Consider the following 456,265-nt stretch of genomic DNA (forward strand, 5'->3'; position numbering starts at 1 on the left):
TTGCTGACCGCTTTGCTGATGCGGGAGTTGGGGAGGGAGTTGTTGCAGACGGTGGTGGTGTCCCAGATGAACTTGGGTCCTCGTGTCCCGTTCGAGGAGGATCCGGCCCCGGGCGCTTTGGGGTTCTTACCCTTGACCACCACCGGACCCGGCTTCGGGGCATCTTTAATGATTTTCCCGTTGATCCCGACTTGTCCATCCTCGGAAGTGTAGCCACCGTCGAATCCGCCAGGTTCTGCCGACGCGTACTGACCGGGTACGAGAGAAGCGAGCATGAAGATAAACACGAATAGTGACGAACGGACAGCCAGAGGTTGTTTCTTAGCGCTAGGCATTCTTCGCTCCAGCGTCAACTGTTCGCCATACACCGCCGGAATATTCAAGCCAGATGTAGGACGATGCTGTTTTTCGAATCTTCGGCTTGTAGTGACTACTAGGACCGGACGCAGTAAAATACTGCGCGGGCTCATCCTTGACTTCAATGGTGAAGCGGCTAATTCCTGGTTGAACCAGTGTTGGTTGTCCAATGCTAGTAACCGTGGCGCCCCCGCCAATGCGCCAGGTCTTCCTGTCTAAGTACATTTTTTTGGCGCCGTCTTGCGTGGCTTTGCAGAATACGCATCCTCGGTCTGAGATCTGGGTGATCAGGGTGCCGTCGCCGGTGTCGAAGGCGTAGTTGTAGGTTTCCATCCAGTATTTGATGAACGCCTTCTGCCCCTCGAAGGTCTTCTTCTTCGCCAGTGCGGGAAGGACCGGTCTGGGCACGTTCTTGGCCGGTGACGTGCTGGTGGCCGGTACGTACGCGTTGTTCGGGCTGGGACTATCTGTCGGGCTGCCGCTCGGACTCGATGACGGCGACGACGCCAACGGCGTGGGACTCCCCAACGGAATACTGGTCTGAGCCGGGGTCTCGGGCGGTCCGGAACACGCACTGACACCCAGCAACACCGCGACGCCGAACCCCAAAGCTCGCGCCGCAACCCCAGACCGCTTCAACCCAAAAAACGCGCCCATGAGCCCTCCCCAGTCAGCCAAGTGCGTAATGAACACACAGTAGACGATCCCTAACGGTGTTGGGAGTGCTTATCCACAGAAGGGTTCGTGCGCACCAGGACGCGAAGATTGTTCGTCCCACAAGCCGTCGTCAGCGCGCGGCGCCGATCCAGTGGAGGACGTTCGCCAGCGTCGTCGTGCGGGCTGGCCAAGCAGCCGGAGAAGGCGGCACGGGCGCTACCTCGATGCCGTGCCGGTCCAGCCAGACACCGTGCAACCCGGCGGCCTGCGCACCCACGGCATCCACGTCGCGGTCGTCGCCGATGAACCATGCCTCATCGGATCGAACGCCAAGCGCCTGACATACCTGGTGAAAGAGGCCCGGATCGGGCTTGGGTACCCCCAGAGCGGAGGACGTAAACAGCCTGATTCCCTCCAGCCCCAGAGCCACGAGCTTTGCCTCCTGTTGCGCCTGCTCGCCGTTGGAAACAATGGCAAGGGCGGGCGGGCGCTCTAGGGCGGCGACGGCGTTGAGGAACGGATGCACGTCGGCGAATGGTCGCCACGCGGCCTGGTACTGCGCGCGGTAGCGATCAAACCATCGCAGCGTCGCTGCTCGGTCAAGATCCGCCACCCCATAGGACTCCAGGAACTCCCGCGTGCGGATGACGCGCTGCTCCTCAAAGCTCAACTCGCCGTCAAGGTAGCGCTGGAAGTGCTGGACCTCGAGGCTGTGCCACCGCGACAGTGCCGCCTCCGGGGCGCCGTGAACACGGGGCCCCAGCCCCGTCGCCTCGAGCGCCTCGAGTAGAGCTTTGCCGCTGGCGTTCTCGTGGTCCAGGAGCGTGCCATCAAGATCAAGCAGGATTGCCCGCGGCCGGCACAACAACGTTACGCGCCACGCCCTTGCCATGATGAAATGCTCATATCAGCCCCACCTCGCATCGGAGATTCTGTGATCACGTTAGCGGCAGCGTGTGGCATCGCGCTGGTGGAGTTGGGCCTCGCGCTCACTCCCGGGCCGAACATGATCTACCTGGTCTCGCGCAGCATCAGCCAAGGGTGGCGCGCGGGAATGGTGTCCCTGGCGGGCACAGCCGCTGGTTTTGTGGTCTACCTGGTGATGGCGAACCTGGGGTTGGCCGCTGTCTTCTTTGTGGTCCCCTGGCTCTTCGTTGCCCTCAAGATCGCCGGTGCCGCCTACCTGCTTTGGCTGGCCTACAAGACACTGCGCCCGGGCGGAACATCGATGTTCCAGACCACCACCCTGCCGCGGGACTCCCTGGGCAAGCTCTTCCGCATGGGACTCATCACTAACCTGCTCAATCCCAAGGTCGCGATCCTCTACCTGGCCCTGATCCCTCAGTTCATCGACCCGGCAGCGGGCAGCGTCGTGGCCCAGGGCTTCCAGCTCGGTGCCATCCAGATCGCCGTGGGTGTCGCGGTGAACGGCGCCATCATCCTCGCGGCGGCCTCTGTCGCGGCCTTCCTGCTCCGCAGGCCGGCCTGGGTGCGCTGGCAAAAGTGGGTCACCGGCACCCTGTTGGGTGCCGTCGGCGTGAAGCTCGCGATCGACGCCCCCGCCCCGGCCGCCTAAGTCCTGCCCGTCGGCGCACCGTGTCAGTGCACCAGGAAGAGCAGCCCGGCCACCAGGATGAAGCACAGCCCAAAGATCGTATTCAGGATCCGTTGCCCGCGCTCGGTATCCATGAGCCGCCCCAGGGGTCGCGCCAGCAGCGCGAAGCCGAACCACATCACCAGCACGTCCACCACCACGCAGGTCGCGGCGATGATGAGGTATTGCGGTGCGGCGGGCTGGTCCGGCCGAATAAAGGGTGGAATGAAGGCCAGGAAAAAGACGATGGCCTTGGGGTTTAACAGGTTCACCAGGATGCCGCGCCGCAGCATCGCGGCGGCGGGTTCGCGCCGTCGCCCGGCGGGCGCAGTGGCAGCAGTGGCGGCAGCGGCGGCAGCGGCGGCAGCGGCGGCAGGGGCCACGGCGTCGTCGCCCACCACCTCCACCCTCTCGGTCTCGGTGACCTTCGGCTTGGCCAACAGCATCCGCACGCCCAGATACACCAGGTAGGCCGCGCCCAAAAGCTTGACGGCGGTCAGGATCGCGGGCGATGCAGCGACCAGCGCCCCCACGCCCACCGCCACGATCAGCAGTTGAACAATCAGGGCAATCTGCTGCCCCATCACGCCCCAGATGGAGCGCCGCCATCCCTGCGTAATGGCATTGGTCATCGTATTCACGGCCCCGGCGCCCGGGGTGAGCGAAATGACGATGGCGGCGGTGAGCAGGGTGCTCCACGTGGCCAGGCTCATCCGCGCGGCCCCTAGTTTTCAGCGCCCGACGCCGCGGCGTCGGCTTGAGTTCTCGGCCCACCTTGGCGGTTCGGTACCGCTTTGGGATCGCGTTCCGCGGGCCCGGCGGCCGTGATGGCCTCTGAGGTTTCGTCGAGGAAGCGGGCAATCACGGCCAGCTCTTCCCCGGTGTACGTGGCGGTGACCGCGGACATGGCGCGGGCCAGTGGCATGAAGATGCGTGCGCCGGTCTCGCGGGCGGAGTCGGTGGTGGAGAGGGTGACGCGGCGGCGGTCCACCTCGCTCTTGGCGCGGACCACATGCCCGTTCGCGGAGAGTCGGTCCACCAGCGCGGTGGTGGCGGGCGCGGAAAGGTCAAGGCGGTGGGCCAGCTCAGACACGGTCAGGGGGGAGTCAACGTCGTGATGGCGCACCACCGCGGAGAGCGCGTGGAGGTCGGTGCGGTGCATGCCCTCGCCGCGGGCGGCGGAGTCCACGTAGCGGTCGGAGGCCACCGTGACGTCCTGCAGTAGGCGCACCACCTCCCAGCGGAGGCGTTCGGCGTCAGGCTGCACGTTCTCTGCTCGGGCCATCATGTGCACATTCTACTTCCATGACCTACTATTTCCATTGTCGAAGTATCTCCGGGAGGAACGAAGGATCGTCGTGGCTGATCATGTGAAGAAAAAGGGCACCAAGGGCGCCATCTTGCGCGCCGTCGGAGCCGTACTGCTGATCGTCGCGTGGCTGGGGGTGATGGGCGTCGGTGGTCCCACCTTCGGCAAGATCGGAGACGTTCAGACCACGGATCAGACCACCTTCCTGCCCTCCTCCGCTGAGGCCACGCGCGCCGTGGAGTGGCAAAACAAATTCAGCGACACAGAGTCCATCCCCGCGATCATCATCGTGGAATCCGACCAGGAGCTGAGCAAGGACTCCGGCGCCGCCTTCTTGAAAAAAATCCAGGACACGGGTCTGGTGGAGGGCAAGGCCGTTGGCCCCATCCCGAGCGAGGACGGCAAGGCCTTTGAGTACATCGTCCCCCTCAGTGCTGCTGAGGAGACCAAGGAGGCTGTGGCCCAGCTCCGGGAGCTCAGCTCCACGGCGTCCGGGGACGGCACCTTTGCCGGCACCGCCGCCATCCACGTCACCGGCGCCGCCGGCTTCACGGGTGACCTGGTCACGGCCTTTGGCGGGATCGACGGCACGCTCCTGATCGTGGCGCTGCTCGCGGTCTTGGTGATCCTGCTGATCGTCTACCGCTCGGTGCTGTTGCCCATCACGGTGCTCCTGACCTCCATGGCCGCCCTCTGCGCCGCCATCGTGGCCGTCTACCTGATGGCCAAGAACGGCATCATCGACATCGACGGGCAGAGCCAAGGCATCCTCTCCATCCTGGTGATCGGCGCCGCCACCGACTACAGCCTGTTGCTGGTGGCCCGTTTCCGCGAGGCCATCGCGGAGGGCGAGGATCGCTGGGCCGCCGTGAAGCACGCCTGGCTGCGCTCGGTGGAGCCCATCCTGGCCTCCGGTGGCACCGTGGTGGTGGGCCTGCTGTGCCTCATGTTCTCGGATCTGAACTCCAATAAGGCTCTGGGTCCCATCGCCGCCAGCGGCATCGTTTTCTCCGTCATCGCGGCGCTGACCCTGTTGCCGGCGCTGCTGTGGCTCTTTGGCCGCGCCGCTTTCTGGCCGTTCATGCCCAAGCCGGCCCCAACGGCGTCGAGCGCCGAGCAGGAACTGGTGGCGGGCCACGGCCTCTGGGGCCGCCTGGCCCTGTGGGTGCGCCGCCACCACCGCGTGGTGTGGGTCGCCACGGCGTTGGTCCTGCTGGTGGGCTGCGCCGGGGTGTTCCAGCTCAAGGCCTCCGGCGTGCCGGAGTCGGAGCTGGTGCTGGGGCAGACCGATTCCAAGGCGGGCAACGAGGCCATCGCACGCCACTTTGACGCCGGCGCAGGCAGCCCCGCGCAGGTCTACGCGTTGGAGGCGGACCAGGCGCAGGTCCTGAAGGCCACCGAGTCAACGGACGGCGTGGCCTCCGCCTACATCGTGGGCCAGAACGGCGGCCCGGTCACCCCCAAGAACGCGGCCAAGGTGGTGGAGGGGCGCGTTCAGATCTCCGCGACGCTCTCTGATTCGGCCGACTCTGAGGCGGCGCTGGGAACCATCGCGACGCTGAGAACTGCAGTGCACGACGTCGACTCGGAGACTTTGGTGGGCGGGTCAAGCGCCACGGCGCTGGACAAGCAGACCACGGCGCAGCACGACGTCCAGAAAATCATCCCGATTGTGCTGGTGGCGATCCTCATCATTCTGATGCTGCTGCTGCGCTCTGTGGTGGCGCCGCTGGTGCTGATCGTGACCACGGTGCTCTCTTACGGCACGGCAATGGGCGTCTCCGCGTGGATCTTCAACGGGGTCTTCAACTTCCCTGGTGCGGACCCGGCGGTGCCGCTCTTCGGCTTCACCTTCCTGGTGGCCCTGGGAGTGGACTACAACATCTTCCTGATGTCCCGGGTGAGGGAAGAGGTCAAGAAGCGCGGTGCGCAGGACGGCCTGACGCGCGGGCTCGCGGTCACCGGCGGCGTGATCACCTCCGCCGGCGTGGTCCTGGCGGCCACCTTCGCGGCGCTAGGCGTGGTGCCCATCATGTTCATGGTGCAGCTGGGCTTCATCGTGGCCTTCGGTGTGCTGCTGGACACCCTGGTGGTGCGCACCCTGCTGGTCCCCGCGCTGGGGCACACGCTGGGCCGCGCCATGTGGTGGCCAAGCAAGCTGGCCCGCGGGGAGAAATAGCGGCTCGGCTCGCGGCGGCTGCCTCCGGGCTCAGTCATGCCCTCTTTCCTACCTGAACGCCCTGGGAATGAATCCGGAGACGCCCTGGTTATACCTCCCGAAGCCGCAAGTTGAGTCACATCGAATCAAGTTCATTTGACATCAAAACGGTGCCGAGTAAAGTTGAGTGCAGATGGCTCAAGGGGTCGCTCAGGCCCCGGTGGCTATAGACATCACCGAGAAAGAAAGCAGGAAAACCATGTCCCGTGCCGTGGGTATCGACCTCGGAACCACCAACTCTGTCGTCTCCGTCCTTGAAGGCGGAGAGCCGACTGTCATTGCCAACGCCGAGGGCTCGCGCACCACGCCGTCCGTCGTTGCGTTCGCCAAGAACGGCGAGGTGCTGGTGGGAGACATCGCCAAGCGCCAGGCCGTCAACAACGTTGACCGCACCCTCTTCTCCGTCAAGCGCCACATGGGCACCGACTGGAGCGTGGATGTGGATGGCAAGAAGTACACCGCGCAGGAGATCTCGGCTCGCACGCTGATGAAGCTCAAGCACGACGCCGAGGACTACCTGGGTGAGAAGGTCACGGACGCGGTCATCACCGTTCCGGCCTACTTCAACGATGCCGAGCGTCAGGCCACCAAGGAGGCCGGCGAGATCGCGGGCCTGAACGTCCTGCGTATCGTCAACGAGCCCACCGCGGCCGCCCTGGCCTACGGCCTGGACAAGGGCAATGAGGACGAGCTCATCCTGGTGTACGACCTGGGTGGCGGCACGTTCGATGTGTCCCTGCTTGAGGTTGGCAAGGATGACGACGGCTTCGCCACGATCCAGGTGCGCGCCACCTCCGGCGATAACCGCCTGGGCGGCGATGACTGGGACCAGCGCGTGGTTGATTGGCTGCTCTCGCAGGCCAAGGCCAAGGGCGCCGATCTGTCCAAGGACAAGATTGCCCTGCAGCGCCTCAAGGAGGCCGCAGAGCAGGCCAAGAAGGAGCTCTCCTCCGCGAGCAGCACCAACATCTCTCTGCAGTACCTCTCCGTGACCGCGGACGGTCCCGTGCACCTGGATGAGCACCTCAGCCGTGCCAAGTTCCAGGAGCTCACCGGAGACCTGCTGGAGCGCACCCGCAAGCCGTTCAACGACGTGATCACCGAGGCCGGCGTCAAGGTCTCAGAGATCGCTCACGTGGTCCTGGTTGGCGGTTCCACCCGCATGCCCGCCGTGGCAGAGCTGGTCAAGGAACTGGCCGGCAAGGAAGCCAACAAGGGCGTGAACCCGGATGAGGTGGTCGCCGTAGGCGCCGCGCTGCAGGCTGGCGTGCTCAAGGGTGAGCGCAAGGACGTGCTCCTGATCGACGTGACCCCGCTGAGCCTGGGCATCGAGACCAAGGGCGGCGTGATGACCAAGCTCATTGAGCGCAACACGGCCATCCCGACCAAGCGCTCGGAGACCTTCACCACCGCTGAGGACAACCAGCCCTCCGTGTCCATTCAGGTCTTCCAGGGTGAGCGAGAGTTCACCCGGGATAACAAGCCGCTTGGCACCTTTGAGCTGACCGGCATTGCGCCGGCCCCGCGCGGCATGCCGCAGGTTGAGGTCACCTTTGACATCGACGCCAACGGCATTGTGCACGTCTCCGCCAAGGACAAGGGCACCGGCGTGGAGCAGTCCATGACCATCACCGGTGGTTCCTCGCTCTCCAAGGACGACATTGACCGCATGGTCAAGGAAGCCGAGGAGCACGCCTCTGAGGATAAGAAGCGCCGCGAGGCCGCGGAGACGCGCAACGCCGCGGAGTCCAGCGCCTACTCGGTGGACAAGCTCATCAAGGACAACGAGGACAAGCTCCCCGAGGCCGTGAAGACCGAGGTCCAGGCGGACGTCGACGCGCTGAAGGCTGCCCTTGAGGGCCAGGACAACGACGCTGAGGTCAAGACCGCGTATGAGAAGCTGCAGGCTTCCCAGACCAAGCTTGGCGAGGCGCTGTACTCCCAGGAGCAGGCATCGGCCGCCTCTGAGGGTGCCGAGGGTCAGCCCACCTCCGCGGATGAGGATGTTGTTGACGCCGAGGTTGTTGACGAGGACGACGAGAAGAAGAACTGAGGTTAGGCGAGCATGTCGAACGAGGAGATTCAGCCCGAGGAGGAGCCCACTGCGCCCCAGGAGGACGCAGCGGAACAGGACACCGAGGGTGATGCGCTGAGTCAGGCGCAGCAGATCCTCGACGACGCGGCCGCCGCCCAGGAGCAGGGCTCCGACGCGGAGGCCGAGTTGAAGGCGGATCTGCAGCGCTTGCAGGCAGAGTTCACCAACTATCGCCGCCGTGTGGAGCGGGACAAGGAGGCGGCCCGGGAGATCGGGATCAACGCCACCGTGTCCGCGCTGGTTCCCGTGCTGGATGACCTGAATGCGGCCCGCACTGCGGGCGATCTTCAGGACGGTCCGTTTGCCGCCATCGCGGCCAAGCTGGACACCGCACTGGGCGCCGTTGGCCTGGAACGCATCGATGAGGCCGGGGTGGAGTTTGACCCCGCGATTCACGAGGCGTTGCTGCGCCAGCCGGTGGAGGGGATGGAAGCCGATCACGTGGGCATGATCCTGCGGGCCGGTTACCGCCGAGGCGACCGGGTCCTGCGCGCAGCGCAGGTCATGGTCTCCACGGGAGAATAAGCAGTTCGACGCCGCCCGGGCCAGGTGCCCGGGCGGCGTCGCCCCCTGAACTTTTCTGAGCGGAGTCCCGCTCATCACATGCGAATACCTGAGAAGGAGGCGCTTAGATGGCCAGTCAGGACTGGGTGGACAAGGATTTCTACGCGGTGCTCGGCGTCTCCAAGGACGCCAGCGATGCAGACATCAAGAAGGCGTACCGCAAGCTCGCTCGCAAGTACCACCCTGATACAAACCACGGCGAGGCGGCGGCCGAGGGCAAGTTTAAGGACATTACCGAGGCCAACTCGGTGCTCTCCGATGCCGACCAGCGCCAACAGTATGACGCGGTCCGGGCCATGGGCTCCGGCGCGCGCTTCCAGGCCGGAGGCGGCGGCGGTGCGGGGTTCGACGACGTGTTTGGCGGCATGTTTGGCGGCGGCGGCGCAGGCGGGCAGCGCCCTCGCTACGCCCCGGGCGCCGGCGGCAACGCCGACTTCGAGGACCTGCTCAACGGCATGTTTGGTGGCAGTGGCGGCGGCTTTGGCGGCTACCAGCAGCAGCCACAGCGCGGCGCCGACCGGTCAGCGGAAACCACCATCACCTTTAAGGGGTCCATCGAGGGCACCACGATTGGCCTGCGTGAGCCGAGCGGGGAAACCATCGACGTCCGCATTCCCGCCGGTGTGCGCAACGGGCAGACGGTGCGCGCCAAGGGCAAGGGCCGCTCCGGCGCCGCGGGCAACGGTGACCTTCTGGTCAAGGTTCACGTCAAGGAGCACCCCTTCTTTCAGCGCGACGGCGATGACATCCGGGTCCACATTCCGGTGACCTTCGCTGAGGCAGCCCTTGGCAGTCAGCTGTCCGTGCCGACCCTGAGCGGGGACTCCGTCAAGGTCAAGGTTCCGGCAGGCTCGCAGTCCGGCAAGACGCTGCGGCTGAAGGGCCGGGGGGTCAAGACCGCCAAGCGTCACGGGGACATGTACGTGATCCTGGACGTGGCGGTTCCGTCCCGGTTGAACAAGGAGGCCACGGCTGCCCTGGAGGCCTTCGCGGCCGCCACGGCGGGCGAGGATCCGCGCGCGGATTTGAGCACGCGCGCCGCACTGTAGGCCCTCATCTGTAGGAGGGGGAGGGCCTCACGAGAAGGAGGGAGTGGTCACGATGGAGCAGAACGAACCGGTGTTTGTGATCTCCGTGGCGGCTCAGTTGGCCAATATGCACCCGCAGACGCTGCGGCAATATGACCGGATGGGACTCGTGGTGCCGCAACGGCGCAACGGGAAGCACCGGCGCTACAGCAGCGTGGATGTGGAGCGGCTGCGCAGGATCCAGGAGCTCTCCACCGTCGGAGTGTCCCTGGAGGGCGTGCGGCGGATGATCGAGTTGGAGCGGGAAGCGGCGGCGTTGCGTGATCAAGTCATGCAGCTCCAACGGCAGGTCACGCTGTGGCGCAGCCAGGCCCAGGCCATGGGCCCGGGTGGCGTCCGAGTCTTCTCAGCAGGCAGCACCGGAGAGGTCTCGATCAAGAAAAATGGGCGCGAGGCACGCGCGCGCCAGACCCGCAGCTGGGGCATGTTTGAACTCACAAGGTGATCAAAGTCACACCATCTGGCGTGCACTTGATTCGAGGCCACTGAATGCTGTTCACTAGTGGTTGTGGCTCCAATCCCCCCATTTGGGAGCCACAACCGCGCCTGCGGAGCGACGTTCCCCCAAGTTGTCGCTCCGGCCCCCCAGGGCGCTGAAGGGCGGAAGGTGTTGAGTCTCTGAGATTCCACCTTCCGCCCTTCTCCTTTAGAGCCGTCTGGCCGTCAGGTCAAAAATGTTGCGCCCGGCCTTGAGTGCCTTGTCCTCAAAACTGGTGAGGGTGCGGCCCTCAAAGCGCGGTGCCCAGCCGCCGCGCTCGTCCACAAAGTCAGGCTCCGCCTCGCGCTTCTCAATCTCCTGGCGGCGGATATCCGTCAGGGGGGAGTCCTCCCCGGCGCGCTCGCCCAGGTGCTCATTGTTGAACTCTTCCGAGGCCTCGATGATCTCTCGCATCTGCTCCGCGTAGTTAGACCAATCCGTGGCCAGGCGCCAGGCGCCCCCAGGGCGCAGCACACGAGCGGCGCGAGCGGCAAAGGCGTCCGTGATGAGGCGGCGCTTGTGGTGGCGCTTCTTATGCCACGGATCGGAGAAGAAGATCCAGAGCTCGTCCACCTGGCCGGGCTGCAGCACCACGTCCAACACCTCCGGGGCGTTGGCCTGCATCACGCGCACGTTGGTGAGGCCGCGGCGTTCCACCTCCTCCATGAGCTTGGCCAGGCCAGGGGTGTACACCTCAACAGCCAGGAAGTTGCGCTCGGGGTGCTGCTGGGCCGCGTGCGCAGTGGCCTCTCCCAGGCCGGAGCCAATCTCCACCGTGAGCGGGTGCTCCGGGTGATCAAAGGCGGCGGGCACATCGATCTGTGCGTCCGGCAGGACGGAGGTGGAGGCGTGGTGGCGCGGCACCTCGATCAGGAGCTGCTGGTGCATGGTGTCCCACGCCCGCTGCTGCCCGCTGGTCATGCGCTCCCCGCGGCGCACAAAGCTCACCGGCTCCGCGCGGTAGAAGGTGGGGTCCTCCACAGCGCGGCCTTGGCGGGGTGCGCGGCGGTGATCGCCGGAATCAGGCGCGCCGGTGTCAGGTGTGCCGGAATCGACGGAGGCGGGGTCGGCCTGGCCAGAGTCAGCAGGGGCCGGGTCGGCCTGGGAGGAAGTCATGGGCCAAGTTTACCGAGAGCGCCCGCGCCAGTGGCGCGCCGTCTAGACGTGCCGCCCCTCACAGGCTTGACTGAGCGCGGAACGTGCGGCCCACCACCGGACCCAGCCACACGCCGTCGAGCACTACTGATCTCTTGGAGGCACCATGGAGTCGATGATCGCGGACGTGTCGCTTGCGCAGGTCCTGGCGGAGCTGAACGCGCTGGAGGATCCCAGGGCGCGGGCCGTCAACGAGCGCCACGGCGACGATCATGGTGTGAACCTTGGCAAGCTGCGCGCCATCGCCAAGCGCCTCAAGACCCAGCCGGCGCTGTCCAAGGAGCTCTGGGCCACGCCGGACACGGCGGCGCAACTACTGGCGCTGCTGATCTGCAAGCCCAAGTCCCTCACAGAGGCGGAGCTGGACGCCATGCTGCACCAGGCGCGCTCGCCCAAGGTTCAGGACTGGCTGGTGAACTACGTGGTCAAGAAGAGCGCACATGCCGAGTCCCTGCGCCGGGCTTGGATGGCGCACCGCGACGCTGTGGCGGAGTCGGCAGGGTGGGCCCTGACCTCAGACCGAGTGCAGAAGGACCCGGAGGGTCTGGACCTGGCGGGGCTGCTGGATCAGATCGAGGCGCGCATGGTCGCGGCCCCGGAGCGGCTGCAATGGGCCATGAACACGGCACTGGCGCAGATCGGGATCAACCATGAGCCCCTGCGGGCGCGCGCGGTGGAGATAGGCCAGGAGCTTGGCGTGCTCAAGGACTACCCCACGCCACCCAACTGCACCTCCCCTTATGCACCCTTGTGGATCGCGGAAATGGTGCGGCGGCTAGGGTAAAGTCTGAGCGCGCTCAGGGCAGTTCCGCCCGGCCGCAGCCCCTTGAAACGGAGACTCATGCCCCGCCAAGCCGCGGAACTCACGCCGCTGCAGCGCCAATCCGTCCTGACAGTGCTGAAGTCCCCCAGGCTCTTGAAGGTGGAGGTCCTGGCCGGCCTCGTGGTGGCGCTGGCGCTGATCCCGGAGGCCATCGCGTTCTCCGTGATTGCCGGCGTGGACCCCCAGGTGGCCCTCTTTGCCGCCTTCACCATGGCCATCACCACCTCCGTGCTGGGTGGCCGGCCCGCCATGGTGTCCGCGGCCACCGGAGCGGTGGCGTTGGTGGTGGCGCCACTGGTGGCCTCGCATGGGATGAGCTACTTCCTGGGCGCGGTCATCCTGGCTGGCGTGCTGCAGGTGGTGTTTGCCGCCGTGGGGATCGCCAGGCTCATGCGCTTCATTCCGCGCCAGGTGATGGTGGGTTTTGTGAACGCCCTGGCCATCCTGGTCTTTGGCTCGCAGGTGCCGGAGCTGCTCGGTGTCCCGTGGCTGGTGTACCCGCTCACGGCGGTGGGCCTGCTGATTGTCTTTGGGCTGCCGCGCCTCACCACGGTGATCCCGGCTCCGCTGGTCGCGATTGTGGTGCTCACGCTGGTCACCGTGGCGGCAGGCATCGCCGTGCCGACAGTGGGGGATAAGGGGGAGCTGCCCTCCTCGCTGCCTCTCCTGGCGCTCCCGCAGCTCCCGCTGACGTGGGATGCGCTCATGGTGATCCTGCCGTTCTCCGCCGCCATGGCGATCGTGGGACTGCTGGAGTCCCTGATGACGGCCAAGCTGGTGGACGACATCACCGACACGCCCTCCAGCAAGACCCGCGAGGGCTTTGCGCAGGGCGTGGCCAACGTGGTCACCGGCTTCTTTGGCGGCATGGGCGGCTGCGCCATGATTGGCCAGACCATGATCAACGTGAAGGTCTCCGGGGCCAGGAGCCGCGTCTCCACGTTCATGGCGGGAACGTTCCTGTTGCTGCTCATGCTGGTGCTGGGGGACGTGGTGGCGCTGATCCCCATGGCCGCGTTGGTCGCCATCATGATGTACGTCTCCATCGCCACCTTTGACTGGCACAGCATCAAGCCGTCCACGCTGCGGCGCATGCCCAAGTCGGAGACGGCGGTCATGCTCGTGACCGTGATCGGCACGGTCGCCACCCACAATCTGGCCATCGGAGTAGTGGTGGGCGTCCTCACCGCGATGGTGCTCTTTGCCCGCCGGGTGGCCCACCTCGTCACGGTGCAGCGCAGCATCGTCAGCGACGAGGGGCAGGAGGAGGCCCGGTACGTGGTGCAGGGGGAATTGTTCTTTGCCTCCTCCAACGATCTCTACACGCAGTTTGACTATGCCGGTGACCCCGCCGCGGTGCGCATCGACCTCAGCCAATCCCATCTCTGGGACGCCTCCACCATCGCCGCGCTGGACGCCATCCAAGAGAAGTACCGCCAGCGCGGAAAGCACGCGGAGGTAGTGGGGCTCAATGAGGCCAGCGCCAGCATGCGGGAGCGGCTTTCGGGGCGATTCGGGGCGGGGTAACGTCGGCATCATGCTGCAGTTGCCGCCGTTGTACCAAGACCTGACCTTCCTCTCCCCGCTCTCGGACGAACGGGCCGCGGCGCTGGCCCGGTTCATCGCCGACGCGCAGCCCGCCACCGTGCTGGACATCGGGTGCGGTTGGGGTGAGCTCTTGATGCAGACCATGGCTCGGACGCCTCAAGCGATGGGGCTGGGGGTGGACCTGGAGCCTGAGCGCCTTGTGGAAGCCCGGCGGCGCGCCGCCACCCGGGGCTTGGAGGGCCGGGTGTCCTTTGAGGCTCGCGACGCGCGCCACCTTGAAGGGACCTTCGACGCCGTGATCTGCATCGGCGCATCCCAGGTGTGGGGGCTGCCGGTGGAGGCGGCGCAGCCACTCGACTATGCCGCTGCGCTCGCCGCATTGCGTGGTCTCATGCGCCCCGGCGGGCGGCTCGTGTACGGCGAAGCCATGTGGTCCAGCGCCCCGACGCCCGCGGCCACCTCCGTCCTGAGCGGGCGCGACGACGAGTACCTTCAGGTGGAGGGGATGGTCTGCGTGGCGCAAGCACACGGCTTCACGGTGACGGCAGCCCAGGTCGCCAGCCTGGAGGAGTGGGACGATTTTGAGGCAGGGTTTGTGGGCCGTCTGGAGCGCTGGCTCCAGACGCACCCGGCGGACCATCCGGAAGCAGTCGCGGTGCGCGAGCAGCTGCAGGACCAACGAGAGGGCTACCTCAAGGGGTACCGAGGTGTGCTTGGCATGGCGTATCTGACTCTGGTCGCGGTGTAGCTTCTCACCCGGTGGTCCGCCGGTGGGCGGAATAATCCCCTCCCGCCCAGAGTTGAGTAAACTAGACTCAAGTTTATTCACGAAAGGACGAGCGTGGACGCCAAATTTACGAGCAAGAGCCAAGAGGCACTCTCTGCCGCTGGCATGAACGCCTCCACCGCGGGCCAGCCCCAGGTGGAGCCGGTGCACCTCCTCAAGGCGCTGATGGACCAGCGGGAGTCGGTGGCGGTCGCGTTGCTGAAGGCCACTGGGGCGGACCCGGATTCGGTGTCCGTGCAGGCGTCCAGTGCCATCAAGACCCTGCCCTCCTCCAGTGGCACCTCCGTGGCGCAGGCCCAGTACTCGCGCGCCATTTTGCAGGTGGTGACGGCAGCCCAGCAGGCCGCCGAGCGCAACGGGGACACCTTCGTTTCCACGGAGCACCTGCTCATTGGTCTGGCCGCGGACGCCGGCCGGGCCGGGAACGTCCTGCGTGAGGCCGGGGCATCGGTGGAGGCGCTCAACGCGGCCATCCCCAGCGTGCGCGGCTCCCGCAAGGTGGACACCGCCGACCCGGAGGGCAGCTTCCAGGCCCTGGAGAAGTACGGCACGGACCTGACCCAGGTGGCCGCCTCCGGCGATCTGGACCCCGTCATTGGGCGCGATCAGGAGATCCGCCGCGTGATCCAGGTCCTCTCCCGCAGGACAAAAAACAACCCCGTCATCATCGGCGAGCCGGGCGTGGGCAAGACCGCGGTGGTGGAGGGCCTGGCCCAGCGCATGGTGGCCGGTGACGTGCCGGAGTCCCTGCGCGGCAAGCGCCTCATCTCCCTTGACCTGGGATCCATGATCGCCGGGGCCAAGTACCGCGGCGAGTTTGAGGAGCGCCTCAAGGCCGTGCTCCAGGAGATCAAGGATTCGGACGGGCAGATCGTCACCTTCATCGACGAGATCCACACCGTGGTGGGCGCGGGCGCCTCCGAGGGGTCCATGGACGCGGGCAATATGCTCAAGCCCATGCTGGCCCGCGGCGAGCTGCGCCTGATCGGCGCCACCACCTTGGACGAGTACCGCGAGAACATCGAGAAGGACCCGGCGCTGGAGCGTCGCTTCCAGCAGGTCTACGTCGGCGAGCCCACCGTGGATGACTCCATCGCGATCCTGCGCGGCCTGAAGGAGCGCTACGAGGCCCACCACAAGGTGGGCATCGCGGACAACGCCCTGGTGGCGGCCGCCGCCCTCTCGGATCGCTACATCACGGGGCGGCAGCTCCCGGACAAGGCCATTGACCTGGTGGATGAGGCCGCCTCGCGGCTGCGCATGGAGATTGACTCCGCACCGGAGGAGATCGACGTGCTCCGCCGCAACGTGGACCGCATGACCATGGAGGAGCTGGCCCTCAGCGGGGAGACCGACCCCGCCTCGGTGGAGCGCCTGGCCGTGTTGCGCCAGGACATGGCGGATGAGAAGGAGGAGCTGGCCGGGCTGACCGCACGCTGGGAGGCGGAGAAGGCATCCCTGAACAGCTCCGGTGACTTGCGCGCCACCCTGGATGAGCTGCGCAGCCAGGCGGAGATGGCCCAGCGCAACGGCGACCTTGGCGAGGCAAGCCGCATCCTCTACGGCGAGATTCCCCAGGTGGAGGCGCAGATTGCCCAGGCGGATCAGAACGTGGCAGAGGACAACACCGAGCGCATGGTTTCCGATGAGGTCACTGCGGATGACATCGCCGAGGTGATCTCCGCGTGGACCGGCATCCCGGCCGGGCGCATGCTGGAGGGGGAGAGCCAGAAGCTGCTGAACATGGAGGCACAGCTGGGTGAGCACCTCATTGGCCAGAAGAAGGCCGTGGGTGCCGTCTCAGACGCAGTGCGCCGCTCGCGAGCGGGCCTGGCGGATCCCAACCGCCCCACCGGCTCCTTCCTCTTCCTTGGCCCCACCGGTGTGGGCAAGACGGAGCTGGCCAAGTCACTGGCGGACTTCCTCTTTGATGACCCACGCGCCATGGTTCGCATCGACATGAGCGAGTACTCGGAGAAGCACGCGGTCTCCCGCTTGGTGGGTGCCCCTCCCGGATACGTGGGCTACGACGAGGGCGGCCAGCTCACGGAGGCCGTGCGGCGCCGCCCGTACTCCGTGGTGCTGCTGGATGAGGTGGAGAAGGCCCACCCGGAGGTCTTTGACATCCTGCTGCAGGTGCTGGACGACGGCCGGCTGACGGATGGCCAGGGCCGCACGGTGGATTTTCGTAACGTGATCTTGGTGATGACCTCCAACCTGGGCTCGCAGTTCCTCGTGGACCAGACCCTGGAGGATTCGGCCCGTCGGGAGGCCGTCATGGCCGTGGTCAACGCCGCCTTCAAGCCGGAGTTCCTGAACCGCCTTGACGACGTGATCATGTTTGATCCGCTCTCCCTGGAGGACTTGGGCCACATCGTGGATCTGAACGTGGTGAGCCTGCAGCAGCGCCTCCAGGACCGGCGTCTGCGGCTCACCGTCACCGACGCGGCCCGCGAGTGGCTGGCGCTCACCGGCTACGACCCCGCCTACGGTGCCCGGCCGTTGCGCCGCCTGGTGCAGCGCGAGATTGGCGACCGTCTGGCCAAGTCCCTGCTCTCCGGGCAGATCCTGGATGGCGAGGAAGTGGTGGTGGATGTCTCCACGGATCCCGCGCAGGGGCTCACGGTAGAGCGCGGTCAGCTCTAGGCGCAACGGGAGAGCCGGGGTTTCGGAGCCCCGTGACCCGGCACCCCGGCCATAACGTGTAGGCTGGAACCACGGAATAATTGGACACATCCATCGGTGCCTCTCTCGCCTGAGCGTGAGGGACTTGCCCTGATGTCGAGCGATAAAGGGGGTCACGCCATGGGGCGCGGCCGTCAGAAGGCAAAAGCTACGCGGCAGGCCCGGGAGATGAAGTACTACTCCCCGGGTACCGATCTGCATGCCCTTGAGCGCGAGCTCGGCGGCATTCATGATCTGCCGAGCGTGCCGTCGGACAGGGAAGAAGAAACCTACGACGACGATCCGTACGCGGATTATGACAAGAAGTATGCCGGAGAGGATGAGGACGAGGCCAAACACGGCTGAGTCAGCATCCCGCTCGTACGCGTGAGGGCCGCCCGGGTCACCCGGGCGGCCCTCACGCGTACCCGGTTCACCTGCTCGCAAAGGGAGACGCAGTGCCAAGCCGCCACGATCCACAGCCGCAGTTTGCCGACCCGACCCTCACCGCCGCCCACCGCGCCGCCCTGCGCAGCCTGGACCGCGTCGTCGAGCACACGGCGGAGCCCACCGACCCGGCGCTGGCGCTTCAGGCCGTCACCGAGCAGCTGGCCGCTGGCGGCGTGCTGATCCTCACGGGCGCTGGCGTCTCCACGGACTCCGGCATTCCGGACTACCGCGGCCCCAACGGCTCGCTGCGCCGATCCAGGCCCATGACCTTCCAGGAGTTTCAGGCTGACCCGGCCGCCCGCCAGCGCTATTGGGCCCGCGGTTTTGTTGGAACGCATCGCATGGCGCAGGCGCGTCCCAACCTGGGCCACGCCGTGATCGCGGACTGGCAGCGCCGCGGCCTGGCCAGCGGCATCATCACTCAGAACGTGGACGGCCTGCACACCGCGGCCGGCGCGCGTGACGTGATTACTCTGCACGGGGACATGCGCTCCGTCAGCTGCCTTGACTGCGACACACAGGAGCCACGCGAACACTTCGACGAGCGCCTGGAGGCGGCCAACCCCGGCTACCGCGAGTCGGTGGAACTGGGGGATGAGCAGATCAATGCGGATGGTGACGTGAGCCTTGACGCGGCCACCGTGGCGCGCTTTCACACCGTGCGCTGCGAGGTCTGCGGCTCCGATCGCCTCAAGCCCTCCGTGGTCTACTTCGGCGAGAACGTCCCGGCGGCGGTCCACGCGGCCGCGGATGCGCTGAAGGACGCCTCGCGTTCCCTGCTCGTGGTGGGCTCCTCGCTTGCGGTCATGAGCGGCTACCGTTTTGTGCTCGACGCCGCGGGGAAGGGTAAGCGCAGCGCCGTCATCAACGGGGGCCCTGGGCGCGCAGACGCCAAGGTGGATGTCCTGTGGCGCACCCAGGTCACCCCGGCACTGGAGGAGGTCGACGCCGCGCTGCGGCGTCGGGGGCTATAGCCCTGGCAGTCCGTAGCCCTGGCGGTCCGTGCCTAGCCTGCGTAGGAGCCCACCAGGCGCACCGCGCCGCCGTCCACGCCCTTGGCACCCTGCACCGTCTCGGGATCGTTCATGATCTCCTCGGTGCGGGACGTGACGTTGCCGGCCACCCACGCGGCGGTGCCGCGGGCGGCGAGGCGCTCAATCGCGGCGTCGGCTTGGGAAGCCTCCACGATCGCCACCATGCCCACGCCGACGTTGAGCGTGCGCTCCAGGTCGGCCTGGGGCACATTGCCCAGCTGGGAGACCAGGCGGAAGATGGGCGGGAGTTCCCAGGTGCCGCGGTCCACGGTGGCCGCCAGGCCGGTGGGGAGCACGCGGGCCAGGTTGGCGGCAAAGCCGCCGCCGGTGATGTGGCTGAAGCCGTGCAGCGGGGCCACGCCGGCGGAGGGGGTGGTGTTGAGGAAGCGCATCAGGTCTAGGCAGTCGCCCGCGTAGACCTTGGTGGGCTCCAGCAGTTCCTCGCCCAGCGTGCGGCCCAGCTCTGAGACCTCACGATCCAGGGCCCAGCCGGCGTGGTTGATCACGCGGCGGACCAGGGAGTAGCCGTTGGAGTGCAGGCCGGAGGAGGCCATGGCGATGACCACGTCGCCCTCGCGGACCCGCTCGGGGCCCAGCAGTGCGTCCGCCTCCACCACGCCGGTGGCCGCGCCGGCCACGTCGTACTCGTCCACGCCAAGCAGGCCGGGGTGCTCGGCGGTCTCGCCGCCCACCAGCGCCGTGCCTGCCTCCTGGCAGGCGGCCGCGATGCCAGAGACGATCGCGGCGATGCGCTCCGGAACCACCTTGCCCGTGGCGATGTAGTCCGTCATGACCAGCGGCTCTGCGCCCACCACCACGATGTCGTCCACCACCATGCCCACCAGGTCAAAGCCGATGGTGTCGTGCTTGTCCATGGCCTGCGCAATGGCGACCTTGGTGCCCACGCCGTCCGTGCTGGTGGCCAGCAGCGGGCGCTTGTAGCTCAGCAACGCCGAGGCGTCATACAGGCCAGCAAAGCCCCCCACCCCGCCCAGCACCTGGGGCCCGTGCGTGGCCTTGATGGAGGCCTTCATGAGTTCGACGGCGCGATCACCCGCCTCCACGTCCACGCCTGCCTCGGCGTAGGTGATGCCGGTGGGCTGCTCTGGCTGAATGCTCATCCTCGTGGGGTTCCTTCCGGGGACCGGCTGATGCGGCGAGTGGCGTGAGAGGCGGAATGCGGTGTGACGGGAAAACGGGGACTCAGGCGGAGGCCTGCGCGTGATCGGCAGGGACCTGATCGGCAGGGACCTGATCGGCGGGCGTGAGGTGCGCGCCCAGCTCGGCGTCCGGGCCGGGCTCGCAACCGGAGCGGGCGGGGGCGCGCTCCAGCAGATCCTTGCCCAGGTCCTCTGAGTCGGGGAGCTCAATGGGGTACACGCCGGTGAAGCAGGCCGTGCACAGGCGCTCGCGCGGCTGCTGCGTGGCACCGATCATGCCGTCCTCGCTGATGTATGCCAGCGAATCGGCGCCAATGGAGGTGGCGATCTGATCCACGGCCGCGCCGTTGGCGATCAGTTCAGCGCGGGTGGCGAAGTCGATGCCGTAGAAGCAGGGCCACTTGACCGGAGGAGAGGAGATCTTGATGTGCACCTCTGCGGCGCCGGCCTCGCGCAGCATCCGCACCACGGCGCGCTGGGTGTTGCCGCGCACAATCGAGTCGTCAACCACCACCACGCGCTTGCCGCGGATCACGGATTCAAGGGCGTTGAGCTTGAGCTTGATGCCCAGGTTGCGCAGCGTCTCTGAGGGCTGGATGAAGGTGCGCCCCACGTAGGCGTTCTTCACGAAGCCGTGGGTGAAGGGGATGCCGGATTCCTCCGCGTAGCCAATGGCGGCGGGCGTGCCGGATTCTGGCACCGGGATCACGATGTCCGCGTCCGCGTGGTTCTCGCGGGCCAGCTGGCGGCCCATCTCCACGCGGGACTCGTAGACGGAGCGCCCGTTGATGGTGGCGTCCGGGCGGGCCAGGTAGACGTACTCAAAGACGCAGCCGGCCGGCTTGGCCTCGGCAAAGCGTGTGGAGCGGATGCCGTGGGAGTCAATGGCGATGAACTCGCCGGGCTCAATCTCGCGGATCACGGAGGCGCCGACGGTGGCCAGTGCGGCCTGCTCCGAGGCCACCACCCAGCCGCGTTCCAGGCGGCCAAGCACCAGCGGGCGCACGCCCTGCGGGTCGCGGGCTGCGTACAGCGTTGACTCGTTCATGAAGACAAAGCAGAAGGCGCCGCGGATCTGGGGCAGCAGCTCCAACGCGGTGTCCTCCAGGGAGGTGGAGGCCGGGTCGTTGAGCAGGGAGGTGACCAGCGCGGTGTCCGTGGTGTTGCCCTGGGCAATCTCTCCGGCCGGGAAGTTTCCGTGCCGATCGGTGACCATGCGGGCCAACATCTTGGAGTTGGTCAGGTTGCCGTTGTGCGCCAGGGCCACGGTGCCAGAGGTGGTGGGGCCAAGGGTGGGCTGGGCGTTGGCCCACTTGTTGACGCCGGTGGTGGAGTAGCGGCAGTGACCCACGGCGATGTGCCCGGTCATGGCGTTGAGGGTGTTCTCGTCAAAGACCTGGGACACCAGTCCCATGTCCTTGTAGACGTTGATGCGCTCGCCATCGCTGGTGGCGATGCCCGCGGACTCCTGGCCGCGGTGCTGCAGGGCATAGAGGCCGTAATACGCCAGTTTGGCGACGTCCTCACCGGGGGCCCAGACCCCAAAAACACCGCATTCGTCTTGCGGCCCCTTCTCAAAGGGAAGAATGTCGTGGTTGAGCAGTCCGTCGCCGCGCGCCATGGTGTTTATCCTCTCACGCGTCAGATGTGGAATCGTCCACTGGTTCCATGACCACGTGCACCGTGCGTTCGCGCCGGCGCCCCACCCTGTCCGTGAGGAGGAAGGCCAGGGCTCCTACGCCCACACCCACCACCCCAAAGGTCACCAGGAAGAACCCAAAGACCGCCAGGAAGCTGAATTCCACCGGGCCCCCCGCAGCAGCCTCAACCAGGGAGGCGTGGGAGAACCAGGCGGCGATCAGCGCCACCAAGGCGGCAAGCACAAAGCCAGCGCCGAGGAAGGGGAAGATCTTGGGTGCCGTGCGGACCCGTAGGTCCACCGCGGTGGGCCGTGTCACAGGCGTCTCGGGGTGGGGACCGGAAACGGGGGAGGTCATGACTAGATTCTATCGCGCCGCCGCAAGCGGCAGGACCTCGCTCAGATCCGCCCGGGTTCCAGAGGCGGTCAGGCGGGACTGCCCGACGGCGTCTGCCCAGCTCAGGCGCCCGGTGGCCAGTCCCAGCCAGGTCGCCGCGTCCATCTCGATCACGTTGGGTGGGGTGCCGCGGGTGTGGCGCGGGCCGGGAATGCATTGGGTCACGCCGAAGGGCGGCACCCGCACTTCAACCGAGTTGCCCTCCGCGACCTCAGAGAGCTCCTCGAGCAGGTACCGCACAGCGGTGGCGAGCACGGGACGTGGCAGCGCAGCGTCGTCGGCCGCTTTCCAGGCCCGCACCGCCTCGCCGCCCGTCGCCGCGTCGATGCGCCGCTTGACCGCCACCGCCGCGCCTCAGTTCCCCGCGGCGCGCAGCGAGGTCACGGCCGGAGTGGGCAGGATGGCGCCCACGGGCTCGCCGCCGCCAAGGATGGGCTTGATGACCTCTTCCAGCACCGAATCCACGGCGTCCTGGCTCAGGATGCCTAGGGCGGCCAGGGCGTTGAGCCCCACCACCGTGTTGGCGCGCGACTGGCCATCCAGCATCTTCAGGGCCAGCGCGCTGCCGTCCGGGGCGCCGAGGATCAGCACACCCTCCGCACCCAGCTTGGAGAGCACGCCGAGGCGTTCCATGACCACGGTGTTCTCCAGGCCCTGGCCCTGCACGGCCCACGGGTGGGCCAGCATGGCCGGGGCGATCCGCGCTACCGGGTCGCCGACCGCTGAACCCAGCCCGGCGGCGTCGTCCGCTGCCAGGCGCAGCAGGCCGGCCACCGCACGGGCCAGGCCAACCAGCGGCATCTGCGGGACCGGGGCGCCGCACCCGTCAATGGCAATGTTGCCGATGGGGGCGCCAGAGAACTCCTCCACGGCGGCCATGACGGAGAGCTGCAGGGGGTGCTGCGGGTCAAGGTAGGTCTCGGTGTCCCAGCCGGAGGCCACGCAGGCGCTCAGGAACCCGGCGTGCTTGCCGGAGCAGTTAAAGGCCAGGTGATTCTGGCCAAGCCCCTGGCGCAGGCGCTCCTGGTAGGCCGCCGTCTCCTGCGGCCAGGCCGTGGGGCAGCGCAGGTCAGACTCGCTCAGGCCCGTGTCCGCGAGCATGCGCGCGGCCAGGTTCTGGTGGCGCTCGGAGCCCACGTGGGAGGCACAGGCCAGCGCCAGGGCCTCCTGGTCCAGCTCGGCGCCGGCGCGCAGGGAGGCGATGGCCTGGAAGGGCTTCAGGGTGGAGCGGGCATAGATCATGGCCTCCGGGTCACCCAGGGAGGCCACGAGTGTGCCGTCACGGTCCACCACGGCCAGGGCGCCAAAGTGGCGGGATTCGATGACGCCGTTGCGATCAACGGTGGCCAGCTCAACAACGTCGGAAAGAGAAATGGGGTGCGTCATGGGCCCAGTCTAGGAGCATGGCGCCCGGTAGGGTTGGTGCTCGTGAAGGTCCTCGTGATTGGCCCCGGCGGCCGCGAACATGCCCTAGTCCGTTCCCTGCTTGCAGATCCGTCTGTCACCGAGGTGCACGCAGCACCCGGTAACGCGGGCATCGGCGCAGAGGTGAGGCTCCATCCCCTCAATACCAGCGACCCGGTGGCAGCCACCGCGCTGGCGCGCGAGCTGGCCGTTGACCTGGTGGTGGTTGGCCCGGAGGCCCCCCTGGCCGCTGGCGTGGCTGACGCGCTGCGCGAGGCGGGTTTTGACGTCTTTGGCCCGTCCAAGGAGGCCGCCAAGCTGGAGGCGTCCAAGGCTTTCGCCAAGCAGATCATGGCGGAGGCGGAGGTTCCCACGGCCATGGCTCGCATCGCCACCAACGCCGAGGAGGCCGCGGACGCGCTGGATAGCTTTGGCGCCCCGCACGTGGTCAAGGACGATGGCCTTGCCGCGGGCAAGGGCGTGGTCGTGACCTCGGACCGCGCAGAGGCGCTGGCCCATGCCGAGGCGTGTTTCGCCGCCGGCGGCACCGTGGTGATTGAGGAGTTCCTGGACGGGCCTGAGGTCTCCGTCTTTGTGCTGGCGGATGGCACCAACGCCGTGGCTCTCTCCCCGGCTCAGGACTTTAAGCGCATCTTTGATCATGACCAGGGCCCCAACACCGGCGGCATGGGCGCCTACACCCCGCTCAACTGGTTGCCCGAGGGCTTTGTTGACGAGGTCATGGAGCGCGTCGCCATGCCCACCCTGCGCGCCATGGCCCGCCGCGGCACCCCGTTTGTTGGGGTGCTCTATTGCGGGCTTGCTCTCACGAGCCGCGGCCTGCGCGTCATCGAATTCAATGCCCGCTTTGGCGACCCAGAGACGCAGCCGGTCCTGGCGCGGCTGAAGACGCCACTGGGGCGCGTGCTGCGCGCCGCCGCCCGCGGCGAGTTGGACACGGTGGGTCCGCTGCGCTGGGACGAGCGCACCGCCGTCGCCGTGGTGCTGGCCTCCCACGGCTACCCGGGCACAGTCCGCACCGGGGACGTGATCACTGGCGTTGAGGACGCGGAAGCGCTCGACGCCGTGAGCGTGCTTCACGCGGGAACGGCCACTAACGCGGCCGGCGAGTTGGTCAGCGCCGGCGGGCGTGTGCTCGCCGTGGTGGCGCTGGGCCAGGATCTTGGGGCCGCGCGGGAGCTGGCCTATGCGGGCGTGGGGCGCATTCGCCTTGAGGGCTCCCAGCACCGAACGGACATCGCGCTGAAGGCGGCCCGCGGTGTCCAGACCGCCGCGCCGGCGTTGCCGGGATGGCGGCACGTGTACTCCGGCAAGGTGCGGGACCTGTATGAGCCGCAGGACCCGGCCATCACTGACCGCGTGCTGGTGGTGGCCTCGGATCGCATCAGTGCCTATGACCGGGTGCTCTCCACCCAGATTCCGGACAAGGGCGCCGTGCTGACCCAGCTCTCGCTGTGGTGGTTTGAGCAGCTGGCCGGGATTCCCAACCACGTCATCTCCACGGACGTCCCCGAGGCGGTGCGCGGGCGCGCCATGGTGTGCAAGCGCCTGGAGATGTACCCCATCGAGTGCATCGCGCGCGGCTACCTGACCGGCTCCGGCCTGGCCGAGTACCGGGTGGACGGCACCGTGTCCGCCCAGCCGCTGCCTGCAGGGCTGGTGGACGGCTCCCGCCTTGACCCCGCGATCTTCACACCAAGTGCCAAGGCGGAGGTGGGCGAGCACGATGAGAACATCACCTTTGAGGAGATGGCCCAGCGCGTGGGGCTCCCGCTCTCCGAGCAGCTGAGCGAGCTGACGTTGCAGGTCTACACGGCGGCCGAGGCCATCGCGCGTGAGCGCGGCGTGATCCTGGCGGACACCAAGGTGGAGTTTGGGCTGGACCCGGTCACCGGCACCGTCACGCTGGGGGATGAGGTGCTCACCCCGGACTCCTCGCGCTTCTGGGACGCGCAGCTGTACCAGCCGGGCCAGGCGCAGCCTTCCTTTGATAAGCAGTATGTGCGGGACTGGCTCACCTCGCCCGAATCCGGGTGGGACAAGGACTCCGGCCAGGAGCCCCCCGCGCTGCCTGCGGACGTGGTGGAGCGCACCCGCGCCCGCTATGTGGAGGCGTACGAGCGCCTGACCGGACGCACGTTTACCGCCTGAGCGGATGCTGTACTGACGTGAAGGGGGCGGGGTCCGCGGAGCTGAACTCCGTGAACCCCACCCCCTCAACTTCAGGCGAACGTGTTCCTAGCGCAGGGCCGCGCGCGCCTGCGTGGTGAGCTCCAGCGCCAGCGCGGCGCGGTCCGTGGCGCCGGCCGCGGAGAAGTGTTCCCGTGCCAGTTCCAGGTGCTCCAAGGACTGCGCGGCCTCGCCCGTGATCTGCAGGCAGCGGGCCACCAGCAACTCCAACTCGCCGCGCACCGGGTAGGAGAGCGCCTCGCCCTCGCGGCGCACCGGCAGCAGCAGCTCCAGCGCCTCCTCGGGGCGCCCGTTGAGCTGCTCCCATTGGGCGCGGATGATCTGCAGCTCCAGGTCCTCTGCCATGGTCGCTCCGATGACGGCTTGGGCCTGCTCCGCGCGCTCAATGCACGCCAAGGTGCTTGGCTCCACGATGCCCGCGGTCATGCGGGCCGCGGCGCTGGCCTTGTTAAAGCGCGTCCACAGCTCAATATCTGAGGCCGGGCGCAGCAGCTCCGCCGCTAGGTCGTGATGGCGCAGCCCCTCGCTGACGTTCTGCTTGCGGAAGGCCACGTTGCCAATCACCCAGTGGGCGTTGCCCGCGGCCTGGTCCGGGATGTCCCCGTCCGCGGCAGCGGACAGGTCAAGGCACGCCAGCCACGCGTCGTCGAGCTGGCCGGACTCAGCCAGGGAGGCCACCAGCGCAAACTGCGCTGAGAGGGCGATGATGGAGGTGGGCGGCAGGGCTTCCTTGCCCTGCTCCACCCCCCGCAGAGCGTGCTCCACGGCGATGTGAAGGCGCCCGATGATGAGATATGCGTTTGACACGAGAGTTTCTGCGCGGACTTTCAGGGCAGAAGATTCGTCCGTGAGCGGGTGGTTGAGCACCTCCTCTGCCATGTGCAAGAAGGCGTCCCCGTCCCTCAACTCGCGCAGAGCCTCTGCCTCGAGGAAGGCCATGTTCCACCAGGCGCTGGAGTTTTTCATGCCCTGCGCAATCCCAGCGGCCTCGTGTGCGGTGGCCCTGGCGTCCTCGTAATCGTGGGCGGCGAAGGACTGCCTGGCGCGGTGCTCCAGGAGCACAAACTCAGCCTCGTCCGGAGAAACCGGCGTATTCCAGGCCTCCATGACGTCGCGTTCGATCCCCAAGCGGTGCGAGAGCTCGGTGATGATCTCGGCGGTGGGCTCGCGGCTGCCGGTCTCCAGCAACGAGACGTAGCTCGTGGAGTACTTGCCGTGGCCCAACTGGGCCTGGGTCATGCGCAAGTCCTGACGCGCCCTGCGCAACTTCTCACCAAATTTAGAGCTCACGGTAGACCTTTCATCCAGACGGTATTGTCAAACAGTACGCCAGAATGTCACGAAATTTACTGCTTGACCTGAAAACTTTCCTGCGGTTGACTATGCATGTAACCCCGAACAACCTCGCTTGAAAGGTTCATCATGCGCAACTTCGTGTCTTTCATCTCCGGCCGCGTCAACTGGCCGTTCTGATCTTCCCTCTCTGATCGCTGAAGATCAGAAGGACTGAACGCCGCCGACTCCCCAGCAGGGGACAGGCGTAGAGAGGGCCTCCACGGATCACCGTGGAGGCCCTCTCTTTTGTTTGTGGCTACGTCTGTTGGTGTGGCCGCGTCCGCGGATCCGCCCCGCGCCTAGCGGGAGGTCAGCGTCAGCAGGCTGGCCTCTGGCGGGCAGGCCACCCGGAACGGAACCATGCGTGAGGAGCCGATGCCCGCTGAGACGTTCAGCGGCGCCCTGCGCCCCTGTGAGGCCCACCAGCTGAGCCCGGAGGCCTGGCCCGTGGGGAGGTCGCAATTGGAGACCAGGGCCCCGTAGCGGGGCACGTCGATCTGCCCGCCGTGCGTATGACCGGCCAGGATCAGATCCGGCTGCGCCCGCGCAAAGACGTCCAGCACAGCGCGGTAGGGCGCATGCGTCAGCGCCAGGCGCAGGTGCGGCGAGGAGGAGTCGGTGGAGGACCCGGTGGGCCAGCCCGCAAAGCGGTCACGCAGCAGATGCGGATCGTCCACGCCCGTCACGTCCACCCGCAGGCCCCGGACGGGCAGGGAGAAGGCCCGGTTGCTGGCGTTCTGCCAGCCAGCCAGCGCAAAGGCCCGGTGCATCCGCTTCCAGTCCAACTCATCGCGCGGATCGTGGCGCAGCGTGGACGAGGGGTCCTTGCGCCGGCCAACGTACGCCAGGGGATTGCGCGGGCGCGGCGCAAAGTAGCAATTGGAACCCGGCACAAAGACGCCGGGGAAGGCCAGCAGCGGCCCCAGCGCGGTGATGAGGGCGTCCACGCCGTTCTTGTGGCTCAGGTTGTCTCCGGTGTTGACCACCAGGTCTGGGTTCAACTCCGCGAGCGAACGCAGCCACAGCGTCTTGCTGTCCTGTCCCGGCACCATATGCACGTCCGAGATGTGCAGGATCGTGAAATCCGGCTGACCGGGGGGCAGGATCGCCAAGGACTCGCGGCGCAGGGTGAAGTCACGCGTGGCGGTGTTGGCCAGGGCAAGCGCCCCGATGCCGGACGCGACGGCCGCGCCGGCGAGAGCGCCGGCGCGGCCGAGGGTGGAACGAAGAGACGTCAAGTGAATGGCCCTTTACTAGTCGTCGCTGTCGGACTTCTTGGGTTTCTTGGGCTTCTCCGGTTCCTTGGAGGGCTCGGACTTCTTGGGTGCCTCGCTGTCCTTCTTCTCTTCCTTGTCCTTCTTCTTGGAGGACTTGGAGGACTTAGCCGTGCTCTTCGGTGCGCTCTTGCGAGTAGAGGTGCTCTGGCGGTTGGTGGTGCTCTGGCGGTTGCTGGTGCTCTGGCCGGTGGCCGTGCCGGAGCCACCGGCGGAACCTGAGCCACTGTTCTTGTAGTTCTTGGTGAACGGGCCAACCGAGGGGATGTTCTCCATGGGGTAGCGATCCGCGACCTTGGCCATGTAACGGGTCCACAGCGGCGAGGCAAAGGTGCCGGAGTCGGCCGTGGACGGCGTGCGCTTGCCACGGATCTTCAGGCCGCTGTTGAGGCCGTAGTGCTTGTTTGTCGCGGGGTCGTAGGTCTTGCCGTCCTTACGACCCACCCACGAGATGGTGGTGATGTCAGAGGTGTACCCGGCGAACCAGGTGGAGGTCGCGTAGTTGGAGGTACCGGTCTTGCCGCCGATATCGCCGCCGATCAGCGCACCGGCCTGGGTGCCGTTGCCGTTGGTGGGGCGTGTCTCTGCCAGCGGCTTCAGGGTGCCGTTGAGCTTCTTCACCACGTCCGCCTTGATGACCTCCTTGCAGTCACTCTCTGGCAACTTAATCTCGCCGCGGTTGGACTTCACGGAGACGTACGGGGTGCTCTCGCAGCGCTTGCCCTCGTTGGCGAAGACGCCGAAGGCTCGGGCCTGCGCCAGGGCGGTGACGTTCTGCGCGCCCAGGATGAAAGCGGGCGAGACCGCCATGGCCTCCGGGGTCGCCGGCACGATCTTGCCGTTTGAGTCGGTGGTCTGGCCCTCCAGGAGGCCAAGGCGTTCTGGCACGGAGGCGATGTCGCAGAGGTCCAGTCGGTAGGCCTCTGCCACCGTGGCGGAGTTGATGGACCAGTACAGGCCGGCGGACGCGGCCATGGGGTAGTTCATGTTGGCAGTGGCGTTCTTAGGCGCCCACTTGGGTTGGCTCACGCGCCCGCCGTCGAGGCAGGAGGCCTTCCACGACGTTCCGTCGTAGTTCTGGCGCTTGGCGTTGACGCGGGTACCCATGGACTTGCCGGACTCCAGCCAGGCCACGGCGGTCCAGGGTTTGGCGGTGGAGCCACCCTGATAACCGTTGGTGTTGTAGTTGACCTCGGTGTACTTGTCCGGGTTCTTCTTGCTCTTGCCGACGCCGAAGTTGGTGTTCTGCGCCATGGTCAGGATCTCGCCGGTCTTGTTGTTGCGCGTCAGCAACGCCGCGCCGGCTCCACCCTTGTCACCGGCCGGGACCGTGATGCGGGTCTGCTTGGTGGCTTCCTTCTGCATCTTGGAATCCAGCGTGGACGTGATGGTCAGGCCGCCCGAGTAGAGCAGGTTCTGGCGATCCTTCTTGGTCTTGCCGAAGGCGGGGTTGTTGCCCACGTCGTTGAAGACGTAGTTGCAGAAGTAGGCGGAGTCGCCAGCAGCGGAGCAGCCGGAAGTGTCCTGGGACTCGTTCAGCTCAATCTTGGACTTGACCGCCTTGTCATACTGGGGCTTGGTCAACGCGCCGTTCTTGAGCATGGTCCCGAGCACCACATTGCGGCGCTTGAGGGCATTCTGCGGGTTGTTGGCGGGGTTCACGCGAACCGGGCTCTGCACCATGCCGGCCAGCAGCGCGGACTCCTGGGCATTGAGTTTGCTTGCGGGCTTGGAGAACCAGCGCTGCGAGGCGGCCTCCACGCCGTAGGTGGCGCCAGCGAAGGGGACCAGGTTGAGGTAGCCCTGAAGGATCTCATCCTTGGACATCTTGGTCTCGATCTGGTTGGCCCACTTGATCTCGCGGACCTTGTCTCCCACGTTCTTATTGCCGTTGCGCGCAATGGTCTCGGCATCCATGCCCGAGGCCTGCTGATCATTCACGAGGAGGTTGGCCACGTACTGCTGCGTGATCGTGGAGGCGCCCTGGCGGGTGCCGGTCAGGTTGCTGACCACGGCGCGGGCAATGCCCTTGCCGTCCACGCCGCCGTGCTCGTAGAAGCGCTCGTCTTCCACGGAGATGATGGCCTTGGTCATCCACGGAGAGATGTCCTTGAGCTTGATCACCTTGCGGTTCTGGGTGAAGAACTTGGCCAGCTCCTTGCCATCGCGATCCAGCAGCCGCGAAGGCTGCGCGATGGTCGCCGTGGTCTTGGGGATCTCAATGGAGGCATAGGTATCCCCGGCCATGGTGGTCGCGGAGGTCGCGCCAACAGCCAGGGGCACCATGGTGCCGGCCACTAAGAGGCCTGCCACAGCGGATGCTAGGAAGAAGGCGATCACCTTTCCCAAGGTGGTCGCCGTATTGATCAAGGGGGACTTGCGCGCAGCCATACTCTCTAGGATACAAGCCGGGACCGCGAGGGACTACGCTGGAGACCATGACCACGTGGGAATACGCCACTGTGCCGCTGATGGTGCACGCGACTAAGCAAATTTTGGACAACTGGGGCAGCGACGGCTGGGAGCTCGTCAACGTGCTGGCCATGCCGGCCGCAGGCCCCGCCAGCACTGTGGGAAACGAGATGGTGCAGGCGCCGTCCGTCAACCTCGTGGCGTACTTCAAGCGCCCCCTGGCCTGAGCAACACCAGCTTCACTGAGAGGTTTCTGCCAAATGACCCAGAACCCGGAATCCGTCGTCTCCGAGGGCCGCGTTGAGGCGCGCCTGGCGGAGCTTGGCATCACGCTTCCCGAGGTGGCCAAGCCGCTGGCGGCCTACGTCCCCGCGCTGAGCCACAACGGACTGGTGTACACCTCAGGTCAGCTGCCCACGGTGGCCGGTCAGCTTCAGGGTGTGGGCAAGGCTGGTGCGGAGGTCTCCGCCGAGGAGGCCAAGCGGCTGGCGGGCCTGTGCATCGTCAACGCGCTGGCCGCCGTGAAGTCTGTGATTGGCGACCTTGACCGCGTGACGCAGGTGGTGAAGGTGGTCGGTTTTGTGGCCTCCACGCCGGAGTTCACCGGGCAGCCCGGCGTGATCAATGGCGCCTCGGAGCTGCTGGGGCAGGTCTTTGGCGACGCCGGCGCTCACGCTCGTTCCGCCGTGGGCGTGTCCGTGCTGCCGCTGGATGCCCCAGTGGAGGTAGAGCTTGTCGTTGCATACGCCTGAGTCCACCCCGCGGACGGGGACCTTCCGGGCGCTGCCCGGGGTGAGGCCCTCCAATCAGGTGTGTTCCGCCAGTGACGAGCCTCCCGCCACCGGTGTGCTGCGCCGCCTCTTTCAGTTGCCTGCCGGGCACGAGGACGCGGCCCGCACCTGGCTGGAGATGGGCGCGCGCTCTCCGCGCCGCGCCCGCGAGGCCTCTGCTGTTCTTTTGGTCAGGGATTCGCCCGACGGCGTTCGGGCGTGGCTTGGTCAGCGCGGCCCGGAGTCCCCGCTCGGCGCCATCTCCTTTGCCGGCGGTTCCTGCTCGGTGGAAGATGACGAGCCGGTGCGGTGGTTTGGGCCCAGCCCCTCCAAGTGGGCCAAGATGCTTGGCATCAGCGACTTTGCGCTGGCCCGGCGCCATGTGGTGGCCGCCATTCGTGAGCTCTTCGAGGAGACCGGCGTGCTGCTGGCCGGCCCGGATGAGCTCTCCGTGGTGGAGGAGACGGCGTGCGAGGAATGGATGCGTGCCCGCAGGGACGTGGCCACGCAGGAGCTCAGCTTCGCCCAGTTCCTTGACCGCCGTGGCTGGGGCCTGCGCACAGATTTGTTGCGGCCCGTGGCGCACTGGCTCTCCCCAGACTTTGAGCTACGCCGCTTCGACATCCACTACTTCGCCGTCGCGGCCCCCACGGGCCAGGACGTCAGCCCGCTCGTGGGATCGGGCGGTGCTGGAGCGGGGAAGTGGGGGCGCTGGGTCTCCTCCAAGGAGCCCGGCGCGCTGCCGGAGTCGCTGGACCTTGGCAACGAGATCGGTGCGGACTACACGCGCGGCCACTCGCTGGCGGAGCTCTCCTCCCCAGCCACGCAGATCGTGTTGGCCAAGCTGCGCCGCACGCGCGGATGCGTCGCCTACCTCTCCTCCAAGCGCCAGATCCAGGCCTTCCAGCCGGAACTGGTGGAGGTGGAGGGCCAGCTGTTGCTGGAGGTCACGACGGTGGACGCCGCCGAGGGCAGTGCCGTGGCACGCGGTCGCTGACCGGCGCCTTGCCGCTCGACGGGCTCGGGCCCACAAAGAAACTCAGGCAGACACAGAAGGAGGGCGGCACCCGCGGGTGCCGCCCTCCTTCTGTACCCAACGGCGTCGGGCACTCAGCCTTCAGCCAGCGCTGGGACCTAACGCGAGCGCTGGCGCAGGCGCTGCAGGTCCAGGATCACGACGGCGCGTGCCTCCAGGCGCAGCCAGCCACGCTGGACAAACTCCGCCAGGGCCTTGTTCACGGTCTCGCGGGAGGCGCCAACCAGCTGGGCCAGCTCCTCCTGCGTGAGCTCGTGAGCCACCAGAATGCCGTCCGTGGTGGGGCGGCCAAAGCGATCCGCCAGGTCAAGGAGGGCCTTGGCCACGCGGCCGGGGACGTCCGAGAAGACCAGGTCCGCGAGGGACTCGTTGGTGCGGCGCAGGCGGCGGGCCAGGGCCTGCAGCAGCTGCAGCGATACCTCCGGCGAGGCCTGGATGGCCTTGCGCAGGTTCTCGTGGCGCAGGCCGGCCAGGCGCGTCTCAGAGACCGCGGTGGCGGTCGCGTTGCGCGGGGAGGGGTCAAACAAGGCCATCTCGCCAAAAAGCTCGCCCGGGCCAAGCACGGCCAGCAGGTTCTCGCGGCCGTCCGGGGACGTGCGACCAAGCTTGATCTTGCCGGAGACGATGACGTAGAGCTGATCGCCCTGATCGCCCTCATGGAAGACAGACGCTCCGCGGGAGAGATCAACCTCCGTGAGCTCGTCGGTCAGCACGGCGAAGGCCTCGTCGCTCAGATGTGCGAAGAGCGGCGCACGCCGCAGGACCTCGATATCCATGATGCTCCTGTTCAGAAATGACGGTGGATCCGAACCCATGATGCCGCATACCGCCCGCTTGTGACGACTCTCACGCGCTCGACACGCGTGAACCGAGGGCAAACGGGCGACTTTCTGAGCCCTGAGCCAGCAAGTGTGACTAAGTCCGGGGCCACCAGGGTAACAGCGCGTGAGGCGCGGCACGTCTTCCAGGCTAGCGTCAGGGCTGCCCGTTAAGATCGAAGGACCGTCTCCTCGCTCGTTCCCGCGCGGGCACATCTTTGGCGGGAGGGCGAGCCATGAGGGGGTCTCGGTGTTTTTTGGCCTGGAATTGATGGATTGGGTGCTCATCGTGGCGCTGCTCCTCTTCGCCGTGGCCGGCTGGCGCAAGTCCTTCCTGACGGCGCTGGGTGGTGTGCTCGGCTTCCTGGCCGGAGCGGCCGCCTCCTTCTTTGCCATTCCCCTGGTCTTCTCGTGGATCCCGGACCCCAATTGGCGCGTCCTTGGCCTGATCGTCACCTTCATCGCGTTCCTTGCCCTTGGCCACGGGCTCGGTGAGGCGCTGGCCACCGCCGTGCGCGGCTGGCTGGACATGCCACGGCCGCGGTGGTTTGGCCGCAGCGGCGGGGCCCTAGTGAACCTGGCCGCCGCTGGCCTGGCCATCTCAGCGCTTGCCTTCACCTTCGCCACCCTTGGCCTGCCCTTCCTCTCCACCCAAATCGCCAGCTCCAAGGTCATCACCACGGCCCGCGCGCTCACCCCGCCCGCCGTGGAGCGTGCCCTGGGTGAGGCCCGAACCCTGGTGGCCGGCATGCCGCTGCCAGAGCTGCTTGCCCCCGTGGTGCCGCCCGGAGACGTGGTGGTGCCGCAGGAGGAGCTGGATAACCCGGAGCTGCAACGCGCGCGCCAGTCGGTGCTGCGCATCACCGGCACCGCCACCGCATGCGGCGTGAACCAGACCGGCTCAGCCTTTGTGGTGGCCCCTGATCGCATCCTGACCAACGCCCACGTGGTGGAGGGAGTGGAGCAGCCGGTCGTTGATGTGGAGGACGGCCGTGCGCTCACCGGCAAGGTCGTGGCCTTTGATCCGGTGCATGACGTGGCCGTGGTCGCGGTGGACGGGCTGAACCTGGAGCCACTGGCCCTTGGCCCGGAGCTCTCCTCCGGGGACGAGGGCGTCTTCATGGGCTTCCCCGCCGGCGGCCCGTTCTCCTCCCAGCCCGCCGCCGTGCAATCCCGCCACCAGGTCAACGTGCCCAACATTTACGGTGCTGACCCCGGGGCGCTGGAGATCCTGCAGCTGGCCGCCAACGTGCAGCAGGGCAACTCCGGCGGCCCGCTGCTGACCTCCAACGGCAAGGTGGCCGGCATGATCTTCGCCAAGGCCAAGTCGGAGGACAAGGTGGGCTACGCCCTGTCCCGCGACGAGATCCGCCCGTTCATCAATCAGGCCAGTTCGCTGACCCAGCCCGTCTCCACCGGAACGTGCACGGCGCACTGACGCTTAGCCGCGCATCGTCTCCGCGATCTGATCCATCACCGTGGTGTCCGCCAGCGTGGAGGAGTCACCCGCGGCGCGGCCCTCTGCCACGTCCTTGAGCAGGCGGCGCATGATCTTGCCGGAGCGGGTCTTGGGCAGCTCCGGCACCACAAAGACGGCCTTTGGCTTAGCAATGGGCCCAATGTCCTTGCCCACGTGCAGGCGCAGCTGCTCGCTGATGTCCGCGGGCCAGTCCCCGTCCACACCGCGCAGGATCACAAACGCGACCACCGCCTCTCCCGTGGTCTCGTCCTTGGCGCCCACCACCGCGGCCTCCGCGACCGCCTCATGGCCCACCAGCGAGGACTCGATCTCCGTGGTGGAGAGCCGGTGCCCGGACACATTCATGACGTCATCCACGCGGCCAAGGAGCCAGATGTCACCGTCCTCATCCTTCTTGGCGCCGTCCCCGGCAAAGTACATGGTCTCGAAGCGGGACCAGTAGGTCTCCTTGAAGCGCTCCGGGTCCCCCCAGATGCCGCGCAGCATGGAGGGCCACGGGTCGCGGATGACCAGGTAGCCACCCTCGCCGTTGCCGACCGGCGTGCCCATCTCATCCACCACGTCCGTGGAGATGCCGGGCACGGCCACCTGGGCGGAGCCCGGCTTGGTGGCGGTCACGGCTGGCAGGGGCGCAATCATGTGCCCGCCGGTCTCGGTCTGCCACCACGTGTCAACGATGGGAGCCGGGTGCTCCTTGCGCGGTCCTGGTTTGCCGTCGGTGCCGGCGCCGTTGTTGGCACCGATCACCTCGCGGTACCACATCCACGCCTCGGGATTGATGGGCTCACCCACCGTACCGAGCACGCGCAGGGAGGAGAGGTCATAGGCGTCCGGGATCTCCCGGCCCCACTTCATGGCGGTGCGGATGGCGGTGGGCGCCGTGTACATGATGCTGACCTTGTACTTCTGCACCAGGTCCCACCAGCGGCCCCGGTCAGGGGTGTCCATGGTGCCCTCGTAGAGCAACACGGTGGAGCCGTTGACCAGCGGCGCGTAGGTGACGTAGGAGTGGCCGGTGATCCAGCCGACGTCCGCGGTGCACCAGTACACGTCCGTCTCCGGGTGCAGGTCAAAAGTGTCGCGGTGCGTGACCGCGGTCTGCACCAGGTAGCCGCCGGTGGTGTGCAAAATCCCCTTGGGGCGTCCGGTGGTGCCAGAGGTGTAGAGGATGAAGAGCGGGTGCTCCGAGTCAAAGGGCTGGGCCGTGTGCTCGGCGGAGGCCTGCGGAACCACCTCATGCCACCACAGGTCCCTGCCCTCCACCCAGGCGGTGGGCTCGGCGTTGCGACGGACCACCAGGACGTTGTCCACGGTGTGGCCAGGGGCCTCCAGTGCTGCGTCCACTGCGGGCTTGAGCGGGCTGGGCTTGGTGCGGCGCCACGTGCCATCCGCCGTGACGACCAACTTGGCCTCCGCGTCGTCGATCCGGTTGCGCAGCGCGTCCGCGGAGAAGCCGCCAAAGACCACGGAGTGCACCGCCCCCAGGCGGGCGCAGGCCAGCATGGTGATGACGGCCTCCGGAATCATGGGCAGGTACACCGCCACGCGGTCCCCGGCGCCCACGCCCAGGGAGGCAAACGCGTTGGCCGCCTGCTTCACGGCCGTGGTCAGCTCAGCGTAGGTGTAGCTGGCGGTGTCCCCGGGCTCGCCCTCAAAGTGCAGGGCGGTGCGGTCCCCGTGGCCGGCCTCCACGTGGCGATCCAGCGCGTTGTAGGCCGCGTTGAGCTTGCCGTCCCCAAACCAGCGGTAGAACGGGGCATTGGAGTCATCCAACACCTCGGTGAAATCGCTGTGCCAGGTGATGGCCTCCCGCGCGCGCTCAGCCCAGTAGCCAAGACGATCTTCTGCGGCGCGTTGATACAGCGAGGCGTCCGCCACGGCGTTCTTCACAAACTCCGGGGAGGGGGGAAATGCGCGGTGCTCGCTGGAGAGGTTATCCAGGGTCGGGTTCTCTGCCATGGGGGCCTTCCTCGATGGGTCTTGGGCCGTATTTCTGCTCCGGTTGTGACTCACGCTACATCGAATCCGGGCCCGTTGGCCGGTGGGAGACGCCCGCCCCGGCAGATCTCGCTAGGCTGGGTCAGTCGGTGGTGGCCACCACCGAAACATCGCAGGAGGAAACCATGAGCCAGCAGTCTGGGAACCGGGCGGTCCTTGGACCCTTCACCGCGCGCGAGGTGACGTTGATGGGCGGGGCAGTGCTGCTCGCCTTGGCGGCACTCTTCTCCTTTGGGCGCACGCGCGGGGACTTCGCGGTCGTCATCCTTGGCCTGCTCGCGCCCCTGGCCGCCGCCGGCGGATACGCCTGGCGACGCACGCGCGGGCGCGCCCGGCTTGACCTGGCCTCCTTCTCACTTGATCAGGCAGCTGCCGTGGTGTCCGTTACCGCGCTGGTCGTCGCGATCGGCGGCATGGGCGGGGCCGGCTCCGTGGTGCAGTTCTTTAGCATCGTGGGCGCCCTGGCCATGTGCGTGGCGACCTGGGGCTCGCTGTGGGTGGGCGTCTTCCGCGCCGACTTCGCGGACACCCCGGAGGTCCCCGTGCTGACCCGCGACGTGCTCGCGACCGGCGCCGGGAGTAGCTTTGGCACCGCCACCGCCACCGCCACCGCCACCCAGGTGCACCCTGGCACAGGGCCCGACGCCGCGGCGTCGGGCAGGGGCGTCACTCACCCGGATGCCCCGGCAGTGCCGCACACCGGCGTCGTGGCGTCCGCGGGGCAGCCAGGCGGCGACGCCGCGTTCTGGTTTGCCGTCCCGACCCCGCGCCCCGTGAGCAACCGCGCCAACGGCAGCCTGCTCTTCACGGCGGAGCCGGGCGCGTGGTGGCTCGCGGTGCGCCGCGTCCCCGAGGGCCTAGTGGTGCGCCACGACGACGGCCGCGAGGGACTGCTCTCTGACACCACAGAGCTGGAATTGGCCTGATGCCCGCGCGCCTCACCCCAGCCCAGAAGACGGCGCGGCTGTTTGAACGCGAGACGCCGCTAGGCCGGACACGGCGCGCCAGAAGGATCAATCGCGAGCTCGCGGCGACGTACCCGTATGTGGTGCCGGAGCTGGATTTTGCGAACCCGTTTGAGCTGTTGGTGGTCACGGTGCTCTCCGCGCAGACCACCGATGTGAAGGTCAACGAGATCAGCCCTGCCCTCTTTGCCGACTACCCCACGCCGCAGGCGCTGGCAGGTGCCAACCCCATCGCGGTGCAGGAACTGGTGCGGCCCACAGGCTTTTTTAAGACCAAGGGGGCCAATATCCAGGAGCTCTCGCGGCGCCTGGTGGAGGATCACGACGGGGAGGTGCCCGGGGATCTTGACTACCTAGTCTCGCTGCCCGGCGTGGGGCGCAAAACCGCATTTGTGGTGCTGGGCAACGCCTTTGGGCGGCCCGCCATCACCGTGGATACGCACTTTGGGCGGCTGGCACGCCGCTTCGGCTGGACCCAGCAAGAGGACCCCGTCAAGGTGGAGGCGGAGGTGGGCGCGCTCTTTGAACCACGCGACTGGACCGATCTGTCCCACCACCTGATCTTCCACGGCCGGCGCATCTGCCACGCCAAGAAACCCGCCTGCGGTGCGTGCCCCGTGGCGCAGTGGTGCCCCTCCTACGGCGAGGGGGAGACCGACCCGCTGGCCGCCGCCGCGCTGCAGAAGTACGAGTTGGCGCCGGGCCGCGAGGAACTGCACCAGCTCATGATGGGCGGTGCGACGCGGCGCGAGCTGCGCGCCCTGGGTTATGGGCTGGGCCAGTGAGCGAGCCATCGGTGGAGGAAGCGGCGGTGCAGCAGTCATCGTCGCTGCGGCAGTCGATTCCGCGGGAGCAGCTGCGCTCGCTGCTGGAGGACTATGCCGCGCATCCCGACCGGGTGCCGCCGTACGACAGCATGCGGCGCAGGGCGCAGGAACCAGCCTCCCGCAGCGCGGCCGTGTTGGTGCTTTTTGGGGTGCTGGACGCGGAGCCAGCGCAGCATCGGTGCGCGTCCGTGCCCGCGGATCTTGATGTGTTGCTGGTGGTCCGGGCCTCAGGCTTGCGGGATCACCCGGGGGAGATTGCTTTCCCGGGCGGCGGCGTGGAGGCACAGGACGCGACCCTCCAGGCCACCGCGCTGCGCGAGGCCTGGGAGGAAACCGGGCTGGATCCCGCTGGGGTTGAGGTGCTTGGACTGCTCCCGGCCGTGCCCACCGTGTCCCGCTTCGAGGTGACCCCCGTGGTGGGGTGGTGGCGGGAACAGAGCCGTGTGGGAGTGGTGGATGCGGGCGAATCCGCCGCCGTCTTTAGGGTGCCGGTGGCGGACTTGGTGGACCCTGCGCACCGCTGCGTCAGCGTGCTGCGCCGCGGGAGCGAGGAGTGGCGCATGCCGGCGTTCCAGCTGCCGCAGGGCCTGCTCTGGGGCTTCACGGCAGGGATCGTGGCCGGGCTGCTGGATGAGCTGGGATGGAGCGAGCCCTGGGATGAGGGCGTGGAAGTGACGCCGGCGGGGTACTAGCCGCAGCCGGTGCATGGCCGGCCCGTGGGGGAGCGCTATTTGGCGCTCGCGTAGTCCTGCGCCTGCCCAATGGACACCGGGAAGTCCACGGGAATGTCCCCAAAGAGCAGGCGCGCCGCCTCCTCAGCCGAGGCCGTCATGGCCTCTTGCACCGCCGCGGCCTCATCCTGGTGGGCGTGCACCATGATCTCGTCATGCAAGAAGAAGACCTGCCGCGAGCGCGGGGCCACCCGGCGCAGGCGGGTGCGCAGGCTGGCCATCCAGCACTCGGCCCACTCAGCGGCGGAACCCTGCACCACAAAGTTACGGGTGAAGCGGCCGAAGGAGCGCGCCTGCGCCTCCGAGGAACGCCGCGCGGCCAGCGCCTCGGCGTCACTGAACCCAGCGTCGTCGGACAGATCCGGGCCAGGATCCCCGCCGCCCCCGGGCGCGCCAAGGGCGCCGCCGGGTCCCGTGGCGGCACCGCCGGCCTGACCCGGCGCTGGGCTGTGCCGGCCAAGCCAGGTGCGCACAATCCCGCCGCGCTCGCCAGTGCGAGCCGCCTCCTCGAGGAAGGCCGTGGCCCGGGGAAAGGTGGCAGCAAGGCGGGGGGCCATGGCCGCGGAGGGGCCGGTGGTGCCGCCGTACATGGCGCCGAGCATGGCGACCTTGGCCAGATCGCGATCCCCCTCAAAGGCGCGGTCGGCGATGGCCTGGTAAAGGTCCGTCCCGCGTGCGGCCTGGGCCAACTCGCGATCGGCACTGATGGCGGCAAGAATGCGGGGCTCCAGCTGGCTGGCATCCGCGACCACCAGCACGTGGCCGGGGTCCGCGCGGACGGCGGAGCGGACGTCGTGCGGGATCTGCAGGGCGCCGCCACCGTGGCTGGCCCAGCGGCCCGTCACCACGCCGGCCACCACGTAGTCGGGGTGGAAACGGCCGTCCCGCAGCCAGGCGTCCAGCCAGCCCCAGCCGTTGGCGGTGAAGAGGCGCTGGAGTTTTTTGTAGCGCATCAGGGGCTCAATCACCGGATGCTTGACCTCCATGAGGTCCCACTTGCGGGTACTGGCGGTGTCGATGCCCGCGCGGCGCAGGGCACGCAGCAGCTCCGGCTGGGAGTCCGGATTCATGCGTGGCGCATCCAGGAGCAGCTTGAGCTGCTCCGCCAGGTCCGCCAGGCGCGCCGGGCGCGAGCCAGGCGGAACGCGCGGGCCCAACTCCCTCTCCAGGAGCGCCTCATGCGTGGCACGGTCCCAGGGCAGGCCGTCATGATTCATCTCCGCTGCCAACAGGGCGCCGGCCGAATCAAGGCTCATGAGCAGGCGCAGCTTGGCGCCGTCCGGGCCTTGGGGCAGAGCGGCGAGCTGGCGCTGGTACTCGGCGGCGAGTTGCTGCGGCGTGCTGCCCTTGGTCTTGGGGGCATCAAAGAGGGAGTCCTGCTGAGAGGGCGCCTCTTCTGAGATCCAGGCGGGACGGGGCGGGATGAGAGGTGCTGGGGCCTGGGGCACGGCGCCGCGCAGGATCTGGGCGGAGAGCCCCAGATCGTGGCAGCGGACCGCCTCGGCGCCGCCGCGCAGCAGCTCGGGGTAGGAGACCCTGGTGTCCTCCCAGACCCATCGGCAGGCGGGGTCATTGTCTTGGAAGGCGGCGACGAGGGCGGGCAACTGCGCCGCCGTGACCTCTGTTCCCCGGCCCGCAGGCAGGCCCGCCGCGTCCAGCGGGACCACGATCCTGCGCGCGGGGTCTCCGGGGGCGGAGTCTGCGGCGGCGAGGAGGTAAGCGGTCATGAGGTAATCATCTCGCATCGGGGCGACAGCGTGGTGGTGGCGGGTGGCGGGTGGCGGGTGGCTGGTGGCGGGTGGCTGGGGGGTGTGGCTGGGGCCGGGGTGCTTCGTGAGTCCGGGGCACATCCCTCACAGACGCGGTGGTTGAGGGCCGGGTGGGCGTGTTATCCACAATCCGTGGCGGATGGCCGCCGGACGGAAGCCGCGTGCGGGAACGTGGCTGGCATGTGGACTTTGCAGGAGGAACGCCAGAGGGCGCGGGGCAGCGGTAGAGCCGCGCGGCACGTGCCGCCGCCATCGGAACCCGAGGCAGCGGTGGTTTTGGTGGGTGGCGGGGACGTCCTTGCGGATGCGGTGGTCCCTGTGGTGGCGGGCGCCGGCGTGAGCCTGCGTGTGGAGGATGCACCCCAGTCAGGTTGGCGGGAACGGCCCGGGGTGGTGATCCTGTGGTGGGCGGGACTGACCCAGCCGCCTCCGGCGGGGGCCGTGCTGGTGGATGTGGACCAGGGCAGGCTGTGGGCGGCGGCCGCGCGGGCACCGGGGCACCGGGCGGTGCAGTTGCCGGCGGGGCGCGCGTGGCTGGCGGAACACCTGGGCGGCAGGGTGGGAGGGGGCGCACACGGGCCAGGGCGCGTGCTCTTGGTCGGTGGGCTGGGGGAGGAGCACCACAGCGCCAAGGTGGCCAGGGAGCTAGCACTCGCGGCGCATCGAGGGGGGATGGAGACGGTTCTGGTGGATGCGGACCCCCGCGGGAGCCTGCGCTTCTTGGCCGTTCACGAGGTGGAGGATGTCCAGGGCGCGCGGGCGTGGTGGCCGGACGCCCTCGCGTGGTCCAAGGACGGTGCCGCACACGCGCTCATGGGTGCGCTGCCGCGGTGGAACGGGGTACCCCTGCTCAGTTGGGATGCCCTGGCCGCGGTGTCGGAACAGGAGCACTCGCGATGGGCCGGCGGCGCCTGGCCGGGGCCGGAGCAGCTTGAGGTGATCTCCGCTCTGGCGCGGGGTACTGAGGTGGTGGTCGTAGACGTGGGCCCGCTGAGCTGGCCACTGGCGACGCTCCCAGGGGGCTCCGCCGCGGCGTCGGCCCTGTCTGAGCTGGTGCTCTGCGCTGGCCACGGCGCGCCGTGGGATGAGGGGTGGTGGCTGCACGGCCCGGGTCTTGGCCTGCCGCAGGGGGTGGAGGGCAGCCTGGTCACTGTGCGCTCCCGGTCGCTACCGGTGGATGGGCCCGCCGCGGCCGCCGCCCTGGGAGTGGCGTGGGCGGGAACGTTGGATGCGCGGCCGGCCAGGGGCAGGGCAACGCTGCGGCGCTCGGGCCAGCGCATGCTGGTACGCCATTGGCTCCCGCGCCTGCAACGGGGTATGGCGTTGGGGGCCGGATCATGAGCGCGCCGGACCGGGCGCGCGGGAGTTCCGCGGCGGCGACGCCTTGGGCCGGGACGGAGCTGGACGGGCCCACTCTGCGGGGCCACGCGGTGGGGCCGCTGGTGGAGCGAGTCCGGCGCGAGCTGGCCACCCGGGGCCAGCAGGCCACCCTGGAGAATGTGGCCGAGCACGTCAGGGGGGCCACCGGAGTGCGCGGCGCGGAGGCAACGGAGTCGCTGGCTCGCAGGGTGTTGGCGGCGTTGGTGGGCTTTGGGCCGCTGCAGAGCCTGATCGAGTCACCCGGGGTGACGGACGTGTTGGTGAATCCGGACGGCACGGTCTGGGTGGATGATCAGGCCGGGCTGCGCCGGGTCCCCTCGGTGGTGCTGCCGGCCTCAGAGGTCAGGAAGCTCGCCGTGCGCCTGGTGTCGCTGGGTGGGCGCCGGCTGGATGAGGCGCAGCCCTACGCTGACGTGGTCCTGGCGGGGGTGCGCGTCCACGCCGTGCTGCCGCCCATCTCCGATGGTGCACCGGCGCTGTCCCTGCGGCGTACCCGGAGCACTCGGGCCGTGTTGGGGGAGCTCTTCCACGATCCGGATGACCCGTGGCCGCCGCTGTTACGCCACGTGATCACGGCCCGGCTGAATTTCCTCATCAGCGGGGGGACGGGCGCAGGCAAGACCACGCTGCTTTCCGCGATGCTGGCCGAGGCCTCTGCGGATGAGCGCCTGGTGATTGTGGAGGACGCCCACGAGCTCAGCCCGGCGCACCCCCACGCCCTGGCGCTGCAGTCGCGGGCGCCGAATACGGAGGGGGCCGGCGGGATCCGCATGACGGAGCTGGTGCGGGAGGCGCTGCGCATGCGCCCAGACCGGCTGGTGGTGGGGGAGTGCCGCGGTGAGGAGGTCAGGGATGTGCTGATGGCGCTCAATACCGGGCACGACGGCGCTGGGGCCACGGTGCACGCCAACTCCGCCGGGGCCGTAGGGGAGCGGCTGGTGGCGTTGGGCGCCCTGGGCGGATGGGACGCCCGCTCCACCTCGCTGCAGGCCGCGGCGGCCATCGACGTGGTGATTCACGTGGCCCGGGTGGGTGGCGCACGGCGGCCGGTGGGCATGGCACGCCTTCGCGTTCAGCCCGGTGGAGAGCTGAGCAGCGAGAGCATCCTGGACCAGGACCATGCGGGGAACTGGCGCCACGGCCCGGCCTACGACTGGTTCCAGAGGCTGCGAGGCCGCGGAGCATGAGGCGGTCCCCGTGAGCGCCGCCGTGCTCTTTGCAGCGCTCGCCGCACTGGGCGCGGCCGGGTGCGCCGCCGCGTGGGGCCCCGACCTGGGCGGAGGCTTGCGATGGGGACGCCGATCGGCACAGCGACGCGGCCAACGAATCTTGGTGGCGGGAGAGCACAAGCTGTCCGCCAACCCCGCCGATCCCTCCAACCTCGCAGATCTCGCGGATCAGAGCCTGAGCCGCGATCCCCTTCCGGAGGAGGTGGCGCGTGAGGTGCTGGGGCGGCTCGTGGCCCTGCTGCAGGCCGGGGTGCCGCGGGCTGCCAGCTGGGAGTTGCTGTGGCGCGGATGCCAGAGCGCGGCCCAGGAGAACCCCGGAACCGCACCGCAATTGCTCCCGTGGCGGCGCGGGGCAGTGAAGACACAAGGGCAGCGCTCACAACTCATGGGTCAGTGGGCCAGGGCGTTGGCGGAGGTCGCGCTCGCGGACGCTGCGGGCGAGGAGGCCTGGTCCCTGGCCGGGTCTGGGCCTGGTCGCGCGTGGCGGGACCTGATGTGGGCGGTGGGGCTTTCCTCCGCCAGCGGTGCACCCCTAGCGGAGCTGGTTGGCAGGGTGGCCGATGACTGTTCCGCCAGGGCGGACGCCGCCCGGGCCAGGATCTCCGGTCTTGCCGCGGCCACCTCCACGCGTCGCATCCTCATGTGGCTCCCGGCCGGCGGGCTGCTCCTGGCACAGTTGCTCGGGGCGGACCCCTTGGGCGTGCTGGTGACAACGCCAGCGGGCCGCATCGCGGCGCTCCTTGGTGCGCTGTTCTGGCTGGTGGCCCTGGCATGGTCGCGCAGGATCATGCGTGCAGGGCGGCAACCGTGAGTGCGGTCGGGGCGGCGCTGCTGGCCGGGCTGAGCCTGGCGGGGCTGGTCCTTGCGCTGCTGCGGGCGCCGGGTCAGAGCAGGAGGGGAGCCTCGCGCGGTCGGAACCCCGCGCCGTCGGGCAGTGCAACTCGCCGGGCGGAAGCCGGCCCCGCCGCTCACGGGCCCGCATCCAACGCCCACACGCCCCTGCTCTCCGACGCGGCGGCGGCGCTCTTGGCCTCAGGTCTCTCGCTCGACGCGATGGTGGAAACGCTGGGCGGCCCGGGGCCGGCCCCGGAGCTGGCCATCGTGGCGCGGCGGCTGCGATGGGGCGAGGATTGGGAGGGTGCCTGGGAGTCTGCTCCAGCCCATGCCCGCCTGCGTGATGCGCTCGAGTTGGCCGCCAGCACTGGCGCCCCGGCTGGGGCCCTGCTGCGCGACGGCGCCCAGGATCAGCGCAGGGCCTGGGCGCGGGCGGAGGAGGCCCGCGCCAACTCGATCGCCGTGCGGTTGGTGCTGCCCCTTGGCCTGTGTGGGCTCCCGGCATTCATCTGCTTGGGGATCGTGCCCATCGCACTGGCGCTGCTGCCCTGGGGTTAGGCGGCACGCACCCGTGCGCCGCGCTCGCTAGTTGACGGCGTAGGTGGACTGCACAAATCCGCCGCCCAGAGCCCGAGAGGAGCTGAGGGTGAGTTCAACGTCGCGATCTAGCGGCCCAAAGAGGGGGATGCCCTGGCCCAGCAGCACCGGGGCCGTCGTGATGGTGAGCTGATGGATGAGCCCCTCGCGCAGGAAGGTCTGCACCAGCTGTCCGCCATCCACGTAGACATTGCTGGCTCCGCCCGCGTGCAGTTCGCGCAGCAGCACCGGGAGGGTGGGTGCCACGGTGATGTTGGCGTCGTCGGTGCTCAAGTGGGTGCTCAGGACCAGCACCCGCAGTCCCTCATAGGGCCAAAAGCCGAACGTCAGCGTCTTCTCGTAGGTGTTGCGGCCCATCACGATGGTGTCGATCCCGGCCATGAAGGCGTCGTAGCCGGTGTCTCCGGCGTGCTCTGCGCGGACGTTGAGCCACTCCAGGTCTCCGTCCGGGCGGGCGATGAAGCCGTCCAGGCTGGTGCCGATAAAGACGCGTCCGGTGAAGGCGTGTGGCTGCTGGGAGGGGGAGTTCACGGGGTCTCCTTCGGGTTCGGGGTGGGCGGCTTGGTGAGGTGAGAGGAGAGCGCAAGGTCCAAGGCGCTGCGGAGCCGGGCGTTCAAGGTGCCCTGCCGGTCCATGGCCCAGAGCAATCCGGAGCCCGCGACCGCGGACTGGATGGAGGCGGTCAACGCCGCGGTGTCAGTACCCGGGGCCAGTTCGCCGGCGGCGACGGCGGAATCCAGTAGATTGCGGACGGTGCGCTCCTGGGAGCGCTGCGTGGCAAGCGTGAGGGCACGGAGATCCTCGTCCACCAGATCCGCGCAGAGGAAGGCCAGGTGGTTCGCAAAAACCTGCGGGGTGGTCGCGGGATCCCAGGTGCCCACCACCAAGTCGGTCAGGGCCTGGAGCGGGTGCGATCCCTGATCGCGGGAGTGCAGGTGTCGCTCGGAGGCCCGTTCGGCGTGCGAGTGGGCGAGCGCGAGCATCAGCCCGCGCTTGTTCCCGAACCGTTGCACCACAGTGGCAGGGGTGACGCCCGCCTCCGTGGCGACCAGCGCCAGGGTAAGCGCACTCGGGCCCGTGCGGCCCATGATCGTCACGGTGGCCCGCAGAAGAGTCACGTCATCCACCAAGCGTGGTCTTCCTGCCATGCCGGCCTCCAATAATACCTAAGCGTTCATTTATTATTGCAGACTGGAAACCGCAGCACCACGCGGCCTGGCTCGGCTCCCTCACATTCGGCCGCTTCCCCGCCTAGCCCGGCGTGTTATCCCCGGATCTGTCATCGGCGCTCCCACGGCGGCGAGCGCGGCGCCAGTCTGGAGGCAGGGCCACACGGGGCCCGGGGGACCGGCCCACGCCGGAGGGAAAGGTAGGAACACCATGAAGAAGCACACAAAGCCGGCGGGGACGCCGCGGCGTTTGCAGGGCGAGGAGGGCATCGCCACGGCGGAGTTCTCCATCGTCACGCTGGCCGCGGTCGGGTTCGCCGGCCTGTTGGTGGTCATTCTGGGCGGCGGCGAGGTCAAGGGCATGCTCTCTGACATGGTCGGCAAGGCCCTGGGCGGCTGAGATGACGGGGCAACGCCGGCAGGAGAATCAGAGTGAGCGGGACTCGGGCAGCGTGACGGCAGAGACCGCGGTGCTCCTGCCGGTGGTGCTCCTCATTCTCCTGGCCATCGCGGGGGTATCGGTGGTGGGCTCCGCCCAGGTGCGGGTGCAGCAGGCCGCCGGCGTGATCGCCCGCGAGCAGGCCAGGGGGGTGGACGTCTCGGATCAGGTGCAGCGTTTAGCGGGCGACGGCGCCAGCGTCAGTGTGGCGCGCGACGGCGGCTGGGCGCGGGTCACCGTGACCCGCAGCGTCCCGCTGTGGCAGGCGATTGGCCCGGGGATAGAGGTCAGCGCCGAGGCCGAATCGAGGGTGGAGAAACAGGCCACGGCAGAGGGAGGCGGGTGAGGTGAGAGGGCTCGGTGAACTGCGTGGCACAGGGGAGCGGGGGGTCTCCACGGCCCTGCACCTAGGGGTCCTGGCCGCGGGGGTGGCCGCGGGAGTGGCAGTGCTGATCTGGGCGGATGCGTCCGCCGAGCACAGCCGCACGGCCGTCTCAGCGGACCTGGCGGCGCTGGCGGCCTCGGATACGGCACGCGGGCTGGGTCCGGTTCCCGGCCAGGAACCCTGCGCCGTGGCCTCTGAGGTGGCCCGGCGCCACAAGACCGTGCTGCTGGAGTGTCAGGTGCTCAGCGGCGCTGGGGCCTCGGCGCAGGTCAGGGTGCGGGCCACCGCCTCCGACGGGGCCGCGGGCTGGCTCCCGCTGGCCAGGGCGGAGACCTCTGCCTGGGCGGGCGAACCGCAGGTGGGAGACTAGCGCCGGCCGCGCCCGGCGGGGACCAGGTGCAATATCTCGCCCAGCAGCCTCACGGCCCCGGCCTTATCCAGCGGATTGTTGCGATTGCCGCACTTGGGGGACTGCACGCAGGAGGGGCAGCCGCTCTGGCACTCGCAGGCCAGGATGGCGTCGCGGGTGGCACGCAGCCAATGCGGGGCCATGGCGTGGGCGCGCTCGGCGAATCCGGCGCCGCCCGGATGGCCGTCGTACACAAAGATGGTGGGCTGGCCGGTGTCCGCGTGCAGGGCGGTGGACACCCCACCAATGTCCCAGCGGTCGCTGGAGGCCACCAGCGGGAGCATGCCGATCGCGGCGTGCTCGGCAGCGTGCAGGGAACCAGGAGCGGACTCGGCGTCCACTCCGGCGTGGCGCAGCCGCGGTTCGGGGATGGTGAACCAGACGGCCTTGGTGAACAGCTCCCGCGGCTCCAGTTCCAGCGGCTCCTCGCCCAGAATCTCGTTACTGATCAGCGCCTTGCGCTGGAAGGAGACCACCTGAGTTGTCACCTTCACATCGCCAAAGAACACCCCGATCTCCCCCCACTGCTCCTCGCTCGTGGTCTGCAACACCTCCACGGTGGTGAGGTCGCGGGCCTGGGTGTAGTACTCCGGTTGGGTGCGGGAGACCAGCACGGTGTGGTTCTGCTCGTCCAGCAGCTCCACCAGATAGGTGCGGCCTTGGTGCACGTAAATGGCGCCGGTATGGGCCTGATAGTGCGTCTGTGGGGAGTCCATGGTCCCCAGCATGGTCCCGGTCTCTGCGTCCACCACGCTCACCGGACCGCCGCCGGCGGAGCGCAGGTCCACCATCTCGTGCGCGCTCTGAGGGTGCGTCCAAAACCATCCGGCGGGGCGGCGCCGCAACCAGCCGCGCTCCACCAGGTCCTCCACCTGCCCGGCCGTCCCCGGCCCAAAGAGCGTCAGATCCTCCGGGCGCAGCGGCAGCTCGGACGCGGCGGCGCACAGGTGCGGGCCAAGCACGTAGGGGTTCTCCGGGTCAAAGACCGTGGCCTCCACGCCGGAGTCAAAGACCGCCTCGGGGTGGTGCACCAGATAGGTATCCAGCGGGTCATCGGCGGCGACAAAGGCCGCAAGCGAGTCCTGTCCCGAGCGCCCGGCGCGGCCAATCTGCTGGAAGAAGGAGGCACGGGTCCCCGGCCACCCGGCCACAAGCACCGCGTCCAACCCGTCCACGTCGATGCCGAGCTCCAGCGCGGAGGTGGAGGCCACACCCAGCAGCTCACCGGAGCGAAGGTCGTTCTCCAACTGCCGCCGCTCCTCCGGCAGGTACCCGGAGCGGTAGGCGGCGATCCGGTGCGGCAGCCCGGCGTCGATCTCTGCCACCAGGCGCTGCGCCGTGGTCGCGATGGCCTCCGCCCCGCGGCGGGAGCGGATAAAGGCCAGGGTCCGCACGTGCGCGCACACCAGATGGGAGAGCAAATCAGAGGTCTCCGCGACCACCGAGCGACGCTGCAGGGCCCCGTTTTCCCCGCGCTGATCCGTGAGCGGTGGCTCCCACAGGGCCACGGTGCGCTCGCCGCGCTCGGAGCCGTCCTCCGTCACAGCCGTCGCCACGTCCCCGATGAGCCGGCCAAAGCTCTCCTCGGGATCCGCGCTCGTCGCGGAGGCGGCCAAGAAGACGGGCTCGGCCCCGTAATGGGCCGCCACCCGGCGCAAGCGGCGCAGCAGCACGGCCACGTGGGACCCAAAGACGCCGCGGTAGCTATGGGCCTCATCGATCACCACAAAGCGCAGACGCCGCAGGAAACCGGCCCACTGCACGTGGTTGGGGAGCATCCCAAAGTGCAGCATGTCCGGGTTGGTGAGCACCACATTGGCGTGCTCACGCACCCAGCGCCGCTCCTCCCGAGGAGTGTCCCCGTCATAGGAGGCGGCGCGGACGCCGTGCAGACGCAGCCCGCTAAGGGAAGAGAGCTGATCCGCGCCAAGTGCCTTAGTGGGAGACAAATACAAGACCGTGGCCTCGCCGCGGCCAGCGGTGCGGGACCCCTCGGGGGTGAGCCCGCCGCGGATCACGGCGTCCAGGGCCGGCATCAGGTAGGCCAGGGACTTACCGGAAGCGGTCCCGGTGGAGATGATGGTGTGCTGGCCAGCGTGAGCGGACTCCGCGGCCTGCACCTGGTGGATCCACGGCTGCTGCACGCCACGGGCCTCGTACGCGTCCACGATCTCCGGGCTCAGCCACAGCGGCCACTGCCCAAAGCGGGCCGCACGCGCAGGCAGGGTGCGCACATGCTGCAGGGTCTCCGGCGCTTCCCCGCGGCCCAGAAGCGGGATCAGCGTGCGGAAGTCCTTCATGCGCACATCCTGCCACGCGGCGCCCACCGCGCAGTGCTCAGGCGGTGTGCCCCGTGCGCTCGCCGGCGTCCGGCTGGTCGGGGGTCTGCAACACGGCCATGGTTCCAAGCAGGGTCCAGCCCAGGTACTTGTAGAGCTCGTAGCCGTCGGTGCTCGCCACCAGCAGGCCGGTCTCCGCGTCGGATTCAGCGGCGATGGAGGCCAGGTAGCGCGTCACCAGCGAGCCGTAGCCGCGGCGGCGGTATTCGCTCGCGGTGACGATGCGGTCGAAGACCGCGTAGTCGTTAATGGCCGCGACGTGGCCGGAAGCCAGCACCGCGTCGTCGCCCTCGTGGTGCAGAGAAACCCAGGCGTGATCGCCGTCGCGCTTCTCATCCCAATACAGGCCCTCGGTCAGGCGCGGGGCCTCCACGTCCTGCTGGCCCATGTCCGTGACCATCAGCGCCTCGCGGGTGGAGACCACCTCGAGTCCGTGCACGTGCGCCATGTCCGTGAGGTGGTCAATCTCGCGGGTGAACGCGGTGACGCGCCGACCCGGATACTCCGTCAAAGCGGAGGACAGGGCGCCGATCTGCTCGGTCGTGGGGGCATGGATCACGTACTCCCAGTTCTCGCTGGCCTGTCCAGTGCGCCGATACGCATGGATGGGGCCATCGTGCCGGGTCTCGTAGCCGCGGGCCTCGGCCCAGCCACGCATCCAGGTGCCGATCAGTTCATCGCTCGCGTTCGCAACCATGATGTGAGGCTACCGGGCGGCCGGGCCGGGAGCACGTCGGAAAGGACTCGTTCGTGCATCAAAACGACATGAACGGTGAGAAAACCGCGTTCCTGCGGCGAGTCGGTGGCGCGGGGCAGGGGGCCCGTGACGCGGCAGTGACGGCCCAGAGTTGGCCCGCAAGCGGCGCAAGGGCGGCGCAAGGGCGGCGCCGAGTTCCTAAACTAGGCCTGTGAGCACCCACCACGCCCCGGAACCGCTGCCCTCCTCCCACGCCGCGTCCCAAGAAGCACCCCAAGAAGCACCCCGCGACTTCTCCCGCGTCCCCGCCGCCCCGCGCAGCGACGACCGGGCGCTGCTGGACGCCCTGGCGGCGGACCTGGAGGCGGCGCGCTATGTGCACGATGGCGTGCTGGAGCTCCTTGGTCCCGTGGCGATGGCCGCGTTGGATCGAGACCAGCCGGTGCAGCCGCGCCGCGCAGTGGCCCGGGTGGAGGCCACGCGCCCGCTGGATGCGCTGAGCACCTTGGTGCGCGCGTTCCTGTTGGGCGGGTCCGTCAGCCGCGAACGCTGGGAGGCCGCGCTGCCGACGCTTGGCCTGGGCGGCGCAAGCGAGCTTGGCCTGGTGGAGGCGGATCCGGAGCGCCCGGAACTGTTGCGTGCCGCGATTGACCTGCGCCCGTACGCCTCGGACTCCCACGCGGATCTCTGGGTGGCCTCTGACGTGGGCTCGCACCACCGCCCCGGCGTGCTGCGCCACGATCATGTGTTGGGCATTGGCGCCGCGTCCCTCACCCTGGCCGCGGCCACGATCCGTCGCCCGGCGGCCACCGCGCTTGACCTTGGCGTGGGCTGCGGCATCCAGACCTTCTATCTGTTGGCGCATTGCGATCACGTCACCGCCACGGATCTTTCCGCCCGCGCCCTGGGCTTCACGCGCTTCAACCTGGCGCTCAACGCTGCGGCGCTCGGCCTGGATCCGCAGGACCTGGAGGCCCGCGTGAGCCTGCGCCAGGGCTCGCTTTTGGAGCCGGTGGAGGGGGAGCGCTTTGAGTTGATCGTCTCCAATCCGCCCTTTGTCATCACCCCGCGCCGCCTCGGCGAGAGCAGCGAGGAACGCTTCACATACCGCGACGGCGGCCTGCCTGGGGATCAGCTGGTGGCTCAGCTGTGGTCTGGGCTGGCGCAGGTCCTTGAGCCGGGCGGCACCGCCCAGATGCTGGCGAACTGGGAGATCCCGCGGGCTCTGGTGCCCGACGACGCTCGGTTCAGCGACCCGGTCACCGGCACGCAGGTGCCCGGTTGGGCCGGGCGGCCGGCCCAGTGGACGCCGCCGGAGCTGGAGTGCTGGGTGATCCAGCGAGACGTGGAGGACCCGGGCGGCTACGCCGAGACGTGGCTGCGCGATGCCTCTGAGGTGCGCAGCCCGGAGGCGGCGGAGCTGCGTTATGAGGAGTACCTGGATGACTTTGAGGCGCGCGGCGTGGGCGCCATTGGCCTTGGCCTGGTCTGGCTGCGGCGCCGCGCGGAGGGCGCCGGCAGCGGCATGATCGCCGGCAGCGGCAGGATTGCCGCGGAGGGCATCGGCCGGCGCTTTGAGTCCATCCAGCACCAGGTCGAGTCCCCGCTTGGCCCCACGCTGGGCCAGGCGGTGTGGCAGGCGGACGCGGTGGCTGCCGTGGATGTGGCGCTGGTGCACGCGGAGGCGGCGAAGGACGTCACGGTGGAGACGCACTCGCGCCCGGGGGATGAGCACCCGCAGGCCATCCTGCTGCGGCAGGGTTCCGGACTGCGCCGCACCCGGCTGCTGCCCACGGCGCTGGCGGGCCTGGTCTCCGCGTGCGATGGCGAGCTGCCCCTTGGGTCCCTCTCACGCGCCGTCGTCTCCGTCCTGGAGGCCACCGAAGCGCAGAACCACCCCAGCGCGGAGGAACTGCTGGAGCAGGCCAAGGAACTCTTGGTGGATGGATTCCTGCGATTCCCGTCACACTCCGAGTAGAGTTTTGCCGCATGACCTCCCACCCCAGCAGCACGAGCGCTGCAGGCCTCGTCGAAGCGGCCGATGCGAGCACGAGTGCCACGGGCAGACTTGCGCCGGAGCGCCGCGTGGTGATCTCGGATCCGCAGGCGGTGCGCGCCCTGGCGCACCGTGCCCGGGTCGAGGCGCTAGATGAGTTGTACGCGACCCGCGGCACCCGGACCGCCACCGAGCTGGCGGTGCGTTGCGACCTGACGCCGAGCGCCATGAGCTATCACCTGCGGGCGCTGGAACGCTTTGGCCTGGTGGAGCGCGCGGAGTCCCAGGGGGATGCCCGCGAGCGGCGCTGGCGTGCGGCCGGGGACCAACTGGTGGTGAGCCCCCTTGGCGGGTCACCGACCGGGACGGCCGCGTACGTGGAGATGCAAATTGCGCAGTTTCGCGAGCGGGTGTCCCAGGAGATCATTTTCCGCGCGGAGCACCAGTCCGCTGACGGCTCCCGCGATCAGCCCTACATGAACTACGGCTCCCTCTATTTGGACGCCGCAAGCGAACGCGAGTTTCAACAGCGGGTGCAGGATTTGGCGGACGAGTTTGAGGCCCGTTCCGATGAGGTGCACCGCGATTCCGAGGACGGGCGGAGGGCGTACTACCTGCTCTCCGTGCTGCCGGATCGGGCTGATCGACGCTAAGCACCCTGGTCCGGGGGTTAGTGTTATGACTGTCTTGCGGCCTCGAATCCCGAAGCCGCGTGCGTCGCAACGAGGAGTACTGTGCCCGCCAAGGCCAAGGAAAAGACCGGCAAGAAGCTCGTGATCGTCGAGTCACCGGCCAAGAGCAAGTCCATCGCCAAGTACCTTGGCGAGGGCTTTGTGGTGGATGCCTCTGTGGGGCACATCCGCGACTTGCCGCAGCCCTCAGAGCTGCCTGCCGAGCTGAAAAAGTCGCCGGTCGGCAAGTTCGCCGTGGACGTTGATCACGGCTTTGAGCCGTACTACGTGGTGTACGCGGACAAGAAGAAGCGTGTGGCTGACCTGAAGCGTGAGCTGAAGGACGCCGACGAGCTCTACCTCGCAACTGATGCCGATAGGGAGGGCGAGGCCATTGCCTGGCACCTCCTGGATGAGCTCAAGCCCAAGGTCCCTGTGTTCCGCATGACGTTCACGGAGATCACCAAGGAGGGCGTGCAGCGCGGCCTGCAGAATCTGCGCGAGCTGGACATGGACTTGGTGGATGCGCAGGAGACCCGGCGCATCCTTGACCGCCTCTACGGCTACGAGATTTCCCCGGTGCTGTGGCGCAAGATTGGCCGCGGACTCTCCGCTGGCCGCGTCCAGTCCGTCGCCACCCGGCTAGTGGTGGAGCGCGAACGCGAGCGCATGGCCTTCCGCTCGGCCTCCTATTGGGACCTGGCTGGCGAGTTTGTGGCCGGCTCAGGCGAGTCCTTCCGGGCTCGGCTCAATACGTTGGACGGCGCGCGGGTGGCCAGCGGCCGCGACTTTGACGACCGCGGGCAGCTGCGGGCGGCCGCAGCCAAGGCAGGCGCCGTTCACCTGGATCAGGAGCGCGCGGAGGCACTGGTCTCCGGCCTGGCAGAGTCCGCCTTTGCCGTGAGCTCGGTGGAGTCCAAGCCGTACACGCGCCGCCCGGCGGCGCCGTTTACGACCTCCACGCTGCAGCAGGAGGCCAGCCGCAAGCTGCGCTGGAGCGCAAGGGTGACCATGCAGGTGGCCCAGCGACTCTACGAAAACGGTTACATCACCTATATGCGTACGGACTCGGTGAACCTCTCCGGTGAGGCCATCAACGCCGCGCGCAGGCAGGTCAAGGAGCTCTACGGGGCGGACTACGTCCCGGCCAGCCCGCGCCTGTATAAGGGCAAGAACGACGCCGCGCAGGAGGCCCACGAGGCCATCCGCCCCGCGGGCGATTCCTTCCGCACCCCGCGCGCCGTGATGCCCCAGTTGGGCTCCGACGAGTTCAAGCTCTACGAGCTGATCTGGAAGCGCACCGTGGCCTCGCAGATGTCTGACGCGAAGGGCAGCACCGCGACGGTGCGCCTGGAGGGCAAGGCGTCCGACGGCCGTGTGGCTGAGTTCAGCGCGTCCGGCACCGTGATCACCTTCCGCGGCTTCATGGCCGCGTACGAGGAGGGCAAGGACACCACCGACGCGGATCGGGACGACGCCGAGCGTCGCCTGCCGCAGCTGGTGGAGGGCGCCGCGTTGACGGCACGCGAGATCGAGGCCTCCGGGCATGAGACCTCCCCGCCGCCGCGCTACACCGAGGCAAGCATCGTGGCGGAGCTGGAGAAGCGCGAGATTGGACGCCCGTCCACCTACGCGCCCACCATCTCCACGATCATGGACCGCGGCTACGTCACCAAGCGCGGCGGTGCCCTGGTCCCGTCCTGGATTGCCTTCTCCGTGATCCGCCTGCTGGAGGAGCACTTCGGCAAGTACGTGGATTACGACTTCACGGCACGCCTTGAGGATGACCTGGACGAGATCGCGGCCGGGCGGCGATCACGCACCGACTGGCTGCAACTCTTCTACTTTGGCGAGAACGGCCACGAGGGCCTCAAGTCCACGGTGGATGACCTGGGCGAGATTGATGCCCGCGCCATCAACTCCATTCCGGTGGCAGATGACATCACGCTGCGCGTGGGCAAGTTTGGCCCGTACCTGGAACAGGCCCTAGCGGCCGACGCCGAGCCCGGCACCGACCCCAAGCGCGCCAACGTCCCCGAGGACATGGCCCCGGATGAGCTCACGGCCGCCAAGGCGCGCGAGCTCATGGACGCAGCCGTCCCGGGCGATCGCGAGCTGGGCCGCCACCCAGAGTCCGGCCACATGGTCGTGGCCAAGGATGGGCGCTACGGGCCCTACGTCACCGAGCTGATCCCGCAGATGACGGAAGAGCAGCTGGCCGCGTACCTGGACTCGCTGCCCACCGAGTACTACAAAAACGGCAACCCCAAGCCCAAGAAGAAGCCCGCAGCGCAGAAGCCGCGCACCGCGAGCCTGCTCAAGGGCATGGACCCCAACACGGTCACCTTCGAGGAGGCCATGCGGTTGCTCTCGCTGCCGCGCGTGGTGGGCACGGACACCGATGGCACGGAGATCACGGCGGCCAACGGCCGCTTTGGCCCGTACCTGAAGAAGGGCCCCGACTACCGCTCCCTCGGCAGCGAGGAGGAGCTCTTCACCACCACCGAGGAGCAGGCCCGCGCCATCTACGCGCTGCCCAAGCAGCGGGGCCGCGGCAACGCGAAACCGCCGCTGGCAGAGTTTGGTGAGGACCCGACGTCGGGCAAGCCGGTGGTCGCGAAGGAGGGGCGCTTCGGTGAATACATCACCGACGGCACCACCAACGTGACCATCCCGCGCGGCACCAATCTGGAGGAGCTCAGCCCCGAGCAGGCCATCCAGATGCTGGCGGAGAAGCGGGCCAAGGGCCCCGCCAAGCGCACGGCGGCGCCCGCGCGCAAGCCGGCAGCCAAGAAGGCCCCGGCCAAGAAGACGCCGGCCAAGAAGGCCCCGGCCACCAAGCCGGCGGCCAAGCGGGCGGCGCCAAAGAAGTCCGGCCCGGACGCGTGAACGCCGCGGGGCGTGGGGACGGACCCGTGAGGCGGGAGCACAGCATCACTGAGGGGGTGCGCGCATGAGGCTAGGCGTGCTGGATATTGGATCCAACACCGTTCACCTGTTGCTGGTGGAGGCATACCCAGGGGCTCGCCCCGTGGCGTTTGCCTCCCACAAGCGACCCCTCTCGTTGGTGCGCTTCCTGGATGAGAAGGGCGCCATCAACCAGCGCGGCCGCCGGGAGCTGTTGAACTTTGTCTCTGAGGCCGTGTCCTTTGCGCGCCGCCACGGTGTGCAGGACCTGCTGGCCTTTTGCACCTCGGCCCTGCGCGGCGCCAGCAACGGCGCCGCGGTCATCACCGAGGTGGAGGCCACCACCGGCGTGACCCTGGAGGAGCTATCCGGGGAGCAAGAGGCGTCCATGACGTACTTTGCCGTGCGCCGCTGGTTTGGATGGGATACCAGGGACCTGATGGTGCTGGACATCGGCGGCGGCTCCTTTGAGATGGCCACCGGCCGCGATGAATTCCCGGCCGCGGCCGTCTCCGTGCCGTTGGGCGCCGCGCGCCTGACCAAGGACATGCTGCCAGGCAACCCGCCGGCGCCCTCCTCCGTCGCGGCGCTGCGCGAGTACGTGGCGCGCACGCTCAAGGGCCCCGTGAAGGCCCTGGCGGAGCAGCAGAGCCCGGACCTGGTCGCCGCGACCTCCAAGACCTTCCGCTCCCTGGCCCGCGTGGCCGGAGCGGCGCCAAGCGGCGCCGGGCCCTACGTCACGCGGATCCTGCGCAGGGATGACCTGCGCCTGTGGTCCCGCAGGCTGGAGGCGCTCAGCTTTGAGGAGCGCGCCTCCCTGGCCGGCGTCTCGGAGATCCGCGCCCCCCAGCTGCTGGCGGGCGCCATCGTCGCGGAGACCGCCATGGAGGCCCTGGACGTGGACGAGGTCAGGGTGTGCCCCTGGGCGCTGCGCGAGGGCCTCATTTTGCACCGCTTTGACCGATTGATGCGTGATCATGATGTTGTCAACGACGCTTATGTGGGGGTGGGATCCGTGGACTTGCTGTCCAGAGATGTGAACCAGGTACCGCAGACGCAGCTCCCGTTGGACCTGCCGCTCTCCCAGTTACCCCTGGACCTTCCCTCAGCAGCGGGGAGTAAGCCATGAACCCCGGATGGCCCGGCAGCCCGCAGGTGGGGGAGCCCATCCCCGTAGCCCTGTCCACCTCCTCCGTGTTCCCCTTGGGCCCGGATCATGCCTTTGCCGTGGCGGATGACCTGGGATACGACGGGGTGGAGGTGCTGGTCACCGGCAACTCGCTCTCCCGCGACGGGGACCAGCTCCACGCCCTGCAGCAGCGCTTTGGCATGCCCGTCATGGCCATCCACGCGCCCACCCTCCTGCTGACCCAGCAGGTCTGGGGCGGCGCCTGGACCAAGATTCAACGCTCCGCCCTGCTGGCCCACGAGCTGGGATGCGACGTGGTGGTGGTGCACCCGCCCTTCCGTTGGCAGGGCAAGTACGCCTCCGGTTTTGAGGAGGGCGTGCGGCGCGCCAACGAGAGCTACGGCGTGCGCATCGCCGTGGAAAACATGTACCCCTGGCGCGCACGCGGCACCGAGACGCAGATGTATATGCCGCACTGGGATCCGGTGCCCATGGACTACAAGTACGTCACCTGGGACTTCTCCCACGCCTCCATTGACCGGATGGACTCCCTCTCCGCCGTGAAGAAGCTGGGGGACCGGCTCACGCACGTTCACCTGTGCGACGGCACCGAGAACGGCGCCGATGAGCACCTGGCCCCCGGCATGGGCACCCAGCCCGTGGCGCAGACGCTGGATTACCTGGCCAGTTCCGGGTGGGTGGGCTCCGTCGCGGCGGAGGTCAGCACCCGCAAGTTCCGCAAGACCCCCGGCGAGCTGGAGCGTGTGCTCGGCGAGACGCTGGAGTTTGCGCGGACGCACCTGAAACGTCCTACGGCCTGAGGCAGCCCGTAGCCTGAGGCAGCCCCTAGCCTGAGGCAGCCCCGCCGGGCGGGTGGCAGACTGGATTCATGACGAATTCCAGCACCGCGACCCCCCAGAACTCCGCCCCCTCCACCATCGCCTTCCTTGGCACCGGCAACATGAACGGCGCCATCCTGCGCGGCCTGCTCGCCGCCGGGCATCCCGTCGCGTCGGTCCGCGCCACCACGCGCTCCGCGGCCAGTGCAACGGCGCTGGCTCAGGACACGGGTGTGGAGGTGCGCTCCACGGAGCAATCGGCGCGGGCCAACGACTGGGCCATCGCGGACGCCGACGTGGTGGTGCTTGGTGTGAAGCCGGTCGGCATAGCGCAGCTGTGCCAGGAGATTGCCCCCGCGCTGCGCCCGGAGACGGTCGTGGTCTCGGTGGCCGCCGCCATCACCCTCGCCGCCATGGAGGCGGCGCTGCCCCAGGGCCAGCCCGTGGTGCGTTCCATGCCCAATACCCCGCTGCAGGTCGGCGCGGGTGTGGTGGGCTTGGCGCGCGGCACAGCGGCCGACGACGCCGCGGTCGCCTTGGCCACGGGCGTCTTCGAAGCCTCGGGTCAGGTCTTTGAGGTCCCGGAGCAGCAGATCGACGTGGTCGCGGCCGTCTCCGGTTCCGGCCCCGCGTACGCGTTCTACCTGGCGGAGGCCATGGCAGACGGCGGCGTGGCGCTTGGCCTTGACCCGGAGCTGGCGCGGCGGCTGGCGAGCGCGACTGTGGCTGGGGCGGGCAAGATGCTCTCCGAGCCTGGCGTGGACCCTGCGGCGCTGCGCAAGGCCGTCACGAGCCCCAAGGGCACCACCGAGCGCGCCATTGACGTCTTTGACGCCCAAGGCGTGCGCCAGGCCATCGCGGCAGGCGAGAAGGCGGCCACGGACCGGGCCAGGCAGCTCAGCGCAGAGCTGGCCTGAGGCGCGGCGGTCGCCGGCTCAGGGTCGTTGGCTCAGGGTCGCCCGGCGAAGCGCTCCAGCAGCTCCACATGGCCGGACACGATGAGAATGTCGCGGTGCGTGACGATCGTGTCCGGCTGGGCGTAGGTGAAGTCCTCGCCAGGGGACTTTACGCCCACGACCGTGACGCCGTACTTCTCGCGTACATGGGATTCCGCCAGCGTGAAGCCTTGGGTCTCCTTGGGCGGGTACATCTTGGCGATGGCGAAGCCGTCGTCAAACTCGATGAAGTCAAGCATGCGCCCGCCCACCAGGTGGGCGGTGCGCACGCCGGCGTCCGCCTCCGGGTAGATCACGTGGTTGGCGCCGATCCGGGAGAGGATCTTGCCGTGGGCTGGGGTGATGGCCTTGGCCCAGATGTGCTCAATCCCCAGGTCAACTAGGTTCACGGTGATGAGCACGCTTGACTCGATGGACGTGCCAACGCCCACCACGGCTGAGGAGAACTCCTGGGCGCCCAGCTGGCGCAGGGAGTCGATGTTGGTGGCGTCAGAGGCCACGACGTGGGTGAGTGTGTCCGCCCATTGCTGCACCAGCTCGGGGCTGCGCTCAATGGCGAGCACCTCGCGGCCTTGCTTGACCAGTTGCTCGGCGACGGAGGCGCCAAAGCGGCCCAGGCCGATCACCAGTACCGGGGCGTTGTGGACCGTGTTGCGATCAGCCAATGATGGGCCTCTCTTCCGGGTAGGTATACAGCTGGCGGCGGTGGCGTAGGGAGAGTGCGGTCGCGAAGGTGATGGTGCCCACCCTGCCAAGGAACATCAGGGCGATGAGCACGTATTTGCCCGCCGGTGGCAGTTCCCCGGAGAGGCCTGTGGAGAGTCCGACGGTTGCGAAGGCGGAGATGGTCTCAAAGACCACGTGATCCAGGGACGCCTCCGGGTCGATGGCCATGAGGGCAATGGTGCCCGCCATGACGAGCGAGGCGCCCATGGCGGTGACGGCGATGGCCACGCGCATGGTGGATTCGGGGATGCGCCGGCCAAAGGCCTGGATCTGGGCGGTGCCGCGGGCCTCGGCGAGGATGGCGAGGAACATCACGGCGATGGTGGTGACCTTGATGCCGCCGGCCGTGGAGGCGGAGCCGCCGCCGGCAAACATGAGCGCGTCCGTGAACACCATGGTGGCCGGGTGCATCTGGTCCTGATCCACCAGGTTGAAGCCGCCGGAGCGGGTCATGATGGAGGCAAAGAGCGCGTGCAGCAGCTTGTCCCTCACCGACATGGCGCCGATCGTGGCGCGGTTCTCCCACTCGGAGAGCCCCCAGGCCAGGGCGCCGCCCACCACCAGGATCAGCGAGACCACGATGGTGAGCTTGGTGTGCAGATTCCAGGCCCGCCCGTGGAAGCGGTGCTTGATCAGCACCATCATCACGGGGAAGCCGAGGCTGCCAAGGAAGACGCCAAGCATGAGCGGGGTCAGGAGCCAGGGGTCCGTCTCGTAGGGGACCAGGCCATCCGAGTGGGGCGTGAAACCGGCGTTGTTGTAGGAGGAGATGGCGTAGAAGACGCCGTGCCACAGGCCCTGCCACAGGTCCTCACCGATGATCCAGAAGCGGATGCTCAGCCACAGCGTGAGGAAGGCCTGGATGGTCACTGAGGTGCTGATGACGATGCGCAGCAGCGAGCCCACCTCGCCCAGTTTCCCGGAGGCGGCGGTGTTCATGGACTGCTGGGCCAACAGCTTGCCGCGCACGCCTAGGCGCTTGGTCACGGCAAGGGAGAGCACGGAGGCCAGCGTCAGGATGCCGAGCCCGCCCACAAAGATGGCGATGAGGATGACGAGCTGGCCAAAAAAGGTCCAGTGCGTGGCCGTGGAGACCACGGTGAGTCCGGTGACGCAGACGGCGGACACGGCGGTGAACATCGCGTCCTGCAGGCTGGTGAACGTTCCGCTGCGGCTGGAGATGGGCAACGCGAGCAGCAGCGTGAAGAGCGCGATGGCCACCACAAAGACGCCCAGCGCCAGGCGGGCGGGGGAGCCCGCCGCCAGCCGGTCCACCACATCGCGGACGCGGGCACTGGCGCGCGCGAGCGGATTGACGCGCTCGGGCTCGCCCGTGGGGGCCGTGGTGGACATGGACCGGTGCTCCTGATGATGAGTGGGCGGCCTCTTCCCCTGGGGCCACGCGTTGCCTGCGGCCCACCGTGGGTGGACAGCGCCCATTCAACCACCCCACGGCGACCAGGCGGCATCCACGCGCCGCGACTCCGTGTCCCGTGCGGGCGGTGGCAGGGCCCCTGCGTTAGCCTGTGGCTGTGATGATGCACACCCCGAGCACCGGCGTCACCCTGGTCTACCACGACGCGATGGCCGCGTACCGCTTTAGCGAACACCACCCCATGAACCCGGATCGGCTTGGCCTGACGGCCCGCCTCATCGAGGAGCTGGACGTGCTGGGACAGGGCGCTGGTTCGCTGCGTGAGCCCTTTGTGGCCGACGACGATCAGTTGCGTTCCGTGCACGGCGCCGACTATGTCGCGGCGGTGCGGCAGGCCTCCGGGCCGGACGCTGAGGCGGCGCCCGGGTTTGGCCTGGGGACCGAGGATGACCCGATCTTTGAGGGCATGCACGAGGCGAGCGCGCGGCTCTTTGGCGGCTCGCTGGTCGCGGCGGAGGCGGTCCTGGAGGACAAGGGTGTCCCGGCCGTCAACTTTGCTGGCGGCATGCACCATGCGTCGCGGGACAAGGCCAGCGGCTTTTGCATCTACAACGACGCCGCCGGGGCCATTGCGCGGCTCTTGGACAGTGGGGTCCGCCGCGTGTTGTACGTGGACCTTGACGCCCATCACGGCGACGGGACGCAGTCCATCTTCTGGGACGACCCGCGGGTGCTGACCATCTCCCTGCACGAGTCGGGGCGCTCGCTCTTCCCTGGCACGGGGTTTCCCTCTGAGACCGGCGGGAGCGAGGCCCCCATGGGCGCGGTCAACGTGGCCCTGCCAGCCGGGACGCGGGATGCCGGGTGGCTGCGGGCCTTCCACGCCGTGGTTCCGCCCATCGCCCGCGCCTTTGCCCCGGAGGTGATCGTCTCTCAGCATGGCTGCGATGGGCATGAGCGGGACGAGCTCACCAACCTGCGCCTGAGCGTGGACGGTCAGCGCCAGAACGCCCTGGACATGGCGGAGCTGGCCACGGAGCTGACGCAGGGCCGCTGGATCGCCACGGGTGGTGGCGGCTATGACATCGTGCACACCGTGCCGCGGGTCTGGACCCACCTGCTGGCCGTGGCATCCGGGCGCCCTGTGCCGCTCAAGACGCCGGTTCCGCCGCGTTTTCGCGAGTATGTTCTGCAGCGCTACGGCGTGGAGGCGCCCCTGAAAATGGGCGACGACGCCGAGCTGTGGTGGCGCTCGTGGGAGGTCGGGTATGACCCGGGGGACCCAGTGGATAGGGCCATCATGGCCACCCGCAAGGAGGTCTTCCCCGCCTTTGGTCTTGACCCCTGGTTTGACTAGCCAACGCGTCCTTACGAGGAGCTGTCCCAGGCGTTCGTCACTCGTGCCCGCTACCATCGGTGCGTGCCCTCTGATCTTTATGCCGTGATCGCAGACCCCACCCGTCGCCAGTTGCTCTCCGAACTCGCCGCTGGCGAGCGCAGTGTGGGCTACCTGGTGGAGGCCGTTGGCGTCAGCCAGCCCACCGTTTCCAAGCACCTGCGGGTGCTACGCGATGCCCAGTTGGTGAGCATCCGCGCCCAGGGGCAGAAGCGTTTCTATGCCCTGGAGTCCGGCCCGCTGCGTGAGGTGGTGGAGTGGGTGGCCACGCTACTGCCGCATCCGGAAGCGCCGGAGGAGGAGGCCAAGGCGGTCTCTGAGCCACACGGCGTCGGGCAGGTGCCTGAGAGTTCCGTGGGAACTGAGGTGGCGAGCACGCCCGGCGCGGAGCTGGAGCACGGCGAGCTGGACGCGGCCGGGCTGGATGCCGCCGGGCGGCGCGGCAACGGGGTGGGGCGCACCATGGAGCAGGTCACGGGCCGCGCGCAGGAGCTGCTTGACCGGCTGGCCAAGCAGCGCTTTGGCCGCCGTCGCTGACACCGCTCAACCCGAGTCGCACCAGACACACCAGCACCTGATGTTCACATGAGTCACATTGGCACCGTAGACTCCCCAGAGTAGTCCCGTGCTCACTCGAGAGGTGCGGGCCAGTCCTGGGGGACCACTGGTGCCCCTCCACGAGGAAGCAGAGGTCCGCCCATGCCGGAGCCCCGCCACTTCGCCGACGCACGGTTCATGACCGTCGCGGAGGTTGCCGATGTCATGCGCGTGTCCAAGATGACCGTGTACCGCCTGGTGCACTCGGGCGAGCTGCCCGCCGTGCAGTTTGGTCGCTCTTACCGGGTTCCGGAGAGCGCCGTGGAGCAGTTCCTCGGATCGGCCAGGATTGAATACCGCGAGAGCGGTACCGCTTAAGCCCCCGTTTCTGGCCACCACAAGCCGCCCGATGCGACACGCAAGGTGTACGGCAGGTACCATGATTCGGAACGTCGCACGCTGGCCGGACTGGTCACGCAGTGAACGCTGATCAGTAACTATCTAAGTTGGAGGAGAACCTATGGGTTCCGTCATCAAGAAGCGCCGCAAGCGTATGGCCAAGAAGAAGCACCGTAAATTGCTTCGCAAGACTCGTCACCAGCGCCGCAACAAGAAGTGAGCGCTCGCGAGGGCCGGGATCCTGATTGGATCCCGGCCCTCGCTGCGTCCGCCGTAGACTGGCACGTGTGAATCCCTCCCCCCTCCCCGGTTCCGCACCGCGCGTCCAGTTGCTGACCAAACACGGCTGCCACCTCTGCGCGGATGCCCGGCTGGTGGTGGCCCAGGTGACCCAGCGGCTAGGCCTGAGCTGGGAGGACGTGGACACGGACGCTGCCCCCGAACTGGCGGAGCGTTACGCGGAGGAGATTCCGGTGCTGATGATCGACGGCGTGCAGCGCGACTTTTGGCGGATTGACCCCGCGCGGCTTGAACGCCTGCTCACCGCATGAGCTCCTCGCAGCACCTTCCCGACGCCACGCTGCGTCGCATCTCCCTCTATCTGCGCTCCCTGACCGAGTGGGGCGCCGCTGGGACCACCACCGTCTCCTCCACGCGCCTGGCGCGGGCCGCCGGCACCACGCCCGCCACCCTGCGCAAAGACCTGAGCCTGCTTGGCTCCCACGGCCGGCGCGGCGTGGGGTATGAGATCACCACGCTTGCACCCGTCCTTGAACAGGCGCTGGGGCTGACCACGCCGTGGCGCGTCGCGATCGTGGGCGCCGGGCACCTAGGCATGGCCCTGTCGGGGTACGACGGCCTGACGACGCGCGGCTTTGACGTGGTGGCCGTGCTGGATGCCTCCCCGGAGGTGATCGGGACCGTGGCCGCCGGTGTCACCGTGCAGGATGCCACGCTCCTGGAGGAGGTGGTGCGCCAGCAGCAGGTGACGATGGCGGTGCTCACCGTTCCGGGCCCGGCGGCCCAAGGCCTGGTGGACCGCCTGGCGGCGGCTGGGGTGCACAGCGTGCTGTCCTTTGCGCCGGTGGCGGTCAGCGCGCCCGACGGCGTGGACGTGCGTCGCGTGGACCTGACCACCGAGTTGCAGCTGTTGGCACACCGGGCCGGGCCCGGCGTGGGGGCCTAGGGTTCGAGCCGAAGGGCGCCGGCGAGATGGAGCCGGCGCAAGTGAAGAGGCCCGTCACCGCTGGGTAGCGGTGACGGGCCTCTTGCGATGGTGAGCGGCCGGGGCTAGTACCCCATCGGCTGCGCGAACTGCTGCTTCTTCTCTGCCTTCTTCGCCTTGAACCACGCGTTGGAGACCGGCAGCCACCAGAGCACAATGATGGCGGCGGCCATGAGGAAGAGCAGGATGCTCAGGGGCGAGTCCAGGACGGTGAACAGGTTGAACAACACGGCGATTCCGCCACAGACCGTTCCGACAATGCGCCAGGCGTTGGACCCCTTCCACGTTTGCAAGCCCACCAGCACGGCCGTCCCGGCCATGACGACGTAGAGGATGACGACGAACCACAGCACGCCCTGCAGAAAGCCTGGAGTGAGCATTCTTTCGAGGTCGGCACGGTCCTGGCCGCTTGTGTCACTGAGCAGCGTCTGCCGAATTACGGACGTGGGAACGGCGAAGACGCCAATGATGGTCAGGACCACCGCAAGCGCCGCGCCCACCCACAGCAGGACTCCGGCCACGGTGATCGTGGTGGGGCGTGAGCCGGCGCTGGTCGGCTGCGACGAGAAGCCGGGCAGGGCCCCGTAGCCCTGCTGACCCTGGTAGCCCTGGAACGCCGGCTGGCCTTGGTAGCCGGGCTGGCCCTGGTGGCCCTGGTAGCCGGGCTGGCCCTGCTGGCCCTGCTGGCCGGGGTGGAAGGGCTGACCCGGCTGCGTTGGCTGCCCTGCCTGGTTGCCGGAGAACGGGCCCTGCGGGACCTGGCCGGTGTGGTCGTACGGTCCGCCGGGGACAAAGGCGCCGGGATACTGCTGCTGGCCAAAGACGGGCGGCTGCGCCTGCGCCTGCGCAGGCTGGCCGTACTGACCCTGCTGGCCGTACTGCCCCGGCGTCGGCTGGCCCGGCTGGCCGTACTGCCCCGGCGTCGGCTGGCCCGGCTGGCCGTACTGCCCCGGCGTCGGCTGGCCGTACTGGCCTGCCGAGGGGTTCTGCGAGGACGCGGCGGCCTCGCGCGCTGCCCGTCGCGACCCCGGACGCGCCTGATCCCACCCCGGACGCTCGTCGGAGTTCGACTGTCCCGGCGCCGCAGTGTCCTGCTGACCGAACTGGGACTGCTGGCCAAACTGATCCGGCTGTCCAACCGTGCCCTGCTGGCCCTGGGAACCGGCCGAGCCGTGCTGTTCCTGCCACGTGGGCTGCGCGGCGGCGTCGGGCCCTTGGGGGAGGCGCATGCCGTAGCGCGGCTGCCCATTGACGTCATCCCAGCCCGCGGCCTCTGAGGCGGAGTGGGGCTGTGCCGGCTGGTTGGGGTCGTGCTGGGGGTTCTGTGGGGGCGTGCTCATGCCCTCTCCTCGGCTCGTGATGCGGCGTGGAGCAGTCGGAACAGGTGCCCCGCTGCGCTTTTTCACAGCCTAATCGCCATGCGGCCCATGGGGCAGGACATTGAGCAATGGCGAGGCCGCAGAACCCGCCCGCCCACGCACCCGCCCATACACCGGCCCGCCCACGCACCCGCCCGCCCACGAGCACAGCAGTCCCCAACGCAGCAGGCCCCCGCCGATGGGCGAGGGCCTGCTGAGATGCCGCCCAGCAAGGGGCAGGCGGAGGAGTGCGGGGTTCACCCGCGGGGATCAGGCGCGGACGAACTCGGCCTCAAGCTCCAGCTTGATCTTCTCCGAGAGCAGCAGGCCGCCGGTCTCCAGGGGAGCGTTCCAGGTGAGGCCCCAGTCCTTGCGGTTGATGGTGGTCTGGGCGGAGAATCCGGCGCGGTGCATGCCGAAGGGATCGGTGGCGGTGCCGTTGTACTCCACCTCAAGCTCCACCTGGTGGGTGATTCCCTTGATGGTCAGATCCCCCTTCAGGACCCAGTCCTCGCCGGCGCCGGTGGCGGTGACGGAGGTAAAGGTCAGGTTCGGGAACTCGTCCGCCTGGAAGAAGTCGCCGGTGCGCAGGTGCTCGTCGCGGCCCTGGTTGCGGGTGTCGATCGACGCGGTCTCGACGGCCACGTTCAGCGCGGAGTCCTCAACGGACTCGCCCACGGTCAGGGCGCCCTCGACGTCGGTAAAGGTGCCGCGGACCTTGGAGATGCCGGCGTGACGAACCACGAAGGCCACCTGAGTGTGGGAGGGGTCCAGGTTCCAGGTGCCGGGGGTGAGGTTGGTGGGAAGAGCAGTCATTGCTTGGATCCTCTCGAGAAAAACGCCGATCGGCCGTGGCCGCTTTGGTTGATGTGTCAATCATAAGCATGAAGGTTCAAGTTTGTCGAGTGACTTCCGGAAGAACTCCAGGTTTCCAGCAAGTCCCCGGAATCTCACAGGAGCGCAGGGCCCCCAGGATTCGGCCCCGCCGCATGACTTTGAGACAATGGGCCTTATGTCTTCTGTGACCGTGCACCTCGTCCGCCATGGCGAAGTCTTTAACCCCGAGGGCGTGCTCTACGGGCGGCTGCCACACTTTGGCCTCTCAGAGCGCGGTCATGAGATGGCCGCCGTCGTGGCCAAGCACTTCGCCGCGCGCCAGGAGCAGGGCCACCGAGTGGTGCGGCTGGTGGCCTCCCCACTGCTGCGGGCCCAGCAAACAGCCCAGCCCATTGCCAAGGCGCTGGGGCTGGACATCGTGGAGGAACCCCGCGTGATCGAGGCCTGGTCACGCTTTGAGGGCCTGAACCGGATCAAGTCCCGGTTGCGCGAGCCCCAGCGCTGGCCCCATCTGCGTAACCCGCTCCAGCCCTCCTGGGGCGAGCCGTACGCGGACCAGGTCACCCGCGTGGCCGGCGCGGTCAAGGACCAGAGCGCGGCCGCACTTGAACTGGGCGGGGACGGCGCCGAGGTCGTCATCGTCTCCCATCAGCTCCCCATCTGGGTCACCCGCGTGGCCTCCGAGGGGCGCTCGCTGGCGTGGAACGCCTTCCGCCGCGAATGCACCCTGGCCTCAGTGACCTCCCTGACCTTCAAGAACGGCGCATTGGCCGGCCTTGACTACTCCGAGCCGGCCGCAGCCTTGCTTGTCGGCACCGTCAACATCCCCGGAGCGTAAGCCACGTGAACTCCCCCCTCCCGCGTCGTCGCCTGCTCTCTATGGCCGCGCTCGCCGCACTGGCCGTGCCGCTCGCCGCGTGCACGCCCACCGAAAGCAATGTGGCCGAGCAGGCCAAGAAGGGTGACGGCAAGGGCTACATCGCCGGGGACGGCACCGTCCAGGAGTACGCCCCGGATCAGCGCGCCGAGCCGGTCGAGTTCACGGCTACCAGCTTCGATGGCGAGTCCATCAACACCGCCGACTGGGAGGGCAAGGTCACGGTCCTGAACTTCTGGTACGCCGCCTGTGCCCCGTGCCGGCTGGAGGCGCCCACGCTGAAGAAGCTCAGCAATGAGTTCAAGAAGCAGGGGGTGCAGTTCATTGGCGTGAATGTGCGCGACGAGAAGGCGGCCGCAGACGCCTTCGACAAGACCTTCGGCCTGGAATACCCCTCCATCAACGATGTGAAGGACGGCGGCGTGCAGCTGGCGCTGGCCAAGATTGTGCCCGCGCAGGCCGTGCCGACGACCCTGGTAATTGGCCCTGATCGCCGCGTCACCGCCCGCGTCCTTGGCGTCACCGAAGAGTCAACCCTGCGCAGCCTGATCAAGACCGCGCTGGCCGACGGCAAGTGAGCCCCACGGTGCTTCTGGCCACGGCTCCGCCAGCCATCTCTTCGGTGGCGATCTCCGCCGCCGGCTCCAACGCCTTTGCCGAGGTGGTCACGGACGGCTCGCTGCTCGTGGCGCTTCCGGTCGCGATCCTTGCCGGGCTGGTCTCCTTCCTTTCCCCCTGCGTGCTGCCGCTGGTACCCGGGTACCTGGGATACGTGACCGGGCTGTCCGGGGTGGACCTCGCCGAGCGCAAGCGCGGGCGCATGGTGGCCGGCGTGGGCCTCTTCGTTCTGGGATTCTCGGTGGTCTTTGTGCTGCTGGGCATCGTGTTTTCGCAGGTCTTCCTGTGGTTGAAGCACGACGGCGCCTGGGTCACCCAGGCGCTCGGCGTGGTCGTGATCCTGCTCGGCATCGTGTTCATGGGCGGCTTTGGCTTCCTTCAGCGCGAGCGCAAGATCCACCGCCGCCCGCCCGCGGGGCTCTGGGGCGCACCGGTGCTCGGCGTGACCTTTGGGCTGGGCTGGGCGCCGTGCATCGGCCCCGCCTTGGGGGCGGTGCTCGCGATTTCCTCTGGGCCCGGCGCCAACGTGCCGCGCGGAGCCCTCCTGGCCTTTGCCTACTGCCTGGGACTGGGTATTCCCTTCCTTTTGGTGGCGTTGGGCTTTGGCCGAGCCACTAAAACCCTTGCCTTCTTCCGTCGCCACCAGCTCGCAGTCATGCGCGTGGGCGGCGGCATCCTTATCCTCCTTGGCCTGCTGATGGCCACCGGACTCTGGGGCCGCTGGATGGCGGACCTGCAGAACTGGTTCCAATACGCGGTGGAGTTGCCGATCTAATGACTGAGAAGAACACCCCCGAGAACAACGAGACGCCCGACGCCGCTGCTGGCGCCGGCTCCCCGACGCCCGACGCCGCTGCTCCCCGCGCGCAGCCGGGCAAGAAGGCTGCGAAGAAGTCTGGGAAGAAGGCTGGCCAGGCCGACGTCGAGCTGCCAGCTCTGGGCTTCTTTGGCATGCTCCGCTGGGCCTGGACGCAGCTCACCACCATGAAGACGGCGCTGTTTTTGCTGCTGCTCGTGGCCGTGGCGGCGGTGCCCGGGTCCCTCTTCCCGCAGCGTGAGGCGAGCCCGGAGAAGGTGGCCCAGTACCTGCGTGACAACGAATTCTGGGGGCCGGTGCTGGATAAGCTCCAGTTCTTTGAGGTCTTCTCCTCGGTGTGGTTCTCCGCGATCTACATCCTGCTTTTCATCTCCCTGGTGGGCTGCGTGCTCCCGCGCACCAAGCAGCACTTCCAGGCCTCGCGCCGCCCGCCTGCCCGCACCCCGGCCCGCTTCACGCGGCTGCCGGAATCCGGCGTGCTGGAGCTCCCTGCTGACGCCGAAGCGGGCCAGAACGATGAGGTGCTGCGCCGCGTTGCGAAGCTGCTCAAGCGCCGTCGCTACCGCGTGTCCGTGCGCCCAGCAGAGGGCAGGATGGGCGCCTCCGTTGCCGCCGAGCGCGGCTACCTGCGCGAGTGGGGAAACCTGGTCTTTCACTACTCGCTCGTGGGCGTGCTGGTGTCCGTGGCCGTCGGAGGGCTCTTTGGCTTCACCGGGCAGCGCTACCTGGTGGAGGGGCAGGGCTTCACGAACACGCTCATCGCCTACGACCAGTTCAACCCCGGGCACCGCTTTGACGCCGAGTCGCTCTCTCCGTTCACGGTGAAACTGGATGACTTCCACGTGACCTTCAACCGGCAAGAGCGCACGGACGGCAAATACGGAACCCCGGTGGGCTTTGACGCCAAGGTGCAGGTCAAGGACTCAGCGACGTCCGAGTGGAAGGCAGAGGACCTGCAGGTGAACCACCCGCTGCGCGTCAACGGCACCGATCTGTACCTGGTGGGCAACGGCTATGCGCCGGTCATCACCGTCAAGGACGGCAAGGGCGACGTGGTGTTCTCCGAGCCCGTGGTGACGGTGGCGCAGGATGGCATGTATAACTCGCTGCTGGTGCTCAAGATCCCTGACTCCAACCCGGATCAGCTGGCCTTCCAAGGCTTCTTCCTGCCCACCACCACCATCAACGCCAACGGCGCGGCCACCTCGAGCGACCCGGACGCGCTGCTGCCCTCGCTGTACCTGAACTCCTTCTACGGTGACCTGGGGCTTGACTCCGGCAAGCCGCAGAACGTCTTCTCGCTGGACACGGACAAGCTGAACAAGCTCAACGATCGCAAGCTGGACGCTGGCGGCATTGTGCTTGGCCGCGAGCCGGGGGAGAACGTCTACACCCTGCCGGAGGGTAAGGGCACCATCTCCTTTGACGGTGTGAAGCGCTACATCGGCCTGCAGGTGCGCCACGACCCGGGCAAGGCCTGGGTGGGCGGATTTGCCGCGCTGGCCACCGTTGGCCTGGCCATCTCCCTGTTCATTCCGCGCCGCCGCGTGTGGGTCAAGCTCAGCGACGGGCCAGCCGGTGAGAACCCGGGCACGCGTAGTATTGAGTACGGCCTGCTGGCGCGCGGAGAGGACCCCCGCCTCACGGCGGAGGCCAAGGCTCTGCGAGAACAACTCATGAAGGAATTCCCTGGGTTGACCCCGGTGGAGATCACCTCAGCTGACAACGGGGCAGTGCGCACTCTGCGCGACTGACCCCACCACGCAAGAAGAGATACCGAGGACGCTGACGATGGGCATTTCCCCCATGATCGGGAGCACCGAGATTGACCTCGCTTTGGGGACCAACTCGGAACTGGCCATGCTGCTGGCCGCGATGGCCTACGCCGTGGCGCTGGTCGTGTTCACCCTGGACCTGGTGCGCTCCTCGCGCACCGTCCAGGAGTTGGAACAGTCCCTGCTGGCGCAGGAGGACAAGGAACTCGTGGGCGTGGGCGGCGCGGTCCGCGTCTCCAAGGGCGCGCGCTCCGCAACGGCACGCGGCGGCGCCGCCGCTCAGAGCGGCACCGCTGGGACTGGAGGCACCGGAGCGGGCGACGACGCGTCGTCGGGCACTGCGCCCCGGGTGCGCCACGGCAACGCCGAAGTTGACGGCCAACTCGTGGACGATTCCATGGATTACACCCGCGGCGCCCCGCGCCGTGGCCTGGCCCGCGTGGCCATCTCCCTGATGGCGCTGGCCGCGGTGATCCACCTGGCCGCCGTTATCATGCGCTCCATCGCCGCCGGCCGCGTGCCGTGGGGCAACATGTACGAGTTCCTCACGACCGGCGCGCTGATTGTCGCCGTGGTGTTCCTGGTGGCGCTGATCTTCAAGGACATCCGCTTCATGGGTGTGTTTGTGTCCGCGCTCGTGGTGGTCATGATGTGCGCCGCGACCATGGGCTTCCCGACCCCCGTGCAGCCGCTGCAGCCCGCGCTGCAGTCGCCGTGGCTCATCATCCACGTCTCCATCGCCGTGCTGTCCTCTGCGCTCTTCACCCTGACCTTCGCCATGGCCGTGCTGCAGCTCATCCAGAGCTACCGCCAGAAGGCGCTCATCCAGGGCAAGCCGGACCGGCTTCCGCTGATGCGCCTGGTGCCGTCGGCGACCTCGCTGGAGAACGTGGCCTACCGCATCAACGCCCTGGCCTTCGTGGGCTGGAGCATCACGCTCATCCTCGGCGCCGTCTGGGCAGAGGCCGCGTGGGGCCGTTACTGGGGCTGGGACGTCAAGGAGGTCTGGACGTTCATCATCTGGGTCATCTACGCCGGCTACCTGCACGCGCGTGCCACCCGCGGCTGGACCGGAAACCGCTCGGCCTGGTTGAGCATCGTGGGCTACGCCTGCGTGGTGTTTAACTTCACCGCCGTCAACATCATCTTCCCCGGCCTGCACTCCTACGCGGGCACCTAAACCGCAGGCGCCTCATCGGCGAGAGCCTGAGGCGCAGGCACGGATGACGCAGCGCTGGTGGCCCGGCGCTGGTGGCCTGGCGCTGGCGGCTCGGCACTGAAGGCCCGGAACCCTTGAGGTTCCGGGCCTTTTGCTGTGCCAGCCGTTCCCTCCCGGACTGCGCTGCTGGTAGGAGCGCCCGTCAGACCGGGGGTGGATAAACGCAGTCCACGGTGGGGCCCAGGACCCGACGCGGCGCCCACCGGCCCCGTCATAACGTAGAGGCTATGAAGACAACAATGAAGCGACTCTCCCTCCTCGGCGCTACCGCACTGGTGGCGTCCATCTCCCTGACCGGCTGCGGCATGGGCGGGGATTCCATGGACAAGAGTGAAGAGAAGAAGGCATCCACTGGTAGCGAGGCCAGGTCCTCCGGCCTGGCACCGACCTGGATCCCGGCCGAGGCCAAGGACGTGAAGGTCCAGCAGCGCACCACCGGCAGCGAGCGCCTGCTCACGGCGGAGTTCCAGGGGAAGCTCCCTACGCAGTGCACCACGATCAAGGCAAAGGGCGCGCCGACTGAGGCTGAGCTCAAGGCCGCCTACGCCCTGGACACCAAGACCAAGGGCTCGCCCGTCGCCGATTTCACCACCTCGCCGCTGCTCTCCGCCGGCTGGTGGCCGCAGGATCAGCAGAAGGAGACCACGGCCCTGTGCGGTCGTTGGTGGGTCTCGATCAAGGACGGACACGTGTACGGCTTTGCGGCCGAGACGAAGAAGGCGGCGGACATGATCACCAAGGAACGCAACAAGTAGTCCGCAGCCGGCAGGAGCTGACAGACGCGCAGCGCCCCGCCCCCGCTTCAAGGATTCTCTGCATCAGAGACTCCCTGAACCACGGGGAGGGGCGCTGGATGGTGCGTGGGCGTGGGACCGGGGCTGAGCCCGAGGTTGAGCCCGGAGTCGGGCCTGACCTGTCAGTCGTTGGCCGGCGAAGTGGGGCCGGGGCGCGGATCCGTCGACGGACCGCCGCTGGGGTCCTCAAGATCCTCGCGGTCCCCGTGCTCTGGCTCGTGGCCGGGGGCGGTGTCGGCATCGGGGTGGTGTGCCTTGCCATCCGGAGTAGCAGGGTTCTGATCTGTGGAGGCTTGCTTGGGGGCGGCCTCCCCGGTGGGACCCGGCTTGTGCCCCGTGGAACCTGGCTTGATCCCGCTGGTGCCTGACGTTTGTCCGGTGACATCGCGCTCGTGACGCTTGAGTTCGGCCTCGCGCTCGGAAAGACGCGCCTCGCGCTCCTTTTGGCGGCGCTGGGTCTCGAGGCGGCGCAGGAACTCCGGATCATCGTCCGGGCCAAGGCCTCGCTGCACGGGACGTAGCGGGCTTGCGCGGCGCTCAACGCGGGGAGCGCCGAGCCAGAACCAGAGCCCGGCACCGATCACCGGAAGCAGAATAATCGCCAGAATCCACACGCCCTTGGGCAGGGAACGCACCTTGGAGGCCGGGGCGAAGATGGCGTGGAACAGCGCATAGAGCACCACGGCCACCGCCGCCAGAACACCCACCATGAGCCATCGCATGGAGCCAGTCTAGACAAGTTCTTGCGGATGCGGCGCCGCGGGGATCGCCAGTCCGCCGAGGGCTGATCGGTTGTGCCCCGCGTGACGCCTAGAATGGTGGGGTGAAGGTCTTTCTGTACACCCTGCTGCGCACCGTCATCTTTGTGGGGGTTGCCCTGCTCGTCTACTTCATTTTCGGATGGGGAAGCTGGGGCCTCATGGGCAGCATCCTGTCCGTGGTGGTGGGGGCCGTGGTGGCCTTCGCGGTGGGCTACCTCTTCTTTGACCGGCAGCGCCGCGCCGCCGCTCGGCAGTTGGCGGATGCCATGGAACGCCGCAAGGCGGAGCGGCCCGTTGGCCCCACCCAGGCGGAGAAGGATGCTGGCGTGGAGGATTCCTACCAGGACACCCTGCGCCGCGAGGCGGGCCTGACGAGCGATGCCCGTGCGCCACGCTCCGTGGACCCGGCCGACGACGAGCGCTGACTGCGCACGCCGAGAACGGACTCGCCTCCCGCGCCCGACCGGCCCATCCCCGGCGGCAAGCGACACTCCTCACGTCAACGACACCTCATACGACAAACGCCGCCTTGCAAGGCGGCGTTTGTCGTATGAGGTGTCACGCGGCTGAGGGGCCTGGCCCGCGACGTCACCCGCGACGTCACCCGCGGCCGTGCCCTGCCCGGGCAACCGAGCCTATGCCAACAGGAAGGGCAGCGCCGAGGCGACGGAGAAGAGCGCCGCGAAGACGATCGCGATGATGCCCGTTTGCTTCAGGACGGGGATCAGCTCGCCGGCGTGCTGCGCGGTCATGACGCGGCGGACAGGGGCGACGCTGAGCGCGAGGACCACCAGGGTCAGCAGTAGCCACGGATTGCTGGGTGCGGCGAGGACAGGCAGCACGGCGGCGACGCCAAGCATGAACGCGTAAGAGACACGGGCGGCGTGCTCGCCCAGGCGCACGGCCAGGGTGTTTTTGCCGACCTCGCGGTCCGTGGGGATGTCGCGGATGTTGTTGGCCATCAGCAGGGCCATGGCAATCAGGCCCGTGGAGACGGCGCCGAGCCAGGCCGTGAGTGGCAGCTGGTGCACCTGCGTCAGCGTGGTGCCAAGGGTAGCGACGAGGCCAAAGAACAGGAAGACGAAGACCTCGCCCAGGCCAAGGTAGCCGTAGGGGTGCTTGCCGCCCGTGTAGCCCCAGGCGGCGAAGATGGCGGCGACGCCCACCAGCAGCAGCGGCCACACGCCGGAGCCAAAGATCAGCAGCAGGCCGACCAGCGCGGCCAGCCCAAAGCAGATGAACGAGGCGGCCTTGACGTGGGAGGGCTTGGCCAGGCGGGAACCGGTCAGGCGCAGCGGGCCCACGCGGTCATCGTCCGTGCCCCGCACGCCGTCGGAGTAGTCGTTGGCGTAGTTCACGCCGATCTGCAGCAGCAAGGAGACCAGCAGCGCCAGGATCGCGAGCACCCAGTGAAAGGCGCCGGTGAGGCCAAAGGCGGCCGCGGTGCCGACGGCAACCGGGGCGATCGCCATGGGGAGGGTGCGCAGACGCGCTCCGGCGATCCATTGGGCTGGGGTGGCCACGGTAAAGTCCTTCCGAGTCTTGAATGAATGACCCTCCATTGTCTCCCCAGCGGCGGGTTGGGCCGAATCGGGTGGCGGGAGTCTCAGTCCTGGCTGGTTTCTTGGCCTACCGGGACCTCTCCGGCCGCCGACCGGAGCCGGTTGATGATGCGCACGCGGTCCGGTTTGCCGTTGCTCAGCCGGGGCAGCTCAGACTCCGTGGAGAAGATCGTGGGAACGGCCGCGCGGCCCAATTGGGTCAGGACCGCGGCGCGGATGTCCCTGACGAGTTCGGCGTCGGCGTCGGGACCCAGATCGGGGCCGGGGCCGGTGGAACGCAACTCCGGGCGCACCACCAGTGCCACTGCCACCGTTTCCACCCAGTCCCGATGCGCAACGCCCGCCACAAACGCCTCCTGGACGCCGTCCACGGACTCGATCACGCGTTGCACCTCCTGAGCGGACACCTTCACCCCGCCGGTATTGATCACGTCATCGGTGCGGCCGCTCACGCTCACGGTGCCATCCTCGGACACCTGCCCCAGGTCGTCGGTGATGTACCAGCGCACGGCGTCCGCGTCGGTGACGAAGTGCTCCGCGGTGCGCTCCGGGTCGCCAAGATAACCGGCGGCCACCATGGGCCCGCCCAGCCGAAGCCGCCCGTCGACCGAGCGCACGCTCACGCCCGGCAACGCCGCGCCGTCGTAGACGCAGCCGCCGCAGGTCTCCGCGGACCCATAGGTCAGCACCACCGCGAGCCCGGCCTCGCGGGCCGCGGCGCGCGTGGCGTCCGGGGCGCGGCCGCCGCCCACCAGGATGGCCGAGTACTCCAGCAGCGCTGACCGCACGGCCGGGTCCGGGTCCTGCACCAAACGGGTCAGTTGGGTGGGAACCAGGGAGGTATAGAGGCGTTCAGAGGGCCCGACGGCGTGGCGTAGCGACTCGGTGGCAGCGGCAAAGTCGGCGGGGGCAAAGTGCCGGGTGAGGTCCAAGGTTGCGAGGCGGGTCCCCCCGAGCAGCGCCCGGGAGACAACGGCGAGGCCGGCCACGTAGTGCAGCGGCAGGGCAAGCAACCAGTGTCCATCGCCGCCAAGGTATGTACGGGTTGCGGCGGCGCTGGCAGCGAGCGAGGCCGCCGGGAGGGCGGTGCGCTTGGGGGTGCCGGTGGAGCCGGAGGTACGGACGACGGCGGCGGTCCCGTGCCCCGCGCCCGTCGGTGTGGTCACCGTGAAGGTGCCCGGCTCGGCACCCTCCAGCACCTCCACGGCGGGGCCGGACCCGGCCTGCGCCGCGCCCAGCCGGGACGCGAGTGAGGCGACGCTCGCCGCGAAGGCGGCGGAGGCGTCGTCGGGCAGGTGGAGCAGGTCTCCCGGAAGCATGGCTGCGTTCGGAACCGGGCTCAGAAGTAGTGCGGGAAGGCCGACCAGTCGGCGTCGCGCTTGCCGAGGAAGGCGTCGCGGCCCTCCACGGCCTCATCCGTCATGTAGGCCAGGCGGGTGGCCTCGCCGGCAAAGACCTGCTGGCCGGCCAGGCCGTCATCCGCGGCATTGAAGGCAAACTTCAGCATGCGCATGGCCTGTGGGGACTGGCGGGCGATGTCCGCCGCGTACTCCAGGGCCACGTCCTCCAGGCGCTCGTGGTCAACGGCCTCGTTGACGGCGCCCATGCGAACCATGTCTTCGGCGGAATATTCGCGGGCGAGGAAGAAGATCTCCCGTGCGGCCTTCTGACCCACCTGGCGGGCCAAGAGGGCGGAGCCGTAGCCGGCATCGAAAGAGCCCACGGTGGCGTCCGTCTGCTTGAACTTGCCGTGCTGGCGGGAGGCGATGCTCAGGTCAGCGACGACATGCAGGGAGTGCCCGCCGCCGGCGGCCCAGCCGTTGACGACGGCGATGACCACCTTGGGCATGGTGCGGATGAGGCGCTGCACCTCAAGGATGTGGAGGCGGCCGGCGCGGGCGGGGTCGATGGTCTCCGAGGTGGTGCCCTCGGCGTAGCGGTACCCGTCGCGCCCGCGGATGCGCTGGTCCCCGCCGGAGCAGAAGGAGAAGCCGCCGTCCTTGGGGGAGGGGCCGTTGCCGGTGAGCAGGACCGTGCCGACGTCCGGGGTCATGCGCGCGTGATCCAGGGCCCGGTAGAGCTCATCCACCGTGCCGGGGCGGAAGGCGTTGCGCACCTCCGGGCGGTCGAAGGCGATGCGGACCGTGGGCAGGTCGCGGACGAGGGCCCCGTCCTCGCTGCGCTCCACCTGGCGGTGGTAGGTGATGTCTTCAAAGTCGAAGCCGTTGACGACGCGCCAGCGGGTGGGGTCGAAGGTATCGGAGACGCGGGACGGAAGGGAGGTGCTCACGAGGGATGAGTCTAGTCGGTAGGGGTTGGTCGAGCGGGGGGGCGGCTCAGGAAACCACCGGCTCAGGAAACCAGCGCCTCAGGAAACCAGCGCCCACCCGGCGAGCAGGAAGAGGGCCAGGTGGTACGGAATCATGACCAGGGCGCTGTCGCGCTCGGCCTTGATGACGAAGCGGCGCCAGGCGAGGATGCCGTCGGAGGCATAGAAGAGGATGGCGCCCAGGAGGGCGGCCCATCCGCCGAAGGTCGCTGAGCCCACGCCCGCGGCGAGCACCAAGAGGCTGATGACCACCAGGTAGACGCCGGCCAGGATCCCCTGGCGTTGCGCGGCTGCCGCGGAGACAATTCGCCAGCCCACGGCTAGGAGGGCCGCGCCCACCACCGCGACGCTCACGTAGATGCCCCAGCCGGAGGGCCAGCCCTCGCTCCACGCGTCGCGCAGCAGGGCGGCAACAAACACCAGGTGCGCGGCGCCAAAGGCCACGGCGCCGGGGATGAAGCGGCGGTCGTCGAGCAAGAAAAGGTCGCCCAAGAGGCACAGCACCAGCGCGCCGCAGCCCAGGACGGCTGACCAGCTGGGCTTGCCCTGCTCGGCCGAGTGCAGCGCGACCGCCAGTACGAGCAGGGTGGGGACCAGCCCCTTGGTCATCCACCTGGCGCCGTTGACTGGGCGGGCGGCCAGGATCCAGTCGATCACCGCCACGAGCACGGCCGCGATCAGGAGGCCGATGGTGATGGGGCCAAGCGGTGAGAGCATCATCGGGCGGTCCCCACGCCCTCGACGTCGGGCTCTGGGCCCAAGTCCAGCGCGTACAGGCTGGAGGTTGCCAGGGCCAGCACCTTGCCGTCGGCCCGCTGGATTTCGGCGTGGGACACAGAGGTGGAGCGCCCCACGTGATCGGTGTGCCCCACGATGCGCAGGGTGCCTGCCTCCAGGGTGATGGCCTTCAGGAAGCGCACGTGCAGGTCCATGGTGGTCCACACCATGCCGGCCGGGCTGAGGGTGTCCACGGCCAAGCCGCAGGCGTTGTCCAGCATGGAGGACACAAATCCGCCGTGCCCTGACCCAATCTTGTTCAGGTGCTCCGGGCGCACCGTGCACTCCAGCGTCACGGTCCCTGGTTCGGCGTGAACCAGGCGGATCCCCAGGTGCTCGTTAAACGGAGACTCGGAGATCTCGCCCGTGATGAGCCGCTGGAGGTACTCGAGTCCGGAGAGGGTGCGGCGCAGCTCGCGCTGCGGGGATGCGTCAAGGGCCATGCGCCCATCCTAGAAGGCGGCAACGGAGAAGGCTGCAAGGGCCCGACGCCGCCGGGGCGCGTGAGTGCCTCGAGCGTCGTGGTGTGCAAAGCGCCTTGGGCCCACACCCGCGCCGTCACCGACGCCCCAAGCATTGACGCAGATCACACGATCCCGGTACGTTCTTCCTGACCGATCGGTCAGGAAATGCGGGGCCTTGTTTCCCCTTCCGACCGACAGCACTCGATCACAACCGGCCCCTCGCGGGCGCACGGCGGAGGCTCACCCCTCCAGAAGGAGAGTCATGACCGAGGCCTACCTCATCGGCGGCGCGCGCACCCCCGTGGGTCGCTACGGCGGCGCCCTCTCATCCGTTCGCCCGGACGATCTAGCGGCCCTCACGGTCAAGGCGGCCGTCGAGCGGGCCGGAATTGACCCGGCAGAAGTGGACGAGGTCATCCTCGGCAACGCCAACGGCGCCGGCGAGGAGAACCGCAACGTGGCCCGCATGGCCTGGCTGCTGGCGGGCTTCCCAGACTCCGTGCCGGGCATCACCGTGAACCGGCTCTGCGCCTCCGGCCTCTCCGCCATCGCCATGGCCGCGCAGATGATCAAGGCTGGCGAGGCCGACATCGTGGTGGCTGGCGGCGTCGAATCCATGTCGCGCGCCCCCTGGGTCATGGAAAAGCCCACCACCGCCTTCGCCAAGCCGGGCGCTACTTTTGACACGTCGATTGGTTGGCGCTTCCCCAACCCGGAGTTCCTCTCCGGAGAGCTCTCGCGGGACGGCAAGATGACCTACTCCATGCCGGAGACGGCGGAGGAGGTCGCCTCCGTGTACGGCGTGAGCCGCGAGGACTGTGACAACTTTGCGGTGCGCTCCCACGAGCGCTCGCTCGCGGCCATCGCCGCTGGGCACTTCAAGAACGAGATCGTCCCCGTCACCGTCAAGGGCCGCAAGGGCGCGGAAACCGTCGTCGACACCGACGAGGGCCCCAGGCCCGGGACAACGGCAGAGGTGCTGGGCAAGCTGCGCCCGGTGGTGAAGGGCGGCTCTGTCGTCACGGCGGGCAATGCCTCCAGCCTGAACGACGGCGCGTCCGCGATCGTGGTGGCCTCCGAGGCGGCGGTGAAGCGCCTTGGCCTCACCCCCCGCGCCAAGGTGCTGGGCGGCGCCAGCGCCGGCCTGGCCCCAGAAATCATGGGCATGGGCCCCGTCCCTGCCACCCGAAAGGTGCTGGATCGCCACGGGCTCACCACGGCAGACTTGGGCGCCGTGGAGCTGAACGAGGCCTTTGCCTCGCAGTCCCTTGCCTGCCAGCGCGAGCTGGGGCTTGACCTGGACATCGTCAACGCGGACGGCGGCGCCATCGCCCTTGGCCACCCGCTTGGCTCCTCCGGTTCCCGCCTGGTGGTCACGCTACTTGGCCGCATGGAGCGCGAGCTGGCAGACAAGCCGGGACGCAAGCTGGGCCTGGCCACCATGTGCGTGGGCGTGGGCCAGGGGTCTGCACTCCTGATCGAGGGAGTCTGAGCGTGGGCGGCTTTGATCAGGCCTCACTGCACGACGCCGCGTGGGCGGCCGGTTTTTCTGCCTTGCGTGTGCGCGAGGGCAGTGACCGGGTGGTCGCCTCCCTGAATCGGCCGGAGGTGCGCAACGCCATTGACCAGACCATGGTGGACGAGCTTCACGCTCTTGCGGATCACCTGGAGCGCCACCCAGCGCTGCTGATCCTCACGGGCCTCCCCTCGGATCCAGACAAGGGCACCAAGGGGATCTTCGCGTCCGGTGCGGATATCGCCCAACTGAAGGAACGGCGTCGGGCAGAGGCCCTGGCCGGGATCAACTCCACCATCTTTGACCGACTGGCTCAGCTGCCGCTGCCCATGATCGCGGCGCTGGACGGCTTTGCGCTGGGTGGGGGAGCGGAGCTCTCCTATGCGGCGGATTTTCGCATCGGCACCCCGCAGCTGCGCATGGGCCAGCCGGAGACCAATCTCGGCATCACCGCCGGAGCGGGTGCCACGTGGCGGCTGCGCGAATTGGTGGGGGAGCCGCTGGCCAAGGAAATCCTGCTGGCCGGCAAGATCCTCACGGGCGAGCAGTGCCTGGCTGCCGGGCTCATCACCGAGCTCGTGGAGCCGGCGGAGCTCCTGACCGCGGCGCACGCGCTGGCTGATCGGATCGCCGCTCAAGACCCGCTGGCCGTGCGACTCACCAAGGCGGTGTTCCACGCCCCTCGGGAGGCGCATCCCATGATCGACACCCTGGCGCAGGCCGTGCTCTTTGAGTCCGAGGCCAAATTTGAGCGTATGCAGGCCTTTTTGGACAAGAAGAACGAGCGAAAGCAGGACAGCAAGTGAGCCAGAAGCTTCCCGCCCGTGTGGGCGTCATCGGCGGCGGGCGCATGGGCGCCGGCATCGCGCACGCGTTCCTGATCTCTGGCAGCGACGTGGTGGTGGTTGAGGCGAACGACGACGCTGCTGCCGCCGCCTCCGAGCGCGTGGCCGCGTCGGTGGATAAGTCGTTGGCTCGCGGGCTTGCCGGGACGCGCGAGGAGTGGCTGGGCCACTTCAGCACCGCGACGAGCAAGGCTGCGCTGGCGCACGTGGACCTGGCCGTGGAGGCCGTGCCGGAGCTGTGGGACCTGAAGGTCTCGACGCTGCGCGAGGCCGAGTCGCACCTGGCCGAGGGAGTGGTGTTGGCCTCCAACACATCCTCACTGTCCATCGATGGCTTGGCCGCCGAGTTGCAGCGTCCGGGTTTGTTCCTTGGACTTCACTTCTTCAATCCGGTTCCTGCCTCCAAGCTGATCGAGGTGGTGTGGGGCGCCGCGACGGATGACGAGGTGCTCGCGTCGGTGCGTGGCTGGGTGGAGGCGCTGGGCAAGACCGCCGTGGTCGTGAAGGATTCCCCCGGCTTTGCTTCGTCTCGACTGGGGGTATCCCTCGCGATCGAGGCCATCCGCATGGTGGAGGAGGGCGTGGGCACTCCGGAGGACATCGACAACGCCATGGTGCTTGGATACGGGCACGCGTCTGGTCCGCTGCGAACCACCGACATTGTGGGGCTGGACGTTCGGCTGGACATCGCGACGTACCTGGCGCAGGAGCTTGGGCCGCGTTTTGCGCCGCCGCAGCTCATGATGGACATGGTGGAGCGCGGCGATCTGGGGCAGAAGTCCGGCAAGGGCTTCTACGACTGGGCGTGATTTTCAGCTGATCTTCGGCCGGTCCCCGGCTGATGTGCGCCGGAACCGCATCTGCAGCCCGACCCCGAACAGCCCCTCTGTTCGGGGTCGCTCAGTTCCTGGCCGGATGGCTCGACGCACTCCACCGGTCATCTCTCCACCGGCCACCTGTCCACTGGCCCCAACTCCACCGGCCGCCAGTCCTCCGGCCGCCAGCCCCATGAGCAGCACGCTTGCCGATGTGGCGGGCCGAGGCGCCGCCGCAGAGCAGGTGGGCGGCCAGGCGCGGACGATCCACACCGTGCGAAACCCCGCTTCCGTGAGCTGTATCTGCTCCGAGGCCACCTTCCAGACCGCGGGGCGCGGCGTTCGGAACAATCCTGGGCACCACAGGAATCCTGGCCACCACGGGAATTCTGGCCGCCACGGGGCGCTCGACGGGCGCCACAGCACAGGCGATGGAGGGTCGTTGCGGCAACGGTGTCCCCTGCGCCTGCGGGGGCGAGAGGAGTGGTTGTTGCCGTCGGGCGATCCTCACCCGCCCGGCATGGGCCTCGTGGTGGTGAAAATTACAGAGCAGGATGCCGTTTTCCACGTCCGTGGCACCGCCCAGCGACCAGGGGATCAGGTGGTGTGCCTCGCAATAGCTGGCGGGGAACGAGCATCCCGGCGCCCGGCATCGCCTATCTCTTGCCATGAGGGCACGGCGCTGCGCCGGCGTGAACAGCCTGGTGGTGCGCCCCAGCCGCAGCGGCTCATCATTGGCATCGGTGGAGAGGAACTGCACCTCGCCGTCGCAGATCATCCGCGCCAGCGAGCCGATCGAGACCACGTCGCCGGTCTGCGGGAGCCACGCACCATGTTCCAGCGCGGAGTCGGGTCCGTTGTTGCTGGCCGGAGCTGAAGTTTCTGGAGCACTCTCGCTATGAGCCGGCGCACCGTGCCCTGGAGCAGCCCCGGCCACCGCCGATGTACCGGTGGAGCTCCCACCGCCGGCCCGCGCCGCCGTCTTGTGCACCGCCGCCGCGCGAGTCATGACCATCAGCGTGGGCGCCGCCCCGCCGGAACGCGGCGCGGCGCTGGACGTAGCAAGCTGGGCGAAGAGCGATGTGAGGACATCGAAGCGAATCTGCTCCGGCAAGCGACGCTCGGCGTTGTCTGCGTCCACGGCGTGTTCGCCGGCCCCGGCTGCACCGCCAACCCCGGCTGCACCGCCGCTCACCTCGGCCGCACCGCCAACCCCGGCCGCACCCAGTTCACGGGCTCCGCCAGCCACACGCGGTGCCGTAAACGAATCCAGCACGGTCTTGATGGCCGCGCCGTCCAGCGCCGGGGCAAGGCCGGAGAGGTTCCACATGCCGTCGCGGCGCTGGCTGAGCCGGAAGGACCGCGCTGCCCGTTGTCGGCGCTCGTCCGGCTCCAAACCGTCCGGGTCAATCGCCCGATTCCACAGCGTGGCCTGCGCCTTCAACAACTCGGGACGCAGCCGCTGCTCGCCGTTCTCCGCGGCGGCCTGGCCCAGCTTCCCGCCGGTGGCTCCGCCAATGAGGGCGGCCTCAGCGGCCTGGAGCATCTCGGGATGGGCGGCCCGGTGCGCGGGCGGCAGACCGGCGGCGATGACGCGGGCCTGGTCCACGCTCACCTGCCCCTCATCCAACGCCTTGCGCAGCAACCCCAGGGCCGGAGGAAGGGGCCCGGCGGAGAATCCGCGGCGCTCCGCCGTGGACTCGGCCACGGCCAGGAGGCCGGAAGTGGCACCCGGGACGGTGCCAAAACTGTGCTCGATCATCTCCCGCGGCGAGCGGAAGTGCTGCCGCCGGCACAGGGACTGATCCGGCGAGGCGTCGGAACGGGACACCACCTCGCGGGTCAGCGCGACCTGCAACCCGCCAGAGCTGCGATGCAGCTCAGCCGCGAGACTCAGGGAGGCGACCACCGCGTCGTCCGGCAAAGAGGACAGGGCCCCAAGCAACTGAGCCACACCGCCCTCGATGGCGCGGAGAGCGTCACGGAGCCCGGCGACGGCGTCCGACGCGGTCGCGCTGCCCGCTTCGGTCGCGCGGCTCGGATCGAATGCGCTGCCCGGATCGGCTGCGTTGGCTGGCTGTTCCACGATGCGCACCCCCCGATGCCTGAAGCGGTAGCGGAACCCCTTCCGCCGTGTGATCTATGGTCGCAAAGGGGGCCGACACTTTGCTCGCGGCCCCCACTTCCCGCGGAGCCTCGGCGCGCCTAGCGTGGAGGCATGACCACCCTGCAGCCCGTGACCCTGACCGGTGACCTCGTCCGCCTGGAACCGCTATCCCTGGAGCATGAGGAGGGGCTGAAGGAGGCCGTGAGAGACGGCGAGCTCTGGCGCCTCTGGTACACCAACATCCCGGCGCCGGAGGGAATGCGCGCGGAGATTGAGCGCCGCCTTGGCCTGCAAAGGTCCGGCAGCATGATCCCGTTCACCACGCGCGCGGTGCGCGACGAGCGCATCATCGGCATGACCAGCTACATGAACATCGATCACAGCATCCCGCGCGTGGAAATCGGCTCCACGTGGAACGCCAAGAGCGCCCAAGGATCTGGCACCAACGCCGAGTCGAAGCTGCTGCTGCTCACCCAGGCCTTTGAGGTGTGGGACTGCCCCGCGGTGGAGTTCAGGACGTCGTGGCAGAACCAGCAGTCGCGTGCCGCGATAGAAAAGCTTGGCGCAAAGCTCGACGGCGTTCTGCGCCAGCACACGCGCACGCGTGACGGTTCGCTGCGCGATACGTGTGTCTATTCCATCGTTGCCGCGGAGTGGCCGCAGGTGCGATCCATGCTGCGCTTCCGCCTGGGCCAGGACGTGCTGGGCCAGGACGTGCTGGGTTAGGTGGAGCCGAACACCCCAGCCCCGAGCAACCCCAGCCCCGCGCGGGTCACCGGAGGCTGACGAGCAGCTCCGCGACCCGCGCCCGAATGTCATCGCGCACCAACTCCATGCGCTCCATCCCCTCGATCCCGCGCAGGGACGGCTCGTCGGTGATCCAGCGCTCCACCCTGACCCCTTCCACCTCCGGCAGCTGGGCCTCCTGGCCCAGCACCACCACGCGATCGGCGGCGCGCATCAGCTCTGGCGTCACCAACTGAGGTGACTGCCCGGCCACGGACGCGCCAACCGCCTCCAGCGACTGGACCGCCAGGGCGTTGAGGGCGGTCCCCGGGTGGGTTCCGCCGGAGGTGACGCGCACGGAATCGCCGGCCAGCTGACGCATCAGCGCCTGCGCCATCTGTGATTTGCCGCCGTTTTTGACGCAGACAAACAGGATGGACGGGCGGTGGGCTGTGTGGGTGGCAGGGCCTTGGGGCGCCGCGGGGTTGGGCGTCATGCGATCTCCTGAGGGATGAGTGCACCGGCGATGGATTCGAGGGCGCCGGGAAGCAGTGAGTAGTAGGCCCAGACCCCGCGCTTCTCGCGACGAAGGATGCCGGCATCGACCAGGGTCTTGAGGTGATGGGACACAGTGGGCTGGCCAAGATCCAGGGGTTCCTGGATGTCGCACACGCACGCCTCGTGGCCCTGGGCCGCGGCAACGATGGAGAGGATCTTGAGCCGGTTCGGGTCCGCCAGCGCCTTGAATTTTGCGGCCAGAGAGGCGGCTTGTGCCTGCGTCAGGATGTCCTGGCCCTGCGCAGGGGCGCAACAGGCGCCTGCGGCAGCGCCGGACACACCGCCAGCATGGGCGGCGTTCAGTAGTGCGGTCATGGGTCAGCACACCTCGCTTGCCTGGAACAACAAACGTCCAATTGACGAACGTCGATGTCCAGGATCATACTCAACACATCGACATTCGTCGATCTTCTGCCGCAGCACACCACACCACACACCGCACAGCCGCCCCTCACGCCTTCAGGGAGAACCCATGAGCCCCCGCCCCACCGTCCTCTTCGTGTGCGTCCACAATGCCGGCCGCTCCCAGATGGCCGCCGCCTGGCTGCGCCACTTTGCCGGCGACCGCGTGGAGGTCCTCTCCGGCGGATCCCAGCCGGCCGACTCCATCAACCCCGTCGCGGTCACTGCCATGGCGGAGGTGGGAATCGACATCACGGCCAACACGCCCCGCCGCCTTGCGACCGACGACGTGCGCGCCTCCGACGTGGTCATCACCATGGGTTGCGGCGACGCCTGCCCCATCTTCCCGGGCAAACGCTACGAGGACTGGGCGCTCACCGACCCCGCCGGCCAGGGCCTGGACACCGTGCGCGCCGTCCGCGACGACATCAAACTCCGCGTCCAGGCGCTGCTTGCGGATCTGCTCCCGGCGGGGGAGCGCGCGTGACGCTGCAGCTCACGGTCCCACCCGCCGTCGACTCCCCGCGGCTGAGCGGCCTGCCCGTCGCGATCATCGGCGCCGGCCCCGTGGGGCTGGCGGCGGCCGCCGCGCTGTTGGAGCGCGGGCAGCGCGTGGTGGTCTTTGAGGCGGGCCCGGGCGCCGGGCACGCGATGCGGGGGTGGGCGCACACGCGCTTCTTCTCGCCGTGGGAATACGTGCTCGACGCCGCGGCGGTGCGTTTGCTGGACCGGCACGGGTGGGAGCCCCCGCAGGCGGGCAAAAACCCCAGTGGCGCCGAGTTCCTGCGCCAGTATCTGCTGCCGCTGGCGCAGACTCCGGAGCTTGCCGCAGTGATCGGCTACAACTCCCCGGTGCTGGCGGTGTCCAAGGAGGGCATGGACCGCACCAGATCTGTGGGCCGCTCCCTGGCCCCGTACGTCCTTCAGGTGAGTGCGCCGGACGGCGTGCGGTCGGTGAGGGCGCGCGCCGTGATCGACGCTTCGGGTACCTATGGGCAACCCAACTCTCTGCTCTCCTCCGGGCTCCCCGTGCTGGATGAGCTGGCCGCGGAGCACATCCTCCCCGCGCTCCCGGATGTGCTGGGCCAGGACCGCGCCGCTTTTGTGGGGAAGCACATCGTGGTGGTCGGTGCGGGGCATTCGGCCGCCAATACGCTGCTGAAGCTGGCGAATCTGGTCCGCGCCAACGACGGAACCCGGGTGACGTGGGTGGTGCGCTCCCGGCGTCCCAGCCGGGTGTATGGTTCCGCGGCGGACGAGCTGGCGGCGCGCGGCAAGCTCGGCACCGAGCTGCGGGCGCTGGTGCGAGGCGGCGTGATCACGCTGGTGGATTCCCTGGAGATCGACGAGGCCAGGTGGGTCGGCGGGACGCGTGAGGGGCAGGGTCGAAGCGAACTGCCCGGCCAGCTCGAATTGCAGGGCAGGCGCCGCGGGGAGCCCCTGACGCTCACCGCGGACCTGGCGATCGCCGCCACCGGTTTCCGCCCTGACCTGGGGCTGCTGAGCGAGCTTCGGCTGGCGATGGACCAGGTCGTGGAGGCCCCGCGGGCGCTCGCCGGGCTGATTGACCCCCACCTGCATTCCTGCGGGACCGTGGAGCCGCACGGGGTGGCGGAGCTGGCCCATCCAGACGCAAACCTCTTTATTGCGGGCATGAAATCCTATGGACGAGCCCCCACGTTCCTCTTGCTGACCGGCTACGAACAGGTGCGTTCCATCGCGGACGAGTTGGCGGGGGAGCACGCGGCGGCCCGGGCGGTGCACTTGGTCCTACCCGCCACCGGCGTGTGTTCCACCGAGTCCGACGGCGGGTGCTGCGCCTAACGGGTACGGGCAGTTCGGCGGCGCCCGCGCCGTGGTGGCGGTTGACGAGACCGCGCCGCATGCGCCAGGATCGGAGCTGTCCTGTTGTCTGCGTAAGGCCCCCCAAGTGCTGCTTTCCCTCGTCTGATCCGCACCGAGGAATGGCGTTGATCGCCGCCTCGGAGCATCATGCCCTCGTCGCCGCATCCGGCCGCCCGGGCAGATCCGAGGGGACCACTCATGCAGCACCAGCAACAGCACCCATCCGTCGTCCTTGACCAGGTGTCCCTGTCCTTTGCGGACGGGACCCAGGTGTTCACGGACCTCAGCACCACCTTCCGCGCCGGGGTGACCGGCATCATTGGCCCCAACGGCCTGGGCAAGTCCGTGCTTCTGCGCCTGATCTCCGGGGAGCTCACCCCGGACGCGGGCCATCTTTCGCGCCCGGAGCGCGTGGCCGTGTTGCCCCAGCGCCTCACCCTCCAGGCCGGCCGCTCCCTGGCGGACCTGCTCGGCGTGGAGCCCGTGCTGCGTGCCATCCAGGAGCTCACCGAGGCCGAGCCGGCCCCCGGGAGGGCCGCCGCGTTGCTAGAGATCATCGGAGAGGACTGGGACGCGGAGGAGGCGGCGCGCGCCGCCCTGAACGCCGTCGGGCTGGGAAGCCTTGCCGATACCGAGGCGGGCCTGCAGCGCACCGTCGGCACCCTGTCCGGCGGGGAGGCCATGCTCCTGGCCCTGGCTGGGCTGCGCCGCACCACCCCGGAGCTGACCCTGCTGGACGAGCCGAGCAACAACCTGGACCACGAGGCAAGGGAGCGCCTCCGGGAGGCGCTGCGCGGCTGGCCGGGCTCGGTCATCATGGTCTCCCACGATCGCTCCCTGTTGCGCGCCGCGGACGCCATCGCGCAGCTGCGCCCGCGCAGGGTGCGGGCTGGCCGCGCCGAGGGGGTGCTCTTGGAGCAGTTTGGTGGGGGCTGGGATGACTACGCCTCTCGCCGGGCTGCCGCCCAGGAGGCCGCCTCGCGGGAGCTGCGCGAGGCCGAATCCGCGCTGGCCAAGGAGCGTCGCACGCGCCAGAGCGCGGAGACCGCCCTGGCCCGCTCTGCCCGGCAGGGCAAGCAGGCGGCCACCTCCATGCCCAAGATCCTGGCCAATACCCGCAAGAATGCGGCGGAGGGCACCGCGGGGCGTGTGCGCACGGCCCACGCCGCCAAGGTGGGGGAGGCCGCGCAGGCGCTGGATGAGGCCCGAGAGGCGGTGCGGGAGGTGGCCTCCATCGACGTGGACCTGCCGGGCACGGCGCTCGGTGGTGGGGTGATGGCGCTGTCTGGCCGGGTGCCCCGGCTGCCTGGGACGGTGTTGATGGACGACGGCGTGCCGCTGGGTGAGGGGGCCAGTCTCACCGTGCGCGGGCCGGAGGTGGTGGAGCTGACGGGGCCCAACGGCGCGGGAAAGAGCACTCTGCTTGAGGCGCTGATGCCCGGTGCCGTGGTCCCGACTGGCGTGCTGCACCAGCGGACCGGGGTGGTGGGGGAGGACGAGGCGCTGCGAGATGGCGACAGCGTGCTGTCAAATCTGCTGCGGGTTCTGCCCGGGTTGACGGAGGCCAGGGCAAGGGAGGTCCTGGCGCGCCTGCGACTGCGCGGGGAGCGGGTGGCTGAGCCCTTTGGGAGGCTCTCCGGCGGCGAGCGTTTCCGCGTGGATCTGGCTAGGGTGCTGGCCGCTGATCCGCCGCCCCAGATGCTGGTCCTTGACGAGCCCACCAACGACCTGGACCTGGAATCGGTGCAGGCGCTAGCCGTGGCGCTGCGCAACTACGCCGGCGCCGTGGTGGTGGTGAGTCACGATGCGGATTTTCGGGCGTCCCTGGGGGTCACGCGCAGCTGGGAGCTGCGCGCGGCCCAGGGGGAGACGAGTGAAGCACCACACAGCAGATCGGGGTGAGGCCGGCTGGCCCCACCCCGATCACGTGCCCGGCGCTTGGAGGCGCCGTCTACTGCTGTTCAGCTAGGACTTAGCCCGCGTTGCGAACCGCGTCCACGCCCTTCTTGCCGTAAACCGTGGCAACCTGGCGCTCCAGCTCCTTCTGGTCGCTGCTCTTGTTCAACAGAGCATCATCCTTGCGAGCAATCTTGCCCGCGGCCGTCACGGTCGGCGTACCGTCCGTCACGATGAAGGCATCCGTGGCCATGGGCCCGGTGTGCACGGCCTTGGAGTTCAGCTTCCTCCAGGACTCGTACGTCGCCGTCTCCCGCGGAAGCGGAACGGCCTGGTTCACCTTGATGTCCTTGGGCATGGTGCCGTTGAGCAGGTAGTTGTAGACGGGACGATCCACGGCCTCGGTGCCGTAGGGGAAGTGCCCGTGGCTACCCTCGTTGTCGATCGCGATGAAGCTGGTGTTGGGCAGCTTCACGCCGGTGGCGTAGCCGGTCTCCCATGAGGTCTGGGAGTCCTGCTCGCCCTGGATGACCACGGTCTTGGGGAAGGTTGAATCCGCAACCGGCATCATCTGCGAGGTGCGCCAGAAGGCACACAGCGGCGGGTCACTCAGGAAGCCCCACTTCGCGGTGACGGGCGCCTTGGGAGTCGTCTTCTTGTTGTAGGCGTCCCAGTAAGCCGCGCCCTGCGTCCACTGGCCGTCGTTGCAGCGGATCATGTCGAACGGATCCGTCAGCGTGCCCTGGGAGACGCCCGCTTCAGCGGCACCCTCCACGTTCTTCAGCGTGCGAGCCGCAAACTGCTTCACCTTGAGGTCGGAGCGCTGGGCCACGGTCTCCATCTTGCCGAGCGCGGACAGCTTGGCCTTGGCCTGGTCCAACTGCTTGGCGCTCAGGCCGTTCTTGCTCGCCTTGAGCGACTTCACCATGGTGAGGGCGGCCGATGCCGGGTTCTTGGCGCCAGCGGTCTTCAGCTTGGCTGCGGCCTCTGCTTCCTCGCCCCACTCGATGACGAGGGAGACCACGTTGGCTGCCTGGGGGTACTGCTCATTGACGCCAAAGGCTCCGGCGCCGCCGAGGAAGGACCAGAGGAAGAGGACGGTAAAGTCATCCAGCTTGTTGGAGGCCGCGACGTAGCGCTTGTAGATGGCCTGGGGATCGGTTCCCAGTGCGTAGGAGCTGTCCTGGCGAGCAATCCAGTTCATCATGTGGCGCTGGAACTGGCGGTCACGGGCGATGGGCTGCATCTCCCAGGTCTGCTGCAGCGTGGCGTCGGTGACGTCCGTGGCGGAGTCAAGCACAAACTTGTCTCCGTACTTGGCGCCAAACACCTTCTCGTACCAGGCACCCAGCCAGGTGCCGTAGGAGTAGCCCACGTAGCTGAGCTTGGGGGCGGCGAGCAGGGTGCGGATGAAGTCCATGTCATACGCGGTCTGCTCGGTGTTGATGGTGCGGACGTCCTCGTTCGCGGCACAGGCCTTGCCGGCCGCCTTGAGGCTCGCGTTCTTATCCGTGGAGTTGCTATCCCAGGTCCAGCTACAGCTGGCTTGGCTTGACTGTCCCACGCCGCGCGGGTCAAAGCCCACGTAGTTGTAGTACGGGTTCAGGTCCGGGGTGCGCTCCTGCATGGCAGGGCCCCACGGAAGGCCCTCTCCGCCCGGGCCGCCCGGGTTGATGAACATGGTGCCCTTGTAGCGCGGGTTCTTCACGTCAATGTTCTTGGCCTGCGAGATCCGGATGTCCCAGGTCTTGCCGTTGCTCGGGTTCTTCCAGTCGCGCGGCACCTTGACGGTGGCGCACTTGACGTTGGCGACGTTGAAGCGGGTGTTCAGTTCATCGCTACCAAAGTCGCAGGTCTCCCACGTCAGCTTTTGCTTGGAGAGCGCACCGGCCAGTGCCTTCACGTTCGGCGTCGGGTCGGCTGCTTCCGCGGTGGGAAGGGCTCCGCCTGCGCTGCCTGCGACGGCGGCCGCAAGCGCTAGGGCGCCTCCGGCGACGAGGGCGACGCCGCGGCGCCAACCGGGGTGGGACTGTCTTGTTTGCGGACGCTGGGTTTGGTCCACCGGGATTACCTGAGACACGTTAACTCCTTGGGTCAAGGACACGGGAAACAATGACAAGGCTTAACGGAACCAGTAAAGACACTGTTAGGCAAGGGTTCGCCTGAAGGATGTTTCACCCAACGGGGCATGCAGTTTTGCCCGGGGATAAGACCAATGGTTTGTCTTGTGCCAAGCCGAAATCCGGCAGCGGCCCGCCCGCCCCGGTCACGCGGCGTCGGGCAAGGGGTCTGCGTTTGTGGACTGCGCAACTGTGGCGCCGATCACCGAGTCGCTGATACGGTGGTTCCACTAACTGACCGATCGTTCAGGAAAGGTGTGCCGTGAGCATCAGCACCCAAACCGCCTACGTCCCCAGCTACGCCCTCGATGAGTGGTGGACTCCGGCGGCGGGCACCGCAGGCACCGAGGTCTATGACGCCTCCAACGGCCAGACGCTGGGACAGGTCAGCGCCACCGGCCTGGACATCAAGGCCATGATCCACCACGCGCGCACCGTGGGGCAGGCCGGCCTCAGCGCCCTGAGCCTGCACGAACGCGCCCTCATCCTGAAGCAGCTTGCCCTCTATTTGGGGGAGCACAGAGCGGTCCTGGATGAGCTCAACCTGCGTACGGGTGCCACCAAGAAGGACGGCTTCGTCGACATTGACGGTGGCATTGGCGTTCTCTTCACCTTCTCCTCTAAGGGCCGCCGCGAGCTGCCCAACTCCAACGTCATTGAGGAGGGGCCCGTGGAGGTGCTCTCCAAGGACGGCTCCTTCCAAGGCACCCACGTCTTCACCGCGCTGCCCGGCGTCGCGGTCCAGATCAACGCCTTCAATTTCCCGGTCTGGGGAATGCTAGAGAAGTTTGCCCCCAGCTTCATCGCTGGCGTGCCCACCATCGTGAAGCCGGCCACGCCCACCGGCTACCTCACCGAGGCCTGCGTGCGGCTCATGATCGAGTCCGGACTGCTCCCCGCCGGCTCGCTGCAGCTGATCTCCGGCTCCGCCCGCGACGTGCTTGATCACCTGGACTACCGCGACATGGTGGCCTTCACCGGCTCCGGTTCCACGGCGAATCAGCTGGCCAAGCACAGCAATGTCACCGAGGGTGGCGTGCGCTTCACCGCGGAGACCGACTCGCTCAACGCCGCCATTCTTGGCCCGGATGCCACCGAGGACACCCCGGAGTTCAAGGCGTTCATTCGCTCGGTCTCCACGGAGGTCACGGCCAAGGCGGGCCAGAAGTGCACCGCCGTGCGCCGCGTCCTGGTCCCGGCCGGCTTCCGCGATGCGGTGGTCGGGGCCCTGGCTGCAACCTTTGATGAGCGCACCCGCGCCGGGGATCCGCACGCGGAGGGCACCACCATGGGCCCGCTGGCCTCCATGGATCAGCTGCGCGATGTGCGCGGCGCCGTGGGGCGCCTGGTCGCCGCCGGCGGCACGCTGGCATACGGCGACCCCGAGCTCCAGGACGCCGTCACGCAGCAGGGCCACGAGGCCGCGTCCGGGGCCTTCATGTCCCCGGTGGTGCTGACCTGGGATGACCCTGAGGCACCCGAGGTGCACTCGGTGGAGGCCTTTGGCCCCGTCACCTCCGTCATTGAATACCAGGATGTGAACGACGCCGTGCGGTTGGCTGCCATGGGCGGCGGCTCGCTCGTGGCCACCGTCTGCTCGCATGACCCCGCCGTCGTTGTGGCCCTCACGCGCGGCATCGCGGCGCACCACGGCCGCGTGCACGTGCTGGATCGGGACGACGCCAAGACCTCCACCGGTCACGGCTCTCCCATGCCTCACCTGATCCACGGCGGCCCCGGCCGCGCCGGTGGCGGCGAGGAGCTGGGCGGCACCCGCGCCATCCTGCACCACATGTCCCGCACCGCGCTGCAGGGCAGCCCCAACATGCTCACCGCCATCACCGGCGTGTGGCACGCAGGCGCCCACCAGCAACTGGCCGGCGACCCGGCCTTTGGTGGTTCGCCGCAGAACGTGCACCCGTTCCGCAAGTCGCTGGCCGAGCTTCGTCTAGGCGACGGCTTTGTGTCCGGGTTGCGCCAGGTGAGCCGCGAGGAGATTCAGGCCTTCGCGGACACCACGGGGGACACCTTCTATGCGCACACGCAGGAGGCCGCGGCGGAGGCCAATCCGTTCTTCCCCGGGATCGTGGCCCACGGCTACCTGCTGGTCTCCTGGGCCGCCGGATTGTTTGTTGAGCCCGCTCCGGGGCCGGTGCTGGCCAACTACGGCCTGGAGTCGCTGCGCTTCATCACACCGGTCGCGGCCGGGGATTCCATCCGCGTGACCCTCACGGCCAAGAAGATCACCCCGCGCGTGACGGACGAGTACGGAGAGGTGGCCTGGGACGCCGTTCTGCACAATCAGAACGGCGAACTGGTTGCCAACTACGACGTCCTGACCCTCGTGGAAAAGGAAAACGTCACCTACAAGAACTGGTGACCGGGTCCGCGCCCGCGCGGATTTTTTACCCTGCACGACGCCGCTGGGTGGGCTTCCCTTGGAAGCTCACCCAGCGGCGTCGGGCGTTGGGTGTGGGGCACCGACCGCCTGCTGGCGGTGGCTACCCGCCGGGGTCAGGCGCCGTCCGGCGGCAGGATGCCCAGTTCCGCGCGGATCCCCGCTTGATCGCCCTGCGTCTGCAGGGTCCACTCGGGGCGCATCAGGCTGTCGGGGGTGACTCGGAGCAGGGTCTCGGGCTCCATGCGCCCCTCCACGATCACGCGGCGCTCGCCGTTGGTGGAGTAGCCCACGCCCAGGGAGACGCCCATGGACTTGGCGTTCCAGTTGTAGGCGGAGCTGGTGCCCTCCGTGGCGCCAAGGTGGTCAAAGGCCCACAGCAACACGGCCAGGCGCATCTCCTTGCCCAGGCGCTTGCCCTGCTCCGATGAGGTGAGCCAGGAACCTGTCCCCACGGAACGCAGGATGTTGAAGTCTTTGGCCGTGACGTCCTGGCGGCCGATGACGGGCATCTCCCACCAGGGTGTGGTGTCGCCGTCGTCGATCCGACGCACCGCAAAGCTCACGGACCAATCATGCGGCGCGCGCCAGCCGCGCTCGCGCCAAATGGTCTTTGCGGTGCCGGCCAGCAGGGCTGGGCGGGCGTCGCGGGTCCACGGGAAGGCGAAGGGCATCTCATCCGCCGGGTGGATTCCGGCCACGGCCGCGTCCGTCAGGCCGTTGATGTCCTCGTCCCAGACGGGGCGCAGGACCAGTCGCGGGGTGCGCAACTCCAGGCCAAAGAGCGGCAAGGTGTGTGCGAGCGGGTGGGCCGGTGCGTTGGAGGTGCTGCTCACGGGTGTCCTTCCGGTGGGGATGACGTACTCGTCGGGTTGATGCTAACCCCGGGGCTGGGTCCGGCGCAGTCTCCGCAGTCTCCGGCGCAGTCCCCGGCGCGGGAAGGCCCGCCACCTCCGCGTGTGCGGTGATGGCGGGCCTCCTGAACCCGGGGGTGCGCCTCCGGGGCCGGCTCCATGGCGTGTGGCGTGACCAGGTGAGTGCTCAGGCGCCGCGGCGGGTGGAGTGGGTGTGCTTGGGGACCTGGTGGGAGAGGGCTGGGCCCTTGCCACGCATGTCCGCTCGCTTCCCGCCGGCCGGGCGGGGCGTTCCCTGCTGGGGGTTCGTCATGGTGGCCTCCTTTCCTCATCAACCGCCGTGCACGCGCCCAGTCTCTGGGGTGGTGTGCGGCCCTTTGCCGCGGCGATGTGATCAGTCAACACCCAGTGATAGGGAAGTGTCAATCACTAATTTTTCGTGGACAGGGTCGGCCGGCGCTGTCCTGAGTGCGGTGACGCTCTGGCCTGTGAGAGGGTGGAATCTGCCGATCGAGACAAGCAGTGGGACCAGAGTGCTGGGACCAGAACAGGGGAGACCCCGTGACGCAGGAGACCGGTTGGGACGAGTCCCACCAGGTGCAGTGGATGTCATCGCCGGAGTTCATCGAGGTGGTGCTGATGGCGCTGGAGCAGCAACAGCGCCCGGCGCAGAGCGTGCACCTGGTGGATCTGCATCACCGACCTGGGGCGGGGGTGTCTGTGGTCCTCGAGGCCGTCCCCACCGACGGTGAAGAGCCCTTTTTCCTTGGAGCCACCACGGAGCCCATGGACCCGGCCCCGGAGCACGTGATGGTGCTCAGCGATCGCGAGCCGGGCGACGGCACCGAGCTGCGCCGGGTGCTGCTCTGGCTGCACCCCTATGACCCCAAGCTCCCGGGCCTTGCCCTCACCTCCGTGCCGGCCTCGGTGGAACGCATCTGGGGTGCAGGTTCCCCCGTCACCCAGCTGGAGACGCTGGCCTACCGGCCGCTGCGCCGCGCCGTGCTGCGTGCCACCTTCAAGAACGGTCAGCGGCTCTACCTGAAGGCCCTGCACCGCGACGCCGATTCCCTGCACAGGCGCCACTCGCTGCTGCTGGAGGCCGGGGTCCCGGCGCCGGCGCCCGTGGGGCAGACGGTCCACGGTGTGGTGGCCTTGCGTGAGGCGGAGGGCGAGTCGCTCGCGTTGGCGATGAGCCGGGTGGGCACTGAACTGCCCGACGCCGCTGACCTCCTGGCGCTCTTGGACCGCCTTCCGCACTCCCTCCTGACGGAGCGACGCCGCGAGTCCTGGTCTGATCGGCTCCCGGACTACGCGGACGCAGCCAGCGTGGCCTTCCCGTCCCTGCAGGGGCGGATCGTCGAGGTCTCGCAGGCGCTCACCGCGCAGCTCGCGGCCGTGGACCCGGGCCCGGAGGAGCCCGTGCACGGTGACCTCTATGAGGCCAACGTGTTTGTGAAGGGGCACCGGGTCAGCGGGCTGCTGGACGTGGACGGGGCCGGGCCAGGGTACCGAGTGGATGACCTGGCCTGCCTGCTGGCGCACCTGGCCGTGCTGCCGCAGCTAGATCACCGCTACCAGGTGGTGCCTCGCTACGCCGCGCTGCTGGATGAGGACTTTGTGCGGTACCTGCGGGGGCGGGGGATCGCCGCGGCGGCCCTGCACGCCAGGGTAGCTGCCGTGGTGCTGACCCTGGTCGCTGGGGTGCATGACGAGGGGCATGAGGATGCGGAAGAGGTGGCCACGCAGAGGGTGGCCATTGCGGAGGCGCAGCATCGCAGGGCTGCGGTGGATCTGCTGACCAGGGCATGAGAGCTCTCTCATCTTCCTCTCCCTCAGGTCTCACATAGCTTGGGCACAGTGGTGTCAACGGCGGGGGAAGAACCCGCCACCACATCACGGAGGTAAGAGCCATGAACAAGACCACGAAGACCGTTTGGACCCTCGGCGGAGCGCTTGGCGTCGTCACCCTCGGGGCCGGCATCGCTTTCGCCTCCGCCCAGCCCACGGACCAGCAGCCGGAGCGAGTGGCCACGCAGCAGCAGGTCGCCGCGGACCTGCGTTCGGCCTCACCGGCCGCCGCAGCCGCCACCGCTCAGGTCAGCGCCGCCTCGCCGGTGTCCGCCAAGACGGCAGTGTCGGCTAAGACCGCGGTGTCCGCCAAGACCGCAGTGTCTGCGAAGACGGCTGTGTCGGCTAAGACCGCGGTGTCCGCCAAGTCTGCCAAGTCGGCCGTGAGCCCCAAGTCGCCGGTGTCCGCTAAGTCGGCGGTGAGCCCCAAGTCCCCGGTGTCCGCTAAGTCGGCGGTGAGCCCCAAGTCGCCGGTGTCTGCTAAGTCGGCGGTGAGCCCCAAGTCGCCGGTGTCTGCTAAGTCTGCGGTGAGCCCCAAGTCGCCGAAGTCCGCCAAGTCCGCGAAGTCCGCCCGCTCAGCAGGCTGATCCCGCGGGGCGGACCCCCCGCCCCGCGCAGCAGCCGCAACCGAGCTGTGGCCGCAACCGAGCTGTGGCCGAAACCGGAAAGGGCGCGAACCGTGAGGTTCGCGCCCTTTCGGCTGCCCGCGCTGCGAACCCGGCTACGCGTCGTCGAGCCGGTAGCCCACCCCGCGCACCGTCGTGAAGCGCGCCGCGCCGAGCTTGCGGCGCAGGTAGCGCACGTACACGTCCACCACGTTTGAGCCGGGGTCAAAGTCAAAGCCCCATACCCGCGAGAGCAGCTGCTCGCGGGTCAGGACCTGGCCCGGGTGGCGCAAAAAGGTCGCCGCCAGCTCAAACTCGCGCGTGGACAACTCAACCTCGCGCTGGCCCACGCGCACCTTCCGCGAGACCAGGTCAAGCACCAGCTCGCCCGAATGCAGGGTGGTGCTCTCCGGCGCGCCGGCCGGGGTGGAGGGGGTCGTCGAGCGCAGTCGCAACCGGATCCTGGCCAGCAGCTCCTCAAAGCGGAACGGCTTGGCCATGTAGTCATCCGCCCCGCTCTCCAGGCTCGCGACCGTGTCATCGATGCTGGTGCGCGCTGTCAACACGATCACGGGAATGGAGGAGCCCTGCCCACGCAGGGTGTCCAACACCTCCATCCCGTCCCCGTCCGGCAGGCCAAGGTCTAGGACGATGAGCTCCACGGCCTCGTCCCCCAGCAGGCGCTGGGCCTGCGCCACGGTCCCGGCCACCAGCGGTTGATGCCCGGCGGCGCGCAATCCCTTGGAGACAAAGGAGCTGATCCGCTCCTCATCCTCCACGATCAAGATGATGCTCACGGGCGCTCCTGGGGATGGTGGGGTGAAAATATTAGGTCGTCGGCGGGATCGTCCTGGTCCTGGTCCGGCTCTGGATCGGCGGGGAGGACCAGGGCAAAGGTGGAGCCCGCGCCGGGTTGCGAGGACAACTCCACGCGCCCGCCGTGCGCCGTCGCAATCGCATTCACGATGCTGAGCCCCAGGCCGGCCCCCTCCGTTCGGGTCACCCCGCCCACGCGTCCAAAGCGCTCAAAGATGCGTTCCTGGTCCTCGGGGCGAATCCCCGTGCCCTGATCCCGCACCCACAGGCGCACCTCGGTGTGCTCCACCGTGCCGCCCATGCTGATGGCGGTGCCCGGGGCGGAGTACTTGACCGCATTGGCCGCCAGCTGCAGCAACGCCTGGGTGATGCGGCGGGCATCCAGCGGCTCCACGGCCTCCGGTCGGCTGCGGAGGCTCCACTCGCGATCCCCCAGGGTCTGGGCCTTGGCGAATACCTCATCCAGCAGTTCGCTCACATCAGTGGGGGCCGGGCGGACAAAGCCTGTGGCTCCCGACTGCGCCAGCATCACCAGATCGTTGACCAGGAAGGTCATCCGTTCCAGCTCATCCACGGCAACCGCGCGAGCGTTGCTCACATCCTGCGGGTCATGAACATTCATCAGCTCCAGGTGGCCCTGGACCACAGTGATCGGCGTGCGCAACTCATGCCCCGCGTCGTCCAGCAGTTGCTTTTGACTCAGCACCGCGCCCTCCACCCGGTCCAGCATGTCGTTCACCGTGACGGTGAGCTCCGCCAGATCGTCGCGGCCCACCACGGCGATGCGCTCGGAGAGATCCGTCTGCGAGATGCGCCGGGTGGTCTCTTGCAGCAAGCGGACCGGGCGCAGCAGGCGGCCCACCACAAACCAGCCCGCCACGGCGGTGAGGGCAAGGGCCAGCACACCCACCAGCGCATACATTCCAAAACTGGCATCTACGAGCCGGCGTTCCACGGAGTAATCAAACGCATATATCAGCCGCGCGGAACCCACGCCGTCCTGCGTCACGACAGGCATGGAAGCCACACGGTAGGTGGTGGTGGAGGTGGTGACTGTGTGCAGCATCGACGAGTTGCCCGGCTCTGGCCCGGCGGCCCAGGCCACCAGTTCGGGGTCAGCCTCCAGTCGCAAGCGAATCTGATCCGGGGCAGTCCAGCGCGTGCGGCCGTTCACCACCGCGATCATGCCCTCGTTCTCTGCCGGGAGCGTCTGTTGCATGGCCGTGTAGAGCAGGCGCTCTCCGGAGAGCGGCGCGGTGCGAGCGGCGCTCGCCTGGCCGGTCGACGGCGCGGGGTCGGCTGAGGGGCTAGGGCCCGACGGCGCTGTGGCGGGCCCGGAGGTCGCGGCACCACCGGCTACATCACCACCGGCTGCTTCACCCGACGGAGTGGTGCCGCCGGGCGTGGCCAGCGCAGAGAATCGCTCCACGGCAATGCCCAACGTCCGGTCAATGCGCTCATCCGTCGCCGCGCGCTGGGCGGCATAGAGCGTGCCGCCGGTGATCACAAAGGCGAGCGTCATGAGGGCCACCAGGCCAAGCAACACCCGGGTGCGCACGGACCAGCCGCGCGGTCGCGGCTCAGTCATCGTCGTCCCCATCGCCGCGGCCGCCGTCGTCGTCGTCGTCCCCATCGTCGTCGTCGTCGTGATCCGAGGGAGGGGCGGGCTTGACCGTCTTGTCACTGGGCAGGGGGACGGGGCGTTTGCTCTTGCTCGGGCTCGGCTTGGTGGTCGGCTTGGGCGGCGCGGTCTTACTGGGTGGTGCGGTCTTACTTGGCGGCGCCGTCTTGCTTGGGGGTGCGGTCGTGGGAGGCGCCCCTGAGGAGGGGGGCACCGGAGTCGCGCTCTTGCTTGGGGTGGGCTCGGCAAGGGTGCTCACCGTCGCGGCGGGCCCCAACTGCACCGGCCCCGGCGGTTGGCTGACCTGAATCCCGGCCATCACCACCACCAGCACCAGGGCAAACGCAAGCGCGCCCAGGCCGATGCGCGTCCACAACCGCCCACTCATCCCGGGTGGATTCCCCTCGCTAGCCATCCCACGCCCGGCCCCGTCCCTAGGCCAGCGGCGCGGTGAGGACCATCGGGCCCTCCGGCGTGATGGCGACGGTGTGCTCCGAGTGTGCGGTCAGCGAACCGTCCGCGCTGCGCAGGGTCCACCCATCCCGGTCGGTGCGCAGGGTGGACGTGGTGCCCATGAACCAGGGCTCGATGGCAAAGACCATGCCCGGCTGAATCTTCATGCCCCTCCCGGCGCGGCCGTCGTTGGAGATGTGCGGGTCCTCGTGCATGGTGTGCCCCACGCCGTGCCCGCCGAACTCCAGGTTCACGCTCAGGTCGTAGGAGCGAGCCACCTCGCCGATGGCGTGAGAGATATCGCCCAGCTTGTTCCCCGGCTGCGCCTGCGCAATCGCGGCCGCGAGGGCCTCCTCGGTGGCCTGAATGAGGCGCTGGCCCTCCGGGTTGGGGTTTCCCACCACAAAGGTGACGGCGGCGTCGCTGACCCAGCCATTCAGGCTCGCGGCGAAGTCGACAGTGAGGACGTCCGCGTTGCGCAGCTTGTAGTCGTGTGGCTTGCCGTGCAGTACTGCGTCATTCACGGAGGTGCAGAGCGAGTAGCCAAACGGACCGTCGCCAAAGGCGGGGGCGTAGTCCACGTAGCAGGACACGGCGCCCGCCTGCGCGATCATGCGCCCGGCCAGCGCGTCCAGTTCAAGCAGGTTCACGCCCACCTTGGCGTGCTGGCGCAGCGCCGCCAAGACCTCTGCCACGAAACGCCCGGCGGGACGCATGGCCTGGATCTCCGCGGCCGTCTTGAGCTCAATCACTGACTACTCCTTCCGCGGGCGTCCAGGTGAGGGCGCCCACGCTCCCATTCAATCACCGAGTGGCACGGGCGGCGCCGCAGAAGCCGGGCCGGACAGATGAGAACCCTCTCATCTGCCGCCCCGGCCGTGCGCCGGCAGGCGCAGTGCGCCGACTCAGTACGCCTTGGAACGCTGCGGCACCAGCAGGTGCAACAGCGCAAAGGTGCCGTCCTCGCGGATGGCCCGCAGAGCGCCGTCGAGCGCTTCCTGGATCTGTTCGTTGCGCTCAATCCGAGCGCCAAAGCCGCCAAAGGACTGAGCCATCAGCGCAAAGTCCGGGTTGCGTAGCTGCGTGCCAGAGACGCGGTCGGGGTAGTGGCGCTCCTGGTGGGTGCGGATGGTGCCGTACTCCTGGTTGTCCATGACGATCACCAGGGGAGTGGCGCCGTACTGCGTGGCGGTGGCCAGCTCCTGGCCGTTCATGAGGAACTCGCCGTCTCCGGCGATGCTGACCACCAGGCGCTCCGGGTAGTTCAGCGACGCGGCCACGGCGGAGGGCACGGAGTAGCCCATGGAGCCATTGCGGGCGGAGATCATGGAGGCGTAGAAACCAGTGGGGAAGTAGCGGTGCGCCCAGTTGGTGTGCTCGCCGGCGCCGAAGGTGACCATGGTGTCCGCGGGCAATGCGGGGACAAGGTGGGCCATCATGGCGTCCATGGTGGCCTGCTCTGCATCCGTGCGGGCCTCCGGGAGGGCGGCGAACTTCTCCTGCTCGCCGCGCATGCGTTCGGTGAAGGCCTGCCACTCGGGCTTGACCTCCAGGTCCATGCGCACCAAGTCCCTCACAAAGCGATCAGGCTTGGACACGATTTGGTGGGTGACGGGGCCGGAGCGCCCGCGCATGGAGGCATCCATGGAGACAATGAAGTTTTTCTGATCCCAGTTCTGACGGATGTTAAAGCCATTCGTCAGCACGTCCCCGGGGACGGTGCCCACAAACACCAGCAGGTCCGTCTCCTCCATGAGGTCGTAGGTGGGACGGGGGCGGCCGTAGCCGATGGGACCCACGTAGGACGGGGAGGAGAAGGGCACGGTGCCCTCGCAACGCCACTCGGCGGCGGCCGCCAGGTGGTGATCCTCCAGCCACGCGGTGAAGGCCCGGGCGCCCTCATCGCTCCAATCGTTGCCACCAAACACGAACAGCGGCTTCTCCGCACCCGTCAGGGCAGACTTCAACGCCTTCCAGTCATCCACGGTCATGCCGCCCTGAGCCACCGGGATCTTGGGGTGCACGCCGGACTCAACCTGCTCCCGCAGGATGTCCTCTGGCAGGCCAATCACCACGGGGCCGGGACGGCCGGCGACGGCCGCGAACATGGCCTCCGCCACGATCTCGCTGGCGCGCTCGGCGTGGTCAAGGACCATGACGCGCTTGGCACCGGAATCAAACCAGGCCTTGGGCTCAAACTCCTGGAAGGCCTCGCGGTCGCGGTGCTCAAAGGGGATCAGGCCAACAAAGAGCACCATGGGGGTGGAGTCCTGCCAGGCAGTGTGCAGACCAACGTGGGCGTTGGCCGCCCCAGGGCCGCGGGTGACCATGGCGATACCCGGGATCTGGTTCAGCTTGCCATCCGCCTCCGCCATGTACGCGGCGCCGCCCTCATGGCGGCAGACCACGGTCTCGATGCTGGAGTGATAGAGCCCATCCAGCACGTCAAGGTAGCTCTCGCCTGGGATCACGTAGGCGCGCTCCACGCCGTGGGCCACCAACGAATCGACGATCAGGTGGCCGGCTGAGCGGGTGGTGGTCGGGGCGGTGTCGGGTCGGGACGTCATTGTTCCTCCGGGTACTGCGCGGTCATGGACGGCCGCGGACGGCCTGACCTCAAAGTACCCGGACGCCGCTGTTGTGAGCGGAATCTTGGCGCCGTGCCGCGTCGTTTGTGACGCGGCGGCCCGCTACTTGCTCGGCACGTCCTTGCTCGGCTCGCCCTTGGTCGCGGCGGCATCGGCAGCCTGCTCCGCCGCGATCTCCGCGTCCACCTTGGCCTCCAAGGCGGCCTCGGTTTCCGGGTCGAGGGCGTCGGGGTCAGCGTCTGCGTCTGCTGCTGCGCTGTCCTCGCTCGTGTCCTCCCCGGACGTCTGGGCCAGGGGAGTGCCCCACGCAATCCAGGCGTACACGGCCGTGACCACCACGAGCACGTAGCCGAGCAGCAGGCCAAAGAGCGGCTCCTCGGAGCCACTGAGCTGGGGCTGCAGGGTGGTCAGCAGGGCCAGGCCGGCGCCGCCAAGCGCCGTGAGCCCCCAGGCCCAGCGCTGCGCAAAGCCCACGCCGACCAGGGAGGCCCCGATGAGCGCGGTAAAGAAGAAGTTGAGCCACGCGGTGAGCAGTGGCCCGGACATCTGATCCGCGGACAGGGTCGCGAAGAGGCGCTGCGGGGTGGTGACAGCGTGACCCCACTGCAAGATGGTGAGCGCCACCGCGAGCAGGAGCAGGCCAAGGAGGCCCACCACGGAGAACTGCGTGGGCGCCAGCACGCGGGTGAAGCGGCCCTTGAGCGGATGGCGGCTGAAGCCATACATGGCCGTGGCGGCGCAGATGAAGAGCGGTATGGCTCCAAGCAACAGCCAGTAGTCGTTCTGGCCCGGGTACAGCGCGGCCACGAGCGGGTTCGCGAAGTAACCAAGCATGACCAGCCACCAACCGAAGTCGTTGCGGCGAGCCAGGAGGATGATGCCCACCGCAAGCAGCAGTGAGGACAGCATGGTGAGCAGCATGATGGTGGCCTGTGAGGTACCAGCGGCGCTGCCCGTGAGGGTCTCAATGATCTCGTTCACAACATGCTTTCGTCAGGGCGGCGAAGGCCCGGTGCCGGGCCAGCCAGGCAGGATCTCTCCGCCAAGCCACCGACCATTCTACGCGTCGTCGAACAGGGTCAGGGCCGCTGGGCCAGCGTGCCAGTGCAGCCGGGCTCAACGGCGCGGGAGGAGCCCGTCGAAGAGCATGGCGATGATGGTCTGCTCCGCCTCGCGCTGGGAGAAGCGGCCCTCGGGTCGGTACCACTCCGTGAGGGAGTTCACCGTGCCGAAGAGGAAACGGGCCACCGGTCCGGGCTCCAGATCGGCGCGCAGCGAGCCCTCATCCTGAGCGGCCTTCACCAGCTCCGCGACCCGCCGGTCCAACTGGCGCCGGCGCTGCATGGCGGCCAGCTCCACCTCCGTATTGCCGCGCAGGCGCAGCAACAGCGTGACGTACGGGCGGCGGTCGAAGAGGGCCACGACGGTGGAGCGGATCACAAAGCGCAGTCGCTCCACGGCCGGTCCGCTGTGGGCCCCAGGGGCGTCAAACACCGCCTCCAACGGGGTGAGCGCGGTGTCAAGGGCCAGACGCAGGATCTCCACCTTGGAGGGAACGTGGTGATAGATGGCCGACTTGGAGATGCCCAGGCGCTCCGCGAGCATGCCCATGCTCGTGGCGTCGTAGCCAAACTCCGTGAAGGCCTCCACCGCGATCTTCAACACCGTGGCCTGGTCATAGCCGGGGCGGCCGCGGCGTGCGCCGGCGGGGATGGAGGTGGGGGGCATGCACAGATCCTGTCATGAATTGCGGCGGCCCCTTGATCTGAGGGTCGCCGGGCCGCCGGGTCGGCTACGAGGCGAGGGGGCTACTTGCTGCGCAGATCGTAGATGCGGCGCATCTTGCCGATGGAGCGCTCCAACGATCCGGGGTCAAGCACGTCGATCTGGCAGGAGGAACCCACATGGATCTTGATGAGCTGGTGCAGCTCGGCGGCCGCGGCGTGGGCCCGATCGCTGGTGCAATCCGCCCGGCGCTCCACCTTCACGGAGAGCTGGTCCATGCGATCCGGGCGCGTGATCTCCAGCGTGAAGTGCGGGGACAGGCCCGGCACCTTGAGGATCAGCTCCTCGATCTGGGTGGGGAAGAGGTTCACGCCACGCAGGATGATCATGTCGTCGCTGCGGCCGGTGATGCGACCGATGCGGCGGTGACCGGGACGGGCGGTGCCAGGCTCTAGCGTGGTCAGGTCGTGGGTGCGGTAACGGATGATCGGCAGGGCCTGCTTGGTCAGGGTGGTGAAGACCAGCTCACCTGCCTCGCCGTCTGCCAGTACGCGCCGTTCGTCAAAGGGATCAATGACCTCTGGGCGGAAGTGATCCTCCCAAATGTGGGAGCCGTCCTTGGTTTCGTTTGACTCGCCGGCCACACCGGGGCCCATGACCTCTGAGAGCCCGTAGATGTCACACGCGTCGATGTCCCACATGTCCTCCAATTCCTCACGCATCTGCTGCGTCCATGGCTCCGCGCCAAGCACGGCGACCTTGATGGAGGTCTTGCGCGGGTCCATGCCCTTGCGCTGCATGGCATCGCCGATGGTCAGCAGGTACGTGGGGGTCGCAGCGATGGCCTCTGGCTCAAAGTCGTTGATCAGCGTGATCTGCTTTTCCGTCTGCCCACCGGACATGGGGATCACGGTGGCGCCCAGGCGCTCAATCGCGGCATGCGCGCCCAAGCCGCCGGTGAAGAGGCCGTAGCCGTAGGCGTTGTGCACGCGCCAGCCCGGCTTGACGCCGGAGATGCGGAAGCAGCGGGCGCCCAGCTTGGCCCAGTCATCCAGGTCCTGCTGCGTGTAGCCCACCACGGTGGCGCGGCCGGTGGTGCCCGACGACGCGTGGATTCGCACTACTTCCTCGCGCGGGACCGCAAACATCCCAAACGGGTAGGTGACGCGGAGGTCTTCCTTGGTGGTGTACGGGAACTTGGCCAGGTCCGCGAGCTCCACGAAGTCAGAGGGGTGCACACCATGATCGTCAAACTTCTGCTTGTACAGCGGCACGCGGCGGTAGGCGTAGTCAAGGATCGCCGCGGTGCGCTCGGTTTGGATCGCCTCAATCTGATCCCGGCTCATGGTCTCCTCGGGATCCAGGGCTCCGGGCTGCGTGGTGTGCGTGGTCGCGGTCATCGATCTGGCCTTTCGGGGGATTGCGGCGGATCCTGCTGAGTTGCCTGCGTGCTTACTTCACGATGGGAGGTGCGCCCATGACGGTGCGGGAGCGCCCCCGGAACTCCAGCAGCACCAGTTCGCGGCCGTCGTCATCCTGCTGGGTCACCGTGATGTCGTAGAGGCCGCTGCGCCCCTGCTGCACCCGGCGCACGGCGGTGGCGCGCAGGGGGCGGTCCGGCAGGCCGGGGCGCAGAAAGTTGACGTCCGCGCCCTGGGCCACCGTGTAGCGATCCTCTGCGCCGGCCGGCTCGTTGCAGGCCATGGCAAAGGCGACGTCCGCGAAGGTGAAGAGCATGCCGCCCTGGGCGATGCCAAAGCCGTTGAGCATTTCCTTGCGCAGGGTCATCTCGATGACGGCGCGGCCGTCCGAGGCCTCGATGGGGGTGATGCCCAGCCAGTGGGAGCAGTGATCAAATTCGAGGATGGAGTGAACCTTCGCCATCTCCGTGCCGCTCATGGTGCTCATGGCCCTACTTCCCACGTCGAGGAGCCGCTCGGATAAACGACCGAACGGTTAGTCAGTTAAAGGGAAGGTATGCCCGGTCGCGGGGGCGTGTCAAGCGTCACACCCCCGCCGCGACGGCCGCGGGGTCAGCCCTTCTCCGCCCCGGGCACCAAGGAGCGCGCGTTCACGGCGGAGAGCACAAACGCCTGATCCCAGGCCCGGTCCTTCCACCCCTCGTAGCGACCGGAGGCGCCACCGTGCCCGCCGTCCATCTCGATGGTCATGACCACGGGGTGCTCGGAGGTGCTGACCTGGCGCAGCGCCTGCACCCACTTGGCCGGCTCCACGTACAGCACTCGGGTGTCGTTGAGCGAGGTCCGCGCCGCGATCAGCGGGTAATCCACGGCCCGCAGATTCTCATACGGCGAGTAGGCCTTCATGTACGCGTACACCTGGGGGTCCTCGATCGGGTTGCCCCACTCCTCCCACTCCATCGCAGACAGCGGCAGCTCCGGGTCAAGGATGGAGGTCAGCGGGTCAACAAACGGGACCTGCGCCAACACCGCGGCGTACAGCTCCGGGGCCATGTTCGCCACGGCCCCCATCAGTAGCCCGCCGGCGCTGCCACCCATCGCGGCCACCCGGCCGGGCTGACCCCAGCCGTGCTCCAGCAACCAGCGCGTTGAGTCAATGAAGTCGGTGAAGGTGTTGAGCTTGGTGAGCTTTTTGCCCTGCAGGTACCAATCGCGACCGCGCTCGCCGCCGCCACGCACATGCGCCACCGCATAGACCACACCCCGATCAAGCAGGCTCAGCCGCGCCACGGAGAAGACCGGATCCATGCTGGCCTCGTAGGAGCCGTAGCCGTACACGACCAGCGGCGCCGTGCCGTCCGCGGCCACATCGCGGCGGTGCATCACGGTGAGCGGAATCTGCGTGCCATCCTGCGCGGTGGCCCACTCGCGGTGGACCGCGTAGTCGTCCAGGCTGATGCCCCGCACCGGCGTGGTCTTGAGCAGTCGCGCAGCGCCGTCGCTCGCGCGCACATCGTGCACCTCAGCCGGCAAAAGGTCGCCCACGCGCGTGAGCCGCAGGTAAGGGGACTCGAACGCCGCGGAGCGGAAGGCAATCGTCACCGGCACGACGGCGCGTGCCTGGGTTCCGCCCGCAACGGCGGGAACCTCCAGGAGTGGCGTGCTTGGCGCGGCCTGCGCGGGCGTGCCCAAGCCGTCAAGGGGCAGAGTCCAGACACGCGGCGTGGTGTCCTCGCGAACGGAGAGCACCAAGTGCGTGCTGGTGGCCTCCAGGCCCCCCAACTTCACCTCGTTGCTGGTCGGGATCAGCGTGGTCCACTCGCTTGGGACGCCGCCCGCGGCAGGGGCCAGGGAGAGCAGGCCGTTGGGCGCCTCGTGATCATGCAAAATCACCAGGCGACGCTCGCCGTCCAGGATCACGGGGAGGGCCTGGTGCAGCAGGCGCAACTCCCGATCCACGATCATGACCGGCGCAACGTCCGGGTCCATCCCGGGCCAGATCCAGGTCTCCCCGTACTCGGAGTTGCCCACGTTGATGAGCAGATCCTTGCCGTCGGGGGAGCTGTAGCCGCCCAGCCACATGCCGGGATCCGTCTCCGTGAACAGGACCGTATCTGTGGCGGGGTCCGTGCCAAGCACGTGCACCATGAGCTTCTCGGGGCGCCACGCATCATCCACCACCGTGTAGATGACGCGATCGCCCTCCGGGGTGAGCTGGGGGTCATAGAACGTGCCCTCGATCAGATCAGGCAGGTCCTCACCGGTGGTCAGGTCACGCACGCGCAGGGTGAAGCGCTCATCGCCGGAGTAGTCCACGGCGTAGGCCAGGCGGGTGCCGTCGTGAGACACGTCCAGGCCGCCCAGGCTGAAGAACGGGTGCCCCTGCGCCTCCACATTGCCATCAAGCAAAATCTGCTCGCCCGGCACCGGGACCCCGGGGGTGAGCACCGGCGGGGTCCAGTCCGCCTCCTCGTCCCCGGTGTCCGTGGCGGCGACGCGCGCGTGGATGGCGTACTGGCTGCCCTCCTCGGTGCGGGCGTAGTACCACCAACCGCGCTCACGCGCCGGAACGGACAGGTCCGTCTCCACCGTGCGGGCCTTGATCTCGTCAAAAATGGCCTGCCGCAACGGCTCCTGATCCTGCGTGACCGCCTTGGCGTAGGCATCCTCCGCGCGAAGGTGCGCCAGGACCTCCTCAGACTCCTTCTCCCGCAGCCACTCCCACGGATCCGTGCGGGTATCGCAGTGGTGGGTGCTGCTGACAGGGCGCTGAGGAGCGACTGGGGGCTGAGGTGTGCTGGTCATGGGCCCATCCTTGCCGCGCGGGCCGGGCAGCGTCCAGCCCGTTCGCGCGCGGCGTGGTCCCGCGGTGGGGTGGGGCGGCGCGGCCGACCGGAACCGGGACGCGAACCTGGACACCGCGGCGTCGAGCAGGCCGCCCTGGGAAGGGTCACATCAAAAAGAGTTGAGCGAATGCTGTCCTGCGCAAGCAACATGTGGATGAATGGCCACCATGACGGATCTTTTTTCTGGATATGGAGACGGCGCTCCCGGGCGGCGCACCGCGGCGGGAGTGCCCGGTTGGGATGAGATGTTTCCCAACTCGGCGTTTGGGCCGTCCACCCCGCGGGACGCCTATCTGGAGCTGCACCGCGTGTTGGGGACCATGGATCAGGACGAGCTGCGCAGCCGCACCGACGCGCTCGCCGGCACCTACCTTTCCCGCGGCGTGACCTTTGACTTCGCGGGGGAGGAGCAGCCCTTCCCGCTTGATCCCCTGCCGCGCATCATCGACGCGCGCGAATGGGAGGGCATCGAGGCCGGCGTGCAGCAGCGCGTCGCGGCGCTGGAGGCCTTCCTCGCGGACATCTACGGCCCGGGGATCGCCGTGAGGGACGGCGTGGTGCCGGCCGCCGTCATCGCCTCCTCCTCCCAGTACTTCAGGTCGGCGCGGGGGATTGACCCGGCCAACGGCGTGCGCATCCATGTGGCGGGCGTGGACCTGATTCGGGACGAGGCCGGTCGGCTGCGCGTCTTGGAGGACAACGTGCGCATCCCCAGCGGCGTCTCCTACGTCATCTCCAACCGCGACGCCATTGCGCAGACCCTGCCGGAACTGATCCGCACCATGCGGGTGCGTCCCGTGGATGGCTACCCGGGCATGCTGTTGAAGGCGCTGCGCGCCTCGGCGCCCAGCGGCGTCGACGACCCAAACGTCGTCGTGCTGACGCCCGGGGTGCATAACTCCGCCTACTTTGAGCACACGCTGTTGGCGCGGCTCATGGGCGTGGAATTGGTGGAGGGGCGTGACCTGTATTGCCAGGGTGGGCGCGTCTTCATGCGCACCACCGAGGGGCCGCTGCAGGTGGACGTGATCTACCGGCGGGTGGATGACGAATACCTTGATCCGCTGCACTTCCGCCCGGATTCGGTGCTTGGCACCCCCGGGCTCATGGCCGCGGCGCGCGAGGGCAAGGTCTCGCTGGCCAACGCGGTTGGCAACGGGATCGCGGACGACAAGCTGATGTATACCTACGTCCCCGAGCTGATCCGCTACTACCTCTCCGAGGAGCCCATCCTGCAAAACGTCCCCACGTGGCGGCTGGAGGAGCCCGCCGCGCTGGAGGAGGTACTTGATCGGCTAGAGGAGCTGGTGGTCAAGCCCGTGGACGGCGCCGGTGGCAAGGGCATCATGATTGGCCCGGACGCCTCCACGCAGGAGCGCAACGCCATGGCCGCGCGCCTGCGAACGGATCCGCGCGGCTGGATTGCCCAGCCTCTGGTGGTCCTCTCCACCCTGCCCACCCTGGTGGGCGACGGCGTGCGGCCGCGTCACGCTGACCTGCGCCCCTTTGCGGTCAACAACTCAGGGACCGTGGACGTGCTGCCCGGTGGGCTCACGCGAGTGGCCCTCCCGGAGGGCGAACTGGTGGTCAACTCCAGCCAGGGCGGCGGTTCCAAGGACACCTGGGTGGTGGACGGCGTGCGTGGGTCGGTGCATCCGGCGCGGGTGCGGCGCAGGGCTGCTGCCGCGGCGGCCGCAGCGAACAGTGCCGGGGATGATGAGGCCTTCCCAGCGCAGGCGCTCTCTGGCTTTGACCAGCCCATCGACGGGGACCAGCGCAAGCAGCAGCAGCAACAGCAACAGCAGCAGGGGCAAGCGCAGGGGCAAGCGCAGTTATCGCAGGGAACGACGAGGGGGGAGGCAACATGCTGAGTCGCATCGCGGAGAGCCTGTTCTGGATCGGGCGGTACATCGAGCGCAGCGAGGGCACGGCCCGCATGGTGGACGTCCACCTGCAGGGCCTGCTGCAGGATCCGTGGGCGGATGAGGACAACGCCTGCCGCACCCTCCTGGGTGTGTTGGGTGCTGAGGTGCCGGATGAGGTGCTTGGCAGGGAGATTCTCATTAGCCGGCTCGTGACCTCCCGAACCGAGCCGTCCTCCATCGCGTTCATCCTCGGGGCGGCACGTGAAAACGCCCGCCGCGCGCGGGAGATCATCTCAGCCGAGTTCTGGGAGGCCCTGAACACCACCAACGCGCGCATGCCGCACACGCTCACGGAGGACAAGGTCCACCCGCTCTTTGGCTGGGTGCGCCAGCGCGCCATTTTGGCCGTGGGGATCGCGGACATGTCCATGCGCCACGACTCCGGGTGGCACTTCCTTGCCCTTGGCCGGGCCATGGAGCAGGCGGACATGACGGCGCGGCTCTTGGCCAGTCGCCGGTGGGGTTCGCCGGACGGGGACGGGCAGGGGCCCAGCTGGGTCAGCATGCTCCGGGCGTGCGGTGGCTACGAGGCGTTCCTGCGTTCCTGTCGGGGCGTGATCTCCGAGCAGGCGGCGGCGACCTTCCTGGTGCGGGATCGCCACTTCACGGGCTCCGTGCTGTTCAGCCTCAACGACGCGCTCGCCGCGTTGCAGGCGCTGGACCCGGACCGCGGTGACGGCTTCACTCCTGGCGGGGCCTCCGCCGAGCTGGGCAAGATCCGCAGCGAGCTCATCTATGTCTCAGATGAGGAGCTGGCGGCCAAGTTGCCGAGCTGGATGCGGTACGTGCAGTCCTCGGTGGTGGCCGCGGCGGATGCCACCCGCCATCGCTATTTCGCCAGTTACGAACAGCCATCCTGGACAGGGAGTGCCTCATGAGCCGTCTGAAGGTCGTCCACTCGCTGGAGTTTGTTTACGACCGCCCCGCGCAGGCCTCCTATAACGAGGTCCGCATCTTTCCGGTGCAGGAGTTGGACCAGACGGTGCTGGCCAGTTCGCTGACGCTTGACCCGCCCATGCCCGTGCGCAGCAGCACGGACGGCTTTGGCAACACGGTGGGGGAGTTTGAGCTGCTGCAGCCGCACACGCGCATGAGCCTGACCGCGGAGACGGTGGTGGCGGTGCAGCGCGAGGAGATCCGGCCCCCGGTGATTTCGGTGGCGGACGTGGTGGAGCGCACCGTGAAGACCATGGATCTGGCGGAGACGGTGGTGCAGACCAAACTCACTGAGCCGCCGGAGGACGTGGCAAAGATCGCCGCGAGCCTGATGCAGCCTGAGGACACCAACGCCTCAGCGCGGGCCATCGCCGAGCGGATCGGTGCGGACATTGAATACGTCACGGGCGTGACCACGGTGCACTCCAGCGCCGCCGACGTGTGGGAGCTGCGCCGCGGCGTCTGCCAGGACATCGCGCACGTCACGCTCGGCGCGCTGCGCTCCGTGGGCATCCCCGCCAGGTACGTCTCTGGCTACTTGCACCCCAGCCTTGAGCCGCAGCTGGGCCAGACCGTGCCGGGGGAGGCGCACGCGTGGGTGGAATGGTTCGCCGGCCGATGGGTCGGCTTTGACCCCACCAACTCCCTGCCGATTGGCGAGCGGCACGTGGTCGTGGGCCGCGGGCGGGACTACGGCGACGTGCCCCCCTTGCGCGGGGTGTTCGACGGCGATAGCTCCTCACGTCTCGAGGCGTCCGTGACGGTGACGCTCCTGGCGTAGGGCGTCTCGGGTCGGGGCCGGGGCCCGGGTCTGGGAAGGGAAGCGGGCTTATCGCGTTGAAGCGGGCGTGTGGGCCGCTTTTTGTCGATAGGGCCGCTTGGGTGCGGGGTTTTTCGTGTTGGTGCTCGACGCCGTGTGGTCACCGTGGGCGGGGAAGCGGGCTTATCGCGTTGAAGCGGGCGTGTGGGCCGCTTTTTGTCGATAGGGCCGCTTGGGCGCGGGGTTTTGGCGGGGTTCTGGCGTCGGTGCTCGACGTCGTGTGGTCGCCGTGGGCGGGAAGGCGACGGCCCGGTGTCACGCACACGAAATACTCAGGGGGCTAAGGTGGTGGCCAGCCCGTACCCGGAAGGTCGGGCCGATCCCGTCAGATCTCGTACCCACCCAAGGAGCACCACCGTGCACCAGAGAAGAACCCGAACCGGCCTGCGTGCCGGCATCGCGGCGGCGCTCGCGGCCTTTGTCCTCGTGATGACCGGAGGCGCGGCCCAGGCCGCCCAACCCGTCGTTGAGGCAGGCGCCCAGCCAGCCGCCGTCGTTCAGCCCCAAGCAGCCGAGGGTAAGACCTTTACTATCGGCACCGATACGGCCTTTGCCCCCTTTGACTACGCGGATCCAAACTCCGGCGAAATCACGGGTATCGACATCGACATGATTCGAGCCGTCGCGGAGGCGGAGGGCTTCAAGGTCGAGATCAAGCCGATGGGCTTTCAGCCCGCGGTGACTGCGCTGGACTCCGGGCAAGTGGACGGCGTGATTGCCGGTATGTCCATTACGCCCGAGCGCAAAAAGACGTTCGACTTCTCCACGCCGTACTACAAGTCCGGCATCGCCATGGCCGTGGATCAGGATTCCGACATTGCCTCCTTTGAGGACATGAAGGGCAAAACAGCCATCGCCAAGAACGGTTCCGAGGGCCTGACAACGGGCGAGGAACTGGGCAAGAAGTACGGCTTCAAGATGTCCTCCATCGAGGGATCCCAGGCCCTGCATGACGCGGTGACGTCCGGTCAGTACGCAGCGGTCTTTGACGATCTCCCGGTCCTGCAATACGCCGCTGCGCAGGGCAAGGGCCTCAAGCTAGTGGGCGATCCCAAGCCCGCCGGTGACTACGGCTTTGCCGTGAAGAAGGGGAAGAACGCCGACCTGCTGGCCGGCTTCAACTCCGGCCTGGAGAAGATCAAGGCCAACGGGAAGTACCAGTCGATTCTGGATCAGTACCTGAAGAACCCGGAGACGGCCAGCTCCTCCAAGGGCACCATCGTTGACCTGGCCGTTTCCAGCTGGCCGGCACTGAGCAAGGGCCTGGTCAATACGCTGACCGTCACCCTGGCCGCCTTCGTCTTGGCGCTCGTCCTCGGCCTGGTCTTCGGGATGCTCAAGATCACCAACTCCCGCGTCTTGCGGGGTATCGCCTCCGTGTACGTGGCGGTCTTCCGCGGCACGCCGCTGCTGGTGTGGGCCTTCTTCTTCTACTTCGGCCTCCCGCAGGTCACCGGCTGGCGGATCGATTCCTTCACCGCAGGCATGCTCGCGCTTGGCCTGAACGCCGGCGCGTACCTGACGGAAATCCTGCGTGGTTCCGTCCAGGCAGTGGATCCGGGCCAGCTTGAAGCGGCCCGATCCCTGGGCCTTGGCTGGGGCAAGTCCATGCAGCGCGTGGTCATCCCGCAGGCCATCAAGATCGCCACGCCGTCCATCATCAATCAGTTCGTCATCACGCTGAAGGACTCCTCGCTGCTGCTGGCCATCACCTATGGCGAGTTGCTCTTTGAGGCCCAGCGACTGGCGGGCGCCAACTACCGCATGACCGAGATGCTGATCATCGTGGGTGTCATCTACTTCGTGGTGATCACCCTGCTGACCTGGGTGGCCAACATCGTGGACAAGAAGGTGAACAAATGAGCGCTGAGACAGCGGCCGTGAAGGCCCAGACGCAGGGCAAGATGGCGATTCACGTCAAGGATCTGCGCAAGAGCTTTGGTTCCAATGAGGTCCTGAAGGGGATTGATTTGGACGTTGCCGAGGGTGAGGTGGTCTCGCTGATTGGCCCCTCCGGCTCCGGCAAGTCCACCATCCTGCGCTGCCTGAACCGCCTGGAGGAGCCCACGTCGGGAACCGTTGAGGTGGATGGTTTCCGCATCACGGATCCCAAGGTGGACATCAACCAGGTGCGCCGCCAGATCGGCATGGTGTTCCAGCACTTCAACCTGTTCGCGAACATGACCGTGCTGCAGAACGTGATGCTGGCTCCCGTGGATACGGGCAAGAAGTCCAAGGCGGCGGCGCGCGAGCAGGCGCTGTCCCTGTTGGAGCGCGTGGGCCTGTCGGAGAAGGCCAATGCCCGCCCGGCGCAGCTCTCCGGCGGGCAGAAACAGCGCGTGGCGATTGCCCGCGCGCTGGCCATGGAGCCCAACATCATGCTCTTCGACGAGGCCACCTCGGCCTTGGATCCGGAGATGGTGGGCGAGGTGCTCCAGGTCATCCGCGACCTGGCGCAGTCTGGCATGACGCTGGTGCTGGTCACCCACGAGATGGGCTTTGCCCGCGAGGTCTGCGACCGCGTGGTCTTCATGGCCGACGGCGTGGTGTGCGAGGAGGGCCCGCCGGAGACGCTTTTCGCGAATCCGCAGACCCCGCGCCTGCAGGATTTCCTCTCCAAGGTGCTCTAGCGCGCGGCGCGAGCAGTACCCGGTGCCCGACGGCGGTCGGTGACCTTCCCCAGGAAGGTTGCCGGCCGCCGTCGGGCGTTGTGGGGGCGCGTGGTGGGGACGCGTGGCGGGGTCCGGGTCGGGTCGCCGCGTCGGATCGTGGCCGAGTGAAGCGGGCTTATCGCTCGGAAGCGCTCTTGTGGGCCGCTTCTCGTCGATAGGCCTGCTTGGGCGGGGGCGGGGACGGGAAGGGGGCGGGGGCGGCGGGGGCGTCGCCGCCCGCCACGAGACGCAGATCTCTTGCCGTTTCGGCTTGACCCTGCGACCCTCGTCACATAACCTGAACGAACGGTCAGTAATTCATTTGGGGGACCGCATGCCCTCGACCCGCCACAGGCCAGCACAGGAGGATCCAGTCATGAGCAGCACCGCCATTGACCCCCGCGCCACAGCAGATGACGAGGGCCGCGCCGCCTTCGACGCGATCATTGCAGCGGACGGCCGCATCGAGCCCCGCGACTGGATGCCGGATGACTACCGCAAGACCCTGATCCGCCAGGTCAGCCAGCACGCGCACTCCGAGATCATCGGGATGCAGCCGGAGGCCAACTGGATCTCCCGCGCCCCGAGCCTGAAGCGCAAGGCCATCCTCATGGCCAAGGTTCAGGACGAGGCCGGCCACGGGCTCTACCTGTACTCGGCCGCGGAGACGCTTGGCGCCAGCCGCGACTCCATGGTGGAGGCCCTGATTGAGGGCAAGGCCAAGTATTCCTCGATCTTCAATTACCCCACCAAGCAGTGGGCAGACGTCGGTGCCATTGGCTGGCTTGTGGATGGTGCCGCGATCATGAACCAGGTGCCGCTATGCCGCGCCTCCTACGCCCCGTACGGCCGCGCCATGGTGCGTGTGTGCAAGGAAGAGAGCTTCCACCAGCGCCAAGGCTTCGAGATTCTTCTCAGCCTGGCCAACGGCACGCCCGCGCAGAAGGCCATGGCGCAGGAGGCCGTGGATCGCTTCTATGCGCCGGCCCTCATGATGTTTGGCCCGCCGGATGATGCCTCTCCCAACTCGACGCAGTCCATGGAATGGCACATCAAGCGCTTCTCCAATGATGATCTGCGCCAGCGCTTTGTGGGCATGATCGCCGAGCAGGTCAAGGTGCTTGGCCTGACCCTCCCGGACCCCGAGCTGCGCTTTGACGAGGACAGCAAGAAGTGGATCCACAAGGAGCTGGACTGGGTGGAGTTCATGGACGTCATCAAGGGCAACGGCCCGTGCAACGCCCAGCGTCTTGAGCGTCGCCGCGAGGCACACGAGGACGGCGCCTGGGTCCGCGAGGCCGCAGCAGCCTACGCCGCAAAGCAGAGCAAGAAGATGCAGGAGATCGCCTGATGAGCACGCCCGCCACCGGAAACAACACGGGTCAGACCAACGCCACCGGCGCGGTCACCGAGGATAAGCACTCGTGGCCCCTGTGGGAGGTCTTTGTGCGTAGCTCCCGCGGCCTCTCCCACGTGCACGCCGGTTCGTTGCACGCGCCGGATGCCGAGATGGCCGTGCGCAACGCCCGCGATCTCTACACGCGCCGCAACGAGGGCGTGTCCCTGTGGGTGGTTCGCAGCGACGACATCATCGCCAGCGACCCGCAGGATAAGTCCTCCTACTTCGAGTCCCCCAAGGGCAAGGACTACCGCCACGCCACGTATTACACCGCCTCGGAAGGGGTGAAGCACCTGTGAGTCACTCGCACGAGCAGGAGATTGAAGACGAGTTCGCAGGCGTCGGTGACACCATTGCCTCCGCCACTCGCGTGACCCCGGGCCACGCGCTGCGCCCAGAGGACATTGCCCTGCAGGACGCCCCTCCCGCGGAGGACAACGCGGAGTACGCCCTGTGGCTCGGGGATGACTCCCTGATCCTGGCCCAGCGCCTGTCCTGGTGGATCTCACGCGCGCCGGAGATGGAAGAGGACGTTGCCCTGGGCAACATTGCCCTTGACCTGCTTGGCCACGCCCGCTCCTTCCTGACCTACGCCTCCAAGCAGTGGGGCAAGACCGAGGACGAGCTGGCGTACTGGCGCGAGGAGGAGGAGTTTCGCAACCTGCGCCTCACCGAGCAGCCCAACGGCGGCTTTGGCGAGACCATTGCGCGCCAGCTCTACTTTGCCGTGTACCAGGAGCTGCTCTACACGCGCTTGGTTCAGAGCACGGACTCCACCATCGCCGCGATCAGCGCCAAGGCCCTGAAAGAGGTGGCGTACCACGTGGATCACGCCACCCAGTGGTGCCTGCGCCTTGGCATGGGCACGGACGAGTCCGCGCGCCGGTTGCAGCACGCGCTGAACCTCATGTGGCCGTACGTGGGGGAGCTGTTCCAGGACGAGCCGCTCAATGAGCGCATCGCCGCCGCGGGGATTGGCCCGTTGCCCTCCTCGCTGCGCGAGGAATGGGACCAGCGCGTCAGCGCCGTCATCGAGGAGTCTGAGCTGCAGGTTCCCCAGGCCAAGGCCGCCATGGCGCACAGCCGCGCTGGCGATCACTCCGAGCACCTGGGCTACTTGCTCGCCGAGATGCAGGTGTTGGCCCGCAAGCACCCGGGAGCCTCCTGGTGAGCAAGACCGCCCAGCTCCAGCAGCTCTGGGACATCGCCGCTACGGTGCATGACCCGGAGATCCCGGTCCTCACCATCGAGGACCTGGGGATCCTGCGTGACATCCGCCTGGAGGAGGGTGAGGCCGTCGTGACCATCACCCCCACCTACTCTGGCTGCCCTGCCATGGACACGATCGCAGCTGATTTGCGGCTGGCGTTCATGGACGCAGGGTTTGACGGCGCACGGGTGGAACTGACCCTGGCTCCGGCATGGACCACCGATTGGATGAGCGAGGCCGGCAAGGCCAAGCTCAACGAGTACGGCATTGCCCCGCCAGTGGGACGTCAGGAGGGCTCGCGCCTGCGCCTGACCCTGTCCGTGAAGTGCCCGCGCTGCAACAGCCTGGACACCCGCGAGCTGGCCCACTTCGGCTCCACCTCGTGCAAGGCACTGTTCCAGTGCAATCAGTGCCAGGAACCCTTCGACTACTTCAAGGTGCTCTAATGACCTCCACCGACACCGCCGCTCCGGCCCGTCGCCGCGCCCGTTTCCACACCCTTCCGGTCTCAGAGGTTCGCCGCCTCACCGCCAACGCCGTGGAGGTGACCTTCTCCATCCCGGAGGAGATCGCGGACGAGTTTGACTACGCCGCCGGGCAGTACGTTGCCCTGCGCGCCATGGTCCCCTCATATGACGGCACCCCGGTGGAGTTGCGCCGCAGCTACTCCATCTCCGCCGCTCCCAACCGCGGCTCCATCACCGTGGGCGTCAAGAAGGACTCCGGCGGCCTGTTCTCCACGTGGGTGAACGAGTCGCTGAAGGTTGGCGACACCATGGACGTCATGAACCCGCAGGGCACGTTCGTGTCCAAGGCAGAGGTCATGCGCCCGGGCTCCGGCCAGCACCTCGTGGCCATCGCCGCCGGATCAGGCATCACGCCCGTCATGTCCATTGCCCGCAGCGTCCTGGAGAATGACCCGCAGGCCAGCGTGGACCTGGTCTACGCCAACCGCTCCAGCTCCGATGTGATGTACGTCGAGGAGCTCGCCGATCTCAAGGATCAGTACAGCACCCGCCTGGCCGTGCACCACGTCCTTTCCCGTGAGCAGCGCATTGCGCCGTTGCTGACCGGGCGTCTTGACCAGGAAAAGCTGAGCCGGCTGCTGGAGTTTGTGCTGCGCACGGAGACCACCGACGAGTGGTTCCTTTGCGGCCCCATGGACCTGGTCCAGATGGTGCGCGACGAGTTGGCGGCCAAGCAGGTTCCCAGCGAGCGCGTGCGCTTTGAGCTCTTCACCACCGGAGAGGTGGGAGATCCCAGCGGCCAGCACGGCAAGCCGGTGGTCATTGAGGATGACGCAGAGACCGTGGACATCGAGTTCACCCTGGACGGGCTGCGCGGCTCGGTGGCCTCCCCGGTGGAGGCCAAGGAGACCATCCTGAACGCTGCCCTGCGCTCGCGCCCGGACGTCCCCTTTGCCTGCGCTGGCGGCGTCTGTGGCACCTGCCGCGCCAAGCTGGTGGAGGGCACCGTCACCATGGAAGAGAACTACGCGCTGGAGCCGGAGGAACTGGAGGCCGGGTACGTCCTCACCTGCCAGTCCCACCCCACCAGCGAGCGCGTGGTTGTCGACTACGACGCTTAACCCGCGCCACAGCACGTCCCCTGCAGACTCTGTACCCTCTGTAGCCCCGCCGAAGGAGCCTCACCGTGATCACTACCGAGCAGGACGGGGCGGTCCTGGAGATTGTCCTCAACGCGCCGAGCAAGCTCAACTCCATGGACGAGGAGGGCCTGCGAGAGCTCGCGGCCGCACTCGAGGCCGCGCGACCCGCCGCGGCGTCCGGGCAGATCCGCGCCCTGATTCTGCGCGGGGAGGGCAAGGCCTTCTGCGCTGGCCGGGACATTGCCAACGTTGACCCCGCGACGGACGACGTGCCCGGGTACCTTGACGGTCTCACCGCGCCGGTCATGGCCGCGTTGCACGGCTTCCCGGCGCCGACCTTTGCGGCCGTTCAGGGCGCGTGCCTTGGCGTCGGCTTGGGCCTGGCCATGGCCTGCGACGTGGTCTATGTGGGGGAGCGGGCCAAGATCGGCTCGCCCTTTGCCAACTTGGGTGCCGCTCTGGATTCCGGCGGCCACTGGCTGCTCACGCAGCGCCTTGGCACGCACCGCGCGCTGGATCTGATCTACACCGGCGAGCTGATGAGCGGCACGGAGGCGGTGGCCTTGGGGCTGTTTAGCCGCACAGTGCCCGACGACGAGTTGCTGGCTTTCACGCGCGAGCGCGCCTCCCGCGTGGCGGACGGCGCGACGGGCGCCCTGCTGGCTTCCAGGGATCTGGTCTTCCAGGTGCGCGATGGCCTGGGCTTTGACGAGACCCAGGCGGCCGAGTCGCGGTTGCAGGAGTCGCTGCGCAGCACCGAGCACTACGTGGAGGGCTTCGCATCCTTCCGTGAAAAGCGTCGCCCGGTCTTTAAGCACTGACCCGAGGCGCGCTGCGGGTCAGCGCGGACGCACTCGGCCGCCGTTCCTCCCTGCGGCCTCCGCCCTCACCAACGATCGGTGAGCCGGAAGACGTGGGTGGCCCGGTGGGCCGTCGCGTTGATCATCTCGGCATTGTGCTGATCGCTTCCAAGCGAGCGCTGGCGCGCCTCCTCGGCGGAGCGCCCAAAGCGCTCGTGGCGGGCGGTGAGCTGGGAGACGCGCTCGTCCTCATCCGGTGCAAGGAACCACAACTCGGCGCACACCTGGCTCGCTACGTTCCACGGGGCGTCGTCCAGCAGCAGGTAATTGCCCTCCGTGACTACCAGCGGGGTGGTGGCCTGCACGGGGACCGCGGAGCCGATGGAACTATCCAGGGCCCGGTCAAACTCGGGGGCGTAGATGATCCCGTCCAGGCCGGCCGCCGCGGACTCAGGCTGCTGGGCAAGCCGCTGCAGCAGGTGGACGTAACCATGGGCGTCGAACGTGTTTTGTGCGCCCTTGGAGGCGCGCAGCCCCAGGGAGTCCAGGACCGTGTTGGAGAGGTGAAAGCCGTCCATCGGGACAAAGACCGCGAGGACCGGGCCCAACCGCTTCACGAGCGCTTCTGCGAGGGTGGACTTTCCCGCGCCCGGCGCGCCGGCGATGCCCAAGATGGTGCGCCGGCCTGACAGGGCCAGCTGCAGTGCCCGGTCCACGAGCTGATCCAGCGTGACGGGCACCGCGACACGCGCCGGCGCGGCCAGGGGCGGCGCCTCAACTCCCGGGGCGGGCTGCGTGTTTTCTTTCATGTGCGTTCTCCTGGGGGTGGTGGAAGCGCCGTGCCGTGGTGGTGCCGGGTGTGCTGACTGAGGCGGAGTGTGCTGGTGGTGCGGGTCCTGCTGAGAGGACGCCCGAGCGGAGCAGTGGGCGCCACGCTGACCGTGGCCAGCGTGGCGCCCAAGGGACCCCGCTCTAGGGAGGCTGCGAGTACGGCGACCTAGCGGCCGCCCGCCGCCTCCACCTCGGTGGGCTCTTCGGCGCCGGTCATCAGCGCCACCACCTCACCCATGGTGCGTTCCTTCGGGTCCACCACCGCCGCGCGCCGCCCAAGGCGGTGCACGTGGATGCGGTCCGCCACGTCAAAGACGTTGGGCATGTCGTGGCTGATGAGCACCACGGGAATGCCGCGGTCGCGGATGTTCCTGATGAGCTCAATGACCATGCCGGACTCGCGCACACCCAGGGCGGCGGTGGGCTCATCCAGGATGATCACACCCTTGCCGAAGGCTGCCGCACGGGACACGGCCACACCCTGGCGCTGGCCGCCAGAGAGGGTCTCCACGGCCTGATTCACGGACTTGATGCCGATCTTCAGTTCCGAGAGGTGCCTGGCGGCCTCGGCGCGCATCGCAGGCATGTCCAGGCGCCTAAACACCTTGCCCATGATGCCCGGGCGGCGCAGCTCCCGCCCCAGGAACAGGTTGGAGGCAATGTCCAGGGCTGGCACCACGGCCAGGTCCTGGTACACGGTCTCGATGCCGTGCGCCTTGGCGTCTCCGGTGGAGCGGAAGTGCACGTCCTTGCCGTTCATCATGATCTTTCCCTCGTCGGGGATCACGGCCCCCGCGAGGGTCTTGATGAGCGTTGACTTTCCCGCACCGTTGTCGCCAATCACGGCGAGGACCTCGCCCTGGCGCAGGTCAAAGTCTGCGCCGTTGATGGCGACCACGCCGCCGTAGCGCTTGATCAGGCCTCGGGCCTGGAGCGCCATGACGTGGGGCTCGCTGGTGGCTTCAGCCGTTGAGGATGGCTTCGTCATATCCATGATGGCTTCTCCTAACGGGAAGTGCGTCGTCGAGTGAACTGGTCCACTGCCACCGCGACGATGACCAGGGCGCCAGTGGCGATGTTCTGGTAAAGGCTGTCCACGCCGGCCAGCGTCAGGCCGCTGCGCAGCACGCCAATAATCAGCGTGCCGATCAGGGTCCCGAGCACTCCGCCGCGTCCACCAAACAGGCTGGTTCCGCCGATCACCACCGCGGTGATGGTGTCCAGGTTGGCGTTTTGATAGGCGTTGGAGTCAGCGGTGGAGATGCGGCCAAGGGCGGCCCAGGCCGCGATCAGCGCAATGACGCCGGACACGATGTACACAGAGAACATATTTCGTCGCGTCTTCACACCGGAGAGCAGCGCACCATTCGGATTGCCACCCACCGCGTAGACGTGACGCCCCCAAGCAGTCTGTGTCAATGCGTAGCCCATGATCGCGTACACCAGGAGCATGACCACCACGCCGTACGTGGTGGTGAACGTGCCGATCTTGAAGGTATTGCCCAAGAAGGTCAGCAGCGGAGAGGTCACCTGGTAGGTCTCGGAACCGGCCAGCAGGCGGGTCGCCGCGACGATCGCCGTGAAGGTACCAAGGGTGACGATGAACGGTGGCAGCCGCAGCACGGTCACCAGAGCGCCGTTCAGGGCCCCAAGCCCCACACAGACGATCATGGCGATGACCATGGCGCCCACCGGGCCAATGCCAGCGGCGGCCTGGGCCAGCACGATGGTGCCGAGGACCGCGATGGCGCCGATGGACAGGTCAATGCCTGCCGTCAGGATGATCAGCGTCTGTGCCACCGCAAGGATTCCCACCACAACGGACTGCTGAAGAATCAGCGACAGGTTGGCCGGTGCCAGGAATCGGGGGGACATGGCGCTAAAGATGATGATGGCCACGAGGAGCGCGACCACGGACCCAAAGACGGGCGAGTGGAGGATGCGTCCGGGCAGTGACTTCAGAACCGAGGTGTTCGTGTTCTCAAATCGAGTGGTTGTCATGAAGTGTCCTTTGACTGTGCGGGGCCGCCGCCGTGACGGCGACCCCGCAGCGAGACGTGATCAGAAGGTGTTGAAGGCTAGCCCCAGCAGTTCTCGGCACCCCAGGTGGTGTCCTTGGACTCCACGCCGTCAACGGGCTTGTCGGTGATGAGCATGGAGCCGGTGTCGTTGAAGGACTGAGCAGGCTTGGTGCCGTCCTTGGCGAAGGCGACGACTGCGTCGACGCCGGAGGTGGCCATCTTGGCCGGGAACTGGAGCACGGTTCCGCCGATCACGCCCTTCTTGACGTTGGCCACGCCGACGCAGGAGCCGTCGATGGAGCCGATGGAGACGGCGCTCTCCTTGCCAGCGGACTTGATGGCGGCGTAGCCACCCGCGGCTGCCGGCTCGTTGATGGTGTAAAGCGCGTTGGCATCTGGTGCGCGCTGGAGCAGGTTCTCCATGGCGGTCTGGGCCTTGGTCTGGTCTCCATTGGTGTCTGCCTTACCGGCAATCTCCGAGGAGTCCTCGCTCAGACCCATGCCCTCAAGGAAGCCCTTGTGGCGCAGGGAGTCAACGGTGCCGCCCGGGGTGCCGTCCAGCATGAGCACCTTGGGGGTCTTGCTGCCCAGGGCGCCCTTGACCCACTTGCCCTGGGTGACGCCGGCAGCCAGGTTATCGGTGGCGAAGGTCGCGTCCACGGCATCCGCCGGCTCGGTGGCCGTATCAAGCGCAATCACGATGACGCCCTGGTCGCGGGCGTTCTTGATGGCGGAGAGGATGCCGGAGGAGGAGTTAGGGGTAATCAGGATGCCCTTGACGCCCTGGGTCACCAGGTTCTCGATCGCGGCGACCTGGCCCTCGTTGTCGCCATCAAAGGCGCCGGCCAGGGCCACGAGCTTGGCGCCCTTGGCATCTGCCTGCTTCTGGGCGGCCTCGCGCAGCTTCACGAAGAACGGGTTGGCGTCGGTCTTGGTGACGAGGCCAATCTTGACCTCTTCGCCACCGCCGCCGGAGCCACTGCCGCTGTCGTTGCCTGCCGCGCAACCGGAGGTGGTGACCACCATGGTTGCTGCAGCGAGGGCGCCGGCGGCCATCATCATGCGGCGAGAGAATGTGAACTTCATGAGTGCGCTCCTTTAAAACAAGGGGTGAGGCTGTGATGTCCGTCATAGTATCCACGACGCAAGCGCTTGCGCAAGCGCTTTCGCGAACTCCGGACCCAATGCTAGCGTGAGTTCACCCAAAGCGGGCACTCAAAGGGAGAATGTGCACTGTGGTCACGATCAACGAAGTAGCGCAGCGCGCAGGGGTCTCTGCCAGCACCGTCTCGCACGTTCTCAACAAGACTCGTCCCGTCAACCAGGACACCCGCGAACGCGTGGAGCGCGCCGTGGAGGAACTGGGCTATCGGCGCAGCGCCGTGGCCAGGACCCTGGCCGGGGGCAAGTCCAACACCATCGGCCTGGTCATCTCCGGCCTGAGCAACGCCTACTTTGGCCCCCTGCTCGCGGCCATTGAGCGCGGCGTCACCGCCGCCGGCTACGTGTTGGTCATCGGGGACTCGCATGATGAGGCCACCATGGAACGCCGCGTGGTGGAGTCCCTGCTTGACCGCCATGTGGACGGCCTGCTCGTGGCTCCCTCCCCGGGCTTCCTCGAGTCAAGCGCCAACGTGGTGGCGCAGGCGGGAACCCCGCTGGTCGCCATTGACCGTTCCATCGACGTCGATTGCGATCAGGTGGTCCCGGAGAACCGGCTCGCCACCCAGGAATTGACGGAGCACCTGTTGTGGCACGGGCACCGGCGGATCGCCGTCATGTCCGGCCTGCCGGGGCTGGATTCCACGGAGGAGCGCCGCGCCGGCTACATCGATGCCTTGGAGCGGCGCGGCCTCAGCGTGGATCCCGACCTCATCGCTGTGGCGGATTCTGGCTCGGAGCAGGCCAGGGCCGCCACCGCCAAGCTGTTCTCCGCCCCGGACCGCCCCGGGGCCCTCCTGACCCTGAACAACGCCATGACCATCGGCGCCCTGCGCGGCCTCAAGGACGTGGGGCTGGAGGTCCCGCGTGACGTGGCGTTGGTCGCGTATGACGACTTCGAGTGGAGCGATCTGTTTGAACCCGGCCTGACCGCCGTGGCGCAGGACATCGACGCGATGGGGGCACTCGCCGTCGAGCGACTGTTGGCCCGCATCAACGGCGACACCGAGCCGGCCCAGACGCACGTGATCGCCACCGACTTCCGGCTGCGCTCCTCCTGCGGCTGCCCCAGCTAGCCGCGGCCCGGTCAGCCACAGCCCAGCCACTAGGCTCGTCGCATGCCTTCCGCGCCTCACCGCACCAGCCCTGACGAGATCACACCGCCCCGCACCATCGCGGTGATTGGCGCGGGCGTGGTGGGGCTGACGTGCGCGCTGGAACTGGCGCGCGCAGGGCACCTGGTCACGATGGTTGCGGATGCCAGCGCGGAGGACTCGGTCTCTGGGGTGGCCGGCGGGATCTGGTTCCCGCACCAATCGGAGGGTTCCCCGCGCGCCGCGCGGCTGCTCGCGGACTCCTTTGAGGCCTTCCGAGCCCTGGCCCATTCCGTTCCGGAGGCCGGCGTGGACCTGCGCCGTGGCGTGTGGGTGGCGCGGGGCGCCGCCTCTGATGACGCGTGGGTGGATTCGCTCGGTGCCTCGGCGGACGGCGGCCCCGCCGGGCGGGCAGCCATCGCGGCGCTGCCTCACCACCAATGGCCCGACGGCGCCACGGACGCCTTCTCCTGCTCCCTTCCCGTGGTCGACATGCCCACCTACCTGCCGTGGTTGCGCGCCCAGTGCGCCGCGGCAGGGGTGCGGGTGGTGAGGTCCACGGCCGATTCGGTGGCGCATGCCGCGTCGGTCGCGGCGCGGGAGGGCAACCCAGCGGACCTGGTGGTGGTCGCGGCAGGGGCGCGCTCGGGGGATCTGCTCGGGGACACCAGCGGATTCCCGGTGCGCGGCCAGGTGGTGCGGCTGGAGCAACCACAGGATCGGAACGGCGCCCCGATCATCACCGAGTGGTTCATGGATGATGACCACCCGGACGGCATGATCTACGTGATCCCGCGCCGCGGGGACATCGTGGTGGGCGGCACGGACGACGTTGGCGCCGCGGACACCACCTGGGATGCGCGCACCGAGGCGGCCATCCTGGCCCGCGCGGTGGCTGCTGTCCCGGCGCTGGCCGGTCTGCGCGTGATCAGCCGCGGCGTGGGTCTGCGCCCCGCCCGCCCGTCCCTGCGGCTGGAGGCCGTGGCCGCTCATCCGGTCCAGGTCATCGCCGCCTACGGCTTTGGCGGCGCGGGCGTCACGCTCTCCTGGGGCGCCGCGGCGGAGGTCGCCTCGCTGGTGGGGTCCAGCTGACGGCCGGCTCGGAGCCGGCCGCGAACGCCGCTAAGCGCCGGCCTCGATCTCGTCCCAATACGCCCGTGACACCGTGGTGACGCGCTCCATCAAACCGCGCAGCGCAGCGACGTCGTCCGGGTTCAGGCGTGAGCCCACCGCATCCGCCCACTGCAACTGATCGCGCTGGGTGGCCTCCAGGACCTGCCGGCCGGCCTCCGTGGGCACCAGCAGCTTGGCGCGTGCGTGGCGCGGGTTGGTGGCCCAGTCGCCCCACCCCAACTCCACGACGTCGTCCGCGACGCGCTGCACGCTCTGGCGCGCCAGGCCAAGGGTGCGGGCGATGTCCGCGACCGATTGCGCCTGCGCCAGGGCCGCCCCCAGGACCTGCCACCGGGCGGGGGTCAGCCCGTGGCGCTCGGCGACGGACTCTGCCGCGTAGAGAAACTCGGCCTGGAGTTCGGAGACGGGGACCACCAGGGAGGTCAGCGCGAGGGCATCGGGAGAGGGCGCGGGCAAGGGGACCTTTCGCGGGGCGTGAGCCCAAGAGCGGAGCTGGGAAGCAGAGCCGGAGGAAACGTGGAGCGGACCAGTTGACAGTACCCTGCCGAACCTGCCGGGGGCCAACCTCGACGGGGTCGACGGGCCCGGTCGGTACGGCTACGTCTCGGAGTCCTCAAAGATGAGGTGGGTCTGCGTATCCATGACCTCTGGCATGGCCTGGAGCACCTCAAAGACCACGCGCCGCAGGGCGGTATTGTCCGTGGCGCGCACCAGCAGGATCACGTCGAAGGTGCCGCCGACCAGCGCCACATGGTGCACCTCCGGGATGCGGCGCAGCGTGGCCTGCAGCTCGCGCCAGGAGTGCTGGCGCAGCTTGAGAGTCACGTAGGCGCTGGAGCGCAGCCCCATCTTGGCTGGATCCGTCCTGACCGTGAACCCGGTGATGACCTCGCGCTCGCGGAGGCGGGCGATGCGCTGATAGGCGTGGGCGCGGGAGATGTGCACGGTGGTGGCGATCGCGGAGACGGAGGCGCGTCCGTCCTGGGCCAGGGCGTCGATGATGGCGCGGTCTGTCTCGTCCAGCTCCGTGGTGGTCTCTGCACGCTCCGGCACGGTGGCCCCTCTCCGGGCCATGGGGAGCCCGCACTTTGTCCAACCCGGGAACAAAGCACACGGCCCGGTATGGACATTCTGACTCAGAAAGCTGCTCCGGCGCACATCCCGTCCGCACTTGGCGTCTGGACTGGCGAAGAATCGCCTCAAAAATGGAGAATGACAGCATGGATCAGCATGTGAGTCAGGCCACAGCCCCGGCCAACGGGGGCACCGCGGAAGAGAACCGCACGGACGCGCGGGTGCGCCAAGCCAGCACCGGCTTCGGGATCAGCGTGGAGGACTACCTCCTTCCCACGCGCGGTCGCATCCAGATGCTCGGCCATGACGGCTCGGTGCTTCCGGTCAACGAACAGGGGATTGCCCCCGGGCACAATTACCCGGTTCCGGAGGACGAGCGGCTGCTGCGCGCCTACGAACAGCTGGTGCTCGGCCGCCGCATCAACGACCAAAACGCCGCGCTGGTGCGCCAGGGCCGCATGGCCGTGTACCCCTCAAGCCACGGGCAGGAGGCGTGCCAGGTGGCCGCCGCCTTTGCCCTGGAGAAGCGCGACTGGCTCTTCCCCACCTACCGCGACACGGTGGCAGTGATCGCCCGCGGCGTGGACCCCAACCAGGTCATGACCTCCTTCCGCGGGGAGTGGCACCAGGGTTATGACCCCCTGGAGCACAACACCTCCGTGGAGGCCACCCCGCTGACCACCCAGCTGCTGCACGCAGTCGGCGTGGCTCACGCGGCCCGCCTGCGCGGCGAGGACACCGTGGTGTTGGCCATGTGCGGCGACGGCGCCACGAGCGAGGGTGACTTCCACGAGGCGCTGAACTTCGCCGCGGTCTTCCACCTGCCCGTCATCTTCTTTGTTCAGAACAACGGTTACGCCATCTCCGTACCGCTCTCCGCCCAGTCCGCCGCGCCCTCCCTTGCCCACAAGGCCGTGGGTTACGGCATGGCCGGCGAGCGCGTGGACGGCAACGACTTGATGGCGTTGCTTGCCGTGCTTGACCGGGCTGTGAGCATTGCCCGCGAGGGCTCCGGCCCGCTGCTGATTGAGGCGGAGACCTACCGCATGCAGGCGCACACCAACGCCGATGATGACACGCGCTACCGCCAGAGCGACGAGGTGGCGCAGTGGGTGGAACGCGACCCGGTGATCCGCATGCGCGCCTACCTTGACGAGCGCGGGCTGCTGACGGAAGCCGAGCAGACTCGCATCGCGGAGCTGGCGGAGGAGACGGCAAAGGACCTGCGGGACGCGATGAACGCGGACGTGCAGACGGACCCGCTGGAGCTGTTCCGCCACGTCTTTGTGGAGCAGACCCCGCAGTTGAAGGAGCAGGAGGCCAAGCTGGCCGACGAACTGGCCCGTGAGGCAGAGCAGACGGAGGAAACCCGATGAGCACGCAGGCCACCCCAGAGGTGAAGCAGGCAGACTTTGCCGGTGTTGACTCCCAGGCCCGCGGCGCGCACGTGGACCAGCCGGCACCGGCGCTGAAGAAGCAGGCGCCCAAGGCCGGCCCCACCACGTTGGCCGCGTCCCTGAACACCGCCCTGGCGGACGCCATGGCGGCGGATCCAAGCATGGTGGTCTTTGGCGAGGATGTGGGCAAGCTGGGCGGCGTCTTCCGCATCACGGACGGCCTCCAGGATCGCTTTGGTCAGGAGCGTTGCTTTGACACGCCCCTGGCGGAGTCCGGGATTGCCGGCATGGCGGTGGGCATGGCCATGAATGGCATGCGCCCGGTCGTGGAGATGCAGTTTGACGCCTTCGCCTACCCCAGCCTTGAGCAGGTCTTTAGCCACATCGCGAAGATGCACAACCGCACCATGGGCAAGGTTCGCCTGCCCATCACCATCCGCATCCCCTACGCCGGCGGCGTGGGCGGCGTGGAGCACCACTGCGACTCGTCGGAGGGCTACTACGCCCACACTCCGGGGCTCAAGGTCTTCACGCCCTCCGGTGTGGAGGACGCCTACCTGATGCTGCGCGAGGCCATCGCCAGCGATGACCCGGTGATCTTCTTTGAGCCCAAGAGCATGTACTGGTCCAAGGAAGAGGCGGACCTCGGCGCGCTGCGCGAGTCTTACGAGGCCGGCGACGCGGAGCGCACAGAGGGCACCGCGCGCGTGGTGCGTCCCGGCAAGGACGCGACCCTGATTGCGTACGGCCCCTCGGTTCCCACCGCGTTTGCGGCGGCGGAGGTCGCGGCAGCTGAGGGCCTGGATCTGGAGGTCCTTGACCTGCGCACCATTGTGCCGCTGGATGATGCGGCCATCGACGCGAGCGTGCGCAAGACCGGCCGTGCCATCGTCATTGCGCAGTCCCAGGGCTTTGCCTCCGTCGCGAGCGAGCTGGTGGCCCGCGTGCAGGAACGCAACTTCCACTCCCTCTCCTCGCCGGTGCTGCGCGTGACCGGCTTCGACATCCCCTTCCCGGCCCCCAAGTTGGAGAAGCACCAGATTCCGAGCGTCGATCGCATCCTTGACGCCGTTGACGCACTGACGTGGGAGGACTGATGACAACCGTGTCTATCCAGGCCAATACCTTTAACCTCCCCGACCTGGGAGAGGGCCTGACGGAGGCCGAGCTGGTCACCTGGAAGGTGGCCGTGGGCGAGAGCGTGGCGCTGGATCAGGTCATCGCAGAGGTGGAGACCGCCAAGAGCCTCGTGGAGGTTCCCACCCCCTACGCAGGCACCGTCCTGGTGCTGCACGGGGCGGAGGGTGAGACCCTCGCCGTGGGCCGCCCGCTGATCACGGTGGGCCCGGAGGGCTCGGATCCCGCAGCGTTTGCCGCCGGTTCCGCCGGTTCCGCCGAGCAGGCGGAAGGCGCGCAGTCCTACCGCGAGGAGGAGCGCGCCGGCTCGGGATCCGGCAACGTCCTGATCGGATATGGCACCTCGGAGGAGGGCTCTCCCACGCGTCGCCGTCGCGGGCGCAGGGCGGCCCACGTTCCGGTGCAGGCTTCGGGGACGGCTTCGGAGACGGCGGCGGAGTCAAGGCCCCTGCCCGACGCCGCGGCGTCGGCTCCCACGGAGACCTCGCCTTCCGCAGGCGCACCGGCTCCCGCGCTGGCTGCCCGCGTCGTGAACCCCCTCGTGCGCCGCTTGGCACGCGACATGGGCGTGGACGTGGCGGCACTCTCCGGCTCCGGACCCGATGGGCTCGTGATGCGCGCCGACGTGCACGCCGCCGCCTCCGGTGCCGGCCAGGCACCAGCCGCAGGCTCGGCCACCCAAGCCAACCCCGCGTCGTCGGGCAGTGGTTCCGGTGGAGCCAACGCAGGGACGGCGTCCTCCGGCGCAGGCGCCGGGGAGCTGGACAAGCGCTCCGGGCTGGGGATCGCCAGCCGCACGCCCATCACCGGCGTGCGCAAGGTGGTGGCACAGACCATGTCCCGCTCGCGCCGAGAGATCCCGGAGGCCACCGTGTGGGTGGACGTGGACGCCACGGAGCTGCTCAAGCTGCGCCGCGGCATCCGCCCGGATGCCAACGGGCGCCGCCCGGGCGTGCTCGCGATCGTGGGTCGTTTTGTGGCCGCCGGCCTGCAGCGTGTACCGGAGCTGAACTCCCGGATTGAGCAGGCGGCGGATGGCTCAGAGGAGATCGTGACGCTGGACGGCGTGAACCTTGGCATCGCCGCCCAGACCGAGCGCGGGCTGGTGGTCCCCGCCGTGGAACGCGCAGAGCGCCTCAGCGCGCGTGAACTGGACGCCGCCATCGCCGAGCTGATCAATACCGCCCGCGAGGGCAAGTGCACCCCGGCGCAGCTCACCCGAGGCACCTTCACGCTCAATAACTACGGGGTCTTTGATGTGGACGGTTCCGCCGCGATCATCAACCACCCGCAGGTCGCCATCCTTGGCCTGGGGCGCATCAAGGCGCGCCCGTGGGTCGTGGACGGGGAGATCGTGGTGCGCGAGATCACCGAGCTCACGCTGAGCTTTGATCACCGCGTGTGTGACGGCGGGGCGGCCAGTCGCTTCCTGCGCTTTGTCGCGGATGCCATCGAGCGCCCGGGAGAGGCGCTCGCGGAGCTCTGATTCCGGCGCTGCCGTGATGATGGCGCGCCGTGATGATGGCGCGCCAGGGACGCGGGGGCAACCCCGTCCCTGGCGCGGTCGGCCGGGTCCACCTTTGGTGGGCCCGGCCGACTAGTCTGAGCGCATGGAGAGTACTGAACGTGAGCACACCAGTGGGGCACAGAGCAGCGCGGCCGTGATGGCGGCTGGCTGGACCCGTGTGGGGGAGCGTGAATGGGTGCGCGTGGAGCAGCCATGCTCCGTGAACCTCGGCCTGATCATCGGCGAGGAACGCGCGCTGGTGATAGACACCGGCGCTGGGCCCCGCTCGGCCGGCCGTCACCTGGAGGCCGTGCGCCTGCTCACCGACCTGCCGCTGGTGGCGGTCAATACCCACCACCACCACGATCACGCCCTGGGCAATCACGCCTTGGCCGGCGCAGGCGTCACGGAGTTCTGGGCACACCAGGGCACCATCGACGCCCTGGATCAGAACGGTGAGGCCCAGCGTTCGTTGCTGAGTGAGGAGGACGGCGAGCCGGAGATGCGCGCCGCGTCCGGCCCAGGCACCCGCGTGCTCCCGCCCACTCACGCCGTCACCAGTTCACCCGTTGACCTTGACCTTGGCGGGCACCAGGTGACCCTGATGCACCTTGGCCGGGCCCACACGGCCGGGGATGTGGTGGTGGCCTCCGGGCCCATCCTCTTTGCCGGTGACATCGTGGAACAGGGCGGGCACCCGCAATTTGAGGACGCCTTCCCGGACGAGTGGCTGCGCGTCCTGGGCAAGATCATCGCGATTGACGAGCTGTACCAGCGCATTGTCCCCGGCCACGGCACCACCGTGGACGCGGACGAGGTCAGGGCCCACTACCACCGGCTGGCCCGCGCCATCCAGGTGGCGGACACAGCACTGAACGAGCACGAGAGCGATGCGACCAAGTCCATCCCGGTGCTGCCCTTTGGGCCCGTGCAGTCAAGGCACCTGCTCAACCGGCTCCGCGATACGAGGGCCGGCGCGCTCTAAGGAGTCGGCGCGCTCTAAGAAGTCGGAGCCGCACCCGCGGCGGGGTCCCTCGGCAGCGAGTCAACCCAGCGCTCCAGCAGGGGGAAGACGCAGCAGGCCGCGGCCAGGCACAGCGTGAGCCCCACCATGAAGAACCACTGCAGGCTGGGTGCGTCCTCGGTGCCGGGGGAGCGTAGCTGAGGAATCAGGAGCACGGCGCACACCACCACGGCGGCCAGCCCCAGGATCGCCAGCGTCAGCGAGGCGCCACGCGCCAGCATGCCGGGGCGGGCATCCATGCGGCGCGGTGCCAGGCCGCGCAGGGCACGGGCCTTGGCGAGGGAGCGTTCGCGCAGAGCCACGCCCCACCCGGCCGCCACGCCGCAGAGCGCCACCACCAGGAACGCCCCGACGATGTCTGAGGGGCGGTGCCAGCCCATCACCAAGGTGCCCGCGCCGGCCACACCGGCCAGCACTGAGCCAAGCATGGCGATCCAGGGACGGGCAGCCCGCGGGGCCGCGAGCAACAGGGCCAACACGGCGGCGGCCGCGGCGGTGCTATGCCCGGAGGGGAAGGAGTTCATATTCGCCGCGGACACGCCAAGGTCGGGGCGCGTCAGGAAGTCGTGCTTCAGGAACTGGGTGGCGAGCATGGCTGCGCCCCCGCCTGCCACGGCGATGAGCGGGACCACGACTTGGCGCCGGACCACCGCACTGATGAGCACGCCAGCAGCCCCGATGAGCCCCACTGCCAGCGGCAGCACGTCCAGGCTGACCTGCGCCTGATTGCGCTGGTACTGACCCCAGGCGGACTTCAACGCGCCCTCCAGGCTGCGCTCGTCCACCCACTGCCCGCGCACGGTCAGGATGAAGAGGGCGTACAAGGCCGCCACGCCCACCAGGGCACCGATGGGTAACAACCAGGCCCACCAGCGCGGGCCGCGCTGCTTGGCGCCGGTGGTCAGCAGATCGCGACCGGGCAGCGGATCGCGGCTGGGCCGCCCGGCGACTCCCAGACCGGTGGCACCGTCAACAGGGGCACCGTCGGCAGGGGCACCGTCGGCAGTGGCACCGCGATCGGTGGCCGCCGGGGGGTGTGCGGTCACCGGAATCTGGTCCGTGGAGGGGGAAATCATCTGATTAGAGTCCCACGCCTGTCCGGGACCAGCCTGGGAAAGCGGCCAGAAATGGCCCGGATGTGGGGCACGCGACACCCCGGACTACGGTGGTACCCATGAGTTTGCTCCCCCTGCAGAGCCCCACGTTGCCCTCCGTCGAGGAGCTGCAAGAGCGCGCCCACGTGGTGTGCCTGCCCCTGCATGTGCGCTTCCGCGGCGTGGTGGAGCGCCAGGCGGTGCTGCTGGACGGGCCCCAGGGATGGTCGGAGTTTTCCCCCTTCCTCGAGTACGCCGACGCGGAGGCGGCGCGCTGGTTGGCCTGCGCCGTGGAGGCCGGCTGGGAGGGGCTGCCCGCTCCGGTGCGCACCGCGGTCCCCGTCAACGCGACGGTGCCCGCGATCCCGGCCAGCGACGTCGAGCAGTTGCTTGCTCGCTACGACGCCCCCGGCACCGTCAAGGTCAAGGTTGCGGAGGCCGGGCAGACCCTGGCGGACGACGTGGCGCGGCTGGCTGCCGTGCGCGCGGTGCTGCCCCAAGCGCGGCTGCGCATCGACGCGAATCAGAGCTGGGGGCACCGCGAGGCGCTGGTGGCGTTGGAGGCGCTGGCCCCCTTCGGCCTGGAATACGCGGAGCAGCCGGTGCCCGGCATCGAGGGCCTGGCGCGGCTGCGCGAGGAGCTGGCACGGCGCGGCCTGCCGGTCCTGATCGCCGCGGACGAGTCGGTGCGCAAGGAGAGCGACCCGCTGGCCGTGGCGCAGGCCGGGGCCGCGGACCTGATTGTGGTCAAGGCCCAGCCCCTGGGCGGAGTCCGCCGCGCCCTGGAGATTGTTCGCCAGGCCGGGCTGCCCGCCGTGGTCTCCTCCGCGCTGGACACCTCGGTGGGCCTGCGCGTCGGCGCGGGGCTGGCAGCCGCGCTGCCGCAGCTTCCCTACGCCTGCGGCCTTGGCACCGGCTCGCTCTTTGTGAGCGACGTCGTGGAGCCGGGTTACGTGGCCAGCGGCGGCGAGCTTGACTTGCGCACCGTCGCGGCGGACCCGGCGCTCCTGGCCCGCCACGCGGCCTCTGCCGAGCGCAGGGAGTGGTGGATGGCGCGCCTGTCCCGAGCGCACGCGGTGCTGGCCGCGCAGGCACGCTAGACGCACTCGCGGCGGCCACGGACCAACAGGGTCCCGCGCCGCCGGGCGGAACTAGAATGGAGGGTATGAGCAACCCCGGGTTCAGCGCGTCAGCATCGGCCAGTCAGGAGAGCCCGGCGGAAGAGCTGATGGCCCCCGCGGCTGCCCGCAAGGCCGTGCAGGCGCTCACGGACGGGGGTGTGGCCTATGTGGTCCTGTGCCCCGGCTCCCGCAGCGCACCCCTGGCGTACGCGCTCGCCGAGGCGGAGCTGGCCGGGCGCATTGAGGTCATGGTGCGCATCGACGAACGCGACGCAGGGTTCCTTGCCGTGGGGCTTGCCGCGGCGTCCGGCCGCCCCGTCGCCGTCGTCACCACCTCTGGCACCGCGGTGGGGGAGCTGCTTCCGGCCATCATGGAGGCCAACCACGCAGGCTTGCCCCTCGTGGCCATCACGGCGGACCGCCCGGAGGAACTGCACGGGACCGGTTCCAACCAGACCACGGCGCAGGCGGGCCTCTTTGGTGAGCACGTCCGCCTCGCCACCACGGTGGGTGCGGGGCAGGACCCCACGCCCGCCGTCCGCGCCGCGTTGCTGGCAGCGGAGGGGTTGGTCCCCGCGGAGCAGGGCGGCACCGTAGACATAGCGCTCACGCCCCGCGGCCCGGTCCAGCTGAACCTGGCCTTCCGCGATCCGCTGGTCCCGGCAGACGACGCCGCTCTGGCCGGGCTACCCGCCCTGCCCCCGCGCCCGGCCCAGCTCAGCGACATCGAATGCTTGGAGCGGGACTCGAGCGACGCGGATGCCGCCGGCGCACAGAACTCGGGCCTCTTTGCTTCGGCGGGACACTCCGCCCCGCCCCGCCGCACGGTGGTGGTGGCCGGCCACGACGCGGGGCCCCTGGCGGCGGATTTTGCCGCGGCGCTTGGGCTTCCACTGCTCGCTGAGCCCAGCTCTGACGCCCGCTTTGGCGTCACAGCTCTGTCCACCTACCAATACCTCTTGCCCACGCTGGGGGAGCAGGTGGAGGCCGTGGTGCTCTTTGGCCGCCCCACCCTCTCGCGGCCGGTCGCCGCGCTGCTGGGCCGCGCGGACGTCGAGTCGGTGCTCTTCCTGGCTGAGCCCGCGCCCTGGTTCACCCCCGGACGGCGCCGCGAGCGGATCGTGGAGTCCCTGGAGGAGCTGGCCGCGTTTGCCGGCACGGCCCCCGCCGGGTGGACGCGCTCCTGGCTGGACGCGGACGCCGCGGTGCGCGAGTCGCTGGAGTTGGTCCTGGCGGAGCATGAGTCAAAGACCGGGCGGCTCACCGGCCCGGGCCTGGCCGCCACGGTCTGGGACGCGCTGGACGGGCCGCTGGTCCTTGGCTCCAGCCGGCCGGTTCGCGACCTGGACCTGATGGCAGCGCCCCGCCGCGGGCGCGGGCCGCGCGTGTACGCCAACCGCGGGCTGGCCGGGATTGACGGCACGCTGGCCACGGCGGCGGGCGTGGCTCTGGCTGAGCGACGCCGCACGGTGGCGCTCATGGGAGACGTCACCTTTTTGCACGACGCAGGCGGCCTGCTCACGCCCAGCTTTGAGCGCGAGCCGCGCCTGGACGTGATCGTGGCGCAGGACGATGGCGGAACCATCTTCTCCACGCTGGAGCACGGTGCGGTGGCGGCGCGTGGCCCCTACGCCCGCACGGTGACGCGCTACTTCCGCACGCCGCACGGGCTGGAGTTGGGGCCCATCGCGGAGGCCTTTGGCTGGGACGCCTCCACCGCCACCACGCACCAAGCAGTGAGTTCCTGGCTGGTGGAGGGCGCCACCGCGTCCGGCCGGCGCCTGTTGGAGGTCCCGGTGGAGCGGCGCGACCCCCGCGCCCTCCACCAGGCGCTCTCCCGGGCGGCGGCGGAGACCCTCACCCAGCGCTAGGGGCCTAGTCCTCCTGGGCCGCCACGTGGTTGGGGTCAAGGACCCGGCGCAGGAAGTCCTGCGTGCGCGGCTGCTGCGGGTTGCCGATGACCTCCTCTGCGGGGCCCTGCTCCACCACCACGCCGCCGTCCATGAACACCACACGGTCCGCGACCTCGCGGGCAAAGCCCATCTCGTGGGTCACCACGACCATGGTCATGCCCTCCTGCGCCAGGCGGCGCATGATCGCCAGCACATCTCCCACGGTCTCCGGGTCAAGGGCCGAGGTGGGCTCGTCAAAGAGCATCAGCGTGGGGTCCATGGACAGCGAGCGGGCAATCGCCACGCGCTGCTGCTGGCCGCCAGAGAGCTCCCCGGGGAAGCGGGTCTCCAGCTCCGCCAGGCCCACGGAGCGCAGGTGCTTGCGGGCAATCGCCTCCGCCTCGGACCTGCTGCGCTTCAAGACCTGCATCTGAGAGACGGTGCAGTTCTTCAGGACGCTCAGGTGCGGAAAGAGGTTGAACTGCTGAAAGACCATGCCGACGGAGCGGCGCATCTTGTCCACGTCCACGTCCGGATCGGTGGCCGCATGCCCGCCCACCTCGATGGTGCCGGCGTTGGGGGTCTCCAACAGGTTGATGCAGCGCAGCAAGGTGGACTTGCCAGAACCGGATGGCCCCACCAGGCAGACCACCTCGCCGGGTGCCACCGCCAGGTCAATGCCCTTGAGTACCTCGTTGGAGCCGTAGGACTTGTGCAGACCAGTGATGCTCACGCCTGCGGTGCTCTGAATGGTGGCTGCGGAGCGGCTCATGCTTGGGTCCCCTTCGTCAGATCAGTTGTGCCCCGGGCGGCAGTTGCAGAGGGCGATGCAGGTCCAGCGAGGGAGCTCGCCGCCGCCGTCGCGGCCCCGTCCGATCTTCGGCGCTTGGGCCGGGAAGTCTGGTTGGTGCGCTTCTCAAACCAGCGGGCCAGCAAGCTCATAGGAAGAGTGATCACAAGATAAATGGCGCCGGCAACCATAAGTGGCGTCATGCCCGCCGGGTACTCGGTCATACCATTTCGACCGAAGGTGGTGAGCTCGTACTGGGACATCGTCATGCCCAAAACAAAGGCCAGCGACGTGTCCTTGGTCAGCAAGATGAACTCGTTGGTGAGTGGCGGAAGCACAATGCGGAAGGCCTGCGGAATCACGATGGTGACCATGGCTCGCCACTGCGGCATGCCAAGGGAACGGGCTGCCTCCATTTGCCCCTTGGGTACTGCCTGGAGCCCAGCGCGCAGAGTCTCTGCCATGTACGCCGCGGAGGAGAGGCCAAGAGCCACCATGACATTGACCCATTGCGGCCACGTTGTGCCGAAGGCGATGGGCAGGCCGAAGCCCATTGCGAGCAGCACTAGCAACACGGGCAGGCCGCGGAAGAACTCGATGTAGACAGTCGCGATCCACCTGTACGGGCCAAAACTTGAGGTCTTCATGAGAGCCAACATGGTGCCCAGAACCAACCCGAAGGCGAAGGACGTCACGGTGTACAGCAAGGTGTTTTTTAGGCCGACAAGGATGATCTCAGGGAACATCCCGCCCACTGCACCGAACCTGAAGAATGACTCGATAACTAGGGGCCAATTAACCAGCAGGACAAGCAGAATAACAGATAAGACCAGAATGCCTAGCTGGATTCCTTTGCTCAAACGCGAGCGTTGGCGAGTGGTGAGTACCATGGAGGGTGCCTTTCACTGCACGTGGGTGGAGCCAAGGGGTGATGCGCCGGTGGGCGGGGCGTTCCAGCCCCACCCACCGGTTCGGCGACTGCCAGAATTAGGCGTCGCCGAACCACTTCTTCTTGATCTCGTCCATTTTGCCGTCGGATTCCATGGTCTTGAGAGTGTCATTGACGAGCGTCAGCATGGCCGTGTCGCCCTTCTTAACTGCAACACCCAGCTGCTCGCCCGTCTTGATTTCCTCCACTACCTCCAGGTCATCCTTGCCCTTGATGCCGTAGCGAAGAATGGACTGGTTGCCCAGTGATGCATCGGTGGTGCCAGCGATTAGCGATTGCACCTGCAACTCGCCTGTCTCAAAGGCGGTTGCCTCGATGTCCTTCTCCTTGGCGTAGTCGGAACCGGTGGTGGAACCCTGAACCGAGACCTTCTTGCCCTTGGCAGAATCAAGATTCGTGATGCCCGAGCCCTTCTTGGCCACCAGTACCAAGTCGTCATCCAAGTAAGGCGTGGAGAAGTCCATGTTGCCCTTGCGCTTTTCTGTGATGGAGATGCCAGAAACGGCGATGTCGCACTGAGACTTGAACAGGCCAGATTGGATGGAATCGAAGCCCGCCTTAACGACGTTGAGCTCCGCTCCGGCCTTCTTGGCGATTTCCGTTGCGATATCCATATCGAAGCCCACGTACTTGCCCCCCTCTTCATATTCGAAGGGCTTGTAGGGGACGTCGGAGCAGACTGTCAGTTTGCCGGGGTACTTCAGCGCGAACACGGAACCCCCGCCGGAGCTGCTGGCGGCAGGCGTGCCGCCGCCGCCACAGGCGGAAAGGGACAGGGCGGTCGCGGCGAATGCTGCCGCGACGATGGCAAGGGACTGACGGCGCATGGAGATTCCTCTTTCGGCACAGGCTGAGTGATGCCCCAGTCTAACCGCCATGCTGTGGCTCATGTCACAGGCCCACGCAAAGTTGACAAGGAGGCGTCACAGAACGGAAACCGCACCGCCGTCGCACCGCCGTCGGGCCGCCGACTGCCGCGCTCAGGGCGCGCCGAGCGCCTGCAGCATGGGCCGCATCTTGGCCCAGGTCTCTGCCAATTCCGCCGGGGCCTCTGAGTCGGCCACGATCCCGCACCCGGCCCATAGCCGGACCGCATCCGCGCCGTCCGGGCCACGCTCAACCATGCCCCCGCGCAGGGCGATGCCAAACTCGCCGTTGCCCGCGGCGTCCACCCACCCCACTGGCCCCGCGTAGGCGCCGCGATCCACGGCCTCCAGCTCGCGGATGATCTCCCCGGCGCGGGTGCGCGGGGTGCCGCAGACCGCGGCGGTGGGGTGCACAATCTCCAACAGGTCCAACGCGCCGGGGGTCCCGCCGTCCGGGCGCGGGGCCAGGCAGGCGCGGACGTCGGAGGCAAGGTGCCACACGTTGGGCAGCTGCAAAACAAAGGGCTCGTTCGGCGCCTCCAGGGAGGAGACCAACGGTCCAAGGGCCTCCGTGAAGGAGTCGATCGCGAACTGGTGCTCCCTGCGCTGCTTGGCGTCCGCTACCAAGGACGCCGTGGCAGCGTCGTCGCCCGCCGTGGCCCCGGCGGCCCGGTCAAGCGTGCCCGCAAGGACGCGCGCGCGGGCCGTGCCGTCCAGCACCTGAATCAGCATCTCCGGGGTGGCGCCGATCAGGCCGTCCACGCCGTAGGTCCAGCAGTCCACGTATCGCACGGAGAGCTCGCGGAGGGTGTCCGCCACCGGGGTGGGTCCGTCCAGCTGGACCACCGCGTCGCGGGCCAGCACAATCTTCTCCACCTCGCCGGCGCGAATGCGCGCCACCCCGGCGTGCACCGAGGCCTGAAAACCCTCCTCTGTGATGCGTCCGGGCCGTACCGCCGTGGCCCGCGCCCCGTGACTCTCCACGGAGTCGGCCACGAGCTCAGCCAGCCGGGCCTCCGCGCCCTCTGCGCTCAGCTGAACGGCGGGATCCGCGGTGGCCCAGGTGATCCACGCGCCGTCGGCGTTGCGCCCCAGCTGGATCTCCGGAACCACCAGGCGCGAGTCAAAGGAGGACGCGCGTGAAAAACCAAAGGAGGCAAAGGCGCTCAGGCCGGTTCCCGGCTGCCCGACGACGTCTGTGACCTGGGCGTTCTGCGCCAGCTCGCTGAACCAGGCAGAGAGTGACGCAAAGCGGGTGGGGCCGCTGGCAAGGGCGCGGGTCGCCTCCCCAAAGCCGAGCATGCCGCGCTCGTGGTGGGCCCACACCAGGGTGGAGTCACCTGCCAGCTCAGCCAGGAAGGGGGCGGAACCGGCAAGGGCGCGGGGCGCGGTCAGCACCCGGAGTGCGGGGCCCTGTGGGATGGAGATCATGGCCGCTCGAGTCTACCCGCGCCGGGCGTCAGGACTGCGCGGGCGCGGGCACGTCCGCGCGCGTGAGGTGCACCACCCGGCGGTGGGCCCAGTTTCCGTATCTGGGTGTTGGCGGGGGACACTGTCTAGGTGAGTCGCGCAACGCTGCAGAAGCAGCCCGAAGAGGTCCAGCGGATGTTCGACGGGGTGGCCCGTCGCTACGATCTGACGAACGACGTGTTGGCCCTGGGCCAGACCCGCCATTGGCGGCGCGTGGTGGTGGACGCGGTGGACGCCGTCCCCGGGCAGAAGGTCCTTGACCTCGCCGCGGGCACCGGCACCTCCTCCGAGCCGTACGCGGATGCAGGCGTGGACGTGGTGGCGTGTGATTTCTCCGAGGGGATGCTGGAGGTGGGGCGCCGCCGCCGCCCGGACATTAACTTTGTTCAGGGCGACGCCATGAATTTGCCGTTCGAGGACAACACCTTTGACGCGGCGACCATCAGCTTTGGTCTGCGCAATGTGCAGGACCCGGACAAGGCCATGCGAGAGATGCTGCGCGTGACCAAGCCCGGCGGCCGCCTGGTCATTGCCGAGTTCTCCGATCCCACCTTCGGCCCGTTCCGCACCGTGTACAAGGAGTACCTCATGCGGGCGCTCCCGTGGGTGGCCACCAAGGTCTCCTCCAACTCGGACGCCTACGTCTACCTGGCCGAATCCATCCAGGCCTGGCCCGCGCAGGACGCGCTGGCCCACCGCATCACCGCGGCAGGCTGGGAGGGCGTCAAGTATCGCAACCTCACCGGCGGCGTCGTGGCCGTGCACCGCGCGTTCAAGGCCACGCCGGCCGGCGCCTAACTCCAGCGGAAGATCCCTCAAGCATGCGCATCATCATCGCCGGCGGCGGCCCGGCCGGTTCAACGGCAGCCACCTACCTGGCCCGCGCCGGCCTGGACGTGGTGGTCCTGGAGAAGACGCACTACCCCCGCGAGAAGGTCTGCGGTGACGGCCTGACGCCGCGCGCCGTCAAGGAGATGCAACTCGTGGGGCTGGAGCACCGCGAGGAGGACGGCTGGCGCCGTCAGCAGGGGCTGCGGTTGGTGGCCAAGGGCAAGCGCGTGGACTTCCCCTTCGCGGAGCTCTCCGAGTTTCCCGGGTACGGGCTGGTGCGCACGCGCCTTGGCTTTGACGAGGAACTGGCCATGCTGGCCCGCGCCGCCGGCGCCACCATCCTTGAGGGCCACTCAGTCACGGAGGCGCTGCGCGATGACTCCGGGCGGGTGACGGGGCTGCGCGCCCAGATCCTGGACGCGGCCGGGCGGCGCACCGGCGAGTCCGTGGACGTGCACGGTGACCTGGTGCTGGCGTGTGATGGCAACTCCACCCGCACCGCACTGAGCCTGGGGCTGCCCAAGCGCGACGACCGCCCGCTCGGCGTGGCGTATCGCACCTATTACACCTCCCCGGAACACAACATGGACTGGATGGAGGGCTGGCTTGAGCTCCCCGACGCCCAGGGCAAGCCGCTGCCGGGCTATGGCTGGGTCTTTGGCGTGGGGGATGGCACCTGCAATGTGGGGCTCGGCATCCTGAACTCCTCCAAGCACTTCGGCAAGCTGGATTACCGCAAGGTGCTCTCCAGCTGGACCGGCGGCATGGACGCCTCCCGCACCTTTGATGCGGAGCATCAGGTGGGCGGCATCAAGGGCGCCGCCCTCCCCATGGGCTTCAACCGCACCCCGCACTACCTGCCCGGCGTGCTGCTGCTCGGGGACTCCGGCGGCATGGTCTCCCCGTTCAACGGTGAGGGGATCAGCTACGCCATGGAGGCCGCACGTTACGCCGCGGAGCTCATCATCGTGGCCTCCGCTGGCACGCGGGGCACCAGCAGGGCCGCGCAGGACGCCCTGCTGGCCACCTACCCGGACATCGTCCGGCAGGCCTGGGGCTCCCACTTCACGCTCGGCAAGGTCTTTGCCCGCCTGATCGGCAACCCCAAGGTCATGTCCTTGGCGCTCTCCACCGGCATGCAGGTTCCGCCGCTGATGCGCTTTGTGGTCAAGGCCATGGCGAACCTCACCGCCCAGGACAGCCCGGGCTTTGACGATAGAGTGATGCACGTGCTGGAGGGGCTCTTCCCTCCGGCTTCCAATCGTTCCCCCGCCCCCACGCGCGGCCTTTCCGGGCCGGCGCGGACCTCGACAACGAAGTAGGACCGAGCAACGTGAGTGAATCGTCCTGGACGTCCGCCGGCCATGGTGTCTCGGAGTCGATCAACTTCGACCCCACCACCCAGGCGCTGGCCGCCACCATCCAGTTGCCCGCGGGCTTCCGTGCCGTGGCGGAGGACGCCGCGTTTGGTCCTGCCGTGATGTCCGGGATGGCCAAGGTGGAAAAGCGCCTGCTGGACGCGATTGCGAACTCCGATCCGGTCATTGACCGCGCCTCCCGTCACCTCGCGGAGGCCGGCGGCAAGCGCGTGCGCCCGCTGCTGGTCATCCTGGCCTCCCTGCTGGGCACCGGCGTCAACGACCGCGTGATCCAGGCCGCCACGATCGTGGAGATGACGCACCTGGCCACGCTGTACCACGACGACGTGATGGACGACGCCCCGCTGCGCCGCGGCGCCCCCACGGCCCAGCAGGTCTGGGGCAACTCCGTGGCCATCCTCACCGGAGACCTCATCCTCGCCAGGGCCTCCGTCCTTGGCGCGGAGCTTGGCCCGCGCGCCGTGGCGTTGCAGGCCCGCACCTTTGAGCGCCTGTGCTTGGGTCAGCTCCACGAGTTTGTTGGTCCCCGCGAGAGCGAGGACGCCGTGGAGCACTACCTGCAGGTCATGAGCGACAAGACGGCGTCGTTGATCGCGGCCGCGGGCGAGTACGGCACGCTCTTTGGCGAGGCAGACCAGGCCACGCAGCAGATCCTCACGGAGTACGGCGAGAAGGTGGGCATCGCCTTCCAGCTCGCGGATGATGTGCTGGATGTGACCGGAGCCTCCAAGAAGTCCGGCAAGGTGGCGGGGACGGATCTGCGAGAGCGCGTCCCCACCCTGCCCGTGCTGTTGTTGCGCCAGGATGCCGCCGCGGGAGACGCTCAGGCGGCGCGCGTGGTGGAGCAGATCGACGCGGACCTCAGCAGCGACGAGGCGCTGGCCGCGGCAGTGCTTGCCTTGGCCGCCCAGCCCGCCACGCAGCGCGCGTGGGAGGTGGCCCTGCAGTGGTCGCGGGATGCTGTCCAGGTGCTGGCCCCGCTTCCGGAGGGCACCGTCAAGGAAGCCCTGGTGTCCTTCGCGGACGCCGTCGTGACCCGCGAGGGCTAAGCCGGCGGCGCCACCACGTCGGCGCTGCTGAGGCCCTCGGCCGTCAGCACGCCCGCCAGGGCCGCGCCCAGTTCTGCCGCCTTGGCCCGGCGCACGTCCACCGGAACCCGGTGGCGCATCTGCCGGTACAGCGCGTCGTCATCCCACCGCGGGAACACGTGCAGGTGATAGTGCCACACATGCTGATTGCCCGCCGGTTCGTTGTGCTGGCGCACGCTGGTTCCCTGCGGCGCCCACGCCGCCTTCATGGCAAGCGCCACCCGACGCGACATGACCGCGATGGCCGCGTTCACGGCGTCGGGCAGGTCGTAGAGCGCCTCAAAGTGCGCGGAGGGAATCACCATGGCGTGACCCTCATGATCGCCAAATCCGTCGCAGGCAATGAGGACGGAGACCAACTCGTCGCGGTACACCAGGTCGGTGGGCACGCAGAGATTGTCCGCGGAGAAGGGGACGGCCCCCTGCACCAGCTCACAAAACGGGCACGCGTAATCGCGCGGCGCGTGGCTGGTGAAGAGGGCCGCGGTGTTCACTTCTCGGAACCGTCCCTGGCGACCACATCCGGGTCCACATCGCCGGTGGCGTCCACGGTGCCAAGCGCAGGGAGGACCTCCTCGAAGACCCACGCGAAGTAGTCCATGAAGTATTCGCTCACGGTGGCGTCCATGGGAACCCAGCCGCCCTTGGCGTTGGGGCGGCGCGCAATCAGCGGATCCGGCACGTTGAGGGAGTCCACCGGGATGCCCCAGGTGTACGCCTCGTCCTCGTCCTCCATGAAGAGGAGGTAGCCATCCTCCACCTCCAGCTCGTCCGGGTCCCAGACAAAGTAGTAGGCCTCCATGAGGTCCTCCACCGCGCCAACGGCCAGGTAAAGGTCCTCCAGGGCGGTGGGGATCTGAACCCCGGACTCGCGCAGGGCCTCTTGCAGCTCCTCGCGGGTGAGCCCGTCCTCGGGCTGCCAGGGTTGGTCAAAGTAGCTGGGGATCAGGGAACGGAAAGACTGCGTAAACGGCTCGGCCATACCCCAATCGTAGGGCCACTCGGGGGCCAGCGGCGACCGCCGTGGTGAGCGACTCAGATGGCCGGATGGGACCTGCGCCGCTGCTGGTGCAGGGCGTCGATGATCAGCACCACCACGGCCACCCAGACCAGGCAGAAACCGGCCCAGCGCTGCGGTGGCATGGGCTCGTGGAACACAAACACGGCGATGATGAACAGCAGCAGCGGGGCAATGTATTGCAGCATCGCGATGGTGGTGAGCGGCAGCCTGGCGGCCGCGGCGGCAAAGGCCAGGAGCGGCAGGGCCGTGGCGACGCCGGAGGCGGCCATGAGCCAGAAGTGGCCGGCGCCCTGCTGGAAGAGCGTCAGCGTGCCCTGCCCGGCCATGATGCCCATGACCACCGCGGCGATGGGGGTGAGCCAGGCGGTCTCCGCGGTGAGCCCCTCCAGGGCGCCAACGCTGCGTCCCACGCGGTTCTTGACCAGGCCGTACGTGCCAAAGGAGAACGCCAGGATGAGGCTGATCCAGGGCACCTGACCGTAGGCCACGGACAAGACGGCCACCGCCAGCAAGCCGATCCCCATGGCCACCCACTGCAGGCGCGAGAGCCGCTCGCGCAACACCATCACGCCAAGCACCGTGGAGACCAACGGGTTGATGAAGTACCCCAGGGAGGCCTCCGCCGTATGCCCGGAGAGCACGGCAAAGGTGTAGGTGAGCCAGTTGCCCGCGATCAGGATCGACGCGGCGGCCAGCGTGAAGGTCAGGCGCGGGTTGGTGAAGACCGTCCAGAAGGAGCGCCAGGAACGCATCACGGTGAGCAAGATGGCGCACAGGAGCAGGGAGAAGATGACCCGATCCGCCACCACCTCCACGGCGCTGGCAGACTCGATTGTCTTGAAGTACAGCGGCAGGAAGCCCCACATCACGTAGGCGGAAACGCCGGCGATGAAGCCGATCTTGTGGTGATTGGGTGCGGGAGGAGTGGACACGGTCACGATCCCTAGCAGACCACTCGTGCCTGCGCTTGTCACATCCGTGACGCCCCGCCGGCGGGAGGGCGGGGGTTGGCGGCGCGGTGGGCGGGCGGCGCGGTGGGTGGCGCGGTGTGCTCGACGGCGCGTGGCGGGGTAGGCGGCGGGGTGCGCGAGGAAACCCGGATCTGCTCATGTTTCGTGGATCTGCTCGCCTTTCATGGATCTGCTCCGTCCATTGGGGCGAGCAAATCCACCGAACACGAGCAAATCCATAGAACACGAGCAAATCCTCGGCGGGGGTCCCCGTCCGCCGTCGCCGCCGTCCCCGTCGTCCGCCGCCGCCCGCCGCCGTCCGTCGTCCCCGCCGCCCGCCGCCGTCCCCCGCCCCCGTCCGCCGTCCGCCGTCCCCGCCGCCCGCCGTCGTGCACTCGCGTTCGTGGCGCATGTCACCTCTCAAGGCATCTTTCAGGCGGCCCGCTTAGGATTGTGGCTGGCCTGTGCACCCGCGCCGCGCGTGTGCCCACCTCAGAGGCCCCCGGATTTGTCGGAAGGATCCCCGTGCCGTCCCCCCTTGAGAACCGTCCCCTGCGTGTTGCGATCATCGGAGCCGGCCCGGCCGGCGTGTATGCGGCGGACATTCTGACCAAGGCCGAGCGGGAGTTTGAGGTCAGCATTGACCTGTTCGACCAGCACCCTGCGCCGTACGGACTCATCCGCTACGGCGTGGCCCCGGATCACCCGCGCATCAAGGGGATCGTGAAGGCGCTGCACAAGGTCCTGGATCGCGGGGACATCCGCTTCATCGGCGACGTGACCTACGGCCGCGACCTGCTCCTGTCTGACATCCGCGATCTCTACGACGCGGTCATCTTTGCCACCGGCGCCAACGACGACGCCGCGCTGAACATCCCGGGCGAGGAGCTGGAGGGCTCCTTTGGCGCCTCCGACGTGGTGTCTTGGTATGACGGGCACCCGGACGTGCCGCGCACCTGGCCGCTGAACGCCAAGGAGATCGCGGTCATCGGCAACGGCAACGTGGCCCTGGACGTGGCTCGTGTGCTGTCCAAGCACGCGGATGACCTGCTGGTGACGGAGATCCCGGACAACGTGTACCAGGGCCTCAAGTCCTCGCCCGTCACGGATGTGCACGTCTTTGGGCGCCGCGGCCCCGCGCAGATCAAATTCACGCCGCTGGAACTGCGCGAGCTCTCCCACTCCAAGGACGTGGACATTGTCCTGTACCCGGAGGACTTCGAGTTTGACGCCGCCAGCGATGAGGCCATCAAGAGCAACAACCAGGTCAAGACCATGGTCAACACCCTGACCAACTGGATCGTGGAGGAGCAGGACACGGGCGCCTCACGCCGCCTGCACCTGCACTTCCTGCAGTCTCCCGTGGAGATCTTGGGGGAGGACGGCAAGGTGGTTGGCCTGCGCATGGAGCGCCAGGAGTTGCAGGGGGATGCCAGCGTGAAGGGCACGGGGGAGATGGTGGATTACCCGGTCCAGGCCGTCTACCGCGCCATCGGCTACTTCGGCACCGAGGTGCCGGAGCTGGGCTTTGATGCCAAGCGCGGCGTGATCCCGAATCAGGGCGGCCGGGTGCTGGACGCCGACGGCGCTGTGGTCCCTGGGGTCTACACGACCGGCTGGATCAAGCGCGGCCCGGTGGGCCTGATTGGCCACACCAAGGGCGACGCGCTGGAGACCATTGGGCACCTGCTAGATGATCACGCCTCGCTGAAGCCGGCCACGCAGCCCTCAGAGGACGCGTTGATTCAGCTGCTCAACGAGCGCGGCATCGAGTTCACCACCTGGGAGGGCTGGCAGGCCCTTGATGCGCATGAGCGCGAGCTGGGCGCCGCCGCCACCGAGGCCGGGCCTGTGGCGCGCGAGCGCGTGAAGGTGGTCCCGCGCGAGGACATGGTGCGGATCGCGTTGGGGGTTCAGGCGCCCGTCGGCTGAGGTTTCTGGGCCGCGCCGGCTCGCGGCGCCGGGCCCCCTGTCACCACTTATCCACATTTGCTGTGTAGTGATGCAGTAAATCAGTGCATTCCCGGTCTAGACTGCTCGGGTGCCCCGATTGCTTGCCGACATCACGCCCCTGAAGGTCTCGCCTGCGTATCGGCGGATCTTCTTCGGTAATGCCCTCTCCATCATCGGCACCGCCGTCACGCTCATGGCGGTCAGCCTGGAGGTCTTTGAGCTGACCCAGTCCTCTGCGGCGGTCGGCATGATTGGGCTCTGCGCCCTGATCCCCTTGATTGTGGCCGGGCTCTACGGCGGGGCCATCGCGGACTCCTTTGACCGGCGCAAGGTGGCCCTGTGCTCCTCTCTGGTGCTCTGGTTCACCACCGTGCTCATCTGCGCGCAGGCGTGGGCGGGGCTGCAGCAGGTCTGGCTCCTCTACCTCCTCACCGCCATTCACTCCGCGGCCGGCGGCATCAATGCGCCTACGCGCGGGGCCATCATCCCGGCGCTGGTGGGAGACAAGCTGCTCCCGTCCGCCAATGCGCTGAACATGATCCTTGGCTCCGTCGGCATGATGGTGGCGCCCGTGATTGGCGGTTTTCTGGTGGCCACGGTGGGCTTCAAGTGGACCTACACCCTGGACGTGGTCACGTTTCTTGGCTCGCTGTACTCGGTGTGGCGGCTGCCGCCCATGCCGCCGTCGGAGAAGCGTGGCGTCCCCGGGTTCAAGGCCGTGTTCGACGGCTTTGCGTTCCTGGCCACGCGTCCCAACGTCCGCATGACCTTCCTGATTGACCTCTGCGCCATGATCCTGGCCGCGTCCAGGGCGCTGCTGCCTGCCATCGCCGCCTTTTCGCTGGGCGGAGGGACCGCGACCGTGGGCTTCCTCCTGGGGGCGGGCGCGGCTGGCTCGTTCCTCGGCGCCATCTTCTCCGGGCCTTTGGGTGGGGTGGTCCGCCAGGGGCGCGCGGTGTACTGGGCGGTCTCCGCGTGGGGGCTCACGACCCTGGCGGTCGGAGCGGTGGTTCTCATGTGCCGTCCGGGGCCCGACGGCGCTGCGAACGTCTGGGGGGTCATCCTGGCTGTCCTTTTCCTGCTGGTAGGCGGCCTCGCGGATACGGTCAGCAGCGTGTTCCGCAACACGATCTTGCAGTCGGCCACCCCGGATCACCTCCGCGGGCGCCTGCAGGGAGTCTTTGTGGTGGTGGTCACGGGCGGGCCGCGGTTGGGGGACGCGATCGCCGGTGGACTCGCGACCGCCTGGGCCGTGGCGCTCGGTTCCTCCTCCGCCACCAACGGGGCGCCGGGCGAGGGTCTCACCCTGCTGCTGGGCGGCCTGGCCTGTGTGCTTGGTGCCGCATTGTTGATGCGCTGGCAGCCCGGGTTCTTGCAGTACGACTCCCGCGACCCCCAGCCGTGAGGCTCGCCACCGTGAGAACTGGGCCGTGAGGTGCGCTACTTCCCGGGAACATGGCAGGCACTAGGCTCGTTCTCCTAAGGAAGAGCCCCTGCACCCCTCAACGTGGGACATGCGCAGCGGGCCTGCGGCGGAGAGGATTGAGCGGTGCACCGACACTTTAACGGCGTCAAGACGGCGGCCCTGATGGGCGGCATGTTTGCCGTGCTCCTGGCGATCGGTGGGCTCATTGCCGCCAGCACGCGCAGCCCAGTGTTTATTTGGGTTTTTGCGCTGATCGGCGTGGCGACCACGGCGTATAGCTATTGGAACTCAGACAAGCTGGCGATTCGTTCCATGAACGCCGTGGGGGTCACGCCGGAGCAGCAGCCCGTCATGCACCGGATTGTGCACGAGCTCTCCACGCGCTCCGGACAACCCATGCCCCGCCTGTTTGTCTCCCCGACCAGCAGCCCCAACGCCTTCGCGACGGGCCGCAACCCTCAGCGCGCGGCCGTCTGCTGCACGGAGGGCATCCTGGAGTTGCTCTCCGAGCGGGAGCTGCGCGGTGTGCTTGGCCACGAGCTGATGCACGTCTACAACCGGGACATCCTCACCTCCTCCGTGGCCGCGGCCCTGGCCGGCGTCATCACCTCCGTGGCGCAGTTCCTCATGTTCTTTGGCGGCGGCAGGGACGAGAACGGCCGGCCGGCGGGCAATCCGCTGGCCATGATCGCCATTGCCCTGCTGGCCCCGGTCGCGGCCTCGGTGATCCAGATGGCGGTCTCCCGCACGCGAGAATATGACGCGGACCAGGACGGCGCGGAGCTGACCGGGGACCCGGCGGCGCTGGCCTCTGCGCTGTACAAGATTGAGCACGGGATCCAGGCGGCGCCCCTGCCCAAGCAGACCCGCATCGAGAACACGGCGCACATGATGATCCAGAGCCCATTTGGCAAGGTGGCCAAGCTCTTCAGCACCCACCCGCCCACGCAGGATCGCATTGAGCGCCTGCGGGTGCAGGCGGAGCGGGAGGGGCGAACCTGGGGCTGATCCGGCCCGGATTCGCTGAGAACTCGATCACAATTTTGTGAGGATCCCCTTGCCCGGGACGGCCTAGATCGTTGGCCGCCCGGGCGTTTTGCTGCCCGGCGGCGGGCTGGGGCCCTTCGCGTCCCTGGGACCCGCGTCGTTTCGGGCGTATCCTCTGATAGCGAAACGTCGCGTTTCGCTCATTCGTTAGGTGCACCTTCACGGCGACACCGGTGGCGCAAAGGACACGGAACCGTGCTGGGGAACTACATCATTGGCCTGCGCGAGGGCCTGGAAGCGGCCCTTGTGGTCGTCGTCTTGCTGGCTTACCTCAGCAAGACCGGGCGCTCCCACCTGAAGCCGCGCATCTGGGCGGGCATTATTCTCGCCATCCTGGTCTCGGTGGGCTTTGGCGCCCTCCTGACCTTTGGCCCGCGCGGCCTCACCTTCCAGGCGCAAGAGGCCATCGGTGGCGGGCTCTCCCTCGTGGCGGTCGGCTTTGTCACCTGGATGATTTTCTGGATGGGCAAGGCCTCCCACAACATGGCCAAGGAATTGCAGAACAAGGTGGACTCCGCCACTGAGCAGTCCGGCGGCGCAGGGTGGGCCCTGGTCTTCCTGGGCGCCGTGTCCGTGGGCCGTGAGGGCCTGGAGACCGCGCTCTTTGTGTGGGCCAACGCGGACGTGGGCAATGGCGGCACCGCCGTCTCCACCCTCGGCGCCGTCCTTGGCATCCTGACCGCCGTGGTGATTGGCGTGCTGCTCAACCGCGGGGCCATGAAGTTCAACCTGTCCGCGTTCTTTACCTGGACCACGTACTTCCTGGTGTTTGTGGCGGCCGGCATCTTCTCCTATGCCATCACTGACCTGCAGGAGGCGGGCTTCCTTCCCGGCATCCACGACTACGCCTTCGACATCTCCGAATGGGCGTTGCAGGCGGATCCCTCCGGGGTGGGCCTGGCCATCGTCAAGGCCGTGTTCCAGCTGACCCCCGCCATGTCCCAGTTGGCCTTCGGCGCGTGGCTGCTCTACCTGGCCGTGATGCTGCCCATCTGCATCTGGCGCCACCGCCAGATCATCGCCAAGCGCCGGGCCAAGGTGGCAGAAAAGGCCGCACCCGCGTCGGCACCCGCGGCCGCAGCCACGGCCGCACCCGCGGCGGCAGAACAAGCCAGCCACGCGGCGTCGGGCAGTGCGTCCACAGATCTGTCCTCCGCGCCCCGCGACTCACGCGCCCCCCGGCGCCCCTGACTTCCCGAACTGATTTCTCCTCACCTTCATCCCCGCGGCACCCGCCGCCTCACTCCTTAAAGGATTCCCTGTGAAGAAGAGCCTCCTGGCCCCTGTCGGCGTTGTCGCCGTCGCCGCGTTGCTGCTGACCGGCTGCACGGATAACACCAAGACCAGCGCCGCCGCCGCGTCCAGCTCGGACGGCGTCATCACGGTCAGCGAGTCGGAGACCGAGTGCAAGGTGGGGGCCGCGGAGGCCCCCAGCGGCCAGGTCACCTTCCGCATCACCAACACGGGCAGCAAGGTCAACGAGTTTGAGCTGCTGGCCGCGGACGGCCTGCGCATCTTGGGCGAGCTGGAGAACATTGGCCCCGGCGTGACGCGGGACCTGCAGATGCAGGTGGAGCCCGGCGACTATCAGGTGGCCTGCGTCCCCGGGATGATCGGTGCTGGCACGCGCTTGCCCTTCAAGATCAGCGATTCCGGCGCCAAGGTGGAGGTCTCTGCGGACCGCGCCCAGCTGCAGAAGGACGCCGTCACCGGCTACACCTCTTACGTGAAGGCCCAGTCCGCGCAGTTGCTGACCGGCACCCAGGAGTTTGTGAAGGCGTTCAAGGCCGGCGATGAGGCCAAGGCCAAGGAGCTTTACGCCAAGACTCGCACGCACTTTGAGCGGATTGAGCCGGTGGCGGAGTCCTTCGGCGATCTGGATCCCGCCATGGATCTGCGCCTGCCGGATGTGGAGTCCGGGACCGAGTGGACCGGCTGGCACCGCGCTGAGCGCGATCTGTGGCCGGACAAGGGCTACAAGGCCATGACGGAGGCGGAGCGCAAGAAGATCGGCGACAAGCTGATGTCTGACACGCAGAAGCTGTACGACCTGGTCTACTCCTCTGACTTCAAGATCGACGTCAACACGATCGGCAACGGCGCCATGGGCCTCATGGACGAGGTTGCGGCCACCAAGGTCACGGGCGAGGAGGAGTTCTACTCCCGCACCGATCTCTATGACTTTGCCTCCAACGTTGATGGGGCCCGCGTGGCCTTTGAGACGCTGGAGCCGCTGCTCAAGAACTCCGGTGACGACGAGCTCATTGCGCAGCTGAAGGAGAAGTTCACGGCGGTGCAGACCCTGCTCGCCAAGTACAAGGACGGCGAGGGCTACGTCTCTTACGACAAGCTCACCAAGGATCAGGTCAAGGAACTGGCGGATTCGGTGAATGCCCTTTCTGAGCCCCTTTCAAAGCTGACCAAGGCGGCAGTGAAGGTCAAGTAACGCACCCTCGCGAGTGAAGTGGACGTCATGAATCAAGACCCAGGGGATGCCCGCCCCGCCCAGAATGCTGGCTCCGAGTCGGTGACGCCGTCACCGGATGCGTCGGCGCGGCCGGAGACGGAGGCGGACGCGGCGCGTTCAGGCCACGTGCCCGACGACGTTGCGGACAGCCGCGCGGGCCAGGGCACCTCGCGTCGTCGACTCCTTGGCGCTCTTGGCACCGGTGGCGCCGGACTGATCGTGGGGGCCGCGGCCACCGGTGTGGCGCTGGCGCCGCGCCTGGAGTCCGGGGCCGGGGCGGCACCGGAGCCGACGCAGGGTTCCGCCCCCGCCGGCGTGGTCTCCATGTTTGGTCCGCACCAGGCTGGGATCGTGACGCCGGCGCAGGATCGGATGCACATGGCGGCGTTTGATCTGATTAAGCCGAATCTGAAGGACTTGGAATCGCTTCTGCGTGACTGGAGTTCGGCGATAGGTTACATGACTCAGGGGCTGCCGATTGGCGGTTCGCAAGGGGCGGGCGGTGCCGATCTGTTGTCCGCGCCGATGGACACCGGCGAGGCGGTGGGTCTCACCGCCGCTAATCTCACCGTCACGATTGGCTTTGGTCGCAGCTTGTTTGTGGATTCCAAGGGCAAGGATCGCTTGGGCCTGGGATCCAAGTTGCCGCAGGCGCTGATCGAGTTGCCGCACTTTGCCGGGGACATGCTGGAGAAGGCGCGTTCCGGCGGTGACATCGTGGTGCAGGCCTGCGCGGATGATCCGCAGGTGGCCGTGCACGCCGTCCGCAACCTGTCCCGCATCGCCTTTGGGCGCGCCAGCGTGCGGTGGAGCCAGATCGGGTTTGGGCGGACCTCCGCCACCTCCCGGGCCCAGGCCACGCCGCGCAACCTCTTTGGCTTCAAGGACGGCACGGCCAACCTGAAGGCGGAGGACCCAGAGCTGCTGGAGGATCACGTGTGGTCCACCGGGCTCACGGGGGAGCAGGCGTGGCTGAACAACGGCTCCTTCCTGGTGGCCCGGCGCATCCGCATGTTCATCGAGACGTGGGATCGCCAGGCGTTGGGGGAGCAGGAACGCAGCATTGGGCGCACCAAGTCCGTGGGCGCGCCGCTCTCCGGGGGCGAGGAGTTCACCGAGCCGGACTTTGCCAAGAAAGCGGAGGGCGGCTTGGCGATCGAGAAGGACTCGCACGTCTCGCTGGCCCACCCGCAGCAGAACAACGGCGTGCAGATGCTGCGCCGCGGCTACAACTACGCGGATGGGTCCGACGGTCTTGGCCGGCTGGACGCCGGGCTGTTCTTCATCGCCTACGTCAAGGACCCACGCACGCACTACGTGCCCATGCAGAAGCGCATCTCGGCGCGGGACATCATGCAGGAGTACGTGCGCCACACGGCCAGCGGGCTCTTCGCGGTGCCGCCCGGGCTCAACGGCGCCGGGGGATACCTGGGCCAGTCCCTGCTGGAGTCCTAGCGCCTGGCTGGTGATGTGTCCGCATGTCGTCAGGCTGGGCACGGCCTCGCGTCAGGCACGGCATCATGGGGGCATGGGTCAAAACATGGACATCGAATGCGTCGGCGGGCTGTGGAACGGGCGCTGGATCAGCACGCCGCTGAACGAGCACGGGCAGCTGGCCCCTGCCCTGAACGATGAGGCGGGCAAGCCCTACTACCGGCTGATCTTTGACCGCTGCATCATCGACGCCAACAATCACCACAGCTACGAGAACCCGCGCTTTGTGCCGGTGGTCCTCTAGCCCTGGATCCGCTCGCCTTTCCCGGATCTGCACTGGCCCTTCCCGAACCTGCCTGGTCCCGGCGAGCTGCCGCCCCGGATCCGCTCGCCTTTCCCGGATCTGCTCACCTTTCATGGATTTGCTCCGTCCAATGGGCAGGGCAAATCCACGGAACACGAGCAAATCCACGGAACACGAGCAGATCCCGTTGATCGGACGCTCGACGCCTGGTCCGGCAGCGCGCTCCCAGGCTCATCACCCCGAACTCGCCGGACTCGCCGACCCTCCGAACACACCGAGCACACGGATCACCCCGATCACTCCGAACACACCGAGGGCCGCCCCCTGCGTCCCTCGGATTCAAGGTGGTGCAGGCGGCGGCCCTCGATGAGCCGGACTTGAGCCGGACTTGTGCCGGACCCGAGCGGACCCGAGCCGGACCCGAGCCGGGCGGGTCCGCGCAGGGTCAGCGCAGGTTCACGAACTGCAGATCGGCCTCGTCAAAGCCGCGCAGCATCGACATGACCTCCTGCAGGTCATCGCGGGACTTGGAGGACACGCGCAGCTCGTCGCCCTGGATGGAGGCCTTGACGGACTTGGGGCCCTCGTCGCGGATCAGCTTGGTGATCTTCTTGGCCACGTCCTGGGCAATGCCCTCCTTGATCTCCAGGTCCATGCGGTACTCCTTGCCGGAGGCAAAGGGGTCACCGATCTCCAGGGACTTGAGGGAGATGCCGCGCTTGACGAGCTTGGACTCGAACACGTCCAGCACCGCCTTGGCGCGCTCCTCGGAGTTGGCCTTGATCAGCAGCTTCTCGCCGGAGAAGTCAATCTCGGCGCCCACGCCCTTGAAGTCGTAGCGCTGGGCAATCTCCTTCTGGGCCTGGTTCAGGGCGTTGGCGACCTCCTGCTTGTCGACCTTGCTCACCACGTCAAACGTTGAATCGCTCGCCATGTCACACTCCTCTTGCTTGGCTCAATACTGACTCGCGGAACACTTCTTGCCCCAAGCCTAGGGCGTTCGGTGCATGATGGCCTGAATTGACCGGACCCGAACCCCTCTGAGGTACCCATGGCAGCACGTCCAGACCGGCAGCTTCTGCACGGCACCTGGCACATCCGTCTCACTTCGTTGCCCATGTGGCGCAAGCGGCGCGCACCCACCTTGAGTTACCTGCCGATGCCGGATGGCTCAGTTCTGGACGTGGTTGCCTGGAAGGGGCGACGCCGCCTGCGCACCATCGTGGGATGGGACCGCCCCAGCGGTGAGGGTTGGCAGTGGCGCGGGGCCGGCTTGGTGACCAGGTTTACTCCCAGCCTGTGGTCCTTGGTGGTCTGGGAGGAGGAGGGTCAGTGGGCGGTGTCTCGCTTTGAGCGAACGCCGTTCACCCCGGCGGGCACGGACGTGATTTTCCGCGACGCCGAGCCGGAGGCGGCCGTGCTGGAGGCCGCCCGGGCGGCCTGCCTGGAACACCCAGCTACGGCGGACCTGGCCGGGGGTTTGTTTGCGCCGCCCCTGTAGCACCTCACCCCCTGCGCTCTCCGATCCGCAGGCGCCACGGCGCGCCACGTCGCGCCGCCCAGCCGCGGCCAGGGGCGCACCTCGATTTCGTGGACCGGCCCCTCACCAGGTAGACTCTTGTGTCGTCGCCGGAGTTCGCTCCGGAGGCTAGCCGCGGCAGATTACCCGAGCGGCCAAAGGGGGCTGACTGTAAATCAGCTGGTTATGCCTACGGGGGTTCGAATCCCTCATCTGCCACCAAGAATGAGCATCGCGGGAGACCATACAGGTCTCCCGCGATGCTTGTTTTACGGCAGGTTTAGTCTGGTTAAGCCCCTCCCGCAAGGCCTTTACCGCTCACCGAGAGTCGCATCAAGGCCGTGGATTCCCCGCCCTTGATTTGACAGGGGCCTGCCATTGACGAGACACTGATCCTTACGCCCTGGACTAGGGGACACCCCATCGTCGGATCAGCACACGCTGCATCGCGACGAAGATGACGGAAGTACGGACCATGCAGCGCTCTCGAGGACAACTCCAGTTTGGCCATGCCAAGCCAGTCCTCGCCGCGCCCTCGTCTCACGAGGAGCTACGCCGGTCTTGCACCTTCCGCCACCCAAGGGGAATCCAGAGCTGATCCACGGCACCGCCAAGGTGCCAGTGTTTTGAGCCCCGGACCCACGGTTCGGGGCTTCTTCCTTTCCTTACGCCTCCCTTGACGGGGAGGCGAGGATCCGCGGGAGGAGTGGCCTTGAGCCGCAACCTCCCACCACAGCCTGCAGCGTCGGCCGACGCCGCGGGAGGCGCGTGGGGATCACACCAAAGGAAAGTGACATGGAAAGGATCAATAGCCGGCTCATGAATTGGGCTTCCATCCTGGATGAGAAGACCCGTGAGCAGGCGATCACCACCTCAAAACTGCCGTTCATCTTCCCGCACCTGGCGCTCATGCCAGATGCGCACCTCGGTAAGGGAGCCACGGTCGGATCCGTGATCCCGACACTCGGGACCATCATCCCGGCCGCCGTGGGAGTGGACATCGGCTGCGGCATGATCGCGGTGCGGACTCAGTTCCGTGCCGAGGACCTGCCGGCCGATCGGAAGGAACTGCGCGAGTCCATTGAGCGCGCCGTTCCGCTCTCCGCGGGGCAGTACAACAACAAGGTGGTGGCCACCGCGCAGCCGCGTGTGGAGGAATTGGCCGCAATGGCCGAGCGGGCGGGTTTCGATCCCGCCTCGTACGCCGGGAACTGGACGCACCAGCTCGGCACGCTCGGCTCTGGCAACCACTTCATCGAGGTCTCCCTCGATGAGACGGATGCCGTTTGGCTGTTCCTGCACTCCGGTTCGCGCGGCGTGGGCAACAAGATTGCGCAGGCCCACATCAAGGTCGCCGCGGGTGTGGCTAAGCGCTACTGGATTGATCTGCCGGATCCGGACCTGGCGTACCTCGTGGAGGGAACGCCGGAGTTCAGCCGCTACATCAAGGAGCTGCGCTGGGCCCAGCACTTCGCGCTGCTCAACCGCGAGGAAATGATGGACCGGGTGATCCGGCAGGTCTCCGAGTGGGTGGGCACGCCAGTGCAGGAGCAGGAGCGCATCAACTGCCACCACAACTTCACCGAGTCGGAGAAGCACTTCGGCAAGCAGGTCTGGGTGTCCCGTAAGGGGGCCATCAAGGCCGGCGAGGGTGATTGGGGCCTGATCCCGGGTTCCATGGGCACTGCGTCCTACGTGGTCCAGGGCCGTGGCAACCCGGTGGCGCTGAACTCCTCGCCGCACGGCGCTGGGCGCGAATACTCGCGCTCGGCGGCGCGCAAAACCTTCACGGTGGAGCAGCTGCGCACCGCCATGGAGGGGATCGAGTACCGCGACACGGACGCGTTTGTGGACGAGATCCCGGCCGCCTACAAGCCGATCGACACGGTGATGGAGGATGCCAAGGACCTGGTCCGGATCGTCCACACGCTGCGCCAGATCGTCAACGTGAAGGGTGACTGACGGGCCTGCGGCCCGGTGTTGCCTTCCTGTGCCCGACGCCGCGGGGTGAGCTTTCGCACCGAAAGCTCACCCCGCGTCGTCGGGCAGTTTTTTTTGAGAGGCGCGCCGTGGCCGGCGGCCCTGGGGGCTAGCGGTTCTGCGCGATGACCTCGTACTGGTGCGGCGCAATGATGGTGTCGGAGATGCGCATGTCCAGCAGCAGGAACGGGCGCTCATCCGCCGGCTGGGCGTTCCATTGCTTCAGCACGTCCAGGTCGGTGAGGGAGCGCACCAGCACGCCGCGCCCGCCAAAGGCCTCGGCCAGTTCGGTGAACGAGACCTCGGGGATGAGCATGGGGGAGCGCTCCAGGCCAAGCACGCCGTAGAGGTTCACCTCCGCGCCGTAGGCGGCGTCGTTCCAGACCACGGCCAGGCCGCGGCCGGCGCAGGTGCGCACCGCCGTCTCCAGGTCCGCCAGCGCCATGAGCCCGCCGCCGTCACCGGTCGTGAGCACCACGGTGGCCTCTGGGCGGGCGGTGCCCGCGCCGGGCATGGAGGAGAAGCCGGTGCCGATGGTCTGGTAGGCGGTGCCGACCATCACCATGTTGTCCGGGCGCTTCACGTCCCAGTACATGTTGGCCCAGCCAAGGAAGTGCCCGCCGTCAGAGACCACCACCCGATCCTGGGGGAGCAGCTCACCCAAACGGGCGGCGACGGCGCGCGGGTCAAGGCGCCCGTCCTGCGCAAACTCGCCCTCCACCACGTGCTGGCGCAGAGCATCAAAGTCCAGGCCCTCCCGCCAGCCGGTGGCCAGCGGCGTGGTCCCCTGAACGTCGGGCGCAAACTCGCCAGCGGCGTCGTGCTCTGCCGCCTGCAGGCTCTTCACGCGCGCCGCGAGGTCTGCGGCCACCACGGCGGCATCGCCGCGAATGAAGGAGCCGACGTAGGGGTGGGTGGCCGTCGCGGCCGTGTCCACCTGGATCACGCGCGTGCCGGGGGCAAAGAGCTCACCAAAGCGCATCGTGAACTGGTTCAGCGAGGCGCCAAAGACCACAGCAACATCCGCCGTGCGGACCAAGTCCATGGCGGCGGGCGCTCCGAAGCCGCCGGCAACCCCCAGGTCAAACTCGCTGCGCGGAAACAGGCCGCGGCCCAGGGCAGAGGAGGCGGTGACGGCGTGCGTCAGGTCCGCCAGCTGTCCAAGCGCCTGCCCCGCGCCGCTGAGCCAAGCCCCGCGGCCGCCTAGCAGGAAGGGGCGCTCGGCGGTCGCCAGGGCCTGGGCCACCTCTTGCAGCGTGGCCTCTGTGAACTCGCCCCGGGGTGCCAGCGGGGGCAGCGGGCGGATCGGAGCGGTCTCGGGGACCGGGCCGGCCTCTACCCGCGCCACGTCGTAGGGGATCGCCAGGACGGTGGGCACCTGGTAGCGCAGGGCATGCTCCACGGCGATGGCCGTGGTCGCTGCCGCGTCCGTGAGCCCCACCGTGTAGGTGCGCGCGCCCACCGCGGCGGCCATCCCAATCTGGTCAACGTCCCAGGGGCGCGGCCCGGACGTGGGCTCGTCACCCACCACCAGGACCAGCGGGACGCGCGCCTGCACGGCCTCCGCCAGGGCGGTGATGGTGTTGGTGAACCCGGCGCCGTAGGTGGTGGTCGCGATGGCCAACCCGCCTCCGGCGCGGAAGTGGGCGTCGGCGGCGAAGACGGCGCCTGCCTCGTGACGGGCCGCGGTGTAACCCACGTCCGTCTGACGCACCAGGGCGTCAAGGAAATAGGCATTGCCGTTGCCCATCACGCCAAAGACGTGGTTGGCGTGGGAGGCAAGAGTGAGCGCAACGTGCGCGGAAACAGAGGGCATGGGAGGTGCCTAACGAGAGAGACGGGAAGGGAATCCGTATGTGTCTCGCTCGGCCGACCGGAGCGTGTTCACTGCATCGGCGCGGCTTCGTGCCCCTTTTTCGGGCACTGGCGGTGAAGGGACCGCCGGACGTGCAAAGTCTAGGGGAGAACAGGGGCGCACGGCGAGTGCTGGTGGGGGCCGCTCCCAACGGGGTGCGCCTCGCCGCAACGTCGCGTTTCCCCGCCCCTCTGGCTAAAGTGGGGACATGGCTACTACAAATGTGACCGAGGCCACCTTCGGCCAGATCGTCGAAGAGAACCCGATCGTCTTCGTTGACTTCTGGGCCGCATGGTGTGGTCCATGCGTCGGCTTTGCGCCGGTGTATGAAGAGGTCTCCGGACAGCACCCCGATGTGGTCTTCGCCAAGGTGGACACCGAGGCGGAGCAGGCCCTCGCGGCCGCCGCCAACATCACCTCCATCCCCACGCTCATGGCCTTCCGTGACCGCGTGCTGGTCTATTCGGAGCCCGGCGCCCTGAACAAGACGCAGTTCACCGAGCTGGTGGAGGCCGTGAAGGCCATTGACATGGGAGAGGTCCACGCCCGCATCAATGCCGAGGAGCAGGCCCGCCAGGGTGTGGACCGCCCAGCCCCAGCCAGCGAATGACGGCCAGCGAATAGGGCGGCCACCTACGTACCCGACCAGCTACTCATCCGGCCACCTACTCACCCTGCCGGCGCGTCGCCAACCTAGCCCAGCGTCGTCGGGCAGCTGGCAACTACTCCTCTGAATCCCACGTCTGAACCCACACCATCTGCCCTGACCGAACCTTCCGGAGGCATCATGTCCGTGCTAGACGAATCCCAGCGGAACTCCGCACCGTCCTCCACGGAAGGGCTGGAGGACCTGGCCCTGCTGGATGAGACGATCGGGGAGAACCTGCGCAGGATTGCGCAGCAGTACCCGGACGCGGATGCGGTCCTGGAGGCCGGCACCGGCAGATTCTGGAGCTACGCGCGTCTCATGGAGGACGTGGACACGGTCTCCGCTGCGCTGATTGCCGCGGGGTTCGCCAAGGGGGATCGGGTGGGGCTGTGGGCCCCCAACAGTGCCGAGTGGACCTTGGTGCAATACGGTGCGGCCCAGGCCGGCGTGATCCTGGTGAACCTGAACCCGGCCTATCGCAGCCACGAGCTGAGCTTTGTGGTGAAGCAGTGCGGCATGCGGGCCCTGATTGTTGCCCCGCCGGATGCGCGCACCAACCCGCCCAACGTGGCGCGGGAGGTGGCGGCGCAATGCCCGGACCTGGAGACCCTGATCATGCTTCCGCTCCCCGGGGAGGTGGATCAGGCGTCCTATCCGCACGCGGTTCCCGGCCGCCACGAGCGCCACGGGGAGGGGCTGCATCATCACCAGAAGCACTTTGTGGAGAGCACCTGGTCTGAGGTGATGGAGGACTCGACGAAGGTCAGTGCGGAACAGTTGGCCCAGCGCGCGCAGTCGCTGCGCCCCACGGATCCCATCAACCTGCAATACACCTCTGGCACCACGGGCTTTCCCAAGGGCGTGACCCTGACCCACTTCAACCTGTTGAACAATGGCTTCCACATCGGCGAGCTGCTGGGGTACACGGTGGAGGATTCTGTGGTGCTTCCCGTGCCCTTCTTCCACTGCTTTGGCATGGTGATTGGCAACCTGGCCGCCCTGTCCCACGGCGCGGCGACCATCATCCCCTCCCGCACCTTTGAGCCAGCGGCCGCGCTCGCCGCGGTGCAGGAGTATGGCGCCACCAGCCTGTACGGCGTGCCGACCATGTTCATTGCCGAGCTGGCGCTGCCTGACTTTGACGACTACAACCTCTCCTCGCTGCGCACCGGCGTCATGGCCGGCTCGCCGTGCCCGGTGGAGGTCATGCGCAAGGTGATTGACCGCATGCACATGGGGGAGGTCGCCATCTGTTACGGCATGACGGAGACCAGCCCCGTCTCCACCATGACCCGCTCCAATGACAGCATTGAGCAGCGCACCCGGACCGTAGGGCGCACCATGCCGGCGCTGGAATCAAAGGTCATTGACCCCGGAACCGGTGAGATCCTGCCGCGCGGGCGGACGGGGGAGCTGTGCACCCGTGGGTACTCGGTGATGGCCGGGTACTGGGATGAGCCGGAGCAGACGGCGGACGCTGTGGATGAGGACGGCTGGATGCACACGGGTGATTTGGCGAGCATGGATCCGGACGGCTACATCTCCATTGACGGGCGCATCAAAGACCTGATCATCCGCGGAGGGGAAAATATTTCCCCACGCGAGGTGGAGGAGTTCCTCTACGCCCACCCCTTGATCCAGGACGTGCAGGTGATTGGCGTCCCGGATGAGAAGTACGGCGAGGAGCTGATGGCCTGCATCGTCTTGGTGGACGGCGCAGAGACGCTGACACCGGATGATATCCGCGACTTTGCCTCCGGAACCATCGCCCATTACAAGGTCCCGCGCTACGTCCAGATCCTGGACGGCTTCCCCATGACCGTCTCTGGCAAGGTCCGCAAGGTGCAGATGCGTGAGGACGCGGCGCGGTTCCTGAGCGGCGGCAGCTAACTCATCCGCCGCTGGCGACGCCGGTGGTGACGCCGGTGGTGACGCCGTCACCGACGCCGCTAGTGCCGCCGGTGATCCTGCGGCGCCAGCCGCGGGCCGTAGGACGGGTTCTTGGCACCGGACGCATACAGCAGCCGGACCACGCGCTGGCGATGCCCGGCCCACGGGGCGAGGAGCCGTTCCATGCCGGCGTCGTCCACGCGCCGCCCCGTCAGCGCCTGCCCCACCAGGTGGGCCACGTGGAAGTCTCCGAAGGAGACGTGGTCCGGCGCGCCGTGCGTGCGCTGCAGGGTCTCCGCCGCGGTCCACACGCCCACCCCGGGGAGGGAGCGTAGGGCCCTTTCCAGGGCCGCCAGCTCGACGGCGCCCGGCCGAGTGGGGACGCCTGCCTCCAGTCGGTGCCACGCACTTTCCCGCTCGGCGGCGGCCACCAGCGTGTTGCGCCGCGAGGCATCCACGCGCGCAGCGTGCCACTCCCACGAGGGGATGGCCCGCCACGCGGCGCCGGTCGGCGGCAGCATGAGCGCAACGGCTGCGCCGGCCCGGGGTGGAACGGCAGCGGTGCCCGTGGTGGGCCTGTGCCCCGGCCCGCCACGTGACACCACCACGTGCCCGGGCGCCCGCTCCCCAAAGCGGGTGACGAGCCGAGCCCAGGCGTAGTGGGCCTCCAGCCCTGTGACCCGTTGTTCCAGGATGATGGCGGTGAGGGTGTCCAACACCCCGCCGCCGTGGGGGAGCTTCAGGCCCAGGCGCACCCTGCGCGTGGCGCGCACGGATTCCGGCAGCCGCTCGTGGAAGCCGGGCGCGTCAAAGTCCGTCCAGTCGTCGTCCCTGCCCAGCCACGCCGGCGCGGCCTCCAGCGCCGCCTGCGCTCCGGGCCCCCACGCGTCGAGCCGGATCTGGTCCCCGCGTTGCGGATCAAGGAGGGTGCCACGCGTGGTGCCTCCCAGTCGCGCGTCGCGCGGATCTGCCTGGCGGGTGGCACCCGCCGCCACCTCGCGGGCGGCGCCGGGCACCACGCTGAGCCGCACCGTTGCGGGGCCGGCGGCCAACCGCACGGCCCGCCACGCGCCGTCGGGCATCCAGCGCAGGGTCGGATCCCCGGGGCCGTGCTGCAGCGGGGCCAGGGTGGCGCGCACGTCCAGCGGCCCCTCCGGGGCCCACAGCCGGCTCGCGGCGGGGCCCTGCGCCCCGGTGTCCTCACGCATGCGACCATCCTGCCACCGGGCCCCGACGGTTCGCCTACACCGAAACGAACCCCGCCCACACGGAAACGAACCGCAGCGCATTCGGCCCGCAAACGCCAGCCTGTGAAGATGTATGTCGCGCCACCAGCCATTTCCCCGTCATGATCGGTAGTTTTGCGCACATGCGATATGCGGAGACTGTGTTGGACCTGATCGGGAAGACGCCGCTGGTGCGGCTGCATTCGGTGACCAAGGGGATCGGAGCCACGGTGCTGGCCAAGGTGGAATACCTCAACCCCGGCGGGTCCATCAAGGACCGCATCTCCCTGGAGATGATTGAGCGTGCGGAGGCCGCGGGCCTCCTGCGCCCCGGCGGCACCATTGTGGAGCCCACCAGCGGCAATACCGGTGTGGGGCTGGCCATGGTGGGCGCGCTGAAGGGCTACCCCACCGTCTTTGTCACGCCGGACAAGGTGGGGGAGGAGAAGCGCGCGGTGCTGCGGGCCTACGGCGCCGAGGTGGTCGTCACGGCCTCCTCTGTGGCGCCGGATTCCCCGGATTCCTACTACGGAGTCTCGGACGCGCTGGTGCAGCGCACGCCCGGCGCCTACAAGCCGGATCAGTTCTCCAACCCCGCCGCGCCTGACTCCCACTACGCCACCACCGGGCCGGAGATCTGGGCGGACACGGACGGGCTGCTCACACACGTGGTGATCGGCGCCGGCACCGGCGGCACCATCACGGGCACCGGCCGCTATCTCAAGGAGGTGTCCGCGGACCGCGCCACCGGCCCCGTCACGGTCGTGGCCGCAGATCCCGCAGGCTCCGTCTACTCCGGTGGGACCGGCCGCCCCTATTACACCGAGGGCGTGGGGGAGGACATGTGGCCGGGCAACTACGACCCCGCCGTCCCGGACCGCCTGGAGGCCGTCACCGACGCCGAATCCTTCGAGATGACGCGGCGCCTGGCCCGCGAGGAGGGGCTGCTGGTCGGCGGCTCCTCCGGCATGGCCGTGGTGGCCGCGCTGCGCGTGGCCAAGGACCTCCCGGACGACGCCGTGGTGGTCGTGATCCTGCCGGATTCCGGGCGCGGCTACATCGGCAAGATTTTTGACGACGCATGGATGCGCTCGCACGGCTTTGAGACGCGCGTTCCCCCGAAGGGCTCGGGAGAGCACCCCCTGCCCGACGCCGCGGGCACAGTGGGCGGCGCCCTCACCGGATCGCGCCGCCAGGCCCGCAAGGGGCTGCCAGCCACCGTGGACGTCGCGGCGGCACTCGTCTCGCTGGAGGCGGCGAAGGTTCCGGCGCTGCCGGTGCTCTCCTCCGACACCTGGCCCGCCCGCGAGGGCGAGGTGCGCGGCTCCGTCTCCGTCCAGGGCCTGCGCACGGCGCTGGCGGCCGGGACGGCACTGGGCGAAACCGCGCTCTCACGCGTGCTGGAGCCGGCGCTTCCCACTGTGGGCGCCGGCGAGGGGCTCACCGCCCTAATCGCCGCCTGGGCCGGCGCTGGCGCGGTCCCCGTGCTGCGCGGCGGCGAGTTGGTGGACGTGGTCACGCCCACCGACCTCAGCCTCGGATAAACGCCCCACGGCCCTTCGCTTGGCGGCACCCGGTGCCGCACCCCGCAGACACAGCTACGCGGTTCGTTACCGGCCAGCCCGGTTCGTCACCGGCCAGCCAAGTTCGTTACCGACCAGACAGTTCAGAACAGGAATCGCATGTCCTCGCAGAGCCAGCCCCAGACCCCCGGATTCAACACCCGCGCCGTGCACGCCGGGCAGGCCTGGGAGGAGAGCACGGGCGCGGTGATTCCGCCGCTGTACCTCTCCACCACGTACCACCCGCACCGCATCGGCGAGCTGCGCGGCGGCTACGACTATTCGCGCGGCACCAACCCCACCCGCGACTCGCTGCAGGAGCAGCTCGCGGCGCTGGAGGGTGGCCGCTTTGGTATCTCCTACGCCTCCGGGCTTGGCGCGGAGGACGCGATCCTGCGCGGGCTGCTGACCTCCGGCGACCACGTGGTCATGGGCAATGACGTGTACGGGGGCACCTTCCGGTTGATCGACAGGATCCACGGCGGCGCCGGGATTGGCCACACGCCCGTTGACCTGGGGGACGTGGACGCGGTGCGCGCGGCCGTGCGCCAGAACCACGCGAAGATGCTCTGGATCGAGACCCCGTCCAATCCCATGATGAAGATCGCGGACATCGAGGCGCTGGTCGCCGTGGCCCACGAGGCCGGCGCGCTCGCCGTCGTGGACAACACCTTCGCCACGCCCTACCTGCAGCAGCCCCTGGCCCTGGGCGCCGACCTGGTGGTCCACTCCACCACCAAGTACCTGGGTGGGCACTCAGACGTGGTGGGTGGTTCCGTCATCACGGACAACCAGGAGCTGGCGGACAAGGTTCGCTTCATCCAGTTCGCCGCAGGCAACCAGTCCTCGCCCTTTGACGCGTACCTGACCACGCGCGGCATCAAGACGCTCGGCGTGCGCATGGATCGCCATGTGGCCAACGCGGAGGCCGTGGCGGACTGGCTCTTGGGCCGCAGCGAGGTCTCCCATGTGCTGTACCCGGGCTTGCCGGATCACCCGGGGCACCAGATCGCGGCGCGCCAGATGAGCGGCTTTGGCGGCATGGTCTCGGTGCGGCTGAAGGGCGGCGCGTCCGCGGCGCGCACCGTGGCAGAGGCCACGCGGGTCTTCACGCTGGCGGAGTCCCTGGGGGGCATCGAATCCCTCATGAATTACCCCTCAGAGATGACGCACGCCTCCGTGAAGGGCACCGAATTGGCCGTGCCGGAGGACCTGTTGCGCCTGTCCGTGGGCATCGAGGACGCGGCGGATCTGATCGGCGATCTGGAGCGGGCTTTCGGCCAGCTGTAGGTCTTACCGGCGCCGCGCGGCGCGGTCCGCCTGGCGCAGCTCGCGGCTCTTGGCCCGGCGGGCCTGGACCTGCTCCTTGAAGTAGGAGCGCGCGCCGGGCAGGTAGAGCAGCACCACGCCGATCAGCAGCGCGGCCGCCAGGGGCAGCAGGCGCGCGCCCTTGAGCAACATGGGCAGGCCGGCAATCAGGCCGAGCGCCGTCAGCGTGAGCCGCCCGGCCAGGTGGCCAAGGGCCAGGCGTAGGGTGCCCCAACCCACCACGAGCGCCAGCGCGCTGAGCCCGATGCCCAGCATCACGAACGCGGTGGTGGATTCGAAGCCGAGGAAGCTGGCCTGCGCCCAGGACGCCACCGCGAAGGCGGCAACGGCGATTCCGGCGGCGCCCCACCACCACACGGCCACCGTCAGGGAGCGGGGGCGTGGGGGGCGGGGCGTGGTCATGCTCCGAGCCTACCGGCGGTTCAGAAGCGAGGCGCGCGTTCCTTGACCACCAGCGAGTGATTCTCGTGGTCGTAGTGGGCCACGTCCATGCCCTGGATCCAGACGCGCTCGGCCCGCTGCATCACATCCAACGGGTCCCCGCTCCACAGCACCACATCCGCCTGCTTGCCCGGCGTCAGCGAGCCCAGCTTGTCTTCCAGGCCAAGCACCTTGGCTGGGTTCAGGGTCACTGCACGCAGGGCGGTCTCGCGATCCAGCCCCTCCTTCACGGCAAAGGTGGCCTGGTGAATCAGGAAGTTAATGGGGATGACGGGGTGATCGGTGATGAGGCTAATCTCCACGCCGGCGCGGGCCAGCTTGCCCGGGTTGGCGATGGAGCGCCCGCGCAGCTCCGGCTTGGACTTGGTGGTGAGCAGCGGGCCAATCAGGACCGGAATCTCGCGCTCGGCCAGCACGTCCGCCAGCAGGTGGGCCTCCGTGCCGTGGTCAATGACCAGGCGGTAGCCAAACTCGTCCGCCAGGCGCATGGCCGTGGCGATGTCATCCGCGCGGTGGCAGTGCTGGCGCCACGGAATCTCGCGATCAAGCACGGCAGCGAGGGCCTCCAGCTTGACGTCGCGGCCCGGGCGCCCCTCGTCGATCCAGTTCTGGGCCTCCGCGAAAGCGGCACGGATCACCATGGCGGTGCCTAGGCGGGTGGAGGGGGTCTTGTCCTTGCCGCCAAAGACCTTCTTGGGGTTCTCCCCCAGCGCTGATTTCACGCCCGACGGCGCGCGGAGCAGCATGCTGTCAACCCACCTTCCGTGGGTGTGAAGCGCCGCCGCCTGGCCGCCGATCGGGTTGGCGGAGCCGGGGTTCACGTTCACCGTGGTGATGCCGCCGCCCAAGGCCTCGTTGAAGCCGGGGTCAAAGGGGTTGATGGCATCCAGGGCGCGCACGCCGGCCGTCACGGGATCGGTGCGCTCATTGGTGTCATCCTCGCTGGGGGCCTCTCCCTCCTCGTGGGTGCCAAGGTGCACATGGGCGTCCACCAGGCCCGGGAGCAGCCAGCCGCCCTTCGCGTCCAGGACCTCTGCTCCCTGGGGGAGCGCAAGGTCCGGGCCAAGGGCCTGGATCTTGCCGTCAGAGATCAGGAGCGTGCCGTCAAACTCGGGGGCATCGATGGGGACCACGTGGGCGTTGGTGATGGCGAGGGTCATGGGAATCCTTCGTTGAGGGGGCGGGGAATTCGCACTGGAGCCAGTGAAGTGGCTCACTCCCACGCTACCTGCGCCGAAGGTGACGTCTCTCACCGGACTCCCCGTCAACCGGCCCAAGCGGCTAGAGTGGGGGGACGCCGTTATCCGGCTTTCCCTCGTGTGTCATCGATTGAAGATGACTGTTGGTGTGTGCGCTTGTGTGAGCGCGTGTTGTCGTGGAGGGATTGCGCCGGTCACGGGCCAACCGTACCCGTGTCAAGGTGGTTCCCCACGAGGACCTCTCTTGCGCATGCCTACGTCCCCCACAGAGGAGAACCGCGTGACTACCAGCACGTCTGAAAACTTTGATCCCACCACCGAGGCCGTCGCCCCGGAAGCCGCCGCCAACGTCGAGCAGGCTGAAACCAAGACCGTGAAGACCGAGGCCGCGCAGGCCCCCGTCCAGGCCGAGACCCCGGCCACTGAGGCCGCCCCCGAGAAGGCCGAAGAGCCCACGGGCCCTACCTTCGCCGATTTGGGCCTTGACGCCCGCCTCCTGGCCGCCGTGACCGACTTGGGCTACGAGCGTCCCTCTCCCATCCAGGCCGCCACCATCCCGCTGCTGCTTGAGGGCCGCGACGTGGTGGGCCTGGCCCAGACCGGTACCGGCAAGACCGCCGCGTTTGCCGTCCCCGCGCTCTCTCGCATCGCCGAGCTCAACGACGTCAACGGCAAGCCCAGCATCCCGCAGGTGCTGGTCCTGGCCCCGACCCGCGAGCTGGCCCTGCAGGTCGCGGAGGCCTTCAGCAGCTACGCCAAGTACGTTGATCAGCTCAGCATCCTCCCCATCTACGGCGGCTCGCCCTACGGCCCCCAGCTCTCCGCGCTGCGTCGCGGCGTGCAGGTTGTTGTGGGCACCCCCGGCCGCGTGATTGATCACCTGGACCGCGGCGCGCTTGACCTCTCCGGCCTGCAGTACCTGGTCCTGGATGAGGCAGACGAGATGCTGCGCATGGGCTTCGCCGAAGAGGTGGACCACATCCTTGAGTCCACCCCCGCGGACAAGCAGGTTGCACTGTTCTCTGCCACTATGCCGCGCCAGATCCGCCGCATCGCCGAGAAGTACCTGCGCAACCCGGAGCAGGTCTCCGTGGATGCCGTCTCCAGCGCCGGCGTGAACATTCGCCAGCGTTACCTGCAGGTTATGCACTCCCACAAGCTGGACGTCATGGCGCGCATCCTTGAGACCGAGGATCACGACGGCATCATCGCCTTCGTCCGCACCAAGGTCGCCGCAGAGGACGTTGCCTCCAAGCTGAAGGCCCGCGGCTTCCGCGCCGTCGCCATCCACGGTGACATTGCCCAGCAGCAGCGCGAGCGCACGGTGGAAAACCTGCGCGAAGGCCAGATCGACATCCTGGTCGCCACCGACGTGGCCGCTCGTGGCCTGGACGTGGAGCGCATCAGCCACGTCTTCAACTACGACGTCCCCCACGACACCGAGTCCTACGTGCACCGCATCGGCCGCACCGGCCGCGCCGGTCGCCAGGGCGACGCCGTCCTCTTCATCACCCCGCGTGAGCGCTTCCTGCTCAAGCACATCGAGAAGGCCACGGGCAACGCCGTCACCGAGGTGCCGATTCCCGGCATCGAGGCCGTCAACAAGTCCCGCCTTGGCCGCCTGGCCGCCAAGGTCACCAAGGCCCGTTCCTCCAAGGACATCTCGCAGTACCGCGAGCTCGTGACCGATTACCTGGCCGAGCACGATGTTGACCCCATCGAGGTCGCCGCGGCGTTTGCCCACCTGGCTCAGGGCGGTCGCCCGCTGTTGACTGAGGAAATCGCTGTGGCACCGCTGGCCAAGCAGGCCCGCGCAGGCAAGCGCACCCGCGACGCCTTTGCCTCCCGCGGCCCCAGCAAGCCGCTGGGCGCAGGAAACGCCACCTACCGCATCTCCGTTGGACACCAGCAGCGCGTGCTGCCCGGCTCCATCGTTGGCGCTCTCGCCAATGAGGGTGGAATGCACTCCGGTGACATCGGTTCCATCGACATCCGTGCGGATCACTCGCTGATCGAGCTGCCCGCCAAGCTGTCCCCGGACACCCTGGCCAAGCTCTCCAGCACCCGCATCGGTGGGCGCCTGATCAACCTGGAGCCGGATACGGGCCGTCGCCCCTCCGATTCCTCTGACGAGGGCGATCGCCGTGCGCCGCGCCGCGACAACCGTGGCGATGACCGTCGCGGGGATAACCGTCGCGACAAGTTCGCCGGCCGTGGCGAGCGTCGCGACGATCGTCGTGGCAGCTACGAGCGTCCCGAGCGCAACGACCGTGGCGGCGAGCGTGGTGGCTACGCCCGCCCCGAGCGCGGCGCGTCGGAGCAGCGCGATGATCGCCAGGGCTACGGCCGCAACGATCGTCGTGAGGCCCCGCGTGATGCAGATCGCACTTCTCGTCGCGAATCTGATGGTGATCGCGGCGGAAAGGGTGGTTTCCGCAGCGGCGGAAATTCCCGGAATGACGGCGGTTTCCAGGGCGGTTACAAGTCCCGCAAGCCCCGTCACTAAGACTTCGAAACCGGGGGTTTCCCTCGATTTCGTCTGGCGCTGACGGGCTGGTAAGCTCGTCTGCGTTGCCCCCCTAGCTCAGTGGTAGAGCGCAGTCTTGGTAAGACTGAGGTCACGGGATCGATTCCCGTGGGGGGCTCTGAATGGAGAGCCGCTCCGACCCGCTTTTGCGGAGCGGAGCGGCTCACTTCATTCGTGGCGGTGTAGCTCAGCTGGTTAGAGCGCACGACTCATAATCGTGAGGTCCCGGGATCGAGTCCCGGCACCGCTACCAAGGAAAGGCCCCGGGCAACCGGGGCTTTTCGCATTTCCTAGGCCACTCTGCGGCGGCTGTGGCGTGAGCCCTGACGTTAGCCCTGGCCTGGCCGACGCCGCCCACCGTGCGCCGTGGGGCGTAGTGCCACTTTCCACCGGGTTTTGGCCGTGCGCCCGAGTATTTGCCGTCCTTGCGGCGAAAAGCCGGTGGAGATCCGGGCCGCCATCCGCGGATTCCCCGAGATTTCATGGATCCCCCGTCGAGTGGGCGGGGGATCCACGCAAACCCGGGGGATCGACGTTCGAGGCGTCCTGCGCGCCGCTGCGCAGCAGCGTCCCGGAGCCGAGGTAGACGCTGTTCTGCACTAAGGCGTAGGGGTCCAAGCCTGCAGTCGGATCGGCCCAGCAGTTACGGCCAAGCTGACGCGGATAGCTGATCCAGCCGCCGACTTCGCTGCCGGGGATGAGCAGCCCGCGGACCTTGCGGGTGCGCAGGTTGACCGCGCGGAAGATAGGAGGCTCGGTCCCCGGCGCGGAAGGTGTCGGCGAGCATTCCGGTCGGGTGGTTGGGCTCGGACGAGATCGTGAGCAGCTTGCCGACCTGCATCAGCTCCGGCTCCTCCAGCGCACCCCAGCTCACGCGGCCAGCTCCGGCGCCAGGAGGGCCTGCGTGGGTGACTGGCACCCGAGGCTAAGAACGCCTCGTAGTCGGTCAGCAGGGCCGTTTTCTGGGCCTCCGACAGGCTGCTGTTAGCCAGGACGGAAGCGACGACGTTAGGGGTGCGCTGCAGAACGGAGTCCAAGCCCAGGGTGCGCAGCGCGGCCGCGGTGACAGCGGCGGGGGAGAAGCGCAGGGCAGCGGGCAGAGCGTGGACTGTGCTCGGCGAGAGCAGCTCCGCGGGGGACTTGGTCAGGCGCTGGATGTTGCTGTGGGAGATGGGGTGGCCGGCCGCAGTGGCGAGCTCAGCGACCCGGCGCAGCCTCAGCTTCTGGGTGTCGATGGCGTCCCGGATCAGGTCGCCCAGGGGATTGATGGACATGGCACTCGCTCCGCTCTCAGTGGTGATCGGTCATGCCCAGGTGGTCGGGGCGTTTATGTGAACTCAGCTCGGAGTGGGCGACAGCTTGGGCTGGACGAGCCCCGGTCGGAGTTCCAGAAGAACGCCATTCGGGATGCCCCCCGTTGTGCCTCGGGGTGACGGGGCGTAGCGCAAGGAGAAGGAGAGACGAAGTCTCATTCTTCGACTTCGTGACTCGCTCACGACCGTCGGCTCTGGCTTCGCCCCGCCGACGATCGAGGCTCGTCGGGGCAGTGAGATGGGATGGCGATGATGCGACGTTTGCGAGTAACGCGGAGTAGGCAAGGAACTACGTCTAGTGACGGCCCATGAGTGCATAACCAGCCACCACGAGTCACGCGCGGACGAAGAGGGAGGTTCGGCGTCTAGCCCACAGGGTCCGCGATGACGGCCTCGAGGGTAATCCGGGTGAATGGGCTATCTGAGGTCAAACGGAGCCGCAGGTGAGGTGGTGGATCGGCGGTGAGTGCGTAATTGGCTGGAGGAGCCGACCAGAACGACGAGCGTGCACTGAAGCACCACGCGGCGCCGGTGCGCATCGGCAACGGTCTGCTCAGCAACGTGTCGTCCCAAGTGATCCGCAGGGTCGCTGTGGGCGTCCTGACCAAGTGCCAGGTCAACTAGGCGACAACGCCGCAATGGAATCCTTCTGGGCACTGCAGCAAAAGAACGTCCTCAACCGGCAAACCTGGGCCACTCGCCAAGACCTGCTCCTGGCGATCGTGACCTGGATCGAACGCACCTACCACCGCCGCCGCGCCCAAGACCGGCTCGGCGGCTTGACCCCCATCGAATACGAGAGCAAACTCGACACCACCCAGGCCCTCGCGGCCTCAACCGAAGTTGTCACCAACTCCTACACCAGTCCCCTCAGTGGTAGCGGGTGTGCTGGCCATTGTGGCCGGTGCTATCACCTACTGTTCGCGTGATGGAAATGGAGTTGTGCTCCGCATTCTTTGGACAGGTACTCCGTATTGCACGGGACCGTAAGGTAAAATGTTCATGGCAAACCTATTCACGCCTTAGGAGGTATAGTGATGAAATTTGGATTGCTAATGGCAACAGGTGCTCTTCTCGTTGGAGTGCTTGCTATTTGGGGAATATTCCTAGTTTTCTCTGGCGACCCGGTGGTGGCGCGCAGCGGGCAGGCCCTCATACTGGTTGGCGTTGGAGTCGGGTTTTTGACTCTGGCGTTGCGAGCTATACAAAGGCGTAGATCGCTCAAATGAGCTTGCTGGCGTGGCCCCGTTTTCCTTGATGGGAAACGGGGCTTCGCTCTGCCACTCACGCGTGTAGCAAGCGGCCTCGGTTGCCGGCCACGTGTTGAGTTACGGTCTTTAATGGCTTGGTTTGCATCACGGGCACCGGCCCGCGTTGATTCGGAACAGCGTGTGGCCGACTTTCGCGTAGACGACCTTGCAGACCGCCGCTTTCGGCGCGGGCTGCAATGAGCGCCTGAATGGTCTGTGCGGAGGTGTTGGCATTGACGGCGTGCACGAGGGCCACGAGGACGCCGATCTTGGTCATCGCAAGGGCGGTCCGAAGCTCCTCACTGCCGACTAGCTCGCCGGTCTCAATGGCGGTCGTGATCTCTTCGAGGGTCTCGTTGGCGGAGGCCAGGGACCGCTCAATGGGCTTAGCCATCTCTTGGGCGTTGGCGATGATGCATTTCGTGTCGAGAGACAAGGACGTTCCTTTCGTTGGGCTGGCGAGAGCTAGTTGCCGCTGGTGTTTTCGAACTGGGGGAGGATCTGGGTCGGCTTGAACGTGACCTTGTAGAAGTCCGTGGAGACGTTCTTGCCCTCGATCTGCTCCACGAAGTAGGTGGTGTTGTCAGAGTGGCCCAAGAAGTGCTTCTTAAACTCGTCGGCACCGGTCTTGCAAGTGACCTCGAGCTGGTTCTCGGCGGTGTCGGCCTGGATCGCACACAGCCCCTGAATCTCCAGGAGGTACTTGTCTGTGATGCCGTTGAAGAACGCGACCCGGCGGGCGACCTTGAAGTTGTCGGAGTCCTTGGAAAGGTTTTCTGAGGCAACGTCTGCGTCGTTGGCGCAGGCCGTCAGGGCGAGGGTGCAGGCTAGGAGTATGGCGGCGGCTGCCGCGAGGTGCTTTTTCACGCGGGTCCTTACCTTTTGGGCATAAAAAAGGCCGCCCTGGTGTGGAGCGGCCTGACGAAAATCGGGTGGGGGAGGGGTGGCGACGTGCGCTTGTACCAAAGTTGACATGTGTGGAGGAGTGGAACTGAGCCAACGATTTTGACAACGATTGTGCAACACCGGTTGTGGCGATGCCCGATTAGCCGTTAACTTTTGACGCGAAAGCAGACTCTTCGAGGGCGGGGAAATAATGAAACTTTGCGGCCGCAAAGTAGCTGCAGGAGTTGTTGGCGCGCTCATGTTCGGAGTGCTGGCGTTGTCGGCGGGCTCCGCTAACGCGGCTATGCCGCCGGCCTCGTACAAGACGGAGCGCATCGAGTTTAAGGTTCGGGAGCGATTGCCGAATGGCAAATGGCGTAGCACTCCCGTGAGGACCGGGTTCTATGACAACGTGTCGCAAAAGGGTTGGGGGCAGGACAAGGCAGAGCATAGGCATAACATCAAGACCCAGGCATCGATTCGGTACCTCGCCTCGGCGCCCACCATCGTGAAGTCCGGCACCTCATATGCCCACACGGTGTGGAGTAATGAGATTAAGTGCAAGAACGGAAGATGCACGGTCACGGATGAACGGGAAGTCAGGGGAGTCTTTGTGCGATCAGCGCTGAAGGTGCTCCACGGTGAGACAGTCGGTGGAGAGCTTGGTCTTCAGACCGCGTACTGCCTGAACCCTGACAAGGCCCTCCGGTGCCCCGACTGGGTCGACGTTGGCCTCGGCAAGGCTTGGTCTGCGGTGTCAGGAACTGTCGGGTTCGCTGGCAGGTCGGCTGCGACAACTTCCCTCCCAAGGGATGGGAAGTTGTACACAGCCACGACCGAGCGCATCGGCATCGGCAAGGCCGTCGACGCGGCAGAACTTGACGAACTGATCGTCGGGGATGAGTAGCGGGTTGGTCACGGAACCCTCCGTGTTTTTTGAATTGACCGCGGGAATCGGGGAGGCGCTGAGGTTCGCGAGCTTCACGGGATCTGTGCACGCTGTTTCCGTGCTGTTATGGGAGCCACTGATTGTCAGCGTTACTTTCGAGGACGACGGCCTAAGAACGGTTGTGGTGGATGTGGACTTCTGGGCGGAGGGGACGGTACCGGTCCCTTCCGTTCGGGAACGCGGGTTTGACCTCGGCTTGCAGCAGATCGCTGAACCGGGGGAGTGGAACTCATCGCCTTCGAGGGAACTACTTGAGGTGCTTGCTTGTCCGGAACAGCCGCGTCTGTTCAGGATTGTTGGAAACGTGGAGGAAACCCTCCGATCCTGTAATAGCGGCTAGCGCCAGGTTCCTGAGCAGTCGAGAGCCGAAAGGCTCCCACGATAATTCGTGGGAGCCTTTCGAGCGGACGCTGTGACATCCCCTTGGCGGCCTGATCGGCGCGATGCCGTCGTGGCGAACTGGCACCCAAGCGTTCGGGGAACCCTCGGGCACACCAGACGACACCCATTTTTTGCCGGACCGCCCCTTCAAAGCCGACCAGTCCACGGGCCGATGGCAACCTAGTCAGCGCTTCGACAGCGTCAGCCTCGGAGTGCCTCCAATGGGTGGGGCCCCAGCGTGTGCTGGGGCCTCGTCGGTTTTGTGGATGATGTGGACATCATGGGTGCGGGCGAGGGTTGTGGTGTCGCCGCGGGCGTTGGTGAGGGGGATGGGGTGGTCAAACCACCACCAATCGCCGTCGCGCGTGGCCGCGATGTCCAACTTGTTGCGCCTCAGCCCACACGCCACCTCGTGCAGCCGCGCCCTCACGCTTCCACAACCTTGGCGGGCTTCCACCCGACGAAGGTGACCTCCTTGGGCGTCCAAGCATGGGTCTCACCTTCCGAGTCAGTCCCTTACCAGAGCACGCCTTCCGGCTTGTCGGCTTGGTTGACGACCTGGGTCATCCCGGGGCGGAGGTGGTCCGCCTCATGAGCTTGCTTGTCCACGGTCAGGCTCCTTCGATTAGGCCCACGCACAACACGAGGGCACAAAAAGGCCGCCCACCAGGACGGCCATAGTCTTCGGGAACCGGGAGAAGAGATCCTCCACCCAGTTGAGACGCTCAGGTTTCATTAGCGCGCTCCGCCCAAGGGCTTGCTGCGGCAGCGCGGGACGGGCAAGTTTCGGTCTCCGCTTCCAGGGCGGTGATCTGCGCCTGCAGCTTGTCAATCCGGACTTGTCGGCGGGCTCGGGCGCGGCTGGCCGTGACTTCCGCAATCGGCTTGAAGTCCCCAACCTCTGCGACCAGGATCTCGGCGTCACCACCCCAACGCCGCACGATGGCCTGCTTGTCACGAGCGGAAGAGCGTGACTTGTACGTTTTGGTCTGGGATGGCCAAAAGAAGTCGGGGCGCTCAAGGGCCCAGCGGTCGCCCTGCGCGGCCGCGATGGCTACCCATTCGTCCCAGCCCTCTGGCTTCTATCCGGCCTTGAGGTGATGCAACTGGTGGTTGCCTTCGATCTCGATGTGGTCGATGGCCTCAGTCGGGGCGCACAAGGGTGTTCCCGTGGCGTTTGCCGGTCTCCGTGTCGATGAACCAGTTGATGTAGAAGAACTGATTGCGGAGTACGACGGATGGCGGTGGTGTGGGCCGTCTTTGGGATTCCCGTTCTTGTCCGTGCGCGCGCCGCGCTGGTCCAGGAGCAGGCCCTTGGAGTAGTCCCTGTGCGCATACCCTGCCCTCGCGTGGATCCCTCTCGTTCGCGTGGATCCCCCGAGATTTCATGGATCCCCCGTCGAGTGGGTGGGGGATCCACGAAAACCCGGGGGATCGGTGGGATGAACCTGAGCGGCGCGGATCGGCGAACAACGTTTCGCCGGGCGTTCGCAGCGCATCCGGACAACGAACGTCCTAGCACCCACAACCCGGTGGGCATCCGCTAGACCGGTCGCGAGGGTCCATCCCAGTTGAACCCAGCCCGGCAGCTGCCTACCCGCGCGCGGTGAGCGTGGACCCGGCGCTGGCCGACACCACGAGTGCCACGGCCATCAACCCTAGGACCGACGGCGCCTGGGACAGCAGCAGGAATCCGGCGAGTGTGGCCACGGCCGGCTCCAGGGACAGCAGGATCCCGAAGACGGGCTTGGGTAGGCGCTTCATGGCAGCGAATTCGAGCGAGTAGGGGATCAAGGAGGCCAGCAGCGAGGCCGGGATGGCGATGAGCAGCAGCGTGGGATCTCCCACGAGAGCGGGCAGCGCGGTCGGAAGCCCAATCGGCATCATGAGCACCGCGGCCACCACCAGGCCACCGGCCAGGCCCTGTGCCCCTGGCAGGCTCTGGCCAATCCGCTGGCCAACCAAGATGTAGGCGGCCCAGGCGGCGGCAGCGATCAGGATGAAGCCGACGCCCACTGGGTCAAGGGGTGTGCCTGTGAGGCTCTCCACGAAGAAGAGCGCCATGCCCGCCAGGGCGAGCAGGATCCAGATTCCCTCGCGCCAGCGCCGGGCGAGGACCGCGGTCAGGATGAGCGGCCCCATGAACTCGATCGCGACGGCGGTGCCTAGGGGCACGCGCTCAATGCCCGCGTAGAAGAAGCCGTTCATGAGCGCCAGGCTCACGCCAAAGAGCACCACGCCGATCCACTGCCGTTTGGTCCACCTCCAGGCCTTGGGTCGAACCAGGACCAGGAGTACCAGCGCGGCGATGCCGATGCGAAGGCTGTTCATGCCCCAGGCGCCCACATGCGGGAAGAGCATGAACGCCAGCGCCGCCCCAAATTGCAGGGACACGGAGGAGCACAGGACCAACAGCGCGGCACCGACGGTGGACTTGCGGTGGCTCGCGGCACTGTCCGTACCGAGCGGTGCCAGCGGTTCAAGGGGTTCCAGCGAGGTCTGCGGCGTCTGCGAGGGGGTCACGGGCTGGGGAGTGGGCATGTACCCAGCATTCAGTACCTCAGAAGGTGTAGTCCAGTTATGGTTTGTTGCAACAAACTATTAGCTGCCCTTAAGGATGAGAATGTTGCAACTCAGCCGGCTCCGCGTCCTGGCAGAGGTCCATCGTTGCGGCTCCCTCACGGCCGCCGCCACGGGCCTTCGCTACACGCCCTCTGCCATCTCGCAGCAGATCTCCCGGTTGGAGAGGGAGACCGGCACGGTGCTGCTGGAGAAGGTGGGACGGGGCGTGCGCCTGACCCCCGCGGCGGTGCGCCTGGTGGGCCACGCGGAGGAGGTCATGACGCGCCTGGAGCTTGCGGAGGCGGAGCTGGCGGCCGGGGACGTGACGGCCAGGGGTCGCCTGCGCGTGGCCTCCTTCCAGACCGTGCTCCTTGAGCTGGTGCCCCGCGCGCTCACGTGGCTCGCCGAGCGTCACCCCGAGCTGGACGTGGAGCTGATCCACCGGGAGGCGGGCAGCTCCACGGACGCCCTGCTCAATCACGAGTTTGATGTGGTGCTCGGCGAGGAGTTTCCCGGCAGCCCGTCGCCCGTCCAGACGGGCCTGCACCGCGTGGAGGTCTGCACCGACCCCCTGCGGCTGGCCCTCCCGGAGCATCCGACGGCGGGCGGCCTGCCCTCCACGGTGGGGAGCCTGGCGGAGCTGGCGACGGCGCGCTTCTCCGTTGACCCGGCCGGCATGCCGATGGGGGACTGGGTGCGTTCGGTGTGCCGGGGCGCGGGCTTTGAGCCGCTGCTGCGTTGCGAGACCGTGGACCCGCTGCTGCAGGTGCAGCTGGTGCGCACCGGGCACGCGGCGGCGTTCCTTCCCGGGCTCATCGCGCCGGGCCAGCTGCGCGGAGTCAACCTCTTTGACCTCGCGGAGCTGCCCCGGCGCTCGCTGTATACCTTGGTGCGCGACGGCGCTGTGAACCGGCCGGGCATCGTTGCGGTACGTTCCGCGCTGGAAGCGGCGGTGCAACGATTGAGCCCGCCCGCCGTCGTCGGGCAGTTGGCGCCGTAGAAGGCCCCCTACCGCACCGCGGGGCCCAGCCGCGAGCCGTCCTCGCGCTGCAGCGCCACGATGCTGGCGAAGGACGGGCTGCCCTTCAGCGCCGGCCCCTGATCTCGCAACTCCGTGCCGACTGTGCCCTCGCCGGGCACCACGCGTAGCGCCTCGCCGTTGACGAAGAACTCCACGGGGTCGGTGCCCGTCTCTGCGAAGGCCTCAAAGCGATCCCGCGTCACGGTGAATCGCACGCGAGTGCCGCGCCAGGTCAGGCGGAACGTCAGGCTGGGCCAGTCGGCAGGCAGGCGGGGGCTGAAGCGCCACACGCCGTCGTCGTCTCGCAGCCCACCAAAGCCGTTGACCAGCGCCGCCCACACACCGCCGGTGCTGGCCACGTGCACGCCGTCTGAGGTGTTGTGGTGCAGGTTCATCAGGTCCACGTCCAGGGCATGCAGGAAGTAGTGCATGGCCAGCTGCGCGTAGCCCACCTCCGCGGCCACGATGGATTGCACCGTGGCGGAGAGGGTGGAGTCGCCGGTGGTTAACGGGTCGTAGTAGTCAAAGTCCGCTCGCTTTTGCTCCGCCGTGAAGCGGGAGGAGCGCAGCCACAGGGCCAGCACGGTGTCCGCCTGCTTCAGGACCTGGAAGCGGTACAGCACCAGCGGGTGGTAGTGCAGCAACAGAGGGTGCTTGTTGGGCGGGGTGCCCGGGACGTCCCAGACCTCCTTGTCAAGGAAGGAGGCGTCCTGCTGATGCACGCCAAGCGCCTCGTCAAAGCCCACAAACATCCCGGCGGCTGCGGCCAGCCAGGCCTCGGGCTCATCCGGCTGCAGCGCCAGCTCGGTGACCAGCGTGCGGTACGCCTCCGGGTCCGTGCTCGCCAGGCGCTGAACCGTCCGCGCGGCCTCCTCCAGGTTGAAGGCGGCCATCACGTTGGTATACGCATTGTCGTTGACCAGCGCCGTGTATTCGTCCGGCCCGGTGACCCCGTGCAGGTGGAAGTGCAGGCCGTCAGAGGCCTTGCGCCAAAAGCCGAGGGAGAGCCACATGCGGGCCGTCTCCACAAACACCTCTGCGCCGCCGCTGCTGAGCAGGTCAAGGTCAGCGGTGGCCTGCAGGTAGTGGGACAGCGCGGAGGAGATGTCAGCGTTGATGTGGTACTGCGCGCTGCCGGCGGGGAAGTAGGCGCTGGCCTCCTCCCCGTTGATGGTGCGCCAGGGGAACAGCGCGCCCTCCTCGTTGAGCATCCGGGCGCGTTCGCGCGCCTTGGGCAGCATGTTGATGCGGGCGCGCAGGGCGTTGCGCGCCCACTGCGGGGAGGTGTAGCTCAGGAAGGGGACCACAAAGATCTCGGTGTCCCAGAAGTAGTGGCCGGAGTAGCCGTTACCGGACACACCCTTGGCTGAGATGCCCTGGCCGTCCGCGCGGGCCGCCGCCTGGGCCAGCTGCCACAGGTTCCAGCGCACGGAGCGCTGGGTGGCGGGCAGGCTACCGCCCACCTCCACGTCGGAGCGCTCCCAGAAGGCGCGCGCCCACTTGGCCTGCTGGTCAAAGACGGAGGCGGCGCCGCCGCGCATGGCGGTCGCCACGGAGCGCCCGGCGCGCGAGCGCATCTCCAGGGCCGGCTGGCGGCGCGAGGAATGGTAGGTCACGTACTTCACCAGGCGGACGGCCTCGCCGGCGTGCAGGTCAATGTCCACCCACTCATCCAGGCGGTCCGGGCTGCGGCGCGTGCCGGTACGCGCCCGGCCGGCGCCGCCGTCGGGGTAGCGCACCTCGTGGCCCACGCCGGTCGCCACGGTCATGCCGGAGTTGCGCACGGAGAAGGAGAGCACGTCCACGCCGTCGTCGTTCCAGTTCCCGGCCGGGACCAGCGGGTGCTCATCCACCGCCTCAGATTTGCGCGGGTCACCAATCCCTTCAGGGCCCGACGCCGCGTAGTCGGCTTGAGCGGGCGAGGGCACCTTATCCGCCGCTCCCGGATCAATCAGGGTGGAGCGCAGGTGGATGTGTGCGTCCGCATCCAGCGGGCGCACGGAGTACTCAAAGAGCGCCAGGTGGCGCTGTTCAAAGGAGACCAGCTGGCGCACGCGCACCTCCACACGGTCCCCGCGGGCGGTGCGCCACTGGGTCCTGGAGGTCAGGGTGCCGTCGCGGAAGTCCAGGCGCGTCTCGGCCAGGTCCACCTCGGTGCGCCCCAATTCAAGGGCCTCATCATCCACATACACCAGGAAGCCGCGGGCGTCCGGGGCCGGGATCATGGTCTGCCCGCTCTCCGCCTGCCCGTAGGAGTTCTCCGGGTAGGCGATCCGCCAGGTCTCGTGCAGGCCGTTGATGAAGGTGCCGTTGCGGTGTTGGCCGCCATCCGGGCCCTGCCAGCGCAGCCCAAGGAAGCCGTTGCCGGTGGAGTAGACGGTCTCATCCTCCAGGCTGGGGGCATCTTCGGCTCGGGGGTCGCTCAGGGACCAGGTGTCCGCCACGGCATCGTCGCCGGCCTTGACCAGCTCCGCCAGGTCATCCACCACCGTGTCCGCGCCGGCCTCCAGGAGCGCCGAGTGCGGCTGATCGCGGGCCACACCAATCACCAGGCCAAAGTCGCCCGCGGCCCCGGCCGCCACACCAGAGATGGCGTCCTCCACCACGATGCATTCGGACGGGCGCCAGCCCAGCTCCTCCGCTCCGGCCAGGTACGTATCCGGGGAAGGCTTGCCAGGCAGCCGGCGGGCGGCCGCCACCTGGCCGTCAATCACGACGGGGAAGCGGTGGGCCAGCCCCGCGGCGCGCAGCACCTCGCGCGCGTTCCGGGAGGAGGACACCACGGCGACCTCGAGACCCGCCTCAACCACGTGGTCCACGTACGCCACAGAGCCCGGGTAGGGCTGCACGCCGTCGCGCTCCAGGATCTCGGTGAACGCCTGATTCTTGCGGTTGCCGAGGGCGCACACCGTGCCAAAGTCCGGTGCGTCGCTCGGGTCGCCGTCAGGCAGCGACAGCCCGCGATCCTGCAAAACTGCCCGCACGCCGTCGTACCGTGGCTTGCCGTCCACCAGGGTCAGGTAGTCCTGATCACTCAGCGCGTCGCTGCGAGAAAGGTGGTCAAAGAACTCGCCAAAGGCCTGCTTCCAGGCGTGGCGGTGCACATCCGCGGTGGGCGTCAGGACCCCGTCCAAGTCAAAGAGCACGGCACGAGCGTCCCGAAGGCGCTGGGGCACAGGGCGCGGGGTGTGCGGGGCGGTACTGGCAGACACAGAGTCCTCCGGAAGCTGGTGTGGGGAAAGCACCCTGTCCACGCTATGAACGGCGGTGCTCCTGGTCAAGCGAATCCGAATGTGACGCCGCGCGCCATGGGCGCCTGGACGCCCGCCGCGATGCCCACCCGCCCCCAGCGCCGCCCGTAGACTGGGGCCCATGCTCAACTGGGACACGGCCTCCACGGCCACGAAGGTCAGCCTGCTCGGGGCCATTGGCCTCATGGTCGCGGGGCTCATCCTCGCGCTGGTGGGCGCCTCCACCCAGAACAAGCCGCTGATGTTCATCGCGCTGGGCCTCCTGGCCCTTGGCATCATCACCCACCTGGTGGGTTTTGGGATCCGCGCGGCGGAACAACGCAGGAACATCCGTGGCAACCACTCAGGAACGGGCGGGCAGCGCCCCGCGAGGAAGGGGCGCATGTGAGCGTCAACGCAGATTTGCAGGGCAGGGTCTACCCACCGGCGCCGCCGTACAGCGTGGGACGCGAGGGCATCCGCGCCTTTGCCGCCGCCGTGAAGGCCACCCACCCCGTCCACTCGGACCTGGACGCGGCGCTCGCCGCGGGGCACGCGGATCTGGTGGCGCCGCCCACCTTCGCCGTCGTGATCGCCCAGAACGCAGAGGGCGCCTACATCCAGGATCCGGAGTCCGGGATCGACTTTGCGCGGGTGGTGCACGCGGAGGAGCGCTTCACCCATCACCGCGCCATAGTGGCGGGGGACCAGATCACCGCCACGGTCAGCGTCGAGCGCGCCAGGGCCGTGGGCACGGGCGGCATGGTGGTGACCCGCACGGAATTGGTGGGCGCTGACGGGGAGCCGGTCACCACCGTGCTCTCCACCCTGATGGTGCGAGGAGAGGACTGAACATGAGCATCACCCTTGATTCCCTTGAGGTGGGCCAGGAGTTGGCTCGCACCACCGTGGCGCTGAACCGGGCGGACCTGGTCCGCTACGCCGGCGCCTCCGGCGACTTCAATCCCATTCACTGGAATGATCGCTTCGCGACGGAGGTGGGTCTGCCGGGTGTGATTGCCCACGGCATGCTCACCATGGGCGCGGCCGTGCAGCTGGTCACCGACTGGATTGGTGATCCCACGGCGATTCTTGACTACCAGACCCGCTTTGCCGCGATGGTTCCCGTTCCCGACCCGGCGGGGTCCGCGCCGGACCAGGCGGACGGCGCGCAGCTGAGCGTCGTCGCGAGCGTGGGCAAGCTGGATGCCGCCGCCGGCACGGTGCGCGTTGACCTGCTCGTGACGCTGGGGGAAGAGAAGGTCCTGACCAAGTCCCAGGCAGTGGTCAAGGTGGCACAGGCGTGAGCGGTGTGAGGCTGGCGGAGCTCACCACGCTGCGCGTTGGCGGGCCAGCGGACACGCTGGTGGCGGCCACCAGCCGCGAAGAGATCGTGGAGCACGTGAGGGCGGCGGACGCCGCGCGGGAGCCGTTGCTGGTGCTCGGCGGCGGTTCAAACCTCCTGATCGACGACGCCGGGTGGCGCGGGACCGTTCTGGGCATGGGTACCAGCGGGGTCACGGTGGGGGAGCCCACCGGCGCGGGCGGCGGCCGCCTGGTCACCGTGCAGGCGGGCCACGACTGGGACGCCGTGGTGGCCCAGACCGTGGAGGAGGGGCTCAGTGGCTTAGAGGCCCTCTCCGGCATCCCTGGCTCCGCCGGTGCCACACCGGTGCAAAACGTGGGGGCCTACGGCGCGGATGTGTCCCAGACCTTGGTGCGGGTCACCGTCTTTGACCGCGCCACGGATCAGGTCAAGGAGCTCAGCGTGGGGGATCTGCGCATGGGCTATCGCGACTCCCTCCTGAAGCGCAGCACCGAGAACGGCTCGCCGCGCTACGTGGTCCTTGATGCCACGTTCCAGCTCTTTGCGGACGAGGACCGCCCGGTTGCCTTTGCGCAGCTGGCGCAGGCCCTCGGCGTGAGTGTGGGGGATCGGGTCCCGGCGCCTCAGGTGCGTGAGGCGGTGCTCGCGCTACGTGCCTCCAAGGGGATGGTTCTGGATCGTCATGATCCCGATACCTACTCCTGCGGCTCCTTCTTCACCAACCCGGTGGTGTCGCCAGCGCTCGCGCAGACGCTTCCGCAGGACGCGCCGCGCTTCCCGGTGCAGGAGTCTGAGGGCCTCAAGCTCTCCGCCGCCTGGCTGATTGATCACGCGGGCTTCCACAAGGGTTTTGGGCTGCCCGGCATGCCCGGAGAGGCCCTGGCCGGTGGGCGGGCCTCGCTCTCCACCAAGCACACCCTGGCGCTGACCAACCGCGGCCAGGCCAGCAGCGCGGACGTGCTTGCTGTGGCGCGTGCGGTGAGAGACGGCGTGAAGGACGCGTGGGGCATCGAGCTGCACCACGAGCCGCTGCTGATCAACTGCACGCTCTAAAGTGGGGCGCCGCCGCGGGATCACCGCGGCGTGGCACTTCACATAGGAGGCAAGCGGGGCCAGGATGGGGTGATGGACAACATCATTCCGGATGCATCTGACATCGATAACCAGCCCACCACCAGCCTGGAGAAGGCCCACTCCATGGCCGTGCACAACCTGGAGCAGGCGGATCACCTGTTGGCCCAGGCCACGCAGGACGGCGCCCCGGCGGAGCGCCTGGAGCAGCTGCGTCATCTGCGTGAGGTGGCCAAAGAGGACCTGGAGCGCACCCGCCGGAACCTCTGAGCGGCGTCGGGCCCAGCTACAGCGTGGCGGGGCCCTCTGGGCTTCCCTTGCTTTCTAGGGCGTGGGGACGCGACGAAGCGGGTGGCCGGTTCGTTTCTTCGTGCTGTGTCGCTGCCCAGTTGGCGAGGAGAGCGAGCGCGTCTGCCGCGGGCGTGCTCGGCTCCGCCCCGTACGTGGTGAGGGTGAGCCCCGGATCGGCAGGCAGATCCAACACGTCGTAGGTGATCTCGATGAGCCCGACGATGGGGTTGATGATCCGTTTGGTGCCGGTGAGGTGCATCCTCACGTCGTGTCCGGCCCACCGGGTGCGGAACTCGTCGCTGCGGGTCACGAGTTCCCCGACCAGGTCGGTGAGGTCCCGGTCGTAGGGATTGAGCCCCGCCTCGTGGCGGAGCAGCGCAACCATCCCATCCGCTGCCTCGTCCCAATCCGGGTAAAAGTCATGCCGACGCGGGTCCAAGAAGGTGAACCTGACGATGTTCGGCGGCTCCACCGGGTCATCGAAGACCGGCGCGTAGAGGGCCCGGAAGAGCGGGTTGCAGGCCATCACGTCGTTGCGGGCGTTTCTCACGAAGGCCGGCGTGCTGAGCATCGAATCCAGGAGCCGCTCAATGCTGGGCCGCACCGGTGAGGCCCGTGGGCGCCGCGCGGCGCTCTTGGGGCGGGCGGCGCGGGCCAGGTTAAACAGGTGAAGACGCTCTGCCTCATCGAGTCGCAGCGCACGCGCCACCGCGTCCAGTACGTCGTCGGATACGCCATTGATGTGGCCCTTTTCCAGGCGCGCGTACCACTCCGTGCTCACCCCGGCCAGGACGGCGACCTCCTCCCGCCGCAGCCCCGGTACACGGCGCCGCCCGCCTGCTGGCGGCAGGCCGACGTCGTGCGGTGTCAGCTTGGCGCGGCGGGTGGCGAGGAAGTCGCGAATCGCGCTCCGGTGATCGGAAGGTTCCATGCATTCAACGCTACTCCGGCTCCCGGGCGCTAGAGAGGGGGTAGTTCATACCCCCTATGAACGCGCTCTCCCGCGCCTGGTCTGCGGCTGATGTCATGGATGCACATCAACACGTCAGCACTCTCAGGAGAGAACACCCCACATGAGTACGCACCACCTGGAAGCCGCCCCCCACACGGAGAGCGGGAACACCACACCCGCGCAACCCCGGCTGCCCTTGGTGGTCTACGTCTTGGCGCTGGGCACCTTCTTGATGCTGACCACCGAGTTTGTGGTCGCGGGCATCCTCCCGGAGGTCGCCGGGGACTTGAAGATCTCCCTTGCGCAGGCGGGCGGCCTCATCACGGTGTTCGCGGTGGGCATGATCATCGGTGCCCCGCTCATGGCGTTACTGACCATGCGACTCTCCAAGCGGTTGACGCTTGTCCTTGCACTGGTGGTGTTTATCGTCGGGCATGTGGTGGTGGGCCTTGCCTCGGACTTTTCGGTGTTGCTCGCCGCTCGGTTTGTCACCGCGGTCGCCACCGGCGCGTTCTGGGCGGTCTCGGCGGTGGTCGCCACGCGGGCCGCGGGTGCGCAGGCCGGCGCCCGGGCCATGGGCATTGTGAGCGCAGGCGGCGCACTGGCCACGGTGCTCGGCGTGCCCATCGGGGCCTTCGTGGCCCAGATGGCCGGCTGGCGCGGGACGTTCTGGTTCCTGGCCGTTGCCGCCACGGTGGCCGTGGTCTTTGTGGCCCGTTTGGTGCCGGAGGAGGGTCCCAGCACTCAGGTGTCATCGGTGCGCACCCAGTTCAGCGGGCTGCGCTCTGGCCGGCTGTGGCTGGCGCTGCTGGCCTGCACCACCACGACCGGCGGCGTGCTTGCCGCCTACTCCTACATCTCTCCCATCCTCACCGAACAGGCGGGCATCGCCACCGCGTTGGTGCCCCTGGTGCTGACCGGCTTTGGAGTGGGCTCGTTCATCGGCACCATCGTTGGCGGGCGGTTTGGGGACAAGCACCCGGGATTGATCACCATTCTCACGCCCGCCGTCACCACCGCGCTGCTCATCGCCATCAGCGCCACCACGGGGCTTCCCTGGGTCATGACGGCACTGGTCGTGGTCCTTGGGCTGTTCGGGCTCAGCGCCAATGGCGTGCTGATCCACCTCGCCGTCACCTTCTCTGGGAAGGCCGCGACCCTTGGATCCGCGCTGGCCGTCTCTGCCTTCAACGCCGGCACGGCCATCGGCACAGCGGTCGCTGGGGCCACGCTCTCTAGCTCGTGGGGCATCCACGGCCCGGCCGCTGTCGGCGCCGTGATCGTCTTCCTGACGCTGGTGCCGACCATCGCCCTGGCGCTCCTCCAGCGCCGTAAGGCACGGTCGGCGTCACCAACGCAGGCCAAGGGGATGGCCAGCGCCGAGCGCTAGAGCTCCCCGAGCGCGATCTTGAGCATGCGGCGCAACGGCTCCGCAGCACCCCAGAGCAGCTGATCTCCCACGGTGAAGGCGGAGAGGTACTGCGGGCCCATCTCCAGCTTGCGCAGGCGGCCCACCGGAACCGTGAGGGTGCCGGAGGCCGCCACCGGGGTGAGGTCTCGCATGGAGTCCTCCTTGGTATTGGGTACCACCTTGCTCCACTCGTTGTCCTCATCCAGGATGCGCGTGATCTCCTCGATGGACAGGTCCTGTGTGAGCTTGATGGTCAGGGCCTGCGAGTGGGAGCGCATGGCGCCGATCCGCACGCACAGGCCGTCCACGACGATCGCGTCTGCGCCGGAGCGGCCCAGGATCTTGTTGGTCTCCACCCCGGCCTTCCACTCCTCCTTGGACTGCCCATTGCCCAGATCCGCGTCGATCCAGGGGATCAGGTTGCCGGCCAGGGGGACTCCAAACTGGCTGGCGTCCAGCTCCGGGGAGCGCTGAGCTGCCAGGACCTGGCGGTCGATGTCCAAGATGGCGGAGGCCGGGTCTGCCAGTTCGGAGCTCACCGCGTGGTTGAGCGAGCCAAACTGGGTCAGCAACTCGCGCATGTGGCGGGCGCCGCCGCCGGAGGCCGCCTGGTAGGTCATGGACGTGGCCCATTCCACCAGCCCGTTCTTGAAGAGCCCGCCGAGCCCCATCAGCATGCAAGAGACGGTGCAGTTGCCGCCGATGTAGTCCTTGATGCCGCCTGCCAGGCCCGCGTCGATCACCGCGCGGTTGACCGGGTCAAGCACAATGATGGAGCTGTCCCGCGTGCGCAGGGTGGACGCGGCGTCGATCCAGAGACCGTCCCAGCCGGCCGCGCGCAGCTGTGGGTGGACTGCGGCGGTGTACTCCCCGCCTTGGGCCGTGACGATGATGGCCAGTTTGGCCAGCTCGCCCAGGTCGTAGGCGTCCTTCAGCGCCGGGGCGCCCGCGGCAAACGCCGGGGCCGGTGCGCCGGCCTGGGACGTGGAGAAAAAGACGGGGTCAATCGTGGCGAAGTCGCCCTCATCCACCATGCGCTGCATGAGGACGGAGCCGACCATGCCTCGATATCCAACAAATCCGACGGCCTGGGAAGTCATGCACTCATGCTACGGAAACCCGGCCGGTGGGCCGGTCTGTGTGACGCGTGATGCCCGACGCCGCGTGGCCGGACTAGGAGCCTGAGTCGCGCCGTGCTTCCCGCTCGCGGGACGCCTTCTCCCTGGCTTCCTTCTCTTTGGCCTCGATTTCCAGCGCCTCGCGGGCGTTGTAGGCGTTGATGGCCTGCTCGTCCGTCATGCTCGCCTCGATGGCACCGTGCGCCTCGGCGAGGAGCTTGGTGCGGCGGTTGGCGCACCACAGGGCGCCAAACACGAAGATCTGCGCCACGACCACGATGAGGATCACGCCGAGCACGGTCCGGTCTATGACCACGCTCCACACCCCGGCGACCGCGACGACCAGCGCCAGGAGCGGGAAGAGCATGTACCCCAGAACAAAGAGCGTCTCGGGGCGGCGGGTCAGATCCTTCATGCTGCGGGGGCCTCTCGGTCCAGGTGGGCGGGGGCCGTGCGGCGCCACACCTCAAAGCGGTAATCGGGGCCAGTGGGAGAGGTATGAAAACCCGCTGGCGTGGGGGAGGCGGAGACCAGCTCGAAGTCTGGGCCAAGCACTGGGGCGGCGGTGTCCCCGTCAGGGACAAGCACGTCAAGCACGGTCACCAGGGCAACGTCGACGAGCCCGGCCTCCAGCGCCTGGCGATAGACCTGCCCGCCGCCGGCCACCCACACCACCTCGGAGCCCTCGGCACCGTCTGCGAGGTCGAGCGCGCGCGGCAGGCTGGTGGCTGCGAGCGCCCCCGCAGCCTCCACCTGTGCGGCGTGCTCGGCGGACGTGCTCAGCACCACCGTGGTGCGGCCGCGGAACGGGCGGAAGCTCTCCGGGATGGACTCCCAGGTGCGCTGACCAATGATCACCGGGTGGCCCCAGGTACGTTCCTTGAAGTAAGCCATATCCTCCGGGGAACGCCACGGCATGACCCCGCCGATCCCAATCCAGCCGTCCCGGGAGCTCGCATAAATGATCCCGATCCGGCGCTCGGCCGCGTCGACGCGCGCCATCAGACGGCCACCGGGGCCTTGATGCCCGGGTGGTGCTGGTAGTCGTTGATCACAAAGTCCTCAAAGGCGTAGTCCAGGATGCTCTCCGGGCGGCGGGCAAAGCTCAGCGTGGGGTACTCGAAGGGCTCCCGCGCCAGCTGGGTTTTTACCTGCTCCACGTGATTGTCATAGATGTGGCAGTCGCCGCCGGTCCAGACAAACTCGCCCGCCTCCAGGCCGGCCTGCTGCGCCACCATGCGGGTGAGCAGGGCGTAAGAGGCAATGTTGAAGGGGACCCCGAGGAAGAGGTCCGCGCTGCGCTGGTAGAGCTGGCAAGAGAGCTTGCCATCTGCCACGTAGAACTGGAAGAACGCGTGGCAGGGGGGCAACGCCATGTTGCCGATCTCGGACACATTCCAGGCGGAGACAATGAGGCGCCGAGAGTCCGGGTTCTCCTTGATCTGCTCCACCACCTGGGAGATCTGATCGATGTGCTCCCCGTCCGGGGTGGGCCACGAGCGCCACTGCACGCCGTACACGGGGCCAAGCTCGCCCTCCGAGTCGGCCCATTCGTCCCAGATGCTCACTCCCTGCTCCTGCAACCAGCGCACATTCGATTCGCCACGCAGGAACCACAGCAACTCCAGCGCCACGGACTTAAAGTGCACGCGCTTGGTGGTGATCAGCGGGAAGGAATCCCCGGCCAGGTCAAAGCGCAGTTGGCGACCAAAGACGCTGCTGGTGCCGGTCCCGGTGCGGTCCTCTTTGTGAGTGCCGGTGGCCAAAACCTCGCGCAACAAGTCCTCGTACGGCGTGGGGATGCTCATGGCCCACAGTCTAGGCCAGCCAGCTGGGCTGGCCGGTCGTTGCCGGGACTGTTTCCCCTAGGCCGAATGCCTGCCCTTGGGGCGTGTGCCCGACGCCGTGGCGGGGCCGGCCCCCGGGGCGGCTGCAACGCCCGTGGCGGCCTGGTCCTCGCTGGCCCCCGGGGCGGCTGGAACGCCAGTGGCACCCTCGGTACCGGCCGCGCTCACCGGGCCCGGCGGCGTCGGGCCGCTCACCGCAACCAGGTGGCGGTACTGCGGGTGGCGGCTCAGGAAGTCCACCACGTAGGAACACGTGGGGATGATGCGTTCCTCGCGGCCCCAGGTGCGCTCCAGCACGATGGCGACGAGGGCCCGTGCGTAGCCGCGGCCGGAGAACTCTTCCTTGATGATGGTGTGTTGCAGGTCAAGGACCTTGCCATTGCGGCTGAAGCCGAGGAAACCGATGAAGCTGCCCTGAGCTGTGACGCCCTGGTCAAAGAGGTTGAAGCGTTCCTGGTCCTCGTCCAATTCCACACGCAATTGTTGCTGGGCAATAAGCGGCGTTGCAGCCATGGCGGGCTCCTTCCGGCGGGACGCTCCCGCGTGATGTGCGACACCCTGAGCCTAACCCGCGCCCATGTCAGTTCGCTCGACGCCTTGGCAGGGCCTCAGTCGTCGAAGGGCTCGTGGATTTCGACCGAGACAATCTTGGACGGGTCATCGATGCGGCGCTGTGCCACGAGGATGGCGCCGGGGCGCAGGTACGGATCCGACTGTGGCAACGCTGAGCGGGCACCGGAACGGGCGTGGTCGGCAAGCACTGGCAAGAGGGCCGGGAGGACGGGGCGGTGCGTGCATACCACCATGCTCTGTGGCTTGATCAGCTGCTTCTTGAAGGCCTTGGCCGCCCTGCGCGGGTGCCGGTCGGCCGAGTGCTCCGTCAGCGCGGGGAGCGTCTTGATCTGGAGCTCCCGCAGTGCGGCGTAGGGAGCCATGGTTTGCATGCAGCGTCGCCACGGGCTGGAGGCCACGCGCTCCGGACGCCAAGCATTGAGAAGAGCGGCCAACCTGGTGGCCTGGCGCCGACCTGTGGTCGCCAGCGGGCGTTGGCCCTCCTCGCGGGTCCACGCCGCGCGCGGCTTGGCCTTGGCATGGCGGGCCAGCACCAAGGCGACGGTGTCCAGCGAATCCCTGCGAAAGGCAGCACGAAGCGCGTCCAACGGCTCGCGATCCACGGCATTGCTGAGGCGGTCGCCCGCTTTGTCCACGTTCATCCAGTGGACCTGATCCACCTCGGCGCCGTCGGGGGCCGCGGCGGAGCGCACCTTGGCGGCCCAGTAGAGCACCACCTTGGTGCCCTTGGGTACCTCGTAGGTCACCGCGGGAAGGGGCAGGCCAAGGCGGATCTTGAGCCCCACCTCCTCTGCCACCTCCCTAACGGCGCACTCGGCCACGGTTTCGCCCTCGTCCAACTTGCCCTTGGGGAAGGACCAGTCGTCGTACTTGGGGCGGTGGATGAGGAGGACTTGCAGCTCTCCGCGATGAAGTCGCCACGGCACGGCGCCGGCGGCCACCACGTCAAACGCGGTCGACGCCAGCCCCGGTGCGTCACTTGATCGCACCGGCAACTCGACGGACTGGCTCATGCGCGATGGGACCCCGTGGAGCGCTGGCGCTCACGAGCGCGCAGGAGCGACTCCTGGATGTCCTCCAGGAGCTCTCCATCCGAGCCGCGGTGATGGCGGGTCCACTGACCCTCGGCATCCAGGTGCCAGGAGGACGTCGCGGGGTCTAGATAACGGTTCAGCAGGGCCACCACATCGCTCTTTTCCTCGTCGTCGCTGAGCGAGACGAGTGCCTCCACGCGGCGGTCAAGGTTGCGGTGCATCATGTCCGCTGAGCCGATGTAAACCGTGGAGTCTCCACCGTTGGCGAACGCAAAGACCCGGCTGTGCTCCAGGAAGCGGCCCAGGATGGAGCGCACGCGGATGTTCTCTGAGAGCCCAGGCACGCCGGGGCGCAGGGAACAGATGCCGCGCACAATCACGTCCACCTTCACGCCTGCCTGCGAGGCGCGGTAGAGGGCGTCAACGATGGCCTCATCCACCATCGAGTTCACCTTGATGACCACGCGGCCGGCCAGACCGGCGCGCACGTTCTGGATCTCGCGCTCAATCAGGTCAATGAGCCCGGAGCGCAGGGAACGCGGCGCCACGAGCAGGCGCTTGAACGTGGTCTTTGGCGCGTAGCCAGAGAGCTGGTTGAAGAGCTTGGACACGTCCTCTCCCACCTGCGGATCGCAGGTGAGCAGGCCAAGGTCCTCGTAGTAGCGCGCGGTGCGCGGGTGGTAGTTGCCCGTGCCGATGTGCACGTAGCGGCGCAGCGTGTCCCCCTCGCGGCGCACCACCAGGGAGAGCTTGGAGTGGGTCTTGAGCCCCACGATCCCGTAGACCACGTGGACGCCGGCCTGTTCCAACTTGCGGGCCCAAGAGATGTTGGCCTGCTCGTCAAAGCGCGCCTTGATCTCCACCAGGGCCAAGACCTGCTTGCCTGCCTCGGCGGCGTCGATCAGTGCATCCACGATCGGGGAGTCGCCGGAGGTGCGGTACAGGGTCTGCTTGATGGCCTGGACCTTGGGGTCAGAGGCCGCCTGCTCAAGGAACGCCTGCACAGAGGTGGAGAAGGAGTCGTAGGGGTGGTGCAGCAGGATGTCCCGGCGGCGCACCGCCGCGAAGACGTTGGCGGCCTTGGACGTCTCGGATTCGTTGAGGAACCGGGAGGTCTTGGCGAGGTGCTTGGGGTAGTGCAGCGAGGGGCGGTCGATGGAGGAGATGGCACCAAGGCCGCGCAGATCAAGCGGGGAGGGCAGGGAGAAGACCTCGTCGTCTTCCACGCCCAACTCTCGCACCAAGAGTTTGCGCACGGAGTCAGAGATGTCATCCGCGATCTCCAAGCGGACGGGCGGGCCAAAGCGGCGGCGCAGCAGTTCCTTCTCCAATGCCTGGAGCAGGTTCTCTGCGTCGTCCTCCTCTACCTCGAGGTCCTCATTGCGGGTTACGCGGAACGTGTGGTGCTCCACCACGTCCATGCCGGGGAAGAGCAGGTCGAGGTGCTCACCGATCAGGTCCTCCAGCGTCACAAACCTGGCCGGGGAAGCGGACGAGTGGCCCGCTCGCGGGCCGTCGACGGAGACCAGGCGCGGCAGGGCGTCCGGCACCTTCACGCGGGCAAAGAGCTGCTTGCCGGTCAGTGGGTTCTGCACCAAGACGGCCAGGTTCAGGGAGAGGCCGGAGATGTAGGGGAAGGGGTGGGCCGGATCCACGGCCAGCGGGGTCAGGATCGGGAACACCTGGCGGCGGAACCACGCGTGGAGCCGTTCGCGATCCGCCTCCTCTAGCTGATCCCAGCGCACAATCGAGATGTTTTCCTTGGCAAGGGCCGGGCGCACCAGCTCGGCAAAGGCCGCTGCGTGGCGCACCTGGAGCTCGTGCGCACGGTTCAGGATGCTTTCCAACTGATCGGTGGGGTTCAGGCCCGCGGCGCTGGGGACCGCGATGTCCGCGACGATGCGCCGCTTCAATCCGGCCACGCGGACCATGAAGAACTCGTCCAGGTTGGAGGCAAAGATGGAGAGGAAGTTGACGCGCTCCAGCAGGAACAGATCCGGGTCCTCTGCCAGCTCAAGCACGCGGGCGTTGAAGTCCAGCCAGCTCATCTCGCGATCCAGGAAGCGATCAAGCGAGAAGCCGCCCTCCGGCTCGGCCGCCGGCGCAAACTCTGGCAGTTCGATGCGATCGACCGTCGCCTTGGACGGCGTGACGTCGCGGTCGCCGTAATTGGGCGGCGTCGGGATTGAGCTCGTGTCCACCGGGTCCTCCTGTGAAGGGGCGTGCGTGGCGAAAAGTCCGGGGGAGCGGACCAGGCGCCTGGGGCGTGAGAGGGAAGTTAGGAAAGAGCAGAGGTACTGAGGTGTGTTCGCCAGGGTCGCAGATTCCAGAAGGGTCAGCGACCGGCGGCCTCAACGACCACGCTGTCGAACAAGCTGTGACCTAGTTTAGTCGGGCCGGACGCGCGTACATCACATCCGCGTCCCAGCGCTCAAAGCCGAGTCGGCGGTACAACGCCACGGCCGCCTCATTGTCGGCGTCGACGTAGAGCATGACGTGCTCCAGGCCGCGGCTGGCCAGGTGCCGCAGCCCTGCGACGGTGAGTGCCTTCCCGAGGCCCTTGCCCTGGGCCAACGGGGAGATGCCGACGGCGTAGACCTCGCCCACAGCCTCGCTGGATTGGCCCCGGGCGTCCTGGGCGGCCGGGTGCACCTTGGTCCAGTGAAAGCCCAGCACTGTGTCCGCCGCATCCACGGCCAGGAGAAAGCCGGCCGGGTCAAACCAGTCGCTGCGCTCGCGTTCTAGCAGGTCATTGAGCGTCATGCGGCCCTGCTCTGGGTGGTGGGCAAAGGCTGCGGCGTTGATTTCCAACCAGGCCTGCTCGTCGCGTCCCGGTTCAAAGGCGCGCAGTCGCACGCCTTCTGGTAGCGGCGCCTCGTCGACGTCTTGGGCGGCCTTGCGGCGCATGCGCCACAGATCGCGGACCGGGACCAGCCCGTGGCGTTGGGCCAGCTGCGCGGCGGCGCGGTCGTCGCCGTGGGACCAAGCCTCCACAGCGGCGTCGCCCATGGCCGTCTCGAGGTGCGCTGCCAGCTCGCCGCCGAGCCCCCGGCCGCGATTCTCCGGCCTGACGACCATCTCAATCACCGTGGGGGAGTCCGGTGCGGAACTCAGCACGGCGGCGCCGGCTACCTCCGCGTCGTTGTGTTGGGGGCCGGCAACAAAGACGGCCAGCACGCCGCCCACGGAGTCGGCGTCCTCCGCGGTGCGCAGTTGCACCCACGTCTGTTCGTTAAAGGGTGGGTTCCCGTCCGCTTCCTCGCTGGCGCGGGCCAGCTGAGCAAGCGCCTCAAGCACGGAGTCGGAGGGGCGGCCGCGAAAGGACTGGAGGCTCCACTCGCGTTGGGCGGAAGCGGGGTTCTGGCTCATGCCTCCACCGTAGCCCGCAGCGGCTCCGCGGCCCAGAGGAAGACCGGTGGCTCAGCACATAGCGCAAGAGCAACGGCCCAAGAGAAGCCGGCTGCCTCACTCAGCAGTTGGCGTCCCGGCGCTGCGAACTACGCGCCTGCTTCGTCCTGCGGCGCCGCGTCGGCCGCACTGAAGCGATATCCCACGTTGCGCACGGTGCCAATGAGCTGCTCGTGATCTGATCCGAGCTTGGCGCGCAGGCGGCGCACGTGCACGTCCACGGTGCGGGTCCCGCCAAAGTAGTCATAGCCCCACACCTCCTGGAGCAACGCCTCGCGTGTGAACACGCGGCCCGGATGTGCGGCCAGGTACTTCAGTAGCTCAAATTCCTTGAAGGTGAGGTTGAGGGTGCGGCCCGCCACCTTGGCTGTGTAGGAGTCCTCGTCGATGAAGACGCCGTGGACCTTGATGCGCACCGGGCCGGGCTCTGGCTCGTCGCGGTGCCGACTAGCCAGACGCAACCGTGCCTCCACCTCAGCCGGGCTCGCCCCACTGAGCATGACGTCGTCGGCTCCCCACTGCGGGCCGACGGCCGCCATGCCGCCCTCGGTCAGAACCAGCAGAACGGGCGTGCTGACGCGCAGCGTTGCGGCGGATTGGCACAGGGAGCGCGCGCCGACCAGGTCCTGGCGGGCGTCGATCAGCATCACGTCGGCCGGTTTGGCCAGCGATGAGGGCTCCGGCCTGGCCAGCTCAACCTCGTGGCCCAGCAAATCGAGGGAGGGCAAAACGGCGGGAATACCGGGCGCGAGCGTGAGTAGCAAGACGTGCGCCACGTGCACTCACTTTCGCCGGGAGGCCAGATCCGTGCGCTGGTGCGCCGGTGGCCTCAGCTTACGCAATGGCGTGTTCCGGCCGCGTTTCTGGGGCGGCCTGCGCTGCTTTGTGTCACGCGCAAAGGTGCGCGGCGCCGGGGGTGGCCCGGGCGTCAGCCCAGACGTCGGCGCGGCCGAGGTTCCCAGCCTGGGCAGGCGCCGGTGGCGCATGCGGCAGGATGGACCCGTGAGGATCCCCACGTTTTTACTTAGTGCCCTAGCCGCCGTTGTTGTCCTGGCGGTGCCCTTTGCGTTGCCGGAACAGCTCTTCACGGGGGGTGTGGTGGTGGTTGTGGCGCTGCTGACGGCCACGGTCAGCGCGCTGTTCCCCCGCATCACCGGCCTTGGTGCGCCCCTGGCGGTCTCCTGTGTGCTGGCGCTGAGCGGCGGCACGGCGATCGCCACCACCGTGCTTGCTCCTGCGCCGCTGCGCTTGCTGTGGTGGGCGGTGGTGCTTGGCTTCACGGTGCTGGCGCTCTTCCTGGTGCAGCTGTTGCGCGGGACCGGCGCGCAGGATCGCGTGACGTCTGTGGCCACCGCGATCGCGGGCGCGTTCATGGTGGATTCGAGCGCCGGGTGGGTCGCTTGGTACCTGGACCTCTCGCGGGGCATGGATGGATGGCGCCCCGCGGCGTGGCTCTGCGCTGGGGTGGGCGTGCTGCTGGCTTTGGCGGTGGCGTGGGCGCTGAACCGGCGGGTGGACTCGGGCTGGGGCGCCCCGGAGCCCAGCGCCACACGCGCCAGATCCGGTCGCCGGGCCTCGCGCGCGGGTTCGCCTCGCATGGCGCCTGCCACACTGCCCGACGCCGCTGCGGAGCCGGGAGCGCTGCTCTCTGTCGGTTCTGCGCTGACTGCTGTGCTCGCGATAGGGCTGGTGCTAGATCTCATTGCGCGCCCACTACTGGGTTGAGCAGTTAGGATGGCGGCATGCATGGTGAATTCTTGGGCCTCGAGATCTTCTTCTACTGCCTCCTCGGCATCGCCGGGTTGGCCATGGCTGGCTTTGCCGCCTTGGTGATTGGCAAGCTGTTCAAGGGCCAGAAGTAGGGCAATCGCGGATGCCGATGGAGCTTCCGGTCGACCTCACTCCTGAGCTGGTTCCGCTTTCCTGGCTGCTGGGCAGCTGGGAGGGATACGGGATGCTTGGCGAGGGTGAAGCAGGAGACCAACACATCTTCCAGCGCGCCACTTTCACCGATACGGGCCTGCCCGTCGTGGAGTACCGCGCGGAGACCTGGCTTGCTGACTCGGATGGCACTGTGGTTCGCCCCCTGGCGGTGGAGAGCGGCTTCTGGCAGCTTGACCGCCCCCTGACTGAGGCGGATGGTGGGCCAGGGCTGGAGCCTGCGGACGTGGTCCCGGCCCTGCGCAACGCAGACGCCGTGGAGGAACTGCGCAACGATCAGGACGGTTTTGACCTGGTCGTGAACATCAACCACCCCCGCGGCATCTCTGAGCTTTACTACGGCTCCATTAAGGGCCCGCAGATCACGCTGGCCACGGACGCCGTGGTGCGCGGTCAGAACGCCCGCGAGTACGCGGCGGCCACGCGGATCTTTGGACTCGTCAATGGCGACCTTTTTTGGCGCTGGGATGTCTCTTCCGGTGACGAGTCCGGGCTCAAGGCACACGGCTCTGCGGCGCTGAAGCGGCTCCCGGAGCGGACCAAGCGCCGCCACCAGGCCGCAGATGCGGCCTCAGCGCAGGCGGCCGGAGCACCGGACCTGACGCCGGGCGAGGGCAGCACGGACGGCCCCACCACCGGAGCCGGCCCTGCCGGCTCAGACCACTCTGACAAGGGGAACACCCCAGCATGAGCACCACCCCGGACAACACCCCGGACACGCAGGCCGCCTCCGACGCATCGGTGGCGGCCTTTGTGTCCCCCCTCCTGTCCTGGCCAGGGGCGGTGAATGAAGGCGGCGCGGACGCGGGGATCCCCGCGCACTACGGCGCGCCGTTGCGTGAGGGAAGGGCCCTCGCGGACGGCCAGGCGTTTGTGGACCTCTCCACCTGGGGGGTCGTGACCATGACCGGGCCGGACCGCCTGCGTCTGCTCCATTCCCTCAGCTCCCAGGGGCTGGACCGGTTGGCGGAGCAGACCCCCACCCGGACGTTGTTCCTGGATCTGCAGGGTCGCATCGAGTTTGACGCCCGCGTGATCGACGACGGGACCACCAGCTTCCTCATCGTGGAACCGCACCGGGCCGGCGCGCTGGCCGCGTGGCTGGATTCCATGCGCTTCATGATGCGCGTGGAGGTCGCGGACGCCACGCAGCAGTGGGCGGTGGCGGGCAGCAATGCCGAGTGGACTCTTGACGGGGCGGACCTGGGCCCTCGCTGGGTGGACCCGTGGCCGCAGGTGCAGCCCGGCGGCTACCCCTACTCCGTGGTGGAAGAGCACCCTGGAGCGGAGAACGACTGGCGCCTTGACCTGATCCCGCGGGATCAGTGGGAGCAGGTGGCCAAGCGGCTGGTGGCAGAGGCGGGGCTCAGCCCGGCCGGACTCATGGCGGCGGAGCAACTGCGGGTCGCGGCCTGGGAGCCAAGCCAGGCCCACGAGATGGACCACAAGTCCATTCCGCATGAGTTGGACCTGCTCCGCACCGCTGTGCACATGAACAAGGGCTGCTACAAGGGCCAAGAGACCGTGGCGCGGGTCCACAACCTTGGCCATCCGCCGCGCCGACTGGTGTTCCTTGATTTGGACGGCATGGAGCACACGGTGCCATCCCCTGGTGCGCCGATCCTGGCGGACGGGCGCACCATCGGCTCCGTGACCTCTGCCGTGCTGCACCACGAGGCAGGTCCCATTGCCCTGGCCGTGATTCGCCGCAACGTGGACCCAAGCCTCACGCTGGTGGTCCAGGACGGCGACACCAGCTACGCCGCCGCGCAGACCACCATCGTGGCGCCTGACGCCGGCAGCGTGGTGGGGCGCCCCCAGGGGATCCGCCGGCTCTGAGTATCACCCGGCCATGCGCCGTCGGGCAACGGCCGTGCCCGGCTCAGCCGAAGAGCAGCGCGGCCTCGTCGTAGCGGTGCTGCGGCACCGTCTTGAGCGACTCCAGCGCTGCCTCAAGGGGGACGCGGTGGATGTCGGTGCCGGTGAGGGCAACCATGCGGCCCCAGTCGCCATCCGCGACCATGTCAGCCGCGCCCATGCCCATACGGGTGGCGAGCACCCGGTCAAAGGCCGTGGGGGTGCCGCCGCGCTGGATGTGGCCAAGGGTGGTGCAGCGGGTCTCGATCCCGGTCATGTCCTCGATCAGCGGCGCCAACCGGTCCCCGATTCCGCCAAGCCGCTTGCGGCCGTGGCGGTCAAGGCCTAGCGGGGTGTGCACCTCCTCGGCGTCCTCTGGCACAAAGCCCTCCGCGACCACAACGAGCGGCGCACGCCCGCGATCCTCGGCGTCTCCCACCCACTCGGCAATCTGGGCCATGGTGACCTTCTGCTCGGGAATGAGCACGGCGTGCGCGCCGGCCGCCATGCCGGTGTGCAGGGCAATCCAGCCCGCATGCCTGCCCATGACCTCCGCGACCATGCAGCGATGATGTGACTCACCGGTGGTACGCAGGCGGTCAATGGCCTCGGTTCCGGTTTGCACCGCGGTATCAAAGCCGAAGGTGTAGTCGGTGCCGCCCAGGTCGTTATCGATGGTCTTTGGCACGCCAACAATGGGCAGACCGGCGTCCGCGAGGCGCTTAGCGCCCGCCAGGGTTCCCTCGCCGCCAATGGCTACGAGGCCGTCCAACTGGTGGCGATCCAGCGCGGCCGCAACGCCGTCCACGCCGCCTTCGGGGTGGTCAAAGGGGTGCGTGCGGCTGGTGCCAAGAATGGTGCCGCCCTGCTTGGAAATGCCGCGAACCATGGAGCGTTCCAGGTTCATGAACTCGCCCTGGAGCAGGCCGCGCCAGCCGTCAAGGAAGCCCAGGTATTCCTGGTCGTGGGACTTGATGCCGTTGAGCACGGCTCCGCGAATCACCGCGTTGAGGCCGGGGCAGTCTCCGCCGCTGGTCATAATGCCGACGCGCATTCTGGGACTCTCTCTCGTCGTGACCTACATCTTCATGAGGGGCACGACGTTGGGCCCAGTGCTGCAACACCAGTGTATCCCGCCTCACACTTTGCCGCAGAGAGGTGAGGCTTTAGCCCTTGATGGTGGGCCCGTTCTTGCTTGGCCGGTTCTTGGTGGCGCGGCCCACGAGCCGCTCCAGCGGGATGGATTCATCACTCCACGGCAGCACCAGCCAGAGCACCGCGTAGAGACCCACGCCGATGACCGGCAGCAAAAAGAGGACCAGCGTGATGAGGCGGACCAGGTTTGCGTCCCAGCCAAAGCGTTGGGCCACGGCCGCGCAGATCCCTCCCAACCAGCGGCGCGGGCCGCGTCGGAAGGGCTGGGCGCGTAAGGCGCGGTAGAGGGGCTGCACGGTGACTCCTAGGGGGTTGGCTACGTGGTGGCTGGCAAGCTAGCTAGCTGGCTCGGGGCGGGCTGGCTTAGGAGAGGAGTTCGCGGATGCGGCGCACGCCCTCCGCCAGGTCCTCATCTCCCAAGGCGTAGGAGAGGCGCAGGAAGCCGGAGGGGCCAAAGGCCTCGCCGGGCACCACGGCCACCTCGGCGCGCTCGAGGATGAAGTCGGCCAGTTCAGCGGACGTGGTGGGGGTGAAGCCCTGGTAGTCGCGATTCAGCGCGTCACGGACGTCCACGTAGGCGTAGAAGGCGCCCTCCGGGGTGGGGCAGTGGAAGCCGGGAACCTCGTTGAGCCCTGCGACCATCGCCTTGCGGCGGCGGTCAAAGGCCACCTTCATCTGCTCGACGGCGTCGAGGGGGCCGGCCACGGCGGCGGCGGCCGCCATTTGGGCCACGTTGGAGACGTTGCCCGTGGAGTGCGACTGCAGGTTGGAGGCGGCTTTGATGACGTCCGCAGGGGCGATCATCCATCCCACCCTCCATCCGGTCATGGCGTAGGTCTTGGCCACGCCGTTGAGGATGACGACCTTCTCCAGTTCAGGGGTGGCCGTGGCGATGGACGTGAACACGGCGTTGTCATAGGTGAGGTGTTCGTAGATCTCGTCGGTGACGACCCACAGGTCATGGGCCAGGGCCCAGGCGCCAATCGCCGCGGTCTCCTCCGGCGTGTAGACGGCGCCGGTCGGGTTGGACGGGGAGACAAAGAGCAGGATCTTGGTGCGATCGGTGCGCGCGGCCTCCAGCTGCTCCACCGTGACCTTGTAGCCCTGTTCCGGGCCGGCAAAGACGTCCACGGGGACACCGCCGGTGAGGCGGATGGCCTCCGGGTAGGTGGTCCAGAACGGCGCGGGGACAATCACCTCATCCCCGGGATCCAGCAAGGTCTGGAAGGCGTTGTAGACCGCCTGCTTGCCGCCGTTGGTGACGAGGATCTGGTTCTCCTCGATGCTCAGGCCGGAGTCACGCTGCATCTTCTCAACGATGGCCGCACGCAGCGCCGGCTGGCCGGTGGTGGGGGAGTAGCGGTGAAAGCGCGGGTCCTGTGCCGCGGCCACCGCAGCGTCCACCACATAATCTGGGGTGGGGAAGTCGGGTTCGCCCGCACCAAAGCCGATGACGGGGCGCCCGGCGGCCTTCAGGGCCTTGGCCTTGGCGTCCACCGCCAGGGTTGCGGAGGGGGCGATGGCAGCAATGCGAGCGGAAATGCGAGACATGGACGTCGTCATCCTTGGAGGTCGAGGCGATTCTCTGGTGGCCATCAGGCCGGTCCGCCGCGGAGGGCGGCGGGCGGCCAAGGTGATCTCCATCCTATCGGGGCGGGCCTGTGTGTGGGCGGTGAGCGTCACATGCGTCAGTTCGACGCGACGGCCCGTGTGCATGTAGTCTTTCTTCTCGGTGTTGCCCTCCTGCCGGAGCGGCGCGCCAACGAAGGGCAGTGGCGCAATTGGTAGCGCAGCGGTCTCCAAAACCGCAGGTTGCAGGTTCGAGTCCTGTCTGCCCTGCGATCGGGGCTTTTCCCCGACTGACGGCGTGGATCATCGGCAAGTTCGCCGGGGTCCGCGCCGTATCGACATTGAGGGACACGGAGGCTGAAGGTGACCGACACCGCTGTGAAGGGACCCGGATCGGGCAAGAAGAAGCGCGGCTTTTTCGGCGCCATCGGACTGTTCCTAGCCCAGGTAGTGCAGGAGCTGCGCAAGGTCGTTTCTCCGACCCGCAGTGAACTGATCAATTACTGGCTTGTTGTCCTTGCCTTCGTGGTGCTGGTCATGGTGATTGTCGGATTGCTTGATGGCCTCTTCGGCCAGCTCTCCATCTGGACCTTCACCCGCCCCAAGGAAGTTTAGGTCGCGGCGACGACAGCGTCGTCGCCGTGTCCCACCCTCACGTATCGAGTAGGAAAGCAGGAAGTTCGCGTGCCCGAGCAGGAACTCGAAGCCCAGAACCACGACGAGACTCCGTTCTCCGACGTGGACGCCCCCGCCGAGCAGGAGCTCGCTGCAGAGGCTCCCGAGGAGACCGTTTCCGAGGAGTCCTCTGAGACCGTGGAGGCCGCTGAGTCCGCCCAGACGGCAGCTTCCGAAGCGGAGACTTCTGATGAAGCAGCGTCTGAGGATGCTGTCTCTGATGAGGCCGCCTCCGAGGAGGAGCCCGCCGCCGCGGACGAGTCCGAGGATGACGAGGATCCGAATGCCAAGATCCTTGAGGAATTCCGCACCAAGCTGCGTCGTCAGCCGGGTGACTGGTTCGTGATTCACTCCTACGCCGGTTACGAGAACCGCGTGAAGGTGAACCTGGAGACCCGCATCCAGACCCTCAACATGGAGGATTTCATCTACGAAATCCAGGTCCCCATGGAAGAGGTCGTGGAGATCAAGAACACCACGCGCAAGATTGTGCGCCGCGTGCGCATCCCCGGCTACGTGCTGGTGCGTATGGAACTCACGGATGCCTCCTGGGGCGCCGTGCGCCACACCCCCGGTGTCACCGGCTTTGTGGGCAACGCCCACGATCCCGTGCCGCTGAGCCTGGATGAGGTGTACTCCATGCTGGAGCACACCGTCATCCCTGCCGCGGATGCGGAGCGCACCGGCAAGGCCCCCAAGGTGCCGGTCACCGATGTGACCGTGGACTTTGAGGTCGGCGAGTCCGTCATGGTGAATGACGGCCCGTTCGAGACGCTCCCGGCCACGATCTCGGAGATCAAGTTGGAGGCCCGCCAGCTGGTGGTGCTCGTTTCCATCTTCGAGCGCGAGACGCCGGTGACGCTGTCGTTCGCACAGGTCAACAAGATCACCTGATCCTTGGCTCCTCGGAGCCTCACATCATCTTCGTTTCGCCCGGCTTGCTTGGTTGGGTGAAACGGTGCAGGACGCCGCGCCACGGCGTCTATCCTCCCGGCCACGCTCCTGTGTGTCGGGACACGCAAGAAGGGAAGGACCATTCATGGCCCCCAAGAAAAAGGTCACTGGCCTTATTAAGCTGCAGATCCAGGCAGGCGCCGCTAACCCGGCCCCGCCGATCGGCCCGGCGCTGGGTCAGCACGGCGTCAACATCATGGAGTTCTGCAAGGCGTACAACGCCGCGACCGAGTCGCAGCGCGGCAACGTCATCCCGGTGGAGATCACCGTGTACGAGGATCGCTCGTTCACGTTCATCACCAAGACCCCGCCGGCAGCAGAGCTCATCAAGAAGGCCGCGGGTGTCCCCAAGGGCTCCGGCGTGCCGCACACCGACAAGGTCGGCAACCTGACGCAGGCTCAGGTTGAGGAGATCGCCACCTCCAAGATGGAGGATCTCAACGCCAACGATCTGGCCGCCGCGTCCAAGATCATCGCCGGTACCGCCCGTTCCATGGGCATCACCGTCAAGGGCTGAAAGCCCTCACTCGGTTCTCGTCGCAACAGCGACGGGGCCATCCAGACGTCACCGACCCGGTGACGGTGGAAGGGTCGCGCGCGACCCGCATGACCACGACTGCACAAGGAGCACAAGCAGATGGCAAAGCGCAGCAAAGCATATGAGGCCGCGGCCGCCAAGATCGAAGAGGGCAAGTTCTACGCCCCGACCGAGGCCCTGAACCTGGCCCGCGAGAACGGCTCGGCCAAGACCGATGCCACCATCGAGGTCGTCTTCCGTCTTGGTGTGGATCCCCGTAAGGCTGACCAGATGGTCCGCGGCACGGTGAACCTCCCGAACGGCACCGGCAAGGTGGCCCGCGTGGTCGTCTTCGCCAACGGTGACAAGGCCGACGCCGCCCGCGAGGCCGGCGCCGACTTTGTTGGTTCCGACGACCTGATCGAGAAGATCCAGGGCGGCTGGACCGACTTCGACGCGGCCGTCGCCACGCCGGACCTCATGGGCAAGGTGGGACGCCTGGGCAAGATTCTTGGCCCGCGTAACCTCATGCCCAACCCGAAGACGGGCACGGTGACCATGGACGTCGCCAAGGCCGTCACGGACATCAAGGGTGGCAAGATCGACTTCCGCGTCGACAAGCACTCCAACCTCCACTTCATTGTGGGCAAGGCGTCCTTCACCCCGCAGGCCCTGGCCGAGAACTACGCGGCCGCCCTGGAAGAGGTGCTTCGCCTGAAGCCGGCCTCCTCCAAGGGTCGCTACATCACCAAGGCAACCGTCGCCACCACGTTTGGCCCGGGCATCCCCGTGGACCCGAACGTCACGCGCGTTCTGCCTGCCTGATCTTTATTGATCAATCCAGAGGGCCTCGGGGGATTCCCCCGGGGCCCTTTGGCATTCCGCGATCACAAGTGCCGGTTTATGCATCCGTGACTGCTGCATTACCCGCCTCCAAGTAATCGCAGAGGCAGTCTCGCGGAGCTGCGGGGCCCTGCGCTCAGAAGGCCGCGCTTCCCTTAACCTGCCAGGGAGTTCATTCCAACAATTGGAATGACAGGAAGCCGAACAAACCTGCTTTTCATCTCACATTCGCGGGATTCTTTGCTATGCTAAATCTCGCGTGGTGCGTGATCGCATGACAGGGCGAGGAGCGCCACGCACGTTCACCGGATGCCCCCAAGACCCGGTGGACACTGTCGCCGGCCGGTCCCCCAATGGGCCGGCGACTGAAGCCCCCTTCCTCCCCCCCAAATTTGGAAGGGGGCTTCCTCGCGCCCAGGATCAGGTGCCCCGGTGAGACGCCCCGAGCTGCCTGCCTCCCGTCAGGATCTGCCCGCAGCGGAGGGTGCCCGGCGCCATCGGAGGGCGCGATTTGGCGGGGGAGGGGGCGGTCTGTATTCTGGACAGGTACCAAAGACCGTTGGTCGCAATGAGCTAGCGCTGATTGCTGAAGGTTCCCGCTTGCGGGACGACCCACGCAGGCACACGAACTTTGAGCCAGGGCCACGCCCTGCATCCGAGCCCCGTGCCTTGCGCCGGGGCTCGTCTCGTTTTTGGGGTCCGGCCGACCACACCCCGGAAGGAGGGTTATGGCAACGCCGCAGAAGGAGGTCTCCGTCGAGGAGATCACCGCAGACTTCAAGGAGTCCTCAGCAGCTGTCCTGACCGAATACCGTGGGCTTACCGTTGCGCAGCTCAAGACTCTCCGTCGCTCACTTGGTGCAGATACCAAGTACACGGTTGTTAAGAACACCCTGACGGGGATCGCGGCGAAGGCCGCTGGCATCGATGCATTCGATGGCCAGCTTGCCGGACCCACCGCGATCGCCTTCATCAAGGGCGACTCGGTCGCGGCCGCTAAGGGCCTGACCGATTTTGCGAAGGACAACGAAAAGCTCATCATCAAGGCCGGTTTCTTTGAGGGCCAGTCCATGGACGCCTCTCAGATTGCCGACCTCGCCGCTCTTGAGTCTCGTGAGCACCAGCTGGCCCGCGTGGCTGGCGTGCTGCAGGCTCCGGCTTCTGCCGCTGTTCGCGTCATCGACGCGTTGCGCCTGAAGCTCGAGGAAGGTGCCCCGGCTGCTGCCGAGGCCCCGGCCGAGGAAGCTGCCGCTGCCGAGGAGGCCACCCCGGCCGCCGAGGAAGCGACCCCCGAGGCCTGAGCCTCACACCCATACGTTTTCCGCGGGCTCGCGCCCGCATTCGAGAAAGGACGCCATCATGGCGAAGCTCAGCAACGACGAGCTCCTTGATGCCTTCAAGGAAATGACCATCATCGAGCTCTCCGAGTTCGTGAAGCAGTTCGAGGAGACCTTCGACGTCTCCGCCGCGGCCGTCGCCGTGGCCGGCCCGGCCGGTGCCGCGGTCGTCGAGGAGGAGCAGACCGAGTTTGACGTCATCCTCGAGAGCGCTGGCGAGAAGAAGATTGGTGTCATCAAGGAGGTGCGCTCGTTGACCTCCCTCGGACTGAAGGAGGCCAAGGAGCTCGTCGACGGTGCCCCCAAGGCCGTCCTCGAAGGCGCCACCAAGGAAGCTGCTGAGAAGGCCAAGGAGGTCCTCGAGGCCGCCGGTGCCTCCGTCACCCTCAAGTGACTTCTCCCGGGCTCTAGCAGCCCGGCAGCTCTGACAGGAGCCCCCCACCGCCTATGGCGGTGGGGGGCTCCTGTTCTTGTGCGACTGGCCCTGCTGGACCGGCTCCTGCTGGACCGGCTCCTGCTGGGCCGGCTCCTGCGCGGCCGGCGCTGCGCTGAGCGCCGGCCGCCGTGCGTCTTACTCCGCGCTGAGCAGCAGTGCCTCGCCCTGGCCGCCGCCGCCGCACAGGCTGACGGCTGCCTTGCCTTCGCCGCGTCGGTGCAGCTCCAGTGCCGCCGTGAGCGCCAGCCGCGCGCCGGAGGCACCGATCGGGTGCCCAAGCGCAATGGCACCACCGTGGATGTTGGTCTTTGACCAGGAGTAGTCCAGGTCGGCGAGCGACTGCACGCCGACCGCGGCAAAGGCCTCGTTGATCTCCACCAGGTCAAGGTCTCCCACGGACCAGCCGGCCCTGGTCAGCGCCTGGTTGATGGCGTTGGAGGGCTGGGAGTGCAATGAGTTATCCGGTCCGGAGACCTGCCCGGAGGCGCCAACAGTGGCCAGGATGGTGGAGCCATTTGCCTCGGCCCAGTCCCGCGAGACCACGAGCAGCGCCGCAGCGCCGTCGGACAGGGGGGAGGAGTTGCCGGCCGTGATGGTGCCCTCCTTCGCAAAGGCGGGGCGCAGTCCGCCGAGCGTCTCCACCGTGGTGGTGGGGCGCACCCCCTCATCCGTGTCCACCACGGTGTCACCCTTGCGGCCGCGGATCGTCACGGGGACGATCTCCTCGGCAAGGAGGGAAGCGGAGGCGGCTGCACGCTGGTGCGAGTCCGCTGCCAGGGCATCCTGCTCCGGGCGGCCGATGCCAAGGCGCGCATTATGAGTCTCGGTGGAGGAACCCATGGAGATGTTCTCGAAGGCGTCCGTGAGGCCATCGTGAGCCACAGAGTCCACAGCGCTGAAGTCCCCGTAGGTCCAGCCGCTGCGCGAACCGGGAAGGAGGTGCGGGGCGTTGGTCATGGACTCCATGCCGCCGGCCACCACCACATCGGCCTCGCCAAGGCGGATCATGCGAGCCGCCTGCGTGACAGAGAGCAGCCCGGAGAGGCAGACCTTGTTCAGGGTCTCCGCGGGAACGTCCCAACTGATGCCGGCGGCGATGGCCGCCTGCTTGGCCGGGTTCTGGCCGCAACCCGCCTGGACTACCTGACCCATGAACACGTACTGAACATCGCTGGCGGCCACGCCGGAACGCTCTAGCGCCCCAGAGATGGCGGCGGCGCCCAATTGCACTGCCTGGAGGGAAGCCTGGGCTCCCTTGAGCTTGGTGAAAGGCGTGCGCGCCCCGCCGATGATGACGGCGTCGCGGGGAGATGCCTGGGACATAGTGCCTCCTTGGTGGCCATCGGTGAAGATGCCGATGCTGCTGTCGCTGGCGGTAGCGTGTGTGCCAAAGCCGCCGCCCTTGACGATACTCCGTGCTATGAGCTTGCACACTTTTGCCGCACGTGTGCCCTGCCGCTGGCTCGCGCCCGCGCCGGAGTCTCCCGTCACGGGGCGCAGTAGGGCAGGGATGCGGGGAAGAGGACTAGACATGCCGAGGTATTCGTCCTAGGATGGACCTTTGCGGCTTCCCATGTCTTCAGTGCGACCTTCATATAGCGGTGGGTCGGACCCCTTTGTGGTGCTCGCGCCAGGGCGCGAGTAATTAAGCGGAGCCGTACCCGGAAACCTGAAGGTCTGTGGAAGGATCCCTCTTGGTCGCCTCGAGCACCTCTACGAACTCAACCGCTAGTTCAGCCCGTACCGCAGAAGCGGCGGGCCGCCTCTCCTTCGCCAAGATCCACGAGCCCCTCGACGTCCCGGATCTGCTGGCTTTGCAGACCGAGTCGTTTGATTGGCTTGTGGGCAATGAGCGCTGGCAGGCACGCGTAGTCAAGGCTGACGCCGAAGGCGATAAGGGCGTGGCCCGTATTCCTGGCCTCGCCGAGATCTTTGAAGAGATCTCTCCGATCGAGGATTTCCAGGGCACCATGTCCTTGAGCTTCTCCGAGCCGGAGTTCGCCGATCCTAAGTACACGATCGCTGAATGCAAGGATCGCGACACCACCTACTCGGCCCCGCTGTACGTCAAGGCCGAGTTCATGAACAACATCACCGGCGAGATCAAGCAGCAGACCGTGTTCATGGGCGATTTCCCGCTGATGACGCAGAACGCGACCTTCATCATCAACGGCACGGAGCGCGTCGTCGTCTCCCAGCTGGTGCGTTCACCTGGTGCCTACTTTGAGCGCACCCCGGATAAGACCTCCGATAAGGAGATCTTCTCCGCCAAGGTGATCCCCTCCCGTGGCGCCTGGTTTGAGCTGGAGATCGACAAGCGCGATCAGGTCGGCGTTCGCCTCGACCGCAAGCGCAAGCAGTCCGTCACGGTGCTGCTGAAGGCTCTTGGCTGGTCCGAGGGTCGCATCCTCGAGGAGTTCGGTGGCTACGACTCCATCCGCGTGACGCTGGAGAAGGACACCGTCCAGACCGAGGACGAGGCGCTGCTGGATATCTACCGCAAGCTGCGCCCGGGCGAGCCGCCCACGGTGGAGGCCGCCAAGACGCTTCTGGAGAACCTCTACTTCAACCCGAAGCGCTACGACCTCGCCAAGGTGGGCCGTTACAAGCTCAACCGCAAGCTGGGCGTAGATGTGGACATCGCCTCGCCGGATGCCTCCGTCATGTCAGAGGCTGACATCGTCGCGATGATCCACTACCTGGCCGCGCTGCACGCCGGCCAGAAGAGCATCGCGGGCTCCCGCGAGGGCCAGGCCATGGACATCCGCGTTGAGGTCGACGACATCGACCACTTCGGCAACCGTCGCATCCGCGCCGTGGGCGAGCTCATCGAGAACCAGGTCCGTACGGGCCTGTCTCGCATGGAGCGCGTGGTGCGTGAGCGCATGACGACGCAGGACGTCGAGGCCATCACGCCGCAGACCCTGATCAACATCCGCCCTGTGGTGGCTGCGATCAAGGAGTTCTTCGGTACCTCGCAGCTCTCGCAGTTCATGGATCAGAACAACCCGCTGGCCGGCATCACGCACAAGCGTCGTTTGTCCGCGCTGGGCCCGGGTGGTCTTTCCCGTGACCGCGCAGGCATGGAAGTTCGAGACGTTCACCCGTCCCACTACGGCCGCATGTGCCCCATCGAGACCCCTGAAGGCCCCAACATTGGCCTGATCGGTTCGCTGGCCACCTACGGTCGCATCAACCCGTTTGGCTTCATCGAGACGCCCTACCGCAAGGTGGTGGACGGCGTCGTCACCGAGCAGGTTGATTACCTGACGGCGGATGAGGAGCTTGACTTCCAGATCGCTCAGGCGAACGCGCCCCTGGATCCCAAGGGCCACTTCGAAGAGGACCTGGTCCTCTGCCGCGAGCGTGGCGGTGGCGGTGAGCCCGTGCTTTCCGAGCCCGAGCACATTGACTACATGGACGTCTCCCCGCGCCAGATGGTCTCGGCCGCAACGGCCCTGATTCCGTTCCTGGAGCACGACGACGCAAACCGCGCACTCATGGGTGCCAACATGCAGCGTCAGGCAGTGCCCCTGCTCAAGACCGAGGCCCCTGTGGTCGGTACCGGCATGGAGAAGTTCCTTGCCGTTGACTCCGGCGACGCCGTCATGGCCAAGAAGCCGGGCGTTGTCACCGTGGTTTCCGCGGATCTGGTCACCGTCATGAACGACGACGGCACCGAGACGCACTACCCGATCATGAAGTTCGCTCGCTCTAACCAGGGCAACGGTTACAACCAGCACGTGGTGGTCACCGAGGGCGATCGCGTGGAGCACCAGTCCCTCATCGCCGACGGTCCCGCGACCGACGGCGGCGAGCTTGCCCTTGGCAAGAACCTGCTGGTGGCCTTCATGCCGTGGCACGGCCTCAACTACGAGGACGCGATCATCCTCTCCGAGCGCATGGTCTCTGAGGATGTGCTCACCTCGATTCACATCGAGGAGCACGAGGTGGACGCCCGCGACACCAAGCTGGGTGCCGAGGAAGTCACGCGTGACATCCCGAACGTCTCCGAAGAGGTGCTGAGCCAGCTCGACGAGCGCGGCATCATCCACATCGGTGCCGAGGTCGAGGCCGGCGACATCCTCGTGGGTCGTGTGACCCCCAAGGGTGAGACCGAGCTGACCCCGGAGGAGCGCCTGCTGCGCGCCATCTTTGGTGAGAAGTCCCGCGAAGTGCGTGACACCTCCCTGAAGGTGCCCCACGGCGAGTCCGGCACGGTCATCGGTGTGCGCATCTTCGATCGCGAGAACGACGATGAGCTGCCCCCGGGCGTCAACCAGCTGGTCCGCGTGTACGTGGCCCAGAAGCGCAAGATCACCGTGGGTGACAAGCTCTCCGGCCGTCACGGCAACAAGGGCGTCATCTCCAAGATCCTGCCGATGGAAGACATGCCGTTCCTTGCGGACGGTACGCCGGTGGACATCATCCTGAACCCGCTGGGTGTTCCGGGTCGTATGAACGTGGGCCAGATCCTCGAGATCCACCTTGGTTGGGCAGCCAAGCAGGGTTGGAACGTCGAGGGCGAGCCCGAGTGGATCAAGGATCTGCCGAACTTGCCTCGCGTGTCCGGCCCCACCAAGGTCGCCACCCCGGTGTTCGACGGTGCCAACGAGGACGAGATTCGTGGACTGCTGGATCACACCGCGCAGACCCGCGATGGCGTGCGCCTGATCGGCAACACCGGTAAGACGCAGATGTTCGACGGCCGCTCCGGCGAGCCGTTCCCGGACCCCGTGTCTGTGGGCTACATGTACATCCTGAAGCTGCACCACCTGGTGGATGACAAGATCCACGCACGCTCCACGGGTCCGTACTCCATGATCACGCAGCAGCCGCTGGGCGGTAAGGCCCAGTTCGGTGGACAGCGCTTCGGTGAGATGGAGGTGTGGGCGCTGGAGGCTTATGGCGCCGCGTACACCCTGCAGGAGCTCCTGACCGTGAAGTCGGATGACATCCACGGTCGAGTGAAGGTCTACGAGGCCATCGTGAAGGGCGAGAACATTCCCGCCCCTGGCGTGCCTGAGTCCTTCAAGGTGCTGCTCAAGGAAATGCAGTCGCTCTGCCTGAACGTCGAGGTTCTTTCGACTGAGGGAGAGAAGATCGAGATGCGCGACCAGGACGAGGAAGTCTTCCGGGCCGCCGAGGAATTGGGCATCAACCTGTCCCACGTGGAGCCTAGCTCCGTCGACGAGGTCTGATCCTCGTTGCGGGTGGCCGGTTTCCCCGGCCACCCGCATTCCTCCGCCTTTCCGCCGTCGGGCACTGCCCCACGGCGACGACTTCCGAACTTTGAATGAGAGAGAGCAAGGACCCACATGTCCAACGAACCCTCCTTCGGCCTCATGCGCATCGGCCTCGCCACCGCGGAACAGATCCGCGAGTGGAGCTACGGCGAGGTCAAGAAGCCTGAGACCATCAACTACCGCACGCTGAAGCCAGAGAAGGACGGCCTTTTCGGCGAGCAGATCTTTGGCCCCACCCGTGACTGGGAGTGCGCCTGCGGCAAGTACAAGCGTGTCCGCTTTAAGGGCATCATCTGTGAGCGTTGCGGCGTCGAGGTGACCCGTTCCAAGGTCCGTCGTGACCGCATGGGCCACATCGAGCTTGCCGCTCCCGTGACCCACATCTGGTACTTCAAGGGCGTTCCCTCGCGCTTGGGTTACCTGCTTGACCTGGCACCGAAGGACCTGGAGAAGGTCATCTACTTCGCTGCCTACATGATCACCTCCGTGGATGTGGATCGTCGTCACGACGAGCTGCCGAACCTGCAGGTGCAGCACGACCTCGAGGTCAAGAAGATCGCTGATACGCGTGATTCTGACATCGCCGCAGTCGGTCAGGACCTGGAAAAGGACCTGGCTCGCCTGGAGGATGAGGGCGCCAAGGCCGCCGAGAAGAAGAAGGCCCGCGACTCCGCCGATAAGGTCATGTCTCAGATCCGCAAGCGTGCGGACCTGGAAATTGATCGTCTCGAGCAGGTCTGGGACCGCTTCAAGGGCATCAAGGTCGGCGACCTGGAGGGCGATGAGGGTCTCTTCCGCACCATGCGTGAGAAGTACGGATTGTTCTTCTCCGGTTGCATGGGCGCAGAGGCCATTCAGAAGCGCCTGCAGGATTTCGATCTTGCCGCAGAGGCCATCTCCCTTCGCGAGACCATCGCGACGGGTAAGGGCCAGCGCAAGACGCGTGCCCTGAAGCGCCTCAAGGTCGTCAACGCCTTCCTGGCCACGGAGAACTCGCCTGAGGGCATGGTTCTTGACGCCGTTCCGGTGATCCCGCCGGAGCTTCGTCCCATGGTGCAACTGGACGGTGGCCGCTTCGCGACCTCCGACCTGAACGATCTCTACCGTCGCGTGATCAACCGCAACAACCGCCTCAAGCGCCTGCTTGAGCTGGGTGCTCCGGAGATCATCGTCAACAACGAGAAGCGCATGCTGCAGGAGTCCGTGGACTCGCTGTTCGACAACGGTCGTCGCGGTCGCCCGCAGACCGGGCCGGGCAACCGTCCGCTGAAGTCCCTCTCTGACATGCTCAAGGGCAAGCAGGGTCGCTTCCGTCAGAACCTGCTCGGCAAGCGCGTGGACTACTCCGGCCGTTCGGTCATCGTGGTTGGTCCGCAGCTGAAGCTGCACCAGTGTGGTCTGCCTAAGCAGATGGCCCTGGAGCTCTTCAAGCCGTTCGTGATGAAGCGCCTGGTTGATCTGAACCACGCGCAGAACATCAAGTCCGCCAAGCGCATGGTGGAGCGTTTCCGTCCGCAGGTCTGGGACGTGCTGGAAGAGATCATCTCCGAGCACCCCGTGCTGCTGAACCGCGCACCCACCCTGCACCGCCTCGGCATCCAGGCGTTTGAGCCGCAGCTGATTGAGGGTAAGGCCCTCCAGCTGCACCCGCTCGTCTGTGCCGCGTTCAACGCCGACTTCGACGGTGACCAGATGGCAGTTCACCTGCCGCTGAGCCCCGAGGCCCAGGCGGAGGCGCGCATCCTGATGCTCTCCTCCAACAACATCCTGAAGCCTTCGGACGGCCGCCCGGTCGCCCTTCCGGCCCAGGACATGATCATCGGTCTGCACCACCTCACCACCAAGCGTGAGGGTGTGGACGGCGAGGGCCGTGCCTTTGGCACGGTCGCCGAGGCGATCATGGCTCACGATCGTGGGGATCTGCACCTGAACGCGGTCGTCAAGATCCGCGTGGAGGGCTTTGTGCCCTCCGAGGAGCAGCCGGCACCCGAGGGCTGGGAGCCGGGTCAGACCGCGCTGATCGAGACCTCGCTTGGGCAGGTGCTCTTCAACGAGACCCTCCCCGAGGACTACCCCTGGTTCGAGGGCCTGGCGACCAAGAACTCCTTGGGTGACCTGGTCAACGACCTGGCAGAGCGTTACCCCAAGGTCGTCACGGCCGCCACGCTGGATAATCTGAAGAACTACGGCTTCGCTTGGGGAACCCTCTCCGGCGTGACCGTGGCCATCTCGGATGTCACGTCCAACATGAACAAGCCCGCGATCCTTGAGCCTTATGAGGCCCGCGCGCTGAAGGTGCAGCAGCAGTACGACAACGGCCTGATCGCCGATGACGAGCGCCGCTCCGAGCTGATCGACATTTGGACCCAGGCCACCGATGAGGTTGCCGAGGCCATGAAGAACGGCATGGAGAAGCTCAACACCATTAACCGCATGGTCACCTCCGGTGCCCGCGGTAACTGGCTGCAGCTGCGTCAGATTGCTGGTATCCGTGGCCTCGTGGCCAACCCGCAGGGCGAGATCATCCCGCGTCCGATTAAGTCCTCCTACCGTGAGGGTCTGTCGGTTCTCGAGTACTTCATCGCCACGCACGGTGCCCGTAAGGGCCTGGCGGATACGGCTCTGAAGACCGCCAACTCGGGTTACCTGACCCGTCGTCTGGTGGACGTCTCGCAGGATGTCATCGTGCGTGAGGACGATTGCGGTACCACCCGCGGTCTGCTCGTGCCGATTTCCACCGGCGAGGGCGAGTCGCGTCACCTTCACGAGACCGTGGAGAACTCGGCTTACACCCGCACGCTGGCTCAGGACGTGGTGGATGCCAACGGCGAGATCCTGGCCTCGGCCGGCGACGACGTCGGAGACGTGCTCATCGACAAGCTGTACGCGGCGGGCGTGGATCAGATCCGCGTGCGCTCCGTGCTGACCTGTGAGTCCGCTGTCGGTACCTGCGCGCTGTGCTACGGCCGTTCCTTGGCCTCCGGCAAGCTCGTGGACATCGGTGAGGCAGTCGGCATCATCGCCGCACAGTCCATCGGTGAGCCCGGCACCCAGCTGACCATGCGTACCTTCCACTCTGGTGGTGTTGCCTCCTCCGGCGATATCACCCAGGGTCTGCCCCGTATCCAGGAGCTCTTCGAGGCCCGTACCCCCAAGGGTCTTGCCCCGATCTCCGAGGCGGCGGGTCGCGTGTCCATCGAGGACGGCGATCGTTCGCTGCGCGTCGTGGTGACGCCGGATGATGGCTCCGAGGAAGAGGCATACCCGGTGCTGCGCCGTGCGCGTCTGCTGGTGAGCGATGGCGAGCACATCGAGGTGGGCACCCAGCTCGCCGCGGGCGCCATCGACCCCAAGCAGGTCCTGCGTGTGCTTGGCCCCCGTGAGGCCCAGAAGTTCTTGGTCCGCGAGGTCCAGGACGTCTACCAGAGCCAGGGTGTGGGTATCCACGACAAGCACGTTGAGGTCATCGTGCGGCAGATGCTGCGTCGCATCACGGTCATTGACCAGGGTGATACCAAGCTGCTGCCGGGTGAGCTCACGGATCGCGCTACCTTCCAGAACGCGAACCGCCAGGCTGTCTCTGAGGGTCTGCGTCCGGCTTCCGGCCGTGACGAGCTGATGGGCATCACCAAGGCCTCGCTGGCCACCGACTCGTGGCTCTCGGCCGCCTCCTTCCAGGAGACGACCCGAGTGCTGACGCAGGCGGCCATGGAGGCCAAGTCGGATCCGCTGCTGGGTCTGAAGGAGAACGTCATCATCGGCAAGCTGATCCCGGCCGGCACCGGCCTGGATCGGTACACGCAGGTGGAGGTGGAACCGACGGAGGAGGCCAAGGCCTCGTTCTACTCGGGTCCCAGCGCGTTCACCGGCTTCGACTACAGCGGTGTTGATGGACTGGGTGGAGAATTCTCTGCCATGTCCATGGACGACTACGGCTTCGGCCAGGACTTCCGCTGAGGTCCACGGTCGCCGCGGTGAAGCGCTGAGGCGCTAGAGCGCGGCGACCACCAGAATCGGCGAAGCCCGCCATCACCCTTGAGGTGGTGGCGGGCTTCGCCGTTTCCGGGTCCGTCGCCCGGGTCCAGCGGGCACCCGCGCCCGACGCCGTGGGGTCGCCCGGGTGCGCACCGCACCGGTGAGGGCGCCGCTGACGCGGCCCCGCGCCGTCGTGCAGGGGGAGTGGGGAGCCTCACCCTCTGGTCTTGCCCTGCTTCTGGTACAGTAAGCAGTGAGAGTTTTCATGTGGCGAAGTGGACCCAGTCCGTGCCGCGCGTAGGTTGCGCGGCGTACGCCACACTTTCGCACGCCTACGGTCCTTTCCGCGGTAGAGCGAGAAAACGACCACGCCGAACCTGACGCCACGCGGCGGGGCGGCATCAAAGCGACAATGACGGAGGACACGAAAGTGCCTACTATTCAGCAGCTGGTCCGTAAGGGCCGGACGCCGAAGGTCACCAAGACCAAGGCCCCCGCCCTGAAGGGCAACCCTATGCGTCGTGGCGTGTGCACTCGTGTGTACACCACCACCCCGAAGAAGCCGAACTCCGCCCTGCGTAAGGTCGCCCGCGTGCGCCTTGCCGGTGGCGTTGAGGTCACGGCTTACATCCCGGGCGTGGGCCACAACCTGCAGGAGCACTCCATTGTGCTCGTGCGCGGTGGTCGAGTGAAGGACCTTCCCGGTGTCCGTTACAAGATCGTCCGCGGCGCGCTTGACACCCAGGGTGTCAAGGGCCGCGGCCAGGCTCGTTCACGCTACGGCGCCAAGAAGGAGAAGAAGTAATGCCTCGCAAGGGTCCCGCGCCGAAGCGCCCCATCGTCAATGATCCGGTTTACGGGTCCCAGCTGGTCACCCAGCTGATCAACAAGGTGCTTCTTGACGGCAAGAAGTCCACCGCCGAGCGCATCGTCTACGGTGCCCTCGAGGGTGCTCAGGCCAAGACCGGCACCGATCCGGTGGCGTCCCTCAAGAAGGCCATGGATAACATCCGCCCGGCCCTCGAGGTTCGCTCCCGTCGTGTTGGTGGCGCCACCTACCAGGTTCCGGTTGAGGTCAAGCCGGGCCGCGCCACGGCGCTGGCCCTTCGCTGGCTGGTCGGCTTCTCCAAGGCTCGCCGCGAGAAGACCATGACCGAGCGTCTCATGAACGAGATCCTGGATGCCTCCAACGGTCTCGGCGCTGCAGTCAAGCGTCGCGAAGACACCCACAAGATGGCCGAGTCCAACAAGGCCTTCGCTCACTACCGCTGGTAAGAACGCCCCGTCGGGGCCCGGGATCACCCGGGCCCCGCTGGTCCTCATCAAAGGGAGATCACCGTGGCACTTGACGTGCTCACCGACCTGAACAAGGTCCGCAACATCGGCATCATGGCCCACATCGATGCCGGCAAGACCACCACCACGGAGCGCATCCTTTTCTACACGGGTGTGAACCACAAGCTGGGCGAGACGCACGACGGTGCCTCGACGACCGACTGGATGGAGCAGGAGAAGGAGCGCGGCATCACCATCACGTCCGCGGCCGTCTCTGCTTACTGGAACGGTAACCAGATCAACATCATCGACACCCCCGGTCACGTTGACTTCACGGTCGAGGTCGAGCGCTCCTTGCGTGTGCTCGATGGCGCCGTTGCCGTCTTCGATGGCAAGGAGGGCGTTGAGCCCCAGTCCGAGACTGTCTGGCGTCAGGCCGACAAGTACGACGTGCCGCGCATCTGCTTCGTCAACAAGATGGACAAGATGGGCGCTGACTTCTACTTCACGGTAGAGACCATCGTCAGCCGCCTTGGCGCCACCCCGCTGGTCATGCAGTTGCCGATCGGCTCCGAGTCGGAGTTCATCGGTGTTGTTGATCTGCTTTCGATGAAGGCCTTTGTCTGGGAGGGCGACGCCAAGGGCGACGTCTCCTTGGGCGCTGCTTATGAGACCAAGGAGATCCCCGCGGATCTGCTGGAGAAGGCAGAGGAGTACCGCGCCAAGCTCGTTGAGCAGGTTGCAGAGTCCTCTGACGAGCTCATGGAGAAGTACCTGGAAGGAATTGAGCCCTCCAACGAGGAGCTCAAGGCCGGCATCCGCAAGATGACGATCAGCTCCGTTGCCTACCCCGTGTTCTGTGGCTCTGCCTTCAAGAACCGTGGTGTGCAGCCCATGCTGGACGCCGTCGTTGATTACCTCCCCTCTCCGCTGGACGTGCCGCCGATGATTGGCCACGACCCGAAGAACGAGGAAATCGAGATCATCCGCAAGCCTTCTGAGGACGAGCCCTTCTCGGCGCTTGCCTTCAAGATCGCTACGCACCCCTTCTACGGTCAGCTCACCTTCGTGCGCGTCTACTCGGGTCACCTCGATGCAGGCTCCGCGGTGTTGAACTCCACCAAGCAGAAGAAGGAGCGTGTTGGCAAGCTCTTCCAGATGCACGCCAACAAGGAGCAGCCGGTAGATAACCTGCACGCAGGCCACATCTACGCGGTCATCGGCCTCAAGGACACCACCACGGGTGACACCCTGTGCGACCCGGCCAAGCCGGTTGTCCTCGAGTCCATGTCCTTCCCGGACCCGGTCATCTTCGTGGCGATCGAACCCAAGACCAAGGGTGACCAGGAGAAGCTCTCCACGGCCATCCAGAAGCTCTCCGCTGAGGACCCGACCTTCACGGTCTCCCTCAACGAGGACACCCGCCAGACCGAAATCGGCGGCATGGGCGAGCTCCACCTGGACATCCTGGTGGACCGCATGCGTCGCGAGTTCAAGGTTGAGGCCAACGTTGGCAAGCCGCAGGTTGCTTACCGTGAGACCATCAAGAAGAAGGCCGAAAAGGTCGACTTCACTCACAAGAAGCAGACCGGTGGCTCCGGCCAGTTCGCTAAGGTGCAGGTCACCTTTGAGCCGCTGGACACCTCCGAGGGCGAGCTCTACGAGTTCGTCAACGCGGTGACCGGTGGTCGCATCCCGCGCGAGTACATCCCCTCCGTGGATCACGGCATCCAGGACGCCATGCAGCTCGGTGTCTTGGCTGGCTACCCCATGGTGGGCGTCAAGGCCACCCTTCTGGACGGCGCTTACCACGACGTCGACTCCTCCGAAATGGCGTTTAAGGTTGCCGGCTCGCAGGTGTTCAAGGAGGGTGCTCGCCGCGCCAGCCCCATCATCCTTGAGCCGCTGATGGACGTTGAGGTCCGTACTCCTGAGGAGTACATGGGCGACGTCATCGGTGACTTGAACTCCCGTCGTGGCTCCATCCAGTCCATGGAAGAGGCCGCAGGCGTGAAGGTCATCAAGGCTGGCGTTCCGCTGTCCGAGATGTTTGGCTACATCGGTGACCTGCGTTCAAAGACGCAGGGCCGCGCGGTGTACTCCATGAAGTTTGCGTCCTACGCCGAGGTTCCCAAGGCCGTGGCGGAAGAGATCATCCAGAAGTCCCGCGGCGAGTAATCAAAGCGGACGGGAGTGGGCTCCATGATGGAGCCCACTCTCACTGGCCGTCCTTAGCGGGGCGGTCGGACGAATCCGGTTCGCCACTGGCGATCCGGGACCAGAAATTTCAATAAACCCCAAAGCCCTCAGTAGACTGAAGACAGCTTGCTCGCAGATCGCGAGTGAAGTCTCAGCTAGCTGAGAACAGTTCTAGGAGGAACAGTGGCGAAGGCAAAGTTCGAGCGGACCAAGCCGCACGTCAACATCGGCACCATCGGCCACGTTGACCACGGCAAGACCACGCTGACCGCCGCCATCTCGAAGGTGCTTGCTGACAAGTACCCGGATGTCAACGAGCAGCGTGACTTCAGCGCGATTGACTCGGCTCCGGAGGAGCGTCAGCGCGGCATTACCATCAACATCTCGCACATCGAGTACCAGACGGACAAGCGTCACTACGCTCACGTCGATGCTCCGGGTCACGCTGACTACATCAAGAACATGATCACCGGCGCAGCCCAGATGGACGGCGCGATCCTCGTGGTTGCCGCCACCGATGGCCCCATGGCCCAGACTCGCGAGCACGTTCTGCTCGCCCGCCAGGTCGGCGTGCCGTCCCTGCTGGTCGCGCTGAACAAGTCCGACATGGTCGACGACGAGGAGCTGCTTGACCTCGTCGAGATGGAGGTCCGCGAGCTGCTGTCCTCCCAGGAGTTTGATGGCGACAACGCGCCGGTCGTGCGCGTTTCCGCTCTCAAGGCTCTCGAGGGCGACGCCGAGTGGGTCAAGTCCGTTGAGGATCTCATGACGGCAGTGGACGAGTTCATCCCGGACCCGGTCCGCGACAAGGACAAGCCCTTCCTGATGCCCGTTGAGGACGTCTTCACGATCACCGGTCGTGGCACCGTCGTCACCGGTCGCGCCGAGCGCGGCACGCTGAAGATCAACTCCGAGGTCGAGATCGTGGGCCTGCGTCCCATCCAGAAGACCACGGTCACTGGCATCGAGATGTTCCACAAGCAGCTCGACGAGGCCTGGGCCGGCGAGAACTGTGGCTTGCTGCTTCGCGGCATCAAGCGCGAGGACGTGGAGCGCGGTCAGGTCATCGTGGCCCCCGGTTCCGTGACCCCGCACACCGAGTTCGAGGGCACCGCCTACATCCTTTCCAAGGATGAGGGTGGCCGTCACAACCCGTTCTACTCGAACTACCGCCCGCAGTTCTACTTCCGTACCACGGACGTCACCGGCGTCATCACGCTGCCCGAGGGCACCGAGATGGTCATGCCGGGCGACACCACGGAGATGAAGGTTGATCTGATTCAGCCCATCGCCATGGAAGAGGGCCTCGGCTTCGCCATCCGCGAGGGTGGCCGCACCGTTGGTTCGGGTCGTGTGGTCAGCATCCTCAAGTGATGCTCGCCCTCACGGGCAAGTAATTGCTGGACGCTAGCCGTCTAGTTGAAGGGGGCTCGGCATTGCGCCGGGCCCCCTTTGGCGTGCCGTCTGGAGTGTGGGACGCAGCTATCCACAGCCAAGAAGAGGGGGCGCTCAGCGGGGGAGTTGTGGGGTAAGCTCATCTGTATATCCACTCGGTGGATTTACTAGCGCTTCGGCGAAGGGGGTGTCCCACGATCATGTTCTTCTCTTGGATAGTGTTGCTCGTTGGTGTGGTGCTGATCTGTGTCGGCTCAAGCCGCATGAGCGCCGGCAAGGCGGCACTGAAGGCGGCGCAGGATCAGTTCAACGACGCCTACCTTCGCGGCTTCCGCGCGGGCTCAGAGTCGGCGCGCGGGCCGGGTGCGGACCAGCAGGTGCGCGGGCAGCGGCCCGCCCCCACCATCATGCGCCCTCTGCCGGCGCCCCCGGGCCCGGGGCAACAGGGCCCAGTGCCTCCCAGCATGCCGGTTCAGCGAGCCCCCGGCCTGGGGTCCGCGTTGGGTGCCGCGCCCGCTTCGGCGCTGCGGCCCCCTGCGTTCTCGGGCCAGGCGTTGCCGGGCCAAGCGATGCCGGGCCAGGCGTTGCCGGGCCAGGCGTTGCCGACCCACGCGGGCCAGGCCTCCCCGCAACTGCACGTGCCAGCGCCGGCGCGCAAGGCGCCGGTAGATCGCCGCGCGGTGCTTATCAATGTCGTCCTTGGCGCGGCCACCTTCTTGCTGGTCGTGGCTGCGGGACTGTGGGTCGGCACCCGGCTTGACCCCATCGGCCAGGGTGTCGCCCTCATGGCACTTTCTGCGGCCTTCTACGCCGCCGGGCTCGTGCTGCATCAGCGCCAGCCCCGCCTGCGGCCGGTGGCGTTGGCCTTCTCCATCTCCGGACTGGCCCTGTTGCCCATCGTGGGCGTGGCCTGGTGGGTGCAGTTCCCGGAACAGGGACCGGCCGCGTGGCTCGTGGTGTCCGCCGTGGGCACCGTGGCGTACCTCTTTGCCGCCGTTCGTCTCGATTCCAGGGTGGTGGCTGCCTTGGGTGTGGTCTTTGCCGCCTCCGGTGCCTTCACCTTCGGCGCGGCGATGCGCAGCGGCATCGCCTGGTATGCCGCCAGCTCCACCCTGCTCGCCGTCCTCCTCTCTCTGGTCGCCACACGGTGGGCACATCGTCTGCCCCGAGTGCTCCATCAGACGTTTGTGGTGGCCCACCGGTTGCTGGTGCCGAGCTACCTTGCCGTGGCCCTCTGTGTCTTCCCGTGGTTGAGGGCACAAGACTCCCTGATCATCACCGCATCCGCGCTCCTCTACTACGTGGTCCAGCGACTTCTGGCGCCGCAGCGCGACCGCAGCCTGACTCGGTGGGGTGCGCGGGCGGCGTCGATCGGTGTGGTGCTTTCCGCCGGAGCGGTGGCAGAGCTGCCAGGCAACGTCATGCTGCGCTGCGCCGCCGTCGCGGTGGTGCTGGTGGCAGGCCAGTCGGTGTGGGCTCTGCGCCGCGATGGTGTGTCCTTCGCCCGGACGACGGCGCCCGGCACGACCACACCAGGGGCGCTGGCCTGGGCAGAGCGGGGAGAAAGCCGCCGGACGCCCGCCATCCTGATGTCTGTCGCCGCGGCCTTCGCCCTGTGTGGGACGGAGGTGGGACAGCACGTCCCCAGGGCAAGCGCCGCGTCCTTCCTGGACGTCTCACTCAACTGGAGCTGGTACCTGGTCTTGGCCGGCGTGGTGGTGTTCACCCTCGTGAAGGCGATGTCCCCGGCCCTCCCCGTCTTGTGGCGGATGATCCTGCTTGGGGGCGCCACGCTGGGTGCCGTCATTGAGCCTGCCTCCTCGCGGCCGTGGGCAGGGGCCTTCCTCCTGTTCGCCGTCGCGCTGGTGTCCGCGCTGCAGTGGTCCAGGGAATCGGGTGCAGCGTGGCGGACCGGCTTCGGAGCCCTGGCGCTCGGCGCGGGCCTGGGGTCCTCCGGGCCGCTCGCCGCTGACCTGGCGGTGACCCTGGGAGCCAGCGACGCCCTGCGCGGCAACGTGATGAGCCTGGTCTGGGCGGTGGGCGCGCTGGGTCTAGGCACCTGGCGCGCGGCGGTGGCCGTGAGCCAACGCAGCGAGACCCGGGGAGGCCGGTTCCACTGGGGCGCAGGCGCGCTGCTGTCCGCCGCGGTGGGCGCAGGAAGCAGCCTGGCGGTGGACTGGCGCGCGGCCTCACCGCGTGGCGGACGCGTGGGGGCGCACGGCTTGACCTTTGACGCGTTCGGTCAGCATCCGGACCCCCTGGCCGTGACCGGTGTGATGGTGGCGATCCTGGCGCTGGCCGTGGCCACGGTGGCTGCCACCCAGCTCTTCTTGGCAAGGGGGGCGCTGCGTCAGCACCTGCCAGGTCAGCAACTGCCAGGCCAGCAACTGCCGGGCGAGAACGCCACCGAACCGGCGCCCTACACCCTGGCTCCTTTTGCACTGGCTCCTTTTGCCCTGGCCGCCCCGGCCGTAGTGCTGGGCGCGGTGGTGGGCGGCGCGGGCGACCGTGTGCTCGTGGTGCTGGTGGCCTACCTGTGTGCAGCCGGGCTCTGTGTGGCCGGTTCACAGGTCTGGGGGAGGAGCTGGAGCGCCCTCGGTGCCACTGCCGCGCTGTTGATGGGCCAATGGCAGGTGCTCTCCATGACCGACGCTCCGGGCGTGGTGGTTCTGCCCATCACGGCGGCGATTCTGCTGGCGGGAACCGTCGTGGCCACCACCGGCCCGCGCGCTAGCTGGGCCCGGGTGGTCAGCGCGAGCGTTGCGGGCGCGCTGATACTTGGACCCTGGGCGGAGGCCCTGCGGACACGCCTCGCGATCTCCGCGGATGCCGTGCAACCGGTGGCCTTTACCTTGTTGCTCCTGCTGGCGGTCGCAGCCGTGCTCTGGCACGCGCGGGTGGCGCGCCAACTGGGAACGCCAGTGGCCGGGGTCTCCGTGGCGCTGCTTGCAGTGGGGCTCACCGCGCTGCGTGCCGTTGATGGGCAGTGGAGCTGGTGGTGGGGATCGCAGGTGCTGAGCGCCTACCCGGCCACCGAGCTCGTGTTCTCTTGGGCCGCACCGGCGTTGGTGCTCCTCGCCGGGGCGTCCGTCAAGCTGTGGACGCGTCATTGCACCCGGCTGGGTCAGGCCAGCGCCTGGGCCACCGCGGCCCTTCTGCTGCCGGCATTCCTTCTGGGACCCACAGTGCTGGCACACCAGGAGGGTGGGCTGTTGATGTTGATCGGCGCCGTGCTTGGCGCCCAGGCGTTCGCCGCGCGCTCCCTCGCCTTGCGCTCCGCTCAGACGCCGGGAAGCGTGCTCCTGCTCTCCACCAGCCGGATGATGCCGGTCCCCGCCGCCGGCGCCCTGCTGTGCGGCGTCTGCATCAGCATCATGGGGCAGACCCCGCTGTGGCTGGGATGGATTGCCGCCGCCGCAGTGGCGGTGAGCGCGATTCCCGCGATGTGGGCGGGCCAGCACGTGGCGTCGAATGCGGGGGGAGCGCCGGGCCACGGGGGATACCGGCGCACCTTCCGCCGCCACGGCGACGACGTGATCAGCGTCGCGGCCCCCTTCCTGAGCCTGATCATCCTGGGGGCGGTCGTGGTTGCCGGGCCGGGAGTCACCGTGTTGGCCACGGCCGCCGCGCTGGCCTACCTCTTCCTCGCCGCCACGCGAGCCGCGTGGTGGATGGGCCTGCTCGCCTTTGGCGCCACCGCCTGCGCGGCGGTTCAGGCGGTGCTTGACCTCTCCGTCGGCGCGCAAGAACCACGATCGTGGATCCTGGTCCACGCGGTGCTATTGGCGCTGCTGCCCGCGGTGCTCACCCGCCGCGTCGCCATGCGGGGACGTGTTTCGGCAGTGGAATCCCAGCTTCACCGCGGGGCGGGGTGGGTGGCGGCCGGCCTCCTGACGCTTGGCGCCGTGACCGGGCTGGCCGCGGGTCACGACCCGGCGTGGCTGGCATGGGCCGTGGTGGCGGATCTGGTGCTCGCCTCCCAGGCGTCATGGTTACTGCTGCGTTCCAAGGACCAGCAGCGCCTCCACTCGGTGGTGGACGCCGGGATGGCCCTTGCCGCCCTCGCCGTGGTGCGTGCGGCCGCCGTGGAGGGGGACCTCCGGGTGGCACCCTTCTGGTTCTTGGTGGTCCTGGCGGCAGTCCTGATCGGCACCGCCTGGTGGCGCAGGGCGCACAAGCCCTCCCAGCAACTGCGCGCGTGGTCCGCCGCGGCGATGCTGACGCTTGCGCTCTTCACGGTGGTGCTCGGCACCACCGGAACGGACGAGGAGTGGGCGCGTCACGCGGTGCTGGTGGCACTCTTTGCCCTGCTCCTGGTGACGGGCGCGGCGTTCGACGACGCTGCAGCCACCTGGATTGGCCTGGCGGGCCTGTGCGTGGACGTACTCGTCGCAGCGCGCCACCAGACAGTCGCCATGCTCTTCCTCCTCGCCGTGATGCTCTTCGGCATCGCCACCTGGCTCCTGCTGCGCAAGAGCCGCCAGGCCCAGCACCAGGCCGCCCGCCCGCCAGTGGGGCCGCCACTCCCGCCGAACCAAGGGCTCCGGCAGGAGCAGGCACCCGTGCAGCGGCCGAGCCTGGGAGGGGCCATGGGCCAGGCAGTGCCACCACAAAGCCAGGCCGTCCCGCCGAACGGACACCAGCCGTCGCTTCGCCGGGTCCAGCCCAACAGGCCGGGCCCTGCCAACCCGCCCCCACCGGCGTCGGGCAGAGAAGACTAAGCGCCGCTCGCTCTGAGTGATGCCGCCGCCAGGCCACCGGCCAGGCGGCGGCATCACGCGCGTTGGCCGGGCGAAGACGCGGCGACGGATGTGGGATCCGACACCCGAATTGGCGAATCCGCGGCAGATCTGCGAGGATAGTCAAGTTGCGCTTGCGCAGATTTGGGTCACGACGCTCCTCCTGACGGAGGGTGAAGATGATCCGAGGAGCCAGAGCAACCCGATCCCGTAGAAGAGTGTGTCATCCTGCTGTTCTCAACAGCGCGACACGCCCGAGTACGGGGGTCGGAGCCACGGCGGGGCGAGGAACCCGGGAATCTTCCCGGATTCGGCTCGTCGGTGGCGTGCCGGTCCGCAAGGGCCCGTTCGGCACCACAACTTACATAGTGCTAACCAAAGAAATGAGGCCAGAAGCCATGGCGGGACAGAAGATCCGCATCCGGCTGAAGTCGTATGACCACGAGGTCATTGACACGTCCGCCCGCAAGATCGTTGATACGGTCACCCGCGCCGGCGCGACTGTTGTCGGCCCCGTGCCGCTGCCGACGGAGAAGAACGTGTACTGCGTTATCCGTTCGCCGCACAAGTACAAGGACAGCCGCGAGCACTTCGAGATGCGCACCCACAAGCGCCTCATCGACATCGTGGACCCGACTCCGAAGGCCGTTGACTCGCTGATGCGTCTCGACCTGCCGGCGGATGTCAACATCGAAATCAAGCTCTGAGGGAGGTGCTGAGAGACTATGACCGCAACCCGTAATGTCAAGGGACTGCTGGGCACGAAGCTCGGCATGACCCAGGTTTGGGACAGCAACAACAACATGATCCCGGTGACTGTGGTGAAGGCCGACTCCAACGTCGTGACCCAGCTGCTGAACCAGGGCAATGATGGTTACACCGCTGTGCAGATCGGCTTCGGCCAGATCGACCCGCGCAAGGTGACCAAGCCGCTCGCCGGCCACTTCAAGGCTGCCGGCGTCACGCCGCGTCGCCACGTCGTGGAACTGCGCACCGCGGATGCTGCCGACTACAACCTGGGCCAGGAATTGTCTGTGGAGCTCTTTGAGGCCGGCCAGAAGGTCGACATCGTGGGCACCACCAAGGGCAAGGGCTTTGCCGGCGTCATGAAGCGTCACGGCTTCCACGGCGTTGGAGCCTCGCACGGTTCGCACAAGAACCACCGCAAGCCCGGTTCCATCGGTGAGGCTTCCACGCCGAGCCGCGTTTTCAAGGGCCACCGCATGGCTGGCCGCATGGGACACGTTCGTCACACCACGCTGAACCTCACGGTTCACGCTGTGGACGTGGAGAACAACCTCCTGCTCATCAAGGGCGCCGTCCCGGGCGCTCGTGGCCAGGTTGTCCTGGTCCGTTCTGCCGTGAAGGGAGCCTGAAACCATGGCTACGAAGGCACTGAAGGTCGATCTCCCCGCGGAGATCTTTGACATCCAGACCAACGTTCCGTTGCTGCACCAGGTCGTTGTGGCACAGCTTGCTGCCGCCCGCCAGGGCACGCACAAGACCAAGAACCGTGGCGAGGTGTCCGGCGCAGGTCGCAAGCCGTTCAAGCAGAAGGGCACCGGCCGCGCCCGTCAGGGTTCAATCCGCGCCCCGCACATGACCGGTGGTGGCGTTGTCCACGGCCCCACGCCGCGTGACTACTCGCAGCGCACCCCCAAGAAGATGAAGGCAGCCGCCCTGCGCGGTGCGCTTTCGGATCGCGCCCGTCACGGTCGCATCCACGTCGTCGAGTCCCTCGTCTCCGGGCAGACCCCGTCGACGAAGGACGCGCTGGCAACCTTGCGCTCCATCTCTGATCGCAAGAACCTGCTTGTGGTGATCGATCGCTCGAACGATGTCGTGGCCCTCTCGGTCCGCAACATCGAATCGGTGCACTCCCTCTACGTCGACCAGCTGAACACGTATGACGTGCTCGTCTCGGACGATGTGGTGTTCACCAAGGCAGCTTTCGAGGCCCTGGTTAACAAGGAGGACGCCAAGTGAGCGCCGCGTTCAACAAGTCCGTTCACGATGTGCTGATCCAGCCCGTCGTGTCCGAGAAGTCCTACAACTTGATCGACGAGGGTCGTTACACGTTCATCGTGGACCCCCGCTCGAACAAGACCGAGATCAAGTACGCCGTGGAGACCATCTACGGCGTCAAGGTGGCCTCGGTCAACACCATCAATCGTCCGGGTAAGCGCACGCGTACCCGCTTCGGGTGGGGGCAGCGCAAGGACACCAAGCGCGCCATCATCACCCTCAAGGGCGATGCCACCATCGACATCTTCGGCGGTCCGCTCGCCTGAGCGGAGACCACTTTAACGAGGAAATGACACATGGGTATCCGTAAGTACAAGCCGACAACCCCGGGCCTTCGCGGCTCGTCGGTTGCCGACTTCTCCGAAATCACGCGCTCGACGCCTGAGAAGTCTCTCCTGCGTCCGCTCACCAAGTCCGGCGGTCGTAACAACACCGGCCGCATCACGACCCGTCACAAGGGTGGTGGCCACAAGCGCCAGTACCGCGTGATCGACTTCCGTCGTCACGACAAGGACGGCGTGCCGGCGAAGGTCGCTCACATTGAGTACGACCCCAACCGCACCGCTCGCATCGCGCTGCTCCACTACCTGGACGGCACGAAGCGCTACATCATCGCCCCGAACAAGCTTTCTCAGGGCGATCGTGTCGAGTCGGGTCCGACGGCTGACATCAAGCCGGGCAACAACCTGCCGCTGCGCAACATCCCCGTTGGTACGGTCATCCACGCTGTGGAGCTGCGTCCGGGCGGCGGTGCCAAGATGGCACGGTCCGCTGGCGCCTCCATCCAGCTGGTGGCCCGCGAGGGTCGCTTTGCTCAGCTGCGACTGCCCTCCGGCGAAATCCGCAACGTTGACGTGCGCTGCCGCGCAACCGTCGGCGAGGTCGGCAACGCCGAGCAGTCGAACATCAACTGGGGCAAGGCCGGCCGCATGCGCTGGAAGGGCGTCCGCCCGACCGTGCGTGGTGTGGCTATGAACCCCGTCGATCACCCGCACGGTGGTGGCGAGGGCAAGACCTCCGGTGGCCGTCACCCGGTCAACCCGAACGGTAAGCCCGAGGGTCGCACGCGTCGCCCCAACAAGGAAAGCGACAAGCTCATTGTGCGTCGCCGTCGTACCGGCAAGAACAAGCGATAGGAGCTCGGAGACATGCCACGCAGCCTGAAGAAGGGCCCCTTCGTTGATCAGCACCTGTATCTCAAGGTGGTGAAGGAGAACGAGAAGGGCACCAAGAACGTCATCAAGACGTGGTCCCGCCGTTCAATGATCGTGCCCGACATGCTGGGACACACGATTGCCGTGCACGACGGACGTAAGCACGTCCCGGTGTTTGTCACCGAGTCCATGGTTGGCCACAAGCTGGGCGAATTCGCGCCGACGCGCACGTTCCGCAGCCACGTCAAGGACGACAAGAAGGGCAAGCGCCGCTGACCCTTTGGGGTGAGTTGTGCTAGCTCTTCTTTCAAGACGGAAGAAGGAAAGCAATGGAAGCCAAGGCTATTGCGCGCCACCTGCGCGTGACGCCAATGAAGGCCCGGCGCGTCGTCGACCTCGTTCGTGGTAAGCAGACGAATGAGGCGCTCGCGATCCTGAAGTTTGCCCCCCAGGCAGCTTCAGAGCCGGTGTTCAAGGTTGTCGCTTCTGCGATCGCCAACGCACGTCAGGCCGCCGACCGTGATGGAGTCGCCTTCAACGAAGATGACCTGTTCATCTCGGAGGCCTTCGTCGATGAGGGACCGACCATGAAGCGGTTCCAGCCGCGAGCTCAGGGTCGCGCGTTCCGCATCAACAAGCGCACCAGCCACGTCACCGTGGTCGTAGCGACGCCTGAGAAGGGTGGGGAGAAGTAAATGGGTCAGAAGATCAACCCGAACGGCTTCCGACTCGGCATCACCACCGACCACAAGTCGCACTGGTTCGCCGATTCGAACAAGCCGGGTCAGCGTTACGCTGACTTCGTCAAGGAAGATGTCAAGATTCGCGAGCTCATGACTAAGGGCATGGATCGCGCTGGCATCTCCAAGGTGGAAATCGAGCGCACGCGTGACCGCGTTCGCGTCGACATCCACACCGCCCGCCCGGGCATCGTCATCGGTCGCCGTGGCGCCGAAGCCGATCGTCTGCGCGGCGAGCTGGAGAAGCTCACCAGCAAGCAGGTTCAGCTGAACATCCTCGAGGTCAAGAACCCCGAGATCGACGCTCAGCTTGTTGCGCAGGGTGTTGCAGAGCAGCTTGCTTCTCGTGTCGCGTTCCGTCGCGCCATGAAGAAGGCCATGCAGTCGGCCATGCGTGCAGGTGCCAAGGGCATCCGCGTGCAGTGCGCCGGTCGCCTCGGTGGCGCTGAGATGAGCCGCAAGGAGTTCTACCGCGAGGGCCGCGTGCCCCTGCACACGCTCCGTGCGAACATCGACTTCGGCATGTTCGAGGCCAAGACGACCTTCGGCCGCATCGGCGTGAAGGTCTGGATCTACAAGGGTGACGTCACCGACAAGGAGCTTGCTGCACAGCAGGCTGCAGCCCCGCAGCGCGGCGGCCGCCGTGATGATCGTCGCCCCGGTGGCGGCGAGCGTCGTGGCCCCGGCGCCGGTGGTGGCGAGCGTCGCCGTCGTAACGACCAGGGTGCCCCGGCTCCCGAGGCCGCTGCGGCACCGGAAGGGGGACAGGCCTGATGCTGATTCCGCGTCGAGTCAAGTTCCGTAAGCAGCACCACCCCAAGCGCAATGGCATGGCCAAGGGCGGCACCACGGTGTCGTTCGGCGAGTGGGGCATCCAGGCGCTGACGCCGGCCTATGTGACTAACCGTCAGATCGAGGCCGCTCGTATCGCCATGACGCGCCACATCAAGCGCGGCGGCAAGGTGTGGATCAACATCTACCCGGACCGTCCGCTGACCAAGAAGCCTGCCGAAACCCGCATGGGTTCCGGTAAGGGTTCCCCCGAGTGGTGGGTCGCCAACGTCAAGCCGGGACGTGTGCTCTTTGAGCTCTCCGGTGTCAATGAGGAAGTTGCTCGTGAGGCCCTGCGCCTGGCGATCCACAAGCTTCCGCTGAAGGCGCGCATTGTGCGCCGTGAGGGTGGTGAATGATCCATGGCCATCGGTTCGAAGGAACTTTCGGTCGAGAACCTGGAAGGGTTCGACAACGCCCGCCTGGGTGAGGAGCTGAAGAACGCCAAGAAGGAGCTCTTCAACCTGCGCTTCCAGTCGGCCACGGGTCAGCTCGAGCAGCACGGCCGTATCTCGGTTGTGAAGCGCGACATCGCCCGCATTTACACGATCCTGCGTGAGCGCGAGCTCGGCATTCGTGAAGAGGTCGTTGCCAAGGTCGAAGAGACCAAGAAGGCGACCAAGAAGAAGTCCACCAAGAAGGCCGAGGAAACCCCGGCTGAGGACGCCGAGTAATGAGCGAAAAGGAGAACGCCGTGACTGAGCAGGCTGAAGCCCGCAATTACCGCAAGACCCTTCGCGGTTACGTGGTGTCCGACAAGATGGACAAGACCATCGTCGTTGACGTCGAGGACCGTGTGAAGCACGCCCTTTACGGCAAGGTGCTGCGTCGCAACAAGAAGGTCAAGGCTCACGACGAGCAGAACTCCGCCGGTATCGGCGACTTCGTTCTGATCGCCGAGACCCGTCCGCTGTCGGCCCAGAAGAACTGGCGCCTGGTGGAGATCGTCGAGAAGGCCAAGTGATCCGTTCCCTCGCCTAGCCGAGGGACAGATCCACACACGGGACCCGGAATCCTGCGAGCAATCGCAGGATTTCGGGTCCTGCGTGTTATGGGGGTAGACTCGGGGTTCTGTGCGTGCTGCGCGGGGAGACTATCCACCTCCCGTTGCAGCACAAGCACCGCACCGGTATGCCGGCTTCAGGGTGCAGCACAGCCTCGGCTCGACCGCCTCGGCCCCGATTCCGATCGTTGCTAACGCCACGCGTTACGCGAAGGAATGGGGGGTAAGCGATGAGCAGAGTGGACCATCAACCCGTTCCGCAAGGCTCCGAGTACGGAGAACCAGCGAGACGACAGGAGATATAAGTGATTCAGCAGGAGTCGCGACTCAAGATTGCTGACAACACGGGTGCGAAGGAAATTCTCACCATTCGTGTTCTCGGCGGTTCTAAGCGTCGCTACGCAGGCATCGGCGACGTCATCGTCGCCACCGTCAAGGATGCAATCCCTGGCGGCAACGTCAAGAAGGGCGACGTCGTCAAGGCTGTCGTCGTTCGCACCGTGAAGGAGCGCCGTCGTGCAGACGGTTCCTACATCAAGTTCGATGAGAACGCCGCGGTGATCCTTAAGAACGAGAACGAGCCGCGCGGCACGCGCATCTTCGGCCCCGTGGGCCGCGAGCTGCGTGACAAGCGCTTCATGAAGATCGTCTCGCTGGCCCCGGAGGTGCTCTAAACATGGGTGCAAAGATCAAGAAGGGTGACCTGGTTCAGGTCATCACCGGCGCCAACGCCAAGCGCGGCGGCGACCTCGGCAAGCAGGGCAAGGTCCTGCGCGTGTTCCCGACCGACAGCCGCATCCTCGTTGAGGGTGTCAATGTCGTGACGAAGCACTCCAAGGTCGGTCAGACTGACCGTGGTTCCAAGACCGGCGGCATCGAGCACATCGAGGCCCCGATTCACGTCTCGAACGTGGCCCTGGTGGACCCCGAGACCAAGAAGCCCACCCGTGTCGGGTTCCGCGAGGAAACCGTCACCAAGGATGGCGTCGAGAAGACCGTGCGCGTGCGCTACGCCAAGGCTTCCGGAAAGGCCCTGTGATGACCGAAGCAGCAGTCAAGATCACGCCGCGTCTGAAGACCAAGTACCAGGACGAGATTCGTTCCGCACTGAACGAGCAGTTCAAGTACGGCAACGTCATGCAGATCCCGGGCCTGGTTAAGGTCGTTGTCAACATGGGTGTCGGCGAGGCCGCTAAGGACTCGAAGATCATTGAGGGCGCCGTGCGCGACCTCACTGCCATCACCGGCCAGAAGCCGATGGTGACCAAGGCTCGCAAGTCGATCGCTCAGTTCAAGCTGCGCGAGGGTATGCCGATTGGCACCCACGCCACGCTGCGCAACGATCGCATGTGGGAGTTCGTGGACCGCCTCGTCACGCTCGCTCTGCCCCGTATCCGCGACTTCCGCGGCCTCAACGGCAAGCAGTTTGACGGCAACGGCAACTACACCTTCGGTCTCACCGAGCAGGTCATGTTCCACGAGATCGACCAGGATTCCATCGACCGCACCCGCGGCATGGACATCACGGTCGTGACCACGGCCAAGACTGATGAGGAAGGCCGCGCGCTGCTCAAGGCGCTGGGTTTCCCCTTCAAGACCGATAACTGATCCAACTACGTCGAAGGTCCGTGTTTCACGGAAACCACGTCGAGGAAGGGCGTTAGCCCACCATGACAATGACAGATCCCGTCGCAGACATGCTCACGCGTCTGCGTAACGCGAACTCCGCTCACCATGAGGACGTCACCATGCCGTCCTCCAAGCTCAAGGTCCGCATCGCCGAGATCTTGAAGGCCCAGGGTTACATCCAGGACTTCAAGGAAGAGGCTGCGGAGGTCGGCAAGAAGCTGACCATCGACCTCAAGTTCGGTCCGAACCGCGAGCGCTCCATCGCCGGCATCCGCCGTATTTCCAAGCCGGGCCTGCGTGTCTACGCAAAGTCGACCAACCTGCCCCGCGTTTTGGGCGGCCTCGGCATTGCAATCCTGTCCACGTCTTCCGGTCTGCTCACAGACCGCCAGGCATACTCCAAGGGTGTCGGTGGCGAAGTCGTCGCCTACGTCTGGTAAGGGAAGGGAGTAACACACCATGTCCCGTATTGGACGTCTCCCCATCACGGTTCCGGCTGGCGTCGACCTCAAGGTCGATGGCCAGAACGTCACCGTCAAGGGCCCCAAGGGCGAGCTGACCCACGTGGTCGCTCAGCCGATTCAGGTCTCCATCGAAGACGGCACCCTCACGGTGTCCCGTCCCGATGATCAGCGCGCCTCGCGTTCGCTGCACGGCCTGACCCGCACGCTGATCAGCAACATGATCATCGGCGTCACCGATGGCTACACGAAGAAGCTCGAGATCTCTGGCACCGGTTACCGCGTGCTGGCGAAGGGCTCCGATCTGGAGTTCTCACTCGGCTACTCGCACACCATCACGGTGCAGCCCCCGGCCGGCATCACTTTCTCTGTTGAGGGCGCGAACAAGCTGACCGTCTCCGGCATTGACAAGCAGCAGGTCGGCGAAGCTGCCGCCAACATCCGTAAGCTCCGTAAGCCCGATCCGTACAAGGCCAAGGGCGTTAAGTACGAGGGCGAAGTCATCCGCCGCAAGGTCGGAAAGGCAGGTAAGTGACCATGGCTCTCGCTATCAAGGGAAAGAGCAAGGCCGCCAAGCGCGGTCGTCGCCACCTGCGTGTTCGTAAGCGCGTCACCGGTACCGCGGCTCGTCCGCGCCTGGTTGTCAACCGCTCTGCCCGCCACATGGTGGCGCAGATCGTTGACGACGGCCGTGGCGTGACCGTGGCGTCCGCCAACACGATGGAGGCCGATGTGCGCTCCATCGATGGCGACAAGACCGCCAAGGCCAAGCGCGTTGGTGAGCTCGTTGCCGAGCGCGCCAAGGCTGCCGGCATCGAAGCCGTGGTCTTTGACCGCGGTGGCAACAAGTACCACGGCCGTGTGGCCGCGGTGGCCGACGGCGCTCGTGAAGGTGGGCTGGCGCTGTGAGTGAAGAGAACAACAAGAAGGACACTCAGGTGAGCGAAACTGCTACGCAGGCACCCGAGGCCAACGACTCGAACTCGCAGGCCGCTCGCGGCCGTGGCGAGGGTCGTGGCCGCGGCGAGGGCCGCGGTCGCGGTGAGGGCCGTGGCCGCCGCGACAACAACCGTCGTGGCCAGGAAGAGGAGAAGGACAAGTTCCTCGAGCGCGTTGTCTCCATCAACCGCGTCTCCAAGGTCGTCAAGGGCGGCCGTCGCTTTAGCTTCACCGCACTTGTTGTGGTGGGCGATGGCAACGGACTCGTTGGCGTCGGCTACGGCAAGGCCAAGGAGGTGCCCGCGGCAATCGCCAAGGGTGTCGAAGAGGCCAAGAAGTCGTTCTTCCGCGTCCCCCGCGTCGGCACCACCATCCCGCACCGTGTGCAGGGTGAGGCCGCCGCTGGCGTCGTGCTCCTGATCCCGGCCTCCGAGGGTACCGGCGTTATCGCCGGTGGTCCGGTCCGCGCCGTGTTGGAGTGCGCTGGCATCCACGACGTGCTGTCCAAGTCGATGGGTTCCACCAACCAGATCAACATGGTGCACGGCACCATCGAGGCGCTGAAGTCCCTTGAGGAGCCGGCAGCTGTTGCCGCTCGTCGTGGGCTGGCCCTGGATGAGGTCGTCCCTGCGGCGATGCTTCGCAAGCTGCAGAACACGAAGGCAGGTGCATGAGCATGTCGAAAAACCTGCTCCCCAGCGATGCCAAGTTGTCCATCACGCTGAAGAAGTCCGTTGCAGGCACCAAGCAGGATCAGCGCGATACCGTGCGTTCCTTGGGCCTGAAGCGCATCAACCACACGGTTGAGCGCACGGCAGATGCAGTGACGGTGGGCATGGTCAACAAGGTCAAGCACCTGGTCACGGTCGAGGAGGCCAAGTAACCATGGCAGAAAAGAACGAGAGCGCGCTCAAGGTTCACCACCTGCGTCCGGCTCCCGGCGCCAAGACCGCCAAGACCCGTGTGGGTCGTGGCGAGGCGTCGAAGGGTAAGACTGCAGGCCGAGGCACCAAGGGCACCAAGGCTCGCTACCAGGTCCGCGCCGGCTTTGCCGGTGGCCAGCTGCCCCTGCAGATGCGCCTTCCGAAGCTGCGCGGCTTCACCAACCCGTTCCGTGTCGAGTTCCAGGTTGTGAACCTGGACCGTATCTCGGAGCTGTTCCCCGAGGGTGGCGATGTGACCGTTGAGTCGCTCGTCGCCAAGGGAGCCGTCCGCAAGAACGAGCCCGTCAAGGTGCTCGGCCAGGGCGAGCTCACCGTCAAGGTGGACGTGAAGGTTAACGCCTTCTCCAAGTCCGCACTTGAGAAGATTGCCGCCGCCGGCGGGTCCACCGAGACCCTCTGATCGGCCTCGGCCCGCTGGGCCGAACCTGGATGGGGCCCTTGTCTTGGAGCTACGGCTCTGGGGCAAGGGCCCTTCCCCTTCCTGGGACACGTCTGGCAAACGTGCTCCGATTCACTGATCAAGCCGCCAGAGGGCTAGACTCTAAAAGCCGCCGGACGTGTCTCCGGCTCCCCGTCACCACCTCCCACTGAAGGAGACTGCGTGTTCAGCGCCATCGCCCGGGTCTTTAAGACCCCGGATCTGCGACGAAAGTTGCTCTTTACCTTGGGCATCATCGTCATCTATCGGATCGGCGTTTACATCCCGGCTCCTGGGATCGACTACACCGCCGTGCAGACGTGTCTTGCCTTGGGCAACACCACCGGCGGTCTCTACGAGTTCGTCAACCTGTTCTCAGGCGGTGCACTCCTACAGGTCTCGGTGCTGGCGATGGGCATCATGCCGTACATCACGGCATCCATCATCATTCAGTTGCTACGCGTGGTGGTTCCCAAGTTTGAGGAACTGCACAAGGACGGCTCCGCGGGCCAGTCCAAGCTCACGCAGTACACGCGTTACCTCACCATCGCGCTTGGCCTCTTGCAGGCCACCACGCTGGTGACCCTGGCGCAGTCAAAGCAGCTCTTCACGGGTTGTGGCGAGGAGATCATCCCCGGCGCCACCATCTGGACCTTCCTGCTCATCATCGTCACCCTCACCGCAGGCACCATCTTCATCATGTGGCTGGGCGAGATGGTGACGGAGCGCGGTGTTGGCAACGGCATGTCGCTGATCATCTTCGTCTCCATCGCGGCAGGCTTCCCCAGCTCCATGCTGGCGATCCTCTCCGATAAGGGCTGGTTCACCTTCATCATGGTGATCATCGTTGGCCTGATCGTCTTGGGCCTCGTGGTCTTCGTGGAGCAGTCACAGCGCCGCGTTCCGGTGCAGTACGCCAAGCGCATGATCGGGCGCCGCACGGTGGGTGGCACCTCCACCTACATCCCGATCAAGGTCAACATGGCCGGCGTCATCCCCGTCATCTTTGCCTCCTCACTCCTGGCGCTGCCGATGATGATTGTGCAGTTCAACCAGCCGCCGGTGGGTCAGAGCATGGCCCCGTGGGTGGAGTGGATCAGCAACAACGTGGCCAAGACGGACGCGCCGTTGCACATCCTGCTGTACGTGCTGCTGACCTTCGCCTTTACCTACTTCTACGTGTCCATCACGTTCAACCCCATTGAGGTTGCGGATGACATGAAGAAGTACGGCGGCTTTGTGCCCGGCATCCGTGCCGGTGAGCCCACCGCCAAGTACCTGGGCTTCGTCTCCTCCCGCATCACCTTCGCCGGCGCCATCTACCTGGCCGTCATCGCGGTGATCCCGGTCATTGCCCTGGTCTTCCTTAACGCCAACCAGAACTTCCCGTTCGGCGGCACCAGCCTGCTCATCATGGTGGGTGTGGGCCTGGAGACGGTGAAGCAGATCAACGCTCAGATGCAACAGCGCAACTACGAAGGACTTCTGCGATGACTCGTCTCCTCATCGTCGGGCCCCCGGGGTCCGGCAAGGGAACTCAGGCCGCCCGCATCACCGACCGCCTCGGTGTGGTGGCTATCTCCACCGGCGATATCTTCCGCGCCAACGTCAAGGAGATGACTCCCCTTGGCATTGAGGCAAAGAAGTACATGGACGCCGGGGACTACGTGCCGGATTCCGTCACTAACGACATGGTGCGGGATCGGTTGAAGCAGGCCGACGTGGCCGATGGCTTTTTGCTGGATGGCTACCCGCGCACCACCGCCCAGGTGGCCGAGCTGGAGGACATCCTCGCTTCCGAGAACCAGCAGCTCGACGCCGTGATCCTCCTGGCAGCGGACGAGGACGAGCTCGTGGCTCGCCTCCTTGGCCGCGCACAGACCGAGGGTCGCGCGGACGACACCGAAGAGGTCATTCGCCACCGCCTGGCCGTGTACCGCGAGCAGACCCAGGACGTGGTGGAGGCTTACCGAGCCCGCGGCTTGGTCCGCGAGGTTGACGGCCTGGGTGAGCTGGACGAGGTCACGGCGCGCATCGTGGCGGCGCTGGCCTAGCTGGCCGCCGGTCTCCGGCAGTGAGCACGCCCGGTAGCCAACACACCGGGGCAAGCAGAAGCCAAGCAAGCACATCATCACCGCAGCCCCCGCCCCGGCGGGGGCTGCGTCGTGTGGGGGAGGGGTCCCCGCCTCAGGGCGGCGCCCACACCCCACGGCATTCACCGAAGGAGGGCCCATGGGCCTGGAACGCATCGAATACAAGAAGCCGGCGCAGCTGCAGCGCATGCATGCCGCTGGCCTGGTCCTGGCCGAGGCGCTTGATCGCACCGTGGCCGCCGCCGAGCCGGGCAAGACCACCAAGGACCTGGACGCCGTCTTTGCAGCTGTGCTGGCGCAGCACGGTGCCACGAGCAACTTCCTTGGCTACTACGACTTCCCGGCCACCATCTGCACCTCCGTCAACGAGGAGGTGGTGCACGGGATCCCTGGGGACCGCGTGCTCCAGGACGGCGACGTGCTCAAGATCGATGGGGGAGCCGTGGTGGATGGTTGGCACGCCGACTCCGCCCGCACCGTGATCCTGGGGACGGCCGACCCGGAGGATCAGCGCCTCTCTGACGTCACCGAGGAGGCCATGTGGGCCGGCATCGCCGCCCTGGCGACCGCGCGGCACATCGGCGAGGTCGGCGACGCGATTGATGACTACGTCAGCGCGCAGGACGGGGCGCCCCTTGGCATCCTGGAGGACTACGTTGGCCACGGCATTGGCTCCGCCATGCACATGGCCCCTGACGTGCTCAACTACCGCTCCGGTCACAAGGGTGCCCGCATCAAGCCGGGCATGGCCCTGGCGATTGAGCCCATGCTGGTGCGCGGCGAGATCGAGACGCGGACCTTGGAGGATGACTGGACCGTCGTCACCGAGGACGCCTCCCGGGCCAGCCAGTGGGAGAACACGGTGCTGGTGCACACGCGGGGGATCTGGGTGTCGACGGTGCCCGACGGCGGTGCGGCGCGTTTGGCACGCTACGGCGTCACTGTGTCGCCGCTGGCCTGACACCAGCGCCGCCTCGGGAGCCGAGGCGGGCTGAACACCCGGCCACGCGGCGTCGAACAGCGCAAAAACGGGGTCTGACACAGTGTGATCAAGGCCATTGAGCCGGGGGATTTCGCCAGCCCCGATTTATGTACTATTCTTGACCGTTGGTTGTCTGTGTTTGCGTGCCCGTCATCGGGGGCGCAAAGGCGACCACGTCATCCATTTATTCCTGGGGTACAACCGTTCCCGGGACCGACGTTAGCGGAGGACATGGCCAAGAAAGAAGGCGTCATCGAACTGGAGGGCACCGTTACGGAGGCCCTGCCGAACGCGATGTTCCGCGTGAAGCTCCAGAACGAGCACGTCGTGCTCGCCACGATCTCAGGGAAGATGCGACAGCACTACATTCGCATCCTTCCGGAGGATCGGGTCGTCGTCGAATTGACGCCGTACGACCTGAACCGCGGGCGCATCGTCTACCGCTACAAGTGATCGGTACCGGGGCTTCTTAGGAATCCCGGTGGGGCGATGCCCCACCGACACACAAATCAACACGAAGGAATGCAGCCGTGAAGGTCAATCCGAGCGTGAAGCCCATCTGCGAAAAGTGCAAGGTCATTCGTCGCAACGGGCGCGTCATGGTGATTTGCGAGAACAACCCGCGTCACAAGCAGCGCCAGGGCTGATTCCCCTCGGGGAATCGGTTCACACGTTAAAAAACTGAAAAGGCAGTCCAGCACCGCTCACTGCAGTGAGAACCCCCGGGCCATGGAGGCCGGGGCCGGGTCCCCTCAGGGACGCCGGACGATGAGACTGCTCCACACCTCCTGGGAACACGAAAGAAGACAACCAATATGGCTCGTCTCGCTGGTGTAGACATCCCGCGCGAAAAGCGCGTGATCATCGCACTTACTTACATCTACGGCGTGGGCAAGACCCGTGCCGAGGAGACCATCGCGTCCACGGGCATTGACCCGTCGATCCGCGTGAAGGATCTCTCCGACGAGCAGCTGGTTCAGCTGCGCGACTTCATCGAGGGCAACTTCAAGGTTGAGGGTGACCTCCGCCGTGAGGTTGCCGCCGACATCCGCCGCAAGGTGGAGATCGGCTCCTACCAGGGCATCCGCCACCGCAAGGGCCTGCCCGTCCACGGCCAGCGCACCAAGACCAACGCTCGTACCCGCAAGGGCCCGAAGCAGACCGTCGCCGGCAAGAAGAAGGCCCGCTGATTCAGCGGCCTATATCCACGGATTTTAGGTAGGAGAGAACATGCCCCCGAAGGCACGCACAGCGGTCCGCAAGCCGCGTCGCAAGGACAAGAAGAACGTTGCTCTGGGCCAGGCCCACATCAAGAGCACGTTCAACAACACCATCGTTTCCATCACGGATCCCACCGGCGCCGTGATCTCCTGGTCCTCCGCCGGCCAGGTTGGTTTCAAGGGCTCACGCAAGTCCACCCCCTACGCCGCACAGATGGCAGCCGAGCAGGCTGCCAAGCGCGCGCAGGAGCACGGCATGCGCAAGGTCGACGTGTTCGTGAAGGGCCCGGGCTCGGGTCGCGAAACGGCCATTCGTTCGCTGCAGGCCGCCGGCCTCGAGGTTGGCTCCATCTCGGATGTCACCCCGAGCGCGCACAACGGTTGCCGCCCGCCCAAGCGTCGCCGCGTCTAATCGCGGGTCGCGCGCTGGGACGGGTTCTGGCCGAACTCTGAACAGAGTTCGGCTCGTTCCCGTCCCGTCCCGGGACCACCCCGGTCCCACCCGACGATTCACCACCACGGTGTCGTCGTCCTTAGTCGCCATGTGTTGCGTCATATAGCGGACGCTCGCTGAAAGGACAACATCAGTGCTCATTGCACAGCGCCCGACCCTGACTGAAGAGGTCGTCGCCGAAAACCGCTCACGGTTCACCATCGAGCCGCTGGAGCCGGGTTTTGGCTACACGATCGGTAACTCCCTCCGTCGCACCCTGCTCTCGTCCATCCCCGGTGCCGCTGTAACCAGCGTTCGCATCGACGGTGTGCTGCACGAGTTCACCACGGTGGCAGGCGTGAAGGAGGATGTCACCGAGATCATCCTCAACGTCAAGCAACTCTCTGTTTCCTCCGAGCATGACGAGCCTGTCGTCGCCTACCTGCGCAAGCAGGGCCCCGGCGTCGTCACGGCCGCGGACATCACTCCGCCGGCCGGCGTGGAGATCCACAACCCGGATCTGCACCTCGCCACGCTCAACGAGAACGGCAAGTTCGACATGGAACTGACCATCGAGCGTGGCCGCGGCTACGTTTCGGCGGCCCAGAACAAGAACGTCGACGCCGAGATCGGTCGCATCCCTGTGGATTCGATCTACTCGCCGGTCCTGAAGGTGACGTTCCGCGTCGACGCCACGCGCGTCGAGCAGCGCACTGACTTCGACAAGCTGGTTCTCGATGTCGAGACCAAAGAGTCCCTGATCCCGCATGACGCCGTTGCCTCGGCCGGCACCACGCTGGTGGAGCTCTTCGGTTTGGCCCGCGAGCTGAACACGGCTGCAGAAGGTATCGAGATTGGCCCGTCGCCGACGGACGCACAGGTTGCGGCCGACATGGCACTGCCGATCGAGGACCTCGAGCTCACGGTTCGCTCGTACAACTGCCTCAAGCGCGAGGGCATCCACGCTGTGGGTGAGCTCGTTGCACGCTCCGAGGCAGATCTGATGGACATCCGTAACTTCGGAGCCAAGTCCATCGATGAGGTCAAGCTCAAGCTGCAGGACCTTGGTCTGTCCCTCAAGGACTCCCCGGCCGGTTACGACCTGTCCGCTCACGTGGACGACGTCGACTACGACGCCTGAGTCGCACACACATCTTTAACGGCTCCTGCGCCATCTGGCGGAGCAGGAACCACTTTCTAGGAGAATTCCATGCCTACCCCCACCAAGGGTCCTCGCCTCGGAGGAAGCCCGGCACACCAGCGCCTCATGCTGGCTAACCTGTCGCTTTCGCTTTTCGAGCACGGCCGTATCACCACCACGGTGACCAAGGCCAAGCGCCTTCGTCCCTTCGCCGAGCGCCTCATCACCATCGCCAAGCGCGGTGACCTGGCCTCGCGTCGTCGTGTCCAGTCGGTGCTGGCTCCTCGCAGCCGCACCAACAAGGGTGTCGTTTACGAGCTCATGGCCAACATCGCCCCGGCGATGGCCGAGCGCGACGGCGGCTACACCCGCATCACCAAGATCGGCAACCGTGCCGGCGACAACGCGCCCATGGCCGTGATCGAGCTCGTCATGGAGCCCGTTTCTGCCAAGCAGGCCGTCGTCAAGGAGGCCGCCAAGGCCACCGAGAAGGCTGCCCCCAAGGCCGAGGCAACGGAGGAGACCCCGGTCGCCGCCGCTGCCGACTTTGACGCCGCCAAGGCTGAGGAGTCCGCCGCCAAGTTTGACGGTGCCGTCGCCGCCAACGCCGATGGCTCCGCTCCCGAGGGTGCAGAGATCAAGGGCAACGCCGACTCCATGAAGTTCCACGTCCCGGGATCGCGCTGGTACGACCAGACGATCGCCGAGGTGTGGTTCAAGAACGCCGATGACGCCAAGGCCGCTGGCTTTGAGCCCGCCGGTGGCGAGGCTGCTCAGCAGCAGGGCGAGTGATTCAGGCGGGCTGAGCCCGCACTGATTCATCCCACGAAGGGGCCGTTCGACCGCAAGGTCGGACGGCCCCTTCGCTGTCCCCGGGGCGCGAGGCCCGACCCCATTTTTTGGCGGCGGCGCCGCTAGATACGATGGGAGGCGTGTCTTCCGAGCCCGCACCCACCCGCTTTGCCCTGACCCTGGCCTACGACGGCGGCCCCTTCCATGGCTGGGCCCGCCAATCCCAGCTGGGCAGCGTGCAACAGAGCCTCGAGGAGGCGCTGGAACTGATCCTGCGGATGCCCACCCGCACCGTGGTGGCCGGCCGCACGGACACGGGGGTGCACGCGCGCGGGCAGGTGGTTCACCTGGATATAACGGAACAGGCCCTGAGCCGGCTCGTCACGCGGGATGGCGGCCTGGATGCGGAGGCCACGCTGGTGCGCCGGCTCAATTCCATCCTCAACGCCAGCACATCGGGGGCCGTGTTGGTCCGCGAGGCCAGGGTGGTTCCGCCCGGCTTTGACGCGAGATTCTCCGCGCTCTGGCGCAGCTACACCTACACGATCGCCGATGGCATGGACCGCTGGGACCCGCTGCGCCGCGGCGACACCCTCTTTCACCCCCGTGAGCTGGACGTGGAGGCCATGCAACAGGAGGCTGCCGCGCTGGTTGGCCTGCATGACTTTCTCTCCTACTGCAAGCCGCGCCAGGGTGCCACCACCATCCGAGAGTTGCAGGAACTGTTGGTGCAGCGCCACGAGGAGGACGGGCTGATCCGCGTCCACCTGCGCGCCGATGCCTTTTGTCATCACATGGTCCGCAGCATCGTGGGCGCGCTGATCTCCGTTGGCGAGGCCAAGCGGGAGCCGGGGTGGGCACACGCGCGGTTGCAGGAGCGCGTCAGGGATGCCAAGACCACCATGGTGGCCGGGCACGCCTTGGTGCTGGAGGCCGTGGGCTATCCAGAGGATCACACAGCGGGGGAGCGGGCCCAGGCCACGCGCGTGCGGCGCAAGGTGCAGTAGCCACCTCCGTTGAGCAGTCCATGCGGGATGTGGGCGTCCTTTTCACCCCTGTGTGGTATCCCTCGTCTCCTCGTCTTGGAAGGAACCCCCTCCGTCGGGTAACGTGGGGTGCTGTTGTGCATGTGCGTCTTCGACACCACCTGCCTCGCGTGACGGTCCGGTTGCAGGGCCACTGGTTAGCGGGCAGAGCGAAGACCGAAGTGGAACCCGGACCTGACCTCACCTAGACCCGGGATTTGCGCACAACAACACCACGGCGCCCGCGCCGGGCGGTTCTCACGCCCAACTCGGTGCCGGACGTCCGACCAGTACAAGTCAACGAAGGCATATACACAGTGCGTACGTACACTCCGAAGGCCGACGACGCAGATCGTCAGTGGCACATTATCGATGCCAATGACATCGTCCTTGGCCGCCTCGCCAGCCAGACCGCAACTCTGCTGCGTGGCAAGCACAAGCCGACTTTCGCCCCCCACGTGGACATGGGCGACTTCGTCATCATCATCAACGCCGAGAAGGTTGCCCTCACCGGCGCCAAGCTCGAGAAGAAGCGGGCGTATCGCCACTCGGGTTACCCGGGCGGCCTGCGCTCCGTCAACTACGCCGAACTGCTCGAGAAGAACCCCGTTCTTGCCGTGCAGAAGGCTGTCAGGGGCATGCTCCCGAAGAACTCATTGGCCGCGAAGCAGCTGACCAAGCTCAAGGTGTTCCGCGGTGCCGAGCACCCGCACGCCGCTCAGCAGCCCAAGACCTACGAGATCTCGCAGGTCTCCCAGTAATCCTGGGCCACCCAAGAGTTAAAGAAACTTCAAGGAGATGACTGTGGCTCAGAACGACGAGCTTCTCGAGGAGACCCCCTCGACTTACACCACCGAGTCCAGCACGGACGAGGCCGGCGCCCCCGCAGTGGAGCGCAACCTGACCGTCGGCGGTTCCGCCCTTGGTCGTCGCAAGGAGGCGGTCGCACGCGTGCGCATCGTCCCCGGCTCCGGGCAGTGGACCATCAACGGCCGCGCCCTGGCAGAGTACTTCCCGAACAAGCTGCACCAGCAAGAGGTCAATGACCCCTTCAAGCTGTTGGGCCTGGACGGCGCGTACGACGTCACCGCTCGCATCAACGGCGGTGGCCCCTCCGGCCAGGCCGGCGCTCTTCGCCTGGGCATCGCCCGCGCGCTGAACGAGATTGACCGCGAGAACAACCGCGCAGCACTGAAGAAGGCCGGCTTCCTGACTCGTGACGCTCGCGTCATCGAGCGCAAGAAGGCTGGTCTCAAGAAGGCCCGCAAGGCGCCTCAGTACTCCAAGCGCTGATCCGGGGGCTTCCCACGGCTTGCAGACTGCGTCTGTCTGCCGCGGGGCCCTCGCCCAGGATCGGCGCTCGGATCCACAAGCGCTGATCCGGGGGCTTCCCACGGCTTGCAGACTGCGTCTGTCTGCCGCGGGGCCCTCGCCCAGGATCGGCGCTCGGATCCACAAGCGCTGATCCGGGGGCTACCCACGGCATGCAGACTGCGTCTGTCTGCCGCGGGGCCCTCGCCCAGCAGCGTTTCAGAAATGCCCCGCACCCTTGGTGCGGGGCATTTCTGCGTCCGCAAAGCCCCGCAGACGCGGCGTCGGGCACCGGCGTGACCACGCGCCGTCGGGCAGGCGGACCGTCCCGCCGCACCTGGGAGAAGACCCCGAGAACGGCTCACCGGCGCATCTGTACGGGAGGTGACGGGCGAAGGAACTAGACTCCTTTTCCATGGGTCGACTTTTTGGAACTGACGGCGTGCGCGGCATGGCCAACGATTTGATCACCCCCGAGCTGTCCATGGGCCTGGCCCAGGCAGCGGCGGTGGTGCTCGGCTTCAACGAGACCGAGGTGGGGCACAGGCCCGTCGCCGTGGTCGCGAAGGACCCTCGGATCTCGGGTGACTTCATCTCCGCAGCCATGGAGGCCGGCCTGGCCTCCTCCGGCGTGGACGTCTTTGACGCCGGCACCCTGCCCACCCCGGCCGCCGCGTACCTGGTCGCGGACCTCGGCGCTGACTTCGGCGTGATGATCTCCGCCTCCCACAACCCCGCAGCGGACAACGGCATCAAGTTCCTGGCCCGTGGCGGCAAGAAGCTGGACGACGCCGTAGAGGACGCCATGCAGGCCCGCCTGGAGCAGCCGCCGCTGCGCCCCGTGGGGGCCGAGGTGGGGCGTGTGCGCCGCTTCGCCGACGCGGAGGACCGCTACGTGATGCACCTGCTGCAAACGCTGCCCCACCGCCTCGAGGGCATCAAGGTCGTCATCGACGCCGCCCACGGCGCAGCCTCGGGGTGCTCCCCGGACGCCTTCCGGGCCGCCGGCGCGGAGGTCATCCTGATCGGTGCGGAGCCCAACGGTCTCAACATCAACGACGGCTACGGCTCCACGCACCTGGAGAAGCTCCAGGCCGCGGTCGTGGAGCACGGGGCACACCTGGGCGTGGCCCACGATGGGGACGCGGATCGCTGCCTCGCCGTGGACGCCGAGGGCACCATCGTGGACGGCGACAAGGAGATGGCGATCATGGCCATCGCTATGAAGGACGCCGGGACGCTGAAGGATGACACGCTGGTCGTGACCGTCATGTCCAACCTTGGTCTCAAGATCGCCATGCGCAACGCGGGCATCAAGCTCGTGGAGACCGGCGTGGGGGATCGCTACGTCCTGGAGGCCATGCGCGCCGGCGGCTACAACCTGGGCGGCGAGCAGTCCGGTCACGTGATCATGGCGGATCACGCCACCACGGGCGACGGCGTGCTGACGGGTCTGCAGATCGCCTCACGGATGGCGGCGACCGGCAAGTCACTCAAGGAGCTGGCCTCCGTGGTGAAGGTGCTCCCGCAGGTGCTGATCAACGTGCGAGGCGTGGACAAGGACTCCGCAGCGACGGACGCAGGCGTGCTGGCGGCCGTGGCCCGTGCGGAGCAGCTGCTGGGCGAGGAGGGTCGCGTGCTGCTGCGCCCCTCCGGCACGGAGCCCGTGGTCCGCGTGATGGTGGAGGCCGCGGACCACGCCACCGCCCAGGACGTGGCCCGCTCCCTGGCGCAGACCGTGCAGACGGAGCTGGCGCTGGCCTAGCCCCCGGGAACCCACAGCATGAGGAAGGCCTCGCACCCGTTGGGGTGCGAGGCCTTCCTCATGAGCCAGCCGCAGCGGCGGGCCCGTTGACGGGGTGGGGGATCAGATGCGCGGGTTGGCCTTGAGCTCGTCGCGGATCTGGGTGAGCAGCTCCACCTGCGGGTCCATGACCTCTTCGGCGGTGATGCCCTCCTTGGCCGCGCGGCGCTCGGCCATCTTGTTCAGCGGCAGCACGATCGCGAAGTACACGGCAGCAGCGACGATCAGGAAGTTCACGAGCGCGGTCAGCAGCACGCCGAACTTGATTTCGCCGACAACGAGGAAGTCGTCGAAGCTCGGCGACCCGACGAGGGTGGAGATGGCCGGCATGAGCACGCTATTGACGAGCGCGTCCACGACCTTGCCGAAGGCGGCACCGATGATGACACCGATGGCGAGGTCCATGACGTTGCCACGGGAGATGAAATCCTTGAATCCTTTGAGCATGCTGACAATGCTAGGGGTATTTCCTCCAGGATTCAGCGAATCAGGCCGTGAAACGACGGCGAGATGCCTCACATTGTGTAGGGACCTTAGCGAAGTGTGCGGCGCGGCGTGGGTAGCCGGGGGAGCACGCGGCTACAACTTGCGCAGCAGCATGTGGTGAATCGAGTGGTCCGCGTCCTTGCTCAGCACCAGGCCGGCCCGGCCGCGGGTGGGACGCACGTTCTCGCGGAGGTTGGGCTCGTTGATGCGTTTCCAGATGTCCAGGGCGGTGGACACCGCCTCCGCATCCCCAAGTTGCGAGTAACGGTGAAAGTAGCTGGCCGGGTCCGCGAAGGCGCCCGAGCGCAGGCGCATGAAGCGGTCCACGTACCAGCGCTCGATGTCCCTGGTGCGTGCGTCCACGTAAATGGAGAAGTCGAAGAAGTCTGAGAGCCCAAGGCCCACCGTTCCGTCAGCGCGCGGCCTGGCAGGGGCCAGCACGTTGAGGCCCTCAACGATCAGCACATCAGGGTTGTCCACCACAATCTGCTCTCCCGGCAGGATGTCGTAGGTGAGGTGGGAGTACTTGGGAGCCACCACGTGGGACGCTCCTGACTTGACGGCGGTGATGAAGCGCAGCAGCGCCTTCTGGTCGTAGGACTCAGGGAAGCCCTTCCGATCCATGATCCCGCGGCGCGTGAGCTCCGCATTGGGATGCAGGAATCCGTCCGTGGTGATCAGATCCACCTTGGGAGTGCCGGGCCAGCGGCGCAGCAGTTCCTGCAACACGCGCGCGGTGGTGGACTTGCCCACCGCCACGGAACCGGCCACGCCGATCACAAACGGAGTGCGGCGCCGGTGCTCCCCCAGGAAGCGGGTCGTCACGGAGTGCAGCGAGTCGGTGCCCTCCACATACAGCGCCAAGAGGCGGGACAGGGGCAAATACACCTCGCGGACCTCGTCCAGGTCCAGCTTGTCACCCAGCGCCGAGAGGCGGCGCACGTCCGCGTCGTCGAGCGGTTGCTCCAGCTCATCGGATAACCGAGCCCAGGTAGCGCGCTCGAGTCCCACGAAGGGGGAACTCGCGGAATTGTCTCCCAGGCCCATGGACCTGGTCACTGCTCGGTGTTGACTCACGTTGGCCATTGTTCACCGACGTGTTCTGGGTCGCAAAATTTTGAGGGGTCTCGCCGTTAAGATGGTGTTCATGTGTGGAATCGTGGGTTATGCAGGCCGGACCGACCTCGCGTCGGGTCCCAAGGCTCTTGACGTTGTTCTGGAGGGGCTTCGCCGCCTCGAATACCGCGGTTACGACTCGGCCGGTGTGGCCGTCGTTGCCGACGGAGAGATCACCTCGCGGAAGAAGGCCGGAAAGCTGGCCAATCTGCTCGGTGAGATCGATGAGAACCCCCTGCCCGCCTCAAACACCGGCATTGGGCACACCCGATGGGCCACCCACGGTGGCCCCACCAACGAGAATGCCCATCCGCACCTGGCGGATGGCGGCAAGCTTGCCGTGATTCACAACGGCATCATCGAGAACTTCTCCACCCTGAAGCAGGGCCTGGTGGCTCGCGGGCACGTGTTCCTCTCTCAGACCGATACCGAGGTCGCTGCCGCCCTCCTGGGCGAGGTGTACCACGGCGAGGCCGCCGAGGACCTGACCCTGGCGCTGCGCCTGACCTCCGCCAAGCTGGAGGGTGCCTTCACCCTGCTGGCCGTGCACGCGGACCAGCCCGGCGTCGTGGTGGCCTCCCGCCGCAACTCCCCGCTGGTGGTGGGCCTGGGAGACGGCGAGAACTTCCTGGGCTCTGACGTCTCCGGCTTCATCGACTTCACCCGTCGCGCGGTGGAACTGGGCCAGGACCAGGTCGTCACGATCACCCCTGATGACTACACGGTCACCGACTTTGCCGGGAACCCGGCCCAGGGCCGCGAGTTCACGGTGGACTGGGACGCCGCAGCGGCAGAGAAGGGCGGTTTTGACTCCTTCATGGCGAAGGAGATCCACGACCAGCCCCAGGCCGTGGCTGACACGCTCCTTGGCCGCGTTGACTCCAACGGCCGCCTGGCCCTGGACGAGCTGCGCATCGACGCGGACGAGCTCAAGGCCATCGACAAGATCGTGGTCCTGGCCTGTGGCACCTCCGCCTACGCCGCGCACGTGGCCAAGTACGCCATTGAGCACTGGTGCCGCGTGCCCGTGGAGGTGGAGCTCAGCCACGAGTTCCGCTACCGCGACCCCATCGTCAGCCCCAGCACCCTGGTCGTGACCATCTCGCAGTCCGGCGAGACCATGGACACGCTCATGGCGCTGCGCTACGCCAAGGAGCAGGGCGCCCGCACCCTGGCCATCTGTAACACTAATGGCTCCTCCATCCCGCGCGAGTCTGACGCGGTGCTGTACACGCACGCCGGCCCGGAGATCGCCGTGGCCTCCACCAAGGCCTTCCTGGCGCAGATTACCGCGACCTACCTGCTTGGACTGTACCTGGCCCAGCTGCGAGGCAACCTGTTCCGGGGAGAGATCGCGGACACCCTGGCTGACATGGCCGCCATCCCCGCCAAGATCCAGTCCATCCTGGATCGCGAGGATGAGGTCAAGGAGCTGGCCCGTGCCATGCAGGACACCACGAGCGTGCTGTTCCTTGGCCGCCACGTGGGCTACCCCGTGGCCATGGAAGGCGCGCTCAAGCTCAAGGAGCTGGCGTACATCCACGCGGAGGGCTTTGCCGCTGGCGAGCTGAAGCACGGCCCCATCGCCCTGATTGATGAGGGCAAGTCGGTCTTTGTGGTGGTGCCCTCACCCCGTGGGCGCTACTCCATGCACTCCAAGGTGGTCTCCAACATCCAGGAGGTCCGCGCCCGCGGCGCCAAGACGCTGGTGATCGCCGAAGAGGGCGACGAGGCAGTGCAGGACTTTGCCGAGTGGGTCTTCCGCGTGCCGGAGACCAAGACGCTGCTGATGCCGCTGCTCACCGTGGTGCCGCTGCAGATCTTTGCCTGCGAGCTGGCCGGGGCCAAGGGCCTGAATGTGGACCAGCCGCGCAACCTGGCCAAGTCCGTCACGGTCGAGTAGCCAAGGCGCGGCGCCCTCACTGGGTGTGACGCCCCAGCCGGGCGCCTCGCTTAAGAAAGACCGAAGAAGCCCCGGACCGCATGGTCCGGGGCTTCTTGAGTGTTGATGGGCGGTGGTGGGGCCTACTTGTTTTCCCACGTGGGTGCGGTGGGCACGTATTCGCGCAACCACTGCACCAGCTCCGGGCCCAGATCCGCGCGCTCGGAGGCCAGCTGGATCACGGCCTTGATGTAAGAGATCTTGTCTCCGGTGTCGAAGCGTCGGCCGCGGAAGATCACGGCGGTGACGCCGCCACCCTGATCAGCTGGCATGCCGGCCAGCTCAAGCAGCGCGTCCGTCAGCTGGATCTCGTTTCCGCGACCGGGCTCGGTGGTCTCTAGCACGTCAAAGACGGCGGGGTGGAGCACATAGCGGCCAATGACGGCCAGGTTGGAGGGGGCCTCCTCGGGGGAGGGCTTCTCCACCAGAGTGTTGACCTTCACGTAGTTCTCCCCAGGAACCTCTGTGACGTCGGCGCAACCATAGGCGGAGATGCTCTCGTGGGGCACCTCCATGAGGGCGATGACAGAACCGCCCACACGCTCCTGTACTGCAATCATGTCCGCGAGGAGGGTGTCCTTGGCATCGATCAGGTCATCGCCGAGCAGCACGGCAAAGGGCTCGTCGCCCACGTGGCCGCGGGCGCGCAGCACGGCGTGGCCCAACCCGCGGGGGTCGCCCTGGCGGATGTAGTGGATGTCCCCCAAGTTCGTCGCGTGCTGCACGGAGGCGAGCTTGTTGTTATCGCCCTTCTCCCGCAGCTGGGACTCGAGGGAGGGCATGCGGTCAAAGTGGTCCTCGAGGGAACGCTTGTTGCGCCCCGTCACCATCAGCAAATCATGCAGGCCGGCAGTAACTGCCTCCTCCACGACGTACTGAATCGCGGGCACATCCACGACAGGGAGCATTTCCTTGGGCATGGCTTTGGTGGCGGGTAGGAAGCGAGTCCCCATTCCCGCGGCCGGAAAAACGGCCTTACGGACTTTCGCAGTGGTCATGGTCGCTATTTAATCACCCAAGTGCAAGGGCCCTCAGAAGGCTACGATCGTGGGGTGATTGTGGGCATTGGAGTGGACGTGGTGGCATTGGCGCGTTTTGAGCGTCAGATAGAGCGGACACCCGCCTTAGTTGAGCGGCTCTTCTGCCCCGACGAGCGTGTGCGGCACCCGCGTTCCCTGGCTGCGCGCTTTGCCGCGAAGGAGGCGGTGGCCAAGGCGCTTGGTGCCCCCGGGAACTTGCGCTGGCATGACTGCGAGGTGGTGACCTCACCCTCCGGGGCGCCGTCCATCCGCGCGTCCGGAACGGTGGCGGAGCGGGCCACGGCGCTGGGCGTCTCCAGGTGGCACGTCTCTTTGACGCACGACGGCGACTCGGCGATAGCCATGGTGGTGGCGGAGGGTGACGGGCTGTGACCGGCGTGTGGCCCGGCAGTAGGCTGCGCGCGGCGGAGGCCGCCGCGATTGACGCGGCGTGCGCTGCGGGGGATCCCGATCGCTACATGCGTGTGGCGGCGCAGGGCATCGCGACGCTGGTGCTGCGCCACCTGGGGCGCGGCGGCGCGCAGGTGCGACGCAGCGCCGTGCCGGTGATCGCCGCGCCGCTGCCCCAGCGCTCACAGGTGACGGCCCTGGCCGGCAGCGGTGTGGCCGGCGCCCGGATCGTGGCGCTGGTGGGGCCGGGCAACAACGGCGGCGACGGGCTCTACGCGCTGGCCGCCCTGGCGCGACGCGGCGCTGCGTGCACCGCAATCCTCCTGGCCGAGCGCCACCACGGGCGCGGGGCGCAAGCCCTGCGGCTGGCGGGAGGCCGCGTGAGAATGGCCGGCACGGCGGGGGCGGAGCGGGCCCTTGCCGCCGCCTCGGTGGTGCTCGACGCCGCTCTGGGCACCGGAGCGCGCACAGCGGGTTCGGCGCGGGGCCGGGTCATGGCCTGGCCTCAGCTTCCCGATGCGGCCTGGCGAATTGCCTGCGACCTGCCCTCCGGCCTGGATGCGGAGGGCGAAGAGCCTGGGGCTGGGGGAGCCTGCGCTGGTACAGAAGTGCAGCCGGTGGAATCCCAGCCTGTGGAACCCCCCTGGGTGGACACGACGGTGGCGTTGGGTGCGCCGTCGCTGGGCCTGGTGCTCGGCCGTGGCCGGGAGCTCTGCGGGGAGGTGCACGTGGTGCCCGTGCCGGGGCTCTTGGACCCCACCCTCCTGGGGGAGCCCGCCGTGCAGTTGCTCAGCCCGAACGAAGCGTTGGACAGCATGCTGTCACCACGCGCGGGCGATCACAAGTACAGCAGGGGAGTGCTTGGCCTCGTCGCCGGCTCGCCCGCCTACCCAGGAGCGGCCATCCTGTGCGCCAAGGCGGCGCTGGAGACCGGCGTGGGGATGCTCAGCGCATTCACTCGCGGCACGGCAAGGCTGCAGTTTGGCGCCGCCGTCCCGGAGGCTGTGGTCTCCTCTCGCGACCAGGCACCGGACGGGCCGGCGGCAAGCAGGGTGAACGCCTGGGTGCTTGGCCCAGGTCTGGGCGAATCTGAGCAAGACCTGGACGCTGCCCGCAGGGTCCTCGCGTCCGGAACCCCCGCCGTCGTGGACGCCTCCGCGCTCGCCGTCGTGCAGTTGCCAGCGCTAGCGCCAGTGCCAGTGGAGTCGCCAGCGCCGTCGCGTCCGTGGATCCTGACCCCACACGCGGGCGAGCTGCGCGCGCTGTCCGAGCGGCTGGGGCTTGACCTGCCTGACCCGGCACGGTGGCCGCTGGCGAGCGTGAAGCAGGCGGCGCGGGCGCTGCGCTGCGTGGTGCTATTGAAGGGTTCGTGCACGCTGGTGGCGACCCCGCAGGGCCAGGTCTTTGCCGCGGCCAGCGCGGGGCCGGGGCTGGCGGTGGCCGGCAGCGGGGACACGCTCGCCGGAATCCTCGGCGCGGTCCTGACCACGCACGTGACCCGCAGCGGCGCGGCCACGCCCCAGGAATTGGCGCGGTGGGCCGCCGCGGCGGCGGTGGTGCACGGGCTGGCCGGGGCCGCAGCCCCTGGCCCAGCGGAGGGGCTCAGTGCGGGAATCCGAAGCGTGTTGCAGACCCGCTGAGTCCACCGGATGGGCCAATTCGTCGGCGTGCGTGGAAGAATGAGCCGAGCTGATCTTGAGTGCTGGGTGAAGAGGCCCGCACCGCACGGCAAGGGGGAGTAGACACACGTGGGCACCAATGGCTTTGATTTTGCCCGCGGGAATCTCTCCAAACTCACCCGCCTGCCGCTCTACGCGCTGGGAAAGCCCGCGCAGTGGCTCATCCCGCGCACACCCAAACAGTGGGTCTTTGGCAGCGGCGCAGGCGTGGCACAGGGCGCCTGGGAGCTGTGGCAAGAGGTGGCCCGGCGCGAGCCCATGGCCCGCATGGTGTGGCTGGTCGCCAATGACGCGCAAGAGGACCAGGCCCGTGAGGCGGGCATCGACTGGGTGTACGCCCAGAGCTGGCGCGGGTTCTGGCGGACCCTGCGCGCCAAGACCCTGGTCGTCACCCACGGGCTGGGGGATGTGAACCGCTACGCCTCCGGGGGTGGCTACGTGGTCCAGCTCTGGCACGGGATTCCCCTGAAACGCATTCATCTTGACTCCCCGGCCACGCTGAACCTTGGCCGGCGGGTACCCGCCGTGGTCACCGCGCTGCTGCGCCGCCTCTACCGCGCGGGTTCCCGCCGCATCTCCCTTTTTCCCGTCCCGTCCGCCCTGGTGGCCTCTCGCATTCACTCCGCCTTTGACCTGCCCCCGGAGCGCATCCTGATTTCCGGTGACCCCCGCGACGAGGCCCTTGTGAGCGGCAGCAAGCGCGAGCGCGCCGCCCTGGCCTGCCGTGTGTTGGAGGGCGCGGGTGTGGTGGGTGCTGAGGACTCCGGCCGGCGCGTGGTGCTCTTTGCCCCCACCTGGCGCGACGGGGACCAGGACCCTGCGGTGCCTGGGCCGCAGGAGCGCGACGCGCTCCAGGGGCTGGCGGAGGAGCTTGACCTGATCATTGTGGTGCGCCCGCACCCGTTGGGGGTGGGGTCCTACCGCTCCGCCCTGGCCGGCGCCGACCGGCTGCGCATGGCGGACTCCGAGGCGGTGGCGGACGTCAACCAGATCCTGAGCGGTGTGGAGCTGCTGATCACCGACTACTCCTCTGTCGCGATGGACTACTCGCTCACCGGCTCCCACCTGGTGTGGTTTGCCCCGGACCGCGAGGAGTACGAGCGCACCCGCGGTTTGTATGAGGACTATGCCACCACCACCGGTGAGCATGAGAAGGACTGGGCCGGCGTCGTCGAGCGGGTGCGGGAGGCACTGAGCGTGCCCGACGGCGCGACGGCGCGGGCCTCGCTGTTGGCCACGCGCTCGCTGCGCGATCGCTTCTTTGACGTCACGGAACCCGGCGCCCCTGGGCGCGTGTACGACGCGATCCTGGCGGATCGCACGCCGGGCCAGCACCGTGACGAGGAGTCCGTGTACCAGCCGCAAGCGGGCGCGGACGTGAGGGAGGCCGAACCGGTGGCGTCTGACGTGGCGAGCTCTGAACCGATGACTCCGGGGCCAGTGGTCTTTTTTGAGAGCTTCTACGGGCTGCGTGCCAACGACAACCCCGCCGGGATCGACGCCGCCCTGGCGCGGCTGCGCCCGGAGGTGCGCAGGATCTGGAGCGTGGCGTCTGAGGCGGTTCAGGTGCCCAGCGGCGCGGAACAGGTGGTGGAGGGAACCCCGGCGTGGGAGGCCGCCCGCCGGGACGCCGGACTGTTTGTCCTCAACGACTGGCTCCGCACACCCGTGCCCCGCCCGGGCGAACAAAAGGTGCTGCAGACCTGGCACGGCACCCCGCTCAAGAACCTGGCGCTGGGGCGGCCCAAGGTGGGCCTGCGCACCCGCCTGGCCATCCTGAAGCAGTCCCGCCGATGGGACGCGCTGCTGAGCCAGAACCCGTACAGCTCCCATCGCCTGGCCACGGACTATGCGTTCAGGGGGCCGGTGTGGGAGCTGGGCTACCCGCGCAACGATCGTCTCAGCCCTGCGGACCCCGCGGCCGCCCGCGCCGCCGCGAGGGTTGACCTTGGACTCTCGGCGCACGCCCGCGTGGTGCTGTACGCACCCACTTGGCGCGATGACGGGCGGATTGTGCTGGACGGCGCGGGGATCGCGCGCGTGCAGCGGGCGCTCAGCGCGGCTGACTCGATTGGCGCGGCTGGCTCGGGTGGGGAGGGCACCGAAGGCGACGACGTCGTCATCCTGGTCCGCGCCCACAGCCGCGTCGCGGAGGGGCTCGGGGACGCCGGCGCGGGAACCGCGGTCCGCGATGTCTCTGGGGAGAACGGGCTGGAACGCCTGCTCCTTGCCGCGGACGTGCTGGTCACCGACTACTCCTCGGTGATGTTTGATGCGGCCGTCACCAGCATCCCCATGGTGTTTCACGTTCCCGACCTGGAGCTGTACCGCGATAGCCAGCGCGGCTTTGGGCTGGACTTCGAGACGCGGGCCCCGGGCCCGCTCACGCGCACGGAGGAGGAGCTGGTACAGGCGATCCGCGCGGCGAGCACGGGCGACGCTGAGTTTGAGTGGCGATACGCTGCCTGGCGGGCGGACTTCACGCCCTGGGACGACGGCGCCGCGGGCGAGCGTGTGGTGCGCCGGCTGGAGGCCGAGGGTTTCCTGCGCTGAGGTGCCTGGCTCTCCTGGCCCGGGTTTCTTCAGCAGGCGCGACTAGCCCGCCGCGGGGTCCTCGATGCGTACCCGTGAGGTATCCACGGTGCCCTCGCCGCCGGTCACCACGCCGCGCAGGAAGCCGGTTCCCCATGCCACGTGCATGGTGGCGAGCACGCCCGGCACCAAAACCCGGGCGGCCAAGCCACCCGCGTTCTTGGCGCTCACGGCCGTCCCAAGCAACAGGGCAAGGTAGAGGCCCAGCGGGGCGTAGGCCAGGGAACCGACCAAGCCGAGCCAGCCGTGCAGCACACCGGTGGCCTGTAGGACGGCCACGATGATGGCCACGGTGATGAGGAGCACCAGCGCTGGCGGGGCAAAAAAACGCAGGGAGTTGCTGGCCCCGTGGCGCCTGACCAACTCTCCGCGCCACACGCCGGTGGCGTGGAACTGCCGGGCCAAGGCGCCCCATGAGGCGCGCGGCCAGTACGTCACCGTGAGATCTGGATCGAAGTAGACCAGGTGGCCGGCCTCGCGCAAGCGAAGGTTGAGCTCCCAATCCTCCCCGCGGGCAATCCCCTCGTCGAAGAGGCCCACGGCAAAGAGCGGCTCGCGGCGGAACACGCCAAGGTAGGCGGACTCGGCCGGTCCGGCCTCCCCGTGCCCGTGATAGGCGGCGCCGCCCAGGCCCATGCGGGAGTTGTATCCCACCGCGATGGCGCGCTGCACGGCGCCCTTGCCATGGGCGCTCATGACGCCACCCACGTTGGCGGCGCCCGTGCGATGCAGGGTCCGCACGGCCGCTCGCGTGTAGCCGTCGGAGAGCGTGGCGTGGGCGTCCACGCGGACAATGATGGGGTGGACGGTAGCCCGCAGGGCCAGGTTCAGACCCTTGGAGATGTTGGCCTCGGGATTGTGGACCAGGCGCAACCTGGAGTCCGCCGCGGCCAGGCGCGCGGCAATCACATCCGTGCCGTCCGTGGAGGGGCCAAGGGAGAGAACCAGCTCCGTCTGACCCGGGTAGTCCTGGGTCAGGACCGCGTTGACCGCCTCTTCCAGGTCCGTCTCCTCATTCAGGACGGGCATCACGTAACTCACGCCCGGCCACTGCTCAGCCCCGGCGGCTGCGCCGGCCTCCCCGTGGACGGCTGCGCCTGCCTCCGCGCCGACCCGCGCGCCTGCCTCCGCGTCGACCCGCGCGCCCGGGTAGTCCGGATCGGAGGGGCGCTGAGTAGGGGTGGGAGAGTCGGCGGGCATGGGCACGATTCTGCCACGCCAGCGTGGCCCTGCAGGTGCAGACAAAGCCGGTCGGCGCCAACAAAGCAGGGTGAAGACGGCTGATCGGGACGACTAAAGTGGGGCCCGTGCACCACGACCCCTCACTCCCCGCTGAACCAGAGCGCCTGGCGAGCATCGATCTCTGCGCGATCCGCCACAACATCCGCCAGATCGTGGCGCGGACGAGCCCGGCCGCGGTCATGAGCGTGGTGAAGGCCAACGCCTACGGTCACGGCGCGGTTCCCGTGGCCAAGGCGGCGCTGGAGGCCGGGGCAACCTGGATCGGCGCCGCCCACGTGGCAGAGGGCCTTGCCTTGCGTGCTGCGGGCATCGACGCCCCGCTGTTGTGCTGGCTACACACCGAGGCCACCGACTTTGCCGCCGGCATCACGGCGGGGATTGACCTTGGCGTGTCCGGCTGGGAGCTGGAGGGGATCGCCAGCGCGGCGCGTGCGGTGCGGATCCCCGCCCGCGTGCACCTCAAGATCGACACCGGGCTGGGCCGCAACGGCAGCACCCGCGCGCAGTGGCCGGCGTTGCTGGAACGGGCCGCGCAGCTGGAGGCGGACGGAGTGTTGCGGGTGGTGGGCATCTTTTCCCACTTCGCGGTCGCGGACGAGCCAGAGCGCCCAGAGACGGACGAGCAGCTCCAGGCGTTTCGCGAGGCGGTGGCCCAGGCACGGGAGGCGGGCCTTGAGCCTCAGGTGCGCCATCTGGCCAACTCTCCCGCGCTACTCTCGCGGCCGGACACCCACTTTGACCTGGTGCGCTGCGGCCTGGCCACCTATGGGCTTTCCCCGTTTGAGGGCGTCACCAGCGCAGATCTCAAGCTGCGTCCGGCCATGCGCCTGTCCACGCGCCTGGCCAACGTCAAGCGGGTGCCGGCCGGGCATGGCGTCTCTTACGGGCTGCGCTACAGCACGGATCGGGAGACGGTCTTTGGCCTGGTCCCGCTGGGCTACGCGGACGGCGTGCCACGGGTCAGCGAGGGCGGGCCCGTGCTGATCAACGGCTCCGTCTACCCCAGCGTGGGGCGCGTGGCGATGGACCAATTTGTGGTGGACCTTGGCCCGGATGCGGACGAGGACGCGCTCCTGGGCGCCGAGACCGTCCTGTTCGGCGGCGAGGGCGCCCCGGCCGTGGAGGAGTGGGCCCGCGCGGCGGGGACGCTGAATTACGAGATCGTCACCCGCATCTCCGAGCGCGTGCCGCGCAGGTGGTTAGAGGCGCCCAGCGCCGGCGGGCCCCAGGACAAGCGTCCACAGGACGAGCCTCCCCAGAATCAGCACCCCGCAAGCAGCGAGGAAGGACAGTAGTGGAGCAGATGCGCCTGAACCTGGAGCTTCCCAGCGCCCCATCCACCCAGGAGGCCGCCCGCAGACTCGGAACTGTGCTGCAGGCCGGTGATTTGCTGGTGCTGGTGGGGGAACTTGGAGCCGGAAAAACCACGTTCACCCAAGGGCTGGGGCTGGGACTTGGCGTGCGCGGCGGGATCATCTCCCCGACCTTTGTCCTGGCCCGCAGGCACCCCTCCCTGACCGGCGGCCCCGAGCTGGTGCACGTGGATGCCTACCGGCTCGGCTCCGCCGGAGAATTGGAGGACCTGGACCTGGTGGACACCATGGACCGGGCCGTCACCGTCGTGGAGTGGGGACGCGACCGCGCGGAGGGGCTCTCCGACTCCCGCCTGGAACTGGAGCTGATCCGCCCGGTCGGCGGCGCATCCGAGCTGGAGCGCGCAGCAGATGCCCCGGCCCCTTGGGAGAGTGAGGAGCTGGAGGACGATGCGACGCCGCGGCAACTGCACCTCAGCGCTCACGGCCCGCGATGGGACGCGGCGGCCTGGCAACGGCTGCGCTCGGCCCTGGAGTCCCACCCCCTTCCCTGAGCTAGGACGTGCTCGCAGGGGCACGCGAACAGAGCGAGGGCATGAACGCGGCGGGCGTAAACTGGTCGCGTGCGTCTGCTTGTCATTGACACCTCCTCCGTCGTCTCCGTCGCCTTGATTCAGGCCCCGGACGATTCCTCCTCCGGCGACGCTCAGATCCTGAGCGACCTGGTCGGAACAGACACCCATCGCCACGCCGAGGACCTGACGCCCGCGGTGCGCTCCGCGCTCGCCGAGGCCGGTTGGGACGCGCCGGACGTGATTTTGGCCGGAGACGGCCCCGGCCCCTTCACCGGGTTGCGCGTTGGGCTGGCCACGGCCCAGACCCTGGCCTTTGCCTGGGGCATCCCCGTCTATGGCCTCTGCTCCCTGGATGGCCTGGCGCACCAGGCCGCGCCGCTCGCGGTCGCGGCGGGCGCCTCGGAGCTGCTGGCTGTCCTTGATGCGCGGCGCAAGGAGCTCTACTGGGCGCGCTACTCCAGCCGCGGGGAGCGCCTGGATGGCCCCCACGTGGGCGGCGTGGAGACCCTTCCGATGCGCGCGGAGACCCTGCCGGTCAACGGCACTTCCCTGCCCGACGGCGTGGTGCTGGCCGGCGCGGGCGTCGCCGCCCGCTCGGAGCAGTTGGCGGCGCACCCGCTCCCGGTGTTGCCGGGAACAGAAAGCCTGGCGGTGAGCGCCGCGCACCTTGGCCTGGCGTGGCTTGAGCAGGGACGCCCGCAGGACGCGCCGCGGGCGCGCTACCTGCGTGAGTCCGATGCGGTGGTGCCCGGCTCCATGGCCGGGGTGGACGTCAAGGCAGGGCAGCGCGGATGAGTCCGCATGCACCGGGACCGGCGCACCTGCCGGACGCACCGGCGTCGGACCTGGAAAAGGCCCCCGCCGGCTACACCATCACCACGCTGGGACCGGAACACGTGCCGGCCCTGCATGCCCTGGAGACGGTGCTCTTTCCGCTGGATGCCTGGCCGGAGCAGATGTTCCGCGAGGAGCTAGCCCACCCAGAATGGCGTCGCTACTGGGGTGTGCGCACGGCCACGGGTGAGCTGGTGGGCTATTGCGGTGCCCAGTATTCGCCGCGGCTGGCGGATGTGCAGACCATCGGTGTGCTGGCCGCGCACGAGGGGCACGGGCTGGGGAGCTTCCTGCTGCGCCTCATGGTGGAGCGGGCCAGCGCGTGGGGCGCCACGGACCTGCTGCTAGAGGTGCGCCAGGACAACCCGCGCGCCCAGGCCCTGTACGTGCGGCACGGATTTGAGACCATTCACACCCGCAAGGGCTACTACAACGACGGAACGGACGCGCTGATCATGCAACGCGCATTGGGTGGCAGTGACTCGGGCCGAGGCGACGTCCACGGCGACGTCCAAGGCAACGGTCACAGCGGGCCAGTGCCCGCCGAAGGAGAACAAGCATGAGCGCCGATGCACCCCTGGTCCTGGGGATCGAATCCAGCTGCGATGAGACGGGGATTGGCCTGGTGCGCGGCACCGAGTTGTTGGCCAACGCCGTGGCCAGTTCCATGCAGGAGCACGTGCGCTTTGGTGGGGTCATCCCGGAGATTGCCTCCCGCGCCCACCTGGAATCGCTGGTGCCCACCCTGCGTGAGGCGCTGGCCACCGCGGACGTGACGCTGGCGGAGGTGGATGCCATCGCCGTGACCACCGGCCCGGGACTCGCCGGCGCCCTCATGGTGGGGGTCGCAGGAGCTAAGGCGCTGGCGCTGGCCACGGGCAAGCCCCTCTACGCGGTGAATCACCTGGTGGCGCACGTGGGAGTCGGCGTGTTGGAGGGCGGCGAACTGCCGGATTCCCTGGCGGCGCTGCTGGTCTCCGGCGGGCACACGGAGATTCTGCGCGTGGGCTCGCTGAGTTCCGATGTGGAGCTGCTGGGCAGCACCATCGACGACGCAGCGGGGGAGGCCTACGACAAGGTGGCACGCCTGCTTGGCCTGCCGTACCCGGGCGGTCCAGTGATTGACAAGCTGGCGGCGCAGGGAAACCCCAAGGCCATCCGCTTCCCGCGCGGGCTGAGCCTTGGCAAGTTCATGGGCACGGCGGAGGCGCCCGGCCCGCACCGCTACGATTTTTCCTTCTCCGGGCTCAAGACCGCCGTGGCGCGCTATGTGGAGGACTGCCACGCCCGCGGCGTTCAGGTTCCTGTGGCGGATGTGGCCGCGAGCTTCCAGGAGGCCGTGGTGGACGTGATCACCAAGAAGGCGGTCCTGGCCTGCCAGGAGCACGGGCTCAAGAACCTGCTCCTGGGCGGAGGGGTGGCAGCCAACAGCCGCCTGCGTGAATTACTGACAGCACGCTGTCAATCGGCGGGGATCGGTCTGCGCATCCCGCGCCCCGGCCTCTGCACCGACAACGGCGCCATGATTGCCGCCCTCGGGGCACAGCTGGTCCAAGCGGGCGTAGCCCCGACCGGCACCGACTTTGGGACGGACACGGGAATGCCGCCGTCCGTGATCTCGCTGCCGCCGGCCGCGTAAGCCGGGCCTAGTCCTCCATGCGCAGGCGGCGCGTGTTCTGCAGCACCACCTCGCGCAGGTCACCGTCATGCGCCGCGGCCACCGCGCGCTGGCGCTGGTAGCCGGCACCCTCTGTGACGATCCGCCAGACGTCGGCCAGTTCCTGCTCGCACCCCAGGCGCTTGGCCACGGGGGCCAGGCGCGTGAGCTCGTCCGCGAGGTGCTCGGTGACCAGCTTCTCGTTGCCCGCCGAGTCAAGAATGATGATCGCGTCGAGCCCGTAGCGGGCGGCCCGCCACTTGTTTTCCACGCGGAACCAGTTGCTCATCACCGGGATGTGGCGGCCCGCGTCAAGCTGCGCGGACATGTCCGCCACCAGGCACTGGGTGAAGGCGGCCACGGCGGCCACCTCGCGGATGGAGGTCAGCCCATCGCAGATACGCATCTCCACCGTGCCGAAGCGCGGAACGGGGCGCACGTCCCAGCGGATCTCGTTGATCTCATCCACCACGCCCGTGTGGACCATGTCCGCCACGTACTTCTCATACTCGCTCCACTGATCAAAGTGGAAGGGTAGGCCGCCGGTGGGAAGCTGCTGGAACATCAGGGAGCGCTGCGAGGCGTATCCGGTGTCGTTCCCGCTCCAGAAGGGGGAGGAGGCGGAGAGCGCCAGCAGATGGGGCTGGTAGTTGATCAGCCCGTCCACGATGGGCAGGGCCTTGGCGCTGTGGTCCAGGCCGACGTGCACGTGCACGCCGTAGATGACCATCTGGCGGCCCCACCACTGCGTGCGATCAATCAGGGTCGCGTAGCGCTCCTTGTCCGTGACCGGCTGCAGCTCCGGCGGGGCAAACGGGTGCGAGCCCGCGCTGTAGAGCTCCACGCCAAGCGGGTCGGTGATGCGGCGCACCTCCGCGAGCGTCTCCGAGAGCTCGGCGCGAGCCGAGGCCACCTCGTGGTGCACGCCGGTCACCAACTCCACGGTGTTGGAGAGCAATTCCTGCGTCACCCGCGGGTGCTCATCATCGATGCCGAGGCCGTCCTGGAGCTTGATTCCGTCCAGAACCTCCTGGGCCACCGAGCGCAGGTCGGCGCTCTGAGCGTCCACCAGGGCAATCTCCCATTCGATGCCCAGCGTGGATGCCTCAGATTGCGCGAAGTCGATCTGCACGTAGTTTCCCTCCAACCGAGGATCACCCTCACGGTGACCCTGCTTCCCCCGATTCTAGAACCGCCGCGCCCTCTTGCCTGACGAAACGGCGTCGCTTCGTCACCGAAGGGGATCATGGCGCGCCCCGCGGGCCCCCTTCTGTGACCCGCACGACCCGCGCAACCCGCAGCTCCGTCCGCGGCGGGACCCGCTCAGTTTGTCGCGGCCGGGCTCTGCAGCAGCCGGCGCAGACGGATGGCGCCCATGGAGGTGGTGGCGCGCAGTTCGGCGGTGGACTCCGAGGCGGGGCCGGGGGTGGCCTGCAATTCGTTAAAGACGGAGCCTGCCTTGCTGTGGGCGTCCACCCAGACGGCGACCCCAGGGGAGACGGCGATGTCCACCTCACCCATGGACGTGGCGGCGTCGAGGCGCCCGCTCTCCACCCGGTCCACGCGGACCGCTCCGAGGGAGGTGCGCAGGCGCGCCTCGCCTGAGAGCACGCCAAGGGTGATGGAGCCGTTGGAGGTCTTGGCGGAGAGGGGGCTGCCGGTGCGGCCCAGATTCAGCGCGCCGTTGGAGCTCTTGATGGTGGTGCGCCCGCCGGAGGCACCCAGCTGCACCTCCCCGGAGGAGGTGGTGAGCTCCGCCTCGCCCTCAACGGTGCCAACAAAGACGGGCCCGTTGGAGGTGGTGGCCTTGAGCGTGAGCGCCCGGTCCACGGCGATGGAGCCGTTGGAGCTGTGCATGCGGGCCTGCCCCACCGGGCCATCCACCCGCACGGATCCGTTACCGGTGCGGCATTCCACGGGGGTGCCCTGTGGCACCTCCACGGTGATGACGGCCGTGCCCAGGTTGAACCCAAAGAGGCCCAGGGTGGGCGCGTAGATGCTCACGGCATCCTTGCTGCCCTCCACGCTGATGCGCTCTGCGGTGCGCTGGTCAATGCCGCGGCCGGGGTGCGCGGGCGCTACCTGGACGCTGATGCGTCCGGGCTCCGCGCTGGCCTTGATGTTGATGAGAGCGGACGGCACGGCGATCACGAGCCGCGCGTCCGGTGCCACGGTGAAGTCCTGCATGGCGTTGCCTTTCGAGAGGGGGAGGCGCGCGGGGTGCGCGTCAGTTCATCCAGCCGGTGATGCGACGGCCGTCGTTGCGCACGCCCGGCGCGCGCGGGGGTGCCGGGGGAGTGGGCGGCAGGGGCGGGGTGGCCACGGCGGTGGCGACGGTGCGCACCAGCCACGCGTTGACGGACTGCCCGGCGGCGGCGGCAGCGGCCTCCGCCTGGGACTTCAGCGACTCCGGCAGGCGCAGGTTGATGCGCGCGGTTTCCCCGTGGTCCGCCTCCAGGGCATCCGCTATGCCCGACGCCGCGGGGTACAGCCCCGCTGCTGCCTCGCCGGAACGCGGGGTGGGCTGCGGGGCCGCCTCCGCTTCCGCTTCGGTGTCCGCGGTGGGCGTGAGCCCTGAGGCGGTGAGCCGGGGCTCGCCGCCGGAAAGTGCCAGGCTGACGGAGCCGGGGGCCAGGTCGGCGCTGAGTTCATCCGCGGCGGCGGCGAGGGCGTTGATCAGGGTGAGGCGCAGCGAGGAGTCCAGGGCAAGGGCCAGCCGTTCCGCGTGCTCTGCCGCGGCAGAATCCTCCGGGACGGCTGCGGCCAGGTCGCGCTGGGTGGCGGAAACAAAGCGATCGAGATCCATGGCACCACTGTGGCACCATCATGGTGTCACGTCAAGCAAAAGTGGCACCACAGTGGCACCACAGTGGCGCCATGTGGGCTGCGGTGGGGCCGCGGGTGACGCGGTGGCTAGCCGAGTGGTTCCACCTCGATGGCCGCGCGGCGCTCGCCGACGCGGGTGAGGATGAGCGTGGCGGCGCGCCCGTTCTTGTTTTTGCCCAGCCCGGCCAGCACCTCGCGGCGCAGCTGCTCCGGCGTCACATCCACGCCGCGCTTCTTCACATCCAGACGGTTCACGCCGGTGGACTTGGCCCAGGCGCGCAGGTGCTTGGACTTGAGCGGATGGACCTGCACCACACGGTAGGCATGGCCAAGCGGAGTGCTCGGCTCCTCCTCGCAGCTCAGGTAGGCGATGTGCGGGTCAAGGCCGCGCGCCCCGATCTGCTGAGCCAGGTCCGCGACCAGCCCCGCCCGGATCACGGCCCCATCCGGCTCCACCAGGAACCGGCCCAGCCCATCCAGGCCGTCCGGGACCAAGAGGTCTCCTACCAATGCGGCCGCCTCCGGATCCATGCCGGGGAACCAGGTGGATGCGGTGAGCTCCGCGGAGGAATTGCCGCGGACCACCACCGCGGCCCGGCGCACCTGAGGCCTGCGAAGGCGGTTGAACCACATCGTGGCCTCCACGACGTCCCCGCCGTCCGAGAGCCAGACCGCCTCGGCGTTCTCCGGCACGGCGGTGTGGGGCAGGCCGGGCCCCAGTTTCACGCCCACCTCGCGCCCGGCGTCAGCCAGGGACTCCACAAAGCTCAGGGGCGGGGAGAAGGCCTCCGGATCAAAGATGCGCCGGGTTCCGGAGGAACTCGTGTCGCGTCGCGCAGGATCCAGCCACACGCCGTCGACCCCTTCCAGGTCCACCGTGGTGGCGTCCCCGTGGATCACCCGAGCGTCGTCGAAGGGCATCAGGTTCAAGGTGGCGGCCGCCGCCGTGAGCTCGTCCGCCTCCACGGCCGTCACGGCCAGCCCCAGCGAGGCGAAGGCCAGCGAGTCCGCGCCGATCCCGCATCCAAGGTCGGCGACGGAGCTCAGGCCCGCCCCGGCAAAGCGCTGGGCGTGGCGGGCCGCAACGGGAAGGCGCGTGGCCTGCTCCAGCCCGGCGCGCGTCAAAAAGAGCGAGTCCGCAAACGGGCCAAACTTGGCCTCGCCCCGGGAGCGAAGGCGCAGCTGATGCACCGCGGCGCTGACCAGCTCCGCCGGGTGCCCGTCCTTGCGCAGGCGCAACGTGAGCTCGGTGGCCGCGGCATCCGATCCGGCCTCCGCCGGGCGGTGGGCCGCCAGCAGGGCCAGGCCCTCCGGGGTCAGCAGCGGGGCAAGCGGTTCCTGGGCGGAGGACGCGGTAGGCAACGACATGACCTCAACCCTAGACGGCGAGGGGCGGCGACGGCGGCGCCGGGCGGTCTCGCCGTGGGTGAACTTCTGGCACTCACCTTGACCGAGTGCCAGCGCCTTCCTAGAGTGAGGACATCAGCACTCGCAGCACGTGAGTGCTGATCACCACCCCGCAGGCATCCGGATCGGCACCGCGACGACGACCCGGCCCGCAGGCGGTCCAGAATCATTAGGTCACGACAGAAGGAGAGAGCCGCATGTCGGTCTCCATCAAGCCCCTCGAGGATCGCATCGTCATCCAGCAGCTCGAGGCCGAGCAGACCACCGCCTCAGGCCTGGTCATCCCGGACACCGCCAAGGAAAAGCCCCAGGAGGGCAAGGTTGTCGCCGTGGGCCCCGGTCGCATCGACGACAACGGCAACCGCGTTCCGGTGGACGTCGCCGAAGGCGACGTGGTCATCTACTCCAAGTACGGCGGAACCGAGGTCAAGGTGGGCGGCCAGGAGTACCTGGTGCTCTCCGCCCGCGACGTCCTCGCCATCGTCGAGAAGTGATCCTCGCGCCGTCGCCCCGTACCAGCCCAGCTGGGCGGGGCGACGGCGTCTGAGTGTGGCCCGCTCTCGCGGACCCGCTCTTTTGCCTCACCCCCGTGTGAGGCCCCTCATCTCAAGACTTCTTCACTGTAGGAGCACATAAATATGGCAAAGCAGCTCGCGTTCAATGACGCGGCACGCAAGGCCCTCGAGGCCGGCGTTGACCGCCTCGCTGACACCGTCAAGGTCACCTTGGGCCCCCGCGGCCGCAACGTGGTTCTTGGCAAGCAGTGGGGCGCCCCGACCATCACCAACGACGGCGTGACCATCGCCCGTGAGGTGGAGCTCGAGGATCCCTACGAGAACCTTGGCGCTCAGCTCGCCAAGGAGGTCGCCACCAAGACCAACGATGTTGCCGGCGACGGCACCACCACGGCGACCGTCCTGGCCCAGGCCCTCGTCAAGGAAGGCCTGCGCAACGTTGCCGCCGGCGCCGCCCCTGGCGACGTCAAGCGTGGCATCGAGGCGGCCGTTGAGGCCGTGGAGAACCGCCTCAAGGAGAACGCGCGTCCGGTGGAGGGTGCCAACGTGGCCCACGTCGGCGCCATCTCCGCGCAGTCGGACGAGATCGGCGCACTGCTGGCAGAGGCCTTTGAGAAGGTGGGCACCGAGGGTGTCATCACCATCGAGGAGTCCAACACCACCAACACCGAGCTGGTCGTCACCGAGGGCATGCAGTTCGACAAGGGCTACCTGTCCCCGCACTTCGTCACGGATCCGGAGCGCCAGGAGGCTGTCCTCGAGGACCCGTACATCCTGATCAACTCCGGCAAGATCTCCTCCGTTCAGGAGTTCCTGCCGCTGCTGGAGAAGGCCCTGCAGGCCTCCAAGCCCCTCTTCATCATCGCGGAGGACGTGGAGGGCGAGGCCCTGTCCACGCTCGTCGTGAACAAGCTGCGCGGCACCCTGAACGTCGTGGCCGTGAAGGCCCCGGGCTTCGGCGATCGCCGTAAGGCCATGCTCCAGGACATCGCGGTGCTCACGGGCGCCCAGGTGATCTCCCCGGATCTGGGCCTGAAGCTGGACCAGGTGGGCCCCGAGGTCTTTGGCACGGCACGCCGCGTCACGGTCACCAAGGACTCCACCACGATTGTGGATGGCGCAGGCGAGGCCGAGGACGTTGCGGGTCGCGTGTCCCAGATCAAGGCTGAAATGGAGCGCTCGGATTCCGATTGGGATCGCGAGAAGGCCCAGGAACGCCTGGCCAAGCTCTCCGGCGGTATCGGCGTGATCAAGGTCGGCGCCGCCACCGAGGTGGAGCTCAAGGAGCGCAAGCACCGCATCGAGGACGCCGTGTCCTCTACGCGTGCGGCACTGGAGGAGGGCATCGTCGCCGGCGGCGGCACCGCCCTCGTTGACGCCCTCGCCGTGCTGGACACCGACGAGACGGTCACCTCGCTCACGGGCGATGCGGCCACCGGCGTGGACATTGTGCGCCGCGCTCTCACCACCCCGGTGAAGCAGATCGCAGCCAACGCGGGCTTTGACGGTTCCGTTGTGGCGGCCAAGGTGGCCGAGTCCCCGGTGAACTCCGGGTTCAACGCCAAGACCGGCGTGTACGAGGACCTGCTTGCGGCCGGCGTCATTGACCCGGTCAAGGTCACGCGTTCCGCCCTGCGCAACGCCGCCTCCATCGCGGCCTTGGTGCTCACCACCGAGACCCTCGTGGTGGACAAGCCGGCGGACGAAGAGGACTAATCCTCCCCTGACGTTCCCGGCCGCGCAGCTTGGCGTCGCCACCCCAACGCCGCCCTTCCCGCCTGTGCGGGGAGGGCGGCGTTGTTGTCGGCGCAGGTCCCGGGGCTGGCCCCCCGGCCGGCCCCAGCCGGCCCCCGGTCCAGCAGAAAAGGTCACGCTCAGGTAACATTGATGTGATCCAGCGGTCACCTCCCCGCCAGGAATCCCGAACTGATGCCACACAACATCACCCCCGCCCCTCAGCGTCAGGGCACGTCTGTGTCCGCGACCGGGGCCACTGCCGCCGCCGCTCAGGCGCCCCAGCGCTCCGGTTCCTTCCGCCGTGACCTGGCCGGCCTGCGGGGTGTGGCCGTGCTGCTGGTGGCGGTTTATCACATCTGGATTGGCAGGGTCTCCGGGGGAGTGGACGTCTTCCTCCTCATGTCCGCGTTCTTCTTGACCGGCGGCTGGGCCCGCTCGGTGGATCAGGGGGCGCCGCGGACCGTGGCCGGTTCGTGGTTGCGGCGCCTGCAGGGCCTGCTCCCCGCCGCCGTGCTGACCTTGGTGGTGACGGTGTGCGTCACCCTGCTGCTGCAGCCGGCCACCCGGTGGGCGGAGTTCATGACGCAGGCGTGGGCCTCGCTTGGCTACACGCAAAACCAGCACCTGGCCGCCGCCTCCGTTGATTACTACAACGCGGATCATTCCTCCGCGAGCCCCTTGCAGCACTTCTGGTCCCTCTCCGTGCAGGGGCAGGTGTTTGTGCTGTGGCCGCTCCTGCTGGCCGGCGGCGCGCTGCTGGCTCGCGGGCTCAGCGCCCTTGCCGCCCGCCGTGGGCGCGGCCCCATCGGCTTCCGGGCCGTCATGATCGTGGTGTTCCTGCTGGTGGGCGGCGCCTCCCTGGCCTACTCGGTCCAGTTCACGCAGTCCCACCAGGCGCAGGCCTACTTCTCCACGCAGGCCCGCCTGTGGGAGTTTGCGCTCGGCTCCCTCCTGGCCCTCTCGGTGGACCGCATCCCTGCCCTTCCGCGCCTGCTCTCCCGCGCGCTGGGCTGGCTCGGGATGGCCGCGCTGCTCAGCTGCGGCGTGCTGCTCAACGTCGAGGGCCAGTTCCCTGGCTACGCGGCCCTATGGCCCACCCTCGCCGCGGCCGCGATCATCGTGGCCGGCACCGGGGAGCGCCCACTCACGCGGGCCGACGTCGGTTGGTGGCTATCGCGCCGACCCGCCACCTGGCTCGGGTCCATCTCCTACCCGCTCTACCTGTGGCACTGGCCGGTCCTTGTCCTCAGCCTCTACCTGCTTGGACAGGAGCGCCCCACCTTCTGGCAGGGAGCCCTGATGCTGCTTGGTGCCATGCTGCTGGCCTGGCTGACGCACCGCTACGTGGAGGCGCCGGCTACCCGGTGGGCCGCTGCCCGACGCCGCTCGGTCACCACCGCGCGCGCCTCGCGTTCCGCAGACGCTCACGAACCCAAAGAATCCAAAGAACCCCGCCAGCACCGGGTACCCCGCCTGCCCCGCCTGCCCCGCCTTCTCCGCCTGCCCCGGCAAACCGCCGCCCTGGCTGGGGCGCTCCCACGCGTCGTCGGGCGCTACAGCGGTGCCTTCCAGCGCAATGCCCGCAGCGCGGCCGTGGTCCTGATCAGCCTGGCGGCCGTCTTGCCGCTGGCCGTCTGGCAGAGCGCCCTGACCTCGCAGGAGCGCGCCGCGGCCGTGCAGCCGGAGCGCGATAATCCGGGAGCCGCCAGCCTGGAGAGTGACTTTGTGGATGAGAGTGATCCCTCCTCCATCGCGCTGCCGCTGGCCAGCCAAGTCAAGAACGACTGGGCCACGCCGGGGGAGGCGTGCACGGGGGACTGGGTTCCGGATAACCCCGCCAACGAGTTCTGCCTGCAGGGTGGGAACCCGGAGGCCAAGAAGACCGTGGTGATGGTGGGGGATTCGCACGCACAGCAGTGGTCCCCGGCGCTGGACGCCGCAGCAAACCACAGCGACCTGCGGTGGGTCATGGTCTACCGGCCCGGGTGCCGCTACGGCGACCTGCCCAATGAGGCGGAGCATGTGGACTGCCAGAATCACAACGCCGCCGCCAAGGACTACGTGCTGGACCGGGCCGCCTCCATCGACGCCGTGCTGGTGGTCGGGACCCGCACCACCGAGCCGGCCACGGCGGGGGAGGTGGCACCGCAGGAGGTGGTCGTGGACGGGCTCCGCGCGGCCCTTGCCCCGTGGGCCAAGGCCGGCCTGCCCATCGTGGCGATCCGTGACACCCCGCGGCAGGCCTTTGATGTGGCGGACTGCCAAGCCACGCTGACCACCTCGGTCCAGGATTGTGAGGGGCGCCTGGAGGACCTGGTGGCACCGAGCAACCCGGCGCTGGAACTGAGCAGCGGGCCGGACCGGATCCCGGGCGTGCGCACCATGGACCTGAACGACGTGGTCTGCCCCCAGGGCACCTGCCCGCCCGTGATCGGCAACGTGAATGTGTGGATCGATAACTCACACCTCACCGCGAAGTTCTCCTCCACCACAGGCGCCGCCTTCGATCGCAGGATGAAGACCGCGCTGGGATGGTAGGCACGCAAGGTTGCGAAGCCCGCAAGGTTGCTGGGCCCGCAAGCTGGCATCGCGGGTGAGAGGGATCACGGGCCGCTGTGGCCAGGAAGTGGCCTGGGAATGAATCCCACCCCCTTCGGCGCTCTAGACTAATACCTACCCCACCGGCTCCTCCCGAAAGGCATCGCGTGAGCGCCAACGATGACTTCAATCCCTTCGCTTTCGAGGGTCTGACCTACGACGACGTGCTGTTGTTGCCCGGCCCCACGGATGTGATCCCCTCTGAGGCAGACACGAGCACGCGCCTGACCAAGCGGATCTCCCTGAATGTGCCGATCCTCTCGGCGGCGATGGACACGGTCACCGAGGCCAACATGGCCATTGCCCTGGCCCGCCTGGGCGGCGTCGGCATCATCCACCGCAACATCTCCATCGACGAGCAGGCTCGTCAGGTGGACCAGGTGAAGCGCTCCGAGTCCGGCATGATCACCGATCCGGTGACGATTGCCCCGGACGCCACCCTGCAGGACCTGGATGATCTGTGCGCGCACTTCCGCGTCTCCGGCCTGCCGGTGGTGGACGAGCAGCGCCAGTTGCTTGGCATCATCACCAACCGCGACACCCGTTTTGTGCCGCGCGCGGACTGGGCCACCACGCAGGTCCGCGAGAAGATGACGCACATGCCGTTGGTCACCGCACCGGTGGGCACCAGCCGTGAGCAGGTGCTGGAGCTGCTGGCTCAGCACCGCATCGAGAAGCTGCCGCTGGTGGATTCCAAGAATGTGCTCCAGGGCCTCATCACGGTCAAGGACTTTGACAAGGCGGAGGACTACCCGCTGGCCACCAAGGACGACGAGGGCCGCCTGCGGGCCGGCGCCGCCGTGGGCTTCTTTGGCGAGGGCTACGACCGCGCCATGTCCCTGGTGGATGCCGGAGTGGATCTGCTGGTCGTGGACACCGCCAATGGCCACAGCCAGGGTGTGCTTGACATGATTGCGCGCCTGAAGAAGGACCCGGCGGCGGCGCACGTGGACATCATCGGCGGCCAGGCAGCCACCCGCGAGGGCGCCCAGGCGCTGATCGACGCCGGCGCTGACGCCATTAAGGTGGGCGTGGGCCCCGGCTCCATCTGCACCACCCGCGTGGTGGCCGGCGTGGGCGTGCCCCAGGTCACCGCCATCTACGAGTCCGCGAAGGCCGCCATTCCGGCCGGCGTTCCGGTGATCGCGGACGGTGGGCTGCAGCACTCCGGTGACATTGGCAAGGCCCTCGTGGCCGGCGCCGACTCCGTGATGCTTGGCTCCCTCCTGGCCGGCACGCAGGAATCCCCTGGAGACCTGGTGTTTGTCAACGGCCGCCAGTTCAAGAACTACCGCGGCATGGGCTCGCTCGGGGCCATGCAGACCCGCGGCAAGAACACCTCCTACTCCAAGGATCGCTACTTCCAGGCGGATGTCCCCACGGATGAGAAGCTGATCCCCGAGGGCATCGAGGGTCAGGTGCCGTTCCGCGGCCCGCTCTCCTCCGTGGTGCACCAGTTGGTGGGCGGACTGCGCCAGACCATGTTCTACGTGGGCGGCCAGACCATCCCGGAGTTGAAGCGCCGCGGCAAGTTTGTGCGCATCACCTCCGCGGGCCTCAAGGAGTCCCACCCGCACGACATCGCGATGACGGTGCAGGCGCCGAACTACCACCGCTGAGGCTGACGCAGCATCAACCTCTAGGGCCCGACGGCGGCCCGGAACCTTTCGCAGGAAAGGTTCCGGGCCGCCGTCGGGCGTTTTCTGCCGTGCACGCCTTCCCGCGCCCGGCTGCCTTCCCCCGCCCGGCCGGGAGACGCGAGTGGGGGAGTGGGCCCCCGGGATTGGTAGGGTGGCCCGGTGAGTAATGACATCGAGATTGGCCGGTTCAAGCGCGCCCGCCAGGCGTATTCGCTGGACGACGTGGCAATTGTCCCCTCCCGCCGCACCCGCGATCCCCAGGACGTGTCCACGTCCTGGCAGATTGACGCGTACTCCTTTGACACCCCGTTCATCGCCGCCCCGATGGACTCCGTGATGTCACCGGACACCGCGATTGAGCTGGGGCGCCAGGGCGGCGTGGGCGTGCTGAATCTCGAGGGCGTCTGGACCCGTTATGAGGATCCGGAGAAGGTCCTCACCGAGATTGCCTCGCTGGAGAGCGCCACCGAGCACGGCACGGACCCCCGGGTCACCCGCCGCCTGCAGGAGTTGCTCGCCGCGCCCATTCAGCCAGAGCTGATCAAGGCCCGCCTGGAGCAGATCCGCGAGGCCGGCGTGGTGGTGGCCGGTTCGCTGACCCCGCAGCGCACGCAGGAGCACTACAAGACGGTGCTGGAGGCCGGCGTGGAGCTCTTTGTCATCCGCGGCACCACGGTCTCCGCCGAGCACGTCTCGGAGCGCCACGAGCCCCTGAACCTGAAGAAGTTCATCTACGAACTTGACGTCCCCGTGATCGTCGGCGGCGCCGCCGGATACACCCCCGCACTGCACCTGATGCGCACCGGAGCGGCCGGCGTGCTGGTCGGTTTTGGTGGCGGCGCCACCGGGACCACCCGCCGCGCCATGGGCATTCACGTCCCCATGGCCACCGCCATCGCGGACGTCGCGGCCGCGCGCAGCGACTACCTGGATGAGTCCGGCGGGCGCTACGTGCACGTCATTGCCGACGGCGGCGTGTCCACCTCCGGTGACATCGTCAAGGCCATGGCGCTGGGCGCAGATGCGGTGATGTTGGGCACGGCCCTGGCTCGCGCCGAGGAGGCCCCGGGCCGCGGCTGGCACTGGGGCATGGAGGCCGCCCACGATTCGGTGCCGCGCGGCGACCGCGTCAGGGTCGGCACCGTCGGCCCCATGTCGCAGGTGCTGCACGGGCCCTCACACCACACCAACGGCACCTCCAACCTGGTGGGCATGCTGCGCAAGTCCATGGCCACCACCGGCTATGTGGACCTGAAGTCCTTCCAGAAGGTGGACATGATCCTGGCGCCGTACCAAGCCGGCTCCTGACACCCCATGCCTCGGACCGCCACCCCCTTGAGGGGGTGGCGGTCCGCTGTTGTGGCGGGGCGGTGACGCGGGGATGCTGGGCATCACGTGGGCGCTGGTTAGTCCCGTTCTCTATGGGCCGTAGAATAAGCACTGTGCTGAAGACCGCCCTCAAGCCCAAATGGATCGGCACCCTCCTGGGGTGTCTGATTGCGGCGACGCTCTTTGTTTTGCTGAGCCAATGGCAATTTGGCCAGTCCACGGAGAAGGCCCCGACCACCTCCGGCAAGACGGAGAACGCCGTCCCGCTGACCTCACACTTCCAGCCCGGGCGTGACATGTTTGCGCCGGACGCGGACCAGATTGTCACCGCCAAGGGCCGTTTCGTTGAGGGCTCCGCCCTCCTGGTGAACCGTCTCAAGGACGGGGCGGAGGGCTACTGGGTGGTCGCCGCTTTCCTGCCCGACGGCGCCCCGGAGGGCAACGTGATCCCGGTGGCTCGCGGGTGGCAACAGGAAGCAACGGCTCCGCAGGCACTGCCCACCGGCAGCGTTGAGCTGCGGGGGCGCCTGCTGCCAAGCGAGGCCCCGACGGCCGGCCCAAGCAGCGAAGGGAAGGGCCTGAAGGACCTTTCCGCAGCCCGCCTGGCCAACGTCTGGGATCGGGACAGCTACGACGGGTTCATTGCCATCTTTGACGCGACCTCCGCCGGCGCAGATGTGGGCGCCGCCAGCGCAGGGCTTGAGCCCATCTGGGTTGGCCCGCAGCCAGAAGAGGACAAGGTCAACTGGCTCAACATCTTCTACGGCGTCGAATGGGTCGTCTTCGCCGGATTTGCCTTCTTCATCTGGTGGCGGCTGGTCAAGGATGACATGGTCCGCGACCAGGAATACCAGACCGAGTTGGAGGCGTGGAAGGCCCGCCAGGCCGTCCGCGCCGCGCAGGCGGCAGGCGAGCACACGGCGTCGGGCACAGAACCCGCCGCAACGCACGCCACCCAGCCCGCCGCAACACCCCAGAACCACACCAGTGACCAGGCCGCCAACGAGCGGCCCAGCCGGAAGGACCCGCACGCATGAGCCAGCCCGCCCAGGACCCAGCAGCCATGCCGGCTCCAGAGGATGACCCCATGCCCACGCGCAAGCGCACCTTCGCTGGCACCCGCCAGCAAATCAAGGCGGCCGCGGGCTTCTACAAGGTGGCCTCCTACATCACCGGCGTGATGCTGCTGCTCTTGGTGGTGGAAATGGTGCTCAAGTACGGCTTCAAGCTCGTGGCCTACGCGGGCGGAACCACCCTTAGCGGCGGCAGCAATGTGTTCACGCTGGTCCAGGAGGGGCAGGTGGTGGGCGGCTTCAACGTCTCCATCGCCGTGCTGATTGCCCACGGCTGGTTGTACGTGGTGTACCTGCTGGCCGTGTTCATCCTGTGGTCGCGCATGCGCTGGAGCCTGGGGCAGTTCATCGCGATTGCGTTGGGTGGCGTGGTGCCCTTCCTCTCCTTCATCATGGAGGCCAAGGTGCACAAGCAGGTCCAGGAGGACCTGGCGCAGAATCCTGAGGCCATCCGGCGGTACTGAGGCCGGTCCTGACCGGTGCCGCCAGCGGTGGCGCCGATCACCACACTCTTTTCCCTGAACGACTCTCCGATAGGCTTGGGCCCGTGACTGACACCCCCTCCACTTCAGAGCAGCGCCCGGTTCTTGTAGTCGACTACGGCGCGCAGTATGCCCAGTTGATCGCCCGCCGCGTGCGCGAGGCAAACATCTACTCCGAGATCGTCCCTCACACGGCGAGCACCGAGCAGATCCTGGCCAAGAACCCGGCCGCGATCATCCTCTCCGGTGGTCCCTCCTCCGTGTATGCAGAGGGCGCACCGGTCGTGGGCGCGGACCTGTTCCGCGCCGGCGTCCCGACCCTGGGCATTTGCTACGGCTTCCAGGCCATGGCCAACGCCCTGGGCGGCGTGGTCGCAGAGACCGGCCTGCGTGAGTACGGCTCCACCCCGGTGGCCGCAACCGGCCAGATCAGCACCCTGCTGGACGGCGTGCCGGCAGAGCAGCTCACCTGGATGAGCCACGGCGACTCGGTCTCCCAGGCGCCGGAGGGCTTCACGGTCCTGGCCACGTCTGAGGGCGCCCCCGTGGCTGCCTTCGCGGATGAGGAGAACCACCTCTACGGCGTGCAGTGGCACCCCGAGGTGAAGCACTCCACCTTTGGCCAGAAGATCCTGGAGAACTTCCTCTACCAGGGCGCGGGGCTCACCCCCACCTGGACCGCGGGCAACATCGTGGACGAGCAGGTAGCCCGGATCCGCGAGCAGGTGGGCAACAAGCGCGCCATCTGCGCCCTCTCCGGCGGAGTGGATTCCGCCGTAGCCGCCGCCCTGGTGCAGCGCGCCATCGGCGATCAGCTCACCTGCGTGTACGTGGATCACGGCCTGATGCGTCAGGACGAGTCGGCAGAGATTGAGAAGGCCTTTGGCGCCTCCACCGGCGGAGCCAAGCTCATGGTCGTGGACGCCGCGGAGCTCTTCCTGGGCAAGCTCGCCGGCGTCACCGACCCGGAGACCAAGCGCAAGATCATCGGTGAGCAGTTCATCCGCACCTTTGAGCGGGCGCAGGCAGAGATCATTGCCTCCTCCGAGGGCGAGGACGTGGCGTTCCTGGTGCAGGGCACCCTGTACCCGGACGTCGTGGAGTCCGGCGGCGGCGAGGGTACCGCCAACATCAAGAGCCACCACAACGTGGGTGGGCTCCCGGATGACATCGAGTTTGAACTGGTGGAGCCGCTGCGCGCGCTCTTCAAGGACGAGGTGCGTGCCGTGGGCACCGCCCTTGGCCTGCCGGATGAGATTGTGCACCGCCAGCCCTTCCCGGGCCCCGGTCTCGGCATCCGCATCATCGGCGAGGTCACCAAGGATCGCCTTGACCTGCTGCGCAAGGCGGACGCCATCGCCCGCGCGGAGCTGACCGCTGCCGGGCTGAACCGCCAGGTGTGGCAGATGCCCGTGGTGCTCTTGGCGGACGTGCGCTCGGTCGGCGTCCAGGGGGATCACCGCACCTACGGTCACCCCGTGGTGCTGCGGCCCGTCTCCTCTGAGGACGCCATGACCGCGGACTGGTCGCGCCTGCCGTATGAGCTGCTCTCCAAGATCTCCAACCGCATCACCAACGAGGTGGACGGGGTCAACCGCGTGGTGCTGGACGTGACCAGCAAGCCGCCGGGAACCATCGAGTGGGAGTGACCCGCTGAGCTGGCCCCGATCGAGACGCTGCCGCGTCCCGGTCGGGGCCGCTGAGTTTGTGCGGGGGCGCTGTGTTCTTCAGCGTCCCGGGCAGTGATGCCGGGCCCATTTCACGCGGTTTGCGGCGTGTGAGGCCTCGCCTGCCGGGCTGGCCCGGCGGGAGCAACTACCGTTAAAAATTGATGCCGGGCATGCCCCTCGCCCGGCGCAGAGGGACGAGGAGAGACGTGAGCGCACAGACCGGTCAGGACGCACGCTTTGGAGCATGGCTGCAGTCCCTGGGACCCGGCGGCGGTGGGGATACCCTGCTGCACTTTGTGCCGTCCTCAGAGAATAGCGTTGAGCTGACGCACGCCCACCCCTCCGGCTTGGCGCAATTGCTGGCCGGGCGCCGTACGCGCCTGTCCACGCTGCTGCGGGATCCGGTGCAGTACACCCAGGCTCGGCGCACTGCGCGTGCCATCAGCTCCACCATCGCCGACGTGGCCGCACAGCGCGGCATCGAGGTGGGCTACCTCGCCACCGGCCTGGTCACCTGGCGCGCGCTGCGTCAGAGCGGCAACGATTTTTACTCCGCCCCCGTCATGCTGGGGCACGTCTCCATGGAGCGCCGCGAGGGTGTGGATGATGAGGAGTTGCAGCTCGTGGAGCGCAGCACCCCCAACCCGGCCCTGTTGCGCCACCTGAGCCACACCTTTGGCGTCAAGATTGAGGCCAAGGAACTGATCGACGCCGCGTACGTCACCGCGCGCTTTGACCCTACGGCGCCGCTGACCGTGCTGCGCGAGGCGCTGCGCGATGTGCCGGGGCTGGTGGTCGCCGACCGCATGGTCCTTTCCACCTTCGCCGACGTCGCGGATCCCGCCGACCCCTCCGTGGTCTCCCCTGAGCACCCGGTCGTCGCCGCGCTGATGCAGAGCGTGGGGGACACGACCATCCTTCCGGGCCCGCGCCGCCGTACCCCGCGTGGCCAGGCCGGTCCCGCCGCTGGCAGTGGTTCCGCGCAGGCCGAGGCCCAGCCCGACGGCGCTGTTCCCGGCGCGGCTGTTCCCGACGCGGGTGAGACCAATGCCGCGAAGGCTGACTCTGCTGGGGCTGGTTCTGCTGCGTCCGGTGCTGCTGACTCCGGTTCTGATGAATCCGGTTCCGGCCGATCCGGAGAGCCCGCTTCCGGCGGCTCCAAGGACGCCGGCCAGACGTCTTCCACACCCATCGTTGACCCGGCCGGGGCCGCTTCTGCGGCGCCCGCGGGACCCGCCGGCGCTTCGACGGCCGCCACCGACGCGGCGTCGCGGGCTACGGGAGCCCCGGCGTCAGAGCGCCTGGTTCCCCAGACGCTGCGCGACGACGTGGCGACCCCGGGCTCTGATCTGCGTGATCCCTCCGACGAGTTGCTGGTCTTGGATGCGGACGAGGACCAGTTTGCGGCCCTTGATCTGGTCTCCGCCGGTCGCTCGGTCACCGTCAGCGCCCCTCCCGGAACGGGTGGAACCACCTTTGCCGTGAACGCGGCCGTGCGCTTGGCCGCCCAGGGCAAGCGCGTGCTGGTTGTTGCCGAGCGTGAGCAGTCAGTCTCGGATTTCTTGGGGTCCCTGGCCCAGGTGGGTCTGGATTCCCTGGCCCTTCCCCTGCGCCGCGACGTGGATGCGGAGGAACTGCGCCGCCGATTGGTGGAGGCAGTGCTGCGCAACGAGCGCACCACGGAGCCGCATGCGCAGCAGAACCAGACCTTGTTGCGGGATCGTCGGCTGGCGCTGATTGAGCACGTGCGTTCGCTGCGCTCGGTGCGCCCGCGCTGGAAGGCCTCCCCGCTGCAGGCCATGCGTGAACTGGCACGAGTCACCTCACGCGTGCCCGCCCCGTCCACCACGGTGCGCCTGAAGCGCTCGGTGCTAGACGCCATGCCGGATCGCGCTCCTGTGGCAGAGCAGCTGCAGCGGGCCGCTGACCTGGGAGCCTTTGACGAGGCAACCGCACTGAGCCCGTGGTTTGGCGCCAGGCTGCGCCACCGCGGCGAGGCGGAGCAGGCGGTGGAGCTGGTGCGCGGCCTGGGCAAGGACGTGCCGCCGCTGCGTGCCAAGCTTGAATCCACGGCCAAGGCGACGCGCATTAAGCCCGTGCGGACCTTTGCCCAGTGGGGCAAGACGCTGCGCCTGCTCGTGGATGTGCGCCGCTCGCTGGACAAGTTTGAGCCGGACATCTTTGACAAGGCCGTGGATGACCTCATTGCCGCGACGGGCTCGCCGCATTGGCGCAAGCAGCGCGGCATTGAGATGAGCTCCATGACCCGCTCGCGCCTGCGCCGTGTGGCCAAGGAGTACGTGCGCCCCGGTGTGCACATCGAGGACCTGCACACGGCCCTGATCCAGGTGCAGGAACAGCGCAAGGCGTGGGAGCTGCTGGCCACGGATCAGCGCTACCCCAGCGTCCCCACCGGTCTGGAGGAGGTGCTGAGCACCTTCCGCGAGGTGTTGGCGCGCCTGGAGAAGCTGGAAAAGGTGCTGCCGACCCCGCCTGCGGGTGAGCGTGTGCTGAGCAAGCTGGCGCTGGCCGAGTTGCAGAGCACGCTGGAGTCCCTGAGCGCGGCAGAGAAGGACCTCTCCACTTTGCCGGAGCGCACCATTTTGCTGGAGACCCTGCGTGAGCAGGGCCTGGGGGATTTGGTGGATGACTTTAAGCGCCGCTCGGTGCTGAAGGAGCTCATCCCGAGCGAGCTGGATCAGGCGTGGTGGCAGTCGGTGCTGGAGGCCATGGTCTCTGGGGATGACTACCTTGCGCTGCAGGACGGGCAGACGCTGGCTCGTGTGCAGTCCGATTTTGCGCGCTCCGATGCCAAGCATGTGGGTGCCGGTGCAGAAGAGGTGCGGTATCGCCTCTCGCGCAAGTGGAAGGGCGGGCTGGCGGATCACCGGGTGGCCGCGCGGGATCTGCGCGCGCTGCTCAAGATCGGCGACCCCTCCGTGGCCCAGCTGGCCGCGCTCTCTCCTGACCTGGTGGGCGCGCTGGTCCCGATCTGGGTCGGTGCACCCCTGTACTTGCCCTCCGCGTTGCCGCGCTGGAGCCGCTTTGATGTCACCATCCTGTTGGACGCAGAGTCGCTGTCCTTGGTGGCAGGGCTCGGGGCGATTGGTCGCTCCGATCAGGTCATCGCCATCGGCGATCCCGTCTCCGGTGCGCCGCGCCCGCTCACGGTGTCCGTGGACCCGGGCGAGGCTTCCCACGCCCGCCGCGTGCCGCTCAGCGCCTATGAGGCGTTGGCGGGCGTGACGCCGCGCCGCGCCCTGACCCGGGTACACCGCCCCATCGACGACCGCCTGGTGCACGCCGCTTCCCCGAGTTACGAGCGGGGTCTGAGCGCCTATCCGTCCCCGGGCGGAGCGGATCCCGCCGCGGCCGTCATCACGGTGGACGGCGCCACCGCCCTGGCAGGCTCCGGCGCCGTGGAGACCACGCCTGCCGAGGTGGCTGCGGTGGTCAAACTGGTCTTTGAGCAGTTGGAGAATCATCCCGAGCGCTCCCTTGCCGTGATCGCGGGGAATCAGCAGCATGCTCGCGCCGTGGCCAAGGCCGTGGGCGCCGCGATGGCGCACCACCCCGACACGGAGTCCTCCTTCCGTCGCAGCCACGAGCCGTTTGTGGTCACCACGGCGGAGCGTCTGCAGGGGCTGCGACGTGACGCGGTGATCTTCACGTTGGGCTTTGGACGCACGCCGCATGGGCGACCGGTCCACGACTTTGGCACGTTGGCCACCCCGTCCGGCGCCCGCGCCGTGGGCGCCGCGCTGCTGGCCGGGCGGGAATGGATGCGAATTGTTGCCGCGTTCTCCGCGTCGGAGCTGGATGCGGAGCGGCTGCGCCACGGCGCGGCCAAGCTGGTCGCCGCTATGCGTGCGGTGGAGTCCCCGGCGCACGTGAGTGACAGCGCCCAGGTGGAGGATCCTCTGCTGGGCGACCTGGCCGAGCGACTGAGGGTGTGGGGCCTGACCGTGGTGCATGAGCACGCGCCCGGGGTGGACTTGGCCGTCTTCCCGCCGGAGGGATCGCAGGCAGTGCCGGTGGCGGTGGTCTCGGATGGTAGCGACACCTACGCCTCCGCCTCCGTCCGCTCGCGCTCCCGCATCGTTCCCACGGAGCTGGCGCGCCGTGGGTGGAACCCCACGCAGGTGTGGACCATCGACGTGTTCTCTGATCCGGCGGCCGTGGCTCGTCAGATTGCCGGCGAGCTGGGCCTGCGCACGCCGCGCGGGCGCCATGACGCCACCGCGGCGTCCGAGCAGGACTGAGCTGGTGCAGTTGCTAGCGCTGGCCGTCCCGGTCTCCACGCTGGGTGCGCTGTGCCAGAGAAGTCGGAAGGGGCAACGCAGCGGGCTGCAGGGCTGGCAGCGGGGCGGCGCGCGATGAGCGAGCGCCGCCACCGCGGCCCACGCCGTTTTGTGGCACCGATGACGCATCTTGCGGGCGAGCCGACCGTGGGATCCATCCAGGGATGGCACGCGGGCGAGGCCAAGCAGGCGCCTGATGCGTCCGAGCCATCCGCTACCGATCCCTCCGGAGACGCCGCGAGCCGGCAAGCGCAGCAGCGACTGGAACAGCAGACGGACCGGCCCGAGAACGTCAACCGGACCGAGAACGTCAACCGGCCTGAGCACCTCAACCGGCCCGAGCGCACGCCCGCTCAGCGCGCCGAGGATGCGGCGCGCCTGGCCTGGTACCAACGGGACAAGCCGCCCCACTGGAGTTAGTGGCACCCAAACACTCCAGCACCCAAGCATCCCGCTACCCCGTCACCACAAGGCTGACCGCGCCGCGTTGTGGGGCACCAGAAACGGCAGCGGCCGCGCTGCGTGGCACTGACACGACCACCACTACTCCTTGGCCGGACTGCGCCGAGGAGCCAAGCCACCCACCGGCTTGCTCCGCGCCTCCCGCCCACAGGACCCTGGCCCCGCTGACCACGCTCCGACTCGGTGCGCTCCTCTCCTCAGAGGCATCCGTGACGATCACCTCCACCACATCGCCGGGCCGCACAAACCCGGCCGGGTTTCCCTTGCCAAGGGCCAGACCCACAGCGACCCGGCCAGGTTCCAGCCCCTTGGTCAGGCCTGAGCCGGCCAGGGCGGAGCGATGCAGCGGCACGCCGGCGGGCCACGGCACGGCCAGGGTCCGCCCCACCAGCTCGCGCTCGTGACCCTCCTCCGGGGAGGAAGGCCCAGAGAGACGCACCTGGATCAGGTCCTCCGCGCTCAGCACATGCCCGGCGCTCAGATCGGCACGGGGAGCGGAGACCAGCCTGGCGCCGGCGTCCGCCGGGGCCACGGCGCGCAGCCCGGCAAAGACGGCGACAAAAACGAGTCCCGCGATCAGCCAGCGTCGGCGCCGCCTCCACCATTCGGCGGGCGAACGCCGCGGGCGGCGCAGGGTCGCTTGCCGTCCGCGCTGGGGTGCTGAGCCGGGCTCGTCACGCGGGGCGTCCCGCATGGAGGTGCCCCGGCCGGAGGTTCGTCGGGGGTGGGATCGCTGAAACATGAATCCAGAGTGCCCCGCCGAGCGGTGCCCGGAGACGGCAAACGGCCCCGTTGTGGATAACGGGGCCGTGTTGGTGCAGCTGTGAGGGACGCGAGCGCGTCGGCTACGAGGAGGCGGCCGGCGCGGTGGCGGGGGCCGTTGCAGAGGCGGAACCGGCGGAGTTTTTCGTCGGCGCGGAGCTCCCCGCATCCGAGGACCCGCCTCCGGAACCGGCGTTTCCGGAACCAGTTCCTCCGGAACCAGTTCCTCCGGAACCGCTCGCGGCAGCGGACGTGGCCGAGCCAGCGGCGGCCGGAGCCGCGGAATCCGCGCCAACAGAGGACGCGCGCGAGTCGTTGCGATAGAAGCCGGATCCCTTAAAGACCACGCCCACGCTGTTGAACTTCTTGCGCAGGTGCCCCTGGCATTCGGGGCACACCGTCAGGGAGTCCTCGTGGAAACCCTGGAAAATGTCGAAGTGACGGCCGCAGTCCTTGCAGGCGTATTCGTAGGTGGGCATGAAAAACCTTCGCTCTGGCGTGCCGCACGGGAGTGGGCCTCCCCGGCACAGGGAATCTGTGGCACTACGGATCTTCGACTAGCAATCTTAGCCCCGCCGACCGCCTGCGTCCGTGGTGCGCGCCACGGCCGCGCTCATCCGAGGGCGAACGGAAGCCGACTGACGCCGGAAGGCGTCCACACGGCGTCGAGCACCGCATCCCACGGCTGCGCCGGCACCGACTGAACCACCTCGGAATCCAGCACAACGCCTACGTGCAGCCCAGCATGATCCGCCAGGAAGCGGTCGTAATACCCGCCGCCCTGGCCAAGGCGCGTCCCGTCAAAGCCGACAGAGAGCGCCGGAACCAGCACCAGATCCGCGTCCTGTGCAGAGGCGGACTCGGCGCCCACCGGCTCGGGAACCGGCGCCAAGGCGCTCATGCCCACCTGCACATCGGGGTGCCACAGGACCCAGGTGAGTTGGTGTTCTGGGGCACACAACGGCACCACGACGCGGTGGCCGCGTTGGTGCCAGCGGCGCAGGGCGTGCCTCAGGTCGGGTTCCCCCGGCGCGGCAAGGTACGCGGCGATCGTGAGGGGGCGCTGATCCAGTAACGCGGTGACCTGCTCCGCACTGCGCCCCAAGGCGTTGGCGGCCGCCTCCCGCTCGGGTGCCTGCAGGGCCCGGCGGGCAGTGCGGACAGCGCTGCGGGCGGCGCGCTTGGCATCGGCGAGAGATTCCATGGGCCCATCATGGCCCACACGGGGCAGGACGCGCCTACGATGCCAGCATGCGCTATCCCCGACGCCCGCCCACCTTGGTGGTGCCGTCTGCGCTGGCGCTGACCCCGTGGCGGCTCGCGGATCGGGAGCAATGGTCAGAGTTGGTCCGGCGCAACGAGACGTGGTTGAGACCGTTTGCCGCGGTGGCGCCACCCGGCCTGGGGCAGCTGGGCCGTGCCGCGGCGGATGCCGCTCGCGACTCCACGTCCTGGCCGGCCATCGTGCGTGCGCAGGAGCGGAGGAACCGGTCGGGGGAGGCGCTGGGTTGGATCCTGCGGGTACCCGCCGCGGGCGCACTGGCCCTTCCAGCAGAGGAACAGAGGCCGGAGCGGTGGCGCCCGGCCGGCCAGCTCAGCATCACCGCCATCCATAGGGGCGCCTCCATGAGCGGAACGCTTGGCTACTGGATTGACCGGGAACTGGCCGGCCGTGGGCTCATGACCAAGGCGGTGGGAGCGGCGGCACGCTACGCGCTTGGTCCCGGCGGGCTGCACCGTCTTGAAGCGGTGATTCACCCGGCCAACCAGGCCAGCATCGCGGTGGTGCGGCGCTGCGGATTCCGCGAGGAGGGGCTCCGGGCGGGGGCCCTGCACACCAGCACCGGTTGGCAAGATCACCTGGTGTTTGCGCTGACGAGTGAGGAGCTGGGCGCATCCATGGGGAGGTGAGTCGGGAACCCCACAGCGATTGAGACGGGAACACACCGCGCCGCTTGAGCCCTCATCGCCGAGATGGCGGCTATTTTTGTGGGAGCCGGCTCTGCTGGCACCCCCCTTTTTTCCCACAGGAGGCCACGATGTCGTCGCAGACGGACACGTTCAAGATTCGTTGGGGCAAGCTTGCCCTGGCGCTCATCGGCGTGCTCGCGGTGCTCGCGACGCCCGTGACCTTTGTTGTGGCTCTGGTGAGCCCGCTGAGTCTCTGGACTCCTTTGCTGTGCCTGGCGTTGGTTGTGATCAGCTTTGCTGGCCTGCGTGCCTCCGCGGTCAAGGATCGCCAGGCCAAGGCGTGGCAGCGCGCCGCGGCGACGGTGCCTCAGCGCGTGGCTGCCCAGCCGGAAGCGGCCCAGGCCAAGGACACGAAGGTCGCCCAGCCGGCGGACAAGAACGCCTCTGATCAGAAGGTTGCCGCGCAGAAGACTGGCGCACAGAAGACTGCGGCCCAGGTGGCTGCAGCCAAGCAGGCAGCGGAGAAGCAGGCCGCGGCAGAGAAGGCAGCGGCGGCCGCCAAGGACCGCCCGTTCGACATGCAGGCGCAGGACAAGGCCCCGGCCGAGGTCGCGGCGCCCCAGCAGGACGTCACCGTCACTGCCACCCAGGCCGAGCCGGCAGCGCAGGCCACGCCCGCGTCGTCGGGCACCGCCGTGGCGCAGACCGCACCGGTCCAGACGCCGACGCCGGACACCTCCTGGGCGCCCCGCGAACTGCCGGTGCCCGGCTACGTCGGTGCCGCCCGCGCCGAGCGCTCGGCCCCGGCCCCGCTGGAGCAGGCCGCAGAGAAGCGCGCCACGGAGGTCACCAGCATCCGCCAGGCGGAGGCGGACCGCGTGGCGGAGGAACGAGCGGAACGGCTCAACCTCGACGCCGTGCTGCAGCGCCGCCGCGCTTAAGGTAGGCAACTCCCCGTCCTGATCCGGTCAAACGGACCGCGCGCCGAGGCTGCGTGGGGGATGGGGCGGCCGGGCACCAGGCGGGTTCAGGCGCCCCCGTGCCCCTCCGGCGCCAGCGGCCCGGACGTCCCCGGGTGATGCGCAAAGATCAGCGTGGTCTCGGCGTGCGCCACGGAGCTGTCCGTCGCCAGGTGATCCAGGACCCAGTCCCGCAGGGCATCCGCGGACGCCACGGCGATGTGCAGCAGGTAATCCGTGCCGCCGGAGACGTGGAACATCTCCACTACGTCCGGCAAGCTCGGCACAAAACTGGTGAAGCGGTCAATCTCGTCGCGATCGTGCGCGCGCAGCTTCACGGCGACCAGCGCGCGGACCGGACGGCCCACCGCCGGGAGGGATACGCGGGCGTGGTAGCCCTCAATCACGCCGCGTTCCACCAGAGATCGGGTGCGCACCAGCGCGGTGGAGGGGGCGATGCCCACCAGTTCTGCCAGCGCGGCGTTACTGATGCGCGCATCCGCCACGAGGGCGTCAATGATGGCGCGGTCGATCGCGTCGATTCCGGTCGGGTTCTGCGGCGAGACGGTGCTCATGTCCTCATTGGATCACAGGCCAACCGTGGCGCGCTCTGGGCCGCTGCCAGGGCGCTGACCTAAGCTGGCCTGGATGACTTTTTCCAAGCCCCGCCGTCCCCTTGCCGCTTGTGGCCTGCTCGCCATTGCCGCGGTGGCTTTGAGCGCCTGCACCACGGATTCAGATACGCCGGTCATCACCGACGCCCCCTCCACGACCACCTCCACGGTGCGCGTGGCGGCGGTCGGTGCGGACCAGGACGCCCGGCTGCTGAGCACCGCCACGGTGGAGGCGCTCGCAGCCAACGGCCTCAAGGCCAAGGACCTCACGGGTGAGCAGCAGGACGGCTGGAGCGTTGATGAGGCGCTGGGCGCGCTGAAAGACGGCAACGTGGACGTGGTGATCTCCGGTTCTTCCGCGTTGGCCGCCAAGGCGCCGGCGCAGACCTCTGGTGAGGAGCAATCCTCAGGGCCCGACGACGCAGGGTCGGGTTCCCCCTCCGCCTCGCCTTCCGCGTCGGGGACGGATGAAAACCCGGACCAGACGCAAGGTGAGGGCACGCCGGGCGCCGGCCCGGCGTCGTCGGGCAGCGAGGCTTCCGGGGCCCCCTCCACTGTGCGCACGCCGCCGGCTGACCAAGCCGCCGCCGTGGCCGCCGCCAGCTCGGTGCTGCCAGAGGGCAGTGCCGTGGCGAGCACCGCGCTGAAAGAGCGCCGCCCCGTCATGCTCGCGAGCAAGGCGGTCGCCAGCGCAAAGGAACTCACCACCGTGAAGCAGGCGGCCTCCGCCTGCTCCGGCCTCTCCATCGCCACCCCGGAGGACTGGGATGCCAGCTGGGGCAAGGTGTGGCTGACCGGCCTGGGATGCGAGCCGCAAAGCACCACCCACCCAGACACCTCTGCCGCGGTCACGCGTGATCTGCTGCTGGGCACGGTGCAGGTGGGCGTCGCGGAGTCAACGGATCCCGGCATTGCCGACTACGGGCTGGTCTCGCTGGAGGATCCGGACAAGGCCCTTGGCACGGATCCGGTTGTCGGCATTGTGCGCAAGCAGACAGTGGGCCAGGACGCCATCGCCATCATGAATAAGGTCACCGGCGCCGCCCAGGGGGATGACTGGCTGGAGCTGCGCCGGGTGGCTGACCCGCTCACCCAGGATCAGCGCGGGGCGGACGTGGGCCGCTGGCTGGTGGCACGCGGCGTGCTGGAAGGCAACGACGATGGGCTGCCCAAGACCAAGGCGCCCGCGTCGGCTTCCTAAGTATCCGCACCACCTTCCGTCGCAACATGCGCGCACAGCGTGACCCGGCGCGGTGTCGGTGACAAGATGGCTCCGTGCCCGAATACAAACAGTCAGCCAAGCTCCAGAACGTTCTCTACGACATCCGTGGTCCGGTGTTGGAGGAGGCGCAACGAATGGAGGACGCGGGTCACCGCGTCCTGAAGCTGAACATCGGCAACCCGGCACCGTTCGGCTTCCAGGCACCGGACTCCATCTTGGTGGACGTGATCCGCAACCTGCCCCACGCCCAGGGGTACTCCGAGTCCCGCGGCATCCTCAGCGCGCGCACGGCGGTCTCGCAGTATTACCAGACGCGCGGCATCCAGACCATCAGCGTGGATGATATCTACCTCGGCAACGGCGTCTCCGAGCTCATTACTCTCAGCCTCAACGCCCTGCTAGATGACGGCGACGAGATCCTGGTCCCCGCCCCCGACTACCCGCTGTGGACGGCGTCCACGTCGTTGGCCGGCGGCCGCGCGGTGCACTATTTGACCGTGGAGGAAGAGGGGTGGATGCCGGACCTGGAGGACATGGAGGCCAAGATTACGCCCCGCACCAAGGGCATCGTGGTCATCAACCCGAATAACCCCACGGGCGCCGTCTACCCCAAGCCGGTCCTGGAGGGCATCCTGGAGCTGGCCCGCAAGCACGGCCTCATCGTTTTTGCCGACGAGATCTACGAGAAGATCACCTACGAGGGCGCCGAGGCCATCAACGTGGCCTCCCTGGCGGATGACGTGCTGACGCTGACCTTCTCCGGGCTTTCCAAGGCCTACCGCCTGTGTGGTTTCCGCGCGGGATGGATGGCCATTTCCGGGCCAAAGCACCTCGCCAGTGATTACATCGAGGGTCTGAATCTGCTCACGAACATGCGCCTGTGTGCCAACGTTCCGGCGCAGCACGCCATCCAGACCGCGCTGGGCGGCTATCAGTCCATCAATGACCTGATCCTTCCCGGCGGGCGTCTTCTGGAGCAACGCAACCTGGCGTACAAGCTCCTCAACGAGATCCCCGGGGTCTCCTGTCAGCAGGCACACGGGGCCATGTACCTCTTCCCGAAGCTGGATCCTGAGGTGTACCCCATTCAGAATGATGAGCGTTTTGCCCTGGATCTGCTCAAGCAGCAAAAGATCCTCATCACCCAGGGCACCGGTTTTAACTGGGTCAAGCCGGATCACTTCCGCCTGGTGACTTTGCCCGGCGTAGAGCTTCTTGAGGACGCCATCGGTAGGATCGCCGAGTATCTGGAGGATCTGCGCGAACACGCCTGATCCCGACGGACTCTCAGGAGGAACGCGTGGCCAAGTCGAGCAAGTCGGGAAAATCCAAGCAACAGGGCAAGTCAGCCGCCAAGGCGGCCAAACCGGCGGAGGCGCCGGCGGTCGCGGTTGATCAGCCGGCGGCTGAGGCACACCAGGTGCCCGACGTCGCTGCGTTGCGTTGGGTGGTCGGCTCCACCTTGGGGGATCACAACACCAGGGACAAGACCGGTTTTGACGGAGACAAGGTGGCGGGCCAGGCGGCGTTGGCCGCGGGCGTGCCAGCGCTGAGCGAGCTGCAGGAGCGCCTCTTTGCTGCCTCTCAGGGCGGGGACAAGCGCCGGGTGCTACTGGTGCTGCAGGCCATGGACACCGCTGGCAAGGGTGGCATTGTGCGCCACGTGGTGGGCGCCGTGGATCCGCAGGGCGTGGAGCATGTGGCGTTTAAGGCCCCCACCGCGCAGGAGCAGAAGCATGACTTCCTGTGGCGCATCCGCAGGCATGTGCCCGGCCCGGGCAAGATCGGCGTCTTTGACCGCTCCCACTACGAGGACGTGCTGGTGCACCGCGTGCGCGAGCTGTCCCCGTTGGCTGAGGTGGAGAAGCGCTACGGAGCCATCGTCGACTTCGAGAAGGAGTTGGCGCAGGAGGGCATCACCGTCATCAAGGTGATGCTGCACATCTCCCGCGAGGAGCAGGGTGCCCGGTTGGCCGAGCGCCTGGAGCGCCCGGACAAGTTCTGGAAGTACAACCCCTCAGACCTGGATGATCGCGAGTACTGGGATCAGTACCAGGACGCCTACCGGATCGCGATGGATAAGACCTCCACGCTCGCGGCGCCCTGGTACGTGGTCCCTGCGGATCGGAAGTGGTACGCCCGCCTGGCCGTGCAGACGCTTCTGACCCAGGCGCTGGCCGGGATTGACCCCCAGTGGCCCGCGGCGGACTTTGACGTGGAGGCGGAGAAGAAGCGCCTCGTCGACCTGGGCTGATTCGGTGCTCCCCGCCGGCGGCGCCTAGCGAGCATCCTCGCCGGGAGCGCCGGCGGCGCGTGCCGCGTCCAGTCGCTGACGCGCGCCGTCCAGCCACTGCTCGCAGCGCGTCGCCAGTGCCTCGCCGCGCTCCCACAGCGCCAGGGATTCCTCCAGCGCCGTGCCGCCAGCCTCGAGGCGCTGCACCACCTCCACCAGCTCCGCGCGAGCCTGTTCGTAGCTCAGGGCCTGCACATCGGCGGGGAGGGTGGGCTCCGCCGGGGCGGTGGGTTCGTTGGTGTTCTGGGTCATCGTCGTGTCCTTACGTTGCGGTGAATCGTTGTGGTGAGGTCGTGGAGGTGGCCTCGCGCGGATGATCGGCGCTCGGGGCTCCCAAGAGTGCCGGGACTCCTGGCGCCAGCCCCTGGTCAGTCCCTGGTCTGTCCCGGGCCAGCACGGGCCTAGCCTGGCTCGCCCAGCGAGCTCAGCGCCAGGCTGCCGCGCGCCAAGCGTGCCCTGACTGCGGTACCCGAGGGGGCGTCGTCGGGCGCTCTGAGCACCGTGCCATCCTCGCGCTGCAGCACCGCGTACCCGCGGTCCAGCGTCATTTGTGGGGACAAAGCGCGCAACTGCGCCGTGAGGTGAGAAACCTCGTCGCCGGCGCGGCCCACGCGGTGCGTCACGGAGAGCAGCGCCCGCTCGCGCAAACGCTGCAGTTCCTCGGCGCGCGTGCGCACCATTCCCTCCGGATCGGAGAGCACCGGGCGGGAACGGATGTTCTCCAGGTCCCGCGCTGACCGGTCCAACATGTCCTGCAACGCGCGGCGCAGTAGCCGCCGGCCCTCCGCGATGCGGGCGCGTTCCTCGCTCACCTCCGGGACCACACGCTTGGCCGCGTCGGTCGGGGTGGAGGCGCGCAGGTCGGCCACGTCATCCAGCAGCGGGCGGTCCGCCTCGTGGCCAATCGCGCTGACCACCGGCGTGGTGGCGGCCGCGACGGCCCGCACCAGGCGCTCGTCACTGAACCCCAGCAGGTCCTCCAGCGCGCCGCCGCCGCGGGCAATCACAATGACCTCCACCTCCGGGTCGGCATCCAACTCCTGGAGCGCGGCAATCACCTCTCCCACGGAGCGCGGGCCCTGGACGGCGGCGTGGCGCACCTCAAAATCAACGGCGGGCCAGCGCAGCGCTGCGTTGCGCAGCACATCCTTCTCAGCGTCAGAATTGGCGCCGGTGATGAGCCCAATGCGGTGCGGAAGGAACGGAAGGGGAAGCTTGCGGTCGGCGTCGAACAGGCCCTCCTCACTCAGCTGGCGGCGCAGGCGTTCCAGCCTGGCCAACAGGTCTCCCAGTCCCACTGGGCGCAGGTCGGAGGCGTTCATGGACAGGCGCCCGGTCTTCAGGAAGAAGCTGGGGCGGACGTGAGCCACCACGCGTGAGCCCACCTCCGGCCGGTCCGGGAGGCCGCGCAACACGCTGGACCAGACGGTGACGGGCAGCGAGTGCTCCACCTCCAGGTCACGCATGGTGAGGAAGCCGTGCCCGTTGCGCAGGTTCACCTCGATGAGCTGGCCCTCAATCCAGGTGGCCGGGGCGCGCTCGATGTGGGCCTTGAGGTTTTCCGCGAGCCGGGTCAATGGCCACGGGTTCTCCGCGCTGGTGCCCGAGGCCGTGGTGGCCGGGGGATCATCCTGAGACATGAAACGCTCCTTTCGGATCGGGCCTGGCCTGAGCCGCCAAGACACCTACCCCCAGTAGAGTAGGTGCCCCTGACAATAAACACCCGCCCGGGCGGGGGAGGAGCGCACGGATGCGAAACGTGTTGGCCGTCTTGCTTGCGGCCTTAGCCGCGCTCTCCGGCGCTTCCGCGTGGGGTGGGTCGGTGATTGACCAGGCGCTGACGCAGCCGCAAACGCTGCATTCCACGCTGGGTCCGTTGATCGACAACCAAGATGTGCGCGCCATGCTGGCGACCCGGGTCAAGGCCCAGGTCGTGGAGCGCATGCCGGGCGGAGTGGTCCCCAAGCGGGCAGCGAAGCTCGTGGATGCCGCCGCCAAGCGCGCCACGGATGCGGTGCTTGATGATCCGCAGGTGAAGCAGAGCTGGCTGGATTCGCTGGATGAGTCCCGTGAGCTCTACGTTCAGCGCGTGCGCAAGGAAGGCGGCAACGCCGGCCGGGTGGAGGTCGTCTTGGATCCGCTGGCCACCCTCGCAGCCACCCACGTGAGCGATGCGCTCAACTCCACCGGGGTCAAGATCAAGGCTCCTTCCAACGTCACCTGGCGACTGGATGAGGACATCTCGGAAATTTCCCCCGTGGCCTCCCTGGCCGTGCCCGGCACGCAACTGGTGGTCCACCAATCCCAGTACTGGCTGATCTACGCGATCGTCGCGGCCGCCCTGATGCTGCTGGCCTTGCTGGCCGCCAAACGCCGTGCCGTGGCGATCTTCACCGCCGGCGTGGTTGGCGGCGCGGCTGGGCTGGTCGGGGTGTGGGTCGCCGGGCTGGTCGGCGGCGTCGCAGAGGGCAACGGCAACGCCGTCGCCGGTGCTGCGGCGGGGTCGCTGGGGACCCTGATGCGTGAGACCTCTTTCCCGGTGGCCCTTGCCGGTGCCGCCTTGTTCGTTCTCGGCGTGGTGATGCTGATCATTGGGGGCGTCGTAAACAGGCGTCGCTCGGTAGACTTCGCAGTATGAGTACTACCGCCGTGTCCGTGTCCCTGGGTCTTCCCGAGGTGCCGCGAAATCGGCGCTCACGCGCCGAAATTGAAGCCGCCGCACCCGTGGAGGGCACCAAGCGCGTGCTGCTTGCGGCTCCGCGAGGCTACTGCGCCGGCGTGGATCGCGCCGTGATCGCGGTGGAGAAGGCCCTGGAGCACTACGGCGCCCCCGTGTACGTGCGCAAGCAGATTGTGCACAACCTGCACGTGGTGCGGACGCTGGAGGCCAAGGGCGCCATCTTCGTTGAAGAGACCGAGGAGGTCCCCACCGGGGAGCTCGTCGTCTTCTCCGCGCATGGCGTCTCACCCGCCGTGGTGAAGTCCGCGGAGGATCGCGAGCTGCGCACCATCGACGCCACGTGCCCCCTGGTGACCAAGGTCCACCGCGAGGCAGTGCGCTTTGCCCGCGCCGGCCAGGAAATCTTGCTGATTGGGCATGAGGGACACGAGGAGGTGGAGGGCACGTACGGCGAGGCGCCGGAGGCCACCACGATCGTGAACAACCCGGCCGAGGCCCGCACGGTTCACGTCACCGACCCGGAGAACGTCACGTGGCTCTCACAGACCACGCTCTCCGTGGACGAGACCATGGAGATTGTGGCGATCCTGCGGGAGCGCTTCCCGAATCTGCAGGACCCGCCCTCGGATGACATTTGCTACGCCACCACCAACCGCCAGGCGGCCATCAAGGAGATCGCGCCGCACGCGGACCTGGTGATCGTGGTGGGCTCCGCCAATTCCTCCAACTCCGTGCGGCTGGTAGAGGTGGCGCTGGAGTACGGAGCCCGCGCCGCGCACCGCGTGGACTTCGCCCGCCAGGTGGACGAGTCCTGGTTTGCGGGCGTCACCACCGTCGGCGTGACCTCCGGCGCCTCCGTTCCGGACGTGCTGGTGCAGGACGTGCTCGCGCTGCTGGCCGAGTACGGCTACGCCGGCGTAGAAGAGATCGTCACGGCGGATGAGGACATCCTGTTCTCCCTCCCCAAGGAACTGCGCGCCAAGCTCAAGGAAGACGGGGACACGTCCCGCGGCCTGGGCGGGCGCAAGGCCAAGGCCAAGCCCACGGCGTAGGGCTTGGGCGGGTCGGCCGCTGCTCGTGCTCGTGCTGCTGCTCGTGGTCCTGCTCCTGTTCCGTTCCGTTCCGATGGCCACCCGGTTCCGGGCCTGCCACTTCATACGACAAACGCCGTCTTCCACGACGCCGTTTGTCGTATGAGGTGTCACGGTGGCCGGCTGCTGTCGTGTGAGGTGGCATGTGTCTTCCGACGTGGCGCCACCACCCCGAAGCACAGCCTCGTCCTCGAGTCCGCCCCTCGTCCTCGAGCACGGCCTTCACCCTCGAGCACGCCCCTCGTCAGGGCTGCCGCCGAGGTGTGCCTTCAGTCCGGACTCCACACCCACCCGGTTCCGGGCCTGCCACTTCATACGACAAACGCCGTCTTCCACGACGGCGTTTGTCGTATCAGGTGTCACGGTGGCCGGCTGCTGTCGTGTGAGGTGGCATGTGTCTTCTGACGTGGCACCACCACCCCCACCACCCCGAAGCACGCCCCCTCACCCGGTTATCCACAGGCCGCCCGGCCGCTTTCTGGCTCAAGGTCCACAATCGGTGGGTATGGACAACTCACCGCACACCGATTGGCCGACTCCGTGCCCGCTGCTGGTTCGCCGCGAGCCAGCGCATCGACTGGTACGGGCCCAGCAACGAGGAGACGCGGCGCGAATATCCCCCGGGAACTACGTGGAAACAACGCAGTGGGAGGGGCTGGCCCCGTGGCAGAAGCGACGGGTGCTCGCCGAGGGGCTCCATCTGAATCATCCGGAAATCGTCTTCGCCGGCGCCAGCAGCCTGGAGCTGCGGGGGCTCCCGGTCTTGAACTACGGGCTGGCCATCGCGCTGCACCGGGACGGGCGCCCGCGCCGCATGCGACGCAACGTGGTCTCCGGAGGGCAGGCGCTGACGAGATACACGGTCGAAACCGTGGATTTCGCGCCACTAGATGACGGTGCAGATCGGATCGGAAACTGGCGCTGCGAGTCCCTCGAGGCGGCAGCGGTTCGCGTCGTCACCGGAGTGGAGACCGGGCTTTCGGCCGCGGTCTTGGTGCTCGACGGCGCGTGGTGGGCTCTCGGGGCCGGTCCAGATGGGCGCGCGGCGCTCGAGCGGGCTGCGGTGGGACTCCCGGGGGTTGCCGTGAGCCGGTTCAACCGCGCAATGGATCTGGCGTCGCCGCTTTCAGAAAGCGCGGCGGAATCGTTGGCTCGTGTCGCCATGTGGGAGCTGGGGTTCCAACTACCTGCTGCGCAGGTGGAGTTGCTCATCGAGGGACGCCTTGTGCGGCCGGATTTCTTGTGGCCGGGCCAACTGATTCTCGAAGTTGACGGCGAGGGCAAGTACGCAGGGCCCGACGAGGCTCAGAGTCGGCGCGCGGAAAAGCAACGTCAGTTGGCCTTGGAGCGGGCAGGCTATCGTGTGGCCAGGGCCGAATGGGCGGACGTCATCAACCCGCAGCGTTTCCGAGGAGTCCTGGCCCGGCTCGGGGTCCCACCCGCCGAACGGCAACGCCAGGCCGGCTGAGTGCACCCTCACTGAGGATCGTTTTATTGGCACGGCGGCGGGAGCGAACCCGGTGGGCCAGCTGAGTGCCACCTCATACGACACATGCCGTCGTGGAAGACGGCATGTGTCGTATGAGGTGGCATTTTCGCCTGAAGGCGAGGTGGCTAGCGGGCCGGGGATCCCGAGTCCATACCGGGGGCGTCCTGGTCCGTGAGTTCCGCCGGGACCGGGCGCGGGGCCGCCTCGATGGGCGACGCCGCGTCGAAGGGCACCGCCGCCGTGTCCGGGAGCCCCGGATCCAGCTCGCCGATGCGCCGCACGCTGGGAAGAACGCGGGATTGCAGGGCTCCCACAAAGCGGTTGTAGCCCTCCACCGTGCCGCGTAGGGACGAACCGAGCTTGTCCAGGTGGCCGGAGAGCGTTCCGAGCCGGCGGTGCAGTTCTTGGGCCTCGCTCAGGAGTTCGCGGGCATTCTGTGTCACGAGTTCCTGCCGCCAGGACACGGCCAGCCCCTTCAGGATGGCCAGCAACGTCCCTGGGGAGGCCAGCACCACGCCGCGCGTGAACGCATCGTCTAGTAAGGATCCGTCTGCTTGCAACGCGTCCGCCAGCACCGACTCGGACGGCACAAAGCAGACCACCAACTCGGGGGAGCCCGGCAACGAATCCTGGTAGCGACGATCACCCAGGGCCATCACATGCCCGCGCAGCGCCTTGGCATGCTCGGCCAGGAGGCCCGCCCGTTCGCGGGCCGCCTGCGCAGTGTCCTCTGTTCCCACGCGATGGGCCTGCAACAACTTATCCAGCGGAACCTTGGCATCCACCGCGACCGACTTGCCTCCGGGGAGCCACACCACCAGGTCGGGGCGTCCCGACCCGGCGGCTACTTGCTCATCAAAGTCCACGTGGCGCAGCATCCCGGCGGCCTCCACCACACGGCGCAGCTGCACCTCGCCCCAGGCGCCACGCCGGCTTGAATCCCTCAACGATCCGGCCAGGGACGAGGTGGTGCGCAGGAGCTCCGCGTCCATGTGGGCCGCACGCTCCAGCTGTTCCGAGAGCTGCGAGTACTGATCCACGCGGTCCCGCTCCAACACGGTGACGGTCTTTTGCATGCGTTCCAGCCGCTCGGACACCGGCGCAAGCGCGCGAAGCACCGCCTCATCCCGGGTGCGCCTGGCCTCATCCGTCACGAGCCCGCTCTCAAGCACCTGGGCCCGGGCAAGGGCGCCCGCCGCCTGAGCCCGCGCGTCAGCGGCGTCGTCGAGCGCTGAACGCAACCCGGCGTCGTCGCGCCGGGGACCCCACTGCAGCGTGCCAAGCACGCCAAGCCCCGCGCCAACCACCAATAACAACACGGCCCACAGCACCGTCGCGAAAGTCATGTCCTCAGAGTGCCACCGTGCCCCGACAGAGTGCTCCAAGCACCGGTAGGATGGTGTCTCGTGGCTCTTACTATCGGAATCGTCGGACTGCCCAACGTTGGCAAGTCCACCATGTTCAATGCCCTGACCCGTGCGCAGGTGCTCGCGGCGAACTACCCGTTCGCTACGATCGAGCCCAACGTCGGTGTGGTCCCGCTGCCGGATGAGCGCCTCAAGGTGCTCGCGGGGCTCTTCAGCTCCGACAAGACCATTCCCGCGAGTGTGTCCTTTGTGGACATCGCCGGAATCGTCAAGGGCGCGTCTGAGGGGGAGGGGCTGGGCAACCAGTTCCTGGCCAACATCCGCGAGGCGGACGCAATTTGCCAGGTGACGCGCGGCTTTGCCGACCCTGACGTGATTCACGTGAACGGCAAAGTTGACCCGGATGATGACATTGACACCATCACCACTGAGCTGGTGCTGGCGGATATGCAGACGGTAGAGAAGGCCCTTCCGCGCCTGCAGAAGGAGCTTTCTAACAAGAAGCTGGACAAGTCTTACGTGGACGAGGTCGCCAAGGCGCTGACCATCCTTGAGGACGGCCGCACGCTCTTCAGCGCCACCGTCACGGACAAGCTGGATCTGGAGCTCATCAAGCCCCTTCAGCTCCTGACCGCCAAGCCCTTCATTTACGTCTTCAATCTGGATGACGAGACGCTCGCGGATGAGGCCCTGAAGACGCGCCTGACGGAGTCCGTGGCCCCGGCCACCGCAGTGTTCCTTGACGCGCAGTTTGAGGCCGAGCTCGTGGAGCTGGACGAGGACGAGGCAGAGGAAATGCTGCACGAGGCCGGCTACGAGAAGTCCGGCCTGGAGAAGCTGGCCAAGGCCGGGTACGAGACCCTCGGCCTGCAGTCCTACCTCACCGCCGGGCCCAAGGAGACGCGCGCCTGGACCATCAAGCGCGGTGCCACTGCCCCCGAGGCGGCCGGTGTGATCCACACCGACTTCCAGCGCGGGTTCATCAAGGTCGAGGTCATTGGCTACGACGACCTGGTGGAGCTGGGCTCTGTGAAGGCGGCCCGCGAGGCGGGCAAGGCCCGCATGGAGGGCAAGGAGTACATCATGCGCGACGGCGACGTGGTGGAGTTCCGCTTCAACGTGTGAGTGACCGGACCCTCGGGCCGGATGTCACCGAGGTCGGCTCGTCGGAGCCCTGCGATGACGCTGGTCAGGAATCGATGGCGAAGCCATCGTTGTCAAACAGAACACCGTCGGTCTCTAGCCTCTTTCTCGCCTCCGAATAGACGACGCCACGACTCTTCGGGTTGCCCGCGACGAGGCGAAGGAGTGTCTCGCGGGCGACATTCCGATGCAGCACTACCGCGACCTGGACGCCCCAGAACCGGTCGAAGGCAAACCGGTCGAGGACGAGGACTGTTGCCGCCGGATTCCCCGCGGCAACAGCGCGGATAGCCTGATTGGGGTCGGAGAAGAACGGTTCGAAGTCCGCTTCTTCCTCTGCCACGCGAGCGAGGGCGTACCGTCGCTGCTCATCGGCCTTTTCCTCGGCTGTTTTCCGTGCCATATCTGGAAGCTCTCATCTCATCAGTCAAGCCGTCTGGGTCGTATCGCGGAGGAAGGAGCCCTCTGCGGAACTGGGCGATGGTGACAACCGCGCATCGCTCAGTTTTGATCAGGCTCGTTCACAGAAGAATCCTATGCTCCCGATCGCACTCGGCGACGATGCCTTCCGCGGCAGTTGACAGTTCATCGGCGCGCTCGCAGCGCGTGTGGATGTCCGCGCTAGAGGTTGCCATCTGCAGCGACGTGGTGGAGTTCCGCTTTAACGTCTAGTAGCGTGCCGGTTCAGCGTCTGATCGTCCAGTCACGCCTCAGGTAGCTCGTCACAACACTACCGTTTTCGGTATAGTTGTGACATGGCCACCGAAATGAAGTACCGGGATGTCATTCGCGAGATAGCGCTCGATCACTATGGCTATGTCGCCACGAGAGATGCAGCTGAGGCTGGCGTTCCTGCCGTTGAGCTCCCTAAGCTGGCTGCCCGAGGCGGTTTGAAGAATATCGCGTACGGACTGTACCGCGTACCGGATGTTCCTCCTACTCGATACGACCAGTTCGCCGAAGCGCTCCTGCGGGTTGGCGAGGGTGCATACCTCCATGGGGAGTCGGTGTTGGCCTTGTTTGGACTCGCCGACGTGAACCCTCGACAGATCAAGGTGGCCGTTTGTAGACGCGCCCGCTCGAAATTGCCAGCGTTCATCGAGTTGACGCAGGTAGCGGACGATGCATGTACGACGCTCTACGAGGGACTCGAGTCGCAGACTGTCGCCGATGCCCTGCTTGAGTGCCGTGGAGGTATCGAGCCCGAACGTCTCCTGGTAGCCGCCAAGCAAGCTCGAGTTCAAGGATTGCTCACGACCGCCGAATGGCAGCGAGTGACAAAGGGCGTTCGGCGGTGAGCTACGCCGGCGCTCCCGCGAGTGTGCGCTCGTTGGAGCAGCGCATCCGTAACCTCGAAGGTGACGACGGATTGGCCCAGCGTCGCAGGGTGAGCATGGCGCTGGTCGTAGTTGGTCAGATGCTCCCTGGGGGAGTGATCAAGGGTGGCAGCGCGATGGCGTTGCGCTATGGGCGGGGGACGCGGTTTACCCAAGACCTCGATGCCGCGCGAGTTCAGACGCTCGCCCGATTCCGGAGCGACTTCGAGGAGACTCTGGCAGAAGGTTGGGCTGGTTTCACCGGCCGCTTGGTCGAGAGGTCCGCGCCCCGGCCGCCGGCTGTTCCGACGGCGTACGTCATGCAGCCCTTCGACGTGAAGCTCGATTATCTCGGTAGGTCGTGGTGCACGGTGAAGTTCGAACTTGGTCACAACGAGATAGGCGACGCCGACGAGCCAGAGTTCCAACTCGCCGACGACTTGGCCGGGCTCTTCACCGAGGTCGGCCTCGAATCTCCGGGGCCGGTACCGGTGATGCGCGCAGATCACCAGGTCGCGCAGAAGCTCCACGCTGTCTCCGGTGAGAGCAGTGAACGTGCTCGCGACCTGGCCGACCTCCAACTTCTTGACAAGGGTGAGGACCTCGACCTCGGGCAGGTCGCGGCGACGTGCGTCCGGCTCTTCGACTACCGGCGGCAACAGGCTTGGCCGCCGCCCATCGTCGTGGGCGAGCAGTGGGACACCCTCTACGCTGATGCCGCAGAAGACTTGGACGTGTTGCCGACCGTGGAAGAGGCCGTCGCCTGGGCCAACGATTTCGTGCAACGCATTTCAGCGGCCGGCTGAGTGGTTGCCCGGCGTGGCAAGACGAGAGCCACAGCCGTCCTCAATCGGCAACGACCAACGCGAGGTGGCGCAGAGGCTATTCCGTGACAGAACGTGGCGGAGTTCCGCTTCAACAACGGACGTCCGTTCCGTGGGGAATCTGCCTCGGGACGAGCGATAGGGTGTGCAGATGACCAACTCACCGTCACACGGCGACACCGTCACGCCGACTACTCGTCTTCGTGCGCCGAGGGGCGTTATCTGGATGCTGTTTTTTGCGCCGTTCCTTATCGCGGCCGGAGCCTTCATAACGGTGGCGATGCGACCGTACGTGACTGAGATATCAGCGGAAGGGGATGCAATGCTCATGGCATGGTTCGGCGCGATCCTGCTGTGCCTTGGCGTCGCATTCCTCATCGCCGGACTCGCTCTTGTGGGCGTTCGTTCGCTCATGCAACAGCAAACGGAGCTACTCCGTCGCGCTCAACCCGAGCGCCACCGAGACTGATGCCGGTGGGCGAATCTGCAGTCAAACCACGAATGCGACTTGAACGTCGGGCTCTGCGGGATAGGGTCGCGGCGATCACGCCGCTAGTGGTTGCATGAGCAGCGCAGCATGGATCGCTGAGCTCGACCGACAGGTACCTGACGACGTCGCGAGGTTGCTCACCACGGTCCCCGAGTGGTTCGCGCAGCCGGAATCCAACGAGGAGTACATCGAAGCAGCTCGCTCCAAGGAGACATGGACGGTCCGTGACAGCGCGGGAAGGGTCGTCGGTGTCACGCTGATCGATCGCCACTTTGTGCATGTCGCCGAGGTGCACCTCACCGTTGTCGACCGGTCAGTGCACGGGACCGGCGTCGGCACGGCAATGCTCAGGGCTGTCGAAGACGATGCGGTGCGCCGTGGGGTGCGGCTGCTGCAGGTGAAGACCCTCGGAGCCTCACACCCAGATCCCGGATACGCGCGCACTCGTCACTTCTACGAGCGGTGGGGTTTTCTGTCGCTGGAGGAGACCGAGCTCTGGGGTGAAGGCACACCCTGTTTGATCATGGTGAAACCGCTGCCTGCCCTTCGAGTAACAGGCACAACCTGACGGTCTCTGCAGCCTCGAAGTTTTGAGAAGCATGCGGTCACGGACGTGGTGCACGTCCCGCCCAAAGGTTGGCATCTGCGGCGGCGCGGTGCAGCTCCGGTTCAACGTCTAGCAGCTTTCCGGATCAACTTTTGGTTCTGCTCTCCGGGCCAACCCGGTACCGCAGCCAGCCACAAAAGAAGCCCACCTGCCCCAAAGGCAGGTGGGCTTCTCTTGTGGCTGGCTATTCGCGCGCTTGTGCGGGGGCCAAGGCGGAACAGGGGGCGATCAGAGCGGGACGCCCCAGGTGGAGGGTCCGTTTACCGCCCAGGGCGCCGTTCGCATCACCGGTCAGGCGGACAGCACTTCACTGAGCCATGCGCTCACTGTCCGGGGGTTCAGGCCAAGCAGCGTCTGGGCGCTGTTGCTTTCGGCGATGACGTTGCCCTCCTGTGCATTCAGGGCCTGGTAGAGCCCGACGACGGGGGCGGATGCCTCTGCACCAAACAGCGGCTGGATCAGCTCGCCAAACTGGTCCGGGGTGATGGCCTGGAACTGGACTTCACGGCCCAGCTGCTCGGTGAATCCCTTGGCGAGGTCGGGGCCGGTCAGTCCGGGGAGGTGGCCGATGGCCACCGTTCCGGTCACGGTGGTGTCGGTGAGGAGCTTAACGACGACGTCGGCGACGTCCAGGTGCGAGCTCCACGACACGGGGAAGGACTCGGGCAGGGGGTAGCGCAGCACGCCTTCTTCCTGCGCGGGGCCGGCGACCATGGGAAGCAGCAGGTTCTCCAGGTACAGGCGCGGGGCGACCACGGCGGTGGAGACGCCGGTTTCGGTGATGTTGCGGATCAGGGTCGCGATGGGGCTCTCATCGGGTGCCTGCAGGGCGGTGCCGGGCTGGTCGACGATCTGCCCGCTGGTGGAGATGACGACGCGACCCGGACGGGCGGCGGCCACAGCTGCCGTAATTGCCTCGACGTAGGCGGGTGCGCTCTCGGCGCCGCCCATCGGCAGGTGGACGAACACGCCGTCCGCGCCGGTGTATGCGGCGGTGAGTGCCTTGGCGTCGGCGAGGTCGACGGCCACGGAGGTGACGCCGTCGGGCAGGCCGGCGGGCGTGCGCACGGCGGCGACGGCCTGCTTGCCTGCGGCGGTGAGAGCGGAGAGGACGGGGGAACCTTGGGCGCCGGTTGCGCCATGCACGATGTAAGTCATGCCCCTATTAGTGCATGCAGTGCACCGGTTACGTCAACTGCACTAATGGGGTATTCTTCAAGTTGTGAGTGATCCCGATATTCCCGACTGCGGCGTTGCCCGCTTCCTGATGCTGTTCGACGGTCCGTGGGCCACGCTGATTGTGCGCGAACTCATGCATGGCCGCCAGCGCTTTGGCGAGCTGCGGGAGGCACTGGACGGCATCAGCGCCCACACCCTCACCAACCGCCTGCGCCTCTTCGAAGCGCGCGGCATCGTGACTCGCACCGCGTACCCGGAGATCCCGCCGCGCGTGGAGTATGAGCTCACCGAGTTGGGGTGGCAGCTGCGGCCCGTGCTTGATGCGATGTACGCGTGGGGGATGGACGCCCCGGCCTCAGCCTTCACCAACGCGGACCTGCCCTCGCGCCCCGATCTAGTCGCCGGCTGACGTTCGATTAACCCGCGAGGCCACGCGCCTCGTGGAGGTCAACTCCGGCCCACATCCCGCCTCAGGATGCCTGGCCAGGTCTCCACCTCCGCAGGCGTGCGCGCCACGTGCAGCGTCGCCTGCGGCAGCAGCGCGGCAAGTGCTTCCGCGGTGGACAGCGGGTGGCTCGGGTCATCGATCCACGCCAAAATAGTGGTCGGAATGTCGATCCGCGCCACGGCCGCAGGGTCCGGCAGATCGCTGAGCGCAGCGCCTCGGAACAAGGAAGGCAGCAAGTGCTCGACGACGTCGGGCACAGTGTGCGGGCGGCCCACGGTCGCGGGTGGCGGGGGAGCGGCCTGCGCCGCAGCGATGAACGCCTCGACGCCATGGGACTCGATCAGCTCTGCGGCGGCGCGATAATTCACGGCCTGCGAAGTGCGGGTTTCCCATGCGGTGGGAGGCAACATCAGCGTGAGCCCGCTGAAACGGCTGGGCTCACGGGAGGCGGCATGCAGCAGCGTGGCCGCCCCCATGGACGGGCCAACGCCGTGGACCCGTTCGCCCGGGAACCAGTGATCCAGCAGTCGCAGAAGGTCATCGGCCAGGCCCGTCCATCGATAATCCTCCGGGACGTTCCGCCCCGTCGAGCGGCCGTGCCCACGGGCGTCGTACCGCAGCAGGCGGGTCCCGCTCAGCCCGCGACCGAGGTCAAGATGCAGCACCCGATCCCGCGCGCGGCTGGATGTGAGGCCGTGCAACTGGACCACCGGATGGCCGCCTTCATCGCTCCACGCGACCGCAAGTTCGGCGCCGGGGACCTCGAAGGGTGGCATCGGGTTTCTCCTTGAATTACGAATCTGCGGCTGACTCGTGACGGGCCCCAGAAACTCTTGCGACGGTGTTAACCGTTCAGACTATCTGCGGCGCTAGGCTTCGGCCATGCGACTGACCAATGTCTCGCACCTTCGCCTGCCGTTCGGACGCCTGTGGGGCTACGACGTGAGCGTGGGCGCGCTGGGCCGCCAGCTGCCGGTGTCCTTTGACCAGCGGCTGCACGTGGGTGCCGGCGAGCGTCCGGGTTCCTGGATGGGGCTGTCTTTTCAGCTGCCAACGCCCACGCCGCGTGAGGCGTTGGCCAAGGCCTGGCTGGCCGTCATCGCCCGTCACGGCACGCTGCGCTCGGCCTTCGTCCCCGGCAAGGACGGGGGACCGCAACTCCACGACCTTTCGCTGGGTCCCGGCGGTTGGGTTGAGCATCAGGTGGCACCGGGCCAGGCGGTCAATGAGGCCGTGCGGCGCGTTCTCGATGCGGCCTGCTCGCCTTATCAGCAGCCCGCGCATCGGCTGTGTGTCCTCGAGACCGCCGCCGGGCTCACCGTCGTCATCGCAGCGGACCACTCTCATGTGGATATGTGGTCCATGTTGGTGATTGCTCGTGATCTCCTGGCGGCCCTGAACGAAGAAGCGGCGGGCCGCGAGCTGTTGCCCGGCTCCGTGCCCACCTTTGCCGAACACACCCAGGCGTTGCTGGAGTGGGAGCCGGCGCCGGAGCGCGTGCACCAACGCTGGGAGGCCATCCTCCGCGACAGCGGCGGCGTCATGCCGCAGTTTCCGCTGCCACTTGGCGCTCCCGAACTCCAGCCAGAACGCGTCGAGGTCCGCGATGTCTTCGATGTTGATGACGCGGCAGACTTTGCGGCGCAGGCCCGCAGCGACGGGGTCTCTACCCTCGCACTCGCCGTCGTCGCGATGACCGCCGTGACGCGCGAGCTGGCCGGAACCCCGCTGCGCGCCGTCTTCCCCGTGCACAGCCGTTTTGATCACAACTGGCATGACTCCGTGGGCTGGTTCATCACCAATTCTGTGCTCGAGTCGGCGCTCGCCGAGCCGGCGGCCGCTGCCGCCGCGGTGAAGGAGGCCGTGCAGCTCGGTTCGTGGCCGCTCGCGGACGTGCTGGCTCCTTGGGGCGGCATGCCCGTGGCGCCGGGCATGTTTGCGATCTCCTGGCTGGATCTGCGCAGGCTGCCGGTCCGCATCGACTCCGTGGGCCTGGATGCCTCCTACGTCAGCGCGGCCATCGCCACCGACGGTGTCATGTTGTGGTTCATCCTGGACGAGACCGGGCTGCATCTGAGGTGCCGTTATCCGGACACAGTTGAGGCCCGCGCGAACGTGGGCGGTTGGCTTGATCTGTTGGTCGCTCGGTTGCAGGCGGATGCGCGTTCCTCGGTGCGGGGGTTGCTGCGCGTGGCGGGCCGGAGGTTCCGGCTTGATCGGGCCACCCGCGAGGACGTCGGGGCGATCGCGGCGTTGGTCTCTGAAGATGAGTTTGGCGCGGACCACACAAGTGCCGGGCTGGGCGCATACCAGGCGGCCTTCAGCGCGGTTGCGCGCGAGCATTCCAACTACCTGGGGGTGGTCCGGGACAGCGATGACCGCATCGTCGCCACCATGCAGTTGACGATCATTCCGGGTCTTTCCCAGGGCGGCTCCTCCCGTCTGCAGATCGATGGACTGCGCGTTGCGGCGCCGGACCGGTCGCAGGGCCTGGGCTCCGCGATGCTGGAATGGGCGCATGATTTTGGCCGTGCCCGTGGGGCGCAGATGGTGCAGGTGAGCGCCGACAATGCGCGCGAACGCGCGCGAGACTTCTACACGCGGCTCGGATACGCGACCACCCACGTCGGGCTGAAAAGGCGCCTTTAGGCGCCCATAAAAGTCATTGTTCGACGCCGTTTGGTCGGCTCCCACGCTCAGCGGAGCGAAGTACCGCGGCGCTGCCCGCGCTGTGAGACCCAACCATCCGGGCAACATCGGCCGCCAAGGAGAGACCAAGGCAGGCTCGGCCGCGTCAGCGTCAGCGTGAGCACCTGCCCACCCCGACCGTTGACGGGGCGGGCCATGCCGCGCATGGTGGAGGGGTGAGAGTCCTCGAGTTCGACAGCGTCTCGTTGGCCGTCGATGAATGTGGCGACAAATCTTCCCCGGCCGTCCTGCTCTTGGCCGGCGCCACCCAGTCCATGGACTGGTGGACCCCGGATTTCTGCGGCCTGCTTGCCGAGCAAGGGCTGCGGGTCATCCGGTTTGACCAGCGCGATACCGGCCAGTCGAGCGCGAGCCCTCCCGGCAGCCCGGACTACTCGGACGCCGACCTGGCGCAGGATCCGATCAGGATCCTTGACGCGCTGGGCATCGGCTCGGCACATGTGGTGGGCCTGTCGATGGGCGGCGGCCTGGCCCAGCTCCTGGGCCTTCGCTACCCTCGGCGCGTGCGCACCCTCACCCTGATCGAGTCGTCGCCGATCGGCGGGGAGACGGCTCAACTTCCAGCGCCTTGCGCCGCCTTGGTCGCCGCTGAACGCGACCTCCCCTCGGTTGCGGACTGGGCAGACACCCAGGAGGTTATCGACTACCGGGTCGCGGCGGAGCGCCCGTACGCGGGTTCGCTTGGCTTTGACGAGTTCCGGGTCCGCGCCATTGCCACGGTCGAATGCGAGCGCACCACCAGCATGGAATCCGCGATGAGCAACCATTTCCTTGCGGGCAGCGGCGTACCGGATGGCGATTCCCCCGAGGCCACCGCACTCACGGACCCCTCGCTGATCGCCGCCCCGACCCTGGTCATTCACAGCGACGCGGATCCGTTCTTCCCTTTGCCCCATGGCGAGGCGCTCGCCGCCATGATTCCGAACGCCACGCTGCTACGGATCCATGGCATGGGCCATGAGGCGCCGCCCCCTCAGTTGTGGGGCGTCGTCGTGCCTGCCATCCGTGACCATGTGCTGGGACATGACCAGCCTGGCGCGCATGATGCTGGCACCGCTTGAGCGGTGGGCCAGATGCTCAACGGCGCCGTTGGTGGCGTGGCTCTCCTTCCTGGCGATCATCATGTACGTCCAGCAGGCGTACGGTTCTGCCGCCAGCGCCGTCGTGTTCTTGGTTCAGACGGTGCCGGCGCTCTTGGCGGCGCGCAGCGTCAGCGACCGGATCCCGAGCAGAGCGGCTCGGAAGTACTGGGTGTGGGGCCATCTCGTGTTGAGCGCGATGACCGCAGCCCTGGCACTGACGCATACCCTTTTTGCCTCGGTGCTGGCCTACGTGGCTCTGTCCATGCTCCTCAAGGCCATCCTGTCGCCTCTCTACATGTCGCTCATCGCCGGGTCCGTCCCGCAGGAGCAGCGGCGCTCCACCATGACCGGTGTGGGGGCGGCGGGCTCCATCGCCATCGTGATCGCCCCGGCGCTCGGCGGCCTGCTGCTCAGCACTGTGGGCCCCGGCTGGCTCTTTGCCGTCAACGCGGCGACGTACGCCCTGGTGGCTGTCATCATGCTGGCACGTCAACAGATCCGCTCGCCGGAGGCGGCACAGGCTGGGGCGGATCAGGGCTCCCAAGCCGGCCAGCCAGTAGAGCCTCCGGCGCCGCGTAGCCCGTGGTCCTCCCTCCCTTCACCGAGGTCCCTCCTGTTTGGCCCGGGCAGCGGCGGTCGCTTTGTCTTGAAGGATCCGGTGCTGGCCACCTGGGTGCTTTTGCTCCTGGTCGGGGCGCTGCTCAACGGGATGGAGACCCCGTTCAGCTTCGACGTGCTTGGGGTAACGCAGGCCGAGTTTGGCTGGATCCTCTCCTGTTTTGGGCTGGGCGGACTACTGGTGTTGATCCTCTCCAGCGTCCGCGACGAACCGTTCATTGGGCCAAGATGGGCGGTGGTGATGTACGCCGGTGGTTTGGCGGCGTGGATGGTGGCGGGGCCCGTGGGCGCCTACCTGGGGTTCTTCGTCGCTGGGATGGGCGGAGCCCTGATCTCCGGGTGGACCCGGGCCCAGCTGGATCTCTGGTCTGAATCTCGGGGCGTGCGTGCGCAACTCATGTGGGGTTGGGCCAACCAGACCATGCTGTTCGTCAATCTCCTGACGTACACCGCGGTGTCCGTCGCGTTTTCCTTCCACCCCTCTTCGACGGTCCTCGCAGGAGCAATCCTCCTTCTCTTCATCCCGTTCTTCGTGTGCGTCGCGGCCAACCTCCGCCAAAGCCAAAGCACCCCGCCCCCTCCGGCCGCCCACTAGCGCCGCGGCGCTGAGGGCTGAGTTGCTCGACGACGCGTGGTCCAGTTCGGCGCTCAGCGCGCAACAAGGCGCTGGGTCGCGGTCGAGGGATGAGGAGTGCCGTTGATTCTTCGCCAAGTCGATCAGGTAGCATCCGGGTCATGATTGAGATCTCGGATTTTGTGTCTCACGGGCCGGTTGAGCCTGAGGTCATTGAGGCCTACAGGGGGCGCGTTCCCGATGAGGTGATCCAGCTGTGGGAGAAGTACGGGTATGGGACTTTTGCCGAGGGCTTTTTGCGGGTGATCAATCCGGCTGTGTATGAGGCGGAGTTGGCGGACTGTCTTGGTAAGACGCAGGGTGATGGGGTTGCGATCCCGATTTTGGTGACGGGGTTGGCTGACCTGATCACATGGGAGCCCAGCCATTCTGGATTTGTCGGGATCAAGTACCGTGAGGACGGCATCTCGGGTCTTAACAGCACGTTGAGCGCTATCCTGCGGATGCTGGGCAGGGGTACGGACTGGTACCTGTCAAGGACGTTGAATTGGGACATCTTTCCGAAGGCCATTGCGGCACATGGGGAGTTGCCGTATGGGGAGTCCTTTACCTTTGTGCCGTTGCTGTCCTTGGGTGGACCGGAGAAGGTTGAGAATCTGAAGAAGCGCGAGACGATTGCCGCGATTCAGGTGATGGTGGAGTTCCAGGGCGTGGTTGGCCACTGAGGGGCGCGCCTTGACGGCCGGACACGTATAACCACAGTTTTAAGAAGAAGGACCACAAGAACGCCGATCAGTTTTTTGGCCGGTGAGTTCAACGAGGCGCACACTCGCCTTTCCGCGCGTGGCCGGCGGCGTGCGACCATGAGGTCATGTTCCTCGAGACACCGACCCTAGACACCGAGCGCCTGCGCTTGCGGCCCTTCTGTGACGCCGACGGTGACGCACTTTTTGCTCTCCAGAGCGACCCCGAAGTGGCGCGATACTGGGATTCCCCGCCGTGGACGGAGCGTGAATCCGTGGCTCGGTTCATGGCTGGTTGTCAGAAAATGGCGCAAGCGGGCGACGGCGTGCGGGTGGCGGTGGAGCGCGTTGCCGACGGGAGCTTCCTCGGCTGGTGCACGTTCTATGACTGGAATCCGGATTTTCGCAGCGCTGGGCTTGGTTTCTGTTTCACCCAAGCCTCGTGGGGCCGGGGTCATGCGACAGAGGCGGCCCGCGCGTTGCTGGGCTGGGCCTTTGCCACGCTTGACCTCAACAGGGTGCAGTCGGAGGCAGATACCCGTAACGCGGCGTCGGCTCGGGTCCTTGAAAAGCTGGGGTTCGTCCTAGAGGGCACGCTGCGCGAAGACTGCATCGTGAACGGTGACGTGTCAGATTCGTGGGTCTACGGCTTGCTGCGCCGGGAGTGGGCAGGAATCGCGGCGTAGTCGCCGCTCACGTTCACCGCGCACAGAACGGACACGTAGTGCCGCGGCGGCCAGTCACCTGTGACTGGCCGCCTGGCCTGATACGTGTCCGTTCTGGGCGTGCGGGTGACGTGCGTCAGCCTGCTCGCAACTGGGATTCGAGCGCCGCCGCCACGTCCATGAGGAGGCGTTCCTGCCCTGGCTTGGCAATGAGCTGGACGGAGTCCGGCAGGTGCGAGTCGGTAGACGGAACCGGGACGGAGAGGGCGGGGAAGCCCAGCAGGCTCCACGGAAGGGTCATGGACAGGAGCGCCTCACGCACGCCGCTCCACTCTCCCTCGCCGCTCAGCTCGCGCTGGTCCACCAAGGGTGCCTCGATCGGCACGGTCGGCATCACCAAGATGTCGGTCGTGGTCAATCTTTCCAGCACGCTCGCCCTGAGCTTGAGGCGCTCCTCGAGAGCTCTCACGTACTCCCAGCCGCTCACTTCAGACGCGGCGGTAAGGCGTTCAAGCACCTCCGGTTCAAAGAGCTCCGGATGCTCGCTGACCCGCTGCGCATGAATGGCGTACGCCTCACCCGATTGAATCAGCCCGTAGAGGCGTGCGCTCTGGTCAATCTCTGGCAGGCCCACAACCCGGGACGCTGCCCCGGACTGCCCCAGGGCGTTCAGCGCCAGGCCGGCTGCCGCGCGGGATCGCTGGCCAGCGCGCTGCGTGAGCGCGCTGTCCACGGAGGCTATCCGAACGGCGGCCACCTCCACAGGCGGCCGGGCCGCCCATTCCTTCCAGCGCGGAAGCCTGGCCCCGGCTAGGTCGGAGCCGGCGGAGAGCGCCCACCAGGACGCGGCCAGGTCTGCGACGCTGCCCGCCAGCGGCCCCACTACGTCCATCGTGGGGGAGAGGGGGAACGCGCCCCGCGAGGGGAGCGCCCCTTGGGTGGGGCGCATCCCGACTGTTCCGCACAGCGCTGCCGGGACCCGGGCGGAGCCGCCCGTGTCCGTCCCCAAGGCCACCGGCACTATGCCGGCGGCCACCGCGGCACCGGAGCCCCCGCTCGAGCCGCCCGTCATGCGCTGCGTATCGTGCGGATTCCGCGCAGGCCCAGTGGCCGCTCGGTCACTGGTTGGACCGTAGGCAAATTCGTGCGTCTGCGTCTTCCCGAGGACCACAGCACCGGATTGCCGCAGCGACGTCACCACATCCGCGTCAATGACCGGGACATGATCGCTGAAGTGCCGCGACCCCATGGTGGTCCTGAGGCCGGACGTGGCAATCATGTCCTTGACCCCCACGGGCATCCCATGGAGCGGGCCTCGGTCCAGGCCCGCCTCCAGTTCACGGTCGGCCTGTCTCGCCGCCCGCAGGGCACCCTCGTCGTCAATGGTGACAAAACAGTTGAGCGACGGGTTATGCAGGTGCGCCGAGGCAAGCGCCTGTTCGGTGAGTTCCTCGGCGGAAATCTCCCGGTTCCGCAGCCGCGCGCCCACCTCCGCGAGGGAGGTGCCCCCAAAAGGCCCGACGCCGGCTAGCGAGGGTTCGCTGCTCATGCGGCGGTCTCGGTCTTGGCACGCTTGGTACGGATGCCGGGCCGCACAAAGATCATGGCCAGCATGCCAATGGCCGTCGCCACAGCGGTGGCGATGAACATGGAGTTGTAGCCGTGCAGCATCACCAGGAACCCGGTCAGCGTGGGCGCCACGATCGTGGCGATGTTGGTGATGAAGTGGCTGATGCCGCCGTAGGTTCCGGCGCGGGTGGGTGCCGTATCGATGATGACGATCCAGTACACGGCGTTGGGCAGCGAGTTCAAGGCGTTGCCGATGGTCATGATCAGCAGCACCGCCCAGACGGTGTCCACGGTGGGGATGAGGCAGAAGCAGATGGTCGTCAGCAACAGGGATCCGGCGGCAAAACCGCTGCGGGCAATCCAGAGGCTGCCGGTCTTGCGGCGCAGCCAATCTGAAATCCGGCCGCCGAGGAGGACGGTGAAGCAGGCGCCAATCCAGGGGATCATGCCGAGGTACCACAAGGAGCCAAGGTTGAAGCCAAAGTTGTCCTGCAGGTACTTGGGTGTCCAGGTCAGAATCATGAAGTTCACGTACTGGAAGGCGAAGTATCCAATGGCGTTCAGGACCAGGGTGCGGCTCTTGAAGAAGGCCCACCAGGGCAGCTTCTCGTCTTCCGTGGACACGCTGCGCTCGTCGGCGAGCATGTCATCCGTGTTGCGAATGACGGCCAGTTCTTCCGGAGAAACGCGGGGGTTGTTCTCTGGGCGGTCGGTGAAATAGCGCAACCAGAAGAACAGCCAGATCAGTCCCACCACGCCGAGGATGATGAACATCCAACGCCAGCTACCGGTGGCGGTCAGGAGGAACACGGCGATGGGCGCCGCAAGCATGGCGCCAAGGGGGGTGCCAAGCAGGCCGAGTGAGGCAGCAAAGCCGCGCTCGCGGACCGTGGCCCAGTTGGCCATGGTGCGGTTAATAGTGGAGAAGGTGGGGCCCTCTGCTACTCCGAAGAGGATGCGGAAGACCGCAAAGCCGACCAGCGCTGAGCCGCCGAAGAGGGCGATGCCGATGTCTCCGGCGAACGCCATGCCGACCTCAAAGATGGACCATAGCGACACGGCCCAGATCCAGACCCAACGCGGGCCCTTGCGATCCGCCAGGATGCCGCCGATCAGGGCGCCGACCATGTACCCGTAGCCGAAGTAACCCAGGACCTGGCCCCAGGCCACCTTGTCCAGGCCAAACTCTTCAATCATGGGGTTGGCGGCGTAGGAGATGGCTCCACGGTCCACATAGTTGATGACCGTGATGATCACGACCAACATGAAAATGGTGTAGCGGAAATTGGGATTGAATGGCCTGTTGATCGCTGGGCCTCGCTTGGAGGCCTTGCGGGCCGCGTTGGGATTGTTCATCAACGCTCTCGCTCTCTAGGTGGTGGGCGTCTTTGCCCTGTGGAGGATGACTGGCGGTGCTGTGTCGGGACGCTACAGGCAAAATCCCAAGCACACAATCGTTTGTGTTGTGTGAAGTTGTGGCGGAGCTCACTGAGGTGGGCGGGCGCGGGGCGCCCGCTGGCAGGTGTGGGCGGGTGGGGGGTGAGGTGTGGTGCGCCCTGGGTTAGGGCTGCACGGGTACGCCGCTGGAGGCGCGGATGATGAGGGCCGGCTCCAGCTGTTCGCTTACCGGATCCTCCCCGGCCATTTTTTGCATCAGCAGCTCAAAGGAGCGGTAGCCCATCTGATGCATGGGTGAGCGCACGGTGGTGAGCGGTATGGGCAGCTCCACGGCCAGGGAGGTGTCATTGAACCCCACCAGGGCCACGTCGTCTGGGATCGCAATTCCGTGATCACGGAGCACGCCAATAGCGCCGATGGCCGCAAAGTCGTTAGTGGCAAAAATAGCATTCGGGACGGTGCCCGCGGAAAGAATCTGTTCAGTAGCCATTCTTCCGCCCGCCGCATCGAAGGGGCCGTAAACAATTCGATGGTCGGGCACGTCAATGCCTGCTTCCCGGAAGCCGTCTACCACTCCGCGCACACGATCCGCTGCGGTGGACGCATAGCGTTGGCCCGCCAAGATTCCCACGTCCAAGCGACCCGTCTCGATGAGGTGGGCGGCCACGAGCCGCCCGCCCGCGTAGTCGTCGCACGTCACCGAGACGTGCGCTGGATTGCGCCTGCTGACCAGCACCAGCGGGAATTCATCTTCCTTGAGCTCATCGAGGAATGGATCCTCAAGGTGCGCGTCGCCGAAGATCAGTCCGCCCACACGGCGGTCAATCATCATCTCCGTGCGGTCCCGCCTGCGCTGCTTCTGGTCCAAGGAGTTGGTGGCAAAGGTGGAATACCCATGGGCAATCGCCGCCTCTTCAATTCCTTCGTAGATGGTTGCCAAGACAAAGTCCTGGAGGCGCGGAACAATGACTCCCACGAGATGGCTGCTGGCAGTTCTCAGGTTAGAGGCGTAAATATTGCGGCTGTATTGAAGGCGTTGTGCAACTTCCCTGATCCGATCCACCGTCTCTTGTGAGGCCCATTGGAGCACCTCGCTTTGTTTGGCGTTCAGTACCCGCGAGACGGTGGAGACGTTCACCCCAGATTCCTTGGCGATCATGCGAAGGGTCACTGGGCGAGCGTGGATGCCGGCCATGCTGCAGCCTCCTGGGGTGCTTGAGGAAATCGATTCTGCTGCTCGTCAATTTAGCCTAGCTCGCTCGGTCCGCCCGCCGCTGGCTCCACGTGAGGAAGGATGGCCACCTGCCTTGACTCTGGCGCCACTGCTCAATCTGTCCGCGGACTGTGCGCGGACAAACGCTGTCTTGCCTCAGCGTTGCGTAATGTTCCACGCGTCAGCGCCCTGCGAGCAACGCTGGCGACAAGATGAGCCTTGGCAGGGATCAGAGTTCAGTGAACGCGGTGCAGTCAGCAACGCCAGTCAGCCTTTTGCCCTTTCGCAACTGAGGGCCTATCGAAGGAATATCACCATGAGCATTCCAGGGAAGACGCCGCAACCGGCAGGGACGGGAGCAGCGCCGCACGCGGAGTCCAGCTCATGACCGGCGGCATCGGGTGGGACAGGTCCGTCACAGCTGAAGACCCTGCTTGGCATCGGCGCGGGCAATGCCGTCGAGTGGTTTGACTGGGCCATCTACGCCACCTTCGCCTCCTTCATTTCCACGCAGCTCTTCTCCAAGGCAGACCCCACCTCCGCGTTCCTGGCCACCACCGCGATCTTCGCCGTGGGTTTTGTTGCCCGGCCGTTCGGTGCGACCGTCTTTGGGCTGATCGGGGACAAGGTGGGTCGCAAGGCGGCCATGACCATGGCCGTGGGCCTGGGCTCCATCGGCTCGTTGATCATTGCGATCACGCCCACGTACGCCAGCATCGGGGCAGGCGCCTCGGTGATCCTCCTGGTGGCGCGGCTGCTGCAGGGGCTGGCGCACGGCGGAGAGCTGCCCAGCGCGCAGACCTACCTGGCGGAGGTGGCACCCGCGCCCAAGCGCGGCCTGTATTCCACCCTGATCTACTTCTCCGGGACCACCGGCATTGTGTTCGGCACCCTGCTTGGCGCGGTCCTTACCGTCGTTCTCACCCCGGAGCAGATGGCGAGCTTCGGATGGCGAATTCCCTTCGCGATCGGTGCCCTGTTGGGGCTCTACACCTTGGTGATGCGCTCGCGTCTGAAGGAGACCGACCAGTTCCAGGAGCAGAAGAGCGCCAAAGCGACCGCGGTCATCAAGGGCCCCTCGGCAATCTCGCAGATCCTGGCCAATTGGCGCCAGGCCCTGCAGGTGGTTGGCCTCACCGTGGGTTTGACGGTGGTCTACTACGTTTGGTCGGTTTCCACTCCTGCGTACGCCATCTCAACGCTCAAGATGGATCCAGCCACCGCCTTGTGGACGGGCGTTGCGGCGAACCTGGTCTTCATGGCGGTACTGCCGCTGTGGGGCAAGCTCTCAGACCGCATTGGTCGCAGGCCGGTCCTGCTCATAGCTAGCGTTGGTGCTGCGGTCCTGCAGTTCCCCATGTCTGCCCTGCTGCATGGAGAGGCCTGGCAACTGTTCGTCTCCATGTCCGTCATGCTCATCTTCATCGCGGCATCCTGCGCCATCGTTCCGGCGGTCTACTCGGAGCTGTTCCCCACCTCCATCCGCACCATCGGCTCGGCTGTTCCTTACGCCATCGCGGTGGCAGCGTTCGGTGGCACCGCGGCGTTCCTTCAGGCCGGTTTCAGTGCGTGGTTTGGGCCGGTCAGTGGCCCGCATGCGTTCTCCATCTACATCATGGTGCTGCTCCTGATCAGCGCGCTCACCGTGATCAAGCTGCCAGAGACGCGGGGTAAGGTGCTGACCGACTAGGCGCCACGACGGCCCTAGAACGCTCCCGGACCCCGGCCGTCTGGCCGGGGTTCGTGCGGCATGCAGCGCCAACAACCATGTAGCACCAACAAAGGAGCCTCACATGAGACCGAAGGAGCGCCGCTCCATGGTCGTTCTGTGCGCAGTGATCCTTGTGGCCGCACTGGGCGTCTATCTTTTCCTGACCTCTGGCGCGCTCGGTGTGCTTTTTGATCCAGGAGAGTAGCGGGCCACGCCGCCGGTGCCTGCGCTCAGCCCACCAGCCGCTCGTCCTCGCGCTCATCAAAGGCGTTCCGAGAGAGCTGGACCTCCTCGATGTGGTCCTGAGCCCACGCGGCCAGCGCCGCCATGGGCTGGTGCAGGCTACGCCCCAGCGGGGTCAGCTCGTATTCAACCCGCGGTGGCATCTGGTCATATGCGGTCCTTGACACCACGCCGTCGCGCTCTAATTGGCGCAGCGTCTCGGAGAGAACCTTGCCGCTGATGCCACCAACCGCCTCCCGGATCTCGCCAAAGCGCAGCCGCCCCGGGTCCAGCGCCATCACGATCATGGCCGTCCATTTATTGGCGATGCGCGCCAGCGAGGTGCGCGACGGACACGTCGCCACCATGACATTCCACTCCGGCCGTTCCATGAAGCCCCTCCGGTTACGTTGAGGTAACAGGTTACCTATTGTCACTATAGGGGGACAAGGCAGCCGAAACCAAGGAAACCCCTGATGATCGAGAAGACCCCCGCGTCCGTGGCCGCAACCTACTTTGATGCGCTGAGCCGCGGCGACGTACCCACCGTGATGAACCAGTTTGACCAGGAGGTGCTGTGGCACCAGCCGGGCACCAACCGCTTCTCCGGCGACTACCGCGGCGTGGAGGCCATTGGGGCCCTGATCAGCGGCATGATGGAGGTCAGTGACGGCACGTTTGCGCTCGCCGCGACGGGCTCGTACATGGTCAACGGCGAGTTGGTGGCCGTTCCGGTGCGTTTCACCGGCAAACGCGCCACCGGCGCCCTGGATCTGGCCGGAGTGGACCTGCTGACCGTCCGCGGCGGGAAGATCGTCGCCGCACACCTCTTCTCAGAGGACGCTTCGGCGGAGGACGCTTTCTGGGGCCAGTTCTGACCCGGATATTTATTCAGTGCTCGACGCCGCCCCGGTCGCCTTTGGCGGCCGGGGCGGTGCCGTGGAGCCTCGGGTGATCAGCTCCACCGCGATGGTGACGGCTCGAATGGAGCCCGCGTTCCCGGCCATGTGCGCCAGGAGTAGCCTCGCCGCCGCCTTGCCGGATTCGGCAAAGTCCTGCCGCACCGTGGTGAGGTCAAGCGCCTTGGCCAGGTCACCGTCGTCGTATCCGGTGAGGGAGATGTCCTGGGGGACACGCACGCCGGCCGCCTTGAGCAACCCCGCCACCTGCGCGGCAATGGCGTCGTTGCTGGCGACGATTGCCGTGGCGGCACCCAAGTGCTGCACCAGCTGCTGGTCAGCCACCAGCCGGCGAGGCGCTCCCAACTCCGCGACCAGACCCTCCCAGCGCAGCGACCCGGAGGCCACATAGTCCTCGGAGACCAATGGCTCGTGCACAAAGACCACCTCCGTGTGCCCCAACTGGCGCAGGTGTCTGCCGAGCAGCCGCGCGCCGCGCTCATCGTCGCCGTTGATGGTGGTCAGGGCAGAGCCGATCACGTCCACGAGCACGGTGGGCAGCCCCGTGCGTTGCGAGAGCTCCTCGACTTCGGTGGAGGGGGGCACGCCCATGAGGATCACGCCGTCAATGTCCTCACGCACGGGAAGCACCTGAAGCAGTGGCGAGGCAAGGGTGTTGGCCGCAGGGAGGTCGTGAATGATCACGTCGATGCGCGGTTCTGCCGCCTCCGCAAGGATCCCCTCTAGCCTGCGGTAATAGCTGGGGGAGCTGGAGAACGGGGCGGCGACGGCTATGGTCCGGCTGCGGCGTTGCGCCCCCGCCCGGTAGCCCAGGGCGTCCACCGCCGCCAGCACACGGGCGCGGGTTGCTTGCGCCACCTTGTGCGGATGGTTCAGAGAGAGGGACACCGTGGAGATGCTGACGCCAGCACGCTCGGCGACGGCGTAAATCGTGGTGGAGTGCGGACCGGTCATGCCGTGAGCCTATGCGTCGAAGAACTTCGCACAAAGCACTTTGATAAAAGATCTTCGAGTCGTAGTTTCTCTTCATGTCACAAACAGCGAGGCGGAGAAGCAGGGCAGGTGAGTTAGAGGACCTCACCCAGGTCTTTGATCAATCACCGGCCCTAGTGCATCCCCTCGCTGATGAGAGCCTGGCGGAGCGTCGCCGCTTTGCTCGCGAGCTCTCTGACATCGTCGCCGCGCAGGTCGCACCCCCCATCGACCCAACGGTGACTATCGCCGGCGAGCAGATCGCCGGCCTTCCCATCCGGAGCTATACCCCCGGCGGATGGGACACCAACACGGGGCCGCTGCTGGTTTTTTTACACGGCGGCGGCTTCGTGTTCGGTGAACCGCATGAGCTCATCAACGACTCTCTCCTCAGTAACCGCGCGCGGTCCACGGGCGTGCGCATCCTTTCGCTGGGGTACTCCCTTGCCCCGGAGTTCCCGTTTCCTGCCGCTCGCGATGAGGCGACGCGCGTGTGGTTGGCCCTGCGAGCGGCCCACCCTGCCGTGCGGATGGGCCTTGGGGGCGTCTCCGCTGGTGCCGCGATCAGCATCAGCACAGTGCTGGAGCTGACGGCGTCCGGCGCCCCGTTGCCTGACTATCTCCTCCTGGAGGTACCTCCGGCCGGTCCCGATCCCGTGCCTGCCGAGCAGGATCTTGCGGGTGCGGACCCCCACCCTGGCGTTCGCGAGCAATGGGCGATCTATCCGCTCGCGCTGGCCGCGTACCGGGGCCGGCCGGGGGACCGCCTCCTGTCTTCCGACTCTCCGGACCCGTTGCGTTTGCCTCCCACACTGATCCTCATGGCAGAACATGACGCCCTGCGTCCGGGTGCCGAGGCGCTGGCGGCCAGACTGCACGCTGCCGGCACGGCGGTCACCTCGCAGGTCATTTCAGACACCATCCACGGCTCCATCGGAGCCACGCGAAGGTGCCAGGCGGCCCGGGAATGGGAGGCGGTCGTGGCGGGTTGGCTGGCGCAGCCGAGCGGACCAGACCGCGCTCCCTCTGAGTCAGCGCCCGGCGTTTCGCCCTCGTCAGAACCCGGTGGCTTGGCCCCCTTTGCACCCGGTGCCTTACCCCCCTCAGAAGGAGAACACCATGCCGCTTGACCCGCTTCTGCAACAATTCATGGCCGCTGCTGCCGCCGCAGCCCCCGGCTCGGCTCCGAGTGCGGAGCCCGAGGAGATCAAGCAGCGCAGGGCCGCGGCGGCGGCCGCGGATCAAGCGGTGTGGGCCAGCCAGGGGGTGCAGACGCCTGAGGTTCCCATCTCGGTGGTGACGGTGGAGGTGGAGGGTGCGCCGGATGTGAACATCCGGGTGCATCATCCGCGTCTGCCCCACGTCCCGTTACCGGCCATCATCACCTTTTTTGGTGGCGCCTTTCGCCAAGGGTCAAATGACTTTGACTCCAACCGGTGGATCCACGCCAGCCGCGCACAGGACGCCGACGTGGTGGTGATCGCGGTGGACTACGCGCTGGCCCCGGAGCATCCCTTCCCCGCGCAACAACACCAGGGCGTCGCGGTACTGAACTGGGTCGTGGCACACGCGCAGGAATTGGGTGTGGATCCGGCGCGCCTGGCGTTGGGCGGACAGTCCTCCGGCGGCAACCTGGCAGCCGCGGTGGCGCAACGCAACGCCCTTGGCGCCGCGCATCCCCTGGCGCTACAGCTGCTGGAGGTCCCCGTCCTGGACCTGAGTGGTGGCCATACCAACCTCACGGTCCTGGGTGAGCTGGGTTTACCCGACGAGCTCTTTGAGGCGGAGGTGGCGTCGCTGGCGCGGCTCTACCTCCCCGAGGGCACCGATCCCAGGGACCCCGCCGTGTCGCCGCTGTTCCGGGAGGACCTGACCGGGCTGCCCCGCACGTTCATTCTGGCCGCGGAATATGACCCGCTGCGGGGGGACGCCCGGGCTTACCTCAATCGGTTGCGCCAGGCCGGGGTGGACGCGGCCGGGGCCATCATGCTGGGACAGGATCACGGCTCAGGTGGGCTGGTCGGGGCGCTCGAGGGGGCGCGCGCCTGGCACCGCACCGTGGTGGGAGCGCTGCGCGAGCTGCACCAGTAGCCGCCCGGGGCTGAGTAGTCTGATGGACATGGTGAACTCTCCTGGGACGGACAAGCTGTGGGCGGAGGCGCTGCGCGCAGCGTCCAAGTTGCGCGGGATGAAATACGTGAGCCAGACCGTCTACGTGGTGGACGACGTCTACCTCACCACCCTGGAGCCTCAGGTGGGATATCGGGGCCGGGGGAGGGAACAGCCCGTCTTCCGGTACACGGTGAACATCAAGCCACTCGCCGTGGATGAGATCTTCTGGGCGGCCTTCATGCCAGATGAGGACATGACGGCGCGGAAGCGTCTCAACCGCCGCATGAACGGCTGGTTCCTGATCAGGCCGTTGACCCTCGCCAGTGAAACGGTGGACGCAAAAGAGGGGGACCTCCCGGAGTGGGAGCCCCTCCTGGACGAATTTGAGCGCGTGCGTGCTGCTTTCATCGCGGAACAACCCACGCTGGAGGCCTTTGCGCAGGCGCAGGCCGAGGCGCAGGCTCGTATGGAACCCGGCACAACGGCGTCGAGCACTGCGTTGCCGCTGACCATCACGTCGCTCACGGCGGCGGGTCGCAGCGAGGAGGCGGCGCGGCTGGCCGACGAGGCCATCTCCCGCGGGGAGCGTTCTAGCATGTCCTTCACCGTGGACGCGCTGAAGTATCTCTCGGCGTATGCCAAGGGCCCGCAGGCCTACGCGGCCTTCACGCAGAGCCTGATCCCCACCCACGACCTGCAGGTGATCAGCGAATCCGCTCAGCGTCCTCCCCTCGGCCTGCCCCGTGAGCACTTCGCGGGAAACTTTGAGCGCGACCTGGCGTCGCTGGACGGAAAAGAGACGTGGGCAGTGGTGTTGGACGCCCGCCCGCCGGTGGGTGCGGCCAATGAGCGGACCGTGTTGCGCTATCTGCAGGCCGCGGGTTCCGCGGAGGCCATGATGGTGGAGTATTGCCGCCCGGTCCAGCGAGAGGCGGGGATCATGTCCGTGCGTTCCATCGTTGGCCGCACCGGCGCTGCCAAGGAGCCGCTGGACGTGTCGCTGTCGCTGCCGCGCTTCACCGAGCGCATCGCCTCCGCGGAGATTTTCGCGGTGGAGGAAGCCACGGCGTTGTTCTACAGCTTTTACCGCACGGATGCGTTGCCAGAGGGCTACGAGTTCCGGGACGCGGAGGCTTATTTGCCGGACGGCGGCACGGTGGACCTGAGCGGAGGCGACAGCCGGCGCTGACCGGTTGAGCGGCGCGCGGTTTAGTCGGAGCCCGGTTTGCGCCGGCCCTGCTTGGTCTCTGAGCGCTGGCGCTTGGACTCGAGCCGGCGGCGCTGGGAGCCGCGGGTGGGCTTGCTGGCGCGGCGCACCGTGGGAGGGACCAGGGATTCCCTGAGGAGCTGAGCCATGCGCTCGCGCGCGGCCACCCGATTGCGACGCTGAGCGCGGTGCTCCTCGGCGCTGACGGTGAGGACGCCGCCGCTGAGCCTGGTCGCCAGCTGCGTGAGGACTCGGGTGCGTTGCTCGTCGCTCAGAGCGGAGGTGGTGGCGATGTTCAGGCTGAGTTGCACCCTGGAGTCTGAGGTATTCACGCCCTGGCCTCCCGGCCCGGAGGCGTGGGAGAACTGCTCCTGGAGCTCACGGCCGGGCACGGCCAATCCACGGGGCACTCCCGGGCCTGGCGGCACGCGTAACTCTTCCATCTACCCTCCTGCGGTGCGGGCTGGCCTAAGCGCCGTCGCCCTGTTCCTCCCGCAGGCGCGGCTCCACCCGCTGCTTGGGGTGGTATCCGGACTTCTCCGCGTAGAAGGCACGGATGCGGTCCATGTCCGCGCTGACGTCTCCGGTGAGTTCAAAGGTGGGGCCCAGTCCGGTGGTCATGGTGGTGCGGTCCACAAAGCCCAGGGTGACCGGCATGCCCGTTTCACGTGCAATCCGATAGAAACCGGACTTCCAATAGGTGTTGCCGCCGCGGGTGCCGTCCGGGGTGACGACCAGGGCAAAGACCTTGCCGCTCTTCATCCGCCCCACCACTTCCTCCACCACGCGGCCGGCGTTGGCCCGGTCCACCGGGATGCCGCCCAGCTTGCGCATGATGGGTCCGCGCCAGCCGGCAAACAGGCTGGCCTTGCCCAGCCATTTAGAGTCCAGGCCAAGACGCCAGGCAATGGCCAGCATGAACACAAAGTCCCAATTGGAGGTGTGTGGGGCGCCGATGAGTACGGTCGGGACGGGCGGCGCGGGCTGCGGGGCCAGCTTCCATCGGCTGATGGACCAGAAGGCGCGGGCAAGTTGGCGTCGGAGCATGCTCAGACGTTAGCCGACCCCGGGCCACCGGCGCGCATTGTGATGGCCGCCGGGTGGGCAGATGCAGCGCCTGCCTGCCCTGGGCGTGCTGGGCGCAATGGGCGCACCGCCGCCGTAAAATGATCCTCGGTGCCCTCGCACCGACGGCTTGCAGTTGCTGGCCCCGCAAATCACAACAGGAGTCCCCTCCATGACCGCAACCCTGGTTGCCAACGGCGTGGCCGGTGGCCACGATCACCGCACGCTCTTTGAAGGGCTGGACCTGACGGTCGCGCCCGGGGACGTGGTGGGTGTTGTTGGCGCCAACGGTGCAGGCAAATCAACCCTCCTCAGCCTCCTGGCCGGGGTGCTGGCACCCCAGGCAGGGACTGTGGCCTTGGCGCCGTCGGACGCTTTTGTGGGGTGGTTGCCCCAGGAACACGAGCGTGTCCAGGGGGAGAGCGTGCCGGACTACCTGGCCCGCCGCACCGGCTGCGCCGAGGCCACTCGAGCCATGGAGGAGTCGGCAGAGGCGCTCGCCGACCCGGCGCTAGAAGCCACCGCGGGCGACGCCTATGCGGTGGCCTTTGATCGCTGGATGGCGAGCGGCGCGGCGGATCTTGAGGATCGCATTCCCGGCGTGCTGGCGGAACTGAATCTTGACCTGGGCCCCGAGCCCATGGAGGAGGTCATGATGACCTCACTCTCCGGCGGGCAGGTGGCCCGCGTGGGCCTGGCTGCGCTGTTGCTTTCCCGCTTTGACATTGTGCTCTTGGACGAGCCGACCAACGACCTTGATCTGGACGGGTTGGAGCGCCTGGAGGCGTTTGTGCAGGGCCTGCGCGGGGGAGTGGTGCTGGTGAGTCACGACCGCGAGTTCCTGGCACGGTGTGTCACGCGAGTCTTGGAGCTGGACCTGGCCCAGAACGCCAATCGAGTGTATGGCGGCGGCTACGAGTCCTACCTGGAGGAGCGTGAGACCAACCGCCGCCACGCGCGGGAGGCGTATGACGAGTTCGCGGGCAAAAAGGCGGACCTCGTCTCGCGAGCGCGGACCCAACGTGAGTGGAGCAGCCAGGGCGTGCGCAACGCCATGAAGAAGGCACCGGATAACGACAAGATCCAGCGCAAGGCCGCGAGCGAGTCCAGCGAGAAGCAGGCGCAGAAGGTGCGGCAGATGGAGAGCCGGATTGCGCGCATGGATGAGGTGGAGGAGCCGCGCAAGGAATGGAAGCTGGAGTTCAGCATCGGCGCGGCGCCCCGATCAAGCAGCGTGGTCGCCACGCTGAACCAGGCCGAGTTCCACCAGGGTGGCTTCACCCTGGGGCCTGTCTCCGTGCAGATCAACGCTGGGGAGCGCATCAGCATCATTGGGCCCAACGGCGCCGGGAAGTCCACGCTGCTGCGCGGGTTGCTGGGCCGTACTGCACCGGATGCCGGCACGGCGAGCCTTGGCACCAGCGTGGAGATCGGCGAGATTGACCAGGCCCGCTCAGCGCTGGCCGGGGAGGTGCCGCTGGCGGATGCCTTTGAGGCGCTGGTCCCGGAGATGGCCTCCGGCGAAGTCCGCACCCTGCTCGCCAAGTTCAAGCTCAAAGCCGATCACGTGAACCGGCCGGTGCAGGACCTCTCACCGGGGGAGCGCACTCGTGCCGGGATGGCGCTGCTGCAGGCGCGCGGCGTGAACCTGTTGGTGCTGGATGAGCCCACCAACCACCTTGATCTGGAGGCCATCGAGCAACTGGAACAGGCTCTGGAGACGTATGAGGGCGCCCTGCTGCTGGTCACCCACGATCGCCGCATGCTGGATACCGTGCGCACGGACTACCGCTGGAAGGTGGAGGCGGGGCAGGTAGTGCAGCTCTAAAGTCGCTGGGGACAGTGCCGCACCAGCCCGTGATCTTTTCGGTACTTGGGTGTGATAGCCCCGGGGCTACAGCGCGTGTAAAGATGATCACCATCGGGGTGATAGGAGCCCGAGCAGCGACGAATAGCGCAACGCGTGCACATTCGGCTGCCCCAGCGAAGGGTGTGGCATGAAAAAGAAGCCGATTTCTAGGCTCGTGGTGGGGGCGGCGCTGGCAGCTTTTCTGAGTTTTACCCTTCCAGCCTGCTCTCAGCCCAACCCGGAAGAGGGCGCCAGGGACAGCTCGGCCTCGGCGACCACGGCCACCACGACCCCCGGTTCCTCATCGTCCGTGCCGAGTCCGAGGGCCAGCGGCGATCCTCTCGATAACGGAGGGCATGCGGAATACACCTGGGACGACTATGTCAAGGCAAAGCGCAAAATGAGTGGATTGAAGTCCTGGCCTCAGGTTGACAGAATTCGATTTATAAAAGAGGAAGAGACGGCCAAAGTACGCTCCGACTGCTTGACGAATGCTGGTTTTCCCACGACTGTTAATAGTGACGGCTCCTGGACAACCAACAATAGCTCAGACCAGGAGGAAGCGTTCGCCCTAGCGAATTACACCTGTGAAATCCAGTATCCCAAGGAGCTGCGCTACGCTCAGGCGCTAACGCGAAAGCAATTTAGGTCGATATTTGCGTATTACCGGGACTCGCTTGTGCCGTGTCTCAAAGATCGCGGGTATGAAATCGCCAGCCAACCCAGTGAAGAAACCTTTGTGGAGGCGGCAGTATCGGGTTCGGAAGCTTGGAGTCCCTATGACTCAGTCGACACATCATCTAGCGACTCGGTGGAAATTGATTCTTTGACCAAGGACTGCCCTCCTATGCCGTCTAACGAGGTGCTCTACGGTGGCTAGCCACCACGCAAGCCCGCGCCCTCGCCGCTTGGTCAGCCTGCTTTTGGCCGGACTGGCGATAGCGCTCGTGGCGGCGCTCGGTGGCTGGGCTCTGAGAGCCACGCTGGTGGGAAGCGATTCGGTGGCAGGTGACGCTCCCGCCCAGGACGTGTGGGCCGAGGCCAAACAGACGTCCATTGGGAGGGCCCTGAATCTTTCGACGACTGTGAAGCAGCAAGTCAGGGTGGTCGCGAGCAATCACCTCCCCGGAGTCGTATCCTCCGTTTCATCCGGGGAAGTCAAACAGGGTGATCAGATCTACTCGGTAGCGGGCGTCGGCGTTTATGCGGCTGAGGGTGACACCCCTTTTTACGAGGACATTAAACCCAAATCCACCGGGGAGAATGTCAAGCAGGCTGAGTCCTTCCTCAAATCCCAAGGTCATTTCCAGGGTCACCCCGACACGACGTTCGATGAAGGGACCACGCGCGGTATTAAAGCCTGGCAGGCAGCGTCGGGCCAAAAGGCGGATGGAATCATTCCATTGGGCCGACTTGTCGCCATCGCAAAACTCCCTGCACAGGTCCAATTGGCTGAAGGGATTAGCCCCGGGAAGCAGCTGGCCGGGGGCGAGGACGCGGTCCTCGTCGCCAGCGGGAGCCGCAATTTCACGCTGTCCCTCACGGCCGAACAAGCCGCCATGATTCCGCAGGACTCCACGGTCAATGTGCAGGCGGACAAGCTGACTTGGCCGGCGCTGATCAAGAGCAGTTCCTCGGACGAGTCCGGTGGCGTGATCCTCACGCTGGTTGGGAAGAATGGTGGAGCCGTCTGTGAACGGGACTGCGACAAGCTTCCTGCTGGGACCAGCATCACGCTGCGTTCTCAGGTTGTGGTGGTTCCAGCCACGACTGGTGTAGGCATTCCCGCTTCAGCCGTCAGAACTGGCCCGTCAGGAACGGCACAGGTTCAAACCGAGGCGGGCCAGGTGGACGTCAAAGTGAAGGCGAGCGGGCAGGGAATGGTCATCGTGGAGGGCCTGAAAGCCGGAGACAGGGTCAAGGTTCTTGAGTCGGCGACTGAGCCTTCATGAGTGCCCTGAGCGTGCAAGGACTTGCCTTCACATACACAAGCGGTGGCGATGAGCTCTTCGACGGACTCAGCCACGAGTTTGCGCCCGGAAAGATCACGGCCGTGACCGGGCCCTCCGGTCGGGGGAAATCCACGTTGCTCTACGTCTTGGGGCTCATGCTGACGCCGTCTCGGGGAGAGGTGCGCATTCAGGGAGAGGCCGTTTCATCGGCGCCGGATGCAGCCAGGTCCGGAATCCGGGCGGCCATGCTCGGTTTTGTCTTTCAAGACGCGGCCCTTGACCCGTCCCGGTCGGTGCTCGATTCGGTGATGGAGCCTTCGCTGTACGCAGGGCGGACACGGCGCGACTCATTGGAACGTGCGCGTCAGCTATTGGACGAACTGGGGGTCGGGGCCCGCGCTGATCACCGCCCTGGACAGATTTCTGGTGGGCAGGCCCAACGTGTCGCCGTGGCGAGGGCGCTGATGAACAATCCTGCCGTCATCCTGGCGGATGAACCCACTGGAAATCTGGACCCAAGCAACGCGGAGGGTGTCATTGACATCCTGTCCAAAGCGGCAGGTTCGCAGCAAAGAACCGTAGTCATCGCCACCCACGATCCCTACGTCATTAGGCGCTCAGACGAGGTGTTGTCGCTATGAGGCGCGCCGCCCTGGTGCGAGAATCGCTCAGCGATGCCTGGTCGAGCAAGGTTCCCTCCGCCATCATCGCCTTGATCGTGGCGGCCATGTGCGTCATGACCATTTCGACGGTCGGTCGCACGGCCGCCGCAGAAGCGCAGGTGGCGGAGCGCATCAACTCGGCCGGTGCCCGGGAGCTGGTGGTGACCGATAAGCGCGGTGCCCAACTCATCACGCCTACTTTGGTGGACATGGCGTCCAGGCTCTCGGTGACGGATCGAGCGGTTGGCATCGGGTCGCCGCAGGACGTGAAGAACGCGGGAATTGGACCGGGCGCAACTCCCGTGCCGGCCTGGGCCGTCGTAGGGGATCTGGAGGCGGTGGCGCACCTGGTGTCAGGCAGAATGCCTGGCCCCGGTGAGGCCCTGATCTCCACCACAGCACTGAAGAAGGCTGGTCTGGAATACCCCGTCGGGTCCATGACCTCGTCGGATCCTCGGCTACCGCATGGCTACGCTGTCGTGGGATCCTTCACGCCTGTAGAACCCTTCTCAGAGCTCGGTCAGGGCCTGATCGTGACGGCCCCTGAAGGTGCAGCGTCCACCAATCTTCGCATCGTGCTGAAGCAGGCCGGGCAAGCCGAGGTAGCGCAGGCGGCCATCCTCAGCTTTTTCAATGATGTGCAAGATCCGCAGGCTCTCGGCGTGAGTTCGCCGGTTGAACTGGCGCAGCTTCACTCGGAAGTGGTCGGGGACCTTGGCGGATTTGGTCGTTCCCTTCTTTACAGCGCGCTCGGCATCGGTGCGCTCCTTGTGAGCATCGTTGTCTTCGCTGACATTCTGGTGCGGCGCAAAGACTTGGGCCGTCGCCGTGCGCTGGGTGCCACGCGTGGCAACATCGTGTGGCTTATGCTGCTGCGCTCTCTCTTCCCGGCCGTCACTGGAGGAATCTTGGGGGTAGTCGGCGGAATAGTTGCTGCACAGCAAGCTGGCTCGCTCCCACCGCTCACCTTCTGCCTTGGGGTCTTGGTCCTCTCCCTCATTTCCGCGGGCCTCAGCACGCTAGTGCCGGCGAGTTTTGCGGCCTTCACGGACCCGGTGAAGGTCCTGAGGACGCCTTAATGAGTGGTGCCTCCGGCACGCTCCGCCTGCGGGTGATGACGACATCTCTGAGCGATAGCCGGACCCTAAACTTGAAGGGGTCTCACCCCACTTCCCGAGAATATACGGGGGTGAATAAGTTACAGGATGTTGACAGTATTGCAAATTGGCGACTTCTACTTGTCCACTCTGAGTGTTTGGTTGATCTTCGCGATTGCGGCTTCCTCGCTTCCTGCCGCGACTCGGAACTTTCTCCAAACTTTCTCTCGGGGTCCGGCTATGAGGGTTCGGTGCGACTAGTATCGGTGAAACCTCGCTGCTGGGCTATAGGTGGTCAGTGCTGAGTGATTGATTAGCTGTTTTCCGTTGATTCATCAACGGAGCAGCAACGAAAAATTCATCCGCGCGGCCGCTGCGGCAGCATTGGTGCCTGGCCTGGTAGCTTCTGGGGCACTTGTTGCCCAAGTTGACACCAAGTCTGGAAAACGTACTTGCGCTGCAGCATATAACGCGACGCTGACTGCTATGCTCAGCAGTTCTGGAGTCGGTGATTTTGCTAGAAGGCACACGCGCCGGATTGGAACCAGTACGACTAATTCTCGGCATAGCTGCCTCGGGCCGAACCATTCCAACTCCATGGCGACTCACAGTGTTTGGTCCGCTTCGTCCGAGCGCGCCATTCAATCTACGACTACAAATTGTGCTTCTAAGCCGCTGTAGAGTGGCCGCGATCCACGTGAGACATCTGGACTGGGTTTATTCCCGGAGAAATAGGTAAGGGACCATCGAATGGGTGCGTTTCGGCCATGTTGTGTAGTATGCAACGATTCTGCCTCCGAATCTGCGGCCGGGCTGACCAAGAGTAGGAAGACGCACCAGCGTTCCTCGTGGTGGAACTTTACGGAGAATAATTTGTATTTCTCTTCTGAGTGAGTTGGCAGGTGCATGAATACTATCGCCTGCTTGCTCGGACCCATTTCTGGGCGATTAATCTCTTGGTCGGCGCCGACGGTGCGGCCTGAAAAAAGCGTTCGGAGCCTGGGTCATGGCCAGGGCATGGTCGTAGTGGTTTCGTGTGCAACGGAACACGTTCCCACAACGTGTGCTAAATCATCGCCCTCTAGGCTGACCCCATGAGCGAACTCCGACTGAACATCACCCTTGAGACCCGTGGCCCCGCCACCGCCATTTTGCTCGGCGACGAGCAGGTCGCGGAGCTGAGTACGGCCAAGGCGTTTCCCGTCATCGTGAGCATTGGCGATGCCACCGCGCGGCTGCGGTTGGCGCGCATGGGTGGGGAGAACATGATTGGCCTGAGCAAGGCCAACCGCTCGCTGTTGGGCGTGGAGACCGGCGATACCGTGGACGTGGTGATCACCCCCGACCTTGCCGAGCGCACCGCGGAGCTTCCCGCGGAGCTCGTGGCCGCGCTGGCAGCGGACGGCGTGGCCCGGCGTGCCTTCGAGTCCCTTTCCCTGAGTCGGCGCAAGGAGATGGCGCGGTCCGTATCCGAGGCCAAGCAGGAAGCCACCCGTGAACGCCGGCTCGCGAAGGTAGTGCAGGAGCTGCTGGCGCTTTGACGCGGGTGAACCCAGCGGGTCCAGCAGGTGAACGAACGGATCGGCAACATGACCATTCCAGTCACAGAGCAAATTTCTTGGGCAGCCGAGGGCCCAAAGACCTAATCTGGAGGGTCACCACCGCCTGAGAAAGGGACAGCATGTCCTCGCCGGATTCGGCACACTCGCCCCAGCACCCCGCCAGCGGCTCGCAGCCGCCCAACGGCGGAAGTGAAGGGGCACCTCAACTCAAGCGTGGTTTGCACTCCCGCCACCTGCAGATGATCGCCATTGGCGGCGCCATCGGTACGGGGTTGTTCCTGGGATCCGGCGGCACCATCGCCACGGCCGGACCGGGCGGCGCACTGCTGGCCTACGCAATCATCGGCATCATGGTGCTCTTCGTGATGCAGTCGCTGGGAGAGATGTCCACGCACCTACCGGTGGCGGGCTCCTTCCAGACCTACGCCTCCCGCTACGTCAGCCCGTCCTTTGGCTTCGCCACGGGCTGGAACTACTGGTTCAACTGGGCCATCACCCTGGCCACGGAGCTGGTCGCCGGCGGCGTCATCATGTCCTATTGGTTCCCGGATGTACCCGGCTGGGTGTGGGCGGCCATCTTCCTGGCGGTCCTCACCGGCCTGAACTGGCTTTCCGCGCGCGCCTTTGGTGAGGGCGAGTTCTGGTTCGCGCTCATCAAGGTGGCCGCAGTGGTGGTGTTCCTCATCCTGGGTGTCCTCATGATCGTGGGCATCCTGGGGGACAGCAGCCCAGGCTTCAGCAACTGGACCACGGGAGAGGCTCCTTTTGTGGGCGGCTGGCTCTCCGTGGTGGCCGTCTTCATGATCGCCGGCTTCTCTTTTCAGGGCACCGAGCTGGTCGGCGTGGCCGCGGGGGAGTCCAGCAACCCCAAGAAGGACATGCCCCGGGCCATCCGCAGCATCTTCTGGCGCATCATGCTCTTCTACATCCTGGCGATCGCCATTATCGGCTTCCTGCTCCCATATACGGATCCCAGCCTGCTGGCCTCCGACGTGAAGAACGTCGCCGCCTCACCCTTCACCCTGGTCTTTGACCGCGCCGGGATCCTGCTCGCGGCCGGCGTGATGAACGCGGTCATCCTCACGGCCGTGCTCTCCGCCGGCAACTCCGGCCTCTATGCCTCAACGCGCATGTTGTATTCCATGGCCAAGGTGGGGCTGGCCCCCAAGCTCTTCGCCCGCCTCAACGCGCGCGGCGTGCCCGTGATGTCCCTGCTGGCCACGGCCGCCATTGGGCTTTTCGCGTTCATCAGCTCCATCTTTGGGGAGAGCGCCGCCTACTTCTGGCTTATCAATGTCTCCGGCCTCTCGGGCTTTATCGTTTGGGTCGGCATCTCCTGGAGCCACTTCAGATTCCGGCGCGCGTACGTCCGCCAAGGCAACAGCCTCAAGGATCTGCCCTACGTGGCGCCGTTCTTCCCGGTGGGCCCCATCCTCGCCTTGGTCGTCATGTTGGTGGTCATCGCGGGCCAGAACTACCAGGCGGTCCTGGATGGCAAGGTCCTTGAGATGGTCTCCTCCTACATCGGCCTGCCGATCTTCCTGCTGGTGTGGCTGATCCGGCGTCTGGTGAAGGGCCGCGCGGAGGGCCTGGTGCCGCTGGAGCAGGTGGACGTCTCCGGGCTGGAGGTCAGCAGCGACGGCGAGGAATCCGGGGTTCAGCCCGGCCACAGCGGTGCCTGACACCATGGAGGCATGAATTTTTCTGCCTGGTTCTCTGATGCCCTCGCGAGGACCCGCCCCGATGCTGCCCCGGAGTGGGGTAGCTGGGCCTGGATTGCCGCGGGAATCGCCGCGGTCCTGATCGCGGTCCCGTTGCTGTGGCTCATGACCCGGCCGGTCGTGACGATTGTCCACGAGCTGGGACATGCCATCATCGGCATCCTTCTGGGTCGGCGCTTCAGCGGCTTTGTGGTCAACTCCAACATGTCTGGACACGCCGTGACGCGGGGCAAGTCGCGTGGAGCGGGTCTGGTGCTGAGCACCTGGGCGGGCTACCCCGCACCTGCTGTGGTGGGCGCCGTCTTGATCCAGGCGTCGCTCTCCGGCTGGTCCCCGGTGGTGCTGGGGATCGGCGCGGGCCTCCTCACCGTTTCTCTGCTCTTCTGCCGCAGCTGGCACACGGTCTGGGTGGTGCTGGTCGCCGCCGCCATCAGCGCCTCTGCCTGGTGGTGGGCTCCGGCTGAACTGCAACAGGGCTTGGTGCTGGGGCTAGGCCTGGTGCTGTTGATCGGGGCCTGGCGCCACCTGGGCGCTGTCATCCGCGGCGGCGGACGCGGGGATGACCCCGGCGCCCTGGCGACCGCCACGCGCGTCCCGGCTGGCCTGTGGATCGCCAGCTTCGTTCTGGTGCTTGGCGCGTGCACCGCCTGGGCGGCCCGGGCCATCTTCGGGGCAGTGTCTCCCTGACGCGCTCGGATCGACGCCCCAGCGGCGGTGCAACGGCGGCGCAACGGCTGCGCGCGGCAAAGAACCGCAATGCCCGACGCCGCCAGCTCAGGTGAGCGGGCGGCGTCGGGCATTGCGGTTGTTCAGTTCTGAGCCCCAGAGGGCGCCGGTCAGAGCACCGGATCCATGAGCTTCAGGATGGGCTTGCGCACCAGGAAGAGCACCAGGCCGACTGCGACAGCGGAGCCGCCGATCAGCAGGAAGAAGGTGTTTTCCGTGAGCGTGGGGCCGGCGGAATCCGCGCTGGGGTAGAGCTGGCCAAGGTAACCGGCGGCCGCAGAGCCAAGCGAGATGGTCAGGAAGTACAGCGCCACCATCTGCGACTGGAACTTGCCAGGGGCCAGCTTGGTGGCCAGCGACTGGCCGATGGGGGAGATGGAGAGCTCTGCCAGCGTGAAGATCAGCAGGACCACAATCATCATGATCAGCGGCACCGTGCCGTTGGCCATGCCGGTGAACGGGAGGAAAGCGAGGAAGGCTGCGCCCATCAGGACGGTACCGATGGCGTACTTCACGGGCGTGGAGGGCTGGCGGTCGCCGAGCTTGGACCACATGGCGGCGAACACGCCGGCCAGGATGATCACGAAGAGCGGCTGGAAGTTGTTCACCAGGTTGAACGGCATGTCCCAACCGAAGATGTTCAAGTCCAGGCGGTTCTCCGCGTAGAGGGGCACCACCGTGAATTGCTGCTGGAACAGGCTCCAGAACACGGCGCCGGCAATAAAGAGGGGGACAAAGGCCTTGACGTGACGGCGCTCTTCCGTGGTGATCTCACGCGAGGTCATCATGATCGTGAAGAGGAGCAGTGTGGCCGCAACAACAGAAATGGTCATCCAGCCGGAGAGGTTGGCCGCTGTGAGGATCTTGGTGGCAAACAGCACCACAATGATGGCCACGGCGATGGCGGCGCCGCCAAAGTACTTGACGGCCTGGCCGCGCTTGAGGGGGTTGGGCACGCGGGAAGTGACCTCGTTGCGAGTGTGCTTGCGCAGGCTCAAGTACTGGGCCAGGCCAATGGCCATGCCGATGGCTGCCAGGGCAAAGCCCCAATGGATGCCGGCAGACTGAGACAGCAGGACGGTGACCGTCTGGCCAAGGAAGGCGCCGATGTTCACGCCCATGTAGTAAATGGAGAAGCCAGCATCACGGCGACGGTCCTCCAGCGCGTACATGCTGCCCAGCACCGTGGAGGTGGTGGCCTTCAGCGTGCCGGAGCCAAGGCCAACCAGCACCAGGCCGCCGATCAGCCCGGTGAGACCGGGCATGAAGGTGAGCCAGATATGGCCGGCCATGATGATGGAAGCGCCAACCACCAGGGTGCGTTCGGGGCCAAAGAGGCGGTCTGCTCCCCACGAACCAAGCACAGCGGCCAGGTAGACCCAGCCTCCGTAGGCGCCAACGATGGAGCTGGCTTCGCCCTTGGTCATCCCGAGGCCGCCCTCGCCTGTGGCAAGGATGATGTAGGCAATCAGCAAGGACTGCATGCCGTAGAAGCTGAAGCGCTCCCACATCTCTACGCCAGCAAGGTTGGCCAACCCCATGGGGTGGCCAAAGAAACCGCGCCCACCGGTGGCCGGGGCCGCTCCGGAGGAGTTCTTGGGTTGTGTGGGTTGGCTCATGCTGAGAGACCTCAATTGGCGATGCGGGCCCCGCTGGCTGTGCGGGGTGGCAGCGGGGGCTGCCCAAGGGAGCCTATCAAGAACTATGCGCCAGATCACGCGGGAAGCCCGTGTGTGTTTACGGGAAATGTCGATTGGTTTAAGTTTGCCACGGCGTGAAATATCCCTGAAACCCCGCGGGTACACCGATTGGTATTGAGTCATGACAGGAGGTCACTGTTTGATAACAACCGGTTTGAAGCGACTGTTTGATATTCCGCAGGGTGGGTTCTAGCCCTAGGCTCGCAGTGTTGTGATGTGGCCCACTTTCGGGTCGCACTACTCATCGAACGGCACGGCTGACGTCGTGTACCGCACCTTCGAACCCTTAGGAGGGGACATGCGACTCAAGCGTGTTTCCGCAGCCGTCGCCATGGGCGCCGCCGCTGCACTTGCCCTGGCCGCTTGCGCCCCCGGTGGCCCTGCCACGTCGTCCTCATCCGGAAGCGGTTCTGCCGGCGGCTCCGGCGCGCCTGCCGCCGCGCAGGTTGATGGCACCGGCAAGTTTGAGCTGGGTGATGTCAAGTCTCAGGACAAGGAGATCAAGCTCTCCGTGGGTAGCACCGAGTTTGGCGGCTACAACGGCATGACGCCGGAGACGTATGACACGTACACCAGCGCTGTGAGGGGCATGTACATGTCCGGCTTCTTCTACTACGGCACCGACGGCAAGGTGATTCCGAATACTCAGCTGGGTACCGCCGAATTGGTCAGTGAGTCGCCCATGAAGGTGAAGTACACCATCAACGAGAAGGCTGTGTGGTCTGATGGCACGCCCATCACCGTGGCGGACGCCGTGATGGCGTGGGGCACCCAGAACGCCAAGTTGATGGGCTCGGACGGGAAGACCCCGGTCTTCAACAACGTCTCCAGTGATCTGGTGGAGCTGGCGCCTAAGGGCCCCGAGGGTGACCTGAAGGGCAAGACCTTTGAGGTCACCTACAAGGACCCCAACCTGGACTGGAAGCTGCAGACCTTCCTTGACTTCCCGGCCCACGTGGTCGCGAAGCAGGCGGACATGTCCGTTGAAGACCTCGCAGCAGCGCTGCGCGCCCAGGACAAGGGCAAGCTGGCCAAGGCCGGCACGTTCTGGAACAAGGGCTGGAACAAGGGCCCCGGTAAGCTGCCTTCCAAGGAGCTGAACGTCTCCAGCGGCCCCTTCATCCTGGACTCGTGGGAGAAGGGCCAGTCCGTCACGGTCAAGGCCAATGACAAGTGGTGGGGCACCAAGCCGGGCGTCAACAAGCTCACCTTCCGCTTCGTGGATCCGGGAGCCATGGTGCAGGCGCTGCAGAACGGCGACCTGGACGTCATGTCCCCGCAGCCGACTCTTGACACGCTCAAGCAGCTGGAGAACTTGGGCACCGCCGTGAACATTCACCGCGGAAACACCATGACTTGGGAACACGTGGACTTCAACTTCCGCGGCACCTCGGTGTTTAAGGACGATGCGGACCTGCGCAAGGCCTTCGCCATGTGCATCCCGCGCGAGCAGATCGTGAAGCAGCTCATCCAGCCGCTGAACCCCCAGGCTAAGGTCCTGAACTCCCGCGTCTCCTTCCCCGGTGACGAGGACTACGACGCCATCACCGGCGCTGCGTATGACAAGAAGTACGACAGCGTTGATCTTGAGGGCGCCAAGAAGATCCTGGCGGACAAGGGCAAGGACAAGCTCAAGGTTCGCATCGGCTACAACTCGCCGAACCCCCGCCGCGCCAACGAGGTGCAGCTCATCAAGGCCTCCTGTGACCAGGCCGGCTTTGACGTACAGGACATCTCCTCAGCGGACTTCAGCGCCGAGGGCGGCCCCCAGACCAAGGGCGATTACGACGCGTTCCTGTTCGCCTGGGCCAGCTCGGGTCAGCTGACCTCGGATCGCAACATCTACACCACCGGTTCTGCCCAGAACTTCGGTAAGTACTCCAACAAGACTGTTGATGAGGAACTCACCAAGATCTCGCAGACCATGGATCTGAACGCCCGTGTGGAGTCCCTCAAGGTTGTCGAGAAGCAGCTCTGGGATGACATGTTCGGCATTCCGATCTTCCAGCACCCGGGCCTGGATGCCTCGAGTTCTGACATCAAGAACGTGAAGTTCAACGCATCGCAGGACGGCATCAGCTGGAATGCGGAGCAGTGGGCCACCGCCAAGTAAGGCTCCAACGGTGATTCGTCACCACTGACGGGGGCCCGCGATCCTCTCCGGATCCCGGGCCCCCTTTCTTCTCATCACTCGCGCGCGTTAGAAGGTTTGATTCCCCGTGCTGCAATTTATCTTGCGACGCCTTGGCGTCTCCGTCCTGGTCCTACTGTTGGCCTCGGTCATGGTTTACTTCCTGACCACCATCTCTGGAGACCCCCTGGCGGGCCTTCGTGAGCAGGCCAATGATCCTAAGATCGCCACGCAGATGAACGCCAGGATCCAGAACCTGGATCTGAACACACCGTGGTTCATCCGATACCTGAAGTGGCTGGGAGGCGCGGCAGCCTGCGTGTACGGCCAGTGCAACTTGGGCGTAGACATCACCGGCAACCAGGTGTTGGATTCGCTCGGAGCGGCGGCATCGTCCACGCTGCGGTTGGTCCTCATCTCGGTCATCGCCGCCGCCATCATCGGCATCTTCGTTGGTGTGGTCACCGCGATCCGCCAGTACTCGGATATGGACTACCTGGTCACCTTCGTGGCCTTTGTGCTGTTCTCCTTGCCCTCCTTCTGGGCCGCTGTGCTGCTCAAGGAGTACGCGGGAATCAACTACAACAACTGGATAGCCAACCCGCAATTCACGGTGCCGCAAATTGTCGTCTCGGCTCTGGTCATTGGAGTGTTGGCCCAGCTGTGCATGGGCGGAGGCCTCAAGCGTCGCCTGCTGACCTTCGTCATTGCTGCCGCTGCCGTCGGAATCGCCCTGCCGTACTTCACCTGGTTGCGCTTCTGGCAGTTCCCGCAGATGGGCCCCGCCGTCGTCGCGATTGTCTGCCTTGCCGTTGCGGTATTCGCCACGCACGTCACCGTAGGCATCAAGACCAAGCAAGTGTTGTACCCGTCTTTGGCCATGGCCGCACTGGTGCTCGTGGTGTATTACGCGGGTTGGGGCATGCTCAGCGAGCCCAACTGGTGGATTCTTGCCGCGGGCCTGGTGCTTGCCTTTGCCGTCCCGTGGATTGTTGGACACTTTGTTGGCGGGCGGTACAAGACCCAGGCCATCGGAGCAGGTATCGCGGTCACCGTGGTTGGCGGGTTCCTCACTATCGTGGACCACCTCTTTGTGACGTGGCCAAGCTTCGTGGCCATGAAGCCGCGCCCCATCTCCACCATCGGCTCCAACACGCCTAACTTCAACGGCACGTTCTGGCAGACCTTCCTTGACAACGGAACGCAGCTCTTGTTGCCGACAGTGCTCCTGACCGTCATCTCGGTGGCCTCCTACTCGCGCTACACCCGAGCCGCCATGATCGATGTGCAGTCACAGGACTACATCCGTACCGCCAGGTCCAAGGGACTCCCGGAGCGCACTGTGGTGCTGCGTCACGCCTTCCGCAATGCGATGATCCCGATCGTCACGATCGTGGCCATGGACTTTGCCGCCCTTATTGGCGGCGCCGTGATCACCGAGCAGGTCTTTGGTTGGAAGGGCATGGGCGCCCTCTTCCAGACTGGGCTGAAGAACGTGGACCCCAACCCCATCATGGCGTTTGTGCTGGTGACAGGCGGTATCGCGGTGCTCTTCAACCTTCTCGCGGACGTTATCTACGCCCTTGTTGACCCCAGGATCCGAGTATGAGCGCGCACAGCCCAGAACTCATTGGATCCCGAGGGGAGGAAGCAACCCATGACTGACAAGAATTCATCGCAGAACCTGGCGTCGATTGCCGAAGTAGAGGATGCCAAACTCGCCGGCTCGGATGCCGCGCCGCTGAGCCAGGGAAAGCTGGTCTTCAAGCGCTTCATGCGCCACAAGCCGGCCATGATCTCCTCAGTGATCCTGATCGTCGTGATCCTGGTAGCAATCACGTCCATCGGCATTGGCGGCATCCCCGGCTGGTGGCCCATCGATTACAAGAAGACCAGCATTTCTGTCGACGGCGGCGCGCCCTCAGCGGAGCACTGGTTTGGCCAGGATGACCTGGGCCGTGACTACTTTGGCCTGGTGATGAGTGGTACCCAAGCCTCGCTGATCATTGCCTTCCTCGTGGGCATCACCGGAACTGTGCTTGGCACCCTGCTCGGTGCCTTGGCAGGCTACTTCCGCGGGTGGGTGGACGCGGTCATCATGCGCATCGCGGACATCTTCTTTGTGGTCCCGCTGCTGCTGATCGCGGCCATCATCGCCAAGGGTGCCTCCGGCTTCATCAATAGCCCGTGGTTCCTTGGCATCATGCTTGGCGTGGTGTCCTGGGCCGGTTTGGCCCGTCTGGTGCGCGCTCAGGTCCTCTCCCTGCGCGAACGCGAGTACGTGGATGCGGCACGGGCCATGGGCGCAAGCAGCTGGCGCATCATCCTGAAGCACCTGATCCCCAACGCCATCGGCACCGTGCTGGTCAACGCGACCCTAGCGATCGCTGCCGCGGTGCTGCTGGAGACCGCGCTCTCCTTCCTTGGTTTTGGCGTCCGCCCGCCCAACTCTTCCTTGGGCCTTCTGATCTCTGACTACCAGAACTCCTTCACCACCCGTCCGTGGTTGTTCTGGTGGCCGGGCCTCATGATCCTGATCGTCGCCCTGTCCGTGAACTTCATCGGTGATGGCCTCCGGGATGCCTTTGACCCCCGCCAGGGTGGGCGCATCAAGCGTCGCAACCTGATCGCGGCGGGCCTCATGGGCCCCAGCGCTGTGGACGTTCCGTCCGCGGCGGACCGCGCCGCTGCTGGCGCGGCTGACCCCGTGGAGCGCACCGGCAGCGCGAGCCTGCTGGAGGCGGTGGAGGTTCAGGACGCTGTTGAGGAAAGCAAGCAACAGCCCGACGGCGACTCCTCACCTCCAGGGGGCCGTCACGCCTCCGGAGCGGATCCAGACACGGACCCCGAGTCCGGACCAGACAACGAAGGACAGCGCTCATGAGCACCTTGGAGAAGTCAAACGTCACCAAGGGTGACGTGGTCCTGGAGTTCCAGGATCTGCGTGTTGACTTTGTCAGCGATGACGGAGCAAAGCAGGCCGTCAAGGGCCTGAACCTCACGGTGCGGGCCGGCGAAGTGGTGGCCCTGGTGGGCGAGTCTGGTTCCGGTAAGTCGGTGACCTCGCTCTCCGCGATGGGGTTGCTGCCCCCCAATGCCATGACCCGCGGCAAGGTCAATGTGACCGGCCACCAGGTGGTGGGGATGCGCGAGGACAAGCTGCGCGCACTGCGTGCCACGGAAATCGCGATGGTCTTCCAGGAGCCCATGACGGCACTGAACCCCGTGCTCACCGTGGAACGCCAGATGACTGAGTCGCTTGAATCTCACAACCTGGCCTACGGCGAAGAAGCCACGGCACGCGCCGTCGCGCTCCTGGAGCGTGTCGGTATTCCTGACGCCGCCAAGCGGATCAAGCAGTACCCACACCAGTTCTCCGGCGGGCAACGTCAGCGCATCGTCATCGCCATGGCGCTGACGTGCGGGCCCAAGGTGATCATCGCCGACGAGCCCACCACGGCCTTGGACGTCACCGTTCAGGCGGAGGTGCTGGACCTGCTGCGCGAGCTGAAGGATGATCTTGGCGTCGGCATCTTGTTGATCACTCACAACATGGGTGTGGTCGCGGATATGGCGGACCGTGTCTCGGTGATGTTCCTGGGAGAGCTGGTGGAGCAGGGCACGGTGGAGCAGATCCTGTACCGCCCGCAGCATCCGTACACCCAGCGTCTGCTGGCCTCGGTGCCGCGACTCACTGACGTCGCGCTGACGCACGAGGATCAGGTCGGAGCCCGCGCCGCTGAGGCGCAGGCCGCCGTCGGAGAGGCCGCTGACTTGGTCCTGACGGTCAAGGACGTCGCCATTGACTACAAGGTGCGCTCAGGCGTGTTCCGGGCAGCTGAGGGCGTGAGCTTTGACGTATACAAGCGGGGGACCACGGCGCTGGTGGGGGAGTCCGGCTCGGGCAAATCCACCGTCGCCAAGGCCGTGCTTGGCCTGATCCCCACGGCCAGCGGACGGCTGGAGATTTCCGGCCAGAACCTGCCATCACTGAAGGGTAAAGCGGCCCGTACGGCGCGTCGTCAGATCGGTGTGGTCTTCCAGGACCCCGCCGCCTCCTTGGACCCGCGCTTCCCGATTGGCGACTGCGTCATGGAGCCCATGGTGGTTCACAAGGTGGGCTCCAAAGCGGATCGCATCAAGCGCGCCAAGGAACTGCTGGACGCCGTGAAGCTGCCGAGCGACGTGATCAACCGCTACCCGCACGAGCTCTCTGGCGGACAGAAGCAGCGTGTTGGCATCGCCCGCGCGCTGTCCCTTGACCCCACGCTGCTGGTGGCGGATGAGCCCACGTCGGCGCTGGACGTTTCGGTGCAGGCAGTTGTTCTGGAGATGCTCAAGGAGCTTCAGGCGGAGTTCGGATTTGCCTGCCTGTTCGTGAGCCACGACTTGGCTGTGGTGGATCACCTGGCGGATCAGGTGGTGGTGATGCGTCGCGGCCAGGTCGTGGAGCAAGGCGCCACTGAGCGGATTCTTCACTTCCCGCAGGAGGAGTACACCAAGGAGCTGCTGGCAGCGGCGCCGGTGCCGGACCCGGATGCCCAGCGCATCCGTCGAGAGGCCAGGCACCAGCTTCGGCTTTAACACAGTGAATCGGCGCTGGGCATAGCACTCCAAGCCGAGCCAGGCATCGCTATACATGGGCCGCCGACCAGGGATCTTCCTGGTCGGCGGCCCATGTTGCCGTTTGGTAACGACCAACTGTGAAACACCCGCTTGATATTCACGAATGTGACGGGGCACCCTAGAGTGGGTTCATCGTGACGTGTGACACGTCGTGATGTTTCGTGACAGGGGTGTTTATCGCCCCGGTCGCACGTCCTCTTGAATGTGCAGGTGGCGGCCCCCAGATCGCAGGGGGTTGCAGCCTGTTCTTCCCGACATGTCGGCGAGTGACGCAGCACACGAAGTCCGTGTCAAAAGAGTAAGATCGATCTACCTCCGACGGAAACACCCCGTTCCTGTCGACTCTGCGATCACCCGCACCCCACTGGAGGAATACACAGTGAAGACCAATCGCAAGGCGCTCGCCGCCCTCTCAATCGTTGCGGCCAGCGCGTTGGCGCTCACCGCCTGCTCCAGCGGCTCCAAGGACTCCGGAAACGAATCCGGTTCCGGCGATGCCGCAGCAGCCGTCATCACCACCAACGGCACGGAGCCTCAGAATCCCCTGATCCCCTCCAACACCACTGAGGTGGGCGGTGGCAAGATCATCAACCTGATCTTTGCCGGTTTGACTTCCTTCGACGCCTCCGGCGCCCCGCAGATGGACCAGGCGGAGTCGGTCACGCCGAACGCTGACAACACCCAGTACACGGTTAAGTTGAAGGAAGGCCTGAAGTTCACCGACGGCACTCCCGTCACCGCTGACTCCTTCATCAAGGCGTGGACCTGGTCGGCCAAGCTGGGCAACGCCCAGTCCGCGTCCTACTTCTTTGACAACATCAAGGGATACAACGCTGAGAAGGACGCCGAGCTCACCGGACTCAAGAAGGTCTCGGATACCGAGTTCACGGTGGATCTGATCAACCCTGAGTCCGACTTCACGAAGCGCATCGGTTACTCGGCGTTCGTGCCGCTGCCGGAGTCCTTCTACAAGGACACCAAGGCGTTTGGCGAGTCTCCAGTTGGCAACGGCTCCTACAAGCTGGCGTCGGAGAAGGCTTGGACTCACAACAAGGGCATCGAACTCGTCACCAACCCGGATTACAAGGGTGCGCGCGTTGCCAAGAACGGTGGCGTGAACATCACGTTCTACACGAACGAGGATGCCGCCTACGCAGACGTTCAGGGCCAGAACCTTGACGTCCTGGATACGGTCCCGGCTAGCGCGCTCAAGAACTACGAGAGTGACTTCCCGGACAGCAAGACCAACAAGGCCGCTGCTGTCTTCCAGTCCTTCACCATCCCGCAGTACCTGGAGCACTTCAAGCCCGGCGAGGAGGGCCAGCTGCGTCGCCAGGCCCTGTCACTTGCTATCGATCGCGACACGATCACCGACAAGATCTTCCAGGGCACTCGCCAGCCTGCCAAGGACTTCACCTCCCCGGCGCTTGAGGGCTGGGAGACCTGGGGCAAGACTGTTGCCGGCAACGACGTTTTCTCACTGAACGTGGAGAAGGCCAAGGAACTGTGGGCCAAGGCTGACGCCATCTCCAAGTACGAGGGCAAGTTCACCATCTCGTACAACGCCGATGGGCCGCACGAGGAATGGGTCACGGCTGTGACCAACTCGCTCAAGCAGAATCTGGGGATCGAGGCGGAGCCCAAGGCCTACGCCTCCTTCAAGCAGCTTCTCGATGACGAGAACAATGACAAGATGACCGGCGCCTTCCGTTCGGGTTGGCAGGCGGATTACCCGGCCATGTACAACTTCCTGGCACCGCTGTACCAGACGGGTGCGTCCTCCAACTACGGGCGCTACACCTCCAAGGTGGTTGACAACGCCCTGAAGGCGGGTTCAGCGGCCAAGACTCCTGAGGAGGCCACGGCTGAGTACACCAAGGCTCAGGCCGAGCTCGTCAAGGACCTGCCCGCCATCCCGCTGTGGTACCAGAACGTCACCGGTGTGTGGAACCCCGACGTGAAGAACGTCGAGTTCGGCTGGGATTCCGTGGCTCTTTACCACGAGATCACCAAGTAAGCACCCGCCAGACTGCGCTTGTACGCGTGTTGCGACGCCCGGGGCCACCGCCCCGGGCGTCGCATCTTCCCGTAAGACCCAAATGGAGAATCCATGACCTCGCTTGAGATGAGGCGCTGATGCTTTGGTATATCGGCAGACGCCTACTTCAACTTATCCCCGTCTTCTTCGGGGCAACCCTGCTCATCTACCTCATGGTGTTTGCCATCCCTGGAGACCCCATTGCGGCACTTTATGGGGACCATCCGCCTGCGCCTGCGGTGATCGAGGAGGTACGTCGGCAGTTCAACCTCGATAAGCCCATCATGATTCAGTATCTTCTGTGGGTCATGGGCATCTTCCAGGGTGACTTCGGCGTGACTTTCTCCGGGCTACCGGTGATCGACGTTCTCGCGAGCGCCTTCCCCATCACCGCCCGTCTTGCGATTCTGGCCCTCATCATCGAGGCCCTGTTTGGCATCACGCTTGGACTGGTTTCTGGCCTGCGCAAGGGCGGGGTGTTTGACACCGTGTCCCTGGTCATCTCCCTGTTGCTGATCTCGGTTCCGACCTTCGTGATCGGCTTCCTGCTGCAGTACCTGTTCCCGATCACGCTCAAGATCGGCAGAACCACGGTCTCGCGTGATGCGCCTTGGGATGAGCTCATTCTCCCAGCCATCGTGCTTGCCTCGGTTTCCATCGCCAATATCCTCCGCCTCACGCGCGCCTCAGTCGCTGAAAACATGGGTGCAGACTTCGTTCGCACAGCCTCAGCGAAGGGGCTCAAGCGTGGCCGGGTCATTCGCGTGCACATCCTGCGCAACTCGCTCATCCCCGTGGTGACTTACCTTGGAACGGACCTTGGAAGCCTCATGGTGGGTGCCATCGTGACGGAAGGTATCTTCAACATTCAGGGCGTTGGTGGGCAGGTATATCTCGCCGTGCAGAAGGGCGACGGGCCCACGCTCGTTGCATTTGTTGCCGTCATGGTCATCATCTTCATGCTCGCCAATTTGCTCGTAGATCTGCTCTACGCCGTGCTTGACCCGAGGATCCGTTATGCAAAGTAACCGCCGAATTGAACGCTATGTTGCGCCGCTGGATGAGACTCCGATTGCGGCAGTCGACGCGGTAGATACCAGCAAGAAGGCCTCCAGCGTCTGGGGCGATGCGTGGAAGGATATGCGCGGTCGCTGGCTGACCTGGGTTTGTTTGGTCCTGATCCTGCTGATTGCGGCCGTTGCCATCTTCCCGGAGCTCTTTGCCAAGGCGGACCCGACGTCGTGTGACACGCTTAACTCCGTGGCTCCGGCCATTGCCGGCCACCCATTCGGATTCGATGTGCAAGGCTGTGACGTGTACGCCCGTGTTATTTACGGAGCCCGCGCGTCTGTCATTGTGGGCTTGCTGGCCACCATTTTGGCCACGCTACTCGGTGGCGTCATTGGTGCCATCGCGGGCTACTACGGTGGTTGGCTGGATTCTGTTGTGTCCCGTCTCGGCGATATCTTCTTCGCCATCCCGACCGTGCTGGGCGCCATCGTGGTGATGCAGATGATGCCCTGGGATAAAAACGCCATGTCGCTGGCCATTGTTTTGGCTATCTTCGGGTGGCCTCAGGTCGCCAGGATCATGCGCGGTGCGGTGCTCTCCACCAAACACGCTGACTTTGTGACCGCATCCATAGCTTTGGGAGTCTCCCGTAGCAAGATCCTGCTCAAGCACGTGGTTCCAAACGCGCTGGCGCCAGTCATCGTGATCGCGACGGTCTCGCTGGGCACGTACATCGTGGCCGAGGCCACCCTGTCCTTCCTGGGCGTTGGATTGCCGCCGTCGATGATTTCTTGGGGGCACGACATCAGCGTGGCCCAAGATGAAATCCGGACCACGCCGACACTGTTGATCTATCCCGCAACGGCACTGGCACTAACCGTCATGGCCTTCCTGTTGCTGGGCGACATTGTTCGCGACGCACTCGATCCGAAAGCGAGGGCCCGCCGATGAGCGAGGGACTCAACTTCAGTAAGAACGATGCAGCCGAGGAGGAGACTCCGCTGCTGCAGGTGCGCGACCTGGAGGTCACGTTCAAGACTGTTGGCGGAGATGTTCAGGCCGTTCGTGGCGTCTCTTTTGAGTTGTACCAGGGCGAGAACCTCGCCATCGTGGGGGAGTCGGGCTCTGGCAAGTCCACGACGGCAACCGCCATTCTGGACCTGTTGGCAGCCAACGGCCGGGTATCTGGTGGTTCCGCGCTCTTTGACGGCAAGGACCTGACCAAGCTTTCCCGCAAGGAGATGGAGCATATCCGCGGTCGCGAGATCGGTTATGTGCCCCAGGACCCCATGTCCAACCTGAACCCCGTGTGGAACATCGGGTTCCAGGTCCGGGAGACCATTGAGGCCAACTCGGAACTGCGCGGAAGGGCTGCCAAGGCCAGGACCGTAGAGGTACTCAAGGAGGCCGGCTTGCCGGACCCTGCTGGGCGCCTGCGTCAGTACCCCAATCAGTTCTCCGGTGGCATGCGCCAGCGCGTGCTGATTGGCATTGGCATGTCCGCCCGCCCCAAGCTGCTGGTGGCGGACGAGCCGACCTCGGCACTGGACGTCACCGTCCAGCGTCGCATCCTGGATCACATCGGCACGCTGACCAGCGAATACGGCACCTCCGTCATGTTCATCACCCACGATCTGGGTCTTGCAGCTGAGCGAGCCGAGCGACTGGTGGTGATGTACAAGGGGCAGGTGGTGGAGTACGGCTCCTCGCAGGAGATCCTGGCTAACCCCCAGCACCCGTATACGCAGCGTCTGGTGGCCGCGGCGCCGTCGTTGGCCTCTCGGCGTATCCAGAACGATGTGGCGGGTAAGTCGAGTCCCACGGAGTCTGCTGAGGTCAAGCAGGTTTCACTGGACAAGCTTGCCAAGCCTCATGTGGTTAAGGGCGAGCCGCTGATCAAGGTCCAGAACGTCACCAAGGTGTATGAAATCAGCCAGGGTGGTTTTAAGAAGACCAAGTTTAAGGCCGTGGACGACGTCAGCTTTGAGATCCGCAAGGGCTCAACCATGGCGATCGTGGGCGAGTCGGGTTCTGGTAAGTCCACCATTGCCAAGCTCTTCCTCAAATTGGAGGACATCACCTCCGGGACCATGACCTTTGACGGGGAGGACGTGGGCAGTTTGCCGAAGAACAAACTGCTGGCCTTCCGCAGGCGAGTGCAGCCGGTATTCCAGGATCCCTACGGGACCTTGGACCCGATGGCCTCCATTGGGAGTTCCATTGCGGAGCCGTTGTTGACGCACAAGATCGGCACGCCCAAGTCACGGCGCAAGACCGTGGCGGAGCTGCTGGATCAGGTGTCGTTGCCGGCCGCTACTGCGGCCCGCTACCCGAACGAGCTCTCCGGCGGTCAGCGTCAGCGCATTGCGATTGCGCGTGCCCTGGCACTGAAGCCGGATGTGTTGGTCTTGGACGAGGCGGTCTCAGCGCTGGACGTGTTGGTTCAGGCGCAGGTGCTCAACCTGCTCTCTGATCTGCAGGCCGAGCTGGACCTCACCTACCTCTTCATCACCCACGACCTGGGTGTGGTGCGCATGGTGGCCGACGATGTCACCGTGATGCGCCAGGGCGAGGTTGTTGAGGCCGCCACGGTGGATGAGGTCTTCGAGAATCCCAAGGAGCAGTACACGCGGGATCTCCTGGAAGCCATCCCCGGAGCTAACTTCGAGTTCGGCAAGTCCGCCTAACTCCGCAGCTCCTACACAGCAAGGGCGCCGTCTCCATCTGGAGGCGGCGCCCTTGCTGTGTAACCTTCACTGATGTCCTGAGCGCGTCCGCCGCCTTGGCCTGCCCGTCGGTTCCTGCGCAGCCCCCAGCCCCGGCCCGCTAGGTCAGGAGCAGGGACACCAGTGCCAGCACCAGCAGACCGGCAAAGATGCCCCAGTCCCGCTTCAGGAACGTGGTGGTGACGGCACCGGCGGTGGTAGCGGGCTTCTTGCGAGCGGCACTCAGGGCCCGGTCGCGTTCCACGATCAGCCCGGCGGCAAGATCGCCCTTCGGCGCCGGGTCCTCCGCAACGTCCACGTCCATGGCCGCCCTGTTGCGCAGAGACTGGCGCTTGCGACGCATGACGGATTGTGGGGCCGCCCACACCTTGATGGGGAGCCCCTTGTCGGGGACCACCTCAAGGAACATGGTGTTGCGGGCGTCCTTGAGCCGGGCCCACGGCACGCGCACCTGAACCAGCACGTTGCGTACGGTGGCCCCGCCGGCGTCCATGCTGAGGCTCGGCAAGACGAAAATCAGGGCCACAAACCAACCAATACACGCCATCCAGACCACCACAGTCACCGCGAGTCCGCCGAAGCCGCGGGCCGCGGCGTCCCAGGCGGACGCAACGCCAACCACGGCCAGCAACACCACCCAGACCCAGCCGGATCGGTTGGTGGTAAGCACGAGTTTGTTGGGGTCTTGACTCATGAGATCTATGTTCCCACGCGCCGCGGTGAGCGTGGTCACGGCGGCGCGCCTCAAAGCCGCGTTAGAATGAGGGACGCGCGCCGTCATGTCATTGCGCGTCGGGTCCGGAACGGACCCTGGACGCCCCGGCGCCGTACCCCTATTTCAGGACAGGAACTACTTCCATGGCCATTGCCTCACGCGAGGACCTCCGCAACGTCGCCATCGTGGCGCACGTCGACCACGGCAAGACGACGCTGGTCGACGCCATGCTCAAGCAGACGGGCGCCTTCTCCGATCACGGCGAGACCGATGACCGCGTGATGGACTCAGGCGAGCTGGAGCGCGAGAAGGGCATCACCATTCTCGCCAAGAACACCACCGTGTTCTACAAGGGCCCGGCTGCCGAGGGCAAAGACGTCACCATCAACGTGATCGACACGCCCGGCCACGCCGACTTCGGTGGCGAGGTGGAGCGCGGTCTGTCCATGGTGGACGGCGTGGTGCTCCTCGTTGACGCCTCCGAGGGCCCGCTGCCGCAGACCCGCTTTGTGCTGCGCAAGGCGCTTGCCGCCAAGAAGCCCGTCATCCTGGTCGTCAACAAGACCGACCGCCCGGATGCCCGCATCGAGGGCGTTGTCTCTGACTCCATGGACCTGCTCCTCGGCCTGGCCTCTGACCTGTCAGACGAGGTTCCGGATCTGGACCTGGATTCCGTCCTTGACGTCCCCGTCGTCTTTGCCTCCGGTAAGGCCGGCCGCGCCTCCCGCGTGCAGCCCGCCGACGGTGGCCTCCCGGACAATGAGGACCTTGAGCCGCTGTTCGCCGCCATCATGGAGCACGTCCCGGCCCCCCAGTACGACACCGACGAGGTGCTGCAGGCCCACGTCACCAACCTGGATGCCTCGCCGTTCCTGGGCCGCTTGGCCCTGCTGCGCATCTACTCCGGCACGCTGAAGAAGGGCCAGCAGGTGGCCTGGAGCCGCGCCGATGGCTCGCTCACGAACGTGAAGATCACCGAGCTGCTGGCGACCAAGGGCCTGGCCCGTGTCCCCGCCGAGCAGGCCGGCCCGGGCGAGATCGTTGCCGTTGCAGGCATCGAGAACATCATGATCGGTGAGACCCTCACCGATGCTGAGAACCCCAAGCCGCTGCCGCTCATCACGGTGGATGACCCCGCCATCTCCATGACCATCGGTATCAACACGTCGCCGCTGGCCGGCCGCGTGAAGGGTGCCAAGGTCACGGCCCGCCAGGTGAAGGATCGCCTGGATCGCGAGCTCATCGGCAACGTGTCCCTCAAGGTCCTCCCGACCGAGCGTCCGGACGCGTGGGAGGTGCAGGGCCGTGGCGAGTTGGCTCTGGCCATCCTCGTGGAGCAGATGCGCCGCGAGAACTTTGAGCTCACCGTGGGCAAGCCCCAGGTGGTCACCAAGGTCGTTGACGGCAAGGTCCACGAGCCCATGGAAGAGATGACCATCGATACTCCGGAGGAGTACCTTGGCGCCATCACGCAGCTCATGGCAGCCCGCAAGGGTCGCATGACGGAGATGGTGAACCACGGTTCCGGTTGGATCCGCATGCAGTTCATTGTTCCGGCACGTGGCTTGATTGGCTTCCGTACCAAGTTCCTGACTGAGACCCGCGGCGCGGGCATCGGTTCCTCCATCGCCGCCGGTTACGAGCCGTGGGCCGGTGCCATTGAGTACCGCCTCAACGGTTCCATCGTGTCCGACCGCGCTGGCGTTGCCACCCCGTTCGCCATGATCAAGCTGCAGGAGCGTTGCTCGTTCTTCGTTAAGCCGACGCAAGAGGTGTACGCCGGCATGATCGTGGGCGAGAACTCGCGCGCCGACGACATGGACGTGAACATCACCAAGGAGAAGCAGCTCACCAACATGCGCTCCGCCTCCGCGGATAACTTCGAGGGTCTGACCCCGCCGCGCATCCTCACCTTGGAGGAGTCGCTGGAGTTTGCCCGCGAGGACGAGTGCGTTGAGGTGACCCCGGAGGCCATCCGCATCCGCAAGCTGGTCCTGGACAACAACGAGCGCCTCAAGGCCGCCCGTCAGCGCTCACGCGCCTGATATGAGCCGTTTGCGTTTTGGCCCCGGTGCCGCCGCTTCCTCTTCGGAGGAGGCGGCGCCGGGGCCGTTGCGTGTCCACCAAGGGTCCGACGCCGCGGTGCCGGCTCCCATGGGCGGCCTCCCGGCCGGACTCGGTGCAGTCGGCTTTGGCCTGTTGGCCGGCCTGGCCGCCGTGCTGTGGCAGAGCTGGTCAACCGTTCTGACCTCCGGCGCCGTGATTGTCCTGCCCTGGGGTGCCCTCCTGGGTTCCCTGGTGGTTTTTGGCGCCGCCATGGCGTGGGGGCTACGCACTAGCTTGCGCTGGGTGGCCGGCCTGACCGGCTTGGTGGCCTTCTGCGTGGTGGGCGCGGCCTCCGTGGGCGGCAACGATCAGCTGATGGTGCCGCTGGATCCCATCTACTTCACAGCGACCCCAGGGGCTGCCTGGTCCACCGTGGTCATCATGCTCGGCACGGTTGTCGCCACCCTGGTGGCGTTGACGTTGGTGGCGCGCCGCGTGCCGCCGCCCGCCGCGCCCAAGGCACGCGCACAACGCTAGCCGGCAGAGGTGTCCAGGTGGTGCGCCACGAAGAGGCTGGTGCTCACCGCGTCCTGCGGGGCTGGGCGGACCGCAAAGTCTTCGATGAGCTCTCGCATGCGTGCGAGCAGCTCTCGCTGGTCCTCTTCGCCGAGCCGCAGGCCAACGCGCATCACCTGGATCTCGTCAGGGGCCAGCCCGTTGACCTCCTGCAGAAAAGTCTCCACCAGCACCGGAGCGGCGTCCGGCAGTGGGGTTGACCAGGAGAGTCGTGTGGAGAGGTAAGGGACCTCCTTGGCGCCGCGCTTGCCCTTGCGCTCCGCCTCCGCCTCAAGAAATCCGGTGTTGAGCAGTGTGCGCACGTGGTGAAGCGTGGTGGCAGGATTCATGCCGAGCGCGTCCGCAATTTCCTTGTTGGTCCGGGCCTGATGCAGACACAGGCGCAGGATGCGCAGCCGCACCGGCGAGGACAGAGCGCGTGCGCGTGCCTGTGCCGTCTCATCAGAGGTCATGCGCCACAGCATAGACACAAATGGCCCAGTGATTGAACTTCTTTAATCAGTGGGGCGCGGGTTTTTTGTGGGCCACGCGGATTTAGCCGCCGGAGGGTGGGGTCCCAATGCCCGACGCCGTGTGGTCGCCGCCCCGGCGGCGCGGCGGGGGAGGGGGCACGGGTTTGGCGTGGGTCACCTGGGCGGTGGGGATGAGGACTGCGCCGCGGCGAGTGAGAATCCTGACGCCGCGTTCCCCGGGCGCCAGTGCTGCCTTCCCGGCCGCCGAAGCGTCGCCGGGCCCGACGGCGTCACCCAGCACCACGCCGTCGAACTCCCCGAGGGCATCGCTGAGCGTGTGCCCAGCGTCGTCCGTGATGCGATACCGAACCACGACCCGGGTTCCCGGCCGCAGCGCGTCAAAAAAGTCAGCCACCAGGCCAGCCTACGGCCGCACCTACGGCCCTGACCCAAGAAACGTGGGCGGCGCCACGGTCGCGGCCCTGTCAGGCTGAAGCCGTGGCCCTCTGAAAGGACTAGACTGATCGGCAGTGTCCCGCGCGCTGTTGCGCGTGGAATCCTCCCGTTCTGGGATCGAAGTGAAGAGAGGCAAGGCAACCCGTGACCTACATCATCGCCCAGCCATGCGTTGACTTGAAGGACAAGGCCTGCATCGACGAGTGTCCCGTCGATTGCATCTACGAGGGCGAACGCAGCCTCTATATTCACCCGGACGAATGCGTTGACTGCGGCGCCTGCGAGCCCGTGTGCCCGGTGGAGGCCATTTACTATGAGGACGACGTCCCGGAGGAATGGGCGGACTACTACAAGGCCAACGTGGAGTTCTTTGACACGATTGGCTCCCCGGGCGGCGCCGCCAAGATGGGCAAGCTGGACACGGATCACCCGTACATCGCCGCCCTACCCCCGCAGAACCAGGACCACTGAGCCCGTGCTGAAGCTTCCCGATTACCCCTGGGAGGCCCTGGCCCCCTACCGCGCCGTGGCTGCACAGCACCCGGGCGGCACGGTGGACCTCTCCATCGGCACACCGGTGGACCCCACGCCGCAGTTCATCCAGGACGCCCTGGCCGTGGCCGCAGACGCCCACGGCTACCCCACCACCCATGGCACGCCCGCCGTCCGCGAGGCCATCGTGGAGTGGTTTGCCCGCCGCAGGGGAGTCCCGAACCTCTCCGCGGATCACGTGATGCCGACCGTAGGCTCCAAGGAGCTGGTGGCTTGGCTGCCGCTGCTGCTTGGGCTAGGCCCGGGCGACGTGGTGGTGCGGCCAACCGTGGCTTATCCCACCTATGACATTGGCGCCCGCTTGGTGGGCGCAGAGGCCGTCGCTGCCGACTCCGTCGACGAGTTGGAGTCCTCGGTGCGCCAGCGCGTCAAGCTAGTGTGGCTGAACTCGCCGGCCAACCCGACGGGCGCCGTGGCGGACGCGGAGACGCTGAAGGCCCGGGTGGACTCCGCCCGCGCGCTGGGCGCCGTGGTGGCCTCTGACGAGTGCTACGCCGAGCTGGGCTGGGGCGAATGGGAGAACGGGGTGCCCTGCATCCTGGCCCCGGATATCAGTGGCGGGGATCTGACCGGCCTGCTCTCCGTGTACTCGCTCTCCAAGCAGTCCAACCTGGCCGGCTACCGGGCCGCCTTCGTGGCCGGGGCCCCGGAGCTCTTCGCGGATCTGGTGAACTCCCGCAAGCACGCCGGCATGATTGTTCCGGCGCCCGTGCAGGCCGCCATGGTCGCGGCGCTGGGGGACAGCGCCCACGTGGAGTCCCAGAAGGCGCTGTACCGCCGCCGCCGCGAGGCCCTGCGGCTCGCGCTCGCAGCCGCCGGGTTCACCGTGCACCACTCCGAGGCCGGCCTGTACCTGTGGTGCACGCGCGGAGAGGACACCTGGGATTCCATCTCCTGGCTGGCCCAGCGCGGCATCGTGGCCGGCCCGGGCACCTTCTACGGCGACGCCGGGGCCGGTTTTGTGCGCGTGGCACTGACGGCCTCGGACGAAAGGGTAGACGCCGCCGTCGAGCGTTTGCTTGCTGGGTAAAGCATGCGCGCCGCCTGTGAGGGCGGTCACGCTTGTACCCCCGGTTTCTTGACGTGACCTTGGCCGGGATAGATTGAACGGTGAGAACCGGTGTCACGACACCTTGACACTCCGTGAGGAGAGCACATCCATGACTGATTCGCAGGCAAACCTCAACTTTGCAGGTAACAGCCTCGACCTTCCCATCATCAATTCGGTGGAAGGCAATAACGGCTTTGGCATCGCGCCGTTGCTCAAGACCACCGGGAACGTCACGTACGACCCCGGGTTCATGAACACCGCAGCCACCAAGTCCGCCATCACCTACATTGACGGCGACGCGGGAATCCTGCGCTACCGCGGGTACCCGATTGAGCAGCTGGCGGCCAACTCCACCTTCCTGGAGACCTCCTACCTGCTGATCTACGGGGAGCTTCCCACCCCCACGCAGCTGGACGGCTTTGACCAGAACATCCGCCGCCACACGCTGCTGCATGAGGAGCTCAAGGGCTTCTTTGACGGCTTCCCGCGTGACGCGCACCCCATGCCGGTGCTTTCCTCCGCCGTCTCCGCGCTCTCCACCTGGTACCAGGACTCCCTGGACCCCTTTGACCCGGAGCAGGTGGAACTCTCCACCATTCGACTCCTGGCCAAGATGCCGGTGATTGCCGCCTACGCGCAGAAGAAGTCCCTGGGCCAGGCCCTGCTCTACCCGGACAACTCCATGAACCTGGTGGAGAACTTCCTGCGGCTGGCCTTCGGCATGCCGACCGAGCCCTACGAGCTGGACCCGGAGATGGCCAAGGCCCTTGACCTGCTCCTGATCCTGCACGCGGACCACGAGCAGAACGCCTCCACCTCCACGGTGCGACTGGTGGGCTCCACGGACGCCAACCTCTTTGCCTCCGTCTCCGCGGGCATCAACGCCCTCTTTGGCCCCGCCCACGGCGGCGCCAACGAGGCCGTGCTCAAGATGCTGCGTGGCATTCAGGCCGACGGCATCAGCCCGGAGGCCTTCATGGAGAAGGTCAAGAACAAGGAGGACGGCGTCCGCCTGATGGGCTTTGGCCACCGCGTGTACAAGAATTACGACCCGCGCGCCAAGATCATCAAGCAGACCGCCCACGACATCCTGGCCAAGCAGGGTGCCAACGAGCTGCTGGATATTGCCATGAGCCTGGAAGAGAAGGCGCTGAGCGATGACTACTTCATCCAGCGCAAGCTCTACCCCAACGTGGACTTCTACACCGGCCTGATCTACAAGGCCATGGGCTTCCCCGAGAAGATGTTCACGGTGCTCTTTGCCATCGGCCGACTGCCGGGCTGGATTGCCCAGTGGCGCGAGATGATGCTGGATCCCGAGCGCAAGATTGGCCGCCCGCGCCAGCTCTACATGGGCTCCGAGGCCCGCGACTACCCGCAGCGCTGATCCTGCGGTAGCGCCTCGATTCTCGGCTCAAACAGCGCAAGGCCCCCATCTCCTCGCGGAGGTGGGGGCCTTGCGCTGTTTGCTGGGGTCGGGTTGCCACCGCGTGCGACAAATGCCACCTGTTACGACGTCGCTGGGGCGCAGTGACACTTCATACGACAAACGCCGTCGTGTACCGCGGCACATGTCGTATCAGGTGGCAGGCGTGGGTTCTATCCCAACTCGCGGGGTAGTAGAGCTAACACTGCCTCGCTAGCCCTTCCTCGCTAGCCCTGCCCCGCTAGCCCTGTTCCGCCTCCGTGGCGACCGTGATCCGCACCTGCTTGGAACCCTGCCCCTGCTGCGCCGAGTCAGACGCGGCGGGCGCCTCCCACTTGCCTGTGGCCCTGGTCCACTCCAGGCCGCCGTAAGACACGGAGAGCGTTTGGTGCTGCTGGGCGTGCGCCACGGCCCACTGCGCCACCGCCCAGCCCTTGTTTTTGCTCGCCACCGGGACGCTGACTGTGGAGCCCTGTGCCTGGGGGTCCACGAAGCTCCTGCCGTACTCCGCAGTGAGGGCCTTGGACACCGCTTTGGCGTCCCCCGCGGAGTCGGTGCGGCGCAGAGTGCAGTTCAACGCCCCGGCGGACTGTCCGGTCAGGGCCGCGGCGAAGGCCCGCGAGCGCTCCTCATGCGGGGCGTACGCATCCGGGAAGGCACTGCGCTGCACCTTCTGGGCGGCCTGCGTGATGGACATGGACTGGTAGTCAAAGCGCACCAGCTGGTCGTAGAAGGCCCCCGCCGCGTACACCGGCGTCATGACCTGTTGCTGCGTTCCCCAGCCCTGTGAGGGACGTTGCTGAAAGAGACCGCGGGAGTCTGGGCCGGCGTTATCGCCGTAATCCAGGTTGCGCAGCTTGGACTCCTGGTAGGCGGTGGCCAGAGCGATGGTGGTGGCGCGCGCAGGGAGCGCCCGGCCCACCGCGACGGCGGAGATGGTGGCGGCGTTGCCGGCCTGCTCAGGGTCAAGCGTGTGCTGCACCCCGCCCACGGAGGTGGCGCACTGCACCACCACCAGGGCCTGGCTGTGATGGACGTAGCTCTGCACGCCCCAGATGCCGCCGCCAATCACGCCGGCCGCGACGGTCAGGGCAATGGCGGAGCGAGCTGCGCGTTTCATGCGGGCCTGATTTCTTGGGGGAGTGGTCTGGGGGAGAGGCCTGGCGGAGCTGCGGGTGAGCCCCGCGCTGAGCCGGCTCAGTTGGAGTGCAGGGCGTCGTTGAGTTCCACCGAGCCGGTGGCGCGGGGCAGCGCCTCAACTGCGCCGGTGGTGGAGTTGCGGCGGAAGAGCAGCTGGGAGGTGCCAGAGAGCTCCAAGGCCTTGATGCTCCTGCCCTGGAACTGCACGCGGGTGCCTGCCGTGACGTACAGGCCGGCCTCCACCACACAATCATCCCCGAGGGAGATGCCCACGCCGGAGTTGGCGCCGAGCAACACCCGCTCACCGAGGGAGATGCGCTGGGTGCCGCCGCCGGAGAGCGTGCCCATGATGGAGGCGCCGCCACCCACATCGGTGCCGTCGCCCACCACGACGGAGGCGGAGATGCGCCCCTCCACCATGGAGGTGCCCAGCGTGCCGGCGTTGAAGTTCACAAAGCCCTCGTGCATCACGGTGGTGCCCGGGGCAAGGTGGGCGCCCAGGCGCACGCGGTCCGCGTCGGCGATGCGCACACCCGTGGGCAGCACGTAATCCACCATGCGCGGGAACTTGTCCACGCCAAAGACCGTGAGCGGCCCGCGCGCCAGCAGCAGGGCGCGCGTGAGCTCAAAGTTCTGCGTGGAGCACGGGCCAGCGGAGGTCCACACCACGTTGGTGAGCAGCCCAAAGACGCCGTCCAGGTTGATGGAGTTGGGGGCCACCAGGCGGTGAGAGAGCAGGTGAAGGCGCAGCCAGGCGTCCTCTGCGGACTCGGGGGCCGCATCCAACTGGGACTCAACCGAGATCACCCGGCGCTGGGTGGCGCGGTCCTCGTCGGTGGTCTCCAGAGCAACAAGTGAGGCGCGCACCTGCGCGGCCTGGGCGTCGTCGGACAGGGCAGCCAACGCAGGAACCGGGAACCAGGCATCCAGCAGGGCGCCGGAGGCGTGGTAGGTGCCCACGCCGTGCGCGGAGCCCACTCGCGTCTGGGCAGGGGGCATGGAGGGGCTCTGTGCAGTCATGTCATCCATCCTATCGACGCGGCGCCCGCGGGTAGGGTCCATGACATGAGTGATGCAGCCACTTCCCAGCCCCTTCCCCTGGACCTCACGGGCCACGTCGCCGACCTGACGGCGGCGCTCATGGACATCGAGTCCGTCTCCGGCCGCGAGGCCGCCATCGCGGACGCCGTGGAGGCCGCGCTGCGGGCGTTGCCTCACCTGAGCGTGTTGCGTGACGGCGACGCGATCGTGGCCCGCACCAACCTGGGCCGCGCGGAGCGCGTGGTCCTGGCAGGGCACCTGGACACGGTTCCCCTGCCGACCTCGCCGGGCTCGCGCGGAACGGTGCCCTCCAGCTGGGACGGGCAGACCCTGTACGGGCGCGGCGCCACGGACATGAAGGGCGGCGTGGCGGTGCAGTTGGCGCTGGCCGCGGAGCTGAGTGCACCGCAGCGGGACGTCACGTATGTGTTCTACGACCACGAGGAGGTGGAGGCCTCGCTCTCTGGCCTGGGCCGCCTGGTGGAGCACCACCGGGGGCTGCTGACGGACGCGTCCTTCGCGATCCTTCTGGAGCCCACGGACGGCGCCGTGGAGGGCGGGTGCAACGGCACCATGCGCTTCCGCGTCACCACCACGGGCAAGGCAGCGCACTCGGCGCGGGCGTGGATGGGAGAGAACGCGATTCACGCCGCTGCCCCCATCCTGGCGCGCCTGGCGGAACACACCCCGCAGACGCTGAGTGTGGAGGGCCTGGACTACCGAGAATCCCTCAACGCGGTGCGGATCCACGGCGGCATTGCCGGCAACGTGATCCCGGACCGCTGCGAGGTGGAGGTCAACTTCCGCTTTGCGCCGTCGCGCTCGGTGGAGCAGGCAGAGGCGTATGTGCGCCACCTGCTGCAGGGCTTTGACGTGGAGCGTACCGACGCCGCCGCCGGGGCCCGCCCGGGGCTGGACGCGCCTGCCGCGGCCAGCTTTGTGGCGGCCGTAGGCGCGGAGGCTAAGCCCAAGTACGGCTGGACGGACGTGGCCCGCTTCTCAGAACTCGGCATCCCCGCCGTGAACTTCGGTCCCGGCGACCCCCTGCTGGCGCACTCCGACAACGAACACGTCAGCCGCCAGGCCGTGGCGGATTGCCTTGACGCCTTGCGGCGGTGGCTGGCTTAGTCGGGTCAGAAGCGGCTGACAAGAGAACAGCGCGGCGTGACAGTTTCCTGTCGCGCCGCGCTGTTCTTGTGTGCGGGTACATCAGAGGATGTCAGTGCCGACCTCTGCTGCCTTCGACGGCGGGGCCCCGGTGGCGGGGTCCTTGGCGATCTTGGGCGACTTGTTGATGCGGTGCTCCACCAACTTGGCGATGCCGGAGAGGATCAGGCACATTCCGACGTAGATCAGGGCACCCACGATGGCGGCCGGAATCAGCGGGCTTCCGAAGTCCACCTGCGATCCCAGGTACTTCACGTAGTACAGCAGCTCCGTATAAGTGATCACGAAGCCCAGCGCGGTGTCCTTCAGAATGACCACAAGCTGAGCGATGATCGCCGGAAGCATGGCCTTGACCGCCTGCGGAAGCAGGATGGACGTCATCACTTGGCCCTTGCGCATGCCGATGGCGTAAGCAGCCTCCGCCTGGCCCTTGGGCAGCGACATGACGCCGGCGCGGAACACCTCAGAAAGGACCGCGCCGTTGTACAGCGTCAGACCAATGACCACGGCAACAAACGGCGTCATCTTGATCCCTACGGTCGGCAGACCGTAGTAGAAAAGCATGATCAGGATGAGCAGCGGGACGGCGCGGAAGAGCTCAACGATCCAGGTCACTGGGGCGCGGAGCCAAGCGTGATCCGACAGCCTGCCAAGCGCGAGGGCAAAACCGAGAACCAGTGACAGTACAGCGGCGAGCCCAAAGGCCTTCAGCGTCGCGAGCGTTGCGTTAGCGATGCTCTGCTGCACCATGGGGTAGCCGAAGACGCTCCACTTCTTGGCATCGAACTGACCGGCATCCGCGAGTTGCACCACGATGAACGCGAGGATGGCGCCGACCACGATGATGGTGGCCACGGCAAGGATGTTGTTGCGGACGCGGGCCTTGGGGCCGGGTGCGTCAAACAGAATGGACGCGGCCATTAGGCGTTCCTCCACTTCTTCTCAAAGTAGCGCTGCACCAGGGAGAGCAGCAGCACCAGAATCACGAACACGAGGGCGACCCACAGCAAGACAATGAGCGCTGGCTCGCCTCGCTCGGAGAGGAAGGCACGAATGGCACCGGCCTCGAGGACGGAGAAGGCGCCGGCGATAGTGGTGTTCTTCAGCAAGGCGATGAGCACATTAAACATCGGAGGAACCACGGCTCGCATGGCCTGCGGAAGGATGACCTGGCTCAGCGACTGGCCAAAGGTCAGCCCAATGGCACGGGCGGCCTCCGCCTGGCCAAGGGGCACGGTATTGATGCCGGAGCGAAGGGTCTCTGCCACATAGGTTGCCGTGTAGAGCGTGAGCGCTATGACCGCCAACGGGAGGTAGTCCAGCTTCGGGAGCCCCAGTTGGGGATAGCCCAGAGCGAAGAAGAGCATCACCAGCGTCAGCGGAGTGTTGCGGATGGTGTTGACGTAGATCGTGGCGACTGCTCGCATGATCGGGACCGGTGAGACGCGCATGCCGGCCACGATGGTCCCCAGGATCAGGGAGAAAACTGCCGACCAGGCAAAGAGAATCAGAGTGTTGCTGAATCCCTTGACGAAGATGTCAATGTTGTCGATGAGGGTGTCCACAAGGAATCACTTTCTCGAAGGGGCGAGGCACCGGGGAGGAACAAAGGCTCCTCCCCGGTGATGCGCAGGGCGCTGACGAATCAGGCGCAGGCGTCCGGCTTGGGCTGCTCAACCTTGGTGCCCGACTTGCCCAGCGTGGCGTCGTAGATCTTGGTCCAGTCGGCACCGCCGTCGGTCAGGGTCTTGGAGAGGGCCTCGCACAAGGCCTTGTCACCCTTGGGGATGCCAATTCCATACTTTTCCTTGGTGAACGGCTCGCCGACCACCTTGTAGTCCTCAGGAGACTGGGCGGCGTAGCCGATCAGAATGGCCTGGTCGGTGGTGACAGCGTCAACCTGGCCGGTCTTCAATGCCTCCACGCACTGCGAATACTTATCGAAGGAGGTCGCCTTGACCTTAGGGAAGTTCTGCTGGATGTTCTGCAGCGGGGTGGAACCCGTTGCGGAACACACGGTCTTGCCGTCCAGATTCTTCTCCGAGGTGATGTCGGTGTTGTCCTTCTTCACGAGCAGGCCCTGGCCGGTCTCGAAGTACGGGCCAACAAAGCCGACCATGGCCTTGCGCTTGTCGGTGATGGAGTAAGTACCGACGTAAAGGTTCACGTCCCCGTTGGCGAGTGCCTGCTCGCGAGCCGCAGAATCCACCACCTTGAATTCCACCTTGTCACCGGAGAAACCCAGTGAGGCGGCCATCCACTGTGCCATCTGGATGTCGAAGCCGGTGCGCTCGCCGGTGGCCGCGTTCTTGTAGCCCAGCTCCGGCTGATCTTCCTTGACGCCAATGACGATCTTGCCGGCCGACTTCATCTTGTCGAAGGTCGGGGAACCAGAGATGTTGACGTCCTTGGACGCCTCAACGCCGCCGCTGGCCGCCGGCGTTGAGCCGCCGCCACAGGCGGACAGAGCGAGGGCCGCGACAGCGGCGATGGAGGCGACTGCGGCGCCCTTGCGCTTGGTGAACAGAGCCATGAGGCTCTCCTTTCCTCGGTGCGACAAGTGCTGCCGCGTGCGACGACCTTCGCCGCGCAAAGTGTGAAGACCCGGCCCTGGTGAGGGCCGGAAGAGTAGTGGCCTGTTGAGAACGGGCCGGGCTAGTTGGTGATGAGCTTGGACAGGAAGTCCTTGGCCCGCTCCGACTTGGCGTTCGTGAAGAACTCCTCGGGAGTGGCTTCTTCTACGATCTGACCATCCGCCATGAAGACGAAGCGATCCGCTGCCTTGCGGGCAAAGCCCATCTCGTGGGTCACCACGATCATGGTCATGCCCTCCTTGGCCAGGCCCACCATGGTGTCCAGCACCTCGTTGATCATTTCCGGATCAAGGGCGGACGTGGGCTCGTCAAAGAGCATCACCTTGGGCTGCATGGCCAGGGCCCGCGCAATGGCGACGCGCTGCTGCTGACCACCGGAGAGCTGCGAGGGCAGCTTGTCCTTCTGGTTCTCAACGCCGACGCGAGCCAGGAGCTTGAGCGCAAGCGCGTCCGCCTCTGACTTCTTCATGCCGCGGACCTTGAGGGGACCCAGGGTGACGTTCTCCAGGATGGTCTTGTTCGCGAAGAGGTTGAAGGACTGGAAAACCATGCCCACCTCCGCGCGGAGCGTGGCCAGCGCCTTGCCCTCCTCCGGGAGGAGGTCACCGCCCACGCGGATCTCTCCACTGTCGATGGTTTCTAGGCGATTAATGGCGCGGCACAAAGTGGATTTACCGGAACCGGATGGCCCCAAGACCACCACGACCTCACCCTTTGTTACGTTGAGGTTGATGTCCTTGAGGACATGCAGGGCTCCGTAGTGCTTTTGCACGTCCTTGACAGAAACGACGCTGTCGCTCGTTGTGACGTGGCTCTCAGGTGCAGAGGTCATATCTGAGAGCGTAACGCACAGACTTTTCCCAGGCCGGTATCTGCACTCCTTCATGTTGATCGTGATGCAAGTGAAATCCGACCGGGTGGTCAGTGACGGCTGCCGCGTGCGCCCCCCTGTACCGCCTAGGCTGGGGGCATGAGCGATGACCGCACCGAAGTGACCCGCCAACTGGGTGGCACGCGCGCCGTCGAGTTTGACCGCGCGCTCCTGGATTCCTCTCACGCCGCGGATCCCGGAGAGGAGGCCTGGCGCGCCATGCGCATCCAGGGAGAATTCGTCAATGGCTTTGACATCCTGGGGAAGCTGGGCCCCGCCATCGCCGTCTTTGGGTCAGCGCGGCTCAAGGAGGGAACCGAGGCGTATGAGCTGGGTTTTGCCGTGGGGCGAGCGGTCGCCGAGTCTGGCTTCGCGGTCGTCACCGGCGGTGGGCCGGGCGTCATGGAGGCGGCGAACCGGGGCGCGGTGGAGGGCGACGGCGTGTCGGTCGGCTTGGGCATCTCGCTTCCCTTTGAGGACGGCTTCAACAAGTACGTGAAGCTCGCCGTGCCCTTCCATTACTTTTTTGCACGCAAGGTGAACTTTGTGAAGTACACCCAGGGTGCCGTGGTCTGCGCCGGCGGCATCGGAACCTTGGACGAACTCTTTGAGGTCATGACGCTGATCCAGACCGGCAAGGTGGGGGACTATCCGTTGGCGCTGGTCGGCGTGAAGTTCTGGACGCCGTTGATCGATTGGCTGCGGGACACCTTGAAGGAGGAGGGCACCATCTCCGAAGCGGACGTGCTGCGCCCCCTCGTCACCGACGATCCCGCCGAGGCCGTGGCGCACGCTACGGGCCGGGACTAAGGGGATAAGCATGCAGTACATCGTCTTGTTCATAGCCCTGGCAGTGGTCGGAGCGCTTGCGGTGTTGCTGTTCAGGAGCGGTTCAAAGGGCTCCACCCAGCCCCTGGATGCCACCCCGCCCCTGCTTGGCCTTGCCGAGCCGGACCCGGTGCTGCCCCCGGTCCTGCTGCCCCAGCACCCACGGGCCGCAGACGTCGATGCAGTGAGGCTGTCCCCGGCCCTGCGCGGGTATCGCTGCGATCAAGTGGATGCGGTCCTGGACGCGCTTGGCGCAGAGTTGGACTCCCTTGGCGCCGAGGTGGAGCGCCTCAAGGCCCTGCTTCCTCCTGGCGCACATGGCACGGATGTGACGCAAGAATCTAACGAAAGTGACCTAGAAGGGCGCGCAAGAGACGGCCAGCATTCACTGTGATTGGCCCCACGCGCGTAAATCCGGGATACTAACGAATGTATAAACCTGGAGAGGCCGCACCCAATCCGGGAGTTCCGGGCGGAGAACCGCCCTTGATGAGCTGAGGAGCACCGACATGGCTGCCATGAAACCGCGCACCGGAGACGGCCCACTGGAGGTTACCAAAGAGGGTCGTAGCCTCATCATGCGCGTGCCGATCGATGGGGGAGGCCGCCTGGTGTTGGAGTTGAACAAGGACGAAGCGCAGGCCTTGAAGGACTGCCTCGTCGACGTCACTGCCTGAACCACCAGCAACACAAGAACGGCCCGGGAGCTTCACGCTCCCGGGCCGTTCTTGCTGTGCAGGGGCCATGCGTCACTCCGGGCACGATGCGGCGCCTGGCTTGGTCTGCGGCCCCGGAGGCTAGGAGCGCCGCACGGCCACTAGGACGCCGGTGCCGGTGGGCAGCATGACCCAGTTGAAGTTCTCCTCATCCCGCAGCCACCGCTGGGCCTGGCGCGCGGCGAGCGTGCTTGGCCGGCGCACGGCTGGCTGGGGCACCTTGTCCTCATCCAGCGCGTCGTTGATGATCAGCGTGCCGCCGGGCCGAAGGATTCGCGCGGCCTCCATCACGTCAGCCGTGACGCGTTGACGGGCTCCGTCCACCAGCACCAGGTCGTAGGAAGCATCCGCCAAACGGGGGAGCACATCCTGGCTGCGCCCGTTGATGGCGCGGGTGCGGTGGGAAGGGAACCCCGCCTCAATGAACGCCTGCCGGCTGGCGTCCAGATGCTCAATGTCCGGGTCCATGGTCGTCAGGGTCCCCTTGGGGTTCATGCCCCGCAAGAGGCAGATGCCGCTGACACCCACGCCGGAGCCGATTTCCACGGCGGTCCGGGCAGCAATCATGGAGGCCAGGACGGTCAGGAGCGAGCCCACTGCTGCGGAGACGGGGTGGACCCCCAACTCGTAGCCCCGATCGCGAGCGCGGACCAGCACCTCATCCTCGACGGGAAGGGCCTCTGCATAGGACCAACTGCTGTGCTTCTCGGCACTCATGAAAACGTGGGGCTTCCTGCTGAAAGGGCGGGTGACCTCCCCATCCTAGTGCCGCCGCAGATCACGGCTTGGCCGGGGCTGAGGCCCAGCAACTTCACAGGCTGAATGAGCACAATGACAGATGTGAATCCTTCCGTTATGCCGCAGTCCCAGGCGATCCCCACGCCAGAGACTCTCGCAGCGGAGCACGGCGCGGTCCTGTCCCGTCTGGCCTACCGCCTCACCGGAAATCGCGCCGACGCAGAGGACCTGGTTCAGGAAACCTACGTGCGTGCCCTGCGCTCCCTGCACGGATTCACTCCGGGATCCGTGGACGCATGGTTGCGACGGATCGCCACCAATCTCTTCCTTGACGGCGCGCGGCGTCGTTCCCGCTTGCGCTTTGACCCCTTCCCAGAGGGCGCCGAGGACCGCGTCCCCGCGCTGGGTGACGGGCCGGAGCGCAGCTTCGAGTGGGCGCACCTGGATAAGGACGTGGCCCAGGCCCTGGAGGCCTTGGCCCCGGACTACCGCGCCGCCGTGGTGCTGTGTGATCTTGAGGGTTACTCCTACGAGGAAGTCGCGGAGACGCTGGGCATCAAGCTTGGCACCGTCCGCTCCCGCATCCACCGCGGCCGCACGCAGCTTCGCCAGGCACTGCCCCACCGCGCCCCGCGTGCCCCCAGCGTGTCCAGCCGGCCGCTGGCAGAGGGGCGCTGACGCGATGGTGTTCATGCATCAGGACGCCAATGTGCAGGCCTACGTAGCCGGAGACCTGCCGCCCAAACGCCGTCGCGTCATGGAACATCACCTGAGCCGCTGCGCCGAATGCCGCGACCTGGTCGCCGAGTTCCGACGCAACGAGCGCCGCCGCAAGACGCGCGCCGAGTCCGGTGAGCCGCCCGTGGACACCGGCTCCACCGTGATGGTGGGCACCCGGCGCAGGATGGTCTCCAACGCCGTGCCGGTGGTGGGCTCCATCATCACGATCGTGGCCTTTGTTGCCGTGCTCATGGCCGCCTGGAACGCAGGCGGCTCGGACGCCAGCCACGAGGGCGGACCGGCGGATGACTTCACCACCAGCGGCCAACCCCTCAGCGGCTTCCAGGTCGCCGACCTGCGCCGGCACGGATGGAGCTGCCCGGATTTGCGCACCCTTGGCCTGGATATGACCTCTTCCATCGGCTTCCGCAAGGGTGATGTTGGCTCGGTGACCATGACTTACTCCGGCAACGGAAGCGCCGTGGTCCTCAGCGAGACCAGGCCCCTTGGCTCTGAGCACACGGCCCAGGACGACGCCTCCTCCGGCCAAGACTCCGGCGCAGATGCCAGCGAGGCGGGCTCGGCACTCTCTGCGACCACGCCGGACGCGGGCAGGACCGTCACCGTCACGGTGGGCGGCGCTGAGTACGTGGTGCACAGCTCACTGAATCAGGCGGAGACCACGGCGCTCGTGGACCGCGTCAAGGAGATTGCGGAGGACCGGCAAGAGGATGTCCGGGCCGCGGAGGTGGGCGGCTGGGACCGGCTCTCGCGCGGCTTTGCCCGCCTGGTAGACCCCACCCGCTGAGCCCGCTCCTGGAAGCGGCTAGGCTTGCCGGGGGATCTTCGGTCTACAACAACGACAGGGCAGGCATTTGTTCGGCATCAACGGTAGCGAGCTGATCATTCTCGCGCTCTTGGCGGTGGTGGTCTTGGGGCCAGAGAAGCTGCCTGAGTACACCCAAAAGCTGGCGCAGTTGGTCAAGTCGCTGCGTGGAATGGCAGAGGGCGCGCGGGAGAAACTGCGCGAGGAAGCCGGCGATGAGATTGCCGACATTGACTGGCGCCGCCTGGATCCGCGCCAGTATGACCCCCGCAAGATCATTCGCGACGCGCTGTTGGAGGAGAACGAGCCGTCCCCGGCCCAGCCCCAGCTCACGCAGGCCCCCCGCCCGGCGGCGCTTCCCGCCCAGCCCACGGTGTCGCTGACCAAGCCGCGGGCGGAATCCGCACAGGACGCCTCCCTGCCCGACGGCGCACGGGCGCCTTTTGACGACGAAGCCACCTAGAAACGCTGCACCGTGAATCCGCGCTTGCGGGGGCTGCTGCCACCGGGCGCGGCGGCGCGAGTCGCTGGTTCTGGAAGGCGCCGCTACCGCGGCGTGACGCCGAGCGAGCGCCCGGCCAGGCCGCGGGGACGGCGGGCCAGCGAAGTGGCCAACGCGGTCAGCGCCTTGGCACTCTCCGAGCCGGGCTGACTGAGCACCACCGGCACGCCGCCATCGCCCCCCTCGCGCAGTGCAGCATCCAGCGGAAGGCTGGCCAAAAGTGGCACCTCGGTGCCGCCCGCCTCTGAAAGCCTCCCCGCGACGTCGAGCCCCCCGCCCTCACCAAAGGGTGTCAGTCGGGAGCCGTCCGGGAGCTGAATCCAGCTCATGTTCTCCACCACGCCCATCACCTGGTGCCCGGTCTGCTGGGCCATCAGCCCGGCGCGCTCCGCCACCTCCGCGGCCGCATGCTGCGGGGTGGTGACCACCAGGAACTGGGCCTCTGGCAGCAACTGCGACACCGAGATGGCCACGTCACCGGTGCCCGGCGGCAGGTCAAGGAGCAACACATCCAGATCGCCAAAGTGAACGTCCGTTACAAACTGTTCCAGGGCGCGGTGGAGCATGGGCCCGCGCCACATGACGGGGGAGTTATCCGCCAGGAACATGCCGATCGACATGACCTTCACGCCGTGGGCCACCGGCGGCACAATCATCTCGTTGACGCGGGTGGGGGAGGAGGTGATCCCCATGAGGCCGGGCACGGAGAAGCCAAGCACGTCCGCGTCAATCACGCCGACGCTGAGGCCCTGCGCGGCCATGGCCGCCGCCAGATTGACCGTCACCGAGGACTTGCCCACCCCGCCCTTGCCGGAGGCGACGGCGATGATGCGCGTGAGCGAGCCCGGTTGGGTGAAGGCGACCGTGTGGCGCTTGAGCGAGTCAACCAGGGTGCGGCGCTGCTCCGGGCTCATGAAACCCACCGTGATCTGAGCGGACTCCGCGCCCTCCACTGAGAGCACCGCCCGCTCCACGTCCGCCTCGATGGTGGAGCGCAGGGGGCAACCCTCAATGGTGAGCAGGATGCCCACCTGCGCCGCGGTCCCGTTGACCTGGACCGAGTCCACCATTCCCAGCTCGGTAATGGGGCGGCGCAGCTCCGGATCCATGACTCGGCTCAGGGCGGAGCGGATGGCATCAGCGGTGAGACTCACCTGCGCTCGCGCTCCTCGCGCTCTTTCTCATCGCGATCCTTCTCCCGCTCAAAGCGCTCACGCTCGCGCTCGCGGCGGCGCTGAGCCTTGGCATCTTCCACGCCCTGGCGTTCCTCCAGCACCTCTTCCAGCACGTTGCGCAGCTCCGAGCGCACAAAGTCACGCGTCGCCACATCCCTCATCGCCAGGCGCAGGCTCGCGATCTCCCGCGTCAGGTACTCGGTATCCGTGAGGTTGCGCTCTGCCCGCGAGCGGTCCTCGGTGACGGAGACCCGGTCCCTGTCATCCTGGCGGTTCTGCGCCAGCAGCAGCAGCGGCGCCGCATAGGAGGCCTGCAGGGAAAGCATCAGGGTCAGGGCGGTAAAGCCCATGGTGGCGGAGTCAAAGCGCCAGGACTGCGGTGCAAGGGTGTTCCACAGCAGCCACATCACACAGAACATGGTCATCCAGACCAGGAACTGCGGCGTGCCCATGAAACGCGCAAACTTTTCCGTCTGCGAGCCAAAGGCGTCAGGGTTGGGGGCCAGGCGCGGGAAGAAGCGCTGGCGGGCGGTCATGGGAGTGTCCAGCCCGGATCCTGTTGTGGTCCGGCGCGGATTCTTCTCTGCCACGCGCTTCACCCCCTCTTCGTCTTGTTTGTCTTGTGCTTGGACTTGCTGGCGTTCTTCCCCGGCTTGCTTGCGTCGTTTGGCCCAGCCTGGGCCGGCTTGGGGCTGGACTTGGCCCGCAGATTGGTGCGCGCAGTGGCCCGCACCGGCTGGTCGTCATCGTGCGTTCGCCAGTCATCCGGGAGGAGGTGATCCAGCACGTCATCCACGGTGACGGAGCCGACCAAGCGACCCTCCTCGTTGACCACCGGCGCTGAAGTGAGGTCGTAGCTCGCGAGCATACGGGAGACCTCTTGCACATTCGCGTAGTCGGAGAGCGGCTCCAGGTCGGTGTCCACTAACTTGCCCACCTGCTCCGGCGGCGCGGAGCGCAACAGCTCCTGGAAATGCACCAGGCCAAGGTAGCGCCCGGTCGGCGTCTCCAACGGCGGGCGGCACACGTACACCGTGGCGGCCAGGGCGGGGCTGATCTCCTCGCGGCGCACCGAGGCAAGCGCCTCAGCCACCGTGGCCTCCGGCGGAAGGATGATCGGCACCGGGGTCATCATGGAACCTGCGGTGTTCTCCTCATACTCCAGCAGGCGCCGGACGTCCTCGGCCTCCTCCGGCTCCATCAGCTGCAGCAGGGATTCCTTCTGCGTCTCAGGAAGCTCGGAAAGCAGGTCAGCGGCGTCGTCCGGGTCCATCTCCTCCAGCACGTCAGCGGCGCGCTCCGTCTCCAGAGCGGAGAGAATGGCGACCTGCTCATCATCAGGCAACTCCTGGAGCACCTCTGCCAGGCGGTCATCCTGCAGCTCGCTAGCGACCTCCAGCCGGCGCTTCTCCGTCATCTCATGCAGCGCATCGGCGAAGTCAGCGGGCTTGAGCTCGTCATGGGACTCGATGAACTGGGCGGCGCCCTGAGGCTCCTCCACCTGACCGAACACCACCTCATCCCAGGCCACGATCACGGTGGCGCCGCCGCGACGGCGCAGGGCGCGCAGGCCGGCGCCGGGCACACCGCGGCGCACAAAGTACTCCTCAACCACCCAGTCGCCGTTGGAGAGGCGCCCCAAGCCAATGTCCTCGATGACGGCCTGACCGCTGCCGTCAAGGAACGTGACACGGCGATCAAAGAGCTCCGCGGCCACCAGGGTCTCTGCCCCGCGCTGCTGGAAGCGGCGCAGGTTCACCAGGCCAGAGGCAATGACCTGCTCGGAGTTCATGGACTGAACGCGAGTCATGGGCACAAAGACGCGCTTCTTGCCCAGGACCTCCACCACGATGCCAACACAAACAGCGCGGCGTTTAGGGCCGCGCTGAAGGACTACCGCATCTCGTAGACGGCCTAATCGATCCCCCAAAGGATCAAAGACATCGAGGCCAAGCAGTCGGGCGATGAAGATCTTTGAGCTGCTCACATCCCCAGGCTACCGGGTGGCGGGGCGACAGCGGGCGCGCGGAGCGGCAGAATGGGGGCATGAGCACCCCGGCCAACAATGCCTCCCGGATCTTCCCCACGATTCCTCGTGGAGAGGTCATCGGGCGCTACGACAACTACCTGGATGCCCAAAAGGTGGTGGATTACCTTGCAGACAACGACTTCCCCGTCTCCAACGTCTCCATCATTGGCAATGACCTGAAGCAGGTGGAACGCGTGCGTTCCAAGCTCTCCTACCCCCGTGTGGCGGGGCTGGGCGCGCTACAGGGCGCCTTCATCGGTCTGATCTTTGGCATCCTCCTCTCCATCTTTGGCACGTCCGCCCCCGGAAACCTTGCACCGGTCCTGGCCGGCATGCTCCTGGGCGCCGTCCTCTTCATGCTGATGAACGTGGTCAGCTACGCCATGCAGCGCGGCAAGCGGGACTTTGCCTCCACCAGCCAGATTCTGCCGAGCAGCTGGGACGTGGTGGTGGACTACTCGGTGGCCAACCAGGCCAAGCAGTTGGCCGCCAAGCTGCCCATGAGCCCATCCCAGGCAGCCCAGCGAACGGGCTGGGGCCAGGACGCCACGGGCGCCGGCCTTGGCGCAGGAACCGCGCAGACTTTTGGCGGGCAGGCCCCCCAACAGCAGGTACCCGGCGCCGCCCCCGAGCAGGCTCCGGCCCCCACGCAGGACTTTGGTTACGGCGACCTTGACGATGGTCGCCCGCGCTACGGCGTGCGCCTCGACGAGGTGGCGCAGCAGACGCCGCAGGCCGCCCCGGCGCCGCAGGCCTCTCAGGCTCCGCAGGCGACCCAGGCGCCGCAGGCTCCCGCGCCGATGGACGCCCCGGCGCAGGTGGACGCCCCCGCGCAGGCGGCTGACGTTGCCCAGACGCCCGCGCCCGCGACTCCGCCCGAGCCCGCGACTCCGCCCGCGCACACGGCGCCCGTCTTTGAGGACACTGCGGCGCAGGACGTCCCGAACGTCGCGACCCAGGCCATGCCGGTGGCGGCTCCGGCCGTCTATGAAACCGGGTGGCAGCGACCGACCGCTCCCGTGGAACCCTCCCACGCGGCGTCGGGCAGCGAGCAGGACAGCGCCGCGTTTGCGGGTCACCAGCCCGGCACCGACCTTCCTGACACCCAGCAGCCGGCCGCTCAGGAGTGGGACGGCGAGCAGGGCGATCACGAGCAGGAGGGCGAGGCGCCGCTGAGCCGCCGCGAGGCGCGGGCCTTGGAGGAGCGCGAGCACCAGGAGCGCCTGGAACGCGAGCGTGCGGAGCGCTCAGCCTTCGCCGCAGAGCCGCCCACCCAGGTGTTTGCGCAACCCCAGGTCACGACGCAGGCGCTGCCCACCCTGCCAGTGGACGCCTTCCCGTTGCCTCCCGTCCCCGCGCCGGCGGCGGAGCAGGAGCAGCACCTTCAGGACGCAGCCCCCGCAGCGGCCGCAGCCGAGCAGGCGGCGGAGGAGCCCGTGGCTCCCGTCTACCCGCCCATCCAGCCGCCGGCGCAGGTCCCGGTGCCAGGGGATCAGAGCTTTGGCGTGGCTCCGCCGGTGATTCAGGCGCCCGCAGCGCCGGCAGAGGACCCGGACTACGGTCAGGATCAGCAAGGGGGCCAGGAGCGTTGAGCGCCGCGGATCGCCTGGACGACGTCGCGCGGTTGCGTGAGCGGGCCGAGCGGCAGCTGCAATCCGGCGTGAGCGTTCCGGAGGGGCCCATGGCGGCCCACTCCACGCTGCGCCTGGTGGAGCTGACGGACGAGGACGGCCTCATTGACGCCCTGCAGGAACTGGGCGAGGGGGCGGACGACGCCGTGGCGGACATGGTGGAGGGGCTCCGATTCCTTGACTTTGACGACGCCGCCGAGCAGCTCGCAGCCGCCTGGAACTGGATCGAGGACGGGCTCACCGTGGACCAGGAGGCTGGGATGAAGGTGCGTGATGTGATTGACGCCCTGAACCAGCGCTGGGAGGACACCGTGGACGCGGAGAAGGTTGAGCTGCGCGTGGCAGAGCGCATTGACGAGGACCCGGAGGCCTTTGGGCTCTAGTTACTGCGCCGGCCGGGCTCTGGCCGCTGCGTCGGCCGGGCTCTAGCTACTGCGCCGGCGCGCTGGTGTTTCAACAACAGAAGGGCCGCTTCCCCGTGGGAAGCGGCCCTTCTGTCGTGAAGCGGGGTGCTACTTGGCGGTGCCAGCCATCCAGGCCTCGACCTCTTCGACGGTGCGCGGGACCGCGGCGGAGAGGCTCTCCGCGCCGTCCTTGGTCACCAGGATGTCGTCCTCGATGCGCACGCCAATGCCGCGGTACTCGGCCGGGACGGCCAGGTCCTCGGCCTTGAAGTACAGGCCGGGCTCAATCGTGAACACCATGCCGGGCTCCAGGACGCCCTCTTGGTACAGCTCCTGGCGGGCCTGCGCGCAATCATGCACATCCAAGCCAAGGTGGTGGCTGGTGCCGTGCGGCATCCAGCGGCGGTGGTGCTGGCCCTCCGGGGAGACGGCCTCCTCCACGGAGACCGGCAGCAGGCCCCAGGAGTGCAGGCGCTCGGCCAGCACGCGCAGCGCCGTCTCATGCACCGTGCGGAAGGTGATCCCGGGCTTCACGATCGCGAACGCTGCGTCCGCGGCGTCGAGCACCGCCTGATAAATGCGCTTCTGAACATCCGTGAAGGTGCCATCAACCGGGAAGGTGCGGGTGATGTCAGCGGTGTAGAGCGAATCCGCCTCCACGCCGGCGTCCACCAGCATCAGGTCGCCGGTATTGACCTGACCGTTGTTGTGGATCCAGTGCAGGATCGTGGCGTGGTTGCCGGAGGCGGCGATGGTGTCATAGCCCAGATCGTTGCCCTCCTCGCGAGCCCGCGAGAAGAAGGCGCCCTCCACGACCCGCTCGCCGCGCTTGTGCTCAATGGCGCGGGGGAGGGAGCGAACCACGTCGGCAAAGCCGTTGGCGGTGGCATCCACCGCGGCGCGCATCTGCTCAATCTCCCACGCGTCCTTGATCAGGCGCAGCTCCGAGAGCGCCTCGGTGAGCTCGCTGTCCAGCTTGTCAGCGTGCTCCAGATCAACGGAGGTGTTGTAACGCGAGGTGTCCACAACCGCGTCAACGGTCGGGTCCACGTCCCGCAGCAGGCGCAGGCTGAGGCCACCAAAGGCGGCGTTGCCGGCGTTCTCCGTCAGTGCGTCCTCCAAGGCCAGGTCCATGTGCGCGGTCGGCAGGCCGGTGACCATCGCGAGGGAATCAAGCGTGGGGCGGGGGCCAATCCAGAATTCGCCGGAGCGGGCGTTGGAGTAAAACTCGGTGGTGTCGCGGCCGGCCATGGGGCGGAAGTACAGGGTCGCGACGTGGCCGGAGCCGCCGTCGCCAGCGCCGGCCTCGACCGGCTCCAGGACCAGCACGGCGTCCGGCTCATGGTCCACGCCGAGTCCTGTCATGTGCGCAAAGCCCGAGTGCGGGCGGAAACGGTAGTCGGTGTCGTTGGAGCGGACCTTGAGGGGGCCGGCCGGGATCACCAGGCGCTCGCCGGGGAAACGGGCCGACAGCTTGACGCGTCGCTCAGCGGCGTAGTCTGCCGAGGCGGCGCGGGTGACGCCGGCATCGGTGGACGCTGCCCACTGGGAGCCCATGAAGGCCTTAAACGCCGTGGAATCAGGCTTCATGGAGCGGTTGTTGACGCGGTCCTCGAGGGGCTGCTCATCGCCGGGGGTGCCAGGTTCGGGATTCTGTGTCATCACGCTCCCCATGCTCCCACCACGCCTGCGCGCACGCCAACCGGGGGCGCGTTTGGAATGTGGAGTGGCCCGGTGGGGTGGGGCGGTTCTGCGGGGTGGGGCGCGGGATGTGGGTGGTTCCGGCGGGGCGCGCTGGGTGGCCGGGCCGCTTTGCGCCTCAATGTGTGCGGATGCAGGCCCAATCGGGACTGCATCCGCACAAATCGAAGCGCAAAGCCTTGCCGACGGGGGTGGAGCCCTGCTGGACTGAGGCGCATGAAACGCGTACTGATTTTGGGCGGAACCGCATGGCTGGGCGCCGAAATCGCCGCGGCACACAGAGACCGGGGCGCGGAGGTGGTGTGCCTGGCGCGGGGGGAGTCTGGGGCGGCTCCGGACGGGGTGCGTCTGGTCCAGGGTGACCGGCTGGATCCGCACACCTATGGTCTGGTGCCGGGAGAGTGGGACGAGGTGGTGGAGCTGGCCTACCAGCCCGAGCTGGTCAGGCCCGCGCTGGAGGCGCTGGGTGAGCGCGCAGCCCACTGGACGCTGGTCTCCAGCGTCTCCGTCTATGCGGACAGCACGACGGCGGGTGCTGACGAAGCGGCCCAACTGGTGGTTCCAGCAGACCTGGCCCAGTACCCCGACGCCAAGGTGGCGGCGGAGCAAGCGTCGCTGGCTGGGCTGGGAGACCGCCTGCTGATCGCGCGGCCTGGGCTCATCGTTGGTCCGGGAGACCCGAGTGACCGCGCCGGATACTGGCTGGCGCGCCTGAGCCGGGGCGGGCGAGTGGTGGCACCCACTTTCCACGAGCGCTGGGTGCAACTGATTGACGTGGCGGATCTGGCGAGCTGGATTGCTACGGCTGGGGGTGCAGGCTCCACGGGATCGGTGAATGCCGTGGGCGAAGTGCACACCATGGAGCAGTTCTTTGGGCAGGTCCGCGCGGTCACCGGCTTTAGCGGTGAGATGGTGCACCTTGATGACGAGTCGCTCGTAGGGCTAGGAGTCAACTATTGGTCCGGGCCGCGCTCCTTGCCGCTGTGGATTCCAATGTCCGAGGCCGGATTTATGCAGCGCGATGGGAGCGCCTTCCGGCGCCAGGATGGATCTCCCCGCTCGCTGACTCAGACCCTTGAACGGATGCTCGACGACGAGGTGGCGCGTGGCGTCTCGCGTGAACGCCGCGCGGGGTTAAGCCCGCAGACCGAGGCCGCGATCCTGGCGGCGGCAGGACGATGAGGCAGGACGGCGGGGTAGTTCTGAGACGATTTTGCCGCGAGGATGTCCCGGCGCTGACCGCCATGATTCATCGGGCCTACGCCGAACTTGGCGCGCTGGGGCTAAATTTCACGGGTGTGGATCAGCCAGAGGACGTGACGCTGAAGCGGGCAGAAGGAGGGCCCACCTGGGTGCTGCAAGAGAACGATGCCTTGGTGGCGTGCCTGACTATGTCGTGGCCGGCTGAGGCCGCATTGGCCGCGCTGACTCCCCAGGCCAGGGTTCCTGGCAGGGCCTGGTTGAACCAAGTGGCGGTGGACCCAGCGTTCCGGGGGAAGGGCGCGGCCAGCTACTTGCGCGACGTTGGGTACGCGTGGTGCCGGGAGCAAGGGGCCACATCGATTGGTCTGGATACCGCCGAACCTGCCGCTCATCTCCGGACCATCTACTCGGGGTGGGGATTCAAGGAGCAGGACAGCATCCAGTGGCCGGGCAAGCGGTACCGGAGCGTGGTCATGACTCGGGCGCTCCCGGAGGACGTTCCGGAGCCACGCCTGCGGTGAACTGACGTCGTGGCCGGGGGCTCTGGCTGGCTTTGCGCCTCAATGTGTGCGGATGCAGTCCCGCTTTGGCCTGCATCCGCACACATTGAGGCGCAAAGCCTTGCCGAGGGGCAAGAGTTTGCATCGCGGCGGATTCGGTTTATCGTTTGGCCGGGCAATCTGTGGAGATGGAGTCAATGATGACCAAGAAGGATCGCACGCCGCGCGAGTCGGTGCAGGTGGAGAATAACCGCCAGCACCTGGGCGATGAGCTTGAGGCCGTGCAGGACACCGCGGCGGAGGATGCGGGCTATCACAAGTCTCTGAAGCCGCGCCAGATCCAGATGATTGCCATCGGTGGCGCCATCGGAACCGGCCTCTTCATGGGCGCAGGCGGGCGGCTGAACAGCTCCGGTCCGGCCCTGGTTCTGGTCTACGCCATCTGTGGTTTCTTCGCCTTCCTGATCCTGCGCGCACTCGGCGAGTTGGTGCTGCACCGCCCCTCCTCCGGCTCCTTCATCTCTTACGCCCGCGAGTTCTACGGCGAGAAGATCGCCTTCGGCGCTGGCTGGCTGTACTTCCTGAACTGGGCCTTCACCTCCATCGTTGATGTGACGGCCGCGGCGCTCTACTTCAAGACCTTTGGCGTGCTCTTTGACGTGCAATGGATCGCAGATACCCCACAGTGGATCCCCGCGCTCGTGGCCTTGGTGCTGGTGCTGGCCCTGAACCTGGTCTCCGTCAAGGTGTTTGGTGAGATGGAGTTCTGGTTCGCGCTGGTCAAGGTGGCCGCACTCGTCGCCTTCTTGATCGTCGGCGTGTGCTTCATCGTCTTTGGTGGCCGCACCGACATAGGCGCCACCGGATTTGGCGTGATCGGCGGCGAGGGCGGCTGGTTCTCCATGGGCGCCGTGGCCCCGATGCTCGCCATCTCCGGCGTCGTCTTCGCCTACGCCTCCATTGAGCTCATCGGCACCGCAGCCGGCGAGACGGAGAACCCGCAGAAGGTGATGCCCAAGGCCATCAACACGGTCGTCATCCGCATCGCCGTGTTCTACGTTGGCTCCGTGTTGCTGCTGGCGCTGCTGCTGCCGACCAGCGCCTACGAGGGTGGCACCAGCCCATTCGTCACCTTCTTCTCCCACATTGGCAACCCGCAGATAGCCCAAACCTCCGCGGCCGTCATGAACTTTGTGGTCCTCACGGCCGCGCTCTCCAGCCTCAACGCCGGCCTCTACTCCACCGGTCGCATCCTGCGCTCCATGGCCGTGAACGGTTCGGCTCCGGCCTTCACCGGACGCATGAGCTCCAACGGTGTCCCCTACGGCGGCATCGTGTTGACCGCCGTCTTCACCCTGCTGGGCGTGGGCCTGAACGCCGTGGTGCCGGCCAAGGCCTTCGAGATTGTGCTGGAGGTCGCCGCGATCGGCATCATCGGCGGCTGGTCAACCATCCTGATCAGCCACATCCGCTACGTGCAATTGGCCAAGAAGGGCCTCTACGAGCGGCCCAAGTTCAGGCTCTTCTGGGCCCCGTACACCTCTTACGCCACGTTGGCCTTCCTCCTCTTTGTGCTGGTCACCATGGGATTCTCGGAGACCGGACGCTGGGTGCTGGCATCACTGCTCCTGCTCTTCCCGGTGCTGATCGGGGGGTGGTTCCTGGCCCGGCCGCGGATCTTGAAGGTGGCACAGGAACGCGAGGAGCGCAGCCACGCTGCCGGCTAAGCCAAGAACTCCACCACTGGTGGTCCACGCGTGCAGCCGCGGGGACGTGGGCCCATGCGGGAGCTTTGCGCCCCGATGTGTGCGGATGCAGTCCCGCTTTGGCCTGCATCCGCACACATTGAGGCGCAAAGCATGGGCCCAGCCAAAAAGATGAGTGGCCAGATCGAGGTGCCCGGGTTTACCCGCCGTACACTCCCTCGCATAACCTGGGCTCATGCGCATTGACCTCCACACGCACTCCTGGGTCTCCGACGGCACACAGTCTCCGGCGGATCTAGTGGACTCCGCCGCTGCGGCGGGCGTGGACATCGTCGCCCTCACGGATCACGACCAGATGAATGGGTGGGCGCAGGCGCAGGAACGGGCGCTCGCCTTGGGCCTTGGCTGGGTGGGCGGTATGGAGGTCACGTGCCGCATGCCTGCGTCAGGCATCAGCGTGCACATGCTGTGCTACCTCCCGGATCCGTTATCGCCGGAGTTGTTGAGCCGCCTGGCGGAGCTGCGCTACTCGCGCGATCACCGCGCCAGGGCCATGGTGGAGCGCCTCGCAGAGGACTTCCCCATTGACTGGGCGCAGGTGGTGGGGCAGACCCAGGATGGGGCCACTATCGGCCGCCCCCACATCGCCGACGCGCTGGTCGCCGCTCGGGTGGTGCAGGACCGCACGGAGGCCTTCGCGAGCATCCTCTCCGCGCGGACCAAGTACTACGTCGGCACGGACGCGCTTGACCCGCATGAGGCGGTTCGTGTGATTCATGATGCCGGGGGAGTCGCGATCATGGCCCACCCGGTGGCAGCCGAGCGCGGGCGCGTCATTTCCCAGCGCGAGATGCTCTCAGTGGTGGAGGCTGGCCTGGACGGCGTGGAGGTGTATCACCGCGATAACTCCCCAGCTGGGCGCAAGCAGCTCTTGGCGCTGGCTGCGGAACACGACCTGATCGTCACGGGCTCCTCCGATTACCACGGGGCGGGCAAGCCCAACCTCCTGGCCGAGAATACGACCGCGCCGGATCAGCTGGCACGCATTATCGAGGCGGCTGGCACCGAGAACTACGCCGGCTTCACGCTCGAGGACCTGCGCCGCGCAGGCTGACAGAGAGCGCGGTGCCCATGAGGCACAGCAGCACCGGCAGCAGGAGCGCCTGATTGAGCCCGATCCCTGCGGAGAGCCACCCCACGATGGCAGGCCCGGCCAGCAGCCCCACATACCCCGCGCCCACCACGCGCGAGAGCACCACGGGCGCGCGCGGCCCGGAGACCAGCGCGCCGGCGGCGCTGAAGAGCTGCGGCACAATCCCCGAGAGCCCGACGCCGTAGAGTCCCCACCCAGCCACGGCAACAGGGAACGACGGCGCGAGGACCACCAGTGCCATGCCGGCCGCGGCAAGGAGTGAGCCGTAGCGGACCACCGCCACGGCGCCAACGGCGCCCGCCACCCGGTCAGCCGCAAAGCGGCCAAGGGTCATGAAGACGGAGAAGACGCCGTAGGCGATGGCCGCGGTGGACGCGCTCTGGCCCAGGTGTTCCACGCTGTGGCGAGCGGACCAATCGTTGACGGTTCCCTCCGCGAGGAAAAAGCTGAAGGCCATGATGGCCAAGATGGTGCCAAGCCTGAGGACGCTTGGCCCACCGGGTTTCTCCGGCGCGGCGTGGTCCGCTGGGGCGGGAGCGGCATGCATGGCAGCCGGCTCCTCCACGGCCGGCCCGGCAAGAACCCAGGGGAGGGCAACCGCGGCGAGCAGGAGTGAGACACCGCCCATGATGCCCATGGTCGCCGCGCTGGGCAGGCCAAGGGAGAGCAACGGCACGCCCACCGCCGCGCCGGTTGCCCCGCCCACGGAGAAGAAGGCGTGCATGGAGCCCATGATGGGCCGGCCATAGGCCCGCTCCACCCGCACGGCTTGTTCGTTCATGCCAATGTCCATGGCACCGGACCCCACACCGAAGGCCCCCAGCGCCACGCCGAGCCAGTGCGGAGTCTGGGCCAGCCCCGCGCCAAGCAACCCCACCACCATGACCAGGGCACCGACGATGAGGAGCCCCCGTGAGCCGTAGCGGGCGCTCAGATAGCCCCCGCCCTGCATGGCGGCCAGTGACGCCACACCCATGACGAGCAGGAGGAATCCCAGCCCGGCGTCGTCCAGTCCCGTGGCGCCCATGACGTTGGGGACGTGCACCACCCACGCGGCCAGGCCAAAGCCGACCGCAAAGAAGTTGATGAGCACCGCAAGCCGGTTGCGGCGCAGCGAAGCGGAAGGCGCGGGGAGGGGAACAGGCGCTGGGGTGGAACTCACCCACAGACCCTATCCGGGCGCGCAACCGCTGGCCCACCAACGGCGGCGCCCTGCCACCCATGCAGGGCCCACGACCGGCGGCGGCGCCCTGCCACCCATGCAGGGCCCACCACCAGCGGTGCCCTGCACCAACGGCAAAGGCCCGCCCCTCCGCGCACAACGCGGGGGGACGGGCCTCAGCAGGGCGCCGGAGGAACCGGCGCCCTCACATCACTCGGCGGAGCCGCCCTCGGAGCCGCCGTTGTGGCGGGTGCGACGGCGACGGCGACGCGGCGCGCCACCCTCGGTCTTGGGCGTGCCGGACTCGTGCGCGGGACGGTCCGCGCGGCCCTTGCCGCGCTCGCGACGCTCGCTGCCCTCGGCGGGCGCATCGGCGGAGCCGGCGTTGGTGGACTGCTCATCACGCGGGGCACGCGGGGTGCGCTCGCGACGCTCCCCACCGCCGTCGGACGAGGAAGCGCCACGGCCACGGCCGCCACGGGAACCGCCGCGACCGCCGTCGCGCTGGCCATCCCTGCCGCCGCGCTCGCCGCCGCGGCCACCATCGCGACCGCCACGGCCGCCGTCGCGCCCGCCGTCACGGGGACCCGACTTTCCGGTCTCTCCCAGGTCCTCCAGCTGCTCGCCGGAGAGGCCCTCCAACACGCGCTTGTCACGCGGCAGGCGGCCCTTGGTGCCCTTGGGGATGAACAGATCGGTGAACAGGTGAGGGGAGGAGGAGTAGGTCTCCACCGGCTCGGCCTGATCCAGGCCAAGGGCCTTGTTGATGAGGCCCCAGCGCGGCACATCCTCCCAGTCAACGAAGGTGATGGCCGTGCCCTTGTTGCCGGCGCGGCCGGTGCGGCCCACGCGGTGAAGGTAGGTCTTCTCATCATCCGGGCACTGCAGGTTGATCACGTGCGTCACGTCATCCACGTCGATGCCGCGCGCGGCCACATCCGTGGCAACCAGCACGTCCACCTTGCCGTTGCGGAAGGCGCGCAGCGCCTGCTCGCGTGCCCCCTGGCCCAGGTCGCCGTGCAGCGCGCCGGCGGCAAAGCCGCGATCGGTGAGCTCCTCGGAGAGGCGGGCGGCCTGGCGCTTGGTGCGCGTGAAGATGATGGAGCGCCCGCGGCCCTCGGACTGCAGCACGCGGGCGATGATCTCGTCCTTGTCCAGGTGGTGAGCCCGGTAGATCACCTGACGGATGTCCTTCTTGGTGATGGAGTCATCGTCCGGATCAGCGGCGCGGATGTGCGTGGGCTGGGACATGAAGCGGCGAGCCATGGCCACGACGGGGCCGGGCATGGTCGCCGAGAACAGCATGGTCTGGCGCACCTCAGGGACGGCGGAGAGCAGCGTCTCCACGTCCGGAAGGAAGCCAAGATCCAGCATCTCGTCCGCCTCATCCAGGACCACGATCCGCACGTGCTTCAGGTCAAGGTGGCGCTGGCGCATCAGGTCAATCAGGCGGCCGGGGGTACCGACCACCAGCTCGACGCCCTTGTTCAGTTGGTCGATCTGCGGCTCGTAGGCGCGGCCGCCGTAGATGGTCGCGATGCGCACGGGGCGCTTGGAGGCGGCCACCGTGAGGTCCTCTGCCACCTGCACCGCGAGCTCGCGGGTGGGGGCCACGATGAGGGCCTGCGGGGCGCCGGGCTTGGTCAGCTTCTCAAAGCCGTCCTCACCGGGGCCCACCACGCGCTGCAGCGCGGGGATACCAAAGCCCAGGGTCTTGCCCGTGCCGGTCTTGGCCTGCCCAATGATGTCGTGCCCGCCAAGGGCCACGGTCAGGGTCATGGCCTGGATGGGGAAGGCGTAGGTGATGCCCTTCTCCGCCAGCGCGTCGATGATTTCCTGGCTCACGCCGAATTCGGCGAAGCTCTGCTGCACCGGCGCGGCAACCTCCACCACGGCGGTCTCCGCAACGATGGCCTCAACGGGGATGTTCTCTGCTTGGTCCTGCTGCACGTCCGTGGACGTGGCGTTGTTTTCAGTCACGAAAGGGGTGTCCCGTCGTTCAGGCGCCGGGCTTCCAGCTAGGTCGGCGCCTGCAACTGCAGCGCGCGCGACCGCGGAGCGGCGCGATTCGCGGAGCCGATCGCGGGATACAGGGGCGGGTTCAACCCACCCGGGGCGACGCGGTGGCGTTCGCGATAGTGCGGTGCTTCTTGAGCGACCGGGCATCCAGATATGTGAGCACTCTACCGGGCGTTTACCGCGCCGGGGTGGAGATTCGCAGGGTGATCCGCCCTTCCGCGATCGCGGCCTCCTCCACGACGACGTTGACCCGGGTTCCGGAGTCCGCCTGGCCGGCCGCACGGGCGGAGACGGGCGGGTCAAGGAGCTGCACCTTCACGCTGGGGGCCGGCTTGCTGCCGTCCGCGCTGGCGCCGGGCAGGCGGCCGTCCACCACGATGGCCTCAAAGCTCTCTCCCACGCGAGAGGAGAGCAGGCTGGCCTCCACAATGTCCAGGCACGCACGCTCCGCGGCGGCCACAGCGGAGGTGGCTGCCTTCATGGCCTCTGGCAGCACGGGGAGCGCCGCGCGCACGGCCTGGGGGATGGCCTCCGCGTTGGCCTGAGCGTGAGCCAGGATCAGCGCAAAGCGATCCACAAGCCGGCGCAGGGGAGCGGTGGTGTGGGCGTAGGGAGCGGCAACAGCTGCCTGCTCCGGCGCCTCGGGAGGCGCGCCATCAAAGGGCGTGTACGCGGCGCCGCGGAAGAGCGAACCGGCCGCGTGCATGATGGCCAGCTGCTGAGGATGGGACACGTCAAGGCTGCGCAGGTAGGCCCCGTAGTGCATGTCCGCGGGCCAGGGGTGGCCCAGCCCGGCGGCCACTGCGCGGAAGCGCCGCAGCGAGCCCTCATCCGGGGCGGGCATGGTGCGCAACAACCCCACGTTGGCCGCCAGCATGAGCTGGGCCGCGCACATGCCGGTCATCAGGGAGACCTGTGCGTTGTCCTGCTCAATCACCAGCGGCACGCGGGAGGTGATCTTGTAGGCGCCGGAACCATCCGGCTCCACCTCGTGTTCAGGCAGGTCAAGGTTGGCGCCCCCGCGGCGCTCCTCCTGGGCGCGGCGCGCCTCGCCAAAGGAGTGCAACGCGGCCATGAACGGGTCGCCGGCGTCCAGGCGGGCCTGCGCCTCCGGGTAGCTCAGCTGCTCGCGGCTGCGCACGGTGGCGCGGGTCAGCGCCGTCAGCGTGGCGTCCCCGTTCGGGGCCACCGCCATGTCCCAGACGTACGCCCCGCGGACCTGGTCTGCCAACAGCGATCCCGCGTCCTCGGAAATGACCGCCGGGTGCAGCGGCAGGCGACCCTGGGGAAGGTAAGCGGTCTCTCCCCGGCGCCTTGTCTCGGCATCCAGCGCACCGCCGTCGGGCACAAAACCCGGCACGTCCGCGATGGCGTAGAGCACGCGCCAACCCTGCGCGGTGGCCTCAATCCAGAGTGCCTGGTCCAGGTCCGTTGACCCCTCAGGGTCAATCGTCAAGAACGGCACGTCGGTGAGGTCCTGCTGCGGCGGGTCGTAGGCGGCCACTGCCGCGACCGCCTCAGTCAGGGCAGCCTCCGGATACTCGGCGGAGAGACCAGCAGAGGCCGCCGCCGCGTCGAGGGAATCCCTCAACTCGGCGGCGGCCTCGTGGCTCAGGCGCAGATAGCTCTGACGCATGCGCGGTCCTTCTTAACCCTGGGCGAATCCGACGGGGCGCTGCTTCTCGCCACCGAATTCGACGTAAGCAATGCCGGCGCCGGCCACGTAGAGCTGACGGCCCTTGGAGTCGGTCAGCTTCAGCAGCGTGCCGTTCGCCGTGGCGTCCGCCACCTGCTTCGAGAGGTCCTCGACGGACTCATCCGTCTCCAGTACCAGCTCGCGGGTCACGTTCTGAATTCCGATGCGCACGTCCACGTGCGTCTCCTTTCGACCGCGGCCACGACCAGCGGGCCGCCTGCGGGGAACTTGTCCACCCCACCGTATGTCACGCCTCGGAAGAATCCTTGGGGAACCACGCGATTCCGCGCCAGGCTAAACGCGTCACCAACATGACCGCCTCTTCCAGCGGCACGGAGGGCTCATCCACCCAGCGCAGCGCGGCGGTCTCCGCGGCTCCAGCCAGTGCGTGGCCAAGCAACTCCGCGGCGTCCGGCTCCAGCCCCGCTTGGGCCTCAATAATCTTGCCGATCTCCGCGCCAATAGCGCTCTCAAAGGCAGAGATGCGGGTGGCCACGTCCGGATCATTGGCCAGGTCGGAGCTAAAGACGAGCCGGTGGGAGCCGGACTCCGAGGCCATGTAGTCAAAGTAGCCGCGCACCGTCGCCAGGACGCGCTCGGCGTTGTCATCCGTGCCGCGTACCGCGTCGGTGAGGCGGTCCTGCAGCTCGGTGAGCTCGGAATCAAGCAGCGCGAGGTAGAGCTCGCGCTTGCCGGGGAAGTGCTGGTACAGCACCGGCTTGGAGACGCTGGCGGCCTCCGCGATGTCATCCATGGCGGCCGCGTGATAGCCGCGCTCGGCAAAGACGGTGTGAGCGGCGGCGAGTAATTGCGCGCGACGCTCTGCCCGGGGCAGGCGCGCCTGCTTGATGTGGGGGGTGCTGGTCACGATCGCCTTCTGTCTGACGGGGGAGGGCTCGGCGCAATGCTACGCCGGGTCACGCGACGAACGGCCCAAGCTCAGGCCGAGCGTTCCAAGGGACTCTGCAACTCCCTGCCGGCTGGGCAGGTGGGCGCGGCGGCAACGGTGTCCATGCCCGACGCCGCGTGGCTGAGTTTCGCTGCCAGCTCGGCTGCCTGCGCCAGCTCAGCGGCGGTGGCGCGCTGGGGCTGGGTGGTGGCGGCCTTGCGGGCCTTGTGCGCGGGGGAGACCGGCACCTCGATGCCAAAGAGGGACTCGAGCGCGTCCGTGTAGTCCTCGATGCGGCCCTCCGCCGCCATCTCCCGTGCCCGCACGGTGGGGACGTGGAGGAGCTGCTTGATCATGCGGCGCATGGCGAACTCCACCTCCTCCGCCGCTGCGGTGCAGCCGTGCTGAGCGCGGACCTTGGAGACCTCAGACTCCAGGACGGACTGGGTGTGACGACGCAGCGCCACAATCGCGGAGTCCGCGGTGCGCTGGCGCTGGTCCCGCTCAAACTCCTCGGTGGCCTGCGCCACGATCTGGCTGGCGCGGCGCACCGAGTCCACCTGCTCGGTGGGTGCGGCCATGCGTACGGACTCGAGGGTCAGCAGGCTCACCCCGTCCAGCTCATCAAGGGCGGGGTCAAAGTCGTGGGAGAGTGCCAGGTCAATGGCAATGAGGGGGTGCCCGGGGGTGCGTACCTCCGTCAGGTCCTCGCGCTCCAGGCGCTGGGAGCCGCCGGAGCAGCCGATGATGACGTCCGCCTGGGCCAGCCAGAGCGCCAGATCATCCCCGTCCAGGGCCACGCCACCGCGGGAGGCCACAAACTCCTCTGCGCGGCCGGAGGCGGAGTACACGCCGATGGTGCGCGCGCCGCGCTCCTCCAGCAGCTTCAGCGTGGCGCCGGCGTAGGCGCCGGTGCCAAAGAGCACCACGGTGCGCTCCGCCCAGGCGCCCGGCTCAACGTCCTCTGCCAGGTCAAGGGCCACGGACACGATGGACTTGCCGCGCGAGCCAAGGGTGGTGGAGGTCTGCACTTCCTTGGCCGCACGCGAGGCGCTCTGGAAAAGTTTGGTGAGGCGGCCGGTGGCGGTGCCGGCGGACTGGGCCTCAATGAGGGCGCGGCGTACCTGACCGGCAATCTCGCGTTCCCCGACGACCGCGGAGTCAAGGCCGGCGCCAACGGAGAAGAGGTGGCGCACAGTGTCCGCGCCGGAGCGGGTGGTCAGTGCCTCAGAGACCTGATCGCGGTCCATACCTGCGGCCCCTGCGACCTGGTCAACCAAGGCCGAGCGGGCGGCGTCCACGCCATCGTGTTCACCGGCCTCCGCGTAGATCTCAAAGCGGTTGCAGGTGGAGAGAACCACGGTGCCCTGCAGTGCGGGGGAGGCCGCCAGCGAGGACGGCGAAAGGGAGCCCGCGGCCGCCGAAAGGCGGGCAACGGTCTCCAGGTCTAGCTCCGCATGGGAGGCAATCAAAGACATCAGCACCACAATCCCAAAAGTGTAGTCCTCCGGAGGCGCAGATTCAGGTGAGGGCGCCCTCACCACGCTGCGTGCGTGCGGCGTGGCGCCCCAGTTTCCGTGCGGCACGGCCCTATTTTTCTACTTTCCGTAGAACTCGGTGTGGCGTGCCTCTCCCCAGTTTCGTTCCAGGGCGGTTCAAGCGGCAGAATGGGGGGCATGCCCCTTAGTGGATCTCACCCCCTCGTCAGCGGCGTCACGGCGGACGCCCCCCTCCTTGCCGCATACCAGGGGCGCAAGCCCTCGCGCAGGCCAGTGTGGTTCATGCGCCAGGCCGGCCGCTCCCTGCCCGAGTACAAGCAGGTGCGCCAGGGCACGCAGATGCTCGAGGCGTGCCTGACCCCGGAGCTGGCCAGCGAGATCACGCTGCAGCCGGTGCGCCGCCACGACGTGGACGCGGGCATCTTCTTCTCTGACATCGTGGTCCCGCTGAAGCTGGCCGGCCTTGACGTGGAGATCAAGCCCGGCGTTGGCCCGGTCTTTGCTGAGCCCATCCGCACCGCGGAACAGGTGGCGGCGCTGCCCCGGCTGCAGGACTCTGCGCTTGACCCCATCCGCGAGGCCGTCCGTCTCACGGTCGCGGAGCTTGGCTCCACCCCGCTCATCGGCTTTGCCGGCGCGCCCTTCACCCTGGCCGCCTACATGGTGGAGGGCAAGCCCTCCCGTGACCACCTTGGCCCGCGCCGCCTGATGCACTCCGACCCCGAGACCTGGGCCGCGCTGGCCAGCTGGGCCGCGGACGTCTCCGGGCAGTTCCTGCGCGCCCAGATCGAGGCCGGCGCGTCCGCCGGGCAGCTCTTTGACTCCTGGGGCGGCTCCCTCTCCCGCGCCGACTACGACGCGCTCGTGAAGCCCGCCTCCGCCCGCGCCCTGGCCGCCGTAGCGGACCTTGGCACGCCGCTGGTGCACTTTGGCGTGGGCACCGGCGAGCTGTTGCCGTCCATGCTGGACGCCGGAGCCACAGTCATGGGTGTGGACTACCGCGTTCCCCTTGACGAGGCCGAGTCCCGTTTGGGCGGCAACGTGCCGCTGCAGGGCAACATCGATCCGGCCCTGCTCTCCGCGGGCTGGGAGCCGCTGAAGGCCCACACCCTTGATGTCCTGGCCAGGGGCGCCGTTGCGCCGGGCCACGTGGTGAACCTGGGGCACGGCGTGCCCCCGGACGCCGATCCGGAGGTGCTCACGCGCCTCGTCAGCTTCATTCACTCGGTGCCCGTGGACGCGAACCCGCGCACGTGGGAGAGCCAGGAGGCCTGAGCATGTCAGCACTGCGTCGCCCCAATACCGCCCCCGCCGCCACCGACACCCCGCTGGCTGTCGTCATTGGCGGCGGTATCTCTGGGCTCGTCGCCGCGCGTGAGCTGGCCCTGACCGGTCACCGTGTGGTGGTGGCAGAGGCCGGCGCACTGGGCGGCCGGGTCACCGCCCACACCGTGGATTCCCTTGTGCTGGACGCGGGTGCGGAGTCCTTCGCCACGCGCAATCCCTCCGTCTCCCGCCTGGCGCGTGAGCTTGGCCTTGATGTGGTGCTGCCCTCCGAGTCGCCCGCCTGGCTGCACGCCGGGCCGGGCCGTGACATCCCGTTGCCGCGCACCGGCATCTTTGGCATTCCTGGGGACCCGCTGGCCGCTGACGTGGTGGCGGCGCTTGGCCGCCCTGGCGCCGAGCGCGCCGCCGAGGACCTTGACCTGCCGGTGGACCCCTCCCTGCTGAAGGGGAACGTGAGCCTGGGACACCTGGTGCGTGAGCGCCTTGGCCAGGCCGCACTGGACACCCTGGTGGCTCCCGTGGTCTCCGGCGTGCATTCGGCGGACCCGGACGTGCTGGACGCGGACGCGATTGCCCCTGGGCTGCGTGCGGCCCTGGCCCGCGAGGGCTCACTGTGCCGGGCCGCTGCCTCCTTGCGGGCAGCCGCGCCGGCCGGCTCCGCCGTGGCGGGCCTTGACGGCGGCATGAACACCCTGACCACCGCGCTGCTTGAGGACCTCCGCGAGCGCGGCGTGACGCTGCTTGATCACACGGTGATTGACACGGTGGAGCTGGCGGAGGGGATCTGGCACGTGGCCTCTGGCACGGACACCCTGGAGGCAGACCGCCTGGTGGTGGCCACGGACGGCCCCACGGCCGTTGACCTGTTGGCCGGCTCGGTGCCTGGCCTCGCCGCCCTGCGCCCTGCCAAGGGCGCCGGAGTCACCCTGGTGACCCTGGTGGTAGACCAGCCCGTCCTGGACGAGGCCCCCCGCGGGACCGGCGTGCTGGTGGCGCCGGACGCCACGGACGTGGTGGCCAAGGCCCTGACCCACTCCACCGCCAAGTGGCCCTGGCTTGCCCGCGAGGCGGGCCCTGGCCGCCACGCCGTGCGCCTGTCCTACGGGCGCACCACGGACGCGGCCGCCCGCATGGCGGACGCCAAGGATGCGGTCCTGACCAAGCAGGCCATTGCCGATGCGGCCGTGCTGCTTGGCGTGCCGCTGAGCTCCGCGGACGTGCTTGGCTCCGACGTGATCCGTCACCCCGGCGCCCTCCCCATGGCGACCGAGGGGCACCGCGCCCTGCTTGACGCTGCCGCGGTGCTGCTACGCGGCGTCGAGCATCTTGACGTCATCGGTGCCTGGCGCAGCGGCACCGGGCTGACGCCCATCGTGGCCGCGACCCGCGCTCAACTCGGGATCAGCGCCAGCTGAACCCGCCCCCACAGTCATAGCTCGCGCCGTCCCCCCTGAGGGCGCGAGGAGGTGGCCGGAGACCCGGCCGGAAAGGAACAGGTGAGGACCGCATGTCCGAGACCGCATACCGTCCGGAGAATTCGTCGCCCGTCATGGCGGAGCGCTCCCGGGAGGGAGAGCAGACCCTGCACTTCACCGCCTGGGCGGTCTACGCGAGGATCGATGGCATTGAGCGCGCGGCCTCTGACGCGGAAGAGTTCGACGTCGCTGCCGCCCAGTTGGCGGACGAGGGCGTCACGCTGCGCGGGCTCTACGACGTCTCTGGCATGCGCGAGGGCTCTGACCTGATGGTGTGGGTCCACGGACCCAGCTTTGAGGGCCTGCAGGCGGCCCTGCGCCGGCTGCGCCGCACCGGTCTGCTGGCCGGAACCGAGCTGGCCTTCTCCTACTTTGGGGTGCACCGCGAGGCGGAGTTCGCCAAGGACCACTCGCCCTCCTTTGCCCGCGGCACCGAGCCAAGCGAGTGGCTCACCGTGTACCCGTTTGTGCGCTCCTACGACTGGTACACCCTCGATGCCAAGGAGCGCGGCAAGATGCTGCGCGATCACGGCATCCTTGGCCGCGACTTCCCCATGGTGCAGGCCAACACCGTGGCCTCCTTTGCCCTGGGCGATTGGGAATGGATCATTGCGCTGGAGGCCCCCGAGGTGATCGACTTGGTGGACATGATGCGCCACCTTCGTTACACCGACGCCCGCCAGCACGTGCGCGAAGAGGTCCCCTTCTACACCGGGCGCCGCATCAGCGCCCAGCAGGCACTGGAGGTGCTGGCATGAGCGCGGATATCAGCTTTGACCCGCGAACGGGGTACGACGAGAACGGCAGGATGGAGCCCAAGGCGTACGACGCCCTGATCCTGTCCTCCTTCGGCGGGCCAGAGGGCCAAGAGGACGTGATCCCGTTCCTGCGCAACGTCACCGCCGGCCGCGGCATCCCGGACGAGCGCCTCGAAGAGGTGGCAACGCACTACCGTGCCAACGGCGGCGTGAGCCCCATCAACGCCCAGAACCGCGCGCTCAAGGCCGCGATTGAGCGCGAGTTGGAGGCGCGCGGAGTCCAGCTCCCCGTGCTGTGGGCCAACCGCAACTGGGACCCCTACGTGGCAGAGGTGCTGCAAGAGGCCTACGGGGCAGGCCACCGGCGCCTCCTGGTCCTGGCGACCTCCGCCTACTCTGGCTACTCCTCCTGCCGCCAGTACCGCGAGGACTACGGCGTTGCCCTGCGAGAGACGGGCCTTGAGGGCAAGCTAGAGGTGGACAAGATCCGCCAGTACTTTGACACGCCCGGCTTCGTGGAGCCCTTCGTTGAGGACCTGGCGACGGGCCTGGCGGATGTGCGCAAGCAGCTGCTGGCCAAGGGCGAGGAGGGTGCCCCGATCCACATCGTGTTCACCACCCACTCCATCCCGCAGAGCGACGCGGATGCGGCCGGCCCGCGGGACCTGGTGGCCCAGATCGAGACGGACATGTACTCCCAGCAGCACCTGGACGTGGCCCGCGAGATCCTCTCCCGCGTGACTGCGGCGCAGGGCCTTGACTGGTCCCTGGTCTTCCAATCCCGCTCCGGTGCGCCGCACATTCCCTGGCTGGAGCCGGACATCAACGACGCCATCACGGAGTACGCCGAGGCCGGAACCCGCGGCGTCGTGGTGGTTCCCATTGGCTTTGTCTCGGATCACATGGAGGTGGTCTGGGACCTGGATACCGAGGCCAAGGAGACCTCAGAGGAGCTGGGGCTTGCCTTCCACCGTGTGCCCACCCACGGCACGCACACCGCCTTTGTATCCGGCGTGGTTGACCTGATCGAGGAACGCCTGCTTGGCCCGGACGGCCAGGCGCTGCGCCAGGGTCGCGTCTCCTGCGTCACGGGCGGGCCATGGTTTGACGTGTGCCGCCCCGGTTGCTGCGTGAAGCAGATGCGCGATGGCACGTTTAAACCGACCATCGCCGCCGTTGACTCAGAGGTAGGAGTTCCCCAGGCGTGAGCGATTTCCGCATCGGCACCCGCGGCAGCGCCCTGGCCACGACCCAGACCGGGATCGTGGCCAGGGCGCTGAGCGCCGCCGGGGCCGGTGACCCAGAGACCCTGATCGTGAAGACCGAGGGAGACGTGGTCACCGGCTCGCTGGCCGCGCTGGGCGGGACGGGCGTCTTTGCCGCCTCGTTGCGCCAGCGCGTGCTAGATGGCGGCGTTGAGGTGGCGGTGCACTCGCTCAAGGACCTCCCCGTGGCCCAGCCGGAGGGTCTGAGTATCGCCGCGATCCCCACCCGCGAGGACGTCCGCGACGTGCTGGTGGCGCGGGATGGCCACACGCTGGACAATCTCCCGACCGGCTCCGTGGTGGGCACCGGGTCCCCGAGGCGCGCCGCGCAGCTGTTGGCCGCGCGCCCGGATCTGCGCGTCGCAGACATCCGCGGCAACGTGCCCACGCGCCTGCGGCGGGTCAAGGGGCTTGTCCTTGAACACGACGACCCCGGCTCCGTTGGCCGCGAGCGCGCGGGAGACCTTGACGCCGTGATCCTGGCCGGGGCCGGCCTGGACCGTCTTGGCCTGCAGCGCTTCGTCACCGAGCGCATTGACCCCCACGTCATGCTCCCCGCCCCCGGGCAGGGCGCCCTGGCGGTGGAGGTCTCCAGCGCCACGGCGGCGGCTGATTCCCCGCTGACGCGCGCGTTGTTGGTGCTCGACGACGCTGCCACCAGGTGGGCGGTCAGCGCCGAGCGGGCGCTGTTGGCCCGGTTGGAGGGCGGCTGCGCCGCCCCGCTTGGCGCGCTCGCCGTGCTCAGCAGGACCGGCTCGCTGAGAGTGGATGCCGTGGCCGTGAGCCCGGATGGCTCCCGCTCGCTGCGTCGCCACGCCTCCGCCCAGGTCCAGGACCTGGCCGGTGCGCTTGCCCTTGGTGAGCGGCTGGCGGATGAACTCTTGGCCGCAGGAGCCGCCCAGCTGATGGGCACCAACCCGGAAGGCGAGAAGCCATGAGCGCACCCACCGTCGCCGTGTTGCGGGCAGAGGACCGCGCCACGCCGCTGGCCAACGCCTTGCTGAAGGCCGGGGCCGTGCCCGTGCTGTGCCCGCTGATAGCGCACGAGCTGCCAGAGCCAGGCACGGAGACCGCCGTGATCCGTGAGGGGCTCGCGCGCCTCGCGGAGGGTGCCTTCTCCTGGGTCGCGTTCACCTCCGTCACCACCGTCTCCGCCCTCCTGGCGATTGCCGCTCATGCGGCGGACGAGGGCTCCTCAGGCGCCGCCTCACAGGGTGGTAGCCAGGCTCACACCGGAGAGGAAACAGCTTTCGAGCCTGCGTCCTTGGCCGACGCGTCCTTCGCCGGCGCCGCCGCGGCAGGCACCGAGACCCACGCAGCAGCCGCCGACCCTGCCAGCGGTGCAGGGCAGGAGCATGTGCCCGGTTCCACCGCGCCGCTGCTGCAGGTGGCGCCGCGCACCAAGGTCGCCGCAGTGGGCAAGGCGACCGCAAGGGCACTGCGCGCCGCCGGGGTACGCGTGGATCTGATCCCGTCCGCCGAGCATTCCGCACGCGGGCTGCTGGCGGATTGGCCGGCCGTAGAGGACACCGCGTTTGCCGCCGTCTGGCTTCCCGCCGCGGATCTGGCCTCGCCCAAGCTGCGCGACGGCCTCTTGGAGCTGGGCTGGCGACCCGAGGATGCCGTGGCATACCGCACGGTCCCCGCCCCCGCCCGGCCGGAGCTGGCGCTCGCGACGGCCGTGCGCGGCGCCAACACACCCGAGGCCCTGCCAGGGGCCGCGCGCATGTTGCCCGATGACCTCGCGGACGCCCTGTCCTGCGGGCTGCTGGACGCCGCCGTGCTCACCAGCCCGTCCACGGCGCGCCGCGTGGCGCAACTGCTGGACGGGCGCGCCAGCGCGACCGGCTACATCGCGATCGGGCCGCGCACCGCGGACGAGGCGACCGGGCTTGGCCTGCGTATCGACGCGATCTCCGCCTCCACCGACCCCGTCGGCCTGGCCGACGCCCTTGCGGCCCGGGACACGGTCGTTCACGAAAGGAACCCACAGTGAGCTTCCCGTCCCGGCGCCCCCGCCGGTTGCGCCAGTCCCCGGCCGTACGCCGCCTGGTGGCGCAGACGAGCATCAACCCGCATCAGCTGATCCTCCCGGCCTTTGTCCGCGAGGGGGCCACGGAGAACATCGCCATCTCCTCCATGCCCGGCGTGGTCCAGCACAGCCGAGACTCGCTCAAGGCGGAGGCGGCCCGCGCCGCAGAGGCCGGGCTGGGCGGCATCATGCTCTTTGGTGTGCCCGCCACGCGTGATGCCGTGGGCTCCGGCGCCACCGACCCAGAGGGCATCCTGAACCTGGCCATCACCGATGTGAAGGCGGAAGTGGGGGATGAGCTGCTGGTCATGGGCGACGTCTGCCTGGACGAGTTCACCGACCACGGCCACTGCGGCGTGCTCGCGGCGGACGGTTCAGTGGATAACGACGCGACGCTGGCGATCTACGCCGAGATGGCCGTGGCCCAGGCCCGCGCCGGCGCGGACGTGCTTGGCCCCTCCGGCATGATGGACGGGCAGGTGGGAGTCATCCGCGCCGCCCTTGACCAGGCAGGCTTCCAGGACACCCTGGTCATGGCGTACTCCGCCAAGTACGCCTCCGCCTTCTACGGCCCCTTCCGCGAGGCGGTGGACTCCCAGCTGGTCGGGGACCGGCGCACCTACCAGATGGACCCGGCCAACCGCCGCGAGGCCGTCCTCGAGGTGGAGCTTGACCTGGAAGAGGGCGCGGACATGGTCATGGTCAAGCCCGCCATGGCCTACATGGACATCCTGGCGGACGTCGCCGCCATATCCCCGGTTCCCGTCGCCGCCTACCAAATCTCCGGCGAGTTCGCCATGATCGAGGCGGCCGCAGCCAACGGATGGATTGACCGCAAGGCCTCCATCCTCGAATCCGTCCTGGGACTGCGCCGCGCCGGCGCGGACCAGGTGCTCACGTACTGGTCGCTGGAGATTGCGCAGTGGCTGAAGGAAGGCACAGCATGAGAACCAATGCCCAGGAATTCGCCACGGCCCAGGCCATCATGCCCGGCGGCGTGAACTCTCCCGTCCGGGCCTTTGGCTCCGTGGGCGGGGTGCCCCCGTTCCTCGTGGACGCCCACGGCGCCCACGTCACGGACGTGGAGGGCAAGCGCTACGTTGACCTCGTCATGTCCTGGGGCCCCGCGCTGCTTGGCCACTCCCACCCGGCCGTGATCGAGGCCGTGCACCGCGCCGTGGATCACGGGCTCTCCTTTGGGGCGTCCACCCCGGCCGAGTCCCGCCTGGCCGGGCTCATTGCCGGGCGCATGGGCGGCGTGGAGCGGGTGCGCCTGGTCTCCACCGGCACCGAGGCCACCATGACCGCCGTGCGCCTAGCCCGCGGCTACACCGGCCGGGACCTCATCGTGAAGTTTGCCGGCTGCTACCACGGTCACGTGGACGCGCTTTTGGCCGCCGCCGGCTCCGGCCTGGCGACGCTGGCGCTGCCCGGCTCCGCCGGCGTGCCCGCGGCCGTCACCGCGGAGACGCTGGTGCTTCCCTTCAACGACCGCACCGCTGTGGATGCGGCCTTTGAGCAGTATGGCCAGCGCATCGCGGCCGTCATCACCGAATCCGCCCCCTGCAACATGGGTGTGGTGCTCCCGGAGGAGGGCTTCAACGCCTACCTGCGCGCCAAGACCACGGAGGCGGGCTCCCTGCTGATCGTGGACGAGGTGCTCACGGGCTTCCGCGCCTCAGACGCCGGCTACTGGGGCCTCACCGGCCGCACCGAGGGCTGGGTCCCTGACCTCTTCACCTTCGGCAAGGTCATTGGCGGCGGCATGCCCGCGGCCGCGCTGGCAGGACCCGCCCAGATCATGGACTTCCTGGCTCCTCTTGGACCCGTGTACCAGGCTGGCACGCTCTCCGGTAACCCCGTCGCGACCGCCGCCGGGATCGCCCAACTGGAGCACGCGACGTCGGACATGTACGCCAACATCGACGCCCGCTCGCTGCAACTGCAGGACGAGCTGAGCGCCGCGCTGAACGCCGCAGGCGTGGATCACTCGCTGCAGGTGGCTGGCAACCTCTTCTCCGTGGCCTTTGGCACCTCAGAGCGCGGCGTGCACAACTACGCCGACGCCCAAGCGCAGGAGGGCTGGCGCTACACGCCGTTCTTCCACTCCATGCTGGAGCAGGGCGTGTACCTGCCGCCCAGCGTCTTTGAGGCGTGGTTCCTCTCCGACGCGCACGACGACGCGGCGATGGATCAGATTGTCACCGCGCTTCCCGCCGCCGCCAGGGCCGCGGCGACGGCGACGGCGCCGGACGCCTAGTCCTGCCGCGGCGCCGCGGTACAGTGCCGCGCGTCGCGACTCGACGGCAACAAGAAAAGGTTCCCCGCACCAACCGGTGCGGGGAACCTTTGCATGTGGATCGGGAAGGATCAGAACGCCGGGATGACGCTCTTATCCGGCCAGGTCTTCTCGATGTAGGCCTTGACCTCAGGGGAGTGCAGCAGCTCGTCAAGCTTCTTGACGGCGGGGGTCTCCTCGCCATCACGCCACACCAGGAAGTTGGCGTAGGGGTTGTTCTCAGCGGACTCCACGGCGATGGGCTTCTGGTCCAGCTTGGCGGAGAGCACAAAGTTACCGTTGACGATGGCGGCGGCGACCTTGGGGTCCTTGATCTGCTGGACCACGACCTCCGGGTTCATCTCGTTGAAGACCAGCTTCTTGGGGTTCTTGTCCGCGCTGGCATCGCCGGAGATGGCCAGGGCAGTGTCGGTGTCCTGGATGTCCTTGAGCACGCCGGCATCCTGGAGCACCTTCAGCGAGCGCACCTGGTTGGAGGCGTCGTTGGTGATGGCAATCGTGGAGCCCTCGGGGATGTCCGCGGCGTTCTGGTACTTCTCCGAGTAAGCGGAGATGGGCTCAAGGTGGATGCCCTCGCCGTGGGCAAACTTGTAGCCCTTGTCCTTGCTCTGCGCCTCAAGGTAGGGCAGGTGCTGGAAGAAGTTGGCGTCCACCGACTTGTCCTGCAGCGAGGTGTTGGGGGTGATGTAGTCATCAACCTCCTTGATCTCCAACTCAATGCCGGAGTCCTTGGTGAGGTTGTCCTTGACGTACTGCAGGATCTTGCCGTGGGGGATGGGGCTCGCGGCCACGGTGATCTTGACCGGCTTGGCCGGGTCAAGGGGCGGGGCAGAGGAGGCCGCCGGGGTGGAGCCGGCGCCGCAGGCGGACAGGGCCAGGGCCGCGACGGCGGCCAGGGCTGCAAACGAGAACTTCTTGCGCACGAGAGTGCTCCTTGATGACGGGCCGCTGGGTAAATAAAGGCGGCGACGACGCAGCTGGCGGCTACCGGCTGCAGTTCCGGCCCTGGGGCCGGGAGAATGGGGGGTTAGCGGTGATCCACGACGCGGGTGAGGCGATCACCGAGGAACTGAATGAGCTGCACCAGCACCACCATGATCACGAGGACCACAAGCATGATGGAGAGCTCAAAGCGCTGATATCCGTAGTTGTACGCCAGGCGGCCTAGGCCGCCGCCGCCGATCAGGCCGGCCATGGCGGAGTAACCCACCAACGTGACCACGGTGGTGGTGATGGCCGCGACCATCGCGGGACGTGCCTCTGGCAGCGCGACCTTGGAGACCAACTGGAAGCGGCTGGAACCCATGACGGACGCGGCGTCCAACTTGCCGCGGTCCACCTCACGCAGCGCAGACTCCACGAGGCGGGCAAAGAACGGGACTGTGCCGATGGTCAGCGAGACGCTGGCCGCCATGGGGCCAAGCGAGGTGCCGACCAGGATGCGCGTGAAGGGGATCAGCGTGAGCATCAAGATGGCGTAGGGGATGGAGCGCAGGATGTTCACGATGACCCAGGACAGGACCACCTTCACAAAGACATCAAGCCACTTGGGCAGGATCCCCCCGCGGGAGCTGGCCCAGAGCAACACGCCAAAGACGGTGCCGATCAGCACGGTGGCGATGCCAGAGATGGCGACCATTTGCAGCGTCTCCACCAGGGCGTCGCCAATCACCTTCCAGATGCCGGTGGCCTTGAGCGGCGCAAAGAAGTCATCGGCGGCAAGAATCACAGACTGGCTCATGCGGCCACCTCCGGGGAAACGGGTGCGGTCACGGTCGCGCCCATGCGGCGCAGCTCGCTCTGGATGTGGTCGGCGTCGACGCCAGCAGGGATGGCCACTCGCAGCCGCGACACGCGGCCACCAGCGATGCGCTCAATGGAGCCGGCCATCACGGGAACGTCGCTACCGGCCAGGCGCGAGGCCTCGGCAACAAACGGAAGATCGACGGCGTCGCCCACAGCCAGGATGTCCAGGGCCGTTTCTCCGGACCGCAGCGGGGTCGCGGACAGCGGCGGCAGCGGAACCAGCTGCTGTGTCAGGGCGCCGTTGGAAGCAACGACCTCTTCCACGGAACCGGACTCCACAATGGTGCCGTTCTGCAGCAGGGACACGGAGTCACACAGCGTCTTCACGACGCTCATCTCGTGGGTGATCACCAGGACGGTGAGGCCAAGACGATCACGCACATCGCGGATGAGCTGGAGCACCTCTGCGGTGGAGGACGGGTCAAGGGCAGAGGTGGGCTCGTCGCAGAGCAAGACCTTGGGGTCCGCGGCCAGAGCGCGGGCAATGCCAACCCGCTGCTTCTGTCCGCCGGAGAGCTGGGAGGGGTAGGCCCCCTCGGCGCCCTTCAGGCCCACCAGCTCAAGCAGCTCGGTGGCACGGGCCAGGCGCTTCTCACGGGAGAGGCCGGAGATTTCTAGCGGGTAGGCCACGTTGCGCACGGCGGTGCGGGCGTCAAAGAGGTTGGCGTGCTGGAAGACCAGCCCGATGCGGCGGCGGGCCGCCTGCAGATCCGTTCCGGAGAGCGCGGTCAGGTCCTGCCCATCGATGGACAGGGTGCCGGAGCTGGGAGTGTCCAGGAGGGTCAGACAGCGCACGAGCGTGGACTTGCCGGCGCCGGACTGGCCCACGATGCCGTGGATTTGGGCATCTGGCACGGCCAGGGAGACGTCTTTGAGCGCCTGCACGCGGCGGTCGCCGGAGACGAACTCCTTGCTCAGATGGGAAACAGTGATCACGGGTGTCTGGGGTCCTCTTCAACGCGGGGAGTGATGCAACCTCCCCATTGAAGCACCCGCGAAGATTATCGACCGAATGGCCTCTCTTGCCGACGAATCTCCCAGGTGTGCGGCAATGTGCGCCCCTTTGCCGAAGAAGTGAGCGGTATGCCCGGATTGCGCCGAACGAGTGCATGTTCCCAGGCCCGCGTGGCGGAACCATGTGACGTATGAATCCCGTCACAGGAGGTCACACGTGTGTCAATCGGCACATCACCCCCGCAGCGGCGCCTCAGCCCTCGCGGGGGCCCAAGTCCGCGCGCGGCCAGACGGCGTCCACGCTCGCGGAGGGATCCTTGCGGCGCAGAAAGTCCTGGAAATTCTCTGCCCAGGCGCGCTGCCACCCCTCTTGTGCCGTGTGCAGCTGGGGCAGCTCCACCTGGATCTGGGCGGCGTACTTGCGGGCAATGGCATCCGCCACGCCGACGGTGGCAAGGGCGTCCGCCGCGGAAGTGTGGGCGTTCACCAGGGACACCCCGTAGTGCTCGCTCATGGCCGTCAGGGTGCGCTTGCCGCGGCGGTACTTGTCCACCGCGCGGTCAAGCACCAGAGGGTCAATCACGGGGAACGGGCGAATGGAGGGGACCCCCACCCTCCGGGACTCCGCCTCTAGCACCGTGAAGTCATAGGGGGCGTTGAAGGCCATGACGGGCATGGTCTGGAAGAGGTTTCCCAGCAGCTGAGCGATCTGGGCAATCGCCGTGGCCGGGTCCTGCCCCTCAGCGCGCGCCTTCTCCGTCGTGATGCCGTGCACGGCGGCGGCCTCCTCCGGGATCTCCACGCCCGGATCAACCAACCACTCGTGGTGCTGGAGCAGTTCGTTGCGACCGTTCACGATCACGACGGAGGCCGTCACGATGCGTGCGGTGCGCGGATCCCGCCCGGTGGTCTCCAGGTCAAACGCCGCCCGTGGCAGTTCATGCCAGGCCACGGCGCCTCCCGTCGCATCGCCGAGGGGGAGCTGGTCTTGAATGTTGTTCTCGTGCGCCATGCCCTCACGTTATCGCGGCCGGGCCACGGCGTGCGCGGCGCCGGGCTTGGCCTGTGGATAGCGCCCGTCGTCGCGGCGCGCGCGCCGCTAGAGTGGGCAGCGTGGTGAACCCGAGGTTTAGCGATCCAGAGGCAGTAGATGAGGCGGTCTATCGCGTCATCGAGGCCGTCCCGCCCGGCCGGGTGACCTCTTACGGCGCCGTGGCAGAGATCATTGGGCTGTCCACTCCCCGGCGCCCTGCAGGTGCCATGCGCAAGGCTCCGGAGGGCCTCACGTGGTGGCGGATTGTCCGCGGCGACGGCACCATGACCGCGCCGCTCTTTGCCCGCGGCCGCGCGCATTGGGACGCGGAGGGCACCCCGCGGGATGAGGACAGGATTCATCGCAGCGCGTTCTGGAAGCCCACCGCCGCGGAGCTCGACACCCTGCAGCTGAGGCTGGATGAGGTGCTTGGCGTCCCGGCCAGCGAGCCGGAGTCTCCCTCCGATTCCCCCGCGGCGGACTGAAACGACGCGCCCGGTTGGGAAGGTGTCGGCCCAGGGTGGTCTCATAAGGGGGTGAACCTCCCACAGCTCATCTCCCAGCCAGGCCACGGCCCCGTCCTTGTGGTGGGCGGGCCAGGAACGGGCAAGAGCACCGTGGCGCTTGAGGTCGTCATTGACCGGCTCCGCGCAGGCACCCACCAGGACGCCATCCTTGCCTTGGTTCCCACCCGGCAGCAGGCGGATCGCCTGCGTGATGAGCTGGCGCTGCGCTCCGGAGCCACCTTTGCCGAGCCGGTGGTGCGCACCTACTCGGCCTATGCCTTTGACCTCATCCGCCTGGCGCGGGAGCAGGGGCTGATCCGGGCGGACGGGCGGCCGCCGCGCCTGTTGGCCGGCGCGGATCAGGACGCGTTCATCGCCGAGTTGCTGCGCGGGCACCGGGAACACGGCGGGGGGCCCGCCTGGCCGGATTCTCTTGGCCAGGCCGTGGGCACCCGCGGCTTCCGGCAGGAGCTGCGCCAGTTCCTTGATCGCGTCAGTGAATGGGGGCTTGAAGCGGACGACGTCGAGGGGTTGGGTCGGCGCTGCGGCGTCCCCGAGTGGGGGGCCTGCGCGCAGTTTCTGCGCGAGTACCGCCGGGTGGGGCAGCTGGCGCATTCGGAGGCCTTTGACCCGGCCGAGTTGGTGGGGCTGGCGCTGAAGGTGTTGCGCGCCTTCCCCGACTTTGCCGCCGTCCAGACCGGCGGCCTCGAATTACTCGTGGTGGATGACCTGCAAGAGGCCACCGGGTCCCAGCACGCCTTGGTGCGTTTCCTGGCGGACCCGGCCCGCGGGCGGCGCGACGCGGTCCTGCTGGCCTCCCCGGACACGGTGGTGCAGGGTTTCCGCGGCGCCCGCCCGGACCTGGTCCGCTTGCTCCCCGGGGAGCTTGGCGGGGACAACGGCCCGGCGGCGGTGGTGGAACTGACGCAGAATTTCCGGCTGAGCGCTCCGCTGAGCACCGCCATCCGCCGCGTCATGCTGCGCATCCCGTCCGCCACCGGCGAGTTGGGGCGCCGCTGGGAGCCCCGCCCGGAGGAGGGCGCCGCGGCTGGCCAGGCGGCTGGCACCGCCGCTGGCCAGGCGGCCGGCCCCGCAACGGGCCCCGCCGGCGCCGGGGCGTCCGCCGCCGAGCCGCCTGTCGACGTCCGCGTGGTGGAGTCCGTGGTGCACCGCGACCGGCTGGTCTCCCGGCACGTCCTTGAGGCGCACCTGAGCCGCGGCGTGGCCTACGAGGACATCGCAGTGATTGTGCGCAACGGCGCGCAGGTGCGCAGCGTGTCGCGTGCGCTTGGCCTGGACGGGATCTCCACCGAGGTGCCTCCCGTGGAGATTCCGCTGCGTGAGGAGGCCGCCGTGCTCCCGCTCCTGGCGCTGCTGGAGCGCGCCCTGGTCCCCGCCGCCCCCCGCGTCCGTGACCCCCGGGAGGCGCTGGCGGACGCCGCGGCAGTGCAGTCCCTCCTCACTGGCCCCTACGGCCGCGCGTCCTCCCTGGATGTGCGTTGGCTGCGCCAGGAGCTGCTCATTCACGAGCGTGCGGCGCGCGGCCCCGAGGCGGAGGGGCCCGCCCCGTCCAGCACGCAGCTCCTCGCGGCGCTCCTGGATGGCGGCTACACCGCGTCTGAGTTGCGCGCCCTGGGGACCACCGCGCTGCCGGGCGTTCGCCTGCTTGACATGCTCGCCGCCGCGCGCCAGCACCTGGAAGGCGAGCACACGCCGTCGACCGCCGTGTGGGCGCTCTGGGACACGGCCCGCGCCGCCGAGCCCTGGCGCGAGCAGGCGTTGGGGGAGCACGGGCTGCGCGGGGACCGCGCGCACCGGGACTTGGATGCGGTGATGGCGCTCTTCCAGGCGGCGGAGCGCTACGTGGATCAGCACCCAGGGGCCTCTGTCCCTGACTTTCTTGACCACGTGCGAGGGCAGGAACTGCCCATGGACTCCTTGGCCAGGACCGGCTCCACCAGCGGGCGCGTCAAGGTCTTAACGCCCGCCGCCGCGGCCGGACTGGAGTGGGACACGGTCATCGTGACGGGGCTGGAGGAGGGGCTGTGGCCCTCCACCGGGTTGCGCGGGCAGCTGCTGCGCTCGGATGAACTCGCGACGGTCGCGGAACTGGGACCGCAGGCCCTGCGAGACTCCACAGTGGCGCAAAAGCTGCGCGCCGTTCGCGATGACGAGCTGCGCCAATTTGTCACGGCGCTCTCCCGGGCGCGCACCCAGCTGCACCTGATCGGCATCTCCGGGGATGACGCCACCCCCTCGAGCTTCCTTGAACTGGTGCGCTCCGATCACGCTGAGCCGCTGGTCATCACCGCCGTGCCCCGCCCGCGCACCCTCACCACGCTGACCGCGCTGCTGCGCCGCACACTAGAGGCCGGCGCGGACGAAGCGGCGGCGGACGCGGCCGGCGTGCTGGCGCTCTTGAGCCTGGCAGAGCCTCCGGTGCCCGGAGCGGACCCCGCGAGATGGTGGGGGCTTGCCCCGCTCTCCAGCGCGGATCCCATCGTGGCCCCCGGTGCCGCGGTGCGGGTCTCACCGTCCAAGGTGGAGTCAGTGCTGAACTCCCCGCTGAACTGGTTCATCCAGGCGGCGGGAGGGGTGGCGCCCGTGGACTTTGCCCGCAGCCTTGGCACGCTGATCCACTCCATTGCCGAGCAATACCCGGAGGCCAGCCAGGAACAGCTCCTGGTGGCGTTGCATCACCGCTGGGATGAGTTGGAGATGCCGCAGAACTGGCTGGGCTCCACCGAGCGCGAGCGCGCCGAGCGGATGCTGGGCCGCCTGGCCGGCTACTACGAGAGCGCCAGCGCTGCCGGACGCAGTCTGGTGGGGTTGGAACAGGGGATTGGCGTGGACCTGGAGCCGCGCTCGCCGGGGGAGCACCCGGTGCGGATCAACGGATCCATCGACCGGGTGGAGGCGGACGCGGAGGGGCGCCCCTACGTGGTGGACCTCAAGACCGGAAAGCTCATTCCCACCGCGGTGGAGGCCCAGCAGCACCCGCAGCTGGCCACCTATCAGGCGGCAATCCTGGCTGGTGCGCTGCTGGCGCCGCAAGAGACACTGCCCGACGACGTTGGCGTGGGTGACAACGTTGGTGCGGGTGACCGGGCGGGGTTGACCGGACTCGGCGACCCGACCCATCCGGCGGGGGCCGCCTTGGTCGCCGTCGGGACAGAGACGGCAAAGGCCACGGTGCGCGCGCAGGCGCCCATCGAAGCGGAAGAGAATTGGGCGGCGGACATGGTGGCTGATGCGGCGGAGTTGATGTCTCGGGCGGACTTTGTGGCCATGCACGAGCAGGGCGGGGCGGCGGTGCGTTGCACCCTTCCCGGCGCCTGCCCGCTGTGCGCAGAGGGACGCCAGGTGACCGAGCCGTGAGCCGCGCATCGATGAGGGATGGGGACATGAGCGGAGAGCACACGCCCTCACCCTTTGAGGATCCGGATGTGCTGGCGGCGGCGCTGGGGCAGGAAAACCGACCCACGTCCCAACAGCGAGACGTGATCACCTCCGGCCTCTCGCCCCTGTTGGTGGTCGCTGGCGCGGGTTCGGGGAAGACCGCGACCATGGCGGACCGCGTGGTGTGGCTGGTGGCCAACGGCCTGGCCCGCCCGGAGGAGATCCTTGGCGTGACCTTCACACGCAAGGCCGCCGGGGAACTGGCGGAGCGGTTGCGGGGGCACCTACGCCGCCTGCGCTCGGTGATGCAGCAGGGCCAGGAGGCGGACCTTGGCATGGAGCCAAGCGTGTCCACCTATCACTCCTTTGCCAAGACCTTGGTGGCGGAGCAGGGGATGAGGATAGGCCTGGAGCCGGACGCGCCGGTCTGGGGCCCGGCCCAGTGCTGGCAGCTGGCCACCAAGGTGGTGGATGCCTATGACGGGCCGCACCAGCACCTGCATTCCTCCCACGGGACGCTCGTGGAGGGCGTCCTTGGCTACGCCTCGCAGGCGGCGGAGCACCTGGTGGACCCGGCAGGCACCGTGGACTGGCTGCTGGAGCGCGCAGACGGGCTCGAGGAGCTGCCGTTCGGGGCCACCGCCCGGTCCACCAAGCCGAGCAAAGAGATTGACCGGCTGCGCACCCACGCCACGGTGGCCAGGCTCGCCGCCGACTACCAGGAGGCCAAGGCCCGGCGCGGGATCATGGACTACGGCGACCTGGTCGCCTTCGCGGCCCGGCTTGCCCTGCTCCCGGAGGTGCAGGCCCAATATCGCTCGCGCTACAAGGTGGTGCTGCTGGACGAGTTCCAGGACACCAGCCACGCCCAAATTGAGCTCTTTGCCCGGCTCTTCGCCGACGGAAGGCACGCGGTCACCGCCGTGGGGGACCCCAACCAGGCCATCTACGGCTTCCGTGGTGCCTCCGCCGGTCAGCTCGCCGCCTTCACGGACCGTTTCGCCACCGTGGCAACCGATGGCACCCGCACCCCGGCTCCGGTGACCCAGCTGACCACCGCGTGGCGCAACTCGCGCTCCATCCTGGACGCCGCCAACCTGATCGCCCGGCCTCTCAATCGCAGGCAGACGCTCTCGGATGCTGCCGAGCACGCCGCGGTACCGGACGTCGCTGGCGCGCCTACAGACCCATGCGACGCGGACCACGCGGGGGTGCTCGCGCCGTCGCGCATCACGCTGCCCCGCCCAGCCGGGCTCAGAGTGGACGCCCTGGAGGCTCGTCCGGCCGTGAGCCAGGGCCGCGTGGTCCTGGCGCACGCCGTGATTGCGGCGCAGGAGGCCAGGGAACTGGCCGACTTCCTCCAGCGCGAGCGCGAGGCCTGGCGGCAGGCCAAGGGCGCGTGGCCCTCCGTCGCCGTGCTGACCCGTAAACGCGCCACCATGGCGCCGGTGGCAGAGGAGCTACGCTCGCGCGGCATCCCCGTGGAAGTGGTGGGCCTTGGCGGCCTGCTCACGACTCCGGAGGTGCAGGATGTGGTGGCGACGCTGCGCGTCATCGCCGACCCGGGGCGCTCGGACGCGCTCATGCGCCTGCTCGCCGGCGCCCGTTGGCGGATTGGCCCGGCGGACCTGATGGCGCTGGGGGACTACGCGCAATTCCGTGCCAAGCGTCGGGCGGCGGCCGTGCGTCAGCTGCGCCGAGCAGATTTTGAGACCCCGGACGGGCAAGCCGCGGAGGATCGCGGCCACGTGGACGGCAACGACCTGGTGGATCAGGCCAGCCTCGTGGAGGCGCTGGATCACCTCCCACGCGGCGAGTGGGTGAGCCGGGACGGCAGGACGCTGGGAGAGGCGGCCCGTGCGCGGCTGGCCCGACTGGCCGCGGAGCTGCGGCGCTTGCGCCGGCTGCTCGGAGAGGAGCTCCCGCTACTGGTCGCGGAGGTGGTGAGCACCCTGGGGCTGGACGTGGAGGTGCTCTCGCGTCCCGGGCGCGACGAGCACGCGGCCCGGCGACACCTGGATGCGTTCGCGGACGTCGTCGCCCGCTTTGACGGTGGGGACGGGGAGGCGGAGCTGCCGGCGTTCCTGGAGTGGCTGGACGCCGCCTCCACCCACGAGGGTGGGCTCTCCACCTCGCCGGAACCGGCGGAGGACGGCACGGTGCAACTCCTGACCGTGCACGCGTCCAAGGGCCTGGAGTGGGACATCGTCGCGGTGCCGGCCCTGAACGCCGGGACCTTCCCCTCAGGGCAGGTGACCCGCTGGACCAAGAGCTTTGCCGAGCTGCCATGGCCGCTGCGCGGAGACGCAAGCGAGCTACCCCAGCTCAGCGCCCTGGATGACCCGGCGGCGGTCTTTGAGCATCAGAAGGAATACGAGGAGTTTGAGAAGGGCACCAAGGAGGAGGGCTACGCCCTAGAGGTGGCCCGGCACGCGGAGAAGGAGGAGCGCAGGCTCGCATACGTGGCGTTCACCCGCGCGCGATCGGTGCTGTGGTGTTCCGCCAGTGATTTCAGCGGGCTCTCCAAGAAGCGGGTGGAGCCCTCGCCGTTCTTTAGCGAATTGGCGGCCTGCCTTGCACCGCAGGGTGAGGGATTGATTGCACCGGAGCTGGCGTTGGAAGACGCGCAGGAAACGGGCCGCGCCCCGGAGGTGGAGCGCGGGCCGTGGCAGGAGGCTCCAGCGGAGCTGGAGGAGAACCCGGAGGCCGGCATCATGCTGCGCGGCGAGTGGCCCTACGATCCGCTGGCCGGCGCCACCGTGTTCAAGGGCGAGGAGGTCATGATCCCGCGGGTGGCCAGCCGGCGGCCGGGCCTAGAGGCCGCCGCGCTAGATGTGCGCACGGCGCGGGAGGCGCTGCTGGCCTCGGGGGAGATTCCGCGACCGGGCTCCGAGCTGGGGCTGGAGTGGGACCAGGAGGCACGGCAGTTGCTGCAGGAACGCGCCGAGGCTGGCTTGGAGCCGGAGCTGATTCCGCCGCGGCACGTGCGCGCCTCCCTCTTTGTTGAGGCGGCGGATGATCGCGAGGCGGTGGAGAAGGACCTGCGCCGCCCCGTGCCGCACCGCCCGGGGGTCGCCGCGACGCAGGGCACGGAGTTTCACCAGTGGGTTGAGTCGCGCTTTGAGGCTCAGGGTCACTTTGACCTGGACGACGACGCTCTCTACAGCGATGCGCGCGACGCGGGCGACGCGGGTGGCGAAGCAGGTGAGGGCGGCGTCGTCCCGGACGGGGGCACCGTCGGCGCAACCGCAGCGGTGGAGCAGCTCAAGGCCAAGTTCCTTGCCTCTGAGTGGGCCAATCGCCAGCCGGAGATCGTGGAAGCCGCGCTGGAGACCCGGATTGGGCCGGTCAGTGTGCGTGGCCGCATCGATGCGGTCTTCAAGAGCCCCGAAGGGCGCTGGGACCTGGTGGATTGGAAGACCGGGCGCGTGCCCACCGCCGCCGAGCTTCCCAAGAAGTCACTGCAGCTTGCCGTGTATCGACTTGCCTGGTCACGCCTGCATGGGGTGCCCCTGGACCAGATCGACGCCGCCTTCTATTACGTGGCCCACGGCAAGACGGTGCGGCCGCCGCGACTGGCGGATGAGGCACACTTGGAGGCGCTGATCACCGAGCTGTTTGCGACCGAAGGCCAGTAGGCCGGGCGCGCGTCCTCGCTGTGGCAACGTCATTCACGCAAGATCACCACCGCACTTTGGGGAGAAAGCATGGCCTTCAAGGCAGACACGGCGCAGAAGACCGGTCACGTGGAGCGCGTGCGCGCGCTCGCCCCAGGGGCCAGAGCAATCCTGGTTTGTGTCATGGTGATACTCACTCCCATGGGGGTGTTGATGGCCATCGGCGCCATGAACGGGATGGGGGCCGGGGACGTTGACCCAGCCATGCTGGCCTGCGGCCTTGGCATAGCGGCCATCGGGATTTTTCTTGGGTTCGTGCGCCGAGCGGGCGTGGAGGTTGGCCCCGAGTGGGTCAAGGTCCGCAACAGCTTCCGTGCCCGCACCGTGGCGCGCGCTGACGTGCAGGGGGTGGAGGCCGATGGCACCTTCTCACCCGTTCTGCACCTGCGGGACAAGAAGCTCATCGTGAGTGTCCTGGACCCCAACAGCGGCGGCCTCCCGGCCTTTCAGCGCTATCGCGATGGGGTCACGATGCGCCTCATGGAGCTGCTGAACCGCTACGTTCCGGCTGATCCTTCCACCGGCTTGCCGGCGCGCTCGGTGCCCTTCCAACGCGGGGGCGTGCCCGCGGACTTCGTGTTCCCGGCTGGGTTTCGCGACGTGCGCAAGGACCCGCAGGGCCAGGAGCAGGAGCACCGGGACGTCCTGAGTCGTTGCACCCCCGGCCACGCCCTGGCCGGCACGGATTTTCAGGTCATCGCGACGGATGGCAGGGAGCAGATCGCGGTGTCCCACCACCGCCTCATGCTGCTGCGCTGGCAGGGCGCCCCGAACGATCCCCACACGCTTCCGTGGGTCCTTGCCTGCGAGTCACCGCAGCAACTGGTGGACACGCTGCGCCACCGCTAGAGCGGCCCGCGGGCGTCAGTCCTGCTCCCGGCCCTTCTTGGCGGCCGGGTCCTCCTCGGCGGTCGGCTTCGGCTTCTCCGCCGGGGGCACAATCGTCATGGCCTCGGTCGCGGGATCCGGGACGTCCGCGTCTGTGATGACGGCATCGTCATCCTCGTCTGCTGACTCGGCTGCTGGCCCGTCTGCTGGCTCGTCCGTTTCCTTGTCCTCGCTGGCAGCTTTCTTCGCGGGCTCCTGCGTCGCCTCCGGCGTGGGCTCGTCCCCCTGCTCGGGCTTCGCTTCCTGCTTTGGCTCCGCGTCCTGCTCAGGCTTGACCTCCGGCGTGGGGTCCGGTTCGGCGACGGCCTGCGCCGCCGGCTTGGCCGTGACCGCTGGGGCGGGGAGCTCCGTCACGGCAGGCGTCAACACGGCCGGCTGCTCAGGCGTGGAGTTCTCGGCTGCGGTGGGCTCCACCCAGTCGCCCTTGGCGTCCACGACCGGGCCACCGGCTGCGTCCGCGTCGGCAGGGTCGGTGGGTGCGGCGTCGTCGAGCTGTGTGACGGAAGGGGCGTGTTCTGGCCGCTCCGGCCCGGCCTCCACCAGGCCAACCGGGCGGTCTCCCAGCTCCTGCAGATTGGTGTCGAGGTCCGCCAGTAGGACCTCTGCCTCCGCGACGCGTGCGGCGTCGCCGCGCGTCAGGGCGCGGGCCAGCCAGCGGGCCAGGGCAAACTCGGCGGCCAGGGTGGCGCGCCGCATCAGGTGCGGGTCGGCCTTGTCGCCGCGCCGGGCACTGTAGGCATTCACGACCGCGTCGATGGTGCGCTGATCATCCAGGGCCAGGAGCCAGGCCAAGTCCTCGGCTGGGTCGCCCACGTGCAGGTCGGACCAGCCGGTGACCGCCACTAAACGGTCCTCGTGGACAAATAGCTGTTCTTCGTGCAGGTCGCCGTGGACCGCGGAGGGGTTAAACCGCCACAGCGAGACGTCCTCCATGGCGTTCTCCCAGCGCCGCAGCAGCCGGGCGGGCACCTTGCCGCTGGAGGCAACCTGGTCCAGTTCGGAGAGGCGGGCGCGCCGAAATTCCTCGGCGTCGTAGGTGGCCAGGCCGGCTCGTTCCACTGTCTCGCGGTCAATCTCATGGATCGCCGCGATGGTCCTGCCCACCTGCGTGGCCAGGTCCGGGGAGGCCAGCAGCTCATCGAGGGAGAGCACGTGCCCATCCAAGTGATGATAAACAAAGGTTTTAAGCTCGCCCTGTTTCACCGTTCCGGCCACGGTCGGAACGGAAAAGGGGAGCGTGGCGCGCACCGTGGGGGAGAGCCCGCCAAGCGCGCGAAGCTCGGTTTCCAGGCGCAGACTGGCGTCTGGGTGCTTGGGGCTGCGCACGCGCCAGCGCGAGCCCTTGCTGTCCACCACGAGGGCCGCGTCAAAGTCTTCTGCGTCGTCCGGAAGCCGCCCCACCTGCGAGGCAACGAGTCCGGGCACGGCTGCGGTGGCGACGGCGGCGAGGTCGAGAGGCGAACGTTTCACCTCCCCACCGTACTTTGAGCGGCCCGGATGCCGGCGGGAGTTGCGCTCGGCGCGTCGGAAGTTGTCCACCGATCCCGCCGCCTCGTCAGCGAGTGTCGCCCCTTCTCGATAACCTAGAGTCATGACTTTTGTGCCGCAGTATTCGCTTGCCCCGCTCGCCCTCACGGGGGGCGGCGTGGACCGCGGCGGCGAGGATCGGCGCAAGCAGGGATGGCTGGATTCCGCGCTGGAGCGCGGCTCCACCCGCCTGCTGGCAGTCGTGGGCGGCAAGACCTTAGTGCTCGACGACGCGCTGGCGGCCCCGGAGCTCGGCGCACCTGGGGTGCGGGCCGGCCTGGCAGAGGCCACCGTCCTGGTGTGGCTCGGCAGGGTGGACGGCGTGGACGGCGCAGCTGGGGTGGACTGGGTCGCGGCGCAGTTTGTGCAGGAGCCGCAGTGGTGGGCGCGGGCGAGCGCCGGGGGTGCCACGCCGGTTGGCTTGCGGGGAGCGGCAGAGCTGAGCCGCACGGACGCGGCCTTGCTCACCCAAGCCGTCGCCGTCCTGAATTGGCACTCGGTGACCTCCTTCTGCTCCCGCTGCGGCGCGCCTAACGAGGTGGTGGACGCCGGATGGGTGCGCCGGTGCACGGCCCAGGGAACGGACCACTTTCCCCGCACCGATCCTGCCGTGATTGTGCTGGTCACGGATGCCCATGACCGGGTGCTGTTGGGCGCCAACGCGGCCTGGGGCGGGGACCGTTTCTCCATGCTTGCCGGGTTTGTTGAACCGGGGGAATCCTTGGAGGAGGCGGTGATTCGTGAGGTCGGAGAGGAATCTGGCGTGAGCCTGGACGCCCCGCGCTACCTTGGCTCCCAGCCGTGGCCCCTGCCTGCCTCGCTCATGGTTGCCTTCCATGCCATGGCCCTCTCCACGCATACCGTCCCGGATGGCCAGGAGATTGTGGCCACCCGGTGGTTCACCAGGGATGAGCTGGCCAGCGAAGTGGCGGCGGGCAGCATCGGCGTCCCCGGCGGAGTGTCCGTGGCCGGAGCCATGTTGCGCGCCTGGTTTGGCGGGGAGCTTCCCACCCCCGCGACATCCAAGGAGGCGCGCAAGTGAGCCTCACCCCACAGGAGATTTTGTCCGGGTTGGACGCGGAGCAGTTGCAGGTCGCGAGCAACCTTCACGGCCCCATGGTGGTGGTGGCGGGCGCCGGAACCGGTAAGACCCGCGCCATCACCCACCGCATTGCCCACGGCGTGGCGGCGGGGGAGTACGTGCCCCAGCAGGTCTTAGCCGTGACCTTCACCGCCCGCGCCGCTGCAGAGATGCGGACCCGGTTGCGCGGGCTCGGTGCCGCGGGCGTGCAGGCCCACACCTTCCACGCGGCGGCGCTGCGCCAGCTGCAATACTTCTGGCCGCAGTCAGTGGGCGGCGTACTGCCCAATCTGGTGGATCACAAGGCGTCGTTGGTGGCAGAGGCCGCGCGCCGCCTGCGGGTCAACGCGGACCGCGCCACGGTGAGGGACCTGGCAGGGGAGATCGAGTGGGCCAAGGTCTCCATGCTCACCCCGGAGACCTACGGTGCGCCCTCCATCCAACGCGACCCGGTCGCGGATCTTGACCACACGGCTCTTGCCCGCGTCTACCAGGCCTACGAGGACGTCAAGGCGGATCGCGGCCTGATTGACTTTGAGGACGTGCTGCTGCTGATGGTCGGCATTCTGGAGGATGACGAGCGGGTAGCGGCCCAGGTGCGTTCGCAGTACCGTCATTTCACCGTGGATGAGTACCAGGACGTCTCCCCGCTGCAGCAGCGCCTCCTTGACCTCTGGGTCGGCACACGGGGGGAGCTGTGTGTGGTGGGAGATCCCAGCCAGACCATCTACTCCTTCACCGGCGCCACTCCGCGCCACCTGCTGGAGTTCACGCGCACCCACCCGGAGGCGCAGGAGGTCCATCTGGTGCGGGACTACCGCTCCACGCCGCAGGTGGTGCACCTGGCCAACCGGCTCTTGGGCGGGCGTCACCCGGAGCGCGGAGTGGATCAGCGCGGCACCGTGTGGCCGGAACCGTTGGAGCTCATTGCCCAGCGCGAGAAGGGCCCTGAGCCGGAGTATCACGAGCTGCCAGATGATGAGTCTGAGGCCGTTTTTGTTGCCCAGCGCATCAAGTCGCTCATGCAGCGCGACGGCGTCAAACTGCGAGACATCGCCGTGCTGTACCGCACCAACGGGCAATCAGAGGCGCTGGAGCGTGCGCTGAGCGCGCAGAACCTTGGCTATCAGCTGCGCGGCGCCGAGCGCTTCTTTCAGCGCAGGGAGGTTCGCGAGGGGTTGGCGCAGATTCGCTCCTCCGCCCGCAACGCGCCCCTTGAACAGGCCACCCAACTCTCCCGTGACCTGCTGGCCTCCTTGGGCTGGCAGCGCAACGCGCCCACGGCCGCCGGAGCGGTGCGCGAGCGCTGGGAGTCCCTGGCGGCGCTGGTCGCGCTCGCCGATGAGCTCGACGCCGCGAAGCCAGAGGGCGAGCACCTCACCATGGAGAGCTTCGCGGCGGAGCTGGAGGCCAGGGCGGCCACGGCGCATGCCCCGGTGGTAGAGGGCGTGACGCTGGCATCGCTGCACTCCTCCAAGGGCCTGGAGTGGGGCACCGTGTTCCTGGTGGGCCTCTCCGAGGGGCTCATGCCCATCTCCTTTGCCGAGACGCAATCCGACTTTGATGAGGAGCGCCGCCTGCTCTACGTGGGGGTGACCCGTGCCGAGACCCGGCTGATCCTGAGCTGGTCGCTGTCGCGGACCACGGGCGGGCGTGGCAGGCGCCGCCGCAGCCGCTTCCTGGCTGGCCTGGCCCCGGCCACGGGTCGTGAGAGCGTCACGGCGGACGCCGCGCAGTCCAGGACCCGGCGCAGCGCCGCCCCGGTGCGCTGCCGGGTCTGCGGCACCGTGCTGGAGACGCCGGCGGAGCGCAAGTTGCGCCGCTGCTCCACCTGCCCGTCCATCTACGACGAGGCGGTGTTTGAGGCGCTGCGCACGTGGCGCTCTGAGGCGGCCAAGGAGGCGGGAATGCCCGCCTTTGTCATCTTTACGGACGCCACCCTCATGGCGATCGCCGAGGAGATGCCGCAGTCACCGCAGGCCCTGCTGGCCATCCCAGGCATCGGCCGGTCCAAGCTGGAGCGCTTTGGCGAGGACGTGATGTCGGTGCTCGTCGACCTGCGCTGAGCCCCCTCCTACGCCGCGGGGCTTCCCTGCTCGATGCTTCCTTGCTCGAGGCTTCCCTGCTCGGCGGTACCGTGCGCGCAGCTGGCCGGGAGCGGCTCAAAGTGAATCGCCGCAGCGCCCAGCGTCCCCACGTAGGCGCCGTTGACGACGCTCGGGGCAAACACGCCGTCGAGCACCATGACCACCGCCTGCGCAGCCAACCCGGCCGCGAGCACAGCAGAGGTGGTCTCGGGCGAGGCGCCGCCGCCCAGGAGCTCCTCTCCCTCCTCCAGCACCCGCCACGCCTCGCTGCGGCAGGCCTCGCAGCCGGCGGCCCCTGGCAGGGCAAGCGGCCCCACCCTGAAACCGCCCTCATGGAAAACCACGGGCAGCACGGGCAGGTCGGCGCAGCCCAGCCTCGCTGCCAGGCCCGCCTCGATGCCGTCGCGAACCACCAGGACCAACAGGTCCGTGCCGCGCTCAGCCTCCGTGAGGCTCACGGGAGAGAGGACGTGGGTATGCGGATACAGGCGCGCCACATGCCTGGCGACCGCGGCCGGGCGCGGCAGACCCAGTTCGGTGAGCCGCAAAGGGGAGGATCCCAGGTCATCCGGGGCCACCGGCGTGTCATCGGCGAGTGCCAGCTGACCCACGCCGGCCGCGGCCAGGGTGAAGGCCAGGGCCATGCCGCAGCGATCCAGCCCGGAGATCCACACCCGCCGGCGCAGCCGTCCCTCCAGCGGGTGCTCGCCGCTGCGACCAAACGCTCCCGCCCACCCGTAGCCGTCGGTGCGCAGGCGGTCCGCGGCCAATCCGGGCAATGCGTGGCACGGCTCGGAGTCCACCAGCACGTGCGCCACGCTCTGTAACAGCCGTCCGCGGGCCAGCGCCGCGTCGCTATTCGGCGGCGGTGGCGGGATGGTCTCGCCGCGGGCCAGCCGCCGCAGAACGTCCAGGTCCGCCTCTGAGACGTCGTGCAGTTCGGTGTGCCCTGGTCCGGTCCCCACCCGCACCGTCCCCCTGCCGTTGGCCAGCAGGCGTACTCCAGGATTGATGCGCATCCGTGCCCTCCCTCACCGGTGGACAACGCCCCCGTGGCCTGCCCTTGGAGCGCTATCGTGGCATGGAGTTCGGCAGGTGCTGCCGGGTCATCCACAGGTGCAGCAATCCGGTCCCTCACAGCGGCGATCCGGGAAGGCCCCGCTGGTGCACGGTAAAGCAGTTGTAGCGGTCAAGGAATGATCAAGAAAAGAGGGACCATGCCCACGGCAGAGGTGGAGTATATCCGTGAAGACGGCATTCGCGTGCGCGTGAAGCGCTCCACCAAACGCACCCGCACCGTCAACGCCGCATGGCGAGAGGGCGTCGCCGTGGTCTCCATTCCGGCTCGGCTCAGCCGCAAGGAGGAGCAACACTGGGTGGACACCATGCTGGTGAAACTCATGAGCAAACGGAAGCCGTTGCCCGCCGGAGACGATGAGTTGCTGCGGCGCACGCAGATGCTCAGCGCCCGCTACCTGGACGGGCGGGCCCGGCCGCTCAGCGTTCGCTGGGTCAGCAATCAGCACCGCCGCTGGGGCTCAGCCACGGCATCGGAGGGCACCATTCGCCTCTCAGACAGGCTGCGGGAGATGCCGGAGTGGGTGGTGGATTTTGTGCTGGTGCATGAATTGGCGCACCTGCTCGCGGACGATGGCCACGGGCCGCAATTTAAGGCGCTGGAGGCGCGCTACCCCAGACGCGTCGAGGCCCAGGCGTTCCTGAACGGAGTCACCTGGGCCTCGGATCGCGAGGGGGAAGTGGAGTTTTAGGCTCCGGTTCCCTTGCCCTCGCCGGCGGGGCTGTCCCCGTCCTTGGGGTCCTCACCGTGCTCGGAGCTGGTGTCATCGGAGCTGGTGTCGTCGGAGCTGGGCTCATCTGAGCTGGGGCCGGCAGCGCCGTCTTCTCCTGCGCCGCCCTCGTCGGACCAATCGGCCGTGCCGGAGGTGTCGGCCGGGCCGTCCTCGGCATCCTCCGCCGCAGTTTCCTTGGCGGGGGTCTCCGGCTTGTTATCCAGCCACGCGGCGAGTGCGGCGTCGATGTCCTCATCCGTGGCGTCCAGCAGGGCGCGCCGCGTGAAGAAGCCGGCCGGATCATCCAGATCCTCCGCCGTGGGAACCAGACCGGGTTCCTTCCACAGGGCGTCGCGGGCCTCGGCACCCTGCTCGGCGCTGATGCTCTCCCAGAGGGTTGCTGCCTCGCGAGCCCGGCGTGGGCGCAGCTGCAGCCCCACTAGGCCGGCAAAGGCCTGCTCGCCGGGGCCGCCAAGGGCCCGGCGCCGCCGCAGCGTCTCCCGTAGGGCGGGCGCGGAGGGGAGGTGATCGGCAGCGGAGGTCACCACTGCGTCCACCCAGCCCTCAATCAGCGCAAGGATGGTCTCCAGGCGGGCCAACGCCGCCTGCTGGCGGGGCGTGGTGGCGGGTTCAAGCATGCCGCCGCTCAGGACCTCTTGGATGGCCGCGGGGTCGGAGGGGTCAATGCCCTGGATGCGCTCCTGAATGGCGGAGGTATCGATGGAGATGCCGGCGGCGAAGTCCCGGACCAGCTCCAACACATGTGCCTCAAGCCACGGGGCGGAGTGGAATAGGCGCTGGTGGGCCGCCTCACGCAGGGCGAGGTAGAGCAATACCTCCTGGCGCGGCAGCTCCAGGCCCTCGCTGAACGCGGCAACGTTTTGCGGAACCAGGGCAAAGCGGCGCCCGGCCAGGGGCAGGCCGGTGTCGGTCCCACCCAGGACCTCGGAGGAGAGGGTGCCAACGGCCTGGCCAAGCTGGGCCCCAAAGAGCGCGCCGCCCAGGGACTTGAGCATGCCTCCGGCCGGGCCAAGCATGGCGGTGGCCTCAGCGGGGAGCTGCGTCTCCAGTGAGCCGGAGACGGCGTCCGCGGCGGACTGCGCCACGGGCTCGGTCAGTGCCTGCCACTGCGGCAGGGTGGCCTCCACCCATTCGGTGCGGGTGAGGGCGCGGGCCTCGGTGGAGGAGGTGGTGAATTCGGTGGCGGCATCCAGCCAGAGCTCGGCGAGCCGGGCTGCCTCCGCCACGTCTCGGGTCTGGGAGGAGTCCACGGCAGCGGAGTCGGTGATGGCCTTGCGCGCCGAATCCTTGGCCAGGGTCCAGTTCACTGGGCCATCGCCCCCGGACGCCATGGCGCCAAAGAAAGATTGCAACTGCCCAAACATGGCCTGCATCGCGGCCGAGTCAGGCATTCCTTGGGCGTTCTGGCCACCAAAGAATTGCCCGAACATCCGCGAAAGCGGGTCCTGGGGTTCGTTGTCGTCGGGATCGGGGCTGGAGGGGTTCTCGGCCATGTCCTTACCGTACTCGGCGGGCCCCTCCGGCGGGTGGTGGTTCGCTGATGGCTCACTGTGAGGCTGGGCGTGGGCCGCCGCGTCGCAGCGCTCACCCGGTCGCAACCACTAGGCTACGGAGCGCGTACCCCACGCATCCACCCCGTCCCCACAAGGAGAATCGCCGTGCCAAGCAAGCGCCCCACTCAGGCCTCAACGCAACGTTTGATGACGTGGTGCGGGGCCGGCGCGGCTGTGCTCGGAATCGTGGGGATCTTTGGGCCCACAGCCTTTGTCGTGGAGGGCCCAGGCCCCGCGGTGAACACCCTCGGTGAGTACCACGACGCCAAGATCCTGGAGATCTCGGGGCACAAGACCTACCCGACCCAGAGCAGGTTGGACCTGACCACGGTGTCCGTGGCGGGCGGCCCCGGGCGTGAGATTCGTGGCTTTGAGGCCTTCGGCGCCTGGCTGAGCCCGCAGGAGGACCTGCAGCCAAAGGAGTTTGTGTACCCCGCGGGAACCACCAGCGAGGAGAGCGATTCCCAAAACGCCGTGGCCATGACTGACTCGCAGCAGGTGGCAGCCGCGGCGGCCCTGACCGAGTTGGGGATCGACTACAAGATCCAGACGGTGGTGGCCGGCACGGTGGAAGAGAAGGGGAGCCTGTTCAAGACGGGGGATGTGCTCAAGAAGGTCAACGGCACCACCATTTCCGCCCTTGACCAGGCCCCGGCGGCGGTCAAGGCCTCCACCGGGGACACCATCCCGGTCGTCGTGACGCGCGGCGGCAAGGACGTGACACTGAAGGCGCCGGTCAACAACGTGGAGGGTCAGCGCTCCCTTGGCCTCTACATTCAGGGCACCTATGACTTCCCCTTCCAGGTGAAGTTTGGGCTCAAGGACATCGGTGGCCCCTCGGCCGGCGGCATGCTGGCTCTGGGCATCTACGACAAGCTCACGGAGGGGTCCTTGGCGGGGGATCGCCACGTGGCGGGCACCGGCACCATCACGGCGGACGGCAAGGTGGGTGCCATCGGCGGTATCGCCCAGAAGGTCGTGGGCGCCAAGCTGGAGGGCGCCAGCGTCTTCCTGGCCCCGGCCGCCAACTGCGCGGAGCTAAAGGGGCGGGTGCCGCAGGGCCTGGACGTCTACTCCGTTGCCACCCTCAAGGAGGGCGTCGCCACGCTGACGGCCCTTGGCAAGGGCGATCAGCCCACGGCGGCGCGCTGCGGCTAACGCCCCGCCGCACGGCCAAGGCCCCGCAGCGCGGCCAACGCCACCACGCGGCGTCGGGCACTGTGTTCGACGCCGCGTGGCGCGTCAAGCGCGCGGGCGGCGGACCCCGGCCGCCCACCAGCCTTCCTGTGAACCGGTACGCCAGGAGCGGAGGGCCAGCCCCGTTTAGTGTTGTGCCGCACGTGCCTGGCAGAATGGCCTAAAGCACCTTGGTGCCATCTGGGCACCGGTTGCGAGCTTGCCAGCAACGACGATTCGAGGACCTCGCGTGAGCACCGGCCCCACTTCCCCCTTCTCTTCAGGACCGCCAAGAGGCGGCTCGGCTGACACTGCCGATGCCCCGTCTCGCCGCGTCGGACCGCTGGTGCCTGCCCTCATCGGCGTGGCCGTGCTGGTCGGCGCCTTTGTCCTGTTCTCGCACTTCTACTCAGACGTGCTCTGGTTTAACCAGCTGGACTTTGGCGGGGTGTTCTGGACCGAGACCATCACGCGCGTGGTGCTCTTTGCCATCGCCTTTGTGCTGATGAGCGTGGCCGTCTGGGTGCAATTGCACCTGGCCTGGCGCCGACGGCCCGTCTACGCCCCGGCGGAGCGCGCGGATGATCCGCTGGCTCGCTTCGAGGGGCAGGTCCAGTCCGCTCGCCGCGCGGCCATGATCGTGATCCCCCTGGTGATCGGCGTCTTCGCGGGCGTCACCGTCACCTCCGGCTGGCAGACCGTGCAGCTCTTTTTGCACCGTGTTCCCTTCGGCAGCACGGACCCGCAGTTTGGCCTGGACGTGGGCTTCTTTGTCACCGTCCTCCCGTTCCTGAAGATGCTGGTGGGCTTCCTGTCCTCCGTGGTCCTCTTCAGCGCCATCGCGGGCGTCATCGCCAACTACCTCTTTGGTGGCATCCGCGTGCAGGAGCGCGGCGGGCTGCAGATCACCAAGGCGGCCGGGTGGCAGATCGCCGTGTCCGTGGCCATTTTCTTGCTGGTGCAGGCCGGCAACTTCTGGCTTGGCATGTATGACACGGTCCTGAACCAGGGCGGCAAGGTCCCCGGCGCCCTCTTCACCGACGTGAACGCCGTGATCCCCACGCGCACCATCCTCGCCGTCGCGGCGGTCGCCGTGGCCATCGCCTTCATCGTGGGCGCGATCATGGGCAAGTGGCGCCTGCCGCTCATCACCACCGCCATGCTGGTGGTCGTCTCCATCGTGGCCGGCGCCATCTACCCGGCAGCCATCCAGCAGTTCAGCGTCAAGCCCTCGGAGAAGTCGCAGGAAAAGGAATTCATCCAGCGCAACATCGACATGACGCGGGCCGCGTACGGTCTGGCTGACGTGCAGGCGGAGGACTACGCGGCGGAGACCAAGCCCAAGAAGGACGCCCTGTCCAAGGACGCGGCGACCACCACCAACATCCGCCTGCTGGATCCCACCATCGTCTCCCCGGCCTTTGCCCAGTTGCAGCAGTATCGCGACTACTACCAGTTCCCCAAGACGCTCTCCGTGGATCGCTACACGGTGGATGGCAAGACCCAAGACACGGTCATTGCGCTGCGTGAGGTCAACGCGCCCACCGGCTCCTGGGTCAACCAGCACGTGACCTATACCCACGGCTACGGCGCGGTGGCTGCGGATGGCAACAAGGTCACCAGCGAGGGCAACCCGGACTTCAGCTTGAGTGGCATCACGGACACCGGCAACTTGCTTGAGGGCAAGAAGTACGAGCCGCGCATCTACTTTGGCCAGAACTCTCCCGACTACTCCATTGTGGGCGGGCCAGAGGGCTGGGCCCCGCGTGAACTTGACCGCCCCGCAGGCGCGGATAAGAACGCAGGGGACACCCGCAACACCTTCAAGGAAGATGGCGGCCCCCGCGTGGGCAACTTCTTCAACAAGCTGGTCTACTCGGTGAAGTTTGGGTCCATGGACCTGCTGCTCTCCGATGCGGTCAACAGCGAGTCGCAGATCCTCTATGACCGCGACCCGCAGCAGCGCGTCAAGTCGGTTGCGCCGTTCCTCACCGTTGACTCCGCGGCCTACCCGGCCGTGATCGACGGCCGCATCAAGTGGATCGTGGACGGCTACACCACCAGCAACAACTACCCGTACTCCAAGTCGCAGACGTTGGGCGATGCGGTGCAGGACACCGTGACGACCGGCCAGACCGTCTCCACCTCTGATCAGTTCTCTGACCGCGTGAATTACATTCGCAACTCCGTTAAGGCCACGGTGGACGCCTCTGACGGTTCGGTGGAGCTCTACGCGTGGGATGAGAACGAGCCGCTGCTGAAGGCGTGGCAGGGCGTGTTCCCCAACACCATCAAGCCCATGGGTGACATGAGCAAGGAACTCATGGAGCACGTGCGCTACCCGGAGGACCTGTTCAAGGTCCAGCGTGAGCTGCTCGGCGAGTACCACGTCACCGACGCGGACGTCTTCTACGAGCAGGCGGATGCCTGGCAGGTGCCCAATGACCCGACCGCGGGCTCTAACAGCACCACCAAGCAGCCCCCGTACTACCTCTCCATGAAGCTGCCCAATGAGACGGAGGAGTCCTTCTCCCTCACCAGCACCTTCATTCCGCGGCAGACGGGGTCCAACGCCAGGAACGTGATGTACGGCTTCCTGGCCGCCAACGGTGACGCCGGGAACAAACCGGGGGAGAAGGCCGCCAACTACGGCAAGATCTCCCTGCTGAAACTGCCAACGCAGGACAGCGTCCCTGGCCCAGGCCAGGCGCAGCAGAACTTCGACTCCAACTCCGAAGTTTCAACGCAGCTGAACCTGCTGAGACAGGGTGCCTCCACGGTGAGGAACGGCAACCTGCTTGCCCTGCCAGTGGGCGGCGGCATGCTCTATGTGCAGCCGGTGTACGTGCAGTCCACGGGCGGCACGTCCTTCCCCACACTGCGTAAGGTGCTGGTCTCCTTCGGCAATAGCGTGGGCTTTGCCGACACCTTGCCAGAGGCGCTTGATCAGGTCTTTGGCGGTCAATCCGGCGCAACGACGACGGATGGCAGCGGTACCAGCAAGGAAGAGGGGGACAAGGACGGCAACCAGCCCGCCCAGAGCGAGCAGCAAAAGCTCTCCACCTCTCTCAAGGACGCCAGCGACGCGATCAAGGAGGGCCAGGACGCCCTGGCCAAGAATGACTTCGCCGCCTACGGCAAGGCACAGGAGAAGTTGCAGAAGGCGCTGGAGGAGGCCACAGCGGCCGACGACGCGATCAAGGGTTCTGCGGCTGCGAAGCCTTCCGCTGGGGCACCGCAGGGTGACGCCAGTGGCTCGGCCAGCCCATCGCCGTCGGGCGGGGCATCGCCATCCGCCAGCCCATCGCCGTCGCCGTGATCCTGGTCACCGGTTGATCCATTCGGCCCCTTTTCCGCGCAAACGCAGGGTTGCGCGGGGGAGGGGCCGATTTGGTTCCTGTTCACCTTGGCGGTAGGCTGGAGTCATCGCCGCGGGGTGGAGCAGTTCGGTAGCTCGCCGGGCTCATAACCCGGAGGTCACAGGTTCAAATCCTGTCCCCGCAACCACTGGTTGCATTGCTTGAGAAAGCTTCGCAGCGAAAAGAAGGCCCGTCCACTGGACGGGCCTTCTTGCGTTTGCCCCGTCTTCGTGTGGGGCCGCGCCATCCGAGGTGTGCGGCACGTGCGCGGGCTGGGGCGTGGTCGGTGGCGCGGCGCAGAGCGTGTAAACTGGATCTATCGCCGCGGGGTGGAGCAGTTCGGTAGCTCGCCGGGCTCATAACCCGGAGGTCACAGGTTCAAATCCTGTCCCCGCAACCATTGGTTGCATTGCTTGAAAGAGCTTCGTAGCGAAAAGAAGGCCCGTCCTCACGGACGGGCCTTCTTGCTGTGCTAGCACTTTGTGCTGCAGCGGGTCCTTGACCATCAAGGACCCGCTGACAGCGAGCGGGGGGGTCAGCCGCCCAGTTCACCCTGGGGCTTGCCGGACTTGAGTGCGGCGAGGCGCAACTCAATCTCGGTCTGCTCGCCCATGTCCACGAGCGAATCAAACTGCGCGTCAAGGCTGGAAGCGGAGAGCTCCTGCTGGCCAAGAACGCGGGCCTCCTCGCGGCGCACCTTGTCCTCAAACCGGGAGATCTCCGAGGTGGGGTCCATGATGTCGATGCTCTTGATGGCGTCGTTCACGCTGGACTGGGCCTGGGCGGACTTCTGACGGGCCACCAGTTCGTTGCGCTTGGACTGCAGCTCAACCAGCTTGCCCTTCATCTGGGTCAGGCCGGTCTTGAGACGGTCCACCACGTCGGTCTGCGAGGCGATGGACGGAGCGGCCTGCTTGGCCTCGTTCTCGCTGGAGAGCTGACGCTGCAGAGCCACCTTGGCCAGGTTGTCGAACTTGTCGGCGTCCGCCGTCTTGCCGGCCGTGCGGTACTCGTCCGCCTTGGCGGAGGCGGCGAGGGCCTTCTGGCCCCACTCCTGCGCGGCCTGGACGTCCTCGGCGTAGTCCTCCTGCATCATGCGCAGGTTGCCGATCGTCTGTGCGATCGCCGTCTCCGCCTCAGCGATGTTGTTGGAGTAGTCCCTGACCATCTGATCCAGCAGCTTCTTGGGGTCCTCAGCGGAGTCAAGGAGAGCGTTGATGTTGGCCTTGGCCAGCTGGGCGATCCGCCCGAAGATGGACTGTTTGCTCACGGTGTAGTGCCTTTCTCGAAATGGATGGGAGCGACTAGAAGTCGCCGCCCCCGCCGTCGAAGCCGCCGAAGCCGCCCCCAAAATCACCGGCACCGCCGCCGAAGCCGCCAAAGCCGCCGTCGCCGCCGCCACCGAAGAATCCTCCGTCGTTGCCGCCGCCGTGGTGTGAACCACCGCCAAGCAACACGCTACCCAGGATGCCGCCCAAAATGGCCCCACCCATGGAATTCATTCCGCCGCCCATGCCACCCATGCCGCCGCGCTGGTTCATGTCGAAGCCCTGCACGTCCTGATCTGCCAGCTGCGCCGCGGTGTCCGCGAGCTGCTCGGCGCGTTGCGCTGAGGCGAGCGCGCCTTCAGGGTCCGACGCCGCTCGGGCCGTCGCGTCTTCCAGTAACCGTCGCGCTTCGGCCAAGCGGGTGCGCGCCTCCGCGCCCACACCACCGCGGCGGGCACGCACAAAGTCCTCGGTGCCCTCGATCTTTGACTCGGCGGAGCGCATCACGCTCGTCAGGGCCTCTGCCGCGCGGTCTATCTGTGCCTGCCGGTCCCGGACGCTGGCCAGTGGGCCGTCCAGGGTGGAACGGGCCAGGTCAACAGAGGCCAGCAACGCCAGCGGGTCCGGCCGCCCGGAGGTGATCTGCTGGCGGACCTGCTCCAGCGCCGCCTCCAGTGCGGTGACCGGGCCGGCCAGCTCGCCATGGGTGCCGCTGTTCAGGGCCGCCTTGGCCTGCGCCAGGTCTTGGGCGGCGGCCCTGACGCTTCCCTCGAGGCGGGTGCGGGCCTCCGCCAGGCGTGTCCTAGTGGACTCGATGGCGGCGATGAGGCCGTCTGCCTGCTCGGCCGCCTGCTGCGCCGCTCGGGCAGCCAGTGCGCCCTCGCCGGGCTTGTTGTTGGCCACCCCCGCGTTGGCCTGATCCGCGGATTGCTGCACAAAGTCCAGCAGGGAGGAGGCCTGTGTGGCGTTGTCCTGGACCTGGCGCACGGCGGAGTCGGCGTAGTCGGTGGAGAGGCCGCTCAGCTCGGACTTGGCCTGCTCCAGCCGCTGACGCTGGGCAGGGAGGGCCGCCACCAAGGATGCCGTGATCTGCGGGGTCTGGGATTCCAGCTTGCGCAGATCGTCGAACTCGGCGCGGTGCTCGTTGAGGGAGGCGCTGACCCGGTGACAGCGTTCGATGATCTCTGAAGACCAGTCAAACTGCTCCTGCGGGGTATCCGGGATGTGGTCATCCAGCGCCTGCTGCAGGCGGAACGAGGCCGCCAGCTGCTCCTTGGCTGCGGTGAGGTCATCCTGGAAGGTTTTGACGGCATCCGGGCCGTACGCCGCCTCGGCAAAGCCCAGTTCCTGCTCGCTGGTGCGGATCGCATCATCCGCCGCGATCAGGAGCGGGCCCGCTTGGCGGCGCAGATCGGCAATCTCTTCCTCGGTAGGAAGTGGAGCCGCCCCACCGGGGCCACCCACCTGCCCCTGCTGTGCCTTCCACGTGGCCTCGCCCTGCTGGCGCTTGCGACGCTTGCCGAAGAACCAGACGGCCGCACCGCCGAGCACCACCACCAACAGCACGGGCACCAACCATCCAAAGCCGATCCCGCGCGCGGCGGCCGCTCCCGTACCGGAGCCGTTGGCCGGAGTGAGCGCGCCGGAGCCGCTGGCAGAGCCCCAGGCCTCGGTGGCAGCACGGACGCCCCCAGCCCAATCGTTCTGCGCAAACCTGTTCAGGGCCGCACTCCGGGCGGCGGCGTTGGCTGAGGCCACACCAGACTTGGAGTTGGCCACGACGTAGGTCTTGCGGGAGTCCGTGGCCACAAAGATCAGGGCCACATTGGAATTGCCGAGCCTATTTTTCTCAACCGTGGCCTGTGCCCACGCCTCTGGCGAGGTGGGGCCGGTGAAGCTGTCCACGAACGCGACGTAGACCTTGACGCCCGTTTGTGACTGGAAGGCGGAGAGGTCTGTGCGCAGGGCATCGGCGCTGTCCCCGAGCGCACCGGCCTTGTCCTGGACCTGAGAGGAACCGAAGGACACGGGGGCAGTGGCCTGGGCCAGGCCGGGGGCCGCCAGAAGCAGGCCAAGGGCCGCGGCAAGCGCGATCGTGAATCGTTGGAATCGACGCTTGAGCAAGGGGTCCTCCAGGTGGTCTCGGAACAGCTCCGTGGCGAAACTATCCCTCTTGCATCCTAGGAAGCGGGCTATCCCCGCGTCCACAGGACACGCTCCGCCCATGGCGTAAGCGGAGCTTTCCGTGAGCGGGCGCCTCCCTCACAGCGTTTGCTCCGTTAGGATCTGCACCAGACATAGGGGAGTCGGGGAGGCTCGCGTCGACACAGGTCGAGTCGCTCACCCCACACGAAGGGACGGCCGCATGACCGAGAACACTGATCCGTCGGCCCCGGAGCCCACCGGGGCGGGGGAGAACCCGACGGAGAGACTCGATCTGACCCCGCGGACCTCGGCCTACCCAACGCAGCCGCCCTCCACCCCCGCAGCCCAGCAGCCTCAGACTGGGCAGCCCCAGACCGGCCAGCCTCAGGGCGGGCAGTCCCAGACCGGGCAGCCGCGGCACACCCAGCCTCAGCAGCCCCAGCAGTCTCATCCGGGCCAGCAGGGGCAGCAAGGCCAGCAGGGGCAGTACCCCCAGTCGCAGGGTTACGGAGCTCAGCCGGGTCAGGCCACGCACCAGCCCGGTAACCAGCCCGGGCAGGGGTACGGGGCCCAGGGCCAGCGTCCCGGCCAAGGCCACCAGCCCGCGCAAGGCCACCAGCCCGCGCAGGGGCACCAGCCCGGATACGGGCAGTCCGCGCAGGGAGCCCGGCCGGGCCAGCCAGTTCACGGGTCGCAGCCAGCGCAGGGGTCTCAGCCAGTTCACGGGTCTCAGCCAGCGCAGGCAGGCCAGTACGGCCAGCCCGCTCGGCCTGCTCAGTTCGGCCAGTCGGCCTTTGGCGCCCCCGCCGGGTTCGGCGCCCAGCCGGGCCAGCCGGGCCAGCCGGGCCAGCCGGGCCAGCCGGGCCAGCCCGGCCAGCCCGGTCAGCCCGGCTACGCCGCCCAGCCCGGCCTCGGCACCCAGTCAGCTCACGGCACCCAGGGCGGCTCAGCGTCGTCGGGCACTCGCCGCAACAACTGGTGGCCGGCCCTGATCGCAGGCGCCCTCGCGGGCGCCCTGATCGGTGGTGGCACGGCCTGGGCCGTAACCGCCAGTTCGCCCAACGCGGTCGCGATCACCAACGGCGGGGCCACGGTCATCCAGAACCCGGAAACCGTCACCTCCGCCGGCGCGGCAGCGGCCAAGGCGCTGCCCTCCGTCGTGACCATCAGCGTCACCAACGGCAGCAAGGGCGGCAGCGGCTCGGGGATTGTGCTGGATAACGAGGGGCACATTCTCACCAACCAGCACGTGGCCACCCTCTCTGGCACCACGAGCGACGGCAAGATTGACGTGATGCTCAGCGACGGCCGCGTGCTCGCGGCGGAGCTAGTGGGTCAGGATCCTCTGTATGACCTGGCCGTCATTAAGGTCAACGCGCAGAACCTGACGCCGATCACGTGGGCGGACATGAGCAAGCTGAACGTCGGGGACACCACCGTGGCGATTGGCGCGCCGCTCGGCCTGCCCAACTCGGTCTCAGACGGTGTGGTCTCTAACCTGGAGCGCAGCATTCCCGTGGCCTCCTCGGCGGTGCCCAAGAGCGAGGGGGATGACTCCAACCCCTTCGCAAACCCGGATTCGGGCAGTGGAAGCACCGCCCGCAAGTCCGGTCAGGTCTCGCTGAACGTGATTCAGACGGACGCGGCCATCAACCACGGCAACTCCGGCGGCGCCCTCGTGAACTCTGCGGGGGAGCTGATCGGCGTGAACGTGGCCATCTACTCGCCCTCAGAGGAGGGCGGAAGCATTGGCCTGGGATTCGCGGTGCGCGGCAACGTGGCCCAGCGGGTGGCTCAGGAAATGATTGAGAAGGGGGAGGCCACCCACGGGCAGTTGGGCGTCACCATCCAGTCCAACGCGTCCAGGGAGGGCGGGAATACCTCCCGCTTCACCACCGGAGCGCGTGTTGCCACCGCCACGGCGGACTCGCCCGCGGGCAAGGCCGGCGTTCAGAGCGGTGACATCATCGTGGGTGTGGGCGGCAAACGGGTCGTGGACGCCACGGACGTCACCGCGACGGTTCGCTCCTACGCGGCCGGTGCCGAGGTGCCGGTGAAGGTCAAGCGTGGGGACAACGAGATGGAGTTCAAGGTCACCCTCGGAGCCGCCAGCGTGGGCTGATCCCCCCGCGGCGGATAGCATGATGGCGAACCGTGCCCACCGGCGCGGACCCGGCCCAGTGCCGCGCCATCGGAATCGGAAAGGTAGCGATGAGCAAGTCGTCCGGAGCACCCGTGAAGGTGCTGGTCCTGGTCAAATACGTCCCAGACGCGCAGTTCCCGCGTCACTTTGATGCGAATAATCGCCTGGAGCGAGCGGAGTCCATCCTCTCGGAACTGGACGAGTACGCCGTGGAGGCCGCACTCCAGATCAGTGAGTCCCACGGTGGGGACAAGGTCAGCCCCGTCACGGTGCTGACGGTGGGCCCCGAGGGGGCCGCGGCCGCGGTGAAGAAGTCGTTGCAGATGGGTGCCGCGAGCGGCGTTCACGTGCTCGACGACGCGATCGCGGGTTCCGATGCCCTGTCCACTTCACGCGTCCTGGAGGCCGCGGTTCGCCGCCTGCAGCCGGACCTGGTGGTCACGGGTATGAGCTCCACGGACGCTGAAACGGGCGTGTTGCCGTCCATGGTCGCGGCCCGCCTTGGCTGGCCGCAGCTGACCCTGGCCAGCGAGGTCACGCTCTCCGAGGATGCGGGCACGCTCTCCGTGCGTCGCGACGAGGACGCCGTCTCCCTCACGCTCTCCAGCCCGCTGCCGGCCGTGCTCTCGGTGACGGATCAGGCCAACGAGCCGCGCTATCCCAACTTCAAGTCCATTCTTGGCGCACGCAAGAAGCCGGTGGAGACCATCAGCCTGGCCGAGCTTGGCCTCTCTGCCGACCTGGTCGGGGCCGCTGGCTCCGCGGTCTCTCTGCTGGAGGCCGGGGACGCCCCGGCTCGCGCCGCCGGCCGCGTCATCGTGGATGATGGCAGCGCCGGAGTGGCCCTGGTCGATTTCCTTGCCGATCGCAAGCTGCTTTAGGAGGCACGCGTGAGCACCATCTTGTACTTCTCTCACCTGCAGGCACCCTTCTCCGGCGCCCAGCGGGAGCTGCTTGCCGCCGGTGCCCTGAGCGGGGACCCCGTCGCCGTGCTTGGCTCCGCGCCGGATGCGGACACCCTGGCGCAGCTGGGTGAATTCGGCGTGGTCAGGGCGATCATCGCCAACGATGATCCCTCCGGTTCGCTGGCCCTGGCCCAGGCTGATCTGCTGATTGCCGCCGTGCGCGGCCTGGCACCGCGCGCCGTCATGGCGCAGGCCGCTGCCGCGGAGACGGAGGTCCTGGCGCGTGCCGCCGCGATCACCGAGTCCGGCATCATCACCGGCGCCGTCTCCCTTGATGCCGAATTGACCGTGGGTAAGTCCGTGCTGGCCGGGGCCGGTCAGTCGGTCTCCCGCGCGTCCACCCCCACAGCCTTCATCACGCTCAAGCCCGGCGCCATGGCCCCGGCCGTGGCGACCGGTGGAGCGCCGGCCGCCGTGGAGACGGTGGCCACGGACGCCCGCAGCGGCGCCGTCATCACCTCCGCGACCCCGCGCCAGCGCGGCGGCCGCCCGGACGTGACGGAGGCGCGCGTGGTGGTCTCCGGCGGCCGCGGAACGGATGGCGACTTTGCCGCCGTCGAGCAGCTCGCTGACGCCCTGGGCGCCGCGGTCGGCGCCTCCCGCGTTGCCGCGGATAACGGCTGGGTGGGGCACGAGCTGCAGGTGGGCCAGACGGGCAAGACCGTGGCCCCGCAGCTCTACGTTGCCGCCGGCATTTCTGGTGCCGTCCAGCACCTGGCCGGCATGCGAACGGCAGGCACCATCGTGGCCATCAACACGGACGAGGATGCCCCGATCTTTGAGGTCGCGGACCTGGGGATCGTGGGACGCCTGGAGGACGTGCTGCCGCAGGCGGCGGCGGAGATCGCGCGCCGCAGGGCATGAGCGCGGAGCCTCTGCGCCAGCTACCGGCAGACGTCACGTCCATTGTCGCCTTTGGTGCGCATCCGGACGACGTCGATTTTGGCGCCTCAGCCACGCTGGCCCGCTTTGCGCAGGCCGGCGTGGCCGTGCGTTACGTGGTCCTCACCCAGGGGGACGCCGGGGGCTTTGAGGACGCCGGACGCGAGGGCATTCAGGCCACCCGCGCCGCGGAGCAGCGCCAAGCCGCAGAAGCGGTGGGGGCGCTCTCCGTGGAGGTCTGGGACGAGTTGGACGGCCACCTTGCCCCCACGGACGCCCTGCAGCGCCGCGTGGTGAAGGTGTTGCGAGAACACCGGCCGCAGTTGGTGCTGTGCCCGCACCCGGAGCGGGACTACGAGCGTCTTCAGCGCTCCCATCCCGATCACTTGGCGTGCGGGGAGATCATCACGCGCGCGGTGTACCCGGCGCTGGAGAACCCCTACGCCTACCCGGAGTTACAGGACGCGGGCCTGCACGCCTACAAGCTGCGCCACCTGTGGTTCTACGGTGCGCCGGCTGCCCGGGAGAACACGGCGGTGGAGATCGGTGGGCAGCTTGAAACCAAGCTCCAGGCGCTGATGGCTCACCTGAGCCAGCACCCGGACCCGCAGCGTATGCGAGAGTTCGTGGCGGCCCAGGCGCAGGCCGTCGCGGCCAACGCGGGCCTTCCCGAAGGGTCCTTCGCGGAGGCCTTCCACACCGTGGAGGTCAACGGGCCGGCCACGATCGCTGGTTTCTAGCGGACGCAAGCGGGCCGGTCCATGTGGACCGGCCCGCTGGCGTGGTGTGTGAGCGCTGCGCGTGAGAGGTGGCGCGCAGGATTAGTCCTGGGGCAGCTCCACCTGGGCCAGGTCGGACTCGTCAGGGTCCACCTCGCCCTCTGCTACCACGTTGATGTGCACCGAGAGGACGGTCTCCACACCCGGGAATCCGGTCCAGTTGCTGCCCGGGTCGCGGCCGAGCGATCCTGCGCTGTCAAAGGTCTGGGCTGCGTTGTTCTCCGTGACGGAGACCTGGTACTCGTGGCCTTCCGGGGCAGGGGCAAAGTCCTCCAGTTGCACGGCGAAGGCGTTTTTGCTCTTGGAGTACGCCACCTTGACCGTCCCACCGGAGGTCGCCTTGGCGCTGACCTCCTTCATGTCCTCGGCGTCGCGCACGCCCTGGGCAATGTTTTCCTCTGCCTTGGCCACGCCGGTGCCGGAGTTGATGGCGATCAGGGCTGCGATGCCCAGACCGATCACCACCAGTGCGGCGACCAGGTAGAGCCACCGGGCCGGGCGGCGGCGGCCGCGGTCCGGCTCGGACGGGCTCGAGGCCTCATCCAGCAGGTCAAGGCCGTTGAGTTCCTCGTCAGTGTGCTGCGGGGGGTGTGTCATGTGATGTCCTCTCAGACGCCCTGGGGGCGGGTGGCTCCGGCGAAGTCGAACTGTCGCCAGGCCTCGTACAGCGCAATGGACGCGGAATTGGCAAGATTCAGCGAGCGGCGTGAGGCGTGCATGGGCAGGTGCACCAGCTCGGTGATGCGGGGGTGAGCGCGTTCCTCCGGCGAGAGGCCGGTGGATTCCTTGCCAAACAACAAGATGTCATCGCTGCGGTACTCAATATCGGTAAAGCCGCGGGGGCCATCTGGTTCAAAGGCAAAGACCCGGCCGGGGCCGAGCGCCGCAAAGCAATCGTCAAGGCAAGCGTGCACGGTGACGTACGCCAGGTCGTGGTAATCAAGGCCGGCCCGGCGCAGTTTGGAGTCAGACAGATCAAAGCCAAGCGGCTCAATCAGGTGCAGCTCCGCCCCGGTCACGGCCGCCAAGCGAATGGCGTTTCCCGTGTTACCGGGGATCTCAGGGGTATTAAAGATCAGGCGAAACACGTGCCTAGTCTACCGAAGGTCACGGGCAGGTCACGAACGGGTCACCGGCGGGTCGCGCTCAGCTCAATCAGTCGGTCCAGGATCCCGAGGTTCACGGCGTCCGCCTCCTGGCCCCCGGCCAGGAAGGTGGTGATCTCCGCACGCGTCTTGGACAGGTTCAACGGGCCGGACGCGGATCCGCGCGCCCCCACCCGGTCCACCACGGGGCGGAACGGGTCCAGAGGCGTGGTGTAGAGCAGCACCTGGCCCTCCGCGCGGCCGCCAAAGACGGCCCGCTCCAAGGCGGTGGCGGCTAAGGAGAGCTGCGGCACGGTGGCCACACGCCCTCCCACCCGCAGCGTGCTTCCGTCCCAGGAGTGCGCCACGTCTGGGGTGGGCAGCGCGCACACCACCACCATCCGCGTCCCGGCGACCACCACGGCGTCGTACGTGTCTGCGTGGGGCAGGCGGACGCCCATGATCAGCCGTGCCGCCGGCACGTCCGCTGAGACCGAGCGCAGCAACTCCCGCAGGATGGCCTCTCGGTGGGCCCGGGTCCGGTCAAATATGCCGCGCTTGGCCAGTTCTCCGTGCACGGGTATCCGCGCCACGGACGGGTCTGTCCCGCTGCCGGTGACGCGCACCGGGCGCTCGCGCAGGCTGGGGCCGGGGCCGGCGGCGGAGGTGCTTGACCTGGCGGAGGCCCCGGAGGTGGCTTTCCTGCCCGACGACGCGTGGCCGGGTGGGCGGCTAGCGCCGCCTGGTGTGGCGGTACGGGGGGAGGCGGCGCCGGATCGGGCCGCGTCGTAGCCGCGCCTGCGCGCGGGGTCGGAGAGCTCCGCATACGCGATGGAGATGGAGCGGTAGAGCTGCTCGTCGCCGCCCACGTCCGGGTGGTGGCGGCGGGAGAGTGCGCGGAAGGCCTTGCGGATCTGCACATCATCCGCGCCGGGTTCCAGTCCAAGGACGCCGTAGTGATCCTGGCTCATGCGGCCCGTCCACGGCGGTACTCGGCGAGCAGGGTGGAGTCCTCTTCGTACAGCCGGTGCAGCTCCAGGGCGCGGACCGGCGCCTGGGCGTGGCCCGTCACTGGGGTCATTGCGGTGATGGCCCCCGTGCCAGCGGGGGCAAGAACGGGAGAGAGCGTGAGGCAGAGGGAATCCACCGCGCCTGCGTTGACGTACCGGGTCAGGATGCCGGGGCCACCCTCGTGGTGCAGGTGCGCCAGCCCGCGGCCCGCCAGCGCCGAGGTCACGGCGATCGGCGGTGTGCCAGCGGGAACCAGCACCACCTCGCAGACAGCGCGCAGGGCGGCGATTCGCTCCGGTGACGCATCCTCGGCCACCACCACGAGGGTCGGGGCGGGGGCGTCTTGGAGGACGGCCGAGTCCGGCGGGAGGGAGCCCGAGTGACTCAGGATGACGGTGGTGGGTCTGGCCGCCAGTCCGCGGGCCACCCGCGCCTGGCGCAAGGACTGCGGCAGCAGCTCGCCTGCGTAGCCCTCCGCGAGGGCTGTGGCCGAGCCCACCACAATGGCGTCTGCGACGGCCCGCAGGATCGGGAAAAGACGCTGGTCTGCTGCGGTGCCTAGCCCGGCGGAGAGCCCGTCAAGGACGCCGCGCCCGTCCAAGGAGGAGACCATGTTGAAGCGCACAAAGGACTGCCCCGGCGTGGGGGAGGCGGCCTCGTCAAGGAGGTCCGTGTCAGTCAGGTCCGGCCCGGGGACCGGCAGGAAGCGCCGCATTCGCTCAGCATAAAGGTGGTTCCCTGCTTGGCTCATGCCGATTGGCTCTCAGCGGACAGCGCGGCGGCGCCCCTCCGCGCCCGCGCCGGGGCCATGCCGCCGCCCGCGGGCCTCAGGGCAGGTTGATCTCGCCCTGGTTGTGCAGCAGGTACGCCGGCTCGCGCCAGCCGGCCACGCACTCAAACATGCGGGCCGCGCAGACCGAGGCCGCGACGTCGTGCATGCGAATGATCCGTGCGCCCTCATGCAGGCAGAAGGACGCGGCCGCCAGCGAACCCGCCAGCCGTTCCTCCTTAGGCAATCCGAGCGATTCGCCGATGAAGTCCTTGTTGGAGACCGCGGCAAGGGAGGGGAAGCCAAGGGCCGCGATGCGGGCAAACTCGCGCGTGATGCTCAAGGAGTGGGTGGTGTTCTTGTTGAGGTCGTGGCCCGGATCCACGATCAGTCGCGCCTCGCTGACGCCGGCCGCGAGCGCCTGCGTCACCCGTGACTCCAAGAACGCCACCACCTCCCCGGTCACATCCGAATACTGGGGACGCGGATATACCGTGCGGGGAGCCGCGAGGGAGTGGGTCAGCACCAGGTGCGCACCGGCGGAGGCCACCAGGGGCGCCAGCTCGGGATCGGAGAGCCCAGTGGTGTCGTTGATGACGTCCGCGCCGGCCTCCAGGGCGGCCCGCGCCACCCGTGCATCGAAGGTATCCACGGAGATGATGACCGTGCTCCCCGCCTCGCGCACGCCGCGGATCACGGGGACCACACGCTCGGCCTCCTCCTGCCACGCCAGGGCCGGGCCAGGCGCAAAGGGCACGCCGCCGATGTCCACCCAGTCGGCACCGCCCGCGTCCGCAGCAAGCACGGCGTCCACCGCGGCGCGCAGGGCATAGGTGGCGCCCTGGTCAAAGAATGAATCCGGTGTGCGATTGACCACGGCCATCACGGCGACCTGCCGGGAAAAATCGAGGGTGCGTGCGCCAATGGCACGCACGGGGTGGGCCAGAGGGGGCTGGGAGAGCGGCATGAAACCTCGATCGTGATGGGAGTGACTCAACGGTACGTGGCGACCCCCGGTTCCTGCGTCTCCCAGGTGCCGGCGGTAGGATGCAGGCCGTGCCGCACCGCCCCGTCTATCTTGACCATGCCGCCACCTCCCCGCTGTCGCCGGCCGCGCGGGAGGTCATCCTGGCGCACCTGGATCTGGTGGGGAACCCCAACTCCTTGCATGGCCCCGGGCGCGCAGCACACCGGCTGGTGGAGGAATCAAGGGAGCGGCTGGCGGTGGCGATCGGCGTGCATCCCTCGGAGATCTTGTTTACCTCTGGAGGCACGGAGGCGGACAACCTGGGCCTGAAGGGCACCTGGTGGGCGTCCCATGGCAGGGACGCGCACCGCCGGGGCATCCTGCTCACGGGTGCGGAGCATCACGCGGTGCTGGACGCGGTGGAGTGGCTGGTGGCCCACGAGGGAGCGCACACCGTGCAGGTCCCGCTCCTCTCCGACGGCCGCGTTGACCTGGGCGCATGGGAGTCCGCGCTGGCCACGCACGGCCCCACCCTTGCCGTCGCCACCCTGATGTGGGCCAACAATGAGGTCGGCACGGTGCAGCCCATCCAGGCCGCCGCCGCGCTGGCCAGCCGGCACGGAGTGCCCATGCATAGCGACGCCGTCCAGGCCCTTGGCCACGTGCCCGTGGAGCTGCGCGCGCCTGGCCTGAGCTCCGCCGCCATCACGGCGCACAAGTTGGGCGGGCCGGTGGGCATTGGCGCCCTGGTCCTTGGCCGGGATCAAAAGCCGGTGCCGCTGCAGCACGGTGGCGGCCACGAGCGCTCCCTGCGCTCTGGGACGCTGGACGCCGTGGGCGCCGCCGCCTTTGCGGCCGCGGCCCAGGAGGCCATGGCCAACCTGGAGGAGGAGGCGCGGCGCCAGACCGGCCTGCGTGATCGGCTCATCGCCGGCGTGCGCGCCGCGGTGCCGGACGCCGTGCTCAACGGCCCGGAGCCGGGTGCAATGCCGGGCTCGGAGTCCGCGCCCCGCCTGCCAGGCAACGCCCACTTCACGTTCCCCGGCTGCGAGGGGGACTCGGTGCTGTTCATGCTGGACATGGCCGGGATCGCCTCCAGCACCGGCAGCGCTTGCACGGCGGGGGTGGCCGGCCCCTCACACGTCCTCATGGCCATGGGGCGTGCGGAGGCCGAGGCGCGGTGCGTGCAGCGCTTCAGCCTGGGCGCCACCAGCACCCTGGCGGACGTGGACGCCCTGCTGGCCGCGTTGCCTGCGGCGGTGGCGGGCGCGCGTGCGGCGGGCCTGTCCGGAGTGGGACGATGAAGGGGTACCCCGGCGCGCGCGGCCAGCGGCGGCGGGGAGCGGCAACAACACAAACCACGGTGGAGGCACAAGCATGAGGGTCCTGGCAGCGATGAGCGGCGGAGTAGATTCCGCGGTGGCCGCCGCGCGCGCCGTGGAGGCGGGGCACGACGTGGTGGGGGTGCACCTTGCGCTCTCGCGCATGCCCGGCACCCTGCGCACCGGCAGCCGCGGCTGCTGCACCCTGGAGGACTCCAACGACGCGTTCCGCGCGTGCGACACCCTGGGGATCCCCTTCTACGTCTGGGACTTCTCCGAGCGCTTCAAGGCGGACGTGGTGGATAACTTCGTGGAGGAGTACGCCGCGGGGCGCACCCCCAACCCCTGCCTGCGCTGCAACGAGAAGATCAAGTTCGAGGCCCTCCTGGATAAGGCCATGGCGCTGGGCTTCGACGCTGTCGTCACCGGTCACTACGCCAAGGTGGTGCGCGACGACGCGGGGACGGTTTCACTGCACCGCGCCGCAGACTGGGCCAAGGATCAGTCCTATGTGCTCGGCGTGCTCCGAGAGGACCAGCTGGAGCACTGCTGGTTCCCGCTGGCGGACACCCCCTCCAAGGCGCAGGTGCGCGCGGAGGCGGAGCGCAGGGGCCTGAGCGTCGCAGCCAAGCCGGATAGCCACGACATCTGCTTCATCCCGGACGGGGACACCCGCGGCTTCCTGGCCGAGCGCATGGAGCTGGAACCGGGTCGCATCGTGGATCAGGACGGGCAGGACCTTGGCCAGCACCCCGGAGCACGCGCCTTCACGGTAGGCCAGCGCAAGGGGCTCTCGATTGGGCACCCGGCGCCGGATGGCAAGCCGCGGTTTGTGCTCCAGATCCGTCCCAAGGAGAACAAGGTGGTGGTGGGGCCCAAGGCCCTGCTGGACGTTGACCGTCTTCACGGCATCCGCCCCTCCTTCGCCGGCCCCGCACCGGCCCAGGCGGCGCAGGGGAGCTGGACGGAGGCCATGGTCCAGGTGCGCGCGCACGGGGACCCCGTCCCCGCCCGCGTGCGGTGGGTCGCCCCCACTCCCGAAGAGGGGGCTGAGGTGGACCAGCCGGCACTGGAGGTGGAGGCGGAGCTGGTCTCCACCCTGGCGGGCGTGGCCCCGGGCCAGTCCATGGTCATCTACATCGGTTCACGCGTGGTGGGCCAGGCCACCATCTCCGAGGCGCATTCCTCCGCGTGGAGCCCCTCCGCGCTCGCCGACGCCTGAGCCCGGCCGCTCGCCCCGGTCGTCGCCCCGGTCGTCGCCCCGGCCCGTCCCCCTGAGCGGTTGGGGTGGGCGGACAGGTTGGGCGGACGCGGGTGGCCGTGGACCCTAAACTGGCACGTATGAGCCAGCAGTCGACGCCGTCCCCTTACGATCCGTCCGCCAGCTCGCTTCAGGGCGAGGTGGACCCAGAGGTGATGCAGGAGCTGTTGCGCCTGCGCGGGAGCATCGACAATTTCGACGCCACGCTGGTGTACCTGCTGGCGGAGCGCTTCAAGAGCACGCAGCGGGTGGGCTGGCTCAAGGCCCGCCACCGCCTGCCGGCTTCTGATCCGAACCGCGAGGCTTCGCAGATCGAGCGCTTGCGCAGCTTGGCCTCGGATGCGCACCTTGACCCCGTTTTTGCGGAGAAGTTCCTCAACTTCGTCATCGAAGAGGTCATCCGCCACCACGAGGCCATCTCGGAGACGCACAGCGCCGAGACGGACGGCGCGGGGCCGGAAGCAGACCCCCGCTCATGAGCGAGCCTGCCGCGGGCGAGTCCCCGGTCACCGCCACCTCGCTCGGCGTGTGTGCCGACGAACAGCGCGAAGAAAGCACCCGGATCCTGCGGGGAGAGTTGGGGGCGCCGCACGCCGCTGCGCTGCCGGAGTTTCCCTCCGCCGGTCCGGGCACCACCCCGCTGACGCGGGCGGTCACGCACCTCTCAGGGCTTCCGGTTGAGCTGAGCCCGCACGGGTGGCGGCTGACGGGACACCGAGCGGGCGACGACGCTGCGGCGCGTTTTGCGCGCTCCTCGCATCGCTCACTGGTGGCGCTCACGGCGGACGTGCTCGGGGAGACACCCGCTGGCCCCACCGTTGTGCGTGTGACTGGCCCGGCCACGCTGATGGCCTCGCTGCTCCTGCCAGGCGGAGAGCCGGTGCTGCAGGATCCGGGCGCGGTCCGGGATGTGGCGCAGGCCTGGGCCTTTGGCATGGCGGAGCTGGCCGCGGGGATTGATTCCTCGCTGCCGGGCGCAGAGACCGTGGTGCACGTGCACGAACCTCTCCTTGAACAGGTGACGGGTGGGCGGGTGCGCTCCTCCTCGGGCTTTCGGGAGCTGCCGGCGTGGGACCAGTCCGCAGTGAGCGCCGCATGGCAGCGCCTGGCCGGCCTGTCTCCCACCTGGCTGCCGCTGAAAGCCGGCCCCTCCAGTGAGCCTGTACCCCAGGCGTCGGCCCTGCTCTTTGACGAGGCCGGACCGGTTCCGGGGGACTGGGAGGAGATTGCCGGCTGGGTGGAGTCCGGGGGACGCGTGGTGGTGCGGCTGCGTCGCGACGGCGCGCGCAGCGTGGCAGAGCGCGCGCTGCGGATCGCGCAACCTTGGCGCAGCCTTGGGCTGAGCGCGGCCGCGCTGGGGCAGGTCATGGTCGTCGCGGGCCCGGATGAGGCGCTGGGTGCGGCGGGATTGCGGCGCAGCGCCGTGGCTGCGCGGGACGTGGCGGATGCGCTGGATGTGGTGCGCCATGACGACCTAGATGGCCTGCACTGAGCTGCTGGGGCCACGCGGACGGGTGAACGCCGCCAAACCGTGACGTTTCCGTGGCACGCCCGAACGGTGCCGTGCGCCGCACTCGCCTAAGATGGCGGGAGTCAGGGCGTCGAAGCCGACGCTGTCAGCTGCCCTCAAACAGGGCGCACCGTGATCGGAAGGGCCAACGCATGAAGGGCAGGATCCTCGTCGTCGATGATGACGAAGCACTGGCGGAGATGATCGGCATTGTGCTGCGCAACGACGAGTATGAGCCATCCTTCTGCCACGACGGCGCGCAGGCCCTGGATGCCTTCCGCCGTGCGCGCCCCGACCTGGTGCTCCTTGATCTGATGCTTCCGGGCATGGATGGCATCGAGATTTGCCGTCTCATTCGTGCCGAGTCGGACGTTCCCGTCATCATGCTCACCGCCAAGTCTGACACCGCGGATGTGGTGCGCGGGCTGGAGGCCGGTGCGGATGATTACGTGCCCAAGCCCTTTAAGCCGGCAGAGCTGGTGGCCCGCGTGCGTGCTCGCATGCGTGGCGGCGAGCGGGTGGCTCCCGAGGTGCTCAACGTCGCAGACCTGACCATCGACATTGCGGGGCACTCCGTCCGCCGCGGCGACGAGCGCATCGGGCTCACGCCGCTGGAATTTGATCTGCTGGCCGCCTTGGCGCGCAAGCCGTGGCAGGTGTTCACCCGCGAGATGCTTCTGGAGCAGGTGTGGGGTTACCGCCACGCCGCGGACACCCGGTTGGTGAACGTGCATGTGCAGCGTCTGCGATCCAAGGTGGAGAAGGACCCGGAGAACCCAGAGGTGGTCTTGACCGTGCGCGGCGTCGGCTACAAGGCGGGCCAGGCCTGAGCCGGTGACGCAAACGCAGGATCGCAGCGAGTCAGGGGCTGCCACCACGGACCTGGTGCGGTACGCGGCGCCGGCGCAGGCTTCCGCCGCCCGCGTCGGTTACCGCCGGCCGTGGTGGGACCCGCGCCGCCCTGCGGCCTGGGCTGTGCGCCGCTGGCGGCACTCCCTCCAGCTGCGCACCGTGGCCATCACGGTGATCCTGTGTGCCCTGGCGGAACTGATCACCGGCGCCCTGCTCTCCGCGCGCATCGCGGATGGGCTCTTTCAGGAGCGCTTTGATCAGATCTCCCAGGAGGCCAAGACCGGGCTGGGCGCGGCGGATTCGTCCTTCCTGGCGGCGGCGGCCGGAGACAAGGGCTCCACCCAGGCGCTCGTCAACACCACCCTGCGCGGCTTGCGCGGCGAGGGTGCGGGGGAGCGCGAGTACGTGCTCCGGACCCTCTCTGGCAACTCCGGCAATAGCTGGGTGGTGGGCCAGTACTCCAGCGCCATCGCGAACAAGGCGATCCCGGAACAGCTTGAAAAGCGGGTCAATTCCGGAGACGAGATCTTCTGGGAATCGGTGTCTTTGCAGACGGAGAGCGGGGTGCAACCCGGCCTGGCCTTTGGCAAGCGGGTGCAGATTCAGGGCTCTCAGGACTACTCGCTCTATCTGGTCTACAACCTGCAGCAGCTCCAGGACACGCTTGACCTGATCCACGGTGTGCTCTTCCTGGGCGGCATCTTGCTCTTGGTGATCATCGGAGCCATTGCCTGGTACGTGGCCAGGCGCTCCCTCCAGCCCGTCGCGGAGGCGGCGAGCACGGCAGAGAAGCTGGCCAAGGGTGCCCTCGGTGAGCGCATGCACGTGGACGGCGATGACGAGGTGGCGCGCCTTGGCCGCTCCTTTAACCGCATGGCTGACTCGCTGGCGGCGCAGATTGTCCAGTTGGAGTCCCTGTCCCAGATGCAGCAGCGCTTTGTCTCCGATGTGTCCCATGAGTTGCGCACGCCGCTGACCACGGTGCGCATGGCCGCGGAGGTGTTGCATGACGCACGGGAGAGCTTTGACCCGATCAACCGCCGGTCCGCGGAGCTGCTCTACGACCAGGTGGAGCGCTTCCAGACCCTGCTCAACGACCTGCTAGAGATCTCCCGCTTTGACGCCGGCGCTGCCTCCCTAGACGCCGGCGAATGGGACCTGGTGCCCGTGGCCCGCCGCGTGATGGCCGCCGCGGAACCCCTGGCGCAGGCTGTTGGCACGGAGCTGATCCTTGAGGCCCCGCAGGACCCGGTGTTGGTGCAGATGGACCCGCGCCGCGTGGAGCGCATTGTGCGCAACCTGGTGATGAATGCAGTGGAGCACGGGGAGGGGCGCCCCGTGGAGGTGCGGGTGGCCGGGGATGAGCACTCGGCGGCCATCGCCGTGAGAGACCACGGCATTGGCCTGGCCCCGCAGGACGTGACGCGCGTCTTTGATCGTTTTTGGCGCAAGGACCCGGCGCGCGCCCGCAAGACCGGCGGCTCTGGCCTTGGCCTCTCCATCGCGATGCAGGACGCGCGTCTGCACGGTGGCTGGCTGCAGGCCTGGGGTGAGCCAGGGGAGGGGTCCATCTTCCGCCTGACACTCCCGTCGACGCTGGGCACGCTGCTCACCGCCTCCCCCTTGCCGCTCGTGGTCTCCACGGTCTCCGCTGAGCAATCTAGCGATGACGCCGCGGAGGCGGAGGCGATCGATGCGGATGATACTGACTGGTTCCCCCGCACCGGGTTGGTCTTCCAGGACGCGGAGGAGATCCCGGATGACACCAGCGAGCATCTTCAGACGCCGGTTCCCGGCACCCTCCCGCCCCATCTGAGCGGGCCTGCCACCGGCTCCATGCCCGCGGCACGCATCGGCACGGGCGCCGTGCCCGTGGTGGGTTCGCACTTGGCTGACCCGGCACGTACCGAGGCCCCCGGCACCATTGCCGGCAGCACGACGTCGAACGTCAGCAACTTTGCGGATGACCTTGACGCGCCGCTGACCCGCCGCCAACGCCGCGCCATGGAGGAGGAAGAATGAGCCGCACACTGACCGAGGGGCCGCGCCAGCGGCGCTCCTCCCGTGCCCTCACCGCCCTGATCCTGGCACTTGGCCTGCTGGCCATGGTGATTTCCGGATGCTCATCTATCCCGGTCACCGGGCCGGTGGGCACCCTGCCCGCCCGCAATCTGGCCGCGGAGGATGAGGCGCCCAACTTCAACGTCACCGGCCCCACCGGAGGCGAGTCACCGGATCGCATTGTGCGTGGTTTCTTCCGCGGGGGTCTTTCCGCCGCGGATAATTACGCGGTCGCCAGGGAATACATGACGCCGGAGCTGGCCGCCTCCTGGGATGCGACGGAGCGCACGCTCGTCGTGGATAACGACCCAGAGTTTGAGCAGGTGGATGATGCCGAGGATCACCTGACGGCTGACGTGCGCGTGACGCGGATCCTGGACGGTAGCGGAGTGAGGCAGGACCGCCCCAAGGGAGAGAACACGGAGCTGGAGTTCAGCCTCAGGCGGGTGGACGGCGAATGGCGTTTGTCCAAGGCTCCCAATGGGATTGTGGTGGAGAGTAGCTCCTTTGAGTACGCGTTCTCCCCGGTAACCCTGTACTTCTACTCCGACTCAAAGCTCTCCACCTTGGTGCCGGATGTTCGGTGGATGGCCAAGCGGCAGGGTCGCTCCGCTGCGGTGGCCACTGCCTTGCTTGAGGGGCCCGCCCCCTACCTGAAGAAGGCGGTCTACAGCGCCTTCCCGGAGGGAAGCAAGCTCTCCCGCGCCTCCGTGCCGGTGGAGAACAAGGTCGCCACGGTGGACGTCCCCGAGTCCGTCCTGACGGACGCGTCCGACGAGACGCGCCAGCGGATGCTGCTGCAACTGGAGCGCTCGCTGGTGGACTCCGTCAATGTGAACTCAGTCCAGCTCACGGCTGATCAGAATGCCGTGGAGGTGGGGCCGCGCCTGAACGAGCCCCGCATCAACCCCGCCCCGGACGGCGCCATGGTGGGTCTGCGGGGGGACGAGGTGGTCCGGTATGAGGACGGCGCTCTGCGCCAGGTGGAGGGTGGTGACAAGGTGGGCACCGCGCTCTCCGATCCCACCATGTCGCCGGTCCAAGAGGCCTACGCCGTCCTGACCGGTGGCAGCCGGCAGCTCAAGCTGCTGACGCAGGACGCCAGCGTCCGCACGCTCTTCAAGGGGACCCAACTGGTGGCGCCCAGTTATGACTCCCACTCGTGGGTGTGGACGGCGCAAGCCGTGCCGGGTTCACCCGTGCTCGCCGTGCGCGCCGCCGGGGGCAGCCCCGTGCGGCTGGAGGGCGCTTGGTTGGGCAAGGGCACCGTGACGGGTCTGCGGGTTTCCGCGGACGGCACGCGGCTGGCCGTGACGGTCAAACGATCCGATGGGGATCACCTGTTGATCGCCGGGATCCAGCGGGACAAGAACGGCAAGCCCGTGGGGCTCGCCACGCCCCTGGAGCTGACGCTGAGTGTCAAGGCCAACCGCGTGGCCTGGGCCTCCGACTCGGAGTTGGTGGTCACCGCGCCGGGTCCCAAGAACAAAGTGGTCGCCGAGCAGGTGAGTCTTGAGCGGCGCTCCAGCACGTGGACCATGCTCCTAGGCATGACCTCGCTGGCCGTGGCCCCAGGCACGGACCGGGCGGCCATCGCCGTGGTCAACGACGAGACGGTGCTGGCGCGGGAGGGCACCACCTGGCGGCAGGTGGCCAAGGAACTGGGCGTGAACGATCTGAGCTATCGCGGTTAGGGGCGCGCGTCCCTCACAGTTGGCGCCGCGGGGCGCGCGTGCGGCGTGTTGTCCCCAACCATTGCCTTGGCGGGTGCCTTGGCGGCCGGGTGTGGCGAGGCTGTTCGCATGAACGCCGCCCCCGCTGGTGCTGGAGAACCCGAGCCGCGCGCCCAAGCGCACGGGCGCGGCGCGCTCACCTCGCGCGGCGGTTCTGCCCGACGCCGCGTGGCCGGCTCTGCTGCACGGCGCGGGGCCAGTTGGGCGGACGAAGTCTGGTTTGGACTGGTGGGGCGGTGGTGGCGAGAGGCTGGCCGGGAGGTGAGCCAGGCGCTGTATCCGGCCGATTGCGTGGGTTGCGGGGCCGGCGGCGGCCTCCTCTGCGCGCTCTGCCGGGAGGAACTGGGGGCGGCCCTCTTGGTGCCCCAGGTCGTGGATGACCTGGCGGAACTGGACGTGTTGGCTCCCCGCTCGGCAGCACCCATCGTCTCCGCAGGAAGATACGGCGGCATCACGGCAGCCGTCATTCTTGAGGCCAAGCGGGCCCATGGATTTGTCCTGCTTCCCCCGCTCGGGGCGGCGCTGCACCGGGTGCTGGCGGGGCTACCTGCCGGAGTCCTGTTGGTGCCGGTGCCCGCGAGCCGCGCAGGCACACGGCGCCGCGGCTTTGTGCCGGTGGAGGAGCTGTTGCGTTTAGCCGGGAGGGGAACCGCCGTGCGGTGGGCACGAATCCTGCGCCCGCGCCGCCGGCTGCCGCAGGGGTTGGCGGGGCTCGGAACGCTACACGCCCTGAGTTCGCTGAATACGCTGGTTTCGCTGGGCGGTGGGGCCGCGCAGAAGGGTCGCGACCGCCGCGCACGGGCCAACGCGGTGCGCGGGGCCTTTGGGCTCCGTCGCGGCGCCAAGCTGCGAGGGCGCGACGTCGTGCTGGTGGATGACGTGATGACAAGCGGCGCCACCTTGGCCGAGTGCGCGCGGGTCCTGCGGCGTGGCGGTGCGCGTGTGGTTGGCGCGGCGGTGGTATCGCACGTTCCCGACCCCCACGCAGCTTCAGCCGATGGCTGAAAAGAACGCCATTTCAGGGGTGCACTGTGGCCCGGACCACGCTACGGTGAGTCATGGGCATCCCACTTAAGGGACCCATCGTCCGGACCAGGACGGGGCCCCCCGCCTCAGCCTCCGGACGCGTCAATCGTCAACGACGAGGAGGACCTCATGGAACTGAACGTCAGTGGTCGGAATGTGACTGTCACGGATCGTTTCCAGGAGTACGCCGAGACCCGCGCTGCCAAGATCGAGCAGCTCACGCCCCGCGTGCAACGAGTCGAGATCAAGGTCTCCAGGGACGCGAATGTGCGCACCGTTGCTTCCCAGGTCACGGTCGAGGTCACCGTGCTCGGGTCGGGCCCAGCCATCCGTGCTGAGGCGCGGTCCTCGGACAAGTTCTCTGCCTTTGACCTCGCGTTCGCCAAGCTGCTTGAGCGCCTGCGTAGGGCTCGCGATAAGCAGAAGGTTCACCACGGCCGCCACGCCCCGCAAAAGGTGCACGACGCCACCGGGGCTCTTCCGGTCGCCGCCACCAACGCCAGCCTGGCGGACCAGGTCATGGAGGAGCAGCGCGAGCGCGAAACCGTTGAGGTGGACGAGACACCGGTGGAGATTCGCATCAAGTCCTTCCCTGCGGTGAGCATGAGCGTGGATGATGCCGTGGACAACATGGAGATGGTGGGGCACCCCTTCTACCTCTTTGTGGACGAGGTCAGCGGGCGTCATTCCGTGGTGTACCGCCGCAAGGGTTGGTCCTACGGTGTGCTCTCCCTGGATGAGCTGGTGGAGGGCGAGGAGACGCGGGAGGTCAGCGGCTACCGCGGTGCCGCCACGATTCCGAGCACCTGATCGTGTCGTTTTTTGATTGAGGCGGGGCGGGAACCGATTGCTTCGGTACCCGCCCCGCCGTTTGACTGCCCTCGGCTCGTTCGAGGGTTTTGATGCTGGGAAGCTCCTGCGAGTATCGCGACGGGGCAACCCGTAGACTGCTCACGGGCCGAACCGGCCCACGGATCGAGAAACGGGAGTTGCCAGGTGGCCAATCTGTTCGAACGCATCCTGCGAGCAGGCGACAAGAAGACGCTGAAGAGGCTCAAGGGGTACGCCGATGAGATCAACGCCCTCGAGGAGTCCTTCAAGGAGTTCTCCGACGAGGAGCTGAGGGGCCTGACGGATGAGTTCAAGGAGCGCCTGAAGGAGGGCGAGCCGCTGGACTCGTTGCTCCCCGAGGCCTTCGCCGCCGTCCGTGAGGCCTCTGATCGCACCCTGGGCATGCGTCACTTTGACGTGCAGCTCATGGGTGGCGCCGCATTGCACCTGGGCAACATCGCTGAGATGAAGACCGGTGAGGGTAAGACGCTGGTGGCCACTGCCCCCGCTTATCTGAACTCGCTCACGGGCGAGGGCGTACACATCATCACGACCAACGACTTCCTTGCCGCCTATCAGGCTGAGCTCATGGGTCGCGTGTTCCGCTTCCTTGGCCTCACGACTGGCTGCATTGTGTCCAACCAGGACCCGGATGAGCGTCGCGAGCAGTACAACGCGGACGTCACCTACGGCACCAACAACGAGTTTGGCTTTGATTACCTGCGCGACAACATGGCGTGGAGCAAGGACGAGCTCGTCCAGCGCGACCACGCCTTTGCGATCGTTGACGAAGTTGACTCCATCCTCATCGATGAGGCCCGTACGCCGCTGATCATTTCCGGCCCGGCCTCGGGAGACGTGAACCGCTGGTACGTGGAGTTCTCCCAGCTGGTGCGCCGCATGACGCTGGACATCGACTACGAAGTGGATGAGAAGAAGCGCACGGTGGGCGTGCTGGAGCCCGGCATCGAAAAGGTCGAGGACTACCTCGGCATCGACAACCTCTACGAGTCCTCCAACACCCCGCTGATCGGGTTCCTGAACAACGCCGTGCGCGCCAAGGAGCTGTTCAAGCGGGACAAGGACTACGTCGTCATTGACGGCGAGGTCATGATCGTTGACGAGCACACCGGCCGTTCGTTGCCCGGCCGCCGCTACAACGAGGGCATGCACCAGGCCATCGAGGCCAAGGAGTCCGTGGAGATCAAGGCGGAGAACCAGACGCTGGCCACGGTCACCCTGCAGAACTACTTCCGCATGTACAACAAGCTCTCTGGCATGACGGGTACCGCCTTGACGGAGGCGGCGGAGTTCATGGGCACCTACAAGTTGGGTGTCGTGGAGATCCCGACCAACCGTCCCATGCAGCGCTCGGACAAGTCTGACTTCATCTACAAGAATGAGATCGCCAAGTTTGACGCGGTCGTTGATGACATTGTGGAGCGCCATGAGGCGGGCCAGCCGGTGCTGGTGGGTACCACCAGCGTGGAGAAGTCCGAGTACCTGAGCCAGAAATTGGCCAAGCGCGGCGTGCGCCACGAGGTGCTCAACGCTAAGCAGCACGAGCGCGAGGCAGGCATCGTTGCCCAGGCCGGTCGCAAGGGCGGCGTCACCGTGGCCACCAACATGGCCGGTCGCGGTACCGACATCATGCTGGGTGGCAACGCCGAGTTCACCGCCGTGGCAGAGATGAAGAAGCGTGGCCTTGACTCGGAGAAGCAGCCCGAGGCGTACCAGGAGGCGTGGGACGCGGTCTTTACCCAGGCCAAGGAGGCCGCCGAGTCTGAGGCGGAGGAAGTGCGCGAATTGGGTGGCCTGTACGTCCTGGGCACCGAGCGTCACGAGTCCCGTCGTATCGATAATCAGCTGCGTGGCCGTTCCGGCCGTCAGGGTGATCCCGGTGAGACGCGCTTCTACCTGTCCATGACGGATGAGCTGATGCGCCGCTTCAACGCGGGCATGGCCCAGCGCATCATGAACGCCCCGAACATGCCAGATGATGTGCCGCTGGAGTCCAAGTTGGTCTCCAAGGCCATCGAGTCCTCCCAGGCCCGCGTGGAGGGCGTCAACGCCGAGCAGCGTAAAAACGTCTTGAAGTACGACGACGTGATGAACCGCCAGCGCGAGGCCATCTACGCCGACCGCCGCCACATCCTGGAGGGCGAGGACCTTCAGGAGAAGGTGAGCCACTTCATCGAGGACGCCATCGGCGCCATGGTCACGGAGGCCACGGCAGAGGGCAGCGGCGACCAGTGGGACCTGAAGGCCCTCTGGACCAACATCAAGGCCCTCTACCCCATCTCCATTACGCCGGAGGATGTGGTGGAAGAGGCCGGCGGCGCCGGTCACCTGACCGCAGATCTGTTGCGTCGCGAGATCACCTCGGATGCCGAGGTGGCCTACGAGCGCCGCGAGGAGCAGCTGGGTTCCTCCACCATGCGTGACCTGGAGCGCCGCGTGGTGCTCTCCGTGATCGGTCGCAAGTGGCAGGAACACCTCTACGAGATGGACTACCTCAAGGAGGGCATTGGCCTGCGTGCCATGGCCCAACGCGATCCGTTGGTGGAGTACCAGCGCGAGGGCTACGCCATGTTCGAGACGATGATGGAGGCCATCCGCGAGGAGTCCGTCTCCCTGGTGTTCCACGCCGATGTGGAGCCCGGCCATGACGCCTCCGAGGCCACGGCACCCGGGCTGGAGCAGCCGGAGGCTCCGGCGTCGCTGGAGTACACGTCCCCGGACGAGGGCGGCGAGGCGAGCAAGAGCGTCAAGCGCACCGCCTCCGGTCGCACGGCGGCGGCCGCCAAGTCCGCCCAGCGCGGCGGCAATAACAAGAAGAAGAACCGGTCTAAGCGGCGCTGATGCGGCGCGGTAGGCGACGCAGGGGCTGAGGCCACCACGCGTCGTCGGGCACAGAGATGCTGCCCGCCAGGGACCCCATCCGAGCTACGGCTTGGGTGGGGTCCTTGTGCATCGCACCTCAGCCCAGCTCGACGGCGACGCCGCGCCAGCGATTGCGGCGCAGCTCAAGGCGAAAGCAGACGGCGCGCGCCCCGTTCCGGGTCACCAGCGTCGCGGAGCACTCGCACGCCGCGCCCACTAGCTGCACGTGGCAGCCGATGACCTGCGCGGGGCCGTTGCCCAGCTGCGCGCCCATGGCCCGGGCGGCGTCCTGCTCCCAGCGGACCCGGCGCTGCATCTTTTGCAGCATCTCCAGATCCAGCCAATGACTGAGCTGGTGGGAGGGGCGCAGGCCATGCAATACCTCGGCCAGGGCCTGTGCCAGCGCGCGGGCGTGCGCGCGCGCCGGCCCAGGGGCGTCCAAGGAACTCGGCGCCGGACCAGGAAAGCTCATGGGGGCCAGCGTCGGGGCCAGCTCCGCGGGGGTGGCGACAGCCGCTTCTGCTGCTGGCGACTGCGTCGAGGTGGTGGGCCCGTGTTTTCCAGGAGACGGCGGCGCCGGCGGCGCGGGAGTCGGCGGCGTTGCGGTGGGGGAACCGAGGGGCTGCGGAACCAGGGCAAGGGGAGGCAACGGCCGGGGCATGCGCTGCGGTTGGGCCCAAGCGGGCGCGGTGTGGGTGTCCACCAACTGCAGGTGGGCGGTGGTGGGCGGTGCTGTCAGGGCTTCGGCGCTCATGACGGTCCTCTCAATGACGTGTGTGCTGCGGTTGGGTGTCCGGGGAGGTAGGGCGAGAGTGCAGTGGTGGCGTTAGTCGGGCGCCCTGAGGAGTTGCCCGGGGTGGATCAGGTCCGGATCTGGCCCGATCACCGCGTGATTGTGCCGGTACCAGAGGCGCCACTCGCGGTCGATGTCAGCGGCGGTCGCGTCCGGTCCCAACCGCCGTTGCGCAATGCTCCAGAGCGAGTCTCCTTGGCGGACCACCACGTCGTTGCTGGTGCGGGGCCCGCCGCCCCAGATGGGCGGCAGGGCGGGGCCGGTTCCGCTGGCGGAGTACCCGGGCGCGCCGGATCCCGAATCAGACGGGGCCGCTCCATATGGTGCCGCATCAGACGGGGCAGACTCAGCTGGCGGCCTGGCCGTGATGGACCACTGGGGCGTCACCCGTGAGTCTGAGCCCAGCGGCTGCGCCTGACTGATGGGTTGAACCGTGCTTGCCGGCTCCGCGTGGGCGCCGCTGGCCTGGGCGGCGGCGGAGAACCCGACGCTGAGTCCAAGCGTGAGGCTGACGGCGAGGATGGCGCGCCGCGGAAGGCGACGCTTTGCGGGTGAACCAAGGGTGTGGGCCACCGCGACGGCAAGGCAGGCCAGCGTCCAATAACTTCCCCAGAGTCCAAGCAACCCGGCGCACGCCGTGGTGAGCGCCGTCTCCCAGGGCGGCGCCGGTGGCAGGTCCTGGCTCAGGAGCAACCAGGCGACCGAAGCCAGCACGGCCGCCGGCCCCGCGAGCACCCAGGCCGCCCCGGCGCAGACGGTCACCCCACTTCGGTGTCGTGGATTCATCATGGTTGCACTTCTTTCGAACGCTTTGGTGTTGTTTGACGCTGTTTGCTTATCTTTGCATCGACTCTGAACCCTGTCTAGCCCTACGATCGGGACATGAGATTTGATGACCTTTTTGCCGACCTAGCGGATCAGGCGGGAGCCAGCGGGGCTCGTGAGCTCTGGGACGAGGCGCAAGAGCTGGCGCGCGCGGAGGTGGCGGGGCGCAGCCTGGCCCAGCGACTGGGACCCGGCCACGGCGTGCGCCTGGAGTTACAGGGTGGCTCCCGCGTCCGCGGTGCGGTGGTGGGCTCCGGCCAGGAATGGTGCGCGGTGCGGGCTGACGGTGAGCTGTGGATGGTGCAGGTGAAGGCGATCATGCGTGCGGCGCTCCCTGCCACAGCTCGGCCAGGCCAAGCGGGTGGCGTGCATGCCGGGGTCGAGCAGACGGAGGGCGGCAACTGGGTCACGGGCGCCGGTCGGGAGTCGCGTCCCGACTTGCCGCTGCGGCGCCTGCTGAGGTCTCTGGCTCGTTCCCGAGCGGTGGTGCGGATCGAGGGCGTGGACGGGCATCGTGTCGCGGGCCGGCTCCTCGCCGTGGGATCTGACTACGTGGAGCTGGCGACGGAGGCAGGGAGCCTGGCCGTGATGCTGCACGGCGCCGCCGCCGTGATCACCCCTGAGTAGTCCGCGGAACGCCCATGACTGGCAGGGTCATCTTGTCCACAGGCTGGCTAGAGGTCTTGTGCCTGCGCGTTGCATCCGCGATAGTCAAGCCACTGGTGGCCTTGGTGGGAGGCCCCGATGATGGGGGAACCGTGGCACAAGCAAGGACGCAGACCGCGCCTGGAAGCAGGTGGCGCCCCGCTGGGTGGAAGGAACCCCGGCTGATCGTCGGGGTGATCCTGTTGTTGGTCTCCGTGCTGGGAGTCGTGGGCCTGGTGCGTGCCGCGCAGCAGAGCCAAGCCGTCTTCGCCGCGGCCGTTGACTTGCCGGTCGGAACGGAAGTGAGCACCGCGGACCTTCGCGTAGAGGAGGTGCGGCTGGGGGAGGCCGGCCAGGCGTACGTGGCCGCGGGAACCGCCATTGCCCCGGGCACGCGGGTCATCGCCGCGGTCAAGGAGGGCGAATTGCTGCCGACCAGGAGCCTGGGTGCGGACGACGGCACGGGCAGGCGCCCCATGACCATTCAGCTGGACGGCACGGTTCCGGCCGGCGTCAGCGCCGGGTCCAAGGTGGACGTCTACGCCACGGTTCAGCGCTCCTCTGCCTCCAACGAGGCGCCGGTCTCACGCATTGTCCTCAGCGGGGTTGAGGTCACTCAGGTGCAGGTTCCAGAGCAATCCGTCGGCACCGCCGGGGAAAGCCTCATTCATGTACTGGTGGACCCTCGCGATGTGGCCGCGTTGGTGAGTGCTCGCGGGAGCGGGGACCTCCTGGATGTGGTGGCCCTCCCAGCCGGGGCTACCGGATGAGCGGCGTCAGTGTTGCCGTCTGGGCTGATGAGCGCGACCTCGTCAGCGCGTTGGAGCGCCGCGGCGGGCTGGTGACCGTGGCGCGGATCTGCGAGGACCTGCCCGAGGTCCTGGCGGCACTGGCGACGGGGGTGGCTCAGATGGCCCTCCTTGCCGGGCCCTCGAGCCAGATTGATTCCATCTTTGTTGACGCTGCCGCACGGGTGGGCGGTCGCTGCGTGGCACTCACCGACGATCCGCAGGAGCAGTCGCGCTTGGCTCGTCTTGGTGTGATCTGCGTGGGGTACTCGGCTGCCCCGGACGACGTCGCTCAGGCAGTCATGCGCGCCGCGAACCCTGGTCTGCTGGGGCACGGCGGCGCGGGTGCAGTCGGTGCGGGTTCAGACCCCGGGCCCGCGCGGGCCGCTCCCGGATGGACGCGTGCGGACGTGGCGCGTGGGCCCGCGGAGGGGCTGCCGTGGGGGAGCGGGGACCTGGCCACAGGCGTGCCCGCCGAGACCTCAGCCGAGCCCGCCGTGCCTCCTGGGGAGGCACGCCCCTTCGGCGCCGGGCCAGGCGCGGCACGGGTGAGCGGCTGGTTGCGGGGCGCCGGTCAGAATCCGGTGGCACCTGCTCCGGGCCAAGCTCCTGATCCCTCCCGCGCATCTGATCCTGCCCCAGGTTCTGGATCTGCGCACGGCCCCGGATCTGCGCACGGTCCTGGATCTGCGCACGCCGCGCCCCCATCCCCTGCCTCCGCAGGAGCCGCCCCGCACGCTCCGGGTCAGGAGCCAAGACTGGCTCAGGCTCACCCTATGGACCAGAGAAGGGGCCAGGGGCCGAGCCAGACGCCGGGCCAGTCCGGGCCTCTGCCGCCGGCGCCGTGGGCCCCGGCGCCGCAGCAACCCAGCAGTCAGCAACCCAGCAGTCAGCAGCCCGGCACCCGGCAGCCCGATACGCAACCTTCCGGCACACAGCCGGCCGATGGGCCCACTCGGGGCAAGCGCCGGTGGGGCCGCGGTGCCAAACGCGCCGGAACTGCGCCCCCTCAGCGGCCCGGGTCCGGCCCCGCTCAGTCCGCTGCCGACCCCACTCTGCCCCCGGGTGGCCCCGCTCTGTCCGCTGCTGGCAGTAACCTCCTCAACCACGGCGGCCACGGCGCCGCCGCCGTCGCGGGCCCAGCGCACGTGCCCCAACCCGATCCGTCCGCCACGCCGAGGCCACGCGGCCGGATCACGGTGGTCTGGGGAACGGGCGGCGCCCCTGGCCGTTCCACCGTGGCGCTGAACCTGGCGGTGGAACAGGCCCTGCTCGGCCAACGAGTCTCTCTGGTGGACGCGGACAGCTACGGCGCCTCGCTCGCATCCATGCTTGGCCTGCTGGACGAGACGGCAGGGTTGGTGCGCCTCTGCCGCCTCGTGGAAGCCGGAACCTTTCAGGCGCAAGCCGACTCCGCGGCGTCGGCCAGGGTTGATATTGCCGGGGCAAGTCTTCACTTCACCTCCGGGCTGCCCCGGCCGGAGCGCTGGGCGGAGCTCTCTGCTCAGGCGGTCAAACGCGCGCTCCTCGCGCTCGCCGAAACCCATGACGAGGTCGTGGTGGATGTTGCCGCCCCCATCGGCCGGGACGACGAGTTGGCCCTGGACAGCTTTGCTCCCCAGCGCAACGACGCAGCGGTCGCGGCCCTGGAGGCGGCCGACCGGGTCTTTGTGGTGGGCAGGGCGGACGCGGTGGGGCTTCCGCGCCTCATCCGGCTCTGCGAGGAGGTGGTGCAGCGCCCAGGCCGGCCGCCGGTCGTGGTGATCAATCAGCTCCGGGCGCAGGCGTCCGGGCCCAGGCCGGAACAGGCGCTGCGGGTGGCCTGGCGACGCTTTGGGCCCATCACGCTGATGCCACGGGTCTACCTGCCGTGGGATCCGGTCGCAGCGGATGCCTCGCTGCTGCAAGGTTCGGCCCTCGCGGAGGCCGCGCCGCGCTCACCCTTGCGGCTCGCAATCCGGGACTGGGTCGCGGCGCAGCAGGCAGAAAGCGACACTCAGTCCCACGCGGGCGGCGCGGCGTCCGCACCGTCCGGGATCCCGTACCCGACACCCGCGGCGCATGCCACGGAGGGCCTCACAACGGGCTAGGGTGGAACCTGTCTCGCCGCAATGACGCGGCCTCACCAACTCTCTCCCGGAGGATGTCGTGAACGAGTCGGGCTCCGGCCTGTCGCAGTCCCTGTCCGCACCAGTGGTCAAGGATGACCTGGTGCACACCTATTACCGCCACCTTGATCCTGAGGATCGGGCGGAGCGGACCGGCGAGGAGCTTCATCGCCGCGTGGAGGCCCATGTTGGGGTCGGCACGCTGCGAGCTGCGAAATCGGCGAACGTACAGGTGCACGTCGGGGATGCGACCACAGTGGTTTATGTCGTCACGGATGACATGCCGTTCCTGGTTGATTCGGTGACGAACGGGGTGCTGCGCCATACGCGTGACCTCGGGATCGTCTTGCACCCCACCTTCGTGGTTCAGCGCTCCGACGCGGACGGCACCCTCGTGGGGATCAAGCCCGTCCCGGCCGCGGGCCCCGTGGCCAGCGGCGATACCGCCGCGCTGACCTCACTTGATGTGGTGAACGCCCCGGCGGGCGCCCACTCGGTGATTGAGTCCTGGATTGCGATTGAGATCCAGGACCGGCTGGACGACGACGCTGCGGAGCAACTGAGCGCGGACGTCGCCTCTGTCCTGGAGGACGTGCGCATCGCGGTGTCTGATTGGCAGCCCATGCGCGCCAAGGCGCACGCGATTGCTGCGGAGATCCGCACCGGTCACATGCCGGTACGCCCGGAGGAATCGGCCGAGGCAGCGGAGATGCTGGATTGGCTTGACGACGGCAACTTCACGTTCCTTGGGTACCGCGAGTACCAGCTCTCTCAGGTGGACGGGCTTGACCTGCTCCAGCCGGTGGAGGGCTCTGGGCTTGGCTTGATGCGCCGCGCCGACGGCACGCCGCGTGAACTCACTGGCATTCGCCGCCAGCGTGCGCGCGAGGCCCGCGTGCTGGTGCTGACCACCGCGAACCGCCGCTCCACCGTGCACCGCAACGTGTACCTGGACTACGTGGGCGTGAAGTCCTTTGACGCTGAAGGCAATGTGACGGGGGAGCGCCGCTTCATTGGCCTCTTCTCTTCCTCCGCCCTCGCGGCCCCCGTCCGCACGGTTCCTGTGGTGCGTACCAAGGTGTCCCAGGTGCTCGCGGAGTCCGGCTTCCCGGATGATTCCCACACCGGCAAGGACATGCTCACCATCCTGGAGACCTACCCGCGTGAGGAGCTCTTCCAGACGGACGTAGCCACCCTCTCGGAAACGGTCGCAGGCATTTTGCACCTGCAGGAGCGCCGCCGCACTCGCATCTTCTTGCGTGAGGACATCTACGGCCGCTTCGTTTCCGCGATCGTCTTCATCCCTCGCGATCGCTACACCACCCCCGTGCGCCTGCGCGTGGAGGAGGAGCTGCGCAGCACCTTTGATGCTGCGTCCATGGACTACGAGCTGCGCATGAGTGAGTCCGCGCTGGTTCGCCTGTACTACCGCATCCGAGTTTCCGGGACCAACACGGTGCAGACCGTGGACCGGGCCGAGCTTGAGGGCCGCCTGTCCCGCGCCGTGCGTTCGTGGTCGGAGGGCGTGACGGAGGCCTTCCGTGAGCGTCTCGAGGCCGGCGAGGCCGTCACCGAGGCGGATCGCTGGGCGGAGGCCTTCCCGGCCGACTACCGCGTGGTCTACGAGGTGGAGGACGCCCTGGAGGATGCCCGGCGCTTTGAGGCGCTGGGGGATCCCTCCAAGGAGGGCATTGCCCTGTGCTTGGTGCCCGACGCCGATGGGTCGGGTTTGGATGCCCGGTTGAAGCTCTACCTCACGGAGGCGGAGCCGCTGAGCCGGATCCTTCCTGTGCTTCACGCGCTTGGCCTGGATGTGCGCGACGAGCGCCCGTACTCCGTGACGCCCTCGGATGGCCGGTCCTTCTTCCTGTATGACCTGGGCGTGCGGGTCCCGGAGGGCGTGGACGTTGCGGCGATTGCCCCGTTGGTGGAGTCCGCCTACCGTGCCGTGCTGGGTGGGCGTTCGGAATCCGACGCCCTCCAAGCCCTCGTGGTGGCTCAGTCCTTTGACTGGCGCCAGGTGGCCATGCTGCGCGCTTACGTGCGTTACCTGCGCCAGCTCGGTGTTCCCACCACGCAGACGTTCGCGGCGCAGACTCTGCTGCGCTACCCGGATGTGGCGGCCGCGTTGGTTGGCCTGTTTGAGGCCTCCTTTGACCCGTCCGTTCCGGAGTCCGAGCGTGAGGCGCGCGTCGCAGCGCGCCAAGCGGACCTGAGCGCGGGCCTGGAAGAGGTTGGCACCCTGGACGCGGATCGCTTTGTGCGCCGCGTGGCAGCGGTGATGGATGCGACTTTGCGCACCAACTTCTATCAGAACCACGGCCGCATGGCTTTCAAGCTCTCCACCCGCCAGATCGAGGAGGCGCCGCTGCCGCGGCCCAAGTTCGAGATCTGGGTTTACTCCCCGATGGTGGAGGGCGTGCACCTGCGCTTCGGCGAGGTGGCGCGCGGTGGACTGCGCTGGTCTGACCGAGCGGAGGACTTCCGCACGGAAATCCTGGGCCTGGTCAAGGCACAGACCGTGAAGAACGCCGTGATCGTTCCTACCGGCGCCAAGGGCGGCTTCTTTGCCAAGCAGTTGCCGGATCCCGCTGAGGATCGCGGGGCCTGGATGGACGCGGGCAAGGCGGCGTACTCGGAGTTCATCCGCTCGCTGTTGGACGTTACGGACAACCTGGTCACGGATGCCTCCGGCGAGGAGCGCGTCCTGGCGCCTAGCGACGTGGTTCGCCGCGACGCGGATGACACGTATTTGGTGGTTGCCGCGGATAAGGGCACGGCGTCCTTCTCCGACCTGGCCAACTCCTTGGCCGCCGAGCGCAACTTCTGGCTGGGAGATGCCTTCGCCTCCGGCGGCTCGGTGGGATACGACCACAAGGCCATGGGCATCACCGCCCGCGGGGCGTGGGAGTCCGTCAAGCGGCACTTCTTTGAACTCGGGACGGACACCCAGACCGAGGACTTCACGATGGTGGGCATTGGTGACATGTCCGGCGACGTGTTTGGCAACGGCCTGCTGCGCTCGCGCCACACCAAGCTGGTGGCGGCCTTTGATCACCGCCACATCTTTGTTGATCCCACTCCGGATGCTGAGGCCTCCTTTGATGAGCGCCTGCGCCTCTTTGAGCTGCCCCGCTCCAGTTGGGCCGACTACAACACGGCGCTGATCAGCACCGGTGGCGGCGTGTTCCCCCGCGATGCCAAGTCGGTGCCCATCTCCGCTCAGATGCGTGAGGTGTTGGGGCTGGCGCAGTCCGTGGAGCGCCTGTCACCGCCGGAACTGATCCGTGCGGTGCTGCAGGCCCCCGTTGACCTGCTGTACAACGGTGGCGTGGGTACCTACGTCAAGGCCGCGGATGAGAGCGACGCGGAGGTGGGGGATCGTGCCAACGACTCCATCCGCATCAACGGCTCTCAGCTGCGCGTGCGCGTGGTGGGAGAGGGCGGCAACCTCGGCATGACCCAGCGCGGGCGCATCGAGGCAGCCATGGCCGGGATCCTGATCAATACCGACGCCATCGATAACTCGGCCGGCGTGGATTGCTCCGATCACGAGGTCAACATCAAGATCCCCGTGGATCGCCTGGTGCGTGAGGGCGTGCTGCCTGCCGAAGAACGTGCGGCGATGCTGCACTCCATGACAGATGACGTGGCCCGGCTGGTCCTCAAGGACAACTTTGATCAGAACGTGCTGCTTGTCAACGAAAAGCAGGATCCGGGATTGTGGGGCCCCTCCCAGGAGCGCCTCATGTCCTTCCTCGAGGCGGAAGCGGATCTGGATCGCGAGTTGGAGTTCCTGCCCTCCACGGAGGAATTTGAGGAACGCCAGGCGGCGGGCGGGCGCCTGACCACCCCGGAACTCTCCGTGATGGTGGCGTACGCAAAGATTCAGCTCGCCACGGCCCTGACGCGCTCGGATCTGCCCGATGACCCTGCGCTGGAACAGGTCGTGAGCGTGTACTTCCCGCCCACGCTCGCCGAGCGCTACGGCCCGGCACTGCAGACCCACCCGCTGCGCCGCGAGATCATCGCGACCGTGGTGGCCAATGACGTGGTCAACCTGGGTGGTGCCTCCTATGTCTTCCGCGCCATGGAAGAGACCGGAGCCATCGAGTCTGAGGTGGTGCGGGCCTTCCTGTCACTGCGCCGGATCTATCGCCTCAATGAGTACGTCGACGCGGTGAACGCGCTGCCTGCCTCGTTCCCGACCGAACACTGGGTGCGCCTGCACACGGATCTGCGCCGCCTGCTTGATCGGACCACCCGCTGGTTCGTGGAGCACCAGGCCTCTGGCAAGTCGGTTGATGAGGCCATCGAGCGCTATGAGGCGCCGGTGCAGTCGCTGCTGACGCAGCTGCCCTCCTTCCTGCGCGGCGGCGACGCAGAGCGCGTGGGCGGCTGGAATGAATCGGCGCTGGCCTGGGGGCTCTCTCCGGAGCTGGCCGCACGCTGGTCGCATCAGTTTGAGTCCTATGCCTTGTTGGACATCGTGGAGATTGCGACCCGCACCTCCACGGATGCCGCAGAGGTGGCCGGGCTCTACTACGCGGCGTATGAGCGCTTCGAAGTGGATTCCCTCTTGGATCGCATCACCCTGCTGCCGCGCAGCGATCGCTGGCAGACGCTGGCACGCGCGGCATTGCGTGATGACCTCTATGGCACCATCGCCGATCTCACGGCCACCGTGCTGGCAGAGGAAGAAGAGAAGGATCCGCAGAAGCGGTTGGACGCTTGGCAGGAGCATCATGCCGACCGTCTGGTGCGCGTCTCGCGGACCTTTGCCGAGGTGATGAGCGAGGGCCAGAACGACATGGCATCGCTGTCTGTGGCGCTGCGCCTGCTGCGCTCGATCGTGCGCCTCTGACGTGGGGCTCTTCGACGCGGTCCGGGTGTCCGCAGGGTTGTCGAGGGAGGATGAGGAATGGTTGCACCTGCTAGTCGGTGACTGGCAGTTGGTTTCCGACCTCGCCTTTGCCGACATCCTCCTGTGGGCGCCCGCCCCGTCGGGGGGCCTCACGGCGTTGGCACACGTGCGCCCCTCCACCACGCACACGGTCTTCCACACGGATTTTGTGGGGGAGCGAATGCGCCGCGGCCTGCGGGTCTTGGTGGACCAGGCGGTGGATCAGGGCGAGCCCGTGAGGTCTTCGCAGGACCACGTCACGCCGGATCATTCTTTGCGGGTGGACGCGGTCCCGGTCCGCCGTGACGGGCGCACCGTGGCCGTGCTGACGGTCCACGCGGACGTGGCCAGGGCCCGCACCTCCTCCCGCCTGGAGCAGACCTACCGCTCCAGCGCTCATGACCTGCTGGTCATGATCTCCCAGGGCCTCTGGCCGGACTTCGCTGCCCCCACGGGTGGGCGTCGCGGCGCCCCTCGTGTGGGTGATGGACTGGTGCGCCTCGATGCCGCGGGGGTGGTTGAATACGCCAGCCCCAACGGCGTCTCTGCCTTCCGCAGGCTGGGGGGAGTGGACTCCCTGGATGGGAGGAAGCTCACCGATGTGGTGGATGCCTCCGGGTCTCACCCCCGCATCGCCGATGAGGCGCTGCCGCTCGTTTTGGCCGGTCGCATGCCGTGGCGCGCCGAGGTGGAGGCCAACGGCGTCGGGCTGAATCTTCGCTCCATCCCGTTGCGTACCCCGGCCAACACCCGCTACGGGGCGCTGGTCCTGGTCCGCGATGTCACGGAGCTGCGGCGCCGCGAAAAGGAGCTGGTCTCCAAGGACGCGACCATTCGCGAGATCCATCACCGGGTCAAGAACAATCTTCAAACGGTGGCCGCGCTACTGCGCATGCAGTCGCGACGCATGGTCAGCGATGAGGGCAAGCGCGGGCTGGAGGAGGCCATGCGCCGGGTGGCCGTCATTGCCCAGGTACATGATTCGCTCTCCCAGGGGCTCACGCAGAACGTGCCCTTTGATCAGCTGGTGGATCGCCAGGTGCGCATGGCCGCGGAGCTGGCCTCGCCGGGCTTCACCGTGCTGACCCGGCGCACCGGCACCTTTGGCGACCTGCCAACGGAGATGGCGACACCCTTCTCTTTGGTGCTCAATGAGCTGGTCTCCAACGCGGTGGAGCACGGGCTGGCAGATCGCGACGGCACCGTGGTGGTGCGGGCCGAACGCATCCCGCAGAGTCGCGGGGAGCGCCTTCAAGTGGACGTGGACGACGACGGCGTGGGGCTGGGTGGGCGCGAACCCGGTGGCGGGCTCGGCACGCAGATTGTGCGCACCCTGGTCACGGCGGAGCTGGGCGGCACCATTCTGTGGAAGGACCGCCCGGAGGGCGGCACCCGCGTGCGCATGGACCTGCCCATCAACGAGGACTGATTCACGAGGGCTCATCCCCTCAAGACCAAGCACGAGCGGCGCGGCCTGGACAGGTTCCGCGCCGCTCGGCGTCCGTGGGGGCGGTTGATGCCGCCGGTGCCGGGCCCAGTTTCCTGGACCCGGCCGGGTTGACTAGGCGCCCATGGCGCGGCGCACCTTGGCCACGTAGTCCTTGGTGTCAGACTTCATGCCCCTCTTCACGCCGGCCAGGCCCTGGTAGTAAGCACCGATGCCCTGATCGCGGCTGGAGGCGTTGCGCTGGAGGTAGCGGATGTACGCGACGCCGGCGGTGACGTTGTCGTAAGGGTCAAGCAGGTTGAGCTTGCGCCCAAGGCTCTGGCCCATCCATTCGCCGGTCCCCGGCATCACCTGCATCACGCCCACGGCGTTGGCGGGGGAGACGGCGCGCGCGTTGAGCCCGGACTCCACCATGGCGTGGGCCACGGCGAGGTTGGGGTCAACGCCCATCTTGCGTGCCGTGGAGGCCACGATGGCGCGCATCTGCGCGGGGCTCGGCACCGAGCGCGCCCGCAGCGCGGCCTGGGACGCATTGGCGTTGCGGTTGGTGCTGTCGGAGTAGGTGTAGTGCAAGAACGTCTTGGGAATGGAGCCCGTTGACGTGCTGGCGGAGGACCCGGACTTGGCGGGTGCGCTGTTGCCTGCGCCGGAGAGCTTCAGGGTGCGGCCGGCGTAGATCACGCTGGTGGCCTGCAGGCCGTTGGCCTTGAGCAGGGACGCGAGCGAGACCTTGTTCCGCGCGGCGATGGAGCCAAGGGTGTCCCCGGCCTTGATGGTGTAGCTGCCTCCGGAGCGCACCGCGGCCTTGGAGGTGGACGTGGTGGTGGCGCGTGGCTTGTGGTTCGCGGCGGGCTGGGGGGCCGTGCCGTGGGAGGCGCCGCCGGCCAGCTTGATGCTCTGGCCGGGGTAAATGAGGGAGGAGGCCTTGAGGCCGTTGGCGCGCAGCAGGGTGGAGAGGCTCACACCGTAGCGGTGGGAGATTCCGGAGAGGGTGTCCCCGGACCTGACCGTGTGTGCCTTGGCGTTCGACGCCGCTGGCTTGGCCTTGGCGCCGGAGCGGGCGGCGCCTGCCTTGGAACCGGAGGAGACGGAGCCGGCCTTGACGACCAGCTTGTCTCCCGGGTGAATCAGCGTGCTTGCGCGCAGCTTGTTTAGCTTCAGGACCGAGTCAACGCTGACGTTGTGGCGGGTGGCGATGGACCAGACCGAGTCGCCGTTTTTTACGGTGACCACCACGCGCTGGGCGGCCTTGGCGGCCTTGACGTGCGCCGCGACCTGGGTGCGGGCCTCAAAGATGTTGCGGGCGGTGGGAGCCTTGCCGGCTGGTGCACCGGCGGCCTGGGCCGCGGTGGCGTTCAGGCCGATCCCGGCCATAGTGATCACGGGGATCGCTGCGGTGACCAAGGCCCCTTGCAGGGTGTGGCGACGGCGCGACGAAATGGGAGGCATGGGACAGCGACCTTCTCTGGCAGGCAATGGGGGACGTCGCGCCGGAGGGGCAGCTCCGCTCAACAACACTGTGGGTTATGTGGCCCGTGGTGCTAAAGAGACGAACGTGACGTGTGATGCATTTGTGACTCCTGTGAATCTACACGACACCGCCCCGTGATGTCACCGTGTCCGCCTCGTGATCTTTGCGCGGCGCCCGCTGGCGGCAGGGGGATCGCCGAATATGGGAGAGTAGAGGGGTGAACCAGAATGCTGATCTCGACGCCCTCGTAGGCGAATGGCTGACCCTGCCGGACCTCATGGAGGCACTCGGCGCCGACTTGCGCGAGGTGCGCCGTCTCGTGGACGTGCGCGCCGTCATCGCCGTGCGCCGCGGTGAGAACAAGGTCAAGTCGGTTCCCGCCGACTTTGTGGACAACGGGCGCGTGGTGGACGCACTGGGAGGCACCTTGACGGTGCTCTTGGACGCCGGGTTTGAGGACGACGAGGCGCTGCGCTGGCTCTTCACGCCGGACGAGTCGCTGCCGGGCACGCCAATGCAGGCGCTGCGCGAGGGACGCAAGACGGAGATTCGCCGCCGCGCGCAGGCGCTCGGCTGGTAAGCCTGCCTTCGTTGTTTGTGTGGGCCCGCGCCTAGGCGGAGCGGCGCACCGCGCGCAGCCCCGCCGTGCGCAAACCCTCGCGCGCCTGCTCAGGCAACCCCGCGGCGTCGAGCGCTGAGAGCGCCTGCTGCGTGAGGGACTCAATGATCTCCTCATGCGCGGCCAAGGCGCCCACCTGGCGCATCATGGTGCGGATGGCCTCCACGACGGGTTCGCTCAGGTCCGGGCGGCCAAGGTGAGAGAGAAGATCCCAGCTGTCCTGGTCCTGAGCGCGCTCGCGGGTCAGGGCAATGAGCAGCGTGCGCTTGCCCTCCCGCAGGTCATCGCCCGCCGGCTTGCCCGTGGTCGCCGGGTCCCCAAAGACGCCCAGCTCGTCATCGCGCAGCTGGAAGGCCTCTCCGAGCGGCAGCGCAAACTCTGAGAGCCGGGCCAACAGCGCCTCGTCCGCGCCGGCCTGCGCAGCCCCCAGCAGCACCGGGTTCTCCACCGAATACTTGGCAGACTTAAAACGCACCACCGTGCGGGCGGCGGCCACGGCCTCCGCTGGCGTGCGGCTGCCGCCAATCTGCTCCTCGAGCACGTCCAGGTACTGGCCGGCCATGACCTGCGTGCGCATGACATCAAAGAGGTCCCGGGCGCGGGGCGTGGGCAGGGCCTGGGCAAAGAGCTGCTCGCTCATGGACAGGGCCAGGTCTCCAGCCAAGATGGCCGCGGACGTGCCAAAGTCCTGGGCGTCCAGATCCCATGCGGACTCGCGATGCAGCGCCTCAAAGCGCCGATGCACGCTGGGGCCTCCGCGGCGGGTGTCCGAGTGGTCAATGAGGTCATCGTGGATGAGTGCGGCGGCCTGAAAGAGCTCTAGCGCGGCGCCCAAGGTGGGCAACGCCGGATCATCCGACCGGCCGCCCGCGGCGAGGGAGCCCCAAAACGCAAAAAGGGGACGCAGGCGCTTCCCACCCGCCGTCAGGGTTGCGATGCGCTCCACGAGGGGAACGGCGTCCGGGGAGATCTGCCGCACCACCTCGGCCTGCTGCTCAAGGAAGCTCGCCAGGCGCGCGTCAAGGGCGCGGGTGAAGTGGAGCTGGGCCTGCGGGGCGGGGGTGGCACTCACCCTCCCATCGTATCGGCGTTGCCTGGGCGTGGAGGAAGCGAGCTAGGGAGTCTGCCACGGCGCTAAGCGAAGTGTCGGGCCAGGGTGAGAGCATCAATGAGAGCAACAGGTGGTGCCTCGGGATCGGGGCATCGATGAGGAGGGGGAGTGGTGTCGGCAGTTCGGGTCATAGCTCACGTGGACATGGATGCCTTCTTCGTGTCCGTGGAGCGCAAGGACGCCCCGGAGTTGCAGGGCGTGCCCATGATCGTGGCGCATGACGGGGAACGCTCGGTGGTGCTCTCTGCGTCCTATGACGTACGCAAGCTGGGTGTGCATTCTGCCCAACCCGTCTCCCAGGCCCGTCGCATGGCGCCCCACGCGCGGCTCGTGGAGCCCCGGCAGGGTCGCTATCACCAGATCTCCGGGCAGATCATGGAGATCTTCCGTGAGTTCACCCCGCTCGTGGAGCCGGTCAGCGTGGACGAGGCCTTTTTGGACCTGAGTGGTGCGCTGCGCAGGTGGGGCACGCCGGA

General features: G+C 67.5%; 412 protein-coding genes, 6 tRNA genes and 3 pseudogenes (1 of these 421 cut by a window edge). 273 read left to right on the forward strand and 148 right to left on the reverse strand.

Going from position 1 to position 456,265, the window contains the following annotated elements:
• The 3 genes from DWQ67_RS13935 to DWQ67_RS00015 form a co-directional block, all read right to left on the reverse strand.
• A partial coding sequence (locus DWQ67_RS13935) for a hypothetical protein (protein WP_233555833.1) occupies positions 1–335 on the reverse strand: 335 nt, incomplete at its 3' end.
• Positions 328–1,014 (reverse strand): DUF6318 family protein, encoded by a 687-nt coding sequence (locus DWQ67_RS13560; RefSeq protein ID WP_147433568.1) that lies wholly within the window; start codon positions 1,012–1,014, stop codon positions 328–330. The genes DWQ67_RS13560 and DWQ67_RS13935, both read right to left, overlap by 8 nt.
• Positions 1,015–1,144: 130 nt before the next feature.
• Positions 1,145–1,906 (reverse strand): HAD family hydrolase, encoded by a 762-nt coding sequence (locus tag DWQ67_RS00015; protein ID WP_121483556.1) that lies wholly within the window; start codon positions 1,904–1,906, stop codon positions 1,145–1,147.
• Between the two features lie 42 nt (positions 1,907–1,948).
• Here DWQ67_RS00015 and DWQ67_RS00020 point away from each other — a divergent pair, with 42 nt between their 5' ends.
• Entirely contained in the window at positions 1,949–2,590 is a 642-nt protein-coding gene (locus tag DWQ67_RS00020) for a LysE family translocator (protein ID WP_121483557.1), read from the forward strand.
• A 23-nt stretch (positions 2,591–2,613) separates the two neighbouring features.
• On the opposite strand, the gene DWQ67_RS00025 is transcribed toward DWQ67_RS00020, so the two are convergent.
• Positions 2,614–3,321 (reverse strand): LysE family transporter, encoded by a 708-nt coding sequence (locus tag DWQ67_RS00025; protein ID WP_121483558.1) that lies wholly within the window; start codon positions 3,319–3,321, stop codon positions 2,614–2,616.
• An 11-nt stretch (positions 3,322–3,332) separates the two neighbouring features.
• On the reverse strand, positions 3,333–3,896 hold the full coding sequence (locus DWQ67_RS00030) for a MarR family winged helix-turn-helix transcriptional regulator (RefSeq protein ID WP_121483559.1): 564 nt from the start codon (positions 3,894–3,896) through the stop codon (positions 3,333–3,335).
• 70 nt (positions 3,897–3,966) lie between these two features.
• On the opposite strand from DWQ67_RS00030, the gene DWQ67_RS00035 reads away from it, so the two are divergent.
• The 5 genes from DWQ67_RS00035 to DWQ67_RS00055 all read left to right on the forward strand — a co-directional run bounded on the left by DWQ67_RS00035 (position 3,967) and on the right by DWQ67_RS00055 (position 10,327).
• On the forward strand, positions 3,967–6,096 hold the full coding sequence (locus DWQ67_RS00035; protein WP_233555834.1) for an MMPL family transporter: 2,130 nt from the start codon (positions 3,967–3,969) through the stop codon (positions 6,094–6,096).
• Positions 6,097–6,334: 238 nt separating this feature from the next.
• Positions 6,335–8,188 (forward strand): molecular chaperone DnaK, encoded by a 1,854-nt coding sequence (gene dnaK, locus DWQ67_RS00040; RefSeq protein WP_121483561.1) that lies wholly within the window; start codon positions 6,335–6,337, stop codon positions 8,186–8,188.
• 12 nt (positions 8,189–8,200) lie between these two features.
• Complete coding sequence (locus DWQ67_RS00045; protein WP_121483562.1) at positions 8,201–8,755, forward strand: nucleotide exchange factor GrpE; 555 nt, start codon at positions 8,201–8,203, stop codon at positions 8,753–8,755.
• A 107-nt stretch (positions 8,756–8,862) separates the two neighbouring features.
• Positions 8,863–9,843 carry a DnaJ C-terminal domain-containing protein gene (locus tag DWQ67_RS00050; protein WP_121483563.1) on the forward strand — a complete coding sequence of 327 codons (981 nt, stop codon included), beginning with the start codon at positions 8,863–8,865 and terminating at the stop codon, positions 9,841–9,843.
• Positions 9,844–9,895: 52 nt separating this feature from the next.
• Complete coding sequence (locus DWQ67_RS00055) at positions 9,896–10,327, forward strand: heat shock protein transcriptional repressor HspR (protein WP_121484189.1); 432 nt, start codon at positions 9,896–9,898, stop codon at positions 10,325–10,327.
• A gap of 201 nt (positions 10,328–10,528) precedes the next feature.
• Here DWQ67_RS00055 and trmB read toward each other — a convergent pair whose 3' ends face one another.
• Positions 10,529–11,476, reverse strand: coding sequence for a tRNA (guanosine(46)-N7)-methyltransferase TrmB (trmB, locus tag DWQ67_RS00060; RefSeq protein ID WP_121483564.1), 948 nt, complete (start codon positions 11,474–11,476; stop codon positions 10,529–10,531).
• A 145-nt stretch (positions 11,477–11,621) separates the two neighbouring features.
• On the opposite strand from trmB, the gene DWQ67_RS00065 reads away from it, so the two are divergent.
• The 6 genes from DWQ67_RS00065 (at position 11,622) to DWQ67_RS00090 (ending at position 18,761) form a co-directional block, all read left to right on the forward strand.
• On the forward strand, positions 11,622–12,299 hold the full coding sequence (locus tag DWQ67_RS00065; RefSeq protein ID WP_121483565.1) for a DNA alkylation repair protein: 678 nt from the start codon (positions 11,622–11,624) through the stop codon (positions 12,297–12,299).
• Positions 12,300–12,356: 57 nt separating this feature from the next.
• A complete protein-coding gene (locus tag DWQ67_RS00070; RefSeq protein ID WP_121483566.1) occupies positions 12,357–13,865 on the forward strand; it encodes a SulP family inorganic anion transporter in 1,509 nt (502 codons plus the stop codon).
• 10 nt (positions 13,866–13,875) lie between these two features.
• Entirely contained in the window at positions 13,876–14,634 is a 759-nt protein-coding gene (locus DWQ67_RS00075; protein ID WP_158595313.1) for an SAM-dependent methyltransferase, read from the forward strand.
• Positions 14,635–14,727: 93 nt separating this feature from the next.
• The gene (clpB, locus tag DWQ67_RS00080) at positions 14,728–17,319 is read left to right on the forward strand and encodes an ATP-dependent chaperone ClpB (protein WP_121483568.1); all 2,592 of its coding nucleotides are present in this window, start codon (positions 14,728–14,730) and stop codon (positions 17,317–17,319) included.
• Between the two features lie 159 nt (positions 17,320–17,478).
• Positions 17,479–17,703, forward strand: coding sequence for a DUF3073 domain-containing protein (locus DWQ67_RS00085; RefSeq protein ID WP_121483569.1), 225 nt, complete (start codon positions 17,479–17,481; stop codon positions 17,701–17,703).
• Positions 17,704–17,795: 92 nt separating this feature from the next.
• A complete protein-coding gene (locus DWQ67_RS00090; RefSeq protein ID WP_121483570.1) occupies positions 17,796–18,761 on the forward strand; it encodes a Sir2 family NAD-dependent protein deacetylase in 966 nt (321 codons plus the stop codon).
• Between the two features lie 32 nt (positions 18,762–18,793).
• On the opposite strand, the gene purM is transcribed toward DWQ67_RS00090, so the two are convergent.
• The 5 genes from purM to DWQ67_RS00115 all read right to left on the reverse strand — a co-directional run bounded on the left by purM (position 18,794) and on the right by DWQ67_RS00115 (position 23,403).
• The gene (purM, locus tag DWQ67_RS00095; RefSeq protein ID WP_121483571.1) at positions 18,794–19,942 is read right to left on the reverse strand and encodes a phosphoribosylformylglycinamidine cyclo-ligase; all 1,149 of its coding nucleotides are present in this window, start codon (positions 19,940–19,942) and stop codon (positions 18,794–18,796) included.
• A gap of 82 nt (positions 19,943–20,024) precedes the next feature.
• Positions 20,025–21,602 (reverse strand): amidophosphoribosyltransferase, encoded by a 1,578-nt coding sequence (gene purF, locus DWQ67_RS00100; RefSeq protein WP_121483572.1) that lies wholly within the window; start codon positions 21,600–21,602, stop codon positions 20,025–20,027.
• Between the two features lie 13 nt (positions 21,603–21,615).
• The gene (locus DWQ67_RS00105) at positions 21,616–21,978 is read right to left on the reverse strand and encodes a hypothetical protein (RefSeq protein WP_121483573.1); all 363 of its coding nucleotides are present in this window, start codon (positions 21,976–21,978) and stop codon (positions 21,616–21,618) included.
• A 9-nt stretch (positions 21,979–21,987) separates the two neighbouring features.
• Positions 21,988–22,362 (reverse strand): sterol carrier family protein, encoded by a 375-nt coding sequence (locus tag DWQ67_RS00110; RefSeq protein ID WP_121483574.1) that lies wholly within the window; start codon positions 22,360–22,362, stop codon positions 21,988–21,990.
• Positions 22,363–22,371: 9 nt separating this feature from the next.
• Positions 22,372–23,403, reverse strand: a complete 1,032-nt coding sequence (locus tag DWQ67_RS00115; protein ID WP_121483575.1) for an asparaginase — start codon at positions 23,401–23,403, stop codon at positions 22,372–22,374.
• A gap of 42 nt (positions 23,404–23,445) precedes the next feature.
• On the opposite strand from DWQ67_RS00115, the gene purD reads away from it, so the two are divergent.
• Positions 23,446–25,593, forward strand: a complete 2,148-nt coding sequence (purD, locus tag DWQ67_RS00120; RefSeq protein WP_121484190.1) for a phosphoribosylamine--glycine ligase — start codon at positions 23,446–23,448, stop codon at positions 25,591–25,593.
• Between the two features lie 87 nt (positions 25,594–25,680).
• Here purD and DWQ67_RS00125 read toward each other — a convergent pair whose 3' ends face one another.
• The 3 genes from DWQ67_RS00125 to DWQ67_RS00135 form a co-directional block, all read right to left on the reverse strand.
• Complete coding sequence (locus DWQ67_RS00125; protein WP_147433569.1) at positions 25,681–26,922, reverse strand: helix-turn-helix domain-containing protein; 1,242 nt, start codon at positions 26,920–26,922, stop codon at positions 25,681–25,683.
• Positions 26,923–27,266: 344 nt separating this feature from the next.
• Positions 27,267–28,205, reverse strand: coding sequence for a metallophosphoesterase (locus DWQ67_RS00130; protein WP_233555835.1), 939 nt, complete (start codon positions 28,203–28,205; stop codon positions 27,267–27,269).
• A gap of 15 nt (positions 28,206–28,220) precedes the next feature.
• Positions 28,221–30,632: a transglycosylase domain-containing protein gene (locus tag DWQ67_RS00135; protein ID WP_121483578.1), complete on the reverse strand. Its 2,412-nt coding sequence runs from the start codon at positions 30,630–30,632 to the stop codon at positions 28,221–28,223.
• A gap of 47 nt (positions 30,633–30,679) precedes the next feature.
• On the opposite strand from DWQ67_RS00135, the gene DWQ67_RS00140 reads away from it, so the two are divergent.
• The 3 genes from DWQ67_RS00140 to DWQ67_RS00150 all read left to right on the forward strand — a co-directional run bounded on the left by DWQ67_RS00140 (position 30,680) and on the right by DWQ67_RS00150 (position 32,420).
• Positions 30,680–30,880, forward strand: a complete 201-nt coding sequence (locus DWQ67_RS00140) for a DUF4177 domain-containing protein (RefSeq protein ID WP_121483579.1) — start codon at positions 30,680–30,682, stop codon at positions 30,878–30,880.
• Between the two features lie 33 nt (positions 30,881–30,913).
• Positions 30,914–31,405, forward strand: a complete 492-nt coding sequence (locus tag DWQ67_RS00145; protein ID WP_121483580.1) for a RidA family protein — start codon at positions 30,914–30,916, stop codon at positions 31,403–31,405.
• A 157-nt stretch (positions 31,406–31,562) separates the two neighbouring features.
• Positions 31,563–32,420, forward strand: coding sequence for an NUDIX hydrolase (locus DWQ67_RS00150; RefSeq protein ID WP_407645781.1), 858 nt, complete (start codon positions 31,563–31,565; stop codon positions 32,418–32,420).
• A 137-nt stretch (positions 32,421–32,557) separates the two neighbouring features.
• Here the strand turns inward: DWQ67_RS00150 and DWQ67_RS00155 are convergent, their stop codons facing one another.
• Entirely contained in the window at positions 32,558–33,235 is a 678-nt protein-coding gene (locus DWQ67_RS00155; RefSeq protein WP_121483582.1) for a Crp/Fnr family transcriptional regulator, read from the reverse strand.
• Between the two features lie 292 nt (positions 33,236–33,527).
• Here DWQ67_RS00155 and DWQ67_RS00160 point away from each other — a divergent pair, with 292 nt between their 5' ends.
• Entirely contained in the window at positions 33,528–34,715 is a 1,188-nt protein-coding gene (locus DWQ67_RS00160) for a MarP family serine protease (RefSeq protein ID WP_233555837.1), read from the forward strand.
• Positions 34,716–34,718: 3 nt separating this feature from the next.
• Here DWQ67_RS00160 and acs read toward each other — a convergent pair whose 3' ends face one another.
• Positions 34,719–36,716, reverse strand: coding sequence for an acetate--CoA ligase (gene acs / locus DWQ67_RS00165; RefSeq protein WP_121483583.1), 1,998 nt, complete (start codon positions 36,714–36,716; stop codon positions 34,719–34,721).
• A gap of 164 nt (positions 36,717–36,880) precedes the next feature.
• Here acs and DWQ67_RS00170 point away from each other — a divergent pair, with 164 nt between their 5' ends.
• From DWQ67_RS00170 to DWQ67_RS00180, 3 genes are read left to right on the forward strand one after another with little or no spacing between them, the layout of a single operon-like run.
• Positions 36,881–37,681, forward strand: a complete 801-nt coding sequence (locus DWQ67_RS00170) for a hypothetical protein (protein WP_121483584.1) — start codon at positions 36,881–36,883, stop codon at positions 37,679–37,681.
• Entirely contained in the window at positions 37,681–38,505 is an 825-nt protein-coding gene (nth, locus tag DWQ67_RS00175) for an endonuclease III (protein WP_121483585.1), read from the forward strand. Before DWQ67_RS00170 ends, nth begins: the two co-directional genes overlap by 1 nt.
• Positions 38,502–39,239 carry an NUDIX hydrolase gene (locus DWQ67_RS00180; RefSeq protein WP_233555838.1) on the forward strand — a complete coding sequence of 246 codons (738 nt, stop codon included), beginning with the start codon at positions 38,502–38,504 and terminating at the stop codon, positions 39,237–39,239. The genes nth and DWQ67_RS00180 overlap by 4 nt, the downstream gene beginning before the upstream one ends.
• 35 nt (positions 39,240–39,274) lie before the next feature.
• Here the strand turns inward: DWQ67_RS00180 and DWQ67_RS00185 are convergent, their stop codons facing one another.
• Positions 39,275–41,005, reverse strand: coding sequence for a bifunctional 3'-5' exonuclease/DNA polymerase (locus DWQ67_RS00185; protein WP_121483586.1), 1,731 nt, complete (start codon positions 41,003–41,005; stop codon positions 39,275–39,277).
• A gap of 282 nt (positions 41,006–41,287) precedes the next feature.
• Between DWQ67_RS00185 and DWQ67_RS00190 the strand changes: the two genes are divergently transcribed.
• From DWQ67_RS00190 to DWQ67_RS00205, 4 genes are read left to right on the forward strand one after another with little or no spacing between them, the layout of a single operon-like run.
• Complete coding sequence (locus tag DWQ67_RS00190) at positions 41,288–42,388, forward strand: hypothetical protein (RefSeq protein ID WP_147433570.1); 1,101 nt, start codon at positions 41,288–41,290, stop codon at positions 42,386–42,388.
• Positions 42,385–43,614, forward strand: coding sequence for a TadA family conjugal transfer-associated ATPase (locus DWQ67_RS00195; protein ID WP_121483588.1), 1,230 nt, complete (start codon positions 42,385–42,387; stop codon positions 43,612–43,614). Before DWQ67_RS00190 ends, DWQ67_RS00195 begins: the two co-directional genes overlap by 4 nt.
• 10 nt (positions 43,615–43,624) lie before the next feature.
• The gene (locus DWQ67_RS00200; protein WP_121483589.1) at positions 43,625–44,467 is read left to right on the forward strand and encodes a hypothetical protein; all 843 of its coding nucleotides are present in this window, start codon (positions 43,625–43,627) and stop codon (positions 44,465–44,467) included.
• Positions 44,464–45,048: a type II secretion system F family protein gene (locus DWQ67_RS00205; RefSeq protein WP_158595314.1), complete on the forward strand. Its 585-nt coding sequence runs from the start codon at positions 44,464–44,466 to the stop codon at positions 45,046–45,048. Before DWQ67_RS00200 ends, DWQ67_RS00205 begins: the two co-directional genes overlap by 4 nt.
• Before the next feature lie 27 nt (positions 45,049–45,075).
• Here DWQ67_RS00205 and DWQ67_RS00210 read toward each other — a convergent pair whose 3' ends face one another.
• Both DWQ67_RS00210 and DWQ67_RS00215 read right to left on the reverse strand, forming a co-directional pair.
• Positions 45,076–45,618, reverse strand: coding sequence for a dihydrofolate reductase family protein (locus tag DWQ67_RS00210; protein ID WP_121483591.1), 543 nt, complete (start codon positions 45,616–45,618; stop codon positions 45,076–45,078).
• Positions 45,615–46,235: a TetR/AcrR family transcriptional regulator gene (locus DWQ67_RS00215; RefSeq protein WP_121483592.1), complete on the reverse strand. Its 621-nt coding sequence runs from the start codon at positions 46,233–46,235 to the stop codon at positions 45,615–45,617. Before DWQ67_RS00215 ends, DWQ67_RS00210 begins: the two co-directional genes overlap by 4 nt.
• 232 nt (positions 46,236–46,467) lie before the next feature.
• On the opposite strand from DWQ67_RS00215, the gene DWQ67_RS00220 reads away from it, so the two are divergent.
• The 3 genes from DWQ67_RS00220 to DWQ67_RS00230 are packed head-to-tail and all read left to right on the forward strand — an operon-like array spanning position 46,468 to position 47,450.
• A complete protein-coding gene (locus DWQ67_RS00220; protein ID WP_121483593.1) occupies positions 46,468–46,656 on the forward strand; it encodes a DUF4244 domain-containing protein in 189 nt (62 codons plus the stop codon).
• 1 nt (position 46,657) lies between these two features.
• Positions 46,658–47,041, forward strand: a complete 384-nt coding sequence (locus DWQ67_RS00225) for a TadE family type IV pilus minor pilin (RefSeq protein WP_121483594.1) — start codon at positions 46,658–46,660, stop codon at positions 47,039–47,041.
• Position 47,042: 1 nt separating this feature from the next.
• A complete protein-coding gene (locus DWQ67_RS00230) occupies positions 47,043–47,450 on the forward strand; it encodes a hypothetical protein (RefSeq protein ID WP_121483595.1) in 408 nt (135 codons plus the stop codon).
• Here DWQ67_RS00230 and DWQ67_RS00235 read toward each other — a convergent pair.
• Together DWQ67_RS00235 and DWQ67_RS00240 are read right to left on the reverse strand one after the other, a co-directional pair.
• Positions 47,447–49,789, reverse strand: coding sequence for a DEAD/DEAH box helicase (locus DWQ67_RS00235; protein WP_121483596.1), 2,343 nt, complete (start codon positions 49,787–49,789; stop codon positions 47,447–47,449). The genes DWQ67_RS00230 and DWQ67_RS00235 overlap by 4 nt on opposite strands.
• Positions 49,790–49,826: 37 nt before the next feature.
• Positions 49,827–50,525 carry a GNAT family N-acetyltransferase gene (locus tag DWQ67_RS00240; protein ID WP_121483597.1) on the reverse strand — a complete coding sequence of 233 codons (699 nt, stop codon included), beginning with the start codon at positions 50,523–50,525 and terminating at the stop codon, positions 49,827–49,829.
• A 211-nt stretch (positions 50,526–50,736) separates the two neighbouring features.
• On the opposite strand from DWQ67_RS00240, the gene DWQ67_RS00245 reads away from it, so the two are divergent.
• The 6 genes from DWQ67_RS00245 to proC all read left to right on the forward strand — a co-directional run bounded on the left by DWQ67_RS00245 (position 50,737) and on the right by proC (position 58,984).
• A complete protein-coding gene (locus DWQ67_RS00245; protein WP_233555839.1) occupies positions 50,737–52,503 on the forward strand; it encodes a DUF7059 domain-containing protein in 1,767 nt (588 codons plus the stop codon).
• Positions 52,504–52,514: 11 nt separating this feature from the next.
• Complete coding sequence (locus tag DWQ67_RS00250) at positions 52,515–53,174, forward strand: ArsR/SmtB family transcription factor (protein WP_121483598.1); 660 nt, start codon at positions 52,515–52,517, stop codon at positions 53,172–53,174.
• Between the two features lie 81 nt (positions 53,175–53,255).
• Positions 53,256–56,081, forward strand: coding sequence for a type I DNA topoisomerase (topA, locus tag DWQ67_RS00255; RefSeq protein ID WP_121483599.1), 2,826 nt, complete (start codon positions 53,256–53,258; stop codon positions 56,079–56,081).
• A gap of 64 nt (positions 56,082–56,145) precedes the next feature.
• Entirely contained in the window at positions 56,146–57,228 is a 1,083-nt protein-coding gene (locus tag DWQ67_RS00260) for a Ppx/GppA phosphatase family protein (protein WP_121483600.1), read from the forward strand.
• Positions 57,225–58,049 (forward strand): sugar phosphate isomerase/epimerase family protein, encoded by an 825-nt coding sequence (locus DWQ67_RS00265; RefSeq protein ID WP_121483601.1) that lies wholly within the window; start codon positions 57,225–57,227, stop codon positions 58,047–58,049. The genes DWQ67_RS00260 and DWQ67_RS00265 overlap by 4 nt, the downstream gene beginning before the upstream one ends.
• 68 nt (positions 58,050–58,117) lie before the next feature.
• On the forward strand, positions 58,118–58,984 hold the full coding sequence (gene proC / locus DWQ67_RS00270) for a pyrroline-5-carboxylate reductase (RefSeq protein WP_121483602.1): 867 nt from the start codon (positions 58,118–58,120) through the stop codon (positions 58,982–58,984).
• Positions 58,985–59,016: 32 nt separating this feature from the next.
• Here proC and DWQ67_RS00275 read toward each other — a convergent pair whose 3' ends face one another.
• Together DWQ67_RS00275 and DWQ67_RS00280 are read right to left on the reverse strand one after the other, a co-directional pair.
• Positions 59,017–59,688: a potassium channel family protein gene (locus DWQ67_RS00275; RefSeq protein WP_121483603.1), complete on the reverse strand. Its 672-nt coding sequence runs from the start codon at positions 59,686–59,688 to the stop codon at positions 59,017–59,019.
• The gene (locus DWQ67_RS00280) at positions 59,681–61,102 is read right to left on the reverse strand and encodes a TrkH family potassium uptake protein (RefSeq protein ID WP_121483604.1); all 1,422 of its coding nucleotides are present in this window, start codon (positions 61,100–61,102) and stop codon (positions 59,681–59,683) included. The genes DWQ67_RS00275 and DWQ67_RS00280 overlap by 8 nt, the downstream gene beginning before the upstream one ends.
• A 182-nt stretch (positions 61,103–61,284) precedes the next feature.
• On the opposite strand from DWQ67_RS00280, the gene DWQ67_RS00285 reads away from it, so the two are divergent.
• The 6 genes from DWQ67_RS00285 (at position 61,285) to DWQ67_RS00310 (ending at position 64,642) form a co-directional block, all read left to right on the forward strand.
• Positions 61,285–62,481 carry an acetoin utilization protein AcuC gene (locus tag DWQ67_RS00285; protein WP_233555884.1) on the forward strand — a complete coding sequence of 399 codons (1,197 nt, stop codon included), beginning with the start codon at positions 61,285–61,287 and terminating at the stop codon, positions 62,479–62,481.
• Between the two features lie 63 nt (positions 62,482–62,544).
• Complete coding sequence (locus DWQ67_RS00290) at positions 62,545–63,057, forward strand: ArsR/SmtB family transcription factor (RefSeq protein WP_121483605.1); 513 nt, start codon at positions 62,545–62,547, stop codon at positions 63,055–63,057.
• 162 nt (positions 63,058–63,219) lie between these two features.
• Positions 63,220–63,435: a helix-turn-helix domain-containing protein gene (locus tag DWQ67_RS00295; protein WP_121483606.1), complete on the forward strand. Its 216-nt coding sequence runs from the start codon at positions 63,220–63,222 to the stop codon at positions 63,433–63,435.
• 142 nt (positions 63,436–63,577) lie between these two features.
• Positions 63,578–63,676 (forward strand): 30S ribosomal protein bS22, encoded by a 99-nt coding sequence (locus DWQ67_RS00300; RefSeq protein WP_003792170.1) that lies wholly within the window; start codon positions 63,578–63,580, stop codon positions 63,674–63,676.
• A gap of 67 nt (positions 63,677–63,743) precedes the next feature.
• On the forward strand, positions 63,744–64,007 hold the full coding sequence (locus DWQ67_RS00305) for a glutaredoxin family protein (RefSeq protein WP_121483607.1): 264 nt from the start codon (positions 63,744–63,746) through the stop codon (positions 64,005–64,007).
• Positions 64,004–64,642, forward strand: a complete 639-nt coding sequence (locus DWQ67_RS00310; RefSeq protein ID WP_121483608.1) for a redox-sensing transcriptional repressor Rex — start codon at positions 64,004–64,006, stop codon at positions 64,640–64,642. Before DWQ67_RS00305 ends, DWQ67_RS00310 begins: the two co-directional genes overlap by 4 nt.
• A gap of 104 nt (positions 64,643–64,746) precedes the next feature.
• On the opposite strand, the gene DWQ67_RS00315 is transcribed toward DWQ67_RS00310, so the two are convergent.
• Both DWQ67_RS00315 and DWQ67_RS00320 read right to left on the reverse strand, forming a co-directional pair.
• Positions 64,747–66,021 carry an FUSC family protein gene (locus DWQ67_RS00315; RefSeq protein WP_121483609.1) on the reverse strand — a complete coding sequence of 425 codons (1,275 nt, stop codon included), beginning with the start codon at positions 66,019–66,021 and terminating at the stop codon, positions 64,747–64,749.
• Positions 66,022–66,309: 288 nt separating this feature from the next.
• Positions 66,310–66,855, reverse strand: coding sequence for a YceI family protein (locus DWQ67_RS00320; protein ID WP_121483610.1), 546 nt, complete (start codon positions 66,853–66,855; stop codon positions 66,310–66,312).
• Between the two features lie 196 nt (positions 66,856–67,051).
• Here DWQ67_RS00320 and DWQ67_RS00325 point away from each other — a divergent pair, with 196 nt between their 5' ends.
• The 6 genes from DWQ67_RS00325 (at position 67,052) to DWQ67_RS00350 (ending at position 72,937) form a co-directional block, all read left to right on the forward strand.
• The gene (locus DWQ67_RS00325) at positions 67,052–67,714 is read left to right on the forward strand and encodes a histidine phosphatase family protein (protein WP_121483611.1); all 663 of its coding nucleotides are present in this window, start codon (positions 67,052–67,054) and stop codon (positions 67,712–67,714) included.
• A gap of 5 nt (positions 67,715–67,719) precedes the next feature.
• Positions 67,720–68,331: a TlpA family protein disulfide reductase gene (locus tag DWQ67_RS00330; RefSeq protein WP_233555840.1), complete on the forward strand. Its 612-nt coding sequence runs from the start codon at positions 67,720–67,722 to the stop codon at positions 68,329–68,331.
• Between the two features lie 44 nt (positions 68,332–68,375).
• Entirely contained in the window at positions 68,376–69,146 is a 771-nt protein-coding gene (locus DWQ67_RS00335; RefSeq protein WP_407645782.1) for a cytochrome c biogenesis CcdA family protein, read from the forward strand.
• The gene (gene resB / locus DWQ67_RS00340; RefSeq protein ID WP_233555841.1) at positions 69,146–70,942 is read left to right on the forward strand and encodes a cytochrome c biogenesis protein ResB; all 1,797 of its coding nucleotides are present in this window, start codon (positions 69,146–69,148) and stop codon (positions 70,940–70,942) included. The genes DWQ67_RS00335 and resB overlap by 1 nt, the downstream gene beginning before the upstream one ends.
• 37 nt (positions 70,943–70,979) lie before the next feature.
• Positions 70,980–72,143 (forward strand): c-type cytochrome biogenesis protein CcsB, encoded by a 1,164-nt coding sequence (ccsB, locus tag DWQ67_RS00345; RefSeq protein ID WP_233555842.1) that lies wholly within the window; start codon positions 70,980–70,982, stop codon positions 72,141–72,143.
• Positions 72,144–72,409: 266 nt separating this feature from the next.
• Positions 72,410–72,937 (forward strand): hypothetical protein, encoded by a 528-nt coding sequence (locus DWQ67_RS00350; protein WP_147433571.1) that lies wholly within the window; start codon positions 72,410–72,412, stop codon positions 72,935–72,937.
• A gap of 161 nt (positions 72,938–73,098) precedes the next feature.
• Here the strand turns inward: DWQ67_RS00350 and DWQ67_RS00355 are convergent, their stop codons facing one another.
• Positions 73,099–73,698, reverse strand: a complete 600-nt coding sequence (locus DWQ67_RS00355; protein WP_121483614.1) for a PLD nuclease N-terminal domain-containing protein — start codon at positions 73,696–73,698, stop codon at positions 73,099–73,101.
• Positions 73,699–73,799: 101 nt separating this feature from the next.
• On the opposite strand from DWQ67_RS00355, the gene DWQ67_RS00360 reads away from it, so the two are divergent.
• Complete coding sequence (locus DWQ67_RS00360) at positions 73,800–74,162, forward strand: DUF4229 domain-containing protein (protein ID WP_121483615.1); 363 nt, start codon at positions 73,800–73,802, stop codon at positions 74,160–74,162.
• Between the two features lie 210 nt (positions 74,163–74,372).
• Here DWQ67_RS00360 and DWQ67_RS00365 read toward each other — a convergent pair whose 3' ends face one another.
• From DWQ67_RS00365 to DWQ67_RS00385, 5 genes are all read right to left on the reverse strand, one after another.
• Complete coding sequence (locus tag DWQ67_RS00365; protein ID WP_121483616.1) at positions 74,373–75,260, reverse strand: 1,4-dihydroxy-2-naphthoate polyprenyltransferase; 888 nt, start codon at positions 75,258–75,260, stop codon at positions 74,373–74,375.
• An 83-nt stretch (positions 75,261–75,343) separates the two neighbouring features.
• A complete protein-coding gene (locus tag DWQ67_RS00370) occupies positions 75,344–76,618 on the reverse strand; it encodes an AMP-binding protein (RefSeq protein ID WP_121483617.1) in 1,275 nt (424 codons plus the stop codon).
• Positions 76,619–76,638: 20 nt separating this feature from the next.
• A complete protein-coding gene (locus tag DWQ67_RS00375) occupies positions 76,639–77,589 on the reverse strand; it encodes a 1,4-dihydroxy-2-naphthoyl-CoA synthase (protein ID WP_121483618.1) in 951 nt (316 codons plus the stop codon).
• A 78-nt stretch (positions 77,590–77,667) separates the two neighbouring features.
• Positions 77,668–78,348 carry a lysoplasmalogenase family protein gene (locus DWQ67_RS00380; RefSeq protein ID WP_121483619.1) on the reverse strand — a complete coding sequence of 227 codons (681 nt, stop codon included), beginning with the start codon at positions 78,346–78,348 and terminating at the stop codon, positions 77,668–77,670.
• Positions 78,345–78,848, reverse strand: coding sequence for a PaaI family thioesterase (locus DWQ67_RS00385; RefSeq protein WP_121483620.1), 504 nt, complete (start codon positions 78,846–78,848; stop codon positions 78,345–78,347). The genes DWQ67_RS00380 and DWQ67_RS00385 overlap by 4 nt, the downstream gene beginning before the upstream one ends.
• 283 nt (positions 78,849–79,131) lie before the next feature.
• Between DWQ67_RS00385 and DWQ67_RS00390 the strand changes: the two genes are divergently transcribed.
• The 3 genes from DWQ67_RS00390 to DWQ67_RS00400 are packed head-to-tail and all read left to right on the forward strand — an operon-like array spanning position 79,132 to position 82,039.
• Positions 79,132–80,361, forward strand: coding sequence for a thiolase family protein (locus DWQ67_RS00390; protein ID WP_121483621.1), 1,230 nt, complete (start codon positions 79,132–79,134; stop codon positions 80,359–80,361).
• Positions 80,362–80,363: 2 nt separating this feature from the next.
• Positions 80,364–81,191: an enoyl-CoA hydratase/isomerase family protein gene (locus tag DWQ67_RS00395; protein ID WP_233555843.1), complete on the forward strand. Its 828-nt coding sequence runs from the start codon at positions 80,364–80,366 to the stop codon at positions 81,189–81,191.
• Positions 81,188–82,039, forward strand: coding sequence for a 3-hydroxyacyl-CoA dehydrogenase family protein (locus DWQ67_RS00400; RefSeq protein ID WP_267899635.1), 852 nt, complete (start codon positions 81,188–81,190; stop codon positions 82,037–82,039). The genes DWQ67_RS00395 and DWQ67_RS00400 overlap by 4 nt, the downstream gene beginning before the upstream one ends.
• Positions 82,040–82,130: 91 nt before the next feature.
• Here DWQ67_RS00400 and DWQ67_RS00405 read toward each other — a convergent pair whose 3' ends face one another.
• The gene (locus DWQ67_RS00405) at positions 82,131–84,131 is read right to left on the reverse strand and encodes an HNH endonuclease signature motif containing protein (RefSeq protein WP_147433572.1); all 2,001 of its coding nucleotides are present in this window, start codon (positions 84,129–84,131) and stop codon (positions 82,131–82,133) included.
• A 132-nt stretch (positions 84,132–84,263) separates the two neighbouring features.
• Here DWQ67_RS00405 and DWQ67_RS00410 point away from each other — a divergent pair, with 132 nt between their 5' ends.
• Positions 84,264–84,878 (forward strand): GNAT family N-acetyltransferase, encoded by a 615-nt coding sequence (locus DWQ67_RS00410; protein WP_121483623.1) that lies wholly within the window; start codon positions 84,264–84,266, stop codon positions 84,876–84,878.
• A 46-nt stretch (positions 84,879–84,924) separates the two neighbouring features.
• Here DWQ67_RS00410 and DWQ67_RS00415 read toward each other — a convergent pair whose 3' ends face one another.
• Both DWQ67_RS00415 and DWQ67_RS00420 read right to left on the reverse strand, forming a co-directional pair.
• Entirely contained in the window at positions 84,925–85,374 is a 450-nt protein-coding gene (locus DWQ67_RS00415) for an arsenate-mycothiol transferase ArsC (RefSeq protein WP_121483624.1), read from the reverse strand.
• Positions 85,371–85,751 carry an ArsR/SmtB family transcription factor gene (locus tag DWQ67_RS00420; RefSeq protein ID WP_121483625.1) on the reverse strand — a complete coding sequence of 127 codons (381 nt, stop codon included), beginning with the start codon at positions 85,749–85,751 and terminating at the stop codon, positions 85,371–85,373. The genes DWQ67_RS00415 and DWQ67_RS00420 overlap by 4 nt, the downstream gene beginning before the upstream one ends.
• A 157-nt stretch (positions 85,752–85,908) precedes the next feature.
• Here DWQ67_RS00420 and DWQ67_RS00425 point away from each other — a divergent pair, with 157 nt between their 5' ends.
• The 3 genes from DWQ67_RS00425 (at position 85,909) to DWQ67_RS00435 (ending at position 89,585) form a co-directional block, all read left to right on the forward strand.
• Positions 85,909–86,325 (forward strand): arsenate reductase ArsC, encoded by a 417-nt coding sequence (locus DWQ67_RS00425; RefSeq protein ID WP_121483626.1) that lies wholly within the window; start codon positions 85,909–85,911, stop codon positions 86,323–86,325.
• Positions 86,322–87,662 (forward strand): FAD-dependent oxidoreductase, encoded by a 1,341-nt coding sequence (locus DWQ67_RS00430; RefSeq protein ID WP_121483627.1) that lies wholly within the window; start codon positions 86,322–86,324, stop codon positions 87,660–87,662. Before DWQ67_RS00425 ends, DWQ67_RS00430 begins: the two co-directional genes overlap by 4 nt.
• Positions 87,663–87,881: 219 nt before the next feature.
• Positions 87,882–89,585, forward strand: a complete 1,704-nt coding sequence (locus DWQ67_RS00435; RefSeq protein WP_158595315.1) for an ABC-F family ATP-binding cassette domain-containing protein — start codon at positions 87,882–87,884, stop codon at positions 89,583–89,585.
• Between the two features lie 70 nt (positions 89,586–89,655).
• On the opposite strand, the gene DWQ67_RS00440 is transcribed toward DWQ67_RS00435, so the two are convergent.
• Complete coding sequence (locus DWQ67_RS00440) at positions 89,656–91,659, reverse strand: alpha/beta fold hydrolase (RefSeq protein WP_121483629.1); 2,004 nt, start codon at positions 91,657–91,659, stop codon at positions 89,656–89,658.
• A 308-nt stretch (positions 91,660–91,967) separates the two neighbouring features.
• Between DWQ67_RS00440 and paaZ the strand changes: the two genes are divergently transcribed.
• Complete coding sequence (paaZ, locus tag DWQ67_RS00445) at positions 91,968–94,079, forward strand: phenylacetic acid degradation bifunctional protein PaaZ (RefSeq protein ID WP_121484200.1); 2,112 nt, start codon at positions 91,968–91,970, stop codon at positions 94,077–94,079.
• Positions 94,080–94,213: 134 nt separating this feature from the next.
• Here paaZ and DWQ67_RS00450 read toward each other — a convergent pair whose 3' ends face one another.
• The gene (locus tag DWQ67_RS00450) at positions 94,214–94,933 is read right to left on the reverse strand and encodes a GNAT family N-acetyltransferase (protein WP_233555844.1); all 720 of its coding nucleotides are present in this window, start codon (positions 94,931–94,933) and stop codon (positions 94,214–94,216) included.
• Positions 94,934–95,138: 205 nt separating this feature from the next.
• Positions 95,139–95,264: a hypothetical protein gene (locus DWQ67_RS14175; RefSeq protein ID WP_267899636.1), complete on the reverse strand. Its 126-nt coding sequence runs from the start codon at positions 95,262–95,264 to the stop codon at positions 95,139–95,141.
• Positions 95,265–95,512: 248 nt separating this feature from the next.
• Between DWQ67_RS14175 and DWQ67_RS00455 the strand changes: the two genes are divergently transcribed.
• On the forward strand, positions 95,513–96,763 hold the full coding sequence (locus DWQ67_RS00455) for a phosphotransferase (protein ID WP_121483630.1): 1,251 nt from the start codon (positions 95,513–95,515) through the stop codon (positions 96,761–96,763).
• A 101-nt stretch (positions 96,764–96,864) separates the two neighbouring features.
• Positions 96,865–97,389, forward strand: a complete 525-nt coding sequence (locus DWQ67_RS13565; RefSeq protein ID WP_147433573.1) for a hypothetical protein — start codon at positions 96,865–96,867, stop codon at positions 97,387–97,389.
• 134 nt (positions 97,390–97,523) lie between these two features.
• On the opposite strand, the gene DWQ67_RS00465 is transcribed toward DWQ67_RS13565, so the two are convergent.
• The 10 genes from DWQ67_RS00465 to DWQ67_RS00510 form a co-directional block, all read right to left on the reverse strand.
• Positions 97,524–98,204: a response regulator transcription factor gene (locus DWQ67_RS00465; protein WP_121483632.1), complete on the reverse strand. Its 681-nt coding sequence runs from the start codon at positions 98,202–98,204 to the stop codon at positions 97,524–97,526.
• Positions 98,201–99,811, reverse strand: coding sequence for a sensor histidine kinase (locus DWQ67_RS00470; RefSeq protein WP_158595316.1), 1,611 nt, complete (start codon positions 99,809–99,811; stop codon positions 98,201–98,203). The genes DWQ67_RS00465 and DWQ67_RS00470 overlap by 4 nt, the downstream gene beginning before the upstream one ends.
• Positions 99,804–100,232, reverse strand: a complete 429-nt coding sequence (locus DWQ67_RS00475) for a hypothetical protein (protein WP_121483634.1) — start codon at positions 100,230–100,232, stop codon at positions 99,804–99,806. The genes DWQ67_RS00470 and DWQ67_RS00475 overlap by 8 nt, the downstream gene beginning before the upstream one ends.
• 46 nt (positions 100,233–100,278) lie before the next feature.
• Complete coding sequence (map, locus tag DWQ67_RS00480; RefSeq protein WP_121483635.1) at positions 100,279–101,049, reverse strand: type I methionyl aminopeptidase; 771 nt, start codon at positions 101,047–101,049, stop codon at positions 100,279–100,281.
• A gap of 153 nt (positions 101,050–101,202) precedes the next feature.
• Entirely contained in the window at positions 101,203–102,864 is a 1,662-nt protein-coding gene (locus tag DWQ67_RS00485) for a thiamine pyrophosphate-dependent enzyme (RefSeq protein WP_121483636.1), read from the reverse strand.
• A gap of 123 nt (positions 102,865–102,987) precedes the next feature.
• The gene (locus tag DWQ67_RS00490; RefSeq protein ID WP_121483637.1) at positions 102,988–103,866 is read right to left on the reverse strand and encodes a hypothetical protein; all 879 of its coding nucleotides are present in this window, start codon (positions 103,864–103,866) and stop codon (positions 102,988–102,990) included.
• A gap of 135 nt (positions 103,867–104,001) precedes the next feature.
• Positions 104,002–104,613 (reverse strand): TetR/AcrR family transcriptional regulator, encoded by a 612-nt coding sequence (locus tag DWQ67_RS00495; protein WP_121483638.1) that lies wholly within the window; start codon positions 104,611–104,613, stop codon positions 104,002–104,004.
• 80 nt (positions 104,614–104,693) lie between these two features.
• A complete protein-coding gene (locus DWQ67_RS00500; RefSeq protein ID WP_121483639.1) occupies positions 104,694–106,010 on the reverse strand; it encodes an AMP-binding protein in 1,317 nt (438 codons plus the stop codon).
• Positions 106,011–106,062: 52 nt separating this feature from the next.
• Positions 106,063–106,518, reverse strand: a complete 456-nt coding sequence (locus tag DWQ67_RS00505; protein WP_233555845.1) for a hotdog fold thioesterase — start codon at positions 106,516–106,518, stop codon at positions 106,063–106,065.
• Between the two features lie 125 nt (positions 106,519–106,643).
• Entirely contained in the window at positions 106,644–108,836 is a 2,193-nt protein-coding gene (locus DWQ67_RS00510) for a S9 family peptidase (protein ID WP_121483640.1), read from the reverse strand.
• A gap of 208 nt (positions 108,837–109,044) precedes the next feature.
• On the opposite strand from DWQ67_RS00510, the gene DWQ67_RS00515 reads away from it, so the two are divergent.
• The 11 genes from DWQ67_RS00515 (at position 109,045) to DWQ67_RS00565 (ending at position 120,248) form a co-directional block, all read left to right on the forward strand.
• The gene (locus tag DWQ67_RS00515) at positions 109,045–110,748 is read left to right on the forward strand and encodes a circularly permuted type 2 ATP-grasp protein (protein ID WP_121484203.1); all 1,704 of its coding nucleotides are present in this window, start codon (positions 109,045–109,047) and stop codon (positions 110,746–110,748) included.
• Positions 110,742–111,680, forward strand: coding sequence for an alpha-E domain-containing protein (locus DWQ67_RS00520; protein WP_121483641.1), 939 nt, complete (start codon positions 110,742–110,744; stop codon positions 111,678–111,680). Before DWQ67_RS00515 ends, DWQ67_RS00520 begins: the two co-directional genes overlap by 7 nt.
• Positions 111,677–112,519 (forward strand): transglutaminase family protein, encoded by an 843-nt coding sequence (locus tag DWQ67_RS00525; protein ID WP_121483642.1) that lies wholly within the window; start codon positions 111,677–111,679, stop codon positions 112,517–112,519. Before DWQ67_RS00520 ends, DWQ67_RS00525 begins: the two co-directional genes overlap by 4 nt.
• Before the next feature lie 396 nt (positions 112,520–112,915).
• Positions 112,916–114,421 carry an ABC transporter substrate-binding protein/permease gene (locus DWQ67_RS00530; RefSeq protein ID WP_233555846.1) on the forward strand — a complete coding sequence of 502 codons (1,506 nt, stop codon included), beginning with the start codon at positions 112,916–112,918 and terminating at the stop codon, positions 114,419–114,421.
• On the forward strand, positions 114,418–115,188 hold the full coding sequence (locus DWQ67_RS00535; RefSeq protein WP_325049598.1) for an amino acid ABC transporter ATP-binding protein: 771 nt from the start codon (positions 114,418–114,420) through the stop codon (positions 115,186–115,188). The genes DWQ67_RS00530 and DWQ67_RS00535 overlap by 4 nt, the downstream gene beginning before the upstream one ends.
• A gap of 397 nt (positions 115,189–115,585) precedes the next feature.
• Positions 115,586–116,560 (forward strand): 1,2-phenylacetyl-CoA epoxidase subunit PaaA, encoded by a 975-nt coding sequence (gene paaA, locus DWQ67_RS00540; protein WP_121483643.1) that lies wholly within the window; start codon positions 115,586–115,588, stop codon positions 116,558–116,560.
• Positions 116,560–116,907: a 1,2-phenylacetyl-CoA epoxidase subunit PaaB gene (paaB, locus tag DWQ67_RS00545; protein WP_121483644.1), complete on the forward strand. Its 348-nt coding sequence runs from the start codon at positions 116,560–116,562 to the stop codon at positions 116,905–116,907. Before paaA ends, paaB begins: the two co-directional genes overlap by 1 nt.
• On the forward strand, positions 116,904–117,779 hold the full coding sequence (gene paaC / locus DWQ67_RS00550) for a 1,2-phenylacetyl-CoA epoxidase subunit PaaC (protein WP_121483645.1): 876 nt from the start codon (positions 116,904–116,906) through the stop codon (positions 117,777–117,779). The genes paaB and paaC overlap by 4 nt, the downstream gene beginning before the upstream one ends.
• Positions 117,776–118,264: a 1,2-phenylacetyl-CoA epoxidase subunit PaaD gene (gene paaD, locus DWQ67_RS00555; RefSeq protein ID WP_233555847.1), complete on the forward strand. Its 489-nt coding sequence runs from the start codon at positions 117,776–117,778 to the stop codon at positions 118,262–118,264. Before paaC ends, paaD begins: the two co-directional genes overlap by 4 nt.
• A complete protein-coding gene (paaE, locus tag DWQ67_RS00560) occupies positions 118,264–119,406 on the forward strand; it encodes a 1,2-phenylacetyl-CoA epoxidase subunit PaaE (RefSeq protein ID WP_121483647.1) in 1,143 nt (380 codons plus the stop codon). Before paaD ends, paaE begins: the two co-directional genes overlap by 1 nt.
• Positions 119,407–119,471: 65 nt before the next feature.
• Entirely contained in the window at positions 119,472–120,248 is a 777-nt protein-coding gene (locus DWQ67_RS00565; RefSeq protein WP_121483648.1) for an enoyl-CoA hydratase/isomerase family protein, read from the forward strand.
• Positions 120,249–120,313: 65 nt separating this feature from the next.
• Here the strand turns inward: DWQ67_RS00565 and DWQ67_RS00570 are convergent, their stop codons facing one another.
• The 4 genes from DWQ67_RS00570 to DWQ67_RS00585 all read right to left on the reverse strand — a co-directional run bounded on the left by DWQ67_RS00570 (position 120,314) and on the right by DWQ67_RS00585 (position 124,165).
• A complete protein-coding gene (locus DWQ67_RS00570; RefSeq protein WP_121483649.1) occupies positions 120,314–121,036 on the reverse strand; it encodes a nucleoside/nucleotide kinase family protein in 723 nt (240 codons plus the stop codon).
• A 188-nt stretch (positions 121,037–121,224) separates the two neighbouring features.
• Entirely contained in the window at positions 121,225–122,052 is an 828-nt protein-coding gene (locus DWQ67_RS00575; RefSeq protein WP_199712555.1) for an ATP-binding cassette domain-containing protein, read from the reverse strand.
• An 11-nt stretch (positions 122,053–122,063) separates the two neighbouring features.
• Positions 122,064–123,059, reverse strand: a complete 996-nt coding sequence (locus DWQ67_RS00580; protein WP_121483650.1) for an ABC transporter permease — start codon at positions 123,057–123,059, stop codon at positions 122,064–122,066.
• A gap of 77 nt (positions 123,060–123,136) precedes the next feature.
• Complete coding sequence (locus tag DWQ67_RS00585) at positions 123,137–124,165, reverse strand: substrate-binding domain-containing protein (RefSeq protein ID WP_233555848.1); 1,029 nt, start codon at positions 124,163–124,165, stop codon at positions 123,137–123,139.
• Positions 124,166–124,314: 149 nt separating this feature from the next.
• Here DWQ67_RS00585 and DWQ67_RS00590 point away from each other — a divergent pair, with 149 nt between their 5' ends.
• Positions 124,315–125,316, forward strand: coding sequence for a LacI family DNA-binding transcriptional regulator (locus DWQ67_RS00590; protein WP_121483651.1), 1,002 nt, complete (start codon positions 124,315–124,317; stop codon positions 125,314–125,316).
• Positions 125,317–125,358: 42 nt separating this feature from the next.
• A complete protein-coding gene (locus DWQ67_RS00595; protein WP_121483652.1) occupies positions 125,359–126,426 on the forward strand; it encodes an FAD-dependent oxidoreductase in 1,068 nt (355 codons plus the stop codon).
• A gap of 30 nt (positions 126,427–126,456) precedes the next feature.
• On the opposite strand, the gene DWQ67_RS00600 is transcribed toward DWQ67_RS00595, so the two are convergent.
• Both DWQ67_RS00600 and DWQ67_RS00605 read right to left on the reverse strand, forming a co-directional pair.
• Complete coding sequence (locus tag DWQ67_RS00600) at positions 126,457–126,924, reverse strand: MarR family winged helix-turn-helix transcriptional regulator (RefSeq protein WP_121483653.1); 468 nt, start codon at positions 126,922–126,924, stop codon at positions 126,457–126,459.
• A 141-nt stretch (positions 126,925–127,065) separates the two neighbouring features.
• Positions 127,066–127,521, reverse strand: a complete 456-nt coding sequence (locus DWQ67_RS00605; protein ID WP_233555849.1) for an Lrp/AsnC family transcriptional regulator — start codon at positions 127,519–127,521, stop codon at positions 127,066–127,068.
• Between the two features lie 167 nt (positions 127,522–127,688).
• Here DWQ67_RS00605 and pdhA point away from each other — a divergent pair, with 167 nt between their 5' ends.
• The 4 genes from pdhA (at position 127,689) to DWQ67_RS00625 (ending at position 132,568) form a co-directional block, all read left to right on the forward strand.
• Entirely contained in the window at positions 127,689–128,918 is a 1,230-nt protein-coding gene (gene pdhA / locus DWQ67_RS00610; protein WP_121484208.1) for a pyruvate dehydrogenase (acetyl-transferring) E1 component subunit alpha, read from the forward strand.
• Positions 128,915–130,036, forward strand: a complete 1,122-nt coding sequence (locus DWQ67_RS00615) for an alpha-ketoacid dehydrogenase subunit beta (RefSeq protein WP_121483655.1) — start codon at positions 128,915–128,917, stop codon at positions 130,034–130,036. The genes pdhA and DWQ67_RS00615 overlap by 4 nt, the downstream gene beginning before the upstream one ends.
• A complete protein-coding gene (locus DWQ67_RS00620; protein ID WP_121483656.1) occupies positions 130,036–131,562 on the forward strand; it encodes a dihydrolipoamide acetyltransferase family protein in 1,527 nt (508 codons plus the stop codon). The genes DWQ67_RS00615 and DWQ67_RS00620 overlap by 1 nt, the downstream gene beginning before the upstream one ends.
• Before the next feature lie 124 nt (positions 131,563–131,686).
• Positions 131,687–132,568, forward strand: coding sequence for an MBL fold metallo-hydrolase (locus tag DWQ67_RS00625; RefSeq protein WP_121483657.1), 882 nt, complete (start codon positions 131,687–131,689; stop codon positions 132,566–132,568).
• A gap of 14 nt (positions 132,569–132,582) precedes the next feature.
• On the opposite strand, the gene DWQ67_RS00630 is transcribed toward DWQ67_RS00625, so the two are convergent.
• On the reverse strand, positions 132,583–133,683 hold the full coding sequence (locus tag DWQ67_RS00630) for a phosphatase PAP2 family protein (RefSeq protein WP_121483658.1): 1,101 nt from the start codon (positions 133,681–133,683) through the stop codon (positions 132,583–132,585).
• A 98-nt stretch (positions 133,684–133,781) separates the two neighbouring features.
• Between DWQ67_RS00630 and DWQ67_RS00635 the strand changes: the two genes are divergently transcribed.
• Positions 133,782–134,801: an o-succinylbenzoate synthase gene (locus tag DWQ67_RS00635; RefSeq protein WP_121483659.1), complete on the forward strand. Its 1,020-nt coding sequence runs from the start codon at positions 133,782–133,784 to the stop codon at positions 134,799–134,801.
• Positions 134,802–134,866: 65 nt separating this feature from the next.
• Positions 134,867–136,693, forward strand: a complete 1,827-nt coding sequence (menD, locus tag DWQ67_RS00640; protein ID WP_233555850.1) for a 2-succinyl-5-enolpyruvyl-6-hydroxy-3-cyclohexene-1-carboxylic-acid synthase — start codon at positions 134,867–134,869, stop codon at positions 136,691–136,693.
• Between the two features lie 4 nt (positions 136,694–136,697).
• On the opposite strand, the gene DWQ67_RS00645 is transcribed toward menD, so the two are convergent.
• The 4 genes and pseudogenes from DWQ67_RS00645 to DWQ67_RS00660 all read right to left on the reverse strand — a co-directional run bounded on the left by DWQ67_RS00645 (position 136,698) and on the right by DWQ67_RS00660 (position 140,750).
• On the reverse strand, positions 136,698–137,486 hold the full coding sequence (locus tag DWQ67_RS00645) for an amino acid ABC transporter ATP-binding protein (RefSeq protein ID WP_121483661.1): 789 nt from the start codon (positions 137,484–137,486) through the stop codon (positions 136,698–136,700).
• Between the two features lie 119 nt (positions 137,487–137,605).
• A pseudogene (locus DWQ67_RS00650) lies at positions 137,606–138,394 on the reverse strand (amino acid ABC transporter permease); the annotation flags it as partial.
• Between the two features lie 97 nt (positions 138,395–138,491).
• Entirely contained in the window at positions 138,492–139,280 is a 789-nt protein-coding gene (locus tag DWQ67_RS00655; protein ID WP_121483663.1) for a transporter substrate-binding domain-containing protein, read from the reverse strand.
• Between the two features lie 153 nt (positions 139,281–139,433).
• Positions 139,434–140,750, reverse strand: coding sequence for an isochorismate synthase (locus tag DWQ67_RS00660; RefSeq protein WP_121483664.1), 1,317 nt, complete (start codon positions 140,748–140,750; stop codon positions 139,434–139,436).
• A 129-nt stretch (positions 140,751–140,879) separates the two neighbouring features.
• Here DWQ67_RS00660 and DWQ67_RS00665 point away from each other — a divergent pair, with 129 nt between their 5' ends.
• From DWQ67_RS00665 to DWQ67_RS00675, 3 genes are read left to right on the forward strand one after another with little or no spacing between them, the layout of a single operon-like run.
• Entirely contained in the window at positions 140,880–141,587 is a 708-nt protein-coding gene (locus tag DWQ67_RS00665) for a demethylmenaquinone methyltransferase (RefSeq protein WP_121483665.1), read from the forward strand.
• A 23-nt stretch (positions 141,588–141,610) separates the two neighbouring features.
• Entirely contained in the window at positions 141,611–142,942 is a 1,332-nt protein-coding gene (locus tag DWQ67_RS00670; RefSeq protein WP_121483666.1) for a geranylgeranyl reductase family protein, read from the forward strand.
• Between the two features lie 11 nt (positions 142,943–142,953).
• Positions 142,954–144,048 carry a polyprenyl synthetase family protein gene (locus DWQ67_RS00675; RefSeq protein WP_121483667.1) on the forward strand — a complete coding sequence of 365 codons (1,095 nt, stop codon included), beginning with the start codon at positions 142,954–142,956 and terminating at the stop codon, positions 144,046–144,048.
• On the opposite strand, the gene DWQ67_RS00680 is transcribed toward DWQ67_RS00675, so the two are convergent.
• The 3 genes from DWQ67_RS00680 to rarD form a co-directional block, all read right to left on the reverse strand.
• Complete coding sequence (locus DWQ67_RS00680) at positions 144,045–144,476, reverse strand: HIT family protein (protein ID WP_325049599.1); 432 nt, start codon at positions 144,474–144,476, stop codon at positions 144,045–144,047. The genes DWQ67_RS00675 and DWQ67_RS00680 overlap by 4 nt on opposite strands.
• A 101-nt stretch (positions 144,477–144,577) precedes the next feature.
• Entirely contained in the window at positions 144,578–145,069 is a 492-nt protein-coding gene (locus tag DWQ67_RS00685) for a hypothetical protein (RefSeq protein WP_233555851.1), read from the reverse strand.
• Between the two features lie 53 nt (positions 145,070–145,122).
• Positions 145,123–146,040, reverse strand: coding sequence for an EamA family transporter RarD (gene rarD, locus DWQ67_RS00690; RefSeq protein WP_233555852.1), 918 nt, complete (start codon positions 146,038–146,040; stop codon positions 145,123–145,125).
• Positions 146,041–146,583: 543 nt separating this feature from the next.
• Between rarD and DWQ67_RS00695 the strand changes: the two genes are divergently transcribed.
• The 7 genes from DWQ67_RS00695 (at position 146,584) to DWQ67_RS00725 (ending at position 154,689) form a co-directional block, all read left to right on the forward strand.
• Positions 146,584–147,990, forward strand: coding sequence for an FAD-dependent oxidoreductase (locus DWQ67_RS00695; protein ID WP_233555853.1), 1,407 nt, complete (start codon positions 146,584–146,586; stop codon positions 147,988–147,990).
• A 109-nt stretch (positions 147,991–148,099) separates the two neighbouring features.
• Complete coding sequence (locus tag DWQ67_RS00700) at positions 148,100–149,416, forward strand: MFS transporter (RefSeq protein WP_121483669.1); 1,317 nt, start codon at positions 148,100–148,102, stop codon at positions 149,414–149,416.
• 144 nt (positions 149,417–149,560) lie between these two features.
• Entirely contained in the window at positions 149,561–150,445 is an 885-nt protein-coding gene (htpX, locus tag DWQ67_RS00705) for a zinc metalloprotease HtpX (protein WP_121483670.1), read from the forward strand.
• Positions 150,446–150,679: 234 nt separating this feature from the next.
• Positions 150,680–151,675, forward strand: coding sequence for an iron uptake transporter permease EfeU (gene efeU, locus DWQ67_RS00710; protein ID WP_121483671.1), 996 nt, complete (start codon positions 150,680–150,682; stop codon positions 151,673–151,675).
• A 70-nt stretch (positions 151,676–151,745) separates the two neighbouring features.
• Complete coding sequence (gene efeO / locus DWQ67_RS00715; RefSeq protein WP_121483672.1) at positions 151,746–152,930, forward strand: iron uptake system protein EfeO; 1,185 nt, start codon at positions 151,746–151,748, stop codon at positions 152,928–152,930.
• 27 nt (positions 152,931–152,957) lie between these two features.
• Positions 152,958–154,406, forward strand: a complete 1,449-nt coding sequence (efeB, locus tag DWQ67_RS00720; protein ID WP_121483673.1) for an iron uptake transporter deferrochelatase/peroxidase subunit — start codon at positions 152,958–152,960, stop codon at positions 154,404–154,406.
• A gap of 73 nt (positions 154,407–154,479) precedes the next feature.
• Positions 154,480–154,689, forward strand: a complete 210-nt coding sequence (locus tag DWQ67_RS00725; protein WP_147433574.1) for a hypothetical protein — start codon at positions 154,480–154,482, stop codon at positions 154,687–154,689.
• Positions 154,690–155,134: 445 nt separating this feature from the next.
• Here DWQ67_RS00725 and DWQ67_RS00730 read toward each other — a convergent pair whose 3' ends face one another.
• Positions 155,135–155,623: a YajQ family cyclic di-GMP-binding protein gene (locus DWQ67_RS00730; RefSeq protein WP_121483675.1), complete on the reverse strand. Its 489-nt coding sequence runs from the start codon at positions 155,621–155,623 to the stop codon at positions 155,135–155,137.
• Positions 155,624–155,740: 117 nt separating this feature from the next.
• Between DWQ67_RS00730 and DWQ67_RS00735 the strand changes: the two genes are divergently transcribed.
• The 3 genes from DWQ67_RS00735 to DWQ67_RS00745 all read left to right on the forward strand — a co-directional run bounded on the left by DWQ67_RS00735 (position 155,741) and on the right by DWQ67_RS00745 (position 158,170).
• Positions 155,741–156,190 (forward strand): hypothetical protein, encoded by a 450-nt coding sequence (locus DWQ67_RS00735; protein ID WP_121483676.1) that lies wholly within the window; start codon positions 155,741–155,743, stop codon positions 156,188–156,190.
• Positions 156,191–156,345: 155 nt separating this feature from the next.
• A tRNA-Tyr gene (locus tag DWQ67_RS00740) sits at positions 156,346–156,430 on the forward strand.
• Between the two features lie 573 nt (positions 156,431–157,003).
• Positions 157,004–158,170, forward strand: a complete 1,167-nt coding sequence (locus DWQ67_RS00745) for an RtcB family protein (RefSeq protein WP_121483677.1) — start codon at positions 157,004–157,006, stop codon at positions 158,168–158,170.
• Between the two features lie 127 nt (positions 158,171–158,297).
• Here DWQ67_RS00745 and DWQ67_RS00750 read toward each other — a convergent pair whose 3' ends face one another.
• Positions 158,298–160,004, reverse strand: coding sequence for a thiamine pyrophosphate-binding protein (locus DWQ67_RS00750; RefSeq protein WP_121483678.1), 1,707 nt, complete (start codon positions 160,002–160,004; stop codon positions 158,298–158,300).
• 247 nt (positions 160,005–160,251) lie between these two features.
• Between DWQ67_RS00750 and DWQ67_RS00755 the strand changes: the two genes are divergently transcribed.
• Positions 160,252–160,653 carry a thioredoxin family protein gene (locus DWQ67_RS00755; RefSeq protein ID WP_121483679.1) on the forward strand — a complete coding sequence of 134 codons (402 nt, stop codon included), beginning with the start codon at positions 160,252–160,254 and terminating at the stop codon, positions 160,651–160,653.
• Positions 160,654–160,830: 177 nt separating this feature from the next.
• Positions 160,831–162,582 (forward strand): AMP-binding protein, encoded by a 1,752-nt coding sequence (locus DWQ67_RS00760; protein ID WP_121483680.1) that lies wholly within the window; start codon positions 160,831–160,833, stop codon positions 162,580–162,582.
• Between the two features lie 59 nt (positions 162,583–162,641).
• Here DWQ67_RS00760 and DWQ67_RS00765 read toward each other — a convergent pair whose 3' ends face one another.
• Positions 162,642–163,790 carry a DNA-3-methyladenine glycosylase family protein gene (locus tag DWQ67_RS00765; RefSeq protein WP_121483681.1) on the reverse strand — a complete coding sequence of 383 codons (1,149 nt, stop codon included), beginning with the start codon at positions 163,788–163,790 and terminating at the stop codon, positions 162,642–162,644.
• A 161-nt stretch (positions 163,791–163,951) separates the two neighbouring features.
• On the opposite strand from DWQ67_RS00765, the gene DWQ67_RS00770 reads away from it, so the two are divergent.
• On the forward strand, positions 163,952–165,352 hold the full coding sequence (locus DWQ67_RS00770) for a pyridoxal-phosphate dependent enzyme (RefSeq protein ID WP_121484211.1): 1,401 nt from the start codon (positions 163,952–163,954) through the stop codon (positions 165,350–165,352).
• Between the two features lie 138 nt (positions 165,353–165,490).
• Positions 165,491–166,660 (forward strand): cystathionine gamma-synthase, encoded by a 1,170-nt coding sequence (locus DWQ67_RS00775; protein WP_121483682.1) that lies wholly within the window; start codon positions 165,491–165,493, stop codon positions 166,658–166,660.
• A gap of 3 nt (positions 166,661–166,663) precedes the next feature.
• On the opposite strand, the gene DWQ67_RS00780 is transcribed toward DWQ67_RS00775, so the two are convergent.
• Together DWQ67_RS00780 and DWQ67_RS00785 are read right to left on the reverse strand one after the other, a co-directional pair.
• Positions 166,664–167,101, reverse strand: a complete 438-nt coding sequence (locus DWQ67_RS00780) for a hypothetical protein (protein ID WP_121483683.1) — start codon at positions 167,099–167,101, stop codon at positions 166,664–166,666.
• A 20-nt stretch (positions 167,102–167,121) separates the two neighbouring features.
• Positions 167,122–168,300, reverse strand: coding sequence for an amidohydrolase (locus tag DWQ67_RS00785; RefSeq protein ID WP_121483684.1), 1,179 nt, complete (start codon positions 168,298–168,300; stop codon positions 167,122–167,124).
• Positions 168,301–168,589: 289 nt separating this feature from the next.
• On the opposite strand from DWQ67_RS00785, the gene DWQ67_RS00790 reads away from it, so the two are divergent.
• From DWQ67_RS00790 to DWQ67_RS00810, 5 genes and pseudogenes are all read left to right on the forward strand, one after another.
• Positions 168,590–170,845 (forward strand): DEAD/DEAH box helicase, encoded by a 2,256-nt coding sequence (locus DWQ67_RS00790; protein ID WP_199712556.1) that lies wholly within the window; start codon positions 168,590–168,592, stop codon positions 170,843–170,845.
• 67 nt (positions 170,846–170,912) lie between these two features.
• Positions 170,913–170,984 (forward strand) — tRNA-Thr (locus DWQ67_RS00795).
• A gap of 58 nt (positions 170,985–171,042) precedes the next feature.
• Positions 171,043–171,119: transfer RNA gene (locus DWQ67_RS00800), tRNA-Met, on the forward strand.
• 1,534 nt (positions 171,120–172,653) lie between these two features.
• Entirely contained in the window at positions 172,654–172,803 is a 150-nt protein-coding gene (locus DWQ67_RS13670; RefSeq protein ID WP_158595317.1) for a hypothetical protein, read from the forward strand.
• Positions 172,794–173,012 (forward strand): annotated as a pseudogene (locus DWQ67_RS00810) (IS3 family transposase); the annotation flags it as partial. The gene DWQ67_RS13670 and the pseudogene DWQ67_RS00810, both read left to right, overlap by 10 nt.
• A gap of 451 nt (positions 173,013–173,463) precedes the next feature.
• Here the strand turns inward: DWQ67_RS00810 and DWQ67_RS00815 are convergent.
• A complete protein-coding gene (locus tag DWQ67_RS00815; protein ID WP_121483687.1) occupies positions 173,464–173,865 on the reverse strand; it encodes a hypothetical protein in 402 nt (133 codons plus the stop codon).
• Between the two features lie 29 nt (positions 173,866–173,894).
• The gene (locus tag DWQ67_RS00820; RefSeq protein ID WP_121483688.1) at positions 173,895–174,296 is read right to left on the reverse strand and encodes a beta-sandwich lipoprotein; all 402 of its coding nucleotides are present in this window, start codon (positions 174,294–174,296) and stop codon (positions 173,895–173,897) included.
• A gap of 277 nt (positions 174,297–174,573) precedes the next feature.
• Between DWQ67_RS00820 and DWQ67_RS00825 the strand changes: the two genes are divergently transcribed.
• Positions 174,574–175,221 (forward strand): hypothetical protein, encoded by a 648-nt coding sequence (locus tag DWQ67_RS00825; protein ID WP_121483689.1) that lies wholly within the window; start codon positions 174,574–174,576, stop codon positions 175,219–175,221.
• Positions 175,222–177,237: 2,016 nt separating this feature from the next.
• Here the strand turns inward: DWQ67_RS00825 and DWQ67_RS00845 are convergent.
• A complete protein-coding gene (locus tag DWQ67_RS00845) occupies positions 177,238–178,185 on the reverse strand; it encodes an EamA family transporter (RefSeq protein WP_121483693.1) in 948 nt (315 codons plus the stop codon).
• Between the two features lie 82 nt (positions 178,186–178,267).
• On the opposite strand from DWQ67_RS00845, the gene DWQ67_RS00850 reads away from it, so the two are divergent.
• Complete coding sequence (locus DWQ67_RS00850; RefSeq protein ID WP_121483694.1) at positions 178,268–179,206, forward strand: LysR family transcriptional regulator; 939 nt, start codon at positions 178,268–178,270, stop codon at positions 179,204–179,206.
• Positions 179,207–179,214: 8 nt separating this feature from the next.
• Here DWQ67_RS00850 and DWQ67_RS00855 read toward each other — a convergent pair whose 3' ends face one another.
• Positions 179,215–182,403, reverse strand: coding sequence for an HAD-IA family hydrolase (locus DWQ67_RS00855; protein ID WP_233555854.1), 3,189 nt, complete (start codon positions 182,401–182,403; stop codon positions 179,215–179,217).
• 196 nt (positions 182,404–182,599) lie between these two features.
• Here DWQ67_RS00855 and DWQ67_RS00860 point away from each other — a divergent pair, with 196 nt between their 5' ends.
• The 5 genes from DWQ67_RS00860 (at position 182,600) to DWQ67_RS00880 (ending at position 185,125) form a co-directional block, all read left to right on the forward strand.
• Positions 182,600–182,866, forward strand: coding sequence for a DUF3188 domain-containing protein (locus DWQ67_RS00860; protein ID WP_121483696.1), 267 nt, complete (start codon positions 182,600–182,602; stop codon positions 182,864–182,866).
• Positions 182,863–183,309, forward strand: coding sequence for an FAS1-like dehydratase domain-containing protein (locus tag DWQ67_RS00865; RefSeq protein ID WP_121483697.1), 447 nt, complete (start codon positions 182,863–182,865; stop codon positions 183,307–183,309). The genes DWQ67_RS00860 and DWQ67_RS00865 overlap by 4 nt, the downstream gene beginning before the upstream one ends.
• Before the next feature lie 2 nt (positions 183,310–183,311).
• Entirely contained in the window at positions 183,312–183,764 is a 453-nt protein-coding gene (locus tag DWQ67_RS00870) for a MaoC family dehydratase (protein ID WP_121483698.1), read from the forward strand.
• A complete protein-coding gene (locus tag DWQ67_RS00875) occupies positions 183,761–184,837 on the forward strand; it encodes a UDP-N-acetylmuramate dehydrogenase (protein ID WP_121483699.1) in 1,077 nt (358 codons plus the stop codon). The genes DWQ67_RS00870 and DWQ67_RS00875 overlap by 4 nt, the downstream gene beginning before the upstream one ends.
• A gap of 72 nt (positions 184,838–184,909) precedes the next feature.
• The gene (locus DWQ67_RS00880; protein WP_121483700.1) at positions 184,910–185,125 is read left to right on the forward strand and encodes a hypothetical protein; all 216 of its coding nucleotides are present in this window, start codon (positions 184,910–184,912) and stop codon (positions 185,123–185,125) included.
• Between the two features lie 16 nt (positions 185,126–185,141).
• Here DWQ67_RS00880 and DWQ67_RS00885 read toward each other — a convergent pair whose 3' ends face one another.
• Positions 185,142–186,077, reverse strand: coding sequence for a helix-turn-helix transcriptional regulator (locus tag DWQ67_RS00885; RefSeq protein WP_121483701.1), 936 nt, complete (start codon positions 186,075–186,077; stop codon positions 185,142–185,144).
• A gap of 142 nt (positions 186,078–186,219) precedes the next feature.
• On the opposite strand from DWQ67_RS00885, the gene DWQ67_RS00890 reads away from it, so the two are divergent.
• Complete coding sequence (locus tag DWQ67_RS00890; RefSeq protein ID WP_121483702.1) at positions 186,220–187,488, forward strand: MFS transporter; 1,269 nt, start codon at positions 186,220–186,222, stop codon at positions 187,486–187,488.
• Here the strand turns inward: DWQ67_RS00890 and asd are convergent.
• From asd to DWQ67_RS00935, 9 genes are all read right to left on the reverse strand, one after another.
• A complete protein-coding gene (gene asd, locus DWQ67_RS00895) occupies positions 187,485–188,609 on the reverse strand; it encodes an aspartate-semialdehyde dehydrogenase (RefSeq protein WP_121483703.1) in 1,125 nt (374 codons plus the stop codon). The two genes, DWQ67_RS00890 and asd, sit on opposite strands and share 4 nt — an antisense overlap.
• Positions 188,610–188,682: 73 nt before the next feature.
• The gene (locus DWQ67_RS14245; RefSeq protein WP_121483704.1) at positions 188,683–189,042 is read right to left on the reverse strand and encodes an NF038396 family protein; all 360 of its coding nucleotides are present in this window, start codon (positions 189,040–189,042) and stop codon (positions 188,683–188,685) included.
• On the reverse strand, positions 189,039–189,629 hold the full coding sequence (locus DWQ67_RS00905; protein ID WP_121483705.1) for a dihydrofolate reductase: 591 nt from the start codon (positions 189,627–189,629) through the stop codon (positions 189,039–189,041). Before DWQ67_RS00905 ends, DWQ67_RS14245 begins: the two co-directional genes overlap by 4 nt.
• Complete coding sequence (locus DWQ67_RS00910) at positions 189,629–190,435, reverse strand: thymidylate synthase (RefSeq protein WP_121483706.1); 807 nt, start codon at positions 190,433–190,435, stop codon at positions 189,629–189,631. The genes DWQ67_RS00905 and DWQ67_RS00910 overlap by 1 nt, the downstream gene beginning before the upstream one ends.
• A gap of 57 nt (positions 190,436–190,492) precedes the next feature.
• Positions 190,493–190,987, reverse strand: a complete 495-nt coding sequence (locus DWQ67_RS13840) for a GNAT family N-acetyltransferase (protein WP_199712557.1) — start codon at positions 190,985–190,987, stop codon at positions 190,493–190,495.
• A 95-nt stretch (positions 190,988–191,082) separates the two neighbouring features.
• Complete coding sequence (locus DWQ67_RS00920) at positions 191,083–192,060, reverse strand: NUDIX hydrolase (protein ID WP_121483707.1); 978 nt, start codon at positions 192,058–192,060, stop codon at positions 191,083–191,085.
• Complete coding sequence (locus DWQ67_RS00925) at positions 192,057–194,282, reverse strand: RNA degradosome polyphosphate kinase (RefSeq protein WP_121483708.1); 2,226 nt, start codon at positions 194,280–194,282, stop codon at positions 192,057–192,059. Before DWQ67_RS00925 ends, DWQ67_RS00920 begins: the two co-directional genes overlap by 4 nt.
• A 181-nt stretch (positions 194,283–194,463) precedes the next feature.
• Positions 194,464–195,450, reverse strand: coding sequence for a mycothiol synthase (mshD, locus tag DWQ67_RS00930; RefSeq protein WP_121483709.1), 987 nt, complete (start codon positions 195,448–195,450; stop codon positions 194,464–194,466).
• A 128-nt stretch (positions 195,451–195,578) separates the two neighbouring features.
• Complete coding sequence (locus DWQ67_RS00935) at positions 195,579–196,265, reverse strand: winged helix-turn-helix transcriptional regulator (protein ID WP_121484212.1); 687 nt, start codon at positions 196,263–196,265, stop codon at positions 195,579–195,581.
• A gap of 226 nt (positions 196,266–196,491) precedes the next feature.
• On the opposite strand from DWQ67_RS00935, the gene DWQ67_RS00940 reads away from it, so the two are divergent.
• The 3 genes and pseudogenes from DWQ67_RS00940 (at position 196,492) to ygfZ (ending at position 199,269) form a co-directional block, all read left to right on the forward strand.
• Entirely contained in the window at positions 196,492–197,214 is a 723-nt protein-coding gene (locus tag DWQ67_RS00940; RefSeq protein WP_121483710.1) for a hypothetical protein, read from the forward strand.
• Between the two features lie 148 nt (positions 197,215–197,362).
• Positions 197,363–197,959, forward strand: a pseudogene (locus DWQ67_RS00945) (FABP family protein); the annotation flags it as partial.
• A gap of 158 nt (positions 197,960–198,117) precedes the next feature.
• A complete protein-coding gene (gene ygfZ, locus DWQ67_RS00950; protein ID WP_199712558.1) occupies positions 198,118–199,269 on the forward strand; it encodes a CAF17-like 4Fe-4S cluster assembly/insertion protein YgfZ in 1,152 nt (383 codons plus the stop codon).
• A 43-nt stretch (positions 199,270–199,312) separates the two neighbouring features.
• On the opposite strand, the gene DWQ67_RS00955 is transcribed toward ygfZ, so the two are convergent.
• From DWQ67_RS00955 to DWQ67_RS00965, 3 genes are all read right to left on the reverse strand, one after another.
• On the reverse strand, positions 199,313–200,341 hold the full coding sequence (locus DWQ67_RS00955) for a 6-phosphofructokinase (protein WP_121483712.1): 1,029 nt from the start codon (positions 200,339–200,341) through the stop codon (positions 199,313–199,315).
• 112 nt (positions 200,342–200,453) lie between these two features.
• The gene (locus tag DWQ67_RS00960) at positions 200,454–200,738 is read right to left on the reverse strand and encodes a PspC domain-containing protein (RefSeq protein WP_121483713.1); all 285 of its coding nucleotides are present in this window, start codon (positions 200,736–200,738) and stop codon (positions 200,454–200,456) included.
• 67 nt (positions 200,739–200,805) lie between these two features.
• On the reverse strand, positions 200,806–201,993 hold the full coding sequence (locus tag DWQ67_RS00965) for a pyridoxal phosphate-dependent aminotransferase (RefSeq protein ID WP_121483714.1): 1,188 nt from the start codon (positions 201,991–201,993) through the stop codon (positions 200,806–200,808).
• Between the two features lie 215 nt (positions 201,994–202,208).
• On the opposite strand from DWQ67_RS00965, the gene DWQ67_RS00970 reads away from it, so the two are divergent.
• The 7 genes from DWQ67_RS00970 to rplL all read left to right on the forward strand — a co-directional run bounded on the left by DWQ67_RS00970 (position 202,209) and on the right by rplL (position 206,731).
• A tRNA-Trp gene (locus DWQ67_RS00970) sits at positions 202,209–202,281 on the forward strand.
• A gap of 93 nt (positions 202,282–202,374) precedes the next feature.
• Complete coding sequence (gene secE, locus DWQ67_RS00975) at positions 202,375–202,626, forward strand: preprotein translocase subunit SecE (protein WP_121483715.1); 252 nt, start codon at positions 202,375–202,377, stop codon at positions 202,624–202,626.
• A gap of 69 nt (positions 202,627–202,695) precedes the next feature.
• The gene (nusG, locus tag DWQ67_RS00980; protein ID WP_121483716.1) at positions 202,696–203,580 is read left to right on the forward strand and encodes a transcription termination/antitermination protein NusG; all 885 of its coding nucleotides are present in this window, start codon (positions 202,696–202,698) and stop codon (positions 203,578–203,580) included.
• 145 nt (positions 203,581–203,725) lie between these two features.
• Positions 203,726–204,157 carry a 50S ribosomal protein L11 gene (rplK, locus tag DWQ67_RS00985; protein WP_121483717.1) on the forward strand — a complete coding sequence of 144 codons (432 nt, stop codon included), beginning with the start codon at positions 203,726–203,728 and terminating at the stop codon, positions 204,155–204,157.
• A 120-nt stretch (positions 204,158–204,277) separates the two neighbouring features.
• On the forward strand, positions 204,278–204,982 hold the full coding sequence (rplA, locus tag DWQ67_RS00990; RefSeq protein WP_121483718.1) for a 50S ribosomal protein L1: 705 nt from the start codon (positions 204,278–204,280) through the stop codon (positions 204,980–204,982).
• A gap of 746 nt (positions 204,983–205,728) precedes the next feature.
• Positions 205,729–206,301, forward strand: coding sequence for a 50S ribosomal protein L10 (gene rplJ, locus DWQ67_RS00995; RefSeq protein WP_121483719.1), 573 nt, complete (start codon positions 205,729–205,731; stop codon positions 206,299–206,301).
• Between the two features lie 58 nt (positions 206,302–206,359).
• Positions 206,360–206,731, forward strand: coding sequence for a 50S ribosomal protein L7/L12 (gene rplL / locus DWQ67_RS01000; RefSeq protein ID WP_121483720.1), 372 nt, complete (start codon positions 206,360–206,362; stop codon positions 206,729–206,731).
• 177 nt (positions 206,732–206,908) lie between these two features.
• On the opposite strand, the gene DWQ67_RS01005 is transcribed toward rplL, so the two are convergent.
• Positions 206,909–208,096, reverse strand: coding sequence for an acetyl-CoA C-acetyltransferase (locus tag DWQ67_RS01005; RefSeq protein WP_121483721.1), 1,188 nt, complete (start codon positions 208,094–208,096; stop codon positions 206,909–206,911).
• 371 nt (positions 208,097–208,467) lie between these two features.
• On the opposite strand from DWQ67_RS01005, the gene rpoB reads away from it, so the two are divergent.
• From rpoB to glmM, 40 genes are all read left to right on the forward strand, one after another.
• Positions 208,468–211,974, forward strand: coding sequence for a DNA-directed RNA polymerase subunit beta (gene rpoB / locus DWQ67_RS01010; RefSeq protein WP_121483722.1), 3,507 nt, complete (start codon positions 208,468–208,470; stop codon positions 211,972–211,974).
• Positions 211,975–212,091: 117 nt separating this feature from the next.
• The gene (locus tag DWQ67_RS01015; RefSeq protein WP_121483723.1) at positions 212,092–215,976 is read left to right on the forward strand and encodes a DNA-directed RNA polymerase subunit beta'; all 3,885 of its coding nucleotides are present in this window, start codon (positions 212,092–212,094) and stop codon (positions 215,974–215,976) included.
• Between the two features lie 448 nt (positions 215,977–216,424).
• The gene (gene rpsL / locus DWQ67_RS01020) at positions 216,425–216,799 is read left to right on the forward strand and encodes a 30S ribosomal protein S12 (protein ID WP_121483724.1); all 375 of its coding nucleotides are present in this window, start codon (positions 216,425–216,427) and stop codon (positions 216,797–216,799) included.
• Positions 216,799–217,269, forward strand: a complete 471-nt coding sequence (gene rpsG / locus DWQ67_RS01025; RefSeq protein WP_121483725.1) for a 30S ribosomal protein S7 — start codon at positions 216,799–216,801, stop codon at positions 217,267–217,269. The genes rpsL and rpsG overlap by 1 nt, the downstream gene beginning before the upstream one ends.
• Before the next feature lie 63 nt (positions 217,270–217,332).
• On the forward strand, positions 217,333–219,447 hold the full coding sequence (gene fusA / locus DWQ67_RS01030) for an elongation factor G (RefSeq protein ID WP_121483726.1): 2,115 nt from the start codon (positions 217,333–217,335) through the stop codon (positions 219,445–219,447).
• A gap of 204 nt (positions 219,448–219,651) precedes the next feature.
• On the forward strand, positions 219,652–220,842 hold the full coding sequence (gene tuf, locus DWQ67_RS01035) for an elongation factor Tu (RefSeq protein WP_121483727.1): 1,191 nt from the start codon (positions 219,652–219,654) through the stop codon (positions 220,840–220,842).
• Between the two features lie 284 nt (positions 220,843–221,126).
• A complete protein-coding gene (locus tag DWQ67_RS01045; protein ID WP_158595318.1) occupies positions 221,127–225,584 on the forward strand; it encodes a hypothetical protein in 4,458 nt (1,485 codons plus the stop codon).
• Positions 225,585–226,000: 416 nt separating this feature from the next.
• A complete protein-coding gene (rpsJ, locus tag DWQ67_RS01050) occupies positions 226,001–226,309 on the forward strand; it encodes a 30S ribosomal protein S10 (RefSeq protein WP_119423456.1) in 309 nt (102 codons plus the stop codon).
• 18 nt (positions 226,310–226,327) lie between these two features.
• Complete coding sequence (gene rplC / locus DWQ67_RS01055; RefSeq protein ID WP_121483730.1) at positions 226,328–226,978, forward strand: 50S ribosomal protein L3; 651 nt, start codon at positions 226,328–226,330, stop codon at positions 226,976–226,978.
• A gap of 4 nt (positions 226,979–226,982) precedes the next feature.
• Positions 226,983–227,588 (forward strand): 50S ribosomal protein L4, encoded by a 606-nt coding sequence (gene rplD / locus DWQ67_RS01060; protein ID WP_121483731.1) that lies wholly within the window; start codon positions 226,983–226,985, stop codon positions 227,586–227,588.
• A complete protein-coding gene (gene rplW / locus DWQ67_RS01065; protein WP_121483732.1) occupies positions 227,585–227,893 on the forward strand; it encodes a 50S ribosomal protein L23 in 309 nt (102 codons plus the stop codon). Before rplD ends, rplW begins: the two co-directional genes overlap by 4 nt.
• A gap of 30 nt (positions 227,894–227,923) precedes the next feature.
• On the forward strand, positions 227,924–228,763 hold the full coding sequence (gene rplB, locus DWQ67_RS01070; RefSeq protein ID WP_121483733.1) for a 50S ribosomal protein L2: 840 nt from the start codon (positions 227,924–227,926) through the stop codon (positions 228,761–228,763).
• Between the two features lie 12 nt (positions 228,764–228,775).
• The gene (gene rpsS, locus DWQ67_RS01075) at positions 228,776–229,057 is read left to right on the forward strand and encodes a 30S ribosomal protein S19 (RefSeq protein ID WP_121483734.1); all 282 of its coding nucleotides are present in this window, start codon (positions 228,776–228,778) and stop codon (positions 229,055–229,057) included.
• A 53-nt stretch (positions 229,058–229,110) separates the two neighbouring features.
• Positions 229,111–229,476, forward strand: a complete 366-nt coding sequence (gene rplV / locus DWQ67_RS01080; protein ID WP_121483735.1) for a 50S ribosomal protein L22 — start codon at positions 229,111–229,113, stop codon at positions 229,474–229,476.
• Complete coding sequence (gene rpsC, locus DWQ67_RS01085; RefSeq protein ID WP_121483736.1) at positions 229,477–230,295, forward strand: 30S ribosomal protein S3; 819 nt, start codon at positions 229,477–229,479, stop codon at positions 230,293–230,295.
• On the forward strand, positions 230,295–230,711 hold the full coding sequence (rplP, locus tag DWQ67_RS01090) for a 50S ribosomal protein L16 (protein WP_121483737.1): 417 nt from the start codon (positions 230,295–230,297) through the stop codon (positions 230,709–230,711). The genes rpsC and rplP overlap by 1 nt, the downstream gene beginning before the upstream one ends.
• 3 nt (positions 230,712–230,714) lie before the next feature.
• A complete protein-coding gene (gene rpmC, locus DWQ67_RS01095; protein WP_121483738.1) occupies positions 230,715–231,026 on the forward strand; it encodes a 50S ribosomal protein L29 in 312 nt (103 codons plus the stop codon).
• On the forward strand, positions 231,026–231,316 hold the full coding sequence (rpsQ, locus tag DWQ67_RS01100) for a 30S ribosomal protein S17 (protein ID WP_121483739.1): 291 nt from the start codon (positions 231,026–231,028) through the stop codon (positions 231,314–231,316). The genes rpmC and rpsQ overlap by 1 nt, the downstream gene beginning before the upstream one ends.
• Before the next feature lie 344 nt (positions 231,317–231,660).
• Entirely contained in the window at positions 231,661–232,029 is a 369-nt protein-coding gene (gene rplN / locus DWQ67_RS01105; RefSeq protein WP_121483740.1) for a 50S ribosomal protein L14, read from the forward strand.
• A gap of 2 nt (positions 232,030–232,031) precedes the next feature.
• The gene (gene rplX / locus DWQ67_RS01110; RefSeq protein WP_121483741.1) at positions 232,032–232,394 is read left to right on the forward strand and encodes a 50S ribosomal protein L24; all 363 of its coding nucleotides are present in this window, start codon (positions 232,032–232,034) and stop codon (positions 232,392–232,394) included.
• Complete coding sequence (gene rplE / locus DWQ67_RS01115) at positions 232,394–232,963, forward strand: 50S ribosomal protein L5 (protein WP_121483742.1); 570 nt, start codon at positions 232,394–232,396, stop codon at positions 232,961–232,963. Before rplX ends, rplE begins: the two co-directional genes overlap by 1 nt.
• A 62-nt stretch (positions 232,964–233,025) precedes the next feature.
• A complete protein-coding gene (gene rpsH, locus DWQ67_RS01120) occupies positions 233,026–233,424 on the forward strand; it encodes a 30S ribosomal protein S8 (RefSeq protein ID WP_121483743.1) in 399 nt (132 codons plus the stop codon).
• A gap of 19 nt (positions 233,425–233,443) precedes the next feature.
• Positions 233,444–233,980, forward strand: coding sequence for a 50S ribosomal protein L6 (rplF, locus tag DWQ67_RS01125; protein ID WP_121483744.1), 537 nt, complete (start codon positions 233,444–233,446; stop codon positions 233,978–233,980).
• A gap of 2 nt (positions 233,981–233,982) precedes the next feature.
• On the forward strand, positions 233,983–234,354 hold the full coding sequence (rplR, locus tag DWQ67_RS01130) for a 50S ribosomal protein L18 (RefSeq protein ID WP_121484214.1): 372 nt from the start codon (positions 233,983–233,985) through the stop codon (positions 234,352–234,354).
• The gene (gene rpsE / locus DWQ67_RS01135; RefSeq protein ID WP_121483745.1) at positions 234,351–235,058 is read left to right on the forward strand and encodes a 30S ribosomal protein S5; all 708 of its coding nucleotides are present in this window, start codon (positions 234,351–234,353) and stop codon (positions 235,056–235,058) included. Before rplR ends, rpsE begins: the two co-directional genes overlap by 4 nt.
• Positions 235,059–235,060: 2 nt before the next feature.
• Positions 235,061–235,267: a 50S ribosomal protein L30 gene (gene rpmD, locus DWQ67_RS01140; protein ID WP_121483746.1), complete on the forward strand. Its 207-nt coding sequence runs from the start codon at positions 235,061–235,063 to the stop codon at positions 235,265–235,267.
• A gap of 2 nt (positions 235,268–235,269) precedes the next feature.
• Positions 235,270–235,728, forward strand: a complete 459-nt coding sequence (rplO, locus tag DWQ67_RS01145; protein ID WP_121483747.1) for a 50S ribosomal protein L15 — start codon at positions 235,270–235,272, stop codon at positions 235,726–235,728.
• A gap of 201 nt (positions 235,729–235,929) precedes the next feature.
• The gene (gene secY / locus DWQ67_RS01150) at positions 235,930–237,240 is read left to right on the forward strand and encodes a preprotein translocase subunit SecY (protein WP_121483748.1); all 1,311 of its coding nucleotides are present in this window, start codon (positions 235,930–235,932) and stop codon (positions 237,238–237,240) included.
• Positions 237,237–237,800: an adenylate kinase gene (locus tag DWQ67_RS01155; RefSeq protein WP_121483749.1), complete on the forward strand. Its 564-nt coding sequence runs from the start codon at positions 237,237–237,239 to the stop codon at positions 237,798–237,800. Before secY ends, DWQ67_RS01155 begins: the two co-directional genes overlap by 4 nt.
• A gap of 178 nt (positions 237,801–237,978) precedes the next feature.
• Positions 237,979–238,800 (forward strand): type I methionyl aminopeptidase, encoded by an 822-nt coding sequence (gene map, locus DWQ67_RS01160; protein ID WP_121483750.1) that lies wholly within the window; start codon positions 237,979–237,981, stop codon positions 238,798–238,800.
• Positions 238,801–239,052: 252 nt separating this feature from the next.
• Positions 239,053–239,274 (forward strand): translation initiation factor IF-1, encoded by a 222-nt coding sequence (gene infA, locus DWQ67_RS01165; RefSeq protein ID WP_121483751.1) that lies wholly within the window; start codon positions 239,053–239,055, stop codon positions 239,272–239,274.
• Positions 239,275–239,351: 77 nt separating this feature from the next.
• Positions 239,352–239,468, forward strand: a complete 117-nt coding sequence (gene rpmJ / locus DWQ67_RS01170) for a 50S ribosomal protein L36 (protein WP_121483752.1) — start codon at positions 239,352–239,354, stop codon at positions 239,466–239,468.
• A gap of 168 nt (positions 239,469–239,636) precedes the next feature.
• Positions 239,637–240,011 (forward strand): 30S ribosomal protein S13, encoded by a 375-nt coding sequence (gene rpsM / locus DWQ67_RS01175; RefSeq protein ID WP_121483753.1) that lies wholly within the window; start codon positions 239,637–239,639, stop codon positions 240,009–240,011.
• A 40-nt stretch (positions 240,012–240,051) separates the two neighbouring features.
• A complete protein-coding gene (rpsK, locus tag DWQ67_RS01180) occupies positions 240,052–240,453 on the forward strand; it encodes a 30S ribosomal protein S11 (protein ID WP_121483754.1) in 402 nt (133 codons plus the stop codon).
• 175 nt (positions 240,454–240,628) lie between these two features.
• Positions 240,629–241,615 (forward strand): DNA-directed RNA polymerase subunit alpha, encoded by a 987-nt coding sequence (locus tag DWQ67_RS01185; protein WP_121483755.1) that lies wholly within the window; start codon positions 240,629–240,631, stop codon positions 241,613–241,615.
• Positions 241,616–241,684: 69 nt separating this feature from the next.
• Positions 241,685–242,407 (forward strand): 50S ribosomal protein L17, sunset domain variant, encoded by a 723-nt coding sequence (gene rplQ, locus DWQ67_RS01190; RefSeq protein ID WP_121483756.1) that lies wholly within the window; start codon positions 241,685–241,687, stop codon positions 242,405–242,407.
• Between the two features lie 131 nt (positions 242,408–242,538).
• A complete protein-coding gene (truA, locus tag DWQ67_RS01195; RefSeq protein WP_121483757.1) occupies positions 242,539–243,414 on the forward strand; it encodes a tRNA pseudouridine(38-40) synthase TruA in 876 nt (291 codons plus the stop codon).
• A 335-nt stretch (positions 243,415–243,749) separates the two neighbouring features.
• Positions 243,750–244,193: a 50S ribosomal protein L13 gene (gene rplM / locus DWQ67_RS01200; RefSeq protein WP_121483758.1), complete on the forward strand. Its 444-nt coding sequence runs from the start codon at positions 243,750–243,752 to the stop codon at positions 244,191–244,193.
• Positions 244,194–244,236: 43 nt separating this feature from the next.
• Positions 244,237–244,725, forward strand: a complete 489-nt coding sequence (gene rpsI, locus DWQ67_RS01205) for a 30S ribosomal protein S9 (protein WP_121484215.1) — start codon at positions 244,237–244,239, stop codon at positions 244,723–244,725.
• A gap of 433 nt (positions 244,726–245,158) precedes the next feature.
• Positions 245,159–246,508 (forward strand): phosphoglucosamine mutase, encoded by a 1,350-nt coding sequence (gene glmM / locus DWQ67_RS01210; RefSeq protein ID WP_121483759.1) that lies wholly within the window; start codon positions 245,159–245,161, stop codon positions 246,506–246,508.
• A gap of 102 nt (positions 246,509–246,610) precedes the next feature.
• Here the strand turns inward: glmM and mscL are convergent, their stop codons facing one another.
• Together mscL and coaA are read right to left on the reverse strand one after the other, a co-directional pair.
• Positions 246,611–246,994, reverse strand: a complete 384-nt coding sequence (mscL, locus tag DWQ67_RS01215; RefSeq protein WP_121483760.1) for a large conductance mechanosensitive channel protein MscL — start codon at positions 246,992–246,994, stop codon at positions 246,611–246,613.
• A gap of 132 nt (positions 246,995–247,126) precedes the next feature.
• Positions 247,127–248,080: a type I pantothenate kinase gene (coaA, locus tag DWQ67_RS01220; RefSeq protein ID WP_121483761.1), complete on the reverse strand. Its 954-nt coding sequence runs from the start codon at positions 248,078–248,080 to the stop codon at positions 247,127–247,129.
• Positions 248,081–248,180: 100 nt separating this feature from the next.
• Here coaA and glmS point away from each other — a divergent pair, with 100 nt between their 5' ends.
• Positions 248,181–250,052, forward strand: coding sequence for a glutamine--fructose-6-phosphate transaminase (isomerizing) (glmS, locus tag DWQ67_RS01225; RefSeq protein WP_121484216.1), 1,872 nt, complete (start codon positions 248,181–248,183; stop codon positions 250,050–250,052).
• 122 nt (positions 250,053–250,174) lie between these two features.
• Here the strand turns inward: glmS and galU are convergent, their stop codons facing one another.
• The gene (gene galU, locus DWQ67_RS01230; RefSeq protein WP_121483762.1) at positions 250,175–251,089 is read right to left on the reverse strand and encodes a UTP--glucose-1-phosphate uridylyltransferase GalU; all 915 of its coding nucleotides are present in this window, start codon (positions 251,087–251,089) and stop codon (positions 250,175–250,177) included.
• A 54-nt stretch (positions 251,090–251,143) separates the two neighbouring features.
• Here galU and DWQ67_RS01235 point away from each other — a divergent pair, with 54 nt between their 5' ends.
• From DWQ67_RS01235 to DWQ67_RS01245, 3 genes are all read left to right on the forward strand, one after another.
• The gene (locus DWQ67_RS01235) at positions 251,144–251,503 is read left to right on the forward strand and encodes a holo-ACP synthase (protein WP_121483763.1); all 360 of its coding nucleotides are present in this window, start codon (positions 251,144–251,146) and stop codon (positions 251,501–251,503) included.
• Entirely contained in the window at positions 251,500–253,161 is a 1,662-nt protein-coding gene (locus DWQ67_RS01240; RefSeq protein WP_121483764.1) for an NAD(P)H-hydrate dehydratase, read from the forward strand. The genes DWQ67_RS01235 and DWQ67_RS01240 overlap by 4 nt, the downstream gene beginning before the upstream one ends.
• Positions 253,162–253,269: 108 nt before the next feature.
• Positions 253,270–255,753, forward strand: a complete 2,484-nt coding sequence (locus DWQ67_RS01245) for a CDP-glycerol glycerophosphotransferase family protein (protein WP_121483765.1) — start codon at positions 253,270–253,272, stop codon at positions 255,751–255,753.
• Positions 255,754–255,795: 42 nt separating this feature from the next.
• Here DWQ67_RS01245 and DWQ67_RS01250 read toward each other — a convergent pair whose 3' ends face one another.
• Complete coding sequence (locus DWQ67_RS01250) at positions 255,796–256,992, reverse strand: glycosyltransferase family 2 protein (protein ID WP_199712562.1); 1,197 nt, start codon at positions 256,990–256,992, stop codon at positions 255,796–255,798.
• Positions 256,993–257,099: 107 nt separating this feature from the next.
• On the opposite strand from DWQ67_RS01250, the gene alr reads away from it, so the two are divergent.
• The 5 genes from alr (at position 257,100) to tsaD (ending at position 261,395) form a co-directional block, all read left to right on the forward strand.
• On the forward strand, positions 257,100–258,329 hold the full coding sequence (gene alr / locus DWQ67_RS01255; RefSeq protein ID WP_233555856.1) for an alanine racemase: 1,230 nt from the start codon (positions 257,100–257,102) through the stop codon (positions 258,327–258,329).
• 8 nt (positions 258,330–258,337) lie between these two features.
• Positions 258,338–258,901, forward strand: coding sequence for a tRNA (adenosine(37)-N6)-threonylcarbamoyltransferase complex ATPase subunit type 1 TsaE (gene tsaE / locus DWQ67_RS01260; protein WP_121484218.1), 564 nt, complete (start codon positions 258,338–258,340; stop codon positions 258,899–258,901).
• 69 nt (positions 258,902–258,970) lie between these two features.
• Positions 258,971–259,717: a tRNA (adenosine(37)-N6)-threonylcarbamoyltransferase complex dimerization subunit type 1 TsaB gene (gene tsaB, locus DWQ67_RS01265; RefSeq protein ID WP_121483767.1), complete on the forward strand. Its 747-nt coding sequence runs from the start codon at positions 258,971–258,973 to the stop codon at positions 259,715–259,717.
• Positions 259,714–260,319, forward strand: a complete 606-nt coding sequence (rimI, locus tag DWQ67_RS01270) for a ribosomal protein S18-alanine N-acetyltransferase (RefSeq protein ID WP_121483768.1) — start codon at positions 259,714–259,716, stop codon at positions 260,317–260,319. The genes tsaB and rimI overlap by 4 nt, the downstream gene beginning before the upstream one ends.
• Complete coding sequence (gene tsaD, locus DWQ67_RS01275) at positions 260,316–261,395, forward strand: tRNA (adenosine(37)-N6)-threonylcarbamoyltransferase complex transferase subunit TsaD (RefSeq protein ID WP_121483769.1); 1,080 nt, start codon at positions 260,316–260,318, stop codon at positions 261,393–261,395. Before rimI ends, tsaD begins: the two co-directional genes overlap by 4 nt.
• 7 nt (positions 261,396–261,402) lie before the next feature.
• On the opposite strand, the gene DWQ67_RS01280 is transcribed toward tsaD, so the two are convergent.
• The 4 genes from DWQ67_RS01280 to DWQ67_RS01295 form a co-directional block, all read right to left on the reverse strand.
• Positions 261,403–262,545 (reverse strand): glutamate--cysteine ligase, encoded by a 1,143-nt coding sequence (locus DWQ67_RS01280; protein ID WP_121483770.1) that lies wholly within the window; start codon positions 262,543–262,545, stop codon positions 261,403–261,405.
• Positions 262,546–262,736: 191 nt separating this feature from the next.
• Positions 262,737–263,600, reverse strand: a complete 864-nt coding sequence (locus DWQ67_RS01285; protein WP_121483771.1) for a DUF4097 family beta strand repeat-containing protein — start codon at positions 263,598–263,600, stop codon at positions 262,737–262,739.
• A gap of 40 nt (positions 263,601–263,640) precedes the next feature.
• Entirely contained in the window at positions 263,641–264,219 is a 579-nt protein-coding gene (locus DWQ67_RS01290) for a toxin-antitoxin system HicB family antitoxin (protein WP_121483772.1), read from the reverse strand.
• 107 nt (positions 264,220–264,326) lie between these two features.
• Complete coding sequence (locus tag DWQ67_RS01295) at positions 264,327–265,607, reverse strand: class I SAM-dependent methyltransferase (protein WP_121483773.1); 1,281 nt, start codon at positions 265,605–265,607, stop codon at positions 264,327–264,329.
• Positions 265,608–265,843: 236 nt separating this feature from the next.
• On the opposite strand from DWQ67_RS01295, the gene groES reads away from it, so the two are divergent.
• The 10 genes from groES (at position 265,844) to DWQ67_RS01345 (ending at position 281,411) form a co-directional block, all read left to right on the forward strand.
• A complete protein-coding gene (gene groES / locus DWQ67_RS01300) occupies positions 265,844–266,140 on the forward strand; it encodes a co-chaperone GroES (RefSeq protein WP_121483774.1) in 297 nt (98 codons plus the stop codon).
• A 144-nt stretch (positions 266,141–266,284) separates the two neighbouring features.
• Positions 266,285–267,877, forward strand: coding sequence for a chaperonin GroEL (gene groL / locus DWQ67_RS01305; RefSeq protein WP_121483775.1), 1,593 nt, complete (start codon positions 266,285–266,287; stop codon positions 267,875–267,877).
• Between the two features lie 213 nt (positions 267,878–268,090).
• Entirely contained in the window at positions 268,091–270,436 is a 2,346-nt protein-coding gene (locus DWQ67_RS01310) for an acyltransferase family protein (protein WP_121483776.1), read from the forward strand.
• 167 nt (positions 270,437–270,603) lie between these two features.
• Positions 270,604–272,115: an IMP dehydrogenase gene (guaB, locus tag DWQ67_RS01315; RefSeq protein WP_121483777.1), complete on the forward strand. Its 1,512-nt coding sequence runs from the start codon at positions 270,604–270,606 to the stop codon at positions 272,113–272,115.
• Positions 272,116–272,295: 180 nt separating this feature from the next.
• The gene (locus DWQ67_RS01320) at positions 272,296–273,444 is read left to right on the forward strand and encodes a GuaB3 family IMP dehydrogenase-related protein (RefSeq protein WP_121483778.1); all 1,149 of its coding nucleotides are present in this window, start codon (positions 272,296–272,298) and stop codon (positions 273,442–273,444) included.
• 134 nt (positions 273,445–273,578) lie between these two features.
• Positions 273,579–274,502, forward strand: a complete 924-nt coding sequence (locus DWQ67_RS01325; RefSeq protein WP_233555857.1) for an SURF1 family protein — start codon at positions 273,579–273,581, stop codon at positions 274,500–274,502.
• Entirely contained in the window at positions 274,499–275,002 is a 504-nt protein-coding gene (locus tag DWQ67_RS01330; protein WP_121483779.1) for a DUF3817 domain-containing protein, read from the forward strand. Before DWQ67_RS01325 ends, DWQ67_RS01330 begins: the two co-directional genes overlap by 4 nt.
• An 83-nt stretch (positions 275,003–275,085) precedes the next feature.
• Positions 275,086–276,669 (forward strand): glutamine-hydrolyzing GMP synthase, encoded by a 1,584-nt coding sequence (gene guaA, locus DWQ67_RS01335; RefSeq protein WP_121483780.1) that lies wholly within the window; start codon positions 275,086–275,088, stop codon positions 276,667–276,669.
• Positions 276,670–276,896: 227 nt separating this feature from the next.
• Positions 276,897–280,952, forward strand: a complete 4,056-nt coding sequence (locus DWQ67_RS01340; protein WP_121483781.1) for a DNA helicase — start codon at positions 276,897–276,899, stop codon at positions 280,950–280,952.
• Positions 280,953–281,066: 114 nt separating this feature from the next.
• Complete coding sequence (locus DWQ67_RS01345) at positions 281,067–281,411, forward strand: hypothetical protein (protein ID WP_158595319.1); 345 nt, start codon at positions 281,067–281,069, stop codon at positions 281,409–281,411.
• Between the two features lie 34 nt (positions 281,412–281,445).
• On the opposite strand, the gene DWQ67_RS01350 is transcribed toward DWQ67_RS01345, so the two are convergent.
• The 3 genes from DWQ67_RS01350 to DWQ67_RS01360 form a co-directional block, all read right to left on the reverse strand.
• Positions 281,446–282,195 (reverse strand): RcpC/CpaB family pilus assembly protein, encoded by a 750-nt coding sequence (locus DWQ67_RS01350; RefSeq protein WP_158595320.1) that lies wholly within the window; start codon positions 282,193–282,195, stop codon positions 281,446–281,448.
• A gap of 103 nt (positions 282,196–282,298) precedes the next feature.
• Positions 282,299–282,694 carry an FmdB family zinc ribbon protein gene (locus DWQ67_RS01355; protein WP_121483784.1) on the reverse strand — a complete coding sequence of 132 codons (396 nt, stop codon included), beginning with the start codon at positions 282,692–282,694 and terminating at the stop codon, positions 282,299–282,301.
• 134 nt (positions 282,695–282,828) lie between these two features.
• A complete protein-coding gene (locus DWQ67_RS01360) occupies positions 282,829–283,419 on the reverse strand; it encodes a 5-formyltetrahydrofolate cyclo-ligase (RefSeq protein ID WP_121483785.1) in 591 nt (196 codons plus the stop codon).
• A 47-nt stretch (positions 283,420–283,466) separates the two neighbouring features.
• On the opposite strand from DWQ67_RS01360, the gene DWQ67_RS01365 reads away from it, so the two are divergent.
• Both DWQ67_RS01365 and DWQ67_RS01370 read left to right on the forward strand, forming a co-directional pair.
• Positions 283,467–284,126: a GNAT family N-acetyltransferase gene (locus DWQ67_RS01365; protein WP_121483786.1), complete on the forward strand. Its 660-nt coding sequence runs from the start codon at positions 283,467–283,469 to the stop codon at positions 284,124–284,126.
• 128 nt (positions 284,127–284,254) lie between these two features.
• Positions 284,255–285,067 carry a hypothetical protein gene (locus tag DWQ67_RS01370; protein ID WP_121483787.1) on the forward strand — a complete coding sequence of 271 codons (813 nt, stop codon included), beginning with the start codon at positions 284,255–284,257 and terminating at the stop codon, positions 285,065–285,067.
• Positions 285,068–285,153: 86 nt separating this feature from the next.
• Here the strand turns inward: DWQ67_RS01370 and DWQ67_RS01375 are convergent, their stop codons facing one another.
• Positions 285,154–285,660: an Lrp/AsnC family transcriptional regulator gene (locus tag DWQ67_RS01375; RefSeq protein ID WP_121483788.1), complete on the reverse strand. Its 507-nt coding sequence runs from the start codon at positions 285,658–285,660 to the stop codon at positions 285,154–285,156.
• 73 nt (positions 285,661–285,733) lie between these two features.
• Between DWQ67_RS01375 and DWQ67_RS01380 the strand changes: the two genes are divergently transcribed.
• The 3 genes from DWQ67_RS01380 to DWQ67_RS01390 all read left to right on the forward strand — a co-directional run bounded on the left by DWQ67_RS01380 (position 285,734) and on the right by DWQ67_RS01390 (position 289,175).
• Positions 285,734–286,900 (forward strand): glycine betaine ABC transporter substrate-binding protein, encoded by a 1,167-nt coding sequence (locus tag DWQ67_RS01380; RefSeq protein ID WP_121483789.1) that lies wholly within the window; start codon positions 285,734–285,736, stop codon positions 286,898–286,900.
• Between the two features lie 74 nt (positions 286,901–286,974).
• A complete protein-coding gene (locus DWQ67_RS01385) occupies positions 286,975–288,195 on the forward strand; it encodes a pyridoxal phosphate-dependent aminotransferase (protein ID WP_121483790.1) in 1,221 nt (406 codons plus the stop codon).
• 26 nt (positions 288,196–288,221) lie between these two features.
• Positions 288,222–289,175: a PPK2 family polyphosphate kinase gene (locus DWQ67_RS01390; RefSeq protein WP_121483791.1), complete on the forward strand. Its 954-nt coding sequence runs from the start codon at positions 288,222–288,224 to the stop codon at positions 289,173–289,175.
• A gap of 24 nt (positions 289,176–289,199) precedes the next feature.
• Here the strand turns inward: DWQ67_RS01390 and DWQ67_RS01395 are convergent, their stop codons facing one another.
• A complete protein-coding gene (locus DWQ67_RS01395; RefSeq protein WP_121483792.1) occupies positions 289,200–289,466 on the reverse strand; it encodes an exodeoxyribonuclease VII small subunit in 267 nt (88 codons plus the stop codon).
• A gap of 149 nt (positions 289,467–289,615) precedes the next feature.
• Positions 289,616–290,854, reverse strand: coding sequence for an exodeoxyribonuclease VII large subunit (gene xseA, locus DWQ67_RS01400; RefSeq protein WP_121483793.1), 1,239 nt, complete (start codon positions 290,852–290,854; stop codon positions 289,616–289,618).
• A gap of 110 nt (positions 290,855–290,964) precedes the next feature.
• Between xseA and DWQ67_RS01405 the strand changes: the two genes are divergently transcribed.
• The 3 genes from DWQ67_RS01405 to DWQ67_RS01415 all read left to right on the forward strand — a co-directional run bounded on the left by DWQ67_RS01405 (position 290,965) and on the right by DWQ67_RS01415 (position 294,453).
• Complete coding sequence (locus DWQ67_RS01405) at positions 290,965–291,852, forward strand: hypothetical protein (protein ID WP_121483794.1); 888 nt, start codon at positions 290,965–290,967, stop codon at positions 291,850–291,852.
• Positions 291,849–292,946 carry a 4-hydroxy-3-methylbut-2-enyl diphosphate reductase gene (locus tag DWQ67_RS01410; protein ID WP_121483795.1) on the forward strand — a complete coding sequence of 366 codons (1,098 nt, stop codon included), beginning with the start codon at positions 291,849–291,851 and terminating at the stop codon, positions 292,944–292,946. Before DWQ67_RS01405 ends, DWQ67_RS01410 begins: the two co-directional genes overlap by 4 nt.
• A gap of 544 nt (positions 292,947–293,490) precedes the next feature.
• A complete protein-coding gene (locus DWQ67_RS01415; RefSeq protein ID WP_147433576.1) occupies positions 293,491–294,453 on the forward strand; it encodes a hypothetical protein in 963 nt (320 codons plus the stop codon).
• Between the two features lie 146 nt (positions 294,454–294,599).
• On the opposite strand, the gene DWQ67_RS01420 is transcribed toward DWQ67_RS01415, so the two are convergent.
• The gene (locus tag DWQ67_RS01420; protein WP_121483797.1) at positions 294,600–295,820 is read right to left on the reverse strand and encodes a DNA recombination protein RmuC; all 1,221 of its coding nucleotides are present in this window, start codon (positions 295,818–295,820) and stop codon (positions 294,600–294,602) included.
• A 60-nt stretch (positions 295,821–295,880) separates the two neighbouring features.
• On the opposite strand from DWQ67_RS01420, the gene ychF reads away from it, so the two are divergent.
• The gene (ychF, locus tag DWQ67_RS01425; protein ID WP_121483798.1) at positions 295,881–296,966 is read left to right on the forward strand and encodes a redox-regulated ATPase YchF; all 1,086 of its coding nucleotides are present in this window, start codon (positions 295,881–295,883) and stop codon (positions 296,964–296,966) included.
• Between the two features lie 64 nt (positions 296,967–297,030).
• Here the strand turns inward: ychF and DWQ67_RS01430 are convergent, their stop codons facing one another.
• Positions 297,031–297,387, reverse strand: a complete 357-nt coding sequence (locus DWQ67_RS01430; RefSeq protein ID WP_121483799.1) for a hypothetical protein — start codon at positions 297,385–297,387, stop codon at positions 297,031–297,033.
• A 352-nt stretch (positions 297,388–297,739) separates the two neighbouring features.
• Between DWQ67_RS01430 and DWQ67_RS01435 the strand changes: the two genes are divergently transcribed.
• From DWQ67_RS01435 to DWQ67_RS01450, 4 genes are all read left to right on the forward strand, one after another.
• The gene (locus DWQ67_RS01435) at positions 297,740–298,282 is read left to right on the forward strand and encodes a hypothetical protein (RefSeq protein ID WP_121483800.1); all 543 of its coding nucleotides are present in this window, start codon (positions 297,740–297,742) and stop codon (positions 298,280–298,282) included.
• Between the two features lie 32 nt (positions 298,283–298,314).
• Positions 298,315–299,106 carry a nucleotidyl transferase AbiEii/AbiGii toxin family protein gene (locus DWQ67_RS01440; protein ID WP_199712564.1) on the forward strand — a complete coding sequence of 264 codons (792 nt, stop codon included), beginning with the start codon at positions 298,315–298,317 and terminating at the stop codon, positions 299,104–299,106.
• Between the two features lie 169 nt (positions 299,107–299,275).
• The gene (locus tag DWQ67_RS01445; RefSeq protein ID WP_147433577.1) at positions 299,276–299,593 is read left to right on the forward strand and encodes a hypothetical protein; all 318 of its coding nucleotides are present in this window, start codon (positions 299,276–299,278) and stop codon (positions 299,591–299,593) included.
• Between the two features lie 94 nt (positions 299,594–299,687).
• Complete coding sequence (locus DWQ67_RS01450; protein WP_121483803.1) at positions 299,688–300,182, forward strand: GNAT family N-acetyltransferase; 495 nt, start codon at positions 299,688–299,690, stop codon at positions 300,180–300,182.
• A gap of 330 nt (positions 300,183–300,512) precedes the next feature.
• Here DWQ67_RS01450 and DWQ67_RS01455 read toward each other — a convergent pair whose 3' ends face one another.
• Positions 300,513–301,379, reverse strand: coding sequence for an NmrA family NAD(P)-binding protein (locus tag DWQ67_RS01455; protein WP_121483804.1), 867 nt, complete (start codon positions 301,377–301,379; stop codon positions 300,513–300,515).
• A 64-nt stretch (positions 301,380–301,443) separates the two neighbouring features.
• On the opposite strand from DWQ67_RS01455, the gene DWQ67_RS01460 reads away from it, so the two are divergent.
• On the forward strand, positions 301,444–301,809 hold the full coding sequence (locus tag DWQ67_RS01460; protein ID WP_233555858.1) for a winged helix-turn-helix transcriptional regulator: 366 nt from the start codon (positions 301,444–301,446) through the stop codon (positions 301,807–301,809).
• A 38-nt stretch (positions 301,810–301,847) separates the two neighbouring features.
• On the opposite strand, the gene DWQ67_RS01465 is transcribed toward DWQ67_RS01460, so the two are convergent.
• Entirely contained in the window at positions 301,848–302,624 is a 777-nt protein-coding gene (locus DWQ67_RS01465) for an alpha/beta fold hydrolase (RefSeq protein ID WP_121483805.1), read from the reverse strand.
• Positions 302,625–302,730: 106 nt separating this feature from the next.
• Here DWQ67_RS01465 and DWQ67_RS01470 point away from each other — a divergent pair, with 106 nt between their 5' ends.
• From DWQ67_RS01470 to DWQ67_RS01490, 5 genes are all read left to right on the forward strand, one after another.
• The gene (locus tag DWQ67_RS01470; RefSeq protein ID WP_121483806.1) at positions 302,731–304,497 is read left to right on the forward strand and encodes a GNAT family N-acetyltransferase; all 1,767 of its coding nucleotides are present in this window, start codon (positions 302,731–302,733) and stop codon (positions 304,495–304,497) included.
• A 215-nt stretch (positions 304,498–304,712) separates the two neighbouring features.
• Positions 304,713–305,618 carry an alpha/beta fold hydrolase gene (locus DWQ67_RS01475; RefSeq protein WP_121484221.1) on the forward strand — a complete coding sequence of 302 codons (906 nt, stop codon included), beginning with the start codon at positions 304,713–304,715 and terminating at the stop codon, positions 305,616–305,618.
• Positions 305,581–306,852: an MFS transporter gene (locus tag DWQ67_RS01480; protein ID WP_158595321.1), complete on the forward strand. Its 1,272-nt coding sequence runs from the start codon at positions 305,581–305,583 to the stop codon at positions 306,850–306,852. Before DWQ67_RS01475 ends, DWQ67_RS01480 begins: the two co-directional genes overlap by 38 nt.
• 140 nt (positions 306,853–306,992) lie before the next feature.
• Positions 306,993–307,556, forward strand: a complete 564-nt coding sequence (locus DWQ67_RS01485) for a T6SS immunity protein Tdi1 domain-containing protein (protein WP_121483808.1) — start codon at positions 306,993–306,995, stop codon at positions 307,554–307,556.
• Positions 307,557–307,702: 146 nt separating this feature from the next.
• Positions 307,703–308,260 (forward strand): GNAT family N-acetyltransferase, encoded by a 558-nt coding sequence (locus DWQ67_RS01490; protein ID WP_121483809.1) that lies wholly within the window; start codon positions 307,703–307,705, stop codon positions 308,258–308,260.
• A 115-nt stretch (positions 308,261–308,375) separates the two neighbouring features.
• On the opposite strand, the gene DWQ67_RS01495 is transcribed toward DWQ67_RS01490, so the two are convergent.
• From DWQ67_RS01495 to DWQ67_RS01505, 3 genes are all read right to left on the reverse strand, one after another.
• Positions 308,376–309,788, reverse strand: a complete 1,413-nt coding sequence (locus DWQ67_RS01495) for an amidase (protein ID WP_121483810.1) — start codon at positions 309,786–309,788, stop codon at positions 308,376–308,378.
• Positions 309,785–311,074: an MFS transporter gene (locus tag DWQ67_RS01500; protein WP_199712566.1), complete on the reverse strand. Its 1,290-nt coding sequence runs from the start codon at positions 311,072–311,074 to the stop codon at positions 309,785–309,787. The genes DWQ67_RS01495 and DWQ67_RS01500 overlap by 4 nt, the downstream gene beginning before the upstream one ends.
• A 295-nt stretch (positions 311,075–311,369) precedes the next feature.
• Positions 311,370–312,401, reverse strand: a complete 1,032-nt coding sequence (locus DWQ67_RS01505; protein ID WP_199712568.1) for a LacI family DNA-binding transcriptional regulator — start codon at positions 312,399–312,401, stop codon at positions 311,370–311,372.
• 439 nt (positions 312,402–312,840) lie between these two features.
• Here DWQ67_RS01505 and DWQ67_RS01510 point away from each other — a divergent pair, with 439 nt between their 5' ends.
• Both DWQ67_RS01510 and DWQ67_RS14180 read left to right on the forward strand, forming a co-directional pair.
• On the forward strand, positions 312,841–314,109 hold the full coding sequence (locus DWQ67_RS01510; protein ID WP_121483812.1) for an MFS transporter: 1,269 nt from the start codon (positions 312,841–312,843) through the stop codon (positions 314,107–314,109).
• Between the two features lie 103 nt (positions 314,110–314,212).
• Entirely contained in the window at positions 314,213–314,335 is a 123-nt protein-coding gene (locus DWQ67_RS14180; protein WP_267899637.1) for a hypothetical protein, read from the forward strand.
• 25 nt (positions 314,336–314,360) lie between these two features.
• On the opposite strand, the gene DWQ67_RS01515 is transcribed toward DWQ67_RS14180, so the two are convergent.
• A complete protein-coding gene (locus DWQ67_RS01515) occupies positions 314,361–314,744 on the reverse strand; it encodes a winged helix-turn-helix transcriptional regulator (protein WP_121483813.1) in 384 nt (127 codons plus the stop codon).
• A gap of 84 nt (positions 314,745–314,828) precedes the next feature.
• On the opposite strand from DWQ67_RS01515, the gene DWQ67_RS01520 reads away from it, so the two are divergent.
• A complete protein-coding gene (locus tag DWQ67_RS01520) occupies positions 314,829–315,230 on the forward strand; it encodes a nuclear transport factor 2 family protein (protein ID WP_121483814.1) in 402 nt (133 codons plus the stop codon).
• A 9-nt stretch (positions 315,231–315,239) separates the two neighbouring features.
• Here DWQ67_RS01520 and DWQ67_RS01525 read toward each other — a convergent pair whose 3' ends face one another.
• Entirely contained in the window at positions 315,240–316,226 is a 987-nt protein-coding gene (locus DWQ67_RS01525) for a LacI family DNA-binding transcriptional regulator (protein WP_121483815.1), read from the reverse strand.
• 155 nt (positions 316,227–316,381) lie between these two features.
• Between DWQ67_RS01525 and DWQ67_RS01530 the strand changes: the two genes are divergently transcribed.
• Genes DWQ67_RS01530 through DWQ67_RS01540 form a run of 3 tightly spaced genes read left to right on the forward strand, consistent with a single transcriptional unit; the run spans position 316,382 to position 319,545 of the window.
• A complete protein-coding gene (locus DWQ67_RS01530; RefSeq protein WP_158595322.1) occupies positions 316,382–317,374 on the forward strand; it encodes an alpha/beta hydrolase fold domain-containing protein in 993 nt (330 codons plus the stop codon).
• Positions 317,364–318,335, forward strand: coding sequence for an alpha/beta hydrolase (locus DWQ67_RS01535; RefSeq protein WP_121483817.1), 972 nt, complete (start codon positions 317,364–317,366; stop codon positions 318,333–318,335). The genes DWQ67_RS01530 and DWQ67_RS01535 overlap by 11 nt, the downstream gene beginning before the upstream one ends.
• Positions 318,336–318,363: 28 nt before the next feature.
• On the forward strand, positions 318,364–319,545 hold the full coding sequence (locus tag DWQ67_RS01540) for a hypothetical protein (protein ID WP_147433578.1): 1,182 nt from the start codon (positions 318,364–318,366) through the stop codon (positions 319,543–319,545).
• A gap of 20 nt (positions 319,546–319,565) precedes the next feature.
• Here the strand turns inward: DWQ67_RS01540 and arfB are convergent, their stop codons facing one another.
• Positions 319,566–320,006 carry an alternative ribosome rescue aminoacyl-tRNA hydrolase ArfB gene (gene arfB / locus DWQ67_RS01545; RefSeq protein WP_121483819.1) on the reverse strand — a complete coding sequence of 147 codons (441 nt, stop codon included), beginning with the start codon at positions 320,004–320,006 and terminating at the stop codon, positions 319,566–319,568.
• 25 nt (positions 320,007–320,031) lie between these two features.
• Positions 320,032–320,610: a 1-acyl-sn-glycerol-3-phosphate acyltransferase gene (locus DWQ67_RS01550; RefSeq protein ID WP_121483820.1), complete on the reverse strand. Its 579-nt coding sequence runs from the start codon at positions 320,608–320,610 to the stop codon at positions 320,032–320,034.
• Positions 320,611–320,800: 190 nt separating this feature from the next.
• Between DWQ67_RS01550 and DWQ67_RS01555 the strand changes: the two genes are divergently transcribed.
• The 8 genes from DWQ67_RS01555 (at position 320,801) to DWQ67_RS01585 (ending at position 330,158) form a co-directional block, all read left to right on the forward strand.
• Positions 320,801–322,456, forward strand: coding sequence for an ABC-F family ATP-binding cassette domain-containing protein (locus tag DWQ67_RS01555; protein WP_121483821.1), 1,656 nt, complete (start codon positions 320,801–320,803; stop codon positions 322,454–322,456).
• A 169-nt stretch (positions 322,457–322,625) separates the two neighbouring features.
• On the forward strand, positions 322,626–323,357 hold the full coding sequence (locus DWQ67_RS13570; RefSeq protein WP_147433579.1) for a hypothetical protein: 732 nt from the start codon (positions 322,626–322,628) through the stop codon (positions 323,355–323,357).
• 205 nt (positions 323,358–323,562) lie between these two features.
• A complete protein-coding gene (locus DWQ67_RS01560) occupies positions 323,563–324,429 on the forward strand; it encodes a peptidoglycan-binding domain-containing protein (RefSeq protein WP_233555859.1) in 867 nt (288 codons plus the stop codon).
• Positions 324,426–325,070, forward strand: coding sequence for an ABC transporter ATP-binding protein (locus DWQ67_RS01565; protein ID WP_121483823.1), 645 nt, complete (start codon positions 324,426–324,428; stop codon positions 325,068–325,070). Before DWQ67_RS01560 ends, DWQ67_RS01565 begins: the two co-directional genes overlap by 4 nt.
• The gene (locus tag DWQ67_RS01570; protein WP_121483824.1) at positions 325,067–326,170 is read left to right on the forward strand and encodes an ABC transporter permease; all 1,104 of its coding nucleotides are present in this window, start codon (positions 325,067–325,069) and stop codon (positions 326,168–326,170) included. The genes DWQ67_RS01565 and DWQ67_RS01570 overlap by 4 nt, the downstream gene beginning before the upstream one ends.
• 1,112 nt (positions 326,171–327,282) lie before the next feature.
• Entirely contained in the window at positions 327,283–327,729 is a 447-nt protein-coding gene (locus tag DWQ67_RS01575) for a YdeI/OmpD-associated family protein (RefSeq protein WP_121483825.1), read from the forward strand.
• A 260-nt stretch (positions 327,730–327,989) separates the two neighbouring features.
• Positions 327,990–329,432 (forward strand): amino acid permease, encoded by a 1,443-nt coding sequence (locus tag DWQ67_RS01580; protein WP_199712583.1) that lies wholly within the window; start codon positions 327,990–327,992, stop codon positions 329,430–329,432.
• Positions 329,433–329,444: 12 nt separating this feature from the next.
• Positions 329,445–330,158, forward strand: a complete 714-nt coding sequence (locus DWQ67_RS01585; protein ID WP_121483827.1) for a M50 family metallopeptidase — start codon at positions 329,445–329,447, stop codon at positions 330,156–330,158.
• 149 nt (positions 330,159–330,307) lie between these two features.
• Here DWQ67_RS01585 and DWQ67_RS01590 read toward each other — a convergent pair whose 3' ends face one another.
• The gene (locus tag DWQ67_RS01590) at positions 330,308–331,816 is read right to left on the reverse strand and encodes a peptide MFS transporter (RefSeq protein ID WP_121483828.1); all 1,509 of its coding nucleotides are present in this window, start codon (positions 331,814–331,816) and stop codon (positions 330,308–330,310) included.
• A gap of 379 nt (positions 331,817–332,195) precedes the next feature.
• On the opposite strand from DWQ67_RS01590, the gene DWQ67_RS01595 reads away from it, so the two are divergent.
• The 8 genes from DWQ67_RS01595 (at position 332,196) to DWQ67_RS01630 (ending at position 344,390) form a co-directional block, all read left to right on the forward strand.
• Complete coding sequence (locus tag DWQ67_RS01595; protein WP_121483829.1) at positions 332,196–334,010, forward strand: ABC transporter family substrate-binding protein; 1,815 nt, start codon at positions 332,196–332,198, stop codon at positions 334,008–334,010.
• Between the two features lie 106 nt (positions 334,011–334,116).
• Complete coding sequence (locus DWQ67_RS01600) at positions 334,117–335,637, forward strand: ABC transporter permease (protein WP_121483830.1); 1,521 nt, start codon at positions 334,117–334,119, stop codon at positions 335,635–335,637.
• Positions 335,638–335,685: 48 nt separating this feature from the next.
• A complete protein-coding gene (locus DWQ67_RS01605) occupies positions 335,686–336,912 on the forward strand; it encodes an ABC transporter permease (protein WP_121483831.1) in 1,227 nt (408 codons plus the stop codon).
• Complete coding sequence (locus DWQ67_RS01610) at positions 336,909–338,612, forward strand: ABC transporter ATP-binding protein (RefSeq protein WP_121483832.1); 1,704 nt, start codon at positions 336,909–336,911, stop codon at positions 338,610–338,612. The genes DWQ67_RS01605 and DWQ67_RS01610 overlap by 4 nt, the downstream gene beginning before the upstream one ends.
• Positions 338,613–339,033: 421 nt before the next feature.
• Positions 339,034–340,671, forward strand: coding sequence for a peptide ABC transporter substrate-binding protein (locus DWQ67_RS01615; RefSeq protein ID WP_233555860.1), 1,638 nt, complete (start codon positions 339,034–339,036; stop codon positions 340,669–340,671).
• Between the two features lie 119 nt (positions 340,672–340,790).
• Positions 340,791–341,720 (forward strand): ABC transporter permease, encoded by a 930-nt coding sequence (locus DWQ67_RS01620; RefSeq protein WP_121483834.1) that lies wholly within the window; start codon positions 340,791–340,793, stop codon positions 341,718–341,720.
• Positions 341,710–342,654 carry an ABC transporter permease gene (locus DWQ67_RS01625; protein ID WP_121483835.1) on the forward strand — a complete coding sequence of 315 codons (945 nt, stop codon included), beginning with the start codon at positions 341,710–341,712 and terminating at the stop codon, positions 342,652–342,654. The genes DWQ67_RS01620 and DWQ67_RS01625 overlap by 11 nt, the downstream gene beginning before the upstream one ends.
• Complete coding sequence (locus DWQ67_RS01630; protein ID WP_121483836.1) at positions 342,651–344,390, forward strand: dipeptide ABC transporter ATP-binding protein; 1,740 nt, start codon at positions 342,651–342,653, stop codon at positions 344,388–344,390. Before DWQ67_RS01625 ends, DWQ67_RS01630 begins: the two co-directional genes overlap by 4 nt.
• A gap of 139 nt (positions 344,391–344,529) precedes the next feature.
• On the opposite strand, the gene DWQ67_RS01635 is transcribed toward DWQ67_RS01630, so the two are convergent.
• Entirely contained in the window at positions 344,530–345,123 is a 594-nt protein-coding gene (locus DWQ67_RS01635; RefSeq protein WP_147433580.1) for a hypothetical protein, read from the reverse strand.
• Positions 345,124–345,287: 164 nt separating this feature from the next.
• Here DWQ67_RS01635 and typA point away from each other — a divergent pair, with 164 nt between their 5' ends.
• On the forward strand, positions 345,288–347,189 hold the full coding sequence (gene typA, locus DWQ67_RS01640) for a translational GTPase TypA (RefSeq protein WP_121483838.1): 1,902 nt from the start codon (positions 345,288–345,290) through the stop codon (positions 347,187–347,189).
• A gap of 1 nt (position 347,190) precedes the next feature.
• Positions 347,191–347,727, forward strand: a complete 537-nt coding sequence (locus tag DWQ67_RS01645) for a hypothetical protein (RefSeq protein WP_147433581.1) — start codon at positions 347,191–347,193, stop codon at positions 347,725–347,727.
• Here DWQ67_RS01645 and DWQ67_RS01650 read toward each other — a convergent pair.
• Both DWQ67_RS01650 and DWQ67_RS01655 read right to left on the reverse strand, forming a co-directional pair.
• Positions 347,724–348,218, reverse strand: coding sequence for an ArsR/SmtB family transcription factor (locus DWQ67_RS01650; RefSeq protein ID WP_121484223.1), 495 nt, complete (start codon positions 348,216–348,218; stop codon positions 347,724–347,726). The two genes, DWQ67_RS01645 and DWQ67_RS01650, sit on opposite strands and share 4 nt — an antisense overlap.
• Before the next feature lie 82 nt (positions 348,219–348,300).
• Positions 348,301–348,633 carry a putative acetyltransferase gene (locus DWQ67_RS01655; RefSeq protein WP_121483840.1) on the reverse strand — a complete coding sequence of 111 codons (333 nt, stop codon included), beginning with the start codon at positions 348,631–348,633 and terminating at the stop codon, positions 348,301–348,303.
• A gap of 185 nt (positions 348,634–348,818) precedes the next feature.
• Here DWQ67_RS01655 and fdxA point away from each other — a divergent pair, with 185 nt between their 5' ends.
• From fdxA to DWQ67_RS01670, 3 genes are all read left to right on the forward strand, one after another.
• Positions 348,819–349,145 carry a ferredoxin gene (gene fdxA / locus DWQ67_RS01660; RefSeq protein ID WP_121483841.1) on the forward strand — a complete coding sequence of 109 codons (327 nt, stop codon included), beginning with the start codon at positions 348,819–348,821 and terminating at the stop codon, positions 349,143–349,145.
• Between the two features lie 4 nt (positions 349,146–349,149).
• On the forward strand, positions 349,150–350,256 hold the full coding sequence (gene dapC / locus DWQ67_RS01665; protein WP_199712570.1) for a succinyldiaminopimelate transaminase: 1,107 nt from the start codon (positions 349,150–349,152) through the stop codon (positions 350,254–350,256).
• 130 nt (positions 350,257–350,386) lie between these two features.
• Positions 350,387–351,664, forward strand: coding sequence for a citrate synthase (locus tag DWQ67_RS01670; protein ID WP_121483843.1), 1,278 nt, complete (start codon positions 350,387–350,389; stop codon positions 351,662–351,664).
• 280 nt (positions 351,665–351,944) lie between these two features.
• Here the strand turns inward: DWQ67_RS01670 and DWQ67_RS01675 are convergent, their stop codons facing one another.
• Positions 351,945–352,823, reverse strand: a complete 879-nt coding sequence (locus DWQ67_RS01675; RefSeq protein WP_199712571.1) for a hypothetical protein — start codon at positions 352,821–352,823, stop codon at positions 351,945–351,947.
• 77 nt (positions 352,824–352,900) lie between these two features.
• Complete coding sequence (gene dapD / locus DWQ67_RS01680) at positions 352,901–353,863, reverse strand: 2,3,4,5-tetrahydropyridine-2,6-dicarboxylate N-succinyltransferase (protein WP_121483844.1); 963 nt, start codon at positions 353,861–353,863, stop codon at positions 352,901–352,903.
• Positions 353,864–353,908: 45 nt separating this feature from the next.
• Here dapD and dapE point away from each other — a divergent pair, with 45 nt between their 5' ends.
• Positions 353,909–355,012: a succinyl-diaminopimelate desuccinylase gene (dapE, locus tag DWQ67_RS01685; RefSeq protein ID WP_121483845.1), complete on the forward strand. Its 1,104-nt coding sequence runs from the start codon at positions 353,909–353,911 to the stop codon at positions 355,010–355,012.
• Between the two features lie 81 nt (positions 355,013–355,093).
• On the opposite strand, the gene DWQ67_RS01690 is transcribed toward dapE, so the two are convergent.
• The 4 genes from DWQ67_RS01690 to DWQ67_RS01705 all read right to left on the reverse strand — a co-directional run bounded on the left by DWQ67_RS01690 (position 355,094) and on the right by DWQ67_RS01705 (position 358,477).
• Positions 355,094–355,972 carry an amino acid ABC transporter permease gene (locus tag DWQ67_RS01690; RefSeq protein ID WP_121483846.1) on the reverse strand — a complete coding sequence of 293 codons (879 nt, stop codon included), beginning with the start codon at positions 355,970–355,972 and terminating at the stop codon, positions 355,094–355,096.
• The gene (locus DWQ67_RS01695; RefSeq protein ID WP_121483847.1) at positions 355,972–356,616 is read right to left on the reverse strand and encodes an amino acid ABC transporter permease; all 645 of its coding nucleotides are present in this window, start codon (positions 356,614–356,616) and stop codon (positions 355,972–355,974) included. The genes DWQ67_RS01690 and DWQ67_RS01695 overlap by 1 nt, the downstream gene beginning before the upstream one ends.
• Positions 356,617–356,696: 80 nt before the next feature.
• Positions 356,697–357,584: a glutamate ABC transporter substrate-binding protein gene (locus DWQ67_RS01700; protein ID WP_121483848.1), complete on the reverse strand. Its 888-nt coding sequence runs from the start codon at positions 357,582–357,584 to the stop codon at positions 356,697–356,699.
• Between the two features lie 122 nt (positions 357,585–357,706).
• Entirely contained in the window at positions 357,707–358,477 is a 771-nt protein-coding gene (locus DWQ67_RS01705; RefSeq protein WP_121483849.1) for an amino acid ABC transporter ATP-binding protein, read from the reverse strand.
• Between the two features lie 138 nt (positions 358,478–358,615).
• Between DWQ67_RS01705 and DWQ67_RS01710 the strand changes: the two genes are divergently transcribed.
• From DWQ67_RS01710 to DWQ67_RS01720, 3 genes are all read left to right on the forward strand, one after another.
• Positions 358,616–359,326, forward strand: a complete 711-nt coding sequence (locus tag DWQ67_RS01710; protein WP_121483850.1) for an LOG family protein — start codon at positions 358,616–358,618, stop codon at positions 359,324–359,326.
• Between the two features lie 10 nt (positions 359,327–359,336).
• On the forward strand, positions 359,337–359,738 hold the full coding sequence (locus DWQ67_RS01715) for a DivIVA domain-containing protein (protein WP_121483851.1): 402 nt from the start codon (positions 359,337–359,339) through the stop codon (positions 359,736–359,738).
• A gap of 115 nt (positions 359,739–359,853) precedes the next feature.
• Positions 359,854–360,021 carry a DUF3117 domain-containing protein gene (locus DWQ67_RS01720; RefSeq protein ID WP_121483852.1) on the forward strand — a complete coding sequence of 56 codons (168 nt, stop codon included), beginning with the start codon at positions 359,854–359,856 and terminating at the stop codon, positions 360,019–360,021.
• Between the two features lie 120 nt (positions 360,022–360,141).
• Here the strand turns inward: DWQ67_RS01720 and DWQ67_RS01725 are convergent, their stop codons facing one another.
• Positions 360,142–360,777 (reverse strand): O-methyltransferase, encoded by a 636-nt coding sequence (locus tag DWQ67_RS01725; protein WP_121483853.1) that lies wholly within the window; start codon positions 360,775–360,777, stop codon positions 360,142–360,144.
• Between the two features lie 138 nt (positions 360,778–360,915).
• Here DWQ67_RS01725 and DWQ67_RS01730 point away from each other — a divergent pair, with 138 nt between their 5' ends.
• The 3 genes from DWQ67_RS01730 to DWQ67_RS01740 all read left to right on the forward strand — a co-directional run bounded on the left by DWQ67_RS01730 (position 360,916) and on the right by DWQ67_RS01740 (position 362,807).
• Positions 360,916–361,476 (forward strand): sigma-70 family RNA polymerase sigma factor, encoded by a 561-nt coding sequence (locus DWQ67_RS01730; RefSeq protein ID WP_121483854.1) that lies wholly within the window; start codon positions 360,916–360,918, stop codon positions 361,474–361,476.
• Positions 361,477–361,480: 4 nt separating this feature from the next.
• Positions 361,481–362,326, forward strand: coding sequence for a zf-HC2 domain-containing protein (locus DWQ67_RS01735; RefSeq protein ID WP_121483855.1), 846 nt, complete (start codon positions 361,481–361,483; stop codon positions 362,324–362,326).
• A gap of 67 nt (positions 362,327–362,393) precedes the next feature.
• Complete coding sequence (locus DWQ67_RS01740) at positions 362,394–362,807, forward strand: Sec-independent protein translocase family protein (protein WP_121483856.1); 414 nt, start codon at positions 362,394–362,396, stop codon at positions 362,805–362,807.
• 83 nt (positions 362,808–362,890) lie between these two features.
• Here DWQ67_RS01740 and DWQ67_RS01745 read toward each other — a convergent pair whose 3' ends face one another.
• The 3 genes from DWQ67_RS01745 to DWQ67_RS01755 are packed head-to-tail and all read right to left on the reverse strand — an operon-like array spanning position 362,891 to position 366,008.
• A complete protein-coding gene (locus tag DWQ67_RS01745; protein WP_121483857.1) occupies positions 362,891–364,000 on the reverse strand; it encodes an Mrp/NBP35 family ATP-binding protein in 1,110 nt (369 codons plus the stop codon).
• Positions 363,997–364,557, reverse strand: a complete 561-nt coding sequence (locus DWQ67_RS01750) for a DUF1003 domain-containing protein (protein WP_121484224.1) — start codon at positions 364,555–364,557, stop codon at positions 363,997–363,999. The genes DWQ67_RS01745 and DWQ67_RS01750 overlap by 4 nt, the downstream gene beginning before the upstream one ends.
• Before the next feature lie 59 nt (positions 364,558–364,616).
• The gene (locus tag DWQ67_RS01755; RefSeq protein WP_233555861.1) at positions 364,617–366,008 is read right to left on the reverse strand and encodes a magnesium transporter MgtE N-terminal domain-containing protein; all 1,392 of its coding nucleotides are present in this window, start codon (positions 366,006–366,008) and stop codon (positions 364,617–364,619) included.
• A gap of 59 nt (positions 366,009–366,067) precedes the next feature.
• On the opposite strand from DWQ67_RS01755, the gene DWQ67_RS01760 reads away from it, so the two are divergent.
• Positions 366,068–367,642: a general stress protein gene (locus DWQ67_RS01760; RefSeq protein WP_121483858.1), complete on the forward strand. Its 1,575-nt coding sequence runs from the start codon at positions 366,068–366,070 to the stop codon at positions 367,640–367,642.
• Positions 367,639–368,064 carry a hypothetical protein gene (locus DWQ67_RS01765; RefSeq protein ID WP_121483859.1) on the forward strand — a complete coding sequence of 142 codons (426 nt, stop codon included), beginning with the start codon at positions 367,639–367,641 and terminating at the stop codon, positions 368,062–368,064. Before DWQ67_RS01760 ends, DWQ67_RS01765 begins: the two co-directional genes overlap by 4 nt.
• 129 nt (positions 368,065–368,193) lie before the next feature.
• Here DWQ67_RS01765 and DWQ67_RS01770 read toward each other — a convergent pair whose 3' ends face one another.
• Positions 368,194–369,747, reverse strand: coding sequence for an aminopeptidase P family protein (locus tag DWQ67_RS01770; RefSeq protein ID WP_121483860.1), 1,554 nt, complete (start codon positions 369,745–369,747; stop codon positions 368,194–368,196).
• A 255-nt stretch (positions 369,748–370,002) separates the two neighbouring features.
• Between DWQ67_RS01770 and DWQ67_RS01775 the strand changes: the two genes are divergently transcribed.
• The 4 genes from DWQ67_RS01775 (at position 370,003) to DWQ67_RS01790 (ending at position 374,309) form a co-directional block, all read left to right on the forward strand.
• Positions 370,003–370,968 (forward strand): Rossmann-fold NAD(P)-binding domain-containing protein, encoded by a 966-nt coding sequence (locus DWQ67_RS01775; RefSeq protein WP_121483861.1) that lies wholly within the window; start codon positions 370,003–370,005, stop codon positions 370,966–370,968.
• 116 nt (positions 370,969–371,084) lie between these two features.
• The gene (locus DWQ67_RS01780; RefSeq protein WP_158595324.1) at positions 371,085–371,510 is read left to right on the forward strand and encodes a GNAT family N-acetyltransferase; all 426 of its coding nucleotides are present in this window, start codon (positions 371,085–371,087) and stop codon (positions 371,508–371,510) included.
• A gap of 179 nt (positions 371,511–371,689) precedes the next feature.
• Positions 371,690–373,216, forward strand: a complete 1,527-nt coding sequence (locus DWQ67_RS01785; RefSeq protein WP_121483863.1) for an amino acid permease — start codon at positions 371,690–371,692, stop codon at positions 373,214–373,216.
• A gap of 214 nt (positions 373,217–373,430) precedes the next feature.
• Positions 373,431–374,309: a PHP domain-containing protein gene (locus DWQ67_RS01790; RefSeq protein ID WP_121483864.1), complete on the forward strand. Its 879-nt coding sequence runs from the start codon at positions 373,431–373,433 to the stop codon at positions 374,307–374,309.
• On the opposite strand, the gene DWQ67_RS01795 is transcribed toward DWQ67_RS01790, so the two are convergent.
• From DWQ67_RS01795 to DWQ67_RS01820, 6 genes are all read right to left on the reverse strand, one after another.
• The gene (locus DWQ67_RS01795) at positions 374,278–375,510 is read right to left on the reverse strand and encodes an MFS transporter (RefSeq protein ID WP_121483865.1); all 1,233 of its coding nucleotides are present in this window, start codon (positions 375,508–375,510) and stop codon (positions 374,278–374,280) included. The two genes, DWQ67_RS01790 and DWQ67_RS01795, sit on opposite strands and share 32 nt — an antisense overlap.
• Before the next feature lie 210 nt (positions 375,511–375,720).
• The gene (locus DWQ67_RS01800) at positions 375,721–377,490 is read right to left on the reverse strand and encodes a DEAD/DEAH box helicase (protein WP_121483866.1); all 1,770 of its coding nucleotides are present in this window, start codon (positions 377,488–377,490) and stop codon (positions 375,721–375,723) included.
• Positions 377,491–377,704: 214 nt separating this feature from the next.
• The gene (locus DWQ67_RS01805) at positions 377,705–379,165 is read right to left on the reverse strand and encodes an RNB domain-containing ribonuclease (protein WP_121483867.1); all 1,461 of its coding nucleotides are present in this window, start codon (positions 379,163–379,165) and stop codon (positions 377,705–377,707) included.
• 12 nt (positions 379,166–379,177) lie between these two features.
• A complete protein-coding gene (locus DWQ67_RS01810; RefSeq protein WP_121483868.1) occupies positions 379,178–379,402 on the reverse strand; it encodes a DUF3107 domain-containing protein in 225 nt (74 codons plus the stop codon).
• A 70-nt stretch (positions 379,403–379,472) separates the two neighbouring features.
• A complete protein-coding gene (locus DWQ67_RS01815; protein WP_233555862.1) occupies positions 379,473–380,093 on the reverse strand; it encodes a TetR/AcrR family transcriptional regulator in 621 nt (206 codons plus the stop codon).
• Positions 380,094–380,164: 71 nt separating this feature from the next.
• On the reverse strand, positions 380,165–381,601 hold the full coding sequence (locus tag DWQ67_RS01820; protein WP_121484227.1) for a glutamyl-tRNA reductase: 1,437 nt from the start codon (positions 381,599–381,601) through the stop codon (positions 380,165–380,167).
• A 189-nt stretch (positions 381,602–381,790) separates the two neighbouring features.
• Here DWQ67_RS01820 and hemE point away from each other — a divergent pair, with 189 nt between their 5' ends.
• The 8 genes from hemE to hemL all read left to right on the forward strand — a co-directional run bounded on the left by hemE (position 381,791) and on the right by hemL (position 390,690).
• A complete protein-coding gene (gene hemE, locus DWQ67_RS01825; RefSeq protein WP_121483869.1) occupies positions 381,791–382,888 on the forward strand; it encodes a uroporphyrinogen decarboxylase in 1,098 nt (365 codons plus the stop codon).
• A 2-nt stretch (positions 382,889–382,890) separates the two neighbouring features.
• Positions 382,891–384,315: a protoporphyrinogen/coproporphyrinogen oxidase gene (locus tag DWQ67_RS01830; RefSeq protein ID WP_121483870.1), complete on the forward strand. Its 1,425-nt coding sequence runs from the start codon at positions 382,891–382,893 to the stop codon at positions 384,313–384,315.
• 134 nt (positions 384,316–384,449) lie between these two features.
• The gene (gene hemQ, locus DWQ67_RS01835) at positions 384,450–385,133 is read left to right on the forward strand and encodes a hydrogen peroxide-dependent heme synthase (protein WP_233555889.1); all 684 of its coding nucleotides are present in this window, start codon (positions 384,450–384,452) and stop codon (positions 385,131–385,133) included.
• On the forward strand, positions 385,130–386,341 hold the full coding sequence (locus tag DWQ67_RS01840; RefSeq protein WP_121483872.1) for a ferrochelatase: 1,212 nt from the start codon (positions 385,130–385,132) through the stop codon (positions 386,339–386,341). The genes hemQ and DWQ67_RS01840 overlap by 4 nt, the downstream gene beginning before the upstream one ends.
• Complete coding sequence (gene hemC / locus DWQ67_RS01845) at positions 386,338–387,336, forward strand: hydroxymethylbilane synthase (protein WP_121483873.1); 999 nt, start codon at positions 386,338–386,340, stop codon at positions 387,334–387,336. The genes DWQ67_RS01840 and hemC overlap by 4 nt, the downstream gene beginning before the upstream one ends.
• On the forward strand, positions 387,333–388,394 hold the full coding sequence (locus DWQ67_RS01850) for a uroporphyrinogen-III synthase (RefSeq protein WP_121483874.1): 1,062 nt from the start codon (positions 387,333–387,335) through the stop codon (positions 388,392–388,394). Before hemC ends, DWQ67_RS01850 begins: the two co-directional genes overlap by 4 nt.
• The gene (gene hemB, locus DWQ67_RS01855) at positions 388,391–389,377 is read left to right on the forward strand and encodes a porphobilinogen synthase (protein ID WP_121483875.1); all 987 of its coding nucleotides are present in this window, start codon (positions 388,391–388,393) and stop codon (positions 389,375–389,377) included. Before DWQ67_RS01850 ends, hemB begins: the two co-directional genes overlap by 4 nt.
• Positions 389,374–390,690 (forward strand): glutamate-1-semialdehyde 2,1-aminomutase, encoded by a 1,317-nt coding sequence (gene hemL / locus DWQ67_RS01860; protein WP_121483876.1) that lies wholly within the window; start codon positions 389,374–389,376, stop codon positions 390,688–390,690. Before hemB ends, hemL begins: the two co-directional genes overlap by 4 nt.
• A gap of 110 nt (positions 390,691–390,800) precedes the next feature.
• On the opposite strand, the gene DWQ67_RS01865 is transcribed toward hemL, so the two are convergent.
• From DWQ67_RS01865 to DWQ67_RS01880, 4 genes are all read right to left on the reverse strand, one after another.
• Positions 390,801–391,652 carry a MetQ/NlpA family ABC transporter substrate-binding protein gene (locus DWQ67_RS01865; RefSeq protein ID WP_121483877.1) on the reverse strand — a complete coding sequence of 284 codons (852 nt, stop codon included), beginning with the start codon at positions 391,650–391,652 and terminating at the stop codon, positions 390,801–390,803.
• A gap of 104 nt (positions 391,653–391,756) precedes the next feature.
• A complete protein-coding gene (locus DWQ67_RS01870) occupies positions 391,757–392,470 on the reverse strand; it encodes a methionine ABC transporter permease (RefSeq protein WP_121483878.1) in 714 nt (237 codons plus the stop codon).
• Positions 392,467–393,471 (reverse strand): methionine ABC transporter ATP-binding protein, encoded by a 1,005-nt coding sequence (locus DWQ67_RS01875; protein ID WP_121483879.1) that lies wholly within the window; start codon positions 393,469–393,471, stop codon positions 392,467–392,469. Before DWQ67_RS01875 ends, DWQ67_RS01870 begins: the two co-directional genes overlap by 4 nt.
• Before the next feature lie 271 nt (positions 393,472–393,742).
• Entirely contained in the window at positions 393,743–394,501 is a 759-nt protein-coding gene (locus tag DWQ67_RS01880) for a 3'-5' exonuclease (protein ID WP_121483880.1), read from the reverse strand.
• 101 nt (positions 394,502–394,602) lie between these two features.
• Between DWQ67_RS01880 and DWQ67_RS13675 the strand changes: the two genes are divergently transcribed.
• From DWQ67_RS13675 to DWQ67_RS01900, 4 genes are all read left to right on the forward strand, one after another.
• A complete protein-coding gene (locus DWQ67_RS13675; protein ID WP_158595325.1) occupies positions 394,603–395,007 on the forward strand; it encodes an MGMT family protein in 405 nt (134 codons plus the stop codon).
• 51 nt (positions 395,008–395,058) lie between these two features.
• Positions 395,059–398,406 carry an ATP-dependent DNA helicase gene (locus DWQ67_RS01890; RefSeq protein ID WP_121483881.1) on the forward strand — a complete coding sequence of 1,116 codons (3,348 nt, stop codon included), beginning with the start codon at positions 395,059–395,061 and terminating at the stop codon, positions 398,404–398,406.
• Positions 398,407–398,432: 26 nt separating this feature from the next.
• The gene (locus DWQ67_RS01895) at positions 398,433–402,065 is read left to right on the forward strand and encodes an ATP-dependent DNA helicase (protein WP_121483882.1); all 3,633 of its coding nucleotides are present in this window, start codon (positions 398,433–398,435) and stop codon (positions 402,063–402,065) included.
• A 69-nt stretch (positions 402,066–402,134) separates the two neighbouring features.
• The gene (locus tag DWQ67_RS01900; RefSeq protein ID WP_121483883.1) at positions 402,135–402,953 is read left to right on the forward strand and encodes a hypothetical protein; all 819 of its coding nucleotides are present in this window, start codon (positions 402,135–402,137) and stop codon (positions 402,951–402,953) included.
• Between the two features lie 15 nt (positions 402,954–402,968).
• Here the strand turns inward: DWQ67_RS01900 and DWQ67_RS01905 are convergent, their stop codons facing one another.
• The gene (locus DWQ67_RS01905; RefSeq protein WP_121484229.1) at positions 402,969–404,462 is read right to left on the reverse strand and encodes a macrolide 2'-phosphotransferase; all 1,494 of its coding nucleotides are present in this window, start codon (positions 404,460–404,462) and stop codon (positions 402,969–402,971) included.
• A gap of 121 nt (positions 404,463–404,583) precedes the next feature.
• On the opposite strand from DWQ67_RS01905, the gene nudC reads away from it, so the two are divergent.
• Together nudC and DWQ67_RS01915 are read left to right on the forward strand one after the other, a co-directional pair.
• Positions 404,584–405,561 carry an NAD(+) diphosphatase gene (gene nudC, locus DWQ67_RS01910; protein ID WP_121483884.1) on the forward strand — a complete coding sequence of 326 codons (978 nt, stop codon included), beginning with the start codon at positions 404,584–404,586 and terminating at the stop codon, positions 405,559–405,561.
• A complete protein-coding gene (locus DWQ67_RS01915) occupies positions 405,558–407,666 on the forward strand; it encodes an ATP-dependent DNA helicase UvrD2 (protein WP_233555863.1) in 2,109 nt (702 codons plus the stop codon). The genes nudC and DWQ67_RS01915 overlap by 4 nt, the downstream gene beginning before the upstream one ends.
• An 8-nt stretch (positions 407,667–407,674) precedes the next feature.
• On the opposite strand, the gene DWQ67_RS01920 is transcribed toward DWQ67_RS01915, so the two are convergent.
• Positions 407,675–408,706 (reverse strand): ubiquitin-activating E1 family protein, encoded by a 1,032-nt coding sequence (locus DWQ67_RS01920; protein WP_121483885.1) that lies wholly within the window; start codon positions 408,704–408,706, stop codon positions 407,675–407,677.
• A 198-nt stretch (positions 408,707–408,904) separates the two neighbouring features.
• Here DWQ67_RS01920 and DWQ67_RS01925 point away from each other — a divergent pair, with 198 nt between their 5' ends.
• Positions 408,905–409,456: a M48 metallopeptidase family protein gene (locus DWQ67_RS01925; RefSeq protein WP_121483886.1), complete on the forward strand. Its 552-nt coding sequence runs from the start codon at positions 408,905–408,907 to the stop codon at positions 409,454–409,456.
• Here DWQ67_RS01925 and DWQ67_RS01930 read toward each other — a convergent pair.
• On the reverse strand, positions 409,453–410,991 hold the full coding sequence (locus DWQ67_RS01930; protein ID WP_121483887.1) for a zinc-dependent metalloprotease: 1,539 nt from the start codon (positions 410,989–410,991) through the stop codon (positions 409,453–409,455). The two genes, DWQ67_RS01925 and DWQ67_RS01930, sit on opposite strands and share 4 nt — an antisense overlap.
• 165 nt (positions 410,992–411,156) lie before the next feature.
• Between DWQ67_RS01930 and DWQ67_RS01935 the strand changes: the two genes are divergently transcribed.
• The 4 genes from DWQ67_RS01935 to DWQ67_RS01950 all read left to right on the forward strand — a co-directional run bounded on the left by DWQ67_RS01935 (position 411,157) and on the right by DWQ67_RS01950 (position 415,986).
• Entirely contained in the window at positions 411,157–412,209 is a 1,053-nt protein-coding gene (locus DWQ67_RS01935; protein WP_121483888.1) for a YlbL family protein, read from the forward strand.
• A gap of 364 nt (positions 412,210–412,573) precedes the next feature.
• Positions 412,574–415,546: a UPF0182 family membrane protein gene (locus tag DWQ67_RS01940; RefSeq protein ID WP_121483889.1), complete on the forward strand. Its 2,973-nt coding sequence runs from the start codon at positions 412,574–412,576 to the stop codon at positions 415,544–415,546.
• A 111-nt stretch (positions 415,547–415,657) separates the two neighbouring features.
• Positions 415,658–415,734, forward strand: a tRNA-Met gene (locus tag DWQ67_RS01945).
• A 175-nt stretch (positions 415,735–415,909) separates the two neighbouring features.
• A tRNA-Met gene (locus DWQ67_RS01950) sits at positions 415,910–415,986 on the forward strand.
• A gap of 135 nt (positions 415,987–416,121) precedes the next feature.
• On the opposite strand, the gene DWQ67_RS01955 is transcribed toward DWQ67_RS01950, so the two are convergent.
• Together DWQ67_RS01955 and DWQ67_RS14185 are read right to left on the reverse strand one after the other, a co-directional pair.
• The gene (locus tag DWQ67_RS01955) at positions 416,122–416,856 is read right to left on the reverse strand and encodes a PspA/IM30 family protein (protein WP_121483890.1); all 735 of its coding nucleotides are present in this window, start codon (positions 416,854–416,856) and stop codon (positions 416,122–416,124) included.
• A gap of 34 nt (positions 416,857–416,890) precedes the next feature.
• The gene (locus tag DWQ67_RS14185; RefSeq protein WP_158595326.1) at positions 416,891–418,978 is read right to left on the reverse strand and encodes a TPM domain-containing protein; all 2,088 of its coding nucleotides are present in this window, start codon (positions 418,976–418,978) and stop codon (positions 416,891–416,893) included.
• Between the two features lie 241 nt (positions 418,979–419,219).
• On the opposite strand from DWQ67_RS14185, the gene DWQ67_RS13680 reads away from it, so the two are divergent.
• The 4 genes from DWQ67_RS13680 to DWQ67_RS01985 all read left to right on the forward strand — a co-directional run bounded on the left by DWQ67_RS13680 (position 419,220) and on the right by DWQ67_RS01985 (position 423,729).
• Positions 419,220–421,121, forward strand: coding sequence for a S1C family serine protease (locus DWQ67_RS13680; protein WP_158595327.1), 1,902 nt, complete (start codon positions 419,220–419,222; stop codon positions 421,119–421,121).
• Positions 421,122–421,210: 89 nt separating this feature from the next.
• Positions 421,211–422,023 carry an electron transfer flavoprotein subunit beta/FixA family protein gene (locus DWQ67_RS01975; RefSeq protein ID WP_199712572.1) on the forward strand — a complete coding sequence of 271 codons (813 nt, stop codon included), beginning with the start codon at positions 421,211–421,213 and terminating at the stop codon, positions 422,021–422,023.
• Positions 422,024–422,032: 9 nt separating this feature from the next.
• Positions 422,033–422,971, forward strand: coding sequence for an electron transfer flavoprotein subunit alpha/FixB family protein (locus DWQ67_RS01980; protein ID WP_121483892.1), 939 nt, complete (start codon positions 422,033–422,035; stop codon positions 422,969–422,971).
• The gene (locus DWQ67_RS01985) at positions 422,968–423,729 is read left to right on the forward strand and encodes a PIG-L deacetylase family protein (protein ID WP_121483893.1); all 762 of its coding nucleotides are present in this window, start codon (positions 422,968–422,970) and stop codon (positions 423,727–423,729) included. The genes DWQ67_RS01980 and DWQ67_RS01985 overlap by 4 nt, the downstream gene beginning before the upstream one ends.
• A gap of 81 nt (positions 423,730–423,810) precedes the next feature.
• Here DWQ67_RS01985 and DWQ67_RS01990 read toward each other — a convergent pair whose 3' ends face one another.
• The 5 genes from DWQ67_RS01990 to folP all read right to left on the reverse strand — a co-directional run bounded on the left by DWQ67_RS01990 (position 423,811) and on the right by folP (position 427,600).
• On the reverse strand, positions 423,811–424,365 hold the full coding sequence (locus DWQ67_RS01990; RefSeq protein ID WP_121483894.1) for an anti-sigma factor: 555 nt from the start codon (positions 424,363–424,365) through the stop codon (positions 423,811–423,813).
• A gap of 11 nt (positions 424,366–424,376) precedes the next feature.
• Entirely contained in the window at positions 424,377–424,856 is a 480-nt protein-coding gene (locus DWQ67_RS01995; protein ID WP_121483895.1) for a tRNA (cytidine(34)-2'-O)-methyltransferase, read from the reverse strand.
• Between the two features lie 41 nt (positions 424,857–424,897).
• Positions 424,898–425,824 carry a J domain-containing protein gene (locus tag DWQ67_RS02000; RefSeq protein ID WP_121483896.1) on the reverse strand — a complete coding sequence of 309 codons (927 nt, stop codon included), beginning with the start codon at positions 425,822–425,824 and terminating at the stop codon, positions 424,898–424,900.
• The gene (locus DWQ67_RS02005; protein WP_158595328.1) at positions 425,821–426,579 is read right to left on the reverse strand and encodes a dihydrofolate reductase family protein; all 759 of its coding nucleotides are present in this window, start codon (positions 426,577–426,579) and stop codon (positions 425,821–425,823) included. Before DWQ67_RS02005 ends, DWQ67_RS02000 begins: the two co-directional genes overlap by 4 nt.
• 112 nt (positions 426,580–426,691) lie before the next feature.
• Positions 426,692–427,600 (reverse strand): dihydropteroate synthase, encoded by a 909-nt coding sequence (gene folP, locus DWQ67_RS02010; protein ID WP_121483898.1) that lies wholly within the window; start codon positions 427,598–427,600, stop codon positions 426,692–426,694.
• 89 nt (positions 427,601–427,689) lie between these two features.
• Between folP and DWQ67_RS02015 the strand changes: the two genes are divergently transcribed.
• From DWQ67_RS02015 to secA, 10 genes are all read left to right on the forward strand, one after another.
• Positions 427,690–428,904 carry a cysteine desulfurase family protein gene (locus DWQ67_RS02015; RefSeq protein ID WP_233555864.1) on the forward strand — a complete coding sequence of 405 codons (1,215 nt, stop codon included), beginning with the start codon at positions 427,690–427,692 and terminating at the stop codon, positions 428,902–428,904.
• A 73-nt stretch (positions 428,905–428,977) separates the two neighbouring features.
• Positions 428,978–430,144, forward strand: a complete 1,167-nt coding sequence (mnmA, locus tag DWQ67_RS02020; protein ID WP_121483900.1) for a tRNA 2-thiouridine(34) synthase MnmA — start codon at positions 428,978–428,980, stop codon at positions 430,142–430,144.
• Positions 430,145–430,263: 119 nt separating this feature from the next.
• Positions 430,264–430,662: a chorismate mutase gene (locus tag DWQ67_RS02025; protein ID WP_121483901.1), complete on the forward strand. Its 399-nt coding sequence runs from the start codon at positions 430,264–430,266 to the stop codon at positions 430,660–430,662.
• The gene (locus DWQ67_RS13685) at positions 430,659–431,675 is read left to right on the forward strand and encodes a hypothetical protein (protein ID WP_158595329.1); all 1,017 of its coding nucleotides are present in this window, start codon (positions 430,659–430,661) and stop codon (positions 431,673–431,675) included. The genes DWQ67_RS02025 and DWQ67_RS13685 overlap by 4 nt, the downstream gene beginning before the upstream one ends.
• Before the next feature lie 170 nt (positions 431,676–431,845).
• Positions 431,846–432,523, forward strand: coding sequence for an MtrAB system response regulator MtrA (gene mtrA / locus DWQ67_RS02040; RefSeq protein WP_121483904.1), 678 nt, complete (start codon positions 431,846–431,848; stop codon positions 432,521–432,523).
• A 4-nt stretch (positions 432,524–432,527) separates the two neighbouring features.
• Positions 432,528–434,567, forward strand: coding sequence for an MtrAB system histidine kinase MtrB (mtrB, locus tag DWQ67_RS02045; protein ID WP_121483905.1), 2,040 nt, complete (start codon positions 432,528–432,530; stop codon positions 434,565–434,567).
• On the forward strand, positions 434,564–436,300 hold the full coding sequence (locus DWQ67_RS02050) for an LpqB family beta-propeller domain-containing protein (protein ID WP_121483906.1): 1,737 nt from the start codon (positions 434,564–434,566) through the stop codon (positions 436,298–436,300). The genes mtrB and DWQ67_RS02050 overlap by 4 nt, the downstream gene beginning before the upstream one ends.
• 108 nt (positions 436,301–436,408) lie before the next feature.
• On the forward strand, positions 436,409–437,344 hold the full coding sequence (locus DWQ67_RS02055; protein ID WP_121483907.1) for a ComF family protein: 936 nt from the start codon (positions 436,409–436,411) through the stop codon (positions 437,342–437,344).
• Positions 437,345–437,494: 150 nt separating this feature from the next.
• Complete coding sequence (gene hpf / locus DWQ67_RS02060; RefSeq protein ID WP_121483908.1) at positions 437,495–438,175, forward strand: ribosome hibernation-promoting factor, HPF/YfiA family; 681 nt, start codon at positions 437,495–437,497, stop codon at positions 438,173–438,175.
• Positions 438,176–438,361: 186 nt separating this feature from the next.
• On the forward strand, positions 438,362–441,058 hold the full coding sequence (secA, locus tag DWQ67_RS02065) for a preprotein translocase subunit SecA (protein ID WP_121483909.1): 2,697 nt from the start codon (positions 438,362–438,364) through the stop codon (positions 441,056–441,058).
• Between the two features lie 118 nt (positions 441,059–441,176).
• Here the strand turns inward: secA and DWQ67_RS02070 are convergent, their stop codons facing one another.
• Together DWQ67_RS02070 and DWQ67_RS02075 are read right to left on the reverse strand one after the other, a co-directional pair.
• Entirely contained in the window at positions 441,177–441,833 is a 657-nt protein-coding gene (locus tag DWQ67_RS02070) for an Rv3235 family protein (protein ID WP_121483910.1), read from the reverse strand.
• Positions 441,834–441,905: 72 nt separating this feature from the next.
• Positions 441,906–442,661: a LysM peptidoglycan-binding domain-containing protein gene (locus tag DWQ67_RS02075; RefSeq protein ID WP_147433583.1), complete on the reverse strand. Its 756-nt coding sequence runs from the start codon at positions 442,659–442,661 to the stop codon at positions 441,906–441,908.
• A gap of 93 nt (positions 442,662–442,754) precedes the next feature.
• Between DWQ67_RS02075 and DWQ67_RS02080 the strand changes: the two genes are divergently transcribed.
• The 5 genes from DWQ67_RS02080 to DWQ67_RS02100 all read left to right on the forward strand — a co-directional run bounded on the left by DWQ67_RS02080 (position 442,755) and on the right by DWQ67_RS02100 (position 452,570).
• Positions 442,755–443,324 carry a hypothetical protein gene (locus DWQ67_RS02080; RefSeq protein WP_121483912.1) on the forward strand — a complete coding sequence of 190 codons (570 nt, stop codon included), beginning with the start codon at positions 442,755–442,757 and terminating at the stop codon, positions 443,322–443,324.
• Positions 443,325–443,455: 131 nt separating this feature from the next.
• A complete protein-coding gene (locus tag DWQ67_RS02085; RefSeq protein ID WP_147433584.1) occupies positions 443,456–444,112 on the forward strand; it encodes an RcpC/CpaB family pilus assembly protein in 657 nt (218 codons plus the stop codon).
• A 1,166-nt stretch (positions 444,113–445,278) separates the two neighbouring features.
• Positions 445,279–446,220, forward strand: a complete 942-nt coding sequence (locus DWQ67_RS13690; protein WP_158595330.1) for a MinD/ParA family ATP-binding protein — start codon at positions 445,279–445,281, stop codon at positions 446,218–446,220.
• Between the two features lie 58 nt (positions 446,221–446,278).
• Entirely contained in the window at positions 446,279–451,102 is a 4,824-nt protein-coding gene (locus tag DWQ67_RS02095) for an NAD-glutamate dehydrogenase (protein WP_121483915.1), read from the forward strand.
• A gap of 1 nt (position 451,103) precedes the next feature.
• The gene (locus tag DWQ67_RS02100) at positions 451,104–452,570 is read left to right on the forward strand and encodes a sensor histidine kinase (RefSeq protein WP_121483916.1); all 1,467 of its coding nucleotides are present in this window, start codon (positions 451,104–451,106) and stop codon (positions 452,568–452,570) included.
• A 132-nt stretch (positions 452,571–452,702) separates the two neighbouring features.
• Here DWQ67_RS02100 and DWQ67_RS02105 read toward each other — a convergent pair whose 3' ends face one another.
• A complete protein-coding gene (locus DWQ67_RS02105) occupies positions 452,703–454,037 on the reverse strand; it encodes a LysM peptidoglycan-binding domain-containing protein (protein ID WP_121483917.1) in 1,335 nt (444 codons plus the stop codon).
• A 299-nt stretch (positions 454,038–454,336) separates the two neighbouring features.
• On the opposite strand from DWQ67_RS02105, the gene DWQ67_RS02110 reads away from it, so the two are divergent.
• Positions 454,337–454,639: an Rv2175c family DNA-binding protein gene (locus tag DWQ67_RS02110; RefSeq protein WP_158595354.1), complete on the forward strand. Its 303-nt coding sequence runs from the start codon at positions 454,337–454,339 to the stop codon at positions 454,637–454,639.
• A gap of 31 nt (positions 454,640–454,670) precedes the next feature.
• Here the strand turns inward: DWQ67_RS02110 and DWQ67_RS02115 are convergent, their stop codons facing one another.
• Complete coding sequence (locus DWQ67_RS02115) at positions 454,671–455,750, reverse strand: polyprenyl synthetase family protein (RefSeq protein WP_121483919.1); 1,080 nt, start codon at positions 455,748–455,750, stop codon at positions 454,671–454,673.
• A 147-nt stretch (positions 455,751–455,897) separates the two neighbouring features.
• Here DWQ67_RS02115 and dinB point away from each other — a divergent pair, with 147 nt between their 5' ends.
• Positions 455,898–456,265 carry the beginning of a DNA polymerase IV gene (gene dinB, locus DWQ67_RS02120; protein ID WP_233555866.1) on the forward strand. 886 nt of this gene lie beyond the right edge of the window, so the window shows 368 of its 1,254 coding nt (coding positions 1–368); the start codon lies at positions 455,898–455,900; its stop codon lies beyond the right edge, outside the window.

The sequence above is a fragment of the Galactobacter caseinivorans genome (assembly GCF_003640665.1).
In the GTDB taxonomy this organism is placed as follows: Bacteria; Actinomycetota; Actinomycetes; order Actinomycetales; family Micrococcaceae; genus Galactobacter; species Galactobacter caseinivorans.

What these genes read in the sequence shown, in the direction of transcription:
- DWQ67_RS13560 (WP_147433568.1), bottom strand. Translation starts at nt 1,014, where the DNA reads ATGGGCGCGTTTTTTGGGTTGAAGCGGTCTGGGGTTGCGGCGCGAGCT.
- DWQ67_RS00015 (WP_121483556.1), bottom strand. Translation starts at nt 1,906, where the DNA reads ATGGCAAGGGCGTGGCGCGTAACGTTGTTGTGCCGGCCGCGGGCAATC.
- DWQ67_RS00025 (WP_121483558.1), bottom strand. Translation starts at nt 3,321, where the DNA reads ATGAGCCTGGCCACGTGGAGCACCCTGCTCACCGCCGCCATCGTCATT.
- DWQ67_RS00030 (WP_121483559.1), bottom strand. Translation starts at nt 3,896, where the DNA reads ATGATGGCCCGAGCAGAGAACGTGCAGCCTGACGCCGAACGCCTCCGC.
- dnaK (WP_121483561.1), top strand. Translation starts at nt 6,335, where the DNA reads ATGTCCCGTGCCGTGGGTATCGACCTCGGAACCACCAACTCTGTCGTC.
- DWQ67_RS00045 (WP_121483562.1), top strand. Translation starts at nt 8,201, where the DNA reads ATGTCGAACGAGGAGATTCAGCCCGAGGAGGAGCCCACTGCGCCCCAG.
- DWQ67_RS00050 (WP_121483563.1), top strand. Translation starts at nt 8,863, where the DNA reads ATGGCCAGTCAGGACTGGGTGGACAAGGATTTCTACGCGGTGCTCGGC.
- DWQ67_RS00055 (WP_121484189.1), top strand. Translation starts at nt 9,896, where the DNA reads ATGGAGCAGAACGAACCGGTGTTTGTGATCTCCGTGGCGGCTCAGTTG.
- trmB (WP_121483564.1), bottom strand. Translation starts at nt 11,476, where the DNA reads ATGACTTCCTCCCAGGCCGACCCGGCCCCTGCTGACTCTGGCCAGGCC.
- DWQ67_RS00065 (WP_121483565.1), top strand. Translation starts at nt 11,622, where the DNA reads ATGGAGTCGATGATCGCGGACGTGTCGCTTGCGCAGGTCCTGGCGGAG.
- DWQ67_RS00070 (WP_121483566.1), top strand. Translation starts at nt 12,357, where the DNA reads ATGCCCCGCCAAGCCGCGGAACTCACGCCGCTGCAGCGCCAATCCGTC.
- DWQ67_RS00075 (WP_158595313.1), top strand. Translation starts at nt 13,876, where the DNA reads ATGCTGCAGTTGCCGCCGTTGTACCAAGACCTGACCTTCCTCTCCCCG.
- DWQ67_RS00085 (WP_121483569.1), top strand. Translation starts at nt 17,479, where the DNA reads ATGGGGCGCGGCCGTCAGAAGGCAAAAGCTACGCGGCAGGCCCGGGAG.
- purM (WP_121483571.1), bottom strand. Translation starts at nt 19,942, where the DNA reads ATGAGCATTCAGCCAGAGCAGCCCACCGGCATCACCTACGCCGAGGCA.
- purF (WP_121483572.1), bottom strand. Translation starts at nt 21,602, where the DNA reads ATGGCGCGCGGCGACGGACTGCTCAACCACGACATTCTTCCCTTTGAG.
- DWQ67_RS00105 (WP_121483573.1), bottom strand. Translation starts at nt 21,978, where the DNA reads ATGACCTCCCCCGTTTCCGGTCCCCACCCCGAGACGCCTGTGACACGG.
- DWQ67_RS00115 (WP_121483575.1), bottom strand. Translation starts at nt 23,403, where the DNA reads ATGACGCACCCCATTTCTCTTTCCGACGTTGTTGAGCTGGCCACCGTT.
- DWQ67_RS00135 (WP_121483578.1), bottom strand. Translation starts at nt 30,632, where the DNA reads ATGGCTGCGCGCAAGTCCCCCTTGATCAATACGGCGACCACCTTGGGA.
- DWQ67_RS00140 (WP_121483579.1), top strand. Translation starts at nt 30,680, where the DNA reads ATGACCACGTGGGAATACGCCACTGTGCCGCTGATGGTGCACGCGACT.
- DWQ67_RS00145 (WP_121483580.1), top strand. Translation starts at nt 30,914, where the DNA reads ATGACCCAGAACCCGGAATCCGTCGTCTCCGAGGGCCGCGTTGAGGCG.
- DWQ67_RS00150 (WP_407645781.1), top strand. Translation starts at nt 31,563, where the DNA reads ATGGGCGCGCGCTCTCCGCGCCGCGCCCGCGAGGCCTCTGCTGTTCTT.
- DWQ67_RS00155 (WP_121483582.1), bottom strand. Translation starts at nt 33,235, where the DNA reads ATGGATATCGAGGTCCTGCGGCGTGCGCCGCTCTTCGCACATCTGAGC.
- acs (WP_121483583.1), bottom strand. Translation starts at nt 36,716, where the DNA reads ATGGCAGAGAACCCGACCCTGGATAACCTCTCCAGCGAGCACCGCGCA.
- DWQ67_RS00170 (WP_121483584.1), top strand. Translation starts at nt 36,881, where the DNA reads ATGAGCCAGCAGTCTGGGAACCGGGCGGTCCTTGGACCCTTCACCGCG.
- nth (WP_121483585.1), top strand. Translation starts at nt 37,681, where the DNA reads ATGCCCGCGCGCCTCACCCCAGCCCAGAAGACGGCGCGGCTGTTTGAA.
- DWQ67_RS00185 (WP_121483586.1), bottom strand. Translation starts at nt 41,005, where the DNA reads ATGACCGCTTACCTCCTCGCCGCCGCAGACTCCGCCCCCGGAGACCCC.
- DWQ67_RS00195 (WP_121483588.1), top strand. Translation starts at nt 42,385, where the DNA reads ATGAGCGCGCCGGACCGGGCGCGCGGGAGTTCCGCGGCGGCGACGCCT.
- DWQ67_RS00215 (WP_121483592.1), bottom strand. Translation starts at nt 46,235, where the DNA reads ATGGCAGGAAGACCACGCTTGGTGGATGACGTGACTCTTCTGCGGGCC.
- DWQ67_RS00220 (WP_121483593.1), top strand. Translation starts at nt 46,468, where the DNA reads ATGAAGAAGCACACAAAGCCGGCGGGGACGCCGCGGCGTTTGCAGGGC.
- DWQ67_RS00225 (WP_121483594.1), top strand. Translation starts at nt 46,658, where the DNA reads ATGACGGGGCAACGCCGGCAGGAGAATCAGAGTGAGCGGGACTCGGGC.
- DWQ67_RS00235 (WP_121483596.1), bottom strand. Translation starts at nt 49,789, where the DNA reads ATGAAGGACTTCCGCACGCTGATCCCGCTTCTGGGCCGCGGGGAAGCG.
- DWQ67_RS00240 (WP_121483597.1), bottom strand. Translation starts at nt 50,525, where the DNA reads ATGGTTGCGAACGCGAGCGATGAACTGATCGGCACCTGGATGCGTGGC.
- DWQ67_RS00250 (WP_121483598.1), top strand. Translation starts at nt 52,515, where the DNA reads ATGACCTCCCACCCCAGCAGCACGAGCGCTGCAGGCCTCGTCGAAGCG.
- DWQ67_RS00260 (WP_121483600.1), top strand. Translation starts at nt 56,146, where the DNA reads ATGAGGCTAGGCGTGCTGGATATTGGATCCAACACCGTTCACCTGTTG.
- DWQ67_RS00265 (WP_121483601.1), top strand. Translation starts at nt 57,225, where the DNA reads ATGAACCCCGGATGGCCCGGCAGCCCGCAGGTGGGGGAGCCCATCCCC.
- proC (WP_121483602.1), top strand. Translation starts at nt 58,118, where the DNA reads ATGACGAATTCCAGCACCGCGACCCCCCAGAACTCCGCCCCCTCCACC.
- DWQ67_RS00280 (WP_121483604.1), bottom strand. Translation starts at nt 61,102, where the DNA reads ATGTCCACCACGGCCCCCACGGGCGAGCCCGAGCGCGTCAATCCGCTC.
- DWQ67_RS00285 (WP_233555884.1), top strand. Translation starts at nt 61,285, where the DNA reads ATGATGCACACCCCGAGCACCGGCGTCACCCTGGTCTACCACGACGCG.
- DWQ67_RS00295 (WP_121483606.1), top strand. Translation starts at nt 63,220, where the DNA reads ATGCCGGAGCCCCGCCACTTCGCCGACGCACGGTTCATGACCGTCGCG.
- DWQ67_RS00300 (WP_003792170.1), top strand. Translation starts at nt 63,578, where the DNA reads ATGGGTTCCGTCATCAAGAAGCGCCGCAAGCGTATGGCCAAGAAGAAG.
- DWQ67_RS00310 (WP_121483608.1), top strand. Translation starts at nt 64,004, where the DNA reads ATGAGCTCCTCGCAGCACCTTCCCGACGCCACGCTGCGTCGCATCTCC.
- DWQ67_RS00315 (WP_121483609.1), bottom strand. Translation starts at nt 66,021, where the DNA reads ATGAGCACGCCCCCACAGAACCCCCAGCACGACCCCAACCAGCCGGCA.
- DWQ67_RS00320 (WP_121483610.1), bottom strand. Translation starts at nt 66,855, where the DNA reads ATGACTGCTCTTCCCACCAACCTCACCCCCGGCACCTGGAACCTGGAC.
- DWQ67_RS00325 (WP_121483611.1), top strand. Translation starts at nt 67,052, where the DNA reads ATGTCTTCTGTGACCGTGCACCTCGTCCGCCATGGCGAAGTCTTTAAC.
- resB (WP_233555841.1), top strand. Translation starts at nt 69,146, where the DNA reads ATGACTGAGAAGAACACCCCCGAGAACAACGAGACGCCCGACGCCGCT.
- ccsB (WP_233555842.1), top strand. Translation starts at nt 70,980, where the DNA reads ATGGGCATTTCCCCCATGATCGGGAGCACCGAGATTGACCTCGCTTTG.
- DWQ67_RS00350 (WP_147433571.1), top strand. Translation starts at nt 72,410, where the DNA reads ATGAAGACAACAATGAAGCGACTCTCCCTCCTCGGCGCTACCGCACTG.
- DWQ67_RS00355 (WP_121483614.1), bottom strand. Translation starts at nt 73,698, where the DNA reads ATGCGATGGCTCATGGTGGGTGTTCTGGCGGCGGTGGCCGTGGTGCTC.
- DWQ67_RS00370 (WP_121483617.1), bottom strand. Translation starts at nt 76,618, where the DNA reads ATGCTTCCGGGAGACCTGCTCCACCTGCCCGACGACGCCTCCGCCGCC.
- DWQ67_RS00380 (WP_121483619.1), bottom strand. Translation starts at nt 78,348, where the DNA reads ATGATGCTCTCACCGCTTGGCCCCATCACCATCGGCCTCCTGATCGCG.
- DWQ67_RS00385 (WP_121483620.1), bottom strand. Translation starts at nt 78,848, where the DNA reads ATGGCCCTTGACGCATCCCCGCAGCGCGAGCTGCGCCGCACCCTCTCC.
- DWQ67_RS00390 (WP_121483621.1), top strand. Translation starts at nt 79,132, where the DNA reads ATGACCGAGGCCTACCTCATCGGCGGCGCGCGCACCCCCGTGGGTCGC.
- DWQ67_RS00410 (WP_121483623.1), top strand. Translation starts at nt 84,264, where the DNA reads ATGACCACCCTGCAGCCCGTGACCCTGACCGGTGACCTCGTCCGCCTG.
- DWQ67_RS00415 (WP_121483624.1), bottom strand. Translation starts at nt 85,374, where the DNA reads ATGACGCCCAACCCCGCGGCGCCCCAAGGCCCTGCCACCCACACAGCC.
- DWQ67_RS00420 (WP_121483625.1), bottom strand. Translation starts at nt 85,751, where the DNA reads ATGACCGCACTACTGAACGCCGCCCATGCTGGCGGTGTGTCCGGCGCT.
- DWQ67_RS00425 (WP_121483626.1), top strand. Translation starts at nt 85,909, where the DNA reads ATGAGCCCCCGCCCCACCGTCCTCTTCGTGTGCGTCCACAATGCCGGC.
- DWQ67_RS00435 (WP_158595315.1), top strand. Translation starts at nt 87,882, where the DNA reads ATGCAGCACCAGCAACAGCACCCATCCGTCGTCCTTGACCAGGTGTCC.
- DWQ67_RS14175 (WP_267899636.1), bottom strand. Translation starts at nt 95,264, where the DNA reads ATGACGAACCCCCAGCAGGGAACGCCCCGCCCGGCCGGCGGGAAGCGA.
- DWQ67_RS13565 (WP_147433573.1), top strand. Translation starts at nt 96,865, where the DNA reads ATGAACAAGACCACGAAGACCGTTTGGACCCTCGGCGGAGCGCTTGGC.
- DWQ67_RS00470 (WP_158595316.1), bottom strand. Translation starts at nt 99,811, where the DNA reads ATGACTGAGCCGCGACCGCGCGGCTGGTCCGTGCGCACCCGGGTGTTG.
- DWQ67_RS00475 (WP_121483634.1), bottom strand. Translation starts at nt 100,232, where the DNA reads ATGAGTGGGCGGTTGTGGACGCGCATCGGCCTGGGCGCGCTTGCGTTT.
- DWQ67_RS00485 (WP_121483636.1), bottom strand. Translation starts at nt 102,864, where the DNA reads ATGACGTCCCGACCCGACACCGCCCCGACCACCACCCGCTCAGCCGGC.
- DWQ67_RS00495 (WP_121483638.1), bottom strand. Translation starts at nt 104,613, where the DNA reads ATGCCCCCCACCTCCATCCCCGCCGGCGCACGCCGCGGCCGCCCCGGC.
- DWQ67_RS00500 (WP_121483639.1), bottom strand. Translation starts at nt 106,010, where the DNA reads ATGACCGCGACCACGCACACCACGCAGCCCGGAGCCCTGGATCCCGAG.
- DWQ67_RS00505 (WP_233555845.1), bottom strand. Translation starts at nt 106,518, where the DNA reads ATGAGCACCATGAGCGGCACGGAGATGGCGAAGGTTCACTCCATCCTC.
- DWQ67_RS00510 (WP_121483640.1), bottom strand. Translation starts at nt 108,836, where the DNA reads ATGACCAGCACACCTCAGCCCCCAGTCGCTCCTCAGCGCCCTGTCAGC.
- DWQ67_RS00515 (WP_121484203.1), top strand. Translation starts at nt 109,045, where the DNA reads ATGACGGATCTTTTTTCTGGATATGGAGACGGCGCTCCCGGGCGGCGC.
- DWQ67_RS00520 (WP_121483641.1), top strand. Translation starts at nt 110,742, where the DNA reads ATGCTGAGTCGCATCGCGGAGAGCCTGTTCTGGATCGGGCGGTACATC.
- DWQ67_RS00525 (WP_121483642.1), top strand. Translation starts at nt 111,677, where the DNA reads ATGAGCCGTCTGAAGGTCGTCCACTCGCTGGAGTTTGTTTACGACCGC.
- DWQ67_RS00535 (WP_325049598.1), top strand. Translation starts at nt 114,418, where the DNA reads ATGAGCGCTGAGACAGCGGCCGTGAAGGCCCAGACGCAGGGCAAGATG.
- paaA (WP_121483643.1), top strand. Translation starts at nt 115,586, where the DNA reads ATGAGCAGCACCGCCATTGACCCCCGCGCCACAGCAGATGACGAGGGC.
- paaB (WP_121483644.1), top strand. Translation starts at nt 116,560, where the DNA reads ATGAGCACGCCCGCCACCGGAAACAACACGGGTCAGACCAACGCCACC.
- paaE (WP_121483647.1), top strand. Translation starts at nt 118,264, where the DNA reads ATGACCTCCACCGACACCGCCGCTCCGGCCCGTCGCCGCGCCCGTTTC.
- DWQ67_RS00570 (WP_121483649.1), bottom strand. Translation starts at nt 121,036, where the DNA reads ATGAAAGAAAACACGCAGCCCGCCCCGGGAGTTGAGGCGCCGCCCCTG.
- DWQ67_RS00575 (WP_199712555.1), bottom strand. Translation starts at nt 122,052, where the DNA reads ATGGATATGACGAAGCCATCCTCAACGGCTGAAGCCACCAGCGAGCCC.
- DWQ67_RS00580 (WP_121483650.1), bottom strand. Translation starts at nt 123,059, where the DNA reads ATGACAACCACTCGATTTGAGAACACGAACACCTCGGTTCTGAAGTCA.
- DWQ67_RS00585 (WP_233555848.1), bottom strand. Translation starts at nt 124,165, where the DNA reads ATGAAGTTCACATTCTCTCGCCGCATGATGATGGCCGCCGGCGCCCTC.
- DWQ67_RS00595 (WP_121483652.1), top strand. Translation starts at nt 125,359, where the DNA reads ATGCCTTCCGCGCCTCACCGCACCAGCCCTGACGAGATCACACCGCCC.
- pdhA (WP_121484208.1), top strand. Translation starts at nt 127,689, where the DNA reads ATGGATCAGCATGTGAGTCAGGCCACAGCCCCGGCCAACGGGGGCACC.
- DWQ67_RS00615 (WP_121483655.1), top strand. Translation starts at nt 128,915, where the DNA reads ATGAGCACGCAGGCCACCCCAGAGGTGAAGCAGGCAGACTTTGCCGGT.
- DWQ67_RS00620 (WP_121483656.1), top strand. Translation starts at nt 130,036, where the DNA reads ATGACAACCGTGTCTATCCAGGCCAATACCTTTAACCTCCCCGACCTG.
- DWQ67_RS00625 (WP_121483657.1), top strand. Translation starts at nt 131,687, where the DNA reads ATGGAGAGTACTGAACGTGAGCACACCAGTGGGGCACAGAGCAGCGCG.
- DWQ67_RS00630 (WP_121483658.1), bottom strand. Translation starts at nt 133,683, where the DNA reads ATGATTTCCCCCTCCACGGACCAGATTCCGGTGACCGCACACCCCCCG.
- DWQ67_RS00635 (WP_121483659.1), top strand. Translation starts at nt 133,782, where the DNA reads ATGAGTTTGCTCCCCCTGCAGAGCCCCACGTTGCCCTCCGTCGAGGAG.
- menD (WP_233555850.1), top strand. Translation starts at nt 134,867, where the DNA reads ATGAGCAACCCCGGGTTCAGCGCGTCAGCATCGGCCAGTCAGGAGAGC.
- DWQ67_RS00645 (WP_121483661.1), bottom strand. Translation starts at nt 137,486, where the DNA reads ATGAGCCGCTCCGCAGCCACCATTCAGAGCACCGCAGGCGTGAGCATC.
- DWQ67_RS00655 (WP_121483663.1), bottom strand. Translation starts at nt 139,280, where the DNA reads ATGCGCCGTCAGTCCCTTGCCATCGTCGCGGCAGCATTCGCCGCGACC.
- DWQ67_RS00660 (WP_121483664.1), bottom strand. Translation starts at nt 140,750, where the DNA reads ATGATCTCCATCCCACAGGGCCCCGCACTCCGGGTGCTGACCGCGCCC.
- DWQ67_RS00670 (WP_121483666.1), top strand. Translation starts at nt 141,611, where the DNA reads ATGCGCATCATCATCGCCGGCGGCGGCCCGGCCGGTTCAACGGCAGCC.
- DWQ67_RS00685 (WP_233555851.1), bottom strand. Translation starts at nt 145,069, where the DNA reads ATGGCCGAGCCGTTTACGCAGTCTTTCCGTTCCCTGATCCCCAGCTAC.
- efeB (WP_121483673.1), top strand. Translation starts at nt 152,958, where the DNA reads ATGAATCAAGACCCAGGGGATGCCCGCCCCGCCCAGAATGCTGGCTCC.
- DWQ67_RS00725 (WP_147433574.1), top strand. Translation starts at nt 154,480, where the DNA reads ATGGGTCAAAACATGGACATCGAATGCGTCGGCGGGCTGTGGAACGGG.
- DWQ67_RS00730 (WP_121483675.1), bottom strand. Translation starts at nt 155,623, where the DNA reads ATGGCGAGCGATTCAACGTTTGACGTGGTGAGCAAGGTCGACAAGCAG.
- DWQ67_RS00735 (WP_121483676.1), top strand. Translation starts at nt 155,741, where the DNA reads ATGGCAGCACGTCCAGACCGGCAGCTTCTGCACGGCACCTGGCACATC.
- DWQ67_RS00745 (WP_121483677.1), top strand. Translation starts at nt 157,004, where the DNA reads ATGGAAAGGATCAATAGCCGGCTCATGAATTGGGCTTCCATCCTGGAT.
- DWQ67_RS00750 (WP_121483678.1), bottom strand. Translation starts at nt 160,004, where the DNA reads ATGCCCTCTGTTTCCGCGCACGTTGCGCTCACTCTTGCCTCCCACGCC.
- DWQ67_RS00755 (WP_121483679.1), top strand. Translation starts at nt 160,252, where the DNA reads ATGGCTACTACAAATGTGACCGAGGCCACCTTCGGCCAGATCGTCGAA.
- DWQ67_RS00760 (WP_121483680.1), top strand. Translation starts at nt 160,831, where the DNA reads ATGTCCGTGCTAGACGAATCCCAGCGGAACTCCGCACCGTCCTCCACG.
- DWQ67_RS00765 (WP_121483681.1), bottom strand. Translation starts at nt 163,790, where the DNA reads ATGCGTGAGGACACCGGGGCGCAGGGCCCCGCCGCGAGCCGGCTGTGG.
- DWQ67_RS00770 (WP_121484211.1), top strand. Translation starts at nt 163,952, where the DNA reads ATGCGATATGCGGAGACTGTGTTGGACCTGATCGGGAAGACGCCGCTG.
- DWQ67_RS00775 (WP_121483682.1), top strand. Translation starts at nt 165,491, where the DNA reads ATGTCCTCGCAGAGCCAGCCCCAGACCCCCGGATTCAACACCCGCGCC.
- DWQ67_RS00780 (WP_121483683.1), bottom strand. Translation starts at nt 167,101, where the DNA reads ATGACCACGCCCCGCCCCCCACGCCCCCGCTCCCTGACGGTGGCCGTG.
- DWQ67_RS00785 (WP_121483684.1), bottom strand. Translation starts at nt 168,300, where the DNA reads ATGACCCTCGCCATCACCAACGCCCACGTGGTCCCCATCGATGCCCCC.
- DWQ67_RS00790 (WP_199712556.1), top strand. Translation starts at nt 168,590, where the DNA reads ATGCCTACGTCCCCCACAGAGGAGAACCGCGTGACTACCAGCACGTCT.
- DWQ67_RS00825 (WP_121483689.1), top strand. Translation starts at nt 174,574, where the DNA reads ATGTTCGGAGTGCTGGCGTTGTCGGCGGGCTCCGCTAACGCGGCTATG.
- DWQ67_RS00845 (WP_121483693.1), bottom strand. Translation starts at nt 178,185, where the DNA reads ATGCCCACTCCCCAGCCCGTGACCCCCTCGCAGACGCCGCAGACCTCG.
- DWQ67_RS00850 (WP_121483694.1), top strand. Translation starts at nt 178,268, where the DNA reads ATGTTGCAACTCAGCCGGCTCCGCGTCCTGGCAGAGGTCCATCGTTGC.
- DWQ67_RS00860 (WP_121483696.1), top strand. Translation starts at nt 182,600, where the DNA reads ATGCTCAACTGGGACACGGCCTCCACGGCCACGAAGGTCAGCCTGCTC.
- DWQ67_RS00870 (WP_121483698.1), top strand. Translation starts at nt 183,312, where the DNA reads ATGAGCATCACCCTTGATTCCCTTGAGGTGGGCCAGGAGTTGGCTCGC.
- DWQ67_RS00880 (WP_121483700.1), top strand. Translation starts at nt 184,910, where the DNA reads ATGGACAACATCATTCCGGATGCATCTGACATCGATAACCAGCCCACC.
- DWQ67_RS00885 (WP_121483701.1), bottom strand. Translation starts at nt 186,077, where the DNA reads ATGGAACCTTCCGATCACCGGAGCGCGATTCGCGACTTCCTCGCCACC.
- DWQ67_RS00890 (WP_121483702.1), top strand. Translation starts at nt 186,220, where the DNA reads ATGAGTACGCACCACCTGGAAGCCGCCCCCCACACGGAGAGCGGGAAC.
- asd (WP_121483703.1), bottom strand. Translation starts at nt 188,609, where the DNA reads ATGACTTCCCAGGCCGTCGGATTTGTTGGATATCGAGGCATGGTCGGC.
- DWQ67_RS14245 (WP_121483704.1), bottom strand. Translation starts at nt 189,042, where the DNA reads ATGAAGGATCTGACCCGCCGCCCCGAGACGCTCTTTGTTCTGGGGTAC.
- DWQ67_RS00905 (WP_121483705.1), bottom strand. Translation starts at nt 189,629, where the DNA reads ATGGCGCGCGTCGACGCGGCCGAGCGCCGGATCGGGATCATTTATGCG.
- DWQ67_RS00910 (WP_121483706.1), bottom strand. Translation starts at nt 190,435, where the DNA reads ATGAGCATCCCCACGCCGTACGAGGACTTGTTGCGCGAGGTTTTGGCC.
- DWQ67_RS13840 (WP_199712557.1), bottom strand. Translation starts at nt 190,987, where the DNA reads ATGGCTGCAACGCCGCTTATTGCCCAGCAACAATTGCGTGTGGAATTG.
- DWQ67_RS00920 (WP_121483707.1), bottom strand. Translation starts at nt 192,060, where the DNA reads ATGAGCCAGTCCGTCGAGTTGCCGGTGCGATCAAGTGACGCACCGGGG.
- mshD (WP_121483709.1), bottom strand. Translation starts at nt 195,450, where the DNA reads ATGAGCCAGAACCCCGCTTCCGCCCAACGCGAGTGGAGCCTCCAGTCC.
- ygfZ (WP_199712558.1), top strand. Translation starts at nt 198,118, where the DNA reads ATGAGCACCACCCCGGACAACACCCCGGACACGCAGGCCGCCTCCGAC.
- DWQ67_RS00955 (WP_121483712.1), bottom strand. Translation starts at nt 200,341, where the DNA reads ATGCGCGTCGGCATTATGACCAGCGGCGGAGACTGCCCCGGCCTCAAC.
- DWQ67_RS00965 (WP_121483714.1), bottom strand. Translation starts at nt 201,993, where the DNA reads ATGTCTCGCATTTCCGCTCGCATTGCTGCCATCGCCCCCTCCGCAACC.
- rplK (WP_121483717.1), top strand. Translation starts at nt 203,726, where the DNA reads ATGGCCCCCAAGAAAAAGGTCACTGGCCTTATTAAGCTGCAGATCCAG.
- rplA (WP_121483718.1), top strand. Translation starts at nt 204,278, where the DNA reads ATGGCAAAGCGCAGCAAAGCATATGAGGCCGCGGCCGCCAAGATCGAA.
- rplJ (WP_121483719.1), top strand. Translation starts at nt 205,729, where the DNA reads ATGGCAACGCCGCAGAAGGAGGTCTCCGTCGAGGAGATCACCGCAGAC.
- rplL (WP_121483720.1), top strand. Translation starts at nt 206,360, where the DNA reads ATGGCGAAGCTCAGCAACGACGAGCTCCTTGATGCCTTCAAGGAAATG.
- DWQ67_RS01005 (WP_121483721.1), bottom strand. Translation starts at nt 208,096, where the DNA reads ATGTCCCAGGCATCTCCCCGCGACGCCGTCATCATCGGCGGGGCGCGC.
- DWQ67_RS01015 (WP_121483723.1), top strand. Translation starts at nt 212,092, where the DNA reads ATGTCCAACGAACCCTCCTTCGGCCTCATGCGCATCGGCCTCGCCACC.
- rpsG (WP_121483725.1), top strand. Translation starts at nt 216,799, where the DNA reads ATGCCTCGCAAGGGTCCCGCGCCGAAGCGCCCCATCGTCAATGATCCG.
- DWQ67_RS01045 (WP_158595318.1), top strand. Translation starts at nt 221,127, where the DNA reads ATGAGCGCCGGCAAGGCGGCACTGAAGGCGGCGCAGGATCAGTTCAAC.
- rpsJ (WP_119423456.1), top strand. Translation starts at nt 226,001, where the DNA reads ATGGCGGGACAGAAGATCCGCATCCGGCTGAAGTCGTATGACCACGAG.
- rplC (WP_121483730.1), top strand. Translation starts at nt 226,328, where the DNA reads ATGACCGCAACCCGTAATGTCAAGGGACTGCTGGGCACGAAGCTCGGC.
- rplD (WP_121483731.1), top strand. Translation starts at nt 226,983, where the DNA reads ATGGCTACGAAGGCACTGAAGGTCGATCTCCCCGCGGAGATCTTTGAC.
- rplB (WP_121483733.1), top strand. Translation starts at nt 227,924, where the DNA reads ATGGGTATCCGTAAGTACAAGCCGACAACCCCGGGCCTTCGCGGCTCG.
- rpsS (WP_121483734.1), top strand. Translation starts at nt 228,776, where the DNA reads ATGCCACGCAGCCTGAAGAAGGGCCCCTTCGTTGATCAGCACCTGTAT.
- rplV (WP_121483735.1), top strand. Translation starts at nt 229,111, where the DNA reads ATGGAAGCCAAGGCTATTGCGCGCCACCTGCGCGTGACGCCAATGAAG.
- rpsC (WP_121483736.1), top strand. Translation starts at nt 229,477, where the DNA reads ATGGGTCAGAAGATCAACCCGAACGGCTTCCGACTCGGCATCACCACC.
- rplP (WP_121483737.1), top strand. Translation starts at nt 230,295, where the DNA reads ATGCTGATTCCGCGTCGAGTCAAGTTCCGTAAGCAGCACCACCCCAAG.
- rpmC (WP_121483738.1), top strand. Translation starts at nt 230,715, where the DNA reads ATGGCCATCGGTTCGAAGGAACTTTCGGTCGAGAACCTGGAAGGGTTC.
- rpsQ (WP_121483739.1), top strand. Translation starts at nt 231,026, where the DNA reads ATGAGCGAAAAGGAGAACGCCGTGACTGAGCAGGCTGAAGCCCGCAAT.
- rplX (WP_121483741.1), top strand. Translation starts at nt 232,032, where the DNA reads ATGGGTGCAAAGATCAAGAAGGGTGACCTGGTTCAGGTCATCACCGGC.
- rplE (WP_121483742.1), top strand. Translation starts at nt 232,394, where the DNA reads ATGACCGAAGCAGCAGTCAAGATCACGCCGCGTCTGAAGACCAAGTAC.
- rpsH (WP_121483743.1), top strand. Translation starts at nt 233,026, where the DNA reads ATGACAATGACAGATCCCGTCGCAGACATGCTCACGCGTCTGCGTAAC.
- rplF (WP_121483744.1), top strand. Translation starts at nt 233,444, where the DNA reads ATGTCCCGTATTGGACGTCTCCCCATCACGGTTCCGGCTGGCGTCGAC.
- rplR (WP_121484214.1), top strand. Translation starts at nt 233,983, where the DNA reads ATGGCTCTCGCTATCAAGGGAAAGAGCAAGGCCGCCAAGCGCGGTCGT.
- rpmD (WP_121483746.1), top strand. Translation starts at nt 235,061, where the DNA reads ATGTCGAAAAACCTGCTCCCCAGCGATGCCAAGTTGTCCATCACGCTG.
- rplO (WP_121483747.1), top strand. Translation starts at nt 235,270, where the DNA reads ATGGCAGAAAAGAACGAGAGCGCGCTCAAGGTTCACCACCTGCGTCCG.
- DWQ67_RS01155 (WP_121483749.1), top strand. Translation starts at nt 237,237, where the DNA reads ATGACTCGTCTCCTCATCGTCGGGCCCCCGGGGTCCGGCAAGGGAACT.
- map (WP_121483750.1), top strand. Translation starts at nt 237,979, where the DNA reads ATGGGCCTGGAACGCATCGAATACAAGAAGCCGGCGCAGCTGCAGCGC.
- infA (WP_121483751.1), top strand. Translation starts at nt 239,053, where the DNA reads ATGGCCAAGAAAGAAGGCGTCATCGAACTGGAGGGCACCGTTACGGAG.
- rpsM (WP_121483753.1), top strand. Translation starts at nt 239,637, where the DNA reads ATGGCTCGTCTCGCTGGTGTAGACATCCCGCGCGAAAAGCGCGTGATC.
- rpsK (WP_121483754.1), top strand. Translation starts at nt 240,052, where the DNA reads ATGCCCCCGAAGGCACGCACAGCGGTCCGCAAGCCGCGTCGCAAGGAC.
- rplQ (WP_121483756.1), top strand. Translation starts at nt 241,685, where the DNA reads ATGCCTACCCCCACCAAGGGTCCTCGCCTCGGAGGAAGCCCGGCACAC.
- truA (WP_121483757.1), top strand. Translation starts at nt 242,539, where the DNA reads ATGGGAGGCGTGTCTTCCGAGCCCGCACCCACCCGCTTTGCCCTGACC.
- glmM (WP_121483759.1), top strand. Translation starts at nt 245,159, where the DNA reads ATGGGTCGACTTTTTGGAACTGACGGCGTGCGCGGCATGGCCAACGAT.
- mscL (WP_121483760.1), bottom strand. Translation starts at nt 246,994, where the DNA reads ATGCTCAAAGGATTCAAGGATTTCATCTCCCGTGGCAACGTCATGGAC.
- coaA (WP_121483761.1), bottom strand. Translation starts at nt 248,080, where the DNA reads ATGGGCCTGGGAGACAATTCCGCGAGTTCCCCCTTCGTGGGACTCGAG.
- glmS (WP_121484216.1), top strand. Translation starts at nt 248,181, where the DNA reads ATGTGTGGAATCGTGGGTTATGCAGGCCGGACCGACCTCGCGTCGGGT.
- galU (WP_121483762.1), bottom strand. Translation starts at nt 251,089, where the DNA reads ATGACCACTGCGAAAGTCCGTAAGGCCGTTTTTCCGGCCGCGGGAATG.
- DWQ67_RS01250 (WP_199712562.1), bottom strand. Translation starts at nt 256,992, where the DNA reads ATGCCCGCCGACTCTCCCACCCCTACTCAGCGCCCCTCCGATCCGGAC.
- tsaE (WP_121484218.1), top strand. Translation starts at nt 258,338, where the DNA reads ATGCGCCTGAACCTGGAGCTTCCCAGCGCCCCATCCACCCAGGAGGCC.
- rimI (WP_121483768.1), top strand. Translation starts at nt 259,714, where the DNA reads ATGAGTCCGCATGCACCGGGACCGGCGCACCTGCCGGACGCACCGGCG.
- tsaD (WP_121483769.1), top strand. Translation starts at nt 260,316, where the DNA reads ATGAGCGCCGATGCACCCCTGGTCCTGGGGATCGAATCCAGCTGCGAT.
- DWQ67_RS01285 (WP_121483771.1), bottom strand. Translation starts at nt 263,600, where the DNA reads ATGCAGGACTTCACCGTGGCACCGGACGCGCGGCTCGTGATCGCCGTG.
- DWQ67_RS01290 (WP_121483772.1), bottom strand. Translation starts at nt 264,219, where the DNA reads ATGGATCTCGATCGCTTTGTTTCCGCCACCCAGCGCGACCTGGCCGCA.
- DWQ67_RS01295 (WP_121483773.1), bottom strand. Translation starts at nt 265,607, where the DNA reads ATGTCGTTGCCTACCGCGTCCTCCGCCCAGGAACCGCTTGCCCCGCTG.
- groES (WP_121483774.1), top strand. Translation starts at nt 265,844, where the DNA reads ATGTCGGTCTCCATCAAGCCCCTCGAGGATCGCATCGTCATCCAGCAG.
- groL (WP_121483775.1), top strand. Translation starts at nt 266,285, where the DNA reads ATGGCAAAGCAGCTCGCGTTCAATGACGCGGCACGCAAGGCCCTCGAG.
- DWQ67_RS01310 (WP_121483776.1), top strand. Translation starts at nt 268,091, where the DNA reads ATGCCACACAACATCACCCCCGCCCCTCAGCGTCAGGGCACGTCTGTG.
- DWQ67_RS01330 (WP_121483779.1), top strand. Translation starts at nt 274,499, where the DNA reads ATGAGCCAGCCCGCCCAGGACCCAGCAGCCATGCCGGCTCCAGAGGAT.
- DWQ67_RS01345 (WP_158595319.1), top strand. Translation starts at nt 281,067, where the DNA reads ATGAGCGAGCGCCGCCACCGCGGCCCACGCCGTTTTGTGGCACCGATG.
- DWQ67_RS01350 (WP_158595320.1), bottom strand. Translation starts at nt 282,195, where the DNA reads ATGTTTCAGCGATCCCACCCCCGACGAACCTCCGGCCGGGGCACCTCC.
- DWQ67_RS01355 (WP_121483784.1), bottom strand. Translation starts at nt 282,694, where the DNA reads ATGCCCACCTACGAATACGCCTGCAAGGACTGCGGCCGTCACTTCGAC.
- DWQ67_RS01360 (WP_121483785.1), bottom strand. Translation starts at nt 283,419, where the DNA reads ATGGAATCTCTCGCCGATGCCAAGCGCGCCGCCCGCAGCGCTGTCCGC.
- DWQ67_RS01365 (WP_121483786.1), top strand. Translation starts at nt 283,467, where the DNA reads ATGCGCTATCCCCGACGCCCGCCCACCTTGGTGGTGCCGTCTGCGCTG.
- DWQ67_RS01370 (WP_121483787.1), top strand. Translation starts at nt 284,255, where the DNA reads ATGTCGTCGCAGACGGACACGTTCAAGATTCGTTGGGGCAAGCTTGCC.
- DWQ67_RS01375 (WP_121483788.1), bottom strand. Translation starts at nt 285,660, where the DNA reads ATGAGCACCGTCTCGCCGCAGAACCCGACCGGAATCGACGCGATCGAC.
- DWQ67_RS01380 (WP_121483789.1), top strand. Translation starts at nt 285,734, where the DNA reads ATGACTTTTTCCAAGCCCCGCCGTCCCCTTGCCGCTTGTGGCCTGCTC.
- DWQ67_RS01395 (WP_121483792.1), bottom strand. Translation starts at nt 289,466, where the DNA reads ATGACCCAGAACACCAACGAACCCACCGCCCCGGCGGAGCCCACCCTC.
- xseA (WP_121483793.1), bottom strand. Translation starts at nt 290,854, where the DNA reads ATGTCTCAGGATGATCCCCCGGCCACCACGGCCTCGGGCACCAGCGCG.
- DWQ67_RS01405 (WP_121483794.1), top strand. Translation starts at nt 290,965, where the DNA reads ATGCGAAACGTGTTGGCCGTCTTGCTTGCGGCCTTAGCCGCGCTCTCC.
- DWQ67_RS01410 (WP_121483795.1), top strand. Translation starts at nt 291,849, where the DNA reads ATGAGTACTACCGCCGTGTCCGTGTCCCTGGGTCTTCCCGAGGTGCCG.
- DWQ67_RS01415 (WP_147433576.1), top strand. Translation starts at nt 293,491, where the DNA reads ATGGACAACTCACCGCACACCGATTGGCCGACTCCGTGCCCGCTGCTG.
- DWQ67_RS01420 (WP_121483797.1), bottom strand. Translation starts at nt 295,820, where the DNA reads ATGACTTTCGCGACGGTGCTGTGGGCCGTGTTGTTATTGGTGGTTGGC.
- DWQ67_RS01430 (WP_121483799.1), bottom strand. Translation starts at nt 297,387, where the DNA reads ATGGCACGGAAAACAGCCGAGGAAAAGGCCGATGAGCAGCGACGGTAC.
- DWQ67_RS01435 (WP_121483800.1), top strand. Translation starts at nt 297,740, where the DNA reads ATGGCCACCGAAATGAAGTACCGGGATGTCATTCGCGAGATAGCGCTC.
- DWQ67_RS01445 (WP_147433577.1), top strand. Translation starts at nt 299,276, where the DNA reads ATGACCAACTCACCGTCACACGGCGACACCGTCACGCCGACTACTCGT.
- DWQ67_RS01450 (WP_121483803.1), top strand. Translation starts at nt 299,688, where the DNA reads ATGAGCAGCGCAGCATGGATCGCTGAGCTCGACCGACAGGTACCTGAC.
- DWQ67_RS01455 (WP_121483804.1), bottom strand. Translation starts at nt 301,379, where the DNA reads ATGACTTACATCGTGCATGGCGCAACCGGCGCCCAAGGTTCCCCCGTC.
- DWQ67_RS01465 (WP_121483805.1), bottom strand. Translation starts at nt 302,624, where the DNA reads ATGCCACCCTTCGAGGTCCCCGGCGCCGAACTTGCGGTCGCGTGGAGC.
- DWQ67_RS01470 (WP_121483806.1), top strand. Translation starts at nt 302,731, where the DNA reads ATGCGACTGACCAATGTCTCGCACCTTCGCCTGCCGTTCGGACGCCTG.
- DWQ67_RS01480 (WP_158595321.1), top strand. Translation starts at nt 305,581, where the DNA reads ATGACCAGCCTGGCGCGCATGATGCTGGCACCGCTTGAGCGGTGGGCC.
- DWQ67_RS01485 (WP_121483808.1), top strand. Translation starts at nt 306,993, where the DNA reads ATGATTGAGATCTCGGATTTTGTGTCTCACGGGCCGGTTGAGCCTGAG.
- DWQ67_RS01490 (WP_121483809.1), top strand. Translation starts at nt 307,703, where the DNA reads ATGTTCCTCGAGACACCGACCCTAGACACCGAGCGCCTGCGCTTGCGG.
- DWQ67_RS01495 (WP_121483810.1), bottom strand. Translation starts at nt 309,788, where the DNA reads ATGAGCAGCGAACCCTCGCTAGCCGGCGTCGGGCCTTTTGGGGGCACC.
- DWQ67_RS01500 (WP_199712566.1), bottom strand. Translation starts at nt 311,074, where the DNA reads ATGTTGGTCGTGATCATCACGGTCATCAACTATGTGGACCGTGGAGCC.
- DWQ67_RS01505 (WP_199712568.1), bottom strand. Translation starts at nt 312,401, where the DNA reads ATGGCCGGCATCCACGCTCGCCCAGTGACCCTTCGCATGATCGCCAAG.
- DWQ67_RS14180 (WP_267899637.1), top strand. Translation starts at nt 314,213, where the DNA reads ATGAGACCGAAGGAGCGCCGCTCCATGGTCGTTCTGTGCGCAGTGATC.
- DWQ67_RS01515 (WP_121483813.1), bottom strand. Translation starts at nt 314,744, where the DNA reads ATGGAACGGCCGGAGTGGAATGTCATGGTGGCGACGTGTCCGTCGCGC.
- DWQ67_RS01520 (WP_121483814.1), top strand. Translation starts at nt 314,829, where the DNA reads ATGATCGAGAAGACCCCCGCGTCCGTGGCCGCAACCTACTTTGATGCG.
- DWQ67_RS01525 (WP_121483815.1), bottom strand. Translation starts at nt 316,226, where the DNA reads ATGACCGGTCCGCACTCCACCACGATTTACGCCGTCGCCGAGCGTGCT.
- DWQ67_RS01535 (WP_121483817.1), top strand. Translation starts at nt 317,364, where the DNA reads ATGCCGCTTGACCCGCTTCTGCAACAATTCATGGCCGCTGCTGCCGCC.
- DWQ67_RS01540 (WP_147433578.1), top strand. Translation starts at nt 318,364, where the DNA reads ATGGTGAACTCTCCTGGGACGGACAAGCTGTGGGCGGAGGCGCTGCGC.
- arfB (WP_121483819.1), bottom strand. Translation starts at nt 320,006, where the DNA reads ATGGAAGAGTTACGCGTGCCGCCAGGCCCGGGAGTGCCCCGTGGATTG.
- DWQ67_RS01550 (WP_121483820.1), bottom strand. Translation starts at nt 320,610, where the DNA reads ATGCTCCGACGCCAACTTGCCCGCGCCTTCTGGTCCATCAGCCGATGG.
- DWQ67_RS01555 (WP_121483821.1), top strand. Translation starts at nt 320,801, where the DNA reads ATGACCGCAACCCTGGTTGCCAACGGCGTGGCCGGTGGCCACGATCAC.
- DWQ67_RS13570 (WP_147433579.1), top strand. Translation starts at nt 322,626, where the DNA reads ATGAAAAAGAAGCCGATTTCTAGGCTCGTGGTGGGGGCGGCGCTGGCA.
- DWQ67_RS01565 (WP_121483823.1), top strand. Translation starts at nt 324,426, where the DNA reads ATGAGTGCCCTGAGCGTGCAAGGACTTGCCTTCACATACACAAGCGGT.
- DWQ67_RS01570 (WP_121483824.1), top strand. Translation starts at nt 325,067, where the DNA reads ATGAGGCGCGCCGCCCTGGTGCGAGAATCGCTCAGCGATGCCTGGTCG.
- DWQ67_RS01575 (WP_121483825.1), top strand. Translation starts at nt 327,283, where the DNA reads ATGAGCGAACTCCGACTGAACATCACCCTTGAGACCCGTGGCCCCGCC.
- DWQ67_RS01580 (WP_199712583.1), top strand. Translation starts at nt 327,990, where the DNA reads ATGATCGCCATTGGCGGCGCCATCGGTACGGGGTTGTTCCTGGGATCC.
- DWQ67_RS01585 (WP_121483827.1), top strand. Translation starts at nt 329,445, where the DNA reads ATGAATTTTTCTGCCTGGTTCTCTGATGCCCTCGCGAGGACCCGCCCC.
- DWQ67_RS01590 (WP_121483828.1), bottom strand. Translation starts at nt 331,816, where the DNA reads ATGAGCCAACCCACACAACCCAAGAACTCCTCCGGAGCGGCCCCGGCC.
- DWQ67_RS01595 (WP_121483829.1), top strand. Translation starts at nt 332,196, where the DNA reads ATGCGACTCAAGCGTGTTTCCGCAGCCGTCGCCATGGGCGCCGCCGCT.
- DWQ67_RS01605 (WP_121483831.1), top strand. Translation starts at nt 335,686, where the DNA reads ATGACTGACAAGAATTCATCGCAGAACCTGGCGTCGATTGCCGAAGTA.
- DWQ67_RS01610 (WP_121483832.1), top strand. Translation starts at nt 336,909, where the DNA reads ATGAGCACCTTGGAGAAGTCAAACGTCACCAAGGGTGACGTGGTCCTG.
- DWQ67_RS01620 (WP_121483834.1), top strand. Translation starts at nt 340,791, where the DNA reads ATGCTTTGGTATATCGGCAGACGCCTACTTCAACTTATCCCCGTCTTC.
- DWQ67_RS01625 (WP_121483835.1), top strand. Translation starts at nt 341,710, where the DNA reads ATGCAAAGTAACCGCCGAATTGAACGCTATGTTGCGCCGCTGGATGAG.
- DWQ67_RS01630 (WP_121483836.1), top strand. Translation starts at nt 342,651, where the DNA reads ATGAGCGAGGGACTCAACTTCAGTAAGAACGATGCAGCCGAGGAGGAG.
- DWQ67_RS01635 (WP_147433580.1), bottom strand. Translation starts at nt 345,123, where the DNA reads ATGAGTCAAGACCCCAACAAACTCGTGCTTACCACCAACCGATCCGGC.
- typA (WP_121483838.1), top strand. Translation starts at nt 345,288, where the DNA reads ATGGCCATTGCCTCACGCGAGGACCTCCGCAACGTCGCCATCGTGGCG.
- DWQ67_RS01645 (WP_147433581.1), top strand. Translation starts at nt 347,191, where the DNA reads ATGAGCCGTTTGCGTTTTGGCCCCGGTGCCGCCGCTTCCTCTTCGGAG.
- DWQ67_RS01650 (WP_121484223.1), bottom strand. Translation starts at nt 348,218, where the DNA reads ATGACCTCTGATGAGACGGCACAGGCACGCGCACGCGCTCTGTCCTCG.
- DWQ67_RS01670 (WP_121483843.1), top strand. Translation starts at nt 350,387, where the DNA reads ATGACTGATTCGCAGGCAAACCTCAACTTTGCAGGTAACAGCCTCGAC.
- DWQ67_RS01675 (WP_199712571.1), bottom strand. Translation starts at nt 352,823, where the DNA reads ATGAAACGCGCAGCTCGCTCCGCCATTGCCCTGACCGTCGCGGCCGGC.
- dapD (WP_121483844.1), bottom strand. Translation starts at nt 353,863, where the DNA reads ATGACTGCACAGAGCCCCTCCATGCCCCCTGCCCAGACGCGAGTGGGC.
- dapE (WP_121483845.1), top strand. Translation starts at nt 353,909, where the DNA reads ATGAGTGATGCAGCCACTTCCCAGCCCCTTCCCCTGGACCTCACGGGC.
- DWQ67_RS01690 (WP_121483846.1), bottom strand. Translation starts at nt 355,972, where the DNA reads ATGGCCGCGTCCATTCTGTTTGACGCACCCGGCCCCAAGGCCCGCGTC.
- DWQ67_RS01700 (WP_121483848.1), bottom strand. Translation starts at nt 357,584, where the DNA reads ATGGCTCTGTTCACCAAGCGCAAGGGCGCCGCAGTCGCCTCCATCGCC.
- DWQ67_RS01705 (WP_121483849.1), bottom strand. Translation starts at nt 358,477, where the DNA reads ATGACCTCTGCACCTGAGAGCCACGTCACAACGAGCGACAGCGTCGTT.
- DWQ67_RS01710 (WP_121483850.1), top strand. Translation starts at nt 358,616, where the DNA reads ATGAGCGATGACCGCACCGAAGTGACCCGCCAACTGGGTGGCACGCGC.
- DWQ67_RS01715 (WP_121483851.1), top strand. Translation starts at nt 359,337, where the DNA reads ATGCAGTACATCGTCTTGTTCATAGCCCTGGCAGTGGTCGGAGCGCTT.
- DWQ67_RS01720 (WP_121483852.1), top strand. Translation starts at nt 359,854, where the DNA reads ATGGCTGCCATGAAACCGCGCACCGGAGACGGCCCACTGGAGGTTACC.
- DWQ67_RS01725 (WP_121483853.1), bottom strand. Translation starts at nt 360,777, where the DNA reads ATGAGTGCCGAGAAGCACAGCAGTTGGTCCTATGCAGAGGCCCTTCCC.
- DWQ67_RS01730 (WP_121483854.1), top strand. Translation starts at nt 360,916, where the DNA reads ATGCCGCAGTCCCAGGCGATCCCCACGCCAGAGACTCTCGCAGCGGAG.
- DWQ67_RS01735 (WP_121483855.1), top strand. Translation starts at nt 361,481, where the DNA reads ATGGTGTTCATGCATCAGGACGCCAATGTGCAGGCCTACGTAGCCGGA.
- DWQ67_RS01750 (WP_121484224.1), bottom strand. Translation starts at nt 364,557, where the DNA reads ATGACCGCCCGCCAGCGCTTCTTCCCGCGCCTGGCCCCCAACCCTGAC.
- DWQ67_RS01760 (WP_121483858.1), top strand. Translation starts at nt 366,068, where the DNA reads ATGAGCACCCCGGCCAACAATGCCTCCCGGATCTTCCCCACGATTCCT.
- DWQ67_RS01770 (WP_121483860.1), bottom strand. Translation starts at nt 369,747, where the DNA reads ATGACACAGAATCCCGAACCTGGCACCCCCGGCGATGAGCAGCCCCTC.
- DWQ67_RS01775 (WP_121483861.1), top strand. Translation starts at nt 370,003, where the DNA reads ATGAAACGCGTACTGATTTTGGGCGGAACCGCATGGCTGGGCGCCGAA.
- DWQ67_RS01785 (WP_121483863.1), top strand. Translation starts at nt 371,690, where the DNA reads ATGACCAAGAAGGATCGCACGCCGCGCGAGTCGGTGCAGGTGGAGAAT.
- DWQ67_RS01790 (WP_121483864.1), top strand. Translation starts at nt 373,431, where the DNA reads ATGCGCATTGACCTCCACACGCACTCCTGGGTCTCCGACGGCACACAG.
- DWQ67_RS01805 (WP_121483867.1), bottom strand. Translation starts at nt 379,165, where the DNA reads ATGCGTCAGAGCTATCTGCGCCTGAGCCACGAGGCCGCCGCCGAGTTG.
- hemE (WP_121483869.1), top strand. Translation starts at nt 381,791, where the DNA reads ATGCCCCTTAGTGGATCTCACCCCCTCGTCAGCGGCGTCACGGCGGAC.
- DWQ67_RS01830 (WP_121483870.1), top strand. Translation starts at nt 382,891, where the DNA reads ATGTCAGCACTGCGTCGCCCCAATACCGCCCCCGCCGCCACCGACACC.
- hemQ (WP_233555889.1), top strand. Translation starts at nt 384,450, where the DNA reads ATGGCGGAGCGCTCCCGGGAGGGAGAGCAGACCCTGCACTTCACCGCC.
- DWQ67_RS01840 (WP_121483872.1), top strand. Translation starts at nt 385,130, where the DNA reads ATGAGCGCGGATATCAGCTTTGACCCGCGAACGGGGTACGACGAGAAC.
- DWQ67_RS01850 (WP_121483874.1), top strand. Translation starts at nt 387,333, where the DNA reads ATGAGCGCACCCACCGTCGCCGTGTTGCGGGCAGAGGACCGCGCCACG.
- hemL (WP_121483876.1), top strand. Translation starts at nt 389,374, where the DNA reads ATGAGAACCAATGCCCAGGAATTCGCCACGGCCCAGGCCATCATGCCC.
- DWQ67_RS01870 (WP_121483878.1), bottom strand. Translation starts at nt 392,470, where the DNA reads ATGAGCCAGTCTGTGATTCTTGCCGCCGATGACTTCTTTGCGCCGCTC.
- DWQ67_RS01880 (WP_121483880.1), bottom strand. Translation starts at nt 394,501, where the DNA reads ATGGCGCACGAGAACAACATTCAAGACCAGCTCCCCCTCGGCGATGCG.
- DWQ67_RS01895 (WP_121483882.1), top strand. Translation starts at nt 398,433, where the DNA reads ATGAGCGGAGAGCACACGCCCTCACCCTTTGAGGATCCGGATGTGCTG.
- DWQ67_RS01900 (WP_121483883.1), top strand. Translation starts at nt 402,135, where the DNA reads ATGGCCTTCAAGGCAGACACGGCGCAGAAGACCGGTCACGTGGAGCGC.
- nudC (WP_121483884.1), top strand. Translation starts at nt 404,584, where the DNA reads ATGACTTTTGTGCCGCAGTATTCGCTTGCCCCGCTCGCCCTCACGGGG.
- DWQ67_RS01920 (WP_121483885.1), bottom strand. Translation starts at nt 408,706, where the DNA reads ATGCGCATCAATCCTGGAGTACGCCTGCTGGCCAACGGCAGGGGGACG.
- DWQ67_RS01925 (WP_121483886.1), top strand. Translation starts at nt 408,905, where the DNA reads ATGCCCACGGCAGAGGTGGAGTATATCCGTGAAGACGGCATTCGCGTG.
- DWQ67_RS01930 (WP_121483887.1), bottom strand. Translation starts at nt 410,991, where the DNA reads ATGGCCGAGAACCCCTCCAGCCCCGATCCCGACGACAACGAACCCCAG.
- DWQ67_RS13680 (WP_158595327.1), top strand. Translation starts at nt 419,220, where the DNA reads ATGACCGAGAACACTGATCCGTCGGCCCCGGAGCCCACCGGGGCGGGG.
- DWQ67_RS01975 (WP_199712572.1), top strand. Translation starts at nt 421,211, where the DNA reads ATGAGCAAGTCGTCCGGAGCACCCGTGAAGGTGCTGGTCCTGGTCAAA.
- DWQ67_RS01985 (WP_121483893.1), top strand. Translation starts at nt 422,968, where the DNA reads ATGAGCGCGGAGCCTCTGCGCCAGCTACCGGCAGACGTCACGTCCATT.
- DWQ67_RS01990 (WP_121483894.1), bottom strand. Translation starts at nt 424,365, where the DNA reads ATGACACACCCCCCGCAGCACACTGACGAGGAACTCAACGGCCTTGAC.
- DWQ67_RS02000 (WP_121483896.1), bottom strand. Translation starts at nt 425,824, where the DNA reads ATGAGCCAGGATCACTACGGCGTCCTTGGACTGGAACCCGGCGCGGAT.
- DWQ67_RS02005 (WP_158595328.1), bottom strand. Translation starts at nt 426,579, where the DNA reads ATGCGGCGCTTCCTGCCGGTCCCCGGGCCGGACCTGACTGACACGGAC.
- folP (WP_121483898.1), bottom strand. Translation starts at nt 427,600, where the DNA reads ATGCCGCTCTCCCAGCCCCCTCTGGCCCACCCCGTGCGTGCCATTGGC.
- mnmA (WP_121483900.1), top strand. Translation starts at nt 428,978, where the DNA reads ATGAGGGTCCTGGCAGCGATGAGCGGCGGAGTAGATTCCGCGGTGGCC.
- DWQ67_RS02025 (WP_121483901.1), top strand. Translation starts at nt 430,264, where the DNA reads ATGAGCCAGCAGTCGACGCCGTCCCCTTACGATCCGTCCGCCAGCTCG.
- DWQ67_RS13685 (WP_158595329.1), top strand. Translation starts at nt 430,659, where the DNA reads ATGAGCGAGCCTGCCGCGGGCGAGTCCCCGGTCACCGCCACCTCGCTC.
- mtrA (WP_121483904.1), top strand. Translation starts at nt 431,846, where the DNA reads ATGAAGGGCAGGATCCTCGTCGTCGATGATGACGAAGCACTGGCGGAG.
- DWQ67_RS02050 (WP_121483906.1), top strand. Translation starts at nt 434,564, where the DNA reads ATGAGCCGCACACTGACCGAGGGGCCGCGCCAGCGGCGCTCCTCCCGT.
- DWQ67_RS02055 (WP_121483907.1), top strand. Translation starts at nt 436,409, where the DNA reads ATGAACGCCGCCCCCGCTGGTGCTGGAGAACCCGAGCCGCGCGCCCAA.
- hpf (WP_121483908.1), top strand. Translation starts at nt 437,495, where the DNA reads ATGGAACTGAACGTCAGTGGTCGGAATGTGACTGTCACGGATCGTTTC.
- DWQ67_RS02070 (WP_121483910.1), bottom strand. Translation starts at nt 441,833, where the DNA reads ATGAGCGCCGAAGCCCTGACAGCACCGCCCACCACCGCCCACCTGCAG.
- DWQ67_RS02075 (WP_147433583.1), bottom strand. Translation starts at nt 442,661, where the DNA reads ATGATGAATCCACGACACCGAAGTGGGGTGACCGTCTGCGCCGGGGCG.
- DWQ67_RS02080 (WP_121483912.1), top strand. Translation starts at nt 442,755, where the DNA reads ATGAGATTTGATGACCTTTTTGCCGACCTAGCGGATCAGGCGGGAGCC.
- DWQ67_RS02105 (WP_121483917.1), bottom strand. Translation starts at nt 454,037, where the DNA reads ATGCCTCCCATTTCGTCGCGCCGTCGCCACACCCTGCAAGGGGCCTTG.
- DWQ67_RS02110 (WP_158595354.1), top strand. Translation starts at nt 454,337, where the DNA reads ATGGAGGCACTCGGCGCCGACTTGCGCGAGGTGCGCCGTCTCGTGGAC.